Genomic DNA, 461373 nt, shown 5'->3' with positions numbered 1-461373 from the left:
GAAGCGAAAGCTGCACTGGACGCAGGCGCGACGGAAGCCGAAATGAAGCCGATTCAGGACGATATCCGTCATGCCCAGTGGCGTTGGGATCTGGCGATCGCTTCCCACGGCATTCATATGCACGCACCGGAAGAAGGTCTGCGGATGCTCGGTACTGCGATGGATAAAGCGGCGGATGCGCGTACCAAACTGGCGCGCCTGCTGGCGACCAAAGGCATCACCCATGAAATCCAGATCCCGGATATCTCGACCAAAGAGAAAGCCCAGCAGGCAATTGGCCTGAACATGGAGCAAATCAAAGCCGAGAAACAGGATTTCATCAAAACGGTGATCCCGCAGTGGGAAGAGCAGGCACGTAAAAACGGTCTGTTAAGCCAATAATCCCCGTTCCGCCTCGCAAGGGGCGGAAAACAAAATGGAGTGAATATGAGCGTATTACGTTCGTTATTAACTGCTGGGGTGCTGGCGTCGGTCCTGTTGTGGAGCCTGAACGGAATTACCGCTACCCCTGCGGCGCAGGCATCTGATGATCGCTACGAAGTTACCCAGCAGCGTAACCCGGATGCCGCCTGTCTGGACTGTCATAAGCCAGATACCGAAGGTATGCATGGCAAACATGCTTCCGTTATCAACCCGAATAACAAACTGCCGGTCACCTGCACCAACTGTCACGGCCAGCCATCACCGCAACACCGCGAAGGGGTGAAAGATGTGATGCGCTTTAACGAGCCGATGTACAAGGTTGGAGAGCAGAACAGCGTCTGTATGTCCTGCCATCTGCCGGAACAGTTGCAAAAAGCGTTCTGGCCGCACGATGTTCACGTAACCAAAGTGGCGTGCGCCAGCTGCCATTCCCTGCATCCACAGCAAGATACGATGCAGACGTTAAGTGACAAAGGACGGATTAAGATTTGCGTCGATTGCCACAGCGATCAGCGCACCAATCCGAACTTTAACCCGGCGTCTGTTCCGTTGCTTAAGGAGCAGCCATGACCTGGTCACGTCGCCAGTTTCTCACCGGCGTCGGTGTGCTGGCAGCCGTTAGCGGCACCGCGGGGCGCGTGGTGGCGAAAACGTTGAATATCAATGGGGTGCGTTACGGCATGGTGCATGACGAGTCGTTATGTATCGGCTGTACCGCCTGTATGGATGCTTGTCGGGAAGTGAACAAGGTGCCGGAAGGTGTGTCGCGCCTGACGATTATTCGTAGCGAGCCGCAGGGCGAATTTCCTGATGTGAAATATCGCTTCTTCCGTAAGTCTTGTCAGCACTGCGATCATGCGCCGTGCGTTGACGTCTGCCCAACGGGTGCGTCTTTTCGCGATGCCGCCAGTGGGATTGTCGATGTTAATCCGGATCTCTGCGTCGGTTGTCAGTACTGCATCGCCGCCTGTCCGTACCGCGTGCGCTTTATCCATCCGGTCACGAAGACAGCGGACAAATGCGATTTCTGCCGCAAGACTAATTTGCAGGCCGGTAAGTTACCCGCGTGCGTTGAAGCTTGCCCGACGAAGGCGCTGACGTTTGGCAATCTGGACGATCCCAACAGTGAGATTTCACAACTGCTGCGCCAGAAGCCCACTTACCGCTACAAGCTGGCGCTGGGAACCAAACCGAAGCTGTACCGCGTGCCGTTTAAATACGGGGAGGTGAGCCAATGACTCAGGCTTCCGCATTTCATTTTGAATCGCTGGTGTGGGACTGGCCGATTGCCATCTATCTGTTTTTGGTGGGGATCTCTGCCGGACTGGTGACGCTGGCGGTGTTGCTGCGTCGCTTCTACCCGCAGGCGGGTGGTGCAGACAGTACGTTGCTGCGCACCACGCTGATTGTCGGGCCTGGCGCAGTGATCCTCGGCCTGCTGATCCTCGTCTTTCATCTGACGCGTCCGTGGACCTTCTGGAAGCTGATGTTCCACTACAGTTTTACCTCGGTGATGTCGATGGGGGTGATGCTGTTTCAGCTCTACATGGTGGTGCTGGTGCTGTGGCTGGCGAAAATCTTTGAACACGATTTGCTTGCCCTGCAACAACGCTGGTTGCCGAAGTTGGGGTGCGTGCAAAAGGTCTTGAGCCTGCTGACGCCCGTTCATCGCGGACTGGAAACGTTGATGCTGGTGCTGGCGGTGCTGCTGGGGGCTTATACCGGCTTTCTGCTGTCGGCGCTGAAATCGTATCCGTTCCTCAATAACCCGATCCTGCCTGTGCTGTTCCTCTTCTCCGGCATCTCGTCCGGTGCGGCGGTGGCGCTGATCGCCATGGTGATACGCCAACGCAGTAACCCGCATTCCACGGAAGCGCACTTTGTTCACCGGATGGAAATCCCTGTGGTATGGGGTGAAATTTTCCTGCTGGTGGCGTTTTTTGTCGGTCTGGCGCTGGGCGATGACGGTAAAGTGCGTGCGCTGGTGGTGGCATTGGGTGGCGGTTTCTGGACGTGGTGGTTCTGGCTTGGTGTCGCTGGGCTGGGGCTGATTGTGCCAATGTTGCTCAAACCGTGGGTCAATCGCAGTTCCGGCATTCCTGCCGTGCTGGCGGCGTGTGGGGCCAGCCTGGTCGGCGTGTTGATGCTGCGCTTTTTCATTCTCTACGCCGGACAGTTGACGGTGGCGTAAGCCAGAAAAGAGGTGGTTTCTGGACGTATTCCTTCCTGAAGTCGGTTTTCTGGCGTTGTTGTTAAGTCTCGGGGTCAATGTTTTGACCCCGTTGATGAGCTTCGTGGGAGTGCGGTTGCGCTGGCCTGCCATGATGCGGCTCACCAGCATTGGCATTCTGGCGCAGTTCACACTCCTGCTGCTCGCCTTTGGCGTACTGACGTATTGTTTTCTCATCAGCGATTTCTCGGTCATTTATGTCGCACAACATAGCTACAGCCTGCTGTCGTGGGAACTCAAACTGGCGGCGGTGTGGGGCGGTCATGAAGGTTCGTTGCTACTTTGGGTGCTGTTGCTTTCCGCCTGGAGCGCGCTGTTTGCCTGGCATTATCGGCAGCAAACCGATCCGCTATTTCCGCTGACGCTAGCCGTTTTATCTCTCATGATCGCCGCACTGCTACTGTTTGTGGTGCTGTGGTCCGATCCCTTCGTGCGGATATTCCCCCCAGCAATCGAAGGCCGCGATCTCAATCCGATGCTGCAACATCCCGGTCTTATCTTTCATCCACCGCTGCTTTACCTTGGCTATGGCGGTTTGATGGTAGCGGCGAGCGTGGCGCTGGCGAGTCTACTGCGCGGCGAGTTTGATGCGGCCAGCGCCCGAATTTGCTGGCGCTGGGCGTTACCTGGCTGGAGCGCATTAACGGCGGGGATCATCCTCGGTTCCTGGTGGGCCTATTGCGAACTGGGCTGGGGCGGCTGGTGGTTCTGGGATCCGGTGGAAAACGCCTCTTTATTACCCTGGCTTTCAGCCACCGCGCTGCTGCACAGTTTATCCCTGACACGCCAGCGGGGGATTTTCCGCCACTGGTCGCTGCTGCTGGCGATCGTTACTCTGATGCTGTCGCTGCTGGGGACGTTGATTGTCCGTTCTGGCATTCTGGTTTCGGTTCATGCGTTCGCGCTGGATAACGTCCGCGCCGTGCCGTTGTTCAGCCTGTTTGCGCTGATTAGCCTTGCGTCTCTGGCTCTGTATGGCTGGCGAGCGCGGGACGGTGGCCCGGCGGTGAGTTTTTCAGGGTTATCGCGAGAAATGTTAATCCTCGCTACGCTGTTGCTGTTTTGCGCGGTGCTACTGATCGTGCTGGTGGGAACGCTTTATCCGATGATTTACGGCTTGCTGGGCTGGGGACGCCTCTCCGTTGGCGCACCGTATTTTAACCGCGCGACGTTACCGTTTGGTCTGTTGATGCTGGTGGTGATTGTGCTGGCGACGTTTGTCTCTGGCAAACGCGCGCAGCTTCCGGCGCTGCTGGCGCATGCGGGCGTGCTGTTATTTGCCGCGGGGATCGTGGTTTCCAGCGTCAGCCGTCAGGAGATCAGCCTGAATTTACAGCCGGGGCAGCAGGTAAAACTGGCAGGATACACCTTCCGGTTTGAGCGCCTCGATCTGCAAGCCAAAGGCAATTACACCAGCGAAAAAGCGATAGTGGCACTGTTTGACCATCAGCAACGTATTGGTGAATTAACGCCGGAGCGGCGTTTCTATGAAGCACGCCGTCAGCAAATGATGGAGCCGTCAATTCGCTGGAACGGCATCCATGACTGGTATGTGGTCATGGGCGAGAAAACCGGAGCGGATCGTTACGCTTTTCGTTTGTATGTACAAAGCGGTGTGCGCTGGATCTGGGGGGGAGGATTGTTGATGATTGCAGGCGCATTGTTAAGCGGATGGCGGGGGAGGAAGCGCGATGAATAAAGGGCTTCTCACTTTGCTGCTGCTATTTACCTGTTTTGCGCACGCTCAGGTCGTAGACACCTGGCAATTCGCCAATCCGCAACAACAGCAACAGGCGTTAAATATTGCCAGCCAGTTACGTTGTCCGCAGTGCCAGAATCAGAACTTACTGGAATCCAACGCGCCAGTGGCGGTCAGTATGCGCCATCAGGTTTACAGTATGGTGGCGGAGGGGAAAAACGAAGTTGAAATCATTGGCTGGATGACCGAACGCTACGGAGATTTTGTTCGCTATAACCCTCCGTTAACTGGTCAGACGCTGGTGTTGTGGGCGCTGCCAGTGGTGTTGTTACTGCTGATGGCACTGATCCTCTGGCGAGTGAGGGCGAAGCGATGAAACAGCCTCAAATACCGGTGAACATGCTGACAACACTCACGATTTTGATGGTATTTCTCTGTGTCGGCAGTTATCTGTTAAGCCCGAAATGGCAGGCGGTACGTGCGGAGTATCAGCGTCAGCGCGATCCGCTACATCAGTTTGCCAGCCAGCAAACCCCGGAAGCGCAGCTTCAGGCATTGCAGGATAAAATCCGCGCCAATCCACAAAACAGTGAACAGTGGGCGTTGCTGGGCGAGTACTATCTGTGGCAAAACGATTACAGCAATTCGCTGCTGGCGTACCGTCAGGCGTTGCAACTACGTGGTGAGAACGCTGAACTGTATGCGGCGCTGGCGACGGTGCTTTATTACCAGGCCAGCCAGCATATGACCGCCCAGACTCGCGCAATGATCGACAAAGCCCTCGCGCTGGACAGTAATGAAATCACCGCCCTGATGCTGCTGGCTTCAGATGCGTTTATGCAGGCGAATTACGCGCAAGCCATCGAACTATGGCAAAAAGTGATGGATCTAAACTCACCACGAGTTAACCGAACACAGCTGGTTGAGTCGATTAATATGGCAAAACTGCTGCAGCGGCGAGCGGATTAATCATTCAGTGTTGAAGATTATGTTATTGAGATGTGTAAAAAATAATCGAATGAACACATGCAAAAAATAATCACCAATCAGTATTATTGCAAATTAAACAAATAAAAATCTTTTCATAACAAATAGTTATTCATTAATTTTGCCATAAAGTCGCGTTATTATGCATTAATGCAGCGAAAAGCTCTGTTGTTAAAGGGTTGCGCGACATACCGCGCAAATGATACTGATCATAAGCGTTAAAAAAATCCACAAACCAACGCAACACAATCCATACCCTGCAGTTTATAACGTTCTTGCGTTTTTGAACGGGGAACGGCGTTCCACTGAGGAAGTCAATCGTATGAAAAATATAAAAATCAGCCTTGCCTGGCAGATACTCATTGCTATGGTGCTGGGCATTCTCCTGGGAAGTTACCTGCATTATCACAGCGACAGCCGTGACTGGTTAGTCGTTAATTTTCTCTCCCCGGCAGGTGATATCTTTATCCACCTGATTAAAATGATCGTTGTGCCGATCGTGATTTCCACGCTGGTGGTCGGTATCGCGGGCGTCGGCGATGCCAAGCAGCTTGGGCGAATTGGCGCGAAAACCATTATCTACTTTGAGGCGATCACCACTGTCGCCATCATCCTGGGGATCACCCTGGCGAACGTCTTCCAGCCTGGAGCAGGGGTCGATATGTCACAGCTGGCGACTGTCGATATCTCGAAATATCAGAGCACCACGGAAGCGGTACAAAGCAGTTCTCACGGTATTATGGGGACGATTTTGTCGCTGGTGCCGACGAACATTGTGGCATCGATGGCGAAAGGCGAAATGCTGCCAATCATCTTCTTCTCGGTGCTGTTTGGTCTGGGGCTTTCCTCCCTGCCCGCGGCGCATCGCGAACCGCTGGTGACCGTGTTCCGCTCCATCTCTGAAACCATGTTTAAAGTGACGCACATGGTGATGCGCTATGCCCCAGTGGGGGTGTTCGCGCTGATTGCGGTGACGGTGGCTAACTTTGGTTTCTCTTCTCTGTGGCCACTGGCGAAACTGGTGCTGCTGGTACATTTCGCCATTCTGTTCTTCGCGCTGGCGGTGTTGGGAATTGTGGCGCGCCTGTGCGGGTTAAGTGTCTGGATCTTGATTCGTATTCTGAAAGATGAGTTGATTCTGGCGTACTCCACTGCCAGCTCAGAAAGCGTACTGCCGCGAATTATTGAGAAGATGGAAGCCTACGGCGCCCCGGCATCGATCACCAGTTTCGTGGTGCCGACCGGTTACTCTTTTAACCTCGATGGTTCGACGCTGTATCAAAGTATTGCGGCTATCTTCATCGCGCAGTTGTATGGCATTGACCTGTCTATCTGGCAGGAAATCATTCTGGTGCTGACGCTGATGGTGACCTCGAAAGGGATTGCTGGCGTGCCGGGCGTGTCGTTTGTGGTGCTGCTGGCGACGCTGGGCAGCGTAGGGATCCCGCTGGAAGGTCTGGCGTTTATTGCTGGTGTTGACCGTATCCTCGACATGGCGCGTACCGCGCTGAACGTGGTAGGTAATGCGCTGGCGGTGCTGGTGATTGCCAAGTGGGAACACAAATTTGACCACAAAAAAGCGATGGCCTACGAGCGTGAAGTGCTGGGCAAATTTGATAAGACTGCGGATCAGTAATTGAAGATTGCCGGGGACATCCTCCCGGCAATGTGTGGATGCCTGATGCGACGCTTAGCGCGTCTTATCAGGCCTACGCCAGACAGCGTAATATCCTGATTTAGCGTGATTTTGTAGGTCGGGTAAGGCGTTTACGCCGCATCCGACATCAATGCCTGATGCGACGCTTACCGCGTCTTATCAGGGCTACCTTAACCATTGGTTAATTTTTCAAACTCTTCACACCCGGTATCAAACCCTTCCATACAGCTCAGGTTCAACCAGTGCAGCGCCTTCTGTTTGTTCTTCTCGATAAAACCTTCTTCACCGTTTAAGAACATCATTCCTGCCCAGTACTCGGAATAACCGGTACGGGAAATCGCAGAGCTACGCTTGAAATACCAGGTCGCTTTCTCATCATCGGCCTTAATGCCTATGCCGTTGGCGTAAATCAAACCAAGTAGCATCTGGGCATCGACGGCGGAGTCGTTCTCCAGATCTTCCGAGGCGTTTTCTAACAGCGAAATCGCCTTCGGATAATCCGGTTTACCTGCCTGAGTATTCACCAGAATATGTGCCAGCGTCACTTCACCTTCTTTACTGCCCGCTTGCGCTGCTTTTTCGGCGAGAATTTTTGCTTGTGGATAGTCCAGACTGACCGGATTGGTGATTTTAATCTGCGCCAACAGCGCGCAGGCATCGGCATCACCACTGTCGGCGGCTTTCTGTGCCCAATATTCGGCTTTGCTCAAATCGCCGGAGCTAAACCAGCTGTCGGCAAGAAAATATTGTGCGCGTCTGTCTCCGGCCTCTGCCGCCTTTACATACTGGCTGCCAGGCTCAGAGTCATTCGCGTGGGCAAAGAATGTCAAAAACAACATCAATGCGATAATTTTTTTCATTTTGATAATACGATTGGGTAGGGTGTATCCAGTATAAAGAGTTCGAATGGATAAAAAAACAGCCTCCCAGAGGAGGCTGTAGAAGGGACTTATTTACGCCAGTGCCGCTTCGCGCAGGCGAGTTTTCAACTTGTTGTACTCGTCAATCACGTACTGCTCGGCGGCGCGCTGATCGGCGATCGGCTCGACGCGCACGGCGCAGTATTTGTATTCCGGCGTTTTGGTAATCGGGCTTAAGTTCTCGGTAACCAGCTCGTTACAGGCGCCAATCCACCACTGGTAGGTCATGTAAATCGCCCCTTTGTTAGGACGATCGCTGACCTGCGCACGGGTGATAATTTTGCCTTTACGCGAGTGCACCCAAACCAATGCCTCATCTTCAATACCCAGACGTTTGGCGTCTTCGGTATTGATTTGTGCGTAGCCAGGTTCATCAGCCAGCGCTGCCAGTGCCGCACAGTTACCGGTCATCGAACGGCAAGAGTAGTGGCCAACTTCACGCACCGTTGACAGTACCATCGGGTACTCGTCGGTGAGTTTGTCGATTGGCGCTACCCAGTCGCAGGTGAAGAACTGCGCCAGACCGTTCGGGGTATCAAACTTCTCTTTAAACAGATAAGAAGTCCCCTGATCGGCATCTGACGTATCGCGGCAAGGCCACTGGATGAAGCCCAGTTCGCCCATTTTCTCGTAAGTTGCACCGTAGAAATCCGGGCACAGATGACGCAACTCGTCCCAGATCTCCTGGGTGTTGTTGTAGTGCATCGGATAACCCATACGGGTGGCGATTTCACTGATAATCTGCCAGTCCGTTTTCAGATCCCACTTCGGTTCAACCGCCTTGAAGAAACGCTGGAAGCCACGGTCAGCCGCAGTATAGACACCTTCATGCTCGCCCCACGACGTTGACGGTAAAATGACATCCGCCGCCGACGCGGTTTTGGTCATAAAGATGTCCTGAACGATGACCAGTTCCAGATCTTCAAAGGCTTTACGGACTGCCGACAGTTCCGCATCCGTTTGCAGCGGATCTTCGCCCATAATGTACGCGGCACGCACTTCGCCATGCGCTGCGCGGTGTGGCAGCTCGCTGATGCGATAGCCGGTATGAGCAGGCAGGCTTTCTACGCCCCAGGCTTTGGCGAATTTCTCGCGGTTAGCCGGATCTTTCACGTACTGGTATCCCGGATACGTATCCGGCAGCGCGCCCATATCACAGGCGCCCTGCACGTTGTTCTGACCACGAACCGGGTTAACACCCGCATGCGGCTTACCGAGGTTACCGGTCAGCATCGCGAGGCTGGTCAGAGAACGCACGGTTTCCACGCCCTGATAGAACTGGGTCACACCCATGCCCCACAGAATAGATGCGCTTTCCGCCTGGGCATACATCCGCGCCGCCTGACGAATCTCACTGGCGCTAACGCCGGTGATATCTTCAACCGACTCCGGCGTGTAGCCTTCAACGATTTTACGATACTCTTCAAAGCCCTCTGTGCGAGAAGCGACGAACGCTTTGTCGTACAGATTTTCTTCAATAATGACATGGCCCATCGCATTCAACAGCGCGATGTTCGAGCCGTTTTTCAGTGCGATGTGCATGTCAGCAATGCGCGCGGTTTCAATTTTGCGCGGATCGCAGACGATAATTTTCGCCCCGTTACGTTTAGCGTTAATCACGTGATTCGCCACGATAGGGTGGGAATCGGCCGGGTTGTACCCGAAAACGAACACTAAATCGGTATTATCAATTTCGTTAATGGCATTGCTCATTGCGCCGTTACCGACCGATTGGTGCAGACCTGCAACCGATGGGCCGTGTCAGACGCGAGCGCAGCAGTCAACGTTATTGGTACCAATAACGGCGCGCGCAAATTTTTGCATTACATAGTTGGTTTCGTTACCCGTACCACGCGAGGAGCCTGTCGTCTGGATGGCATCCGGACCGTACTTCTCTTTGATGGCGCTCAGGCGCTCGGCAACGTAATTCAGTGCCTCATCCCAGGAAACAGGTTCGAGTTTGCCGCCACGCTGGCGACGGATCATGGGGGTTTTCAGGCGCGGGGTCAGGATCTGGGTATCGTTAATAAAATCCCAGCCATAATAACCCTTCAGACACAGAGTACCCTGGTTGGTTTTCCCCTGTGCTGCCTCCGCCCGGACGATTTTGCCGTTATCGACGACCAGGTTGATTTTGCAACCTGATGCGCAATATGGGCAAACCGTGACGACTTTTTTCATCAGTCTCGCTCCAGTTAATCAAATCACGCATACGCGCTCTCGACCACAGTATGCATCTTTTATGCCACATTTTATTTGAGGCTATTCCCTGATATTACGGGCACTATTTATTCAAAACTCTGACGAAAAACAGGCTGTCGTCAGTTTTGACGTGACGAAACGAAATACCGCGTGACAGCCATCACGCGGCAGACATTTTATTTTTTCTCAACGACGGGAGCCGCCTGATACCCGCCGCCCAGCGATTTCATCAACTGAATACTTTGAATCACACGGCGGCTGTCCAGCATCAGTAATGACATCTCTTCGGAAAGCACCGGCAACTGAGCTTCGGTGGCCAGTAAACGGCTGGTTAGACCGCGTTGGTAGGCGGCGTCGGCGGCACGCTGGGTGAAGCGGGTTGCTTCTACGCGTTCTGCCTGCATCTCCCGCTCGTCGTTGAGCGTTTGCAGACGTGTGCCATTGACTGCAACGTCGCGCACCGCGTTCAGTACTGACTGGTTGTAACGTTCAATCATCATGTTGCTGGCGGCGCGAGTGCCTTCGAGATTGGCATTCAACCGTCCACCGTCAAACAGCGGCAATTTCAGACCCGGGATGAAGTTGAACTGGCGACTGGTTTTTTTGAATAAGGTATCCAGGTGGATGGAGTCCAGACCGAAAAACGCTTTGATATCAAAGCTCGGATAGAACAACGCCCGCGCGGAATCTACCTGATCTAATGACGCCTGAACATACCAGCGCATGGCTTGCAGATCCGGGCGCCTGGCGAGCAACTCATAAGAGAGTGTCGCCGGAATGCCGGTCTGTACTTGCGGTAATGCCACCGGTTTGATCTCCGGCATATCGCTGGCTCCCGCGCCAATCAATGCACGCAGAGATTCTCGCGTTTCGGTGATTTGCCCTTTGACGGCAGCAATTTGTTTATCGACGGCCAGAATCTGCGCCCGCGCGCCGTGGAAAGGCACTTGCGCTTCCAGACCGTGCGCCACTTTGCTCTGGTGCGCTCTCACCGCGTAATCAATCACATCGCGAGTTTGCTCTAACAGATCAAGCATCTGGTAGCTGGCCTGCATGCTGTAATAAAGCTGCGCTACGCCAGTGGTCAGCGATAGCTCTACTGCTGCGGTTTCTGCCAGCGCGGCATTATGCGCGCCAATGGCGGCGGCAACCGCCGAGCGATGCACACCCCACAAATCAAGATCCAATCCGGCAAACAAACCTACTGTGGCTTCCGTATAGTACGGCCCGTCCATACCCAGTGCTGGCGCATCCATTGAATAAGGGCTTAAAAAACCGTTCGCCGAGACGCGTTGGCGGTTGAGCATCCCTATCGCCGCCACCTGCAATTGTGAACCGGCATCTAACAGGTCGGCCTGTGATTGCGCTTTTTCTTCCCGCAGTTTCGCTTCGGCAAGCGTGTGTGAACCTTGCAACGTGTGCTGGATCAGGGCATCCAGTTGCGGGTCGTTAAATTGTTTCCACCACTGCGCCTGCGGCCAGCCGGAACTGGCCAGATGAATATCATCGGCAAGTTTGATTTGTTCCGGTTTGAGCTGTTGATGAGGCGCAGAATCCTTGCGTACCAGGGCACAGCCGGAAATCAGCGTCGTGCTGCCGAGAATGCTGCACAACAGCAGACGTGAAAGTTGACGATTGATCATTGTGTGGCTCCTTGTGCCTGTTCCGTGGCGGGCGTTAATGCCGGGGCTGTCCAGTCTGGCAAGCGGGCGAAAAGCTGGCAGACGTGTTGCTCCTGTTTTAATAAGGTGGGCAGGATGGCCTGCGAGGCGGGTGTTTCTTCAAGCGTTATTTGAGGAGAACGGCTGAGTGCAGTTGCCAGACCGGCGGCGTATTTCTCCAGTGCGTCGGCAAACTGGCCTGCTCTGTCCGGCTGTAGTGCGTTATCCAGCGCCTGCGCCGAGTTCCAGGTCGCATCCCAGGCGTGAAGAATGTCGCGTCCCTGACGAATAACCGTTTGCGAACGTTCAATCAGTAATGCGCGTTCTTCGCTGTCCAGTTGACGCTCCAGCGCCACGCGTTGGCACATCTCTTCACAGGCATTAAACGCCGCATGCAGACCTATGCGAATTTGCAGATAAGTGCGCAGAGCCGTGGCTTCCTGCTGGCGTGGGATCCGCATTACCTTACTTAACATACCCAGCGCGCCAGCCAGTTTTTGCGGCAGCGTGCGCGCTTCGCTTTCAGGCCAGACAAAGGTGTAAATCACCGCTGACACCACAGTACCAATGATGATACCCAGGGCGCGATCGCGAATTTCCACCAGGTCGTACACCGGGCCAAAAACGTTTTCGAGCGTGGCGAGCGCGAAGGTGACCACCATCTGTGTGCCGATATAAGAAGAACGTTCGGAGCTGGTGGCAATCCATGCGCCCAACAGGAAAATCGGTGCCAGCACAAACAGCAATTCGACAATATTGTCCAGCCAGGGCATGACCAGTAGTGTAAATAACAGCGCCAGAATCGCGCCGCAAAAAGCCCCGCCAAAACGCAGCACCATCTTCTGGTACGACGAACCGACGTTCGGGTTAGCGACGATCACGCAGGTCAGCATACAGGTGTGAATGCCTTCCCAGTCCACGCCGCTGTAGAAGGTGTAACAGATCAAACAGGCGAGCAGCGTTTTTACCGCGTAGCGCATATAGTCTGGATTGGTAAAAGCATCGGCGACCATTGACGGCGGTTTGGCTGCGGGCGTTGGCGGCGTATTCGGGTCCATCTGACCCAGTTGCAATAACGTCTGGCAGATATTCTCCAGGTTACATTCCCGTGCCACCATCGCTTCATCTTCACTAAGTCGCCAGTCGCTTTGCCAGCACTGACCTTTGGCAATGGCATGCTTCAGCTTGTTGATTTCTGAGGCTAATTTTTGCCGAAATTCAATGATTGCCTGAGAATCAGCAAAAGAGGTGGGATCGTAGTGATTCAGCGTCGAGTAAATGTAGGTTACCGTTGCCACGCAGCTTTGCCACCATGCGCTTTGAGTTCGCCAGTTGGCATCGTCCGCGAGACAAAAGACATTGAGTTTTTGCAGCGCCAGCGCCTCTCTTTCAATCCGCGTTTCGGGTAGCGGTGCGAGGCTGTCCGTCAGGTGACCAATGGCATCATCAAGCCGATCATTAAGCGCCTGATGCATTTGCGTAATGGCACGACTGGGAAACCACAGCACGCCGATTAACGTCATCAGCAAGGTTGGATAGAGGCCAACAACGATACACCACAGCGTTAAGCGCACGACCACTTCCGGATAGTCGAGCATGGCGGGGAAGGTTTGCCCGTAAATAGCGACAATGGCGACGGCGAAAAAGACCAGCCCCAGCCGATGGGTGCGCATCAAAAACATGCAGCCCATCAGGATCGGTCCGGCGATGATCAATCGGATCAACGGTTCGCCGTAGGACCATTTGTAGATCAAAAACAGGCTGGCGATCTCCAGCACCGTGGCGACCACAAACAAGATCGCCACAAATTTGGTGTAAAACGCGTTCGACTGAATACCGTAAAACAGCACTGCCAGCGATAACGCCACAAAAGGGATCTCAAAGGTCATCGAGATCAGAATCACCAGCAGGCAGCCTACCCAGAGTTGCACGATCTGCGGCACGCGGCCTGGTCGCCGCTCGCTTAACTCTTCATGAAAGAACGCCAGCAGCCTGACCACCGGTAATGGCAGGGAGTTGAGCGCGCTCATTATTGCGGCTCAAGATTAGCGACTGCCGAAGCACCGATGCGGAACATTTCCGGATCGGGTTTATCAACCATGATTTTGACCGGAAAACGCTGGGCGACGCGGACCCAGTTAATAGACCGTGACACTTTCGGCAGGCCGCCCAGCACCAGGCCGCCGTCATCCGGTAGCACGCCGTAGCCAATCGAATCCACTTTACCCTCGAAGGTTTTGCCGCTGTCGCTCATCAGGCGAATCGTTGCGGGTGTACCTGAGCGAATATTTTTCAGATCGGTTTCGCGGAAGTTGGCGATAACGTACCAGTGACGAGTGTCGATTAGGGTGAAAATAGGGCGCATGGCAGAAGCAAATTGCCCGACGGAGGTTTTGAGGGAAATGACCCGGCCATCAAACGGCGCGCGAACGGTTGCCATTTCCAGATGCAGTTTCGTCAGCGCGATATCCGCTTCGACTGCCGCACGCTGGGCAACTAATGCATCGACGCCGCTGACGGCGCTGGCGGCTGACTGCGCCTGCAACAATACGGCATTAAGATCCGCTTCTGCGGCGCGCTGCGCAGTTCTTGCACGGTCAACGTCTTCCGCTGAGACAAAACCTTCTTTCAGTAATGGCTCGGTGCGGCGTAATGTATCGCTGGCCTGTTTTGCAGCGGCACGGGCTTTTTCTACCGTGGCATTAACCGAGTCGGCACCAAACTGTTGCGCGTCAACGCTACGCTGGGTGAGCATAATTTGCTTATCCAGCGCCGCGAGGGAGGCTTCAGCTTTCGCCAGATTGGCTTCGTACGGGCGCGGGTCGATGCGGAACAGCAAATCGCCCTGTTTCACCGCCTGGTTGTCGGTGACCGCCAGTTCTACAATGCGACCGCTGACTTCCGGCACCACATCAATGGTATCTGCTGACGCGTAAGCGTCATTAGTTGATGGCGCACTGTCTACGCGCCAGATAACGAAAACAAGGGCAACCAGCGCCAGCGCAACCACTAACAGAGCAGGGAATTTACTGCGAGGAGCTTTTTTCGGCGTACTTTCCATGAGCGCGTCTCAAATAGATTAGAAAAATGCCAGCCAGAACAGCATGGCGTAGAGAGCAAAAAGGGCGGTATAAATAATTCCGACAAATGCCAGATTGATATTTGTCCGCTGAATAATTCGCCTCGTGATGAGCGTCAAAATAAGGCTGGCAATGGCGCAGAAAAACCAGCTGGGATAATAAGCGCCGATCACCGGGATTGCCGGAGATAATGAACATCCCGAAACCATGAAGACGGGAATTATCCAGGCTGTTTTTTTGAGTTGCATCGCCATGCGAGAGAGAACTGTTGGCATATTAAATACATCCTGTCTGCTGCGAACAATATCTGTAGTGAATATCAATATCCATTGAAGGCGTCAGTATGGCTATTTTCTCGATGAATAAAAATAGCTTTATTCAGCCACCGCATTCATAACTTATATATTTTATGTATTAATTGGTTGTATGTATTTTTAAAATAAATGCTTTTGGGGGCTTAAGCGCCCCCAAAAGCGAGTGGCATTAATTTGGAGTTACGATATTCACCCACAAATCGAAATTATCCAGACAGGCAATAATTTCTTCCAGTTTCGCGCCATTGCCAATAATTTTGGCTTTCTTCGCTTTTACCAGATCCGCCATTTTGGCTTGCCCGGTCAGCACGGCGTGAAGATCTTCACGGCTGATGTAGAAAGAGGCGTTGGCTTGCGGTTGCAGTGTTTTACGGTAGTTAAGCACGCTATCGTTCAGCGTCAGGTTGAGGTTATCGCCGTTGCTCATATTGAAGTTCAGGCTGATATTTTTACCCGCGGCTTTCGCGCTATCGAGGCGAACGGACATAAAGTCGAACAGCATTTCGACCGACATCCCGCGAATGGTGTCCGGAGAACCGGTGGTGCCATGGCTGAACTTATGTACCCCTTCGCGCAGTTCTTTCGCGCCGGTCAGGTAGAAACCGCGCCAGGTGGCTGACTCGGCCTGATAGCCAAGCTGTTCAAAGTTATTCGCTTGCAGATTCTTCGCCACCTGGTCACCCGGATTGGCGGCAATCACCTGTTTCAGCAGTTCTGCCGACCAGCGGTAATCACCTTGCTTGTTCGCTTCTTTCGCCAGGTTGATGACACGGGCAGAACCGCCCAGCGCCTGCACATAACGTTTACCCATCTCCACCTGACCATACGGATGCAGGTTAGCCGGGTTACCGTCGTAATAGCCAAGATAGAAGTTATACACCGCGCGGGCGTTGTGGCTGACAGAACCGTAATAGCCGCGGCTGGCCCAGTTATTGGCAAGCGCAGGCGGCAGCTTAATCATGTCGCCGATTTCATTCATGGTGTAGCCCTGGTTTGCCAGGTGCAGGGTCTGGTCGTGAATGTACTTGATAGTATCGCGATATTTACCAATATAATCATTGATATGCTTATTGCCCCAGACCGGCCAGGTGTGCGGCATAAACAGTACTTCCGCGTCGTTACCCCACATATCCAGCGTTTCGTTCAGATACTCGGTCCACTTGCTGGTGTCGCGGGTTTTCGCGCCGCGCAAAGTGTAGAAGTTGTGCAGGGTATGCGTGGCGTTCTCGGCGGTACACAGGGCTTTCAGGGCCGGAATATAGAAGTGCATTTCGGCTGGCGCTTCGCTACCTGGGGTCATCAGGAAGTCAAACTCCAGGCCGTCGATAATCATCTTCTCGCCAGTTCTGACGATAGTTTTAGTCGGTGCAATAATGCTCGGGTCGCCCGTTGCCAGCGTCACACCGAGGCCGTTGCCTACGTTGCCTTGCGCGTTGTGCGGCAGTAACAGACCGTAAGAGTAGAGCGCACGGCGGCTCATGATGTTCCCCGCCAGCACGTTTTCGCTGATGGCTTCGTCCATAAAACCAGCTGGGGCAATCACCTGAACTTTGCCGGATTTCACATCGGCTTCAGAGATAATACCTTTCACGCCACCATAGTGGTCGGCGTGGCTGTGAGTGTAGATAACGGCAACAATCGGTTTTTGCGGACGATGCTGGAAGTAAAGGTCAAGTGCGGCTTTTGCGGCAGGCGGCGTCACCAGCGGGTCGATAACAATAATGCCTTTCTCGCCCTCAACGAACGTAATGTTAGAGATATCCTGGCCGCGCACCTGATACATTTTATCGGTGACTTTGAACAGGCCAGAAATACCGTTGATTTGCGACTGACGCCACAGGCTGGGGTTTACGGTTTCCGGCGCAGCGGCATTAATATCAAATTTGTAATCGTCCGCGCGGTAGTAAACTTTACCGTTCGCATCACGCAGAATACCTTCATCCAGCAGCGGGGCGATAAATCCACGCTGGGCATCGTCAAAATCCTGACGATCGCTAAACGGTAATGATTTGGCGTAATTCTGATTAACCTGCTGGGTATATTGAGTGGCGCCTTTCGCTTCATCTGTTGCGTAAGCGGTATTTATCATCATGCCGCTGACGGCGGTTAAGGCAATAACAATCCTGCTCAAACGGAATAACCGAGAGTTATTCATATAAATCTCCATTTATCATTTATGTCGTAAATATGTAATCCATGCAAAATACGTCATTTAAAGCTGGCGTTATCATAATTGGGAATTTGCGACTTTAATAAGTGGAAGTGTGAGCGGAACGAGCCATTTTATTAGGCATTTGTGCTGAAGAGGGAAAATTACGGCATATTTATTATTGTCATCAATAATGTGACCTAACTTATGTTTTTATTATATATATTGCTTTTCTCTTTCACTTCGGCAAGAAGTCCGCACAATGATTAATCAGGTGAATAATTCGGAGTATAACCATGAAACCTGTTGTGCTGGTGGTGGATGATGACACGGCTATCTGCGCACTGTTGCAGGACGTGTTAAGTGAACATGTCTTTACGGTTTCAGTCTGCCATACCGGGCAGGAGGCAATATCACGTGTTGAGGGCGATCCTGATATCGCGCTGGTGGTGCTGGATATGATGCTACCCGATACCAACGGCCTGAGGGTATTGCAACAATTACAGAAAATGCGTCCTGCACTGCCGGTGGTGATGCTGACCGGCCTGGGCAGCGAGTCTGATGTGGTGGTCGGGCTGGAAATGGGCGCAGATGATTACATCTGCAAGCCGTTTACCCCACGGGTCGTGGTCGCGCGACTAAAAGCGGTGCTACGGCGCGTTGGCGCGCTGGTGGTCAATGAGGAGAAAAACGCCGGACTGTCATTCAATGGCTGGTATCTCGATACCACGCGCTGCCAGTTGCACAATCCGCTACAACAACATGTCGAGCTGACCCAGGGCGAATATGGCTTGTTACTGGCCTTGGCGCAAAACGCTCGTCGGGTATTGAGCCGCGAGCAGTTGCTGGAGTTCACCCACAGCGATAGCGTGGAGGTGTTTGATCGCACCATCGACGTATTAATCATGCGCTTACGCCGCAAAATCGAACTAAACCCGCATCAGCCGATGTTGATTAAAACTCTGCGCGGTCTGGGGTATGTCTTCGCTGCCGACGTGCACTAATCCGACAATTCTGTTTGTAGTTCTTCCAGCGTTTTTGCCCCGTCGATAGCATTGGCACATAACAGGCTTGCCCGCGCGCAGGCGTGTGCCAGTTTGATGCTCTCGGTAAGCGTCCAGCGTTCATGGCAGCCATATAAAAATCCGGCACAAAATGCATCGCCCGCGCCGACGCTGCCGATAATTTCCCGTTGTTCTAACTTTTGCGAAGGGATCCACACGCCGCCCTGTTCCGGTGTCTCTCCCCAGGCACCTTCCGGGCAGTGGATCACCACTCGCTGGCGTACGCCCGCATCTAACAGTTCACGCGCGGCGGCAGCAATATGCACGATATGCGGTTCGCCGTTGGGTAAGCGAATTTCCAGCCCGCTAAACTCCCCGGCCTCCAGTTCGTTAATTATCAGATAATCCAGATGGCGCAACGCGGGCAGCACCATCGGCTGATAACGCGGATCGCCCTTGCGGGAGACAAGGTCGAGCGAGGTTTCAAAGCCATTATCACGCATTTGCGCCAGCAGACGCGCGCTACGAGTACCGTAAACATCGTCCGGCATATCCAGGCTATCGAGCAACAGTAAATAGCCGAGATGGAAAATCTTCATGCTGTTATCAAGCTGATCGAACGCCGGAAGATCAAGCAGTCGGTTAGCGCCCGGCGAATGGAAAAAGGTGCGCTGCCCGCCGGGGTCGGTCATCACCTGCGACATCGACGTCGGGGCAAAGGTGGTGCGCTGCACATGCTGGCGATTGACGTGATATTGCTCAAGCATCGCCATGATGTAATCGCCGTCGCTGTCCTGACCGATTAGCCCGACCGCCTGTAACGGCAACCCGGTGCGCATTTTCGCCAGCGTCAGCAGGACGTTAAGCGGCGCGCCTCCGGTTGAGCGTTCGCTGTGGGTGATTTCCGCCAGCCAGCCGCGCTCTGGCCACTGGATAATCTGATGGACGTGGTCAACCAGCATATTGCCTGCGGCGATAATCCCTTTACGTTCCATCATGCTTGCCCCGCACTGCCGAAAATACGCATCTGTTGTGCAACCGTATCGCTGATGGCGGCTTCCACTGCCAGCAGTAACTCGGCAAACTCGTCATACATCGGCAGACGGCGCGCCATTCGGGCCTCAACGGCTGCCAGCGCCGCTTGCGACATACCCGTGTAGAAATTGATTTTGTGGATACCCCGTTCGATGGCGCGGCGGAAATCGGCATCGCTAATCCCTGAGCCGCCGTGTAACACCAGCGGGATAGCCGCCTGCTTGCGGATGGCGTCGAGACGCGGGAAATCGAGTTTCGGTTCGCCGCGATATTTGCCGTGTGCATTGCCAATCGCCACGGCCAGCGCGTCAATGCCGGTACGGTCGACAAAATCACGCGCCAGTTGCGGATCGGTAAACAGAGATTCATCGGCATGACCGTAAAGCGCACCGCCTTCGTCGCCACCTACCGCGCCCAGTTCAGCTTCTACCGATACGCCAACGGCATGGCACATTTTCACCACTTCCCGCGTCTGGCGGACATTTTCTTCATACTCCAGCGTGGAGCCGTCAAACATTACCGAGCTGAATCCCAGCCGCAATGCTTGCACCACCGATTCAAAATGCAGCCCGTGATCGAGATTTAACACCACCGGAATGGCATGGCGCGCCGCTTCAAATTTCACGGCTTCGACCAGGGAATCCAGCGAGATATATTTAAAATGTACTTCGGCAATGTTGATAATAAACGGCGAGCGTTCCTGTCTGGCCGCAGCGAATAGCGCGCGTAAAAAGTGTGAGTCCAGCACATTAAACGCGCCTAACGCATAGTGATGTTCGCGGGCATGAGCCAGCCCTTCAGCGAGAGAAATCAACGGCATAACGTTCTCCTTATTCAGCGGAACTGGCGGTATTCGTTACACAACACCAACTGGGCCGGTTCGTCTTCGTCAATCAGGTTGTAGCGGTCCAGCGGCTGTAAAAAGTGGTTATCGTGGTCGTCGTCATTAACAGAAGAGACTTCGCCAACCAGCACATCGCCAAAACCGGCTTCTGCCCAAAAGCTGTGATAAAGGCCTGGCGGCAGGCAGATACTTTCGCCGGGAGACAGGCGCAACTGACTGCCTGCGGTATGTTTCTGGCGGCAGCCGTCGATCACCACCGTAACGTCGCTATCAACCGTTTGCTCGTTGCTATCGGCATTCCACAGTTCAACAATCAAATTGCCGCCGCCGCGATTGATAATGTCCTCACGCTTACGCCAGTGAAAATGCATTGGCGTTACCTGCGCATCGCGCACATGCATGATCTTCTCGGCGTAACATTTCGCATACGGCATTCCTTTTGGCGAACCGTTACGCAGGGTAAACAGCGTCAGTCCCTGTGCAGCAAAGTCGTTGCCACCAAAAGCGGTAACATCCCAGCCGAGTTTGAGATCAAAAACTTCCTCCCACGCGGTGGTGTCGAGTTGTTGCCATTGGGCAGGCGTGAAACTGGCAAAGGGCGGAAGATGCACGTCATGTTGCGAAAAGAATTGCCGTGTATGGCCGAGAATGTCGTTTATAGCGGAGCGTTTCATCGAAAGCGTTCTCCTTAGCGGTGGCCGGGCAGCTGCGCCGCCCGGCGTGTGGACTTATTTCACCGTCCAGCCTTTGTAATTGCCGACGTTGTCTTTGTCGATCATCGTCACCGGGATCAGCACCGGCTCTTTCGGCGCGGGCTTACCCTGCAAAATGTCGTAGCCAATTTCCACCGCTTTCGCTGCCATCACCTGGGGATCTTGCGCAGGGGTGGCGACAAACAACGAGTTCTCATGTTTCAGCGCCTCTTCGGCGTCCGGGCTTCCGTCAACGCCGACAATAAAGAACTCGCTACGTTGTGCCTGTTTGGCTGCCAGATCGGCACCGATCGCGGTGGGATCGTTAATCGCAAATACGCCGTCGATCTTCGGATTTGCCGCCAGCAGCCCAGTCATTACCTCCAGCCCGCCTTCACGACTGCCTTTGGCGTTCTGGTTGTCAGAGAGCACCTTGATGTCAGGATGGCGTTTAAATTCAGTCTGGCAGCCTTCAACGCGGTTTTGCACGGCGGACACCGGAGGCCCGTTGATGATCACCACGTTGCCTTTGCCTTTCAGGCGATCGGTGATGTACTTACAGGCCATTTCGCCTGCCTGGGTGTTATCGGAAGTGATGGTGGCATCGGCGCCTTCTGCCGCTACGTCAACTGCGACGACCACGATCCCGGCGTCTTTCGCCCGTTTCACCGCCGGGCCGATCCCTTTTGAATCGGCAGCGTTGAGGATGATCATATCGACGTTAGCGGCGATAAAGTTGTCGATCTGCGACACCTGCTGGCCCAGATCGTAGCCGCTGGACACCAGCGTCACTTTGACGTTATCGCCCGCCAGTTTGCGCGCTTCCAGCTCCGCGCCTTTGGTGATCTGCACGAAGAATGGGTTTGCCAGATCGCCTACCGTCACGCCTATCGACTTCAGTTCTTTTGCCTGGGCGAACGGAGCTGCGGCCAGCAGCGCGCCTGCACAGAGCGCGGTCACTAAGGGCTTCAATCTCATGCTGTATTCCTCATGTGTAGGGTATTGTTGTTATGCGCTTTGATGATGTCGGGTACGGTATTTATCGATCAGCACCGCAATGATGATCACCGCCCCTTTGATCACCAGTTGCCAGAAGTAAGAGACGCCCATTAGGGTCATGCCGTTGTTTAGCGTGGCGATAATCAGCGCCCCAACCAGCGTGCCGGTAATGGTGCCGATGCCGCCAACGAAACTGGTGCCGCCGAGGATCACCGCCGCAATGGCATCCAGTTCGTACCCCATGCCTAAGTTGCCGTTGGCGCTGTACAGCCGCGAGGCGCTCATAATCCCGCCAAGCCCTGAAAGCAGGCCGCTCATGCCATAAACAAACAGCAGCACCAGCCAGACCTTAATGCCGGTAAGACGCGCTGCCTGCATATTGCCGCCGACGGCGTAGATATGAACGCCAAGCGTGGTGCGGCGCAGAATAAACCAGCACAGCACAATCACTGCGAGGGCAATCACCACCAGCCACGGGACAGGCCCAAGATAGTTATTACCTATCCACTCGAAATTAATGTTGGAGTTGATGACCGTGGTGCCGTCCGCCAGCAGATACGCCGCCCCGCGTAGCGCCGTATAGGTGCCGAGCGTGACGATAAACGGTGGCAATCCGGCAAAGGCCACCAGTGCGCCGTTGAACAACCCCAGCAGCAGGCCGAGCATCAGCGCCGCTGGAATCGACAGCATGGCGAACTCCGGGCTAAGGGAGACGACCATCGCCGCTACCGCCGTGGTGCCGAGAATTGAACCTACAGAAAGGTCGATCCCGCCAGTCAAAATGATGAAGGTCATCCCCGCCGCCAGCACAATGTTGATCGATGCCTGGCGGGTAATATTTAGCAGGTTGCTTTCGGTAAAAAAGTTTGGCGCGATAAAGCCAAATACCGCCACGATCAGAATTAAAATGGGCAAAATGCCGACCGTTTGCATCAGATCGCTCATCAGCATTTTTTTGGCAGAGGTCTTTGCAGAGGTCATCATGAGGGCACCGCCTGGGAATGGGCGTCGTTGACGCCAGTCGCTAAGGTCATAATGTTTTCCTGGGTGATGTTTTTGCCGTTTAACTCACCGGCAATGCTGCCTTCGCGCATCACATAAACGCGATCGCTCATGCCAACTATCTCCGGCAGTTCGCTGGAGATCATCAGGATCGCCACGCCTTTGCGCGCCATCTCGTTCATGATCCGGTAGATCTCGCTTTTTGCGCCGACATCCACACCACGCGTGGGTTCGTCGAGCAGTAAAATACGCGGGCCAATCGCCACCCAGCGGGAGATCAACAGTTTTTGCTGATTGCCGCCTGAAAGCCCGCCCGCTCGCACCTGGGCATGAGGCACGCGGATGTTGAGCAACTTGATGGCGTCATCGGAGATGGTTTGTGCTTTTTTGCGGTTGAGTATTCCCCAGCTGGCATCGCGCTCCAGGGTTGCCATGGTGATGTTTTCGGCTGCCGCCATTTCAAGGAACAAACCTTGTTCTTTGCGATTTTCGGTGAGAAAACCAATGCCAAGATCGATAGCTTCGCGCGGGGAGTGGATCACCACCGGTTCACCATCGACTTCAATCATTCCGCCCGTCGCTTTATGCACGCCGAAGATCAACTGCGCCAGCTCTGAACGTCCGGCTCCTACCAGCCCGGCGAGGCCGACAATTTCGCCGGAACGCACCAGCAGGCTACTCGGCTGGACTTTGCCACCGTCGGTCAGGTGGTGAACATTCAGGCGGGCTTTACCGAGCGGGATATCGCGCTCTTTATTGAACAGATCGCTCAGCGGCCTGCCGACCATCATCCGCACCAGTTCAGCGGCGTTGAGATTGTCGCGGGTCAGGCTGCCAACGTATTGCCCGTCGCGCAGTACGCTGACGCGATCGGAAAGCTCATACACTTCCGCCATGCGGTGGCTGATATAGATAATCGCCATCCCTTCATCGCGCAGCCGCATAATCAGTTCAAACAGGCGGTGAGTTTCACGCGAGGAGAGGGCGGCAGTGGGTTCGTCCATCACCAGAATGCGGCTGTTGCGATGCAGCGCGCGGGCGATTTCGACCTGTTGTTGCTCGGCAATGGTTAGCGTCATGACTTTATCGCTGGCGTTAAACTGCGCGCCGAGGCGGTCGATCACTTTTTGCGCCTGCATCAGCATCTCTTTGCGCTGCACCAGCCCGCCGTGGGAAAGCTCGCTGCCGAGGAAAATGTTTTCAGCTACCGTCAGATTCGGTGCCAGCTGCATCTCCTGATAAATCAGCGTAATACCGGCGCTTAAGGCATCTTTTGGCGTGCGAATGTGAAAGGGCTTGCCGTCAATCAGGATCTCGCCGCTGGTGGCGGTATAAGCCCCCGCCAGCACCTTCATCAGCGTGCTTTTTCCCGCGCCGTTTTCCCCCATCAGGGCATGGATCTCGCCAGGGTAAACCGTCAAATCCACCCCCTTGAGCGCATAAAATTTGCCGAAGGCTTTGGCAATATTGCGCATCTCCAGAACCGGCGTGCTGTTCATGGTGGACTCCTGCGAGGTTGTCGATATCAGCACTCCATCACAGGAAAGTAAATGCAAAATGTCAGAAGCCGTTCATATTTGTCATATTGCGATTTTTCTTTACGGAGCGTGATATGGCGCACCCCGGACGTCACTTTTTTGCCAGCGCGCGCGGGCGATTGCTGCTTTTAAATTTGCTGGTGGTGGCGGTGACGCTGATGGTCAGCGGCGTGGCGGTAATGGGCTTTCGTCATGCCAGCCAGATGCAGGAGCAGGTGCAGCAGCAAACGGTGGATGATATGACCGGCAGCCTGAATCTGGCGCGCGACACGGCAAACGTGGCGACGGCGGCGGTGCGATTGTCGCAGGTGGTAGGGGCGCTGGAATACAAAGGTGAAGCCGAGCGATTGCAGGAGACACAGCGGGCGTTAAAAATTTCGCTTGAGCAACTGGCGGACGCGCCTTTAGCGCAGCAGGACGCCGGGCTGGTGACGCGAATCATCACGCGTAGTAACGAACTGCAAACCAGCGTCGGCGGAATGCTGGAGCGCGGGCAAAGGCGGCATCTGGAGCGTAACGCGCTGTTAAGTTCGCTATATCAAAACTTAAGTTATCTGCGGCATTTGCAAAAAGTCACTCACGCGGAAGATGACATTTTGCTTAACGAGATGAACCGACTGATTGTTGCCGCTATTGCCACCCCCGCGCCACAGGCGATTATTCATCAACTGGTCGGGGTAATGTCTGCATTACCGACCCACAGCGATACGCCGTTGGTCAATACGCTACTCACTGATTTTAATCGTGAATTACACAAACTCGCGCCGCTTTCTGCCGCTCTCGAGCAAAGCGATCTGGCGATTAGCTGGTATATGTTCCACATCAAAGCGCTGGTGGCGATCCTCAATAGTGACATTAACCATTATGCCGAACAGGTCGCGACGCTCTCCGGTCAGCGGGTGGCGCAAAGTTACCAGGATCTGCGTTCTGGCGAGAGGCTGATCATGATTTTCGCTCTGTTAGCGGTGGTGATCACCGCGTTTGCAGGCTGGTATATCTATCGCAATCTCGGCTCTAACCTGACGGCAATTTCCCGCGCCATGAGCCGCCTGGCGCACGGCGAAGCGGACGTCACTTTTCCGGCGCTACAGCGGCGCGATGAGTTGGGTGAACTGGCGCGTGCCTTTAACGTCTTCGCCCGCAATACCGCGTCACTCGACCGAACCTCACGGCTGTTGAAAGAGAAAACCACGCAGATGGAGATTGCCCAAACCGAGCGGCAGGGGCTGGAAGAGGCGCTATTGCACAGCCAGAAGTTGAAAGCGGTTGGGCAACTGACAGGCGGGCTGGCACATGATTTTAATAATCTACTTGCAGTGATTATCGGCAGCCTGGAGCTGGTGAACACGGACTCGCCCGACGCGCCGCGAATACAGCGGGCGCTGCAAGCCGCCGAACGTGGGGCGCTACTGACCCAGCGGCTACTGGCGTTTTCCCGCAAGCAGTCCTTACATCCGCAAGCCGTTGAACTGAAAACTCTGCTGGAAGAGTTAAGCGAATTAATGCGCCACTCCTTACCGGCAACCCTGGCGCTGGAGATCGAAGCGCAGTCTCCGGCGTGGCCCGCGTGGATTGACGTCAGCCAGCTGGAAAACGCCATCATCAATCTGGTAGTGAACGCCCGCGATGCGATGGAAGGGCAGACGGGAATCATCAAAATTCGCACCTGGAATCAGCGTGTCACCCGCAGCAGTGGGCAGCGACAGGACATGGTGGCGCTGGAGGTCATCGATCATGGCAGCGGCATGTCGCAGGCGGTGAAAAGCCAGGTGTTCGAGCCGTTCTTTACCACCAAACAGACGGGCAGTGGCAGCGGGCTGGGCTTGTCGATGGTCTATGGGTTCGTGCGCCAGTCCGGCGGGCGCGTGGAAATTGAAAGCGCGCCGGGGCAGGGAACAACGGTCAGATTACAGCTTCCCCGCGCGCTGGTGGCGGAGAAAAACGTATTGCCAGCGGTGGTAGAGCAGACAGCCGTCAGCGGCGATAAACTGGTGTTAGTGCTGGAAGATGAAGCCGCGGTGCGCCAGACCATCTGCGAGCAGTTGCACCTGCTGAGCTATTTGACGCTGGAAGCGAGTAGCGGCGAACAGGCGCTGGACCTGCTGGCGGCATCAGCAGAAATCGATATCTTTATCAGTGACTTAATGCTACCCGGCGGTATGAGCGGCGCAGAAGTGGTCAATGCAGCCCGCAAACTTTACCCGCACCTGACGCTGCTACTCATCAGTGGTCAGGATTTACGCCCCAGCCATAACCCCGCGCTGCCCGATGTGGCGCTACTGCGCAAACCTTTTACCCGCGCGCAGCTGGCGCAGGCGCTGGGGCAAATTGAGGGATGATTTTCAGAATTTATCAAGAGGCCTGAAGCAAACGTGCTGCTATTGTGAGCAATTCTGTTCTGAATGGGATATAAAAGGAATTATGCCAGTACTGACAAGAGGCGATTCACATATGATCGTGATGCCAACCACCTATAGCCCTATGACAGTTGCTCGTTCTTTTCGCGTGGTGGAAGAGATCGAGCTTTCTGGACGTCTGTTACAGGTAATTTATGACAAGCAGACGCCAAGAGCGGCCATCATTGAAGCGGACATTGAAGTTTTTGCAGGCGTGCCGCGTCATCGGGTACTTGCCGCTCTCGATCTGCAGCGTAAAAAAGAGTTCGGCAGCGATATCATTGCCGTTGAACGCTGGTGGGAAGACTCGGATCTGGTACAGGTGGAAGGTATTTGTGTCTCTCCTGGTGAGCGCGATAAGGGGCTGGCAACTCGGCTGTATGAAGCGCTAATTCTGCAATGCGGTATCACGCTAATCAGCGATTTTGATCAATATGATGGCGGGAAGATGCTCTGGCAGAAGATCGCGCGCGAGTCCGATCAGATTTCCGTGTTTGTATTAGACACTGAACAAGGGGGCATTTTGGCCTTACGATGGCACGAAAGTGATCTACGATGGCGGTTGCATTCCGGAAGAGCGTATCTGGAGTATTTCACCGGATCAAAAATGTCATGGCATTGTGCTGGTGGCGGAAAATAAACAGCGAGCTAACCAGCTAATGGAAGAGTCTGCGCCTTACCGAATTTGAGATTACTCCGCTACTCCGCTCATTCACACTCAACTAACGTTAAGCCAGTCCATTGCAGAGACTGGCTTATGAAACCTTACTCCACGCTCTTTCTTTTCACCCTGCTCACGCTGTCCACCGTTCCGGCCCAGGCCGATATTATCGACGATACCATTGGCAATATTCAGCAGGCGATTAACGACGCTTATAACCCTGACCGTGGGCGTGACTATGAAGATTCGCGCGACGACGGCTGGCAGCGTCAAGTGAGCGACGATCGTCGCAGACAATATGACGACCGCCACCGCCAGTTTGAAGATCGCCGCAGGCAGCTGGACGATCGCCAGCGCCAGCTTGATCGGGAGCGTCGGCAACTGGAAGATGAAGAGCGGAGAATGGAAGATGAGTATGGGCGGTGAGGGGGCCAGTGCGCACATTCTCCCCATCACGCTACCCCAATCTCCATCCCATCAAACCCCGCCTCAAATCCCGACGGCAGCGCGTTCTCCATCAGCCACGCATCAAACTGGTGGCTGATGTGCGTCAGAATCACGCGCGGCGAGCGGATAACTTCATTCAGCGCCAGCACGGTGTTTAAATCGCAGTGATTACGCGGCGCATCCTCGCGCGGCGGGTGGCTGCAATCAATCACCATCACTTGCGGCTGGTTATTACGTAAAAATTTCAGCGTTTTTTCCGGCAGACCGGCGGTGTCAGACAGCCACGCCACACGGCTGTGCGACGTTTCCAGCAGATAACCGAAGGTCAGTTTTGAGTGGTTGAGCGGCAGCGGTGTGACCTGCAACCCCTGCAAATCAAACACCACAAACGGGTCTACCGTGTGACTGAAATCAAGCAGGCCCGGATGTTTAAACAGATCGTCGCAGCCCTGTTCATCCGGTGGGCCGTAGACCGGGATCGGATCGCCCACGCCCCAGCGCAGTGGAAACAGCCCCTGCACGTGATCCATATGGTAATGCGTCAGCAAAAACTGCTGGAACGATCCGGGCGACCAGCGATCGGAGAGATCGTGCCGCCCGGCGTCGATCAGGGTGACAGCCTCGTTAAACTTCACCACGCCGCTGCATGGCTGGCGGCGATACTGCGGTGAGCGCCGCGCTCTGACGCAGGCCGCGCACTCACAGCCCCATGCCGGAACGCCCTGTGCGCCGCCAGTGCCGGTGAGCGTGAGAGTCAGGCTCATGTTACAGCACCTTCGTGAAGCGGAAATGGCTCTGCTCGTAGCCTTCGCGCAGATAGAAACGGTGCGCGTCGTGGCGCTTCACGTTGGTGGAAAGCTCGGTCATTTCGGCCCCGGCCTGGCGGGCTTCTTCTTCTGCCCATGCCAGCAACTTGCTACCCACGTTCAAACCGCGCGCCTGCGGCATCACCACCAGTTCCTGAATTTCGCCGATCCAGTTGACATGATGCAGATGAAACTGCAAATGCAGGCCGATCATGCCGACAACTTCGCCATCCAGCAGCGCCAGATGGTAGCGCATATTCGGGTCGCGCAGGTTGGCGTTAAAGCCCACGCGAAACGCGTGATGGTCAAACTCCGCCTGTTTTAGCTCACAAATCAGCGCGTAAACCGCGTCGGTATCGTACTGCGTGGCCGGGCGAAGCTCACAAGCAGGCATGGTGTTTCTCCTTCTGATGGATCAGCGTCAGCAGCGTGTCGACCGACTGGCGCAGGCTGCCGTCATTGTTGAGCGTATGGCAATCCTGCGGAGTATAACGGGCGGCGCGCGCCAGCCGGGCGTTAATTTCACTGGGGTTTTCACGCCCACGGTTTTCCAGGCGCTGGCGGAGGATCTCCGGCGAAACCTGTAAACAAATGGGCAGCAGCGCCGATTGATAGCGCGCCCGCGCCTGCGGCAAATGCGCGCGTGAGCCGTTGACTACCACGTCGAATCCAGCGTGCAGCCAGAGGTCAATCTCGATGCCGACGCCATAATACAGACCGTTAGCGTGCCAGCTTAAGGCCAACAGATTTTGCCCCGCGCGGGTAAAAAACTCCTGCTCGCTCAGGGCGATATGGTTTTCGCTTCCGGCACAGGCATCGCGCGTGATGTAGCGATGTGCCACCAGTAACTGCGCCTGTTCCCGCTGGCGCAGCGCCGCCAGCAGGCTGTCTTTCCCGGAGCCGGAAGGCCCCATCAACCAGATTAGCTTTCCCATCATCAGAACACCCTTTTACCCTGACGCCAGACGTGGTCGATATGAATATGATTGCCCTTGCGATGCGCCAGCACCAGGTCGGCGCGTTTGCCCTCGCCAATCACCCCGCGATCCTGAAGATTCAGCGCCTGGGCCGGATTTTTGGTCACCAGCTTCACCGCCTGCGGCAGCGTAAAGCGGTTGCTCTGATCATCGGCGACGCGAAATGCCGCATCCAGCAGGCTGGCGGGGTAGTAGTCGGAAGAGAGGATATCCAGCAGGTCAAGCTGCGCCAATTCACTTGCCGCCACGTTGCCGGAGTGCGAGCCGCCACGCACGATATTCGGCGCGCCCATCAGCACGTTCATGCCATGCTTACGCGAGGCTTCCGCTGCTTCAAACGTGGTGGGAAATTCGGCGATCACGCTGCCAAGCTGGTGGGATTCGGCGACGTGGGCGTGCGTGGCGTCATCGTGGCTGGCAAGCGCAATCTGGCGTGTGCGGCAGATCGCGGCAATGGTTTCGCGATTCGGCTGCGACCAGCGTGCGGCGAGCGCCAGTTGTTCCTCTTCGTACTGCTGCATCTGCGCATCGGTGAGCGAGTATTTGCCCTGATAATATTCGCGATACTTCTCGCGGTTGGCGAACTGGCGCTGGCCGGGTGAGTGGTCCATCAACGACACCAGCGTGACTGGCTCGCGCTGCACCAGTTTTTCAAACAGCGGCAGCGTGGTGTGATGCGGCAGTTCGCAGCGCAGGTGCAGACGGTGCTCGGCGCGGTTGACGCCGCGTTTCTGCGTCTCTTCGATGGCGTTGATCATCTTCTCCAGATTCTCCAGCCGATCGCCGCCGTCGCGCACATCACCAATCGCCACGGCGTCCAGCACGGTGGTGATGCCGCTCGCCACCATCAGCGCGTCGTGGCTGCTCATCGCCGAGTGGGCAGGCCAGTCAACTTTCGGGCGCGGGGTGAAGAATTTATCGAGGTTGTCGGTATGCAGCTCAATCAGCCCCGGCAGCAGCCAGCCGCCTTCGCCGTCCATCGCTTCTGGCAGGCGGCTCTGGCTTTCGGCAAAGGCGCGGATTTCGCCGTCCTGCATCTCCAGCGAACCGTGCACCACTTCGTTTTCCAGCACCAGTTTGACGTTATTGATAATCATGCAGAGGCTCCCATTGGGTGCAGGCGGTCGGCGACGTCATTGCGTACGGCTTCATCATGGAAGATGCCGACGATGGCCGCGCCACGGGCTTTGGCTTCGCGAATCAGCTCGACTACGGCGGCGCTGTTTTTGGCGTCCAGCGAGGCGGTGGGTTCGTCGAGCAGCAGAATGGGGTAGTCGACGATAAAGCCACGGGCAATGTTGACGCGCTGCTGTTCGCCGCCGGAGAAGGTTGATGGCGCAAGGTGCCACAGGCGTTCCGGTACGTTCAGGCGCGTGAGCAGACGCGCGGCTTTAGCGGCGCAGGCTTCACGCGGTACGCCGGTATCGAGCAGCGGCTGCATCACCACTTCCAGCGCCGAAATACGCGGGATGACGCGCAGAAACTGGCTCACCCAGCCGACGGTGGTTTTGCGGATTTCCACCACCTTGCGCGCTGGCGCGGTGACCAGGTCTACCCATTCGTCACCGTGTTTGATCTGAATTTGCCCTTCGTCGGGCAGATAGTTAGCGTACAGCGAGCGCAGCAGGGTTGATTTGCCGCTGCCGGAATGGCCGTGGAGCACCACGCATTCGCCTGCGTTGACGGTGAGTGAGGCGCGTTGTAGGACGGGCAGGCGCACGCCGTTTTGTTGGTGCAGGATGAAGGTTTTACTGACGTTTTGTACGTTAATCATTTTTCGCCTCGTGGTTCGGGTGTCGGATGCGACGCTGACGCGTCTTATCCGACCTACGGGGAACGCATTTGTAGGCCGGATAAGGCGTTTACGCCGCATCCGGCACCGGCTCAATTCTGCAAAACCGATGACACCAGCAGCTGGGTATACGGATGATGCGGGTCGTCGAGCACGCGGTCGGTTAACCCACTCTCCACCACTTGCCCCTGCTTCATCACCAGCAAACGGTCCGCCAGCAGGCGGGCGACGCCCAGATCGTGGGTGACAATTACCACTGCCAGATTCAGCTCCACCACCAGACCGCGCAGCAGATCGAGCAGGCGTGCCTGTACCGACACATCCAGCCCGCCGGTTGGCTCGTCCATAAACACCAGCTTCGGATGCGTCACCAGGTTGCGGGCGATCTGCAAACGTTGCTGCATGCCGCCGGAAAAGGTGGTCGGCAGGTCGTCGATCCGGTTAGCGGGAATCTCCACCTCTTCCAGCCATTTCTGCGCGGTGGCGCGAATGTCGCCGTAATGACGCGCCCCGGTCGCCATCAGCCGCTCGCCGATATTGCCGCCTGCCGACACCTGGCGGCGCAGGCCGTCGAGCGGATGCTGATGCACCACGCCCCATTCGGTGCGCAGCAGGCGACGGCGGTCGGCTTCGCTCATGCCATAGAGGGAACGGTTCTCGTAGTAAATCTCCCCCTGTTGCGGCGTCAGGCGGGCGGAGATTGATTTCAGCAGCGTGGTCTTCCCGGAGCCGGATTCCCCGACAATGCCCAGCACCTCCCCCGGCCATAAATCAAAAGAGACATCGCTGAAGCCTTTGCCCGGCGCGTAAAGGTGAGTCAGGTTATTGACCGAAAGTAACGGTTGATTCATTGGCTTTTCGCCTCGCTCTGTTGGCGGCAGTAATCGGTATCGGAGCAGACAAACATGCGGTTTCCGGCGTCATCCAGCACCACTTCATCAAGATAGCTGTGGGTCGATCCGCAGATGGCGCACGGCTCATCCCACTGCTGGACGGTGAACGGGTGATCGTCGAAATCGAGGCTTTCCACGCGGGTAAACGGCGGCACCGCATAGATGCGTTTCTCGCGCCCCGCGCCGAACAGCTGCAGGGCGGGCATCATGTCCATTTTCGGGTTATCAAATTTCGGGATCGGCGACGGGTCCATCACGTAGCGCCCGTTTACTTTCACCGGATAGGCGTAGGTAGTGGCGATATGACCGAAGCGGGCGATATCTTCATACAGCTTCACCTGCATCACGCCGTACTCCTCCAGCGCGTGCATGGTGCGGGTTTCCGTTTCGCGCGGCTCGATAAAGCGCAGCGGTTCCGGGATCGGCACCTGGAAAATAATGATCTGATCTTCGGTCAGCGGCGTTTCGGGGATGCGATGGCGCGTCTGGATAAGCGTCGCATCGTCCGTGCGCTCGGTGGTGTTTACCCCGGTCACGCGCTTAAAGAAGTTGCGGATTGACACGGCGTTAGTGGTGTCGTCCGCGCCCTGGTCAATCACCTTCAACACATCGCTTTCGCCAATCACGCTGGCGGTCAGCTGTATGCCGCCGGTTCCCCAGCCGTACGGCATTGGCATCTCGCGCCCGCCAAACGGCACCTGATAACCGGGGATCGCCACCGCTTTTAAGATGGCGCGGCGGATCATGCGTTTGGTCTGCTCGTCGAGGTACGCAAAGTTGTAGCCGCTCAGATTAGCCATGGTTCTGCTCCTGTTGCAGACGTTTGAGTAGCTCCAGTTCGGCCTGGAAATCGACGTAGTGCGGGAGTTTGAGGTGCGAGACGAAGCCTGCGGCTTCGACGTTATCGGCATGCGCCAGCACGAACTCTTCATCCTGCGCCGGGCCTGTCGCGTGCTCGCCGTACTCCGGAGCCTGCAACGCACGGTCAACCAGCGCCATCGCCATCGCTTTGCGCTCGCTCATACCGAACACCAGCCCATAGCCGCGTGTAAAATGCGGCGGCTCATCCGGCGGGTCGATAAAACCGTTGACCATTTCACACTCGGTCATCAGCAGTTCGCCGACGTTCACCGCAAATCCCAGCTCTTCCGGCACAATCGACACGTCGATATAGCCGCTGCGGATTTCGCCTGCGAACGGGTGGTTGCGCCCGTAACCACGCTGGGTTGAGTAGGCCAGCGCCAGCAAATAGCCTTCGTCGCCGCGCATGAGCTGTTGCAGGCGGGAAGAGCGTGAGCAGGGGTAAACCGGCGGCGTGCGGGTGATGTCATCCGGCTGTGCACCGCTATCTTCTTCAAACTTCGCCAGCCCCTGACGCGCCAGCAGGCTGAAAACGTGCGGCGACGGCTGTTGTTCGCTGTCGGCGGTGGTTAGCGTCGGCGCTTCACCGTTTGCCAGCAGAGTGAAATCGAGCAGGCGATGGGTGTAGTCGTAGGTTGGGCCAAGCAGCTGGCCGCCGGGAATGTCTTTATAAACGGCAGAGATACGCCGTTCGAGACGCATCTCCGTGGTGTCGAGCGGCTCGCTTACCGCCAGCTTCGCCAGTGTGGTGCGGTAGGCGCGCAGTAGGAAAATGGCTTCGACGTTATCGCCGCTGGCCTGTTTCAGCGCCAGCGCCGCCAGTTCGCGGTCGGCAATGCCGCCTTCGGTCATCACGCGATCCACCGCGAGGTTAAGCTGCTGTTCAATCTGGGCGACGCTCAGTTCAGGCAAATCGGTATTGCCCCGGCGTCGGCTTTCTTGCAGGGCGTGGGCGGCGTCGATCGCCTTTTCGCCCCCTTTCACGGCAACGTACATCAGCACACCTCCACATGAGTGGTTCGCGGAATAGCCAGCAGGCGCTCGCCGCAGGTCAGGATCAGGTCGATGCCGAGCGGGAACGGGTTCGGGCGCTCGGTGAGTTCGTGCAGAATGCACTCCGGCAGCTGCGGGGCAATCATCCGTTCTTCGGCAATGCCCGCGCCGGTGAGGCGCAACATGCGCCCGCCGCTCAGGCTGGCGACCTGTAAAATCAGCGTCGCGCCCGCTTCTGGTGCAACGGCGGTGCCGGTGGAAAGGGCGTTGAGCTGTTCGCTGGAAATCGCCTCATCCGTCACCGCGAAGGTCGCCTGTTCCGGCTGATTGACCAGCGGCGCGTTGGTATGAAAACGCAGGCTCTGGCTGACGATATCGTTACTTAATGGCTGGGAAAGCCACACCGGCGTGTCGTTATCGGCCAGCGTCAGCAGCACGCTGGTGGTGGCGATATTCAGCGGTTGCCAGCCGCGTTTGAGCTGATGCAGGGCGACAATCACGCCCGGCTCGCTCATGGCCTTTAACAGGCGACGAAAACTGTGCTGGGCATCCTGCACGGGAAGCATAAAAGCGGTTTCCAGGGTCATGCGTTGTCTCCGCGAACCATCGTAAAGAAGTCGACCCGGCTGGCGTTCACTTCGGCCTGACGTGCGGCAATGCGTGCCATACGGTCAGCGTCCAGCGGGGCAATAAGGGTTTCTGATAAGTTTTGAAAATGGCGGGTTTGCTGCATCAGTGCGTCAATCAGCGCACAGCGTTCGGCGTGCTGTTTGTCGCGCCCCAGCACCCAGCTGTAGCCGAGCGTGCCGTCAGTCAGGCGTACGGCGGCGCGGGTGAGCGTGGCGTCGCCAGCAAAAAAGCGTTCGCCGGTGCCGCCCATCCGCGCCTGAATCTGCACCAGGCCGGTTTCAGCGGTGCGAATCACTTCATAGTCGGCGGTGATGTTCAGCGCTTTCAGGCGGGCTGCCAGTTCAGCCGGTTGGCTGTGCGCCAGCACGGACATCCAGTGCTGGCGGGTCGCGGTATCTGCGTGCATTCAGTGCTCCATAGTGAATTCAATCATGTCGGCGCGCGTCAGGCTGACGGAGTACTCCGCCGGGCTGCTTTCACCGTCACGGTGGTTAAGGGTGCGCACGCACAGCAGCGGCGACATATTCGGGATTTCAAGACGCTGGCACTCTTTGGCTTGGGCGCGGCGGGCGCTGATCCGCGTCTGGCTGCGGCGCAGCGCAATCCCCGTTTGCTCGCGCAGAAAATCGTGTAGAGAGCCGCTGTCGAAGCGTTGCAGCGTCGACCAGAGGGTGAGGTCCGCGAAGTAGTGGTCGATCAAACAGAGCGCGACGCCGTTGACCCGACGCAGGGTGCGTAGGTGGATGACGTTCTCCCCCTCGGTTATCCCCAGCGCGTCAGCGACGTGACCGGAGGCGGGGCGCAGCACCGACAGCAGTTTTTCGCTGGTGGGGTGGCTGCCCTGGTCCAGCAGGTTCTGGCTAAAACGCGCCTGGGCGTTGAGCGGGTAATCGAACGGGCGCATCAGCACCAGCACGCCGACGCCCTGACGGCGCTGTACCCAGCCTTTCTCCACCAGTTGGTCGATGGCGCGGCGCAAGGTGTGGCGGTTCACCTCAAAGCGTGCCGCCAGTTGCTGCTCCGCGGGGAGATAGTCACCGCAGCGGTAGTGTTGACGAAGCTCCTGCTCAAGTTTTGCGGCTATCTCCTGATAGCGTGTCGGGTAGCTGGTCGGATGTGTAGACAAGTGCATAGATATCAATGCCTCGCTAATCAGATAAAGTGCTTACGCAACCGTTGAGAGAGGAAATCCAGCAGGCTGACCGTGACGATAATCAGCACCATCAGGGCGCAGGTTTGCTGGAACTGGAAACCACGAATCGCTTCCCACAGCGTGACGCCGATCCCACCCGCGCCGACCATGCCGACGACGGTCGCCGAGCGGACGTTGGATTCGAAGCGATAGAGGGAGTAGGAAATCAGCAGTGGCATCACCTGTGGCAGTACGCCGTAGAGGATCTCTTCGAGCTTGTTGGCGCCAGTGGCGCGAATGCCTTCCACCGGGCCGGGTTCAATCGCTTCCACTGCTTCGGAAAGCAGTTTGGAGAGCACGCCGGTGGTGTGGATAAACAGCGCCAGCACGCCAGCGAACGGACCGAGGCCGACGGCGACCACGAACAGCATGGCGAAGACCATTTCGTTAATGGCGCGGCAGGCGTCCATCAGGCGGCGCGTGGGCTGGTAAACCCACCAGGGCACCAGATTTTCGGCGCTCATCAGACCGAAGGGAATGGAGAGAATGATGGCCAGCGCAGTTCCCCAGACGGCGATTTGCAGCGTGACGGCCATTTCGGTGAGGTAATCCTGCCACTGGCTGAAATCGGGCGGGAAGAAGTCGGCGGCGAAAGTTGCCATGTTGCCGCCATCTTTAATCAGCGTGAGCGGGGCCATTTCCGCGCCCTGCCACGAGACGACCAGCACGGCGAGAACAACGGCCCAGCTCAGAAGCGAGAACCAGCTGCGCTTGGGTGGGGCGATGGTGATGGTTTGCATGTTTGGCTCCGGTTTGTAGGCCTGATAAGGTGCTTGCACCGCATCCGGCATCAACGTCTGCACATTGTCGGATGCGACGCTGGGGCGTCTTATCCGACTTACGATTTACTGCACCGCTTTACTCACCGAACTCATCGCGCTTAACGCGTTGTTCAGGCGGTCCAGGTCATCCAGCTGCGCCTGAATCTCGGTGGTTTTTGCCAGCTTGTCCTGCTCATTCAACCCTTTATTGCCTTTCACGCTTTGCATCTCTTTAAACAGCGCGAGCTGGCGAATCGGCACCAGTTGCAGGTCGCTGGAGGCGCGAAACGGTGCCCAGCCCAGGCGCTCCAGCACCGCTTTCTCTTCCGGCGTTTTGCCGTAATTCATAAAGAAGTCGTAGATCTTGTCTTTGGTGGTTTCGGAAAGATTTTTGCGCCAGACGATCGGATCGCCTGGGATCAGTGGCGACTTCCAGATCACTTTCAGTTCTTTCAGCTTCTCCGGCGCGGAGGTTTTCAGCTTGTCGAGGTTTTCGGTATTGTTGGTGGCAACATCCACCTGCTTGTTGGCGACGGCCAGCGCGTTGGTTTCATGCCCGGCGTTGACGGTGCGCTTGAAGTCGCTGGCGGAGATATTGTTTTTAGCGAAGACGTAGTAACCGGGGACGAGGAAGCCGGAGGTAGAGTTAGGATCGCCATTGCCGAAGGTGAGATCTTTCCGCTTCGCCAGCAGATCGTTCAGGTTGTTGATCGGGCTATCTTTGTTGACGATCAATACGCTCCAGTAACCCGGCGATCCATCCGCCGCGACCGTCTGGGCGAAGACCTGACCGTTGGCGCGATCCACCGCTTCCATTGCCGACAGGTTGCCGTACCAGGCGATATCCACTTTGTTGAAGCGCATTCCCTGGATAATGCCCGCGTAATCTGGGGCAAAGAAGGCGTTGACCTTCACGCCCAGCTTCTTCTCCATATCCTGTAAGAATGGCGTCCATTGCGGTTTCAGGTTTTGCTGTGATTCCGTTGAAATAATGCCGAAATTCAGCGCCTTTTCCTGCTCTTCGGCGTGCGCCGGGCTTAACAGGGTGCTGAGGCTGAACATGCTGGTGAAGGCCAGCGAGGCAATTATCTTAGCGTTCATTCGTTTTCCTCAATGATGGGGATGTCAGGCAGCTTTCGCGTTCTCTTCGATGCGATTAATGCTGCGGTAGAGATGGTCAAAACGTTCGTTATCAAACTGTTGGCTGCTGCCGTCGTAGAAGACGTGCCCCTGGCGCAGGGCGACGATGCGTTCGCAGTAGCGCAGGGCGTAATCCACCTGATGCAGCGTGACGACCACGGTGATGCCGTCGTTCTGGTTGATGTCGCGCAGGGTGTCCATCACGATGCGCGCTGATTCCGGGTCCAGCGAGGCGATCGGTTCGTCCGCCAGAATTACCTTCGCCTGCTGCATCAGCGCACGGGCAATCGCCACACGTTGCTGCTGGCCGCCGGAGAGGGTGGAAACGCGCTGATGAGCAAAGTGCACCATGCCAACGCGGGTCAGCGCCTGTAACGCGCGCTGTTTCTGCTCGCCGGTGAACCAGCTAAAACAGGTGCGCCAGAACGGCGTGCTGCCGAGCGCGCCAATCAGCACGTTCTCCAGTACGCTCAGGCGATTCACCAGGTTGAATTGTTGGAAGATGTAGCCGGTATGGGCGCGGCTTTTGCGGATATCGCGCGCCAGACGGCCTTCGCGCTGGACAGTGCGGCCCAGCAGCTCGATATGGCTACCGACAGATTTATCGCCGGTAATCAAACCGCTTAAGTGACGTAAAAGGGTGGATTTGCCGGAACCCGACGGCCCAAGCAGAGCCACCATTTCACCATGATGAATGTTCAGATCAACCGCGTGCAGCGCCTGATGCTGATTGAAGGTTTTGGCGAGCTTCTCGACACGGATAATCGTTTGCATGATGCAGCCTCCCTAAAAAAGTGGCTCCATCGTGGCGGATTATTGTGACGATTTGGTTAATTAAAAGTGACTAACAGATGAAGAGTTAACGGGAATTCGATGACAGTGCGGGAGGGCGGGCCTCCCGGCGGGTTATTGCGTTGGTTGTTGTTTGACGACATTAATCATCCACGGTACGCCAAATTTATCGGTGACTTTGCCGAAGCCATGCGCCCAGAAGGTTTCCTGCCAGTCCATTTCGATTTTTCCGTTAGCTGCAAGGTTATCAAACCAGCGTTTTCCTTCTTCGACCTGTTGCGAATCGAGCACCAGCGTAAAGCCGGAGTAGCTGGCTTTTCCTGACGGCATGGCATCGCTCATCATGATATCGCTTCCGGCAATACGCACGTTAGCATGGGCGATGGCGGTATCGGGAAATTGCAACCCGGAAGGGCAGCCTTCGGCGCTGTCCTGCGCTGATTTCGGCATTTCCCCGAAGCTGATTTTATAGAGCAGTTCCGCGCCCAACGTACGTTGATAATAGGCAATCGCGTCGGCACAGTTACCGGCAAAAGAGAGGTAGGGACTTAACGGCATGATGGTGACCTCAGTTAAGAGAAGCCAGTTAAGTGTAGTTCGAAATTTGTACAGATGAGAAGCGGCCTGATAAGACGCGCGAGCGTCGCATCAGGCAGTCGCACTGTTGCCGGATGCGGCGTGAACGCCTTATCCGGCCTACGGATGGTGCGGGAATTTGTAGGCCTGATAAGACGCGCGAGCGTCGCATCAGGCATTTGGCACCGTTGCCGGATGCGGCGTAAACGCCTTATCCGGCCTACGGATGGTGCGGGAATTTGTAGGCCTGATAAGACGCGCGAGCGTCGCATCAGGCATCTGGCACCGTTGCCGGATGCGGCATAAACGCCTTATCCGGCCTACCGATCATGTGCCAACATTACATTGAGCAATACAATCAGTTCTTTTTCACAAACTCAGATTTCAGTTTCATCGGACCAAAACCGTCGATTTTGCAATCGATGTTATGGTCGCCTTCAACCAGGCGGATGTTTTTCACTTTGGTGCCGATCTTCAGCATCGAAGAGCTACCTTTCACCTTCAGATCTTTAATGATGGTAACGCTGTCGCCGTCAGCCAGCAGGTTGCCGTTAGCATCTTTAACGATCAGCTCGTCACTTTCCTGTGCAGGTTCTGCGTCGTTCCATTCGTAGGCGCATTCCGGGCAGATGTACATGCCGTTATCTTCGTAAGTGTATTCGGAGTTGCATTTTGGGCAGTGTGGTAATGACATGTGGATTTCCTCAAAAGTCAGCGGGGCAAAAGCGCCAAAAAACGGCAGATTGCCGAAAAAGGCCGCAATTATACACAAAATCCCTGAGTTTGTCGGGGGTACTGCTGATTTTAGACGACGATCGTTTTCATTTGAAAGAGAAGGCAAAAAGAAAATAATCTTTTTGCCTCAGTTTATTATTTGAGATAAGGTTAACTTTATTCTTGTTCTTTTTTTTATTTAATTGTTTTTTATCTTTCTGACTTTTAAACGTGTCGGAAGAGACGTCGTCATTCTAATAAAAACAACAAATTAAATATAAATTATTTCCCGCAGTAATTATAAAAGCCGAAAACAGAACTAAAAAACGATCTGGCTAAATAAAAGTAATAAAATTTGCTTTAAGGAAGAACTTTCCATGTGCACACAGACAATATATGAGTTAAGTCAGGAGGCGGAACGTCTGTTACTGCTTTCCCGACAACAGTTGCAGTTACTGGAAAAAATGCCTCTCGCTGTACCTGGAGAAGTGGCGCCGCCTCTGACTTTACCCTGGAGTCAGCATAATATCGTCGAGCGCCACGCGATGCTGAATAATGAGCTGCGTAAAATTTCCCGTCTGGAAATGGTGCTGGCGATTGTCGGCACAATGAAAGCAGGGAAATCAACCACCATTAATGCCATTGTTGGCACTGAAGTTCTTCCTAATCGCAATCGCCCTATGACTGCGCTGCCAACGCTTATTCGCCATACACCGGGGCAAAAAGAACCCGTGCTGCATTTTTCACATGTCGCGCCAATTGACCGTTTAATCCAACAATTACAACAACGCCTGCGTGATTACGATATTAAGCATCTGACCGATCTGCTGGAAATAGATAAAGATATGCGTGCACTTATGCAGCGGATCGAAAATGGCGTCGCTTTCGAAAAATATTACCTGGGCGCCCAGCCTATTTTTCATTGTCTGAAAAGTTTGAATGATTTGGTGCGCATGGCGAAAGCGCTGGACGTTGATTTTCCTTTTTCTGCTTACGCCGCCATTGAACATATTCCGGTGATTGAAGTGGAGTTCGTCCATCTGGCTGGACTGGAAAGTTATCCGGGGCAGTTAACATTACTGGATACTCCCGGGCCAAACGAAGCCGGGCAACCACATCTGCAAAAAATGCTTAATGAGCAGCTGGCGCACGCTTCTGCGGTGCTGGCGGTGATGGATTATACGCAACTGAAATCGATCTCCGATGAAGAGGTGCGCGCGGCGGTTATGGCCGTCGGCAAGTCAGTACCGCTGTATGTATTGGTCAATAAATTCGATCAGCAGGATCGTAACAGCGACGATGCCGAACAGGTGCGGGCGCTGATTTCCGGGACGTTGATGAAAGGCTGTGTTACGCCAGGGCAGATATTTCCGGTATCGTCGATGTGGGGCTATCTGGCGAATCGGGCGCGCCATGAGTTAGCCAGCAGCGGCAGGTTGCCCGATCCTCAACAGCAACGCTGGGTGGAGGATTTTGCTCATGCGGCGCTCGGCAGGCGCTGGTGTAACGCGGATCTGGAGGATATCGACCATATTCGCCATGCAGTTGAGCAATTGTGGGAAGACTCGTTATTTGAACAGCCGGTGCAGGCGTTGCTTCATGCCGCGTATGCCAACGCGTCGTTGTACGCTCTGCGTTCTGCCTCGCATAAATTGTTGAATTACGCCCAGCAGGCGCGGGAGTACCTTGATTTTCGCGCCCACGGCCTGACTGTCGCCTGCGAGCTATTGCGGCAAAATATCCACCAACTCGAAGAAAATTTGCAGCTATTGCAACTCAATCAGACGCAGGTGAGCGGTGAGATTCAACATGAAATAGAGCTGGCCCTGACATCAGCCAACGACTTTTTGCGTCAGCAGCAAGAGCAGGTGAATGCCCAGTTAGCCGTGCTGTTTCAACATGATTCGTGGCCATTAAGCGAGATTCGTACTCGCTGCGAGACACTGTTACAGACGGCACAGACCCAAATCAGCCGGGATTTCACGCTGCGTTTTGCTGAACTGGAATCAACCCTTTGCCGGGTACTAACCGATGTTATTCGTCCCATTGAACAACGGGTTAAAGTGGCATTGAGTGAGTCTGGGTTTCGCCCTGGATTTGAGTTTCCTGTTTTTCGCAGTGTGGTTCCCCACTTCAATACTCGCCAGCTATTCAGCGATGCAATATCACTCCAGGAAATACCGGATGAGCAGGTCACCCGTTTAGGTGTTGTACGTGAGACTTTCTCGCGCTGGTTGAATCAACCAGACTGGGGACGGAGTAGTGATAAATCCCCGACGAAGACCGTTGATTACAGTGTGCTACAACGTACGTTAACCGAAGAAATTGACCTCTATTGCCAACAAATGGCTAAAGTTTTAGCGGTTCAGGTCGATGATTCTGTCACGGCAGGAATGAGCACATTTTTCGCTGATTTCGCTGTATGTTTGACGGAATTACACACGCGTTTACGCGAAAGTCTGGCTTTGCGACAGCAAAATGAATCCGTGGTGAAAATAATGCAGCAGCAATTGCAGCAGACTGCAACAACGCACGGCTGGATTTATACGGACTCTCAGTTGTTACGCGATGATATTCAAACTCTTTTTACGGCAGAACAGTATTGACAAAGACGTTACTGGACGGCCCCGGTCGCATGCTGGAGTCGGTTCATCCCCGCTTTTTAGTGGATCTGGCGCTGGGCGATGATACCCGCCATCCGCAAGCCCATCAGCAGCAGTTTCGTGAACGACTGATGCAGGAGATCCTTGCTCGCACACAGCTTCAGACGTGGGCGAATGCTGGAATGTTAAACGCGCCGCTTGGCCTGCGCCTGGCATTGGTGGAAAAACTGGCGGCCATGCTCGATCCCGGTCATCTGGCGTTGACACAGATCGCACAGTATCTGGCGTTACTGCAAAAAAGGGATCTTCGCCCACAATCCGCTTTCCCGGAACTCCCGCAGCAAATTACTGCTTTATATGAGTGGTTTTCAGCCCGTTGTCACTGGAAGGAAAAAGCGTTAACACAGCGAGGGTTACTGGTGCAGGCGGGCGGACAGAGCGAGCAAATTTTTACTCGCTGGCGTGCCGGTGCTTATGATAGTTGGTCGCTGCCGGGACGTTGTTTCATCGTTCTGGAAGAACTGCGTTGGGGGGCATTTGGCGATGCCTGCCGTCTGGGAAGTCCGCAAGCGGCAGCGTTGTTGCTTGATGATTTGCGCGTGAAAGCGACGCAATATCTGGCTGAAAGTATCAACGCGGCACCGACTACTCGTCATTATTACCACCAGTGGTTCACATCATCTACAGCTCTAAGCGGTGGGGAACATGCTGACTTTTTAGGTTGGTTGGGTAAGTGGTCCGATGCAGATAAACAGCCCGTTTGCTGGTCGGTGACCCAACGTTGGCAAACTGTCGCGGTAGGGATGCCACGGCTCTGTTCAGCACAACGTCTGGTGGAGGCCATGGTCGAGGAAATTTTCTCTGTAAATTGTGTGTAAATAATTAGTTACATTGATGGGTGTTTAACGAAATCCATGTGTGAAGTTGATCACAAATTTAAACGCTGGTAGGGTAAAAAGGTCATTAACTGCCCAATTCAGGCGTCAACTGGTTTGGTTGTACAATTCTTAATCGGAACGTGTAAGTAAACCCGCTACGCTTGTTACAGAGATTGCACCCTGCAATTCCCGCTTCCCTTTTGCGGGCGCCATGTTATTTGCCTGACGTGTGCGGAAATGGGCTTACTCTGCGAGGAAAGCTATGCTGAAAAGGAAAAAAGTAAAACCGATTACCCTTCGTGACGTCACTATTATTGATGACGGTAAACTGCGCAAAGCCATTACCGCAGCATCGCTGGGTAATGCAATGGAATGGTTCGATTTTGGTGTTTATGGTTTTGTTGCCTACGCATTAGGTAAGGTCTTTTTCCCGGGGGCTGACCCCAGCGTGCAGATGGTTGCTGCACTTGCCACCTTCTCCGTTCCCTTTCTGATTCGACCGCTTGGCGGGCTCTTCTTCGGTATGTTGGGCGATAAATATGGTCGCCAGAAGATCCTTGCGATCACCATTGTGATTATGTCGATCAGTACGTTCTGTATTGGCTTAATACCGTCCTACGCCTCTATTGGTATTTGGGCACCGATTCTGTTGTTGATCTGTAAGATGGCGCAAGGATTCTCGGTAGGGGGCGAATATACCGGGGCGTCGATATTTGTTGCGGAATACTCCCCTGACCGTAAACGCGGCTTTATGGGCAGTTGGCTGGATTTCGGCTCTATTGCCGGGTTTGTGCTGGGTGCGGGCGTGGTGGTGTTAATTTCGACCATCGTCGGTGAAGAAAACTTCCTCGACTGGGGCTGGCGTATTCCGTTCTTTATCGCTCTGCCTTTAGGGATTATCGGGCTTTACTTGCGCCATGCGCTGGAAGAGACGCCGGCTTTCCAGCAACATGTTGAGAAACTGGAGCAGGGCGACCGGGAAGGTCTGCAGGATGGTCCGAAAGTCTCGTTTAAAGAGATTGCTACCAAACACTGGCGCAGTCTGTTGACGTGTATTGGCCTGGTGATTGCCACCAACGTCACTTACTACATGCTGCTGACCTATATGCCGAGTTATTTGTCGCATAACCTGCACTACTCCGAAGACCACGGAGTGCTGATTATTATCGCCATTATGATTGGTATGCTGTTTGTGCAACCGGTGATGGGGCTGCTTAGTGACCGTTTTGGCCGTCGTCCGTTTGTGATCCTCGGCAGTGTTGCGCTGTTTGCGCTGGCGATCCCGGCGTTCATCCTGATTAACAGTAATATCATCGGCCTGATTTTCGCCGGGTTGTTGATGCTGGCAGTGATCCTTAACTGCTTTACGGGTGTTATGGCCTCAACGCTGCCAGCGATGTTCCCGACGCATATCCGTTACAGTGCACTGGCGGCGGCATTTAATATTTCGGTGCTGATTGCTGGTCTGACGCCAACACTGGCGGCCTGGCTGGTCGAAAGCTCGCAGAATCTGATGATGCCTGCCTATTACCTGATGGTCGTGGCGGTGGTTGGTTTAATCACCGGCGTAACCATGAAAGAGACGGCGAATCAGCCATTGAAAGGTGCGACGCCAGCGGCGTCAGATTTACAGGAAGCGAAGGAAATTCTTGTTGAGCATTACGATAATATTGAGCAAAAAATCGAGGATATTGACCACGAGATTGCCGATTTGCAGGCGAAACGTTCTCGCCTGGTGCAGCAACATCCGCGTATTGATGAGTAATCTGAAATGGATGGCCTGATGCGACGCTGTCTTATCAGGCCTACAACCGAACTCTTAAGGTTCACTTAATCTCTGGCGCGCATACTCTCCTCCAGGTTAACGGAGGAGAGTGCAATGAAAAACCGTATTTATGAACGTTTAACTACCGTGTTCAGCGTGCTGGTAGTCAGCAGCTTTCTCTATATCTGGTTTGCCACGTACTGATCTTTCTTCAGCCGTACCCAGGCACGCGTGCCGGAGGTTTCTTCCCGGTTTTGCAGGAAAAACTGCCCGTGATGCAACTGCGTGATGCGGCTGACAATACTTAATCCCAGACCAATTCCTCCATAACGGCTGTCCATTCGTACAAACGCTTTGCTTAACTCCCCGCATTTACTCTCATCAATACCTGGCCCTTCATCTTCAACCGCCATTACCGCACCGCCATCTTCTTGCAGCTTAATCATAATGTTGCTGCCTTGTGGGCTGTAACGATGGGCGTTTTCTACCAGGTTTCGCAATAACATCCGCAGCAGGGTTGCATCACCCTGAACGGTGATGTCGGCGGCGCTCTCTGGCAACAGCAAGGTTTGCTGACGCTGGTCGAGCATGGTACTTAACTCGTCATACGAGGGCAGAATCACATCTTCCAGCAGTTTTACATGCTGATAATTACCGGATGAAAATGACTGACCCGCACGCGCCAGTTGTAACAACTGGGAGACGCTCTCCATCATCTGATCAAGCCGCGCCACTAACGGCGCTACATCAATGTGATGCGTTTTCGCCAGCAACTCCAGATGCAAACGTACCCCCGCCAGCGGCGTTCGCAGTTCGTGAGCGACGTCAGCGGTAAACAAGCGTTCGTTATCCAGCGTGCTGGTCAGGCGAGATACCAGATCGTTCAAAGCCGAAACCACCGATTCGATTTCGAGGGTGGCACTGTGAATGGCAATGGGCGTTAAGTTGTCGGCGGTGCGCGCTTCCAGCTCTTTTTGCAACTCCGCCAGCGGACGGGTGATGCGCCGTACCGCTTGATAGCAGATAAATAGCGTCAGGCTGACCATAAACACGCCGGGGACAATCAGGCTGGCGACCGCCTCGCGGATCTCACGCATGATGTGGCGATCGTTGTTGCGATTGTCGCGTAACGCCTGCTCAAATAGCTGAATCTGCTCGGTACTTTCATGCCATAGCCAGAAGACGCTGATCAGCTCAAACACCAGCAAAATGGCCCCGATGGTCAATATTAGCCGCTGGCGTAGCGATATTGGACGACGCAGAAAACGCATCAGATTCAATTAGTTCTCCTCATTTACGACCAGCATATAGCCAAAACCGCGTACGGTACGGATGCGCGACTTACCCACTTTATCGCGCAGGTTGTGGATATGTACTTCCAGGGTGTTAGTCGAGGGTTCGTTGTCCCAGTTATAGATGTCGTTGTAGAGAATTTCCCGATGCACGGGGCTGCCTGCCTTGAGCATCAACCGTGACAGCAGAGCATATTCTTTCGGCGTCAGAATCAGTTCTTCACCGCCCATCCATACCTGACGGCGACCCATATTCAGCGTCAGGTTGCCAACAATCAACTCGCTTTCGCCCTGATTATTATGGCGTCGCAGCAGGGCGCGAATGCGGGCGTGTAACTCTTCCAGCGCAAAAGGCTTCACCAGATAGTCGTCAGCCCCGACATCCAGCCCAGCGATTTTGTCGGTCAGAGTGTCGCGGGCGGTGAGGATCAGCACCGGCAGGGTGTATTTTTTCTGCCGGATGCGGGCGAGAAAATGCAGCCCGTCTTCGTCAGGTAAACCTAAATCCAGCACCACCAGACTGTAATGACCAGCTTCCAGGCTTTGTTCCGCCATCCGTGCGGTTGTGACGCCATCACAGGCGTAGCCTTCCGTTTGCGCCGCCAGAATCAATCCCTGCAATAACAGTGTATCGTCTTCAACAATTAGAATTTTCATTCAGTCGTTCTCCTGCAAGTTTGCAGAATATCATCCGCAGCCTGGTAATACTTCGTCTCAACACCGGTTAATCCCAACAGCGTTGAGAATAAATTGTCTTGTGAATAGTGCTGCGTTTGCGCCTGTTTTTGCAGGCAATTCTGGTCAACCTGATACCGCTTTTGATAATCCTCCGACAGCCACAGCAGCATTGGCACCTGTTTTTGGCTATCCGGGGCGATGGCATAAGGCAGGCCGTGCAGATAGATGCCATTTTCACCTAACGATTCACCGTGATCAGAAAGATAAACCAGGCTGGTGGTAAATTTATCCTGATGTTCTTTCAGCAGATTAATCGCTTTATCAACAATATAGTCGACGTAGACCAGCGTGTTGTCGTAAGTGTTCACCAGTTGTTCTTTCGAGCAGGTTTGGATCTCGTTGGTGTCGCAAGTAGGGGTAAATTTCCTGAACTGCGGCGGATAACGGTTGTAATAGGTCGGGCCGTGGCTGCCGATGGTGTGTAATACAATCACGCCATCTCCCTGCAGATTATTGATGTACTCTTCCAGCCCGTGGAACAGCACTTCGTCATAGCATTCGCCGTTGATGCACTGACCAGGCAAGTTCAGCGCAGTGACGTTCTGGTGAGGCACGCGGTCGCAGACGCCTTTGCAGCCGCCATCGTTGTCATTCCAAAGCACGTTGATACCCGCCCGCTGAATGATATCCAGCACGCCTTCCTGGTGTTGTGCCAGCTCTTCTTTGTAATGCTCGCGCGGCATATCCGAGAACATGCACGGTACAGAAACAGCCGTTGCTGTGCCGCAAGACGCAGTATTTGGGAAATAGACCACGTTATCTTTCGCCAGCCGCGGGTTAGTTTCACGCGGGTAGCCGTTGAGCGAGAAGTTTTCCGCCCGTGAAGTTTCACCGACGATCAAAATGGTCAGGTTTTTCCGATCTCCATTTTGCATTAACGGGTTGCGGCGAGCATCCTCACCAATGCGTACCAGCGGCAGATTCGCCAGTCGTTGATGAGAATACCATGACCAGCTGGCAACAATGCTGTTAGAGGGGCTTAAGGATTTCACCAGCTCTTTGTTGTTGCGAAACAGCGAGGCGTAGTCTTTATAAAACAGCGCGGCGACCAGCAGAATCAGCAGCACAGAAATCAGGATATTAGCCCCACGGAAAAGAACACTGCGCAGGCGCGAGTTGGCGGGTTTAATTTTAATCCAGCAGGCTATCAGCGCCGCAAGTACGCCGCTTAACCCCAGCGTTAATAACATTTGTGGTGTCATCAGCGCATAACTTTCTGCCGGAGTGGTATCAATAATATTGGCAATCATCGAGCGGTCGATGACGATGCCATAGGTCATGATGAAATATTGCGCCGACGCGCCGACCAGAATAAACAGGCACGCCAGCGGGCGATTAAGCCATAAGAAAGAGCCTAGTGTCAGAACAATATTCATCACACTAAACGCGACGACTGGCATTGATAAGAAAACCAGTACGTTATGCAGTGAATCCAGCGGTAACGCCTGTAATACCTGTTTAAAAAAGGCAATATTCAGGCAGATAGAGATATAAAAAGCAGCCAGCAATAGCCAGGCGAGTAAATTCAAAGAGGGTCTTTTTAGAAGGCGCTTCAACATCACGGTGTTTCCATCGAACAAAGTGCGCATATGTTCGCAAAGCAAAGTTAAGCCAACCTTAAGTTCTTAAGGTTGGCTTATGCGTTTGCTGGATTAAGGGGGACTTAATCTTTACTGGTCGGTGCATCTAAAGGATAGGGGTTTTTATGCATCCGGTTGTAGTTCAGCGTGTACATGGCTGTGATCACCATCAGAGTGACGAATGACCACATGACCTCTTTTGCGCCAGAACCGACCACCGCCCAGATACAGTAAAGGAAGGCGATAGTCGTGATGGTCACATACGCCGGACGCGTTTTGCCAAAGTGACCGTGACCTAAAAGCAGTAAAGCGGCACAGGTGTAAAGATAAGGCACGAGGGTAAAGATTACCGATACGGAGGACACCAGACCAAACTCTTTGGTGGCGTTTGGCGAGATGCTACTGAACTGGAAGATAGTCATCAGAATACCAACGATAATCAACCCGGCAACCGGAGTACCCGCTTTGTTAACGCGGGCAAAAATGGGGGGGAACAGGCCGTCATCGGCAGCCGCTTTCGCCGTTTGCCCGGCCAGTAGTGTCCAGCCGCCCAGCGAGCCTAAGCAACCTGCCGCTGCGCAGAAGGAGACAATGGCCCCAGCGGTATCACCCAGCGCCATCCGCGCTGCATCGCCAAAAGGTGAGGCGGAAACGCGCAGCGCGGCATTAGGGATCATCCCCATAATTGCCGTGGTCGAGAGTACATAGCAGACGGCGGCAATCAACACCCCGCCAATGGTGGCGATAGGCACGTTGCGTTTCGGGTTTTTCACTACGCCCGCCGCAACGGAAGCACTTTCTACCCCGATAAACGACCACAACGTGACGTTTAAGGTACTTTGAATCGCACCGAAAGTACCCTGACCACTCACGTTCCAGGCTGCCATATACGTTTCACTGTGGAACCAGAACCAGCCGAATACTGCAATCCCGACAATGGGGATCAGCGCCAGCACAGTGGCGACAGCCTGCACGCGGGTGATCATTTTTGGACCGACGATATTAAGCAGAACGAAGATCCACAGCACCACCACACAGGTGATGGTTAATACCAACGGATCTTTGAGGATAGGGAAGAAGTAGCTTAAATACCCCACGCCAATGACCACCATGGCAATATTGCCGATCCAGCAGGCCAGCCAGTAGAGAACGTTTGTTTGATACCCGAGGAAAGGGCCAAAGCAGCGGCGCGCGTAGGCATATGAACCGCCAGGGCTGGGATCAAGGAAAGACATTTTGGCGTAGACCATCGACAAAGCCAGCGCACCGATAATCGTCACCAACCAACCATATATGGCTATCCCGCCTGTCGAGGCTAGGTTTGCAGGTAACAGAAAAACACCTGACCCCATAATATTCCCCGACACCATCAGGGTGACGGGGATTAAGCCCACTTTGTGAGCGTCAGCATCCGAAGACATAATTAAACTCCTGCGAAGGCGAGCTTCGTGACAATAAATTACGTCATATCATACGCCTACACTCGCGCGTTGAATTATCCTCAACCGGGTTATCGCTGATGCTGTTATTAATATAGCTCTTCGTTCAGGTTATAAATCAGGCGACAGAACGTTCTCTGTGCTGGCTAACATAATGGAGAGGCGTCATACCATAGAAGTCTTTAAATACAGATATAAAATAGGAAGTGCTGTTGTAGCCGCAGGATTGTGATACCTGTGAGATATTTTTGCCGTCCATCATTAATTCATTTACGGCATAACGCATACGGCAGGTGGTGATTATTTGGCTATAACTGGTGTTTTCACTTTTCAGTTTTTTCTTTAACAGGCTGGGGCTTAGACATAAACAGCTGGCTACCATACTAAGATTCCAGTCTTTATGAATATCGCTTTCAATTATTTGATAAACGCTATCACTTACACAATTACGTAACATATACATCATAAGAGAAAGGAATTTTTTACTGTCGAGAAAGCGTGATAGCACAGTGAATAATAATGCACGAGTGCGCTCTTTTTCTGACTCTGTTTCAGCGGGCATCATGCTATGTTGAGCAGCGACGCGAAAGAGGTCCAGTGTCAGGCATGGTAAGGCCAGAACTGGGGTGGCGCTTCGTTGCCAGACGGGTATTTTTGAGAGATCTTTATTCAGAAAACGGAGGTAATCTTTGATGATGTTATGACTAATATGCGCAACCAAAGTGTTATTAAGTGAGGAGACATCAATAATATTATTTTCACAACTTAATAACGCCATGTGGTTAGCCTTCAGGCTTATAGGTTCTTTCCCATTCACCCTTAACCAGACATCTTTTTCAGTCAATAAAACAATACAAGGTTGGTCGCTGCAAATCCTCATACATGTGCTCCTGAATGCAAATAAAAGACCCGTTTTCGCCAGGAAGAGCGATACGGGGAAATGGTTATATAATTGTATGACGAATCAAAACATGCATAAAAATAACGTGTTTTACTAATATTACAAATTTTTATAGTAATTTCTCATGTACAAAAAATTTTACATGCTGAAAAAGTGTAAATAACAGGCAAAAAAAAGCGCGGGGTGGGGCCGCGCAAAAAGTATGACATTTTTGTTTGCAGCAATTTTTATGAAAACGTTGCCATACTCAAAAGGCCTCAGGCCAGGCGGCGTAATGTTATTTAAACAATTACGCCTTCAGCGGAATAGTGGTTACGCTTTCACACACATCACGTGGTAAATACCGTCAATAATTTCGGTACCTTCAGTTTCGTGTTCGAAACCAGGGAAATGATGATCCCAGGATTGTAGTGAGCGTAAATAGCTTACCTGCGGACTGTTTTTATCGCCGAAGTTTTCGCCAGAGAGCAGCATTGGGATTCCTGGCGGATACGGGATGACAGAGTTCGCCGCAATACGTCCCGGCAGGTTTTCAATGGATACCAGTTCGACGTTGTTATCGACAATCGCGTTGTAGGCTTCACGCGGGGTGATTTCAGCCACCGGCAGGCCAGAATAGGCTTCGTTCAACCGTGCGCCTGGGTTGTTTTCTTTCAGCCAGGCAAACATTTTGTCACCCAGATCGTGAATACCCATATTCGCGTAAGTGTCAGGATATTGTTCAGCAAGTTCTGGCATCACCTGCGCCAGCGGTGTATTAGCATCGTAGTGGCGTTTGAAAGAGCAAAGTGTGTTAACCAGAGTTCCCCATTTCCCTCGGGTTACGCCCATAGAGAACAGGAACATAATCTGGAAGTCAGTGGTGCGGGTTGGCACAATGCCGTGACGACCAAGCCAGGCGGTGACCAGTGCGGCAGGTACGCCAGTCTCTTCCAGTTCGCCGTCTTCTCCCATCCCCGGTGCGAGGATGCTGACTTTAATCGGGTCGAGCATGCTCCAGTTGTCCGGGATATCTTTAAAGCCGTGCCAGCTTTCGCCTGGGTGCATTACCCAGCAGTCCTGAACGGTGGTCAGCAGTTTGCTCGGCGCGTCGGCAAAGTCATAGGTTTTGCCAGTTTCCGGGTCGGTAACCACTTCTTTATTCCACGGTTTAAAGAACCAGTTTCCTTCGTCGGTAAATTCTTTATACAACCGCGCCATTGCCTGACGGAAATCGACCGCTTCGTCGATAACTTCCTGCGTCAGCGACAGGCCGCTGTTGCCGTCCATCATCGATACTGCCACATCGTTTGATGCGCAGATGGCATACAACGGGGAAGTGGTGGCATGCATCATGTATGCCTGATTAAAGCGGGAGAAGTTAATCGCTCCACGACCTTCACGCACATGAATGTAAGACGCCTGCGACAGCGCATTCAGCAGTTTGTGAGTGGAGTGGGTAGCAAAAACGGTTGGGCCGTTATGATCGCCCGGTTCACCGCGCATGGCATAGTGATCGGCATAGATCGGATTAAAGCGCGCATAGCCGTACCAGGCTTCGTCGAAGTGCAGACGATCGGAGGTTTTTTCTAACAGATCCTGTGCTTCTTTGGCGTTGTAGCATACGCCGTCGTAGGTGCAGTTGGTTACCACGCAGTAAGAGGGTTTTTGCCCAACTTTATCTTTGGTCAGCGGGCTTTCGCTGATTTTCTTCTGTAAAGTTTCAGGCTGCATTTCCTGCGGGTAGATTGGCCCGATAATGCCGTAGCGGTTGCGGCTTGGCACCATGTAGACCGGTTTCGCGCCAGTCAGCATTAAGCCTTGTTCGATGGATTTGTGGCAGTTACGGTCAACGACCACCACATCGTTATCGGTCATGCAAGCCTGCATGATAGTGCGGTTAGAGCCGGAAGTCCCGACGACGACCGACCAGGAGCGATCGGCACCAAATACGCGCGCGGCATATTTTTCGCTTTCGCCAAATGCGCCAGTATGGTCGAGTAAAGAACCGAGGGAAGTTCTTTCGATGCCCATGTCGGTACGGAACAGATTTTCACCATAATAGTCATGGTAGAAACGCCCGGCTGGCGTTTTGGTGAAGCCAACGCCGCCCTGGTGGCCCGGTGCGGCCCAGGAATACTCGTGGATGTCGCTATATTTCATCAGCGCGCTGAACAGTGGCGGCAACAGTTGCTGACGATAGCGGGTCATCGCGGCAACGGCGCGTCCGGCGATAAAGTCGGCGGTATCTTCCAGAATCCAGGCGAATTCATCGACAAGCTCCAGCAGGTCGCGATCTATTGCGGCGAGGGCTTTTTCCCGATCGCCCAACAGGAAGACCGGCACATTTTGCTGGCGTTCGTGAAGCTTACCGATCAATTCTCTGACGTTTTGATGTTCGTCCGGATGTTCCATTTGATAGCTGAACATCAGACAATCAATGGCCTCATTTGAAGAGAGAATGGCAAAGCCGTCATCAAATGAGGTTGATTTAATGACAGTGACATTTTGCTGGCTTAAGGCATTCGCCAGACGCTCAACGGCGTTACCGACCCAGGTGTCCTGATGGAGAAACTCGCTTTCAACAATTAATACTTTCATCATTGCTTACCCGGTTATGAAGGAATCTTCGTTGCGGGCAAGTATCTTCTGGGTATTTCAGGCTGTAAAGCGAGTAAAAAACAGTCGCTTTTGTTTTTTTATTTTTATAAACAAACAATTACATTGATTTCTAAAGTTGTTTTCACTGCTTATTATCGACAGCTAAACTATTTTTTTGGCTGATACTGATATCATCTTTATCCGGGAAGCGTCTGGCGGTGTTGTTGGCTAAGTTTGCGGTATTTTTGCGGCGACATGCCGACATATTTGCCGAACGTGCTGTAAAAGCGACTGCTCGAACGAAAGCCTGCTGTCAGGGCAATATCGAGAATACTTTTATCGGTATCGCTCAGTAATGCGCGAACGTGGTTGATGCGCATCGCCGTAATGTACTGTTTCATCGTCAATTGCATGACCCGCTGGAAGATCCCCATCGCATAGTTGGCGTTAAGTTTGACGTGCTCGGCCACGTCGTTGATGGTTAGCGCTTGATCATAGTTTTCTGCAATAAAGCCCAACATCTGGCTGACATAAAACTGTGCATGACGCGAGACGCTGTTTTTGTGCGTACGCGAGGTTTTATTGACCAGAACCGGCTCCCAGCCAGAGAGGCTAAATCGCTTGAGCATCAGGCCAATTTCATCAATAGCGAGTTGGCGAATTTGCTCGTTTGGGCTGTTGAGCTCCTGCTGCCAGCGACGCACTTCAAACGGACTAAGCTGCTGTGACGCCAGTGATTTGATCACCATACCGTGAGTGACGTGGTTTATAAGGTCTTTATCCAGCGGCCAGGAGAGAAACAGATGCATCGGCAGATTAAAAATTGCCATGCTCTGACAGGTTCCGGTATCTGTTAGCTGATGTGGCGTACAGGCCCAGAACAGCGTGATATGCCCCTGGTTGATCTTCACTTTTTCATTGTTGATCAGGTATTCCACATCGCCATCGAAAGGCACATTCACTTCGACCTGACCATGCCAGTGGCTGGTGGGCATGATATGCGGTGCGCGAAACTCAATCTCCATTCGCTGATATTCTGAATACAGTGATAGCGGGCTGCGGGTCTGCTTTTCATCGCTGCTACACATAAAGTTATCAGTATTCATGGATGGCTCTCTTTCCTGGATTATCAGAATTATGACATGAGTGGGGGAGGATGACTGCGAATGGGAGCACGGTTTTCACCCTCTTCCCAGAGGGACGCGGGGAGCGCCCGAGCATAAGGAGGCTGAAATCTCTGCTTTTTAGCTAATTTATTCTCATAAACTCAGATTTACTGATGCTTCACTCAGAATCTGAGTTTATGGGAATGCTCGACGGGGAAGCCGGAGGTTTTCTGTGGTATCGCCTGCCATGATGAAGACATTCAAGCAAGCCTGGAGATCTGAATGATGTCTGCACCCAAAATTACATTTATCGGCGCTGGTTCGACAATTTTCGTTAAAAATATTCTTGGTGATGTGTTTCACCGTGAGGCACTGAAAACGGCGCATATCGCTCTGATGGACATCGATCCCACACGGCTGGAAGAGTCGCACATCGTGGTGCGCAAGCTGATGGATTCAGCAGGAGCCAGCGGCAAAATCACCTGCCATAGCGAACAGAAAGAAGCCTTACAGGGCGCCGATTTTGTGGTGGTGGCGTTTCAGATTGGCGGTTATGAACCCTGCACAGTGACTGATTTTGAGGTCTGTAAGCGCCACGGTCTGGAACAAACCATTGCCGATACGTTGGGGCCTGGCGGCATTATGCGTGCGCTACGTACCATTCCGCACTTGTGGCAGATTTGCGAGGACATGACGGAAGTTTGCCCCGATGCCACCATGCTCAATTACGTTAACCCGATGGCGATGAATACCTGGGCGATGTATGCCCGCTATCCGAATATCAAACAGGTGGGGCTATGCCACTCGGTGCAGGGAACGGCGGAAGAGCTGGCCCGCGACCTGAATATCGATCCGTCCACGCTGCGTTATCGTTGCGCTGGTATCAACCATATGGCGTTCTACCTGGAGCTGGAGCGCAAAACCGCAGACGGCAGTTACGTGAATCTCTACCCGGAACTGCTGGCAGCGTATGACGCAGGCCAGGCACCGAAACCGAATATTCATGGCAATACTCGTTGCCAGAATATTGTGCGCTATGAAATGTTCAAAAAGCTGGGCTACTTCGTCACGGAGTCGTCAGAACATTTTGCCGAATATACGCCGTGGTTTATTAAGCCAGGTCGCGAGGATTTGATTGAGCGTTATAAAGTGCCGCTGGATGAGTACCCGAAACGCTGTGTTGAACAGTTGGCGAACTGGCATAAAGAGCTGGAGGAGTATAAGAACGCCTCCCGGATTGATATTAAACCGTCGCGGGAATATGCCAGCACGATTATGAACGCTATCTGGACCGGTGAGCCGAGTGTGATTTACGGCAATGTCCGTAACGATGGTTTGATTGATAACCTGCCACAAGGATGCTGCGTGGAAGTGGCCTGTCTGGTTGACGCCAATGGTATTCAGCCAACCAAAGTTGGTGCACTGCCTTCGCATCTGGCCGCCCTGATGCAAACCAACATCAACGTACAGACGCTGCTGACCGAAGCCATTCTCACCGAAAATCGTGACCGTGTTTACCACGCCGCAATGATGGACCCGCACACCGCCGCCGTGCTGGGCATTGACGAAATTTATGCCCTGGTTGACGACCTGATTACCACTCACGGCGACTGGCTACCTGGCTGGTTGCACCGCTAAGGTGTAATCGCTTCCGGCGCTCTGGTGATTAAGCCATAGCGCCGTAACTGGCGACAGTGAAGGCGAGTGAGCAATATCACTGTCGTTAATGCGCCAAGCAACGCACAGAACATATCGGATTGCGTGTCCCACTCGCCTTGCGTACCGAGAAAATCCTCCGCTCCCTGGCCCATCGCCAGCGCCGCCCACCACTCGATCAACTCATACATGGCGCTTATTGCCAGCGCTACGCAGCAGACCAGGAACGCCACCATTTTCCGTCCACGAACGTACATTCCGCGCACGAGAATTTCTCGTGCCACCAGTGCAGGCACCAGCCCCTGGAAAAAATGCCCCAGCTTGTCATACGGATTACGGCTCAACCCTAACCATTCCTGCACCTCAAAACCGATGGGAACTTTCGCGTAGGTGTACTGCCCGCCGACCATCAGGATGATGGCGTGAAAGAAAATGAGCGTATAGAGCAGCGGCGTTAACGGGTAACGTCTGGCGGTGGCAAGCAGTAGCGGCACGACAATAATCACCGGTGTTACTTCCATCAGCCAGGTGAGTTTGTCATGGGCCGAAATGCCGGTATAAATCAGGATTAACGTTAGCGCCAGTGCGCCGATGTTAAGAATTAACGGCTTGAGTGTGCGGGTCATGGTGAGTTCGCAAGTCAGGGAAAATACTGACTATTCACCAGCAAGCGTGAAATTACAATCGCAAAAGAGGTGGCCCAGGGGGATCACCTGGCAGCATGCTGCCAGGCGCTGGGCCGAAGAGGTTACTTAGTGCAGTTCGCGCACTGTTTGTTGACGATCTGCTGGAAGAAGTCGTTGCCTTTGTCATCGACCAGGATAAACGCCGGGAAATCTTCTACTTCGATTTTCCAGATTGCTTCCATACCCAGCTCCGGATAAGCAACGCATTCCAGATGCTTGATGCTCTGCTGTGCCAGTACCGCTGCCGGACCGCCGATGCTACCGAGGTAGAAGCCGCCGTGTTTATGACACGCGTCGGTAACCTGCTGACTGCGGTTACCTTTCGCCAGCATGATCATGCTGCCGCCGTGGGATTGCAGCAGATCCACGTAGGAGTCCATACGACCTGCGGTGGTTGGGCCAAGTGAACCAGAAGGATAACCGGCAGGGGTTTTCGCCGGACCCGCGTAGTAGATCGGGTGATCTTTGATGTACTGCGGTAGTTCTTTACCGGCGTCAATCAGCTCTTTCAGCTTGGCGTGTGCAATATCGCGACCCACGATAATGGTGCCGGTGAGCGACAAACGAGTGGAAACCGGATATTGCGAAAGCTGGGCGAGGATCTCTTTCATTGGGCGGTTGAGGTCAACTTTCACCGCTTCGCCTTCACCCGCCTGGCGCAGTTCTTCCGGAATGTACTGGCCTGGGTTGTGTTCCAGTTTTTCGATCCAGATACCTTCGCGGTTAATTTTCGCTTTGATGTTACGGTCAGCGGAACAGGACACGCCCATACCGACCGGGCAGGAAGCGCCGTGACGCGGCAGGCGGATTACGCGGATATCGTGAGCAAAATATTTACCGCCAAATTGCGCGCCGAGGCCGAGTTTCTGGGCTTCTTCCAGCAGTTCCTGTTCCAGCTGGACATCGCGGAACGCCTGACCGTGTTCGTTCCCTTCGGTCGGCAGTTCATCGTAATAGTGAGCGCTTGCTAACTTGACGGTTTTCAGGTTGGTTTCCGCAGACGTGCCGCCAATCACAAACGCGATATGGTACGGCGGGCAGGCTGCGGTCCCGAGGGTGCGCATTTTCTCGACGAGGAAGTTTTTCAGTTTACCCGGAGTCAGCAGGGCTTTAGTTTCCTGATAGAGATACGTTTTGTTGGCAGAACCGCCGCCTTTGGCGACGCAGAGGAATTTATATTCATCGCCATCTACCGCGTACAGGTCGATTTGCGCAGGCAGGTTAGTGCCAGTGTTGACCTCTTTGTACATGTCCAGCGGCGCGTTCTGTGAATAGCGCAGGTTATCTTCGATATAGGTGTTATAGACGCCTTTCGACAGCGCTTCTTCATCACCACCGCCGGTCCATACGCGCTGACCTTTTTTACCAACAATGATCGCGGTGCCAGTATCCTGGCAGGTCGGCAGCACGCCTTTGGCGGCGATTTCGGAGTTTCTCAAGAATTGCAGCGCCACGTACTTATCGTTCTCGCTGGCTTCTGGGTCGTGAAGAATAGAAGCAACCTGTTTCTGGTGTGCCGGGCGGAGCATAAAAGAGGCGTCGTGGAAGGCTTGCTGCGCCAGCAGGGTCAGGGCTTCTGGTTCCACTTTCAGGATGGTTTCGCCGTTGAATTCGGCAACGCTAACGTAATCGGAAGTGAGCAGATAGTATTCGGTGTTGTCTTTCCCCATCGGGAAAGGCGCCTGGTAGATAAATGGTTTGTTTGACATAGCTTCCAGCCTGTAACTCTGTATTTGTTATACGAAAATGGCGTGCCGCACAGCGACGGGCGGCACGCAAAGTGCATTTATAAGAACCCGTACATCGCGGCGAAGATCCAGCCAAAGACGCAAGATACGCTCACGCCAATCAACCCTGGCAGAATAAAGCTGTGGTTGATGACGAAGCGACCGATGTGGGTGGTGCCGGAACGGTCAAACTGAATCGCTGCCAGATCGCTCGGATAGGTCGGCAGGATATAATAACCGTAGCAAGCCGGTGCTGAAGCCACGATGTAAGCCGGGTCAACGCCAATCGCCAGTGCGACAGGAACAATCGCCGCCAGCGCCGCGGCCTGGGAGTTTACAAACTTGGAAACCAGCAGCAGAACAATGGCATAGGCCCACGGATACTCTTTCACCATTTCGCCCAGTACGCCCTGAATTTCAGACATATGCGCACCGAACATGGTTTCTGCCATCCATGCGATACCGTACACCGCCACGATGGCGATCATACCGGAACGGAAGACTTCGTTTTTTGAGATAGACGCGGGATTGGTTTTGGTCAGGATAATAATCAGCGCCCCGGTCAGCAGCATAAACATCTGAATAACCAAGACCATCGACAGCGGTTTGCCGCCGAAGGACGGACGCAGGTCCGAATCAGCACCGAGAAGTGCGACCACGGCAATTGCCCCGAGGAAGATCCACATTGCCAGCCAGTTGCTTTTCGGCAGTTTTTTATCCAGCAGCGTCGCGGTGTCACCGTAAACGTACTCACGGTTTTCCGGTACGGAGATGAATTTCTGGAACTCTTCGTCTTTATCCAGATCTTTACCGCGGAACCAGCTGAAGATACCGATCGCCAGGATACCGAGTAACGTCGATGGAATGGTGATTGCCAGCAGGTCGAGGAACTCAAGGTGACGACCATCAAAGGTAACGTTACCCAGCATCGCGACCAGTGACACTACCGCAACCGACACCGGACTGGCGATAATCCCCATCTGTGCACCGATAGAACTTGCCGCCATCGGACGTTCCGGACGGATATTGTTCTTAATTGCCACGTCGTAGATGATTGGCAGGATGGTGTAAACCACGTGACCTGTACCGCAAAGAATGGTCAGCGTACAGGTAACAAACGGCGCGACAATGGAGACATATTTCGGATTGCGGCGCAGCAGTTTCTCGGCAATTTGCAGCATGACGTCAAGGCCGCCCGAGGCTTGCAACGTGGCCGATGCCGCCACCACCGCGATGATAACCAGCATAACATCAACCGGTGGTTTACCTGGCTGAAGATGGAAGACGAATACCAGAATGACGAGGCCGATACCGCCTAATAAACCTAGCGCGATACCGCCCTTTCTGGCGCCATAGAACAGACATATCAATATTATGATAAGTTGGATAGTAAATAACATTTGTGAACCCTCGCGATAATCCCATTTAAATTTCTACTGAATAGAACGCAGTCTCGTTCTGTTTGTATGAACTTTTTTCAGAGCCTGACTAATATCCTTTTGGTCGTTACTGGCCTGAGTAATTACTTCACAGTGAATATTGGCTGATTCAGGCAGCAATAAATTAATACACTGTGATAAGCGACTTTTTCAGAGAAAAATACTCTCTGGCGATGGGGTTATAGTTTGTGCTGCGCAGATGTTAATAGTTTGTTTTCTACTATCTTATTGATATTTATTGGTATATTTTTTGTTCTAATGACGGTTATAGATTATTCTGATCTACCCATTTATGGGTAAAAATACACATAATGCGGGTGACATAATAGTTAATTAACTTTTGTTAGCGTTTTGAAATTAAAAACACTATTTATCCTAAAGAATATTAAATCGATGAAATGAGAAGGGGATAATTATATTTGATCTGGCACAAGTTTTACTGATGGACGATGTAACTTGTGCCAGTGCTCTTTTGCATTACTGCAATAATTGTTACTTGCGGATAACCAATGGTGCGTTATTGGCAATATTGTTTCAGCAAGGAGTAATGTTCCGCTTGAATACGGTAACGGTAAACCGGACGACCCGTGACGCCATAATGGATGCTGGTAAATAAGATGTGGCAGTTGACCAGCCAGATCAGGTACTTGCGGCAGGAAACGCGCGAGATGTTCACCTCGTTGGCCAACTCGTCGGTTGAAAACTCATAGTCCTGATGCGCGTCAATCCACTGGCACAGCGTGCGTAACGTCTGCGGCGTTAAGCCTTTTGGCAAGCGACGAGGATCCTGCTCGTTGGCGCTGCTGCCGTGGATTAGCTGATCCAGCTCGGCCTGGTCATAATACTGATGTTTTTCCAGCGCCATTTTCTTTTGTCGCCAGCCGGTGAGTGCCTCTTCAAAGCGTGATGCCTGGAAGGGTTTTATCAGGTAATCAACAACGCCGTAATGCAGCGAATCTTTAATCGTCGCGGCATCGGCGGCGGAAGAGATGACTATCACATCGCTTTTGCAGCGAGCGTTATGCAGTACCGGAAGTAAATCGAGCCCGTTCTCCTTCTGCATATAGATATCGAGCAATATCAGGTCAATAGACGTGTCGCTGTTGAAAATTATCTCTTTGGCTTTTTCCAGTGTCGAGGCCGTTCCGCAGCATTGAAAGCCCGGGATCTGCGCCACGTATCGGCGATTCAGCTCCGCCACCATTGCGTCGTCATCGATAATTAATACATTGATCATTTGCTCGACTTCTCCCCGTCCCAGGGTATCTGGACAAAAAATTGTGTGAAAATCCCGGGTTCCGATTCTACGGCGATACTGCCGTCGAGATTTTCTACCTGTTGTTTGACAAGAGCTAAACCGACGCCTCGTTCGCTTCCTTTTGTCGAGACACCTTTGTCAAAAATGTGATCGATTTTGTCGGGTGCGATCCCCGGTCCATCATCGTTAACTTCACAGTGCAGCCAGCCGTGACGGTAGTGCAATGTTACGCTAATTTCGCCTCCAGCTTCCGGCCCTAATGCCTCCAGCGCGTTTTCTATCAGATTTCCCAACGTGGTAATCAGCGTCGCGACCTGGTCTTCACTGCCGCTGTCGGGCAACTGGCTTTCGCTGTTTAAAATCAGCGTATGGCCTAAATCGGTCGCGCGGTTAATCTTGCTGATTAAAAAACCAGCGATAACCGGCGATTTGATCTTGCCCAACAGAGAGCCAATCTCTTCCTGATAGTTATTGGCTGTTTTGAGAATGTAATCTTCCAACTGCTTATAACTCTTCAGATGCAATAATCCGAGAATCACGTGCAATTTATTCATAAATTCGTGGGATCGTTCACGAAGTGCGTCAGCATAGTTGACTAGACCATCCAGTCGCTGCATCAGTTTACGTACTTCAGTTTTATCCCTGAAGGTTGAAATGGCACCGATGATAACGCCATTACTGCGCACCGGAACGGTGTTGATCAGTAATAGCCGATCTTTGACGGTAATCTCTTCGTCGCGGCGCGGCGTACCGTCGCGTAACACTTCCGAGACATCTACTACCTGTGACCACGAGTGGCTTAGCGTCGACAGTTTCTCATCGTCCTGCGACTTACGGTAATTCAGCAATTCTTGTGCGGCATCGTTGATCAGCGTGACTTCGCCGCGATCGTCCACGGCAACGACGCCTTCTTTGATAGACTGCAACATGGCCTGGCGTTGCTCGAACAGTGTGGATATTTCGTAGGGTTCCAGGCCGAAAAGGATTTTTTTCAGCACCTTAACCAGAATGCAGGTGCCGATGAGGCCGACCAGCATGCCAAATAACACCGACCAGATAATGCTCCAGCGACTGTCATTGATTTGTTGGGTCACGCGGCTTAATTCAAGGCCGATCGCCACCACGCCAATCTGTTTATTATTCTCATCATAGATGGGGGTAAATACGCGTAAAGCCTGCGCCAGAAAACCGCGATTGATAGCGACATTTTCTTCGCCATTCAGCGCTTTAAGGATGTCATCACCTTTAAATGGCTGACCAATACGCTGGGCTTCAGGATGCGAGTAGCGAAGACTTTGCATATCGGTAACGACAATAAATAGCAGATCGTTACGTTTGCGCACGGCTTCCGCGATGGCCTGGATCCCGCCCCCCTGCGGTTTTTTCTGCAAGCCCTGACGGATTTCCGGCGAATCGGCAAGGGTACGCGCTACCGCCAGCGCCTTGTTGGCCAGTCCGTCACGCGTCATATTACTGATTTGCGAGAAGTAAATCAGATGCACCACCAACAGCACCGAGAACAGCACCGCGCTGACCATTAAGATCACTGTGGTACTCAATTTCATCGGACGTTTGCGTAACTTGCGGTAGGGCAATGGATGTCTCATCAGCTTCCTTGTGTGACAAATTTCTTAAGCATTATCTCTGATGAGGCAGGTAATTCAAAGGGAGTAAGAATAATTGGCTATATAGGGGGAGAGACTCTGGAAACTGAAACTGCCGGTGCTGTATGAAGATTCCGGGCTATGCTTATTGCGAAAACCATACTGATGAGAGAGGGAAGGTCATGGATCAGGATCTACTGGACGGTGGTTATCGCTGCTATACCGGCGAAAAGATCGATGTCTATTTCAACACTGCAATATGTCAGCATTCTGGCAATTGCGTACGTGGCAACGGCAAGTTATTTAATCTCAAACGTAAGCCGTGGATCATGCCGGATGAAGTGGACGTCGCCACTGTAGTGAAAGTGATTGATACGTGCCCGAGCGGCGCACTGAAATACCGTCATAAATAAGCGAGGGAAAAATGGAAATACGTGAAGGTCACAATAAATTTTACATCAATGACGAACAGGGTAAGCAAATCGCTGAAATTGTCTTTGTGCCGACTGGAGAGAATTTAGCGATTATCGAACATACCGATGTTGATGAAAGCCTGAAAGGGCAAGGGATTGGTAAACAGTTGGTTGCGAAAGTCGTGGAAAAAATGCGTCGGGAAAAACGAAAAATTATCCCACTGTGCCCATTTGCGAAACACGAATTTGATAAAACGCGTGAGTATGATGATATTCGCAGTTGATGAGTAACGATATTTTTCATGCTCTGCGTAATGCGATGCAGGGGAGTATCTGAAGGGTCGGGGGATGCACAAAGAATGGTCAGAGAGAGCGTTTTCTTGTCCCAAGTCATCCCCTTTAGTGAGCAAAAAAAAAAGAATATCTCCTATATGAGAATCATCAATCGGGGTTAATAAACTTTGCATACCCAGGGCATTTAATATTGATAGGAGTCTTATTATGGAAGGTAAAAAAAAGTTCAATACTTATGTCGTTTCTTTTGATTATCCATCATCTTATTCCTCAGTTTTCTTAAGGTTAAGATCATTGATGCATGATATGAACTTCTCCTCTATAGTGGCTGATGAATATGGAATACCACGACAATTGAATGAGAATTCTTTCGCAATAACGACATCATTAGCCGCAAGTGAAATTGAAGATTTAATCAGGATCAAATGCTTAGACTTGCCAGATATTGATTTTGACCTCAACATTATGATAGTTGATGACTATTTCCGTCAGTTTTACAAATAGATGGAAGGGATAAGAAGATATTCAAAATGACACTATTCTATAAAATATTAATTTTTTATGTGATTGGTGTGAACATATCCTTTGTCATTATCTGGTTTATCTCACATGAGAAAACACATATTCGTTTACTTAGTGCATTCCTGGTAGGAATAACCTGGCCAATGAGTCTGCCTGTGGCATTACTTTTTTCTCTCTTTTAGGAGCTGTGGTTGAGTGGATCCGCTGGTTATCTTGAAACGAAGCGTCTCTCCTCAAAACTTGATTTGCGGAACGACGAACGAAGCAGTCGCCTGGCTGCTTCGTTCATTAAAGTGAAACTTATTTCTGTGGACGCATCGCCGGGAAGAGAATAACGTCGCGAATAGTATGACTGTTAGTAAACAGCATAATCATTCGGTCGATACCAATTCCCAGACCTGCGGTTGGCGGCAGACCATATTCCAGCGCAGTCACGTAATCTTCGTCGTAGAACATCGCTTCGTCGTCACCTGCAGCTTTGGCGTTAACCTGTTCCTGGAAACGTTCAGCCTGATCTTCTGCGTCGTTTAATTCGCTAAAACCATTACCGATTTCACGACCACCGATGAAGAATTCAAAACGGTCGGTGATTTCCGGGTTAACATCATTACGGCGCGCCAGCGGTGACACTTCTGCCGGATACTCAGTAATAAAGGTTGGCTGAATCAGATGTGCTTCTGCAACTTCATCAAAGATTTCGGTGACAATACGTCCCAGCCCCCAGCTTTTCTCTACTGTAATACCGATAGATTCAGCTAATGCTTTAGCGGCATCAAAATTATCCAGGTCGGCCATATCGGTTTCTGGACGATATTTTTTGATTGCTTCGCGCATGGTGAGTTTTTCAAACGGTTTGCCGAAATCAAACACATGCTCGCCATAAGTGACTTTAGTGGTACCCAGTACCTCTTGTGCCAGGGTGCGGAACAGTGACTCTGTCAGTTCAATCAAATCGTGGTAATCCGCATACGCCATGTAGAGTTCCATCATCGTGAACTCAGGATTATGACGAACAGAAATACCTTCATTACGGAAGTTACGGTTGATTTCGAATACCCGTTCAAAACCACCTACAACCAGACGTTTCAGATACAGCTCCGGCGCGATACGCAGATACATATCTAAATCCAGAGCATTATGATGGGTAATAAACGGGCGAGCAGATGCCCCACCTGGAATTACCTGCATCATCGGGGTTTCTACTTCCATAAAGCCGCGTGCGACCATGAACTGGCGGATAGCGGCCAGAATTTTTGAACGGACAACAAACGTTTGACGGGATTTATCGTTAGCGATGAGGTCCAGATAACGTTGACGATAACGGACTTCCTGATCCTGCAGACCATGGAATTTATCTGGTAAAGGACGTAGTGCTTTAGTCAGCAGGCGTAACTCAGTACAGTGAATGGAAAGCTCACCAGTTTGCGTCTTAAACAGCGTACCGCGGGCACCGATAATGTCACCCAGGTCCCATTTTTTAAACTGATCGTTATAAACACCTTCTGGCAGGCTATCTCGTGCAACGTACAGTTGAATACGGCCACCGACATCCTGCAATGTTACAAAGGAGGCTTTCCCCATGATTCGACGGGTCATCATTCGGCCAGCAATCGAGACTTCAATGTTTAAGGATTCCAGTTCCTGGTTATCCTTCGCATCAAACTCTTCGTGCAACTGGTCAGAAGTATGGTCGCGGCGAAAATCATTGGGAAACGCCACGCCTTGCTGACGCAGCGCTGCCAGTTTTTCGCGACGATTTCTCATTTCATCGTTAAAATCAATAGCCTCATTGGCTCCCTGTGTTTCTTGTTCAGACATTTTGGTTCCTCTTAATCCAGCTTTCAATTTAGCGTAGATAAAGAGACAGATCGGTACACTGTATTATCTGCCTCGACTATTAGTAACTCAGTTCATCTTATCTAAACCAACGCTTACCTCAAGTTGATATCACTAATAAATAACCATAAAAATGGTTTAAATATCTTATTAATCTGGGATTTGCTAGTGTGATTAACTGAAAGTAAATTGATTCATAACTAATTGTTTTTACGGAAGTTAATCGTTGCTTTCCTGTATCATATTCGTCGGAGTGCTAAACAGAAATCGGGTAGCAAAGGCCAATGCCACGATGATCGCGACACAAGCCAACGTCCACTCTCCCATCTGGGAAAAGAATCGCTGGTAAGCTGCAATTGCCATACCGCTAATTTGCGACTCTGTCGTCTGTTGTGCCACTACGCCTGCCAGCCAGTTGGCGACCGCGCCTGTTGCCAGCATATAAATACCGGTTAATACGCCAGACATTTTCAGACGCGTGATTTGCGCAATCGCCACCGGGTCAATAAAGAGTTCGGCAAAGCCCATTAGCGCCAGCCCGGATATCATCACACCCATTGACGCTTGACCGCCAGCCGCTGCATGTCGGGCATCAAATGCCAGCAACATAAAGCCACAAGCCATCAGCAGTAAGCCAAAGGCAAACTTCAGCCAGACGCGCAATGTTGAGTTGCCGTGGCTTTCTGGCGACGCCAGCCAGGCAAGTACAACTCCAGCGAGCATCACCGCAATTGCATTCACCGACTGGAATAGCGCAGTAGGTACTTCAATATTGAATGCCTGACGATTCACAAAGCGATCGATAAACAAGCTGATGGTACTGCCGCCCTGTTGTGCCAGTACCCAGAACAACGTCCCGACAAACATCAACAATACAATTTGCCAAAGAGCACGGCGGTGTTCGGGGAATTTGATCATCATGCGGGCAATGATTTGTGCAGCAATAAGGCAAACAATCGCCAGCAAATATCCGGACCAGTCGTTCTCCAGCAGCAGGGTAAAAAATACTGGGGCTAAACAGAGCATCACCACTAACCAGCTCCATACCGGTAAGGCAAACTTCACGCGAGTGAGCGCTTTTTTATCCATACTACGCGTGGACTGGAAATGACGATGACCGCTTAAGAAAATCAACAAACCGATAAACATGCCGCCACCCGCAAGGGCAAAGCCAACATGCCATCCATACCACTGAGCAGCCAGGCCGCAGGCGATGGGGGCTGCGATAGAACCGATATTGCCCGCAGCATACAGCAGCGAAAAACCGCCATCACGTCGATGATCGTTCTCGTCGTAGAGCTCGCCAAGCAAACAGCTGATGTTTGATTTGAATAAACCGTAGCCACAAATAATGATTGCCAGCGCCAGATACAGGCTAAAGGTTGAATTTGTATCAATGCCCAGCACCACATGGCCAAGGGTCATTAACAGCGCGCCGGCAATCACCGCAGTGCGGTTGCCGAGCAGGCGGTCGGCAAGCCAGCCGCCGAGAATAGGGGTAACGTAAACCAAAGAAGCGTATGCGCTGAACAGGCTGATGGCATGGTTATCATCAAAACCAAGCTGATGGGTGAGATAGAGAATGAGTAAGGCACGCATGCCGTAAAAACTGAAGTACTCCCAGATCTGGATCGCCACGATATAGTATATCGCGCGCGGCTGTGAGGGTGTTTTCATGTGTTCTCCTTATGAGCAAAAAAGGGAAGTGGCAAGCCACTTCCCTTGTACTAGCTAATTATTTTTTGCTTTCTTCTTTCAATACCTTAACGGTATAGCGGCCATCAGCCTGACGGTATGCACCGTGAATATCGGTTTCAAAGCCCGGATAGTGAGCGCCGATTTCACACAGCATCTGCAGGAACTCCAGAACCGGACGGCTTTCTTCGGTGATCATTTCACCCGGCATTACCAGAGGAACTCCCGGCGGATACGGAAGGATCATATTGGCGTTAATACGACCTACCATTTCGTCGAGGTAAACTTCTTCGGTCATACCGTGCAGCTCTTTCTGGAACGCAGCATACGGAGTCATTACCATTGTCGGCAGCACTTCAAATGCGCGATACATCAGATCCGGCAGATTGTGGTGAACAATCAGTTTGTGGATATTCTGAGCCAGTTCCTGAATACGCATGTTTTCATAGAATTCAGGATCTTCACGATACAGAGACGGCAGCATGTTTTTCACACGCAGGTTCAGGTCGAACGCACGTTTGAAGTCAGTCAGAGCACGCAGCAGGCTCAGTGCTTTGGTCTTATCAATACCGATGCTGAACAGGAACAGCAGGTTATACGGACCGGTCTTCTCAACAACGATGCCATGTTCGTCGAGGTATTTCGCCACGATGCTGGCCGGAATACCAAAGTCGCTCATGGTGCCGTCTTTTTCCATCCCCGGAGTCAGCAGAGTGACTTTGATCGGGTCAAGATACATGTGCTCGTTATCGATGTTTTTGAAGCCGTGCCAGGTGCTGTCAGAACGCAGCGGCCAGCATTCAGTAGTATCGATATGATCCGGCTGCCATACATCAAAGAACCAGCCATCAGATTCCGTTCTCAGACGTTTGATCTCTTTACGGAACTTGATCGCACGTTCAATGGAACCGTCGATCAGGCGTTTACCGGCATTACCTTTCATCATCGCCGCAGCGGTTTCAGTGGACGCCACGATACCGTAGTGCGGAGAAGTGGTGGTGTGCATCATGTAGGCTTCGTTAAAGGTTTCTTCGTTTACGTCACCTTTAACGTGGATCATGGAAGCCTGAGAGAACGCCGCCAGCAGTTTGTGAGTGGACTGGGTTTCGTAAATCACTTTCCCTTCGACACGGCCACCGCTCATACCGCATTTACCTTCGTAAATCGGTGAGAAGTTGGTGTAAGGCACCCACGCGGAGTCAAAGTGGATGGATTTCACATCCAGCGTTTTCTTAATGAAGTCGGTGTTGTACAGCAGACCATCATAGGTAGAGTTAGTAATTACGGCATGTACCGGCCAGGTCGCGTTTGGTGTTTCTTTCACGCGCTTAGCAATGGTAGCGTGCTGGAATTCACTCTGTGGGATACCGCCAAGAATACCGTAAGCGTTACGGGTCGGGCGGAAATAGATTGGCGTAACATCGCTCATCATCATCAGATGGGTCAGCGATTTGTGGCAGTTACGGTCAATCAGAATGGTGCTGCCTGCCGGAGCAGAGTACATACCAACAATTTTGTTCGCAGTGGAAGTACCGTTGGTCACCATGTAGCTGCGTTCTGCGTTAAAGACGCGAGCGATATACTGTTCTGCTTCTTTGTGTGGACCGCTGTGATCCAGCAGGGAACCCAGTTCAGATACTGAAATGGAAATATCAGATTTCATGGTGTTCGGACCAAAGAAATCATAGAACAGGCTACCTACCGGGCTTTTCTGGAATGCAGTACCGCCCATGTGACCAGGAGTACAGAAAGTATATTTACCTTCACGAACATATTTAAACAGCGCTTTGGTCAGCGGAGGCAGAATAGTGTTGATATATTCGTCAGTGGTCTGCTTGATCTTGTTAGCAATATCATCAGCAGCACCCAGCGCATATTCAAAGAAGCTAATCTGTAAACGCAGATCGTTCAGGCTTACATCGAGTGTGGAATATGTATTAGCGAACGCGTACAACGGCAGGTTCTCGTTCATTTTGCTAATTTCTTCGCACAACTCGAGATTATATTTATCCCAGTCAAAAATAACACCGCACAGACGCGCATTGTTTTCGATCAGTTTTAATAAGTCGTCACGGTCGTTCGGGTAAACAATCTGGAAGTTCAGACGTTCAAGCGCGCGATGAAGTTCACGGATGGGTTCTTCTTTAAAATAAACCCCCATGTGATTCAATATTGCAATAACGTTCATAGTCATATCTCCAGGTAAAAAAGGCCCCTCCCAACACATGGGACAAAATGAAAGGAGGAGCCTCGGAAAATACTTTTAATTAATGTGCGTTAGATGCTGTGTGGTTATCCATTGAGTGGCTCTGGCGCTCATGCATTTTGCGAGCGTAGAACATCAGGATAATCAGGCTGACGATGAAGGTACCTGCCAGCTCGAAGGAGCTTGCGCCCATCAGAGCGATGAAGCAGAACACGCAACCCAGTACAGAGCAGATCAGGCTGACAAAGTTGCGGATGTTAACGCCTTCAAAACGAATCAGGTCAACGCAAGAGTAGAAGTACGGCAGCATAGTCAGCAGTACTGCGATACCGGTCAGTTCACCGAACAGGTCAGATGCTTTACCACCGGCAGAGTTCATCAGAGTGATGAGGATCATCAGGGCAGTCATTTTCACTGCAGCCAGCAGCAGACCTTTTTTCGGAATACCGTTGCTGTCGACTTCACCATAAACTTTCGGGAAGTTACCGTCGTTAGCGGCACGTACACCTGCCTGGCCTACCAACATCATCCAGGAGCCCAGAGAAGTCAGGCACGCAAAGGCGGTGAATGCAGAAACCAGCGGCGCAGCCCAGTTACCGAGGATAGTTGAAGCACTGATTGCAAACGGAGCACCGGAAGCTGCCATTACAGAAGACGGATACATACCGGAAAGCACCTGAGTCGCAGCAATGTAAACAATACCTGCTAAACCAGTACCCAGCATGGTTGCCAGTGGAACGGTACGTTTCGGGTTTTTAACCATACCAGTACTTACAGCTGCGGATTCAACACCCACGAAGGCCCACAGGCAGAGCAGAATACTTTTAATGATCGCATGACCATCAGTGGTACCCGCAGTATTCCAGTTAGCTGCATAAGTTGCAGCATCAAACCAATGCCAGCCAACAATAGCAGTCATAACCACAGGAATAAGAACCAGCACCAGGCCAATAGTGGTTAAACGGCTTACCCAGGTACCGCCGAGCATATTTACAAAGGTAAATACCCAGACGATAGCAATACAGGCGATACCCGCCGGAACAGGATCATTTAATACTGGGAAGAAGGTGGAAAGATAAGATACAGCGGTAATACCAATCGCCAGGTTACCAATCCAGTTAGCATGGTAATAAAGAACACCTGTCTGAAAACCAAATGCAGGGGAAATTTCTCCAGCATAAGCAATTGGGCCACCTTGTTGCGGGTTCTTTGTTGCCAGTCGGGCATATACATAAGCCAGCGACATTGCACCAATAATAGAGATGATCCAACCCCAGATAGCAATACCACCGATACTTGCAAGGTTCGCAGGTAATAATGCAATACCGCTCCCCATCATATTACCGGCAACAACACCGGTACAGGCAAATAGCCCAATCTTCTTGGCAGAACTCATGCTCTTCTCCTAATTTCATTTTAGAATTTGGAGTCCGGGTCATGATGTATAACTATTTACTGACCAGACCAAACTGGCGACAAGACTACTCAAAAAAAAAGATTAATCCTAAAGATTAGGTGAAATAATACAAAAGTTTATGTCAGTGAGGATTTTAGCTCTTCATTAACAGATCAGAATCGCAAGTTGATATCATGAAAAGATAAACATTCAATATTTACAATGAATTACGAGAAAGTTGCTGGTTAAATTTATGTAATAAAAAATTATGCAGCAAATAAATTGCTGCAACATGTTATGTCAATAAATATACAAGCGTTTAACGCTAAAAATCCCCGCGAATGAATCAACCCAGGATTCGTTTATTCTGAAGCGAGAAATTTGTCGAGATAAGGAACAACATAAGAAACAGAAGTCTGGAATATGCCATTTTCAATCCAGTAAAGGGTGTTTGCTCCTGGGCGTAAATTAAAGGCGGTGAGATATGCATCAGCAGCTTCTCGGTTCATCCCCTTCATCTCATAAACTTTGCCAAGCAACACATAATTTAGCCAGGACATTTCAAGGTCAATGCCAGTATTTATCGCCTGATAAGATTCATCTGTTTTTCCTTTTGTCAGAGCACTGACCGCTTTTATTTGATAGAGAATGGCCAGATTATTCATTCCTGGCAGTGTAGCAATGTTATCAATTTCTGTGTTCAGTGCTGCTAATTGTTTTTCATCTAAAGGATGCTGAGAATGACGTACTATATCAACTAATGCTTTCTCTGCTCTCGCGTAGGTAAATTCGGGAGATGATTGAACAATCTCACCTAATAACTCACTGGCACGGTTCAATGATTTATCATCACCATGCATTAAATAATCATGTGCCTGATAAAAATTAGTTAATAACACACCACGATGAGGCAAAATTTGTTGGAGCATCTCCTGCATTCGTTGTGGCCACGGTTGATTTAACGCTTTTGACAAACTCTCCAGTAAATCATTTTGAATCGCCAGCTGATTGCCGTTAGTGATGACATAACGTTTATCCAGCATGGTCGAACCATCTGCATTGTCTACCAATTTCACCGACATAAAGCACTGTTGAGCGCGGTATTGGCGTTGATTAACAAACGCAATAGATAATGTTTTACCGGAACTGCTCGGTTCATCAATGTTGTAGTTGATTTTGTCATGAACCATAAAAGTGGAGAAGGTATTAAGTGACGTAGCCACCAAATCACCCACGCCTATCGCGTAAGAGAGCTGATACGGGGAAGTCCAGCTGTTACAACTCTTATTCACCATATTAATGTCAATATCGCGTGGATTGAGCAAAATACGCGATTTACTCATAGGAAGGCGCGTTTCAAGACTGGAAAACGCCACCAGTGCTACACAGATACCTAACGACAACAGGAAAAAAAACCATACCCAAAAGGTAGTGAATCGTTTGCTTTTAACTGGGGATTGTTCAGGTGGCGTTGCGGTGTTTTGAATGTTAAGACTGTGGGAAGGAGAATCTGTGTCAGGAATCGCCTCTGGTATAGGGGGAGGCGAAGATTGCATTATTTCTTCTCCCTCCTCTTCGCTGTACCAGATAACTGGCACCATTAATTTATAACCGCGCTTTGGTACAGTAGCGATATAGACAAGACTATCTTCATCATTATCTTTTAATGACTTACGCAGTTCTGAGATACTCTGCGTTACAACGTGATTGGTAACAATACTTCTCTTCCAGACATTATCGATAAGTTCATCTCTGCTAAGTACTTCGCCACTGTGTTGAGCAAAGAAAACCAGAAGATCGATTAGTCTCGGCTCAAGGGTAAGTTGACGCCCATTGCGACTAATTTGGTTTATGGACGGAGTAACAAGCCACTCGCCAACGCGAACTACAGGTTGTTGCATAATAAAAACTCATTCGAAAAGGGAATGGTGCAATGATAATTGCCATAACCTATTTTTACCATCTATAGATGGATGCGTTTACATATTACAGGTGAATGTGAGACGTTATTTTTACCACCCGTAAACCTCTTGATTACATCGCCTTACGAAATGACTTTAATGAGAATCAGAAGTAATTTGCCTTACCACCAAGATTGATTATCTTTGCCAAAGAAAACGTTCAGAAAATAATCCCCGGAAAATTGCCTGGAACGCTTACTATTTTAATGGATTGTTAGTCTTTGCATGATCAAACGGACTGATACATTTCTCTTTGTTCGCATCCAGGAAATCTCATCAGTCGGCGTTCTGTTTATGGATGCGTTACGCTCCTGATGACGTCATTTGACGTTCAACAGCATCACGGGGCCGCACGACATTTCGCGTCAGTCAGTGTCATAGCTCAGGGACAAATTTTCTCAAACAGGGGTATACCCGCAAAATACTAGTGATGTGGGGAGAATTTGGTTGAGTTTGGTGGGAGTGATTTGGAGGAAGAACGGTTAAATCGTCGCGTCCTGAAACGAAAAACGGACCTCCGTGGAGGTCCGTTCATATGAATTTGGTGCCCGGACTCGGAATCGAACCAAGGACACGGGGATTTTCAATCCCCTGCTCTACCGACTGAGCTATCCGGGCAACGGGGCGCATTAAACCGTAATCTGCACATCTCGTCAACCTAATTTCAGTAAAAGCGATTCAACTGCTTAAGATTGCGGCAAATCGCTTCTTTTCTGTGTTTCTGTCAGGTCAGTGCGCCACCCTGGCGGCAGCGGGCGAAGCGCAGGATATCTTCCGCCAGCCGATGTGCGGTGTCGACATCCGCCTGGCTACGATTCACCAGCATTCGGCTTAAACAACCTTCCAGCACCAGTTCCATCTGCTTTGCTACCATCGCCGGATCGTCCACTTCCAGCGTGGTTAACAGTTCGTGGGTAAAGTCGTAGGCCGCGCTTTTTTGCTGATCGGCCAATTGATGAATAGGGTGGCCAGGATCGGGATAAAACGTACAGGCAGCGATAAACAGACAGCCCGGATAGCGGTTGTTTTTAACGCACTCCGATAGCGCCTGATAACGTGCCAGCAGCTTTTGTTCGGCGGTTTGCGTTTCGTCCAGCATCAGCTGACGACGCCAGACATCTATCTGTTGGCTAAGATAGCGCAGGGCATCGTAGAGGATCGCCTCTTTGTCTGGCCAGAAACGGCGCAGCTCGTCCAGTGGATAATCCACACGTTCAGCAACCATCTCCAGCGTGGTGTTGGCAATCCCTTGTAATTCTAATAATTTCAGGGCTTCTCCCAGTACATCTTCACGTTGCACGCTATTTTCCTCCGTCTTTCCCACTGAAGTGTCGTTCACGGTTGGCGATCGCGCAAATGTGCGCTGAAGGTTTCTGCATCCATAAAGCCCGTGATGCGCGCTTGTGGATGCTCCTGGCCTTGTCCGTCAAAAAAGAGAATTGTCGGTAGGCCAAGGACATTTAGATGCTTTAACAGCGCCACATCTTGTGCGTCGTTGGCAGTGACGTTGGCCTGAAGTAAGACCGTGTCTGCTAACGCTTTTTGCACCTGCGGGTCGCTGAAGGTGTATTTCTCAAACTCTTTACAGGCGACGCACCAGTCGGCATAGAGATCTAACATCACCGGTTTGCCTTTGGCTTCAGCGAGTGCCTGATTTAACTCATCTACCGTTTTGATTTGTGTAAAGTTGAGATGCGCCTGAGTTTGCGCGGTATGCGTCGCGCCAAATGCCCAATCCTGGAGTGGGCGCACGCTAACCAATGCTGCCGCCAGCAGGATAATTTGCACAATACGCATCCAGCCGCGTTTGGCCTGTAAGCTGGTGATAAAGGCCCAGCCAAAGAACGCGACACCAAGCGCCGACCACAAGCGTAATCCCCAGACATCACCAACTACTCGCTCCAGCAGGAAGACCGGCAGTGCGAGGATCACAAAACCAAATGCGGTTTTGACCTGTTCCATCCACGGACCGCTTTTCGGTAGCAGACGGTTGCCAAAGACGGTAATTAGCATCAGCGGCAGGCCCATGCCCAGCGCATAGAGATAAAGCGTGCCGCCGCCCAGCCACATGTTCCCGCTTTGGGCGATATACAGCAGAATCGCGCTAAGCGGTGCGGTGGTGCATGGTGAACAGATCAGCCCGGCAATCGCCCCCATAACAAACACACCGCCGGGCGAGCCACCTTGTTGGCGATTGCTCATTAGCGTGAGGCGCGTTTGCAGCGAAGAGGGGAGTTGCAGGGTAAACAAGCCAAACATCGACATCGCCAGCAAGGTAAAGACAATAGCGAGGCCGATAAGTACGTAAGGATGCTGTAGCGCTGCCTGGAACTGTAATCCTGCGGCGGCAACCACCAGACCCAGCGCCGTGTAGGTGAGCGCCATCCCCTGCACATAAATAAAAGTCAGCAACAATGCTCTGGCGGTGGATAGCCGCTGTTTACCACCCAGCACGATACCGGAAATTAGAGGGTACATCGGCAGTACACATGGCGTGAAGGCGATACCGATACCAATCAACAACGCCCAGAGCGCGGAAAAGGGCAATTGCGCGACGGGGTGCTCTTGCTGCGGAACTGATGCAGACGGTGGCGTCGCGTTGTTGGTAACCACTTCGCTTAACGGAACGGTTTTGGTTTCTGGCGGATAACAAAAACCGGCGTCAGCACAGCCCTGGTAAGTGACTGTCAATGTCGCACCCGCACTTGCCTGGTTGATGGTCACAGGAAGCGTCAGCCGCTCGCGGTAAATCTCGCTTTTGCCGTAAAACTCATCTTCATGCCAGACGCCCTGGGGCAGCTGCACGTCGGCAATTTTCGCTTGTTCCGGCGTAATGCGGATCTGTTTACGGTAAAGATAGTAACCGTCTTTGATCTGCCAGCTCAGATTAAGCTCATGTTGGTTTTGCTGAAAATCAAAAGCAAAGGCTTGATCCGCGGGGACAAATTGTGAGCGTCCCGGCGCGTCGAATAATCCGGCAAAAACGGAAGTGCTGCAAAGTAGCAGGATCAGCGTAAAGATGCGTTGAGCCATGAGAGGTAATCTGTGTCTCCGTGTGTAACAGGTAAAACCAGAAGCTCCGGGGTTTGATACGGATGATGAGACTTCAGGCATTCCAGCAGTGCCTGCTGGTGAGATACGGTGGTTTTTAAAATCATCTGCACTTCGTATTCCTGTTCCAGTTTACCTTCCCAGTAATAGAGAGAGGTAGCGCCAGGAATCAAGGTTGCGCAGGCCGCCAGTTTTTCCGCCAACACTTTGGCGGCTAATTCCTGGGCCGTCGCTTCATCCGGCGCGGTGCACAACACCACGACGGACGCGGTATTCGAACTTTTTTCATCAAGCATAAACACCTCGCAAGAACAGATGGAACCGCAAGAGAGAGGTCACTATACAACGGACGGGGAAAGGATGTTAGTCGGCGGGAAAGAAAGCGGGGCGTGAACGCCCCGCGATTTGTCATTACAGCATCACGCTGCCCAGCAAGAAGCCGAAACAAACGGCCAGGGCAACACCCAGAGTACCTGGGATAAAGAACGGATGGTTGAAGACGAATTTACCGATACGAGTGGTACCCGTGTCATCCATCTGTACCGCAGCAACCAGCGTCGGGTAGGTCGGCAGAATGAACAGACCAGACACGGCTGCGAAAGAAGCTACAGCGGTCAGTGGAGAAACGTTCAGCGCCAGAGCCATCGGCATCAGTGCTTTTGCAGTTGCAGCCTGAGAGTACAGCAGAGCAGAAGCAAAGAAGAAGATAACAGCCAGCAGCCACGGATGGCCCTGAATGACTTCACCTGCGGTATCTTTGATCCAGTCGATGTTGTTGGAAACGAAAGTATCGCCCAGCCATGCAACACCCAGGATACAAATACAGGCGCTCATACCTGCTTTGAAGGTGCTGGAGTTGAGGATGTTGTCGGTGTCCACTTTACAAAGAACAGTGGTCAGGGTTGCAACGCTCAACATGATAATCAGGATCGCGTTAGTGGTGTTCATCAGCGGTTTTTCAACCAGGCCCATGCTCGGGCTGTTGATAATCGCATAGATAACCACGCCAACTACGCCCAGCAGGAATAGCCAGACGGATGCTTTCGCGCCTTGTTTGATTTCAATCTGTTTCTCACCGCGCAGTTCAACCAGACCTTCTTCCAGACGCTTGCGATAAATCGGATCGTCAGACAGTTTGGAGTTGAAAAGCATGGTTACCAGGAAGGACATCACCAGAACTGCCAGCAGGGTAGACGGGATGACCACAGAGAGCAGATGCAGGTAGCTGATGCCATGACCTTCCATCACGGAAGACATGTAAACCACCGCCGCAGAGATTGGCGATGCGGTGATCGCAATCTGCGCGGATACCACTGCAGTAGACAGCGGACGGCAAGGTTTAACGCCTTGTTCCTTCGCAACTTCAGCGATAACTGGCAGTGTCGCCAGAGAGATGTTGCCGGTACCAGCAAAGATGGTCAGGAAATAGGTTACGATCGGTGCAAGGATCGTGATGTATTTCGGGTTACGGCGCAGCAGCTTTTCTGTCTGGTGAACCAGATAGTCCAGACCGCCAGCAACCTGCATAGCAGAAATAGCAGCGATAACCGCCATGATAATGGAAATGACATCGAATGGGATGTTACCAGGCTTGACGCCGATAGCGGCAAGAACCAGCACCCCCAATCCACCTGCAAAACCAATACCAATTCCCCCTAATCTGGCGCCCAAGAAGATCGCCAGCAAAACGATGATGAGTTCTACAACTAGCATATTAGCCTTCCTTGTTTTTTAACAAGTTGATATCAGGTTGTTGTTTTTAAGTTACTACTCACAAGAAAAAAGGCACGTCGTCTGACGTGCCTCTTTTATTTGTACTACCCTGTACGATTACTGTTCGCTTTCATCAGTATAGCGTTTTGCTTTGTAAGCCGGATGCATCAGGTTCTGTACGGAGAAAATATCGTCTAGTTCTGCTTCAGTCAACAGACCGCGCTCCAGAACGACTTCACGTACGCTCTTGCCAGTTTCGGCACAGATTTTACCCACGATGTCACCGTTGTGGTGGCCGATGAATGGGTTCAGGTAAGTGACGATACCGATAGAGTTGTAAACGTAACCTTCGCACACTTCTTTGTTAGCAGTGATGCCGTTAACGCATTTTTCCAGCAGGTTGTAGCAAGCGTTGGTCAGAATGTGAACGGATTCAAACATGGCCTGGCCAATGACCGGCTCCATAACGTTCAGCTGCAGCTGACCCGCTTCTGCTGCCATGGTAACAGTGATGTCGTTACCGATGACTTTGAAGCAAACCTGGTTAACCACTTCCGGAACAACTGGGTTTACTTTAGCTGGCATGATGGAAGAGCCCGCCTGCAGTTCCGGCAGGTTGATCTCGTTCAGGCCGGCACGTGGGCCAGAAGAGAGCAAGCGCAGGTCGTTACAGATTTTGGACATCTTCACAGCCATGCGTTTCAGCGCGCCATGAACCATAACGTAAGCGCCGCAGTCAGAGGTCGCTTCGATCAGGTCTTCAGCAGGTACGCATGGGAAGCCAGTGACTTCAGCCAGTTTTTTCACTGCCAGCGGAGAGTACTCTTTCGGCGTGTTCAGGCCAGTACCGATTGCAGTTGCGCCGAGGTTAACTTCCAGCAGCAGTTCAGCGGTACGTTCGATGTTTTTCACTTCTTCTTTCAGCAGGATGCTGAAAGCGCGGAATTCCTGACCGAGGGTCATCGGTACTGCGTCCTGCAGCTGGGTACGACCCATTTTCAGGATGTCCTGGAATTCGACAGCTTTACGTTCAAAGCCTTCACGCAGTTGGTTAATAGCATCTACCAGTTTAATCAGAGAAGAGTAAACTGCGATGCGGAAACCGGTCGGGTAGGCGTCGTTAGTGGACTGACATTTGTTAACGTGGTCGTTCGGGTTCAGATACTGATATTCACCTTTCTGGTGACCCATCAGTTCCAGACCGATATTGGCCAGCACTTCGTTGGTGTTCATGTTTACGGAAGTACCTGCGCCGCCCTGGTAGACGTCTACCGGGAACTGATCCATGCATTTTCCGTTGTTCAGGACTTCATCACATGCGGCAATGATTGCATTCGCTACACTTTTAGGAATGGTTTGCAGCTCTTTGTTTGCCATAGCTGCAGCTTTTTTAACCATTACCATACCGCGAACAAATTCAGGAATATCGCTGATTTTGTTGTTGCTGATATAGAAGTTTTCAATCGCTCTCAGAGTGTGAACACCATAGTAGGCATCAGCTGGAACTTCCCTGGTACCCAACAGATCTTCTTCGATACGAATGTTGTTTGACATGTGAACCTTCTTTTTCAAGCTGCCAATGATTTGCTTTAAACACACAGAATATATGTGGTTTCGAATGTTTTTCGACCGACGATTATCCCCTGCATCAGTCGAATACCCGGGATCATATGCTGCTTGAGGATTTCTACCGTAATCTGGATCACTTTAAGTGTTGGTTTTTACCCCTTAATTATTAATTTGTGAAATAGATCACCGCTTTGGGATTACTACCAAAAATAGTTGCGCAAACATCTTGAAATTTTGCTAATGACCACAATATAAGCTGAACGCGATTCGCAACCCATTCAGGCGACCTGATTTAACTGGTTGCTATTACAGGAGAAACCTTTGCGCTGGTTACCTTTTATTGCCGTTTTCCTTTATGTCTATATTGAGATTTCAATCTTTATTCAGGTTGCTCATGTCCTTGGGGTATTGCTGACCCTCGTGCTGGTTATATTCACCTCAATTATTGGTATGTCACTGGTACGTAATCAGGGCTTTAAGAATTTTGTGCTGATGCAACAAAAAATGGCGGCGGGAGAAAACCCAGCGGCGGAAATGATTAAAAGTGTTTCGTTGATCATTGCCGGTTTGCTGCTTTTATTACCGGGCTTTTTCACCGATTTCCTCGGTCTTCTTCTTTTATTACCGCCAGTGCAAAAGCATCTGACAGTGAAGCTGATGCCGCATTTGCGCTTTTCCCGTATGCCGGGCGGTGGTTTTAGTGCCGGAACCGGTGGCGGTAATACTTTTGATGGTGAGTATCAGCGTAAGGATGATGACCGCGACCGCCTTGATCATAAAGACGATCGCCAGGATTAATGACGAAACGCCGGATTATGTGGTTATGCCATTTTCCGGCGTTTTTCGTTTTGGCAGAAATAGCCATAACCCCGCCAGCATGATCAGGGCATATAAACTTTTCCAGCCGACCATCGCCAGTAACAGAACACATAACAGCCCGCCAATTACCGCCAGTAGTCGATAACGTCCTTGCAATAATTTACAGCCTGCCAGCATGCATAACAGGTAAATCATAATAAAGATGCCATTGGCATAGATGATAAGTGCGTCCAGATTGATCTCTAACATATGGATCGCCAACGTGCTCACCACGCAACAGCCGAGCACGGCATTAAGGGCATTAGTCGGGATATGGCGAGAAGAGAGGCGTGCCAGGTAGTGGTCAGGATTGTGTTGCGCCTGCGACCAGACTAATCGGGCGAAGCTCTGTATATAAATGTTGAGACTGGCAAAGCAGGCCAGATAGCCAATTACGCAGGCAATCCACAATGCTCCTACACCGAACAGCTGCACCACAATTTTTGGAAGCGATGCTGCCGCCGCCATTTTTTCACCATAGGCGTCGAAGCGTAATACCACCACCGTACAGCTCCAATAGACTAATCCTGCCAGCAACAGACCAATCATCAGAGCGCGGGGAAAATCACGCTCTGGATTTTTAAATTCCGAGGCGAGATGGGCAAATGCCTCCAGACCGACAAAGCACCAGAACATCACCGATAACGCAGCAAACAGCCCGGAAAGTTCGATATCACCAGGCGCAGGGAAGTGGATATTCGCAGGTTTGATATCGCCCGCCCACCAGATAGCGACAATCAGCGCGACGATAAGCCCGGCAATAACCGTTTGTAGATTAGCACTGGAACTGGCACCGCGAGTACCGATGTACCACACCAGTGCCAGCGTACCAAGTTCTGCTAACAACAGTTGCCAACTATGCCAGCCAAACATTGCCTGGCCAAAGCCGGCGGCAATTTGTAGTGCAGCGGGCAGGCCCACGGGAATGACCGATAAAAATAGCCAGCCAGTGACTCGCTCAAGCCGCGAGCCAAACGCCATACCAACGAAGTGCGCGACGCCGCCCGCACTGGGATAGTGGCGTCCCAGCAGCGCAAAGACGATTGCAATCGGGAACACCAAGATAATCAAAACGGGCCAGGCCCACAGGCTGGTATTGCCCGCTAGCAGGGCGGCTAATGCGGGAACGGCAAACACACCCGTGCCTAATAATGAGGTTGATAACAGGCCGATCCCCTGGGCTAATCCCAGTTCTTGTTTGAGTCCACTCATGGGTTAATGTCCAATTGTGCCCAAATTTTGGGCAACTGCGCAGGATTTCGATGGTAGCACAATCAGATTCGCGTATGGCGGCGATGGAGAAATTGCGATGAAATGTGATGTGAATCAGGATTTTTACCCGATTTTGTACTGATCAGAATTTTTTTTCATTTGCCCCCTTGAAGGGGGAGAAGCCCATCCCCATTTCACTGGTCACCAGCCGGGAAACCACGTAAGGTCCGGCGTCACCCATAACAGATACGGACTTTCTCAAAGGAGAGTTATCAATGAATATTCGTCCATTGCATGATCGCGTGATCGTCAAGCGTAAAGAAGTTGAAACTAAATCTGCTGGCGGCATCGTTCTGACCGGCTCTGCAGCGGCTAAATCTACCCGTGGCGAAGTGCTGGCTGTTGGCAATGGCCGTATCCTTGAAAATGGCGAAGTGAAGCCGCTGGATGTGAAAGTTGGCGACATCGTAATTTTCAATGATGGCTACGGTGTGAAGTCTGAGAAGATCGACAATGAAGAAGTGTTGATCATGTCCGAAAGCGACATTCTGGCAATTGTTGAAGCGTAATCCGCGCACGACACTGAACATACGAATTTAAGGAATAAAGATAATGGCAGCTAAAGACGTAAAATTCGGTAACGACGCTCGTGTGAAAATGCTGCGCGGCGTAAACGTACTGGCAGATGCAGTGAAAGTTACCCTCGGTCCGAAAGGCCGTAACGTAGTTCTGGATAAATCTTTCGGTGCACCGACCATCACCAAAGATGGTGTTTCCGTTGCTCGTGAAATCGAACTGGAAGACAAGTTCGAAAACATGGGTGCGCAGATGGTGAAAGAAGTTGCCTCTAAAGCGAACGACACTGCAGGCGACGGTACCACCACCGCAACCGTACTGGCTCAGGCTATCATCACTGAAGGTCTGAAAGCTGTTGCTGCGGGCATGAACCCGATGGACCTGAAACGTGGTATCGACAAAGCCGTTACTGCTGCAGTTGAAGAACTGAAAGCGCTGTCCGTACCGTGCTCCGACTCTAAAGCGATTGCTCAGGTTGGTACTATCTCCGCTAACTCCGACGAAACCGTAGGTAAACTGATCGCTGAAGCGATGGACAAAGTCGGTAAAGAAGGCGTTATCACCGTTGAAGACGGTACTGGTCTGCAGGACGAACTGGACGTGGTTGAAGGTATGCAGTTCGACCGTGGCTACCTGTCTCCTTACTTCATCAACAAGCCGGAAACTGGCGCAGTAGAACTGGAAAGCCCGTTCATCCTGCTGGCTGACAAGAAAATCTCCAACATCCGCGAAATGCTGCCGGTTCTGGAAGCCGTTGCAAAAGCAGGCAAACCGCTGCTGATCATCGCTGAAGATGTTGAAGGCGAAGCGCTGGCAACTCTGGTTGTTAACACCATGCGTGGCATTGTGAAAGTCGCTGCGGTTAAAGCTCCGGGCTTCGGCGATCGCCGTAAAGCTATGCTGCAGGATATCGCAACCCTGACTGGCGGTACCGTAATCTCTGAAGAGATTGGTATGGAGCTGGAAAAAGCAACCCTGGAAGACCTGGGTCAGGCTAAACGTGTTGTGATCAACAAAGACACCACCACCATCATCGATGGCGTGGGTGAAGAAGCTGCGATTCAGGGCCGTGTTGCTCAGATCCGCCAGCAGATTGAAGAAGCAACTTCTGACTACGACCGTGAAAAACTGCAGGAGCGCGTAGCGAAACTGGCAGGCGGCGTTGCAGTTATCAAAGTTGGTGCTGCTACCGAAGTTGAAATGAAAGAGAAAAAAGCACGCGTTGAAGACGCCCTGCACGCGACCCGTGCTGCGGTAGAAGAAGGCGTGGTTGCTGGTGGTGGTGTTGCGCTGATCCGCGTAGCGTCTAAACTGGCTGACCTGCGTGGTCAGAACGAAGAGCAGAACGTGGGTATCAAAGTTGCACTGCGTGCAATGGAAGCTCCGCTGCGTCAGATCGTACTGAACTGCGGTGAAGAACCGTCTGTTGTTGCTAACACCGTTAAAGCTGGCGACGGCAACTACGGCTACAACGCAGCAACCGAAGAATACGGCAACATGATCGACATGGGTATCCTGGATCCAACCAAAGTAACTCGTTCTGCTCTGCAGTACGCAGCTTCTGTGGCTGGCCTGATGATCACCACCGAGTGCATGGTTACCGACCTGCCGAAAAACGATGCAGCTGACTTAGGCGCTGCTGGCGGTATGGGCGGCATGGGTGGCATGGGCGGCATGATGTAATTGCCCTGCACCTCGCAGAAATAAAGAAACCCCCGGGCAGAAATGTCTGGGGGTTTTTCTTTTGGTCATCTTTCTAGTATAAGATTCAGACACGGACGACGCGAGTTGCGTCCAGCTCATTGATTATGGGGAATAACATGCACGTAAAATACTTAGCAGGGATTGTCGGTGCCGCGCTACTGATGGCGGGTTGTAGCTCCAGCAACGAATTGAGCGCTGCCGGACAGAGCGTTCGCATCGTGGACGAGCAACCAGGTGCAGAGTGCCAGCTTATTGGTACTGCTACCGGTAAGCAAAGTAACTGGCTTTCCGGGCAACACGGTGAAGAGGGCGGTTCTATGCGTGGTGCGGCAAACGATCTGCGCAACCAGGCGGCAGCAATGGGCGGTAACGTGATTTATGGTATCAGCAGCCCGTCGCAGGGCATGTTGTCCAGCTTTGTCCCGACTGACAGCCAGATTATCGGTCAGGTATATAAGTGCCCGAACTGATGGGATCCTGAGGCTGGGTGACAAACGTATAATTGCCAGATGCGCTTCGCTTATCAGGCCCACATCAGGCATTGCAACTGATTGAATGCTTGAGAATTTGTAGGCCGGATAAGGCGTTTACGCCGCATCCGGCATGATCAACGATCACATTATCAGTCATTTCAGGCTGGATGGCTCCAGCCTCGCATTAGCAAAGATGGGATTATTTCGCCTGTGGTGCAGTTTTGCTGATGGATTGAACGCGTAGGTGATGCAGTGCGCGTAGGCATTGATCCTGGGTCAGTGGTTGGGCGTTATTGGCTGCCATAGTACGAACGTAGACCTGACACGGCACACCCGCGAGTTTTTTCAGTCGAGGACTGAAATCAAGCATCCGGCGAGTGATAGCCTCCACTTCTTTACCCGCTGTTGCTTCACGCGTTTTTACTACTGCTCCGCTAAATTGCTCTTTGCCACCTTCATCTTTAAAGCGATAAAGTACGGCCAGATAATGACTAAACAGATTATGTTTCCATTCTGGTTGGGAATAGGTGTCATATTCCAGATTACCATCATCCTGGCAGTCGACATCATATAACGGCAGGAAATCTAACAACGATGTAATACGTAACGCCAGTTCACGCATTTCTGCATTATTAATTGCATGAATGATTGCTCGCGCCAGCATTTCAATCTGCAACTCATTGACCACTAATTCGCATTTGCTGCCATCATGTAGCGTTAATGCGAAATTAAGATTTTCGCCCTGATTATCGGTAAGCTCCAGCGCGTTAACCCGGCGATTAATATCGGCATTTTTAAGCTCATCAACCAGAATTTCCGGGATATTTTCTGCCATTTTCTTAATGACTTTATCGCGAGCTTGCTCATACAGAAGGCGTGCATCAGCACCCAGTTTATGCTTTTGATGCAGACGACTTTCCAGCGCAATCAGAAGGTCGCGCAGTTCCATCACAGACATAAAGAACAATGATTCTTTATTGCGAGGCTCTTTAATTTTCAGCGCCAGTGCAATGAAATTATTACTCTTGCGAATAACACCGGTATTAACACCCTTGATGCTTATGGCCATGTAGGTTCTCCCTAACCATTTCTCAATTAAATAATTAATTTTAATTTATAAGCCAGATAAATGGGCTTGGTAGTAATAGTTGTTAAAATAACATAAATAGCCGTGCTCACTCTATATAAACAAAAAAGAAAGGTTAATTATTGGTGTTGGCTATATAAAGAGTAAAAATAGCAATGTATATGAATAATTAAAGGTTATGCAACGGGCAAAGATTAAACTTCCCTGTAAAATGACAGGTCGCTGTACTGCGTTTGTTGCTCTTGCCGGATGCGGCGTAAACGCCTTATCCGGCCTATAGTTCATTGAAAATTCATTCAATTTCAATGCACGATGTAGGCCTGATAAGCGTAGCGCATCAGGCAATTTTAATGTTTAACTTCCCTGTTTAATCAGTTACTGCTGGCGTAGCTGGAGATCCAGCGGCGTTTTGCTGGGTTCGCCACCAATCTCGCGCGCCAGTTTTGGCACCAGATATCCCGATACTAACGTCAGCAACTCACGCATAATCTGCCGCGCTTCATCATCGCTCACCATGAAATGCGCCGCGCCCTGCACTTTATCGAGCACATGCAGGTAATAGGGCATCACACCGGCGTCAAACAGTGCATTACTCAGATTTGCCAGAGTTTGCGCGTTATCGTTCACGCCACGTAACAGAACGCTTTGGTTAAGCAGGGTGACGCCGACACGGCGCAATTTAGCCATCGCCTGACGAAACGTTTCATCTACCTCATTGGCATGGTTGATGTGATTCACCAGCAAGATTTGCAGCGTAGAACGGGCAAAGCGTTCAACCAGCGCCTCGGTGATGCGTGCCGGGATCACAATCGGCAGACGGCTGTGAATCCGCAGACGTTTGATATGTGGGATGGCTTCCAGTTGCGTTAATAACCAGTCCAGTTCGTGATCTTTCGCCATCAGCGGATCGCCGCCGGAGAAAATAATCTCGTCCAGTTCCGGATGCGCAGCAACATACTCAAGTGCCGTCTTCCAGTTTCGCTTGTTGCCCTGATTTTCGGCATACGGGAAGTGGCGACGGAAGCAATAGCGGCAATTTACCGCGCAGCCGCCTTTGACCAGCAATAGCGCCCGGTTGTGGTATTTATGCAACAAACCAGGCACTACGCTGTGCTGTTCTTCCAGCGGGTCGGTGGAGAATCCGGGCGCGACGACAAACTCATCTTGCGAGGTAAGTACCTGACGCAAAAGTGGATCGTTTGGATTGCCTTTCTCCATGCGATCGATAAATGAGCGGGGCACGCGCAGGGCAAACAGCTTTTTGGCGCTGCGTCCGGCCAACAGTTTTTCGTCCGCGTCTATATTCAAAAGACGCAGAAGTTCATCAGGATCGGTCACAACATCGGCAAGTTGCGCTAACCAATCTTCTCTGGATGGGGTATTTAGGGTTACAATATGCGCCATTTTGTGGCTTAGCTACCAATTAATAAATTTCAGAGGGCCTTATGGCAACGTACTATAGCAACGATTTTCGTGCTGGTCTTAAAATCATGTTAGATGGCGAACCTTACGCGGTTGAAGCCAGTGAATTCGTGAAACCGGGTAAAGGTCAGGCATTCGCTCGCGTTAAACTGCGTCGCCTGCTGACTGGCACTCGCGTAGAAAAAACCTTCAAATCTACCGATTCCGCTGAAGGCGCTGATGTTGTCGATATGAACCTGACTTACCTGTACAACGACGGTGAGTTCTGGCACTTCATGAACAACGAAACTTTCGAGCAGCTGTCTGCTGATGCAAAAGCAATTGGCGACAATGCTAAATGGCTGCTGGATCAGGCAGAGTGCATCGTAACTCTGTGGAATGGTCAGCCGATCTCCGTTACTCCGCCGAACTTCGTTGAACTGGAAATCGTTGATACCGATCCGGGTCTGAAAGGTGATACCGCAGGTACTGGCGGCAAACCGGCTACCCTGTCTACTGGCGCTGTGGTTAAAGTTCCGCTGTTCGTACAGATCGGCGAAGTCATCAAAGTGGATACCCGCTCTGGTGAATACGTCTCTCGCGTGAAGTAATGCGGTTGTGGTGCGGCCTGTGGGCTGCACCATCACTTTCTCAGGTCAGAGATGATGAAACGCCTTATCCTTCTTGTTTTGCTTGCCAGTGCGCTGCTCACGGGCTGTAACACCGCTCGCGGTTTTGGTGAAGACATTAAACATCTCGGTAATTCCATCTCCCGCGCAGCCAGCTAATTTTTCTTCTCTTCCTAAAAATCATCAGATTTCCGTCATTTTCGGTGGTGTTGTCTATTATTAATTTGCTATAGGCAAACACAAATAACATTACCTAAAAGGAAGACATTATGGTGAAGAAGACAATTGCAGCGATCTTTTCTGTTCTGGTGCTTTCAACAGTATTGACTGCCTGCAACACCACGCGTGGCGTTGGTGAAGATATCTCCGACGGCGGTAACGCGATTTCTGGCGCAGCAACGAAAGCGCAGCAATAAGCAATAACGGTACGGCAGTTTTGTCGTGCCGTTGATACTGATGACAAAGGCAAAATTGCCTGATGCGCTATGCTTATCAGACTTACATATCCCATGCAATATATTGAATTTGCACGATTTTGTAGGCTGGGTAAGGCATTAACGCCGCATCTGGCATAAACAACTGACACTTTGTCAACAATCTGTAACGGTACGACAAGTTTGTCGTACCGTTTATTTTTTCAGCGATAGTCACTAAGGTAATAGTTGAAATTCCCCTGCCACCTGGCAAAATATCCGTTCAACCATCAGCTTTGCAGGACGACCTGCAAACGCTTCTTTTCACCGGGGACGGCCCCATTTCTCCGGAGTTTTATATGTCCTGGATTATTTTATTTATTGCTGGGTTGCTGGAAGTCGTCTGGGCTGTTGGCCTGAAATATACCCACGGCTTTAGTCGTTTGACGCCAAGTGTTATTACCGTGACGGCGATGATTGTCAGTATGGCGCTGCTCGCCTGGGCGATGAAGTCATTACCTGTAGGGACGGCTTATGCTGTCTGGACGGGGATTGGCGCAGTCGGCGCGGCTATCACCGGCATTGTGCTGCTCGGCGAGTCCGCTAACCCGATGCGCCTGGCGAGTCTGGCGTTAATTGTGGTGGGAATTATTGGTCTGAAACTCAGCACTCACTAACTACCGGGCTGTTGTACCCAAATAAACTTACTAACATCAAACCCTTCCCGGGTTGCGACTGCCAGCATCTCCTGTTTAACTTCGTCAGAAATGGTTGGCGTGCGAGAGAGTATCCACAGGTAGTCGCGGTCCGGGCCGCAAACCAGCGCGTGGCGGTACTCCCGGTCGAGCGCGATGACATTATAACCGCCGTAGAATGGCCCAAAGAACGACACTTTCAGGGCTGCGCGACGCGGATCTCCAGTAAAGTAGGCTTTTCCTTCACTCTGCTGCCACATCTCTCTGTCTGGGTTATAGCCTTTATTAATGACATTCAGGCCGCCGTCATCCCGCAGGCTATACGTCGCGGTCACTTTCTCCAGCCCGCGTTCAAAGCGGTGATCAAAACGGGCAATCTCATACCATGTACCCAGATAGCGTTTGGTATCGAAATTATTTACCACGGTCACGCCACGCGGTGGTGTGGGAGAACTACAGGCAACCACCAGAAATGCAGCCGTCGCTGCGGCAACGAGAGGGAGCAGGCGCATAAATGTTTCCTTACTGGTTTTTTCTAAGTGTAGATGACAGCAAGGAAATGCGAAGAAAAGGTCCGAAAATTCGGACCCGATGAAATTTTACTGCAGAGCGTTGAGAATCTGCCAGGCGGCGGTAACTCTCGCTGGATTGGGATAATTTTTGTTAGCCAGCATCACAATACCCAGCTCTTTTTCTGGGATAAACGCGACATAGCTACCAAATCCGCCGGTCGCACCTGTTTTATGCACCCATGATGACCGCACAGCAGGAGCAGGGGGCGTAATCGCTTTTACTGGGCTTGTCGCCAGCGCAATTTTACTGTCGCTGCCATTGATGATGCTGTCAGGATTTACCGGCCAGTCCAGCATTTCCCAGCCCAGGCCCTGATACATATCGCCGGTTTGCCAGTAGCGAGATTGCGCCAGTTGTATCCCTTGCTGAAGTGTTTTGTCGTTGATATCACGGGGATTCATATTGCTTCGTACCCAGCGGGCCATATCTTCAATCGTCGATTTTACACCGTACGCTTCAGCATCCAGCGCCCCTGGCGAAACATGCACTGCCTTGCCTTCGCGATATCCCCAGGCGTAATTCTTTTCTTCCGCTGATGGCACATTAATCCACGTATGAGTGAGTTTGAGTGGCTGGAAAACACGAGTTTGCATCGCCTGTTCAAAGCTCAAACCGGATGGCTTCACAGCCAGTGCGCCGAACAAACCGATACTGGGGTTTGCATACAGACGTTGTGTTCCTGGCGCCCATTCAGGCTGCCAGTTTTGATAGAAGCGCAGCAAGTCGCTTGAGGATTTCACCTCATCCGGCACCTGTAACGGCAGGCCGCCAGCGGTGTAGGTTGCGAGATGTAATAGTGTGATCCCATTCCACTGTTTAGCGGTAAGTTCAGGCCAGTATTTTGTGACGGGATCGTTTAGATTGATTTCCCCTCGAGCAATAGCATCGCCACCAAGCACGCCCGTAAATGTTTTACTGACCGAGCCTAACTCAAACAACGTTTGCTGCGTGACGGGCCGCTTTTTTGCCACATCCGCGTAGCCCCAGGTAAAGTAATAAGGCTTACCCTGATAAATCACTGCAACGGCCATGCCGGGGATGTTTTGTTGCTCAACAAGTGGGGTAATTGTGTGATGCACAATATCGTTGATTTGTTGTTCGCTATGGGGCGCGGCAAGAGTGGAGCAAGAGACGGTAATCAGTAAGGCGCAAAGCGTCGTTTTGAGCATAAGGTCTGGTTTCCATACAAAACGGCCCGCCATAGGCGGGCCGGATTTACATTGGCGATACGTTAGATTGTAACGATACCAATCAGTGTGACAACTGTCAGGATAGCAGCCAGACCGTAGAAAACCCATTTACCTGCAGGCACGTGAATTTTCAGATCGTGCATCGCGTGGTGCATACGGTGTAAACCACACCACAGCGGCAGGACGATCATCAGGAACAGGAATACGCGACCAATGAAGCTTTGCGCGAACGCCAGAACGCGTTCGTAGCTCAGTGCGTCACCCGGGAACAGACCCAGCGGCAGCAGAATGCCAACCAGCAGGATCATTACCGGCGCAATGATCGCACTCCACATACCACCGGCCCCGAAGAGGCCCCAGAATACCGGTTCGTCAGAACGCTTTGGATTTGGATTAATCATCTCAGGCTCCTTACCAGTACAGGGCAACAAACAGGATTACGATGGTGGCAACCACGGTTACCGCCCAGAGACTTTTGATAATTGGCTCTGGTCCCATTTTTTCGTCTTTTACAATGATATTGGCCGCTTTCGGTGCCAGTTCAAACCAGGTTTTGGTGTGCAGCAGGGCTGCCGCCAGAGTAATCAGGTTAATGATCACGATAACCGGGTTTTGTAAAAAGTCGACGAATCCCGCCCAGGTTTCCGGGCCATTTTTCAGGGCAAACAGCCCGAAAATCAGTTCAATGCTGAACCACACAGCCGGAACCGCTGTGCCTTCGCGCAGCATGTAAAAGCGATAAAACGGCAATTTTTTCCACCAGGTGGACGTCATTGGCCGTACATACGGTTTACGTTTAGTCGTCATGTTGCACTCCTTAGCGTGGTTTCAGGGTCGCGATAAGAAAGTCTTTTGAACTTTCTACTTTGCCCTGCTGAATGGCCGCAGCCGGATCGACGTGTTTCGGGCAGACTTCGGAGCAGTAGCCCACGAAAGTACAGCTCCATACGCCGTTCTGGCTGTTTAACTGCGCCATACGCTCCTTCTTACCGTGGTCGCGGCTATCTTCGTTATAACGATGTGCCAGCGTAATGGCAGCCGGACCGATGAACTCTGGGTTCAGGCCGAACTGCGGGCATGCGGCATAGCACAGACCACAGTTGATGCAACCGGAGAACTGGTGATACTTCGCCATCTGCGCCGGGGTCTGGATGTTAGTACCCTGATCCGCGGTGCGGGAGTTGCCGATGATGTACGGTTTGATCGCTTCCAGACTTTCGATGAAGTGGGTCATATCGACCACCAGATCGCGTTCAATCGGGAAGTTAGCTAACGCTTCAACCTTCATGCCGTTGGTGTAGTCACGCAGGAAGGTTTTACATGCCAGTTTCGGCACGTTGTTAACCATCATGCCGCAGGAGCCACAAATCGCCATACGGCAGGACCAGCGGTAGCTCAGGTCCGGCGCAAGGTTGTCTTTGATATAGCCCAGCGCATCCAGCAATGAGGTGGTTTCATCATAAGGCACTTCATAGAATGCGCTATGTGGTGCGGTATCGACTTCCGGGTTATAACGCACCACCTCAATTTTCAGGTTTTTCATCTCAGCCATTCGCCTTCTCCTTCTTATTGGCTGCTTCCGCCTTATCGGCTGCATCCGCTTCGCCACCGTACATGCGTTTGGCCGGCGGCAGCTTAGTAATCTTCACGTCGCTGTACTCCAGGCGAGTAGTGCCATCAGCATCGCGGAAGGCGAGGGTGTGTTTGAGGAAGTTGATGTCGTCACGTTCAGTGCAACCTTCGTCCAGACGCTGGTGCGCGCCGCGGGACTCTTTACGTGCCATTGCAGAGTGCGCCATACATTCGGCAACGTTCAGACCGTGGCCCAACTCAATGGTGTAAAGCAGGTCGGTGTTGAACACGCTGGAAGTGTCGGTGATGCGAACGCGCTTGAAGCGTTCCTGCAGTTCCGCCAGCTTGTCGATGGTTTTCTGCATCAGTTCCGGCGTACGGTAGATACCGCAGCCTTCTTCCATGGCCAGGCCCATTTCGTCGCGGATCTTCGCCCAGTTTTCGCCGCCGTCCTGGTTAACCAGATCTTTCAGACGCTGTTCAACGCCAGCAACCTGGGCATTGATCGCGGCATCGTTGCCATTACCGGCAGTAGATGCGCGCTCCATTGCTTGCTCACCGGCCAGACGACCAAAGACCACTAGTTCCGCCAGGGAGTTGGAGCCCAGACGGTTTGCGCCGTGCAGACCTACAGAGGAACATTCGCCCACGGCGAACAGGCCCTTAATGCGGGTTTCGCAGTTCTGATCGGTTTCGATACCACCCATGGTGTAGTGCGCGGTCGGACGTACCGGAATCGGCTCTTTAACCGGATCGACGCCAACATAAGCTTTCGCCAGTTCACAGATGAACGGCAGACGTTCGTGCAGTTTTTTCTCGCCCAGGTGACGCAGGTCGAGGTAAACCACATCGCCACGCGGCGTGGAAATGGTGTTGCCTTTACGCCATTCGTGCCAGAAGGCCTGAGAAACTTTGTCGCGTGGACCCAGTTCCATGTATTTGTTTTTCGGCTCGCCCAGCGGAGTTTCTGGACCCATGCCGTAGTCTTGCAGATAACGGTAGCCATTTTTGTTGACCAGAATACCGCCTTCGCCACGGCAACCTTCGGTCATCAGGATACCGGAACCTGGCAGACCGGTTGGGTGATACTGAACGAATTCCATGTCACGCAGCGGAACACCGTGGCTCAGCGCCATACCCATACCGTCGCCAGTAACGATGCCGCCGTTGGTGTTGTAACGATAAACACGGCCAGCGCCGCCGGTTGCCATCACCACTGCGTTAGCACGGATCTGAACCAGCGTGCCTTCCATCATGTTCATTGCTACCAGGCCGCGAACATGACCATCATCAACCAGAATATCCAGCACGAAGTGTTCGTCAAAACGCTGGATCTGCGGGAATTGCAGAGAGGTCTGGAACAGCGTATGCAGCATATGGAAGCCGGTCTTATCGGCGGCGAACCAGGTACGCTCGATTTTCATGCCGCCGAAGCGACGTACGTTCACGCTACCATCCGGGCGACGGCTCCATGGGCATCCCCACAGTTCCAGTTGGGTCATTTCGGTTGGGCAGTGGTGGACGAAATAATCCACAACATCCTGCTCACATAACCAGTCGCCACCCGCTACTGTATCGTTAAAGTGATAATCGAAGCTGTCATGATCCTGCGCGACAGCGGCGGAGCCCCCTTCTGCAGCAACGGTATGGCTGCGCATTGGGTATACTTTTGAGATTAGTGCGATTTTTGCATTCGGATTTGCCTGCGCGGCAGCAATTGCAGCACGTAATCCCGCGCCACCGGCACCTACAATGGCAAGATCGGCTTGAAAGGTTTGCACGACATTCCTCCAGATTGTTTTTATCCCACATCCACGTACTTCAGGGTAAGTGCCTGAAAGTTACGGTCTGCGAACGCTATTCCACTGCTCCTTTATAGGTACAACAGTATAGTCTGATGGATAAGTCTGAAATTTGACGAGATCGATTTTTTTAGTGCGCAAGCGGGCTAAATTATCACTGAAGATGATTAATTTAATTACTAAACCATCAGATTGTGGTTTTTTTAGTCACCCCCCCTTGCTGAATGATTCCTGCGTAAAATTTGTCTCGCCGTCGCGTTGCGAGTAGACTTCGTGCCCTTGTTAAAAACTGGAGATTTCACTATGAGCGAAACGGCATCCTGGCAGCCGAGCGCATCCATTCCTAACTTATTAAAACGCGCGGCGATTATGGCGGAGATCCGTCGTTTCTTTGCCGATCGTGGAGTGCTGGAGGTGGAGACGCCTTGTATGAGCCAGGCGACGGTAACCGATATTCATTTGGTCCCGTTTGAGACACGTTTCGTTGGCCCCGGACACTCCCTGGGGATGAATCTCTGGTTAATGACCAGCCCTGAATATCACATGAAACGCCTGCTGGTTGCCGGTTGTGGACCAGTATTCCAGCTGTGCCGCAGCTTCCGTAATGAAGAGATGGGGCGTTATCACAACCCTGAGTTCACGATGCTGGAGTGGTATCGGCCGCATTATGATATGTACCGGTTGATGAACGAAGTTGACGATCTTCTGCAGCAAGTACTGGATTGCCCGGCTGCAGAAAGCCTTTCCTATCAGCAAGCCTTCTTACGTTATCTGGAAATTGATCCGCTCTCAGCTGATAAAACGCAGCTGCGGGAAGTGGCGGCGAAACTGGATCTGAGCAACGTTGCCGATACCGAAGAAGACCGTGATACGTTGTTGCAGTTGCTGTTTACCTTTGGTGTGGAACCGAACATTGGTAAAGAAAAACCGACCTTTGTTTATCATTTCCCTGCCAGTCAGGCATCACTGGCGCAAATCAGTACCGAAGATCATCGGGTCGCAGAGCGCTTCGAGGTCTACTACAAAGGTATTGAGCTGGCGAATGGTTTCCATGAATTAACGGACGCCCGTGAACAGCAACAACGCTTTGAGCAGGATAACCGTAAGCGTGCGGCGCGTGGTTTACCGCAGCATCCAATCGACCAAAACCTCATCGAAGCTCTGAAAGTCGGTATGCCTGACTGCTCCGGCGTAGCTCTGGGCGTTGATCGTCTGGTGATGCTGGCGTTGGGCGCGGAGACGCTTGCGGAAGTGATTGCCTTTAGCGTTGACCGGGCATAATTCTGAAAAATCATCTAATTAACCACACAGAATGGCGCTGTAACGCCATTCTGTAGCAGATGTTTTCATTTTTCTGCTAAAGGCCACAATTTAAGACTGGATATTTGCTATCATCCAGGTATCAATTCTGTATGTTTTTTTATTGCGGCCCGTCAATCGATGGGTAGTGCAGTTCAGTGCGCGCGTTTTATACATGTGCTAAAACGAAGGATAATTTCATGCCTCACACGATAAAAAAGATGAGTCTGATAGGACTCATATTGATGATCTTTACCTCAGTATTTGGGTTTGCCAATAGTCCGGCAGCTTATTATTTAATGGGGTATAGTGCGATTCCCTTTTATATATTTTCTGCATTATTATTTTTTATACCATTTGCCTTAATGATGGCAGAAATGGGCGCGGCCTATCGCAAAGAAGAAGGCGGCATCTATTCCTGGATGAATAATAGTGTCGGACCACGTTTCGCCTTTATCGGCACATTTATGTGGTTTTCCTCTTATATCATCTGGATGGTGAGTACCTCAGCTAAAGTCTGGGTACCATTTTCTACGTTCCTCTACGGTACCGACATGACTCAGCACTGGCGCATTGCTGGCCTGGAGCCAACGCAGGTAGTGGGTCTGCTGGCAGTGGCATGGATGATCCTGGTTACCGTGGTTGCCTCAAAAGGGATTAATAAAATTGCTCGTATTACTGCAGTAGGTGGTATTGCAGTAATGTGTCTTAATTTAGTATTACTGTTAGTGAGCATTGCCATTTTGTTATTAAATGGTGGCCATTTTGCACAGGATATTAATTTCGTGGTATCGCCGAATCCAGGATATCAATCCGGTCTGGCGATGTTATCGTTTGTGGTATTTGCCATTTTTGCTTACGGCGGAATTGAAGCGGTTGGTGGTCTGGTAGATAAAACAGAAAACCCAGAAAAGAACTTTGCCAAAGGTATTGTTTTTGCCGCTATTGTTATTTCAATCGGTTATTCGCTGGCGATATTTTTATGGGGCGTCAGCACTAACTGGCAGCAGGTATTAAGTAATGGTTCCGTTAACCTCGGCAATATCACCTATGTGTTGATGAAAAGTCTGGGGATGACGCTGGGTAACGTGCTGCATTTGTCACCTGAAGCGTCATTGTCGCTGGGCGTATGGTTTGCGCGTATTACCGGGCTTTCGATGTTCCTCGCCTATACCGGTGCGTTCTTTACGCTTTGCTATTCACCGCTGAAAGCGATCATCCAGGGTACGCCGAAAGCGTTATGGCCGGAACCGATGACGCGCCTGAACGCCATGGGCATGCCGTCTATCGCCATGTGGATGCAGTGTGGGCTGGTTACTGTCTTCATCCTGCTGGTTTCGTTTGGCGGTGGTACTGCATCAGCGTTCTTTAACAAGCTGACGCTGATGGCGAACGTTTCCATGACGCTTCCCTATCTGTTCCTCGCGCTGGCTTTCCCATTCTTTAAAGCTCGTCAGGATCTCGACAGACCATTTGTGATTTTCAAAACACACATGTCAGCAACGATCGCGACAGTGGTGGTGGTACTGGTGGTGACGTTTGCGAACGTTTTCACCATCATCCAGCCAGTGGTTGAAGCCGGAGACTGGGATAGCACATTGTGGATGGTTGGCGGCCCTGTCTTCTTCTCGCTGTTAGCGATGGCGATTTACCAGAACTATTGCAGCAGAGTGGCAAAAAATCCGCAGTGGGCGGCTGAGTAATCAGATGCCCTATCGTCGGCCTGACGATAGGGCGTAATGACAGGGAATTAGTGGGATTTCGTATGCGCTATAGCGAAATTAAACTACGGGTTACCTCATGAGTGCGCGCATGTTTGTCTTGTGCTGCATCTGGTTTGTTGTGGCGATCCCCTGGATACTCATCACTTCCACGCTGGACAAAGAGTGGATGATTGATGAAGGCGGGGTTAAAAACATCTGCGATGTGCTGGAGTATCTGGAAAATGACGATACCCGTGATGTCGGTGTGATATTGACGTTGCCGCTCTTTTTCTCTTTTCTCTGGTTCGCGCTTCGGCGAAAAAAAAGCGGCTGGTTTATGTACGCCACCGCACTGGCGATCTTCGGCTATTGGCTGTGGCAGTTTTTTCTGCGCTATCAGTTTTGCTTGTGAGCCGGATAGGGTCATCCGGCCACAAAGACCTTACAAACTTCCCGCCTGACGACCTTTACCCGCAGAAGTCAACGTTCTCCCCGTTTGTTTACCGTTCAGACTTTCCAGACGCATCTGGAAGGGCGGGAATGGCATATCAATACCGTGGGCGTGGAAGCCCGCCAGAATCAGTTGATGGATTTCATGGCGCAGCGGCATGCGGTGACCCATTTCTGCGGCGTAAATACGCAGCTCGAAAATCTGGATCCCTTGCTGTAGATCCACCAGGAAGACTTCCGGCGCCGGGTTGTCGATCACCAGCGAGCAGCGGCGCGCAGCGTTGAGCAAGATTTCCGTCACTTCTTCACTGTTGGCATCGGCAGGGGCCGGAATCGTCAGCACCACGCGCGTGACCGAGTCAGAGAGCGACCAGTTGATAAACTGCTCAGTAATAAACGCCTTGTTTGGCACGATAATCTCTTTGCGGTCCCAGTCGCTGATAGTGGTGGCGCGGGTGTTAATTTTCGTCACGCTACCGGTAAGATCGCGGATCGTTACCGTATCGCCAATGCGAATCGGTTTTTCGAATAGGATAATCAGGCCAGAGATAAAGTTGGCGAAAATTTCCTGTAAACCAAAGCCCAGACCAACACCGAGCGCGGCGACCAGCCACTGCAATTTCGACCACTCAATACCAATCATTGAGAAGCCGACCAGCCCGCCAATCAGCATCAGCAGATATTTGGTGATGGTGGTGATGGCGTAGCCCGTACCCGGCGTTAAATCCAGGTGCTGCAAAATCGCCAGTTCCAGCAGCGCGGGCAGGTTGCGCACCAGCTGCGTGGTGATGATGAACACCAGAATGGCTATCAGCACCGCACCGAGGGTTATCGGCTCCAGACTTTCTACGCCCTGTACCGTGGAGGTGACGTCCCACAGCGAAATATTTTCGAGGAAGCCGAAAGCGGAATGGATTTCTGACCACAGCACAATGACCGAAAGCAGGGCGATCAACATCAAAATTGAGCGCACCAGCCGCAAGGACTGCGCACTGATGGCATCGAGATCGACTTCGCTTTCATCGACTTCAATCGCCCCTTCCGGGCTACTGTGATGATGCGCTTCCTCTTCGCCACGCGCGCGCTGCGCTAACATCTCGGCCCGGCGATGTTTCGCCCGGTCAAAAGCCAGTCTGCGCCGCTGGATTAGCATCCAGCGGCGGATAACGTGGTAAACCACCAAAAGCAGGAACCAGATGGCGACCGAGGTTTCAAGCCTTGCTAACAGCGCCTGTGCCGTTGCCAGGTAACCGACTGCCGCTGCCAGAATAGCGACCAGCGGCGCGCCAATCATCATGTTCCATAACATATGGTTGGTAATGTTATCGCCGCTTCCCTCTTTGTTGAGGTACAGCGGGATCCCCGCTTTTTTCAAACTGAGGGTGACCACCGCCAGCGCACCACATATGAGAATAAAGCAAAGCCGTCCCAGCGAACCGGAAAACTCGCGGTCGTCGAGATTATCGAACATCATCAGCGCCATAATCAGCGGCACGATAAGCCCGATGCTCATCAGGTAGTAGCGCATCCCGCGGGAAACACGTTCGCGCGGCCAGCCAAAATGAGCGATAAACAAGCCGTTCGGGCGGGCAAATGTGGCGCAAATCATCACTACCCACAGCAGCGGCACGGTGGCTGTTACGCCATCACCAATCGCTACCGCCAGCGGATAAGGCCACGCCTCGCGCAAGCCGTAACCCAGCGTCATCCACAGCACCGGTAACGGTGACGCGACGAGAATCGACCAGAAAAGGGTGCGTAATGTCAGCCAGAAGTGATCCTGAGTCACCTTGCCGACTTTCGCTGCCGAACGTTCGAGAAAACGGGTGAAATAGCGGCGCGAGTAAATACTGCAACCGACCAGAATCAACGCGCCAAACAGCGGCAAAATCGTTTCTTTGCTGGTCAGCATCATGATGCTGGCTTTACCTAACTGGCTGAAGGTGTCCAGCGAAATGAGACGGCGCAGGTCCTGGGCGATTTCCAGAGGCCAGGCGATGGTCATCGGGCGCACGTCAGAGGTCCAGAACAGATAGCGGTGCGTCGCTTCGTTCACCTCTTTCAGCGCATCTTCCAGTTGCCCGTTGGAGACTTTCAGCTTGGTCAGTTCCAGCAGTAGCGTGTCACCACCCTGCAACAATGAGTTCAGCAACTCACGCTGAGTACGCAGTTGTGCTTCGAGAATACGGTTTTGCTCGGCGGTCAGCGGCTGACCGTCAGTCTGAAGGATTTGTCGCAGTTGCGGTTGTTTATTGAGTAGATCCTCATAGTGCAACCGTTGCACGCGCAACTGCGCCATTTCGGTATCAAGTTGTTGCGGTTTCGGCATTTCCGGCAGTCGTGCCACCTGCGCTCGCAACGCTTCGCCGAGCAGGTTGGATGCTCCCAGCCATTGTGACTGCTCGCGCAGGGTATTCAGCGCCTGCCGGACCTGTAATGTCTGGCTGGCAGCCTGACGCTGTTGCGAAGCGACGAGATCCATTCGCTGCGCTTGTTGATTCAGCGCTGCCGACAGTTCGCGGTTAATTTTGAATTGCGCGACGATATCTTTCGGTAAATTGGCACTGCTTTCAGCCAACAACTCGGTGCTTTCCAGCGCCCGCTCCGCCTCAAGCTGGCGTTGGCTGTTCAACTGATTACGTAAGGCCTGCAAATACGCATCCAGCTGCTGGCTCTCTTTTTCCGCCAGCTCAGAGCGCAAGCGCGCTAATTCCTGGCGGTTATTGGCAGACAGCTGCGCCAGCTCCAGTTCATCAACGAGGGCTTTCAGACGCGCGGAGTCAGACTGCAACGCGAAATTTTGTGCCTGATTAAGCGGGGTATTGCCGGTAAGTGTTCCCAGGCGGCGCTCAATTTCATTTAACTGACGACGGGCATCGGTTTGCTGTTGCGGCAGTTGATTCAATGAATCCGCTATCTCGCGGGCGCGTTCCTGCTCTTGCTGGGCCTGACGGCTCTTATCCAGCAACTGACTGCTGACCTGGAGAATTTCCTGATTCAGCGCGTCGGTAGACATTCCCGGCGACACGCTGCGCGGCTCGTCACGCATGTTGTTTAATTGTGCGCGCAGAGTAGCAGAGAGTTTCGGATAATTATCAATGACTTCTTGGTATTGCTTGATGCGCTCAAGGGAACTTTTTCGTTCCTCAAGCGCATTTAAGGCAGACTGGAGCGCCTCTACGACTTCCGGCTGCGCGGGTTTCGCCGCTTTTGCCTGCTCCAGTTCCTGGGTGATTTGTTTGCTATCGGGGGCCGTCGCGGCGTACGCCCCCCAACTGAGGCACCAGGCCATCAGAAAAGTGATAATCAGGCGCACGTCAGCGTTTCCTTTGATGGATTAGACCTGGTCTTTTTTGTCGTCAACCAATGGGCTGGCGTCGTGTTCTGCTTCGATCTCTTCAGCAGGAATCGGGGCCGGTTCAGCGTCTGGCGTAACAAAGGTTTCGGTAGATACTGCCAGCAGCTGACCAATTTTCGTGACAGACAGGCTTTCCAGTTGCTCAACCAGGTTCACTTTACCCGGTGCAAACAGGTTGATAACGGTAGAGCCAAGTTTAAAGCGACCCATTTCCTGGCCTTTCAGCAGCGCCACAGAACCGTCGTTTTCCCCGGCAGGCCAGGTCCAGCGTTTGATGATGCCTTCGCGCGGTGGTGTAATGGTACCCGCCCAGACCGTCTCAATGCTGCCAACAATCGTCGCACCAACCAGAATCTGCGCCATCGGGCCAAATTCGGTATCGAACAGGCAGATCACGCGTTCGTTACGGGCAAACAGATTTGGCACGTTCTGAGCAGTGAGATGGTTAACGGAGAAGAGATCGCCCGGCACGTAGATCATCTCACGCAAAATACCGTTGCACGGCATGTGTACGCGGTGATAGTCACGCGGGGAGAGGTAAGTGGTCACAAACGTACCATTGCGGAAAAGATCCGCCATCAGATAGTTGCCCGCCAGCAGGGCTTCGAGGCTGTAATTGTGGCCTTTGGCTTGCAGGATTTTATCTTCTTCGATTTTACCTAACTGGCTGATAACGCCATCGGCAGGCATGACCAGAACATTCGGATCGGTATTGATTGGGCGTACTTCGTCACGCAGCGGACGGACAAAAAATTCGTTAAAGGAGCGGTAGCTGGCAGTATCCGGCTTCTGCGCCTCTTGCATGTCGACTTTGTAGTATTTAACGAACAGATCGATAACCAGTTTTGTCAGCCATCCTGCTCGCTTGCTTGCGCCCCAACCCGCCAGGCGAGTAAGCCATAGTTTCGGCAGAATGTACTGTAGCGAAAGTTTAAATGAATTTAACAAAGTAGCCTCCAGGCCATTGTTTTGTCGTTCCTGATCCGGCGTATATGCCGGATCCTGAAAAAAAGGGGACGATTCTAACGACGGTTAGCTTAATTGTCAGTCATCCGTATCAGAAAAGTTTTTACGCGTTTTTACCTGCGCCATGCTTTCCAGAATACGGTGATAGTTTTCGAAACGGGTTTCCGCGATTTTCCCTTCGTCAACGGCTTCACGGATAGCGCAGCCCGGATCGGTATCGTGTTTGCAATCGCGGTATTTGCACAGACCTAAGTAGTCATGGAATTCGACAAAACCGTGAGTGATTTGTTCCGGCTCGAGATGCCAGAGTCCGAATTCGCGTACCCCAGGAGAATCAATCACATCGCCGCCGTGCGGGAAGTGATACAACCGAGCGGCAGTCGTGGTGTGCTGGCCCAGACCTGAGTTGTCAGAGACATCGTTGGTCAGGATCTCTTTTTGCAGCCCCAGCAACGCGTTCAGCAGGCTGGATTTGCCGACGCCAGATTGCCCGGCAAAAATGCTGATGCGTCCGGTCAATGCCTCTTCCAGCGGTTTCAGCCCATCCTGAGTATGGCTGGAAACCATCAATACGCGATAACCGATGTTGCGGTAGATATCCATCTGTTCGTTGACGAACGCCATGCCTTCGTCGTCCAACAGGTCAATCTTGTTGAGCACAATAATCGGCTCAATCTGCAAGGTTTCGCAGGCTACCAGGTAACGGTCGATGATATTGAGCGACAGCTCCGGCAAAATGGCGGAGACAATAACAATCTGATCGATGTTGGCGGCGATGGGTTTCACGCCGTCGTAGAAATCCGGGCGCGTTAACACCGAGGTGCGCTCATGTACCGCTTCCACGATCCCTTTGACATTTACGCCTTCCGCCGCCGGTTTACCCGGACGCCAGACTACGCGGTCGCCGGTCACCAGCGAACGGATGGTACGGCGAATATTGCAGCGGTGAACGTCGCCATCGGCGGATTCCACATCAGCGTGCATACCAAAGCGGCTGATGACGATACCTTCATCAGGCTCGCCAAACAGATTGTCGTCGTAGTCGGGCTTCTCCTTAGACGTTTTAAGACGACGCTGGTGATTGGCGTTCACGCGGCGCTGCTGGCCTTTGGAGAGTTTATTTTTACTCAATCGTACAGACTCCTGGTCGCCCCTGATGGGCAAAACATCTATGATACACGCAATTGTGGATCAATATAGTCACTGTGAATGGGTGGAAAATAGCATGAGTGCCAATGAAAACAACCTGATTTGGATCGATCTTGAGATGACCGGTCTGGATCCCGAGCGCGATCGCATTATTGAGATTGCCACGCTGGTGACCGATGCCAACCTGAATATTCTGGCAGAAGGGCCGACCATTGCAGTACATCAGTCCGATGAACAGCTGGCGCTGATGGATGACTGGAACGTGCGCACCCATACCGCCAGCGGGCTGGTGGAGCGTGTGAAAGCGAGCACGATGGGCGATCGGGAAGCAGAACTGGCGACGCTCGAATTTTTAAAACAGTGGGTGCCTGCGGGTAAATCACCTATCTGCGGTAACAGCATCGGCCAGGATCGTCGCTTCCTGTTTAAATACATGCCGGAACTGGAGTCGTACTTCCACTACCGCTATCTCGATGTCAGCACGCTGAAAGAGCTGGCGCGCCGCTGGAAGCCGGAAATTCTCGACGGTTTTACCAAGCAGGGGACGCATCAGGCGATGGATGATATCCGCGAATCAGTTGCGGAACTGGCTTACTACCGCGAGCATTTCATCAAGCTGTAAAATTTTTCCTGGTCACGTAACCGCCGGAATCCACTTGCGGCGGCGTGATTTTGACGCTAAATTGAACGCCTTGCTGATAATTTCAGCACTTGAGATAAAAATTCGAAAAATTTTTTTTAGGGGGGTTGCAGAGGGAAAGATTTCTCGTATAATGCGCCTCCCGTAACGACGCAGAAATGCGAAATTACGAAAGCAAAAATTAAGTAGTACGCGGGAATAGCTCAGTTGGTAGAGCACGACCTTGCCAAGGTCGGGGTCGCGAGTTCGAGTCTCGTTTCCCGCTCCAAAATTTGAAAAGTGCTGTAAAGCACAGACCACCCAATCGCAGTATTTCGAATTGCGACAAGGCGGCAACTGAACGAATCCTTGGGGACTTACAAAAGTAAGTGACTAAGGTGAGTGAAGGCAGCCAAGGCAGTAGCAGTTCGAAAGACGAAGATTAAGCGGGAATAGCTCAGTTGGTAGAGCACGACCTTGCCAAGGTCGGGGTCGCGAGTTCGAGTCTCGTTTCCCGCTCCAAAATTTGAAAGTGCTGCAAAGTACAGACCACCCAAGCGGGAATAGCTCAGTTGGTAGAGCACGACCTTGCCAAGGTCGGGGTCGCGAGTTCGAGTCTCGTTTCCCGCTCCAAATTCTTCCCCCAATAAAATATCCACAGCGACGCGATGCGTTATTGCTGGTTTTTGTTGCCTCTGACAAACTCTTGTAAACAGAGTTATCCACAGGTCCGGGCTGTAATCTTAATTTCAGAAAAACTTCGCACGGTGAACAGTAATTTTTTAACTTGTTGATATATAAGTTGAAAATTAAGATTGTATTTTGTCGTATCGATCACTTGACGATGATATTCGTCTTGAATTGCAATGCGTTTTTATTTTTATTCACAAGCTGTGGATGAATCAGGCGTCACGTGGTAGTCCCTTTTCAATTACACGAACCAGACGCTGTTTTTTTGGTAATTGCACTTCGACCACGCACGCATTTCGTCTCTCAATTTGCTGCGCAATCGCCCACGCTATATGCTCATCAAGAAGTGGGTGCTCACCTTTACGACTTTCCAGCGCCGTCAGAATCGCTTCATCCCAGGGCGCATTGCCTAATGCTACGGCGATATTACGCAGCCAACGCAGGTGACCTATACGGCGAATCGCCGATCCTTCCGTGACTTTTAAGAATTTCTCTTCGCTCCATGCAAAAAGCTCAATGAGTTCCGGTGCGTGTAGTGGTTTGCGCGGGCTGAAATCGTCTTCAGTTGTCAGTTGTGAATAGCGATTCCACGGGCAGATAAGCTGACAGTCATCACAGCCGTAAATACGGTTTCCCATTAACGGTCGCAACTCTTCCGGGATAGCCCCTTCCAGCTCAATCGTCAGATAAGAAATACAACGGCGAGCATCGACGGTATATGGCTCGACGATGGCGCCGGTCGGGCAAATCGTCATACAGGCCACGCATTTACCGCATCCTTCCTTGACCGGTTGATCCACGGGCAGAGGAATATCGACCAGCAATTCACCTAAAAAGAAGAACGAACCGGCCTCGCGATTGAGGATAAGTGAGTGCTTACCTGTCCAGCCAAGTCCAGCTTTTTCAGCTAACGGGCGCTCGAGAATAGGCGCAGAATCGACAAACGGTCTAAAATTCAGCGAAACACAATGTTGCTGAATCATCTCGCCCAGCTTTTTGAGTCGGTTGCGCAGAAGCTTGTGATAGTCACGGCCCAGCGCATAACGGCTAACATAGCCGAGTTTGGGATTTTTCAGCGTGCTGGCAAATGCGGCGTTGGCAGGAAGATAATTCATCCGCACGCTGATCACGCGCAGCGTACCGGGCAATAACTCGTGGGGGCGGGCGCGCAGCATACCGTGACGCGCCATCCAGTCCATTTCGCCGTGGTACTGTTTGTCCAGCCATGCTTGCAGTTTGGGCTCGGACTCGCTGAGATCGGTATCAGTAATACCTACCTGCTGAAAACCCAGTTCCAGCCCCCACTGTTTAATTTTTTGCGCTAACTGATTGAGATCGAGGGGCTCTGACATGACGGACCATACAATGAAGAAAAACCCCGTAAGTATACCACACACCGTCTGGCACGCCGACGATATCCGCCGCGGAGAACGTGAGGCGGCAGATGCGCTGGGGCTAACGCTCTATGAGCTGATGCTTCGCGCTGGCGAAGCCGCATTTCAGGTGTGTCGTGCGGCTTATCCTGACGCCCGCCACTGGCTGGTGCTGTGCGGTCACGGCAATAATGGCGGCGATGGCTACGTGGTCGCGCGGCTGGCAAAAGCGGTCGGCATTGAGGTCACGTTGCTGGCTCAGGAAAGTGACAAACCGTTACCGGAAGAGGCCGCGCTGGCACGCGAAGCATGGTTAAACGCGGGAGGCGAGATCCATGCTTCGAATATTGTCTGGCCCGAGTCGGTGGAGTTGATTGTTGATGCGCTGCTCGGCACCGGATTGCAGCAAGCGCCTCGTGAATCTATTAGCCAATTAATCGACCATGCTAATACCCATCCTGCGCCGATTGTGGCGGTTGATATTCCTTCCGGCCTGTTGGCGGAAACCGGCGCCACGCCAGGTGCGGTGATCAACGCCGATCACACCATCACCTTTATTGCGCTGAAACCTGGCTTGCTCACCGGGAAAGCGCGGGATGTTACCGGACAACTGCATTTTGACTCGCTGGGGCTGGATAGCTGGCTGGCAGGTCAGGAGACGAAAATTCAGCGGTTTTCTGCTGAACAACTTTCTCTCTGGCTGAAACCGCGTCGCCCGACTTCGCATAAAGGTGATCTCGGGCGGTTGGTGATTATCGGTGGCGATCACGGTACGGCGGGGGCGATTCGTATGACGGGGGAAGCGGCGCTGCGTGCTGGCGCTGGTTTGGTCAGAGTGCTGACCCGCAGTGAAAACATTGCGCCGCTGCTGACTGCACGACCGGAATTGATGGTGTATGAACTGACTATGGACTCTCTTACAGACAGCCTGGAATGGGCCGATGTGGTGGTGATTGGCCCAGGTTTGGGCCAGCAAGAATGGGGAAAAAAAGCCCTGCAAAAAGTTGAGAATTTTCGTAAACCGATGTTGTGGGATGCCGATGCATTGAACCTGCTGGCAATCAATCCCGATAAGCGTCACAATCGCGTGATCACGCCGCATCCTGGCGAGGCTGCGCGGTTGTTGGGCTGTTCCGTCGCTGAAATTGAAAGTGACCGCTTACATTACGCACAACGTCTGGTACAACGTTATGGCGGCGTAGCGGTGCTGAAAGGTGCCGGAACCGTGGTCGCCGCACATCCTGACGCTTTAGGTATTATTGACGCCGGAAATGCAGGCATGGCGAGCGGCGGCATGGGCGATGTGCTCTCTGGTATTATTGGCGCATTGCTTGGGCAAAAATTATCGCCGTATGATGCAGCGTGCGCGGGCTGTGTCGCACACGGTGCGGCAGCTGACGTACTGGCAGCGCGTTTTGGTACGCGCGGGATGCTGGCAACCGATCTCTTTTCCACGCTACAGCGTATTGTTAACCCGGAAGTGACTGATAAAAACCATGATGAATCGAGTAATTCCGCTCCCTGATGAGCAGGCAACATTAGACCTGGGCGAGCGGGTAGCGAAAGCCTGCGATGGCGCAACCGTAATCTATCTGTATGGCGATTTAGGCGCAGGTAAAACCACCTTCAGCCGGGGCTTTTTACAAGCTCTGGGTCATCAGGGTAATGTCAAAAGCCCCACTTATACGCTGGTCGAACCCTATACGCTCGACAATTTAATGGTTTATCACTTTGATTTGTACCGCCTTGCCGATCCCGAGGAGCTGGAGTTTATGGGGATCCGCGACTATTTTGCCAACGATGCCATCTGCCTGGTGGAGTGGCCACAACAAGGTACAGGTGTTCTTCCTGACCCGGATGTCGAAATACACATTGATTATCAGGCACAAGGCCGTGAGGCGCGCGTGAGTGCGGTTTCCTCTGCGGGTGAATTGTTGCTGGCGCGTTTAGCCGGTTAACCTTTAAAAGGTGGCGGGATGATGTATCGCATCAGAAATTGGTTGGTGGCGGCGTTGGTGCTGCTGTGCGCGCAGGCTGGCGCCGCGACGCTCTCTGATATTCAGGTTTCTAACGGTAATCAACAGGCGCGGATAACGTTAAGTTTTAATGGCGATCCTGATTATGCGTTTAGCCATCAAAGCAAACGCACCGTGGCGCTCGATATCAAACAAACGGGCGTGATTCAGGGGCTGCCGTTGTTGTTCAGCGGTAATAATCTGGTGAAGGCGATTCGCTCTGGAACGCCTAAAGATGCACAAACGTTGCGGCTGGTGGTCGATCTTACCGAAAACGGTAAAACCGAAGCGGTGAAGCGGCAGAATGGCAGCAATTACACCGTTGTCTTTACGATTAATGCCGATGCGCCGCCACCGCCCCCTCCAACGCCTGTGGTTGCTAAACGCGTTGAGGCTCCGCCAGTAGTTGTCCCGCGTGTCAGCGAACCGGCGCGCAATCCGTTTAAAACAGAAAGCAACCGTACCACGGGTGTTATCAGCAGCAATACGGTAACGCGTCCGGCAGCGCGCGCGACGGCTAACACTGGCGATAAAATTGTCATCGCTATTGATGCTGGACACGGCGGTCAGGACCCTGGCGCTATCGGCCCTGGTGGTACGCGGGAGAAAAATGTCACCATCGCCATTGCGCGTAAATTACGTACCTTGCTCAATAACGATCCGATGTTTAAGGGCGTTTTAACCCGTGACGGGGATTACTTTATCTCGGTGATGGGGCGCAGTGATGTGGCACGTAAGCAAAACGCCAATTTCCTTGTGTCGATTCATGCCGATGCCGCACCAAACCGTAGTGCCACCGGAGCCTCCGTATGGGTGCTCTCTAACCGTCGCGCCAACAGCGAAATGGCAAGCTGGCTGGAACAGCATGAGAAGCAGTCGGAGCTGCTGGGCGGGGCGGGCGATGTGCTGGCGAACAGTCAGGCCGACCCGTACCTAAGCCAGGCGGTGCTGGATTTACAATTCGGTCATTCCCAGCGGGTAGGGTATGATGTGGCGACCAATATGATCAGTCAGTTGCAACGCATTGGCGAAATTCATAAACGCCGACCAGAACACGCCAGTCTCGGCGTTCTGCGTTCGCCGGATATCCCGTCAGTACTGGTCGAAACTGGTTTTATCAGCAATAACAGCGAAGAACGTTTGCTGGCGAGCGACGATTACCAACAACAACTGGCAGAAGCCATTTACAACGGCCTGCGCAATTATTTCCTTGCGCATCCGATGCAATCTGCGCCGCAGGGGGCAACGGCACAAACTGCCAGTACGGTGACGACGCCAGATCGTACGCTGCCAAACTAAGGACGATTGATGCCAATTCAGGTCTTACCGCCACAACTGGCGAACCAGATTGCCGCAGGTGAGGTGGTCGAGCGACCTGCGTCGGTAGTCAAAGAACTGGTGGAAAACAGCCTCGATGCAGGTGCGACGCGTATCGATATTGATATCGAACGCGGTGGGGCGAAACTTATCCGCATTCGTGATAACGGCTGCGGTATCAAAAAAGATGAGCTGGCGCTGGCGCTGGCTCGTCATGCCACCAGTAAAATTTCCTCTCTTGACGATCTCGAAGCCATTATCAGCCTGGGCTTTCGCGGTGAGGCGCTGGCGAGTATCAGTTCGGTTTCCCGCCTGACGCTCACTTCACGCACCGCAGAACAGCAGGAAGCCTGGCAGGCCTATGCCGAAGGGCGCGATATGGACGTGACGGTTAAACCGGCGGCGCATCCGGTGGGAACGACGCTGGAGGTGCTGGATCTGTTCTACAACACCCCGGCGCGGCGCAAATTCTTGCGCACCGAGAAAACCGAATTTAACCATATCGATGAAATCATCCGCCGCATTGCGCTGGCGCGTTTCGACGTCACTATCAACCTGTCGCATAACGGAAAAATCGTACGTCAGTACCGCGCAGTGCCGGAAGGCGGGCAAAAAGAGCGGCGCTTAGGCGCGATTTGCGGCACCGCTTTTCTCGAACATGCGCTGGCGATCGAATGGCAACACGGCGATCTCACGCTGCGTGGCTGGGTGGCTGATCCGAATCACATCACGCCCGCACTGGCAGAAATTCAGTATTGCTACGTAAATGGGCGCATGATGCGCGATCGCCTGATTAATCACGCGATCCGCCAGGCCTGCGAAGACAAACTGGGGGCCGATCAGCAACCGGCATTTGTGCTATATCTGGAGATCGACCCGCATCAGGTGGACGTCAACGTGCACCCCGCCAAACACGAAGTGCGTTTCCATCAGTCGCGTCTGGTGCATGACTTTATCTATCAGGGCGTGCTGAGCGTGCTGCAACAGCAGCTGGAAACGCCTTTGCCGTTGGAAGATAACGCCCAGTCAGCACCGCGCCATATACCCGAAAACCGCGTGGCAGCAGGGCGTAATCACTTTGCTGAACCGGCAGTTCGTGAGCCAGTGGCTCCGCGTTACTCTCCGTCTTCATCTCCTGCGCCTGCTGCAAGTAGCGGTAGCCGTCAGGCCGCCCCGTGGCCGAACGCGCAACCGGGCTACCAGAAACAGCAAGGCGATGTGTATCGCCAGCTTTTGCAAACGCCTGCAGCGATGCACAAACCAAAAGTGCAAGAATCGCAGGAACTTACGCTGGCTGCGAATGGTCAAAGCTTTGGTCGGGTGTTGACTATCGTCCATTCGGACTGTGCGCTACTAGAACGTGACGGCAATATTTCACTTTTAGCCCTGCCGGTGGCGGAGCGCTGGTTACGTCAGGCGCAGTTAACGCCGGGAGATGCGCCGGTCTGCGCTCAGCCGCTGCTTATTCCGCTGCGGCTAAAAGTCTCTGGTGAAGAAAGAGCGGCCTTAGAAAAAGCGCAGTCTGCACTGGCGGAATTGGGTATTGAATTTCAGTCCGATGCGCAGCATGTGACCATCAGGGCCGTGCCTTTACCCTTACGCCAACAAAATTTACAAATCTTGATTCCTGAACTGATAGGCTACCTGGCGAAGCAGTCCGTATTCGAACCTGGCAATATTGCACAGTGGATTGCACGAAATCTGATGAGCGAACATGCGCAGTGGTCAATGGCACAGGCCATTACCCTGCTGACGGACGTAGAACGGTTATGTCCGCAGCTTGTGAAAACGCCGCCGGGTGGTCTGTTACAATCTGTTGATTTACATCCGGCGATAAAAGCCCTGAAAGATGAGTGATATCAGTAAGGCGAGCCTGCCTAAGGCGATTTTTTTGATGGGGCCGACGGCCTCCGGTAAAACGGCGTTAGCTATTGAGCTGCGTAAAATTTTACCAGTAGAGTTGATAAGCGTTGATTCTGCCCTTATTTACAAAGGGATGGATATCGGGACGGCGAAGCCGAACGCTGAAGAATTACTCGCCGCGCCGCACCGATTGCTGGATATTCGCGATCCGTCGCAGGCTTACTCGGCCGCTGATTTTCGCCGCGATGCGCTGGCGGAAATGGCCGATATCACGGCGGCGGGGCGGATCCCACTGTTAGTGGGCGGTACGATGTTGTATTTCAAGGCGTTGCTGGAAGGGTTGTCGCCACTACCGTCGGCGGACCCGGAAGTACGGGCCAGAATTGAGCAACAGGCGGCAGAGCAAGGTTGGGAGTCATTGCATCGTCAACTTCAGGAGATCGATCCGGTTGCGGCAGCAAGGATTCATCCAAATGATCCACAAAGGCTTTCCCGAGCACTGGAAGTTTTTTTCATTTCGGGTAAAACTTTAACGGAACTGACGCAAACGTCAGGAGACGCTCTACCGTATCAGGTGCATCAGTTCGCCATCGCCCCGGCGAGCCGTGAACTGCTCCATCAACGAATTGAGCAGCGTTTTCATCAGATGTTGGCTTCAGGTTTTGAAGCAGAAGTCCGGGCGCTTTTTGCCCGAGGAGATTTGCATACGGATTTGCCTTCCATTCGTTGCGTGGGTTATCGCCAGATGTGGTCTTACCTTGAAGGCGAAATCTCATACGATGAAATGGTTTATCGAGGTGTTTGCGCCACGAGACAGTTGGCGAAGCGGCAGATAACCTGGCTGCGTGGTTGGGAAGGAGTTCACTGGCTTGACAGTGAAAAACCAGAACAGGCGCGTGACGAAGTATTACAGGTTGTTGGTGCTATCGCAGGCTGAATGTGTACAATTGAGACGTATCGTGCGCAATTTTTTCAGAATCGAAAGGTTCAAAGTACAAATAAGCATATAAGGAAAAGAGAGAATGGCTAAGGGGCAATCTTTACAAGATCCGTTCCTGAACGCACTGCGTCGGGAACGTGTTCCAGTTTCTATTTATTTGGTGAATGGTATTAAGCTGCAAGGACAAATCGAGTCTTTTGATCAGTTCGTGATCCTGTTGAAAAACACGGTCAGCCAGATGGTTTATAAGCACGCGATTTCTACTGTTGTCCCGTCTCGCCCGGTTTCTCATCACAGTAACAACGCCGGTGGCGGTACCAGCAGTAACTACCATCATGGTAGCAGCGCGCAGAATACTTCCGCGCAACAGGACAGCGAAGAAACCGAATAAGGTTTCGGGCTGTTTTTTTTACACGGGGAGCCAGCGATCCTGCGTTCCCCGCTGATCTATTTAGAGGGTTATACGCTTGTTTGACCGTTATGATGCTGGTGAGCAGGCGGTACTGGTACACATCTATTTTACGCAAGACAAAGATATGGAAGACCTCCAGGAGTTTGAATCTCTGGTTTCTTCCGCCGGTGTCGAAGCATTGCAGGTGATTACCGGTAGCCGTAAAGCGCCGCACCCAAAGTATTTTGTAGGTGAAGGTAAAGCAGTTGAAATTGCGGAAGCCGTAAAAGCGACGGGAGCTTCGGTCGTTCTTTTTGACCATGCCCTGAGCCCGGCGCAGGAGCGTAACCTGGAGCGTTTGTGCGAGTGTCGTGTTATCGACCGCACCGGCCTTATTTTAGATATTTTCGCCCAACGTGCGCGTACCCATGAGGGTAAGTTGCAGGTTGAGCTGGCGCAGCTGCGCCATCTGGCTACGCGCCTGGTGCGTGGCTGGACCCACCTTGAAAGACAGAAAGGCGGGATCGGTTTGCGGGGGCCGGGTGAAACCCAGCTCGAAACCGACCGTCGTTTGTTGCGTAATCGCATCGTACAGATACAGTCGCGCCTGGAAAGAGTTGAAAAGCAGCGTGAGCAGGGGCGGCAATCACGTATCAAAGCCGACGTCCCTACTGTTTCGCTGGTGGGATATACCAACGCCGGTAAATCTACCCTTTTCAATCGCATCACCGAAGCGCGGGTCTACGCGGCAGACCAGTTGTTTGCCACCCTCGACCCGACGTTGCGGCGTATTGACGTCGCAGATGTCGGTGAAACCGTGCTGGCAGATACCGTAGGGTTTATTCGCCACCTGCCGCACGATCTGGTGGCGGCATTTAAAGCCACGTTACAAGAGACGCGGCAAGCCACATTGCTGCTGCACGTCATTGATGCGGCAGATGTGCGTGTACAAGAAAACATCGAAGCGGTGAATACGGTTCTTGAAGAGATCGATGCTCACGAGATCCCAACTCTGCTGGTGATGAACAAGATCGATATGCTGGAAGATTTCGAACCGCGTATTGATCGGGACGAAGAGAACAAACCGATCCGTGTCTGGCTTTCCGCACAGACCGGAGCGGGGATACCACAGCTTTTTCAGGCTTTGACGGAGCGGCTTTCCGGCGAGGTGGCGCAGCATACATTGCGTTTGCCGCCGCAGGAAGGGCGTCTGAGAAGTCGTTTTTATCAGCTTCAGGCAATAGAAAAAGAGTGGATGGAGGAGGACGGCAGCGTAAGTCTGCAAGTTCGTATGCCGATCGTTGACTGGCGTCGCCTCTGTAAACAAGAACCGGCGTTGATCGATTACCTGATCTAACGGCGTAGCGTCTGAAGCGTGGAGTCATATCCTCTGGCGTCGAAAGACAACAGGGATCACCGCATAACAAATATGGAGCACAAACATGGCGTGGAATCAGCCCGGTAATAACGGACAAGACCGCGACCCGTGGGGAAGCAGCAAACCTGGCGGCAACTCTGAGGGAAATGGAAACAAAGGCGGTCGCGATCAAGGGCCACCTGATTTAGATGATATCTTCCGCAAACTGAGCAAAAAGCTCGGTGGTCTGGGCGGCGGTAAAGGCACTGGTTCTGGCGGTGGCAGTTCATCGCAAGGCCCGCGCCCGCAGCTTGGCGGTCGTGTCGTTACCATCGCAGCGGCAGCGATTGTCATTATCTGGGCGGCCAGTGGTTTCTACACCATTAAAGAAGCCGAACGCGGCGTGGTAACACGCTTTGGCAAATTCAGCCATCTGGTTGAGCCGGGTCTGAACTGGAAACCGACGTTTATCGACGAAGTCAAACCGGTGAACGTGGAAGCCGTGCGTGAATTGGCCGCTTCCGGTGTGATGCTGACGTCCGATGAAAACGTAGTGCGCGTTGAGATGAACGTGCAGTACCGCGTTACCAATCCGGAAAAATATCTGTATAGCGTGACCAGCCCGGATGACAGCCTGCGTCAGGCTACCGACAGCGCCCTGCGTGGGGTTATCGGTAAATACACCATGGACCGCATTCTGACGGAAGGTCGTACCGTGATTCGTAGCGATACTCAGCGCGAACTGGAAGAGACGATTCGTCCGTATGACATGGGTATCACTCTGCTGGACGTCAACTTCCAGGCAGCTCGTCCGCCGGAAGAAGTAAAAGCGGCGTTTGACGATGCGATTGCCGCGCGTGAAAACGAACAGCAATACATTCGTGAAGCAGAAGCGTATACCAACGAAGTTCAGCCGCGTGCGAACGGTCAGGCGCAACGTATCCTCGAAGAGGCGCGTGCGTACAAGGCCCAGACCATCCTGGAAGCTCAGGGTGAAGTGGCGCGCTTTGCTAAACTTCTGCCGGAATATAAAGCTGCGCCGGAAATTACTCGCGAGCGTCTGTATATCGAGACGATGGAAAAAGTGTTGGGCAACACCCGCAAAGTGCTGGTTAACGATAAAGGTGGCAACCTGATGGTTCTGCCGTTAGACCAGATGCTGAAAGGTGGTAACGCGCCTGCGGCGAAGAGCGATAACGGTGCCAGCAATCTGCTGCGTCTGCCGCCAGCCTCTTCCTCCACAACCAGTGGAGTAAGCAACACGTCGTCCACCAGTCAGGGCGATATTATGGACCAACGCCGCGCCAACGCGCAGCGTAACGACTACCAGCGTCAGGGGGAATAACGATGCGTAAGTCAGTTATCGCGATTATCATCATCGTGCTGGTAGTGCTTTACATGTCTGTCTTTGTCGTCAAAGAAGGTGAGCGCGGTATTACGCTGCGTTTTGGTAAGGTACTGCGTGACGATGACAACAAACCTCTGGTTTATGAGCCGGGTCTGCATTTCAAGATACCGTTCATTGAAACGGTGAAAATGCTCGACGCGCGTATTCAGACCATGGACAACCAGGCAGACCGCTTTGTGACCAAAGAGAAGAAAGACCTGATCGTCGACTCTTACATCAAATGGCGCATCAGCGATTTCAGCCGTTACTACCTGGCAACGGGCGGTGGCGACATTTCGCAAGCGGAAGTGCTGTTGAAACGTAAGTTCTCGGACCGTCTGCGTTCTGAAATTGGTCGCCTGGACGTGAAAGACATCGTCACCGATTCCCGTGGTCGTCTAACCCTGGAAGTGCGTGACGCGCTGAACTCTGGTTCTGCGGGTACAGAAGATGAAGTTACTACCCCGGCAGCAGATAACGCCATTGCCGAAGCGGCAGAGCGCGTAACGGCTGAGACGAAGGGCAAAGTTCCGGTCATCAACCCGAACAGTATGGCGGCGCTGGGTATTGAAGTTGTCGATGTGCGTATCAAGCAGATCAACCTGCCGACCGAAGTGTCTGAAGCGATCTACAACCGTATGCGCGCCGAGCGTGAAGCGGTAGCGCGTCGTCATCGTTCACAAGGTCAGGAAGAAGCAGAAAAACTGCGTGCGACTGCCGACTATGAAGTGACCAGAACGCTGGCAGAAGCTGAGCGTCAGGGCCGTATCATGCGCGGTGAAGGTGATGCCGAAGCTGCCAAGCTGTTTGCAGACGCATTCAGCAAGGATCCGGACTTCTACGCATTCATCCGTAGCCTGCGTGCTTATGAGAACAGCTTCTCTGGCAATCAGGACGTGATGGTCATGAGCCCGGACAGCGATTTCTTCCGCTACATGAAGACGCCGAGTTCCGCGACGCGTTAAGATAACGACCGCGGTACAGGTCAATAAAGCCACCGCATCCTCAGGGATGTCGGTGGTTTTCTTTTTCTATAAGGATAATGAATGAATTCGACAATCTGGCTGGCGCTTGCCCTGGTTTTAGTCTTGGAAGGTTTAGGGCCGATGCTTTACCCGAAGGCATGGAAGAAGATGATCTCCGCAATGACTAATTTACCCGATAATATTTTACGTCGTTTTGGCGGTGGACTTGTGGTTGCGGGCGTTGTGGTCTACTACATGTTGAGGAAAACGATTGGCTGAGCAAAAAATAGGCTGACTAAGGTCATTTTTGGATGCAAAAAGTGCTGTAACTCTGAAAAAGCGATGGTAGAATCCATTTTTAAGCAAACGGTGATTTTGAAAAATGGGTAACAACGTCGTCGTACTGGGCACCCAATGGGGTGACGAAGGTAAAGGTAAGATCGTCGATCTTCTGACTGAACGGGCTAAATATGTTGTACGCTACCAGGGCGGTCACAACGCAGGCCATACTCTCGTAATCAACGGTGAAAAAACCGTTCTCCATCTTATTCCATCAGGTATTCTCCGCGAGAATGTAACCAGCATCATCGGTAACGGTGTTGTGCTGTCTCCGGCCGCGCTGATGAAAGAGATGAAAGAACTGGAAGACCGTGGCATCCCCGTTCGTGAGCGTCTACTGCTGTCTGAAGCATGTCCGCTGATCCTTGATTATCACGTTGCGCTGGATAACGCGCGTGAGAAAGCACGTGGCGCGAAAGCGATCGGCACCACCGGTCGTGGTATCGGGCCTGCTTATGAAGATAAAGTGGCTCGTCGTGGTCTGCGTGTTGGCGACCTTTTCGACAAAGAAACCTTCGCTGAAAAACTGAAAGAAGTGATGGAATATCACAACTTCCAGTTGGTTAACTACTACAAAGCTGAAGCGGTTGATTACCAGAAGGTTCTGGATGATACGATGGCAGTTGCCGACATCCTGACTTCTATGGTGGTTGACGTTTCTGACCTGCTCGACCAGGCGCGTCAGCGTGGCGATTTCGTCATGTTCGAAGGTGCGCAGGGTACGCTGCTGGATATCGACCACGGTACTTATCCGTACGTAACTTCTTCCAACACCACTGCTGGTGGCGTGGCGACCGGTTCCGGCCTGGGCCCGCGTTATGTTGATTACGTTCTGGGTATCCTCAAAGCTTACTCCACTCGTGTAGGTGCAGGTCCGTTCCCGACCGAACTGTTTGATGAAACTGGCGAGTTCCTCTGCAAGCAGGGTAACGAATTCGGCGCAACTACAGGTCGTCGTCGTCGTACCGGCTGGCTGGATACCGTTGCCGTTCGTCGTGCGGTGCAACTGAACTCTCTGTCTGGCTTCTGCCTGACCAAACTGGACGTTCTGGATGGCCTGAAAGAGGTGAAACTCTGCGTGGCTTACCGTATGCCGGATGGTCGCGAAGTGACTACCACTCCGCTGGCAGCTGACGACTGGAAAGGTGTTGAGCCGATTTACGAAACCATGCCAGGCTGGTCTGAATCCACCTTCGGCGTGAAAGATCGTAGCGGCCTGCCGCAGGCGGCGCTGAACTACATCAAGCGCATTGAAGAGCTGACCGGCGTACCGATAGATATCATCTCTACCGGCCCGGATCGTACTGAAACCATGATTCTGCGCGACCCGTTCGACGCGTAATTCTGGGACGCCCGGCAGATATTTTGCCTGCTGGGCTAACAGTGTGATACATTGCTGTGTCGGGTAAGCCATTACGCTATCCGACACAGTGTTAAATCCTCGCTTTTTTCCTTCCCCAAACTGAAATAAATTAGCGACACAGCTTGTGGCTGGTTTATCATCAATATAAATGTATTTTTTCCCGATTTCCCTTTTTTGAGGTTGATGTGCAGTTAACGAGTTTCACTGATTACGGATTACGTGCGCTGATCTACATGGCATCATTGCCAGAAGGGCGGATGACCAGTATTTCTGAAGTGACTGACGTCTACGGCGTCTCCCGTAATCATATGGTCAAAATAATCAATCAACTTAGTCGTGCCGGCTACGTGACTGCTGTTCGTGGAAAAAATGGCGGCATTCGCCTGGGTAAACCGGCGAGTGCGATACGTATTGGTGATGTGGTGCGCGAGCTGGAACCTTTATCGCTGGTGAATTGCAGTAGTGAGTTTTGCCACATTACACCTGCCTGTCGGTTGAAACAGGCACTTTCTAAGGCCGTGCAAAGTTTTCTTACGGAACTGGATAACTACACGCTTGCCGATTTGGTTGAAGAGAATCAACCGCTTTATAAATTATTGCTGGTGGAGTGACGAAAATCTTCATCAGAGATGACAACGGAGGAACCGAGATGTCACAAGATCCTTTCCAGGAACGCGAAGCTGAAAAATACGCGAATCCCATCCCTAGTCGGGAATTTATCCTCGAACATTTAACCAAACGTGAAAAACCGGCCAGCCGTGATGAGCTGGCGGTAGAACTGCACATTGAAGGCGAAGAGCAGCTTGAAGGCCTGCGTCGCCGCCTGCGCGCGATGGAGCGCGATGGTCAACTGGTCTTCACTCGCCGTCAGTGCTATGCGCTGCCGGAACGCCTCGACCTGGTGAAAGGTACCGTTATTGGCCACCGTGATGGCTACGGCTTTCTGCGGGTTGAAGGACGTAAAGATGATTTGTATCTCTCTAGCGAGCAGATGAAAACCTGCATTCATGGCGATCAGGTGCTGGCGCAGCCGCTGGGCGCTGACCGTAAAGGTCGTCGTGAAGCGCGTATTGTTCGCGTACTGGTGCCAAAAACCAGCCAGATTGTTGGTCGCTACTTTACCGAAGCGGGCGTCGGCTTTGTGGTTCCTGACGACAGCCGTCTGAGCTTCGATATTTTAATCCCGCCCGATCAGATCATGGGCGCGCGGATGGGCTTTGTGGTGGTTGTTGAACTGACCCAACGCCCGACTCGCCGTACCAAAGCGGTGGGTAAAATCGTCGAAGTGCTGGGCGACAATATGGGCACCGGCATGGCGGTTGATATCGCTCTGCGTACCCATGAAATTCCGTACATCTGGCCGCAGGCTGTTGAGCAACAGGTTGCCGGGCTGAAAGAAGAAGTGCCGGAAGAAGCAAAAGCAGGTCGTGTCGATCTGCGCGATTTACCGCTGGTCACCATTGATGGCGAAGACGCCCGTGACTTTGACGATGCAGTTTACTGCGAGAAAAAACGCGGCGGCGGTTGGCGTTTATGGGTCGCGATTGCCGACGTCAGCTACTATGTGCGTCCGCCAACACCGCTGGACAGCGAAGCGCGTAACCGTGGTACGTCGGTGTATTTCCCTTCGCAGGTTATCCCTATGCTGCCGGAAGTGCTCTCTAACGGCCTGTGCTCGCTCAACCCGCAGGTAGACCGCCTGTGTATGGTGTGCGAGATGACAATTTCGTCGAAAGGCCGCCTGACTGGCTACAAATTCTATGAAGCGGTGATGAGCTCTCACGCGCGTCTGACCTACACCAAAGTCTGGCATATTCTGCAGGGCGATCAGGATCTGCGCGAGCAGTACGCCCCGCTGGTTAAGCATCTCGAAGAGTTGCATAACCTCTATAAAGTGCTGGATAAAGCCCGTGAAGAACGCGGTGGGATCTCGTTTGAGAGCGAAGAAGCGAAGTTTATTTTCAACGCTGAACGCCGTATTGAGCGTATCGAACAGACCCAGCGTAACGACGCACACAAGTTAATTGAAGAGTGTATGATTCTGGCGAATATCTCGGCGGCGCGTTTCGTTGAGAAAGCCAAAGAACCGGCACTGTTCCGTATTCACGACAAGCCGAGCACCGAGGCTATTACCTCTTTCCGTTCAGTGCTGGCGGAGCTGGGGCTGGAACTGCCGGGCGGCAACAAGCCGGAACCGCGTGACTACGCGGAGCTGCTGGAGTCGGTTGCCGATCGTCCTGATGCAGAAATGCTGCAAACCATGCTGCTGCGCTCGATGAAACAGGCGATTTACGATCCGGAAAACCGTGGTCACTTCGGTCTGGCATTGCAGTCCTATGCGCACTTTACTTCGCCGATTCGTCGTTATCCTGACCTGACGCTGCACCGCGCCATTAAGTATCTGCTGGCGAAAGAGCAGGGGCATCAGGGCAACACCACTGAAACCGGCGGCTACCATTATTCGATGGAAGAGATGTTGCAACTGGGTCAGCACTGTTCCATGGCGGAACGTCGTGCCGACGAAGCAACGCGCGATGTGGCTGACTGGCTGAAGTGTGACTTCATGCTCGACCAGGTGGGCAACGTCTTTAAAGGCGTTATTGCCAGCGTCACTGGTTTTGGCTTCTTTGTTCGTCTCGACGACCTGTTCATTGATGGTCTGGTCCACGTCTCTTCGCTGGACAATGACTACTATCGCTTTGACCAGGTAGGGCAACGCCTGATGGGCGAATCCAGCGGCCAGACTTATCGCCTGGGCGATCGCGTGGAAGTTCGCGTCGAAGCGGTTAATATGGACGAGCGCAAAATCGACTTTAGCCTGATCTCCAGCGAACGCGCACCGCGCAACGTCGGTAAAACGGCGCGCGAGAAAGCGAAAAAAGGCGATGCAGGCAAAAAAGGCGGCAAGCGTCGTCAGGTCGGTAAAAAGGTAAACTTTGAGCCAGACAGTGCCTTCCGTGGCGAGAAAAAACCGAAGCCGAAAGCGGCGAAGAAAGACGCGAGAAAAGCGAAAAAGCCATCGGCTAAAACGCAGAAAATAGCCGCAGCGACCAAAGCGAAGCGTGCGGCGAAGAAAAAAGTGGCAGAGTGATCATTACCCTCTTCAAACAGAAGAGGGTTAGATTGCTGACAAAATGCGCTTTGTTCATGCCGGATGCGGTGTGAACGCCTTATCCGGCCTACATAATCACGCAAATTCAATATATTGCAGGGACCATGTAGGCCTGATAAACGTAGTGCATCAGGCAAAACGTAAACAACGAGTACATTAATGAGCGAAATGATTTACGGCATCCACGCAGTGCAGGCCCTGCTGGAGCGCGCCCCTGAACGTTTTCAGGAAGTCTTTATTTTAAAAGGCCGTGAAGATAAACGTCTGTTACCGCTGATTCACGCCCTTGAATCCCAGGGCGTGGTTATCCAGTTGGCAAACCGCCAATATCTCGATGAGAAAAGCGACGGTGCCGTGCATCAGGGCATTATCGCCCGTGTGAAACCAGGACGGCAGTATCAGGAAAACGATCTGCCGGATCTGATCGCTTCGCTCGATCAACCGTTTCTGCTGATCCTCGACGGTGTAACCGATCCGCACAACCTCGGCGCGTGCCTGCGTAGCGCGGACGCCGCTGGCGTTCATGCGGTGATTGTGCCGAAAGATCGCTCCGCACAGCTCAACGCCACGGCGAAAAAAGTAGCCTGCGGCGCGGCAGAAAGCGTTCCGCTGATTCGGGTGACTAACCTTGCGCGCACCATGCGTATGTTGCAGGAAGAGAACATCTGGATCGTCGGTACGGCAGGCGAGGCGGATCATACGCTCTATCAGAGCAAAATGACCGGACGACTGGCGCTGGTGATGGGCGCGGAAGGTGAAGGTATGCGTCGTCTGACCCGTGAACATTGCGATGAGTTGATCAGCATCCCAATGGCAGGAAGTGTTTCTTCGCTGAACGTTTCGGTTGCGACCGGAATTTGCTTATTTGAAGCGGTTCGCCAGCGCAGCTAATCCCTCTGATTTAAGAAAAACCATCCAGATTTGGATGGTTTTTTTTTATCTATAGCTGGTAAGATAATTACGCTCTATAAATATTCACCTTATTAATAATTAAATTTAATATATATGGAATAATATATGACATGGAATCCGTTGGCGCTGGCGACAGCGTTACAAGCTGTACCTAAACAAAATATTGATGTAACAAATAGTGAAAATGCATTAATTATTAAAATGAATGATTACGGCGATTTGCAAATCAATGTTCTTTTTACTTCTCGCCAGATGATTATCGAAACATTTATTTGTCCGGTAAGCTATATCAATAATCCAAATGAATTTAATACATTCCTTTTAAGAAATCAGAAAATTATGCCGCTGTCATCGGTGGGGATCTCCAGCGTGCAACAGGAAGAGTATTACATTGTTTTCGGGGCATTATCGCTTAAATCTTCTCTTGAAGATATCCTGCTTGAAATAACCTCGCTGGTAGATAATGCATTGGATCTGGCTGAAATTACAGAAGAATATTCACACTAATTACAAGGACGGGTATTTATGGGAATTTTAAAAAGTTTATTTACGCTGGGGAAATCGTTTATCTCCCAGGCGGAAGAATCCATTGAAGAAACCCAGGGCGTGCGCATGCTGGAACAACATATTCGGGACGCCAAAGCTGAACTGGATAAAGCCGGAAAATCTCGCGTCGATCTGCTGGCGCGGGTGAAATTAAGTAACGATAAGCTGAAAGATTTACGCGAGCGTAAAACCAGTCTGGAAGCCCGTGCGCTGGAAGCATTAAGCAAGAACGTTAACCCATCGTTAATTAACGAAGTCGCCGAAGAAATTGCGCGCCTTGAGAATCTTATTACCGCTGAAGAACAGGTGTTGTCGAATCTGGAAGTCTCCCGCGATGGTGTGGAAAAAGCCGTTACGGCAACGGCACAGCGTATTTCCCAGTTTGAGCAACAAATGGAAGTCGTTAAAGCTACTGAAGCCATGCAGCGTGCGCAGCAGGCCGTAACGACCTCGACTGTTGGTGCCTCTTCCAGCGTTTCGACAGCTGCAGAGTCATTAAAACGCCTGCAAACGCGTCAGGCTGAGCGCCAGGCCCGGCTGGATGCCGCCGCGCAGCTGGAAAAAGTGGCAGACGGTCGCGATCTCGACGAAAAACTGGCGGAAGTGGGGATTGGTGGTGTTAACAAAAGCAATGCCCAGGATGTGCTGGCAAGGCTGCAACGCCAACAGGGTGAGTAATTTTTTGCCAGCCTCACTAAAGGGCTGGCTGCTAATTTAAGGATAAAATATGTCTGGTTTTTTCCAGCGCCTGTTTGGTCAGGATGATAAGCCTGTTATCGTTCGCGGTCCGCTGGGACTTCATCTCAATAGTGGCTTTACGCTCGACTCGTTAGCGTTTCGTTTGCTGGAAGATGAATTGCTGATTGCGCTGCCGGGTGAAGAATACACGGTAGCAGCTGTCAGCCACATCGATCTGGGCGGCGGTAGCCAGATTTTCCGCTACTACACTTCGGGCGATGAATTTCTGCAAATCAATACCACCGGCGGCGAAGATATTGATGACATTGATGATATCAAGCTCTTTGTCTATGAAGAGAGCTACGGTATCAGTAAAGAGAGTCACTGGCGCGAGGCGATCAACGCCAAAGCGATGGGGGCAATGACCTTAAACTGGCAGGAAAAACGCTGGCAGCGATTTTTTAACAGCGAAGAACCGGGAAATATCGAACCCGTCTACATGCTGGAAAAAGTAGAAAATCAAAACCATGCCAAATGGGAGGTCCATAATTTTACCATGGGCTACCAACGGCAAGTGACCGAAGATACTTACGAATATTTGCTGTTAAATGGTGAGGAATCTTTTAACGATCTCGGCGAGCCGGAGTGGTTATTTTCGCGCGCGCTGGGCGTCGATATCCCGCTGACATCACTTCATATTATTGGTTAATTACAGGGACGTTTACGATGCATATACTGGATTCACTTCTTGCTTTTAGCGCCTATTTTTTTATTGGCGTGGCGATGGTAATTATTTTTCTTTTTATCTATTCTAAAATTACACCACACAACGAATGGCAGTTAATCAAAAACAATAATACCGCGGCGTCACTGGCGTTCAGCGGTACATTGTTGGGTTACGTGATCCCGTTATCCAGTGCGGCAATCAATGCGGTGAGCATTCCGGATTATTTCGCCTGGGGCGGGATTGCACTGGTGATTCAGTTACTCGTTTTTGCTGGTGTCAGACTTTATATGCCCGCATTAAGCGAAAAAATTATTAATAACAATACCGCCGCAGGAATGTTTATGGGAACCGCCGCGCTGGCTGGCGGTATTTTTAACGCAGCTTGTATGACATGGTAATGGACGATCATGGCCAGAAAACGCAAATCAAGAAATAACAGTAAAATTGGTCACGGAGCGATCAGTCGCATTGGTAGACCGAATAATCCTTTTGAGCCACGCCGCAATCGCTACGCACAAAAATACTTAACGTTGGTGTTAATGGGCGGCGCCGCTTTTTTAATAGTCAAAGGATGGAGTGAAAGTAGCGATGTCGATAACGACGGCGACGGAACGTTTTACGCGACAGTGCAGGATTGTATTGATGACGGTAATAATGCAGACATTTGCGCGCGTGGCTGGAATAACGCCAAAGCGGCATTTTATGCCGATGTTCCGAAGAATATGACTCAGCAAAATTGCCATTTTAAGTATGAAAATTGCTATTACGACAATGTTGAACAGAGTTGGATCCCGGTCATTTCTGGATTTTTGTTAAGCCGGGTTATTCGTAAAGATCGCGATGAGCCGTTTGTTTATAACAGCGGCGGATCCTCATTTGCTTCCCGTCCCGTCTGGCGCAACACTTCCGGTGATTACTCCTGGCGCTCCGGTTCTGGCAAAAAAGAGTCTTACTCCACGGGCGGCTTTACCACCAAAAAAGCGTCTACCGTTTCTCGCGGCGGCTATGGTCGCTCGTCCAGCGCCCGCGGGCATTGGGGAGGCTAATCATGCTGAGACACAATGTTCCTGTGCGGCGGGATCTGGACCGGATTGCCGCCGATAACGGATTTGACTTTCATATCATCGACAATGAAATCTATTGGGATGAGAGTCGGGCTTACCGCTTTACTCTGCGCCAGATTGAAGAGCAGATCGAAAAACCGACTGCGGAACTGCATCAGATGTGCCTGGAGGTGGTGGATCGTGCGGTTAAAGATGAAGAGATCCTGACGCAACTGGCGATCCCGCCGTTGTACTGGGATGTGATCGCCGAAAGCTGGCGCGCACGCGATCCTTCGCTGTATGGCCGTATGGATTTTGCCTGGTGTGGTAATGCGCCGGTTAAGTTGCTGGAGTACAACGCCGATACGCCAACTTCATTGTACGAGTCGGCTTATTTCCAGTGGTTGTGGCTGGAAGATGCTCGGCGCAGCGGCGTTATTCCGCGCGATGCCGATCAGTACAATGCCATTCAGGAGCGCCTGATTTCACGCTTTAGCGAGCTTTATAGCCGGGAGCCATTTTATTTTTGCTGCTGTCAGGACACCGACGAAGACAGGAGTACCGTGCTGTACTTGCAGGACTGCGCTCAGCAGGCAGGACAGGAGTCGCGGTTTATCTACATTGAAGATCTCGGTTTGGGCGTCGGCGGTGTACTGACCGATCTTGATGATAATGTCGTCCAGCGTGCATTTAAGCTGTATCCGCTGGAGTGGATGATGCGTGACGATAACGGTCCGCTGCTGCGCAAGCGTCGTGAGCAGTGGGTGGAGCCGTTATGGAAAAGTATCTTGAGTAACAAAGGGCTAATGCCGCTGCTTTGGCGCTTCTTTCCTGGTCATCCTAATCTTCTGGCGTCCTGGTTTGAGGGCGAAAAACCGCAGATCGCCGCTGGCGAAAGCTATGTGCGTAAACCGATCTACTCACGCGAGGGCGGTAACGTCACCATTTTCGACGGCCAGAATAACGTCGTTGACCACGCTGATGGTGATTACGCCGATGAACCGATGATCTATCAGGCGTTTCAACCGCTACCGCGATTTGGCGATAGTTACACGCTGATTGGTAGCTGGATTGTCGATGATGAAGCGTGCGGTATGGGTATCCGCGAAGATAACACGCTGATCACTAAAGATACTTCGCGTTTTGTTCCGCACTACATTGCGGGTTAAGAATGTTTTAGCAATCTCTTTCTGTCAGGAATCCGTGGCAGTGACCATACTAATGGTGACTGCCATTGATGGAGGGAGACACCGTGCACTGGCAAACTCACACTGTTTTTAATCAACCTATACCCTTAAATAACAGCAATTTATACCTGTCTGATGGCGCGCTCTGCGAAGCGGTAACGCGCGAAGGCGCTGGCTGGGATAGCGATTTTCTCGCCAGTATTGGTCAGCAACTCGGAACGGCAGAATCCCTTGAACTGGGGCGGCTGGCGAATGTAAACCCACCTGAACTGTTGCGCTACGATGCCCAGGGGCGACGTCTGGACGATGTCCGTTTCCATCCCGCATGGCACCTGCTGATGCAGGCGTTATGTACCAATCGGGTACACAACCTGGCCTGGGAAGAAGATGCTCGTTCTGGCGCATTTGTGGCGCGGGCGGCGCGTTTTATGTTGCACGCGCAGGTTGAGGCCGGGTCGTTATGTCCGATAACGATGACCTTTGCCGCCACGCCATTGCTGTTACAGATGCTACCCGCGCCGTTTCAGGACTGGACCACGCCGCTGCTGAGCGATCGCTACGATTCCCACTTATTGCCTGGCGGGCAAAAACGCGGTTTGTTGATTGGCATGGGAATGACGGAAAAGCAGGGCGGTTCCGATGTGATGAGCAACACCACCCGCGCAGAGCGTCTGGACGATGGGTCTTATCGGCTGGTGGGGCATAAATGGTTTTTCTCGGTGCCACAAAGCGACGCGCATCTGGTGCTGGCACAGACCGCGGGCGGTCTGTCCTGCTTTTTTGTGCCGCGCTTTTTGCCTGACGGGCAACGCAACACGATTCGGCTGGAGCGTCTGAAAGATAAGTTGGGTAATCGTTCCAATGCCAGTTGCGAAGTGGAGTTTCAGGATGCCATTGGCTGGTTGTTGGGTCAGGAAGGGGAAGGGATTCGCCTGATCCTGAAAATGGGCGGGATAACGCGTTTTGATTGTGCACTGGGCAGCCACGCCATGATGCGCCGTGCGTTCTCGCTGGCGATTTATCACGCACATCAGCGCCATGTATTTGGTAATCCGTTAATAGAACAGCCTCTGATGCGCCATGTCTTAAGTCGCATGGCGCTTCAGCTTGAAGGGCAAACAGCATTGTTGTTTCGTCTGGCGCGGGCCTGGGATCGACGTGCCGATGCTAAAGAAGCCCTATGGGCGCGCTTATTTACGCCTGCGGCGAAATTTGTGATCTGCAAACGTGGCATTCCGTTTGTGGCTGAAGCGATGGAGGTACTGGGCGGCATTGGTTATTGCGAGGAGAGCGAGCTGCCGCGGCTTTACCGGGAGATGCCGGTAAACAGCATCTGGGAAGGCTCTGGCAATATTATGTGCCTCGATGTGCTGCGCGTTCTTAATAAGCAAGCGGGCGTATACGACTTGCTGTCGGAAGCGTTTATGGAAGTGAAAGGGCAAGATCGTTATTTTGATCGCGCGGTTCGTCGTTTACAGCAGCAACTGCGCAAACCGGCTGAGGAATTGGGACGGGAGATAACACATCAATTATTTTTGCTGGGCTGCGGCGCGCAAATGTTGAAATATGCTTCTCCGCCAATGGCGCAGGCGTGGTGTCAGGTGATGTTAAATACGCGCGGTGGCGTGCGGTTGTCAGAGCAGATCCAGAATGATTTATTGCTGCGGGCGACGGGGGGAGTGTGTTTGTAAGCGTATACGACGGATGCGACGCTGGTTTCGATTAACTAAATGAAATATGTGAAAATTGTAGGCCGGACAAGGCGCTCGCGCCGCATCCGGCATTGTTCATTTGCTGTAGATGACACTCACGCATACAGTATCGCCTGTACACGCCAGTTATCGGGCTGCTGGTCTTCATACATGGTAATAATGCGATACCATGATGCCCCTTGTTCATCGGCCTTTAACGCCACGATACGTTCCACGTCCTGCGGATCCCCTGAAATATTGCTAACCGAGATCTGACCTATTTCATTCAGGCCCGTCACGCAGTCAGCACTGGCGAATTCTGCAGACTGTGCCGTGGCGCTCGCAGGGCAAGTCACTAATTGCAGCGAGGGTGAGGCAAGTAATTGTTTCATCGTCAGCTCCATTTTTCGTTTCCCCACATGTGGCAGGGCATTCCATCGCGGTAATAAACGCCCGAGCTTCCAGCCGGTAATTTATTGTGCACAGGTAAACGCATAGGGACGCAAAGCAATGTAAAGCTGGCTATGTAAGTTGTCTGATTTATTTACGGTACAAAATGGCTTGTGAATACCACTGTCCTGTCACGATGGTTTCATCCACCATTACGACAACGTAATAATCAGCTTTTGCAGCGACAGCTTTCGCTCTGATTTCTGCTAATGCGTCATCCGGAGAGCCCCGTACCATCGTGCTTACGCTACCTATTCGCTGTAACCCTTGTGTCTGGTCACGGCGAATCTCTTGCGGATGGTCCGTTACTGGCGGTGCTGGCTGTGGCATACCTTGCAGTGCGCTACAGGCGCTTAGCATCAACACCAATAATAAACTGGCAAACCGATAAATAACGCTATTACGTTTCCTGCTAACCATAGTGTAGTGCCTTATTTATTTAACTTGAGGGGAATGTTCCCGAATTGTTACCTGGTACGCGATTTTCGAATGAAAACGTTGTGAAAGCGTAATCCACATCTCAACATTATGAACTAATACGGTCAGCAGAAACTTGTGCTAAGGATTTCTTCATGTCATACCAAACTCAAAGGAGAAAAAGATGATTGAATTAGAATCACGCGTGCTGGCTGATATTCCCGTTCTTCACGCTTATCCCATAGGGCAAAAAGAAACCCCATTACCGTGTGTGATTTTTTATCACGGATTTACTTCATCCAGCCTGGTTTATAGCTATTTTGCCGTCGCGCTGGCGCAGGCTGGTTTCCGGGTGATCATGCCGGATGCGCCCAATCACGGTAGCCGTTTTAGTGGCGACGCAGCGAGGCGTTTAAATCAATTCTGGCAAATCTTGCTACAAAGTATGCAGGAATTCACTACTTTACGTGCGGCAATAGCCGAAGAAAACTGGCTGCGTGATGAACGCCTGGCGGTTGGTGGCGCGTCGATGGGCGCAATGACCGCGCTGGGGATTACTGCTCGCCACCCCACGGTGAAATGTACCGCCAGCATGATGGGGTCTGGCTATTTCACATCGCTTGCCCGTTCACTGTTTCCACCGTTGAAGCCTGAAACGCCAGCACAGCAAAACGAATTTGATAACATTATTGCTCCACTGGCAGAGTGGGAAGCGACAAACCACCTGGACGAACTGGGAAGTAGGCCACTGCTGTTGTGGCATGGCCTTGACGATGATGTTGTGCCTGCCGAGGAATCACTACGTTTGCAGCAGGCATTAAGAGATACGGGACGAGATAAACAGTTAACCTGTTCATGGCAGCCAGGCGTGCGCCACCGTATTACACCCGAGGCGTTAGATGCTGCGGTGACATTTTTCCACCAGCATCTTTAAACACGCAGAATGCTGACCCCTTGCGCTTCCAGCTGTTGCAGGATCTCTGGGTTAGCATTTTTGCCGGTGATCAGCATATCGATTTGATCGGCGCGGCTAAAGAGCATCCCCGCGCGTTCACCAATCTTACTGCTATCGACCAGCACTACCAGTTTCCCTACCACGCTCAGCATCTTCTGCTCTGCCATCGCCGTCAGCATATCGGTTTTATATAACCCTTCTGCGGTCAGCCCTTTGCCGCTGGTAAACATCCAGTGCCCGGCATAGAGACTGTTTTCGCTGCCCTGTGGGCTTAAGGTGATGGACTGACTTTTGTTGTACTGCCCGCCCATGATGATCACGCTGTCATGTTCCTGATCGATCAGATAGTTTGCCAGCGGGAGATAATTAGTGATGATTTGCACCGGTTTGCCACACATTTCCCGGCCGAGCAGAAACGCGGTAGAGCCGCAGTTGATGACCACGCTTTCGCCCGGGTTGACCAACTGCGAGGCCGCTTTAGCGATACGTACTTTTTCATCGTGATTCTGCGCCTGATGCAGATTCATCGGCGTCCATCGCGGGCGCTGCTGGGTAATCGCTTCGGCGCCATTGCGCACTTTTTTCAGTTTGCCGCTTTCGTCGAGTTTATTGATATCGCGTCGCGCAGTGGCAGGCGAAATTCCCAGACGCTCAACGACTTTCTCCACGGTCACAAAGCCCAATTGTGCGAGCATTTCCAGGAGGATTTGATGTCTTTGTGCTTCAGTCATGAGCTATTCCGATAAAATTTGATTTTTTTAGATGATATTTGAAATAGCCAGGAAATACTACGCCGGATAGCGCGAACAGATCCACGCTACCCGGTATCAACGACAGATTACAGGAACGATTTGAACGGCAGATCCGGTTCAATAGTGAAGCAATCGTCAAAACCACGCGGATAGTGATACTCGAAGTTATCTTTATCCAACGGCCAGGTAAACTTGCCACCGACCTGCCAGATAAACGGCTTAAAGCCATACTTCAGACGATCTTTTTTCATCTCCCACAGTACGCGGATTTCCTGCGGATCGGCCTGGAAGTTTGACCAGATATCATGGTGGAACGGGATAACTACTTTCGCATTCAACGCTTCGCCCATACGCAGCATATCGGCGCTGGTCATTTTGTCGGTAATACCGCGTGGGTTCTCACCGTACGATCCTAACGCCACGTCGATCTGATGCTCGTTGCCATGTTTTGCATAGTAGTTAGAGTAGTGGGAATCGCCGCTGTGATACAGGGAACCGCCCGGTGTTTTGAACAGATAGTTTACTGCGCGATCGTCCATGCCGTCTGGCAGCACGCCAGCCGCTTTTTGATCCGCTGGTAGGGTGATCAGTGCAGTACGGTCGAACGCGTCAAGGGCATGAATTTCAATGTCTTTCACTTTTACCACATCGCCTGGTTTGACCACGATGCAGCGCTCTTTTGGTACTCCCCAGCCAATCCATAAATCCACGCAGGTTTTCGGTCCGATAAACGGTACGTCATCAGCACAGTTCTGCATCACGGCAGCAGCGACGTTGACGTCGATATGATCGTTGTGATCGTGAGTTGCCAGTACCGCGTCGATCTGGCGAATCGCAAACGGATCAAGAACAAACGGGGTAGTACGCAGGTTTGGCTGCAGTTTTTTCACGCCAGCCATGCGCTGCATCTGGTGACCCTGTTTCATCAGCGGGTTACCGTGACTTTGTTTGCCAGTACCGCACCAGAAATCAACGCAAACGTTGGTGCCACCTTCCGATTTCAGCCAGATCCCAGTACAACCGAGCCACCACATCGCGAATGTACCAGGAGCTACCTGCTCTTGTTCAATTTCTTCATTCAGCCAGCTACCCCACTCCGGGAAAGTGCTCAGGATCCAGGATTCACGGGTGATACTTTTCACTTTACTCATCGCCATTTACCTTCATGATGTTCAGTTTTAATCAATATGTGATTTGTTTTGATTAATCCTGACACTATTTTTTCAGGAAGGCAATGACCATTTTTTGACTTTTTGCCAGGTGAGTTGTTGTGGATTTTGAGTGTGGAAAGATTTAACGGAATGTGTAATTCATTTAACTAAATGAATTTAAATGAGTAATTGTTTCGTTGCATGAATCCCACTCTATCCATGTGGAATTATTTGCGTGCCGCGTCACATTTAATCATAAATAATCTTGTTGTGATTACTTTTGAAAATTAGAGTGAATGCACAACATTCCGGGTGTGCGGAATACCCGGTTACCTCTTCTTCAGGAGATCGTTATGGAGATCCTCTACAACATCTTTACCGTGTTTTTTAACCAGGTCATGACCAATGCCCCGTTGTTGCTGGGTATTGTGACCTGTCTGGGCTACATCCTACTGCGCAAAAGTGTCAGCGTTATTATTAAAGGGACGATTAAAACCATTATTGGTTTCATGTTGTTGCAGGCAGGGTCCGGCATCCTGACCAGCACCTTCAAACCGGTGGTGGCGAAAATGTCGGAAGTCTACGGTATCAACGGTGCGATTTCAGATACTTACGCGTCGATGATGGCAACCATTGAACGCATGGGCGATGCCTATAGCTGGGTGGGTTACGCGGTGTTGCTGGCTCTGGCGCTGAACATCTGTTACGTGCTGCTGCGTCGTATTACCGGTATTCGCACCATCATGCTGACTGGTCACATCATGTTCCAGCAGGCGGGGCTGATTGCCGTTACGCTGTTTATTTTCGGTTATTCCATGTGGACGACCATTATCTGCACCGCGATTCTGGTTTCGCTCTACTGGGGCATTACCTCCAACATGATGTACAAGCCGACTCAGGAAGTGACGGATGGCTGCGGTTTCTCCATCGGTCACCAACAGCAGTTTGCATCATGGATTGCTTATAAAGTCGCGCCGTTCCTGGGCAAAAAAGAGGAGAGCGTTGAAGACCTCAAACTGCCTGGCTGGCTGAACATTTTCCACGACAACATCGTCTCCACGGCGATTGTCATGACCATCTTCTTTGGCGCCATTCTGCTCTCCTTCGGTATCGACACCGTGCAGGCGATGGCAGGCAAAGTGCACTGGACGGTCTACATCCTGCAAACCGGTTTCTCCTTCGCGGTGGCGATCTTCATCATCACTCAGGGCGTGCGCATGTTTGTGGCGGAACTCTCTGAAGCATTTAACGGTATCTCCCAGCGTCTGATCCCAGGTGCGGTTCTGGCGATTGACTGTGCGGCTATCTATAGCTTCGCGCCGAACGCCGTGGTCTGGGGCTTTATGTGGGGCACCATCGGTCAGCTGATTGCGGTTGGCATCCTGGTCGCCTGCGGTTCCTCGATCCTGATTATTCCTGGCTTTATCCCGATGTTCTTCTCCAACGCCACCATCGGCGTGTTCGCTAACCACTTCGGCGGCTGGCGTGCGGCGCTGAAAATTTGTCTGGTGATGGGGATGATTGAAATCTTTGGTTGCGTCTGGGCGGTGAAACTCACCGGTATGAGTGCCTGGATGGGTATGGCGGACTGGTCGATTCTGGCACCGCCGATGATGCAGGGCTTCTTCTCCATCGGTATCGCCTTTATGGCCGTCATCATTGTAATTGCACTGGCTTATATGTTCTTCGCTGGCCGCGCACTGCGCGCAGAAGAAGATGCAGAAAAACAACTGGCAGAACAGTCTGCTTAATAAGGAGTTTTGATTATGACCGTACGTATTCTGGCTGTGTGTGGCAACGGACAAGGCAGTTCCATGATCATGAAGATGAAAGTGGACCAGTTTTTAACCCAATCAAACATTGACCACACGGTAAATAGCTGCGCGGTTGGCGAATACAAAAGCGAGTTGAGCGGCGCGGATATCATCATCGCTTCTACGCACATTGCGGGCGAAATCACCGTGACCGGCAACAAATACGTGGTTGGCGTACGCAACATGCTCTCTCCTGCTGATTTTGGCCCGAAACTGCTGGAAGTGATCAAAGAGCATTTCCCGCAGGATGTGAAGTAAGGACGCGCCATGAAATTACGTGATTCGCTGGCGGAGAATAAATCTATCCGTCTGCAGGCTGAAGCTGAGACATGGCAGGACGCAGTGAAAATCGGCGTTGACCTGCTGGTGGCGGCGGATGTTGTCGAGCCGCGTTACTACCAGGCGATTCTGGATGCGGTTGAACAGCACGGCCCGTACTTTGTGCTCGCACCAGGCCTGGCAATGCCGCACGGTCGCCCGGAAGAGGGCGTTAAGAAAACCGGTTTTGCGCTGGTGACGCTGAAAAAGCCGCTGGAGTTCAACCACGAAGATAACGATCCGGTGGATATCCTCATCACTATGGCGGCGGTTGATGCCAACACTCACCAGGAAGTGGGCATCATGCAGATCGTCAACCTGTTTGAAGATGAAGAGAATTTCGACCGTTTACGTGCCTGCCGTACCGAGCAGGAAGTACTGGATCTCATTGACCGCACCAACGCGGCAGCTTAAGAAGGAATTAAAGATGTCATTACCGATGTTGCAAGTCGCGCTGGACAACCAGACTATGGATAGCGCCTACGAAACCACTCGCTTGATTGCCGAAGAAGTCGACATTATCGAAGTGGGCACCATTCTATGCGTGGGCGAAGGCGTGCGTGCGGTTCGTGACCTGAAAGCGCTCTACCCGCACAAAATCGTGCTGGCAGATGCCAAAATTGCCGATGCGGGCAAAATCCTTTCTCGTATGTGCTTCGAAGCCAACGCTGACTGGGTGACCGTAATTTGCTGTGCGGATATCAACACCGCCAAAGGTGCGCTGGACGTAGCAAAAGAGTTTAACGGCGACGTGCAGATCGAACTGACCGGTTATTGGACTTGGGAACAGGCGCAGCAGTGGCGTGACGCAGGCATTCAGCAGGTGGTTTATCACCGCAGTCGTGACGCGCAGGCCGCAGGCGTGGCATGGGGCGAAGCGGACATTACCGCGATCAAACGTCTTTCCGATATGGGCTTCAAAGTAACCGTCACCGGTGGTCTGGCGCTGGAAGATCTGCCGCTGTTCAAAGGTATTCCGATTCATGTGTTTATCGCAGGTCGCAGCATCCGTGATGCCGCTTCTCCGGTTGAAGCTGCGCGTCAGTTCAAACGTTCCATCGCCCAGCTGTGGGGCTAAGGAGCGGATATGTTGTCCAAACAAATCCCGCTTGGCATCTATGAAAAAGCGCTCCCCGCCGGGGAGTGCTGGCTGGAACGGCTGCAACTGGCAAAAACGCTGGGCTTCGATTTTGTCGAGATGTCGGTAGATGAAACGGACGAGCGCCTTTCGCGCCTCGACTGGAGCCGCGAACAGCGTCTGGCGCTGGTGAACGCGATTGTTGAAACCGGCGTGCGTGTGCCGTCCATGTGCCTTTCCGCCCATCGTCGTTTCCCGCTGGGTAGCGAAGATGACGCAGTGCGGGCGCAGGGGCTGGAGATTATGCGCAAAGCTATCCAGTTCGCCCAGGACGTCGGCATTCGCGTGATCCAATTGGCGGGCTATGACGTTTACTATCAGGAGGCCAATAACGAAACGCGTCGTCGTTTCCGTGACGGCCTGAAAGAGAGCGTCGAGATGGCGAGCCGCGCGCAGGTGACGCTGGCAATGGAGATCATGGATTACCCATTGATGAACTCTATCAGCAAGGCGCTGGGCTACGCGCACTATCTCAACAATCCGTGGTTCCAGCTCTACCCGGATATCGGCAACCTGTCGGCGTGGGACAACGATGTGCAGATGGAATTGCAGGCCGGAATCGGGCATATCGTCGCGGTGCATGTGAAAGACACCAAACCGGGTGTCTTCAAAAACGTGCCGTTTGGCGAAGGCGTAGTGGATTTCGAACGTTGCTTTGAAACGCTCAAACAGAGTGGCTATTGCGGGCCGTACCTGATTGAGATGTGGAGCGAAACGGCGGAAGACCCGGCGGCAGAAGTGGCGAAAGCGCGTGACTGGGTGAAAGCGCGCATGGCCAAAGCAGGCATGGTGGAGGCGGCATAATGCAAAAGCTGAAACAGCAGGTATTTGAAGCCAACATGGATCTGCCGCGTTACGGGCTGGTGACCTTTACCTGGGGCAACGTCAGCGCCATTGACCGCGAACGCGGGCTGGTGGTGATCAAGCCCAGCGGTGTCGCCTACGAAACCATGAAAGCGGACGATATGGTGGTGGTCGATATGAGCGGCCAGGTGGTGGACGGGAAGTATCGCCCGTCTTCCGACATCGCGACGCATCTCGAACTCTACCGCCGTTATCCGTCGCTCGGCGGCATTGTCCATACCCACTCCACTCATGCCACCGCATGGGCGCAGGCAGGGCTGGCGATCCCGGCGTTAGGCACCACGCACGCTGACTACTTTTTGGGCGATATCCCGTGTACGCGCGGGTTAAGCGAAGAAGAGGTGCAGGGCGAGTACGAACAGAACACTGGCAAAGTGATTATCGAAACGCTGGGTGACGCCGAGCCGCTGCATACGCCGGGAATTGTGGTGTATCAGCACGGACCGTTCGCCTGGGGGAAAGATGCTCACGATGCGGTGCATAACGCGGTGGTGATGGAGGAAGTGGCAAAAATGGCGTGGATTGCGCGCAGTATTAACCCACAACTGAATCACATCGACAGCTACCTGATTAATAAACACTTCATGCGTAAGCACGGTCCTAACGCCTATTACGGGCAGAAGTAAAACACGCGCTGCGGAAATTTCCTTTTTCGGGAGATAACTGGTCTGATTCCGCAGCCGTTTTTTCAAAAAAATGCCCCCGGTGAAGGGGGCAAAGCAAACTATGGCAATGTTTCGTTGGTTATACTTGGTGCTAGCGATAAATATCCGCGCTGGCGTGCATATTGCCGTTACTCCCCGGTTCCCGCATCAGAATCACGTGGTAGTACGTTGCGCCTTGCGCATCTGTCTCTTCATTCAGTGCCTGGCGAGCTTCACTTTCAGTGGCGAAGTTATGGTTGATATAAATCACGCCTAAGCTCTGCACGTCGTCCATATTTCTGGCCTGGTGGTTATTAATTTCAATGGCTGCCCATGTATTTGCACTTAGCAAAAGCACAGCCAGAAGGGCTAAAACACGGCTGAACATAGATACCTCCTCAACGGCTGACTTTGTGTGCGCTCCTCTGTAATGATCTTCTGATTTAATTTTAATCAATGATAAAGAAGTTGATGGTGACCATTTCTGATGCAGTTGTTCAAAAAAACGCCCTGATGGGATGTGATGAACTTCAAATCAGCGGGTTAGTACGATTTGGCGAAAGATGAGATTTATTTGTCGGCTGGCCTTGAGTTTAGCGGGGCATACAAGTACTATAACGCGTCATTTTTCAGCCGACCTTTAACACGTTCCTTGCCTCCCCGGGATTCGGCTGACCCAGACAGGAGGCTGAATAATCCGTAAGGAGCAATTCGATGCGTCATTACGAAATCGTTTTTATGGTCCATCCTGACCAGAGCGAACAGGTTCCGGGCATGATCGAGCGCTACACTGCTGCCATCACTGGTGCAGAAGGCAAGATCCACCGTCTGGAAGACTGGGGCCGCCGTCAGCTGGCTTACCCGATCAACAAACTGCACAAAGCTCACTACGTTCTGATGAACGTTGAAGCTCCGCAGGAAGTGATCGATGAGCTGGAAACTACCTTCCGCTTCAACGATGCCGTTATCCGCAGCATGGTTATGCGTACCAAGCACGCTGTTACCGAAGCATCTCCGATGGTTAAAGCGAAAGACGAGCGCCGTGAGCGTCGCGATGATTTCGCAAACGAAACCGCTGATGATGCTGAAGCTGGGGATTCTGAAGAGTAATTTCTGATGACCAACCGTCTGGTGTTGTCCGGCACCGTGTGCAGGACTCCCCTTCGCAAGGTCAGTCCATCAGGAATTCCTCACTGCCAGTTCGTGCTTGAGCATCGTTCTGTGCAGGAGGAAGCCGGTTTTCACCGGCAGGCGTGGTGCCAAATGCCCGTTATTGTTAGCGGACACGAAAACCAGGCCATTACTCACAGTATAACGGTCGGCAGTCGCATAACCGTTCAGGGGTTCATTTCATGCCACAAGGCAAAGAACGGTCTGAGCAAAATGGTTTTGCATGCCGAGCAGATTGAATTGATAGATTCTGGAGACTAGCCATATGGCACGTTATTTCCGTCGTCGCAAGTTCTGCCGTTTCACCGCGGAAGGCGTTCAAGAGATCGACTATAAAGATATCGCTACGCTGAAAAACTACATCACCGAAAGCGGTAAGATTGTCCCAAGCCGTATCACCGGTACCCGTGCAAAATACCAGCGTCAGCTGGCTCGCGCTATCAAACGCGCTCGCTACCTGTCCCTGCTGCCGTACACTGATCGCCATCAGTAATCGGTCACGGTCCATTAATACGACTTTGAGAGGATAAGGTAATGCAAGTTATTCTGCTTGATAAAGTAGCAAACCTGGGTAGCCTGGGTGATCAGGTAAACGTTAAAGCGGGCTATGCTCGTAACTTCCTGGTACCGCAGGGTAAAGCTGTTCCAGCTACCAAGAAAAACATTGAATTCTTCGAAGCACGTCGCGCTGAACTGGAAGCTAAACTGGCTGAAGTTCTGGCAGCAGCTAATGCTCGCGCTGAGAAAATCAATGCACTGGAAACTGTTACCATCGCGTCTAAAGCTGGCGACGAAGGTAAACTGTTCGGTTCCATCGGTACTCGCGACATCGCTGACGCTGTAACTGCAGCTGGCGTTGAAGTGGCTAAGAGCGAAGTTCGTCTGCCGAACGGCGTTCTGCGTACCACTGGCGAACACGAAGTGAGCTTCCAGGTTCACAGCGAAGTATTCGCGAAAGTGATCGTAAACGTAGTAGCTGAATAATTCGTTATTCAACGAGACGTAAAAACGCCGACCTTGTGTCGGCGTTTTGCTTTTAGTGATAAAAACCTCAGAAACAGCTGTTCCCTTCATAAAGTTCTCTTACTATTCCTTTTATAAAAAATTCTCAGGACCCATACCTGGCCCCCAGCCTCGCCGCTGGTAGCTCGTGTCATGTTTTTTTACGCGGAAAACATGACAAAAGCATCAATACAGCGTCTCCCTTGCAAGATAATAAAAACAATAAGTTATGTGCAAATGCGCTGTTATTTTATTGTTTTTTTAGATAAAAAGATAAAATATTATCATTATGGGTAAAAAAACAGCACCGTTACTCCCTTATACGAATCAGATGCTTAGTGAATTTGGTGAGCGGCTGAAACTTGCTCGTTTACGACGCAGGCTTACCGCAAAGCAAGTTGCTGAACGTGCCGGGATGTCGCCAATAACATTGCGTTCTCTGGAGTCAGGAAGTGCAGGGGTCACGATAGGGGCATATTTGTCTGTGATGCAGGTTTTGGGTCTGGAAACGGATTTAAATAAGCTTGCAGCTGAAGACGACTTAGGGCGTCAGCTCCAGGATTCCCGTTTGATTAAAAAAAGAGGGCTTGCTCGTTCATCCGGTAAGAATGACGAAGGGATTCAGACAGCCTCATTTCAGACGAAACGCGAGAAAGAAGGTCATCTCACCACGGATTTAACAGCGCTGGCAAAAGACTCAACGTCAACTAATCCAGGGGAAACGTCCACCTCTCTTGCTGCACTATTACAACCGATAAAAAAACCGATAAAAGGAAATTAATTATGGCATTAATCGGAGTGTATGCGGATTGGGAAGGCCTGGATGGTCCTGCGCGTATTGGTTATTTGCACAGTCGTCGCACCCGGGCGCGTGAGATATTTGAGTTTGAGTACGATAAAAAGGCGCTTGCAGATCCTGCACTTAATTTTATTCAGTTAGATCCTGAAATAATGTTGTAAGAGGGAGCACAGTACCCAATTCCTCCTAAGGATAAATTTGGTGCATTTAGTGATTCCTGCCCGGATCGTTGGGGACGCATGCTAATGAAGCGGCGTTTTGAGAGGGATATCCGAGACGGATTATTTGATAAAGACTCCCACCTTTATGAGTCTGCTTATTTATTAGGTGTACATGATCTTTATCGGGTTGGGGCTCTTCGATATAAACTTGAAGACACTGGAGAGTTTCTTGATAACCGCATTGATGTTGCAGCCCCACCATTTACCGAAATAGCGAGTCTGGAAAGAGCTAGCCGGGCAATTGAAGAAGATCCTGATAATAAAGAACTCATGGGGCAAAAATGGTTAAGAATGCTAATCGCTCCGGGGGGATCATTAGGAGGGGCACGTCCGAAAGCCAGTGTTGTTGATGAAGCAGGACATCTCTACATCGCTAAATTTCCCAGTGCAAAAGATGAGTATGATGTTGGTGGATGGGAAATGGTCGTTAATGCACTTGCTGTTGGCTGTGGACTGAATGTTGCAACTGCTCAGGCGCATAAATTTGCCAGCAATTACCATTGTTTTATGGTTCGTCGTTTTGACCGCACTAATGCGGGAAGGCGTCTGCATTTTGCTTCGGCTATGACACTAACCAGGCATCAGGATGGTGAAGATGCCTCTACAGGTGTAAGTTATCTGGAATTAGCTCGAGAAGTTGCGGAGTATTTTCGACTTGGTTTGACAGAAGCAGATGACATTATTGCTAATTTTAGAGGAATTGTCAGTCAGTGGCGAACCATTGCCGAGCGTCTTAGATTACCTGGTCGTGAACAAGAGTTAATGGCAGAGGCGTTCAGGGCGTCAATTTAGAATAGTTATTTCGATATATTCGATGAGGGCCGCAATAAGCAGCCCTATTAAGATAATTACTTCGTCGCCTGAATGTCGGCCAGCATTGGGGCAAGGGCAGGGTTATCCTTAGCGAAGTTTGCGTACATTGGCTGTACTTTCTCGATAAACGGAGCTTTATCAACCTGGTAGACTTTCACGCCCATTTTATCCAGTTTCGCAAATTCTTGTTTCTCTTCTTCGCTCCACAAGTCTTTCATGTAGCTCATTGATTCTTTAGATGCTTTTAATATAGCAGCCTGATTTTCCGGGCTAAGTTTATCAAACGCAGCATTGCTCATCAGAACCACATCGGGAACCATAGTGTGTTCGTCAAGGCTGAAAGATTTTGCCACTTCACCGTGACGCATGGTGGTCAGCGCCATCACACTGTTTTCCGCCATATCGACGACGCCCTGCTGTAAGGCTGTATACAGCTCGCCGTAATCCAGTGGCGTCGGGTTACCGCCCATGACTTTGATCATTTCAACTGCGCCAGGACTTGGCTGGACACGGACTTTCATGCCTTTCAGATCGTCTGGTTTCAGTACCGGTTTATTGCCGTAGAAGCTGCGGGCGCCTCCATCATAAAAAGTCAGCCCGAAATAACCTTTGCTTTTCGTTGAGTCGAGGATTTTTCTCCCGATATCGCCCTGCATCACCTGATAATAATGATCACGATCGCGGAACAAATAAGGCAGGCTAAATAATTTATAAGAATTTTCAAATGCTTCCATTTCTGCCGCATTGGTTTTTACCAGCGGAATAGCGCCAGAACGAATCAGCTCCATTGTTTCTCGTTGAGTACCCAATGTTCCATTTGGATAAATACGAATAGTAATATCACCGTTAGAGTACTCTTTGCTCTTTTTCGCAAAGAACTCCATCGCTTTATGAACAGGATGAGACTTATCCTGATTATGACTCAGTTTTAATGTCACTGCCCAGGACTGGCTTGCGGATAACATAAGAACAGCACCGATAATGCCAGCGGATACTTTTATTTTCATAGATGTTCCTTTTCTAATAAATATGGCGGCAGGTGCCGCCAGTGAATGCATATCAGTAGCCCAGTGCTCTTGGCAATGCCATACTGATTTGCGGAATATAGGTCACCATTGCCAGCACCAATACCATCACGGCATAGAATGGCAGCATAGGTTTGATAATTTTATTAATCGGTAATTTAGATACACTACAACCGACAAATAACACACTGCCTACAGGCGGAGTACAAATACCGATACACATGTTCAGTACCATGACAATACCAAAGTGAATCGGGTCCATGCCCAACTCGGTGACGACGGGTAAGAATATCGGGGTGAAAATCAGTACCGCTGGCGTCATATCCATAAATGTGCCAATGATCAACAAGATAATATTGATAATAAGCAGGATTACTATTGGATTATCAGAAATGGTATTGAGCAAATCGAGGATCAGGAAGGGTACGTCAGCGTTGGACATAGCCCATGACATGCCCATTGAAGAACCGATCAATAACAAAACAATTGCGGTGGTAATGACGGATTCCAGAAATATTTTAGGCAAATCTTTAACTGAGATTTCACGATAAAGAACCAGCGCAAGGAAAAGGGTATAAATTACCGCAATTGCCGAAGCCTCTGTCGGGGTAAAAACACCGCTTAGTACACCGCCCATAATTAACACAATCAGGAAAATACTGGGGATCGCCATCCATATAGCCACTCCAGCCTGGCGTAAAGTTGGGCGTTCTGGTTTGGGGTATCCGCGACGTACCGCGATAATACCGGCGACGACCATCAGCGCCAGGCCCAGTAAAATTCCCGGAACATACCCTGCCAGGAACAGTGCAGCAATAGACGTACCGCCGCTGACCAGTGAATAGACGATCAACGTATTGCTTGGTGGAATAAGTAAACCAGTAGGAGCAGAAGCAACGTTAACCGCAGTGCTGAATGCCGGGTCGTAGCCTTCTTTAACCTGTTGCGGATGCATGACACCGCCCATCGCCGCCGCCGAAGCAACGGCTGAACCAGAAATTGCCCCGAACAGCATATTGGCAAGAATATTACAGTGAGCAAGTGAGCCTGGCAGACGACCGCCAAGAATTCGCGCAAAGTTAATTAGCCTTCGTGCTATTCCTCCATGATTCATAATGTTGCCAGACAAGATAAAAAATGGGATTGCCAACAACGTAAAACTATCTAACCCGGAGGCTAACTTTTGGGAAACCACACTCAATGCTGAGTTGAAATCGAGTTGTGTGGAAATTGATGCCAGTGTCGATAAACCAATGGCATAAACAATAGGTACACCTAATGCCAACATAAAAAAGAAGGCACCAAATAACACAATAATCGGTAACCAGTAATCCATAATTTCTCCATTCCTACTATGGTTGGTTGTTGTTTATTATCTTTAGCGTGGTTGTTTAAGTTCTGTTAAAACCATATCTATGGTGTATATAATAATAAGTACACCACTAATCGGGATGCTCATATAGATATATCCCATCTGCCAACCTAAAGCGGGTGAGGTTTGACCTGAATCGAATGTGTCCATAGTTAATAGCCCACCACCATATACCATAATGATGGTGGCGAAGATAATAACGATAGTCTGAATACACAAAAATAAATGACGCCGTGCTTTTCCTTTCAGCATCATAGGAAGCAGGTCAATCGCCAGGTGCCGGTTCTGCCCCGCGGTATAGGCACCACCAAAAAGGCCAAGACAAATAAAAAGCAAACGACTGAGCTCATCCGTAAATATACTGGGGCTTTTAAATATAAATCGTGCTACCACCTGCCATGTCACACATGCCACAATGATCGCCAAAATGGTAATATTCAATGTTGCAAGCAGAGCATTAATAGATCTAATTATATTTCGCATAGTGATTAACCTTTGCAATATCATTCATCCTGTGGCTGGTAAATTGTCCCATTAAGAAAACCAGGCCAGTTTTTTTCAAACCAAATGCCGCGGATAATGGGAAACTCACGAACAGGTGCTTTTCTGACGTGAAAGATACCATTGCAATAATGAATAAGTAGCTTATCTTTTTTATCCTCAGTACGCTCTGAACGAAAGCGCCAAGCATCACAAAAACCATTTCGTGTTTGCGGAATCGAATTTCCATCTCCGTCGAGAATAATACGAGCCCCACGGCTACCACCATCGGCATCAATATAATGCGTCAACTGTGTCAATACGGCAGCAGAGGTCAGCGTCATATGCCGCCACATAAACAGCTCGGCAATTTCGCCCACATGTTTGATAGCCAATCCATGCTGTTGGACAAATTCGTTCAATAGCAGGGCATCACGAGTGGCACGTCGGACTTTATCGGTATGGCAAATAAACCCCGCATGATCAGACATTCGTGCCTGAATTTTTTCCTTAACCAATGACAATGGCATCCCGGTCTCGTTATCGTGCGCCTGAGTAATGCTCTCTCTTATGGACGCTAGGGCCGGAGCGGTCAGTTGTGCAATATCTCCATCAACAGACCGCTGTTGGGAGCAACCAATAAAACGCGCCAGGCGCACTGCAAAAACCTGTCCAGCATTCAGTGCCGCGCCGCCAGGCCGGGTAACGCCGTGAGTTCCGGCAACTTCTCCCACCGCGAAGCAACCAGGCAGGGAGGTTTGCCCCCAGATATCCACTTCTATACCGCCATTCATATGTTGATTGTTCATGGCGAACTGCAGAGGCTGCGCGGTGAGATCGTAACCGTGCATCTTGTACAGCGAGATAGACAGCGGATTCATTCGTTGCAGGCGTTCGATGGGCGATTGCGCCAGGGCGCCGTTGTTTTCAAGATATGCGCGAACGTCGTCGTCCAGTCGATCCAATGAGAACGGCAAATCACCAGGCACCGCTTCAGGATTGCGATTGAAATCCATAAATACCTGGCGACCTGATTGCTGTTCCTGCGCCACCGCCATGTCTAACAAGCTTGAACCAAAATCCATCACTCGTGTGGCGTGGAATGGCCACTGATAGCCTTTACGGAAGATGTTTGAAGCCAGTTCCTGGGTGGTGCGATAGTAATCTGCAAGGAAGTTATACTCGTTGCCCTCAGCATCCACAGAATAGATATACGGGATCACCTGCACATAGGTGCCGGATAAATTCCATGGAAACGTGCTGCGTGGCGTGCCTATACCAAACTGGCTTTCTGTCAGATTGGTTAGCGTCAAACCTTCTTCCAGTGCCAGTCCCAGCGAGCCGAAGCATTTATGTGGATAAACACTGTCGCGATAAAGCTCGCCCGGTCCGCCCGTTGCCAGTACCACATTGGGCGTAGTCACAATGGCCAGCCCCCAGGGGTTATGGGCGCGGGAACCGGTTGCGAGAATAGCCCCCGCAACGCGATCTTCGCCATTCTCTCCGCACTGATGCAGGAGCTTAATCACCGTTGCACTGGTCAACATTGGGATGGCGAGGCGCTGCACTTCCTCCAGCAATACTTTTACCATCAGGCGAGATGTCCGCGGTCCACAGGAGGTTGCGCGTCCGGCTTCGTCATGGTCGGTTTGATAACGGAGAATTGCGCCATAGCGATCTTCCGGTAATTCCAGACCAAGATATTGCAGACCGCCGAGGGTATGCAGGGAACCGACCGCCTCGACATAAGCGGTGTCGTGATCCATTGCGCCACCGCTCGCCAGTGCTTCCGCCAGTTTGGCGAAGTTGTCACCATTGCCCGCAGTAGCGGCGGTAAACAGTGTTTGTTTATCAGAACCGGAACACGCTGACGTCCCCATGTATAACCCGGCGGTCGCGATCAGTACATTTTGCTGGCGACGTTTCAGCTCAACCGCCGCACGTAATCCTGCTGCGCCGCTACCAACGACCAGCGCATCAACTTGCCAGATCGGGTAATCAACATCCTCAACGGTGACAATTGACGTTGGTTCTGCTGACACAAACCCCTTTGGAAAAGTGACGTGCGTCAGCGAATCGAGGATGGCGTCATCAAGCTGGCTCATGCATCCTCCATCGGCGTAAACAGGCTGCTTTCCATCAGACGTGGTTGCCTGATAATCGGGCGGAAGGCCATGAACGGCAGAATGTCGCGCTCAATCTCCACACCTGGTGCGATCTCAATTAATTCAACGCCTTCTGCCGTTAACTGGAATACCGCGCGTTCGGTGATATACAGCACCTCCTGACCGCTTTGCTGTGCGTACGCGGCGCTAAAGGTAATTTTTTCCACCTGAGTAACCAGTTTGGGGATTTGACCTGACTGGGCGATATGCAGGCCATCTGGCGTTACATCGATTTTGCTGCCTTTGGCGTCAAACGTGCCGCAGAACACCACTTTTCGGGCGTTTTGTGCAATTTCGAGGAAGCCGCCGGGGCCGATCAGATTGCCGTTGAGATGCGAAACGTTGACGTTGCCGTGCTGATCCATCTCGCCCATGCCGAGGAAAGTGATATCGATACCGCCGCCGCTGTAGAATTCGAATTGATCCAGCGAAGGGATAATGGCGTCGGCGTTACGGGCGCAGCCAAAAAACGCGTCATCCAGCATCATGCCGTTATGTACGCCTTGCTCAACACTTAGCCACAAACTTTGATAAGGCACGCCTTCACGCAGCGCAACGCCAGGAATACCGCCCGGAATACCAAAGCCAAAGTTGGTTGAAGCGCCAGCCACCAGTTCGCGCGCTGCCCGACGGGCAATCAGACGACGCACCGGATGACTAACCAGTTCAATAGCGTCGTTAGAACTCAGACGGCGATGTTGACCACTAATTGTCAGGTCGTAACCACCAAGATAGGTTTGCGGTTGTTCGCGGTGTTCAACGATGCCATCGACCAGAATCCCCGGAAGCTTGACTCTACGTGGTTCAAGCGCGCCTGCTTCCAGTACATCGCGCACCTGTACGAACACTTTGCCGCCGCTGTTGTGTGCTGCCAGCGCCATTGAATAGCTATCCATATCAATCGCTTCTTCTTCGAGGCTGACGTTGCCACGCGGATCGGCATAAGTGCCGCGCAAAATGGCATAGTCCACTTTGAAAGGGCGATAGCGGAGTTTGGTTTCACCATCAATTTCAATCAGTTCTACCAGATCATCGGTGGTGCAAGCGTTTGACTTCCCGCCGCCATTACGCGGATCAACAAACGATCCCAACCCTACGTGGGTAAAAAGTCCCGGACGTCCGGCGCCGATCTCCCGCAGCAGAGCCTGAATTACGCCGCCCGGGAAGCAGTAGGCTTCAATGGCATTGTTTTTCACCAGTTCCTGCATTTTGGGCGACCAGGTAAAGTGTCCGGCAATTATGCGTTTGAGCATTTCGGCATGAGCGAAGCGATTGGTACCTTTGCTGTCGCGATCGCCAATACCCAGCGAGTGGATTAATGTCAGATCGCGCGGGTGTCCGGTTTGCAGGAAACGAGCTTCAATGGCTGCCAGAATATGGTCAGCTTCCACCATGCCGCCGCCGTTACCGCTAATGGCAATGGTTGCGCCGTCCTGAATTTGCGCCGCCAGTGCCTCGGCGGTTGTTATCTTACGCATACAATTTCCTTATTGATTGTGGAAGCTCACGCTACTTTTTTCGGCAAACGCGCGCGTCGCCTGCTGGCAATCCTGAGTGGCGGACATTAACCCTGCCAGTAACTGGTGCGAGTAATCGGCGTGTTTATTTTCCAGCGCCAGAATCAGTTGCTTAATATGCGCCAGTGCCACCGGACCACATTTTTCCAGCTGCGCTAACTGATTCGCCATCCAGCTTTCTACCTGTTCTTTTTCCACCACTTCATCAATTAAATTCGCCGCCTGGGCTTCATGTGCCGTCAGACGTTTCCCCAGCATCAGCATCTGGCGACCGACCACCGGGCCAACCTGATTAAGCACGCGCTCGATGCCCATCCAGCCTGGCACCATGCCGAGGATCACTTCAGGATTAGAGAATTTCGCGTGGGGGCGAGCGATACGAATATCACAGCACAAGGCGAGTTCAATCCCACCGCCAATGGTATGACCGTTGAGATTCGCAACGGTTAATTGGGGTAAATTGCGCAGGCGATTAAAAACCTCATTACCGCGTTTAATCCATTTTCTGCCCATATCTAATGGCGAATAGGCTGACCACGATTTAATATCGCCGCCTGCACAAAAGAATTTATCGCCGGTAGCAGTTAATTCGACTAATCGTAATGTGGTGTCGTTTTCAATTTCATTTAAATAATGATCGAGAGATTCGATCATTTCTTCATTAATAGCATGACATTTATCTTCACGGTTCAATGTCAGGCGGCAGGAAGCCGCCGCTCTGCTGAACAGAACGGGTTGGTCACTCATGTTCATTCCTTAACAATAATGCGCGATGCGATCGACGCTAATATCCAGCGTGCTGTTAATATCTTTCTGCCACCAGTACGGCGAGAATATTTCCAGTTCAATAGCGCCATTAAATCCGGCGTTTTCAACCAGCCGACGGATTGACGGAATATTGATGACGCCATCTCCCGGCATTCCCCGATCATTGACCAGATCGGTGGTTGGTACTAACCAGTCGGAAACATGAAACGCGAGAATGCGTTTTCCGGCACGCAGGATTTGGCTGGCGAGATCCGGATCCCACCAAACGTGGTAGACATCCACCGCGACGCCGAGGCCAAATTCGCCATCGGGATCGAGTTCATCACACCAGTCCAGCGCCTGGCGTAACGTGCACAAACAGGAACGATCGGCTGCGGTCATCGGGTGCAGCGGTTCCAGCGCAATCGGCACGCCGACCTCTTTCGAATGCGGTAGTAACTGGCGAATCCCTTGTTTCACCTGTTCCCGCGCCTCATACAGATCTTTTGTACCCGTTGGCAGTCCACCAACCACCTGCATATAACAGGCGGCGTTAAGCACGGCGGCGTCGTCCAGCGCCCGGCGGTTATCATCAATCGCTAGTTTGCGTTCCGCCAGCGTCGGTGCGGTGTAGTAAGTGCTACGGCACAAACCGGAAACGCTCATGTTACTGGCGGCGAGTTGGCGGGCGATCTGCTGGAGATCTTCGCCCTGCAATTCTCTGCGCCAGGGGGCTATTGCGCCAATACCGCGCGCGGCGCAAGCGTCAATAATGGCGGGCAGCGGCGTTTTATAACCCAGCGTCGCGGTATTAATGCTGAATAAATCAGGGCGTTGTAACAGATCTCTCATGATTCAGCCTCAGAAGCGCGGCATACTTAAGCCGCCGTCGATGGCGACCGCCTGACCACAGGTGTAAATCAGTTTGCCTTCCGCCATCGCGCGGACAGTGGAGGCGATATCAGCCGGATAACCCCAACGTCCCCACGGCACCAGACCTTTGGCAATCAATTCGTCGTAATAGGCGGTTGCCGGAATGGTCATATCGGTTTTTATTAGGCCAGGGCGCACTTCATAGACGCCAATTTGTTCGTTACAAAGGCGAGCGGCAAACAGACGAGCAGCGGCAGAAACGGCGGTTTTGGCAATGGTGTATTCGCCGCGATTCATCGCCAGCATGATGGCGTTTATGGAACTGACAAAAATAATCGAACGGTGCGGCAGCTCCGCTTCCGGCTTCGGCTGTGCCAGTAAGCGTTTACTGAATGCCTGAGCGAGGAAAAACGGCGCGCGGGTGTTAATGGCAATGTTGTCGTCGAAGCTGTCTGGCTCCAGGTCGAGAATATCGCCGCGTTTTTTTACGGAAATTCCCGCGTTATTGAGCAGGCAATCCAAACGGCCCCACTGGTTTTGCGCCGCGTCGAGCATCTCTTCATGTAGGGAGAGATCGCCGACATCGGCAGGGAAGCAAATGACTTCCACGCCTTCTGCCATACATTCTTGTTGTGTGATATGCAGTTTTTCTACGCTGTCGGCATCAGGGCGATCGTTAATCAGCAGGTTAAACCCGCCACGAGCAAGTTCCAGCGCACAACCCTTTCCAATACCACGTGCAGCGCCAGTGATGACAGCAACAGGACGAGTGGATTTCATAGGTTAATCCTCTTTTTTTGAATATTGTTTCCTTAAGTGATGGTTAGCTTGCAACTAGTTAGTAAAAAGATCAACCATCTGGTTGGTTGATCTGCGATAATGATCACAGGACATTTGATAACTCGATGAAAGACAATGTTTTGCCTTTTTGCTGTCGCTGAGATCAAATACGGTTATGATAGCCATCACGAAGAAGACGTGGGGAAGCGGAATGTATCTTGATACCAGTCACGCGCAAAACCTGAAGGAAAAATTGTTGTTATGCGCAGTCAATGAATTTGCCGAATATGGCTACGAAGGGGCCAGAGTCGATAATATTGTGAAGGCCGCAGGGTGCAGTAAACAGACGGTTTATCACCACTTCGGGAACAAAGAAAATTTATTTATTGAAGTTCTGGAATATACCTGGAATGATATTCGGCAAAAAGAAAGATCCCTTGATGTTTCTGGCCTTCCGCCACAAAAAGCCATAGAGGAAATTATCGATTTCACCTGGGATTATTATATATCTAATCCCTGGTTTCTAAAGATCGTGCATAGCGAAAACCAAAGTAAAGGTGTGCATTATGCGAAATCACAGCGCCTCCAGGATATTAACCACGCGCACTTGCAGTTAATGGAGTCATTATTGGCTGAAGGGAAGAAACGTAATATTTTTAAGCCAGATATCGACCCGCTGCAGGTGAATATTAATATTGCTGCACTCGGGGGATATTATTTGATAAACCAGCATACACTTGGCCTGGTTTATCACATCAGTATGGTTTCACCGCAGGCGCTGGAAGCCAGACGTAAGGTCATCAAAGAAACGGTCCTTAGCTGGCTTCTGATTGACCCTTCAGCTATCGAGCGCGAATAAAACTGCCATCCGGCTGGCGGGTAAACAAGACTTGTTGATTATTCCCCGTATCAATGGTTAAGCCCGTCACCACGCCGCTGGCGTTCTGGCGGATTTTCACTATCTGCCCGTTTTGCAAATTACTTAATGGTTTACCTGCGCCTTCTACCTGTGCCATTGCGTATACATCGGTAGGAGGCAGACCGTGGTCGCGGAACAGTTGTGCCATCGTTTTACCGGCTTCAACACGATAAGAGCGCCATTGATTGTCAATGCCGCTATCTGGCTGGAAAGGTTGCGCTTGCGTAGTTTGCTGCTCTTCCGGTTGACCTTCCTGTATTGGTTCTGGAGCGACCGGGGCAACTTGATCCGGATCGTTTTGCGGCGTAACTAGCTGCGCCCGAAGTTGTTCTTCTGTCGGCGGCTGAGATTGCGACTGAATATCCAGCTGCGCTTCACGCGTCACGACGGGGGAGTCGGGCGCATCCTCAGACGGAAGCAGAAAACCGACCACCAAAATAATGGCGGCAATAATAATCCCCCGACGATGCATCGGTGGTAGCGGATCCATGAAGCGAAAGTTGTCCGGCGCGTGCCAGACCTTCTCCAGGGTTGGTTTTAGTTCAAAGCGCCCGGGCATGGTTTCCTCCTGCTCCGCGTCTTGTTCCTCAATCATAGCCTATGAATAAGCTAACGCTATGATGTCCGTGGTAAACCCGCCTCTATTATATTCATACGGGATATTGCTATTGTTTCTTTTTCCCCGGGATTTGTCATCACTCTCGCGACAAAGTTTTACCCAAGGAAGTGTGGCTGATATGCTGCCCGTTACTTTATACCCTGAGGAAGGAAATACGATGACCACCCCAACTTTTGACACCATCGAAGCGCAAGCAAGCTACGGCATTGGTTTGCAGGTAGGGCAACAACTGAGTGAATCTGGTCTGGAAGGGCTGCTGCCAGAAGCGCTGGTTGCAGGTATTGCCGACGCGCTGGAAGGCAAACATCCGGCAGTTCCGGTTGATGTGGTGCACCGCGCGCTGCGTGAAATCCATGAACGTGCCGATGCTGTTCGTCGTCAGCGTTTCCAGTCGATGGCTGCTGAAGGTGTGAAATATCTTGAAGAAAACGCTAAAAAAGAAGGCGTGAACAGCACTGAATCCGGCCTGCAATTCCGCGTGATCAACCAGGGCGAAGGCGCAATTCCTGCCCGTACCGACCGCGTCCGCGTTCATTACACCGGTAAATTGATCGACGGCACTGTATTTGACAGCTCTGTTGCCCGTGGCGAACCGGCTGAATTCCCGGTGAACGGCGTGATCCCTGGCTGGATTGAAGCACTGACTCTGATGCCAGTAGGTTCTAAGTGGGAACTGACGATCCCGCAGGAACTGGCCTATGGCGAGCGTGGCGCTGGCGCATCCATCCCTCCGTTCAGCACCCTGGTGTTTGAAGTCGAGCTGCTGGAAATCCTCTAAGCAGCGTATTCTGTTCCCCTCGAGCCAGAGGGGAGCAGGCATTTAGCAATAAACCCTTCAGTTTGCCAATCGGCGATATTTTGTGTTGCAAACGCTCCGTAAGCGTGTATTTTTGTGAGCTGTTTCGCGTTATCACCGTGATATGACACTCACTTTAAACATAAAATTAACATTAGATCTAAATCTTAGTATTCATCCCGCGTATTGTTTCCTAATATCGATGAGTCCCGATACAGATTCGTCGTATCATAGACTGACTAAAGGCCGCAGAGCCTGAACAACACAGACAGGAAGAAAAAACATGGTAGATCAGGTAAAAGTCGTTGCCGATGATCAGGCTCCGGCTGAACAGTCGCTACGGCGCAATCTCACAAACCGGCATATTCAGCTTATTGCCATTGGCGGCGCCATTGGTACGGGGTTGTTTATGGGATCCGGTAAAACAATCAGTCTTGCCGGGCCGTCGATCATTTTCGTTTATATGATCATCGGTTTTATGCTCTTTTTCGTGATGCGGGCAATGGGGGAATTGCTGCTTTCGAATCTGGAATACAAATCTTTTAGTGACTTCGCTTCCGATTTATTAGGGCCGTGGGCAGGATATTTCACTGGCTGGACTTATTGGTTCTGCTGGGTGGTTACCGGTATGGCGGACGTGGTTGCCATCACGGCTTATGCGCAGTTCTGGTTTCCGGGGCTATCTGACTGGGTCGCCTCGCTGGCGGTGATAGTGCTGTTGCTGACCCTGAACCTCGCCACCGTGAAAATGTTCGGTGAGATGGAGTTCTGGTTTGCGATGATCAAAATCGTCGCCATCGTGTCGTTGATTATCGTCGGCCTGGTCATGGTGATGATGCACTTCCAGTCTCCAACCGGTGTGGAAGCGTCATTTGCGCATTTGTGGAATGACGGCGGCTGGTTCCCGAAAGGCTTAAGCGGCTTCTTTGCCGGATTCCAGATAGCGGTTTTCGCTTTCGTGGGGATTGAGCTGGTAGGTACTACTGCTGCGGAAACCAAAGATCCTGAGAAATCACTGCCGCGCGCAATTAACTCTATTCCGATCCGCATTATTATGTTCTACGTCTTCGCGCTGATTGTGATTATGTCCGTGACGCCGTGGAGTTCGGTAGTCCCGGATAAAAGCCCGTTTGTTGAACTGTTCGTGTTGGTGGGGCTGCCTGCTGCTGCCAGCGTGATCAACTTTGTGGTGCTGACGTCTGCGGCTTCTTCTGCTAACAGTGGCGTCTTCTCTACTAGTCGCATGCTGTTTGGTCTGGCGCAGGAAGGTGTGGCGCCGAAAGCGTTCGCTAAACTCTCTAAACGCGCCGTACCAGCGAAAGGGCTGACCTTCTCTTGTATCTGTCTGCTCGGCGGCGTGGTGATGTTGTACGTGAATCCAAGCGTGATTGGCGCGTTCACGATGATCACGACGGTTTCCGCAATTCTGTTTATGTTCGTCTGGACGATTATCCTTTGTTCGTACCTGGTGTATCGCAAACAGCGCCCGCACCTGCATGAGAAGTCAATCTACAAGATGCCGCTCGGCAAGCTGATGTGCTGGGTATGTATGGCGTTCTTTGTGTTCGTCATCGTGCTGCTGACGCTGGAAGATGACACCCGCCAGGCGCTACTGGTTACCCCACTGTGGTTTATCGCGCTGGGGCTGGGCTGGCTGTTTATTGGTAAAAAACGCATGGCGAAGTAATGCCGCTAAGGCACCTGCGGGTGTCTTTCAGGCTGCAAAATTGCCTGATGCGCTACGCTTATCAGGCCTACAGAACCTCTGCAATATATTGAATTTGCGTGCTTTTGTAGGCCGGGTAAGGCGTTTACGCCGCATCCGGCATGAACAAAGCACACTTTGTCAGCAATCTCCTTTGTCTTTATACATTCCTAAAAATACTTCCTGTCATCGACAGCTCTCAGGCGCGGGCTTACCGTGGATCTTTGCCACTCATTGCAGAGTTCACTATGGCTAAGCACAGTTGGTTATTAATCGCCGCATTACCTCTCTCCATTTCACCTTCCTGGGGCGCAGATTTTTATTATCGCCAGCAGGAGAAAAGCACGGTTTATGTCGCCGAACAGAAGGGAGAAAAAGATGAGATCCTCTCCGAACTGCCGGACGTTAATTTTTCCCGCCTCTGGCGCATTGCCAATTTAGCCAATAAACAAGAAACCCGTTTACTGTCCGATTTTAATCCCGATAAGTTCGACTGCGATGATGAGGGGGATTGCCAGCATACCTGGCTCACCGATGGACGTTCTGTCCTTTGGGCAGGCAAAGTCCTGAAAAATCCATCCGGTGAACCTAATGTCGATGCCGCCAGTTTCCAGGCATTCGGTGCTTTCGCTGCTGATAAACGCAGTATCTATTTTGACGGTCAGCGTACCGATGATAATAGCGGCGATAAGCAGGTGGATATGTCAACGCTGGAAGAGACGGACATCTGGAATTTACTGCGTGATAAAAATAGTCTTTGGCATAAGGGGCGCTGGTTGGGAGGCACTGACGGGTTTCAAATCGTGCGGCATGATTCATCCCTGCAATTTGTTGTGCTGACAAATTCGCAGGTGATTGTTAATGGCAAGCCGCTGCCCGCCGATCGCAAAACCTTTCAGATTAAACGTTGGATGCCTGGCGAACGGTTGGTTTATCGCGATAAAAGCGGTGAGCATGACTATGAGCTGGAGGATACCAGCTATCGCTGTGCACCTTTTAATATTGGTCTGAATAACGTGTCCTGGCTCAAACATAAAGCCACTCCAGCGGGCAGTGAGTGTATTTATGAAACGCTGGCGGGAGTTGATCCGGAATATTTTTATCTATTTGTTCGGAATACCGGTTTATATAAGAACCAAATTTATAAAGTCACAACCAACGCCCTGGGCGAAGGGGAGTTGATTAATCTCAAGCCAGAGGATCTCTCCGACTCACTTGAAGCAGGTGGTAGTTGGGGATTAACTAACACGTTTATATCAACAGACGGGCAGCTTTACACTCAACAAGCGACTGGAATTGGGAAAGAGCACGCCCAACAAGGTGAATGGCTGCGTTATAACTTAGGTAAGGGAGGTTGGTCATCGGTGAAGCAACCCCCGAGCGGTCTTAAACCCTTATTTAAATAACCTCTTCACGCTAACAGCTTCAGGATGACGCTATGTTGCCAATTAAACCCTTTTGTCTCGCACTGGCTTTATTTTCAACCTCCTCACTAGCCTGCTCCGGTGTGCCTACTGCTGTGTTTTATTACCAGCCGTGGGGGCAAGGCACAAAATATATCGTTGAAGATAGCGACGGTTACGGACTCTATTTCCCGGATATTCATATACCACAGGTGAAGTTCAAACAACTGCGCCGTGTATCTGACGGCACTGATGATGAATATGATTCTCCTGATGATATCAATAATGATTTTGTGCGGGTGGATGGTGGCGCTTATATCAGAACCAACGGTGGTTGGCGTTTCGACTGGTTGACTGATGGCCGCCATATTTTATGGGCAGGGAAAATAGTTCAGAACCCGCCGGGGATACCGAAAGTCGATGCCGCAACATTCCGCGCATGGGGGCGTTTTGCTGCCGATAAAGACAGCCTCTATTTTGATGGCGAACGCACGGATGATAATCACGGCGAAAAGCAGGTCGATATGGATTCGCTGCAACAGGTGGGAGGGAGGATGAATTCAATTGATTCCGCGGATGTGCTGAAAGATCGTCGCAATCTTTACTTTCAGGGGCGCTGGTTAGGTAGTGCGCAAGGGTATTCTATTCTTGACATTAAACCCTGGACACGTCGTCCCATTATTTATTCACCTAATAGCTGCGAAAGCAAAAGTAATCCGGGACCCTGGGATACAATCTGGCGGACTAAATCGCAGGTCTTTGTGAATGGAGATGCCATCAACGCCGATCCGGATACCTTTCATATTGTGCGCTGGATAGCCGGTTCACTGCTGATTTATCGCGATAAAGACGGGGAGAAACGTTATGCGTTCGGTAAAAATTGCCGGAGTACGTTTGACCTGCAGCGGGATAAAGTAACATGGTTGACGCGTGATGCTTCCCGGCACGCTAATGATTGCCGGGTTGCGACTATTCCTGATGTTGATCCGGAATATTTTCGCCCGCTGACGGAGAATGTGGCGCAATATAAAGATTCGCTCTATCTGGTGAAATATATATCTGCAGTCGAAAAAACGCTGTCGGTCATACATTTACCCGACCCGCAACAAGAATTACAAGAAGGTGTTAATATTGTAGGGAATAAAGTTTATTTCATTGCGAGCGATGATGTGACTATTTTTGATATCAATGGGCAATGGCAGTGGTATAAAAGCTCCGATGGCACACCATTAAATTATTTAGCACATGACGATCGCTATACGTATTTTATTAATGGAGACACGGTTGAGCATTTTGAACTGAAAGGCCAATGGACCTGGTTTAAAGACGCTAATGGTCGATTATCAGATACCTTTGCTCATGATGACCATTATATTTATTACGTAGGCGATGGGCTGGTTCGTGATGCGAAGCGGCGTAATGAGACTCGACAACTCAATGCGGCGCATCTTGATAAAAATGGCAGTCTGCTTACCGTTGAAGGCAGATACACCAGTTACAACAATGAATTACTTCCATTGAATGACTGAATCACTTAATAATCAACGATCCTGCTCATGTCAGGATCGTTGATCGAACAAATCACTCACCCGCCAGCGCGCGTGGGAACAGCACATTGTTTTCCAGACTGATGTGATCCATCAGGTCATCAATCAGTTCATTAATGCCGTTATACATCGCTTTCCAGGTGGTGCAGGCTTCCGGCGGCGGTGTGACGTTATTGGTGGTGTGTTTGATCACTTCCAGCAGTTCGCCCGCTTCATCGTGCTCGCTTTCCATTACGCTGATTGGCCCCATTGCCTGGCTGCCCATGCCTTGTTTGATCATCGGGAAGAGGATCTGCTCTTCTTTCATCATGTGGCTGGAAAGCTCTTCATGCAGCATAGTCAGATATTTTGTCAGCCCTTTTGGCACGCTCGGTTTGTCGGCGTGAACGCGCTCTACTTTGGTAGCTTGCAGGATCAGCTCCGGCAGTTGCTCGCGGTGACGATCGTGGTAGCGCACGATGATATGGTCGATGATTTCCGCCAGTGGGGCGCTACGCCAGTCTTTCTCAATCGGTTGTTCAGCAAGCTTTGCCAGCTCGGCCTCAATGACGTCAACATCCAGCTCTTTACGTGCCGCAGCACGAGCCAGCGTCTGCTTACCGCCACAGCAGTAATCCATATCATATTTACGAAACAGAGCCGAAGCGCGAGGAATAGAGAGCGCCAGTTCACCTAAAGGTTGGTCGCGATAAGCCATAGCTGATACCTCATTCTTAATAATATAAGATGTATTTTAAATGCATCTTTAAGGCAAAAGCTATAACCCTTACGTAGCAGAGGCTTATTTAACTCACTGCCAGCATGTCAACTTTCTGAGACAGATTCAGTTAAAGGCTTTTCCGGTTTTGCTCTGACCGCAATAACCACGCCAACCACTAACAGCGCGATACCGCTCAACGTCATCAGCGGTGGCATTTGCTGGCGGAGTAAAAAGGTGTACAGCAAACCTGCCAGCGTTTCGAAAACAATCAGCGGCCCGAGAATCACTGTCGGTAATCGCTGGCTGGCGACGTTCCAGCAAAGCGCGCCGACCCATGAGCAAAGCACGGCAATCGCAATCATCAGGCTGATAAACACCAGCGGACGGGGGCCAAAGGGTAGGGAGAATTGCGGCGTTTGGGTATTCAGCCAGTAACAAGCGACGAGATAGCCGATGAGAGAAACCGGCAGTGTGACCAGTGCCTGGGCCGTCGCCCACATCATTGGATGTTTGTCTGGGTTTTCCCGCAGCCAGCGGGCGTTGCGCAGGGCATACCACGCCCAACAGACTACAGAGACTGACGCCAGCACGATGCCTGAGGTATAACGAGCCCAGTCAAAATCGGGGTGTCCGTGGTTTAACTCAGCAATATTCACACACGACAGGCCGATGCCAATACAAACCAGCGCCGGGGCGAGTTTCCCCCACGCGAGTTTGCCGTCGCGCTGGCTATAAAGCAGATTGGCGAAGACAGGAATAACTACCGGCAGAGTTCCGATAATCATCGTGGAAACAGGCGCGCCGGTACGTTGAATGGCACTGGCGAGACAGAAGTAATAGATCAGGTTGCCCATCATGGTGAGCATTAGTGCGGTAAGCCAGTCGCGACGCGCCAACTGACGCAGACGCACGCGTCCCAGCCAGGCAATGGGCAGCGCAATTAACCCTAACGCCAGATAACGCCCCATCGACTGCAACATCGCCGGGTATTCTGGCACGATCAACGGCCCGACAAAAATAAGCCCCCACATCAACCCTGCTAACAGGGCGTACAGCACGCCGCTAATCATTACTGGCATCCATTGGTCTGTCAGAAGAAAGTTCAGGAAGCAGACGTGATTGCTCCCGGCATCCCGTCATTATCAGAGAGGATGCGGGAGGATGCCACTTTAATTAACTAGTTATTAACATTAAAAAGATGGCTTACGCTTTCGGCTAGCGTTGTCGTTGGGCGGCCAATTAATTTGCTAAGCGTTTTGCTGTCATCAAACAGACCGCCTTTCGATGCGCCAACGTCAGAATCCGCCAGCATATCCGCCAGTCCGCCAGGCAGTCCGACGCTTTTCAGTGCCGCGGCGAAATCGGCTTCGCTCAGGTTTTGATAGGTAACCTGTTTGCCGCTCTGTTTGGTCAGCTCTGCCGCTAACTGTGTCAGCGTCCAGGCACTATCACCTGCCAGTTCATAAATTTTGCCTTCGTGGCCTGTTTCGCTCATTACGCGCGCCGCAGCTTCTGCATAATCTGCGCGCATGGCTGAGGCAATTTTGCCATCGCCCGCGGCACCGATAAATACGCCGTGCTCCAGTGCTGCCGGGGCGCTGGCGAGGTAGTTTTCGGTGTACCAGCCGTTACGCAGCAGGGTATAAGCGATGCCAGAATCAGCCAGCATTTTCTCCGTCTCGATGTGCTCATCGGCGAGGCCGAGCGGTGAGGTATCTGCATGTAGCAGGCTGGTATAAGCGATAAATTTCACGCCAGCCGCCTTTGCGGCATTAATAACATTACGATGCTGCGGGGCACGTTGACCCACTTCGCTGGAAGAGATCAGCAGCAGTTTTTTCACTCCCTGAAGTGCAGATGTCAGTGCGGCTTCATCGCCGTAGTCAGCCTGGCGCACGGTAATGCCTTGTGCTGTCAGAGCCTGTGCTTTTGCCGGATTACGAACGATAGCCACTATTTGGCTGGCAGAAACCGATTTCATCAAAGATTCAATAACATAGTGACCAAGTTGGCCAGTTGCGCCAGTAATAGCGATCATGGGAAGTCTCCATCTGTTTGTCTTGTGTTTAAATACGCTAACACCTAAACTTACTTTTAGTAAGTACGTACAAAAAGGTAAGTATGAGATGAGTCAGGTTAGCCTGTCGCAACAACTGAAAGAGGGAAATCTCTTTGCTGAACAGTGCCCTTCGCGCGAGGTGTTGAAACACGTCACCAGCCGTTGGGGGGTATTGATTCTGGTGGCGCTACGCGAAGGTACTCATCGCTTTAGCGACCTGCGGCGCAAAATCGGCGGGGTGAGTGAAAAGATGCTTGCGCAGTCGTTACAGGCGTTAGAGCAGGATGGTTTTCTTAACCGTATCGCGTATCCGGTGGTGCCGCCGCATGTGGAATATAGCCTCACGCCGCTGGGCGAGCAGGTGAGCGAAAAGGTTGCTGCACTGGCGGACTGGATTGAGTTGAATTTGCCCGAGGTGTTGGCGGTGCGGGATGAACGTGCGGCATAACAGCCGGATGCGCTGCGCTTCTACGGCCTACGGTTCATAGCTTGTAAGGCGGATAAGGTGCGTCAGCATCGCATCCGCCAGGAAGAGCCGGATGCGCTGCGCTTATCCGGCCTACGGTTCATAGCTTGTAGGGCGGATAAGATGCGTCAGTATCGCATCCGACAATAAATGCCGGATGCGGTTGATGATTTGTAGGCCGAAAATGAAGTGTTTTACTTACTCAAATCCACCTGATAAATCGCAAAGCCGATATCATCGGTCGCGACTTTATTCATCGGATACTGCCCTTTCTCTTTAATAAATGCTGCGGCTTTATCTGACGGGGATGTTTCGAAACGGATATCCAGTTTCTTATCGCCAGCAATCGGCGCTAGACGCCAGTTGTTATCTGCCGCCGGGTGGATTTCTCCCGCACGTTTAGACTCTTCAGCAATCCACGCTGCCAGTACCGAACGGTTCTCATCCGGTGAAGCAAAGGCAATATGGCTATCACCTGTTCCGGCAAATTTGCCGCCGTAAGCGCGATAGTTATTGGTGGCAACGAGGAACATGGCGTTCGGATCAATGGGTTTACCGTTAAAGGTCAGGTTCTTAATCCGCTCTGCATTGGCATTAACCACCTGACATTCGCCGTCATAGCGGGCGGGCTGGGTAACATCAATCTGATAATTCACGCCATCAATCACATCAAAGTTATAGGTACGGAAACCATCCCAGTTGATGAGTGACTGTGGTTGAGTGCTGTTGGGGTCTATCTGATTAAACTGCCCGGCGGAGCATTCCAGCCACTCTTTCACCTCTTTACCGCTGGCTTTCACCACGATAAGCGTATTGGGATAGAGATAGAGATCGGCGGCATTACGGAAGGTCAACTGGCCTTTTTCCACTTCGACATAACTGGCAGGGTCGTTCTTACGCCCACCGACTTTAAACGGCGCGGCAGCAGAGAGCACCGGCAGTTTTGCCAGGTCCGGATCGCCCTGAATGTAATGTTCGACATACGCTTTTTGCGCGTTGTTCACTACCTGCACGGTCGGATCATCCTGCACCAGCGCCAGATAGCTATACATGTTGTCGGCAGATTTGCCGATCGGTTTGCTGACAAACTGGCGTGTGGCGTCGTGATCGACCTTTAGCGTTTCTACCAGTTGACTGTCTTCCGCCGCGAGGGATTTTTTATTGGCGATATCGTAGATTGGGCGAGCCTCCGCTTTCGCCTGCGTCACCTGCCATTTCCCGCTGTCATTATTGAGTTGCAGATCGACCACGCCCAGATGATCGCCCCACATGCCAGGCATTACCGCCGGAACGCCGTTCAGCGTACCTTTGGCAATATCCGCGCCTTTAATATCGGCAAAATCTTTACTCGGGAAGACGGCGTGAGCATGGCCAAACATAATGGCGTCAACGCCCGGAATTTCACTGAGATAATAAACCGAGTTTTCCGCCATCACTTTATACGGATCGGCAGACAAACCAGAATGCGCCAGGACGACAACAACATCGGCCCCTTTCTCGCGCATTTCTGGCACGAACTTGCGCACTGTTTCAGTAATATCGTTAACGGTGACTTTGCCGGATAAATTGGCTTTATCCCAGCTCATAATCTGCGGTGGCACGACGCCGATGTAGCCAATTTTCAGCGTCTGTTTTTTCCCGTCTTTATCGACCACTTCGGTGTCTTTAATTAAATACGGCGTAAACATCGGCTGTTTGGTCTTAGCGTCAATGACGTTGGCGTTTATATAAGGGAATTTCGCCCCTGCCAGCGCATTTTTCAGGTAATCCAGACCGTAGTTAAATTCATGATTGCCGAGTGTGCCGACCGTATAATCCAGCGTATTCAGCGCCTTATAAACCGGATGAACATCACCTGCTTTTAATCCTTTCGCCGACATGTAATCTGCCAGCGGACTCCCCTGAATCAAATCGCCGTTATCGACTAGCACGCTGTTTTTCACTTCATTACGCGCGCCATTAATCAGACTCGCAGTACGAACCAGTCCGAATTTTTCTGTGGCGGAGTCTTTGTAATAATCGAAATCCATCATATTGCTATGCAAATCAGAGGTTTCCATTATGCGGATATCGACTGTTGCCGCATTCACACTGGCGGCAATCAGCGTAGCAAGGAGCGTTGCACTAAACTTAACCATCTGGGCATCCTTTTATGAATGAGTAGATGAAACGTCTTTCATACAGAGCGTTGAAGGATGCCATAAATAATAAATCAGGAAACGATGACGCCATCACAGTTGGCGGATTCTTTAACGATAGGGTATAAGTAAAACAACGAGTTAACACCACTGAAACAAAAGAGGTGGAGAATGTTAGAACAAGTATGTCAACTCGCACGGATTGCGGGCGATGCCATTATGCAGGTCTACGACGGGACGAAACCGATGGACGTCGTCAGCAAAGCGGATAACTCACCGGTGACAGCGGCGGACATTGCCGCGCATACCGTAATCATGGACGGTTTACGTACGCTGACGCCGGATATTCCGGTTCTGTCTGAAGAAGATCCTCCCGGCTGGGAAGTCCGTCAGCACTGGCAGCGTTACTGGCTGGTGGACCCGCTGGATGGCACTAAAGAGTTTATTAAACGTAACGGCGAATTCACCGTTAATATTGCGCTCATCGACCACGGAAAACCGATTTTAGGTGTGGTGTATGCGCCAGTAATGAACGTAATGTACAGTGCGGCAGAAGGCAAAGCCTGGAAAGAAGAGTGCGGCGTGCGCAAGCAGATTCAGGTACGCGATGCACGGCCGCCGCTGGTGGTCATTAGCCGATCCCATGCGGATGCAGAGCTGAAAGAGTATCTGCAACAGCTTGGCGAACATCAGACGACGTCCATTGGCTCTTCGCTGAAATTCTGTCTGGTGGCGGAAGGGCAGGCGCAGCTCTACCCACGTTTCGGACCAACCAATATTTGGGACACTGCCGCCGGCCACGCTGTTGCTGCTGCAGCCGGAGCGCACGTACACGATTGGCAGGGTAAAACGCTGGATTATACCCCGCGTGAATCGTTCCTGAATCCAGGATTCAGAGTTTCTATTTATTGAGCAACTTATGCAGCAAGTCCATCACTTGCTGCACCTCTTCCTGGGTGAGCGCTCCGTCCTTCGCCCATTGCACTCGGCCGTCTTTATCGAGCACGGCAATGGCAGAACTCTCCTCATCCAACTGCCAGGCGCCGCGCGCGACGCCGTTGCTATCGACAATAAACTGCGACCACGGATAAAGCTTTTTATTACTTTCCAGACTGCTGCGCACAAACATGCCGGAACCCGGAATTGCGTCATCTGTGTTGACAATGGTGGTGGTCTGGTAGCGATCGTGCGGCAACTTCGCCGATTTAATCGCTTCTATCAGCGTCGCGTTTTTCTCTTTGGCTGACGTACGACCAGCTATATGTTGTAGCACTCGCACTTTTCCCGCTAACTGCGCGCTGTTCCAGGTTTTGTAGCTAAACTGATCTTTATCAAGCACCAACTCGCCACGATCGGTAATGCCAATCGGCGGTACTCGCTGGCCGGTTTCGAACTGATGTGCAGAGGCCATCATCGGCAGCAGCAGGCAGGTGAGGGCCAGAATCTTGCGTAGAGTCATGGTGTTTCCTTCTTATGATATGCAGGTGATCCGACCACTTGGGTCTGACTTTTAATCATATGTGCTATTTATCGAAAATCCCGCAAGTGTGATGCCAGTTTGCGGACAAGCGCACAAATCATATGAAAAATGAATGCTTATACTAAAGATTCTGATTAGGCGAAAAGATAATTCTGAATAATTGTAACGTTACGGTAAAAAAACTCATACAGGCTGGAAACATTACCGCAGTAGTCTATAGTCATTAGGCATTAAAATTTGCGCCTCATAATAGTTGGACCGATTGTGGTACCGCAAAGGCGTAATACTCAGCAGGAGACAACAATGAAAATTTTCCAACGGTACAACCCACTGCAAGTGGCGAAGTACGTGAAGATCCTGTTTCGTGGACGGTTATACATCAAGGATGTTGGCGCTTTTGAATTTGATAAGGGTAAAATTCTTATCCCAAAAGTGAAGGATAAACTGCATTTATCAGTGATGTCCGAAGTAAACCGTCAGGTTATGCGTCTGCAAACAGAGATGGCTTAACCAAAGTGCTATGCAGTAATAAGACGGCTCCTGATTCAGGAGCCGTTGATGTTTCTGAGGTTATGCGACGTTTTCTTCTTTATCTTTGTCTTTATCTTTAGCGTCAGTCAGTTTTGGCGAAAGGACGGTGGCTTTGCTGTCGATCCGCGTTACCAGCAGCTGGTCGATGCGGTAGTTATCGATATCCACCACTTCAAATTTGTAGCCGGCGAATTTCACCGAATCAGTGCGTTTGGGGATCTTACGCAGCATAAACATCATAAAGCCGCCAATGGTTTCGTAATTGCCTGACTGCGGGAACTCGTCAATATCCAGTACACGCATCACGTCATCAATCGGTGTTCCACCATCGATTAGCCATGAGTTCTCATCACGCGCCACAATCTGCTCTTCCAGACCCTGACCAACCAGATCGCCCATCAGTGTGGTCATCACGTCGTTGAGGGTGATTATCCCCACAACCAGCGCGTATTCATTCATGATTACTGCAAAGTCTTCGCCCGCAGTTTTAAAACTTTCCAGCGCCTCAGAAAGGGTCAGCGTGTCTGGCACGATCAGCGTGTTGCGAATTTGTACGCCACTGTTCAGCGCCAGGCTTTGATTGGCCAGCACGCGGTTAAGCAGATCTTTCGAATCCACATAGCCGATGATGTGGTCGATATCTTCAGTACAGACGAGGAATTTTGAGTGCGGATGTTCCGCCACTTTATTCTTCAGACTTTGCTCGTCTTCGTGGAGATCGAACCAGATGACGTTCTCACGCGGAGTCATAGACGACGGGACAGTACGGGATTCAAGCTCGAACACGTTTTCAATCAGTTCATGCTCTTGTTTACGTAATACCCCCGCCAGCGCCCCCGCTTCTACTACCGCGTAAATATCATCGGAAGTGATGTCATCCTTGCGCACCATCGGCAGTTTAAAGATACGGAAGATCATGTTCGCCAGGCCGTTGAAGAACCACACCAGCGGGGTGCAGACGTACAGGCAGAAGCGCATCGGGTTGATGATACGCAAAGCCACAGCTTCTGGCGCAATCATACCGATGCGTTTCGGGGTTAAATCCGCAAACAGGATAAACATGCCAGTCACTAACGAGAAAGAGAGAATAAAGCTCAGTTGCTCAGAGAGCTCTGCCGACATATAGCGGGAGAACAGGCTGTTAAAAGCCGGGGAGAACGCTGCATCACCGACGATACCGCCGAGAATCGCCACTGCGTTCAGACCGATTTGTACCACGGTAAAGAACATGCCGGGATTTTCCTGCATATTCATAACGCGTTGGGCATTTATATTGCCTTCATCAGCCAGCAGTTTAAGTTTGATTTTGCGTGAGGCGGCAAGCGAGATCTCGGACATCGAGAAGAACGCACTTACGGCGATCAAGCAGAGTATGACTAAAATACTGTTTAACATATCTTATCTAACCGTTCAGGTCAGATCCTCGGAAGGGGAAGTTGATTAATTTGTGTGAAATACACATTGAAAGCCGATTCGAAGAGAGTGAACCGGCATTTTCAGAGGCTAGTATAGCGTAAGGTACTGTAAAGTCGCCAGAGGGTTAAATTTTTGTCTCATTTCACTTTGGGGCCACCTTTTAATACTACACTTCAGGCGGCAGACAAACGCCTATTCCACCAATTCCGCAATAGCCATAAGGGTTTTTATGTAGATACTGTTGGTGGTCATCTTCGGCATAATAGAACGGTGTGGCGTTAGTAATCTCGGTGGTTATCTGGCGATCGTCATCGGCGGCGAGCATTGCGGCCTGAAAACGTTCCAGACTGGCGCGGGCGGCGGCATCCTGTTCTGGTGTCAGCGGGTAAATCGCGGAACGGTACTGCGTGCCGTGATCATTACCTTGACGCATCCCTTGTGCAGGATCGTGGTTTTCCCAGAAAACCTGCAACAGTTGTTCATAGCTGATTACCGACGGATCGTAAACCACTCGCACCGCTTCTGCGTGGCCGGTCTCACCGGAACACACTTCCCGATAAGTCGGGTTTGGCGTGTAACCGCCAGTGTAGCCTGCGGCAGTGCTGTAAACACCGGGAAGTTGCCAGAAAAGGCGTTCAACGCCCCAGAAACAGCCCATCGCAAAAATGGCGATCTCCATTCCGTCAGGCACATTTGTCATTGAGTGACCGTTGACCGCATGCAGCGTAGCTACGGGCATCGGGGTATTCCGTCCAGGAAGGGCATCGGTGGGGGAAACCAGATGCTTTTTATCAAATAAACTCATGGTGTCGTTCTCCCGAAAGTCGGTCATAGGGGTTTAGGTTGTAACAAGGGACGTATTTGCACACAATAACCCCCGTGAATGGGTCTAAAGTAAAACATAAGTAATATTTTGGGTTTAGTCTGCTTTTTAATCCATATTGCTGGATTATTGTTAAGCCGTTTAACGGAGTTCCAGGGGCAGGAATAAAGGATATTCAGGAGAAAATGTGCGCTATATCCGACAGTTATGCTGTGTAAGCTTACTCTGCTTTAGTGGTTCTGCCATCGCCGCGAATGTCCGTCTACAGGTGGAAGGGTTATCGGGACAGCTGGAAAAAAACGTTCGTGCACAGCTTTCTACGATTCAAAGTGATGAAGTGACGCCAGACCGGCGCTTTCGCGCACGTGTTGATGATGCCATTCGGGAAGGTCTAAAAGCACTGGGCTATTACCAGCCAACAATTGAATTTGATCTCCAGCCACCGCCAAAGAAAGGACGGCAGGTGCTGGTTGCTAAAGTTACACCGGGTGTACCCGTGTTGATTGGCGGCACCGATGTAGTCTTGCGCGGCGGTGCGCGAACCGATAAAGACTATTTGAAGTTGCTGGATACTCGCCCGGCTATAGGTACGGTGCTAAACCAGGGCGATTATGAAAATTTCAAAAAGTCCTTAACCAGTATTGCGCTGCGTAAAGGCTATTTCGATAGCGAATTTACCAAAGCTCAGTTAGGCATAGCGCTTGGCCTGCATAAAGCGTACTGGGATATTGATTACAACAGTGGCGAACGTTACCGCTTTGGGCATGTCACTTTTGAAGGTTCGCAAATTCGCGACGAGTACCTGCAAAACCTGGTACCGTTCAAAGAAGGCGATGAATACGAGTCAAAAGATCTGGCGGAACTGAACCGTCGCCTTTCCGCGACTGGCTGGTTTAATTCGGTGGTAGTGGCACCGCAATTTGATAAAGCGCGCGAAACGAAAGTATTACCATTGACAGGCGTGGTTTCGCCGCGAACAGAAAACACCATCGAAACCGGGGCCGGTTACTCTACGGACGTGGGACCGCGCGTGAAAGCGACGTGGAAAAAGCCGTGGATGAACTCATACGGTCACAGTCTGACCACCAGTACCAGTATTTCCGCGCCGGAACAGACCCTCGACTTCAGCTATAAAATGCCGCTGCTGAAGAATCCACTGGAACAATATTATTTGGTGCAGGGCGGTTTTAAGCGTACTGACCTGAATGACACCGAATCCGATTCCACTACCCTGGTCGCTTCCCGCTACTGGGATCTTTCCAGCGGCTGGCAGCGCGCCATTAACCTACGCTGGAGTCTCGACCACTTTACTCAGGGTGAAATTACTAACACCACAATGCTGTTTTATCCAGGTGTGATGATTAGCCGGACGCGATCACGCGGCGGCCTGATGCCGACCTGGGGCGACTCGCAACGCTACTCTATCGACTATTCCAACACAGCCTGGGGATCGGATGTCGATTTCTCCGTTTTCCAGGCACAGAACGTCTGGATCCGCACACTGTACGATCGCCATCGCTTTGTTACGCGCGGCACGTTGGGCTGGATTGAAACCGGTGACTTCGACAAAGTACCGCCGGATCTGCGTTTCTTCGCCGGGGGCGACCGCAGTATTCGCGGCTATAAATACAAATCTATTGCGCCGAAATATGACAATGGTGACCTGAAAGGGGCATCAAAGCTAATTACCGGATCACTGGAGTACCAGTACAACGTGACCGGAAAATGGTGGGGCGCGGTGTTTGTCGATAGCGGTGAAGCGGTGAGTGATATCCGCCGCAGCGACTTCAAAACCGGCACCGGGGTCGGCGTGCGCTGGGAATCGCCGGTCGGGCCAATCAAGCTCGATTTCGCCGTACCGGTCGCGGATAAAGACGAGCACGGGTTACAGTTTTACATCGGTCTGGGGCCAGAATTATGAGTTTATGGAAAAAAATCAGCCTCGGCGCGGTTATCGTCATCTTACTACTGCTGGGCTCGGTGGCATTTCTGGTTGGCACCACTAGCGGCCTGCATCTGGTATTTAAAGCGGCGGACCGCTGGGTGCCAGGGCTGGACATCGGCAAGGTCACTGGCGGCTGGCGCGACCTTACCCTGTCTGACGTTCGTTATGAGCAGCCAGGCGTGGCGGTAAAAGCGGGCAATCTGCACCTGGCCGTTGGGCTGGATTGTCTGTGGAACAGCAGCGTTTGTGTTAACGATCTGGCGCTGAAAGATATTCAGGTCAACATCGACAGCAAAAAAATGCCTCCTTCTGAGCAGGTTGAAGAAGAGGAAGATAGCGGGCCGCTGGATCTCTCCACGCCGTATCCCATCACACTGACGCGCGTGGCGCTGGATAACGTCAACATCAAGATTGATGACACTACGGTGTCGGTGATGGACTTCACCTCCGGCCTGAACTGGCAGGAGAAAACCCTGACCCTGAAACCGACGTCGCTGAAAGGCCTGTTGATTGCTTTGCCGAAAGTGGCGGACGTGGCGCAGGAAGAAGTGGTCGAGCCGAAGATTGAAAATCCGCAGCCGGAGGAAAAGCCGCTCGGCGAAACGCTGAAAGATCTCTTTTCTCGCCCGGTATTACCGGAAATGACCGACGTGCATTTGCCGCTTAACCTGAACATTGAAGAGTTTAAAGGCGAGCAACTGCGCGTGACAGGCGACACGGATATCACCGTGAGCACCATGCTGCTGAAAGTGAGCAGCATCGACGGCAATACCAAACTGGATGCGCTGGATATTGACTCTAACCAGGGGATTGTCAATGCCAGCGGTACGGCACAACTGTCCAACAACTGGCCGGTGGATATCACCCTCAACAGCACTTTGAATGTGGAGCCGTTGAAAGGTGAAAAGGTGAAGCTGAAAGTGGGCGGCGCGCTGCGCGAACAGCTGGAGATAGGCGTTAACCTTTCCGGCCCGGTGGATATGGATTTACGCGCCCAGACGCGGCTGGCGGAAGCCGGACTGCCGCTCAACGTGGAAGTGAACAGCAAACAACTTTACTGGCCGTTCACTGGTGAGAAGCAATATCAGGCGGATGACCTGAAACTGAAACTCACCGGCAAAATGACCGATTACACGCTGTCTATGCGTACGGCGGTGAAAGGGCAGGAGATCCCGCCAGCGACCATTACCCTTGATGCGAAAGGGAATGAACAGCAGGTCAATCTCGACAAACTCACCGTTGCGGCGCTGGAAGGAAAAACCGAGCTGAAGGCGCTGCTCGACTGGCAGCAGGCCATTAGTTGGCGCGGCGAATTGACGTTCAACGGCATTAATACGGCGAAAGAGTTCCCGGACTGGCCATCGAAACTCACTGGTTTGATCAAAACGCGCGGTAGCCTGTACGGCGGCACCTGGCAGATGGACGTGCCGGAGTTGAAGCTGACCGGCAACGTCAAAAAGAACAAAGTGAACGTTGAGGGAACGCTGAAAGGCAACAGTTATATGCAGTGGATGATCCCAGGTCTGCATCTGGAACTGGGGCCAAACAGTGCCGAAGTGAAAGGCGAGCTGGGGGTGAAAGATCTCAATCTTGACGCCACCATCAACGCGCCTGGTCTGGATAACGCGCTGCCAGGACTTGGCGGTACAGCGAAAGGGCTGGTGAAAGTTCGCGGTACGGTGGAAGCGCCGCAGTTGCTGGCGGATATCACCGCGCGCGGCTTGCGCTGGCAGGAATTTTCTGTGTCGCAGGTTCGCGTGGAAGGCGACATCAAATCCACCGATCAGATTGCGGGTAAACTCGACGTGCGCGTTGAGCAAATCTCGCAGCCGGATGTGAATATCAACCTTGTTACTCTGAATGCGAAAGGCAGCGAAAAGCAGCACGAGTTACAACTGAGGATTCAGGGCGAGCCGGTTTCCGGGCAGCTTAATCTGGCAGGTAGCTTTGATCGCAAAGAAGAACGCTGGAAGGGAACACTTAGCAATACGCGCTTCCAGACGCCGGTCGGACCGTGGTCGCTAACGCGTGATATCGCGCTGGACTATCGCAATCAGGAGCAAAAAATCAGCATTGGGCCACACTGCTGGCTTAACCCGAATGCGGAACTGTGCGTGCCGCAAACCATTGATGCCGGGGCTGAAGGGCGTGCGGTTGTGAATCTCAACCGCTTCGACCTGGCAATGCTGAAACCGTTTATGCCGGAAACTACTCAGGCAAGCGGTATCTTCACGGGTAAAGCGGACGTTGCCTGGGACACCACCAAAGAGGGGCTGCCACAGGGTAGTATCACTCTTTCGGGGCGTAACGTGCAGGTGACGCAAACCGTCAACGATGCGGAGCTACCGGTGGCGTTTCAGACGCTGAACCTATCGGCAGAGCTGCGGAATAATCGCGCTGAGCTGGGCTGGACCATCCGTCTGACCAATAACGGCCAGTTTGATGGTCAGGTGCAGGTGACCGATCCGCAAGGCCGTCGGAATCTTGGCGGCAACGTCAACATCCGCAATTTTAACCTCGCAATGGTGAACCCCATCTTTACGCGTGGTGAAAAAGCAGCGGGGATGGTGAGCGCCAACCTACGTCTGGGCGGTGATGTGCAAAGCCCGCAGCTGTTTGGTCAGCTACAGGTCACAGGCGTGGATATCGACGGCAACTTTATGCCATTTGATATGCAGCCGAGCCAGCTTGCGGTCAATTTTAACGGTATGCGCTCGACGCTTGCGGGGACCGTGAGGACTCAGCAGGGTGACATCTACCTGAACGGTGATGCTGACTGGAGCCAGATTGAAAACTGGCGGGCGCGGGTAACGGCGAAAGGCAGTAAGGTACGGATCACCGTACCACCGATGGTGCGGATGGATGTGTCGCCTGACATCGTATTCGAAGCGACACCAAGCCTGTTTACCCTTGATGGTCGCGTGGATGTACCGTGGGCGCGCATTGTGGTGCACGATCTGCCGGAAAGTGCGGTGGGTGTCTCAAGCGATGTGGTGATGCTCAACGATAACCTGCAACCGGAGGAGACGAAAACCGCGTCAATTCCGATCAACAGCAACCTGATTGTCCACGTCGGCAATAACGTGCGCATTGATGCCTTTGGCCTGAAGGCGCGGCTGACGGGCGATCTCAACGTCGTACAGGACAAACAAGGTCTGGGCCTGAACGGGCAAATTAACATCCCTGAAGGGCGCTTCCATGCATATGGCCAGGATCTGATTGTGCGCAAAGGCGAGCTGCTGTTCTCTGGTCCACCGGATCAACCGTATCTCAATATCGAAGCCATTCGTAACCCGGATGCTACAGAAGATGACGTAATCGCTGGTGTTCGTGTCACCGGGCTGGCGGATGAGCCGAAAGCGGAGATCTTCTCTGACCCGGCGATGTCACAACAGGCTGCATTGTCTTACTTATTGCGTGGACAAGGGCTGGAGAGCGATCAGAGCGACAGCGCGGCGATGACTTCGATGCTGATTGGTCTGGGGGTTGCGCAAAGTGGTCAGATTGTGGGTAAAATCGGCGAGACATTTGGTGTAAGTAATTTAGCGCTCGACACCGAGGGGGTAGGTGATTCTTCCCAGGTGGTGGTCAGCGGCTATGTATTACCAGGCTTACAAGTGAAATACGGCGTGGGGATATTTGACTCTATAGCAACACTCACGTTACGTTATCGCCTGATGCCGAAGCTATATCTGGAAGCCGTGTCTGGTGTAGATCAGGCACTGGATTTGCTCTATCAGTTCGAGTTTTAGCTATGCGAATATTTGTCTACGGCAGTTTACGTCACAAACAAGGCAACAGCCACTGGATGACAAATGCCCAGTTGCTGGGCGATTTCAGTATCGATAACTACCAGTTGTATAGCCTGGGCCACTATCCAGGCGCAGTTCCGGGAAACGGAACGGTACATGGTGAAGTTTATCGTATTGACAACGCCACGCTGGCCGAACTTGATGCCTTGCGCACCAGGGGCGGTGAATACGCGCGCCAGTTGATTCAGACGCCGTACGGGAGTGCATGGATGTACGTTTATCAACGGCCCGTCGATGGATTAACGCTGATTGAAAGCGGCGACTGGTTAGACAGGGATCAGTCATAATATAAACACGCCACCTTCGGGTGGCGTTGTTTTTTGCGATGTATCTCGCGATTTTTTTGTAACTTTCACATCTTTTGCTTTTCTCTCCGAGCCGCTTTCCATATCTGCAATCGCATAAAAAACTCTGCTGGCGTTCACAAATGTGCAGGGGTAAAACGGGGGCACGCTTTGAACGGTGAGTATGAGTGAGGTCGGCTAACTTCCAGCAAGTGGCTATGAACAGCAAAATGGTGGTCGAGTTTAGCTTGTTCTTACCGTTCAAGCCTTTCAACTGCTGAAAATAATAATAGTGGAGTAGATAGTTTATAAATTGCGGGCATAAAAAAACCCTTACTAACCGAAGCCCGGCGTTCAGGGTTATTGCGCTATACTCGTCATACTTCAAGTTGCATGTGCTGCGACTGCGTTCATTCACCCCAGTCACTTACTTCTGTAAGCTCCAGGGGATTCACACACTTGTCGCGTTACTCGGCCTTAGGCCTCGCCCTTTCAGGGCCAACGCAAGCGTTGTTCAAAACGCCGCTGGCGTTTTGTCCTGCAAGTTGAATTATTTAGAGTATCTAAGAACTTATTTATTCTTTGCGCGCTCGAAGGAAGCAACGATTTCAGCTTTAGCGGCTTCAGCGTTTTCCCAACCTTCAACTTTCACCCACTTGCCTTTTTCGAGGTCTTTGTAGTGCTCGAAGAAGTGAGCGATCTGAGCTTTCAGCAGCTCCGGCAGATCGTTAACGTCTTTGATGTGATCGTATTCTTTGCTCAGTTTGCTGTGCGGAACAGCAACCAGTTTCGCATCTTCACCAGCTTCGTCGGTCATTTTCAGAACGCCAACCGGACGGCAACGGATCACAGAACCCGGCTGCAGCGGGTACGGAGTCGGGACCAGAACGTCAACCGGGTCACCGTCCAGAGACAGAGTGTGGTTGATATAGCCGTAGTTGCACGGGTAGAACATCGCGGTGGACATGAAGCGGTCAACGAACAGTGCGCCGCTCTCTTTGTCGATTTCGTATTTGATCGGATCAGCGTTAGCCGGGATTTCGATAACAACGTAGATGTCTTCCGGCAGATCTTTACCCGCAGGGACGTTGAGTAAGCTCATGTCTGTTTCCTTTAGAATATGTGGCAAACAAGTGCCGAGTATTATAGCCAACTCGCGCCGAATGTCTTCGCTTGTTTTCGCTCTCATTTTCCTTTTTCGCCAGTTTTAAGACGGTTCGCAGAGCTGGAAAATCCATAACCGTAGCCGCATTTTTCATAGTGATATGAAAGCGATTACAAACTTGTGATTAACGATGTATTTACTTTTTTGAAGTGTGATGTAACGCAATCTGTTACAGAACCAATTGTCTATAGTTTTTTCGCGAACATCTTTTCACCAATAATAATCACCCCGACGAGGACAACCCTATGTGGAAACGCTTACTTGTAGTCTCTGCAGTCTCGGCAGCCATGTCGTCTATGGCGTTGGCCGCTCCTTTAACCGTAGGATTTTCGCAGGTTGGATCCGAATCCGGCTGGCGCGCAGCAGAAACTAATGTGGCGAAAAGTGAGGCCGAAAAACGCGGTATCACACTGAAAATTGCCGATGGTCAGCAAAAGCAGGAAAACCAGATTAAAGCAGTGCGTTCCTTTGTCGCGCAAGGGGTAGATGCCATCTTTATCGCCCCGGTGGTTGCAACGGGTTGGGAACCTGTTTTGAAAGAAGCAAAGGAAGCCGAAATTCCGGTCTTTTTGCTTGACCGTTCCATCGACGTGAAAGACAAATCTCTCTATATGACCACCGTCACCGCCGACAACATCCTCGAAGGCAAGTTGATCGGTGACTGGCTGGTCAAAGAGGTCAATGGCAAACCGTGTAACGTGGTTGAGTTACAGGGCACCGTTGGGGCCAGCGTCGCCATTGACCGTAAGAAAGGCTTTGCCGAAGCTATTAAGAATGCGCCAAATATCAAAATCATCCGCTCGCAGTCCGGTGACTTCACCCGTAGTAAAGGCAAAGAAGTGATGGAGAGCTTTATCAAAGCGGAAAACAACGGCAAAAACATCTGCATGGTTTACGCCCATAACGACGACATGGTGATTGGCGCAATTCAGGCAATTAAAGAAGCGGGCCTGAAACCGGGCAAAGATATCCTGACAGGCTCTATCGACGGCGTGCCGGACATCTACAAAGCGATGATTGATGGCGAAGCGAACGCCAGCGTTGAACTGACGCCAAACATGGCGGGACCCGCCTTTGACGCGCTGGAGAAATATAAAAAAGACGGCACCATGCCTGAAAAGCTGACGCTGACCAAGTCCACCCTTTACCTGCCTGATACCGCAAAAGAAGAGTTAGAGAAGAAGAAAAACATGGGGTATTGAGACGTATTAGGCATTAATGCCTGATACCGACTCGTAGGCCGGATAAGGCGTTTACGCCGCATCCGGCAGTTGTGCGCTGATGCCTGATGCGACGCTGGCGCGTCTTATCAGGCCTACGAGCTCGATGCGCTGTGTAGGCCGGATAAGGCGTTTACGCCGCATCCGGCGTTTATGCACTGGTGCCTGATGCGACGCTGGCGCGTCTTATCATGCCTACGAGTTCGATGCACTGTGTAGGCCGGATAAGGCATTTACGCCGCATCCGGCGTTTATGCACTGGTGCCTGATGCGACGCTGGCGCGTCTTATCAGGCCTGGCGGGAGCACGCTTTACTTCGGGGGAAACCATGACGACCGACCAACACCAGGAAATCCTCCGCACCGAAGGATTAAGCAAATTTTTCCCTGGCGTCAAAGCGTTAGATAACGTTGATTTCAGCCTGCGCCGTGGTGAAATCATGGCGCTACTCGGTGAAAACGGAGCCGGTAAATCAACGTTAATCAAAGCACTTACCGGCGTTTACCATGCCGATCGCGGCACCATCTGGCTGGAAGGTCAGGTTATTTCACCGAAAAACACCGCCCACGCACAGCAGCTCGGCATCGGCACTGTCTATCAGGAAGTTAACCTGCTACCCAATATGTCGGTCGCTGATAATCTATTCATAGGCCGCGAACCTAAGCGTTTCGGCCTGCTACGACGTAAAGAGATGGAAAAGCGCGCCACCGAACTGATGGCATCTTACGGTTTTTCCCTCGACGTGCGGGAACCGCTCAACCGCTTTTCAGTTGCGATGCAGCAAATCGTCGCCATCTGCCGGGCCATCGATCTCTCCGCCAAAGTGCTGATCCTCGATGAACCCACCGCCAGCCTCGACACTCAGGAAGTGGAGTTATTATTTGGCCTGATGCGCCAGTTGCGCGATCGCGGCGTCAGCCTGATCTTTGTCACTCACTTTCTCGATCAGGTCTATCAGGTCAGCGATCGGATCACCGTCTTACGCAACGGCAGCTTTGTTGGTTGTCGGGAAACCCGCGAGCTACCGCAGATCGAACTGGTGAAAATGATGCTGGGGCGTGAGCTGGATACTCATGCGCTACAGCGTGCCGGAAGAACATTGCTTAGTGACAATCCTGTTGCAGCGTTTAAAGATTACGGCAAGAAAGGAACGATCGCGCCGTTTGATCTGGAAGTACGCCCCGGCGAGATCGTCGGTCTGGCAGGCTTGCTGGGATCAGGACGTACCGAAACCGCTGAAGTGATCTTCGGCATCAAACCAGCCGATAGCGGCACGGCGCTGATCAAAGGCAAACAGCAAACCCTGCGATCGCCACATCAGGCTTCGGTACTGGGCATCGGCTTTTGCCCGGAAGACAGGAAAACCGATGGCATCATCGCCGCCGCCTCGGTGCGGGAAAATATCATCCTCGCTCTCCAGGCCCAGCGCGGCTGGCTACGGCCGATTTCCCGTAAAGAACAGCAAGAGATTGCCGAACGCTTTATCCGTCAGCTGGGCATTCGTACTCCTTCCAGCGAACAACCGATTGAATTTCTCTCCGGTGGCAATCAGCAAAAAGTGTTGCTCTCACGCTGGCTGCTGACTCGTCCGCAATTTCTGATCCTCGATGAGCCAACGCGTGGCATTGACGTTGGCGCCCATGCCGAGATCATTCGCCTGATAGAAACGCTGTGCGCTGACGGTCTGGCGCTGCTGGTGATCTCCTCCGAACTGGAAGAACTGGTGGGCTATGCCGATCGGGTGATTATCATGCGCGATCGCAAACAGGTGGCGGAGATCCCGCTGGCAGAGCTTTCCGTTCCGGCGATCATGAACGCCATTGCGGCGTAAGGAGAACAGTGTGATGCCTCAATCTCTCCCTGACACCGCGTCGTCGAAAAAGCGCTTTCGCTGGCCGACGGGGATGCCGCAGTTGGTGGCGCTATTGTTGGTGCTGGTGGTCGATAGCCTGGTGGCCCCGCATTTCTGGCAGGTGGTGCTTCAGGATGGGCGTTTGTTCGGTAGCCCTATCGACATTCTTAATCGCGCCGCTCCGGTTGCGCTACTGGCGATTGGTATGACGCTGGTGATTGCTACGGGTGGGATTGATCTCTCTGTGGGGGCGGTGATGGCTATCGCCGGAGCCACAACGGCTGCGATGACGGTCGCGGGGTTCAGCCTGCCAGTTGTTTTGTTAAGCGCCCTGGGTACCGGCATTCTGGCTGGATTGTGGAACGGCATACTGGTGGCGATCCTCAAAATTCAGCCGTTTGTCGCCACGTTGATCCTGATGGTCGCCGGACGTGGTAATTGATTACCTCCGGGCAGATCGTCACGTTCAACTCGCCGGATCTCTCATGGTTCGGCAGCGGATCGCTATTGTTCCTGCCAACGCCGGTCATTATCGCTGTGCTGACGCTTCTCTTCTTCTGGCTGTTGACCCGCAAAACGGCGCTGGGGATGTTTATTGAAGCCGTTGGCATCAACATTCGGGCGGCAAAAAATGCCGGAGTCAACACACGAATCATCGTCATGCTCACTTATGTGTTGAGCGGGCTGTGTGCGGCGATCGCGGGCATTATCGTGGCGGCGGATATTCGCGGTGCCGATGCCAACAACGCCGGATTATGGCTGGAGTTGGACGCCATTCTCGCGGTGGTGATTGGCGGTGGATCGCTGATGGGTGGGCGCTTTAACCTGCTGCTCTCGGTGGTGGGGGCGCTGATTATTCAGGGGATGAACACCGGAATTTTACTTTCGGGCTTTCCGCCAGAGATGAACCAGGTGGTGAAAGCGGTGGTGGTGCTTTGCGTGCTGATTGTCCAGTCGCAACGCTTTATCAGTCTGATTAAAGGAGTGCGTAGCCGTGATAAAACGTAACCTGCCGCTTATGATCACCATCGGCGTCTTTGTGCTGGGCTATCTCTACTGCCTGACCCAGTTTCCCGGTTTTGCTTCCACGCGCGTGATCTGCAATATCCTGACCGATAACGCCTTTCTTGGGATCATTGCCGTTGGCATGACCTTTGTGATCCTCTCCGGTGGGATCGATCTCTCCGTCGGTTCGGTGATCGCCTTTACCGGCGTGTTTCTGGCAAAAGTGGTTGGCGATTTCGGCCTCTCGCCGCTGTTGGCGTTTCCACTGGTGCTGGTGATGGGCTGTGCCTTCGGCGCATTTATGGGGCTTCTGATCGACGCCCTGAAGATTCCGGCGTTCATCATTACGCTTGCCGGGATGTTCTTTTTGCGCGGCGTCAGCTATCTCGTATCGGAAGAGTCGATCCCGATAAATCATCCAATTTATGACACGCTTTCAAGCCTGGCGTGGAAAATCCCCGGCGGTGGTCGCTTAAGCGCGATGGGGCTGCTGATGCTGGCGGTGGTGGTTATCGGCATATTCCTCGCGCATCGTACCCGTTTTGGTAATCAGGTATACGCCATTGGCGGCAACTCAACGTCGGCAAACCTGATGGGGATTTCCACTCGCAGCACTACTATTCGCATTTATATGCTCTCTACCGGACTGGCAACACTGGCAGGAATTGTCTTCTCGATTTATACCCAGGCCGGATACGCCCTGGCGGGTGTAGGTGTGGAACTGGACGCTATCGCGTCGGTGGTGATTGGCGGTACACTTTTGAGCGGTGGCGTTGGAACAGTATTAGGGACGCTTTTTGGTGTGGCGATTCAGGGACTGATCCAGACTTACATAAACTTTGACGGCACGCTGAGCTCATGGTGGACGAAAATCGCCATCGGCATTTTGTTATTCATTTTTATTGCCTTACAGCGTGGATTAACGGTGTTGTGGGAGAATCGTCAGAGTTCGCCTGTAATAAGAGTGAGTCCGGAAAATACAATAAAAGAGTAAAATTACTGATATATAAGGATATTTTTATGTGGGCAAAGGAAGGCGAGGATTTAAGTACAACATGCAAAAACTGTGGTGTGGCTGTTTTACCACCTGACGATTATTGTAAAAGTTGTGCGGATAAAAAACTTACAGGGATTGGCGGTTGGCTGTATTTACCTGCTATTTCTTTAGTGCTGGTGATTATTTCGAGCATCTATTCTTTTGTACAAACATGGGGGCTTGCTCAGGGCAGTCAGGAAGAACCACTCAGAACTCTGCTTTATCTGGAAGTGGTTGTATTTGCCATGGTATTTCTGTTGGTAAGTTATACTACTTTTTTGTTTTTTAAAAAGAAACGCCAGCTCCCGTACTACTATATTGCCCTTCTTCTGTCGCTCTTCGTATTTAATATTGCTGATATTTGGGGAGCAGTACAGTTTCTTCATGCCACAATTGATCTTTCAGACGCATGGGGCGTGCTGAGAGATATCATTCATATGGCAATCTGGATTCCCTATTTCCGTGTCTCTAAACGAGTCAAATTAACTTTTGTTAATTAAAATGCAAAAACGCCGGAACAACCCGGCGTTTTTAGACCATTACGCGTCCGGGAACTCACGGATAAAGCGTTCGACATCTTCAACCATATGGTCGTTGCCGACGAAGAACGAACGACGCTGGTGCAGGGTTTCCGGGATGATATCCAGAATACGCTCTTTGCCATCGCTCGCTTTACCGCCCGCTTGTTCCGCCAGGAATGCCATCGGGTTGCACTCATACAGCAAACGCAGTTTGCCGTCCGGATGGCTGGCGGTGCTTGGGTAGAGATAAATACCGCCTTTCAGCAGATTACGGTGGAAATCCGCGACCAGCGAGCCGATATAACGTGAGGTATACGGACGGTTGGTAGATTTATCTTCTTCCTGGCAGAATTTAATGTACTTCTTCACCCCGTTCGGAAACTTAATGTAGTTCCCTTCGTTGATAGAGTAGGTTTTTCCTTTCTCCGGGAAGCGCATCCGTTCCTGGCACAGGCAGAAAACGCCGAGCGAAGGATCGTAAGTAAAGGCGTGAACACCGCATCCGGTGGTGTAAACCAGCATGGTAGAGGAGCCGTATACCACGTAACCTGCAGCAACCTGTTTGTTACCAGGCTGGAGGAAATCTTCTTCCGTTACCGGCGTGCCGACCGGTGTAACGCGGCGGTAAATGGAGAAAATGGTACCGACAGAGACGTTAACATCGATGTTGGACGAGCCATCCAGCGGATCCATCAGCACAACGTATTTTGCGTGTTCACAACCTTCAAAGACGACAATCTCATCTTCTTCTTCGGATGCAATGCCCGCAACAATATCGCGTGCTTTCAGTGCGGCTTTCAGTTTTTCATTAGCGAACAAGTCGAGTTTTTGTTGAACCTCGCCCTGCACGTTCTCAGCACCGCTGGCACCCAGGATATCAACCAGTCCAGCTTTGTTGATATCGCGATGAATAATCTTGGCGCCCAGTTTTATTGCCGATAGCAAAGCAGTGAGCTCACCGGTAGCATGAGAAAACTCGTGCTGCTTTTCGACAATAAATTCACCTAACGTTTTCATAAAACTTTCCCTGCAATGTTTATGGAGTAAAGCGACCGCAATAATCTTAACAAATAATCTCAATGTTGCGCTCAGGTGAATCGCGCCAGCAAATTACGGATTATCCTGAAATGCGTTTCTCTGTTGCCCGACATATGCGTAAAATGAACGGTAGATTAAAAAAGGATAGTGACGTATGCGCATTCATATATTAGGAATTTGTGGCACGTTTATGGGCGGTCTGGCGATTCTGGCGCGCCAGTTGGGCCATGAAGTAACGGGTTCGGACGCCAATGTGTATCCGCCGATGAGCACCTTACTTGAGAAGCAAGGCATTGAACTGATTCAGGGTTATGATGCCAGCCAGCTCGATCCTCAGCCGGATCTGGTGATTATTGGCAACGCCATGACCCGTGGAAATCCGTGTGTGGAAGCGGTACTGGAAAAAAACATTCCATATATGTCAGGTCCGCAGTGGTTGCACGATTTTGTGCTGCGTGACCGCTGGGTGCTGGCCGTTGCCGGTACACACGGTAAAACCACCACCGCGGGAATGGCGACCTGGATTCTGGAACAGTGCGGCTATAAACCAGGTTTTGTGATCGGTGGAGTACCGGGGAACTTTGACGTTTCTGCACGCCTGGGCGAAAGCGACTTCTTTGTTATCGAAGCAGACGAGTATGACTGCGCCTTCTTCGACAAACGCTCTAAGTTTGTTCATTACTGCCCGCGAACGCTGATCCTCAACAACCTTGAGTTCGACCACGCCGATATCTTCGACGACCTGAAAGCGATTCAGAAACAATTCCACCATCTGGTGCGTATTGTTCCTGGTCAGGGGCGTATTATCTGGCCGGAAAACGACATCAACCTGAAACAAACCCTGGCGATGGGCTGCTGGAGTGAACAGGAGCTGGTGGGCGAGCAAGGTCACTGGCAGGCGAAAAAGCTGACCACTGACGCTTCCGAATGGGAAGTCTTGCTGGATGGCGAAAAAGTGGGTGAAGTGAAATGGTCGCTGGTGGGCGAACATAATATGCACAATGGTTTGATGGCGATTGCTGCGGCCCGTCATGTTGGCATCGCACCGGCTGATGCTGCTAACGCGCTGGGATTGTTTATCAATGCCCGTCGCCGCCTGGAACTGCGTGGCGAAGCTAATGGCGTGACGGTGTATGACGATTTTGCCCATCACCCAACGGCAATTCTGGCAACGCTGGCGGCGCTGCGCGGCAAAGTTGGCGGTACGGCGCGTATTATTGCCGTGCTTGAGCCGCGTTCCAACACCATGAAGATGGGCGTCTGCAAAGATGATTTGGCACCGTCATTAGGTCGTGCCGATGAAGTCTTCCTGCTGCAACCGTCACATATTCCATGGCAGGTAGCAGAAGTGGCAGAAGCATGTATTCAGCCTGCGCACTGGAGTGGAGATGTTGATGCGCTGGCAGAAATGGTGGTGAAAACCGCTCAGCCTGGCGACCATATTCTGGTGATGAGCAACGGCGGTTTTGGTGGGATCCATCAGAAACTGCTGGATGGTCTGGCGAAGAAAGCGGAAGCTGCGCAGTAATCCTGAGACGTTTTATCAGGCCTACAGGGGCAATGTGCTTTTGTAGGCCGGATAAGGCGTTGACGCCGCATCCGGCATTTGAGCATAGCGCCTGATGCGACGCTTGACGCGTCTTATCAGGCCTACAGATCTGGCGGTGCACTGCATCCGGCAAACCATACTCACATCAACAACGAAAATTACCCTTCGTTCTCTGCCAGCTCGCGCAGATACTGGAAAATCTGGCGTGCGGATTTCGGCGGCTTATTCCCTTCTTTCTCTTTCTTCGCGTTGCGGATCAGAGCACGCAGTTGCTGACGATCGGCATCTGGCCACAGATTCAATACTTCAGCGATAGCATCATCCCCCTGGTCGATCAGACGATCGCGCAGGTTTTCCAGTTTATGGAACAACACCACCTGCTGGTTGTGGCGGTTTTTCAGCTTATCCAGCGCCTGACGGATAGGCTCTACATCGCGTTGGCGCAGCATCTTACCAATGAGCTGCAACTGGCGGCGGCGACCTTCCATCTTAATACGCTGGGCGAGCTCAATAGCCGCACGCAGATCCGCATCTAACGGGATCTTATCCAGCGCGTTTTTCCCCAGATCAACAATTTCTGCGCCCAGGCGTTTTAGCTCCTCGGCGTCACGTTTAATTTCACTTTTACTGACCCAGATAATTTCATCGTCTTCGTCTTCGATGTCATCACCGGGAACGTCGTCGAGCCAGTCTTCGGGCTGCTTAGTCATGTCAGGCTCCTTAAAAAAAAGAGGCTAATGTTACCAGTTAAGATGCGCACTGAAAAACGGTTCTCTGTTAGACTTCAGAGAAACTCTCTACATTATGGCACTTGCAATGAAAGTAATCTCTCAAGTTGAAGCGCAGCGCAAGATTCTGGAAGAAGCAGTTTCGACTGCGCTGGAGTTGGCCTCAGGCAAATCGGACGGTGCGGAAGTTGCCGTCAGCAAGACCACCGGCATTAGCGTTAGTACGCGCTATGGTGAAGTGGAGAATGTCGAATTCAATAGTGATGGCGCGCTGGGGATAACCGTTTATCACCAGAACCGCAAAGGTAGCGCATCATCCACCGATTTAAGCCCGCAGGCCATTGCACGCACCGTACAGGCGGCGCTGGATATTGCGCGTTACACTTCGCCAGATCCGTATGCAGGCGTGGCAGATAAAGAACTGCTGGCTTTCGACGCGCCGGATCTTGACTTGTTCCACCCCGCAGAAGTCTCTCCAGACGAAGCCATTGAACTGGCGGCCCGTGCTGAACAGGCGGCATTACAGGCGGATAAACGCATTACCAACACCGAAGGCGGCAGTTTTAACAGCCATTACGGCGTCAAAGTTTTCGGTAATAGCCACGGTATGTTGCAAGGCTACTGCTCAACGCGTCATTCGCTCTCCAGTTGCGTGATTGCCGAAGAAAATGGCGATATGGAGCGTGATTATGCCTACACCATTGGCCGCGCGATGAGCGATCTACAAACGCCAGAGTGGGTCGGGGCCGACTGCGCCCGCCGTACTTTATCGCGTCTGTCACCGCGTAAACTCTCCACCATGAAAGCGCCGGTCATTTTTGCCAATGAAGTGGCAACCGGGCTGTTCGGTCATCTGGTGGGGGCGATTGCTGGTGGTGCGGTCTACCGTAAATCCACCTTCCTGCTGGATTCGCTGGGTAAACAAATTCTGCCGGACTGGCTGACCATTGAAGAGCATCCGCATCTGCTGAAAGGGCTGGCATCTACGCCATTCGACAGCGAAGGTGTTCGCACCGAACGTCGCGACATTATTAAAGATGGCATCCTGACTCAGTGGCTGCTGACCAGCTACTCGGCGCGCAAACTGGGGCTGAAAAGCACTGGACATGCGGGCGGCATTCACAACTGGCGCATTGCCGGACAAGGTCTAAGCTTCGAGCAGATGCTCAAAGAGATGGGCACTGGGCTGGTGGTGACGGAATTGATGGGCCAGGGCGTGAGTGCAATTACCGGTGATTATTCCCGTGGTGCGGCGGGCTTCTGGGTAGAAAACGGCGAAATTCAGTATCCGGTTAGCGAAATCACCATCGCAGGTAATTTAAAAGATATGTGGCGCAATATTGTCACCGTCGGTAACGATATTGAAACACGCAGTAATATACAGTGTGGTTCTGTGCTGTTGCCGGAGATGAAAATCGCCGGACAGTAAAAAAACTGGCGCGACCTGCCGCGCTATAAACTAAAAAATTACACAAAATCATTCGCACTGCATCGAGACGGAAAGTGAATGAGGGCCGGGGAGCGTACTCGTAGTACGTGACTCGGGCGAATGAGCTTAGCCGTCGATGAGGCAGTGTGAAGGATGAAGTGTAAATAAAAAAGGAAGTGAGCAATGCGTAAAAGCCTGTTAGCTATTCTTGCAGTCTCCTCGTTGGTATTCAGTTCGGTGTCGTTTGCCGCTGAGCTGGAAGACAATATGGAAACCCTCAACGACAATTTAAAAGTGGTCGAAAAAGCGGATAACGCGGCGCAAGTCAAAGACGCGTTAACCAAAATGCGTGCCGCGGCGCTGGATGCGCAAAAAGCAACGCCGCCGAAGCTGGAAGGAAAATCGCCAGACAGCCCGGAAATGAAAGACTTCCGCCACGGTTTCGACATTCTGGTTGGCCAGATTGACGACGCGCTGAAGCTGGCTAATGAAGGTAAAGTAAAAGAAGCGCAGGCCGCCGCAGAGCAACTGAAAACGACCCGCAATTCATATCACAAGAAGTATCGTTAATTCCTCATTGGGCGGTGAAACGTCGCCGCCCAATGCTCTCCTCTCCCTTCGTAAAATCACCGCTAAATCTCTCTTCACTACGGCATATTTCTGCGTGTCGCCGCCATTTTTGCGAGGCGTTTTCCAGAAATGAATGTAATGCATATGTAATGCTATAATGCATTACACTTTTCATAATTACCGGAGGCATAATGGCCACACTTAACGTCCGTCTGGATGACAAATTGAAAAACGAGGCTTATGCGGTGCTGGAAAAATTAAATATCACGCCTACTGAAGCCGTACGGCTGCTGTTTCAGTACGTTGCGGAAAATGGGCGAATGCCGGTAAAAACGCTCACTGTCAGTGATAGTGAAGAAGCCTTGTTACGCACTGTCAGGGAACGACTGGCCAACCCACAAGAGGCCATTAAGGTCCGACTGGATGAACTATGAGCTGGCCTTTGATCCGCGAGCGCTGAAAGAGTGGCAAAAACTGGGCGTGACAGTCCGGGAACAATTTAAAAAAAAGCTTGAGGATGTGCTGAAAAGGCCGCGCAATCCCTCGGCTAAACTGCGGGATTTACCGGACTGCTACAAAATTAAGCTTCGCACTCTGGGATATCGTCTGGTTTATCAGGTTAACGATAAAGAGTTGCTCGTGTTGGTGATAGCTATTGGTAAGAGAGAGAACTCAGCCGTTTATGAAGATGCGGATAAACGGCTGGAAGAGTGATTAACGTAAATGGTGTACCACCTGGTTGCTGCTGCCGCGCCAGATCAGGGAAGGGTCTTTTAAATCCTGCATAAATTTGCCATCAACCAGCACGTTAATCAAATCAACAACCTGCATTTGTGCAGCGTTGAGTTCGTCGAGTTTATACCCTGTCCACACCCAGATGTCTTTACCCGGACATTCGGCACGGATGCGTTGTACCAGTTTCAGAATATCCGGCACGTTTTGCGGATGCAGCGGATCGCCGCCGGAGAGGGAAATGCCCTGGCGTTTGATGCGAGTGTCGTTCAGATCGTTGATGATCTGGTCTTCCATTTCTTTGGTAAATGGCTGACCGGAATTTACCCGCCAGGTGCTTTTGTTATAGCAACCGGGGCATTCATGAACACACCCGGAGACAAACAGGGTGCAACGAGTGCCGGGGCCGTTGACGATGTCGACAGGATAGTATTGATGGAAGTTCATATTTCGCCTGGCTTATCAGTCTGCGTGTAGGCCGGATAAGGTTTACGCCGCATCCGGCAATTAACGCCTGATGCGACGCTGTCGCGTCTTATCAGGCCTACAGCCGTTGCTACAGTCTGGAATTTGTAGGCCGGATAAGGCGTTTACGCCACATCCGGCAATCAATGCCTGATGCGACGCTGTCGCGTCTTATCAGGCCTACAGCCGTTGCTACAGTCTGGAATTTGTAGGTCGGATAAGGCGGTTTACGCCACATCCTGCAATCAACGCCGGATGCGACGCTTTCACATCACATCCGGCATTTGCTTAACGCAGCGTGGAGATCAACCGATCTGCCCATTTCCCAAATGTTTAACGCGGCGCTTAACTTCTTCCTGCTTGCCGGCGTTAAACGGACGCGCATCCGGACTACCTAAATATCCGCACACGCGGCGAGTTACCGACACACGGGAGGTGTCATGGTTACCACATTTCGGACAAGTGAAGCCTTTGCTGGTGCACTCAAACTCGCCGGTAAAGCCACATTCGTAGCATTCATCGATCGGTGTGTTGGTGCCGTAATACGGCACATGCTGATAGCTGTAATCCCAGACATCTTCCAGCGCCTTCAGGTTGTGCTGAATGTTTGGATACTCGCCGTAGCAAATGAAGCCACCGTTCGCCAGCGGCGGGTAAGGCGCTTCAAAGTCGATCTTGTCGTACGGGTTCACCTTCTTCTCCACATCGAGGTGGAAACTGTTGGTGTAGTAACCTTTATCGGTCACGCCCGGCACCACGCCAAACTCAGCGGTATCGAGACGGCAGAAGCGGTCGCACAGGTTCTCACTCGGCGTACTGTAGAGGCTGAAACCGTAGCCGGTTTCTTCTTTCCACTGATCCACCGCCTGACGCAGACGTTCAACAATCGCAATACCTTTCGCACGCAGCTGCTCGTTGTCGTAAACATGCTCGCCGCCGAACAGCGCGTTAATGGTTTCGTGGATACCGATGTAACCCAGCGAGATAGACGCTCGACCATTTTTGAAGATTTCAGACACGTCATCGTCTGCATTCAGACGTACGCCGCAGGCACCTTCCATATAGAGGATCGGCGCTACGCGCGCTTTCACGCCTTCCAGACGGGCGATACGGGTCATCAGCGCCTTACGCGCCAGCACCAGACGTTCATCCAGCAGCTTCCAGAAGGTGGCTTCATCGCCTTTTGCTTCCAGAGCAATACGTGGCAGGTTCAGGCTGATCACGCCGAGGTTGTTACGACCATCGTGGATCTGCTCACCGTTTTCGTCTTCCCACACGCCGAGGAAGCTGCGGCAACCCATTGGCGTTTTAAACGAGCCGGTGACTTTCACTACCTGATCGTAGTTCAGGATATCCGGATACATGCGCTTGCTAGCGCACTCCAGCGCCAGCTGTTTGATGTCGTAGTTCGGATCGCCCACTTTATGGTTCAGGCCATCGCGAATTGCGAACACCAGTTTCGGGAACACGGCGGTTTTACGGTTTTTACCCAGGCCCGCGATACGGTTACGCAGGATAGATTCCTGAATCAGGCGCGATTCCCAGCTGGTACCCAGACCAAAGCCAAAGGTCACAAACGGCGTCTGACCGTTGGCGGTGTGCAGGGTATTTACTTCATATTCCAGCGACTGGAATGCGTCATAGCACTCTTTGATAGTACGAGAGTTAGCGTAACCTTCGACGTCAGGAATGCTCCACTCTTCCGCAGTTTTACGGTGCTTGTTGTAGCTGGCGGTGACAAACGGCGCCAGAACTTCGTCGATACGGTTAATGGTGGTGCCACCATAAATATGGCTGGCGACCTGAGCAATAATTTGCGCAGTTACTGCGGTAGCTGTAGAGATCGACTTCGGCGGTTCAATCTCGGCATTCCCCATCTTAAAGCCTTGCGTCAGCATGCCTTTCAGGTCGATCAACATGCAGTTGAACATTGGGAAGAACGGCGAGTAATCGAGATCGTGGTAGTGGATATCACCACGTTCATGTGCCTGCACCACGTCACGCGGCAGCAGGTGCTGACGTGCATAGTGTTTAGCAACAATCCCGGCCAGCAGGTCACGCTGGGTCGGAATGACTTTACTGTCTTTATTCGCGTTTTCATTGAGCAGCGAGGAATTAGTCTGCTCGACCAGACCACGGATCTCCTGGTTCAGACGACCGCGTTTTTCACGTTCAATGTCGCGATCGTGACGGTACTCAATATATGCACGGGCCAGTTGTTTGTACGGGCCAGACATCAGTTGGTTTTCAACAGCGGTCTGGATTTCGTTGATATCTACCTGGTTACGCCCCTGCATTTGCTCGCTAACGATAGCGGCAACAGTGGCACAATAATCTGCATCATCGACTTCCGCTGCTTTAGCTGCACGCAGAATAGCTTCTTTGATGCGCTCTGATTTAAACGGCACTTTGCAGCCGTCTCGTTTCATCACATGCGGTGTCATGATCGCTCCATATTTTTAAGAACAGGTTATCCACAGAAAGTTGGGAAGTGCGCCCCGGTTTATTCAGCTCTTGTTACGGGGATTTACTGCAATCCCAATTCGCTTTATCCACAATTGTGTCGGCTTCGTTGATGTGTATCTTGTTGCAAGTTTAGACGATGGATACAACATATTGGGTTTAGATGCATTTTAAAGTCTATATATAGTGCTTTGCATTAAGGATGTTTGCGTTTTTTTTGATTTAGCTCAAAGTAAAAAGCAGAGAGTACGGATGGCGGGCGCTAGAGCGATGTGTAAATTTTTTGATGATTTTCTGGTTATAAAATCAACAAAAACAATATACTACCCGGTAAGTCCCCGGAAATACTCGCTTTAGCATGGTCTGGAGAGGGATTATCTCTGAAACCACCAGACAGCCTCAAAAGACTGTAATGTCGTGGCACAGAGTTTCTTCAAAGCTATACATCAGAAGCTGCCAGTAGTGTTCTGAACACTCTTTGGATAAATCTGGTAGAAGGTAACTCTCAGGAAAGGGCTGCTGGGATGACGATTTGTTGAGGTTCGCTGCGTCCGGTTACCTGTTCGATCAACTGGCTGGCAGCCTGACGTCCGGCTTCGGCGTAGCCTGGATCAACGGTGACGATCTCCGGATGGAGAAACTTCATTAACGGCGTATTACCGACGCTCGCCAGTTGCAGTGTGTCGATGTGTTGCTCTTGCAGGTACTTACATGCCCCGAGCGCCAGCGTGTCGGTTGCGCACAGCAACGCAGTGGTTTCTGGCGTAATCACTTTTGCCACGTTCTCGTAACCTTGCTTCATGGCCAGGCCGGGCAGGGCGGCGACGGGATGTAGTTTATGTGCTTTGCAAAATGCCAGATAAGCCTCATGACGCCGCTTACCAGTGGTAATGTCGCTGTGCGGTACGCCAAGATAACTGATATTGCGATGCCCCCGATCGTAGAGGCATTGCATCAGAATCTTAATCGCCCCTTCGTCGTCATAACAGACCGAAGCAAAACCTTTTGCGTCATGCGCCAGCAGTACCAGAGATGATTGCCAGTGAGCTAACATTTCTTCCGTTATGCCGGTAAAACCGAACAGCACCACTCCGTCAATATTGCGACGTTTCAGAACACCTAAATGTTCAGTAACCAGCTGTGGCGAAAACTGGCTTTCCATCATGATCGGATCGTAACCCTGTTCATAGAATGCCGGCAGCATCGTCTGAACGGCGAGATTTTCTGATAACGAATCCAGACGGGTGACGATAATAGCAACCACTTTATCGCTTTGCCCACGCATAGCACGCGCGGATCGGGAAGGGGAAAATCTATGCTGATTCATCACTGCTTCCACGCGCTCGCGCGTGTGCTGACTCACGCCACTTTCGTTATTCAGCACTCGGGAAACCGTGGATTTCCCCACGCCGCTTAAACGAGCAATGTCTTTGATGGTCAGCCGATTTTGCATTCTGTTGTCCCGTAATTTGCGTTTAATTATTTGAGCCTAACTTTACCCACGCATTCAGCAATGGGTAAAGTCTGGTTTATCGTTGGTTTAGTTGCTTGCAGATATTATATCGGCATAAATGCTACGAATATTATTGGATTCTCCTTATTATTTGCGGCGCTTTTTTCACTTACCGGAGGTTATATGGAACCTGATCCCACGCCTCTCCCTCGACGGAGATTAAAACTTTTCCGGTAAGCCTGTCTTTTCACGGCATTACCGGATGTGTAAGGCCGTGACGTTTTAACGTCCCAGCTCATGTTTATTACCTTCAGGTAAGGCTTTGCGACGCCTGAAGATATTTTCTGCACCATGCTTACAGGGTGCGGAGGGACTTCCTATGTTTAAAGAAATTTTTACCCGGCTCATTCGCCATTTACCTTCTCGTCTGGTCCATCGCGATCCGTTGCCTGGTTCGCAACAGACAGCGAATATTCCGATCCCGCCTTCCTTAAGCGCGCATTGCCTGAAAATGGCGGTGATGCCAGTAAAGGAATTATGGAAAACCTTCGGCACGCATCCAGAAGGGTTAAATCAGGCGGAAGTGGAATTAGCCCGCGAACAACACGGTGAAAATAAACTACCCGCGCAACAACCGTCGCCGTGGTGGGTACATTTGTGGGTCTGTTATCGCAACCCCTTTAATATTTTGCTCACGATCCTCGGCGGCATTTCTTACGCCACGGAAGATTTATTTGCCGCGGGCGTTATTGCGTTAATGGTAGCTATTTCTACGTTGCTGAACTTTATTCAGGAAGCGCGCTCCACCAAAGCAGCAGATGCCCTGAAAGCGATGGTCAGTAATACTGCGACGGTGCTGCGCGTAATTAACGATAAAGGCGAAAATGGCTGGCTGGAGATCCCGATCGACCAGCTGGTGTCTGGCGATATTATTAAACTGGCGGCGGGAGATATGATCCCGGCAGATTTACGTATTTTGCAGGCGCGGGATCTGTTCGTCGCCCAGGCATCGTTAACCGGTGAGTCTCTGCCCGTGGAAAAAGCCGCAACCACTCGCCAGCCAGAGCACAGCAATCCGCTGGAGTGCGATACCCTGTGTTTTATGGGCACCACCGTGGTGAGCGGTACGGCACAAGCAATGGTGATTGCCACAGGTGCCAACACCTGGTTTGGTCAACTGGCGGGGCGTGTCAGCGAGCAGGAAAGCGAGCCGAATGCTTTTCAGCAAGGGATCAGCCGCGTCAGTATGCTGCTGATTCGCTTTATGCTGGTGATGGCGCCCGTGGTGCTGTTGATCAACGGGTACACCAAAGGCGACTGGTGGGAAGCTGCACTGTTCGCGCTTTCGGTAGCAGTAGGCTTAACGCCGGAAATGTTGCCGATGATTGTCACTTCGACGCTGGCGCGTGGTGCGGTAAAACTGTCGAAACAGAAAGTGATCGTCAAACATCTGGATGCGATTCAGAACTTTGGTGCAATGGATATTCTGTGCACTGATAAAACAGGCACCCTGACGCAGGATAAAATTGTGCTGGAGAATCATACCGATATCTCCGGTAAAACCAGTGAGCGCGTGCTGCATAGCGCGTGGCTGAACAGTCATTATCAGACCGGACTGAAAAACCTGCTCGATACGGCGGTGCTGGAAGGCATTGATGAGGAGTCCGCCCGTCAGCTGGCCAGTCGTTGGCAAAAAATTGATGAGATTCCGTTTGATTTTGAGCGTCGCCGGATGTCGGTGGTAGTGGCAGAAAATGACGAACACCATCAACTGGTGTGCAAAGGCGCATTGCAGGAAATCCTCAATGTGTGTTCGCAGGTGCGTCACAATGGCGCGATTGTTCCGCTCGATGACACCATGCTGCGTAAGATTAAGCGGGTAACCGATACGCTGAATCGTCAGGGGCTGCGCGTGGTGGCGGTGGCGACGAAATACCTGCCAGCACGTAAAGGAGATTACCAGCGGGCGGATGAATCCGACCTGATCCTCGAAGGATATATTGCTTTCCTTGATCCGCCAAAAGAGACAACCGCTCCGGCACTGAAGGCATTAAAAGCGAGTGGAATTACCGTCAAAATCCTTACTGGCGACAGTGAGTTAGTGGCGGCGAAAGTGTGCCATGAAGTGGGACTAGATGCGGGAGAGGTGGTAATTGGTAGTGATATTGAAACGCTATCTGACGACGAACTGGCAAATCTCGCGCAGCGTACCACGTTGTTTGCCCGCCTGACGCCGATGCATAAGGAACGCATCGTGACCTTACTGAAGCGCGAAGGGCATGTGGTTGGCTTTATGGGCGATGGTATTAATGATGCGCCCGCCTTACGTGCTGCGGATATCGGTATTTCTGTGGACGGGGCGGTAGATATTGCCCGTGAAGCGGCTGATATCATTCTGCTGGAAAAAAGCCTGATGGTACTGGAAGAGGGGGTTATTGAAGGACGCCGAACTTTTGCCAACATGCTGAAATACATCAAAATGACGGCAAGTTCTAACTTCGGTAATGTGTTCAGCGTGCTGGTGGCGAGTGCATTCTTGCCCTTCCTGCCGATGTTGCCATTGCACTTACTGATCCAGAACTTACTGTACGATGTATCGCAGGTAGCGATCCCGTTTGATAACGTTGATGACGAGCAAATTCAAAAGCCGCAGCGTTGGAATCCGGCGGATCTTGGTCGCTTTATGATCTTCTTCGGACCGATCAGCTCGATCTTCGATATTCTGACGTTTTGCCTGATGTGGTGGGTATTTCATGCCAATACGCCGGAAACGCAAACGCTGTTCCAGTCGGGCTGGTTTGTGGTGGGATTACTGTCGCAAACGCTGGTTGTGCATATGATCCGCACCCGCCGTGTGCCGTTTATTCAGAGTTGTGCGTCGTGGCCATTAATGGCGATGACCGCGATCGTGATAGTCGTGGGGATCGCGTTGCCGTTTTCACCGCTGGCTAGTTATCTGCAACTGCAGGCACTGCCGTTAAGTTACTTCCCGTGGCTGATTGCGATTCTGGCAGGGTATATGGTGTTAACGCAGTTGGTTAAAGGGATTTATAGTCGTCGTTACGGCTGGCAGTAAAGAATTAACTGGGCATGGTGGCCCGGATTCAGATTGCAGACAAAGTGAGCTTTGTTCATGCCGGATGCGGCGTAAACGCCTTATCCGGCCTACAAATTCAATAAATTGCAGGAATCACGTAGGCCTGATAAGCGTAGCGCATCAGGCGATTTTGCTTTTGTCATCAGACTTAATCCGGGCATGATAGCCCGGATTTCCATCAAGATTAGCGACGAACAGCGATCGCTTCGATCTCAATCTTCACGTCTTTCGGCAGACGTGCAACTTCAACGCAAGAACGTGCCGGGAAGGTGGCATTGTGCTCGGTGAAGAACGCTTCGTAAGTGGCGTTTACGGTTGCGAAGTCGTTCAGATCTTTCACAAACACGGTGGTTTTAACGATGTCGCCCACTTTCAGGCCAGCGGCTTCCACGATCGCTTTTACGTTATCCAGCGACTGACGCGCCTGTGCAGCGACGTCTGCCGGTACTTCGCCAGTTTTCGGGTTTACCGGGATCTGACCGGAAGTGATGATCATACTGCCCAGATCAACGCCCTGAACATACGGACCGATAGCTGCGGGTGCATTTTCCGTCGCGATAGTTTTGCTCATGATTTCTCCTTTATTACAGCGGTAAAAAGTCTGGCTCATTATAGGGAGCCTGACATTTATTACCAACCGCAATTAATTGGCCAGCACCACATTATGCGAAAACTCTTTTTCACAATATTTGCATTTGAGCGCAATATCATTGGCGCGTTTTCTCACGGCAAAGCTGGAAGAAACCGGTTCTGCATGGCTGATACAGTTGCTGTTCGGGCAGACCAGCACATTATCAATACGTTCCGGCAGGCTGGGGCGTGATTTGCCGACCACTTCATAGTTGTCGATACGGTTTACCGTGGCTTGCGGTGCATACAGTGCCAGCTGGTCTACTTGATCTTCACTTAAAAAGGTATTTTCGATTTTGATCAGATCCTTGCGGCCCATCTCGCCGGAAGGTAGGTTCAGACCGATGGTGATGCGCTGATCGGTTTCGGTTAACTTGAACAAGCTCAACAGCTTAAATCCGATCTGGGCGGGGATATGGTCAATTACCGTGCCGCGTTTAATAGCTTCAACTTGCAATTTATTATCGTGTGTCATCTCTATTTCCCCTTACAGTACCAGATCGCGATTCAGAACCAGTGCCAGTAACGCCTGGCGAGCGAAAATCCCATTGCCTGCTTGCTGGAAGTACCAGGCGTGCGGCGTTTTATCGACATCCGTCGCAATTTCATCAATACGCGGCAGCGGATGCAGCACTTTCATATTGGCTTTGGCGTTGTGGAGATCGCTGGCGCGCAGGACAAACTGTGCTTTTACGTTGGCGTATTCGGACGGGTCCAGACGCTCTTTTTGCACGCGAGTCATATACAGAATGTCCACTTCCGCCATCACTTCTTCAATGGAACTATGCAGACTCCAGGCGATACCTTTTTCATCGAGCATATCCAGAATGTATTGCGGCATTGCCAGCGCGTCCGGCGCGATGAAGTAAAAACGGTTGCCGTCGAACTTCGCCAGCGCCTGGGTCAGGGAGTGAACGGTGCGACCATATTTCAGGTCGCCGACCATTGCGACGCGAAGATTGTCGAGACGTCCCTGGGTTTCCTGAATGGTGAACAGATCCAGCAAGGTTTGCGTCGGATGTTGGTTGGAGCCATCACCGGCATTCAGTACCGGTACATTGCCGGAAAATTCGGTTGCCAGGCGTGCCGCACCTTCCTGTGGATGGCGCATCACAATCGCATCGACGTAAGTGCTGATAACCGAGATGGTATCAGCCAGCGTTTCCCCTTTTTTTCCCAGTGAGGTGTTTGCGCTGTCAGAGAATCCCACCACACTAGCGCCCAGGCGGTGCATCGAGGTTTCGAAAGAGAGGCGGGTGCGGGTTGATGCTTCGAAGAAGCAACTGGCAATCACTTTATGTTTCAACAGTTCTGGTTGCGGGTTCGCTTTCAGTTTCGCCGCTGTCGCCAGCACCAGATTAAGGTCATCGCGACTAAGGTCGTTTATGGAAATGATATGTTTTTGATATAGCGGATTAGCCATCTTTTATCTCCTGACGCCTGGGCAAAAAAAAGCCCCTCGATTGAGGGGCTGGGAATAGGTGAACAACGGGAAGAAAAACGGCAGGCCAGCGTCTTTTTTCAGACGCGGTAAGACAAAATGTCGAACACACTGAACCATACATCCTCCCGGCAAATTGTCCGGCATTATACTCAGCCAGAAAGTGGGATCAAGCAATCAATGCAAAAAATTACCCAGGTAAACGATTGTAGTGAATTTATATGCTTTAAAATTGAGTTTTTAACAATAATTTTTTTGTGAAAAGCGGGCGGAAAAACATGCTTTGGCGCAATCGGACAGCAAAAAATGCTGGTATGGCAGTAAGGAATTACGTATAACGAGAGAAATGAAACGTTGTTTTAATTGAGGAATGAAAAAGATGATCATCGGAAATATTCATAATCTCCAGCCGTGGTTGCCAGAAGAGTTACGCCAGGCCATTGAACATATCAAAATGCACGTTACGGCAGAAACGCCAAAAGGTAAGCATGATATCGAAGGCAACCGTCTGTTTTATCTTATCTCTGAAGATATGACTGAGCCGTATGAAGCGCGTCGCGCGGAGTATCATGCCCGCTATCTCGACATCCAGATTGTGTTAAAAGGGCAGGAAGGAATGACTTTTAGCACACAGCCTGCGGGTACGCCGGATACTGACTGGTTAGCTGATAAAGACATCGCCTTTTTGCCTGAAGGTATTGAAGAGAAAACAGTTATCCTTAATGAAGGCGATTTTGTTGTGTTTTATCCGGGTGAAGTGCACAAACCGCTGTGCGCAGTGGGTGAGCCTGCTCAGGTTCGCAAAGCGGTTGTTAAGATGCTGATGGCTTAAGCGAGTACCTGCCGGTGGCGACGTGAAGCCGCCTCCGGTACTGAAATTATTTGGCAAGCGTCGCAACCATTACCGCTTTGATAGTATGCATACGGTTTTCCGCCTGATCAAAAACAATGCTGGCGGGAGATTCGAAAACCTCGTCCGTTACTTCCATCCCACCATGTAGGCCAAATTCTTCAGCCATCTTTTTGCCAAGCGTTGTTTGGTCATCATGAAACGCGGGCAGGCAGTGGAGGAATTTGACCTCCGGGTTACCAGTTAACTGCATCATCTTGCTATTCACCTGATAATCACGCAGCAATGCAATCCGTTCAGCCCATTTCTCTTTTGCTTCACCCATTGATACCCACACATCGGTATAGATAAAGTCAGCACCTTTAACGCCAGTCGCGACATCTTCTGTCAGGGTAATATTCCCGCCATTTTGTTGTGCCAGGGCGCGGCATTCCGTAACCAGCGAAGATTCTGGCCAGCATGCCTGTGGCGCCACCAGACGCAAATCCAGACCGGTCAGCGCGGCCGCTTCCAGCATCGAGTTCCCCATGTTATTGCGGGCATCTCCGGCGTAGACCAGCGTCATCTCATTAAACGCTTTACCCGGTAAATGTTCTTGCATGGTCAGCAGATCTGCCAGCAGTTGCGTGGGGTGGAACTCATTGGTCAGCCCATTCCATACCGGGACGCCAGCGTATTCCGCCAGTGTTTCGACAATCTCCTGACCATAGCCGCGATACTGAATACCGTCATACATGCGGCCAAGCACGCGGGCGGTATCTTTAATTGACTCTTTATGGCCAATCTGGCTGCCGCTCGGGCCGAGATAAGTAACGCGAGCGCCCTGGTCATATGCGGCAACTTCGAAAGAGCATCGGGTACGGGTTGAGTCTTTTTCGAAGATGAGCGCGATGTTTTTACCGGTGAGTCTGGCTTCTTCTTTACCGCTTTTTTTATCTGCTTTTAGTTTAGCGGCTAGCTGGAGCAAGGTGTTGAGTTCAGCTGGCGTAAAATCAAGTAATTTCAGGAAATGCTTATGATAAAACCCGGACATAGATCCCTCCTGTGGCTTGCGCCATAATGAATTAAAATTCAATTTATATGTATGAATATTCATTTGCAAGCCTAAAGCATAAAACTTTGTCACAAAGGTGGAGGCAATGTCAGTGGTGTGTGACAATAAGAGTATCAGCAGGACATTAAGAGGAATAAGTCATGGCAAACCCGGAACAACTCGAAGAACAGCGTGAAGAAACACGTTTGATTATTGAAGAATTACTGGAAGATGGCAGCGATCCGGACGCGCTGTACACCATCGAACATCACCTTTCCGCAGACGATCTGGAAACCCTGGAAAAAGCAGCGGTTGAAGCGTTTAAACTCGGTTACGAAGTGACCGATCCGGAAGAGCTGGAAGTGGAAGATGGCGATATCGTAATTTGCTGTGACATCGTCAGCGAATGCGCGTTGAATGCCGATCTGATCGATGCCCAGGTTGAGCAATTGATGAACCTGGCAGAGAAATTCGACGTTGAATACGACGGTTGGGGGACTTATTTTGAAGATCCTAACGGCGAAGATGGCGAAGATGGCGACGATGAAGATTATGTCGACGAAGACGATGACGGTGTTCGCCATTAATTAATTGATTAAAATGCCCGATAGCACACACTAGCGGGCATTTTTTTAGAGTTCGCGCAACATCCGCACTTCACAATCAACATGGCCCGTGCAGCCAAGTGCATAGTCGATATGTTGAAAACCTAAATGTTCATACAAACCAATCGCTTCTTTCAAAAAAGCGGTCGTTTCCAGATAGCAGCGTTTGAAGCCCATTTCTCGTGCCTGCTCCATCGCCATTAAGGCCAGTTTCTTCGCCAGCCCTTTGCCGCGAATGGCGGGAAGAAAATACATTTTCTGCAGTTCGCAAATGTCCGATTCACTACCTGCTAATGGCGCAATCCCGCCGCCGCCCACCACTTCGCCATTGTGTTCAACTACCCAATAGGCATGACCGGGCTGACTATACACTTGATACAATTCGTCGAGATTGGGATCGGCGACGGTATAGCCTTTATCAGCGGTAAGACCGTACTCTGCGGACACCTGGCGGATGACGCTGGCAATAGCAGCATTATCGGCGGCGGTAAGTTTGCGCAAACGGAGCGCGGGCGAAACGACAACATTCATAGCATAGCTCAATTTCAAATGTATGATTTATAGCTCCCTTTAATACCACCCTCGCTTATGTGGTGCAAGAAGAAGATAAATCAGAAAATATTAAGCATATATCGCTTAGATAAAGCGTATTCTAGGTGGTCCAGTATCAATTGACTGGAATTATTATCTATATGAATGGAATTTATTTTAGGGATATAGTTCATGAATGGTGTAAACGTCGGGAAAGATAATCCTCGTCACGCATTTGTTTTTACAGGCAAGGGTAGTGAGTATTTTCTTATTTGTCTTGTGAATTTTTTACTGACAATTATTACTCTGGGAATATATGGGCCGTGGGCATTGATAAAATGCCGTCGTTATATTTATCAACATGTGACACTCAAGGGGCAACCATTTAGTTATAAGGGAACAGGTGGTGCCATTTTTGTTAGCATGTTACTTATTGTGGCGGTTTATCTTCTCAGTATTTCTTGTTTTGCAGGCCAACACTTTGCGCTCGGTTTATTCCTGTTTGCTCTCTTTATCTGCGGTATTCCTTGCATGGCAGTGAAGAGTCTGCAGTATCAGGCGAACATGACCTCGCTGAATGGCATTCGCTTTGGCTTTAACTGCTCAATGCTTCGTGCATGGTGGGTTATGTTAGGTCTGCCTGTTCTGTTGGCGTTAGCTTTTTGGCTCGCACTGCACCTTATTGCGCAAGTGACGACATCGATAGGTGGGTTAATCTTTAACTTAGTGGTCTTAAGTTTGCTTTCCGTCATCGGACTGGGTGTTATCAATGGTATTACCTATAGCAAGTGGATGCCATTACTGGGTAATAACGCGACTTTTGGTGTCCATCAATTTTCCATTAAGGTCAACGTAAAAGAATGCATTAAAGGCTGTATGCTCGCAATATTAACCATGGTTCCTTTCATCATTGTGATTGGTATTATGATTGCGCCAGTATTTCAGCAGTTAATGATGATGACCATGTTGGGTAGGTCTGATGCGGGCAGGGAGCTAGTATTGCAATATTACCCGCAGATTACGGCTTCTTATTTCCTGTATTTTGTCGCGATTCTTGTTTTTGCCAGTTATCTCTATGTCACGTTACGCAATCTGTTTTTGAATAATCTGACACTGGCAAATGGCACTATTCGTTTTCATTCATCTGTTACCGCGATCGGTATGCTTTTGCGCATGTTGGCGGTATTAATGGGGTCCTCAATTACCTGTGGTCTGGCTTATCCCTGGCTGAAAATGTGGATGGTTAGCTGGATTGCTAACAATACCCATGTCCAGGGTGACCTTGATTCGCTGGAGTTAACCAATGATGACAAACCGCAGGATAGCGGTCCGTTAATGTGGATATCTCGCGGTATTATGCCGTATGTTCCGTTTATCTAAATAAAAAGGCCGGAGCATGCTCCGGCCTTCGTTTTCTTCACAGTGTTGATTACAGCGCGGCGATAACTGCCTGCTGTTCAATCAGCTTCGCTTTCGCTTCCGCATAACCTTCCAGCTTTTCACGCTCTTTCGCGATGACCGCTTCCGGTGCGCGCGCTACAAAGCCTTCGTTCGCCAGCTTGTTCTCGATGCGGCTGATTTCACCTTCAATCTTCGCCACTTCTTTCGCCAGACGCGCCAGCTCATCTTCTTTGTTAATGAGGCCCGCCATCGGGATCAGCAGCTCTGCGCCGTCGACGATCTTAGTAACGGAAACCGGGCCTTTGTCATCCGCAGGCAGTACGGTGATGCTTTCCAGACGCGCCAGCGTTTGCAGGAAGCCACGGTTTTCGTTCACGCGACGTTCTGCATCTGCACTGCAACCACGCAGCAGCAGCTCCAGCGGTTTGCCCGGCGCGATGTTCATTTCCGCGCGGATATTACGTACAGCAACGATCGCCTGCTTCAGCCACTCGGTGTCGGCCAGCGCCGCTTCATCGACCTGAGACGCATCGTACTGCGGGAACGGCTGCAGCATGATGGTGTCGGCAGTGATGCCACAAAGCACTTTCACACGCTGCCAGATGGTTTCGGTGATGAACGGAATGATCGGATGCGCGAGGCGCAGCAGACCTTCCAGCACGGTCACCAGCGTATGGCGAGTACCGCGCAGTTCGGCTTCGGTGCCACCGTTCATTACCGGCTTGGTCAGCTCCAGATACCAGTCGCAGAACTGGTTCCAGGTGAATTCATACAGAATGCCTGCGGCGATATCGAAGCGGAAGCTGTCCAGCGCTTCGCGGTACGCTTTGATGGTCTGGTTGAACTCCGCCAGAATCCAGCGATCCGCCAGCGACAGCATCATTTCACCGCCGTTAAAGCCGCAATCTTGACCTTCTGTGTTCATCAGCACAAAGCGGCTGGCGTTCCACAGCTTGTTACAGAAGTTACGGTAGCCTTCCAGACGCTTCATATCCCAGTTGATGTCACGACCGGTAGAAGCCAGCGCCGCCAGGGTGAAGCGCAGCGCGTCAGTACCGTGCGGCTCAATGCCGTTCGGGAACTGCTTCTCGGTGCGCTTACGGATTTTATCCGCCAGCTGCGGCTGCATCATATTGCCGGTACGTTTTTCCAGCAGTTCTGGCAGCGAAATACCGTCAACCATATCCAGCGGGTCGATAACGTTACCCTTGGATTTAGACATCTTCTGGCCTTCGTCATCACGAATCAGACCGGTCATGTAAACGGTGTGGAACGGCACCTGCGGTTTGCCATTTTCATCTTTGATGAAGTGCATGGTCATCATGATCATGCGGGCAATCCAGAAGAAGATGATGTCGAAACCAGATACCATCACGCTGGTTGGGTGGAACTGACGCAGGGCGTCGGTGTTTTCCGGCCAGCCAAGGGTAGAGAAGGTCCACAGCGCAGAAGAGAACCAGGTGTCGAGAACGTCTTCGTCCTGACGCAGGGCAATATCAGCACCGAGGTTATTTTCTTTACGCACTTCGTCTTCGTTGCGGCCAACATAAACATTACCCGCTTCGTCATACCACGCAGGGATACGGTGACCCCACCACAGCTGACGAGAGATACACCAGTCCTGAATATCGCGCATCCAGGAGAAGTACATGTTTTCGTACTGCTTCGGTACGAACTGAATGTCGCCGTTCTCAACCGCTTCAACCGCCGGTTTCGCCAGTACATCGGCACGCACGTACCACTGGTCGGTCAGCATTGGTTCGATAACTACGCCGCCACGGTCGCCGTAAGGAACGGTCAGGTCGTGCGGTTTAATTTCTTCCAGCAGGCCAAGCGCGTCAACCGCAGCAACGATGGCTTTACGCGCAGCAAAACGCTCCAGTTTCTGGAACTCTGCCGGGATCTCGCTGGAATAAACATCAGATTCGTTACCTTTGGTATCGAACACTTGAGCGCTTTCACGGATATCACCGTCAAAGGTCAGGATGTTGATCATCGGCAGGGCGTGACGTTTACCGACTTCATAGTCGTTAAAGTCGTGCGCCGGAGTGATCTTCACGCAGCCGGTGCCTTTTTCCATATCGGCGTGTTCGTCGCCCACGATCGGAATACGACGGTTAACCAGCGGCAGAATGACATATTTGCCAATCAGATCTTTGTAACGCGGGTCTTCCGGGTTAACGGCCACGCCGGTGTCGCCCAGCAAGGTTTCCGGACGGGTAGTCGCAACCACCAGATAATCTTTACCGTCTGCGGTTTTCGCGCCATCAGCCAGCGGATAGCGGATGTGCCACATCGAACCTTTCGATTCGCGGTTTTCTACTTCCAGGTCAGAGATAGCGGTACGCAGTTTCGGGTCCCAGTTTACCAGGCGTTTGCCACGGTAAATCAGGTCTTCTTTATACAGACGGACGAAAACTTCTTTCACCGCATTGGACAGGCCTTCGTCCATGGTGAAGCGTTCACGCTCCCAGTCGACGGAGTTGCCGAGACGGCGCATCTGACGGGTAATGGTGCCGCCGGATTCCGCTTTCCATTCCCAGATTTTGTCGATGAAAGCTTCGCGGCCGTAGTCGTGACGGGTTTTACCTTCTTCTGCGGCAATCTTGCGCTCAACGACCATCTGGGTAGCGATCCCGGCGTGGTCAGTACCGACCTGCCACAGGGTGTTTTTGCCCTGCATGCGCTGATAGCGGATCATGGTATCCATGATGGTTTGCTGGAAGGCGTGACCCATATGCAAACTGCCGGTGACGTTCGGCGGCGGGATCATGATGCAGAAACTTTCCTGGCTTTCATCGCCATTAGGCTTAAAGTAGCCCTGCTTTTCCCAGTGCTCGTAAAGCGGCTGTTCGATATCTTGTGGGTTGTATGTCTTTTCCATTATTTCCAGGTTGCCGTATTCAGGTTGAAACCAGCCACGCGGTAGGCTTTATAGCGTTCGCGCGCCAGTTGTTTCAGAGAATCTTCATAAGGGACGAAGTCTACCACTTCTGTGAAAGCGGTGGCAAAATCTGCAAAGCTTGTTCGCAGACTAATCAATATATCGCGCGGGCTGCTGCTACGCTTTTGCGGCCAGGCGATCTCCACCGGCGCACCCCCGCGCGGTCCTTCTCCCGCTAAATTATGCGGAACAAAGCTTTCTGCCGGACGTGCCCACAGGGCTTCATCCAGCCGGTAAGCCTGCTTTTCATCTTCACAGGCGATGAGCACGCGCTTACCACTGCGCCAACGTTCTGCGGCAATTTCACACACCAGCTGCTCAACGGCGCTTAAGCCATCGACGGTGGTGTCATTGTCCAGAAGGTAGAACGTTGCGTTTTTCATATATGGGGCTTCTTGTGGTGGATTTAAATATGCATCTGGTAATACACAGCATTGCCTGATGCGACGCTGCCACGTCTTATCAGGCCTACAAGTTCAGTGCTGTGTGTCGGTCGGATAAGGCGTTCACACCGCATCCGACAATAACAGCATTGCCTGATGCGACGCTGCCACGTCTTATCTGGCCTACGAGTTCAGTGCTGTGTAGGTCGGATAAGGCGTTCACGCCGCATCCGACAATAACAACTTTGCCTGATGCAATTACTCTTCGCCGTTAAACCCGGCGCGATTCAACAGGAACTGTGCCAGCAACGCCACCGGACGACCGGTTGCGCCTTTTGCTTTACCAGAACGCCAGGCGGTTCCCGCGATATCCAGGTGCGCCCAGTTGTACTTACGGGTAAAGCGTGACAGGAAGCAACCTGCGGTAATCGCCCCACCAGGACGACCGCCAATGTTAGCCATATCGGCAAAATTGGACTCCAGCTGTTCCTGATACTCGTCACCCAGCGGTAAACGCCATGCGCGGTCACCGGATTGTTCAGACGCAGCAATCAGCTCATGGGCCAGCGGGTTATGGTTCGCCATCAGACCGGTAATGTGATGACCCAGCGCGATAACACAAGCACCGGTCAGCGTCGCCACGTCAATCACTGCTTCCGGCTCAAAACGCTCAACGTAAGTTAACACATCGCACAGTACCAGGCGGCCTTCGGCGTCGGTATTCAGCACTTCTACGGTTTGACCGGACATGGTGGTTAACACATCGCCCGGACGATAGGCACGCCCGCCAGGCATGTTTTCGCAGCCTGCCAGCACGCCGATAACGTTAATCGGCAGTTGCAGTTCCGCGACCATCCTCATCACGCCATAAACCGCCGCCGCACCGCACATATCGTACTTCATCTCATCCATGCCTTCTGAAGGCTTGATGGAGATACCGCCGGAGTCGAAGGTTAAACCTTTACCGACCAGCACGATAGGGCGTGCATCTTCCGACGCGTTGCCTTTGTACTCAATCACCGACATCAGCGATTCGTTTTGCGAGCCCTGACCGACTGCCAGATAGGAATGCATCCCCAGCTCTTTCATCTGCTGTTCGCCGATAACGCGGGTAATAACATTCTTGCTGTAGCTGTCAGCCAGCTGGCGCGCCTGAGAGGCGAGGTAAGCGGCGTTACAGATATTCGGCGGCATATTGCCGAGATCTTTCGCAGCTTTAATCCCGGCGGCAATCGCCAGACCGTGCTGGATCGCGCGCTCCCCGCTGGTCAGTTCACGGCGGGTCGGCACGTTGAACACCATTTTACGCAGCGGACGACGCGGTTCGCTCTTGTTCGTTTTCAGCTGATCAAAACTGTAGAGTGTCTCTTTTGCCGTCTCGACAGCCTGACGCACTTTCCAGTAGTTGTTACGGCCTTTAACGTGCAGTTCAGTCAGGAAGCAGACCGCTTCCATCGAGCCAGTATCATTCAGCGTATTAATGGTTTTCTGAATCACCTGCTTGTACTGGCGCTCATCCAGCTCACGTTCTTTGCCGCAACCAATAAGGAGAATGCGCTCAGAAAGCACGTTCGGCACATGGTGCAGCAACAGCGTCTGCCCCGGTTTTCCTTCCAGTTCGCCTCGGCGCAGCAGGGCGCTGATGTACCCATCGCTGATTTTATCGAGCTGTTCTGCAATCGGAGAAAGGCGACGTGGTTCGAAGACGCCCACGACGATGCAGGCACTCCGCTGTTTCTCCGGGCTACCGCTTTTTACACTAAACTCCATGCACTACGCTCCTGAATCTTAAAGACAACGGCGGTGGCTACAGATAGAATTGCAAGCTTTCGTAACTCATGTCCGCTGTTGCGATGACTTCGTGTTAATCTTAACGTTATTACGGCATTGGCACGTCAGAACAAAATCTGAGAGGTGAATCCGTTGAGTATAATTATCTTAGCGACGATTTCGACGACTCAAGAGAATAAATGACGTTTAAGCCATGAAACAAGCTAAAATCCTGCAAAAGACGAGTTTTTACGGGCGTATTTAAAGTGATAATCATAAGATATCTGGTGCGGGAGACGCTCAAAAGCCAGCTGGCGATACTCTTCATCTTGCTTTTGATCTTCTTCTGTCAAAAGTTAGTGAGGATCCTCGGCGCAGCGGTTGACGGCGATATTCCGGCGAATCTGGTGCTCTCCCTGTTGGGGCTGGGCGTGCCGGAAATGGCGCAGCTTATCCTGCCATTAAGCCTGTTCCTCGGGCTGCTGATGACGCTGGGCAAACTGTATACCGAAAGTGAAATTACGGTAATGCATGCCTGCGGCCTGAGCAAAGCGGTTCTGGTGAAAGCGGCGATGGTTCTCGCGGTGTTCACGGCGATTGTTGCGGCGGTTAACGTTATGTGGGCGGGGCCGTGGTCATCGCGCCATCAGGATGAAGTGCTGGCAGAAGCGAAAGCTAACCCAGGCATGGCGGCGCTGGCGCAAGGGCAATTCCAGCAAGCGACTAATGGCAGCTCAGTGCTGTTCATCGAAAGCGTTGACGGCAGCGATTTCAAAGATGTGTTCCTCGCGCAAATTCGACCAAAAGGTAACGCGCGTCCTTCCGTGGTGGTGGCCGATTCCGGACATTTAACGCAACTGCGCGACGGATCCCAGGTCGTCAGCCTCAACCAGGGAACGCGCTTCGAAGGCACCGCACTGTTACGTGATTTCCGCATTACGGACTTCCAGGATTATCAGGCGATCATTGGTCACCAGGCGGTGGCGCTCGACCCGAACGATACCGACCAGATGGATATGCGCACATTGTGGAACACCGACACCGATCGTGCCCGCGCAGAACTGAACTGGCGTATAACGCTGGTATTCACTGTATTTATGATGGCGCTCATGGTTGTGCCTCTGAGTGTGGTTAACCCGCGTCAGGGACGTGTCCTGTCGATGCTGCCAGCCATGCTGCTATATCTGCTTTTCTTCCTGATCCAGACCTCCCTTAAATCGAACGGCGGTAAAGGCAAGCTGGACCCGACGCTGTGGATGTGGACCGTTAACCTGATTTATCTGGCTTTGGCGATTGTTCTCAACCTTTGGGACACAGTGCCGGTCCGCCGCCTGCGCGCCAGTTTTTCGCGTAAAGGAGCGGTGTGATGCAACCTTTTGGTGTTCTTGACCGCTATATCGGTAAAACCATTTTCACCACCATCATGATGACGCTGTTCATGCTGGTGTCGCTCTCCGGCATTATCAAGTTTGTCGATCAGCTGAAAAAAGCCGGGCAGGGGAGTTACGACGCGGTAGGCGCGGGAATGTATACCCTGTTGAGCGTGCCGAAAGATGTACAAATCTTCTTCCCGATGGCGGCCCTGCTGGGCGCGTTGCTCGGGCTAGGGATGCTGGCGCAGCGCAGCGAACTGGTGGTGATGCAGGCTTCTGGTTTTACCCGCATGCAAGTCGCGTTGTCAGTAATGAAAACCGCCATTCCACTGGTTTTGCTGACGATGGCGATTGGCGAATGGGTCGCGCCGCAGGGCGAACAGATGGCGCGTAACTACCGCGCGCAGGCGATGTACGGTGGTTCGTTGCTCTCTACTCAACAAGGTTTATGGGCCAAAGATGGTGACAACTTTGTCTATATTGAGCGAGTAAAAGGTGACGAAGAGTTAGGTGGTATCAGTATTTATGCCTTTAACGAGAATCGTCGTCTGCAATCCGTTCGCTATGCCGCTTCCGCGAAGTTTGACCCTGAACATAAAGTCTGGCGTCTGTCGCAGGTTGATGAATCTGACCTGACCAATCCAAAACAGATAACCGGTTCGCAGACGGTGAGCGGCACCTGGAAAACCAACCTCACGCCGGACAAACTGGGCGTGGTGGCGCTGGATCCGGATGCGCTCTCCATCAGTGGTTTGCACAACTACGTGAAGTATCTGAAGTCGAGCGGTCAGGACGCCGGGCGCTACCAGCTTAATATGTGGAGCAAAATCTTCCAGCCGCTATCCGTGGCGGTAATGATGCTAATGGCGCTGTCATTTATCTTCGGTCCACTGCGCAGCGTGCCGATGGGCGTTCGTGTGGTGACTGGTATTAGCTTCGGTTTTGTGTTCTATGTACTGGACCAGATCTTCGGCCCGCTGACGTTGGTTTACGGCATTCCGCCGATTATCGGCGCACTGTTGCCAAGCGCCAGCTTCTTCTTAATCAGTCTGTGGCTGTTAATGAGAAAATCGTAACTTGATGAATGAATAAAGGGAGCTAAAGCTCCCTTTATTATTGTTAGCAAAGTGGCGTAGGCCTGATAAGCGTAGTGCATCAGGCAAAGGCAAGCTGGTGTGAGAGAATACAAACAGCGCCTGACTTACCTTTTTCTCCCTCCAAGCAAACTCCCCAGCACACCGCGTACAATCTGATTCGTCACCTGGCGGGCGGCGCTTTTCGCCATTGTTTGCACCACACCATCTTTCTTCCCACCGCGTGGTCCGGTAGTGCCAAACAAAATATCCTTCAACCCACCCAGAATACCGTCATCTTCACTTATCTCTTTCCCTTTGGCCGGAGGGGTATTTTGCTGCTCGGTACTTGCCTGTACGCCTTTTTGCAACATCTCATAGGCGGATTCCCGGTCCACGTCATCTTCATACTTGCCATACACCGGGGAGTGATTAATCAAGCCATTACGCTCATCTTCTGTCACCGGCCCCATCCGTGAACAAGGCGCGATCACCATCGCACGCTCTACCACAGAAGGGCTTCCTTTCGCATCCAGAAAAGAGATCAACGCTTCGCCGGTTCCTAGTTCCTGAATCGCCTTTTCCGTATCAAATGCAGGATTAGGTCGCATGGTTTGCGCTGCCGTCTTCACCGCTTTCTGGTCTTTCGGTGTAAAGGCGCGCAGAGCGTGCTGAACACGATTTCCCAACTGCCCAAGCACGTTGTCCGGGATATCAGAAGGGTTTTGCGAAACAAACCAGACGCCTACGCCTTTTGAACGGATAAGCCTTATTACCTGTTCAATCTTATCCAGCAGCACCTGCGGCGCATCGTTAAACAACAGATGCGCTTCGTCAAAGAAAAACACCAGTTTCGGTTTATCCAGATCGCCTGCTTCCGGTAATTGTTCATACAACTCTGAAAGCATCCACAACAGGCTGGCGGCGTACAGTTTTGGCATCTGGTAGAGTTTTTCGGCGCTAAGGATATTGATAACACCCTTACCGTTGGCATCGGTACGCATCCAGTCTTTGATATCCAGCATCGGCTCGCCAAAGAAATGCGTTGCCCCTTGCTGTTCCAGCGTCAGTAATCCGCGCTGGATGGCGCCAACCGAAGCGCTACTGATATTACCGTACTGATTCTGGAATGATTTGGCGTTATCACCGATGTATTGGGTAATCGCCCGCAAATCTTTAAAGTCGAGAAGCAACAATCCCTGATCGTCAGCAATACGGAAAATGATATTCAGGACGCCAGATTGCACATCGTTGAGATTCAACAAACGCGCCAGCAACAACGGCCCGAGATCCGATACCGTTGCCCGCACTGGATGACCTTTCTCACCAAAAATATCCCATACCACCACTGGATTAGCATGTGGTTGCCAGTCGTTGACGCCGATATTTTTCAACCGAGCGAGCAGTTTTTCCGAGGTAGTACCTTCTGCCGCAACCCCGGTCAAATCACCTTTTACATCGGCCATAAACACCGGAACGCCGATTTCTGACAGAGATTCCGCCAGTTTTTGCAGCGTGACAGTTTTACCTGTCCCCGTTGCGCCAGTAATCAGTCCGTGACGGTTAGCCATAGCGGGTAGTAAAAACAGTTCTGTGTCCGGCGTGCGGGCAATTAAACGTGGTTCGCTCATGAGATTTCCTCCAGTTCCCTGTCTGGAGTATAGGCACGGTTAAAAAGTTTTCACCACTAAATTCAGCCGATTGCGAGATATCTTAAAGGCCTGGCAGAAGCGACCCAACAAAGCCTCCACAATTCATAATTGTAGGCACCGCACCTTGCCAGAAGTTGGTCTGATTATCTCGAATACAGGCACCGCAGTGACCACGGCTACGCGGCGCTACCCTGGGCAACCACGCGGCGAATCTCCTCATGTCTGGCAAGTAGCGAATATTGCGAGAATCCCTATTCGTTATCGACCATCGACATGCTTTTGTCGTTCTTTGGTGTTGCCCGAGAAGTGTAGAGCACGGCTGAGCGGGGCCTGGAGTGTGACAAAGGTTACATATCTCTGAAGACAACGCTGAAATTTTCAGCACTTAGCGAGGCAGGCACAAGCTGGCGCTTGCATGGTGGCGTGCGACAGGTATAATCCACAACGTTTTCCGCATACCTCTTCAGTGCCGAAGTGGCGAAATCGGTAGACGCAGTTGATTCAAAATCAACCGTAGAAATACGTGCCGGTTCGAGTCCGGCCTTCGGCACCAAAAGTATGTAAATAGACCTCAACTGAGGTCTTTTTTTATACCTGAAATTCACGCCACACAAATCTTTTCCGCTGTTTTTTTCCAACTAACGTCAACCTGGTTCAATCCATATTAAATCCCTTAAGAATACCGAACCAAGTATGTTTGCGCTTATCTATTAAGGATTCGGCTCTTTCAGAAAATCTAATCCATCCTCCAGGCACAATATTTATTGCGATCGTGCTCGCATCGTGGACAATGTTTAATCATAAGTAATATTTACATCAATGAAATCAATGATTTCTATTATGTCACGGAATGGAAAATGGACAGCAATACATTGGGATTCACTTCATACTGGCGCAACTCCTTAGCTGACGCCGAATCTGGTAAAGGAACGTTTTCACGTAAAGATATAGATTCATTCATTCGATGGATAAATATCACTGCAGGGCAGTTGGATGACGAGACTATTCGGGCATTTTTTGACGGTGAAGGGGAGTCGGTAAAAACCGTTGAAGTCGTGTTACGGCCCCAGGTGTGGAACCGCATAGTAAAGCATGGCAAAGAGCAAATGGCAGGTGCCCCCGCAATTATCACGCCACTGGTTACCTCCGCTCTTCTGAATAGGGAAGGTTTTTTGTTTCCTGCTGCTTCAGCCACTATTCCCCGCGATCTGCTTGAACCTCTCCCTTCCGGTCATTTTTCTATTGGTGAGTTGGCGCAATATGACAAATACAAAACCACGCATAGCACAGCCACCATTAATGAAGATGAACCAGAACATTACGAAGAAACTGACGAAGAGAAAGCGGAACGCCATGCCAGGTATCGTCAGCATTGGCAAAATTATCTTCAACAGTCAGATAACCTTTTAAGAAACGTCGCTGGAAATTGGGTCGCTACATCTGAGCCATACGAACGGGCTGGATACGGTTATATTGTTAAAGCTAGCCAGCATGTAGGGGCCAGCGTTCATATCCTGCCTATGTATGACCATCTTCTGATGAGCCAGGTTAAGGTTCCGCTATTAACGCGTTTTGCATCAAACGAAATGGCTCCGGTGGAGCCACTTCTCGCTAAGAATGCGATGTTCTGCGAACGTCTGGGGCATTCCGGCGATAAGTTTCCGCTGGCAGTGGCGCAGCGCGATGCCCTGAGCCATTATCTGACTCAACAGCAGGGTGATATGCTCGCTGTCAACGGTCCTCCGGGAACGGGTAAAACTACGCTGGTGCTTTCTATTATTGCCACCGAATGGACAAGAGCCGCACTTAATCAAACTGAACCTCCTGTAATTATTGCCACATCGACTAACAATCAGGCCGTCACCAATATTATCGAAGCCTTTGGAAAAGATTTCTCTACTGGTTTTGGCGTAATGTCTGGGCGTTGGTTGCCGGAGGTAATAAGCTATGGCGCTTATTTTCCGTCTAAAAGCCGTCAGGTTGAGGCAGCGAAGAAATACCAGACTGAAGATTTTTTTAACCGCGTTGAATCCCAGGAATATCTGGAAAAAGCCCGGGCCTTTTACCTTGAAAAAGCGGAGGCGGCGTTTGGAGCTGGAGAGTGCAATTCGCCAGAGCATGTAGTGACGCTTTTGCATGAACGTTTAACTTCACAGTTTATGCAACTTCAGCAAATCGAACCCGCATGGCGCAGACTCAATGATATCCGCCATGAACAGCGAGTCATCAGTGAGAATCTCGACCAGTATCTTCAGGACAAAAACACACTTCTTCTCAATATTGGTAATGAAATTTCACTTTTGGCCAGAGGTAAAAAGCAGTGGCAGCAATACCGTGCCGATGAGTCGCTTATGTATGCATTTTTGTCATGGCTCCCTGCTGTTCGTGCTAAACGCCATTACCAGATTAACCTCTTCCTGGACTCTACGTTCGGCACAAGAATGACAGCGTTCCAGGGAAATTGTCCCGAAGATATTGATAAATTTATCGATAGTTTGATCGCTAAAGCACAACAAGAGCAGGCGGTGTGCCAACAGAATATCAACTTTGCGCAGGACATAGCCCGAAGCGAAATGGAAGCAGCAAAACAATGGCGCGGGTTGACTTATGCTCTGGGCTACAGGGGAGACGATGAGCTGAACCTCGCCGGAGCGGACGAGTTTGCCGATACTCAGATTCGTTTTCCAGCGTTCTTGTTAGCGACTCATTATTGGGAAGGTCGCTGGCTGATGGATATGGCGGCAATCGATAACCTGCAAAAAGAAAAAGGAATTACCGGGACAACTATCGCCGAGGCTCGTTGGCTAAGAAGAATGAAACTTACTCCTTGTGTGGTAATGACCTGCTACATGTTGCCTTACCATATGAACAGGAGAAAATCTTTTGGTGGGGACAGAACATCGGATAATAATTATTTATATAACTTTGCCGATTTACTGATTGTCGATGAAGCAGGGCAGGTACTCCCGGAGGTTGCTGCGGCCTCTTTTGCATTGGCGAAGAAAGCACTGGTGATTGGCGATACGGAGCAAATAGCTCCAATCTGGAATTGTCTACCCGTTACTGATATGGGCAATATGCTTGAGGAGAATATTCTTTCTGGTGGCACTCAGGAAGAGTTAATAAATACATATTCCCATGTGTGTGGGTCTGGAAAAAGTGCAGCATCTGGCAGCGTAATGCAGGTTGCCCAGTTCAACTCCCGCTACCAGTATGATCCCAAGTTCGAGCGCGGAATGTATCTGTATGAGCATCGTCGCTGTTTCAATAACATCATCGGCTACTGTAACTCACTTTGCTATAACGGTAAGTTGCAGCCTAAAAGAGGGATGGAAAAAGGGACGATTTTTCCCGCAATGGGATATCTGCATATTGATGGCCGAGGCATGAAGCCAAATGGGGGGAGCCGTTATAACCCTCTTGAAGCTGAAACAATAGCAGCATGGCTGGCGACACATAAGGATGATATAGAGCGCCATTACGGGGAGCCTCTGTACAAAGTTGTTGGTGTTGTGACGCCATTTTCGGCGCAGGTTAATGCCATCAAAACGTCATTGCGTAAGCTGGAGATTAATGACAAAGACGAAGAGGGCTCACTAACAGTGGGGACTGTGCACTCCTTGCAGGGTGCGGAAAGGGCGATTGTTCTCTTTTCCCCAGTCTACTCAAAACATGAAGATGGCAGGTTTCTTGATAGCAACAGCAGTATCCTCAATGTTGCTGTCTCACGCGCTAAGGATAGTTTTCTGGTCTTTGGCGATATGGACCTTATTGAGATGCAGCCCGCATCTTCGCCGCGAGGGTTATTGGCAAAATTTCTGTTTGCTTCAGATAATAATGCGTTGCAATTTGAGTTTCAGAAACGACAGGATTTAATTTCCGCACAGACACAAATTTCAACGTTGCATGGTGTGGAGCAGCATGATGAATTCTTGAATAATGCTCTGGCCGCAGCTCAACAGAAGATCACGATTATTTCCCCCTGGTTATCCTGGCAAAAAGTGGAGCAAACGGGGTTTCTGACGTCAATGGCTCTGGCCCGCTCCCGAGGTATTGATATTACCGTGGTAACGGATAAAAACTGCAATATTGCGCATATCGATGATGATAAGCGCCAGGAGAAACTGCATCTTCTAAATGGTGCAGTCGAAAAGCTCAATAATATGGGCATTGCTACAAAATTGGTGAATCGCGTTCACAGCAAAATTGTGATTAGAGATGAGGAGTTGCTGTGCGTTGGATCTTTTAACTGGTTCAGTGCTGCGCGAGAAGATAAATATCAACGATACGATACGTCTTTGGTGTACCGTGGCGAAGGCGTAAAAAATGAAATAAAGGCGATATATAGCAGTCTGGATCAACGTCAGCTATAAGTGTTATGAACAGTTCACAACACAGGCGTGGTAAAGGATATATTTTAACAATGTGAAAGCGACTTTCAGATTTATTGCGAGTCGCCTTCCTGATTTTCACTCTTATTGTTTACTAATCATTCTCCTTTGCGTAATGCGCCTGGCATTAACGGCAGGGGCTATTAGGAATGAAAGCGAATGCAAGTAATAACGGAAATCTAAACCGATCATAACGGTCTAATTTCTTCGCCCCGTATTAAGCATATCATGGCTGTTCATGATGCCGAATTGAATAAGATAGAGACGTTAAATCAGCAAAATAAGTATTACCTCACCCCCTAAAAACCTCTTTCCGATGCCACTCCACAAACCCCTCATAAGGGTAATTTTTACGTACCTGCGGCAACGCAATAGTTTTCCCGTCAAAATCCCAGAATAGTTTCTCAACGATCCCTCCGCCATTTACCGCATCCGATACCAGCACTCGCATATTTTCATCCAGGCCAATCGATCCTTTATCAAAGGCTTTATGGTGAATAGCGCAAAGCGCCAGGCCATTAGGGATTTCACAAGGGCCGCCGTGCTGTTTCCATTTTATATGCGCTGCTTCCAGCGCGACGGTGGTGTCATCGTGGCGCATATTAAAGCCACATATCGCGCACTGGTAGTTATAAGCGCGCAATACAAGTTTGCGAAATAACGGGTCGCGCTGTTTACGGATTTGCTGGAGATCAAAACCCAGCTCGTCAGCGATTTCTTCCTGAATACTCTCGGTGAAGTGCGCTTCGAGTATCTGTTGCGCCAGAGTGTTGATGAGTTTTTTATTGCCGGTTACCAGGGCGTAGTGCTGTTCGTCGAAACCGCCTGCAACGTGGTATTCAGTCAGTTCCTTCACTGGCGGTTGTCGGCTGCTCCCTGCTGTTGAGCAAAGCCCGGCATTGTGTAATTGCCAGAATCCGTCGCCTTGTAATCGCCAGAACGGCATATCAGGTCGGTACTGTGAACGCTGTGGCCCAAAACGTTCCAGTAAACTGTGCAGAGGTTCGTAGATTTCTGATCCATAATCGAAAAGGCGCGGATGTCCATTCAGGTATCCCGCTAATACGTATAGCAGTAACAATGGCTTATGAGGCGCGCGCTGTTCACCCTTGTGCCAGATTTTTATGTTGGCAATTGCCTGCTGTAGCGATTTACTGGAAGCCATTGATATCCCTGGCAGTGAAATAATTGCGATCATGCTCGCAAATTTTCTGCTGTTCAAGCCTGCAAGCGAAGATATATTACCTTGATCTCATTTGTTTTTTTGCTGCCTGTTTGCCCTAATTGCCATGCGATGCTGCACCGACGCAAACCACCATTTACACCGGAGGAGTTAAAAGCGTTGATGGATGCAAATAAATCAAATTAATGAACGCTCATCTTTCGCACCAAAACTGCAAAATACCGTCAACAAATTTGTCTACAATCATCCCCCGACTGAAATGACGGCTTCGTAGCGCCGTCGTCTTGTTCTCAGGCATTCGGTACGCTGAACCGTTATATCCCTTGCTCAAATTATTTGGATTTTCATCAGGCGCGTTTGTCAGTTCTCTTTTAAAGTGATATGGCGGGCGCAGGATGTATCTGCGCAAACCGCGCCAGTTATTTTATTCCAGGATGAACATCATCTTTATTTTCAGGCAATGGAAACCCAGAAAAGTTAGTTTTGCACAGTAACTTTATTATCTCTCACTGAGAGCAACACTGAATCCGCAACAGCTTTACCACCCGCAATTTCACCGCCAATAATCAATAGACTATTATTCCAGGGCAATGATACTCCGTAGGCTCGACCTTGCGACAGTTCGCCAGATTTCTCCCATTTCCCGTTATGCCACAGATAAATATCAGCACTATACGATTTTTTCAGGCCTTCATGCGCATAGTTCTTACCGTTCTGGTAATTTTCGCGCGAGCCTTTAAATCCGGCTCCTCCGGCAAATATAAGAGAGTCATTGCTAATACCTGCAAAACCGCCAGCGACGCCATCTGGTGATGAGATGGGAGGAAGCTTATTCCATTTTACGTTATTGCCGGTAAGATCAAGTTCAAATACGGCATCTGTCCGCAGTCCAGGCTTTATTTCACCATTAATAAGCCAGGTTTTATCACCTTTATTCACAACCGCCGCACCAGCCGTCCCGTACCAGGGCGATTCGCCAGCGTAACTCCATTGCTGTGTAGAGGGATCAAAAGACAACAGAAACTTATTGAAGAAATAATCTTCTGCTTTTTTATCGAAATAGCGGGTGTTGATTTTATCTATAGTTTTTGAATCTTTTCCAGCCTCGTTGAGATCTTCAAAATAGCCATTGAAAATATTTTGGTTAACACCGCCAGTAACATAAGCCTTGCCGTTGTGCACAAAAGTCACATGACCCGCCATGCCCATAGGTGCGTGTGACATCAATTTAATCCAGGTATTAGTTGCTGGGCTATATTTGTACACATCGCTGAACACCCTGGTTAAACCTTGTTGGTTTTTGCCAATACCGCCAAATACATACAAATCACCATCAATAAATGCGGACGTTGCTTGATCTCTCGCGCCGCCGGGGAATTCAGCCAGAGCTGTCCATTTTTTATCTTTGGCCTGTGTGTCCAGCTTATACCATGCTGTTCCTGCACTACCTAAACCGATGTAGACAGTGTTGTTATCAATTGCACCAGTACCACTTTTAAATGGTACTGGGATTTCCGGTAATACAGACGCGTTCGCGGCAAATGATGCCATCATGATAGCAAGCGCCGTTATTGTTTTATTCATTGTGACTGTCTCCTGCCTACCAAGATTTAATCTTCACCCATATGAGGGAAGTTTTAAGTATGAAGCTAACCATAGCATAAACCTTTATACCTATTACACCATAAAAACCAGACAAGTTATGCCATAAACTACTTTTGTAATTTGAGTCACAAATCAGGAAAATTTTATTTATCCTCCGCGAAAGCCCTAACTTTCACGGAGTGTTAGAATTTACAAAGTTGCTGGCGTAAAGGCTCCGGTTTGTATTTCTTTAACCAGCTCACCCACGGTATATATTCTCCATCCTTCGACTTCGGCGGGAGTAAGGTTAACTGCAATTTTAAGGCCTGGCCATGCTGCTTCTACGGTTGCAATAATTTCATGTTCTGAGTTTTGAAGATCTAACCCAGGAACAGGAGGTTGAAAGCCTTTATGTTGCATCATATTAATATCACCATGCACTGACGGATCAGTCAGGTCATATATTTCATTCCAGGATTCTGCTTTTAATAACCCTTGTTGGGAACGTAAACGTTGAATGATAGCCATCTCAGCTTGGGTAACGAATATACCTTCGTGGAGGGGCTGTTTACGATGGCAATCCTTACACAGGACAAGCAGATTTTCATGGCGATTATCATATTTGATGCCATTTTTATGATGGACATGGCACAAGTTTTTGGCGGTTGATAAATTCACGCCACAATCAATACAGGTATACTTGGCTTTTTCTCGTATTGATTTAGATATATCTTTCCAGTTTTCGACATACCCACTATTTGTTTTGTCATAGATACCCTTAGGCATATGACGAAAACAGGTACTATAATCTGAAAAAAACTCATTTAATGAGAATGATTTAAAAATCTCTCTTTTTCGTTGTTTATCAATACTTCCTTTATAATTAAGTCGTTCGAGGCAATTCATACATACCCGTAAATCAACATCCTGGCTCCGACCTGAGCCATCATCAATTTCGAATAAACCATCTATGCGGTTAGTTGCATGATACCTTTCAAATCGATTTTTATGCCGCATTTCATCAAGAGTTCTGCACCAGGCAATATGAAAACGTTTTCCTTTTTCGCCATCGATGATAGCCGCATCATAACGCCCTGAATGGTCTCGAATATATAAAAGAACCTGGCGGCCATGATAAGAGATAAGCCCGCTACCAGGGTCAAGATCTTCGATACTAACTTCTTTACCCGTGGATAACTCAATATCTATAGGATCAAAGTCAATAGGGGATTCATCCAGAAAAAAATCGACTCCTTCTGGTAACATTTTCTTCCCTAATTGAATAAGTTCTGAAATGTCGATAGATAATTTCATCTCTTACTCCTGAATAATCTTTCTAATCTGCAACTCGGCATTTGTCACAACTTTGAAGGTGACACGACGAGAGCGATTAGGATCCTCCTTGCCGCTCTTATCAAGAATTGGATGTGCAGATGAATAACCTACTGCGGCAAATTTATTTTTAACCCATTGTTGGTGTGTCGCGATATTTTTTATATCATAAACGTATTGTAATACTGCTCGTGTACGACCTTGTGATAGTGCCATATTATTAAAATAAGCAATATCAGGATTCGTTGTTCCTGTCCAGTCAGTACTTGTGTGACCTTCAATGCGGACTTCAGTAATATGTTCCTGATAATTATCAAGAACTTTTAGGTAGCGAGGAAAGAAGTCGTCAAGAATGAGTTTAAACTTTGGTTTAAGCTCTGTGCTTCCTAAGCCAAATAAAACATCCGGTGATTTAAATCGAACCTCCAGAGTCTGTTTATCGATCTCTGCATCCCAGTCTTGTAAATCCTTTGCAAACTCAATATCCAGAGCATTATAAAGCTGTAACTGAGCATTCTCGTAGGCTACGGCAACTTCTTTAATTTTTTCTTTTTCAATACGTACGTAGTGCATATAAGCAATAGATATGAACATGAAAACCATCATCAGCCCTGCCATTAAGTCTGACATGGATACCCAGTGTTCATTATCTTGATCTTTTTTAGGTAATTGTTTTCCTATAATCTTATCCATGATCGATTACCCGCGATGTTTATTAGCAGAAATTAATGCTTGTAACTGCCCCATAACTATTTGGTAATCTTTAATAAGTTTTTCATAGTTACCGACAAAACCATTGCTGATTGAAAGCAGAGCATTACCTAATGATTGCATTTCACGGTTCATTTCACGTTCAGTTGCTTGCTCAAAAGCATGTAACTGCTCGTTGATGGATAGAGCAAATTTTTCAATTGATTCTCTGACTTGAGACGTCAGCCCTGCACTTGCCTTATCAAATGATGTCTGGATTGAATCAAACATATTATCGGCATTACTGGATAGTTGATGGTTAATCTTTTCACCAGTCTTACTGAACATATCAATCACATTAGTCGTATTTTGTTCCATATTTCTATGCAATTCTTTCGAGTGCGACTCTAGTGATTTCAGGAATTCTTCACCACTTTGTTTCATTTCAGTAATTGTTTCACCTAACGTGCTGGTTAGGGTTTCGGAGGAATTGCTGACATCATGAGCCATCGAGGCAAATGCTTGTTGTGTTTGGGTAACCGATTGTCTGAATCCTTCGGTACCTTCATCCAGGGCCACGCGCATTGAATCTGCATTAAGAAGTATTTGCTGGCTGGTTTGCTCAAGAGATGCACTAACATTTGCAGCTCCGGATTTCAGCAGTTCACCCACTTCAGCCATTTTGTTTTGTATTTCAGGTAATACGGTTGTAGCTTTATCGCGGATGGCGACAAAGGTTTCTAGATGGCGGGAGAGTTCGCTGATTTGATGTTGGTTCACCTGAAGCACTTCACGCAGTTCAGACATAGCCAGTGGAATTTCTTTACATTCTTCCCAAATCCCGGCAACCGCAGTTTTTGTTTCAACCAGGGACTCGACACTTTGTTGATATTGTTCTGACATCTGCTCAACTTGCGTTTTATAATTTTCCTGCCACTCAACAAGTTTTTTTACAGAGGCATCAAGTGCTTTAAAGTTTTCACCAAACTGTTCAGTTAAATTTTCATTAAAATCAATAATGACTTGCCGCAAAGCATCAATAATTTGTTCTGTAGCACCTTTTGCCATCAGCTCTGCAAATTGTTCAAGTTGTTCCCAAAGCTTATTACTGAAATGAGTGTGATTAGCTAATTGTGCTTGCGAGGAATCGCTAATCTCAGTACGTAGTAATTTTATTTGAGCAATAAGAGAACCTTCACTATCACCGTTAATACCCGAGACTAATTTAGTCAGAGTCTGGTTCTGCTCTTTTAATTCATGATAGATATGTTCAGGTGTAACGGATTCAGGGTTATTTTCTGCTAACGCGCTTCGTTTATTGGCAAAAAAGAAAGCATCCATTCCATTAAATAAAATGGCAAAAAACATACCTACAATGCTTGTAATGAATGCTGTTTTTAGGCCACCTAATAATACGGGGATGCTGGTATCAATACTTTCGGTATTAAAATTGAGTAACCCAATAATAATACCAATGAAAGTACCCAGAATACCTAATGCCCCCATTAAGGTTGGAGCATATTCTCTAAACTTACTATGTATATTTTTTTTGTCACACCACCACGCTGATAAAAATACGCATATAACAGCCCAGATAAAAATATTGGTGATCAGTGTAGAGTCTATCGATTGAAACAACTGCTCAAAAAGCTGCGCTAACATTTTGATACCTGTGCAAATAATGGATAGTTGTAATTGCTTAAAAAACAAACAAAGCACACATAATTTATATGGTTAAGTCCGGTGTAGCGCTCATGATTGTAACAAGTTTTTTCGAGATATAAATGATTTGTCTCATTTTTAGCGAGTTCATCGGGTTGAGCTTTTTTATGATGATAGTAATCTGTTACGAATTGTATCAAAGGAAGGCAGGTTGCTTGTGAAAACTCCAGTTAACCCACTTTTGCAATGGCTTAACATGTTTTTTAGTCGCCGTTCATTATCCGGAGCTGATGGAAGGGCGTTATATGCTTACCGTTGTACTGATACAGAGTACGAAAGTTTGGCAGAACTACTGCGTACTTATGCCCCCCGTAGTTATCCCAGAACGATATTCATTTCCTATAGCGATGTTCTATTTAGCATATATGCCGCAGAGTTTATCCGCCGGACTCATACGGTCGGACACCCTAAATGGGACACAATTTTAGATTCTATTGACTGGAAAGTTCCGTATGTTCATCGACAGAAGCTGGTTAATGATGGCATTCGCTACTGGAAAAGAAAGATAAGAAACCTGGGGCAAGCTTCGGGTTATCTGCATACACTGGCTTGTGAAGGTGGTTTACCTATCCGCATGATTGAAAATGAGAGCGGTTATTTGATTACCTATTTCAGAAGGATATATCAGGCGCTTCGTGGGCAATCATCTCAATATCCTGCCGCTAAAATTGCACAAGAATTAGGCGATACGATTCCTGTCACAATGCAAAACGAACTGGTCTATGAAATAGCCGGTGAATTCTGCGAGACTCTCTGCCGATTACTTAGTGAGCATCCTCCTCAAAGCAGTGATCCCGTTTCTGCATTACGTAAGCTCTCTCCAGACTGGCATCTTCAACTTCCACTCGTTCTCCCCGAAGCGAATGCTGCAGAGATTGTAAGGCGATTACTTTCTCAATCTTCTGAAATACGCAGTGCAAGTAGTCTTCAGGTTGAAAGAATCTGGGTCGATGTTGATGACAGTTGGTATTGCGATGCCCGGTTCCGATTCCCGGCCACAATGCGTACAGAACAGTTAACCTCTTTGTTTGAATGCCATATTCAGCCGGAGCAGACCCGACTCATCATTTCAGGAAAATGGAAAAATGGCGGGGCAAGGTTGGCAATGCTAAGCCGTTATGAGCAGCAAGATTGGCGGGTCGAGTTATTACCTATTGCGATGCAAAAACTCTCTGGTGCAGATGCAATGGCCGAAATCTCATTGTCGCTTCATGAAGGTCCAATTCTGTTAGGTCACACAATTCCAAAAGGCGGTTATGAACTTACTGAAGAACTTCCCTGGGTTTTTGAAGCGATGAATGAGAGTGAATCGCAGCTAAAACTTGTTGGTATGGGGTCTGTGAGTTCCAGGCTAAATGCTCTGTTTATTTCGCTACCGAAAAATAGCCATTTAGATATTAGTGGAGAAGGTGAGTTTGATATTCCAAGGTTGCTGAAAAACAGTGAACGCAGCTTAACTAAAATAAGTGGAGTATTTAGCGTTGTTTTACATGATGGTGCAGTTTGTACAATTCGCACCCAGCAACTTTATGATTCTGCGATTGAATATTATATTAAATCGACAGAAGTTGAACTGGTTAAATCGGATTATCCTGTCCATCGAGCCTGGCCGAAGATCGGTTGGAAAAAGGATCTGCAATATGGCATTGTACCGGAGAAAGAACTTTTTTGGCGTTCCATTCGTTCAGGTAACAATGCCTGGTATTCTGTCGCATCAGAAATGCCAAAAGGACAGATAGAAGTCCGGCGAATAGTTAATGATGAGGTTTTATTTAGCGGTAAAGTTGTAGTTTTACCAGCAGACTTCGATATTAATATTATACCTGAGAGTGCTCAGCAAGGCATTATTATGCTTTCTGGTATAACGGATACTAGAATTGATAAATATTCAAACAATGAAAAAGTAACACTTAAGTCCGATTATTCACAAAACGAGTGTGCTATTTATTATAATTCATCGCAGATGCTGGAAAATACCGTTGATTTACGGGTCTCCTGGAAAGATGGTTCTAATCTTAAACTATTATTACCTAAACCGGTTAGCGGTGGCCGATTTGTAACTAATGATGGTTCTGTTCATTTTGATGGTGTGGCATCTATAGCACATTTGCATGGAATAGATGCTGAGTTATTAACCATATCATGTGCTGGAAGAGGATATCTTAATATCGAGTTATTGGATGAAAATCCAGTAGCTGAAAAATTCCGTTATTTACATGCTGACCTTCCTCTTTTATCAGGACGCAATGACAAATTACAACAAATTTCACTTTATGAGAACTATAATTTGCTAAATGCTATGCTGGCATGTGCATGGAACAGCAATAGTACATTATGTGTTGATTTTTACTCTGACAGATTTGGAAAGGATAAAGCAACACTCAACATCAAACGCTACGATGGTAGTTTTATTGAACACGATCAAGGGTTACTGGTTGATATAAAAAATTCTGTTGTTTTTCCTGCAAATAGAATAGACGAACTGGTTGTTGATGCTATTTCTCTTAAGGATCCTGGCTTACACAAATCATTGCTAAAAAAAGATGAATTTGCTTATGATCTTTCAGCTCTGAATGTTCAGGATAGTCCATGGTTAATTGTGGGAAAACTTGATGGTACAGCTCGCATTGCACCAGTAATTAAATGGATGCTACCTGTATTGCAGACAAATGATTTATTACTAAATGCTCTATGCGAAGCAGACCCAGAACAGCGCAAAAAAAATTTTAATGAGCTAATTTTTGAAATAGATAACAACCCATTGCAAAATTATTGCTGTTTATTAACAGAGTATATTAAGAAATACAAAATTAATAATGGCTTATCCTTGCTGGATCTGGACTTGTTCAGAGGTATTTCGAGTAATTACCGCGTGGTTGTTCAATTGTTAATATCATCATGTCTTTCTGGTGATAGCGATACGATTTATGATATACAGGAAGAATTACCCTTTTCATGGGGATGGATTCCCGTTTCAATCTGGAAAGATGTTTTCCAAAAATGTTGGACTTATCTGGAAAAACAGATTAACGATAAAACATTAGCATTACATATATTGCAACCCTTTATTGCTTTTATGAACCATCGTGCACATATCGATCGTCGGCTGGCTCCCATTGCGAATATGTTACTTACATATAGCGAGAGCCTACCAGCCGGTTGTAATGTCTTGCCAACTGTTAGTCGTGAGCAGTTTAATGAAGCTAAACAGATGCTATTAAGGAACCCCGACAGCTTTGGGCGTATCAGTATCTTCCCTAAAGAACTTTGGGCTAGTGCTATAACTCCAGAGTTAAAATCTGTTTTTAATAAGCTTTGGATTGAAGATAAATATCACTCACGGCTTGAAAAACGTTTTAATTTGATGTTAGTCGCAGCGCTGTTAACCCAAAAAGATAATAACCTGATACATCAACTGTCTGCGCTTTTTGAATTCCACTATCAGCAAGCCCCGCAGCAATTAGGGGTAATCTATCAATATTATTTTGAACAAGCAGGAGTATGTCATTGATGGACGTTCAGCAACTGCATTATGCGCCACTTCTAAATCAGCTTCATCAGCGTGCGGTGAGGTCGGTGGTAAGTCAGTTGGCATTGCGGAGCAAGTCGTTGACTCATTATCTGGAATCACAATATTTTCAGCCTCCCGGTCAGGAGGGGTCACTGCTTGCAGACCCGGTATTCGAAAGTACATTCGGCTGGATGCCTGCGGATGAAACAATGGAGGATTTGCGGGACAAGCTGATCTCCAGCCCGCTGGTTGATGCATTGAGCAAAGCGCCAGTGCCATTTCGTCATCAACTTACTGCGTGGCGAACGATTCTGGAAGACAAAAAATCCTTGTTAGTGAGCAGCGGTACGGGATCCGGGAAAACAGAATGCTTTATGGTACCGGTTCTGGAAGATCTTATTCGTCAGCAAAAATCGACCCGCCAGTCACTAACAGGGACACAAGCTATTTTCTTGTATCCGTTAAATGCATTAATTAACAGCCAACAGGAGCGACTTCGCGAATGGACGCGCGGATTTAAGGGGAAAATACGCTTCGCGCTATATAATGGCGAAACCCGGCATACCAAATACGAAGTTCAGGAAGATCAGTTGAAAGTACCTGAACAAGCTTTGAGTCGGGAAGCCATTTACGAAGCACCACCTTCCATCATGGTGACGAATACCACTATGCTGGAATATATGCTGATTCGTCGTAAAGATGCCCCAATCATCGAAAAGTCTCAGGGGATGTTAAAGTATATCGTCCTGGATGAAGCCCATAGTTATATTGGTTCTCAGGCTGCTGAGTTAGCGCTGCTTTTACGTCGTGTTATGCAGGCTTTCAATGTTGGACCCGGCACAGATAAACCTGTGCAGATTATCGCGACCTCTGCCACTATTGGTGAAGACTCTCCTGAAGGTAATAAGGAGCTTGCTAAATTTGTCGCTGATCTCGCGGGCGTTACAGAACGTGATGTCGAAGTGGTTCGCGGCTATCGACAAATACCGCGGGTATCGGAGTCGCTGATTCGTCATGAATACCCCACATCTTTAACGTCTCTTAAATCTCTGAGCCCTCAGGATCTTTACCAACAGCTTTGTCAGTACCGTGTGGCCCAGCAATTGCGTCAGGCGTTAACTCATCCAGGACGGCAGGCAGTACGTTTGAGTGAGTTGCTCAATGTTGCCAGAAGAACCTGGCCAGATATTAATCACCGTGAGCTACTGCAACTCCTCGATCTAATGGCAAGATCGCGAGAAGGTGAACTGGCTTTTACGCCATTACGTATGCATGGGTTTATCAGAACACTGGCGGGTCTATGGGCATGTTCAAACAAACAATGCTCACATAAAGCGCATGAATTAAATCAGAGTGACTGGCCATTTGGTCAGGTATGGTTTGAGCAGCGCCAATATTGTGACTGTGGTGCGCCGGTATTTGAAGTTTTACGTTGCTCCGGGTGTGGTTCAGCTTATTTGTCTGCCAAAGAGGAGATGCGCGGTGATGGAACGAACTGGTTGGTAGCGCAACCAGCCGCTGCCGAAGTGGATGAATTTGCTCTTGATGTAGATGTTTATTCTGAAGATGAAGACAACGACGAATTAGACAATAACTCTCAATTTGATCGTCTGATTGCGAGCGATGGTGAAAAATATATCATTTCACTGGAAGAAACGACGGCGGGGAAAATTGATAGTGAAGCGCAAAAGCACTATGAAATAAACCTGTTAAGACCGGAATCTCGAGGTGAGGGACGCAATAATTCCTTTGCTTGTGTTTGCTGCGGCGACACTCAACGGAAAAATAATCCTTTATTCCGTCCGCTTCGACTTGGCGCACCCTTTTTTTTAAATGAAATTATTCCTACTCTGTTGGAGTTTTCACCATTACCGCAAACAAGAGAAGAGCAGTTAGGACCGTTTAATGGTCGACGCTTGCTCACCTTTACGGATTCGCGTCAGGGTACCGCTCGCATTTCAGCCCGCTTACAGCAGGATGCCGATAAAGCGACGTTGCGAGCTCTTTGTTACCAGGAGCTGGCAAATATTACAGAGCCTTCAGCAAAACTCAGCCCGGCACACTGTGCATTGTTAGAGAGTTTTATTAGCCAGTTTTCTATCCTTCCTTTAAAAAATTCCATCGACGCGCTGAAAAAAGCGATGGCTGAGAATGAGGAGCTTAACCCGGCGGACATTCAGGCACTTAAAATTATTGAGCCGATGGTGAGTTCCTTAAGCCCGGAGCATGCTGAAGCGATGCAAATACTTCAGGCTAACTCTGGCAATCAGCAGAAGAAAACCATGTCATGGCAAACGCTGTCTGAACAGCTGGTTGGCAGTGTGGACCTTGCCGATAGAATGAGAGGCAGTTTTAAAGAATTGTCTGGGCTTGATCTTACTAAACAACAGTTTGCAGATTTTTGTTTATACAGCGAGTTTGGTCGCCGCCCTAAAAATGCCTGGACCCTCGAAAGTCTGGGTCTGGTAGCTATTCACTATCCATTCATTGATAAAGTTACAACCTGCCCGCAGGACTGGAAGACATTATTACCCGATCCCGATAAGCAATTAGCGGAATGGCGTAATTTATTGAAGATTACTCTTGATTTCTTTATCCGTGAAAATAGTGCCGTTTTTTACGAAAACGAGCAATACCCTCGCTGGATGGGGGCACGTTTCCCGGTAAAAATGCTCCAGGGCCCAGATAAAAAAAACAAAGGGCAGAAACGTGATCAACTTTGGCCACAAATACGCGATCGCCATTATAACCGGGTCATTAAGCTATTAATCGCAGTCTTTCCGGCAATACAACCTGAGCAGGCTCACTGGAAATCGTTAGTTAACCACTTAATGATTGAGGTCTGGGATGCAATTCGACCCTGCTTACGTCAGTTTGAGTCGGGTTATCAGCTGGATATTAAACAACAAGCTGAATTTTACAGTCCAAAGCAAGTGTGGCGTTGCCCCTATACTCGACGTGCGTTAGACGTCACGTTGCTGGGATACTCTCCGTATTTGCCGGGTAGCAAAGAAATTGCACCTGAAAAAGCAGTGTTGATTGAAATGCCTGAGCTTCCTGTACGTCACTGGCGTTTGTCTGGTGGTGGAGAAATCGCCCGAGAAGAACGTCTGGAGTGGCTGGAAAGTAATGCGCTGATTCAACATGCCCGCGAGGAAGGATTATGGTCTACTCGCAGCGACCGACTGGCCCTGAAAGATAGCTGGTATCGTCTGGAGGAACACTCTGCGCAGAGAACGCCTGAGCAGAACCAGTTTAATGAAAAACAATTTAAGTCAGGCAAAGTTAATGTGCTGAACTGCTCCACGACTATGGAGATGGGGGTGGACATTGGTGGTATGAGTTTGGTGGCAATGAACAACGTTCCTCCAGCTCCGGCAAATTATTTGCAGCGTGCAGGTCGCGCGGGGCGTCGTGGAGAGAGTGCATCTGCTGCTATTACGTTATGTAAAAACACTGCGCATGGAATGGAGGTATTCAAAGATCCCCTCTGGGCGTTTAACACTACTGCCAGTGCGCCACGGGTTCGTTTTGGAAGCAGTAGTATTGTTCAACGACATGTTAATGCCCTGGTTTTAGGTCTGTTTTTACGAGCTGAAGTTCCTGATGCGACAAAACTGAGTTGCAAATGGTTCTTTGAAGGTGATGAGAGCCAGTGTCTTCGTTTTCTCCATTGGTTAAATCACCAGGCCGATCAGCTGGCGGATAAACTTAAACGCCTTACTCAGGGAACCGTCCTGATGTCATTGACGGCAACCCAGCTCTTGACCCGCACACAAGCAATGATGCAGCAGGTTGATATCCGCTGGAGAAGCCAACTTGCGATACTGTTGGAAAATATCGAAGCGTTGAAGGCGGATAACAGCGCGTGGGAAGAAACGCCAGCAGGTAAAGCCATCGCTTATCAGCTTCGTGATTATCGCGGTGCATATCTGTTTTCTAAACTCATTAGTGAAGCGTTCCTGCCGGGGCATGGTTTCCCGGTTGGCGTCGTCAATTTCAATTATTTGACGGCAGATGAGCTGGAAAAACGTCGCGCAATAAAAGCTACTCAGGCTGACCCTAATGAAGGGGGAGAAAGCTTTTCTCGTCGTATTGAAAAATTGCCCAGCCGTGATTTGCCTACAGCATTACGCGAGTATGCTCCTGGTGCAGATGTGGTATTGGGCGGAAAAGTATATCGTTCCTCGGGCATTATGCTTGGCAAGGTACTTGCCAGCGGGCAGGAGCTGTCAGGCGATCATCATATTCCGTGGTTCTGGCATTGTCGTAAATGTGGTGCGGGGGCAACCAGTACTACCCGTCCTGTCGAATGTAGTCACTGCAAAGCGGATATACAGCAACTTGATGTGAAGCGTTATTTACAGCCTGTTGGTTTTGCGACAGATATTCGTTATCAGGCACATAATGATGTATCCATGCCTGCACAACTTCCCTGGAAAGATCCACGTGTTCTTGTACCGTCTTCGGTGTGGGTTTCTTTACCCGATGCTGGGCTAGGACGTTACCGTTTTAGCCATAGTGGGGAATTGTTCCACTTCAGTGAAGGGGAATTTGGCCACGGCTACGCAATTTGCCTCTCATGTGGTCGGGCAGAATCTCAAACTCAACCCCAGCGTACCCCTGAAAATCTAAAGAACCCAGAGAGGGAAAATACGCATTACCTGTTGCGAGGGGGCAGTAACGATCGTCAGGGGAGCAATAAATTGTGCCACGGTCATGTGCATAAAGATCTGTGGTTGGGGTATAGCAGTCGAACAGATATGGTTGAGCTGCAACTCAATGATGATAATGACCTGTTGATCCGTGATGAGGTTGCTGCGCGATCCCTTGCGGTCACTTTGCGTGAAGGGTTAGCGCATAAATTGGGTATCGAAAATACTGAGCTGGGCGTGACGACGCAGCAAGCGCGCGATATCAATGGCTATACCGGATATTCCATCTTCATTTACGACAATAATGCGGGTGGTGCAGGTTATGCAGTGCAATTGATCGACCATTGGGCTGATGTCTTTAATTACGCCAGAAAATTGCTCGATTGCAGTTGCGATAAATTCTGTCACCACTGCTTGCTCAGCTATGACAGTCAGCATTATGTCAACAGATTAGATCGTCACCATGCATTAACCCTGCTTACCAATGCACGGTTGCAGCGACTTAACCTCGCGCCAGAATATCAGTACTTCGGCGATGGTAGCCGGGTTGAAACTAACCCTCTGAGTTTACGTATTGCGCAATGCCTGAACAGCGAGATTTATGACTCCTGCTCGCTGGTTCTTGCGGGGCCGCAGGAACAGTGGGACTTTGCCCAATGGCCATTATTGAAAGAGTTGCTCCAGTTTGCCTCCTCCGGTGGGCATGTTGAGTTGCTGGTGGCCACGCCGTTGGCAAACTTAACTGATAGCTCCAGACATCAGCTTTCCGCGTTGGCGGCGATGCCGGGAGGGCGCTTACAAGTGAAATCCATTGCCACTGCGCAACTCATGCAAGGAAAGGGGCGCTGGCTTGCACAGGTGACTCGCGAAGGGCAAAGCCAACAGTGGGCCGCAGACGACAGCGCTACCGTTGCACCTGGTGAATTATGGGGACAAAGTGCGTCCTCACCAGTAGTGACACTTAAAGGAACGTCCGGAAAAACCTTCTCGGGTCAGACCTTAAGTGCAGAAGATTTACTGCCCGCCTTACCCACCGGGGCGGTGCGCATCAATCTCTGCGAACAACTGGACGGGCCGCTGGAAGGTTTTGGTTCGCGTTTCTGGTCGTTAGTCACGCAACAGCACGCTGGCTGGAAGCAGGCATTTACCCGCCACAAAGAGATAACACATGTTGAGTATAGCGATCGTTATCTTAATAGCCCATTCACGGCGCGTTTGTTAGGTGAAATCTTAACCGAGCTGGTTGAACAGGGAATGGCGGAACGCGCCAGCCTCACTGTTTGCGTCAAAAAATTGGATTACAACTCTCGCCAACACGACGCTCTCTATAACGCGTGGCTTAATGAGGAAGATCGTCAGCAGGTTGTGACCACTTTACTTGAAGAAGGATATCTGGGGCCTGCGTGGCCGGGAGCAATTAGCTGGTTAACGGGGGATAACCAGAGTACGGAGCATGGACGAGAACTGACAGTCACCTTCAGCGATGGCAGTCAGCATTATGTCCTGCTTGACATGGGGCTTAGCTACTGGCGCTGTACTGAAGATACCTTCTTTGATTTTGCCCTGCGAGTACAGCAGCAAGTTGAACGACTGGCAAACACGCGAGCGCGAGCTGTTGCTCCGGGTAATGACCTTAGGAGTTATATTATCGCTGGATAAATAATTGCTCCCCTGGGGATATCCTCCAGGGGAGTTGACCCAGCTCACTTTTTAATAATTTTTGTTTGAAAATCATGCGCAATTTATGCGCATTCCCTCCCATTTTGTCACTTTGCCGGGGGCCTTCATGATATCTTTAAGGCCCTCTTTTTTATCGCAGTGTGCCGCGCCACATTTTTCAGGATGACGTTACCGCCACTGCCCCAAATAGACAGAAAAACCGATGAATAAGCAAAATTATGCACCTGGTATGCGGGTGGTTATTCGTGATGCCGAATGGCGTATTCGCCGGGCGGATGACAGTGGTGATGGTGGGTATTTGCTGACCTGCGATGGTATTTCAGAGCTGGTGCGCGGTAAAGAAGGGTTATTTCTGACCAAACTGGAACAAAAAGTAGAGATCCTGGATCCCGCAAAAACGCATTTGGTGGAAGATGAATCCGCCAATTATCAGGCGGCGCAGTTGTATATCGAAAGTCAGTTACGCCAACGCGTACCGACAGACAGTAAAGTCCATTTTGGTCATCTGGCGGCGATGGATTCCATGCCGTTTCAGCTCGATCCTACGCGGATGGCGCTGGCACAGCCGCGCCAGCGGATACTCATTGCCGACGCTGTCGGTCTGGGTAAAACGCTGGAAGCCGGTATTCTGGTTTCGGAACTGATCCGTCGTGGGCGCGGAAAGCGAATTCTGGTTCTGGCGGTTAAATCGATGCTGACACAATTCCAGAAGGAGTTCTGGAGCCGTTTTGCGATCCCATTGACCCGCCTGGATTCTGCTGGTTTACAAAAGGTGCGTAACCGCATCCCAACCAACCACAACCCTTTCCACTATTTTGACAAGACCATTATCTCCATCGATACGCTGAAACAAGACATTGAATATCGTCACCATCTGGAAAATGCCTGGTGGGATATTATTGTCATTGATGAGGCCCATAACGTCGCAGAACGTGGAACCAGTTCGTTACGCAGTAAACTGGCAAAACTGCTCGCCGGGCGCAGCGATACGCTGATTATGCTTTCAGCAACGCCCCATGATGGTAAAGCTGAAAGTTTTGCCAGCCTGATGAACATGCTTGACCCGACGGCGATCGCCAACCCGAAAGAGTATGAATACGCCGACTTTGCCGATAAAAATCTGGTTGTCCGTCGCTTCAAAAAAGACGTGAAAGATCAGATGTCCGGCGAGTTCCCCGAGCGCAATATCGTTAAACTGACTCGCCTGGCATCCGGTGCCGAAGAAGAAGCATACCGTCGCCTGGTTGAGAGTCAGTTCCGTGATGATGACGATGAACAAGCCCAGTCTAACAAAGGTCGTCTGTTCAAGATAACCCTCGAAAAAGCGCTATTTTCCAGCCCGATGGCGTGTGCCAGCGTAGTGGCTAATCGTCTGAAGCGTCTTGAGAGCCGTAAAGATCATAATAGCCAGAGCCAGATCAACGAACTGGAGTCATTGCTGTTGGCGCTGAATAACATTGATGCCAGCCAGTTCAGCAAATACCAGTTGCTGCTCGACACCATCCGTAAAGACCTCGCCTGGAAAGCCAATAACACGGAAGATCGCCTGGTGATCTTCACCGAAAGCATTAAAACGCTGGAGTTCCTCGAACAGCAACTGCGAGCGGATCTGAAATTGAAAGATGATCAGATCGCCACGCTGCGCGGCGATCAGGGCGATACGGTGTTGATGGAAACCGTAGAAGCCTTTGGTAAAACGCAGTCGCCGTTGCGTCTTCTGGTTTGTTCGGATGTGGCATCTGAAGGGATCAACCTGCATCACCTTAGCCACAAAATGATTCACTTTGATATTCCGTGGTCGTTGATGGTATTCCAGCAACGTAACGGGCGTATTGACCGCTATGGGCAAAAACATCAGCCCCAAATCCGCTATCTGCTTACCGAGGCCAGCGAACCGCAGATCAATGGCGATATGCGCGTACTGGAAGTGTTGATCAACAAAGACGAACAGGCGCAGAAGAACATTGGGGACAGTTCGGAGTTTACCGGCAAATTTACCCAGGAAGAGGAAGAAGAGCAGGTTGCAGAGTTCATGATGCAGGATGATGGTGCCAGCCTGTTTGATCAACTGCTGAACAGCAACGTCTCGGAAAGCGCCGAACACGATCTGTTTGGCGAAATATGCAGTGCGGTTTCCAGCGATGCCTCAATGGTCACCGAAACAGACACCAGCTTGTTTGCCAGCGAACAGGCGTACTGTGAAAGAGCATTGGGTTACCTGAAAGCCAGTGGTCAAACTATCCAGTATGAAACCTTGCCTGATAATACCTTGTCGCTGGTGGCACCGGAGGAGTTACGCCGCCGCTTCAATCAGCTACCGCCTGAAATCGCCCCGGAGAACTGGCAGCTCTATTTAAGTCAGGATAAAGCCGTCATCACCGATGCGATTGCGCGCGCTCGCGGTGAGCAACATGCCTGGCCCGATGTGCAGTATCTCTGGCAAATCAACCCGGTAGTGCAGTGGCTGGACGATAAAATCTCTTCGGCTTTTGGTCGTCATCAGGCTCCGGTTATCCGGCTGCCATACCTGCTTGAACCCGATGAAGATCACTTCATTCTTTCCGGGTTATTCCCGAACCGTAAATCACATCCGATGGTGAACCCGTGGATAGTGGTGAGCTTTAACCGTGAATCGCTAATCGGTAGTCAGCCATTTGCTGAGTTTTTACAACGTCATCCGCAGTTGAGTCACAAGCTGACTAACAGCGGCGGTAAAGATCGTAATCACCAACGCCAGCAGGATTTACTGGAAGCGGCTATTGCTCATGCCCGGGAGGTATTCATCCATGATCGGAATGCGTTTGAAACGCACATTAACCAGCAACTGAATGAGCATCTGCAAAAGCTGGACGTTTTGCGTGGGCGGCAGTTGAGCCAACTTGAGCTGGATTTTGCCGATAACAAACAGCAATTGTCAGTTAAGCAGAGCCGTAAAGAGCAGAGACAACGCGAAATCGAACACAATTTTGACAGCTATATCGAATGGATTGAGGACACCATGACGACTGAAAAAGAACCTTACATTCAGGTAATTGCTGTTATCACCGGAGCGGAGGGTTAATCATGGCGCTGGTCGGTATTAATAACGAAAACGAATTTTACTCTAACCATTATTTGGGTGAGGTTTTCACCAGTGATATCCGCGATGTGCTGGAACCCTGGATAGCCCAGGAAAATGCAGCGCGTGAAGCGGAGCGTGCCGCTCGTGAACAGGGCAAAGACGTGGAGCCGGGATACCGCGCTCCGTGGAACCAGTTTAACAGTCTGGCGACTGAGTTTTTCCGCAAACTTGCCGAGCACGAAAAACAGCGTCAGATCCCGCAGCGTCTGGCCGATCAACGTAATCGCTGGCAGCCATTGCTAAAGGCGCTGGGCTACGAAATTACGCCGCAGATCCAAATGCTGGATGACGATACACCACTGCCGGTACTGGCGCGTTACAACAGCACTGACGGTAGCCCGTGGCTGTGGATTGTTGAAGCACACGATCAGGAAGAGGGAACGCTGGATCCGCTGGCGCTCTCTTTACTGACCGCGCAATTCCCGGCGGATACCGACAAACATAAGCGCGACAGCCTGCGCAAAAAAGCCAACGGTGAATATCGCAGCTGGCAGGATCTGCTCTCTACGGCGGTCTTCACCCAAAATGAACCGCCGCGTTTTGTGCTGCTGCTCGGTAACCGTCAGCTATTGTTGTTGGACCGTACTAAGTGGGCGCAAAACCGTCTGCTACGTTTTGATTTTGAAGAGATTTTAAGTCGTCGTGAAACGGATACGCTGAAAGCGACGGCAGTGTTGCTACATAAAGATTCTCTGCTGCCGGGCAGTGGGGCACCTTATCTTGACTCGCTGGATGACAATTCGCACAAACATGCGTTTGGTGTTTCGGAAGATCTGAAATATGCCCTGCGCGAAAGCATTGAGTTGCTGGGCAACGAAGCGATGCATTATCTGATCGACCGTGGCCTGGCAAACTATACAGGTAATCGTGCGGTGGATCCGGATGAACTGAGCCGCGAATGTCTGCGTTACATGTACCGCCTGCTGTTCCTGTTCTACATTGAAGCGCGCCCGGAGCTGGGTTATGCGCCAATGACCGCCAAAACCTATCTGCAAGGTTACAGCCTGGAAACGTTGCGCGATCTGGAGATGATCCCGCTGACCAGCGAAGAAGATCGCAACGGGCGCTACTTCCACGACAGCCTGAATATGCTGTTTAAACTGGTGCGCGAAGGCTACAACGGCGGCGTGAAAATGCAGAGTGACCTGGAGAGCGGCGACCGGATCACCATCCATAGTCATCAGTTCAGCGTCCCGCGTCTGGAAAGTCATCTGTTTGATGCCAACAACACGCGCATTCTTAACCGCGTGGTATTCCGTAACGAAACCCTGCAACAGATTATCCAGGCGATGTCGTTAAGCCGCCCGACCAAAGGGCGCTTTAACCGCCGCGGACGTATTTCTTATCGCCAGTTGGGTATCAACCAGTTGGGTGCGGTGTATGAGGCGCTGCTCTCCTATCGCGGATTCTTCGCCAGCGAAGATCTCTACGAGGTGAAGAAAGCCGGGGAAGAGTTTAACGAGCTGGAGACGGGTTACTTCGTCAGTAAGGATGAGATTGGCAAATACCACGAAGACGAGAAGGTCTACGAGAAAGACGGCAGTCTGCGCATTCACCGCAAAGGCAGTTTTATCTACCGTATGGCCGGGCGCGACCGTGAGAAATCTGCCTCTTATTACACCCCGGAAGTGCTGACCCGCTCACTGGTTAAATATGCCCTGAAAGAACTGTTTAAGGAGCAGATTGATCCCATTAGCGATCCGCACGCCAAAGCCGACGCCATCTTAAACCTCACCGTGTGCGAACCGGCGATGGGCAGCGCGGCGTTCCTTAACGAAGCCATCGACCAGCTGGCGGAAGCGTATCTGTTCCACAAGCAGCAGGCGGAAGGTCGCCGTATTCCGCAGGATCGTTACACCCAGGAGTTACAGCGGGTGAAAATGTACATTGCCGACAACAACGTTTTCGGCGTGGACTTAAACCCGGTGGCGGTGGAACTGGCGGAAGTGTCGCTGTGGCTGAACGCCATTAGTGGCGATGCGTTTGTACCGTGGTTTGGTTACCAGCTGCACTGCGGTAACTCGCTGGTGGGCGCGCGCCGTCAGGTGTTCAACAAGAGTGAACTGACCTACAAAAAAGCCAAAGATCCTAGCTGGCTTAACAGCGAGCCGGTCGAACTGGCGATGAACACGCCGCGTGAAGAGACGCAGATTTTCCACTTCCTGCTGCCCGACGGCGGTATGGCTAACTACAGCGATAAAACTGTTAAGCAGCGTTATCCGGATGACTTCAAAGCGCTGGACAGCTGGCGCAAAGAGTTTATTAAAAGCTTTGCCGGGCATGAGATTGCCGATGTGCAGCGTATCAGCGAAAAGGTGGAAGCTCTGTGGAACACTTATCGCCAGCAACTTAAAGCAGAACGTCTGAAAACCGCCGACAGCTACCCGGTGTGGCCGGCAGAAAACAGCGAGCAGACGCGTTCTTCGCTGAGCAGTAAAGATGAAACCTTTAGTGGTCGTCTTGAAGATAACAGCGCCTACCAGAAGCTGCGTTGGGTGATGGACTACTGGTGCGCGCTGTGGTTCTGGCCGATCGACAAAGCCGATGAGTTACCGGATCGCGGCACCTGGTTGTTTGAGATTGAAACCCTGCTCGACGGGATTGTGATTACGGAAAAAGTCACTGAAGTTGCGGAGCACACCACCGGCGATCTGTTTGCTGAAGAAGGCCTGCTGCGAGAAGAGTCTTCGCTGTTTTCCGTTGCAGGTCGTCTGAAAACTGAGGTGTTGTTCCGTCATTTGCCGCGTCTGGCGATTGTCGATGCCCTGAGAAAGCAGCACCGTTTCTTCCACTGGGATCTGGAGTTCTGCGACCTGTTTGCCGAGCGCGGCGGTTTTGACCTGATGCTCGGAAACCCACCGTGGCTGAAAGTGGAATGGCAGGAAGCGGGCGTGCTGGGTGATTACGAGCCGGAATTTGTGCTGCGTAAGCTGAGTGCATCGAAGCTGGCAACGTTGCGTGTTGATACCTTTAACCAGATCCCGGCACTGGAAGCGGCCTGGCGCAGCGAGTATGAAGGCTGTGAAGGGATGCAAAACTTCCTCAATGCGCAGCAGAACTACCCGGTACTGCGCGGGATGCAGACCAACTTGTATAAATGCTTCCTGCCGCAGGCCTGGCGCCTGGGGGCAGAGAAAGGCGTGGCAGGGTTCCTGCACCCGGAAGGGATTTATGATGACCCGAAAGGCGGGCAATTACGTGCGGCGGTATATCCGAGGCTGAGGGCGCATTTTCAGTTTCAGAATCAGCATATGCTTTTCCCAATTGGTCACAGGGTTAAATTCAGCATTAATATTTATACGGCTTCACAGAATCAATTTGTCGGCTTTATCAATATTGCTAACCTTTTCTCAGCCAAAACGATCGAGCTTTGCCTTGCGCATGATGGTTCCGGTGAAGTTGGCGGCATTAAAGATGACGAAACAGGTTCTTGGAATGAAGCGGGGCATCAAAGCCGTATTTTGACCGTTGGAATGGAACGGCTTGCACTATTTGCCACTCTTTATGATGAAGAGGGAACGCCGGCTCTTGAAGCTCGACTCCCTGCGCTTCATGCTGAACCTCTTGTTTCTGTACTTGAAAAATTCGCTAAGCAACCTAAACGGCTGGGGGATTTGCAGGAGCAATATTTGTCTCTTGAAATGTGGCATGAAACAAATCAACAAAGTGATGGCACAATCGAACGGCATACCCAATTCCCGGAAGACGCATCCCAATGGATTTTGTCTGGTCCGCACTTCTATGTTGGAACACCGCTTTATAAAACGCCGAGAGAAATTTGCACAGAGAAAGGACATTATGACTGCCTGGACTTGCTAACTCTGCCCGACGACTATCTGCCGCGCACTAACTACATTCCAGCATGTGATGCACAGGAGTATGCAAAGCGCACTCCACGGGTGTCGTGGAAAGAACAGGATGAAGACGAGCCGAGGAAGGTGACGGATTATTATCGTTTGGTTTATAGAGCAATGATTGGGTCGGCTTCGGAAAGAACGTTGTCATGTGCGCTCATTCCCTGCACTGTTTCACATGTAAATAATGCCCGTACTTATGTCTTTAGATATAAAAATGATCTGTTAAGTATTGCTGCTTGTCACTTTTCACTGCCTTTTGATTTCCTTTTAAAATCAACTGGTAAACAGAATCTACACAATACATTGGATGAGTTTTCTTTTGCAGAATTTAATAACATAAGTTTGATTCAGCTTTCGGTAAGGGTTTTAACTTTATGCTGTATCACGAATAGTTATGTTGATCTATGGGATAAAACATTCACCCCAGACTTCAACACCCAGCGCTGGAGCCGCGATCTCCCGCAGCTCCCCCAGGATTTCTTCGCCAATCTGACCCCAGAGTGGCAGCGTAACTGCGCTTTACGCTCCGACTACAGTCGTCGTCAGGCTCTGGTGGAAATCGACGTGCTGGTGGCACAGGCGCTGGGGTTAACCCTCGAAGAGCTGCTTACCATTTACCGTGTACAGTTCCCGGTGATGCGCCAGTACGAAGCGGACACCTGGTACGATCAAAACGGTCGCATTATCTTTACCCCAAGCAAAGGGCTGGTGGGCGTTGGCTTGCCTCGCACCGCGCGTAAAGCTGACCTGAAAAACGGCTTTGTCTTTAACGTCGACAGCCCGGAGTGGACCGGCGGTGACTGCACCGATCAAGCTATCGGTTGGGATGATGTCAAACATCTTAAAACCGGTACCGTCAGCGTCACCTTTGATGACTATACCCGCAGCGACGAAGGTGAGCGCCGTACCGTCACCTGGCAGGCTCCGTTTATCAAGCCAGATCGCGAAGACGACTACAAAGTGGCCTGGGCGTTCTTTGCACAAGATAAGGAGAGCGCCTGATGCTGCCGTCCGTTGTCAGTCGGCAGGTCGCCGACAGCGTTGCCGCCTTTTTACGGGCGGCGTTCCCGCTAAACAGCCCGCTGTTTAATGGTGAAGAAAACAATAACGTCTCGATGCTGGAGCAATTTCTGGCCCAGCCGGAAACGCTGCTGAAAGGGCCGTATCTTTCCGCTCAGCTGCCGTTTCGTAAAAGTGACTTACCGCTGAATTTCTTCCCTAATCTGACGCTGCCGTTCCCGCCGCACGCGCATCAGGCCCGGGCATTTCAGCGTCTGGGAAGCGACGCGCCACAGCCGACGCTGGTCGCAACCGGTACCGGCTCCGGTAAAACAGAATGTTTTATGTTCCCGCTGCTCAACCACTGCGCGGGCGCGTCACAAGCCGGGGTTAAAGCGATTATCATCTACCCGATGAACGCCCTGGCAACCGATCAGGCCAGCCGTTTCGCCAAAACCATCGCCAGCGATCCACAACTGCATGGCAAGGTGACCGTCGGCCTGTTTGTCGGCGACAGCGAAATCGAACCCAGCAAAAAAATGTCGGCAGAAAAGGTCATTACCTGCAAGCCCACGCTGCGCGAAAGCCCGCCGGACATCCTGTTGACCAACTACAAAATGCTCGACTACCTGCTGATGCGCCCTGGCGATCAGCCGCTCTGGCGTTACAACCAGCCCGGTTCATTGCGTTACCTGGTCGTGGATGAATTGCATACGTTTGATGGCGCGCAAGGGTCGGATCTGGCCTGTCTGGTGCGACGTCTGAAGCATCACATAGGTGTAGATAACCAACGATTCGCCTGCGTCGGGACATCAGCTACCGTCGGCGACGAACTGGGGCAACTGCTCGATTACGCAAAAACAATCTTTGACCAGCCGTTTACCGATGACGCCGTTATTCGCGAAGATCGCTACACGGCAGCGGAGTACTTGCAGGATTACGCCATTGCGTACAGTCAGTATCCGGGGCCGGAGGTCGCTTCGGCCCTGGACCCGCAGGGTTACGCTACCCCGGTGGCGTATCTCAACGGGCAAATCCCTTTGTGGTTCCCCGACAGCGGCTTGCAACTCCCGGACGATCTGGAGAGCGATGACGGGCGCGAAAAGCGTATTGCGCTGGGGTCACTGTTACGCCGCCACAGCGTGATGCATGTCTTACTCCATGATCTGCAAGGCGGGATCCTCTCTGAACGAGAGTGTCTGGAAAATCTCCAGGTCATGCTGGCAGAAAGCGCCGACCATGCCCGACGCGTGCTGCAAAGCATTCTGGCGCTGATCGCACAGGCACGTCTCGAAGTACCGGAAACGGAACACGATCGGCAAAAACGTCTCCAGGCGAAGAAAGCGCGCCCGGTGCTGCCGTTTGTTCAACTGCGCTCCCAGTTGTGGCTTCGTGAGATGCGTCGTCTGGTCGCCAGCGTGGCGAAAACGCCCCGACTGGTGTTTGCCGATGATGTGGCGGTGGAAGACCGCGAACACTATTTGCCGGTTATCCACTGCCGTGACTGCCACGCAACTGGCTGGGCCAGCCTGCGTCATGGGCAAAGCGTTCAGCTGGAAACAGACCTCGACGGCATTTATCGCCAGTTCTTTGAAAAAGGACGCTCCATCGTCCTTGCTTTCCCGGATAACAACGAAAAAGCGGTCAGTGGCGCACACCAGAAACTGTGCCCTACCTGCCTGAAACTGAACCGACAGTCCAGCGTCCAGTGTGGACATTGCGGTCATACGGAACTGTTGCAGGTACTGATCCCGGATATGCTCAAAGAGCGTAAGGACGAGCTGGAGTTTGCTAATGAATGCCCGTACTGCAACAGCAAACAGGGGATTTCGATCCTGGGGTCACGGGCTGCCAGTCTGTCGGCGGTGATGATTCACCAGCTTTATGGCAGCCAGTTCAACGAACATAAAAAGCTGATTACGTTTTCTGACTCGGTACAAGACGCCGCGCATCGTGCCAGCTTTTTTACTGCCCGAACCTGGCCGCTGATGATTCGTGGGCAAATCGCCAGGGTTCTTGGCGAAAAAGAGACATTACCGCTGGATGCGTTCGCGGCGCGTGTTTGCCAACAAACGCGTGAACGTTCACCGGACGATGCTCATTTTGCAGCGAACTTCATCGCACCAAATATGCAGTGGCTGAATGATTATCAGACGCTGAAAAATGAAGGCAAACTGGCGGAGAACTCCGATCTGCCGGCGCTGGTTTCCCTGCGCCTCGACTGGGAGGTGTACAGCGAATTTACCCTACGCGCGCGTATCGGACGTACGCTGGAAGCCACCGGTTATGCCGTTGCCGGAGTGGATAAAGATCGCTTTAATCCGGCAATTACCGCCCTGCATCAACAGCTTTGTGAAGAGCTGGGTGATGAGATGTCCGGTGTGAGCGTCGAGCAGGTAGCGCACCTGGCGCTGGGGGTTATCTGGTATCAACGCCAGGCCGGGGCCGTTATGCATCCGGCGTTCGAAAGTTATCGCCGTGATGGCACGACCTTTATGATGACGCAAAAAGAGCGTACCTCGCGCTATATGCCTTCTATCGGTCCGAAAACACGTAAACCGGCTTATGCCTCGTTTGAAAAAATTAATGGTTTCCATCGCCTGATTGGCGCGAAGTCTAACCCCAGTTGGTATCAGCATTGGATCAATCGCACGCTGAGTAACGGCAATAATCTGTTTATCAGTAGCGTTGCGGAAACAGTGTTACGACGCCTGTTTACGGCGTTGAAAATAGCCGGAGTTGTAAAAGATTTTGACACCAAAGGGCGTGAAGCCTGGGGACTGGTGCCTTCTGCGCTGGTGGTGAGCCGTGACGTCGTTCAGCTTAATTGCTCATGTTGCCGTGAGGTTGTCCGGGCTCCGGCCGATCAAGGCTGGCAGTGGCGTAATGCGCCTTGTCTCTCTTTACGTTGTGAAGGTCGTTACCAGGAAGTGGACAATACGGCGACCTGGCGTTGGGAGAACATGGACATCGCGCGCGTACAGGGCGCAGAACACACGGGGCTGCTTAGCCGTGAAGATCGCGAAGCCACCGAAAAATCGTTCTACCGCGGCAACCAACCGTGGAATATCAACCTGTTGTCGGCAACACCGACGCTGGAGATGGGTATTGACGTTGGGGATCTTTCCACCGTTTTACTCTGTTCTGTCCCTCCTGCTCAGGCCAACTACTTGCAGCGTATTGGTCGCGCCGGTCGTAAAGATGGTAACGCGTTAAACATTACCGTGGCAGAAGGGAACCCGCACGATCAGTTTTTCTTTGAAGAACCACTGGAGATGATGCAGGGCCAGGTGCAGGCTCCTGGCGTCTTCCTCAATGCAACGGCTATTCTCGAACGCCAGCTGGCGGCTTTTTGTATGGATAACTGGGTGAAAACCGGTGTACCAGAATCCGCTATCTGTAAAAACGTCAAACAGATGCTGGATGAGCTGGAGTTCGGGCGTAAATCGGGTTTTCCGTATAACTTACTGCGATATATCGAACAGCATCATGCGGAGATTGCTGCACAATTTACGGCGATCTTCCCCGATCTTGCCGCAGAAACTCGCCAACAGCTGTTGTCTTATCTTCAGGGCGCGCCAGGACAACGCTCTCTGGTGCAGCGTATCGAAGAGGCGTTAAAACTGCTGGTGGAAGATCGCAAATCTCTGCGTTCACGCATCGATAAACTCAAGCGCAGTATCGATAAGCTGGAGAACGCGCCGCGCGATCAAAACTTTGACAGCGATATGCGCGAGCTGACTTCGGAACGGCAGGCGCTGATGGCGCTGGTCAATCAAATCAACAATAAGCAAACGCTGAATTTCCTTACGGATGAAGGTCTGCTGCCTAACTACGCCTTCCCGGAAGCCGGTATTACGTTACGTTCTGTGCTCTGGCGGCGTAAAGAAGGCGGAGAAGCACGTGAATATCAAAACACCACTTTCGAATATGAACGTCCGGCATCAACGGCGCTGGCTGAGCTGGCTCCGCTGAATAATTTCTATGCTGGTGGGCATAAAGTTGAAATTGAGCAGATAGACCTGAAGGTCTCTGAGCCGGAGAACTGGCGTATCTGTAGCCACTGTAACTACAGCGAAAATATCGACCAGACGGGCGACCAGCATAAATATTGCCCGAAATGTGGCACACCGGGGTGGGCCGATGCCGGACAAAAAACCACGCTGCTGAAACTTCGCCAGGTTTATGCCCGCGCCAGCGCACGTGATAGCCAGATCAGCGACGAGAGCGACAGCCGTGAACCTGCTTTCTTCCAGCGTCAGCTATTGGTTAGCTTCGAAAAAGAGGATGTATCGGCGGCATACGCTATTGAGGAAGGCGAAGTTCCGTTCGGTTTTGAATTTTTAAGCAAAGTCACCCTGCGGGATATCAACTTCGGCAAAATGGCGGATGATGCCAATGAGTTGATGATTGCCGGAGAAGCGAAGAAGCGAACCGGGTTTAAAGTTTGCCTCGGGTGCGGCATGGTGCAGCGTCCTCGCGATCATGAACCACGTCATGATTTGAGCTGCAAATATCGCACGGAACCGGAAAAGGCGAAGTTCGAAGATTATCTCTACCTCTATCGCCAGCTGGAGTCAGAAGCGTTGCGTATTCTGCTCCCGGTAAGCAGTTACAGTAATGACCGTGTCGTGGAGGCTTCTCTTGGGGCGGCGATCCAGCTCGGCCTTAAGCATTACTTCAAGGGGAATGTCGATCACCTGAAAGGCGTTGTGTACCGCGAGCCGGAAAATGAAGGCGAATCCTGGCGGCAGTATCTGGTGATTTACGATACCGTCCCGGGGGGGACTGGTTCTCTTAAAGAGCTGATGCGCACTCCCGACAATTTGCTGAAATTACTTGAACTGGCCTATCAGGCGATAGTGGAATGCAGTTGCAACCATGATACGCATAAAGATGGTTGTTATCGTTGCGTTTACGCTTACCGTGACCGTGGGCGCATGAAGTATGTCTCCCGCGATCAGGCGCGTCTCTTGCTGGCGAAAATTTTGCAGGCAAGAGATTCAATACGGGTAATTGATTCCATCAAAAACATTTCCCTCGAAGCCATGATGGGCAGTGAGCTGGAAAAACGGTTTATTAGCTGCCTGCAAGAAAATAAAAACCTGATTGTCAGTCGCAGTTACGCGCATCAGGGCGCTGGGTGGATTATTAACACCCGCAGCGAACCGATGATGAGCTGGCATCTTAAAGCTCAGGTGGATTTAGGCGCTAAAGAGGCGGTGGGGATCCCTTGTCGCCCGGATTACGTGCTATATCCGCTTATGCAGTCTGACGCCATTAAACCGGTGGCTATTTTCCTTGATGGCTTTGCATTCCACAAAAATAGCGTCGCAGAGGATGTGCAAAAACGCCAGGCGATTCGGGATAGCGGTAATTTCTGGGTGTGGACAGTCACGTGGACCGATCTCAAAGAGCCTGGGCTTAAACATGTTCAGGATGTCCTGGGACTTGGGCATAACCCGGATATGAAACAGCCTAAGTTTTATAACCTGTTTCACGATACCAACTTTGCGGCCCTTGAAGCGTCGTTCCGGGAACGCAACAGTTTTGCACTGCTGCTGGATTATCTCGCCGATCCGGGAGGAAGAACGCAGTTATGGCAGAAAATGGCTGCTGCACATGCCTGGGTGTGGTTGGATGTGAAGAAGTCACAGGACGCGGGCACGAAACAAAAGTATGCCTATGAAATGCAGGAAAACGCGCCAGCCTGGCGGCTAGCAGAGCTTTTGCCAGACGAACCGTTTGTCTTTGGTGGTTTACTCGATAGCTGTAACTCATCGCAGCAATTTATTGAGCTGGCTTCGGTGTTACCACAACAAGCCATTAAACCGACGACCAGCGTCGCACAAATGCGCAGCTGGCTGCGTTTGCATATCTGTTTTGACGATCGCTATACGCAGGATGACGGTTATGAAGCGGGACTCAATGGCTTCTGGCGACTGGTAAACCTGTTACAGTTCCTGCCGGATATGACCTTTACCAGCCGTAAAGCCGTGCATTTACCGCAGGAAAGCGTTGACCCTAAAGTTTCGGCAACGCCAGAGGCAGTACCAGAGACTGACGAGAGTTGGGCTGAGATTATTGAGTTTGGCTTATTAAGCGCTGAAGAGATCGCGTTGCTTCAGTCTCATTCTCTCTCTGCGCCGACTCTCGGCTACGAATTGCAAAATGATGAAGGTGAAATTATTGCGGAAGCCGATCTCGCCTGGCCATCACAAAAATGGGCATTGATTATTGATAATCAAGAATTTATTCCATTATTCACAACCAGAGGTTGGCACGTTGCATTCGGGCCAATTGACGAAAATACATTGCAACATCTGTCCGGAGGTGACAAATGACGGTGCAAACGCCCAAGGTGGCACTTTCTGATGGTTTTCTGGCCGCATTCGCGCGGATCCCAAAAGCACAGCAAAAAAAGGTGCAGGAATTCATTTCAAAATTCCGTCAGGACCCGACCAGTAATGGACTTAACTATGAAAAGATCCACGATGCGCGCAGTAAAAATGTCCATTCGGTGAGAATCGATCAGACTTATCGCGGCATTGTTCTGAAACCTGAACAGGGTGCCCTGTATATGCTGATGTGGGTAGATAAACACGACGAAGCATACGACTGGGCGCGGCGGCATGATTGTTCAATTCACCCGGTTACCGGCGCGATTCAGGTCATTGATATTAGCTATATCAAACCGGCAGCGGAAGCGGTAGTTGATAAACCGAAACTCTTCGCAGCTTACAGCGCGGAACAGATTCTGGCCCTGGGCGTGCCGCCTGTCTTTATTGATCAGGTGATGGCGCTTACAGATGAAGCCGGGCTTAATCAACTTGAAAGCATAATGCCAGCAGAAGCCTGGGAACCTCTGTACTGGCTGGCAGAAGGGCTGGATTACCAGGAAGTGCTGGAAGAGTTTAACGATCATCGTGATGAGCCTGTTGATACCAACGACTTTATGGAGGCGATTGAACGAAGTAAACGTCGCTTCCATGTCGTTGAAAATGAACAGGAGCTGTTGCAGATGCTTAATGCGCCTTTAGAAAAATGGCGTGTATTTCTGCATCCGAGCCAGCGAAAACTGGTGGAGTCGCCCGCTAATGGTCCGGTACGAGTACTGGGCGGTGCAGGTACAGGGAAAACGGTTGTTGCGATGCACCGTGCGCGGTGGTTATCTCAGCGTCTGGCAGATAAACCCGGTAAGAAGGTACTTTTCACGACCTTTACGCGTAACCTGGCGGCAGATATTCGCGCTAATCTCCAGCGGTTGTGTACGCGAGAAGAGATGGCGCGTATTGACGTCGTTAACATTGATGCCTGGATGAGCGACCAACTAAAACGCCACGGTTATGATTTCCGCGTGGTATACGACAGCGATGAAGGGCGACGCAAATGCTGGAACTATGCCTTGCAGCAGGCACCTGCCGAACTGGGGCTACCTGACAATTTCTATGCTGAAGAGTGGCAACGCGTTGTCCAGCCAAATGCGGTTTACACCCGAGAGGAATACCTCAAAGTCAGCCGGGTTGGGCGTGGTACAGCGTTATCCCGTATTCAACGAGCGAAAATCTGGCCAGTCTTTGAAGAATTCAGAGCACAAATGGCGCGTGCCAAACTGCGCGAAATGGGCGATGCCATGCATGAGGCTATTGTTCTGTTTAAAGAAAAGCAGGTCCAACTACCTTATAGCAGTATTGTGGTCGATGAAGCTCAAGATATCGGTGCCCCGGCATTCACTCTTATTCGCAGCCTGGTTCCCGAGTCGCCCAACGATCTGTTTATTGTCGGGGATGGGCATCAGCGTATTTATCGCAATAAGGTCGTTCTTGGTCAGTGTGGTATTAACGTCCGTGGTCGTCGCAGTAAAAAATTGAAGATTAACTATCGGACCACAGAAGAGACGCGTCAATTTGCTGTTGGGCTGTTAACTGGTGTGAAGGTTGATAACCTCGATGGCGAAGCGGATACCAGTAATGATTATTTGTCATTACTGCACGGGGAAAAGCCCATGATTACGCATGCGGCAGATTTCAAAGAAGAGGCTGCAACGCTCGTCAAGCAAATTCAGGCATTGCTGGCGAATCAGGTTCGTTCTCAGGATATCTGCATTACTGCGCGTACTAAATATGCTTGTGACCGCTACGCATCAGCACTGAATGACGCCGGAATTGAGACATTTAATTTAGGCAATGATAGCGGTGACAGCGATGCACGCCCAGGCGTGCGGGTTGCAACGATGCACCGTATTAAAGGGCTTGAGTTCCAGTATGTGTTCCTGGTGGGGATTAACGAAGGCGTTGTGCCGGAAATAAAAGCATTAGCATCCGATGATCCCGTTGAACAACGTGATGCATTATTTAATGAGCGAGCGTTACTGCATGTGGCTGCAACCCGTGCCGTAAAAGGGCTGTTTGTTTCATCATCTGGTGTCCCTAGTCCGCTATTAGTGGCTGACTGATAACATGTCCGAAACAGACCAGGAGCCGAAACGCTCCTGGTCTATATAACCGTTCTGGCAACTGGCGATATTTATATTGTTTAGCTCCCAACAGCCAGACAATATCAGCTTAGAAATTATATCCGCTTATGCGGTTTGCATATTGCACAGTACAACCTGTTTTCTCTATATCTAACGTAACATCAGGATGTGGATGATTTTTGGATGGGGTGACACACTGGACAAATATAGCTGGCACAAAAAGGCTGGCATTTCCTACTGACCAATAGTCTCTGGAACCATGATGAGGAACTTGTACGACGCTTATTGATTTCTTGCGTCTGGGGCCAAAATGGCCAAGCATATCGCAAGCAACATCTCTGGTCAGGTTAATATCACCGGTAAGAAGAGTAGCGTGTTGAGCCATCAAATCAATGATAGAGTTAATACTTCGTCCAACATACATACATAACGAAATATTATTTTTTGCTTTAGCTGTGTGACCAAAATGTTTTTGATAACAGGCTTTGAGTTTTTTTCTCCAATCAGGTGGAAGAGAACTAATGTCATTTGTAAGCCCTAAGGAATCAATAAGAAGCTCTATCTCCGCTTTTACATCTTTTAACGGGACTCCTGATTTTACTGCGAAAATTTCACCTGATTGAACACGGACCAGCCCTAATCCTTTAAAAGGTTTCACAACGTTATAGAACATAAATTCGTAAACGCTGTCTGTACTGTATAATGGAACTGCGTGGTCTATTGTTCTGATAACCGGACCCGTTTGATTTCCTGAACTTTTAAATTTAAAAAAAGCCCCTTCCTCCCCAAAGAGATCAACCTGCTGTATAACCTCTCTTTCATTATTTTGCAAATTAAGATTGTTAAAGTCTGCATTGGGTGGATAACGCGGAGGGCTGTTTGGCTCCTCATGATTATCATCTGGAGGGTAATTTCCCTGCACCAGAGTTAATTGCTCCACACTGCCATTTAGATTATTCATCTGTAGCCACCTGAGTGGGTTCAACTGAAAAAGTGCAACACTGGGAGAAACGCCTTTTTTTCCTGATACTGCGATTTCACGTACACTTTGTGTCCATTCCGTATAAGGTAAAACGAGCTTTTTAACCCGATAAAGCCTTAAAAGCTCCTCTAGCCCATTTACGTGGTCATCATCAAAATGAGAAATGACTAACATATCAATCACCCTTGAGCCGTGAGTGTTTTTAAACCAGTTTGGTAAGCTATGGATCTTATTTATGATTGTCGTTCTGCTGGTGGAACCACAATCATACACTATATTAAATGTGCTGTTACCAGACATATTTTTTATCTGTCCGGTATAAAGAGTACCTTTACCTACCGCATGGAAACATTGCTTTATACTGTGTGCCATTAGAGTTAATCCCTTTGAAATAACATATCTGATATGACGTCTACGCGTTGAATATTAATCGACGAATCTGCAATATTCTTTATGATAAAATAAATGTCTGGCAAGTTAAACATGTAATGATTGAATCTCGTCAGACATTTTATCTGTAGTAAATTGCCATTAATTATTCAGTTCCATTCACAAGCCATATTATTAGAGTAGTCACCGTTGTTATGGTAATAAATCACATTTCTTTTTCGTAATTGTTCAACATTTATTTATAAATAGGCGACCAGAGGATGATCTCCGCAGGGGGATTGTGTTTTGGGCTGCTTCAGGGCGCTGGTCAGTTAGGCAGCGTGGTGGAGTAGGGCGTCACCACTACTTGCGTATAACCCCGCCTGGGTTAACCCGCTGGGCGGCTATCGTTAAATAATCAGACTCTGGTATGTAAAAATCTTCTTGCGGTGTTTCGGTCACGATCTAACCAATCGAGACCGCGCGGTGTAGAACAGCACGAGCGCCCCACCACTACAATCGCCGAGAAACCAATAACATTTTACCTCTCCAGGTTAATCCATTGTTATGTTGGACGACACGTTATGTAAATTGGTCAACCATTATTGCGATGAATGTCACATCCCCCGATCACTAACCGCTGATCTCCCTGTGTTGTCATTTGCAGTAACCGACATGAGAGTAGATTTCTTGTGATGTGGTTAACCAATTTTAGATTTCAGGTTGACATGTATTACCAAAAGGTAGAACTTATACGCCATCTCATCCGATGCAACGCCACGGCTGCGGTCTGGTCGTTCTTTCGGATACCTAAACAACTCCGGGGTTCCGCGTCTCTTCGCTGTTGAACCCACTACGTGAAAGAGGAATAAACATGGAACAGACCTGGCGCTGGTACGGCCCTAACGATCCGGTTTCTTTAGCTGATGTCCGTCAGGCGGGCGCAACTGGCGTGGTTACCGCGCTGCACCATATCCCGAACGGCGAAGTATGGTCCGTTGAAGAGATCCTCAAACGCAAGGCGATCGTTGAAGACGCAGGCCTGGTGTGGTCTGTCGTAGAAAGCGTGCCAATTCACGAAGATATCAAAACCCACACTGGCAACTATGAGCAGTGGATCGCTAACTATCAGCAGACCCTGCGCAACCTGGCGCAGTGCGGTATCCGCACCGTGTGCTATAACTTCATGCCGGTGCTCGACTGGACCCGTACTGACCTTGAATACGTGCTGCCAGACGGCTCCAAAGCTCTGCGCTTCGACCAGATCGAATTCGCTGCATTTGAAATGCACATCCTGAAGCGTCCAGGCGCGGAAGCGGATTACACCGAAGAAGAAATTGCTCAGGCAGCTGAACGCTTCGCCACCATGAGCGACGAAGACAAAGCGCGTCTGACCCGTAACATCATCGCCGGTCTGCCGGGCGCGGAAGAAGGTTATACCCTCGACCAGTTCCGTAAGCACCTGGAACTGTACAAAGATATCGACAAAGCCAAACTGCGCGAAAACTTTGCCGTCTTCCTGAAAGCGATTATTCCAGTTGCCGAAGAAGTTGGCGTGCGTATGGCTGTTCACCCGGACGATCCGCCGCGCCCGATCCTCGGCCTGCCGCGTATCGTTTCCACCATTGAAGATATGCAGTGGATGGTTGATACCGTAAACAGCATGGCGAACGGTTTCACCATGTGCACCGGTTCCTACGGCGTGCGTGCTGACAACGATCTGGTTGATATGATCAAGCAGTTCGGTCCGCGTATTTACTTCACCCATCTGCGCTCCACCATGCGTGAAGATAACCCGAAAACCTTCCACGAAGCGGCGCACCTGAACGGTGACGTTGATATGTACGAAGTGGTGAAAGCGATTGTTGAAGAAGAACACCGTCGTAAAGCGGAAGGCAAAGAAGACCTGATCCCGATGCGTCCGGACCACGGTCACCAGATGCTGGACGACCTGAAGAAGAAAACCAACCCAGGTTACTCCGCGATTGGTCGTCTGAAAGGCCTGGCCGAAGTTCGCGGCGTCGAACTGGCGATCCAGCGCGCTTTCTTTAGCCGTTAATACCCACCGGCATGGCTGCGCGCCGTGCCGGTTCCTTCTTCCTTGCCGTCACTCTCTGAAGACGGATTCTGGAGTTTACGATGACTACTATTGTTGACAGCAATCTGCCGGTTGCCCGCCCGTCATGGGATCATTCTCGTCTGGAATCACGCATTGTGCATCTCGGTTGCGGGGCGTTTCACCGCGCGCACCAGGCGCTGTATACCCATCACCTGCTGGAAAGCACCGATAGCGACTGGGGTATCTGCGAAGTTAACCTGATGCCAGGCAACGACCGCGTGCTGATCGAAAACCTGAAAAAACAGCAGCTGCTGTACACCGTGGCGGAAAAAGGCGCGGAAAGCACCGAGCTGAAAATTATTGGTTCGATGAAAGAAGCCCTGCATCCGGAAATCGACGGTTGCGAAGGTATTCTCAACGCGATGGCGCGTCCGCAGACGGCGATTGTCTCCCTGACGGTCACGGAAAAAGGCTACTGTGCCGATGCGGCGAGCGGTCAGCTGGATCTCAATAACCCGCTGATCAAGCACGATCTGGAAAACCCGACTGCGCCGAAGTCCGCAATTGGTTACATCGTAGAAGCCCTGCGTCTGCGTCGTGAAAAAGGGCTGAAAGCGTTTACGGTGATGTCCTGTGATAACGTGCGTGAAAATGGTCATGTGGCGAAAGTTGCCGTTCTGGGGCTGGCTCAGGCGCGTGACCCGCAACTGGCGGAATGGATTGAAGAGAACGTCACCTTCCCGTGCACCATGGTTGACCGTATCGTTCCGGCGGCGACGCCTGAAACGTTGCAGGAAATTGCTGACCAGCTGGGCGTTTATGACCCGTGCGCCATTGCCTGCGAACCATTCCGTCAGTGGGTCATTGAAGATAACTTCGTTAATGGTCGTCCGGACTGGGATAAAGTCGGCGCGCAGTTTGTTGCGGATGTTGTACCGTTCGAAATGATGAAACTGCGTATGCTTAACGGCAGCCACTCTTTCCTGGCATACCTCGGTTACCTCGGCGGTTATGAAACCATTGCCGACACCATGACTAACCCGGATTACCGCAAAGCGGCCTTTGCCCTGATGATGCAGGAACAAGCACCAACGCTGTCGATGCCGGAAGGGACTGATCTGAACGCCTATGCGACGCTGCTGATCGAGCGTTTCAGCAACCCGTCTCTGCGTCACCGTACCTGGCAGATTGCGATGGACGGCAGCCAGAAGTTACCGCAGCGTTTGCTGGACCCGGTGCGTTTACACCTGCAAAACGGCGGTAGCTGGCGTCACCTGGCGCTTGGCGTAGCGGGCTGGATGCGTTACACCCAGGGCGTGGATGAGCAGGGTAATGCTATCGACGTGGTAGACCCGATGCTGGCCGAGTTCCAGAAGATCAATGCGCAGTATCAGGGCGCAGACCGCGTGAAAGCGTTGCTGGGCCTGAGCGGTATCTTTGCCGATGATCTGCCGCAAAATGCAGACTTTGTTGGCGCGGTGACTGCGGCATATCAGCAGCTGTGCGAGCGCGGCGCGCGTGAGTGTGTGGCTGCACTGTAACTGACTGATTACTCTACAGACTCACTGGTCAATCAAAAATATATTTGGTTGACCAGTTTTCGTTTTTTGCCCACCTGTACGTGCCAACTTCCAGTGCTGATGGTATAGTTTGAAATTAACGGTCAACGTAAAATTGCCCGGTAAGCAAGCCTGGCGGGCCTACGGATCAATCGCAATTTATTGAATACGCACTCTTTGTAGGCCGAATAAGGCGTTCACGCCGCATCCGGCAATAATTTGATTAATCGCATCTAACGGACACAACATCATGAAATCTGCCACCTCTGCGCAAAGACCTTACCAGGAAGTTGGGGCGATGATCCGCGATCTGATCCTTAAGACGCCGTACAATCCTGGCGAACGGCTACCGCCGGAGCGTGAAATCGCAGAAATGCTGGATGTCACCCGCACGGTGGTGCGTGAGGCACTGATCATGCTGGAGATCAAAGGGCTGGTAGAAGTACGACGTGGTGCCGGTATTTATGTGCTCGACAGTTTACCCAGCCATAATGCAGAGAGCGCAGAGGCCAACGTCTGCAATGACGCCGGTCCTTTTGAACTGTTACAGGCGCGCCAGTTGCTGGAAAGTAACATCGCCGAGTTTGCCGCTTTGCAGGCTACCCGCGAAGACATCGTTAAAATGCGTCAGGCATTGCAACTGGAAGAGCGTGAACTGGCTTCCAGCGCGCCGGGTAGTAGCGAAAGCGGCGACATGCAGTTCCACCTCGCTATTGCTGAAGCCACGCATAACAGCATGCTGGTGGAACTGTTCCGTCAGTCCTGGGAGTGGCGGGAAAATAATCCAATGTGGATCCAGTTACATAGCCATCTCGATGACAGCTTATACCGCAAAGAGTGGTTGGACGATCACAAACAAATCCTGGCTGCGTTAATCAAAAAAGATGCCCGCGCGGCAAAACTGGCGATGTGGCAGCATCTGGAGAATGTGAAGCAGCGCTTGCTGGAGTTCTCTAACGTCGATGACATCTATTTCGATGGTTATCTGTTTGATTCGTGGCCGTTGGATAAAGTGGACGCCTGATCCCTCATTTCTGGTGCAAAGTTGAACCGCTTTGCACTATGTATGTTCCCTGAATAATTAATTATGTTCTGCAGAATATATTATGCGTAATTTAATCATTACGTACGATATATTGTTTTGGAATAATTATATATCAGTTAAACGCTGAGAAATTATTCGGAATAATCAGAATATGTTAACGTATTTCCGTTATGTTTAATGACTTTTGTCAAATGATACCTTTTTAAATAAAAAGTCAGTGGATATTCTTTTCTGTACAGTGTTTTATCTTTGGCGGATCTTATAAATCCCTTATGAAAGTGCCAGGGACGCAATGAGCATAAAGGAATGATTATGGAATATGAGCATCAACCCAGTGGTGTCCAGCAGCCAGGGCAGGATACAGATGCCACTAAACGTCAGGAGTGCGCAAAATGATGCGCCAATCGGTTCAGACGGTATTACCTGAAAGTACAGGGAACAATACGTTATCGCTGCGTGATTCCGTATGTCGGGATCTCTTTCAACTTTTTAGTTCTCCCCATTCATCGCTACCAATATTACTTGTTTCAGGCATGCCTGAGTGGCAAGGGCATAATCAGAGCGACAAGCTTCTCCAGAGTTGGTATTGCCGCCAGTTACGTTCCGCGCTTTTATTTCATGAGCCACGTATTGCAGCATTGCAGGTCAATCTGAAAGCAGTCTATTGCCACGAGTTGGTCATTAGTCTGGAGATGATGCTGTACCACGATGATGAGCCGCTAACGTTTGACCTGGTCTGGCAGAAGGGGAGCTGGCATCGCACGATGCCCAGTAAATGATGGGAAACGCGATACGCGCAAGACGTATCGCGTTAGGTCACAATTAGTGGGAGGTTCTGATTGCTGCTTTCAAGGCCGGAAGTCGGGATGGACTGGCACTGAGCTTATCAATCCCCATGGTGAGCAGTCGTGCTGTTTGCTGGGTATCTCCAGCCATTTCGCCGCACATACTGACCGGAATTTCATTATTACGTCCGGCCTGACACACCATAGCAATAGCGTTAATCACCGCGTCATTACGATAATCGACCAGTTCCGCGACGGTACTATTTCCTCTGTCTGCCGCCATAATATATTGCGTCAGATCGTTGGTGCCGATGGAAAAGAAATCGACTTCACTGGCTAATTTGTCTGCAATCATGACTGCGGCAGGAACCTCAATCATAATTCCCAGCGCCGGAAGATTTTCTGCAGTAAGTCCCAGCAGTTTTGCCTGAGTTTGTATCAGCGTTTTGACGGCGTTGACCTCCTCGAGCGTTGAAACCATCGGCAGCATAATTTGCAGCGTTGGGTATTCTTTCCCGGCCCTGAGAAGTGCGCGCAATTGAGGAATAAATATTTGCGGATGCGCCAGACACAACCGGATACCACGAAGTCCCAGGAAGGGGTTGTCCTCTGCGGGTAAAGGGTACGAAGGTAACGGTTTATCACCACCAATATCCAGAGTCCGGATCGTTACTGGTTTGTCGCCAAAAGCTCGGGCGACAGAACAATACACACGGAACTGCTCTTCCTCATCAGGTAATGTCGCAGAATCGTGGAATAAAAACTCGGTACGCAGCAAGCCAACGCCCTCAGCTCCGTGAGACAGTGCGGCGTCAATGTCTTGCAGATCACCAATATTCGCCAGCACGCTGATTTTTCGCCCACCTTGTGTGACAGCGGGCAGCATGGCATCAGCTAACTGACGATCTCTTTGTTGTCGCCATGCTTCGGCGCGTTGCAGTAAATCCAGGCGGGTGACCTCATCCGGCTGTAGCCACAAACGGCCTGTTTCACCATCAAGAATGACCGTGTCGTTATCGCGGACGTTTTGCGGGGTAATAGCTGCCTTCACAATAGCAGGAATGCCCATTGCTCTGGCAAGGATCGCTGTATGTGAAGTCGTTCCTCCGTTATGAAGGCAAATGCCAAGAATGTGTGCTTTATTCAGGCTGGTTATCTGTGATGGCAACAGATCGTTGGCTAACAAAATGCAGGGCGCGGTAGTCATAAAGTATTGCTCACTTACCCCGCAAAGCTGGTTCAGTACCTGACGTGTAAGGTCACGGATATCTGCCTCGCGTTCACGTAAATACAGTGTTTCCGCCTGACAATATTGCTCTGCCAATGCCTGCATGACTTCTAACCATGCGAATTCCGCCTGTTTGCCCTTTGCCAGACGATGCTGTAATTGCCGGTTAATTTCTGGATCTTCAAGCATCATCTTATGGGCGGCAAAGATATCGCCTTCAGGCCCTGCCGCTTTATCGGCAAGTTCGCGAACCACAATGTCGATAGCAGACTCGATTCGCGACAGCTCTTCTTGCGGAGAATCGACGGTACGCTGCGTAATTTCTGGTAGTTCGCAGGTAAACCATTTAACCGGACCAATAGCGATACCATTTTGTACTGACAGGCCTGCGATTGCGCCATCGACAGGAGCGCTGACTACGGGCATTGCGGTTAGCGGAATCTCTGAAGAGGCCAGCAGGTGAGCTTCGCCAAAATGATCTCTCGCCAACGTTTCAATTGCTTTTATAGCGTCACTGGCATCGACGCCTTCGGCCTGAAAGGTGATTTCATCGCCACAGCGAGCTCCCAGCATAGCCAGTTCATTGAGGCTGCGGGTACTGGCGCGTTTATTCCCTTTGGTGACGATAATATTTGCTGAATATTGCGCTGAAACTTTTAGAATGCTGGCTGCCGGACGGGCATGAATGCCGTTAGGATTACGTATCGTCCAGCAAAAAGTTTGCCATTCGCCGGAATGATTGACCGGTGATATCGCTGGCACAACTTCGCCTGCAGTCGAGGATGGCGTGAGTTGCTGCTGTTTGGCACACAGCGCAAGGTCCACTTCGGCAATAATCTCCTTAACCGAAAGCCCCGCCGCGGCAGACGTTACCGCAGACACAGCACCTTCCACTACAGGAGCTGCGAGCAGATAAATCGCGCTTCTCTGTTCTTCAGAAAGCAATTCCAGCGCCATCTCTGTACTAAGTAGCGCACTGCCCATATCCATGAGAACCAGAACGCCTTCCGGTGACCAGACTGATTCAATCGCAGACATAATCGCAATGGCATCGGTGCCAATCGGATTTTGTGGATCATCAATACCCGCAGCAATGGCCAGAGGAACGGTACCACCAGACATCTGCAGTGCTAACTCCTCAATCCCCTGGGCGAGGCGTAGACTATGAGAAACAATAACAATGGCGACCATAATTTATTCCGCGAATCCTTCCTGCATAGCCTTAATCATCAGCCAGGAGGAGGTAGCGCCTGGATCCTGATGGCCCACACTGCGAGCGCCGAGATAACTGGCTCGTCCTTTTTTCGCCTGCATATTGATGGTGTTATCCACTGCTGTTGCCGCATCTTGCACCATCGTATTCAGCAGAAGGGAAGGCGATATTCCGGCTTGCAGATTTTTTTTGGCTTCGTTGAGGACCGGAACCCAGACATCACACAGTGTTTTGTCTCCTTGTTCTGCTTTTCCTCGCGCGATGACTCCTGCAATCCCTTCTTCCAGGCACGCCAGCCACTCTTCCAGAGTTAATTCCGTTCTGGCTCCCACTGCCGCAGAGGCGCGAATAAATAATGTGCCGTAAAGAGGACCACTGGCACCACCGACACTGGAAAGCAGTTTCATACCGGTATTCTTAAGGATGTTGCCAATTTGCTGACGTTCAATGTCGGGTAAGGTCGCTTTTACTGCACTGAAACCACGATTCATATTGAGCCCGTGGTCAGCATCACCAATATCTCTGTCGAGTGCGGTTAAAAAGTCTTGCTGTTCAGCGAGATGCGCCGCACAACTCTCCAGCCAGGCGATAATATGTTTGTTTTGAATTTTCATATAATGTCCTTATTAACATCCCCAACGAAGAGCTGGCGTATTGACCGGGGCATCCCAAAGTTGCAAAAACTCCGGGGTACATTTCAACAGGCTGATGGAAAATCCTGCCATGTCTAATGATGTGCAATAATTACCAACCAGCTGGCGGCTAATTTTGATTCCCTGACGCTGTGCTGCGCGCATAAATACCCTGGTGACACCATATAACTCTGATTCAGGTGTGCTGCCAAGTCCGTTAATTAATACAATATATTCAGCATTTTTATCGAATGATTCGTTCATTGATGACGTATCTATCCATCCCCCGGCATGGCGATCCCAATGGCGTAATGTGCGTCGCCAGGGGGTATTATCCAGTAACTGTGCTATCACATTGTCGATTAACGCGTTCAGATCTTGCAGAGTACGTCGTTCAATGCCTGGTTCGCCGTGGATCCCAACACCAAATTCAATTTCATTATCTGCCAGTTCAAATGAGGGTTTTCCCGCTGCGGGAACAGTGCAGGCTGATAGTGCGACGCCAAAAGAGCGGGTAGCGTTGTTCACATCTTTGCCAAGTTGTTCACATTGCCCGAGGTCATAACCCTGAAGCGCAGCTGCACCGACAATTTTCTCTACAAAAACCGTACCAGCAACGCCACGACGTCCGGCTGTATACAGGCTGTCTTTCACTGCTACGTCATCGTCAATAATAACCGTGCCAACGGCGATACCTTCTTCGTGTAGCATCTCGACAGCTGTTTCGAAGTTCAGAATATCGCCTGTGTAATTTTTGATGAAAAACAGAACGCCAGAACCATTATCAACGACTTTGGCACATTCGATCATTTGGTCTGGTGTGGGCGAAGTGAAAATTTCACCAGGGCATGCACCGGTTAACATTCCCATGCCGACAAAACCTGCGTGCAGCGGTTCGTGGCCCGAGCCGCCGCCTGAAACCAGCGCCACCGTATTATCGTTTTGTTTGCACCACACATATCGGGGCGCGTAATTTGCCTGCAGGTGTGGCCAGGTGGCGATGAGTCCTTCCATTTGTTCTGTGACAACAGAATCAACCTGGTTAATTAATTTCTTCATAGTCATTCCTGTTCTGATAAATTACGTAAACCACGCTAAAGATGCTTTCGAGATTAATTCTCAAGCCATAACAAAACAAACTACAGGATAATAAGATTCATAATGAAACGGTTAATTCATGGTGTTGTTTCAAAATGAAAAGGGACCAGAGTGGATATTGATGTATTGTGATTAAGGCATAAAAAGTATTTTTTATTATCATCTGCGGATGATGTTTTTTACAGCGCGATCATAAAACATAATTTTTCGCGAATGAAATGTTTGCCGCCACTGGATGCAACGAGTAGGTTAACAGTGAAGCAAAACAAGTTACGCGAGGAATGACATGGATAAGATTATTATAAGTCCGGCTAAATATATCCAGGGAAATGGTTCTCTGGATAATATTGCTACATATGCGGCAAGTTTGGGAACAGAACCATTAATTATTGCAGATAACTTTGTTACCGGTCTGGTTGGTGACAGAGTTAGCCAGAGCTTTGCAAGAGAAAACATTATTGCGGATTTTGATGTTTTTTGCGGTGAATGCTCGCAAAATGAAATTTCTCGAATTCGTGAGAAATTTAATCAGCGTAAATATAATGTCGTTATTGGTATTGGCGGCGGTAAAACGTTGGATACGGCAAAAGCCGTAGCATATTACCAAAAAGTTCCAGTGGTGGTTGTACCGACAATTGCTTCCACAGATGCGCCAACCAGTTCTCTGGCAGTAATTTACACCCCGGAAGGTCAGTTTAGCGAATATCTGTTTTTCCCGAAAAACCCGGATATGGTGATTATGGATACAGGTATTATTTCAGCCGCGCCAGTGCGTCTGCTGGTGGCCGGTATGGGAGATGCTTTGTCAACCTGGTTTGAAGCGAGAGCTAATCAGGCGTCAGGAAAAGCCACAATGGCAGGCGGGGCGTCGACACTGGCGGCACTGGCCATTGCCCGACTCTGTTATACCACGCTGTTGGAAGATGGCTATAAGGCAAAAACCGCGGTTGAACAAGGCGTTAGCACCAAAGCGGTAGAGAATATTATCGAAGCTAATACCTATCTCAGCGGGATTGGATTTGAAAGTAGCGGTCTGGCGGCAGCTCATGCCATCCATAATGGCATGACGCAACTGGAGGAATGCCATCATTGCTACCACGGCGAAAAAGTGGCATTTGGCGTGCTGGTACAGCTCGTACTGGAAAACGCTCCACAGGAGGAAATTGAAACCGTACTCAATTTCTGCCATAGCGTTGGTCTGCCGACAAATCTCCATATGTTAGGCGTGAAGGAAATTAATAAAGATAAATTACTGGCAGTGGCTGAAGCCGCTACTGCTGAAGGGGAAACTATCCATAATATGCCATTCGTGGTAACTGCGCAGGACGTTCTTTCTGCAATTTTGACTGCACATCATTTAGGACTTTAAAAAATAATACGGCCTGTGCAAAGCAGGCCGCTGGTGTCATTTTAAATACTTCATTCGGGAATAAATATGACCAGTAACTGGAAACGTTGGATCACGCTGGCGTTATGCGGTATTGCCGGAAGTGCAATATATAAATTACCTTATTTACGGGAAACCTATTACGATGCAATGCAGCAGGCTACAGGAGCGACTAATGCTGAACTTGGTTTTTTAATGACAGCTTATGGTCTGGTTAACTTTTTATTATATCTACCTGGTGGCTGGGCTGCCGATAGATTTTCTGCACGTAAATTAATGACCTTTTCATTAATTTCCACCGGGATAAGCGGTTTTTATTATGCGACCTTCCCCTCGTATACCATGATCTGTCTGTTACATGCGCTTTGGGCTGTTACAACCGTATTTACGTTTTGGGCCGTGTGTGTGCGAATTATTCGTACCCTGGGAACCAGTGAAGAACAAGGCCGCTTATATGGTTACTGGTTTCTTGGTAAGGGATTAACTTCTATTGTTCTGGGATTTCTTTCCGTGCCGGTATTTGCCAAATTTGGCGAAGGTGTTGATGGCTTGCGGGCAACCATTATCTTCTATTCTGTAGTGACTATTCTGACCGGTGTTTTAGCCTGGTTTGTTTGTCAGGATGAAACGCACAGCGAAGATAAAGCCAACTTCCGTCTGGCGGATATGGCATTCGTGCTGAAAATGCCGACGGTTTGGCTGGCAGGCGTTGTGACCTTCTGTATGTGGTCAATTTATATCGGCTTTGGCATGGTCACGCCGTATCTCACGCAGATCCTGCATATGGGCGAATCGGAAGTGGCAGTTGCCAGTATTCTTCGCGCCTATGTGTTATTTGCGATGGGGGGATTAATTGGCGGACAACTGGCCGACCGCTGTGCGTCACGCACGCGTTTTATGATTTACGCCTTTATTGGCATGATTGTCTTTACTACCGTTTATTTCTTCCTGCCCGGTGAGTCGCGCTACGTCACGATTGCGCTGGCGAATATGGTTGCGTTGGGCGTGTTTATTTACTCCGCGAATGCCGTGTTCTTCTCAATTATTGATGAGGTTCGGATCCCGGCAAAAGTCACTGGGACTGCTGCGGGCTTGATCTCTTTACTGACCTATTTCCCGGAAATCTACTGCTACACGATGGTGGGCAATATGGTTGACCGTAAACCGGGGATTGCCGGTTTTCAGGATGTCTTCCTGTTCATGTTGGTTTGCGCATTCATCGGCCTCATTGCCGCACTGGTCCTCCAGCGTGTGAATCGTAAAAGTAAAAATCAAGTCAATGAAATCACTGAAAACAATGCGGATTGCGCATCCTGAATCTGACGGGGGAACAAATGGTGGACATGATTAATGAAAGTGCGCGGCAAACGCCAGTCATTGCACAAACGGACGTACTGGTTATCGGTGGCGGCCCGGCAGGGTTAACGGCGGCGATAGCGGCGGGGCGGTTAGGTGCCAGAACCATGATCGTTGAGCGTTACGGATCGCTTGGCGGGGTACTGACGCAGGTCGGTGTGGAAAGTTTTGCCTGGTATCGTCATCCAGGGACGGTAGATTGTGAAGGGATTTGTCGTGAATATGAAGGCCGCGCGCGAGTATTGGGCTTCACGCGACCAGAACCTCAGTCAATTAGCGAAGTTATAGATACTGAGGGATTTAAAGTTGCTGCCGATCAGATGATAACGGAAGCTGGCGTTGAGCCGTTATATCACTCCTGGGTTGTGGATGTAATCAAGGACGGGGATACGTTATGTGGTGTTATCGTCGAGAATAAATCAGGACGAGGGGCAATTCTGGCGAAAAGAATCGTCGATTGCACGGGGGATGCTGATATTGCCGCTCGTGCAGGCGCGCCCTGGACGAAACGGGGCAAGGACCAACTGATGGGCGTCACCGTGATGTTCAGTTGCGCAGGTGTCGATGTGGCGCGCTTTAACCATTTTGTTGCGGAAGAACTTAAGCCGACCTACGCGGATTGGGGAAAAAACTGGACGATTCAAACCACGGGCAAAGAAGACCAGATGTTTAGCCCTTATATGGAGGATATTTTTACCCGGGCGCAACAGGATGGTGTGATTCCAGGCGACGCCCAGGCGATTGCCGGAACCTGGTCAACCTTTTCTGAAAGTGGTGAAGCTTTTCAGATGAATATGGTGTACGCCTTTGGTTTTGACTGTACCGATGTCTTCGATTTAACCAAAGCAGAAATCGCCGGAAGGCAGCAAGCATTATGGGCAATTGACGCACTACGCCATTATGTTCCGGGCTTTGAAAATGTACGGTTACGCAATTTTGGCGCCACGCTGGGTACACGCGAATCACGGCTTATTGAGGGGGAAATACGTATTGCTGATGATTACGTCCTTAATCAGGGGCGTTGTTCGGACAGTGTAGGGATTTTCCCGGAATTTATTGATGGTTCCGGTTATCTCATTTTGCCAACGACCGGGCGTTTCTTTCAGATCCCCTATGGCTGTCTGGTGCCACAAAAAGTGGAGAACCTTTTGGTCGCCGGGCGCTGTATTTCCGCAGGCGTAGTTGCACATACTTCTATGCGCAACATGATGTGTTGTGCCGTTACCGGTGAGGCCGCAGGCACTGCCGCCGTGGTTTCGCTACAGCAACATTGCACTGTGCGTCAGGTTGCTATTCCTGATTTGCAAAACACGCTGCAACTGCAGGGCGTGCGTTTGGCATAACACCAGGGCGCAGAGAGTCGAAAGCCTCTCTGCGCCTTGCAGGAGAAATACCATGAGGGATGATGACCTGGAGCACTTAAGTGCCAATTACTGGATAACCACAATCCTCTGCGGGCTCTTTTTGGGGATATTCCTGTTCATGCTGCAACAGCATCAGCATGGTTTTTCTCTGTATTGTATTGCTGCGCTCTCACTTATTTGCGCCTTTTTTTCTTTACGCCTTTCCCGACAATTGCAACAAATGAAAAAAGAACGGCGCAATATTCGTCCTCATTGAATGAAAACATTCAGGAGACTGATATGCAATATTTCAAAAAACGATTTTCTTTGATTGAACTGAATGTTTTTATTCCGGCGATACTGTTTATTGCGGTGATCATTCTGTGCCTGACGATGTATCCACAAAATACCAGTCAGTATATTAATAAAATGCATCACTATTTAACTTGGGAAATGGGCGGGATTTTTCTGGTTATGACTTTTCTGGTCGTACTTTGTTGCCTGTGGCTGGCCTTTTCACGTTATGGCGATATCTTGTTAGGTCAGCCGGGAGAAAAACCTGACTTCAGCTTGTTAACCTGGCTTGGACTTATTTTTACTTCTGGAACGGGGGGCAGCTTGTTATATCTGGCCTCTGTAGAGTGGATTTGGATCATTCAGCAACCGCCTTTTGGCGCGGCGGCAGGAAGCGCTCAGGCTGCTCGTTGGGCCTCTGCTTATGGCATGTTCCATTGGGGGCCGTCCGCATGGGCATGGTATCTGATTTGTGCCGTTCCCATTGGTTGGTTTATGCATGTTAAGAAAACCAACTCATTAAAGGTCAGTGATTTATGTCGTGGATGCCTGGGCGCACGTGCTGATGGTTTTTGCGGGCATTGTGTAAACTTTTTCTATATGTTTGGTTTGCTTGGTGGTGCGGTAACATCTCTGGCGCTGGGAACGCCGATGATTTCTGCCGTATTTTGCCATGTGTTCAATCTGGAACCCGCAGGGCGGTTTATCAATGTCATAGTTATTTTTATCTGGACGCTGGTGCCATTATTAATTCTCTTTTTTGGACTAAAGAAAGGTGTGGCATGGGCCAGTAACTGGAATATACGCGCCGATATTTTGATGCTACTGGCAATACTGATTTGTGGGCCGACGGCATTTATACTTAACCAGTCAATTGATGGTCTCGGCCTGATGCTACAAAATTTTGTGGCAATGAGTCTAAGTACCGATGCTATTGGTCGTAGCGGATTTCCACAGATGTGGACCGTATTTTATTTTTCATGGTGGGTCGTGTATGCCATCCCATTTGGTTTATTTATCGCCCGTATTTCAAAAGGAAGGACGATCCGGCAATTGATTGTATGTGGAACTCTGGCAGGTTCATTGGGATGCATGGTTTTTTACATGGTACTGGCTAATTTCGGTTTATCGTTGCAGACAACGCATCTTATCGATTTTGTTCCTATTCTGAATGAACAAGGGCGAGGCGTTGTCGTCTCTCGCTTACTGGAACAGCTACCCGCAAGTCAGATATTTTTAGTTGCCTTTGGGGCTATAGCATTAATTTCATATATAACCGGACACTGTACTGTCGGTTATGCCCTTGGCTTTGCGACGCAAAAACAGGCAGATTGTGAGAGTGAACCTGCATTCTGGAACGTGGCATTTTGGTTGATTATGACTGGAGTCGTCGCCATCACACTCTATCTTCTTGATGCGCAAAGTCTGCAACCGCTACAAACGGTCTCTATTCTGGCTGGGCTACCGCTTTGTGGAGTTGTGTTTATTCTATTGAAGAGTTTTTTGACACAACTGGCGGTTGATGAGAAAAGCAATGTAGGTATTGCTGAAAAATGATGTTCAGGTATGCCCGGTAATTTGCATTATCGGGCATTTTACCGAATGAGAATTAACTCAGGACTGCATGAAAATATCCTGCCAAATTTTCTCCGAGACGGATTAAATTATTTTCCCCCTGACTCAGCGCGGTGGGTAAATCACAAGGACCATTGACGACGGAAAAACAGGCTTCTATTCCACACTGGCGTAACTCATTCAGATCAAGTTGATCATCGATATACCCGGCAATTGCGATAACCGGAACGCCCATCATCTGGGCGATTTTGGCCGCCCCCACAGGCGCTTTGCCATTCAAGCTTTGACGGTCTAATTTACCTTCACCGACAATCGCCAATGCCGCATATTTTAAATGCTGGGCAAATTGAATAGCGTCCAGCACGAGCGAAATACCGGGCTGTAGGCGAGCATCAAGAAAAGCCACCAATGCTGCGCCAACGCCGCCAGCTGCCCCAGAACCGGGTATCGTATCGACTTCTTTACCACAGCATCGATGGATGCAATGGGCATAGTTTTTCATTCCCTGTTCCAGTTGCTCAAGGTCATCAGCACTGGCCCCTTTTTGCTGACCGAAAACCTGAGTGGCGCCGTTATCACCGGTTAGTGGGTTAGTGACATCACAGGCTGCGATAAATTTCACATTTTTCAATCGCGGATCGAGTTGCTGTAAGTCAATGTGGTGAATTGCCGCCAGCCCCATCCCATTTACGGAGACAGTTTGCCCTTCAGCGTCTGTAAACGATGCGCCAAGTGCCGACATCAATCCAATACCGCCATCATTAGTAGCACTGCCACCCAGGCATAGAATAACGGTATCAATATTGTGTTCCAGGGCGGCGAGAATAAGTTCGCCAGTGCCAAACGACGTCGTATAGAGGGGCGAACGGCGGACCGGAGAAACCAGTTCCAGCCCTGAAGCCTGTGCCAGTTCTATCACTGCGGTAGTTTGGTTGCCTAAAATACCGTATTGCGCATGTATTGACTCGCCAAGCGGTCCGGTGACGGTTTTAGTGTAAAACGTACCGTCAGTCGCATGAATGAGTGTTTCGAGCGTGCCTTCGCCGCCGTCAGCCACGGGCAAACACACCAGTTGGCTGCCAGGCAGGACCTTGCGCCAGCCGGTTGCCAGCGCTTCGGCGACTTTCCATGCGGGAAGGCATTCTTTAAAGGAGTCGGGGGAGATAACTATCTTCATAGCTGGTCCTTCAAAATAGGGGGATAGGGCCGTGCAACGAATAAACAAAGGGAACCGGTGGTTCCCTTAATTCATTATTTACGGATGGTGTAATTGGCGTGAGCTTCAAGCGCCCGAATTAAAGCGGAATGATCCCAGTCTTTGCCGCCGAGTGCGGCGCAGGTGCTAAATAATTGTTGTGTCATCGCCGTGTTAGGAAGCGGGGTATTCAACAGGCGAGCATTCTCCAGCGCCAGATTCAGATCTTTTTGATGCAGGCTAATTCGAAAACCAGGGGCGAATGTTCCTTTGATCATTCGTTCGCCATGAACTTCCAACACACGAGAGGAAGCAAAACCTCCCATCAGAGCTTCACGTACGCGGGCGGGATCGGCACCTGATTTACTGGCAAAAAGCAGGGCTTCAGCCACCGCTTCAATATTCAGTGCAACAATAATTTGGTTAGCGACTTTGCACGTTTGACCATCACCGACGTTACCGACCAGAGTGATATTTTTACCCATCAATTCCAGAATCGGTTTGATCTGTAAATAAACCTCTTCATATCCGCCAACCATAATGGAAAGCGTCCCGGCTTTCGCGCCAACTTCACCACCAGAGACGGGCGCATCGATATATTCCGCGCCTGCCGCGATAATACGCTGTGCAAATGCTTTGGTGGCAACCGGGGAAATTGAACTCATATCAATCACAATTTTCCCGTGGCTTAAACCGTGTATTACGCCATAGTTGGGATGAAAAAGAACATCCTCAACATGTGGGGTATCAGGGAGCATGGTGATGATGACTTCACACTCCTGCGCGACTTCACTCGGTGTAGAGCAAACAATGCCACGTTCACCAATAAGCTCTTGCGGTGCAGGTTCAAAATGCGCTGAAAAATAAAGGGTATGTCCGGCTTGTTGTAAATTATAAGCCATCGGCTTGCCCATTATACCGGTGCCGATAAATCCAATATTCATGATAAATATCCTCAGGGATTAAATTTGACTCTCGTTTTTTAGCCAGTGTAGACTTTCAGTCGTTGTCGTAGATGGAATATATTCACAACCAATCCATCCCTGATAACCAATCTGGTCTATATAATTTAACAACCACGGGTAATTAATTTCTCCCGTCCCAGGTTCATGACGCCCTGGATTATCGGCTAATTGAATATGCCCAATGTTATTCAGGTTGTTTTTGATTGTTGTAGCAATATTTCCTTCCATGATTTGCATATGATAAATATCATATTGGTAGCGAAAATCAGGATGGTTTACGTCATGAATAATATTGAGGGCTTGTCTGGTGTTGTTAACAAAAAAACCGGGAATATCTTTTGTATTAATGGCTTCCAGAACCAGCTTTATCCCATGAGAAGCCAGTTTATCTACCGCATAGCGCAAATTTTCGACCAGTGTTTCATGACATTGTTCATGCGAATAACCACCTGGATGTTTCCCTGCAAGGCAATTCACTTGTGAACAATTAAGGGCCAGTGCATACTCTATCGCTCTGCAAACACCCTCCTGAAATTCTTTTGACCGACCAGGATGACATGCGATACCCCGCTCGCCATCTTGCCAGTTACCCGCTGGAAGATTAAACAAAACCTGAGTCAGATTATGTTGATGCAGTTGCGAAGCCAGCTCGTCAGTGGAAAAGTCATAGGGGAAAAGATATTCAACGCCGTGGAATCCTGCGTGACTTGCCTGCGCAAAACGTTCAATAAATGGATGCTCGGTAAAAAGCATTGATAAATTCGCTGCAAACTTTGCCATAATCCTGTTTCCTTATAAGTCGAGAGTTTCTTCAAATTCTGTGACTTTATTAATGTCAGGTCCCATAGCGATATTAGTCACGCGCTCGGTAATAATCTCTACGACAACAGGTACGTGAAATTCGTCACGCAAACGCTGGGCTTCTTGTAGTGCAGGTCCAATATCTTGTGGGGTGAATACGCGAATAGCTTTGCACCCTAATCCCTCAACCACAGATTTATGATCAACACCATAACCATTAACTTCTGGGGCATTTATATTTTCGAATGACAACTGGACGCAGTAATCAATATCAAATGCGCGTTGTGATTGACGAATCAAACCAAGGTAAGCGTTATTAAGTAAAATATGGATATATGGAAGATTAAATTGTGCGCCGACGGCTAACTCTTCGATCAAGAATTGAAAATCGTAATCACCGGATATTGCCACAACGGGAACAGTCGGATCTGCTTTCACTGCGCCCAATGCTGCGGGCATTGTCCAGCCTAGTGGTCCTGCCTGGCAAGCATTAATCCAGTGGCGTGGGCGGTAAACATGCAAAAATTGGTTCGCAGCAATTTGCGCCAGACCAATTGTCGAAATATAGCGCGTCTCTGGCCCAAAAACCTTATTCATTTCATGGTACACGCGCTGCGGTTTAATCGGATTGCAGTCAAAGTCTGAGCGGCGGAGCATTGTACGTTTACGCTCGGCACATTCGTCAGCCCAGATACTACGGTCTTTCAGTTCTCCGCGCGACTTCATATCACGGGCAACCTGAATAAATAACGTTAAGGCGCTTTCAGCATCTGAAACAATACCCAGATCCGGCGCAAATATCCGGCCAATTTGCGCTGGCTCGATATCAACATGAATAAATTTGCGGCCTTCTGTATAGGTTTCAATAGCTCCAGTATGACGGTTTGCCCAACGGTTACCGATACCAAAAACAAAATCAGAGGCAAGATAGCTGGCGTTACCATAGCGGTGACCCGCCTGACATCCCATGCGACCAATCATTAAAGGGTGATCGTCCGATAATGCGCCCCAACCGCGTAAGGTTTGAATGACGGGAACGCCGGTTAACTCAACAAACTCGCGCAACAGTTCGCTCGCTTCGGCATTAATAATGCCGCCGCCAGCAATGATGACGGGTTTTTCTGCACTGTTAAGCATTTTCAATGCACGTTCTGCCTGGGCCAGCGTCGCCTGGGGTTTCCAGGGAGTGAGTGGCTGATAGAGATCGATATCAAACTCAATTTCGGTCATCTGAACATCAAAAGGCAGATCTAAAAGAACAGGGCCGGGACGGCCAGAACGCATTTCCCAAAAGGCTTTCTGAAAAATTCCCGGTAACTGACCCGCTTCGAGAATTGTGCGGGCCATTTTGGTCACTGGCGTGGCGATAGCCTCAATATCGACGGCCTGGAAATCTTCTTTATGAAGTTTTCCTACGGGAGCTTGACCAGTAATGCAGAGAATAGGAATGGAATCCGCAGAGGCAGAATAAAGCCCGGTAATCATATCAGTGCCCGCAGGGCCTGATGTGCCAATGCACACGCCAATATTGCCATCATGGCTGCGGGTGTAACCTTCAGCCATATGCGAGGCGCCCTCAACATGACGGGCCAGAATATGATCAATACCGCCTGATTTTTTCATCGCGGCATAGAGTGGGTTTATAGCTGCGCCGGGTACTCCAAAAGCAACGCTAATGCCTTCTTTTTTCAGTATTTCTACTGCTGCTTCGATTGCACGCATCCTCGCCATACATTATTTCTCCTGATATTTATGCTGATTAGAATAGTCAGTCAATTTTGGAATTTAACGATGAAATATCTTTGAGGAAATAAAATGGCAGAACAAACTTCGCTGCATTGTTTCACAGTGAAACAACTCCTATGCCGGTGTTGTTTCAGTTTGAATAATTATAAATATCAAACGCAAAGATTTCAGATGTTGTTGGCAGTTTTAAAATTTATCTAATGTATTATTCGTCTTTTATTGCTTTAACGGTTATTCTTTCTAATGTATGTGTGATTACATTGTTGATAAGGTCTGTTTTTGTAAGGATGTAGACCAGATATTATTGCGTTTGATCAAACTTACTGGCATAGCATTCTGATACAAGTTCTGGAAGTGACTTGAATGGATATTATTATAATGAATAAAGAGTCGTATCATAATGATCTAAAAAATAAATGGAAAATGTTTGTTAAACATGGTTGGGTCGCGACAAATTCGACTAATCATGTGATGCTGAGGTCATGGCAAAAATGTCTCAAGCATTGCGATCCTCGCCACTGGAACACGCCTGTCAAAGCTTCCGGGCAAACATTACAGACGATTTTTTCTCGTAACGAAGAGTTTATTAGAATTTCGCAAAGAGTTGTTGAAGACTATTTCACCCTGGCTGGTGACGACCGGCTGGCATTTTTGATCCTTGACCCACACGGCTGGGTTTTATCGTTGAATGCAGCAGACGATTATTCCAGTCAATTGCGAGAGTTAGGAATTGAATCTGGTATGTCATGGGCTGAAGATGGTATTGGCACCAATGTATATAGTCTTTGTCGGGAAACAAATTTATATACGCAATTGGAAGGAGCAGAACATTTTAGTGAGCAGTTGCATTGTTATGCAATGAGTGCAGCTCCGGTTATTGATTATTATGGTAATATCCACGGATATATTGTATGTATAATTGAAACTACAGCCGAGCTTATTAAATTAAAAACATCATATTCATGTGCAACAGAAATTGCTAATTATATCTATATTGAAAATGAACAAAAGTTAATAAACAAAGTACTCTGTCAGCATAACGCTGTGATTGAATGCATGGATGATGGTTTTATTTGTTGGAATAGCCATTCTTTGATTACGATGGTTAATCCTCAGGCGCAAACACTACTGAATATTGATAAAGAAAGTTTAATTGGTCAGAACATCCGAAAAGGTTTCGTATTTCCGCCGATTTTGAATGAGGCGATTACACAACGAAACAAACTATCGCAAAAGCAAATTGTCCTCGAATGCCGTGGTGAATTTATTGAACTGATGGTTACCCTTCGCCCGTTAAGTGATGGCTCGTTTTTGCTTTTTCTTCATCCATTGGACAAAATTAGGAAAATAGCCCAACAGCAAATAAGCACTAACGCAAATTTTACCTTTGACAGTTTACATGCGGTTTCAAGTGGCATGAAACAGGTACTGCTTATCGCTCGTAGGTCAATTAAATCCATCTCTCCGATTTTAATCAATGGCGAAGAAGGTGTGGGAAAATTGAGTCTGGCGATGGCAATACATAATGAGAGTGAGCAAAGTGATGGGCCATTTATTTCTGTAGATTGTCAGATGCTATCACCAGAAAATATCTTACACGAACTTCTTGGTTCTGATGTTGGCCCTTCGCCATCGAAATTTGAACTAGCGCATAATGGCACCTTATATCTGGATAAAGTCGAATATCTATCAGGGGAAGTTCAGAGTGTTTTATTGAAAGTATTGAAAACGGGGCTTGTTACTCGCTCAGATAGTCATCGTTTGATTCCTGTACGCTTCCGCCTGATTACATGTACCAGTAGTTCTTTACGTGAGTACGTGCAGCAGGGGGCTTTTAGCCGACAACTATATTATGAGATCTCCATGAATGAAATTGAAATCCCACCATTGCGTAAACGTCGTGAAGATCTCAAGCAAATGATTGACGATATTATTGATAAGTATCAGGAGCGTACCCGAAAGAAAATGACAATCACGCCTGACGCAAATTCAGTTCTGCTTGAGTATCGTTGGCCTGGGAATATTTCTGAGTTCAAAAACCGAATGGAGAAGGTGTTTATTAACTGCAATCGGCTTGTCCTCGGATTAGAGAATATTCCATTAGATATCCGACAAAATAATAGTAGTGGCGACGATGATATTCCTCATCTTACTTCACTGGCAGAACTGGAGATGCAAGCTATTGAACATACATGTCGGGTCTGCGAATGGAATCTGACTAAAGCTGCTGAAGTATTAAAAATTGGTCGTACAACATTATGGCGTAAGCTTAAAAGCTATAATCTCTATCCAAATGTTGAACATGCAGATTGATGCTTTTCAAATTGAAAAAGCTTTAATATTGCAGTGTTTCATTTTGGTGCGATGGTTGAATTGCATTGAAGTATTGTGATGTGCTCCATAAATACCAATGTGGTGATAAGTCAGGGAGACGGAAAATGTGTGTGCACTCCTGAAATAATAAAAAACAGGCAAAGAGAGATGATCTCCTTGTATGTCTGTATTAGCATGATGTTGCTTGTTAATAATTAAAAATATCAACGCGTTTATATAAGCGCGGGGGATTATTTTACTCAATTATTGAATACGGAGATAAAGTATGGAATTTTATCTGGAACCCGCTCGTAATATACCTGTACTGGCAACCACGGAAGTATTAGTTGTTGGTGGTGGTCCATCGGGTATTGCAGCAGCAATGAGTGCCGCTCGTGAGGGCGCAGTAACTATGCTGATTGAGCGTTTCGGCTGTTTCGGCGGTATGATGACGACGGCTGGTGTCGAGTCAATTGCATGGTGGCGTCATGAAAATACAGTGGAGTCAGGTGGACTGGCACGCGAAATAGAAGAAACGGCAAAATCAATGGGGGCGTCCAGCCCTGAGCCGCAATCGAATAGTCAGGCTATTAATGCCGAGCGTTTCAAACTGGTTGCGGATGCAATGCTTGAGCAGGCGGGTGTGCGCCGCGTACTACATATTACCGCCGTTGATGTTATTAAGCAGGGCAATAATTTACTCGGCGTAATAACAGAGAGTAAATCTGGTCGTCAGGCCATTTTGGCGAATGTCATTATTGACTGTACTGGTGATGCCGATATTGCATGGTTTGCCGGAGCGCCATTTATTAAGCGTGAACGTGAAGAGCTGATGTGTATGACAACCGTTTTTAGTTGCGCAAATGTCAATAAAAACGCGTTCATGCAAAATATTAAGAGCACGCAACCTAAATATGGAGACTGGGGGGCGGATGAAGAAAATAAAAACTGGTCTTATGATGTTCATGAATCTTGTCGCGATATGTTTAGCCCTTATCTGGGTAAAGTTTTTGCGAAAGGAAAATCGGCGGGGATTATTCCTGAAGATGTGACGTTAGGCGGTTCCTGGAGCACGGTCACTGAGTATGGTGATGCGAATTACTTGAACGTTGTCAGCATCCCTGCCGTTGATTGTACGGATGTTTTTGACCTGACGCGTGCCGAAATAGAGGGCCGTAAGCAAGCCATGCAGGCGATTGAAGCTTTGCGTCAATTCCAGCCAGGATTTGAACAGGCGCAATTAAAAAATTTCGGTATGACAGTAGGAACAAGAGAATCAAGACATATTCTTGGGCGAACTCAACTGACTGAAAATGATATTTGTAATGAAGGGCGTCATGTTGATTCGATAGGTATATTCCCTGAATTTATAGATGGAAATGGTCATCTTAAATTACCTCTTGAAGCGAACTATTTTCAAATCCCTTATGGCGTAATGATTCCGCAGCAAGTTGAAAACCTGTTGGTTTGCGGACGGGCAATCGATGCAGATAATTTCGCATACGCAACAATCCGTAATATGGGGTGTTGTATTGTCACTGGAGAAGGTGCAGGGACTGCCGCTGCGATTGCCATTAAAAATAACACTACCGTTTCACAGGTAGATATTCAGACGGTACAGGAACGCTTACAGCAAAATGGCGTAAAAGTCTTTTAACAGGGAATAAAGTCATGAGAGAAAAACCCAGTTTTTATGTCGCGCTAACACCGATCATTTTTATGATGATCGTGTTGGTTGTTGGCATCGGTGTTATGGGCTGGCCTGCCAGCGTCTGTTTATTAATTTCAGCGGCGTTTTCCTGCATTATTGCAATGGCTAAGCTGAAATATACCTGGGATGAAATTCAGGGGTTTATTATCGATAAGATTTCGGCGGTGATGGCACCGGTACTTATCGTTATTTTTGTTGGCTTTATGGTCGCGACATGGAGCTATGCAGGTACACTGCCGATGCTGGTTTATTACGGTATGTTACTGGTTGCACCCGCATGGCTTTATGCCATAGCGTTTTTTCTGAACGCAGTATTGTCCTATGTTTCCGGGGCATCATGGGGATCTGTAGCTTCTATTGGTGTTGCATTAATGGGCATCGGTTCCGGCTTACATGCCGATCTTCCAATTCTGGCGGCAGCCATTGTGACTGGGGCTTATTTTGGCGACAAACTCTCACCGTTAAGTGATACCACCAACCTGACTTCTGCAGTAACCAAAACTAAACTTTATGATCTGATTAAATATCTGCTCTGGACGACCATCCCATCAACGATTATTAGTCTGTTGTTTTTCACCTGGCTAGGGATGATTCATACTTCTACGGGGTCTATTTCACCAGAAAGTATGCAGATGCTGGTACAGCTTAAAGAGTTATATAAGTTTGGTCTGTTACCACTGTTGCCTATGCTTATTGTTCTGTGCTTTACCTTTTTGCGTTTGCCTACGGTACCGGCATTATTAAGCAGTGCGTTTGTGGCTGTGCTGGTTGGATGGCTGTATCAAGGTTTCCCGCTGGCAGAAGGTATTAAGGCCACAATGAGTGGTTTCCGTCTGACGATGATCACTGATTCAACGACACTGTTACCTTCTGTGAAAGAACTGCTCGAACAGGGCGGTCTTAATAACCAGGGCGGATTCCTGTCATTTATTATCTGCGCCATGATGTTTGCTGGCATCCTGACGGGAACAGGAATGATGGATGTCACACTACAAAGTGCGGCAAACAAAATAAAAAGTGCCTTTGGCGCTATTCTGGCAAGCGGTGTTTTAGCGATCATCATTAACTTGCTTACCGGTTCTGATGGTTTGAATAAAATTGTTATTTCCGAATTGATGATGAAGAAATTCGAAGATCTTAATTTATCACCGTTAGTCTTAGCCCGAACGCTGGAAGATTTTGGCACCATGAGCGCGCCAATTATTCCGTGGTCAGCTGCCGGATTGTATATGGCGACGACACTAGGTGTTCCGACGTTTAGTTACTTGCCGTACTGTGTATTCTGTTTCTGCTCGATGATATTTGCGTTGATCTATGCTTCTACAGGTTTTCGTTTACTGCGTTTCAACGAAGCAAAAGCCTGAGTTATTCAAGATAATAAATGCGTTTGCCGGATGGATTAATCACCATCCGGCGCTAATGTCAGAATTCCATTTTCTGCAGAAAACTTTCAGCCAGGTTCAATCTTTAGCCCACGCAGTTCACGCCAGAAACGCTCTGCAACGGGATTCATCCGGAATGCGGGATAACTAATTCGTCCCGATTCAGGACAATGAGCTGCCCGCTGCGAATTTCTTGTTGTATGGCGTACTCCGGTAGCCAGATATTCCACAGCTGCCGAAGGCAACTTGCTTGAATAATTGGCCCATGAAGAGCCAAAAAGTGCTGAAACGTAACTCGCAGTGGCATGTCAGGGGGCGGTTAATAAATCGCCCCACACAGAAGTTGTAGCGTTGCCTTTGGCGATTAAACAGCTCAACGCCAGTCGCCTGTTCAAGCGTTCGGAACTGCTTATGCAGTTTCAAACGTTCCTTTCACACACGCTTTGCCGTCTTTGACCATCAGTTTGCCGCGAGCGTATACCTGTTCGATACGCAACTGTGGTGTCATCACTAACAGATCCGCGTCATTGCCCGGCAGAATTTCGCCTTTCCCGTTCAGGTTAAGGAAACCAGCGACGCTACTGGTGAGTGGACGCAGGGCATCGCTGATACTGAAATCATAGCCTTTGACCAGCACCTGCACGGTTTCCAGCAATGTTTCAAAACCTGCAACACCGATATGGGTTAAATTTCCTTCGTCATCGAAGAACGGCTGGCTACCGTTGCCGTCGGAGCTGAGGGTGACGCGTGCCAGCGGAATACCCGCCTGAACGGCGCGGGCAATACCTTCGGCAGGGGTGACCGGTTCGTCAATGCTGCTGGTGATATCGATGGTGCCGCCTTTGCGCGCGAACTCCAGCGCCTGCTCAAACAACGGAACGTTGCGGTTAACGTGGGTCGGCAGCAACTTGCTGATGGGGACGTCGCAGTTCTCAAGAAGGTCATAGATGGGCTGTAACGCCTTTTTGCTGTCGCCCATGTGGAACACGGTGATGCCAGGTTTACCGCCGAGCAAACCTCCAACGCGGGATTCCGCCGCCATATTGGCCAGATGATAAACATCCGGCGCGGCCGAGCGGTGGTCTGAGATGGCACATTTCACGCCAATCACGCGATCGATAATCGCCACATCTTTTTCCACCGAGCCTGTAATGGTACGGGAAGGAACATGATAAGCACCGGTCAGCATCCAGGCGCTAATGCCTTCTTCATTGAGCGCACGAGTCTTGGCGAGTAAGGATTCCGGGTGGCGAGAGATAGAGTCGGTGCCGAGCAGACCAACCACTGACGTGACGCCCGCTTCTGTCAGACGACTAAGCGCGACTTCCGGCGTGCGTGTAGTGGGGCCTGCTTCGCCGCCGCCGCCAATCAAATGGACGTGTTGATCAATAAAACCGGGGCAGAGGATCTGCCCGCTGAGATCGACAACCGTGCAGTCCGGTACGATGTCAGAAGGGATGTTGCTGGCAACGGCGATAATCTTGCCGTTAGCGACGAGGACATCGCAAATTCCTCGATCTTCCGGCGCATATAAATGCGCTCCCTGCAGCAGGGTAAAACCGGCTGCGGAATAATCAATCATGGTAACTCCTTGTTAAATAATAAGCTGCATAACCAGGTTTGACAGCAACGCGTTAATCACGCAGACCGTAATGATATGCGGGTAATATTTGGCATTTACTTCGGCTGTCCCCAGGCAGCGACCGACATTTTGCACCGGGTTGCCCATTAAATACATCGCGGGCAGTAAAACGGTGACATCATGCTCGGTTAACACGCCAGCTACAGCATCCCCTTGTTGTGCCATAACAATCCCCATTATGTATGCTTGTGGCGGCTACGTGGAAAAATTACGCTGCGCGGAGAACCTTCCTGTAAGGATTGAGTTGCAGAAAATTCATAAACACGGTGACAATAACGGCTGGTGAGTAAAGGCGGCGAATACAAGGACGAATGCAAAATGGCAAAATACAACGACAAAGAGCTGGCAGAGACGAGCAAGTTTTTAAGTTTTGTCCTCCGACATAAACCGGAGGCGATTGGCATCGTGCTGGACCGTGAAGGATGGGCGGATATCGATAAGCTCATACTCTGTGCACAAAAAGCGGGCAAGCGGTTAACCCGCGCATTACTGGAGACTGTGGTCGCCACCAGCGATAAGAAGCGCTTTAGTTATTCCAGTGATGGTACGTGTATTCGCGCCGTTCAGGGCCATTCGACTTCGCAGGTCGCCATTGCCTTCATCGAAAAAACACCGCCACAATTTCTCTACCACGGTACGGCAAGCCGTTTTCTTGAGGCGATAAAAAAACAGGGGCTGATTGCAGGGGAGCGTCATCATGTGCATCTCTCTGCTGATGAAGCAACGGCTCGCAAAGTTGGGGCAAGACACGGTTCGCCGGTTATCTTAACCGTCAAAGCACAGGAAATGGCGAAACGAGGGATCCCTTTCTGGCAAGCGGAAAACGGGGTCTGGCTGACATCAATGGTTGAGGTTGAGTTTCTTGAGTGGTAAGGGAAACAGCCCTCATGAAGTGACCACTTGTAGCTTAAATAATTGCACTGTGCTGATAAGCGCAGCAATAAACAACGCCGCCGCGCCGCAGAGAGTGGCGCTGGCAAGCGTCGATGTCCCATTGCCAAGCATACTGGTCAGCGCCGGGCCGAGGATTTGCCCAATGCCGTAAATGAGCGTCACAAAGCCTAAAAGATTGAGATTTCCCGGTACGCTCAGTTGGCGGGCGATAGTCATCACCAGAGATGTCGTGCCCATAAAGGTACCGCCAAAACCGATACTACTGATGATAAGCAAGAGAGGCGAGTCGCTGGCGAGAGTAAGCAGCACACAGATAGCCTGTACCATTAAATTCGCCGTCAGGCAGGGTAATGCTCCCCAACGTTTTGCTGCCCATAGCCAGCCAAAGCAACCAGGCACAATTGATAAGCCGACTAACGTCCAGAGATGGGCGGTTAACAATGGTGAGCCTGCATCTTTCGCCATGAGCGGCAGGTAAGTCGCGACGATGATATAACCAAATCCCGCCAGACCGTACAGAATAGCCAGTAACCACCAGCTCATTATCTGTTGCTCCGTTTTTGCCAATGGCGTTGGCGCGACGGTGTGTTTTTTCGAGGGCATTAAAAGCGTAAGTGCAATCAGCATCATGCCAGAAAGCGCCCCGGCGCCTTGCCATAACGTTTGCGAGGAGAGGGCAAAATGCAGGCCTGCCAGAACATATTCATTGCCCAGCGCGATGCCAATGCCAACGCCAGAAAACAAAGCTGCCAGCACAAAAGGATGGCGCGTGTGCTGCATAATCAGCGTCGAACCAAAAATCAGCATTCCAGCGCTGGCGACACCCGCCAGGAAGCGAATCAATAACACCAGGATAAATGACGGCAACCATGCCATTGCGAGGATCAACAATCCGCTCGCCAGGGCAGAAGCCAACAGAAATGGGCGCAGGCGCGACGGCTGGTGAAATGCGCCAAACGAAAATAGCAGACTGCCAGCCAGATACCCCGCATAGTTGCCGCTGGCAATCCACGAGAGCTGGCTAAATGAAAACGCCCCTTCCGCCATCATGACGGGCAACATAGGTGTATAAAGGAAGCGACCTAATCCCATACCTAAGGTCAGAACCAGCATCCCGAAAAGCGCGGTGCTGAAAGAAAAGCGTTCTACGGGATGCGAGGACGGAGGCATGTTTAACCTTGTTTGTATTTTTTGTAGTTAACAAGTTAATAACAAAAAGGTGAAACATGCCAGCCTGTTAATGCGATGATTTAGGGGTAAAGCGATAAAAATGATTTGGTTCGCTAACGATATAAATATTACCAGAGGCATCCATCGCAACTCCTTCGGCCTGTTTGATGTTATGCGACAAACCTCGACTGCCTTTGGTTAGTGACATTTCACCGATAACCTCGCCAGCCAGCGTTACTTCCTGGAGTGCGCGTGATTCATGAGACAGCACCAGAAGCGTATTTTTTTGTTGGTTAAATTCTGCGCCGGACACATCATCTAAAGTAAATTGCCGTTGTAGTGCCTTGTCTTTGCTGATGTGCAATTCATTGCTACTTAACAGCCCGCTCACTTTGTAGACCTCGATCGGATTTTTCTCTTTAAAAAACCAGAAAGTTTGATCGGCAGGAGAATAGGCCAGCCCTTCAAAACCACAATTGGTCGGGGTTTCCTGCAGCGGGATTTTTATTTTTTTGAGGATTTTTACTTCCGAGTTGGCATCAAGTGAAATCACATAAATGGCATAATCGCGCTCATCGCTAATGACAAACTTATTATCGCCAATGTATTCGATCGTCTCGAGATCCTTAACAAAATCCAGAGGAATAGTGCGGATCAAATCGCCATTGGTGGTCATTTCAACAATGGCGGCAGGTTTGTTGATAGTGCTAAACAGGGTATTGCTCTGTGCCGACCAGGTCAGCGAGGAGATATTATTCGTTACGCCTGCAATTTCTTTGCCGTCAATGGTGGCGTGGTAATTCTGAAATGATGCTGCATGATTGCTTTTACGGGCGCAAGATTGCACGAAGAAAGTACACACTGCCACAATGGCAAAAAGAATCACAATTACGGAGATGCGTTTACTTAATGAAATACTTTTTGTCACGGTAATCCCTTTAAGGCAAATCAATAAGATATCGGGAAGTATACGTAGCGATCTTAATAAATCCTTAACGCCGTTCGGCTGTTGCATTACATGAACAGGTTTAAACGCCGCCATGTATTCGCGCATTTTCTTTTTGCTGTCGCAGATAGCTTCACTGACCACCAGATCAGAAAAATAGAAGTAGGGGCATTATTGGTTTGCTGAAACTGTAGCTGCTTTTCTCAGTTCGCCCCTGGCATAATTTTTATCGCTTCCTAAAAATTGCTGAAGGGTAGCAAGGCCGGGATCTGCGACAACAAATACAATATCAGCCCAATACAACCGCCGACCAGCGTGCCGTTAACGCGGATAAACTGGAGATCTTTGCCGATATTTAACTCGATTTGCCGGGACATATCGCGCGCATCCCAACTTTTTACCGTATCGCTAATGTGGCGAGTCAGGAATGCTGAAAACTCTGGCGCGACGCGGTGCGCGGCCTGTTCCAGATGACCATTTAACGAGGCGCGCAGGGCATCATCGGCAATTAACGTCTCGCCAAACCACTGTCCTGCACGAGCAATACGTTCTTTCACGCGAGAATCGTCACTGTTGATATCCGCTTTCAGCCATTCCCGTAAATCCCCCCACAATTCACCAAGATAGCGGTTAAATGCTTCATCTTCTTTCAGATAACTTTTCACGGCATCGGCCCGTGCCGCCATTTCCGGATCGTTTTTCAATTTATCGATCAGCGCGAAGGTAGCGCGATCAAACGCATGGCGGATCTGATGTGCGCGATCGCGGCTGATATCATCAAGCAAAGAATTCACGGCGTCAGAAACCAACTCCGCGCTATGTTCGCCCAGCCATTCAGTGGGCAAAATTTTGGCTTTCAGCGGATGCTCGCTCTCCAGCCAGCGGACGATCTGCTGGGCGATAAACTTGCGCGATTTGTCTCGTTGCAGCAGGGCGATCAGTTGTGCGATTAACGTATCGAGCAGCACCTGATGACGATCGTTTTTGGTCATGCTCTCCAGCATTAGTGCACTGGTGCCGGAAAGATCCACTTTATCGATCGCCTTATGCACCGCACGCTTAAGCAGACGTTGAATACGCGCATCATCGGTCAGTTCGAGAAAACCACTCATGATCTGCAACAGATGCTGACCGACGCGGCTGGCGTTCTCCGGCTGGCTGAACCAGTTACCAATTAACAACGCCGGTTCGTGACGTCGAATCAATGCCACCAGGGACTGAGTATCGAGAAATTTTTCCTGCACGAACTGGCCGAGATTTTCGCCAATCCGGTCTTTATTACGCGGAATAATCGCCGTATGGCGAGAAATAATCGGAATCGGCACGCGGCGAAACAGCGCCACCACCGCAAACCAGTCCGCCAGCGCGCCGACCATCGCCGCTTCGGCAATCGCCTTCACGCCGCTCACCCAAAAGTTGGGCGGCAAAAACAGCGTAACGATAAAAGTCGCGGCAGCAACGAGCAGCAAAGAGAGCGCCAACATTTTGGCGCGTCGGAGTTCAATGATTTTATTCATATCGTAAGAATAGAGCCTGACGGTAAGAAAACGCAAAAAGCGAGATATCTTCCATAAAAATGTATCGCTTGCAGGAGAACAAAAATAGCCTGGAAAGTGCCTCGGGGAATGGGAAATTGCCGGGTGAGAATGGTTTTATTAGTCGCTAAAGTCGGGTCATCTTATCAACAGGTGATGGATCGCCATGACAAACTTCACGACCAGCACGCCGCATGATGCATTATTTAAAACCTTTCTCACGCACCCTGACACTGCGCGGGATTTTATGGAGATCCATTTACCAAAAGGCTTACGTGAACTATGCGATCTCGACACCTTAAAACTGGAATCTGCCAGCTTTGTCGATGAAAAATTGCGGGCGCTACACTCCGATATTCTGTGGTCGGTAAAGACCCGCGAAGGCGATGGCTATATTTATGTGGTGATTGAGCATCAGAGTCGCGAGGATATCCATATGGCGTTTCGCCTGATGCGATATTCCATGGCGGTGATGCAGCGCCATATAGAGCATGATAAACGCCGGCCGCTACCGCTGGTTATCCCGATGCTGTTTTATCACGGTAGCCGTAGTCCTTACCCCTGGTCTTTGTGCTGGTTGGACGAATTTGCCGACCCGACTACCGCACGGAAGCTTTATACTCTAAATAATTCAAGTTGCAGGAAGGCGACAAGTGAGTGAATCCCCAGGAGCTTACAAAAGTAAGTGACTGGGGTGAATGAACGCAGTCGCAGCACATGCAACTTGAAGTATGACGAGTATATAACGCCGCGTTCCCGCTGGTGGATATCACTGTCGTGCCAGACGACGAGATTGTGCAGCATCGCAGAGTCGCCCTGTTGGAGTTGATCCAAAAGCATATTCGCCAGCGCGATCTAATGGGGCTTATTGATCAACTGGCAGTATTACTGGTTACAGGGTGCGCTAATGACAGCCAGATAACCGCGCTGTTAAATTACATTTTACTGGCTGGCGATGAAGCGAGTTTTAAAGAGTTTATCAGCGAACTAACCCGTCGAATGCCACAACACAGGGAGCGAATAATGACGATTGCAGAGCGAATTCATAATGATGGATGGCTGTTGGGAAGGGAGAGGGGGAGGAAAGAAGGGAAAGAAGAAGGGGAACAGAGCCTCCTCCGATTGTTGTTGCAGAATGGGGCGGATCCTGAATGGATACAAAAGATTACTGGACTTTCGGCAGAGCAAATGCAGGCATTAGATCAGCCCTTGCCTGAAAGCAAGCGCGATCCATGGATCGAATACTAATCAGAGGCTGATGACAAACGCAAAGCTGCCTGATGTGCTACGCTTATCAGACCTACATTATCTCTGCAATCTATTGAATTTTCGCGGTTTGTAGGCCGGATAAAGCGTTCACGCCGCATCCGGCATGAACAAAGCGCGCTTGGCCTAAGCCATGCTGGAACGTGGCGATGGCCCAGCAGAGATAAAACGAGTTACAGGTGATTCGTGAGAGTAAATCAGGTGTTTCGCCACTATTTCGAAATTATTCCATTGCCCGATACACGGCCTCGCCAATTTGCTTCAGTGCTTCGCGATAGGTTTCGCTGAGCGGCAAAGCGCAGTTGATGCGCAGACAATTACGGTATTTGCCGGAAGCCGAGAAAATCGAGCCTGCCGCCACCTGGATTTTCATGCGATACAGCTGCCGCGCGACGCAGACCATATCGACCTGTTCAGGCAATTCTATCCACAGTAAAAATCCGCCTTTCGGGCGCGTAATACAGATTTCGCAGGGAAAATATTCCCGTATCCAGCAGGTATAAAGCGCCATATTGCGCTGATAGTTCTGCCGCATACGCCGGATATGGCGATGATAGTGACCTTCCAGTACAAACGTTGCTGCCGCCATTTGCGTGGACGGTACGTTAAAGCTGCTGGTGGCGTATTTCATATGTAGCAGTTTATCGTGATAACGTCCCGGCGCGACCCAGCCCACGCGCAGGCCGGGCGCAATGCTTTTACTGAACGAGCTGCACAGCAGCACTCGCCCGTCGATATCCCATGAGTGAATGGTCCGCGGGCGCGGATACTCCGTTGCCAGCTCGCCGTAGACATCATCTTCAAAAATCACAATATCATGACGCTGAGCGAGAGAGAGAACGGCCCGTTTGCGCGCGTCCGGCATAATAAATCCCAGCGGATTATTACAGTTTGGCACAAGAATGATACCTTTAATCGGCCACTGTTCCAGCGCCAGTTCCAGCGCTTCAACGCTGATGCCAGTTTCTGGATCGGTCGGGATTTCAATCACGTTCACGCCAATGCCACGCAGCATCTGCATCGAACCGTAATAACAGGGCGATTCGACCGCGACGATATCGCCTGGTTTACACACTGCCATTAGCGCCAGCGCCATCGAGTTATGGCAGCCGCTGGTGATGACAATGTCATCAGCGGTGACCACCGAGCCGCTGTCGAGCATCAGTCGGGCAATCTGCTCGCGCAATACCCGCTGACCGGTTAATGAATCATAGCTGAGAACGGTTTGTAGATTATGCTGCACCACCCGACTTAGCTCCCGCCAGAGCGGTTTCAGGCTGGGCGCTTCGACATCCGGCGTGCTTTTACTGAACGGAACAATAGAACTGTCGCTATGCGCTTTCAACATATCCAGCACCTGATCCCACTGGGTAATTTCCACCGGGCGCTGCACCGGACGTGTCATTGGCGGCACTGGCGGCTGGGCTTTATGTTGCGTGACAAAATAACCCGAACGTGGTTGCGGAGTGATGAGCTTCATCGTCTCCAGCGTCTGATACGCCTGCTGCACGGTGCTGATGCTGACGCCGTGCTCCTGACTTAAGCTGCGCACCGACGGCAATTTCTCCCCGTGACGATACAGCCCTTGCTCAATCCGCCCGGCAAGCAGAGTCGCCAGATGTTGGTAACGCGTCATGCTGTATTCCTTCTTTGGACCATACAGAGAGAAAAACCGGTACAGATGAGGCTAAAAAACCGGATGCAGATGCTGTTTTAACCTGTCTGTATGTTAAATAAAAGTAATATTTGCATCTGTATTGTGAGCTGCCAGAAGGCGGATGATGAAGCCTCTGAAAGATGAGGAGGCAGCAGATGGAATTTCACGAAAACAAAGCTAAAGCGCCGTTTATCGGACTTGTGCAACTCTGGCAGGCGGTGAGGAGTTGGTGGCTGAAAAAGCAGACCCGGCGCGTGTTACAGCAGATGAGTGATGAGCGGTTGAGGGATATTGGGCTACGCAGGGAGGATGTGGAGTGAGAGTGCTGTTCGTCGCGGATAAACAGGATTTCTCTATAACCTCCACAAGGAAGTGGTTATTATTGCGAAATCATCGCTTCACGGAAAGACGTCAGAATGAAAGCTACAGAAGCTCGCCTACTCGATTTTTTAAAACGTTCGCAGCAGTTTGTTATTCCCATTTATCAACGGACTTATTCATGGACCGGGCAACAATGTCGGCAACTTTGGGACGACATCATTCGTGCAGGAAAGCGTGACGATATATCAGCGCATTTTATCGGTTCGGTTGTTTATATAGAGCAGGGATTGTATCAGGTTTCTGGTATTTCTCCGTTGCTGGTCATTGATGGTCAGCAGCGGCTGACGACCGCAATGTTGCTGATTGAGGCTTTATCGCGCCATCTTGGCGAAGACGAAGTTTTTGATGGCTTTTCGGCAATGAAATTGCGTAATTATTATTTGCTCAATCCTTATGAGTCCGGCGAGAAAGGTTTTAAATTACTGCTGACCGAGACTGATAAAGACAGTTTACTGGCGTTAATAAAACAAAGGCCAATGCCAGAAAACTATTCCCATCGAATAATGGAAAACTTTACTTTCTTTGATGAACAAATTGCCAAACTCGGTGATGACTTGATCCCCTTATGTCGTGGGTTAGCAAAGTTATTAATTGTCGATGTGGCGCTTAATCGTGGTCAGGATAATCCGCAACTGATTTTTGAAAGTATGAACTCCACCGGTAAGGCGTTAGGTCAGGCCGATCTGGTGCGCAATTTTATTCTGATGGGCCTCGAACCAGAGCATCAAACCCGGTTGTATGAAGATCACTGGCGTCCAATGGAAGTCGCTTTTGGTCAGCAAGGTTACAGCGAATATTTTGACAGTTTTATGCGTCATTATCTGACGGTAAAAACGGGGGAGATCCCGCGGACAGATGAAGTCTATGAGGCATTTAAACTCCATGCCCGTAGCCAGAGTGTTGCTGAAAAAGGCGTAGATCGGCTGGTTGAAGATATTCACATCTACGCGGAGTATTACTGTGCAATGGCATTGGGAAAAGAAAGTGACAAATCGCTTGCTACGGCTTTTCAGGATTTGCGCGAGTTAAAGGTTGATGTGGCGTATCCTTTCTTACTGGCGCTTTATCATGACTATAAAAATGGCGTTTTGTCTCACGAAGATTTCCTGAGCATAATTCGTTTAATTGAATCTTATGTTTTCCGCCGTGCAGTATGTGCAATTCCGACAAATTCTTTGAACAAGACATTTGCCACTTTTTATAAAGTTATTAATAAAGAAAATTATCTGGAAAGTATTCAGGTACATTTTCTGAATCTACCTTCATATCGTCGTTTCCCCAACGATGATGAATTTAAACGGGAATTAAAAGTTCGCGATCTCTATAACTTCCGTAGTCGCAGCTACTGGTTACGACGACTGGAAAACGATAAACGCAGAGAGCGCGTGGAAGAGTTTACGATTGAGCACATTATGCCGCAGAACGAAAATTTGTCGGCTAAATGGCGTGAAGAGCTGGGAAGTGACTGGCAGCGTGTGCATAAAGAACTGCTGCATACGTTGGGGAATCTCACATTAACGCGCTATAACTCCCGCTACAGTGACAGACCTTTCGCGGAAAAACGCGATATTGAAGATGGCTTTAAACATAGCCCGCTCTATTTGAATATCGGTCTTGGACAGTGCGAAAAATGGGATGAAGCTGCCATTCACGCCCGAGCCGATCGTCTGGCGGAGCTTGCGGTTCAGGTCTGGCAAGCGCCTTCTCTTCCTGAAGAGGTTTTAGCTGTTTATCGGGGGCAACCGGAGAACAAAACAAGTTACAGCCTGAGTGATTATCCTTTTCTTGCTGATGGTTCGCATAGCCGGGTGTTATTCGATCATCTTCGCGATGAAGTTATGCGCCTGGACGCAGGGATCACGCAGGAAGTATTGAAGCTATATATTGCGTTTAAAGCTGAAACAAATTTTGTTGATGTTGTGCCGCAAAAAAGCCGACTGCGATTGTCGCTTAATATGCAGTTTCATGAACTGGTCGATCCGAAAGGTATTGCCAAAGATGTGACAAATGTTGGGCGATGGGGCAATGGCGATGTGGAAATTGGTTTCAGTGACCTCGCACAACTTCCTTACATTATGGGGTTAATTCGTCAGGCATTTGAAAAACAGATGGAGAGCGCGTTGGTATAACGCGGCGAATAATACCCGGTAGCACTGGCGCTACCGGGTCAATGTATCAGGCGACTTTCCGTTTACCGGTAATTACCCCAATAAAATCCTGCACCTGCTTTTGTTTACGCGCCGACAGCTTGCACACTTGGCGCAGCGACTGCATCAGTTCGCTCTCTTCGGCGGCGGGTGGTTGGGCGGTGAGGACAATACAGCCTTCCATTACTTTGACATCTACCGCCGTGCCGGTGGCAAAACCGGCGGCTTCCAGCCACTGACCTTTCAGGGTGATGGCGGGAATACGGCTGTAATCCGGGTAGCGGCTCGCATAACTCACGGTTAATTGACGGTTATTTGCCGGGGAGACTTCTGCTTCGAACGGTTGTGCAATAGAATGCGTGTCAGTCATAACTGCTATTCCCTATAAATAGTGATTGTGATGAGCGGTGCGGGTGTGTTGGCGCACATCCGCACCGCGCTAAATACCTGGATATATCATCAGTAAATATGGGGAAAGTCCAGCTAAAAATTAATGAAAATAAGATGAAAATTAGCGTAAAATATAATTTTTGGTGATGTGAATAAAGCGGCTATTTAGCCGCTTTATTGGTTTTATGAGGGCGAGAAAATTAGTTTATCGCCGCGTCAGTGAGTGCATCTGCAAGGTGCAGTTGGGTTTGTTGGGCGGATTTAATGTAATTAATTAATTTATCACAATATACATGCATTCTTTCTACCTGATCAACTATACGAGCTTGCTCCTCAAAAGGAGGAATCATAAGTGTAAACATAGATATTGTTTTAAGAACAAGGTTTTTGTTACCAACCCCTTGTGTTCCCTCTTCTGATTGTTTTTTTACAAAAGGAGATGAGATTAATAATTTCAAATAATTAGGGTTTATCAGATGATTCGGGAATTTGATAAGGGCAACACTTACGAATATACTGAACTCCTTATCTGTGTCGATGATTACTGGAATTCCCGTGGTGCCAATTTTAGTAAGTAATAAATCCCCACGCTGAGGATGGCATCTTTTAATTAATTCTTTATGTTGTTCATGTGATATGAATTTTGTCTCATTAAAATTGATATTCCCGGAGCTAATATCTTTTACTGAAATGAAAGGAATACCTGCTTGAGTATAGGTAGGTGTGTGATGGGCTCCATCAGTTATTAAATACACTAAATCAATTAATCGCGCCCATTCCCAAGTTGAAGGTAAAGCTGGGTAAGTATTTTTATTACAAATTGCTGATATCAATTTCTGTTTTTTAATTTTCCCTTCTTTCACCAGTTGAGCTTTTTCCTGCGCAATTCGTTTGAGCAGTTCAGAGGCTGGTTCGTCATTCGGATCCTGCGGCACAAGTTTACCCATTACAGCCAGTTGCAGAATGGTCTGTTTTAACGCATCCACGCTAGCTTCGGTAGTAAAAAGTGTGTCGAAATGCTCGCTAATACGCGCCCAGTTTTCAGCCAGTTCCTCGGCGTTTTGGCTGTCTGTAAGCGTTCCCAACAGGGTTTCAACCAGTTGCTGATGTGCATCCAGACTGGTCAGGGATTGCTGTTCCAGTTGGTCACAGAGAACTGTAAGTTCTCTGATTTTTCTGACAATTTGTTGTTGTTCATTTATAGGCGGTAAAGCGATTATCTGTTGTTCCATTTTTTCTTTAGTCATATGGAGCATTGCAATACCGTTACCTTGCGATTTTATTTTATCTGTAATGGATAAAAGAAAATCATATATAAAATATTTGTTTGAGTACTCTTCTGCAAATAAATTTAATTTCCATATATGGTAGTGATAAATTACTTTTTCTCCTGTCCAAATGAATGGCCCAAAAGATGCGGACCAAGCGTATATTAAATCACCATTATTTATATATTTGTTTTCGTCTAATTGGAGGTCAGAGTAATACCACTCATTTGATGTGAATAGATTACCAACACGCAGCAAAGGAGTGCCTGTTTGAAGCATTTCATGTTTTTTATATGCTCGACCGTTAATAACCTCCATGAGATCTGCAACCCGCACCCACTCCCATCCCTCCGGCAATTCAAACGGCTTCTCTTCCTCACTAATTTTCGGCAGTGGTTTTTGCTTTTTAATTTTGCCTTGCTTCACCAGTTCTGCTTTCTCTGCCGCAATACGCTTCAACAGCTCCGACGCTGGTTCGTCATTCGGATCCTGCGGCACCAGTTTACCGCGCACCGCCAGTTCCAGAATCAGCTCACGCAATTTCTTAATGCCATACAAATCAATTTTACCGGAACTGCCGCGCCCGGCGGTGGAACGGGTTTGCAACGCCGAGGTCCAGGTTTCCATATGATCAACGATCAGCTTTTCCACACTCATCAGTTAATCTCCTTGCCAGACAGCGCAGCGCCAAGAATATCGCGCAGTTGATTACGCAGCGTCTGGATCCCCGCCTGCTGTTTTGCATACTGCGCTAACAGTTCGTCCGGGTCATGGCTGACGGTTTCCGCCTGATGTGGGTTTTTAATATCCAGATTGAAGTTACGCGCAATCACGTCATCAATGCTGACTTTCCACGCCTGCTCATTCTCGACGCGGCTGGCAAAACCATCGGCCTCGTTCCCCCACCAGTCGATTTCCGCCTGAAACTCTTCAAACTTCATCGGCTTGGTTTTACTGTAATTTTTCACGCCCGCCGGATACGGATGCTCATAGAACCAAATCTCTTTGGTTGGCTGACCTTTGGTAAAGAACAACAGGTTGGTTTTAATGCCGGTATAAGGGTTAAACACACCATTCGGTAAACGCACGATGGTATGCAGGTTGCACTCTTCGGTAAGCAGCTTTTTGATTTTGGTTTTAACGCCTTCACCAAATAGCGTGCCATCCGGCAATACCACCGCCGCGCGACCGTTTTTCGCCAGTACTTCCACAATCAGTTGCAGGAACAGGTCCGCCGTTTCGCGGGTTTGCATCTCTGCCGGAAAGTTCTTCTCAATACCGTCTTCTTCCGTGCCACCAAACGGCGGGTTGGTAACAATGACATCCAGTTGCTCATCCCAGGAGGAAAGCGGCTTGTTCAGGGTGTTGTCGTGACGAATTTGTACCGGTACTTCAATGCCGTGCAGCAGCATATTGGTGGTCGCCAGCAGGTGCGGAAGCTGTTTTTTCTCAACACCGTGGATCTGTTGTTGCAGCGTCTGATGATCGGCGACGCTCTTCACGTATTTGTTCTTTACATGATCGAACGCGCAGGCAAGAAAACCGCCCGTACCGCAGGCCGGGTCCATAATGGATTCGCCGAGTTTCGGATCAACGCGATCCACCATAAAGCGAGTGACGGCGCGTGGAGTATAGAATTCGCCCGCATTGCCCGCAGATTGCAGATCTTTAAGGATCTGTTCGTAAATATCACCAAACAGATGGCGTTCGCTGGCGCTGGTAAAGTCAATTTCGTTCAGCTTGTTGATCACCTGACGCAGTAGTGTACCGTTTTTCATATAGTTATAGGCATCGCTGAACGCCTGCTTCACCACGTAGCCGCGTGGGTTTTTATCGATAGGCGCAGTGAGGTTTTTCAACGCAGGGAACAGATCATCATTAACGAATTCCAGCAGGGAATCACCGGTAATGCCCTGAGCGTTTGCGGCCCAACTGCGCCACAAATAACGCTGTGGGATCGGATATTGATAGTTATCCTGCTCCAGTTCCAGCGCCTCTTCCTGGGCATCGAAGATTTTCAAAAACAGCAGCCAGGAGAGCTGACCGAGACGCTGCGCATCGCCGTCCACACCGGCATCTTTGCGCATAATATCTTGTAATGATTTGATTACTGAACTGATAGACATGTTGTATTCCATGAAAAACAAGGCCCTCTGCAACATGTTGGTTGCAGAAGGCACAAAAGAGAGTTGTTAAGCAGAGCGGGGCGGTAATTGGTAGATTTCGTTTTCCAGCTCGCTGAGCGCCTGATTATACCCGTTACGGTCGCCAAATCCGGTTTTAATAATCTCCGGTAAGGTGCCCATGCTGTCGAATGGCTTAAGTTTCAGCACCTGAATACTTTCGATCTCCTGTACGCCCGCATCGGCGTATTTATCCAGCAGATTATCGAGCACGGCTTGCGCTGCTTCAGAGTATTTTGTGAAGTAGTTCCGCTTGCGCACGTTCTCGGCGCGCTCTTTGCGGGTTAACGGCGGCTGACCATACACTACGTGGCAAAGCATGTCGAACGGGTCAAGATCTTTACCGACTTCTTCTGCCAGTACTTCCCAGATAATCCCCTGTTGCTCCAGCTCGTGAATGATCGCTTCTTTGCGATCGGCGTCCTGCCACTTGCGGGTAAAGTCATCCAGCGAGGCATATTCTTTGAGCAGTGTTTTGCGGGTGTAATCTTTAAAGGATTCGGTAACCAGTTTACCGTCGGCATCGTAATACTGAACACGCTGCGCAATAACGCCCACCGCTACACCGTTGACGTGAAACTTGCGGATTTTCTTCTCGTCTTCTTCCGGAAGTGGGCCGACATCATCGGTATCGGTAACCTGGTATGGTGGCGCAGGCGGTTCATCAACGCCTGTTACCTGTTCTTCGTCATGTTCGCTGATTTCTTCGAGTTTCTCTTCAAAATCAGATTCTGGATCGGCGATATCCTCTGGTGTGGTATCCATGACTTTTTCGGGAATGCCATCGAAACGCTCATCGGCAAACAGTTCGGTGGCTTTTTTAAAGTCGAGGATGGTAAACCAGAGTTTGCCGTAACGTTCGTCGATGCGTGTACCACGACCGATAATCTGCTTGAATTTGGTCATCGACTGGATGTTCTGGTCCAGTACTACCAGTTTGCAGGTTTTAGCATCCACACCAGTGGTCATCAGCTCTGAAGTGGTCGCGATAACCGGGTACGGTTTTTTCGGGTTGATGAAGTTATCCAACTGAGCTTTGCCAATCTCATCATCGCCGGTGATTTTCATGACGTATTTGTCATTCTTTTTCACCTGCTCCGGGTTGAGATTAACCAGGGCGCGGCGCATACGTTCTGCATGATCGATGTCGTTACAGAAGACGATGGTTTTATCCATCGGATTGGTGCGCTTGAGGTAGTCGGTAATGGTTCTGGCAACCAGTTCTGTGCGTTCGTCGATTACCATCGTGCGATCGAAATCTTTCTGGTTATAGATACGATCGTCGATCACCTCGCCGTTTAAGTCAGTTTGCCCTTTGGTTGGGCGCCAGCCTTGCAGATCAACATCAATATCAACACGGACAACTTTATAAGGGGCGAGGAAGCCGTCTTCGATCCCTTCTTTTAGCGAGTAGACGTAAACCGGATCGCCGAAGTAATCCGTGCTGGAGACTTCATGCGTCTCTTTTGGCGTGGCGGTTAAGCCAATTTGGGTAGCTGAACTGAAATAATCAAGGATCTCTCGCCAGGCGCTGTCTTCGGATGCGCTGCCGCGATGGCATTCGTCGATCACGATCAGATCGAAGAAATCTGGTGCGACTTGTTTAAACGCTTTTTGGTCTTCCTCCGGGCCAGTTATAGCCTGATAGAGCGCGAGGTGAATTTCATAAGCGGGATCAATGGTGCGTCCGCTGACTTTAGTCATTGCCGTACCAAATGGCTGGAAATCATTATTTTTGGTTTGGTCGACCAGAATGTTGCGATCGGCAAGGAACAGAATGCGTTTTTTATTTTTTGATTTCCACAGGCGCCAGATGATCTGGAATGCGGTATAGGTTTTCCCTGTTCCGGTCGCCATGACCAGCAGAACGCGGTTTTGCCCGTTGGAGACGGCTTCAATGGTTTTGTTGATTGCCTGAAGCTGGTAATAACGTGGCGATTTACCGCTGCCATCGTCGTAATAGTCCTGAGTAATCACCGGAAGCTGAGCTTGTGTGTATCCTTTCCAGAGGCAGAATTTTTGCCAGAGTTCAGCGGGGGAGGGGAAGTCATCCAGCGTTATTTGCTTTTCAAGGCATTCACCTTCGGCTGCGGTGGCATCGCGGAAGATAAAGCCATCACCGTTGGTGGCAAAAACAAAAGGAACGTCCAGCAGGCGCGCATATTCAATGCCCTGTTGCATCCCTTTGCCAATTTCATGCTTGTTGGCTTTTGCTTCAATCACGGCTAAGGGAATGCCTGGTTTGTGGTACAGCACGATGTCAGCAGATTTTACCGTTCTGCGTGCCGCAACTTTACCACGTACGATGACTTTACCGTCCCGGAGTTTGACCTCCTGTCTGATTTGCGTTGTGTTGTCCCAGCCTGCATTGAGAATGGCTGGCATAACGCATTTGGTAATGATGTCTGCTTCCGTCAGGTTACTTAGGTTCAGTTCCGCCATGGGGGTGTTCTCATCTAAATGCGATGCGCAAATTCTACACAGAAAAATAGATGAATTCATCTGTTCAAAGAGTATTATCAGCGTTAAGTCACTGTTTTAAAGGTATTCTTGAGTTTCATCAATAGCTGGATAAGGATTCATATGGAGAATGTTCGGTTCTTGCAAGGAGTGAAACAATATTTTTGTACTAAGGCATTAGATGTCATTCTGCTAATTTATCTACTCCTTGGTTTTATACTTCTCCCTTATAAATATCTGTGGAAAGATATTATTTTATCTCTGTACTTTGTTGGTATTCTTCTTTATGCATTAGTGGAAGAAAATCGCATTACAGAATATATGGGGTATTTTGTTAAGTTCAGTAATAAAAACAGGTTGAATAGTTGTGCTGCCTGGTGTTCACTTATTGCATGGTTTATATTTTTGTTTTTTGTGCTTTCAATTAATATTTTTCCAGTCAGTGCCTCTGTATATATTTTTAGTGCTTTTTCATTATTTGTTTTTCTGGGGGGTATTTTTATTATATTAGAGTTAGAGTTTAAAGAAAATAAAAAATTAATGATTATTAGGTCTGTGACTATAGCAGTCATGCCAATTATATATTTATTCACAAGTAGTTATGCTTCCAGTTTATTTTTAAGTTTGAGTAATCTAAACATTACGCTAACTCCATGGGTTGAGTATTTCTGGAAAGGGATGGTTTTTATGTTGCTCTTCTTCATGTTGATGCAACTTATTATCTATTTTGCTTTTTTAACTCTGGGGACTAAATTAAGTGTGTATAGGTTATTTATACTTGCCGGAGCATTTATAGTATCTACTATTTTAGTAGTTTTTGCTTCAAAAAATGTAGAGAATATTTCGTACTACGTTTTAAAAAGCACCATAGATTTTGAATGGCGCAGTCAGGTTAAATGTGGAGAGTTGAATATTTCACGTCCGGATGAAAGATATTTCGGGTTTAATACCGATAAATATACTGTATTTTATTCCAATAGAGAGGGTAAATGGGGGTTCAATGAGTTGAAGTGTAAGAAAGGTTCTGACAGGAGAGATGCATATTCCATTGAGAATGTCTCAGAATATAACGTGCCTGGATGGCTGAAATAAGTCATCTTTATAATTAAATCGTAAAGGTTCTGGTCATAAATGAGCATGGTTAAACATAAACGGGGCAGACTCTACACACTTGATGTGCAGCAAGAAGCTGAACTCATGGCTTTGGTTAATAAATCCGACGAAGATATTGATTACAGCGACATTCCTGCTTCTGGTAGCGAAGCATGGTCTGACGCCAAACGCGGCAATTTTTTGCCAGATCCAGGTATTCACGCGCAATAAAACTTAGCGGAGGGGAGCACGTCGTTCTGTTTCCCCCCACCGCTAAATAGGGCATTGAGCTGTTTTACACTCAACCTTTCACGCTGACTTCCTCAACCCCGCAAACGCCGCCCGAATCTCTTCCTCCGGCAGCTGAATGCCGATAAACACCATCGTGCTATGCGGTTTTTCATCGCCCCACGGGCGGTCCCAGTCGGCGCTGTAGAGGCGCTGGACGCCCTGGAACAGCAGGCGGTTAGGTTCGCCGTCAATCCACAGCATCCCTTTGTAACGCAGCAGTTTATCCGCCGATTCCAGCAGCAGGTTTTCCATCACCCGGGAAACTTCGCTGATATCTACCGGGTAATCCAGTTCCACCACAATCGACGTAATATCGTTTTGTTTATCCGCGATAAAGTGGAAACGTGGTTTGGTGCTGACGACGTTCTCTTCCAGCATAAAACCGTTGGTGTTGAACAGCAGCCCCAGGTCGATGTCGCCGTGGGTGACAGTGTAGACCGGTGCGCGGGCGTTGATTCGTGCCAGACGTTCACGCAGTTTTTCTACTTCGCCCGCGACGTCGGTTTTAGTCAGCAGAATACGGTCGGCGTAGCCAACCTGGGACTGGGCGATGGTGAACTGGTTCATCTGCTCATCGGCATGTACCGCATCCACCAGCGCAATCACGCCGTCCAGCAGGTAGCGCTGGCATAAAATCTCATGGGAGAAAAAGGTCTGAATAATCGGGCCGGGATCGGCCATGCCGGTGCATTCAATGACCAGACGATCGAACTGAATATTGCCCTTGTCGAGATTATCCAGCAGGTCGAGTAGTGCGTCCTCCAGCTCGTTGGAGCGCGAACAACAGATGCAGCCGTTGGTCAGCGTTTTGATCTGCGTGGCGCGGTCGCCAATCAGTTGATCATCAACGGAGACTTCGCCGAATTCGTTTTCAATCACGGCAATCTTGTAGCCGTGTTGTTCGTTAAGAATATGGCGCAGTAGGGTGGTTTTGCCCGCGCCTAAAAAACCGGTGAGTAGGGTAACTGCAATCGGGTTCATGCTCTCTCCATTAACAACAACGCATACCGCCTTTACCATCGCCGCCGTAGCGCGCGTTCTGGCGTTCGCGGAAGAATTCTTCATAGCTCATGTACGGCTTGTCGGGATGGTTGGTCTTCATATGCTCGACGTAGTTGTCGTAGTCTGGAATGCCAATCAACATCTTCGCCGCCTGGCCGAGATATTTTTTTGCCTGTCCTAAGTTACCAAACATTTTGCCTTCCAGATATGCGTAAAGCCCGGAAGGTCCGGGCTGGGGATTTGCCGGATGCGGCGTAAAACGCCTTATCCGGCCTACGATAGACACTTTGTAGGCCGGATACGCGCAGCGCATCCGGCAACCGGTTAGTGGTGCGAAGAGATCTTCACGCCGCCTTCCGGGATTGGAACGTACGGAGTTTCTTTGTCAGTACGTTTGTCGCTGTTACGCACCGCAAGCCAGGTTTTGAAACCGTAGAAGATGATGCTGTACACCACAATCAGGAACAGAATACTCAGGCCTGCGTTGGTGTAGTTGTTCACAACGATGTGGTTCATGTTGGCAATCTGCTGCGCCGTCAGGTCAGTACCGTTAGCAATCTTCTCTTTGTACTGGCTTGCCATGTAGAAGAAGCCTTCCATCTGCGGGTTGGTGCTGAACAGTTTCAGACCCAGCGCCCAGGTGGTGCAGATAAGCAGCCATACAGCCGGAACAACAGTTACCCAGATGTATTGGGTGCGCTTCATCTTAATCAGCACAACGGTGCCCAGTACCAGCGCTACGGCTGCCAGCATCTGGTTGGAAATACCGAACAGCGGCCACAGGCTCTTAACGCCGCCCAGCGGATCGACCACGCCCTGATACAGCAGGTAGCCCCACAGACCCACACAGCCCGCAGTACCGATGATACCGGCAACCAGAGAGTCGGTTTTTTTAAGGAACGGGATGAAGTTACCCAGCAGGTCTTGCAGCATAAAGCGGCCAGAACGGGTACCCGCATCCAGCGCGGTCAGGATGAACAGGGCTTCGAACAGAATACCGAAGTGATACCAGAAGCCCATGTCAGCCATCGGCAGCACTTTGTGGAACACGTGAGCGATACCTACCGCCAGCGTCGGCGCACCACCTGCACGGTTCAGGACAGAAGGCTCACCAATGTCTTTCGCGGTTTGCAGGATCTGCTCTGGCGAAATCACGAAGCCCCAGGAGCTGACGGTCGCCGCCGCGTGTGCGGTAACGTCTTTCAGTTGCGCCATGATGATCGGCGCGTTCTCGCCACCCATTTCATGCAGGTTAGGCATGGTGATGCCAAGGCCCGCAGGCGGTGTGTTCATCGCGAAGTAAAGACCCGGTTCGATGATGGACGCAGCAACCAGCGCCATAATCGCCACGAAGGACTCCATCAGCATTGCGCCGTAGCCGATGAAACGCGCGTCGGTTTCGTTAGCCAGCAGTTTCGGCGTCGTACCGGAAGAGATCAGCGCGTGGAAGCCAGATACCGCACCACAGGCGATGGTGATGAACAGGAACGGGAACAGAGCGCCTTTCCACAGCGGGCCAGTACCGTCAATGTACTGGGTCATCGCAGGCATTTTCAGTTCCGGGTTCAGCACCACGATACCCAGCGCCAGGCCGACGATAACGCCGATTTTCAGAAAGGTTGCCAGATAGTCGCGCGGTGCGAGGATCAGCCACACCGGCAGCAGTGCGGAAACAAACGCATAGCCAATCAGCGCGAAGGTAATGGTGGTGTCTTTAAAGGTCAGTGCCGGACCCCAGTACGGATCGTGAGCAATCACGCCACCGAAGTAGATAGAGGCAACCAGCAGCACGATACCAATGACAGAGACTTCACCCACACGCCCCGGACGAATAAAGCGCATGTAGATACCCATAAACAGCGCAATTGGTACGGTTGAGCAAACGGTGAAGACACCCCACGGACTTTCGGCCAGGGCTTTAACCACAATCAGCGCCAGAACGGCGAGGATGATGATCATGATTAAGAAACAGCCAAACAGCGCGATAGTCCCCGGTACTGGCCCCATCTCTTCTTTGATCATCTCACCAAGAGATGCGCCGTTACGACGAGAGGAGATAAACAGCACCATAAAGTCCTGTACCGCACCGGCCAGCACTACCCCCGCCAGCAGCCACAGCGTGCCAGGCAGGTAGCCCATCTGCGCGGCGAGAACCGGACCCACCAGCGGACCAGCACCGGCGATAGCGGCGAAGTGGTGACCAAACAACACGTAACGGTTGGTCGGAACGTAGTTCAGACCGTCGTTGTTAATAACCGCAGGCGTCGCGCGCGTGGGGTCGAGTTTCATCACCTTCTGGGCGATGTACAGACTGTAGTAGCGATACGCCACCAGATACACCGACACAGAGGCGACCACGATCCACAGGGCGCTGACGTGCTCCCCCCGACGTAATGCAACTACCGCGAGGCAGAATGCACCGATGATTCCGAGAATCACCCAGGGTATGTGCTTGAATAGTTTTTTCGTATCCATAGTAAAACCTGGCATTTTACTCGTCGTCTTTTGGCTTATGGGTGCGGCAGCTGCGTTCGTTCACCCCTGTCACTTACTGTTGTAAGCTCCCGGGGATTCACTCACTTGCTGCCTTCCTGCAAACCAAAATCCATAGAGTAATTTGTTAATCATTGGCCGAAGCCGTTCTAGGTTTGCGTTGCGTTTGAGGAGGTAAATTGACCGCTATCCTGCAGTGATGTTGCCAGAGTTACGCGCGCGTAAAGTAAGGTAAATAACTGAGTGGTTATATTAGGGACGTAAGCGGTCAGGAATGGCGGTGAGCGGTTGGGCAAGAATTATTCATTAGGCTAATATGTGATTGAGATCACGAATTTTTTTGCCTGGATAGATTTCTCGTTTGCGCCTCAATAATTGCCAGATGCGCCATGCTTATCTGGCCTGGATAGATTCTGCAATGTATTGAATTTGTAGGATTTACCAGACCGGATAAGCCATTAACGTCAAATCCTTATCAGGGATTTAATGTGGTGAAGGTGGCTGGTGCGCCAGGGCAATTAACGTTTCGCTGCGAGAGGGGGAAAGGGGTTCTCGCGGTTGCGGTAATGGCCAGCCGTACAACCATCGAGCGGTAGCGGCGCAGGTTCTCCCCTGACAGGCTCCCATGCCGCAGCGGGTCGTTAATTTGGCCTGCAGCCAGCTTTGTGCTTGCTCTACATCGCTACAGCGAATGTCTTCGCAGCGGCAAAGCAGCGTTTCTGGTGTCGCAACGCGCTTGAGACTTTCGGGCAGGGCAAAGGTTTTATGAAGTGCAAGGGCGAAGCGCTGCCACCCGGCACGTTTTTGTTGCAGAAACTTGGTTTCATGTGCGCGATCGGCCGCACAAAGTCCGGCTATCTCACCTTCTATCAGCGCCAGTTCACTGCCACCAAATCCAGTACATTCACCGGCTGCATAGATGTTTTTAACCGAGGTTCGCTGAAGTTCATCCACCTGCACGGCATCATTGCTGATGACACAATTGAAGAACAACCCTGGTTCAAGATTAGGCACCAGACCATAGCCAATAGCCAATTTGTCGCATGGCAGTGTGATTTCCCTACCATTGTGTCGGAGGGTGACAGCACGCAATGTGGCGTCGCCGTGAGCAGCGATAACCTGGCTTGCACCGAGATAACGACGAGGAAATAGTGTCGCCAGTTGGCGCAGCTTACCCGGCCAACGCCATAGCCCGAGGCCAAAGCGCAATAGCGCTGCGCGTGGGGCTTGTTCCACAATCGCCACCACTTCGCCTCCGGCACGGCGAACGGTGTCAGCAACGGCCAGTAATAGTGGCCCGCTTCCGGCAATAACCACTTTTTGATTCGCCATGTGCAGCCCCTGTTTCACTTGTGCCTGTAACCCACCCGCGCCACTGACACCGGGCAGCGTCCAGCCTGGAAACGGTAATGCAAGTTCACGAGCACCGCAGCAGAGAATCAGCTTATTCCAGCTTACTGTGCCGTAGTCTTCTGCAGTTTCGAACAGTACACAATTTTCGCTGCGGCGGGCGATTAACCTCGCTCCGTTGAGCACACGAATCCGCGATTCGTTGGCAACGGCATCGCGGTAATGGCGGGCCAGTGGAGGAAGCTGACTTTGTGGGCCATCGCGCCAGATTTGACCGCCAGGACGCGGATTATCATCAAGAATGATGACCTGCTTATCGCACTTTGCTGCGGCCAGAGCAGCTGATAGCCCCGCCGGGCCTGCACCGAGTATTAAAATGTCACACTGTAAGGTCTGCATATCCGCTCCTTTCAATCTGCATGTCTGGCTGGCAAAGGGTCTGACAACCTGGTACCCGACGACCATTAACGTTCACCCGACACTCCTGGCAAACGCCCATGCCGCAGAAGGGCGTACGTGGTTGCCCGCTCACCGAAAGGCGCGTAATGGGGTTATTAGTTAAGGCCAGTGCCGCCGCTACGCTAATACCCGTCGGGACAAACCAGGGCTGTCCGGCAATAAAAACTCGAATGGTGCCACTCATGCGCTGGCCTCCAGGGAGATAAGTCTGGCGGGTAGCCAGGGGGCAGGAGATACGAGGCTACGTTCACCCAGCAACTGTGCGGCTAACAGCGACGCGCTGGCGGGGGCAGTGGTCACGCCAAGCCCTTCATGACCAAGAGCCAGCCAGACGCCAGCACGGGAAGGATGCGGACCGAGAAGGGGATTGCCATCCTGCGAGGCGGCGCGAAAACCGCTCCAGCAACGAATAATATTGAGCGTTGCCAGAGACGGCAGAAAGTGTTGCGCTCTGGACAGCATCGCGGCCAGGAGTGGAAGGTCCAGTTCGCGATCCAGGTTATCGAACTGACGCGAAGAGCCAACCAGCAGTTGGCCGGTGGGACGAGGCTGCACATTAAAGGCCACTGACGTGCCGCCGCCGTGAGCACTGGCGCCGTAGCCAAGTTCAACCAGTTGGTGATTGACCAGTGGACCATAGCGATCAGTAATCGCCAGTTGGCCTTTCTTCGCGCGCAGCCATGGCTCCCCCAGTAACGTATTGGCTCCCAGACCACTGGCGATGACGATCGCGTCGGCGCGTACCTGACGACCGCTCTGTAATGTCACTGTTGGTTCTTCCAGACGAATGGCGGGATCAACCAGATGTGTCAGCTTATCGCCCGCATTGGCAATAAACCAACGGGCAACGTTTGGGGCATAGACGATGCCATCGCCCGGCACCCATAACCCGCCGGATAGCCCCGGGCGTAGCATAACTTCTCGCTCGGCCAATTGTGCGGCGCTTTGCATTTCGCTGTTTACTTTCTGCGATGCCAGACGTCGCTGCTTCTCTCGGGCAATTTCCAGTTCTTCTGGTGTTTCCGCCAGCCACAATGTGCCACAGCCGCGCCAGGCACAGCTTTCCGGTAACTGAGGCGTCAACGTGCGCCACAGTTCCAGCGACCAGGCAGAGAGCGTCAGTTCTGCGGGATCATCATCCATACAGACCAGATGCCCCATTCCTGCAGCTGTAGCTCCGGCTCGGCCGTCGTCAATTAACGTGACTCTCACCCCTCGTTTTGCCAGTTGCCATGCGCAGGCGGCCCCGATGATGCCTGCGCCGATGACAATGACCTCCGTGCTGTTCACAGGCTAATCCCCCAGCAGAAGGGATCGTCCGGATTAAGGAGCAGGCGATTGTCGCCGCATACCCAGGCTTCTCCACGAATGGTGGGGATAATCTTCTCGCCATGGCGGGTATAGTGAGCCGTAAACTGGCTACCAATAATACTGGCCTGGCGCCAGATATCGCCGGGGGCGAGTTTTCCGTCCTCTGCCAGACAGGCCAACTTGGCGCTGGTACCTGTGCCACAGGGAGAACGATCCCACGCTTTGCCAGGGCAAAGGACGAAGCTACGGCTATCCGCCTGATCGTCATCGGCAAAAAGTTCGATATGATCGATAATGCCACCATTTTCACCGACGATACCCGCATTACCGAGTCCTTCCCGTACCGCCCAGGCGTATTCAGTTAACTGCGGGATTTGTTCCGGCACAATATCAAATGGATGATCATTAATAAGAAAAAACCAGTTGCCACCCCAGGCGATATCACCTGTAACTGTACCCACCGCCGTTTCCACACTTACCTGTTTTTGCCAGCGCCAGGCCGGAACGTTTTCAACTGACACACTGCCATCGTCATGCAATGTGGCGTTTACATCTCCAACAGGGGTTTCAATGCGATGAACGCCTGGTTTAATACGATCTAACCAGGCCAGTGAAGCAACAAGCCCGATAGTGCCGTGCCCACACATATTCAGGTATCCAGCATTATTGAAAAAGATGACACCCGCCGTGGCATGAGGGGAAACCGGCTCACACAGTAGCGCGCCGACCAGCACGTCGTTACCGCGTGGCTCAAGAATTATGGCTTTGCGCCAACTGTCAAATTCCCGGGCAAAACGTTCGCGCCGTTCGGCCATGCTGCCGCTACCGAGATCGGGAAAGCCATCAATAATCAACCGGGTCGGCTCGCCTCCGGTATGGGAGTCGATAGCCCTGAGTTCAGTGATTTGGTGAGGAACATGCATGCTTTGGCTCCATGTGGTTAACGAAATGTTTCTAAATGCTGGCGTAATTGCAACTTTATCGCTTGAAGGGTTTCTGCAAGGGAAATGACGAAATCAGCACAGTGAATTATTTCGCGACACCAGGAGCGGTCATACTTTTTTAATATTAATCATCTTGTTAGTGATGTGTTAGACCAAGAACAAGCGTTCGTCAGTAGTGAGAGCAACGGAAAGTGGAAATACACGGAAGGATCGCAAAATGCGCTTTCAGTACTTGTCATGTTAACTAAAGGTTAATAAACATTCATCCTCAATCGCTATGAGGAACAGCTATGTCCAGCATATGTCATCAGACTATTGAGTTTTCCCCTTGTGAAGAAACTGCGCTGGCCGTTGATGAACTTAGTCAAATTTGCGAGGGGCTGGCGCGGCAGCGTCCACAAAATATTCAGGCATTGTTAAATGCACTGGCACTGATTGCGCCACTTCTTAACGCCATTCCTAATGTGGTGTTTTTTATTAAGGATGTGCAGGCCCGTTATCTGTTAGTCAATATGACGTTGGCGCGACGCTGCGGGTTTAAAAACGTGACATCGCTACTGGGGAAGACATCGGCAGATGTTTTCCCTTCTGCACTGGGACGAGGATATACCGAACAGGATCTGCGTGTACTACGCGAAGGGGTTGCGTTACGTGATCAACTGGAGATGCATCTCTATAACGGGCGCGAACGCGGCTGGTGCCTGACGCAGAAACTGGCACTGCGCGATATGCAGGGGCGTGTGATTGGAATGGCGGGGATATCACATGATCTCCAGGAAGCACATGCGCGTCATCCTGCCTGGCAACGTCTGGCGATCATCGATGAGCACATTCGCAATCACTACCACCGCGCGATCTCTATGGAAGAGTTGACTGAAATGAGCGGAATGTCTGTGGCGCAAATTGAACGCTACTGTAAGCGGATTTTTCACCTGACTCCTCGCCAGATGATCCACAAAGTTCGACTGGAAAAGGCCACTGAGTTGCTTGCAGGAAATACGCCGATTACCGATATCGCTTTGCAGTGTGGTTATACCGACCACAGTGCGTTCAGCCGTCAATTTAAGGCGATGACAGGCTCAACACCGCGTGATTTTCGGATGACGTTGGTCGGGTAGCACGACAAATCGCAACCGGGCATTGTGCTAATTTCGTCATCCTGGGGAAAGAAAATCGACAAGCCGCCAGCGCAAGGAGAGGTCAATCTGTTAATGAGAGTTCACTTTTAATTCACATTAACGCAACAGGTTGACAATAAGGAAACCAAAGATGAGCAATAAAGCGATTAACTGGAGTGGCGTTTTTCCGGCGGTTAGCACTCAGTTCCGTAGTGATTACTCACTTGATTTGGATGCCACCCATGCGGTGATGAAAAACCTGGTTAAAGACGGGGTTTCTGGCCTGGTAGTGTGCGGTAGCGTAGGAGAAAACACGTCACTTACCACTCAGGAAAAACTGCAAATCATCGAAGTCGCGAAAGATGCTGCTGGCGGAAAAATTCCGGTGATTGCCGGGGTTGCTGAGTTCACCACCGCCTTTGCCCGGACGATGGCAAAAGAGGCCGAGAAGGTCGGTGTTGATGGCGTTATGGTGATGCCTGCTTTGGTTTACTCGTCTAAGCCCCATGAAACTGCAGCGCACTTCCGCAGTGTGGCAATGGCGACCGACCTGCCGATCATGGTCTATAACAACCCACCGATTTATAAAAACGATGTCACCCCTGATATCCTGGAAACACTCGCTGATTGCGAAAATATTGTCTGCTTTAAAGATTCCTCTGGTGATACTCGTCGTTTTATCGATCTTCGTAATGCGGTAGGAGATCGCTTTGTGCTGTTTGCAGGGCTGGACGATGTCGTGGTTGAGAGCATTGCGGTGGGCGCTGAAGGCTGGATTTCCGGGATGTCAAACGCCTTCCCACGCGAAGGTGAGACGTTGTTCCGTTTGGCAAAACAACAGCGTTTTGACGAGGCTATGGCGCTCTATCGCTGGTTTATGCCACTGCTGCATCTCGATGCGCGTCCTGACCTGGTGCAATGTATCAAGCTGTGCGAAGCCCTGTTGGGGCGTGGCAGTGAGGTTACTCGCCCGCCGCGTCTGGCGCTGGAAGGTGAAACGCGTGCCCAGGTTGTGGCGATAGTTGAGAAAGCGCTGGCGACTCGCCCTGCGCTGCCGGACGTGGGCCTTTGAGGTGGGGAGAGACTATGACTGAAACTTTCCCTTTCACCGGGCAACAGTTCATCGCCGGGCAACGTGTTGCCAGCGGTGAACCGTCGCTGGTCAGCCTGCGATCGCAGGATGGCGAACCTACCGGGCAACGTTTTTACCCGGCCTCCGTAGAGGAGGCCGCGCAGGCGGCTATTGCGGCGCAGCAGGCTTTTGTGCGCTATTCACAGACCAGTGCCGGGCAACGTGCCGATTTTTTAGAAACCATCGCCGATGAACTTGATGCGGCAGGCGACGAACTGTTCGCTACGGCACATCAGGAGACAGCGTTACCCCTGGCGCGTTTACAGGGAGAGCGGGCAAGAACCAGCGGGCAGATGCGCATGTTTGCCGGGTTATTACGTCGGGGCGATCTGTTTGAGGTAAGAATTGATACTGCGTTGCCGGAGCGTCAGCCTTTGCCTCGACCGGATTTGCGCCAGTATAAAACGGCTCTCGGCCCGGTGGCGGTATTTGGTGCCAGCAACTTTCCACTCGCTTTTTCTACCGCCGGTGGTGATACAGCAGCGGCACTGGCTGCAGGATGCCCGGTAGTGGTGAAAGCGCATCCTGGGCATATGGCAACGGCAGAAATTATCGCGTCAGCGATCGCTCGTGCCGTGACTAAATGCGCCATGCCCGCAGGCGTATTCAATATGATTTTCGGTACTGATATCGGTGCTGAACTGGTGAAACATCCCGCAATTCAGGCGGTGGGTTTTACCGGCTCATTACGTGGTGGCATGGCGCTCTTTCGTTTGGCTCAACAGCGTCCACAGCCGATACCGGTTTTTGCCGAAATGTCGGCTCTCAATCCCTTTTTCATTCTGCCGCAGGCGCTATCAGTACGTGCCGATACGCTGGCCCGCGATTTAGTCGCGTCGTTCACGCTGGGATGTGGACAGTTCTGCACTAAACCAGGCCTGATTGTGTTGCTGAAGGGGGAGAAAAACGCGGACTTTTTGCAGCAACTGGTTGAGAAAGTGAATGCCGCCTCACCGCAACTCATGCTGAACGCCTCCACGCTTGAGCACTATCGCCACAGCGTAGAGAAACTGGCAGGACATCCGACAATTCAGTGTTTGGCGGGGGACGATAATCATCAGACCGGACGTGCAGAAGCTCGTCTCTATCAGGCTCAGGTGGCAAGCGTACTTGAAAAAGATCCTCTGTTGCAGGAGGAAGTGTTCGGGCCGCTCGCGATTGTGGTTGAAGCCGCTGATGAAGGGGAGTTGTTGCAGGTGATTAACGCTCTGCAAGGGCAACTTACTGCCACACTTCAGGCGGATGAGGATGACCGGCAACTGGCTGGTCGTTTATTGCCGTTGTTGGCTGATAAAGCCGGACGCGTATTGTTCAATGGCTATCCCACCGGCGTCGAGGTTTGCGATGCCATGGTACACGGTGGTCCGTTCCCGGCAACCACCGACGCGCGCGGCACGTCCGTAGGCACGCTGTCCATTACTCGTTTTCTGCGCCCGGTATGCCTGCAAAATGTACCTGCTGCTCTATTACCGCCTGCGTTGCAGGACAGTAATCCATTAAACCTGCTGCGCCTGGTTAACGGCCAGTGGACCCGGGAAGCCATTTCCTCCTTGTTGACTCATTGAAGGGCATCACTATGACAATTCCTTCTACCCAAAGCACGCAAACCGTCGTTGTTGAGTCGGGGAAGTTTAAAAAGCAGTTAACGCTCACCGACTTGACCTTTATTGGTCTGGGGGCGATTTTTGGTTCTGGCTGGCTGTTTGCTGCCAGCCATGTCGCATCGATCGCTGGCCCAGCCGGGATTGCTTCCTGGGTTATTGGCGGTTTTGCGGTGTTGCTACTGGGGATTATTTACTGCGAACTGGGGGCGGCGCTTCCCCGCGCGGGCGGTATTATTCGTTACCCGGTATTTTCGCACGGCGAATTGATGGGCTATCTGCTGGGTTTTATTACCCTGATTGCCTTCTCCAGCCTGATCTCCATTGAGATTGTAGCCGCACGGCAATATGCTGCCGCCTGGTTTCCGGCGCTGACGCAGACGGGGAGCAGTGACCCGACGCTGTTAGGCTGGGTGGTGCAGTTCTTACTGTTGTGCTTCTTTTTTGCCCTGAACTACTACAGTGTCAAAACGTTCGCCCGCTCGAACAATTTTATTAGTGTGCTGAAGTTTCTGGTGCCGTTGCTGGTGGTAATAACGTTATTTGCCTTCTTCAAACCGGAGAATCTGCATATACAGGGTATGGCTCCATTTGGTATGTCAGGAGTGGAAGCGGCAATTAGCGCGGGTGGGATTATCTTCGCTTACCTTGGGCTGACACCGATTATCTCCGTTGCCAGCGAGGCGCAAAATCCGCAACGTACCATCCCATTTGCGCTGATCCTCTCGGTAATTCTCTCGACCATCATCTACGTTCTGCTGCAGATAGCCTTTTTGGGTAGTATTCCTACTGAATCGCTAAGTGGGGGTTGGGCGGAGATCAGTAAGAACTATTCGCTGCCGTATCGTGATATCGCCATTACCCTTGGGATGGGCTGGCTGGCATTTATGGTGGTATGTGATGCTATTGTGTCTCCCAGCGGCACTGGCAATATTTACATGAATGCGACACCGCGCGTGATCTATGGCTGGGCGAAGGCGGGGACATTCTTTAAAACCTTTACTCATATCGATAAGGAGTCAGGTATTCCACGTCCGGCACTGTGGCTGACGTTTGGTTTATCTATCTTCTGGACGCTGCCGTTCCCGTCGTGGGAGCAATTGATTAGCGTGGTTTCTGCGGCTCTGGTACTGAGCTACGCCATCGCGCCAGTTACAGCTGCCGGGCTGCGTCGTAATGCACCAGATATGCCGCGCCCGTTCCGCGTTCGTGGTTTTGCGGTGCTCGGCCCACTCTCTTTTATGATTTCCGCGCTGATTGTTTTTTGGTCTGGTTGGGGAACGCTTTCCTGGCTGCTGGGGCTACAAATCGTAATGTTTGTGGTTTACGTGGTTTGTAAGTCGAAAGTGCCTGTTCAGCATGTCAGCCTGGCGCAGCAGATTAAATCTTCATTGTGGCTTATTGCCTTCTATGCCCTGATTATGCTGTTTTCCTGGTTGGGTAGTTTTGGCGGTAGCGGCATTATAGGTCACCCGTGGGATACTATCGTCGTCGCGCTGATGTCGTTGGGAATTTATTACTGGGGCGCATACACCTGCCTTCCTCGGGCGAACTTTAACGGGGATGAAGAAGAATAAAGGAGTAGAAAATGGATAGAGTAATCCTCTCGTTATCAGAGGCTTACGCACTAGCCTATCATGCGCTCATCAGTAACGGATTTAGTGAGCAACATGCGGTGGTGATTGCGAAAAACGTTACCGCCGGGGAGCGCGACGGTTGTGCCTCGCACGGTTTATGGCGACTGCTGGGGATTGTTGACACGCTGCGAAAAGGGAAAGTCTCTGCCGATGCTCTGCCGACAGTGGAATCTCAGGCTCCGGCAATCGTTAAGGCCGATGCCAAAGGTGGCTATTCGCTGTTGGCTTATCAGCAGGCACTGCCGTTACTGATCGAGAAAACGCGTCAGTGCGGGATTGCAGCACTGGCGATTAATCATTGTGTTCACTACTCCGCCTTATTTGCGGATGTTGAACCGCTGACTGAAGCCGGACTGGTGGCGCTGGCGACCACGCCAAGCCATGCCTGGGTTGCGCCGAAAGGGGGGCGCAAACCTCTTTTTGGTACTAACCCAATCGCGTTTGGTTGGCCGCGCGACAAACAGCCGCCATTTATTTTTGATATGGCGACCAGTGCGGCGGCACGCGGTGAGATTCAGTTACATCAGCGAGCCGGGAAATCACTTCCTGAAGGTTGGGGGATCGACAGTAATGGCAATGCCACCACCGATCCACAAGCTGTGCTGGACGGAGCAATGTTAACCTTCGGCGGTCATAAAGGTTCGGCACTGGCAGCGATGGTGGAGCTGATTGCGGGGCCACTGATTGGCGATATGACCAGTGCTGAGTCTCTTGCGTGGGATAATGGTGCAGGTGGTTTGCCATATGGTGGAGAGTTGATCCTGGCACTCGATCCGCAGCGTTTTCTTGGTGAGGATGCCGGAAGGCATCTGGCAAGGGCGGAAACACTGTTTAGTCAGATGCAGGCACAGGGCGCGCGCCTGCCAGGAGAACGTCGCTACCAGGCACGATTGCGCAGTGAGCAACAGGGTGTAGAGATCAGCCAATCACTCTATGACGATATTCGATCCTTAAGTAGCTGATAGATACTAAAGGATATACATACAATTAATGGCGGGAAGGATCCCGCCATCTGCGATATCAAAACAACGTATCCAGCTCTGCCAGTACGTTGTAGTCGTCATCAGTCAATAACAACGTTTTCCATTTGTCGAAGGTCAGGCACGGATGGGAAGTGCCAAACACCAGAATATCCCCCACCTGCACGTCGCTATTAGCTGACAGTTGCAACATGCAGTGCTGATCCATAATGCCGACACTGCGAATAGCCTCAGGATCAAACGCCAGTGGCTTGCCGTTGCGGTAGTGGGCGACCGGTTGTGGCAGTCCGGCGTCGAAGGCACAATCACGCTTACCAAAATTAACCACTGCACGATCGGCCTCCGGCACCGATTGCACCATGGCGACCAGTTCCAGTGCAGATGTGAGATCGCCTGCCAGATCGCAAGCCACTGGATCACGGGCGATCAATTGCTGTTGCGCGATGTCGTAGATCCCTGCGTCATGGGTGATGTAGCAGCCTGGGCGAATGACGATCCGGCAGTTATCAGGCTTTTCTGCCGCCAGCCAGATATTGCACACTACGTCATACCAGACCGTGCCTGCTCCGGTGAGAATAAACTCGCCATCAACCAGACTTGCCATATCACAAGCCAGTTGTGCGGCATCGCGCAGCAGCGCTTCTACCTGCGGTTGTGGATCGTCACCGTGTAAAACACCTTCATATAACTCCAGCCCGCGCAGACGTAGCCCTGGTAATTGGGCCGCTTGTTTAGCCAGTGCCAGTGCGGCATCCGTTGAGCGGCAACCACAGCGCCCGCCGGGAACCCCCAGCTCAATCATCACGTTCAGCGTCTGTTGCTGGCTGGCAAAAAAGGCAGACAAAGCGCGGGCGTTCTCAATGCTGTCGATACAGCAGATAAAATCGACTTTCGGGTAATGCCGTTGCAACTGGGCAATCAACTGCATATTCGCCTTGCCGACCAACTGGTTAACCATCAGCACACGCTGAATACCGCTCGCCATTGCCGCACCAGCCTGCCACGCGCTACCGACACCAATTGCCCAGGCACCAGCCGCCTGCTGCGCCTGAAAAATCCACGGCGTCATGGTGGTTTTACCGTGCGGTGCCAGCGAAACGCCGCGCGCGTCAGCATAGCGTTGCATCCACATAATGTTGTTCTCCAGAGCCTGCTTTTTAATGATCGCGGTAGGTAAACAAACATCTTCGGCAAGGATATTTGCGGGCATTTGCATCAGAGCAGATTTATGGGGAACCAGAGGTTCTGATTGGTATTTCATAACATTTACCTTTTGAGTTTTTCACCGTATCGGATGCGAGTATCATTTGTAACTAAATGAAATATAGGTATTTAGTTTATTTATCTTATGATTTGTGAATAAAAGTATCAGAAAATCATCTGGGTTTTGCGTAGTTTTCCACTGTTTTTCATCCTTGTAAATGGTTAACTTATCACCATTGCAGAAATGGAGTGACGAACATGCAGGTTGACTGGTTATTCAAAAATGTGACGGTTATCGACGGCAGCGGCGGCCCTGAATTTCGCGGTGACGTGGCAATAACAGGTGATCGGATTGTCGATATAGCCCCTGCGCTTAACGTTACGGCGCAGCAGGTCATTGACGGTGAAGGACGGGTGCTGGCACCAGGGTTTATCGACGTTCATACCCATGACGATATCAACGTTATTCGCATCCCGGAATATCTGCCAAAAATCAGCCAGGGGATCACCACCGTGATTGTCGGCAACTGCGGGATCAGTGCAGCGTCGGCGAAAATGAAAGGCGAAGTCCCTGACCCGATGAATCTGTTGGGGGAAGCGGAGCACTTTATTTATCCCACCGTTGAAAGCTATGCCCAGGCAGTGGAAGCAGCCAGACCGTCACTGAACGTAGGCACGCTGATTGGTCATACGGCGCTGCGTAATAATCATATGGACGACCTGTTTCGCCCGGCGACGGCGGATGAAATTGCCGCTATGCGTGCCGACTTACGTCTGGCGTTGAGTCAGGGAGCGCTGGGGTTAAGTTCCGGACTGGCTTATGCCACGGCATTTCAGGCGACTACCGAAGAGGTAATGGCGCTGGCGGAAGAATTAGCCGGTGAGAAGGGGGTTTATACCACTCATCTGCGTTCTGAATTCGAACCGATTCTGGATGCGCTGGATGAGGCGTTTCGTATTGGGCGTCATGGCAAAGTGCCTGTCGTGGTTTCCCACCATAAATGCGCCGGGGCGAAAAACTGGGGGCGGACAAAAGAAACGTTGGCTTTTTTTGACCAAATGCGTCAACACCAGGAAATTGGCTGCGATGTCTACCCTTACTCGGCCAGCTCTTCAACGCTGGATCTCAAACAAGTCACCGACGAATTCGATATTGTGATCACCTGGTCACAAACACATCCGCAGCAGGCCGGGAAAACACTGGCACAAATCGCCATCGACTGGCAGATGAGTATGCTGGAGGCTGCGAAGCTGCTAATGCCTGCCGGGGCTATCTATTACAACATGGACGAGCGCGACGTCCGCCGAGTGTTGAGTTATCCGGTCAGTATGATTGGCTCTGACGGTCTGCCCAATGATCCCATGCCGCATCCGCGTTTATGGGGCGCTTTCCCTCGCGTGCTGGGTCACTATTGTCGTGATGAAGGCTTATTCCCGCTGACCACGGCTATCCACAAAATGACCGGGCTTTCTGCCAGCCGTTTTCGTCTGCCCCAGCGTGGACTGGTGAAAGTCGGCTATTTTGCGGACCTGGTGCTGTTCGATCCACAAACCATTCGTGATGCTGCCAGTTTTTCTGATCCCAAACGCCCGGCAGATGGCATTGAAGCGGTGATGGTAAATGGCGTTATGAGCTATGGTCGCGATAAACATATTACAGGCCGTGCGGGCCGTTTCCTGCGCCGCCAGACCTCACATTAAGGAGTGAATATGAGCATTAAACGTTACGGTACGGAAGGTGGAACAGGCACTGGCGGGCAGCATTTGCCGTTTGCCAGGGCGGTTGAGGCGGGCGGCTGGCTGTACGTCTCCGGGCAAACCCCCATGAAAAACGGTGAAGTGGTAGAAGGCGGTATCGTTGAACAGTCACGACTGGCGATCCAAAACTGTGTCGACATCATGACCGAAGCCGGTTATAGCTTGGCGGATGTGGTTCACGTGAAAGTGATCCTGACCGACGCCCGCTATTTCCAGTCATTTAATAAAGTATTCAGAGAATTTTTTGGCGAAAATCCGCCTGCACGTATTTGTTGTGTGGCTGATCTGGTTGTCGATTGTAAAGTCGAAGTTGATGTGACCTGTTATAACGCGACCCGCTAATAAATTTAAGAATTAAAAAAACAGACCGCAATTGAGTGCTGAATACATTCAGCACTCCGGGAACTCTTACATTATTTTCTCTCTACTGGCAGGATGTGAATTATGAACAGTCATATCTTTTTAGTCGGCTTTATTATTTATGCCATCGCCATGATTTGGCTTGGTTGGTTTGTTTCTCGTAATCAGAAAAGCGGAGAAGATTTTCTGCTGGGCGGGCGTTCGCTGCCGCTGTTTCTGACGCTGGGTTCAACCGTTGCCACGATGGTTGGCACGGGTTCCAGTATGGGCGCAGTGGGCTTTGGCTACAGTAATGGCTGGGCCGGAATGCTTTATGGCGTCGGTGGGGCCGTAGGTATATTGCTGGTGGCGTGGCTGTTTGCTCCAGTACGTAAATTACGTTTTATGACCATGAGTGAAGAACTCTCTTATTATACTGGCGGGAGTCATTTAATTAAAAATATTGTCGGTCTGATGATATTTATTGCCTCTATTGGCTGGCTGGGCGCGCATATTTTAGGTGGCAGTATGTATCTTGCCTGGGCAACAGGTATTGATCTTACTGTAGCAAAATTAATTATCGCCTTAGCTTTTGCGATTTACGTTATTATCGGCGGTTATTCGGCGGTAGTGTGGACAGACACCATTCAGGCCTTAATTCTGTTCTTTGGTTTTATTTTGATGGCTATTCTCGCCGTTGTTCACGTTGGCGGCTGGAGTGCGATTGAACAGGCGATGGACCCAAAAGCGATGAGCCTGTTTGCGATTGATAAAATGGGCGTGCTGCCTGCGCTTTCGCTGGCGCTGGTTATTGGCGTAGGTGTGCTGGCCACACCGTCTTATCGCCAGCGTATTTACTCGGGTAAAGATGTTCCCTCTGTACGCCGTTCGTTTGTTATTACTGGCGTGTTGTATCTGTTCTTCTCGATTCTGCCTGCCATTATCGGCATGGCGGCGTTCACCATGAACCCGAATCTGGAAAACAGTAACTATGCCTTCTTGTTCGCCACCAGTTTTCTGCCGCCATTGCTTGGCCTGGTGGTACTGATTGCTGGGCTTTCTGCCACCATGTCTTCCGCCAGCTCTGATGCCATCGCTGCGGTGGCGATTATGATGCGCGACGTCTACACCATGGTTACCGGCAGAATGCCGCCGGAGAACAAGGCAATCACTTACTCACGCTGGATGCTGACCTTTGTTATTGGCCTGGCGCTGGTCTTTGCTCTGACCTCTAACGACATCATCAGCTACATTACCAAAATGATTTCGATGCTGATGTCCGGGCTGTTTATCTGCTCGATTCTCGGTCGCTTCTGGCTACGCTTTAACTGGCAGGGCGCGCTGGCGGCGTTAGTGAGCGGTATGGTGATGTCCATTGTGGTGCTGATGAATGCCGACTGGCTGGCTTACTGGGGTAACCCGTGTATTCCGTCAGTGCTGGGAAGCCTGGTCGCTGGCGTACTGGTGACGCTGGTAACGCCAGCAAGCGAGATCAGCCGGGAAGAAGCTCTGGCTATTATCACCAATGAGCGTGAAAACCAGAGTGTCGTGATCACCAAACCTGAAGAGGCATAACCAATAGTGCTAATCGCCAAGTGGCTGGCGGTTAGCGCCACCCCGGTGGCTGTCTAGTGCCAGTTTTATCCGCCGCAGGCGATCTTTCGCCTGCGCTTTATTTGCCATAGCCAGCTCTGTTGCCAGCACATCGATCATCGCGAGCATGGCGTAACGGGAAGGGGTGGGCTTAAAAATGTAATCACTTTCCTGAACCAGCAACGGCAATACCAGATCCACCTGTTCTGCCAGCGGTGTTTGTGCTGGCGTAATGGCAATAACACGCGCGCCATACTGACGGGCGATTGCGGCACTTTCGATGATTTCCGGTGTATAACCGCCCAGCGACAGTACAATCACCACATCCTGCGGCATAACCGCCGAGCACATCATTCTCATCATGAGTGAGTCGTTCTGACTGACCACCGGTAACCCCAGACGGAACAGACGGTACTGGATCTCCTGCGAGCAGATGGTAGAACCGCCGCCCGTTCCCAATGCAAGAATTTGCCGCGCCTGACTTAACCAACTGACCGCCTGACTGATGGCGTTCATATCCAGTGAGCGACGATGCGTTTCCAGCACGCTGATAATTGATTCGTAGATCCCCTGAACACCGTCAAGATCCGGTACATCGAGAATAAACCGCTGCCCGATAGCCAGTGACTGCGCCAGTTTGACTTTCAGCTCGCGGACATCTTTACACCCCAGAGCACGGGCAAAACGCGTAACCGACGCCTGGCTGGTTTGTGTTAACCGCGCCAGCTCAGCAATTGGCAGTTCCACGGCTGCGGAGACGTCATCAAGAATAAATTGTGCGATACGCTTTTCAGTGGCGGTTAACGCCATAAACCGTTCGGTAATGCAGGAGATGATATCGATGCTATAAGCCATGGGAGTATCACTGATTCAGTAAAAACTGGTACTTTGTACCATAAAAATTGCTCCAGAGTGTGACCCTCATAAAAAATGTAAGTACGCAGCGACAAAAAAACGCTCAACACCGCTCCAGATCATAAAGTTTTCTACCACCAGGCCGACAACCTGAGTATCAGGTCTGGAGGGAAGAGAAACCATGTTTAAACGTATTAAGATCGTGACCAGCTTATTGCTGGTTTTGGCCGTTTTTGGCCTTTTACAACTGACATCAGGCGGTTTGTTCTTTAATGCCTTAAAAAATGACAAAGAAAATTTCTCCGTTTTACAAACCATTCGTCAGCAGCAATCCACGCTGAATGGCAGCTGGGTCGCGTTGTTGCAGACACGTAACACTCTCAACCGAGCGGGTATCCGCTACATGATGGATCAGAACAATATTGGCAGCGGTTCAACCGTCGCCGAGCTGATGCAGAGTGCCAGTATTTCGCTGAAGCAAGCGGAAAAAAACTGGGCGGACTACGAAGCGTTGCCGCGTGACCCGCGTCAGAGCACAGCCGCAGCGGCGGAAATCAAACGTAATTACGATATTTACCACAATGCGCTGGCGGAGCTGATCCAGCTGTTAGGCGCAGGCAAAATCAATGAGTTCTTTGATCAGCCAACTCAGGGATATCAGGACGGTTTCGAAAAGCTGTATATGGCTTATATGGAGCAAAACGATCGTCTCTACGATATTGCCGTCAGCGATAATAATGCTTCCTACAACCAGGCGATGTGGGTGCTGGTGGGCGTGTTGATCGTCGTGTTAGCCGTCATTGTGGCCGTCTGGTTTGGTATTAAAGCCTCGCTGGTAGCGCCAATGAATCGCCTGATCGAAAGCATTTGTCATATTGCTGGCGGGGATTTGGTAAAACCCATTGAGGTGGATGGTTCTAACGAAGTAGGACAACTGACTCAGAGTTTGCGCCATATGCAAAGTGAACTGATGCGTACTGTCGGAGATGTACGTAACGGTGCTAATGCCATTTATAGCGGTGTCAGCGAAATTGCCACGGGTAATAACGATCTCTCATCGCGTACTGAGCAGCAAGCGGCTTCACTGGAAGAGACGGCGGCCAGCATGGAGCAACTGACTGCAACGGTGAAACAGAACGCCGAGAACGCGCGTCAGGCCAGTCATCTGGCGTTAAGTGCTTCTGAAACCGCGCAACGTGGTGGCAAGGTAGTGGATAACGTGGTGCAGACGATGCGCGATATCTCCACCAGTTCGCAGAAGATTGCCGATATTATCAGCGTTATCGATGGTATTGCCTTCCAGACCAATATTCTGGCTTTGAACGCGGCGGTTGAAGCGGCGCGCGCGGGCGAGCAAGGGCGTGGTTTTGCGGTAGTTGCGGGGGAAGTGCGTAACCTGGCGCAGCGTAGCGCCCAGGCGGCCCGTGAAATTAAAAGCTTGATTGAAGACTCCGTAAGTAAAGTGGATGTCGGATCTACGCAGGTCGAAAGTGCCGGGGAAACCATGACAGAGATTGTCAGCGCCGTAACACGCGTTACTGACATTATGGGAGAAATCGCTTCAGCCTCTGATGAGCAAAGCCGTGGCATTGATCAGGTTGGTTTAGCGGTTGTCGAAATGGATAGGGTAACGCAACAGAACGCCGCGTTAGTGGAAGAGTCTGCTGCCGCTGCCGCCGCGCTGGAAGAGCAGGCCAGCCGTCTGACCGAAGCCGTAGCGGTGTTCCGTATACAGCAAACGCAACAGCGTCAGTATGAAGCTTTGCCAGTGGTAAACGCAGCGTTGCCGGTTGTGCCGCGCAAAATTGCCGTCGCTGATAGCGGGGATAACTGGGAAACGTTTTAATCGCCATGAAAAATGCCCGATAAGCAAAATGTTATCGGGCATAGGGAGATTAATCTTTACGTGGGTCGTTGATCGGCTGACGAACCAGGAAGATGTACGCCAGCGCACCAGCCGCGGTGACGCAACCGCAGATGATTAGTGCCAGATGGAATGAGTGTGTGGTATCAACAATAAAACCGGTAATAATCGGCGCGAAAGAGGCGCAGATGAAGCTGGCAAAGTTCTGGATACTGCCCACCGACGCAGTCATGCGAGAAGCGACTGCGACGTGGATCAATCCCCAGCAGGATGTTCCGGCAAAGTGAATACAGAACAGTGCCATGCCAATCAGCAGAACCGCCGTCATGGATGTTGTCGCTTGCGGTACTACCAGCGTAAAGGCGGCAGAACAGAACATCCCGGCAATAATGCAGATCTTCCGGCTCTTAATCGGAGCCATTCCCCCTTTGACCAGCCAGTCGGTAACGTAACCGTTGACCAGCATCCCGGCAGCCCCAAACAGGAAAGGGATAGCCGCCATCAACCCTGTGCTTTTTAAATCCAGGTTATAGGCTGTTTGCAGGTAACCAGGAAGCCAGGCCAGATACAGCCACGCAGTGTAGTTGATGCCACTGAATCCGAGCATCATTCCCCACATTGTGCGGTTACGGAACAGGCTGCGCCATTCGGCAAAACTGAGCGGATCTCGGCGGGCATTGACGCTACCTGCATTGAGATAAGCTTGTTCAACGGCAGTCAGTTCTACGTGCTCGCGGTTGCGATAGAGCATATACCAGCCGATGGCGAGAAAAATCCCCAGTACACCAATGGTAATAAACATCCCGCGCCAGCCCATCACCAGCATCATCGCCGCCAGAATCGGTGGGCTTACGGCAACGCCAATGGTAGAAGCTGCGTTGAAGAAGCCCATCGGGCGTCCGCGCTCTTTGATGTTGAACCAGTCGTTAATGACTTTTACACCGCATGGGTTCATCGGCGCTTCACCAATCCCCATACCGATACGCACCAACACGAACTGCGTAAAGCTGTGCACCATGCCAGACATGGCCTGGAACAGTGACCAGAAGAACATCCCCAGTCCCAGCATCAGACGTGGGCCTTTACGATCCAATAGTGGGCCGCAAGGAAGTTGCGCAATCCCGTAAGCGAGTGAAAACACGGAGAGCAAAGCGCCAATTTCGGTGGCACTTAATCCCAATTCTTCACGAATCGTTAAATTTGCTACCGACAGCGAACTGCGGTCGAGATAATTGATTACCGCCGCAAAAAATAATAACAACATGGCGGTGGTTTGAATGCGTTTAATTCGGGTACTGCGTTGAACTAATCCATCTGGTGGCACGGGAATATCTGCCGACGAAGATGGAGTAAATGAAGAACGCGGATCGAGGGTGATATTTTCTTTTTCCACGCCGGACTCCTGTATTTATAATTTTAATTGTTTACGTAATTGTGCATTACGCAAGGTTGACATTAACGGCAGGTTAAAGTTTTAGGCTTTCACTACCGCTCACAAAAATATTTATAGTCGACTGATTGTGAGCATAGGTAAGCGGGAATTCCCCGGTATTTATCTTTTGATAAAACCGTGCACCCGCTAATAGTTTGCTGTTTTTAATCCGTACTTAATGAGCATAACGCGTGTTCTCATTAATGGATCGAATCATTGATTGTTTAGCTGAATTCAAATGGTTACGGAGCGCAAGGGTGGCATCAAGGTCACTGCGGCAAATCAGAGCGCTGAGAATGGTCATATGCTCATCGACGGCAATGATATTGCGCTGTTTAAGATCGCTTTCGTCCCATTGATAGTGAAAATGAAAGATGACTGAGATGATCTCAAGCGATTGATCAAAAAAGATATTGTCGGCAGCTGAAAGCAGTAAGGAGTGAAAATCTCTGTCAAGTTGCGAGAACATGCGAAAGCTATTGCCGATGTTGTCACGCAGTAGCCGATGACGTTCGAGCATGGTTTTCGCCTGCAGCCAGCGGGGATCATGATCAGGCAGGTTGAGAAAGTGCTCAAGTGAATGTGTTTCGAGCATTTCGCGTAGCTCAAACAGCTGCTCGGCGTAGGATTGATCAAATTGCTTCATGCTCCACTGGCCGCGCTTTTCGCTTTGAATAAGATTATAACGGCCGAATTTTAAAAGATATTCTCTTACAACCATCGGGCTGACACCCGCGGCCCGCGCCAATTGCAGTTCAGAAAAAGTTTCCCCAGGGCGTAACTGACGCTGGTTTATCATCGTGAAAAAAGCCTGCTCAAACACTTTGTTTTGTTCACTCATTGAAGCGGTAGTACAGGCGAAACCGTCATCATGGTCAGGTTTACGCGCAATAACATAGTCGTTTCCAACCTGCGTTAAGACGCCGCATTCGCGTAAGTGGCTGAGAATATGACGCACTGTAGTGCGGCTGATGTTGTACATTTCCGCCAGCGCACTTTGCGATGGAAGTGGTGAAGGGACATGACCACGCGCCATATCATCAATGACCTGGTTAATCACATTGTGGCGTAAATTTTGCGAACGACTCATATTTTCTCCTTGTGAGTCCATTAAAACCATATTTAAAACATTTTTATGTGTGTGTTTTCACAAAATAGATTTTCTGTTTTGCTGTCATTTTTAATTTTCATTGATATCTATTGCAACAAAAGATGGAGAGCCGAATCATGTCTACGATGAAATTTTTAATTTGTCAGCAGCCGAAAGAATTAATCTGGAAACAACGCGAGATACCTATTCCGGGTGACAACGAAGCATTAATTAAAATTAAAGTCGTCGGAATTTGTGGTACCGATATTCATGCCTGGAGGGGGAATCAACCATTTTTTAGTTATCCACGCGTTTTAGGTCATGAAATATGTGGGGAGATTGTTGGGCTGGGTAAAAATATTGCTGATCTTAAAAATGGTCAGCAAGTTGCTGTGATCCCTTATGTTGCCTGTCAGCAATGCCCGGCGTGTAAAAGCGGTCGTACCAATTGCTGTGAAAAAATTTCAGTCATTGGCGTGCATCAGGATGGCGGTTTTAGTGAGTATTTCAGCGTGCCGGTGGCGAACATTTTGCCCGCAGACGGTATTGACCCGCAGGCGGCAGCATTGATTGAACCTTTCGCTATTAGCGCTCATGCGGTGCGTCGTGCAGCCATTGCACCCGGCGAGCAGGTGCTGGTGGTCGGGGCGGGACCAATTGGTCTGGGCGCGGCGGCAATCGCTAAAGCCGATGGCGCACAGGTGGTGGTGGCGGATACCAGTCCGGCGCGGCGTGAGCATGTGGCAACGCGTCTGGAGTTGCCCGTGATAGACCCGTCAGCTGAGGATTTTGACGACCAGTTGCGGGCGCAATTTGGTGGTTCGCTGGCGCAGAAAGTGATCGACGCAACAGGTAATCAACATGCGATGAATAACGCCGTTAATCTGATTCGTCATGGCGGCACGGTAGTATTTGTTGGCCTGTTTAAAGGCGAGTTGCAGTTCTCTGATCCGGAATTCCATAAAAAAGAAACCACAATGATGGGCAGCCGAAATGCCACGCCGGAAGATTTCGCGAAAGTCGGGCGGCTGATGGCGGAAGGGGAAATTACTGCCGACATGATGTTAACCCATCGCTATCCGTTCGCCACGCTGGCAGAAATCTATGAGCGCGATGTGATTAACAATCGTGAGTTGATTAAGGGCGTAATTACTTTCTGATAATCGAGTTGCCATGCAGCGCCCGGGGAAATGTTGGGCGCTGTTTTTTCTGTTTCTCAATAATGTTTTGTAGGTCGGAGAAGGCGTTTTCGTCGCATCCGGCATTATGTACTCAATGTTGGATGCGACGCTTGCGCGTCTTATCTAACCTACAAATCAGTCAGTGATTACCCTTCACGCGCCACCACTTTGATTTCCACCATACCAATGCCGAGCTTACGCGGCGAATGGCCGAGAATATTCCCTTCGTTGGTTGATACAGGTTCTGGCGGAACAATTACCAGCGTGTCGGCATCGGTTGGATTCTCGAAATGCAGCGTGGTGGTGGTCACTTCATTGTCCAGCACGATGGTTTGTTCTTCGTTGCCTACGCGTACCGGAATGGGACGGCTGGCGTTATTACCGTATGCTTTGGCGGTGATTACCAGGTCAAATTTCTTCGGCAGAGGATGTTTGTACTCGATTTTCACTTCATCGCCCAGCTGCGCGTTGGACCAGCGTCCCCACGACTCCGGACGGGAAATCCCGCTAAACTGTTTCACTTCTTCCGGTGCACCTGCGACGTTAAAAATGAAACTGTCGGCTTTGTAGCGAATATCGTTATCGACAATCTTCAGCGTATCGACATTGCCTTTGTAGCGTTCCATATCGATGACGGTATCTTTAAATGCGGTTTTGCCCTTCCACGTCGTTTTATCAACATGTTGAACAATTTGCTGACCACCAAGCTGCCCCTGGGAAACACACCAGTCAGTGGAGAGAGCCAACTCTGGCGCCCATAGCTGCGCCATCTTGTAGCAGCGATCAACCCAGACGAAATTGTCGCGCGGAGCGAAATCGGCCAACTGGAAACGAAGTGGTGCAGAATATTCGCTTTCTGGCAGTGGTTCCACACGTTTATCCGACACGCGTAACAGTAGCGGCAGACGGAAATGGGTACCCGAGAAGGCGATCATGTTTTTATTCTGATCGATGGTGAACTCTTTCATCTCGGTGGGGAATTTCCACAGACGAATGATATCGGGCTTCCACGCCAGCACTTTCTCTTTAATGTTGAGGAACACTTCCGACATGGATTGACCAGAGAGGCTACTACGCCCAAGGCCGATAAAGTTATCGCCACCAAGAATATCCAGCACTGTAGCGCCGTTGTCCATGGTGTTGCGCTTCACCGCCAGCGTCTCTTGCTGTGGCTTGTCGCCACGGATGACGAAAAACAGGTTGTTACGATCCTGTTTATTAAGGTATTTCCACGCCGTGTTGTTCATCGCTAAATGGTCAGATGAGACGACGATGACGGTATCTTTAAACCACGGTGACGCTTTGATTTTATTGATAAACGTCGCGATGTTCTCCTGGCTGCAACTTACCGCGCTGAATGACTGATTCGGCTTACCGTCAAAATCATATTTTTTGCGGTTGCAGGTGCGAGAGATAAAACCATCCGGGTGATGGGTATCGACCGTCAGAGTAAACAGTGAGAATCGCTGACCAGAGCGGGAAAGCTCTTCAAACTTTTTCCACGCTTCATCCAGCACGGTATCGTCGTAGAATCCCCAGTCGTTGCGATAATGCGGATCCGCCACCACACTTTTCAGCTCTTCTGCACCATACAAATGGTCGAAGCCGTGTGATTTCAGGAACACATCTTTACCCGCAAAACGCAGGTTAGCCCCTTGCACAAAATAGTTCTGATAACCTGAGTTTTTCAGGATATCGCCAAGACAGATGTTCTGCGGGAAGAAGCTGGAAACCGAGGCAGAGGCGTTACCTTCAAACGGGGCAAACAGTGGAATCCCGCACTGAGACGCTACCATGCCCGCGATAGTGTAATCCGTTCCTGGCAGTTGCTGAGTATGGCTGAAATCCAGCCCTTCATTTTTCAGTGCGCCCAGTTCGGGAGTGAGGTCCGGAAAAGCGTCGTTATCAAAATAGGTCCGCTCCAGACTCTCACCATAGATATAAACCAGGTTAAGTTTGGGGGCAGGGATGGTTTTCGACGGTTCTTTATAATAAGCAGCAAAGTCAGGATCGCCGTCGCGTGACTGGGATTTTACCAGCTCCGTTATCTGGCGAAACGCCGGGCTGGCGTCCACAGAACCCAGCGCCAGTAAGAGTGCCAGCAGGCTGTAGCCAAAATGGTGAGGATGATGACGGCGTCGGCGTAGGATCCAGCCCAGCGCGCCGAAAACTACCGCCAGTGCCAGCACGATACCCACTCCCGGCAGGATATACTTGCTGACGCCAGCACCGGTCAGGCTGTTAGTTAAGGTATAGAGCACCGCGTCGTTAATGCCGTCGCCAGTAAAATAGTCACTGGCAAACAGGGTAATATTTAAAACGACAAATAACCCCAGTACCGTTAACGTGGCGGCAAACCACCAGGTGTTACGTCCCGCTTTCCATGCGTAGATCAGCACAGAGGCGAGAAATAGGGCGAAAGAGAATAGTTCTGACAACGGGCGATCCTCACTAAAACAGGCCGGTTAGCCGATGTTTAAGATTTTTTGAGAAACACAATGTAATGGTGCTGCCATATAGCTGCAATTCTAGTGTCAAAAAAATGCGATGTTGTTAGGAATTAGTTTATAAACAGACTTTTTTGCGCAAGAAAGCTTCCCGTGTAACAGAGGAAAAGACGTCCAGAAACAGGGAAAAGAGCGGGGAAGGGCCGCGTTAGTTTGTTAATAGCTAAAACGCGGCGCTATGCGGATCAGGAAATAAAGTTTAGACCTTGCTTTAACACCAGATCGCAGGCTTTGGTTTTTACCTTTTCAGCCAGAGGCGTCGTACCGATGTTATCCAGGTTAAGCTGCTGACCATCTTTGGTTTTTAGCAAACCCTGAATGCCATCCAGATAGTTGGTATCTTCTTTCTGCTCTTCGCTGTTCAGGCCCAGCTTCTCCAGGACCTGATTTTTGATGTTTTCCGCATCGGTAACTGAAGCCAGCTTTTGCTTCGCGCAGTATTGCAAAATGCCTGCGGCATTGTTCATGTTGTCTGCGCTTAACGCCTGGTTGCCACTACCAAGCAGGTTAGTTAATGAGGCGAGCGACCAACTGCCTTCCTGTGTGGTGCTGTTTTGGTTGCTTAACTCGCTGGCGGCGCTGGAAAGCGCATCTTTCCAGGACGCGGCATGCACCCCGGTGGAAATTAATGCGCTGGTGGCAATTGCACAGCACAGAAGGTGTTTAATAGTTTTCATCATCATTACTCAAGGTGGAATTGTGTCGCAGTATAGCGCCGGAAAGGAGGATTAATACTCTTTACCCGTTACCCGGCTACGATAGCTTTCCCAGTTAAAAATAACCCACAGACTGTTACCCAGGCGCATACGATCCATAACGCGTTCGCCCAGTAACTTGGTCATCTCGTCCATATTGCTGTTGGTCAGCATCCCGGTCGGGCGTTTGGAAGAAGAGCGGCGATCGACGATCTGGTTGATGATCACTTTTTCGTATTTCGATTCGGTCTGCACGCCGATCTCATCGATCACCAGCAGATCAACGTTGCTCAGATCGTTAAGCAGTTGTTCTTCGCTGGTACCGCTATTTCTGAAGGTATCTTTCATCGCCGACATAATATCGGCCACGGTGATGATCAATACGGATTTACCGCGTAGCAGCAGTTCGTTGCAGATTGCCGCCGCCAGATGGTTTTTGCCCGTTCCCGGCTTGCCAGAAAAGATAAAGCTGGCGATGTTGCCGTCGAACTCTTCGACATACTGGCGCGCTTTGCTCAACGCATTCATCTGCCCTTCGCACTCAACACGATAGTTCTCAAAGGAGCAGTTTTGATGCAGCGGACGAATGCCGGAGCGGTTAAAGGTACGCTGCATTTTCATCGCCCGATTCTCGCGCTCAAGAGCGGCGGCGCGGAGTGCCCCTTGTTCTTTCTGCCACGCCAGAAGTTCTTCACCCGTTTTGAAGGCGGGTTTGATATGGGCTGGCATCATTTTTTGCAGACGTTGCATCAGGTCGCCAACGTTTTTCATCGTTACCCTCTGAATCCCGGTGGAATTTGGCTGTCAGGTTCACTGACTGTGTTCACATCTCGTTTCGTTAATCCGCCATTGCTGGCACGACCTATTTGCAGGCTGCGCGCCAGTTTTTGTTGCCACTGCACATGATGGAAGACTTTGCCTTCCGCCTGCCAATAAGAAATAAATGACGCCAGTTCTTCGGCGGTTACCGGCTCTTTTAGCGCCACGCCCCATAATGCCGCCTGACGGATAAAGTCGGTATCGGGTTGCCAGTCTGGGTACATGGCGAATTTACCCATGGGTACGGCAACGGGGGCGGCTTGCGGTTCCTGATAGAGTTGATCGTCCAGGGCCACGTCACTTCCCGGACGCGTCAGTTTTTCTTCCAACGCCAGCAGTTCAGCAAGACGCGCGGGCGTAACGGCATAAAACGCCGGGGCATTGTTGGCAAATACGGCAACCATGCCGCCTTCTGCTTTTGCCAGAACGGTTTGGTGATCGTGTACCAGGGCGTCAATACCAACGACGTCCGGGGTCAAAACTCTGGAGGACATACTGTTTCTCAATATGGAACGATGAACGAGAAGGGAGATTACTTTTATAGTAACACACGGATGAGGCCAGGCAGCCTCTCATCCATGTGCTTTAAGCGAGGCAATTTTATACGCGGGGGCGCTTGCGGTACAACCACAATCCAGGAACGGAAAGACCGATGGATAACGCGCCAACAATTGATGAAGCGGTAAGAAAGTTAGTTAACAGGGTAATCATTAACGGCTCGCTGTAACCTAACTGACTGATTTTTACCGCTGAAATCATTGCAGTATACGCCGGGATGCCCGGGAACATCGGAATTACAGCCGCCACGGTAAAGACTTTCGGGTGCGCCAGATACCAGCGCGACCACTGAATACCAATGGTGCCGACCAGTAGCGAAGCCATAAACGTCGACCACTCAATATTGAGTCCAGTAGTCATTAAAATCATTCGCGAACCATGACCCATCGCGCCAAGCAGCGCACACCAGCGTAATGCCCGGATTGGCACGTTGAACACCATCGCAAAGCCGACTGCTGGGATTGCCGCGAGAATCATATCCTGCGCTAATGCTAATAGAAATTCGATTACACCCATCCGCGTAGCCCCCAAATTGTGAGTGCCATCACCACGCCAACGCAGGTTGCCAGTGTCAGCAGGCTGGCAATCGCCCAGCGTGCCAGTCCGGTATTTATATGACCTTTAAACATATCGGCTACAGCATTTATCAACGGAAAACCCGGCACCAGTAAAAGAACACTGGCCGCCATTGCCACAGTAGGCGTATGACTGAATGTCGGAAGTTGTAGAAGAAGGCCAGAAATTGTGGTGGCGGCGAAGGCAGTGATGCAAAAGTTTATTTGTGGATGGAGGTGGCGTTGTGCCAGTAGCTGGCGGATATACATGGCGATCATACTGGCGAAGAATGTAATCAACGCACCATCCCAACCACCGTTATTCAGTTTACAGAAACAGGCGCAAGAGAGTCCCACCATCAACGCGACCAGCCAACGCGGATAGCGCAGGGGATGTATTTGGCTAAAACGTTTCTCAACACCTTTGTAATCCAGCAGCTTATGTTCCGCCAGAATCACAATGTGTTGTACCTCAGTAACCACATGCATATTAATGCCGCGATCGTGGTTTTTGCGCGTAGATGTCAGACATTGACCATCTTTAATGGTGGTCAGCACTATGGCGTTCGAAGAGATAGAACTTTCGACGCAGTCCATCCCTAACGCCCGACCCAGTCGTGAGGAAAGCTCATCAACCAACGCACTTTCCGCACCATGTTGTAAAAGAAATAATCCGCACTGGATACATAGCCGTGTAACGGCTCGCTGTTGCTCTGTTTGCATAACTCGCCCTTTGTCATAGACGCGTTGCGTATTTTTCAAAAAATGAGAACCCTTTTGTATCACGAAGCATGGCTGTTTTGACGTTGGTTAAGATCAAAATTGCGCTGATTAATCCTGGTTGCGGTGATGAGTTCGCTGAAGGGAAGCGATGCAAGTTTTGAGTGGAATAAATAATTCCATGAATATTATCATTAAAATGAATTTATCGTTTTGTTTTTACGCGTTTGAGTAATGACCGGTGAAATCATTTTTTTCGGTTTCTGGTAAGAAATACCCTTCAGTTTTTATTGGTTTTTTTCTTGATATTCTGGCTAAAGGCGTTTCATTTAACTTTTATTCGTTATTTTAAATGATATCTTAAACTGATTGATTTTGAGGGTTTTGATTAAGTATTACTAACAACATAATTTAGATATTTTAAATGTGTCAGAGGTATTTTTCCAGGTTATTATTTGATGCTAGTCTCCTGAAACATACAAAGGATTTTTTGTGTGGCTGGGGTAAACTGATATGAAGTGAATGCTAAGGATAAATTATTCGCTCAATCTATTAATTTGTTGGAATCATTTGAAGGGTGAATATCCTGAATAAACCATCATAATTTATAGACAGTGGATATGGAGGATATATGTTGCCAGGATGCTGCAAAAATGGAATTGTTATCAGTAAAATACCCGTTATGCAGGCAGGGTTAAAAGAGGTCATGAGGACCCATCTCCCTGAATACGATATAACGAGTAGCACCTCTGCGGAGGAGCTGACCATATTACAATTACGTCGTGCTGGGTTAGTTATTGCCGATTTAGCCGGACAAACAGAAGATCCGCGTTCTGTTTGTGAACATTACTATTCATTGATCTCACAATACCGGGAAATTCATTGGGTTTTCATGGTTTCGCGAGCCTGGTACTCTCAGGCGGTGGAACTGCTTATGTGTCCAACTGCGACGTTACTGTCCGATATCGAGCCCATTGAGAATCTGGTCAAGACCGTTCGTTCCGGCAATGTCCATGCAGATCGCATCAGCGCCATGCTGACGTCGCCTGCAATGCCGGAAATTCAGGAATTTGGTTATCGCACCGTGATTCTTACCCTTTCTGAACGCAAGGTACTGCGGCTGTTAGGTAAAGGATGGGGCATCAACCAAATAGCTTCATTGCTTAAGAAAAGCAATAAAACCATCAGCGCACAAAAAAACAGTGCGATGCGTCGGCTGGCAATTCACAGTAACGCTGAGATGTATGCATGGATTAATAGCGCACAGGGGGCAAGGGAACTTAACTTGCCTTCTGTTTATGGAGATGCCGCGGAATGGAACACAACCGAATTAAGAAGAGAAATGTCGCACTCATAGAAAAGTGCGTCATGAGCAGTATCGGTATTGAGAGTTTATTCAGAAAGTTTGCGGGTAATCCTTATAAACTCTATACGTACACCAGCCAGGAGGCTTTTCAGGATGCTATGTCGCGGGTTTCATTTGCGGCGGTCATTTTTTCTTTTTCTGCCATGAGAACTGAGCGCAGGGAGGGATTATCTTGTCTGACTGAGCTGGCAATCAAATTTCCACGTACCCGGCGTTTGGTTATTGCGGATGATGATATTGAAGCGCGGTTGATTGGCTCATTATCGCCTTCTCCTTTGGATGGTGTGTTAAGTAAAGCATCAACACTGGATGTTTTTCACCAGGAGCTGTTTCTGTCATTAAATGGCGTACGTCAGGCGACCGATCGACTGAACAACCAGTGGTATATTAATCAAAGCCGGACGCTGAGCCCGACGGAGAGGGAAATATTACGGTTTATGTCGCGTGGCTACTCAATGACGCAAATTGCTGAACAGCTTAAACGGAATATAAAAACGATCCGCGCGCATAAATTTAATGTGATGTCGAAACTGGGTGTCAGTTCTGATGCCGGATTGCTTGAGGCGGCAGATATTCTGTTATGTATGCGGATTTCAGAAACAAGTAATGTGTTGCATCCATATTAATCTACTTAATGCCGGGTTTATCCTCCCGGCAGTGTGCTTATTTCAGCGTGCAATCCCCACACTGTTGCACATCCGGTAAGCGATAACGCTGGCAACAGGTGCGGCGCACCAGCAGGCCGTCGCGCAGCACGACTGTGCGCCACAATGGATTATCTTCGCCGCTGGAGAGCGTTTTCTCAAAGAACAGGGCATGGCGGAGCGATTCAACTAACGCCTCGCCAAGCAACTGCTTCATCTCGGTCAGATACCAGTTAATCAAATAACCGGTATTACTCCAGATAAGTTTGCCGTTAATTTCACCTGTCGCTTCTAATGCCTGCACAACCGGAACCAGCGCCTGGCTGATTAACGTTTCCATTCGCTGCTGTGGCGAATGTGATGTTGCGTTTTTATCTTCACACACATCGACCCAGAAACAGGCAGCACGACCGGTTTCGTGAAACTCAACGTGGAAATGTTCCGGGGAAAGATCTAACGCTTTATCCTGCGTCAGCAGCGCCAGCATTAATGGCGGCACCATCAGGCCGATATACCACTGCGCCCACAGTGAGATCAGCGGTTTGTTCTCGCGGATCATCATTGGTTGATTGCGGTAAATATGATCGGAATAGACCGCCAGTAGAGAACTTAGCGCATTGGGAGAGGACCATTGCGCCAGCGTCATGGCGTTAAGCGGGGCGGGTTCATCCAGACGGATAAACTCCAGCAAATGTTCACGATGTTCGGCGATCGTCGCACGTACGGCTTGTGCAAGCCCAGCATCCTGCGGCTGGAGATGTGTTCGCCAGATAACATCTTCATAGAGCGGTGCGGAACGATAGGCCATAATCGGGATAGTAATCTAAATGATAATGATTGCTAATCCTAGCGATAGGTTTACCCGATAGCAAGGGATTTCTCTGGCTTGCAAATGATAAAAATTATCATATGATATTAGTTATCATTATCAATGAAAGAGATGAAACCATGTTGCAACGTACGCTGGGCAGTGGCTGGGGAGTCTTGCTGCCGGGATTGCTGATTGCAGGGCTGATGTATGCGGATTTATCGTCAGATCAGTGGCGGATTATCATTCTGATGGGATTAGTATTGACGCCGGTGATGCTGTATCACAAACAGTTGCGGCATTACGTTTTGCTACCATCGTGCCTGGCGCTTATTGCTGGCATCATGCTGATGATAATGAATCTGAATCAGGGATGATAAAACAGGGAAGCAACAAGAAAGGAAGTAAAGATAATTGGTGCGAGGGGGGGGACTTGAACCCCCACGTCCGTAAGGACACTAACACCTGAAGCTAGCGCGTCTACCAATTCCGCCACCTTCGCCCAGTGCGAGCAATATCAACGTGGTTTTTGGTGCGAGGGGGGGGACTTGAACCCCCACGTCCGAAAGGACACTAACACCTGAAGCTAGCGCGTCTACCAATTCCGCCACCTTCGCATACCATCAATTCTTAAAAAAGAATTGCTACCACGGAGGCGCATTCTAGTGGTTTTCAGCTTTTCGTCAATAGTTAATTATCGCCTGATGTGTAATTGCTGGAAAAATGGCCATCAGCGGATTGTGGATAATTCGTTTGTCGGTCGGATAAGGCGTTCACGCCGCATCCAACACGACATGCGGCGACAGGTGCCAGATACTTAACCTTTCTTCGCCTGGCGGGTCATAATGGCGCGATACACCTTGAAGCGCCCGGTTTGCGCGATAACTTCATGGAAGCCAAATGTCTCATCCAGCACATCCGGATAAGGCAGGAAGGCGTTCGCTACAATTCGCAGCTCGCCGCCGCTGTTAAGATGACGCACCGCGCCGCGAATCAGCGTTTGCGCCGCATCCAGGCTGGTTTGCATCCCATCGTGGAACGGCGGGTTGGAGATGATCATATCAAAACGACCTTTCACTTCGGAAAAGACGTTGCTGGCAAAGACTTCACCTTCAACACCGTTGGCAGCAAGCGTCGCGCGGCTGGCTTCTACCGCTGGCGCAGAGACATCGCACAGAGTGAGACGAATTTTTGGCGAATGGCGCGCAAAGGCAACCGAAAGCACGCCCGCGCCACAGCCGACATCCAGCACTTTACCTTTGGTGTGCGGAGTTAACGTCGAGAGCAGCAACTGGCTACCGACATCCAGACCGTCGCGGCTAAACACGCCAGGCAGCGTTTTGACCGTCAGGCCATCGACGCTGTATTCGCCCCAGAATTTATCGGCATCAAACACCGGCTGTTTTTCCAGACGACCAAAATAGAGGCCACAGCGACGGGCGCTGTCTACCTTATTCAGCGGCGCATAATCGGCCAGCATCTGCTCGGCGCTGCGTACGCCGCTGCGGTTCTCGCCAACGACAAAAATATCCGTCCCCACCGGCAGCAGAGAAAGTAAATTCATCAACTGGAACTGGGCTTCTGGTTTATTCTTCGGCCAGTAGTAAATCAGCGTATCGCAATCTGCGACATCATCCGCTGTGGCGACCAGACTAAAACGGGCGTTATCCCCCATCTGGCGGCTTAACACCTGCCAGTGGTGGAATTGCTGGGTATGAGCACGGCTGGCCGCGGTATCTAAACGCGCGGGCAGGTCATCCTGTAAGTCTCCGGCAAACAGAATACGGCTTTGTTCGAAATCATCACTGTGACGCAGCAAGACTTCACTTGCCGGGGTAAATGCAGACATGGAATGCTCCTCAATTGATACTGGCGGCGATTATAGCCATATGTTGGCGCGGTATCGACGAATTTGCTATATTTGCGCCCCTGACAACAGGAGCGATTCGCTATGACATCCCGACGAGACTGGCAGTTACAGCAACTGGGCATTACCCAGTGGTCGCTGCGTCGCCCTGGCGCGTTGCAGGGGGAGATTGCCATTACGATCCCGGCACACGTCCGTTTGGTGATGGTGGCAAACGATCTTCCCGCCCTGACCGATCCCCTGGTGAGCGACGTTCTGCGTGCATTAACCGTCAGCCCCGATCAAGTGCTGCAACTGACGCCAGATAGGATCGCGATGCTGCCGCAAGGCAGTCGCTGCAACAGCTGGCGGTTGGGTACTGACGAACCGCTATCACTGGAAGGCGCTCAGGTGGCATCACCGGCGCTCACCGAATTACGGGCAAACCCAACGGCACGCGCCGCATTATGGCAACAAATTTGCACATATGAACACGATTTCTTCCCTCGAAACGACTGATTTACCAGCGGCTTTCCACATTGAACAACGCGCCCACGCCTTTCCGTGGAGTGAAAAAACGTTTGCCAGCAATCAGGGCGAGCGCTATCTCAACTTTCAGTTAACGCAAAACGGCAAAATGGCGGCGTTTGCGATTACGCAAGTGGTGCTGGATGAAGCTACATTGTTCAATATTGCGGTCGATCCCGAGTATCAGCGTCAGGGGCTGGGAAGGGCGCTGCTGGAACATCTGATCGACGAACTGGAAAAACGCGGCGTGGCGACGCTCTGGCTGGAAGTCCGTGCCTCAAACGCTGCCGCCATTGCCCTGTACGAAAGTTTAGGCTTTAACGAGGCGACGATTCGCCGCAATTACTACCCCACCACGGACGGTCGCGAAGACGCCATCATCATGGCGTTGCCAATCAGTATGTAAGACAAGGTGGAATAATGAAGTGGGACTGGATTTTCTTTGATGCCGATGAAACGCTGTTTACCTTTGACTCATTCACCGGCTTGCAGCGGATGTTTCTTGATTACAGCGTCACCTTTACCGCTGAAGATTTTCAGGACTATCAGGCCGTTAACAAGCCACTCTGGGTGGATTATCAAAACGGCGCAATCACTTCATTACAGCTTCAGCACGGGCGTTTTGAAAGTTGGGCCGAACGGCTGAACGTCGAGCCGGGTAAACTCAACGATGCCTTCATTAATGCGATGGCAGAAATCTGCACGCCGCTGCCGGGCGCGGTTTCCCTGCTTAACGCCATTCGTGGCAACGCCAAAATCGGCATCATCACCAACGGTTTTAGCGCCTTGCAGCAAGTGCGTCTGGAACGCACGGGTTTGCGTGATTATTTCGATTTGCTGGTGATTTCCGAAGAAGTTGGCGTTGCCAAACCGAATAAGAAAATTTTCGATTATGCGCTGGAACAGGCGGGCAATCCTGACCGTTCACGCGTGCTGATGGTTGGCGACACTGCCGAGTCCGATATTCTCGGTGGCATCAACGCCGGGCTTGCGACCTGCTGGCTGAATGCGCACAATCGCGAGCAACCAGAAGGCATCGCGCCCACCTGGACCGTCTCTTCGTTGCACGAACTGGAGCAGCTCCTGTGTAAACACTGATTGCCTCCCCCCCGTTGATGGGTAAAATAGCCGCAATTTTTCGTTTTCAACAAGCGCGGCGCGATGCCGCTTACTCAAGAAGAAAGAATTATGACGTTGTCTCCTTATTTGCAAGAGGTGGCGAAGCGCCGCACTTTTGCCATTATTTCTCACCCGGACGCCGGTAAGACTACCATCACCGAGAAGGTGCTGCTGTTCGGACAGGCCATTCAGACCGCCGGTACGGTAAAAGGCCGTGGTTCTAACCAGCACGCCAAGTCGGACTGGATGGAAATGGAAAAGCAGCGTGGGATCTCCATTACTACGTCTGTGATGCAGTTTCCGTATCATGACTGCCTGGTTAACCTGCTCGACACCCCGGGGCACGAAGACTTCTCGGAAGATACCTATCGTACTCTGACCGCGGTGGACTGCTGCCTGATGGTTATCGACGCCGCAAAAGGTGTTGAAGATCGTACCCGTAAGCTGATGGAAGTTACCCGTCTGCGCGATACACCGATCCTCACCTTTATGAACAAACTTGACCGTGATATCCGCGACCCGATGGAGCTGCTCGATGAAGTTGAGAACGAGCTGAAAATCGGCTGTGCGCCGATCACCTGGCCGATCGGCTGCGGCAAGCTGTTTAAAGGCGTGTACCACCTTTATAAAGATGAAACCTATCTCTATCAGAGCGGTAAAGGCCACACCATTCAGGAAGTCCGCATTGTTAAAGGGCTGAATAACCCGGATCTCGACGCAGCAGTCGGTGAAGATCTGGCACAACAACTGCGTGACGAACTGGAACTGGTTAAAGGCGCGTCTAACGAGTTCGACAAAGAGCTGTTCCTTGCGGGCGAAATCACCCCGGTATTCTTCGGTACTGCGCTGGGTAACTTCGGCGTCGATCATATGCTGGATGGCCTGGTGGAGTGGGCGCCTGCGCCGATGCCGCGTCAGACCGATACCCGTACCGTAGAAGCGAGCGAAGATAAATTTACCGGCTTCGTATTTAAAATTCAGGCCAACATGGACCCGAAACACCGCGATCGCGTGGCGTTTATGCGTGTGGTGTCCGGTAAATATGAAAAAGGCATGAAACTGCGCCAGGTGCGCACCGCGAAAGATGTGGTGATCTCCGACGCGCTGACCTTTATGGCGGGCGACCGTTCGCACGTTGAAGAAGCGTATCCGGGCGACATCCTTGGTCTGCACAACCATGGCACTATTCAGATCGGCGACACCTTTACCCAGGGTGAGATGATGAAGTTCACCGGTATTCCGAACTTCGCGCCAGAACTGTTCCGTCGCATCCGCCTGAAAGATCCGCTGAAGCAAAAACAGCTGCTCAAAGGGCTGGTACAGCTTTCCGAAGAGGGCGCGGTGCAGGTGTTCCGTCCGATCTCCAACAACGATCTGATCGTTGGTGCGGTTGGTGTGCTGCAGTTTGATGTGGTGGTATCGCGCCTGAAGAGCGAATACAACGTCGAAGCGGTGTATGAGTCAGTCAACGTCGCCACCGCCCGCTGGGTAGAATGCGCGGATGCGAAGAAATTCGAAGAGTTCAAGCGTAAGAACGAAAGCCAACTGGCGCTGGATGGCGGCGACAACCTCGCTTACATCGCTACCAGCATGGTCAACCTGCGCCTGGCGCAGGAGCGTTACCCGGACGTTCAGTTCCACCAGACCCGCGAGCATTAATTCTTGCCTCCAGGGCGCGGTAACCGCCGCGCCCTGTCAATTTCCCTTCCTTATTAGCCGCTTGCGGAATGTTCTTAAAACATTCGCTTTTGCTTATGTTTGCGCATTTTTTAGTCGATACGGCGAGCGGTTTCAAAATTGTGATCTATATTTAACAAAGTGATGACATTTTTGACGGCTTTAAATACCGATCAATACGTAGATATCAGTATTTAAAACCGTTAACTGTCATCCGATTGATATTAATAACTGATTCAGAGGCTGTAATGGTCGTTATTCATCACTCATCGCTTTTGTGATGGCGACCATTGACTTCTGTACAGGGTGAAGTCTCTCCCTTTCAGCAATGCAACCTCGTGTTGCCTGGCTCAAATTACGAGCAAACATACAGGAATAAATCGATGACTATGACAAGACTGAAGATTTCGAAAACTCTGCTGGCTGTAATGTTGACCTCTGCCGTCGCGACCGGCTCTGCTTTTGCGGAAAACAGCGCGCAGACAACCAATGAAAGCGCAGGGCAAAAAGTCGATAGCTCTATGAATAAAGTCGGTAATTTCATGGATGACAGCGCCATCACCGCGAAAGTGAAGGCGGCCCTGGTGGATCATGACAACATCAAGAGCACTGATATCTCTGTCAAAACCGATCAAAAAGTGGTGACCCTGAGTGGTTTCGTTGAAAGCCAGGCCCAGGCCGAAGAGGCTGTGAAAGTGGCGAAAGGCGTTGAAGGCGTGACCTCTGTCAGCGACAAACTGCACGTTCGCGACGCTAAAGAAGGTTCTGTGAAGGGCTATGCGGGTGACACCGCCACCACCAGTGAAATCAAAGCCAAACTGCTGGCGGATGACATCGTCCCTTCCCGTCATGTGAAAGTTGAAACCACCGACGGCGTGGTTCAGCTCTCCGGTACCGTCGATTCCCAGGCACAAAGCGACCGTGCTGAAAGTATCGCCAAAGCGGTAGATGGTGTGAAAAGCGTTAAAAATGATCTGAAAACTAAGTAATTCGTCGTAATTCGTTCTCCTGAACTTTGTCGGGAGGCGCGATGTGCACCACACTAAAAATATCGCATTGAGTGATTTTCACGCTCATATCAAGCGGTGACATTAACTATGGTAAAGGAGACGCTTATGTTTCGTTGGGGCATCATATTTCTGGTTATCGCGTTAATCGCCGCCGCACTTGGGTTTGGTGGTCTGGCCGGTACCGCTGCAGGCGCAGCTAAAATTGTCTTTGTCGTCGGGATTATTCTGTTCCTGGTGAGTTTGTTTATGGGCCGAAAACGACCCTAGATTTCAAACTATTAAGAAAATTTTATACAAGGCCAGTCCAGCGGACTGGCTTTTGCGGTTTTAGCGAATAATAAATTGCGTTACTTTGTCAGTCTTTCACAACAAAAACAGGAAGGCAGAGGTGGGGCAGCGAATACCTGTAACGCTTGGTAATATTGCGCCGTTGTCGCTAAGGCCGTTCCAGCCTGGACGAATTGCTCTGGTGTGCGAAGGCGGCGGGCAGCGTGGAATTTTCACGGCTGGTGTGCTGGATGAGTTTATGCGCGCGCAGTTTAATCCTTTCGATCTTTATCTCGGCACATCTGCCGGGGCGCAGAACCTTTCGGCATATATCTGCAATCAGCCCGGTTACGCGCGCAAAGTCATCATGCGCTATACCACAAAACGCGAATTTTTCGATCCAGTGCGCTTTGTACGTGGAGGAAATCTTATCGATCTCGACTGGCTGGTGGAGGCCACCGCAAGCCAGATGCCGTTGCAAATGGACACCGCCGCGCGGCTGTTTGACAGCGGTAAATCCTTTTATATGTGTGCCTGTCGTCAGGATGACTACGCGCCGAATTACTTTTTACCAACCAAACAAAACTGGCTGGATGTGATTCGCGCCTCCAGTGCGATACCTGGTTTTTATCGTAGCGGAGTGTCGCTGGAAGGCATTAACTACCTGGATGGTGGGATCAGTGATGCGATTCCTGTTAAAGAGGCGGCAAGGCAGGGAGCAAAAACGTTGGTCGTCATCCGCACCGTGCCGTCACAAATGTACTACACGCCGCAGTGGTTCAAGCGCATGGAACGCTGGCTGGGTGACAGTAGCCTGCAGCCGCTGGTCAATCTGGTGCAGCATCATGAAACCAGCTATCGTGACATTCAGCAGTTTATTGAGAAACCACCGGGCAAGCTGCGGATATTCGAAATTTATCCGCCGAAGCCATTGCATAGTATTGCGCTCGGTAGTCGGCTTCCGGCACTGCGCGAAGACTATAAACTTGGGCGTTTATGCGGTCGTTATTTCCTCGCCACGGTTGGCAAGCTATTAACTGAAAAAGCGCCGCTTACCCGCCATCTGGTGCCAGTGGTGACGCCGGAATCGATAGTCATTCCGCCTGCGCCAGTCGCCAACGATACGCTGGTTGCCGAAGTGAGCGACGCTCCGCAGGCGAACGACCCGACATTTAACAATGAGGATCTGGCTTGATTTGCCGTTTTATCGACACCCACTGCCATTTTGATTTCCCGCCGTTTAGCGGCGATGAAGAGGCCAGCCTGCAACGCGCGGCACAAGCGGGCGTAGGCAAGATTATTGTTCCGGCAACCGAGGCGGCAAATTTTACCCGCGTGTTGGCGCTGGCGGAAAATTATCAGCCACTGTATGCCGCATTGGGCTTGCATCCTGGTATGTTGGAAAAACATAACGATGTGTCTCTTGATCAGCTACAGCAGGCGCTGGAAAGGCGTCCGGCGAAGGTGGTGGCGGTGGGGGAGATCGGCCTGGATCTCTTTGGCGACGATCCGCAATTTGAGAGGCAGCAGTGGTTGCTCGACGAACAACTGAAACTGGCGAAACGCTACGCTCTGCCGGTGATCCTTCATTCACGGCGCACGCACGACAAACTGGCGATGCATCTTAAGCGTCACGATTTGCCGTGCACTGGCGTGGTTCACGGTTTTTCCGGCAGCTTGCAGCAGGCCGAACGGTTTGTACAGCTGGGCTACAAAATTGGCGTAGGCGGTACTATCACCTATCCACGCGCCAGTAAAACCCGCGATGTCATCGCAAGATTACCGCTGGCATCGTTGTTGCTGGAAACCGACGCGCCGGATATGCCGCTCAACGGTTTTCAGGGGCAGCCTAACCACCCGGAGCAGGCTGCCCGTGTGTTTGCTGTGCTTTGCGAGTTACGCCCGGAACCTGCGGATGAGATTGCCGAAGTGTTGCTTAATAACACGTATGCGGTGTTTAACGTATGTGGGTAGTTTGTCTTTCGTGTCGGATAAGGCGTTCACGCCGCATCCGGCATGTCACAAATACAGCGCCGGAAATATCAACCGGCTCACCCCGCGCTCCCGTAACGCATCAGCCAACGGCTCAACGTCTTCCGGCGTGGCGCTCGCCCAGCTTTGCGCCTCGCCATACACGCCGTGGGCATGAAACGCGTTCAGGCGAACCGGAACATCGCCAAGTCCCTTGATAAACGCCGCCAGCTCATCGATGTGTTGCAAATAATCCACCTGGCCAGGGATTACCAGCAAACGCAGTTCCGCCAGCTTGCCGCGCTCTGCCAGCAAACAGATGCTGCGCTTAATCTGCTGATTATCGCGTCCGGTTAGCTGTTGATGGCACGCGCTCCCCCACGCTTTGAGATCGAGCATCGCGCCGTCGCAAACCGGGAGTAATTTTTCCCAGCCGGTTTCGCTCAACATACCGTTACTGTCCACCAGACAGGTGAGGTGGCGCAGTTGCGGATCATTTTTGATAGCAGTAAACAGCGCCACCACAAACGGCAGCTGGGTCGTGGCTTCGCCGCCGCTCACCGTTATCCCTTCAATAAACAGCACCGCTTTGCGGACATGGCTAAGCACCTCATCCACGCTCATGGATTGCGCCATTGGCGTGGCATGCTGCGGACACATCTTCAGGCAGGTATCACATTGCTCGCAGACCATAGCGTTCCACAGCACTTTGCCGTCAACAATCTGCAACGCCTGATGCGGACACTGTGGCACGCACTCTCCGCAATCATTACAGCGCCCCATCGTCCACGGATTGTGACAATTTTTGCAGCGCAGATTGCAGCCCTGCAAAAACAGAGCCAGACGACTGCCTGGCCCGTCAACGCAGGAGAAGGGGATAATCTTACTGACTAAAGCGCATCTGCTGTTCATGGCTTATCACGCGCGGCTGGCGTTCCAGAATACGAGTGTTACGTGCGGCCTCTTCGCCCAGCCAGGTGGTGTTGGTGCGTGAACCTTCGGCGCGATATTTTTCTAAATCCGACAAACGCACCATATAACCGGTAACGCGAACCAGATCGTTACCGCTGACATTGGCGGTAAACTCACGCATTCCGGCTTTAAAGGCACCGAGGCAAAGCTGTACCAGCGCCTGCGGATTACGTTTGATGGTTTCATCGAGCGTCAGAATGTCGCTGATGCCGGAATAATAATAAGCATGATGCGGGGCGACAGTTTGCAGATGGGTGATCGGATCTGGCTCATCGCCATACGGCAAGCGTGCGCCCGGCGTGGTGCCGATATCAGAACTGATCCCCGACTGTGCGTGCAACATGGCGCGTTTTTGCCAGCCATATTTCACAGGGGTATTGGCGACAAACTCCGCCAGTTGCGCGCTGATGCGATAACCCACTTCATTTGCAGCGGTTTCTTTACCGTAGCGCGCGGCAATCCCTTCTTTCTCGCACAGCAAGTTAACCGCTTCCGCCAGCCCATACATGCCAAACATTGGCACAAAACGTTCAGGGTTAATCAGCTCTTCTTTCACCAGGAAGCTATTCTCAAAGAAGTGTGATTGTTGATAGAGGAATTCACACCGCGCATCGATGATGGCGATCTGCTGTTGGCAGTAGTGCGGTAGAGTGCGCGTAAAGAAGTCTTCCAGCGATTCACTGCGCTCGGCAATGGCTTTCAGGTTAAGGCGCACCAGCGTGCTGCCACCCCCCGCCAGCGGCAGTGAGTTGTAACAGCTCACAATCCCGTAGCCCCCTTTTGTGAAAATTTTATCATGCACCGGGCCGTTGGCGATGTGCGGTTTGCTACATTCACAGATGTTTTTCGCCACTTCCAGCAGCAGGTCATCAGGGGTAATTTCAGGATCGTAGATAAAGGTCAGGTTCGGTGAAACCTGCTTCAGCTCTGCATCTGCGCGTAAAATCGCTCGGGTAATGGGCGAATCAGACGGGCCGATATTGGCATGCATAAAGGCGTCTGGCAGGGTTCTGTCGAGGTAACGCCAGAAACGTTTTATTCGAATGTCGATCTCGTCTTGTGTTAGAATTCTAACATACGGTTGCAACAACGCATCCAGCTGCCCCAGGTAGACCGGCATCGATGTGACCGAAGGGACATGATGATAAAGAATGGTCAACAGAGAGAGCGCGTCATCAAGATCTTTCGCGCCTTCCAGCTCCAGCCATTCGGAACCGTTCGCCAGAAAACGGGCGTAATCGGGTAAGACATAGCGCGGTTTGTACGGCGCATGACCTTCAAACATATCGCAGATTACGCCTTCATCCAGCGCGCGGCGGGCTTCGGCAGGCAGCTGCGGATAAGGCAGATTGTTTTCTGCTTCAAGCGCCAGAAAATGGCGTTTCTGCTCCGGACTAAGCACCGGGCTTGTGACAATTTGCTGGCAACGTTGTTGCAGTGCAATCTCGTGAGAAGTGGGCATCTTCTTTTCCTTTTATGCCAAAGGTGATGCGCCATTGTAAGAAGTTTCGTGATGTTCACTTTGATCCTGATGCGTTTGTCACCACCGGTGCATTCATTTGAAAGTGAATTATTTGAACCAGATCGCATTACCGTAATGCAAATTTGTAAGTAGATTTTCTTAATTGTGATGTATATCGAAGTGTGTTGCGGAGTCGATGTTAGAATACTAACAAACTCGCAAGGTGAATTTTATTGGCGACAAGCCAGGAGAATGAAATGACTGATCTGAAAACAAGCAGCCTGCGTGCACTGAAATTGATGGACCTGACCACCCTGAATGACGACGACACCGACGAGAAAGTGATCGCCCTGTGTCATCAGGCCAAAACTCCGGTCGGCAATACCGCTGCTATCTGTATCTATCCTCGCTTTATCCCGATTGCTCGCAAAACGCTGAAAGAGCAGGGCACCCCGGAAATCCGTATTGCTACGGTAACCAACTTCCCACACGGTAATGATGACATTGAAATTGCGCTGGCAGAAACCCGTGCGGCAATCGCCTACGGTGCTGATGAAGTTGACGTGGTGTTCCCGTACCGTGCGCTGATGGCGGGCAACGAGCAAGTTGGTTTTGATCTGGTGAAAGCCTGTAAAGAGGCTTGCGCGGCAGCGAATGTACTGCTGAAAGTGATCATCGAAACCGGCGAACTGAAAGACGAAGCGCTGATCCGCAAAGCGTCTGAAATCTCCATCAAAGCGGGTGCCGACTTCATCAAAACCTCTACCGGTAAAGTGGCAGTGAACGCGACGCCGGAAAGCGCGCGCATCATGATGGAAGTGATCCGTGATATGGGCGTAGAGAAAACCGTTGGTTTCAAACCGGCGGGTGGCGTGCGTACTGCGGAAGATGCGCAGAAATATCTCGCCATCGCAGATGAGCTGTTCGGTGCTGACTGGGCAGATGCGCGTCACTACCGCTTTGGCGCTTCCAGCCTGCTGGCAAGCCTGCTGAAAGCGCTGGGCCACGGCGACGGTAAGAGCGCCAGCAGCTACTAAGTAAGATGCTTTGCGCCTGATGCGCTGCACTTATCAGGCCTACGAGACGTATCTACCCGTAGGCCGGATAAGGCGTAGACGCATCCGGCAAAAGCCGCCTCATACTCTTTTCCACGGGAGGTTACCTTGTTTCTCGCACAAGAAATTATTCGTAAAAAACGTGATGGTCATGCGCTGAGCGATGAAGAAATTCGTTTCTTTATCAACGGCATTCGCGACAACACTATCTCCGAAGGGCAGATTGCCGCTCTCGCGATGACCATTTTCTTCCACGATATGACGATGCCGGAGCGTGTCTCGCTGACCATGGCGATGCGAGATTCAGGAACCGTTCTCGACTGGAAAAGCCTGCATCTGAATGGCCCGATTGTTGATAAACATTCCACCGGTGGCGTCGGCGATGTCACTTCGTTGATGTTAGGGCCAATGGTCGCAGCCTGCGGCGGTTACATTCCGATGATCTCCGGTCGCGGCCTCGGTCATACTGGCGGCACGCTCGACAAACTGGAATCCATCCCTGGCTTCGACATCTTCCCGGATGACAACCGTTTCCGCGAAATCATTAAAGACGTCGGTGTGGCGATTATCGGTCAGACCAGCTCACTGGCTCCGGCGGATAAACGTTTCTACGCGACCCGCGATATTACCGCAACCGTGGATTCCATCCCGCTGATCACCGCCTCGATCCTGGCGAAGAAACTGGCGGAAGGTCTGGACGCGCTGGTGATGGACGTGAAAGTGGGTAGCGGCGCGTTTATGCCAACCTACGAACTCTCTGAAGCCCTTGCCGAAGCGATTGTTGGCGTGGCTAACGGCGCTGGCGTGCGCACCACCGCGCTGCTCACCGATATGAATCAGGTGCTGGCCTCCAGTGCAGGTAATGCGGTTGAAGTACGTGAAGCGGTGCAGTTCCTGACGGGTGAGTATCGTAACCCGCGTCTGTTTGATGTCACGATGGCGCTGTGCGTGGAGATGCTTATCTCCGGTAAACTGGCGAAAGATGACGCCGAAGCGCGCGCAAAATTGCAGGCGGTGCTGGACAACGGTAAAGCGGCAGAAGTCTTTGGTCGTATGGTGGCAGCACAAAAAGGCCCGACCGACTTCGTTGAGAACTACGCGAAGTATCTGCCGACAGCGATGCTGACGAAAGCAGTCTATGCTGATACCGAAGGTTTTGTCAGTGAAATGGATACCCGTGCGCTGGGAATGGCAGTGGTTGCGATGGGCGGCGGTCGCCGTCAGGCATCTGACACCATCGATTACAGCGTCGGCTTTACTGATATGGCGCGTCTGGGCGACCAGGTAGACGGTCAGCGTCCGCTGGCGGTTATCCACGCGAAAGACGAGAACAGCTGGCAGGAAGCGGCGAAAGCGGTGAAAGCGGCAATTAAACTTGCCGATAAAGCACCGGAAAGCACACCAACTGTCTATCGTCGTATCAGCGAATAACGGTATACTGATCTGATCATTTAAATTTGAAGCACTGAGTACGGAGAACATATGAAACGTGCATTTATTATGGTGCTGGACTCATTCGGCATCGGCGCTACAGAAGATGCAGAACGCTTTGGTGACGTCGGGGCTGACACCCTGGGTCATATCGCAGAAGCCTGTGCCAAAGGCGAAGCTGATAACGGTCGTAAAGGCCCGCTCAATCTGCCAAATCTGACCCGTCTGGGGCTGGCGAAAGCACATGAAGGTTCTACCGGTTTCATTCCGGCAGGAATGGACGGCAACGCTGAAGTTATCGGCGCGTACGCATGGGCGCACGAAATGTCATCCGGTAAAGATACCCCGTCCGGTCACTGGGAAATCGCCGGTGTCCCGGTTCTGTTTGAGTGGGGATACTTCTCCGATCACGAAAACAGCTTCCCGCAAGAGCTGCTGGATAAACTGGTTGAACGCGCTAACCTGCCAGGTTACCTCGGTAACTGCCACTCTTCCGGTACGGTCATCCTGGATCAACTGGGCGAAGAGCACATGAAAACCGGCAAGCCGATTTTCTATACCTCCGCTGACTCTGTGTTCCAGATTGCCTGCCATGAAGAAACTTTCGGTCTGGATAAACTCTACGAACTGTGTGAAATCGCCCGTGAAGAGCTGACCAACGGCGGCTACAACATCGGTCGTGTTATCGCTCGTCCGTTTATCGGCGACAAAGCCGGTAACTTCCAGCGTACCGGTAACCGTCACGACCTGGCTGTTGAGCCGCCAGCACCGACCGTGCTGCAGAAACTGGTTGATGAAAAACACGGCCAGGTGGTTTCGGTCGGTAAAATTGCAGACATCTACGCCAACTGCGGTATCACCAAAAAAGTGAAAGCGACTGGCCTGGACGCGCTGTTTGACGCCACCATTAAAGAGATGAAGGAAGCGGGTGATAACACCATCGTCTTCACCAACTTCGTTGACTTCGACTCTTCCTGGGGCCACCGTCGCGATGTCGCAGGCTATGCTGCGGGTCTGGAACTGTTCGACCGCCGTCTGCCGGAGCTGATGTCTTTGCTGCGCGATGACGACATCCTGATCCTCACCGCTGACCACGGTTGTGATCCGACCTGGACCGGTACTGACCACACGCGTGAACACATTCCGGTACTGGTTTACGGCCCGAAAGTAAAACCGGGTTCGCTGGGTCACCGCGAAACCTTCGCGGATATCGGCCAGACTCTGGCAAAATATTTTGGTACTTCTGATATGGAATATGGCAAAGCCATGTTCTGATGGATTTGGGCGGAGCGTTGACTCCGCCTTTGTTATGTCACAAAAAGGATAAAACGATGGCTACCCCACACATTAATGCAGAAATGGGCGATTTCGCTGACGTAGTTTTGATGCCTGGCGACCCGCTGCGTGCGAAGTATATTGCTGAAACTTTCCTTGAAGATGCCCGTGAAGTGAACAACGTTCGCGGTATGCTGGGCTTCACCGGTACTTACAAAGGCCGCAAAATTTCCGTAATGGGTCACGGTATGGGTATCCCGTCCTGCTCCATCTACACCAAAGAACTGATCACCGATTTCGGCGTGAAGAAAATTATCCGCGTAGGTTCCTGTGGCGCTGTTCTGCCGCACGTAAAACTGCGTGACGTCGTTATCGGTATGGGGGCCTGCACCGATTCCAAAGTTAACCGCATCCGTTTTAAAGATCATGACTTCGCGGCTATCGCTGACTTCGACATGGTGCGTAACGCAGTAGATGCAGCTAAAGCCCTGGGCGTTGATGCGCGCGTTGGTAACCTGTTCTCCGCTGACCTGTTCTACTCTCCGGACGGCGAAATGTTCGACGTGATGGAAAAATACGGCATCCTCGGCGTAGAAATGGAAGCGGCTGGTATCTACGGCGTGGCTGCAGAGTTTGGTGCGAAAGCACTGGCTATCTGCACCGTGTCTGACCATATCCGTACTCACGAGCAGACCACTGCTGAAGAGCGTCAGACCACCTTCAACGACATGATCAAAATCGCACTGGAATCCGTTCTGCTGGGCGATAAAGAGTAATTGTGTTTCGCTGAAAGGCGATTGTCGTGTTAAGCCGGAGCGGGAGACTGCTCCGGCTTTTTAGTATCTATTCATCAATAGCAACTGATTTATAGATTTACTATTATTTTTCATATGGATAGGAAATCAAATCCATTCAAGTATCTATTCACGAATCTATTCATTTATGTTCAACCGTCATCCAGTAAGGGCATATCAGCAACTCTGGCGGACAACCATAAATTCCTGCCATTTTGCTTTTGATATTTGAGCTAAGCCGTTCCGTCTTTTCGATCCGTTTTAGAGAATTAATCGAGATACCTAACATTTTACTTACTTCAGCAAGCGATAATTTATGCCTGATACGCACGGCGGCTAGCCAGGATATACCCTGGCTGAACATTAAATTGATAATCTCCCGTTCCTGGTTCTCCAGATCGATCATATTTCCTTCCCTGGATATTTTAATGAGCGAGTTACCGTACCGCCCCCGCTATCCACGCCGACAACTCCCGTAGCTCTTTTTCCTGTTCAGGGAAGTCGACCAGCAGCGCTTCGCACTCCTGTTGCAGCATATCCGCGCGGTAAAGACAGCCTTGCAGCCGTCCGGCGAGAGCTTCCAGCGGCGCGGGGTTAAGGCTGTCGGTAAACACCTGGGCGCGGGTGATATGGCCTTTTTCAACGTCGAAATGCAGTTCTACGCCGCCCCAGGTAAAGCGTTCGTCCAGCAGATGCGAGAACGCCGGAGCCTGACCGAAGTTCCACTCCCAGCTACTCTGGCGGGCAAAGGTTTCGGCGAAGTTCGGCAAGTCTGGCGTTTTGTCCGGGGAGATTATTTCCGCTTCTGTGCGCTCGCCATAATGGGCGAAAAAGGCCTCGGTTATGGCCTCGCAAACCTGCTCATGGGTAATTCCCGGTAGCAGCTCGGTCAGATTGGTCACGCGGGAACGTACTGAAGTAATGCCTTTCGCCGCCAGTTTCTTTTTATCCGGATTGAGATAGTTTGCCAGGCGGCTGAGGTCGGCATTGAGCAGCAAGGTGCCATGGTGGAAACCGCGATCCTTGGTTTCGCGATAGGCCGAGCCTGAGACTTTGCGGTCACCTTCGGCGGTTTTCACCACCAGATCGTTGCGCCCGGAAGCTTCTGCGGTGACGCCGAGCGCGTTCAGCGCATTAAGCACAATCTCCGTGGAGATGGTTTTATCGTATTCCGGCTTGCCAGCCATAAACGTAAAACAGGTATTGCCGAGATCGTGGAACACCGCGCCGCCACCGCTGCTGCGCCGTGCCAGGCGGACGTTATCTTCTTCCATCCGTCGGGTATTACACTCTTTCCACGGGTTTTGCGCACGACCAATCACTACCGTGTCGGCATTGCGCCAGAGAAACAGAACGCGCTGCGTGGCGGGCATCTGGCGAAAAATACACTCTTCCACCGCCAGGTTAAACCACGGATCGTAAGAGTCAGAGATGAGCAGGCGTAATGTGGACATAACGATTTCCTTTCTTGTAGTAATGGGTCACTCTTTTTTCTCGCTTTCTTCCTCTTCCGGTACCGGTTTGCTGGCGGTTAACAGGAAGGGCGATTGCTGCCAGCGGGTACGTTTACCCTGCAACAGTGTGCGAGTCAGCACCACGCCGATTGCCAGCGAGAGCAGCAACATCAGGCGTAGAATATTGGTGGTGTTATCCACCTGTTTGGCTTCGGTGGCGAGCGTATGGGTATCGAGCGTGAGGCGCAGATAGCCGAGCGGTCCATTTTTCCCCTTAATCGGTTCGACAATCTGCTGGTTAAAATAGCCACCTGCTTTTTTACCGTCGAGCGCCAGTCGGTCGCGCACCTCGACGCTTTCGCCTGCGCGGGCGATAAGATCGCCTTGTTCGTCATACACACCCGCGTCGAGGATGCGACTTTCGTCCGTCAACTGATCGAGGATCGCCCGAATGCGTTTTTCATCAGGTGAGTTGGTACGCATCAGCGGCGCAACGTTCAGGGTTACCTGATGCGCCAGGGTACGGGCCAGTTCTTCCAGCTGTGGATTACGCTGTCGCTGGTGGTTTTGACTAAACCATGATGCTCCCTGCATTAGTGCGACTAACAACGCGAGACAGAACAGGACAATCACTGCCCGATGCAGCCGGAATTTTAGTTTTGTGCGAGCCATATTCCACCCGTTGAAAATTTGAGACTTAATGTTGCCAGAAGCAATGGATACAAGGTAGCCTCATGCGTTATTTTCCCTGCTTCGAACGATTTTACAGGAGCCTTAATGCCTAACATTACCTGGTGCGACCTGCCTGAAGATGTCTCTTTATGGCCGGGTCTGCCTCTTTCATTAAGTGGTGATGAAGTGATGCCACTGGATTACCACGCAGGTCGTAGCGGCTGGCTGCTGTATGGTCGTGGGCTGGATAAACAACGTCTGACCCAATACCAGAGCAAACTGGGCGCGGCAATGGTGATTGTTGCCGCCTGGTGCGTGGAAGATTATCAGGTGATTCGTCTGGCAGGTTCACTCACCGCCCGGGCTACGCGCCTGGCCCACGAGGCGCAGCTGGATGTCGCGCCGCTGGGGAAAATCCCGCACCTGCGCACGCCGGGTCTGCTGGTGATGGACATGGACTCCACCGCCATCCAGATAGAATGTATTGATGAAATTGCCAAACTGGCTGGAACGGGCGAGATGGTGGCGGAAGTGACCGAACGGGCGATGCGCGGCGAACTCGATTTTACCGCTAGCCTGCGTAGCCGCGTGGCGACGCTGAAAGGCGCTGACGCCAATATTCTGCAACAGGTGCGTGAAAATCTGCCGCTGATGCCAGGCTTAACGCAACTGGTGCTGAAGCTAGAAACGCTGGGCTGGAAAGTGGCGATTGCCTCCGGCGGCTTTACCTTCTTTGCTGAATACCTGCGCGACAAGCTGCGATTAACCGCCGTGGTCGCCAATGAACTGGAGATCATGGACGGTAAATTTACCGGCAATGTGATCGGCGACATTGTGGACGCGCAGTACAAAGCGAAAACCCTGACCCGGCTGGCGCAGGAGTATGATATTCCGCTGGCGCAAACCGTGGCGATTGGCGATGGTGCCAACGACCTGCCGATGATCAAAGCGGCAGGGCTGGGGATTGCCTACCATGCCAAGCCAAAAGTGAATGAAAAGACGGAAGTCACCATCCGTCACGCTGACTTGATGGGGGTATTCTGCATCCTCTCTGGCAGCCTGAATCAGAAGTAATTGCCCGCCCGTCATCCTGCGGGCGGCACAGCATTAACGAGGTACACCGTGGCAAAAGCTCCAAAACGCGCCTTTGTTTGTAATGAATGCGGGGCCGATTATCCGCGCTGGCAGGGGCAGTGCAGCGCCTGTCATGCCTGGAACACCATCACCGAGGTGCGTCTTGCTGCGTCGCCAACGGTGGCGCGTAACGAGCGTCTGAGTGGCTATGCCGGTAGCGCCGGAGTGGCTAAAGTCCAGAAACTCTCCGATATCAGCCTTGAAGAGCTGCCGCGTTTTTCCACCGGATTTAAAGAGTTCGACCGCGTATTAGGCGGCGGCGTTGTGCCGGGAAGCGCCATTCTGATTGGCGGTAACCCAGGTGCCGGGAAATCCACGCTGCTACTGCAAACGCTGTGCAAACTGGCGCAGCAGATGAAAACGCTGTATGTCACTGGCGAAGAGTCGCTGCAACAGGTGGCAATGCGCGCTCATCGCCTTGGCCTGCCGACCGACAATCTCAATATGTTGTCGGAAACCAGCATCGAGCAGATCTGCCTGATTGCCGAAGAAGAGCAACCGAAGCTGATGGTAATTGACTCGATCCAGGTGATGCATATGGCGGATGTTCAGTCATCGCCAGGCAGCGTGGCGCAGGTGCGTGAAACAGCGGCTTATCTGACGCGCTTCGCCAAAACACGCGGTGTGGCGATTGTCATGGTCGGTCACGTAACCAAAGATGGTTCACTGGCTGGCCCTAAAGTGCTGGAACACTGTATCGACTGTTCGGTGCTTCTGGACGGCGATGCCGACTCCCGTTTTCGCACCTTGCGCAGCCATAAAAACCGCTTCGGCGCGGTGAATGAGCTGGGCGTATTTGCGATGACCGAACAGGGGCTGCGTGAAGTCAGCAACCCTTCAGCCATCTTTTTAAGCCGTGGCGATGAAGTGACCTCTGGTAGTTCAGTGATGGTGGTATGGGAAGGAACGCGTCCACTGCTGGTGGAGATTCAGGCGCTGGTCGATCACTCGATGATGGCGAATCCACGCCGCGTGGCAGTAGGGCTGGAACAAAACCGTCTGGCGATCCTGTTGGCGGTGCTGCACCGTCACGGCGGCCTGCAAATGGCCGATCAGGATGTGTTTGTGAACGTGGTCGGCGGCGTGAAGGTAACCGAAACCAGCGCCGACTTAGCGTTACTGCTGGCGATGGTTTCCAGTCTGCGTGACAGACCGCTACCGCAGGATCTGGTGGTATTTGGTGAAGTCGGGCTGGCAGGGGAGATCCGCCCGGTGCCCAGCGGCCAGGAACGAATCTCGGAAGCGGCGAAACACGGTTTTCGGCGGGCGATTGTTCCGGCGGCTAACGTACCGAAAAAAGCGCCGGAAGGGATGCAGATTTTTGGCGTTAAAAAACTCTCCGACGCGCTTAGCGTGTTTGACGACTTATAATGAGAGATACGGAGGGAGATATGTCGTCATTTGATTACCTGAAAACTGCCATCAAGCAACAGGGCTGCACGCTACAGCAGGTAGCTGATGCCAGCGGTATGACCAAAGGGTATTTAAGCCAGTTACTGAATGCCAAAATCAAAAGCCCCAGCGCGCAAAAGCTGGAGGCGTTGCACCGTTTTTTGGGGCTTGAGTTTCCACGGCAGAAGAAAACGATCGGCGTTGTATTCGGTAAGTTCTACCCACTGCATACCGGACATATCTACCTTATCCAGCGCGCCTGTAGCCAGGTTGACGAGCTGCATATCATTATGGGCTTTGACGATACCCGTGACCGCGCGTTGTTCGAAGACAGTGCCATGTCGCAGCAGCCGACCGTGCCGGATCGTCTGCGCTGGTTATTGCAAACCTTTAAGTATCAAAAAAACATTCGTATTCATGCCTTTAACGAAGAGGGCATGGAGCCGTATCCGCACGGCTGGGATGTGTGGAGTAACGGCATCAAAAAGTTTATGGCTGAAAAGGGGATCCAGCCGGATCTGATCTACACCTCGGAAGAAGCCGACGCGCCGCAGTATATGGAACATCTGGGGATCGAAACAGTGCTGGTCGATCCGAAACGCACCTTTATGAGTATCAGCGGTGCGCAGATCCGCGAAAACCCGTTCCGCTACTGGGAATATATTCCTACCGAAGTGAAGCCGTTTTTTGTGCGCACCGTGGCGATCCTCGGTGGTGAATCGAGCGGTAAATCCACCTTGGTAAACAAACTCGCCAATATCTTCAACACCACCAGTGCGTGGGAGTTTGGTCGTGATTATGTCTTTTCGCATCTCGGCGGCGATGAGATCGCATTGCAGTATTCCGACTACGATAAAATCGCGCTGGGACACGCACAATATATTGATTTTGCAGTAAAATATGCCAATAAAGTGGCGTTTATCGACACTGATTTTGTGACTACTCAGGCGTTCTGCAAAAAGTACGAAGGACGCGAGCATCCGTTCGTGCAGGCGCTGATCGATGAATACCGTTTTGATCTGGTGATCCTGCTGGAGAACAACACTCCGTGGGTGGCGGATGGTTTACGCAGCCTCGGTAGTTCGGTGGATCGCAAAGAGTTCCAGAACTTGCTGGTGGAGATGCTGGAAGAGAACAATATCGAATTCGTGCGGGTTGAAGAGGACGATTACGACAGCCGTTTCCTGCGCTGCGTGGAGCTGGTGCGGGAGATGATGGGGGAGCAGGGATAATCATCTTTATAAGATGTTGAGTGTGATTACTGATTCAAAAGTGTACTTAGTACTCCATTTTGGTGTACAATGTACCTGCCAGGGAGGGGTAATGGGCAAGGCGATAATATTTATAGAGACGCCAATGTTTACGCGTCAGATCAAGCAGATTGCAACCGATGATGAATTAAAGGAATTACAAAAAGAACTCATCGGAACTCCCGATAAAGGTGATCTCATTCAGCAGACTGGTGGATTGCGTAAAGTCCGAATGGCTGCGGGTTCACAGGGAAAAAGTAGCAGTGTCAGAATAATTTACTTTCTGGCGACGGAAGAGATTATTTATTTGATTATGGCCTATCCAAAAAATGCCAAAGACAGTCTGACAGATACGGAAAAAGCTCAACTAAAGAAGTTGACGAAACTGCTCAAAGGCGAGGTATAAAATGAGTTTTTTTGATGAGTTGAAAACCTCTCTGGAAGAGGCTGTCGAGATTAAACAAGGTTTAAAAGAACCTGCACGGGGGACCCGCTACGAAATTGCGGATGTTAAAGCTATTCGTGAGCAACTCAACGTTTCGCAAAGTGAGATGGCAAAAGCTCTGGGAACCAGTGTGGACACCATTAAAAGCTGGGAATCGAAGCGAAGAAATCCAACGGGATTGGCAGCCAAAGTACTTGCCACAATTAAAGAAAATCCTGCCTTTTTCCGGGAACTTGCCTCCCATTAATCATTTAACTAATACCGGATGCGATGCTGGTGCGCCCGCATCCGGCATTTTACGCATTACTTAGCAATACGCTTGTACTTGATACGCTTCGGCTCCAGCGCGTCTGCGCCCAGCGTGCGTTTCTTGTACTCTTCGTACTCGGTAAAGTTACCTTCGAAGAACTCAACTTTACCCTCATCCTGGTAATCCAGAATGTGCGTGGCGATACGGTCGAGGAACCAACGGTCGTGCGAGATAACCATCGCGCAGCCCGGGAACTCCAGCAGGGCGTTTTCCAGCGCGCGCAGGGTTTCGATATCCAGGTCGTTGGTTGGTTCGTCGAGCAGCAGCATGTTGCCGCCAACCTGCAGCAGCTTCGCCAGATGCAGACGACCGCGCTCACCACCGGAAAGTTCGCCAACGCGTTTACCCTGATCAACCCCTTTAAAGTTAAAGCGGCCAACGTAGGCACGGCTTGGCATCTCGGTGTTGCCGATCTTCATGATATCCAGCCCGCCGGAAACTTCTTCCCAAACGGTTTTGCTGTTATCCATTGAGTCACGGAACTGATCAACAGACGCCAGTTTCACCGTTTCACCTAAAGTGATGGTGCCGCTGTCCGGCTGTTCCTGACCGGAGATCATACGGAACAGGGTCGATTTACCCGCGCCGTTCGGACCGATGATTCCGACGATTGCCCCTTTCGGGATCGAGAAGCTCAGGGAGTCAATCAGCAGGCGATCGCCGTAGGATTTACGCAGGTTGCTGACTTCCAGCACTTTATCGCCCAGACGCGGTCCAGGTGGAATAAACAGTTCGTTGGTTTCGTTACGTTTCTGATATTCGGTGCTGTTCAGCTCTTCAAAGCGTGCCAGACGTGCTTTACCTTTCGACTGACGGCCTTTAGTACCCTGACGTACCCACTCCAGCTCTTTCTCGATCGACTTACGACGCGCCGCTTCTTGAGAAGCTTCCTGCGCCAGACGCTGATCTTTTTGCTCCAGCCAGGAGGAGTAGTTGCCTTCCCACGGAATACCTTCACCGCGGTCCAGTTCGAGGATCCAGCCCGCAACGTTATCGAGGAAGTAACGGTCGTGGGTAATCGCCACTACGGTGCCTTCGAAGTCGTGCAGGAAGCGTTCCAGCCAGGCCACGGATTCGGCATCCAGGTGGTTGGTTGGTTCGTCGAGCAGCAGCATGTCTGGTTTTTCCAGCAGCAGGCGGCACAACGCCACGCGACGACGCTCACCACCGGAGAGGTTAGCGATTTTCGCGTCCCAGTCCGGCAGACGCAGCGCATCCGCCGCACGCTCCAGCTGTACGTTCAGGTTATGACCGTCGTGAGCCTGAATGATCTCTTCCAGACGGCCCTGTTCAGCGGCCAGTTTGTCAAAATCGGCATCCGGATCGGCATACAGCGCGTACACTTCATCCAGACGTTTCAGGGCGTTAACCACTTCAGAAACGGCTTCTTCAATGGATTCACGCACGGTGTGTTCCGGGTTCAGCTGCGGCTCTTGCGGCAGGTAACCAATCTTGATGTCTGGCTGCGGACGCGCTTCACCTTCGATGTCTTTATCAATGCCCGCCATAATGCGCAGCAGGGTGGACTTACCCGCGCCGTTCAGACCCAGGACACCAATTTTTGCCCCAGGGAAGAAACTCAGAGAGATGTTTTTCAAAATATGACGTTTCGGCGGAACAACTTTGCCGACACGATGCATGGTATAAACGAATTGAGCCACGTTGGACTTCGCCTCTATGTTTATCGTGATGATGAGTTTTCAAAGGCGAAGTGTAGCCTGTTTCCTTATCTAATCCCAGCCGGTCGATCACCCTCGCAGTATACTCGTCATACTTCAAGTTGCATGTGCTGCGCTTACGCTCGCTCACCCCAGTCACTTACTTCTGTAAGCTCCTGGGGACTCACTCACTTATCGCCTTCCTGCAACTCGAATTATTTAGAGTATAAAAGTAAAAAAGTGTCCGTAACGTGGCGTAAACGGCAATGACTGGTTAGCATAAATCTATTACGCGGCATGACGCTGCATTGATGTATTTACACTTAGAGGATGCGCTTGTGGAAAAAGCCAAACAAGTTACCTGGCGGCTGTTGGCTGCCGGTGTCTGTCTGCTGACGGTCAGCAGCGTGGCGCGAGCCGACTCACTGGATGAGCAGCGTAGTCGTTACGCGCAAATCAAGCAGGCCTGGGATAACCGACAAATGGATGTGGTCGAACAAATGATGCCATCCCTGAAGGATTACCCGTTATACCCCTACCTGGAATATCGCCAGATCACCGATGACCTGATGAATCAACCGGCGGTGACGGTCACTAATTTTGTTCGCGCTAACCCTACGCTTCCTCCCGCTCGCACGCTGCAATCTCGTTTCGTCAATGAACTGGCGCGGCGTGAAGACTGGCGTGGCTTGTTAGCCTTTAGCCCGGAAAAGCCAGGCACAACCGAAGCCCAGTGTAATTACTACTATGCAAAATGGAACACCGGGCAGAGTGAAGAAGCCTGGCAGGGGGCGAAAGAGCTGTGGCTAACCGGAAAGAGCCAGCCTAACGCTTGTGACAAGTTATTTAGCGTCTGGCGAGCGTCCGGCAAACAAGAACCCCTGGCGTATTTAGAGCGTATCCGCCTTGCGATGAAAGCAGGCAATACCGGGCTGGTGACGGTGCTGGCAGGGCAAATGCCTGCCGATTACCAGACTATTGCTTCGGCAATCATTTCGCTGGCGAATGATCCTAATACTGTGCTGACCTTCGCGCGTTCCACCGGCGCGACCGATTTTACCCGTCAGATGGCGGCGGTGGCATTTGCCAGCGTGGCGCGTCAGGATGCTGAAAACGCACGACTGATGATCCCTTCACTTGCCCAGGCACAGCAGCTTAATGAAGATCAGATTCAGGAGCTGCGTGATATCGTCGCCTGGCGTCTGATGGGCAACGATGTTACCGACGAACAGGCGAAATGGCGTGATGACGCGATTATGCGTTCGCAATCCACGTCGTTAATTGAACGCCGCGTGCGGATGGCGCTTGGCACTGGCGATCGTCGTGGTCTGAATACCTGGCTGGCGCGTCTGCCAATAGAGGCGAAAGATAAAGATGAATGGCGTTACTGGCAGGCGGATATACTGCTGGAACGCGGGCGTGAAGCTGAAGCAAAAGAGATTTTGCATCAACTCATGCAACAGCGTGGATTTTACCCGATGGTCGCTGCGCAACGTATTGGCGAAGAGTATCAACTAAAGATTGATAAAGCGCCGCAGAACGTTGACAGCGCCCTGATCCAGGGGCCGGAGATGGCGCGCGTGCGCGAGTTGATGTACTGGAATATGGATAACACCGCACGTAGCGAGTGGGCCAATCTGGTGAAGAGCAAGTCAAAAACAGAGCAGGCGCAATTGGCACGCTATGCCTTTAATAATCACTGGTGGGATCTCAGTGTTCAGGCGACGATCGCCGGGAAATTGTGGGATCATCTGGAAGAACGATTCCCCCTGGCCTACAACGATCTCTTCGAACGTTACACCAACGGCAAAGATATCCCACAAAGCTATGCAATGGCGATTGCCCGTCAGGAGAGCGCTTGGAATCCGAAAGTGAAATCACCGGTAGGAGCCAGCGGCCTGATGCAGATTATGCCCGGTACGGCGACTCAGACGGTGAAGATGTTCTCTATTCCTGGTTATAGCAGTCCTGGGCAATTGCTGGATCCGGAAACGAACATCAACATTGGCACCAGTTACCTGCAATATGTTTATCAGCAATTTGGCAATAACCGCATTTTCTCCTCGGCAGCTTATAACGCCGGTCCAGGGCGGGTGCGCACGTGGCTTGGTAACAGCGCCGGGCGTATCGACGCAGTGGCGTTTGTCGAGAGTATTCCGTTCTCCGAGACGCGCGGTTATGTGAAAAATGTGCTGGCTTATGACGCGTACTATCGCTATTTCATGGGCGATAAGCCCACGCTTTTGAGCGCTACGGAATGGGGACGTCGTTACTGATTTGAACCTTTATGATATGCTATCGTACTCTTTAGCGAGTACAACCGGGGGAGGCATTTTGCTTCCCCCGCTAACAATGGCGACATATTATGGCCCAACAATCACCCTATTCAGCAGCGATGGCAGAACAGCGTCACCAGGAGTGGTTACGTTTTGTCGACCTGCTTAAGAATGCCTACCAAAACGATCTCCATTTACCGTTGTTAAATCTGATGCTGACGCCAGATGAGCGCGAAGCATTGGGGACTCGCGTGCGTATCGTCGAAGAGTTGCTGCGTGGTGAAATGAGCCAGCGCGAGTTAAAAAATGAACTCGGCGCGGGCATCGCGACCATTACGCGTGGATCTAACAGTCTGAAAGCCGCCCCCGTCGAGCTGCGCCAGTGGCTGGAAGACGTGTTGCTAAAAAGCGATTGATTTTGTAGGCCTGATAAGACGCGGCAGCGTCGCATCAGGCAATGTGCACCGAATGCCGGATGCGGCGTGAACGCCTTATCCGGTTTACAATGGCTGATACACGGCATTATGAAACGGACTTAGCGCCAGAATCACCGCCTGATGATAAACGCTGGCGCGAGTGAGTTTCCCGGCGGTAAACACGCCGATGGCTCCTTCCTTACGACCAATCTCATCAATACCGGTATAACGCGACATCACGGGGCCGAGCGCCTCGCCTTCACGCACTTTCTGCAGAATCACCGCAGGCAACGGCAAAGTAGCCGAACGCGCCTCGCCGCGCTGGCTGGCGTTGTCAATGACCACCCAACTGAAGGTACTGTCACCATCAATGCCCGCTTCAATCGCCACCCAAAAATCGGCCTCTGGATGTAAACGGCGGGCATTTTCTACCCGATTTCGTGCGCCAGCGCGCGTTTCCTCACTGCCAAAGGGTTGTTCCGGTACGCCGCTCTCGACGGCAACGGACTCAATGTGGCAGGATCCTTCGCCGAAGATCTCGTGAAATGCCTGCAGAATGGCCTGAATTTTAGCGGGATTGGTGGTCGCACAGACAACATGGTGCATAATCAGGATTACTCAAAAATTAACGTTACAGCAGTATACGGAAAAAAAGCATGTTACAGGTATACCTAGTCCGCCACGGTGAAACGCAGTGGAACGCCGAGCGACGTATTCAGGGTCAGTCTGATAGCCCACTGACTGCCAAAGGTGAGCAACAAGCAATGCAGGTGGCGGCACGTGCCAAGGAGCTTGGAATCACACATATCATCAGTAGCGATTTAGGTCGCACCCGGCGCACGGCGGAAATCATCGCTCAGGCTTGCGGCTGTGACATAATCTTTGATTCCCGCCTGCGTGAATTAAATATGGGCGTGCTGGAAAAAAGACATATCGACTCTCTGACCGAAGAAGAAGAGAACTGGCGTCGCCAACTGGTAAATGGCACAGTCGACGGGCGTATTCCTGAAGGCGAGTCAATGCAGGAACTGAGTGAGCGCGTCCATGCTGCACTGGAATCTTGTCGGGATTTGCCGCAGGGAAGTCGACCGCTACTGGTGAGCCACGGTATCGCGCTGGGATGCCTGGTGAGTACTATTCTGGGCCTACCTGCATGGGCAGAACGCCGCTTACGTCTGCGTAACTGTTCTATTTCGCGCGTGGATTATCAGGAAAGCCTGTGGCTGGCGTCTGGTTGGGTCGTTGAAACAGCAGGGGATATCTCGCATCTGGACGCCCCTGCATTAGACGAGCTGCAGCGTTAACGACGTACTGGAATCAGCAGTTCGCAGCGCAGATTAATTGGGCGATCTCCCGCTTTGGCATCTTCTGCCGGATAGTATCGCTCAATATCCTGACCTTTACGGCGCGTCAGGTTCAGCATCGGCATACAGGTTCCGTACACCGTCAGGATAAATTCCTGTACGCCTGTCCCCAGCCCTTCATAGGTAAACATCACATATTCGCCGCCCTGCAACAGCACCGGATGCCCCGTCAGTACATAGCCGTCTGCTTGCTCCTGAGCCAACGCAGTCGTGTAGAACACCTCTTGCTCGTCGTCTTTATCCTGGCTTGGACGCGTTTCATTCAGGCCGTAAAGTACTGGCGGAATAGTCGGCGCATTACCGAGAAAATCGTGCCAGAACTGATAACGCATTTCATGGCGGAAATCAGAGATTTGCTCCAGTGAACAGGAGTAACTCTGAGTTACGCCAATCAGCGGCGTGTCTTCCAGCGTGACAAATTTGTGCTCTGGCATGGTGAATTCACCCAGACGCAGCGGTGGGCGAATACCAAAGGCGCTCCATTCAGGGGAACGGCGGTAAAGTGCGGGAGTCTGGGCAAACTGCTTCTTGAATGCACGAGTAAATGTCTGTTGAGAGTCGAAGCGGTATTGCAGCGCAATATCCAGAATTGGGCGCGCGGTCAGGCGTAGTGCAACCGCCGATTTCGACAAACGACGAGCACGAATATACGCGCCAATAGCATGGCCAGTGACATCTTTAAACATTCTCTGTAAGTGCCACTTGGAATAACCTGCTTTCGCCGCTACATTGTCGAGCGACAGTGGCTGATCCAGATGACCTTCCAACCAGATTAAAAGGTCGCGAATAATGCCGGCCTGATCCATAAAATATCCTCATCCTTTCACAACGAGCACCTGACATCAGGTAATTGGATAATAGCATTTTTTGCTGTTTTAGCATTCAGTGTTTTTTTCTTAGTAGAGTATGTTTTAGGTCTTGACGGAAATAAAAGTGTTGAGATTTTGTTCTTAATCAATATGTTACTTACCGTGACGAACTAATTGCTCTGTGTAACTTATAAAAATGGTAACAATATGAAATACAAGCATTTGATCCTGTCTTTAAGCCTGATAATGCTGGGGCCATTGGCACATGCGGAAGAAATTGGTTCGGTCGATACCGTATTTAAAATGATCGGCCCGGATCACAAAATTGTCGTAGAAGCCTTTGACGATCCCGATGTGAAAAATGTCACCTGTTATGTGAGTCGGGCAAAAACCGGCGGTATTAAAGGGGGATTGGGCCTGGCGGAAGATACTTCCGATGCGGCTATTTCCTGCCAGCAAGTCGGGCCAATTGAACTGTCAGAGCGCATTAAAAACGGCAAAGCTCAGGGCGAAGTGGTATTCAAAAAACGTACGTCGCTGGTCTTTAAGTCGTTACAGGTCGTACGCTTCTATGACGCCAAACGCAACGCGCTCGCTTACCTGGCTTACTCCGACAAAGTTGTAGATGGGTCGCCGAAAAACGCGATTAGCGCGGTGCCTGTCATGCCGTGGCGGCAATAACAGAGGCGATATATGCAACGGGAAACGGTCTGGTTAGTGGAAGACGAGCAAGGGATAGCCGACACGCTGGTCTACATGTTGCAGCAGGAAGGTTTTGCCGTCGAGGTCTTTGAGCGAGGCTTGCCGGTGCTGGATAAAGCACGCCAGCAGGTTCCCGACGTCATTATTCTCGATGTAGGTCTGCCGGATATCAGCGGCTTTGAATTGTGCCGTCAGTTGCTGGTGATCCATCCGGCGCTACCTGTACTGTTCCTGACAGCCCGTAGTGAAGAGGTGGATCGCCTGCTTGGACTGGAAATTGGCGCTGACGACTACGTGGCTAAACCGTTTTCACCCCGCGAAGTGTGCGCCAGAGTGCGCACTTTACTGCGTCGGGTGAAGAAGTTCTCAACGCCGTCTCCCGTCATCCGTATTGGTCATTTTGAATTGAATGAACCCGCGGCGCAGATCAGCTGGTTTGACACGCCGTTAACGCTAACACGGTATGAGTTTTTGTTGCTGAAAACGTTACTCAAGTCGCCGGGCCGCGTCTGGTCCCGTCAGCAACTGATGGATAGCGTCTGGGAAGATGCGCAGGACACCTACGATCGCACTGTCGATACTCACATTAAAACGCTGCGTGCCAAACTGCGCGCTATTAATCCCGAGCTTTCGCCGATCAATACCCATCGCGGCATGGGATACAGCCTGAGGAGCCTGTAATGCGTATCGGCATGCGGCTGTTGCTGGGGTATTTTTTACTGGTGGCGGTAGCCGCCTGGTTCGTACTGGCTATTTTTGTCAAAGAAGTTAAACCGGGCGTGCGAAGGGCGACGGAAGGGACGTTGATCGATACGGCAACGTTGCTGGCGGAGCTGGCGCGTGCCGATTTGCTCTCTGGTGACCCAACGCATGGGCAGTTGGCGCAGGCATTTAACCAGCTACAAAATCGCCCGTTTCGCGCCAATATCAGCGGCATCAACAAAGTGCGCAACGAATATCATGTCTATATGACTGATGCGCAGGGCAAAGTATTGTTTGATTCGGCCAATAAAGCCGTCGGGCAGGATTATTCGCGCTGGAATGACGTATGGCTAACGTTGCGTGGTCAGTATGGTGCGCGCAGTACGTTGCAAAATCCTGCCGATCCCGAAAGTTCTGTGATGTATGTTGCCGCACCTATTATGGACGGCACGCGGCTTATTGGCGTTTTGAGCGTAGGCAAACCGAACGCGGCGATGGCGCCGGTGATTAAACGCAGCGAGCGGCGAATTTTATGGGCGAGCGCCATTTTGCTGGGAATTGCGCTGGTAATCGGCGCAGGAATGGTTTGGTGGATCAACCACTCCATTGCCCGACTCACTCGTTATGCTGATTCCGTTACCGACAATAAGCCCGTTCCGCTTCCTGAACTCGGCAGTAGCGAGCTGCGTAAGTTAGCGCAGGCGCTGGAAAGTATGCGCGTGAAGCTGGAAGGGAAAAACTATATTGAGCAGTATGTCTACGCGTTAACTCATGAGTTGAAAAGTCCGCTGGCGGCAATTCGTGGCGCGGCGGAAATTTTACGCGAAGGTCCGCCGCCGGAAGTGGTGGCTCGTTTTACTGACAACATTCTGACGCAAAATGCGCGAATGCAGGCGCTGGTGGAAACGCTATTACGCCAGGCAAGACTGGAGAATCGCCAGGAGGTCGTTCTTTCTGCGGTTGCTGTGGCGGCTTTATTTCGCCGCGTCAGCGAAGCGCGCACCGTGCAGTTGGCAGAAAAAAATATCACTCTGCATGTTATGTCCACCGAGGTTAACGTTGCTGCTGAACCTGCGTTGCTGGAACAGGCGCTGGGGAATTTACTGGATAATGCTATCGATTTTACTCCCGAGAATGGCTGCATAACGCTTAGTGCTGGGGTGGAGCAGGAACACGTTACGCTTAACGTGCAGGATACCGGTAGCGGTATTCCTGACTACGCGCTGTCACGTATTTTTGAGCGTTTCTACTCTTTGCCGCGTGCGAATGGGCAAAAAAGCAGTGGTCTGGGGCTGGCGTTTGTCAGTGAAGTTGCCCGTTTGTTTAACGGCGAAGTCACGCTGCGCAACGTGCCGGAAGGCGGCGTATTGGCCTCGCTTCGACTTCACCGTCACTTCACATAACTTCAAATTCTTCCCACATAGCCTTCATATCCTGTCGCCATTGCAAAGGAGAAGACTATGTTGAAATCCCCCCTGTTCTGGAAAATGACCACCCTGTTTGGTGCAGTATTGCTGTTGTTGATTCCGATAATGCTGATTCGGCAGGTGATTGTCGAACGTGCCGATTACCGTAGCGATGTGGAAGATGCGATTCGCCAAAGTACCAGCGGGCCGCAAAAACTCGTTGGGCCGCTCATCGCTATTCCTGTGACCGAGCTTTATACGGTGCAGGAAGAGGATAAAACCGTGGAGCGGAAACGAAGTTTTATCCATTTCTGGTTACCTGAGTCGTTGATGGTTGATGGTAATCAGAATGTGGAAGAACGCAAGATTGGTGTTTATACCGGTCAGGTCTGGCACAGTGATTTAACGCTAAAAGCCGATTTCGATGTTTCGCGTCTTAACGAACTCGACGCGCCAAATATCACCTTAGGCAAGCCATTTATTGTGATTAGCGTCGGGGATGCGCGTGGTATTGGCGTGGTGAAAGCGCCTGAAGTTAACGGAACAGCGCTGACCATTGAACCCGGTACCGGGTTGGAGCAAGGCGGGCAGGGCGTGCATATCCCTTTACCCGAAGGGGACTGGCGGAAGAAGAACCTGAAGCTGAATATGGCACTGAATTTAAGCGGTACTGGTGATTTGTCCGTGGTGCCGACGGGACGTAATAGTGAGCTTGTCTTAACCAGCAACTGGCCGCATCCCAGTTTTTTAGGTGATTTTTTGCCAGCGAAACGAGAAATAAGTGCATCCGGTTTTCAGGCGCAATGGCAAAGCAGTTGGTTTGCCAATAATCTCGGTGAGCGTTTCGCTTCAGGCAATGGTTCCAGCTGGGAAAACTTCCCGGCGTTTAGCGTCGCAGTCACTACGCCTGCCGATCAGTATCAATTAACGGACCGGGCGACTAAGTACGCTATTTTGCTGATTGCCCTGACTTTTATGGCCTTCTTTGTTTTTGAAACGCTCACCGCGCAACGTTTGCACCCGATGCAATATTTGCTGGTGGGGCTGTCATTGGTGATGTTTTATTTACTCTTGCTGGCGCTTTCTGAACACACCGGTTTTACCGTGGCATGGGTAATTGCCAGCTTGATAGGGGCATTAATGAACGGTATTTACTTGCAGGCGGTATTAAAAGGTTGGCGCAATAGCATGTTGTTTACCCTCGCGCTGTTGTTGCTGGATGGTGTGATGTGGGGACTGCTCAACTCTGCCGATAGCGCACTGTTGTTGGGAACCAGTGTGCTGGTGGTGGCGCTGGCAGGTATGATGTTTGTGACGCGGAATATCGACTGGTATGCGTTTTCACTGCCGAAAATGAAAGCCAGTAAAGAAGTCACAACGGACGATGAGTTACGTATCTGGAAATAAAAAAACGGCGCTAAAAAGCGCCGTTTTTTTTGACGGTGGTAAAGCCGATTAATCTTCCAGATCACCGCAGAAGCGATAACCTTCACCGTGAATGGTGGCGATGATTTCCGGCGTATCCGGCGTAGATTCGAAGTGTTTACGAATACGACGGATCGTCACGTCTACAGTACGGTCGTGCGGTTTCAGCTCACGGCCGGTCATTTTCTTCAGCAGTTCAGCACGAGACTGAATTTTGCCTGGGTTTTCACAGAAGTGAAGCATGGCGCGGAACTCGCTACGCGGCAGTTTGTACTGCTCGCCATCAGGGCCGATCAATGAACGGCTGTTGATGTCCAGTTCCCAACCATTGAACTTGTAGCTTTCAACGCTACGACGTTCTTCGCTGACAGTACCCAGATTCATGGTACGAGACAGCAGGTTGCGCGCACGGATAGTCAGTTCACGCGGGTTGAACGGTTTGGTGATGTAGTCATCTGCGCCAATTTCGAGGCCGAGAATTTTATCGACTTCGTTGTCACGGCCAGTCAGGAACATCAACGCAACATTTGCCTGCTCACGCAGTTCACGCGCTAACAGAAGACCGTTCTTACCCGGCAGATTGATATCCATGATCACCAGGTTGATGTCATATTCAGAGAGGATCTGATGCATTTCCGCGCCATCTGTCGCTTCGAAAACATCATAGCCTTCCGCTTCGAAAATACTTTTCAACGTGTTGCGTGTTACCAACTCGTCTTCAACGATAAGAATGTGCGGGGTCTGCATGTTTGCTACCTAAATTGCCAACTAAATCGAAACAGGAAGTACAAAAGTCCCTGACCTGCCTGATGCATGCTGCAAATTAACATGATCGGCGTAACATGACTAAAGTACGTAATTGCGTTCTTGATGCACTTTCCATCAACGTCAACAACATCATTAGCTTGGTCGTGGGTACTTTCCCTCAGGACCCGACAGTGTCAAAAACGGCTGCCATCCTAACCATTTTAACAGCAACATAACAGGCTAAGACGTGCCGGACACCCAATAAAACTACGCTTCGTTGACATATATCAAGTTCAATTGTAGCACGTTAACAGTTTGATGAAATCATCGTATCTAAATGCTAGCTTTCGTCACATTATTTTAATAATACAACTAGTTGCCTTATACAACTAATAAACGTGGTGAATCCAATTGTCGAGATTTATTTTTTATAAAATTATCCTAAGTAAACAGAAAGATATGTAGCAATTTTTAACAATTGTACCGTTAGTATAGTCAAGAAATAGTTTAGCTTTTTTTAAGTTAAGTGAAGGGCTTTTTCTGCGACTTACGTTACGAATTTGTAAATTCTCTCCGCGTAATAAGTTGACATTCATCACTCTATTCGCGGTTATTTGATCAAGAAGAGTGGCAACATGCGTATAACGATCATTCTGGTAGCACCTGCCAGAGCTGAAAATATTGGTGCAGCGGCCCGGGCGATGAAAACAATGGGATTTAGCGAGCTGCGCATTGTCGATAGCCTGGCACACCTGGAACCAGCTACCCGCTGGGTGGCACATGGTTCTGGTGATATTATTGATAATATTAAAGTTTTTCCAACGCTGGCTGAATCGCTACACGACGTTGATTTTACCGTTGCCACCACTGCGCGCAGTCGGGCGAAATACCATTACTACGCCACGCCGATAGAACTGGTGCCGCTACTGGAGGAAAAATCGACATGGATGAACCACGCGGCGCTGGTCTTTGGTCGCGAAGATTCTGGCTTGACTAACGAAGAGTTGGCGCTTGCTGATGTCCTCACCGGCGTGCCAATGGTGGCGGATTATCCATCACTGAATTTGGGACAGGCGGTGATGGTCTATTGCTATCAATTAGCAACATTAATACAACAACCGGTGGAATCTGCCGCAACGGCGGACCCATTTCAACTGCAGGCTTTACGTGAACGTGCCATGTCATTGTTAACGACTCTGGCGGTGGCAGATGACACCAAACTGGTCGACTGGTTACAACAACGCATCGGGCTGTTGGAGCAACGAGACACGGCCATGTTGCATCGTTTATTGCATGATATTGAAAAAAATATCACCAAATAAAAAACGACAAGGAAGAGCGTTTTCAGATTTTTATTCTGACTGCAATGGGCAATATGTCTCTGTGTGGATTAAAAAAAGAGCATCTACCAGCACTCTATGAACTGGTAACCTGCCGTGAGCAAATTAAAATTTTATTGACTTAGGTCACTAAATACTTTAACCAATATAGGCATAGCGCACAGACAGATAAAAATTACAGAGTACACAACATCCATGAAACGCATCAGCACCACCATTACCACCACCATCACCATTACCACAGGTAACGGTGCGGGCTGACGCGTACAGGAAACACAGAAAAAAGCCCGCACCTGACAGTGCGGGCTTTTTTTTCGACCAAAGGTAACGAGGTAACAACCATGCGAGTGTTGAAGTTCGGCGGTACATCAGTGGCAAATGCAGAACGTTTTCTGCGGGTTGCCGATATTCTGGAGAGCAATGCCAGGCAGGGGCAGGTGGCCACCGTCCTCTCTGCCCCCGCCAAAATTACCAACCATCTGGTCGCAATGATAGAAAAAACCATTAGCGGTCAGGATGCTTTACCCAATATCAGCGATGCCGAACGTATTTTTGCCGAACTTCTGACGGGACTCGCCGCCGCCCAGCCGGGATTCCCGTTGGCGCAATTGAAAGCGTTCGTTGATCAAGAATTTGCCCAAATCAAACATGTCCTGCATGGCATTAGCTTGTTGGGGCAATGCCCGGACAGCATCAACGCCGCGCTGATTTGCCGTGGTGAAAAAATGTCGATCGCCATTATGGCCGGGGTACTGGAAGCGCGTGGCCACAACGTTACCATTATCGATCCGGTCGAAAAGCTGCTGGCAATCGGTCATTACCTCGAATCTACGGTCGATATTGCTGAGTCCACCCGCCGTATTGCGGCAAGCCGCATCCCGGCTGACCACATGGTGCTGATGGCTGGTTTTACCGCCGGTAATGAAAAAGGTGAGCTGGTGGTGCTGGGACGTAACGGTTCTGACTACTCCGCCGCGGTACTGGCCGCCTGTTTACGCGCCGATTGTTGCGAGATCTGGACGGATGTCGACGGTGTCTATACCTGCGACCCGCGTCAGGTGCCCGATGCGAGGCTGTTGAAGTCGATGTCGTACCAGGAAGCGATGGAGCTTTCCTACTTCGGCGCTAAAGTTCTTCACCCTCGCACCATTACCCCTATCGCTCAGTTCCAGATCCCTTGCCTGATTAAAAATACCGGAAATCCTCAAGCACCAGGTACGCTCATTGGTGCCAGCCGTGATGAGGACGAATTACCGGTCAAGGGCATTTCCAATCTGAATAACATGGCAATGTTCAGCGTTTCTGGTCCGGGGATGAAAGGAATGGTCGGCATGGCGGCGCGCGTCTTTGCGGCAATGTCACGCGCCCGCATTTCAGTGGTGCTGATTACGCAATCATCTTCCGAATACAGTATCAGTTTCTGCGTACCACAAAGCGACTGTGCGCGTGCTGAACGCGCGATGCAGGAAGAGTTCTACCTGGAACTGAAAGAAGGTTTGCTGGAGCCGCTGGCGGTCACTGAACGGCTGGCCATTATCTCGGTGGTGGGCGATGGTATGCGCACCTTACGTGGGATCTCGGCGAAATTCTTTGCTGCGCTGGCCCGCGCCAATATCAACATTGTCGCCATTGCTCAAGGGTCTTCTGAACGCTCAATCTCTGTCGTGGTAAATAACGATGATGCGACCACTGGCGTACGCGTTACCCACCAGATGCTGTTCAATACCGATCAGGTTATCGAAGTGTTTGTGATTGGCGTCGGTGGCGTTGGCGGCGCGCTGCTGGAGCAACTAAAGCGTCAGCAAAGCTGGCTGAAGAACAAACACATCGATTTACGCGTTTGCGGCGTTGCTAACTCGAAGGCGCTGCTGACTAATGTGCATGGCCTTAACCTGGATAACTGGCAGGAAGAACTGGCCCAAGCCAAAGAGCCGTTCAACCTTGGGCGCTTAATTCGCCTGGTGAAAGAATATCATTTGCTGAATCCGGTGATTGTCGATTGCACTTCCAGCCAGGCGGTGGCGGATCAATATGCCGACTTCCTGCGCGAAGGTTTCCACGTTGTCACGCCGAACAAAAAGGCCAACACCTCGTCGATGGATTACTACCATCAGCTGCGTTACGCGGCGGAAAAATCACGGCGTAAATTCCTTTATGACACCAACGTCGGTGCGGGGTTGCCGGTCATTGAGAACTTGCAAAACCTGCTCAACGCGGGTGATGAATTGATGAAGTTCTCTGGCATTCTTTCTGGTTCGCTTTCTTTCATCTTCGGTAAGTTAGACGAAGGGATGAGCTTCTCCGAGGCCACCACGCTGGCAAGAGAAATGGGCTATACCGAACCGGACCCGCGTGATGATCTTTCTGGTATGGATGTGGCGCGCAAGCTGTTGATTCTCGCTCGTGAAACAGGACGATCACTGGAACTGGCGGATATCGAAATCGAATCTGTGCTGCCCTCAGAGTTTAACGCGGAAGGCGATGTTGCGACTTTTATGGCGAATCTGTCACAGCTCGACGATCTCTTTGCCGCGCGCGTAGCGAAGGCCCGTGATGAAGGAAAAGTTTTGCGCTATGTTGGCAATATTGATGAAGATGGCGTCTGTCGCGTGAAGATTGCTGAAGTGGATGGCAACGATCCGCTGTTCAAAGTGAAAAACGGCGAAAACGCATTGGCCTTCTATAGCCACTATTATCAGCCACTGCCGCTGGTCCTGCGCGGATACGGTGCGGGTAATGACGTTACAGCTGCCGGTGTCTTTGCCGATCTGCTGCGCACCCTCTCATGGAAGTTAGGAGTCTAAAATGGTTAAGGTTTATGCTCCGGCTTCCAGTGCCAATATGAGCGTCGGGTTTGATGTGCTCGGGGCGGCGGTGGTGCCTGTTGATGGTTCCTTGCTGGGAGATGTAGTGACGGTTGAGTCAGCAGAGCGCTTCAGTCTCAACAATCTTGGACGGTTTGCAGGCAAGCTGCCGTCAGAACCGCAGGAAAATATCGTTTATCAGTGCTGGGAGCGTTTTTGCCAGGAAGTGGGTAAGCAAATTCCGGTGGCGATGACCCTGGAAAAGAATATGCCGATCGGTTCTGGCTTAGGTTCCAGCGCCTGTTCGGTGGTCGCGGCGCTGGTGGCGATGAATGAACACTGTGGTAAGCCGCTCAATGATACCCGCCTGCTGGCCTTGATGGGCGAACTGGAAGGGCGTATCTCCGGCAGCATTCATTACGACAACGTAGCACCGTGTTTTCTTGGCGGCATGCAGTTGATGATCGAAGAAAACGGCATCATCAGCCAGCAGGTACCAGGATTTGATGAGTGGTTATGGGTGTTAGCGTATCCGGGGATTAAAGTCTCGACGGCAGAAGCACGGGCTATTTTACCGGCGCAGTATCGCCGCCAGGATTGCATTGCTCACGGGCGACACTTGGCGGGCTTCATTCATGCCTGCTATTCCCGCCAGCCTGATCTGGCCGCAAAGCTGATGAAAGATGTTATCGCCGAGCCGTATCGTGAACGTTTACTGCCAGGTTTCAGACAGGCACGACAGGCGGTCGCGGAAATCGGTGCGCTAGCGAGCGGTATCTCTGGCTCGGGGCCGACCTTGTTCGCCCTGTGCGATAAACAGGATACCGCCCAGCGAGTTGCCGACTGGTTAGGTAAGAATTACCTGCAAAATCAGGAAGGTTTTGTTCATATTTGCCGGCTGGATACGGCGGGCGCACGAGTACTGGAAAACTAAATGAAACTCTACAATCTGAAAGATCACAACGAGCAGGTCAGTTTTGCGCAAGCCGTAACGCAGGGATTGGGCAAAAATCAGGGGTTGTTTTTCCCTCATGAGCTACCGGAATTCAGCCTGACCGAAATTGATGAGATGCTGAAACTGGATTTCGTCACTCGCAGCGCGAAGATCCTCTCGGCGTTTATTGGTGATGAGATCCCACAGGAAGTTCTGGAAGAGCGCGTGCACGCGGCATTCGCTTTCCCGGCTCCGGTTGCCAAAGTTGAAAATGACGTCGGTTGTCTGGAGTTGTTCCACGGGCCAACGCTGGCATTTAAAGATTTCGGCGGTCGCTTTATGGCGCAAATGCTGACCCATATTGCGGGCGATAAGCCAGTGACTATTCTGACTGCGACTTCCGGCGACACCGGAGCGGCAGTGGCTCACGCTTTCTACGGTTTACCGAACGTTAAAGTGGTCATCCTTTACCCGCACGGCAAAATCAGTCCACTGCAAGAAAAACTGTTCTGTACGCTGGGTGGCAATATTGAAACCGTCGCCATCGACGGCGATTTTGATGCCTGCCAGGCTCTTGTTAAACAGGCATTCGATGATGAAGAACTAAAAGTGGCGTTGGGACTGAACTCTGCTAACTCTATTAACATCAGTCGTTTGCTGGCGCAGATTTGCTATTACTTTGAAGCCGTGGCGCAGTTGCCGCAGGAAGCGCGTAACCAGCTAGTTGTTTCAGTGCCGAGCGGAAACTTCGGCGATTTGACGGCAGGATTGCTGGCGAAATCACTCGGTCTGCCGGTGAAACGTTTTATTGCTGCCACTAACGTTAACGATACGGTGCCGCGTTTCCTGCACGACGGGCACTGGGTGCCTAAAGCTACCCAGGCGACATTATCCAATGCGATGGATGTCAGCCAGCCAAACAACTGGCCGCGAGTGGAAGAGTTGTTCCGCCGTAAAATCTGGCAACTGAAGGAGCTGGGTTATGCGGCGGTGGATGATGAAACCACCCGGCAGACAATGCGTGAGTTAAAAGCACTGGGCTATACCTCGGAACCGCATGCTGCCGTGGCTTACCGTGCGCTGCGTGACCAGCTTCATCCGGGAGAATATGGTCTGTTCCTCGGCACCGCGCACCCGGCGAAGTTTAAAGAGAGCGTGGAAGTGATTCTTGGTGAAACGCTGGAACTGCCAAAAGAGCTGGCAGAACGTGCTGATTTACCCTTACTTTCACATAGTTTGCCTGCCGATTTTGCTGCGCTGCGCAAACTCATGATGAATCATAATTAATATCTATTAAATTCCGAAAAAATAGCCGGGCTTGTGTTTATACAGCTCGGCTTTTTTGTGGAGGAAATATGAGAAAAATCGACAGAAAAAAAGGAGAAATTTTCAATAAATGCGGTGACTTAGATTGGATAATGACAACGAGGATTCTTTTACCGTAAGCTCCTTATATCGGCCCATAACTGGCAATGATAATAAGGAGTCACCTGTGAAAAAGATGCAATCTCTCTTACTCGCATTTTCCCTGATTCTGGTTGCTCCTATGGCAGCGCAGGCTGAGGAAATAATGCTGGTGCCATCAGTAAAGTTACAGATTGGCGATCGTGATTATCGCGGTTTCTACTGGGATGGCGGTTACTGGCGTGACCACGACTGGTGGCACAGAAATTATGAATGGCGAGGCAATCGCTGGCACCCATACGGACTGCAGCCGCACTATAATAATCATCGCGATCATCGCGATCATCGTGACGATCATCGTCATGATCACCGGGATGATCATTATCCGAGGCCTGGCAGACATCACCGCTAAATATAAATGCCGGATGACCTCCGGCATTTACCGCAAACTTAACGCAGTTCGTAGCGTTTAAACACCAGTTCGCCATTGCTGGAAGAGGCTTCATCGAAGAAGTAACCTTCACTGTTAAAACCTGTCAGTTGCTCTGGCTTGGTCAGGCGATTTTTAATGATAAACCGACTCATCAGGCCACGCGCTTTTTTAGCATGGAAGCTGATGACCTTAAACTTGCCGTTCTTCTCATCGAGGAATACCGGCTTGATTATCTCGGCATTTAATTTCTTCGGTTTCACTGATTTAAAATACTCATCTGACGCCAGGTTAATCACCACCTGATCGCCTTGTGCTTCGAGCGCTTCGTTTAGCTTGTTGGTGATCACATCCCCCCAGAACTGGTACAGGTCTTTACCCCGCGCATTCTCAAGACGGATCCCCATCTCCAGACGGTATGGCTGCATTAAATCGAGCGGGCGCAGTACGCCGTACAAACCGGAAAGCATACGTAAATGCTGCTGGGCAAAAGCAAAATCTTCTTCACTAAAGGTTTCGGCTTGCAAGCCGGTATAGACATCGCCTTTAAATGCCAGAATTGCCTGCCGGGCATTCTCTGGCGTAAAGTCAGGCTGCCAGTCATGAAAGCGGGTAGCGTTGAGATCGGCCAGCTTGTCACTGATTTTCATCAGTTTGCCAATCTGCGGTGCCGTTAGTTTTCGCGCTTCATGGATAAGCTGTTGGGAGTTGTCTAACAGCTCCGGCAGCGTGTAGCGTGTGGTGGCCAAAGGGCTTTGATAATCAAGTGTTTTAGCAGGTGAAATCAGAATCAACATATCCAGTCCTTGCAGGAAATTTACTGCGACTGTAGCAAAAAAAGTGGATGAGTTGATCGATAGTTGTGATTACTCCTGCGACAAATCATCCCACGCGTCAGGGGACAGTTGCTGACTGATATCCGGGTAGCGCAGCGGATCAAACACCGGACGTACGCCGAGTTTACGCTGGCGCAGATAATCGCTGGCAATGATATGCACCACAGGGGAAAGCAGCAAAATCGCGGTCAAATTGGTGATTGCCATGCAGGCCATAATAATATCGGCCAGTTGCCACATCATCGGAAGGCTCAGTAGGGTGCCGCCAATGACTGTAACAAAGATACAGATACGCAGACTCCAGATAGCTTTCCGGTTGTTCAGCCGTAAAAAGAAGAGATTATTTTCGGCATAAATGTAGTTGGCGACGATCGAGCTGAAGGCAAATAGAATCACCACTATCGTGACAAATTCTGCCCCCCAGGAACCCATTAATACACGCATTGCTTTCTGAATGAGTTGGATACCTTCCAGTGGCAAATAGGTGGTGCCGTTACCAGCCAGCAATATCAGCATGGCGCTTGCCGTACAAATCACCATCGTGTCGATAAAGATGCCGATCATCTGGACAATACCTTGCGCTGCCGGATGCGGTGGCCATGATGCCGCCGCCGCCGCTGCGTTCGGTGTTGATCCCATCCCCGCCTCATTGGAAAACATACTGCGCTGAAAGCCGTTAGTAATCGCCTGACTCAGGGTATAACCCGCCGCGCCGCCTGCCGCTTCCTGCCAGCCAAAGGCGCTTTCAAAAATAGACCAAATAACGTGTGGAAGTTGCCCGATATTCATTGCGCAAATGACCAGGCTGGCGAGTACCCAGATTAACGCCATAATAGGGACAAACCATTGCATTAACCGGGCGACGCCATGAATGCCGTGAGTTATCGCCAACAAGGTAAAAATGGCGAGAATGACACCCGTTACTAACGGAGGGAAATCAAATGCAAAGCTCATCGCGCGAGCGACGGCATTTGCCTGAACACCGCTGAAAATCAGTCCGTAGGCGATGAGCAAAAAGACGGCGAACAGAACGCCCATCCAGCGCATCCCTAATCCACGCGCCATATACCATGCTGGTCCGCCGCGAAACTGCCCATTGACGTCACGTTCTTTATAAAGCTGGGCAAGGGAACATTCGGCAAAAGAGGTCGCCATGCCAATAAACGCGGCAACCCACATCCAGAAAACGGCACCCGGTCCACCGGCGGTGATAGCCAGCGCAACGCCTGCCAGGTTGCCGCTGCCGACGCGCGCGGCGAGACTGGTACACAATGATTGAAAAGAAGTTAAACCGCCTCGTTGCGGATGAATGCTATTTTTAAGACTTTTGCCAAACTGACGAATATAGCGAAATTGAACGAACCCAGAACGAAAAGTGAACCAACAGCCTGCGCCGAAGAGCAGGTAGATCATCACTGATCCCCATAGTACGTTGTTAATAAAAGAGAAAAAATCAGGCATTCGTATCCCTCTTGTCGCCGGCGCGCGGTTACATTCCTGTGTAAACGTTACCAATTGATTAAGAATTATATACGATGTGCATTGGTTGATAACGTCTGCGTAGCATACATGAGGTTTTGTTTAAAAATGGCGGGTGATATCAACGCCATGTCAGAAATCCGAAACAGTCTTGCCTGGTGATAACCCTTTTGTCTGCGGTTGCGCTGTCGTTACGTCGTGATATCATCAGGGCAGACCGGTTACATCCCCCTAACAAGCTGTTTAAAGAGAAATACTATCATGACGGACAAATTGACCTCCCTTCGTCAGTACACCACCGTAGTGGCCGACACTGGGGACATCGCGGCAATGAAGCTGTATCAACCGCAGGATGCCACAACCAACCCTTCTCTCATTCTTAACGCAGCGCAAATTCCGGAATACCGTAAGTTGATTGATGATGCTGTCGCCTGGGCGAAACAGCAGAGCAACGATCGCGCGCAGCAGATCGTGGACGCGACCGACAAACTGGCAGTAAATATTGGTCTGGAAATCCTGAAACTGGTTCCGGGCCGTATCTCAACTGAAGTTGATGCGCGTCTTTCCTATGACACCGAAGCGTCAATTGCGAAAGCAAAACGCCTGATTAAGCTCTACAACGATGCAGGTATTAGCAACGATCGTATTCTGATCAAACTGGCTTCTACCTGGCAGGGTATCCGTGCTGCAGAACAGCTGGAAAAAGAAGGTATCAACTGTAACCTGACTCTGCTGTTCTCCTTCGCTCAGGCACGTGCTTGTGCGGAAGCGGGCGTGTTCCTGATTTCTCCGTTTGTTGGCCGTATTCTTGACTGGTACAAAGCCAATACCGATAAGAAAGAGTACGCTCCGGCAGAAGATCCGGGTGTCGTTTCTGTATCTGAAATCTACCAGTACTACAAAGAACACGGTTATGAAACCGTGGTTATGGGCGCAAGCTTCCGTAACATCGGCGAAATTCTGGAACTGGCAGGCTGCGACCGTCTGACCATCGCACCGGCACTGTTGAAAGAGCTGGCTGAGAGCGAAGGGGCTATCGAACGTAAACTGTCTTACACTGGTGAAGTGAAAGCGCGTCCTGCGCGTATCACCGAGTCTGAGTTCCTGTGGCAGCACAACCAGGACCCAATGGCAGTTGATAAACTGGCGGAAGGTATCCGTAAGTTTGCTGTTGACCAGGAAAAACTGGAAAAAATGATCGGCGATCTGCTGTAATCATTCTTAGCGTGACCGGGAAGTCGGTCACGCTACCTCTTCTGAAGCCTGTCTGTCACTCCCTTCGCAGTGTATCATTCTGTTTAACGAGACTGTTTAAACGGAAAAATCTTGATGAATACTTTACGTATCGGCTTAGTTTCCATCTCTGATCGCGCGTCCAGCGGCGTTTATCAGGATAAAGGCATCCCTGCGCTGGAAGAATGGCTGACATCGGCGCTAACCACGCCGTTTGAACTGGAAACTCGCTTAATCCCCGATGAGCAGGCGATCATTGAGCAAACGTTGTGTGAGCTGGTGGATGAAATGAGTTGCCATCTGGTGCTGACAACCGGCGGTACTGGCCCGGCGCGCCGTGACGTAACGCCCGATGCGACGCTGGCAGTAGCGGACCGCGAGATGCCAGGCTTTGGTGAACAGATGCGCCAGATTAGCCTGCATTTTGTGCCAACTGCGATCCTTTCGCGCCAGGTGGGGGTGATTCGTAAGCAGGCACTGATCCTTAACTTACCCGGTCAGCCGAAGTCCATCAAAGAGACACTGGAAGGCGTGAAGGATGCCGAGGGTAAGGTCGTGGTACATGGCATTTTCGCCAGCGTACCGTACTGCATTCAGTTGCTGGAAGGACCTTACGTTGAAACTGCACCGGAAGTGGTGGCAGCATTCAGACCGAAGAGTGCAAGACGCGAAGTTAGCGAATAAAAAAATCCCCCCAGGCGGGGGATGAGACTGATGACAAACGCAAAACTGCCTGATGCGCTACGCTTATCAGGCCTACGAGTTTCCTGCAATATATTGAATTTGCACGATTTCTTAGGCCGGATAAGGCGTTCACGCCGCATCCGGCATAAACAAAGCGCACGTTGTTAACAATCTTATCCCTTCGAGCGGGGGGATCTTAACGATTAGTGAGACTCACCAATCGGCAGAACGGTGCGACCAAACTGCTCGTTCAGCACTTCACCCATTGCCAGATAAATTGCGCTGGCACCGCAGATCAGGCCAATCCAGCCTGCGAAGTGGATGATTGCTTCGTTACCGGCAATGTTACCGATCGCCAGCAGGGCAAACAGCACGGTCAGGCTAAAGAATACGAATTGCAGAACGCGTGCGCCTTTCAGCGTGCCGAAGAACATAAACAGCGTAAACACGCCCCACAGACCCAAGTAGACACCAAGGAACTGCGCATTTGGCGCATCGGTCAGGCCCAGTTTCGGCATCAGCAGAATCGCAACCAGCGTCAGCCAGAAAGAACCGTAAGAGGTGAAGGCAGTTAAACCGAAAGTGTTGCCTTTTTTATACTCCAGCAGACCGGCAAAAATTTGCGCGATACCGCCGTAGAAGATGCCCATAGCGAGAATAATACCGTCCAGAGCGAAATAACCCACGTTGTGCAGGTTAAGCAGAATGGTGGTCATGCCGAAGCCCATCAGGCCCAGCGGTGCCGGATTAGCCAACTTAGTGTTGCCCATAATTCCTCAAAAATCATCATTGAATGAATGGTGAAATAATTTCCCTGAATAACTGTAGTGTTTTCAGGGCGCGGCATAATAATCAGCCAATGGAGTAGTGTCCATGATCTTTTGAGGGGAAAATGAAAATTTTCCCCGATGTGAGGGATTAGGCCTGAGTGGCGCTGACAATTCGACGCAGGCAGGCAATTTGCAGGACCGCCGGAATAGTAACGCGATAGGCGCTACCGCTGACGGCTTTAACTCCGTTTAATGCCGCGCCCACCGGGCCACCAAGCCCCGCACCACGTAGTAGGCCATGCCCGAGAACGCTCATTGCTGCGTGGGTACGTAAAATGCGGGTAAGCTGGCTGGAAAGCAGATGCGACACGCCTTTTGCCAATAATTTGTCTTTCATCAGCAGCGGTAATAGCTCTTCCAGCTCGTTGACTCTGGCATCGACCGCCTTGAGAAATTCCTGCTTATGTTCCTCGTCCATTTTCTTCCAGGTATTACGCAGAAATTGTTCCAGTAATTGTTGCTCAATTTCAAACGTAGACATCTCTTTGTCGGCTTTTAGCTTCAGCCGTTTTGAGACGTCGAGCAAAATGGCCCGGTACAGTTTACCGTGTCCGCGAAGTTTGTTAGCGATACTATCGCCGCCAAAATGCTGTAATTCTCCGGCAATTAGCTGCCAGTTGCGGCGATGTTGCTCGGGATGCCCTTCCATCGATTTGAACAGTTCATTACGCATCAGAACGCTGGAGAGGCGAGTTTTGCCTTTTTCGTTATGGGTGAGCAAACGGGCGAAATTGGTCAGTTGCTCCTCACTACAATGCTGGAGAAAATCCAGATCTGAATCATTCAGGTAATTAACATTCATTTATTGTGGCTTCTCTGTTCAAGCGTTAATCGTCGCCGATAATTTTCAGCGTGGCCATATCGGACGAGTTCACTGTATGACCGGAAAAGGTGATTTTTGACACGCAGCGTTTGTTGTCGTTATCGCTGTTAATGTTGATCCAGCTGGTGGTTTGCCCTTCTTTAATTTCGGCGGGAACATTCAGGCTTTGACTGGCGCTACGGGCGGCTTTGAAATAAACCGACGCGCCGCTCAACTGTAAATCGCCGTGGTCGGCGGTGAGTTGGATACGTTTTACGATGCGGCAAACGGGGAGTTTCAGTGCCAGATCGTTGGTTTCGTTACGCGGCATCGCAATGACGCCGAGGATTTTATGGTCGTTAGCTTGCGCCGTGCAGCACAGCATAAGGCTAAGTACCAGGCTGGCGGAAATCGTAAAAACGGATTTCATAAAGATTCTCTTAGCGGGGGAGCAGTAGGGGATGAATAGCCACTAGTTTACTGCTGGCGAAAAGAAGATTCAGGTATGTAATCTTTTCTTTTTATTACAATTTTTTGGTGAATCTCTTGTGTTGGATTCATTCTTTATATGAATGAAATTGCCGTCTGTTTCATGTCTTCTTACGGCATATCACGAAATTTCTGCGCAAAAGCACAAAAAATTTTTGCATCTCCCCCTTGATGACGTGGGTTACGACCCCATTTAGTAGTCAACCGCAGTGAGTGAGTCTGCAAAAAAATGAAATTGGGCAGTTGAAACCAGACGTTTCGCCCCTATTACAGACTCATACCACATGATGACCGAATATATAGTGGAGACGTTTAGATGGGTAAAATTATTGGTATCGACCTGGGTACTACCAACTCTTGTGTAGCGATTATGGATGGCACCACTCCTCGTGTGCTGGAGAACGCCGAAGGCGATCGCACCACGCCTTCTATCATTGCCTATACCCAGGATGGTGAAACTCTGGTTGGTCAGCCGGCTAAACGTCAGGCAGTGACGAACCCGCAAAACACCCTGTTTGCGATTAAACGCCTGATTGGCCGCCGCTTCCAGGACGAAGAAGTACAGCGTGATGTTTCCATCATGCCGTTCAAAATTATTGCTGCTGATAACGGCGACGCATGGGTCGAAGTTAAAGGCCAGAAAATGGCACCGCCGCAGATTTCTGCTGAAGTGCTGAAAAAAATGAAGAAAACCGCGGAAGATTACCTGGGCGAACCGGTAACTGAAGCTGTTATCACTGTACCGGCATACTTTAACGATGCTCAGCGTCAGGCAACCAAAGACGCAGGCCGTATCGCTGGTCTGGAAGTAAAACGTATCATCAACGAACCGACCGCAGCTGCGCTGGCTTACGGTCTGGACAAAGGTACTGGTAACCGTACTATCGCGGTTTATGACCTGGGTGGTGGTACTTTCGATATTTCCATTATCGAAATCGACGAAGTTGACGGCGAAAAAACCTTCGAAGTTCTGGCTACCAACGGTGATACCCACCTGGGTGGTGAAGACTTTGATAGCCGTTTGATCAACTATCTGGTTGAAGAATTCAAGAAAGATCAGGGTATTGACCTGCGCAACGACCCGCTGGCAATGCAGCGTCTGAAAGAAGCGGCAGAAAAAGCGAAAATCGAGCTGTCTTCCGCTCAGCAGACCGACGTTAACCTGCCGTACATCACTGCAGACGCGACCGGTCCGAAACACATGAACATCAAAGTGACTCGTGCGAAACTGGAAAGCCTGGTTGAAGATCTGGTAAACCGTTCCATTGAGCCGCTGAAAGTTGCACTGCAGGACGCTGGCCTGTCCGTATCTGATATCGACGACGTTATCCTCGTTGGTGGTCAGACTCGTATGCCAATGGTTCAGAAGAAAGTTGCTGAGTTCTTTGGTAAAGAGCCGCGTAAAGACGTTAACCCGGACGAAGCTGTAGCAATCGGTGCTGCTGTTCAGGGTGGTGTTCTGACTGGTGACGTAAAAGACGTACTGCTGCTGGACGTTACCCCGCTGTCTCTGGGTATCGAAACCATGGGCGGTGTGATGACGACGCTGATCGCGAAAAACACCACTATCCCGACCAAGCACAGCCAGGTGTTCTCTACCGCTGAAGACAACCAGTCTGCGGTAACCATCCACGTGCTGCAGGGTGAACGTAAACGTGCGGCTGATAACAAATCTCTGGGTCAGTTCAACCTGGATGGTATCAACCCGGCACCGCGCGGTATGCCGCAGATCGAAGTTACCTTCGATATCGATGCTGACGGTATCCTGCACGTTTCCGCGAAAGATAAAAACAGCGGTAAAGAGCAGAAGATCACCATCAAGGCTTCTTCTGGTCTGAACGAAGATGAAATCCAGAAAATGGTACGCGACGCAGAAGCGAACGCCGAAGCTGACCGTAAGTTTGAAGAGCTGGTACAGACCCGCAACCAGGGCGACCATCTGCTGCACAGCACCCGTAAGCAGGTTGAAGAAGCAGGCGACAAACTGCCGGCTGACGACAAAACTGCTATCGAGTCTGCGCTGACTGCACTGGAAACTGCTCTGAAAGGTGAAGACAAAGCCGCTATCGAAGCGAAAATGCAGGAGCTGGCACAGGTTTCCCAGAAACTGATGGAAATCGCCCAGCAGCAACATGCCCAGCAGCAGACTGCCGGTGCTGATGCTTCTGCAAACAACGCGAAAGATGACGATGTTGTCGACGCTGAATTTGAAGAAGTCAAAGACAAAAAATAATCGCCCTATAAACGGGTAATTATACTGACACGGGCGAAGGGGAATTTCCTCTCCGCCCGTGCATTCATCTAGGGGCAAATCAAAAAAGATGGCTAAGCAAGATTATTACGAGATTTTAGGCGTTTCCAAAACAGCGGAAGAGCGTGAAATCAAAAAGGCCTACAAACGCCTGGCCATGAAATACCACCCGGACCGTAACCAGGGTGACAAAGAGGCCGAAGCGAAATTTAAAGAGATCAAGGAAGCTTATGAAGTTCTGACCGACTCGCAAAAACGTGCGGCATACGATCAGTATGGCCATGCGGCGTTTGAGCAAGGCGGCATGGGCGGCGGCGGTTTTGGCGGCGGCGCAGACTTCAGCGATATTTTTGGTGACGTTTTCGGCGATATTTTTGGCGGCGGACGTGGTCGTCAACGTGCGGCGCGTGGTGCTGATTTACGCTATAACATGGAGCTCACCCTCGAAGAAGCTGTACGTGGCGTGACCAAAGAGATCCGCATTCCGACTCTGGAAGAGTGTGACGTTTGCCACGGTAGTGGTGCAAAACCAGGTACGCAGCCGCAGACCTGTCCGACCTGTCATGGTTCTGGTCAGGTGCAGATGCGCCAGGGCTTCTTCGCCGTACAACAGACCTGTCCACACTGTCAGGGCCGCGGTACGCTGATCAAAGATCCGTGCAACAAATGTCATGGTCATGGTCGTGTTGAGCGCAGCAAAACGCTGTCCGTTAAAATCCCGGCAGGGGTGGATACCGGGGACCGCATCCGTCTTGCGGGCGAAGGTGAAGCGGGCGAACACGGCGCACCGGCAGGCGATCTGTACGTTCAGGTTCAGGTTAAACAGCACCCGATTTTCGAGCGTGAAGGCAACAACCTGTATTGCGAAGTCCCGATCAACTTCGCTATGGCGGCGTTGGGTGGCGAAATCGAAGTACCGACCCTTGATGGTCGCGTCAAACTGAAAGTGCCTGGCGAAACCCAGACCGGTAAGCTGTTCCGTATGCGCGGTAAAGGCGTCAAGTCTGTCCGCGGCGGTGCGCAAGGTGACTTGCTGTGCCGCGTAGTGGTCGAAACACCGGTAGGTCTGAACGAGAAGCAGAAACAACTGCTGCAAGAGCTGCAGGAAAGCTTCGGTGGCCCAACCGGCGAGCACAACAGTCCGCGTTCGAAGAGTTTCTTTGATGGCGTGAAGAAGTTTTTCGACGACCTGACTCGCTAACCTCCCCAAAAGCCTGCCCGTGGGCAGGCCTGGGTAAAAAAATAGGGTGCGTTGAAGATATGCGAGCACCTGTAAAGTGGCGGGGATAACTCCCCGCCGTTGCTCTTACTCGGATTCGTAAGCCGTGAAAACAGCGACCTCCGTCTGGCCGGTTCGGATTCGTACCTCGCAGAGGTCTTTCCTCGTTACCAGTGCCGTCACTATGACGGTTAAACAGATGACGATCAGGGCGATTAACATCGCCTTTTGCTGCTTCATAGCCTGCTTCTCCTTGACCTTTCGGTCAGTAAGAGGCACTCTACATGTGTTCTGCATATAGGGGGCCTCGGGTTGATGGTAAAATATCACTCGGGGCTTTTCTCTATCTGCCATCCAGCTAATGCCTGAGACAGATAGCCTCAAGCACCCGCCGCTATTATACCGCTCTCTTTAACCCACTCTGTTTTATCGATTCTAATCCTGAAGACGCCTCGCATTTTTATGGCGTAATTTTTTAAGGATTTAATTATTTAACTTTAATTTATCTCTTTATCGCAATTATTGACGACAAGCTGGATTATTTTTGAAATATTGTCCTAACAAACGACGCCGACTTACAACAAATTAATTATTACTTTTCCGAATTAATCCCTCAGAAATCCAGACCTTAAGCTATGATTATCATGGCTTGAGGTCATCAGCCACCGCTTTCGAGCGCCAAAAACACTTCCTCTGCTGGTGACTTAATCTTCTTTATAGATCGTAAAAAACGAATTATTCCTACACTATAATCTGATTTTAACGATGATTCGTGCAGAGTAAAATAGTAAAAACGATCTATTCACCTGAAAGAGAAATAAAAAGTGAAACATCTGCATCGATTCTTTAGCAGTGATGCCTCGGGAGGCATTATTCTCATCATTGCCGCTGTTCTGGCGATGATTATGGCCAACAGCGGCGCAACCAGTGGATGGTATCACGACTTTCTTGAGACGCCGGTTCAGCTCCGGGTTGGTTCTCTTGAAATCAATAAAAACATGCTGTTATGGATAAATGACGCGTTAATGGCGGTATTTTTCCTGTTGGTTGGTCTGGAAGTTAAACGCGAGCTGATGCAAGGATCGCTGGCCAGTTTGCGCCAGGCGGCATTTCCAGTTATTGCCGCAATCGGCGGGATGATTGTCCCGGCATTGCTCTATTTGGCCTTTAACTACGCCGATCCTATCACACGTGAAGGGTGGGCAATCCCAGCTGCAACTGACATTGCTTTTGCGCTGGGGGTTCTGGCGTTATTGGGAAGTCGTGTACCGTTGGCGCTGAAGATCTTTTTGATGGCGCTGGCTATTATCGATGATCTTGGGGCCATCATAATCATTGCCTTGTTTTACACTAATGATTTGTCGATGACCTCTCTTGGCGTTGCAGCCGTAGCAATTGCGGTGCTCGCGGTGCTGAACATTTGTGGTGTTCGCCGCACGGGAGTTTATATTCTGGTCGGCGTGGTGCTGTGGACCGCAGTGTTGAAATCAGGTGTCCACGCAACGCTGGCAGGTGTCATTGTCGGTTTCTTTATTCCATTGAAAGAGAAGCATGGCCGTTCTCCGGCGAAGCGCCTGGAGCATGTTCTGCATCCGTGGGTGGCTTATCTGATTTTGCCGCTGTTTGCTTTTGCCAATGCCGGCGTTTCTCTGCAAGGCGTGACGTTGGATGGCCTGACCTCCATCTTGCCATTAGGGATCATCGCCGGTTTGCTGATTGGCAAGCCGTTGGGTATTAGTTTGTTCTGCTGGTTGGCGCTGCGTTTGAAACTGGCTCATTTGCCAGAGGGAACCACTTATCAGCAAATTATGGCGGTTGGGATCTTGTGCGGTATCGGTTTTACTATGTCTATCTTTATTGCCAGCCTGGCTTTTGGTAGCGTAGATCCAGAACTGATTAACTGGGCGAAATTGGGCATTCTGGTTGGCTCAATCTCTTCGGCAGTAATTGGATATAGCTGGTTACGCATTCGTTTACGTCCATCAGTTTGACAGGACGATGTACCGGGGAGCCATAAATGGCTCCCTTTTCATTCTTATCAGGGAGAGAAATGAGCATGTCTCATATCAATTACAACCACTTGTATTACTTCTGGCATGTCTATAAAGAAGGTTCTGTGGTTGGCGCAGCGGAGGCGCTTTATTTAACACCACAAACCATTACTGGGCAGATCCGGGCGCTGGAAGAGCGCCTGCAAGGGAAACTATTTAAGCGTAAAGGACGTGGTCTGGAACCCAGCGAACTGGGGGAGCTGGTCTATCGCTACGCCGATAAAATGTTCACCTTAAGCCAGGAAATGCTGGATATCGTCAACTATCGCAAAGAGTCCAATTTGTTGTTTGATGTTGGCGTGGCAGATGCTCTTTCCAAACGCCTGGTCAGTAGTGTATTGAATGCCGCAGTGGTGGAAGACGAGCAGATCCATTTACGCTGTTTTGAATCGACGCACGAGATGCTGTTGGAGCAACTGAGTCAGCATAAGCTGGACATGATCATCTCTGACTGCCCGATAGACTCCACCCAGCAGGAAGGGCTGTTTTCCATAAAAATTGGCGAGTGTGGTGTCAGTTTCTGGTGCACTAACCCGCTGCCAGAAAAGCCGTTTCCTGCCTGTCTGGAAGAGCGTCGCTTACTTATTCCGGGGCGTCGCTCAATGTTGGGACGCAAGCTATTAAACTGGTTTAACTCTCAGGGCTTAAACGTTGAAATTCTGGGGGAGTTTGATGATGCTGCGTTGATGAAAGCTTTTGGAGCGACGCATAACGCTATTTTCGTTGCACCTTCGCTTTACGCTAATGATTTCTATAACGATGACTCGGTTATGGAGATAGGCCGCGTTGAGAACGTGATGGAAGAGTACCACGCGATTTTCGCCGAAAGGATGATTCAACATCCTGCGGTACAGCGTATTTGCAACACAGATTACTCTGCGTTGTTTACTTCAGCTTCAAAATAACCATTTGTACTCTGCAGGCTGCAGTTTTGGCCTGCAGATGGGCATAAAAAAACCCGCTTGCGCGGGCTTTTTTACAAAGCTGACAACAAAAGGCGATTAAGCCAGTTTGTTGATCTGTGCAGTCAGGTTAGCCTTATGACGTGCAGCTTTGTTTTTGTGGATCAGACCTTTAGCAGCCTGACGGTCCACGATCGGTTGCATTTCGTTAAATGCTTTCAGTGCAGCAGCTTTGTCGCCAGCTTCGATAGCTGCGTATACTTTCTTGATGAAAGTACGCATCATAGAGCGACGGCTTGCGTTGTGCTTACGAGCCTTTTCAGACTGAATGGCGCGCTTCTTAGCTGATTTGATATTAGCCAAGGTCCAACTCCCAAATGTGTTCTATATGGACAATTCAAAGGCCGAGGAATATGCCCTTTTAGCCTTCTTTTGTCAATGGATTTGTGCAAATAAGCGCCGTTAATGTGCCGGCGCTCGTTACGTAGTGATGGCGCAGGATTCTACCAGCTTGCGGGGTGTGAATACAGCTTTTCCGCGATAAAAATTGCATCAGGCCGTGAGTTTCTGCCCGTGATTTGCGCCATGGCAATGAAAAGCCACTTCTTTCTGATTTCGGTACTCAATCGCCGGTTAACCTTGACCGCTGTACAAGGTATACTCGGACGATTTTCACTGTTTTGAGCCAGACATGAAGCTGATACGCGGCATACATAATCTCAGCCAGGCCCCGCAAGAAGGGTGTGTGCTGACTATTGGTAATTTCGACGGCGTGCATCGCGGTCATCGCGCGCTGTTGCAGGGCTTGCAGGAAGAAGGGCGCAGGCGAAACTTACCGGTGATGGTGATGCTTTTTGAACCTCAACCACTGGAACTGTTTGCTACCGATAAAGCCCCGGCAAGACTGACTCGACTGCGGGAAAAATTGCGTTACCTTGCAGAGTGTGGCGTAGATTACGTGCTGTGCGTGCGTTTCGACAGGCGCTTTGCGGCGCTGACTGCGCAAAACTTCATCAGCGATCTACTGGTGAAGCATTTGCGGGTAAAATTCCTCGCCGTGGGTGATGATTTCCGCTTTGGCGCTGGTCGTGAAGGCGATTTCTTGTTATTACAGAAAGCTGGCGTGGAATACGGCTTTGACATTACCAGTACGCAAACTTTTTGCGAAGGTGGCGTGCGTATCAGCAGCACCGCTGTGCGTCAGGCACTTGCAGACGATAATCTGGCTCTGGCAGAAAGTTTACTGGGGCACCCGTTTGCCATCTCCGGGCGTGTGGTCCACGGTGATGAATTAGGGCGCACGATAGGTTTCCCGACGGCGAATGTACCGCTACGCCGTCAGGTTTCCCCGGTGAAAGGGGTTTATGCGGTGGAAGTGCTGGGCCTCGGCGAAAAGCCGTTACCCGGCGTGGCAAACATCGGAACACGTCCAACGGTTGCCGGTATTCGCCAGCAGCTGGAAGTGCATTTGTTAGATGTTGCAATGGACCTTTACGGTCGCCATATACAAGTAGTGCTGCGTAAAAAAATACGCAATGAGCAGCGATTTGCGTCGCTGGACGAACTGAAAGCGCAGATTGCGCGTGATGAATTAACCGCCCGCGAATTTTTTGGGCTAACAAAACCGGCTTAAGCCTGTTATGTAATCAAACCGAAATACGGAACCGAGAATCTGATGAGTGACTATAAATCAACCCTGAATTTGCCGGAAACAGGGTTCCCGATGCGTGGCGATCTCGCCAAACGCGAACCGGGAATGCTGGCGCGTTGGACTGATGATGACCTGTACGGCATCATTCGTGCGGCTAAAAAAGGCAAAAAAACCTTCATTCTGCATGATGGCCCTCCTTATGCGAATGGCAGCATTCATATTGGTCACTCGGTTAACAAGATTCTGAAAGACATAATCGTGAAGTCCAAAGGACTTTCCGGTTATGACTCGCCGTATGTGCCTGGCTGGGACTGCCACGGTCTGCCGATCGAGCTGAAAGTAGAGCAAGAATACGGTAAGCCGGGTGAGAAATTCACTGCTGCCGAGTTCCGCGCCAAGTGCCGCGAATACGCAGCTACCCAGGTTGACGGTCAGCGCAAAGACTTTATCCGTCTGGGCGTGCTGGGCGACTGGTCGCACCCGTACCTGACCATGGACTTCAAAACTGAAGCCAACATCATCCGCGCGCTGGGCAAAATCATCGGCAACGGTCACCTGCACAAAGGCGCGAAGCCAGTGCACTGGTGCGTTGACTGCCGTTCTGCACTGGCAGAAGCGGAAGTTGAGTATTACGACAAAACTTCTCCGTCCATCGACGTTGCTTTCCAGGCGGTCGATCAGGATGCGCTGAAAGCAAAATTTGGCGTCAGCAACGTTAACGGCCCAATCTCGCTGGTAATCTGGACCACTACGCCGTGGACTCTGCCTGCAAACCGCGCAATCTCTATTGCACCGGATTTCGACTATGCGCTGGTGCAGATCGACGGTCAGGCCGTGATTCTGGCGAAAGATCTGGTTGAAAGCGTAATGCAGCGTATCGGCGTGACCGATTACACCATTCTCGGCACGGTAAAAGGTGCGGAGCTTGAGCTGCTGCGCTTTACCCATCCGTTTATGGGTTTCGACGTTCCGGCAATCCTCGGCGATCACGTTACCCTGGATGCTGGTACCGGTGCCGTTCACACCGCGCCTGGCCACGGTCCGGACGACTATGTGATTGGCCAGAAATACGGTCTGGAAACCGCTAACCCGGTTGGCCCGGACGGCACTTATCTGCCGGGTACTTACCCGACGCTGGATGGCGTGAATGTCTTCAAAGCGAACGACATCGTCGTTGCGCTGCTGCAGGAAAAAGGCGCGCTGCTGCACGTTGAGAAAATGCAGCACAGCTATCCGTGCTGCTGGCGTCACAAAACGCCGATCATCTTCCGCGCGACACCGCAGTGGTTCGTCAGCATGGACAAAGAAGGTTTGCGCGCGCAGTCGCTGAAAGAGATCAAAGGCGTGCAGTGGATCCCGGATTGGGGCCAGGCGCGTATCGAGTCGATGGTCGCTAACCGTCCTGACTGGTGTATCTCCCGTCAGCGCACCTGGGGCGTACCGATGTCACTGTTCGTGCATAAAGACACGGAAGAACTGCATCCGCGTACCCTTGAACTGATAGAAGAAGTGGCAAAACGCGTTGAAGTTGATGGCATCCAGGCGTGGTGGGATCTCGATGCGAAAGAGATTCTCGGCGACGAAGCTGACCAGTATGTGAAAGTGCCGGATACGCTGGACGTATGGTTTGACTCCGGATCTACCCACTCTTCCGTTGTTGACGTGCGTCCTGAATTTGCTGGTCACGCAGCGGATATGTATCTGGAAGGTTCTGACCAACACCGCGGCTGGTTCATGTCCTCTCTGATGATCTCTACCGCGATGAAGGGCAAAGCGCCGTATCGTCAGGTACTGACCCACGGCTTTACCGTGGATGGTCAGGGTCGCAAGATGTCTAAATCCATCGGCAACACCGTTTCGCCGCAGGATGTGATGAACAAACTGGGCGCGGATATTCTGCGTCTGTGGGTGGCATCTACCGACTACACCGGTGAAATGGCCGTTTCTGACGAGATCCTGAAACGTGCTGCCGACAGCTATCGTCGTATCCGTAACACCGCGCGCTTCCTGCTGGCAAACCTGAACGGTTTTGATCCGGCAAAAGATATGGTGAAACCGGAAGAGATGGTGGTACTGGATCGCTGGGCCGTAGGTTGTGCGAAAGCGGCACAGGAAGACATCCTCAAGGCGTACGAAGCATACGATTTCCACGAAGTGGTACAGCGTCTGATGCGCTTCTGCTCCGTTGAGATGGGTTCCTTCTACCTCGACATCATCAAAGACCGTCAGTACACCGCCAAAGCGGATAGCGTGGCGCGTCGTAGCTGCCAGACTGCGCTGTATCACATCGCTGAAGCGCTGGTTCGCTGGATGGCACCTATCCTCTCCTTCACCGCTGATGAAGTGTGGGGCTACCTGCCGGGCGAGCGTGAAAAATACGTCTTCACTGGCGAGTGGTACGAAGGCCTGTTTGGCCTGGCAGATGATGAGGAATTTAATGATTCCTTCTGGGACGATGTTCGTTACATCAAAGATCAGGTAAACAAAGAACTGGAAAATCAGAAGGCGAATGGCATCAAGTCTAATCTGGAAGCTAAAGTTACGCTGAAATATGCTGACGATGATCTGGGGACTATTGCGAAGCTAAAACGTCTGGGCGAAGAGGCGAGATTCATTTTCATTACGTCTCAATTCGTCATTTCTGATGAGGCTGGCGGTATCAATGATGAAAATATCCAGTATAACCCTGGTAATACAACCGTTCAGGCAGTTGTAACTCGTGCTGAAGGTGAGAAGTGTCCACGCTGCTGGCACTACACCCAGGATGTCGGCAAGGTGGCGGAACACGCAGAAATCTGCGGCCGCTGTGTCAGCAACGTCGCCGGTGACGGTGAAAAACGTAAGTTTGCCTGATGAGTCAATCGATCTGTTCAACAGGGCTACGCTGGCTGTGGCTGGTGGTAGTCGTGCTGATTATCGATCTGGGCAGCAAATACCTGATCCTCCAGAACTTTGCTCTGGGGGATACGGTCCCGCTGTTCCCGTCGCTTAATCTGCATTATGCGCGTAACTATGGCGCGGCGTTTAGTTTCCTTGCCGATAGCGGCGGCTGGCAGCGTTGGTTCTTTGCCGGTATTGCGATTGGTATTAGCGTGATTCTGGTAGTGATGATGTATCGCTCAAAAGCCACGCAGAAGCTAAACAATATCGCTTACGCGCTGATTATTGGCGGCGCGCTGGGCAACCTGTTCGACCGCCTGTGGCACGGCTTCGTTGTCGATATGATCGACTTCTACGTCGGCGACTGGCACTTCGCCACCTTCAACCTTGCCGATACTGCAATCTGTGTCGGTGCGGCACTGATTGTGCTGGAAGGTTTTTTGCCTTCTAAAGCGAAAAAACAATAATAAACCCTGCCGGATGCGATGCTAACGCATCTTATCCGGCCTACAGATTGCTGCGAAATCGTAGGCGCATCCGGCACAAACCCTCAAAATATAAGAGCAAACCTGCATGTCTGAATCTGTACAGAGCAATAGCGCCGTCCTGGTGCACTTCACGCTAAAACTCGACGATGGCACCACCGCCGAGTCTACCCGCAACAACGGTAAACCGGCGCTATTCCGCCTGGGTGATGCTTCTCTTTCTGAAGGGCTGGAGCAACATCTGCTGGGGCTTAAAGTGGGCGATAAAACCACCTTCTCGCTGGAGCCTGATGCGGCGTTTGGCGTGCCGTCACCGGACCTGATTCAGTACTTCTCCCGCCGTGAGTTTATGGATGCAGGCGAGCCAGAAATTGGCGCAATCATGCTTTTTACCGCAATGGATGGCAGTGAGATGCCTGGCGTGATCCGCGAAATTAACGGCGACTCCATTACCGTTGATTTCAACCATCCGCTGGCCGGGCAGACCGTTCATTTTGATATTGAAGTGCTGGAAATCGATCCGGCACTGGAGGCGTAACATGCAGATCCTGTTGGCCAACCCGCGTGGTTTTTGTGCCGGGGTAGACCGCGCTATCAGCATTGTTGAAAACGCGCTGGCCATCTACGGCGCACCAATTTATGTCCGCCACGAAGTGGTGCACAACCGCTACGTGGTCGATAGCCTGCGTGAGCGTGGGGCTATCTTTATTGAGCAGATCAGCGAAGTGCCAGACGGCGCGATCCTGATTTTCTCCGCACACGGTGTTTCTCAGGCGGTACGTAACGAAGCGAAAAGCCGTGATTTGACGGTATTTGACGCGACCTGTCCGCTGGTGACCAAAGTGCATATGGAAGTCGCGCGCGCCAGCCGTCGTGGCGAAGAGTCAATTCTCATCGGCCACGCCGGGCATCCGGAAGTGGAAGGTACGATGGGCCAGTACAGTAACCCGGAAGGGGGAATGTATCTGGTCGAATCGCCGGACGATGTGTGGAAACTGACGGTCAAAAACGAAGAGAAACTCTCCTTTATGACCCAGACCACGCTATCTGTGGATGACACGTCTGATGTCATCGACGCGCTGCGTAAACGCTTCCCGAAAATTGTCGGGCCGCGCAAAGATGATATCTGCTACGCCACCACCAACCGTCAGGAAGCGGTACGCGCCCTGGCAGAGCAGGCAGAAGTTGTGTTGGTGGTCGGTTCGAAAAACTCCTCCAACTCCAACCGTCTGGCGGAACTGGCCCAGCGCATGGGCAAACGGGCGTTTTTGATTGACGATGCGACAGATATCCAGGAAGAGTGGGTAAAAGAGGTGAAATGCGTCGGTGTGACTGCTGGCGCATCGGCTCCGGATATTCTGGTACAGAACGTAGTCGCACGTTTACAGCAGCTTGGCGGTGGCGAAGCCATTCCGCTGGAAGGCCGCGAAGAAAATATCGTTTTCGAAGTGCCGAAAGAGTTGCGTGTCGATATTCGTGAAGTTGATTAAGTCATTAGCAGCCTAAGTTATGCGAAAATGCCGGTCTTGTTACCGGCATTTTTTATGGAGAAAACATGCGTTTACCTATTTTCCTCGATACAGACCCCGGCATTGACGATGCCGTCGCCATTGCCGCCGCGATTTTTGCCCCCGAGCTCGACCTGCAACTGATGACCACCGTCGCAGGTAATGTCTCGGTTGAGAAAACTACCCGCAACGCCCTGCAACTGCTGCATTTCTGGAATGCGGAGATTCCGCTTGCCCAGGGAGCTGCCGTGCCGCTGGTACGCGCACCGCGTAATGCAGCATCTGTGCACGGTGAATCGGGAATGGCTGGCTACGACTTTGTCGAGCACAACAGAAGCCCACTGGACAAACCCGCATTTCTGGCGATTCGTGATGCCCTGCTGCGTGCGCCTGAGCCTGTTACTCTGGTAGCCATCGGCCCGTTAACCAATATTGCGCTGTTACTTTCACAATGCCCGGAATGCAAACCGCATATTCGCCGTCTGGTGATCATGGGTGGGGCTGCCGGACGCGGCAACTGCACACCAAACGCCGAGTTTAATATCGCTGCCGATCCAGAAGCGGCTGCGTGCGTCTTCCGTAGCGGCATCGAAATCGTCATGTGCGGTCTGGATGTCACCAATCAGGCGGTGTTAGCTCCTGATTATCTTGCTACATTGCCGGAGTTGAATCGTACCGGAAAAATGCTGCACGCCTTGTTTAGTCACTACCGTAGCGGCAGTATGCAAAGCGGCCTGCGTATGCACGATCTCTGCGCCATCGCCTGGCTGGTGCGCCCGGACTTATTCACTCTCAAGCCGTGTTTTGTGGCAGTGGAAACGCAGGGCGAATTTACCTCAGGTACTACGGTTGTTGATATCGACGGTTGCCTGAGTAAACCTGCAAACGTGCAGGTGGCGCTGGATCTGGATGTGAAAGGCTTTCAGCAGTGGGTGGCGGAAGTGCTGGCCCTGGCGAACTAATCAGAAAACAAGGAAGTGTTCTATGACGTATGGAGAAGCGTATTTGGAAGGGTGGAAAAACATCTTTAATTATGAAGGTGTCGCCACCCGTTTTGAGTTCTGGTCATTTATGATCGGTAGTGTCGTTATCTGTCTGCTACCGCTTTTATGCTGGTGGTTTGCGGAAACAATGAACAATGACTATGGTGTTTTCATTTTTTTTGCGCTGCCCGCGTCATTTATTTTAACGTTGATTTTTGCCGTACCGGCGATGGCGCTAGCCGTCAGAAGGATGCACGATATCGGATATCCAGGGTGGTGGGTTATTGTTGTCGTGTTGATCCCTGTTACGGGCGTAATTCTGCTTATACTTTGCTGCCTGCCGTCAAAGTCACAAGACCAGGCATAATGACAGATGGTATGACGCATCACTTTCTGCGTCATGCCTTTCACTGATATCCCTCCCTGTTTATCATTAATTTCTAATTATCAGCGTTTTTGGCTGGCGGCGTAGCGATGCGCTGGTTACTCTGAAAACGGTCTATGCAAATTAACAAAAGAGAATAGCTATGCATAATGCAAACATCCGCGTTGCCATCGCGGGAGCCGGGGGGCGTATGGGCCGCCAGTTGATTCAGGCGGCGCTGGCATTAGAAGGCGTGCAGCTGGGCGCGGCGCTGGAGCGCGAAGGATCTTCTTTACTGGGCAGCGACGCTGGTGAACTGGCCGGAGTCGGAAAAACAGGCGTTACCGTGCAAAGCAGCCTCGACGCGGTAAAAGATGATTTTGATGTGTTTATCGATTTTACCCGTCCGGAAGGTACGCTGAACCATCTCGCTTTTTGTCGCCAGCATGGCAAAGGGATGGTGATTGGTACAACGGGTTTTGATGACGCTGGCAAACAAGCGATTCGTGACGCTGCCACAGATATTGCGATTGTCTTTGCCGCCAATTTTAGCGTTGGCGTTAACGTCATGCTTAAGCTGCTGGAGAAAGCCACTCAGGTAATGGGTGACTACACCGATATTGAAATTATCGAAGCACATCATAGACATAAAGTCGATGCGCCGTCAGGCACTGCGCTGGCAATGGGGGAGGCGATTGCTCATGCACTGGACAAAGACCTGAAAGATTGCGCGGTCTACAGTCGTGAAGGCCATACTGGTGAACGTGTTCCTGGCACCATTGGTTTTGCCACTGTACGTGCGGGTGACATTGTGGGTGAACATACCGCCATGTTTGCTGATATCGGCGAACGTCTGGAGATTACCCATAAGGCGTCCAGCCGCATGACATTTGCTAACGGTGCGGTAAGATCGGCATTGTGGCTAAATGGCAAGAAAAATGGTCTTTTTGATATGCGAGATGTGCTGGATCTCAATAAATTATAACCACAAAACATTTGCATTGATGCAAAAATAACATATCTAATTCATTGATTGTAAAGGGCTTTAATTTTTAGCCCTTTTATTTTGTGGTTTTTTATTAATTGTTGATGAAAATTGCTAAAAATATAAAGTTTTGTCTGTGGTTTTTGTTGTTTTAATGTAAATTTTGACCATCTGGTCCACTTTTTTCCGAGTGAATTTTGTTTTTACATTCTTCTCGCTGTGCAAGCGTTTTCCTGACTACGTTAGGTGATCTTTTTGTCGCTTAATGCCATAAAAATATGCATGACGCATAAAATCATATAATAAATACCGCGATTGAGTTGACTTTTAGCGCCCATATCTCCAGAATGCCGCCGTTTGCCAGAAATTCGTCGGTAAGCAGATTTGCATTGATTTGCGTCATCATTGTGAATTAATATGCAAATAAAGTGAGTGAATATTCTCTGGAGGGTGTTTTGATTAAGTCAGCGCTATTGGTTCTGGAAGACGGAACCCAGTTTCACGGTCGGGCCATAGGGGCAACAGGTTCGGCGGTTGGGGAAGTCGTTTTCAATACTTCAATGACCGGTTATCAAGAAATCCTCACTGATCCTTCCTATTCTCGTCAAATCGTTACTCTTACTTATCCCCATATTGGCAATGTCGGCACTAATGACGCCGATGAAGAATCCTCTCAGGTACATGCACAAGGTCTGGTGATTCGTGACCTGCCGCTGATTGCCAGCAACTTCCGCAACACCGAAGACCTCTCTTCTTACCTGAAGCGCCATAACATCGTGGCGATTGCCGATATCGATACCCGTAAGCTGACGCGTTTACTGCGCGAGAAAGGCGCACAGAATGGCTGCATTATCGCAGGCGATAACCCGGATGCGGCGCTGGCGTTAGAAAAAGCCCGCGCGTTCCCAGGTCTGAACGGCATGGATCTGGCAAAAGAAGTGACTACCGCAGAAGCCTATAGCTGGACACAAGGGAGCTGGACGCTGACCGGCGGCCTGCCAGAAGCGAAAAAAGAAGACGAGCTGCCGTTCCACGTCGTGGCCTACGATTTCGGTGCCAAGCGCAACATCCTGCGGATGCTGGTGGACAGAGGCTGCCGCCTGACCATCGTTCCGGCGCAAACATCTGCGGAAGATGTGCTGAAAATGAATCCAGACGGCATCTTCCTCTCCAACGGTCCTGGCGACCCGGCCCCGTGCGATTACGCTATTACTGCCATCCAGAAATTCCTCGAAACCGATATTCCGGTATTCGGCATCTGCCTCGGCCATCAGTTGCTGGCGCTGGCGAGCGGTGCGAAGACCATTAAGATGAAGTTCGGACACCACGGCGGCAACCATCCGGTGAAAGATGTGGAGAAAAACGTGGTGATGATCACCGCCCAGAACCACGGTTTTGCGGTGGATGAAGCAACATTACCTGCAAACCTGCGTGTTACACATAAATCCCTGTTCGACGGTACGTTACAGGGGATTCATCGCACCGATAAACCGGCGTTCAGCTTCCAGGGTCACCCTGAAGCCAGCCCTGGTCCGCACGACGCAGCGCCGTTGTTCGACCACTTTATCGAGTTAATTGAGCAGTACCGTAAAACCGCTAAGTAATCAGGAGTAAAAGAGTCATGCCAAAACGTACAGATATAAAAAGTATCCTGATTCTGGGTGCGGGCCCGATTGTTATCGGTCAGGCGTGTGAGTTTGACTACTCTGGCGCGCAAGCATGTAAAGCCCTGCGCGAAGAGGGTTACCGCGTTATTCTGGTGAACTCCAACCCGGCGACCATCATGACCGACCCGGAAATGGCTGATGCGACCTACATCGAGCCGATTCACTGGGAAGTGGTACGCAAGATTATTGAAAAAGAGCGCCCGGACGCAGTGCTGCCAACGATGGGCGGTCAGACGGCGTTGAACTGCGCGCTGGAGCTGGAGCGTCAGGGTGTGCTGGAAGAGTTCGGTGTCACCATGATTGGTGCTACCGCCGATGCGATTGATAAAGCAGAAGACCGCCGCCGTTTCGACGTAGCGATGAAGAAAATCGGTCTGGAAACTGCGCGTTCCGGTATTGCACACACGATGGAAGAAGCGCTGGCGGTTGCCGCTGACGTGGGCTTCCCGTGCATTATTCGCCCATCCTTCACCATGGGCGGTAGCGGTGGCGGTATCGCTTATAACCGCGAAGAGTTTGAAGAAATCTGCGCCCGCGGTCTGGATCTCTCCCCGACCAAAGAGCTGCTGATTGATGAGTCGCTGATTGGCTGGAAAGAGTACGAGATGGAAGTGGTGCGTGATAAAAACGACAACTGCATCATCGTCTGCTCTATCGAAAACTTCGATGCAATGGGCATCCACACCGGTGACTCCATCACTGTCGCGCCAGCGCAAACGCTGACCGACAAAGAATATCAAATCATGCGTAACGCCTCGATGGCGGTGCTGCGTGAAATCGGCGTTGAAACCGGTGGTTCCAACGTTCAGTTTGCGGTGAACCCGAAAAACGGTCGTCTGATTGTTATCGAAATGAACCCGCGCGTGTCCCGTTCTTCGGCGCTGGCGTCGAAAGCCACTGGTTTCCCGATTGCCAAAGTGGCGGCGAAACTGGCGGTGGGTTACACCCTCGACGAACTGATGAACGACATCACCGGCGGACGTACTCCGGCGTCCTTCGAGCCGTCTATCGACTACGTGGTTACCAAAATTCCTCGCTTCAACTTCGAGAAATTCGCTGGTGCGAACGACCGTCTGACCACTCAGATGAAATCGGTTGGCGAAGTGATGGCGATTGGTCGCACGCAGCAGGAATCCCTGCAAAAAGCGCTGCGCGGCCTGGAAGTCGGTGCGACTGGCTTTGACCCGAAAGTGAGCCTGGATGACCCGGAAGCGTTAACCAAAATCCGTCGCGAACTGAAAGACGCAGGCGCAGAGCGTATCTGGTACATCGCCGATGCTTTCCGTGCGGGCCTGTCTGTGGACGGCGTCTTCAACCTGACCAACATTGACCGCTGGTTCCTGGTACAGATTGAAGAGCTGGTGCGTCTGGAAGAGAAAGTGGCAGAAGTGGGCATCACTGGCCTGAACGCTGACTTCCTGCGCCAGTTGAAACGCAAAGGCTTTGCCGATGCGCGTCTGGCAAAACTCGCGGGCGTGCGTGAAGCAGAAATCCGTAAGCTGCGTGACCAGTATGACCTGCATCCGGTTTACAAGCGCGTGGATACCTGTGCGGCAGAATTTGCCACCGACACCGCTTATATGTACTCCACTTATGAAGAAGAGTGCGAAGCGAATCCGTCTACCGACCGTGAAAAAATCATGGTGCTCGGCGGTGGCCCGAACCGTATCGGTCAGGGTATCGAATTCGACTACTGCTGCGTACACGCCTCGCTGGCGCTGCGTGAAGACGGTTACGAAACCATTATGGTTAACTGTAACCCGGAAACCGTCTCCACCGACTACGACACCTCCGACCGTCTATACTTCGAGCCGGTAACCCTGGAAGATGTGCTGGAAATTGTGCGTATTGAGAAGCCGAAAGGCGTTATCGTCCAGTACGGCGGTCAGACCCCGCTGAAACTGGCACGTGCGCTGGAAGCCGCTGGCGTCCCGGTTATCGGTACCAGCCCGGATGCTATCGACCGTGCGGAAGACCGTGAACGCTTCCAGCATGCGGTTGACCGTCTGAAACTGAAACAACCGGCGAACGCCACCGTTACCGCTATTGAAATGGCGGTTGAGAAGGCAAAAGAGATTGGCTACCCGCTGGTGGTGCGCCCGTCTTACGTTCTCGGCGGTCGGGCGATGGAAATCGTCTACGACGAAGCTGACCTGCGTCGCTACTTCCAGACGGCGGTCAGCGTGTCTAACGATGCGCCAGTGTTGCTGGATCACTTCCTTGATGACGCGGTAGAAGTTGACGTGGACGCCATCTGCGATGGCGAAATGGTGCTGATTGGCGGCATCATGGAGCATATTGAGCAGGCGGGCGTGCATTCCGGTGACTCCGCATGTTCTCTGCCAGCCTACACCTTAAGTCAGGAAATTCAGGATGTGATGCGCCAACAGGTGCAGAAACTGGCCTTCGAATTGCAGGTGCGCGGCCTGATGAACGTGCAGTTTGCGGTTAAAAACAACGAAGTTTACCTGATTGAAGTTAACCCGCGTGCGGCGCGTACCGTTCCGTTCGTCTCCAAAGCCACCGGCGTACCGCTGGCAAAAGTGGCGGCGCGCGTGATGGCAGGCAAATCGCTGGCTGAGCAGGGCGTGACTAAAGAAGTCATCCCGCCGTACTACTCGGTGAAAGAAGTGGTGCTGCCGTTCAACAAATTCCCGGGCGTTGACCCGCTGTTAGGGCCAGAAATGCGCTCTACCGGGGAAGTCATGGGCGTGGGCCGCACCTTCGCTGAAGCGTTCGCTAAAGCGCAGCTGGGCAGCAACTCCACCATGAAGAAACACGGTCGTGCGCTGCTTTCCGTGCGCGAAGGCGATAAAGAACGCGTGGTGGACCTGGCGGCAAAACTGCTGAAACAGGGCTTCGAGCTGGATGCGACCCACGGCACGGCGATTGTGCTGGGCGAAGCGGGTATCAATCCGCGTCTGGTAAACAAGGTGCATGAAGGCCGTCCGCACATTCAGGACCGTATTAAGAATGGCGAATATACCTACATCATCAACACCACCTCAGGCCGTCGTGCGATTGAAGACTCCCGCGTGATTCGTCGCAGTGCGCTGCAATATAAAGTGCATTACGACACCACCCTGAACGGTGGTTTCGCTACCGCGATGGCGCTGAATGCCGATGCGACCGAGAAGGTCATTTCGGTGCAGGAAATGCACGCGCAAATCAAAAAATAATCACTGACGGTTAATAAAATAATATAGGCCGCTAAGTAAATAATCAGAACGGTTCTCAATTGAGGGCCGTTTTTTTATGCGCAGTACAAATTTTGGCGAATCGGTTTTAATACACAATTTGAACCTAATAATCCGGATATAGCTCACACATATGGATCATTAAGTCGCATACTATCAATATATCCACAATTTTAATATGGGCTTGATTAATATACAGACAAGCCATGACCAGATTTCTAATTAGTGCAACTGGAGTTCCTATGTGTGAAGGATATGTTGAAAAACCACTCTACTTGTTAATTGCCGAATGGATGATGGCAGAAAACAGATGGATTATCGCAAGAGAGATCTCTATTCATTTTGATATTGAACACAGCAAGGCAATAAATACCCTGTCTTATATTTTGGGTGAAGTTGCTGAAATTAGCTGTGAAGTGAAAATGATCCCCAATAAGCTGGAGGGGCGAGGGTGCCAGTGTCAGCGCCTGGTAAAAGTGGTCGATATCGATGAGCAAATTTACGCGCGCCTGCGCAATAACAGCCGGGATAAATTAGTCGGCGTAAGAAAGACGCCGCGTATTCCTGCCGTTCCGCTCACGGAACTTAACCGCGAGCAGAAGTGGCAGATGATGTTGTCAAAGAGTATGCGTCGTTAATGTCATTTCGTTGATACCGTGCGACCTGGTCGCCGGATGCGATGCTGGCGCATCTTATCAGGCCTACGGTTGCTCTCCAGCAGGGTTGGATAAGGCGTTTATGCCGCATCCGACAGCTATCGCCGGATGCGATGCTGGCGCATCTTATCCGGCCTACGGTTGCTCTCCAGCAGGGTTGGATAAGGCGTTTATGCCGCATCCGACAGCTATTGCCGGATGCGATGCTGGCGCATCTTATCCGGCCTACGGTTGCTCTCCAGCAGGGTTGGATAAGGCGTTTATGCCGCATCTGACGATGTTACCGTTTCGGCGTCACATCCGTCGTCCCCTGCAAACGGGGGCGATTTTCCTCCATTTGCCTCAACGGCTGCGTTTCATGTAACGATGCATGACAGCGCCCGACAAGATCCTGATATTCTTTGGTATTTAACCGCTTCCAGTGTAACTCGTCGTCACTCACACTGCGTACAGCGCGGGCTGGCGTACCCATCAACAACTGGCGTTTCTCGCCACTAAAGCCCGCTTTGACAAAGCTCATAGCGGCAACAATGCTCTCTTCGCCAATGACCGCGCCATCCATAATCACGCTGTTCATCCCGACCAATGCATCGCGACCAATCACACAACCATGCAGGATCGCGCCGTGCCCGATATGGCCGTTTTCTCCAACGATGGTGTCAGTGTCGCAGTAGCCATGCATAATGCAGCCATCCTGAATATTGGCTCCCGCTTGCACGATCAACCGCCCATAGTCACCACGCAGTGAGGCGAGTGGGCCGATGTAGACTCCGGCCCCCACAATCACATCGCCAATCAATACTGCACTGGGATGGACAAACGCCGTCGGGTGAACCACCGGAATTAACCCTTCAAAGGCGTAATAGCTCACGGTTGTTAACGTCCTTTCCACACCGGATCGCGCTTCTCGGCAAACGCCAGCGGCCCTTCAAGGGCATCTTCCGAATGCAGAACTGATGGGTAGTGTTTCAACACGCCGCTGCGAATATAGCGATACGCTTCTTCTACTGGCATTTCGCTGGTGGTGCGGTAGATCTCTTTCAGCGCCGCAATCGCCAGCGGGGCGCTGTCAACCAGTTGCTGCGCCAGTTCGCGGGCGTTATCCATCAGTTCCGTCTGGCTAACTACGCGGTTGACTATCCCCCAACGCAGCGCCTCTTCTGCGCCCATTCTTCTGCCGGTCATCACCATTTCATTGACGATGGCAGGCGGCAGGATCTTCGGCAGACGCAGCACACCGCCGCTGTCAGGAACGATGCCCAGTTTGGCTTCCGGCAGGGCGAAGCTGGCGTTATCGGCACAAACAATAAAATCTGCCGCCAGCGCCAGTTCAAAGCCGCCGCCAAAGGCGTAGCCGTTCACGGCTGCGATGACCGGTTTATCCAGATTGAAAATTTCGGTTAAGCCCGCAAAACCACCCGGACCAAAGTCAGCATCCGGTGCTTCGCCTTCTGCTGCTGCTTTTAAATCCCAGCCTGCGGAAAAGAATTTCTCTCCGGCACCGGTAATAATGGCGACACGTAATTGCGGATCGTCACGGAAATTTAGAAATACTTCGCCCATTTCAAAGCTGGTTTTCGCATCAATAGCATTCGCTTTTGGACGATCAAGGGTAATTTCCAGAATTGATCCATTGCGGGTCAGATGTAATGATTCACTCATTCCTTTTCTCCATTTTTGCTTTTTCAGGGACGGCAACGGCCCTGCAAAAAAATGCATATTATTGTTGAACGTGATTATTACCAGACAGAGTAGTACCCTGCTGTAGTGTTTATTTCAGCGCCTTTCTGATTATTTTCCCCGAGCAATTACGTGGCAGATCTTTTCTGATCTCCAGATAAGAGGGCACTTTAAATTTCGCCATATTCTGTTCGCAAAAACAGAAGAATTCCTCTTCGCTCAATATTTCACCTTCATTCAGCACCACAAACGCTTTGATGGCTTCATCGCGAATCGAATCTTTAATACCCACAACCACGATGTCCTGAATTTTCGGGTGCGCGGCGATAATATTTTCCAGCTCCACGCAGGAGACATTCTCGCCACCACGTTTAATCATATTGCAGCGGCGATCGACGAAATAAAAAAAGCCCTCTTCGTCGCGGTATCCGGTATCGCCGGTATGCAGCCAGCCATCGGCTTCCAGCACTTTCGTAGTGGCTTGTGGGTTGAGAAAGTACTCTTTGAAGATGGTTTTCCCAGGTACGCCTTTAATGCAGATTTCACCGATCTCACCTGCCGGGAGCGGGCGATTGTGATCGTCGCGGATCTCCGCTTCGTAGCAAAACCCCGCCCGACCAATCGACGGCCAGCGTCGTTTATCGCCAGGACGATCGCCGATAATGCCCACAATGGTTTCCGTCATCCCATAAGACGTCAGCAAGCGAACGCCGAAGCGTTCACAAAACGCATCTTTTTCCTGCTCCGACAAGTTGAGATAAAACATCACTTCCCGCAGGCGGTGTTGCCGATCGTTCGCTGAAGGCGGCTGCACCATCAACGTACGAATCATCATCGGAATGCATTCGGTAACGGTGGCGCGGTACTTCTGTACCTGTCCCCAGAAGGCGCGGGCGCTATATTTCTCGACCAGCACAAAGGTGGCTCCGGCAGAAAACGCCGCCATCGCCGCAGTACACTGGCAATCGATATGAAACGCAGGCATTACCGTCAGGTAGACGTCATCGTCACGCAGTGCGCACTGCCAGGCGGAGTAATATCCAGCGAAGCGCAGGTTGTAATGGGTAATTACCACACCTTTCGGTCGGGAGGTGGTGCCGGAGGTGAAGAGAATTTCCGCCGTATCGTCGGTCGATAGCGGCGGTGCATAGCACAAGGTGGCAGGTTGTTGATTTTTCAGTTGAGTAAACGAACTCACGCCATCATCAGCGGGAAGTGACACATCTGTCAGGCAAATGTGCCGCAACTGCGTGGCATCTTCCTGCTGAATCTGTTGATACATAGGATAGAATTGCGCACTGGTTACCAGCAGGCACGCCTGGCTATTTTGCAGGATCCACGCGCTTTCCTCGCGCAACAGGCGGGCGTTAATCGGCACCATAATCGCGCCAATTTTTGCCAGCCCGAACCAGCAAAAGATAAATTCCGGGCAGTTGTCGAGATGTAGAGCAACCTTGTCGCCTTTGCGAATCCCCAGCGTATAAAACAGGTTTGCCGTGCGGTTAATCTCCTGATTTAACTCAAGATAACTATACCGGTTAACGACTCCGCCGCTGGATTCACAAATCAGCGCCGTTTTATGACCGTAAACGTCCGCCAGATCGTCCCACATTTGACGTAGATGTTGTCCGCCAATGATATCCATTGCACCTCTATCCATTTTTGTTCGTTTGTTATTGGGCGGGCGCTAGTCAGGCAAGCCGACTGGCGCCACGCGTTTAGTCCTCAACTTTGGCCAGACCTTTGCTGACCAACTCCTGAATGTCGTTTTCGCTGTAGCCGATAGTTTTCAAAATGGCAGCCGTGTCCATACCGTGCGATGGCATTCCGCGCCAGATTTGGCCTGGGTTATTTTTGAATTTCGGCATCACGTTCGGCCCTTTGCAGGTGCGACCATCCATCGTTTGCCACTGGGTGATTGATTCACGGGCCACATACTGTGGATTGCTTTCCAGTTCCGGTACGGTCAGCACTTTGGCGCAGGCGATATTCAGTTCAGCAAAGCGTTCTTTTACTTCCGCGATGGTATGTGTCGCCAGCCAGGCATCGAGTTTCTCTTCAACCAGTGGGCCATATGGGCATTCGATACGGTGGATAAGCTGAGTGCCTGCCGGGATTTCCGGCGTACCGAGCAGATGTGCGAGGCCAATATCTTTAAAGCATTCTGCAATCTGAGTAATGCCCACCAGTTCCATCACAATGTAGCCGTCGGCGCATTTGTACAGACCGCAACCGGCGTAGTAGGGATCTTTACCTTTGGTCATGCGCGGACACATTTCGCCGCCGTTGAAGTAATCCATCATGAAGTACTGGCCCATACGCAGCATCACTTCATACATGGCAATGTCGATACTTTCGCCTTTTCCGGTTTCGCGCACTTTATGCAGTGCTGCCAGCGCTGCCGTGGTGGCGGTCAGGCCAGAGAAGTAATCGGCGGTATACGGGAAGGCAGGCATTGGCTGGTCAACATCACCGTTCTGAATCAGGTAACCACTAAACGCCTGGGCGATGGTGTTATAGGCCGGAAGATTGGTGTACTCCTCGGTGCCGTACTGACCAAAACCGGACAGGTGAGCGATAACCAGTTTCGGGTTGTGCTGCCACAGGACTTCATCGGTAATGCCACGACGGGCAAAGGCCGGACCTTTACTGGCTTCGATGAAGATATCGGTGGTTTCCATTAATTTCAGAAACGCTTCGCGGCCTTCATCTTTGAAAATATTTAACGACAGCGCGTGCAAATTGCGACGAGAGAGCTGCGGGTAGTTAGGTTGAACGCGAATGGTGTCGGCCCAGGCGACGTTCTCGATCCAGATAACTTCCGCCCCCCATTCTGCGAACATTTGCCCGGCGAACGGCCCGGCGATTTCGATACCGGAGAAGACAACGCGCAATCCGGCCAGCGGCCCGAATTTCGGCATGGGTAGATGATCCATTATTAGCTCCTGAAAAATTTGTGTAGCGCATGACTGCCGGATGCGGCGTAAACGCTTTATCCGGCCGACATTCGTGCTCCCGTAGGCCTGATAAGACGCATCAGCGTCGCATCAGGCAGCGCACGGACTTAGCGGTATTGCTTCAGCACCGCACGACCCAGCGTCAGGATCTGCATTTCGTCAGATCCCCCAGAGACGCGGTCTACACGCAGGTCACGCCAGAAGCGGCTGATGCGGTGGTTGCCCGCAATCCCGACACCGCCCAGCACCTGCATTGCGCTATCCACCACTTCAAATGCCGCATTGGCGCAGAAGTATTTGCACATTGCCGCATCACCAGAGGTGATGGTGCCGTTGTCTGCTTTCCACGCTGCTTCATACAGCATGTTTTTCATGGAGTTTAATTTGATCGCCATGTGGGCGAATTTTTCCTGAATCAACTGGAAACGACCAATCGCCTCGCCAAACTGCACGCGCTGGTTGGCGTAGCGCGCCGCATCTTCAAAGGCGCACATCGCTGTACCATAGTTGGTCAGGGCTACCAGGAAACGTTCGTGGTCGAACTCTTCTTTGACGCGGTTAAAGCCGTTACCTTCCCGACCGAACATGTCTTTCTCGTCCAGTTCCACATCGTCAAAGGTGATTTCACAGCAGCTATCCATACGCAGCCCGAGCTTTTCAAGTTTGGTCACTTTGATGCCCGGTTTGCTCATATCAACAAACCATTCGGTGTAGACAGGTTTGTCCGGAGAAGCCCCGTCGCGCGCCATCACCACGATGTACGGGGTGTAGGCGCTGCTGGTAATAAAACACTTACTACCATTAAGATAAATCTTACCATCTCTACGGGTATAAGTCGTTTTCAGGCTACCCACGTCAGAGCCCGCGCCCGGTTCGGTAATCGCTGAGTTCCACATCTGCTTACCGGTACCACGAAACGCCATAATCTTGTCGATCTGCTCTTGTGTGCCTTCACGCAGGATGGTGTTAAACCCGCCTGGCAACTGATACAACACGTAGGTTGGTGCCCCCAAACGACCCAGTTCCATCCACACGGCGGCGAGGGTAACAAACCCCGCATCCAGACCACCGTGCTCTTCCGGGATCAGCAGGCTGTCGATATCCATATCCGCCAGTGCTTTGACAAAACGTTCCGGGTAGACGCTGTCACGGTCGCACTCGGCAAAATAGGCCTCCCAGTTTTCGCTGGCCATCAGTTCGCGAATACCGGCGACAAACAGTTCCTGCTCATCATTTAAATTAAAATCCATCTTTCAACCTCTTGATATTTTGGGGGTTAATTAATCTTTCCAGTTCTGTTTCGCGTCTTTAATAAAGGAGAGCGTCACCATAATGTTGACGAAGAACAGCGGGCATCCTCCGGCGATAATGGCGGTTTGAATCGGTTTCAGGCCGCCGAGCGCCAGCAGAACAATGCCGATAACACCAACCAACACTGACCAGCCGATACGCACCAGCAGTGGCGGTTCTTCACCGTCGCGCACTTCGCGGCAGGTGGACATCGCCAGGGTGTAAGAGCAAGCGTTAATCAGGGTAACGGTGGCAATAAAGCAGAGAATGAAGAAGCCCCACATGGTGGCAGTGCTGAGCGGCAGAGCGGCCCAGGTTTCGATGATGGCGCGCGCCACACCGTACTGTTCGATCAGGTTTGGAATGTTGATGATGTTTTTATCCATCAACAGCAGAGTGTTACTGCCGAGCACGGTCCACAGGATCCAGGTGGATGCTGTCAGCCCCATCACCATACCGAAGCACAGTTCACGCACGGTACGACCACGGGAAATACGCGCCAGGAAGATACTCATCTGGATGGCGTAAATTACCCACCATGCCCAGTAGAACACGGTCCAGCCCTGCGGGAAGCCGCCTTTGCCAACGGCATCGGTATAGAACAACATGCGCGGCAGATACATCAGCAACATCCCCACCGAGTCGGTGAAGTAGTTCATGATGAAGCTGGCGCCGCTGACGATGAATACCCAGCCAAGCATCAGGAAACTCAGATAGCTGCGCACATCGCTGGCGATTTTCACCCCTTTTTGCAGACCACAGGCTACGCAGATAGCGTTGAGGATGATCCAGCAGGTAATGATGATAGCGTCCAGCTGCAGGGTATGCGGAATGCCAAACAGGTACTGCATACACTCGGTCACCAGCGGCGTGGCAAGACCCAGACTGGTGCCCATTGCGAAGATCAGCGCCACCAGATAGAAGTTATCGACGATAGTGCCAAACAAGCCTTTGGCATGTTTTTCACCGACCAGCGGCACCAGAGTGGAGCTGGGGCGAATCACATCCATTTTGCGGACAAAGAAGAAGTACGCGAAGGCGACGGAAAGGAAGCTGTAAGTGGCCCACGGTAGCGGTCCCCAGTGGAACAAACTGTAGGCCAGCCCCAGTTCTTTCGCGCCAGTGGAGTTTGGCGCTAAAGCAAATGGCGGCGTGGAGATGTAGTAGTAGATCTCAATCGACCCCCAGAACAGTACGGCGGCAGACGTACAGGAGGCGAACATCATAAAGATCCAACTGGCGGTGCTGAACTCAGGGGGTTCGTTACCTAAACGCTTTTTGGCATACGGGCCAAATACCAGCCAGAACCAACCGAAAAGCATCACCACCATATACCATTCAAATGCCCATCCCCATACATTGGTGACGTAACTGAATACAGCATTAATAACGACATTCGCCGCATCCAGATCTCTGACTGTAAGCCAACAAAGTATGCCAACGATTATTAATGGCGGAAAGAACACCTTCGGTTCTATTCCCGTTTTTCTCTTTTCTTTTGTCATGAGTTAATTCCACTGTGAAAACGAATATTTATTTTGCGTTCCCGTTTGTTTTATTTTTGTTAACATTTAATATAATTATTATTAACCTCGTGGACGCGTTAATGGCTAACTCATAATGGGTATTCAATTGGCTGCATTCTGTGATGTGAGTCACATTTTTTCATCGGGTAAAAACAGAGTGTCTTTGTGCAAACATCCATTACTAATCAATGTGATGAGTTTGATTGTGAGTAAAAAAATAGCATCTGACTTTCAATATTGGTGATCCATAAAACAATATTGAAAATTTCTTTTTGCTACGCCATGTTTTCAATATTGGTGAGGAACTTAACAATATTGAAAGTTGGATTTATCTGCGTGTGACATTTTCAATATTGGTGATTAAAGTTTTATTCCCGAATTAAAGGACGTGATATCTGTAATTAACACCACCGATATGAACGACGTTTCCTTCATGATTTCTGGAGATGCAATGAAGATTATTACTTGCTATAAGTGCGTGCCTGATGAACAGGATATTGCGGTCAATAATGCTGATGGTTCATTAGATCTCAGCAAAGCCGATGCCAAAATAAGCCAATACGATCTGAACGCTATTGAAGCGGCTTGCCAGTTAAAACAACAGGCAGCAGAGGCGCAGGTGACGGCCTTAAGTGTGGGCGGTAAAGCCCTGACCAACGCCAAGGGGCGTAAAGATGTGCTATCGCGCGGCCCGGATGAACTGATTGTGGTGATTGATGATCAGTTCGAGCAGGCACTGCCGCAACAAACGGCGACTGCACTGGCTGCCGCGGCACAGAAAGCAGGCTTTGATCTGATCCTGTGTGGCGATGGTTCTTCCGACCTTTATGCCCAGCAGGTTGGTCTGCTGGTGGGCGAAATCCTCAATATTCCGGCAGTTAACGGCGTCAGCAAAATTATCTCCCTGACGGCAGATACCCTCATCGTTGAGCGCGAACTGGAAGATGAAACAGAAACCTTAAGCATTCCGCTGCCTGCGGTTGTTGCTGTTTCCACTGATATCAACTCCCCACAAATTCCTTCGATGAAAGCCATTCTCGGCGCGGCGAAAAAGCCAGTCCAGGTATGGTCGGCGGCGGATATTGGCTTTAACACCGTGGAAGCCTGGTCTGAACAACAGGTTGCCGCACCGAAACAGCGCGAGCGTCAGCGCATCGTGATTGAAGGCGACGGCGAAGAACAGATCGCCGCATTTGCTGAAAATCTTCGCAAAGTCATTTAATTACAGGGGATGCTATGAACACGTTTTCTCAAGTCTGGGTATTCAGCGATACCCCTTCTCGTCTGCCGGAACTGATGAACGGTGCGCAGGCTTTAGCTAATCAAATCAATGCCTTTGTTCTCAATGATGCCGATGGCGTACAGGCAATCCAGCTCGGCGCTAATCATGTCTGGAAATTAAGCGGCAAACCGGACGATCGGATGATCGAAGATTACGCCAGTGTCATGGCTGACACTATTCGCCAGCACGGCGCAGACGGCCTGGTACTGCTGCCAAACACCCGTCGCGGCAAATTACTGGCGGCAAAACTGGGTTATCGCCTCAAAGCGGCAGTTTCTAACGATGCCAGCACCGTCAGCGTACAGGACGGTAAAGCGACGGTGAAACACATGGTTTACGGCGGCCTGGCAATTGGCGAAGAACGCATTGCCACGCCGTATGCGGTACTGACCATCAGCAGCGGCACGTTCGATGCGGCTCAGCCAGACGCGTCACGCACTGGCGAAACGCACACCGTGGAGTGGCAGGCTCCGGCTGTGGCGATTACCCGCACGGCAACCCAGGCGCGCCAGAGCAACAGCGTCGATCTCGACAAAGCCCGTCTGGTGGTCAGCGTCGGTCGCGGCATTGGCAGCAAAGATAACATTGCGCTGGCAGAACAGCTTTGTAAGGCGATAGGTGCGGAGTTGGCCTGTTCTCGTCCGGTGGCGGAAAACGAAAAATGGATGGAGCACGAACGCTATGTCGGTATCTCCAACCTGATGCTGAAACCTGAACTGTATCTGGCGGTGGGGATCTCCGGGCAGATCCAGCACATGGTTGGCGCTAACGCGTCGCAAACCATTTTCGCCATCAATAAAGATAAAAATGCGCCGATCTTCCAGTATGCGGATTACGGCATTGTTGGCGACGCCGTGAAGATCCTTCCGGCGCTGACCGCAGCTTTAGCGCGTTGATCCACTCTGGCAGGGCTGCATTTCGGCCCTGCCGCTGACAGGGAGTTCTTATGTCCGAAGATATCTTTGACGCCATCATCGTCGGTGCTGGGCTTGCCGGTTCGGTTGCCGCACTGGTGCTCGCCCGCGAAGGGGCGCAAGTGTTAGTTATCGAGCGTGGCAATTCCGCAGGTGCCAAGAACGTCACCGGCGGGCGTCTCTATGCCCACAGTCTGGAACACATTATTCCAGGTTTCGCCGAATCCGCCCCCGTAGAACGCCTGATCACCCATGAAAAACTCGCGTTTATGACGGAAAAGTCAGCGATGACTATGGACTACTGCAACGGTGACGAAACCTCGCCATCCCAGCGTTCTTACTCCGTTTTGCGCAGTCAATTTGATGCCTGGTTGATGGAGCAGGCCGAAGAAGCGGGCGCGCAGTTAATTACCGGGATCCGCGTCGATAACCTCGTACAGCGCGATGGCAAAGTCGTCGGTGTAGAAGCCGATGGCGATGTGATTGAAGCGAAAACGGTGATCCTTGCTGATGGGGTGAACTCCATCCTTGCCGAAAAGTTGGGGATGGCAAAACGCGTTAAACCGACGGATGTGGCGGTTGGCGTGAAGGAACTGATCGAGTTACCGAAGTCGGTAATCGAAGACCGTTTTCAGTTGCAGGGTAATCAGGGCGCGGCTTGTCTGTTTGCGGGATCACCCACCGATGGCCTGATGGGCGGCGGCTTCCTTTATACCAATGAAAATACCCTGTCGCTGGGGCTGGTTTGTGGTCTGCATCATCTGCATGACGCGAAAAAATCGGTGCCGCAAATGCTGGAAGATTTCAAACAGCATCCGGCCGTTGCACCGCTGATCGCGGGCGGCAAGCTGGTGGAATATTCCGCTCACGTAGTGCCGGAAGCAGGCATCAACATGCTACCGGAGCTGGTTGGTGACGGCGTATTGATTGCCGGTGATGCCGCCGGAATGTGTATGAACCTCGGTTTTACCATTCGCGGTATGGATCTGGCGATTGCCGCCGGGGAAGCAGCTGCAAAAACTGTGCTTTCAGCGATGAAAAGCGACGATTTCAGTAAGCAAAAACTGGCGGAATATCGTCAGCATCTTGAGAGTGGCCCGCTGCGCGATATGCGAATGTACCAGAAACTACCGGCGTTCCTTGATAACCCACGCATGTTTAGCGGCTACCCGGAACTGGCGGTGGGCGTGGCGCGTGACCTGTTCACCATTGACGGTAGTGCGCCGGAACTGATGCGCAAGAAAATCCTCCGCCACGGCAAGAAAGTGGGCTTCATCAATCTAATCAAGGATGGCATGAAAGGAGTGACCGTTTTATGACTTCTCCCGTCAATGTGGACGTCAAACTGGGCGTCAATAAATTCAATGTCGATGAAGAGCATCCGCACATTGTTGTGAAGGCCGATGCCGATAAACAGGCCCTGGAGCTGCTGGTGAAAGCGTGCCCCGCAGGTCTGTACAAGAAGCAGGATGACGGCAGTGTGCGCTTCGATTACGCCGGATGTCTGGAGTGCGGCACCTGTCGCATTCTGGGGCTGGGGTCGGCGCTGGAACAGTGGGAATACCCGCGCGGCACCTTTGGTGTGGAGTTCCGTTACGGCTGATGTTGGTTTGATACGTAACGCCGTACTGACTCTCATTGCAAAAAACAGGAATAACCCATGCAACCGTCCAGAAACTTTGACGATCTTAAATTTTCCTCTATTCACCGCCGCATTTTGCTGTGGGGAAGCGGTGGTCCGTTTCTGGATGGTTATGTACTGGTAATGATTGGCGTGGCGCTGGAGCAATTGACTCCGGCGCTGAAACTGGACGCTGACTGGATTGGCTTGCTGGGCGCGGGAACGCTCGCCGGGCTGTTCGTTGGCACATCGCTGTTTGGCTATATCTCCGATAAAGTCGGACGGCGCAAAATGTTCCTCATTGATATCATCGCCATCGGCGTGATATCGGTGGCGACGATGTTTGTCTCATCCCCTGTCGAACTGCTGGTGATGCGGGTACTCATCGGCATTGTCATCGGTGCGGATTATCCCATCGCCACCTCAATGATCACGGAGTTCTCCAGTACCCGTCAGCGGGCGTTTTCCATCAGCTTTATTGCCGCGATGTGGTATGTCGGCGCGACCTGTGCCGATCTGGTCGGCTACTGGCTTTATGATGTGGAAGGCGGCTGGCGCTGGATGCTGGGTAGCGCGGCGATCCCCTGTTTGTTGATTTTGATTGGTCGATTCGAACTGCCTGAATCTCCCCGCTGGTTATTACGTAAAGGGCGAGTAAAAGAGTGCGAAGAGATGATGATCAAACTGTTTGGCGAACCGGTGGCTTTCGAGGAAGAACAGCCGCAGCAAACCCGTTTTCGCGATCTGTTTAATCGCCGCCATTTTCCTTTTGTTCTGTTTGTTGCCGCCATCTGGACCTGCCAGGTGATCCCGATGTTCGCCATTTACACCTTTGGCCCGCAAATCGTTGGTTTGTTGGGATTGGGTGTTGGCAAAAACGCGGCGCTGGGGAACGTGGTGATTAGCCTGTTCTTTATGCTCGGCTGTATTCCGCCGATGCTGTGGTTAAACACTGCCGGACGGCGTCCATTGTTGATTGGCAGCTTTGCCATGATGACGCTGGCGCTGGCGGTTTTGGGGCTGATCCCGGATATGGGGATCTGGCTGGTAGTGATGGCCTTTGCGGTATATGCCTTTTTCTCTGGCGGGCCAGGTAATTTGCAGTGGCTCTATCCTAATGAACTCTTCCCGACGGATATCCGCGCCTCTGCCGTGGGCGTGATTATGTCTCTGAGCCGTATCGGTACGATTATCTCAACCTGGGCACTGCCAATCTTTATCAATAATTACGGTATCAGTAACACGATGCTAGTGGGGGCGGGTATCTCACTGTTTGGCTTGTTGATTTCCGTAGCGTTTGCTCCCGAGACGCGTGGAATGTCACTGGCGCAGACCAGCAATATGACGATCCGCAGGCAGCGAGCGGGGTAATTTATTCAGATTTCTCTCTTTTCTGAATCAATATTATTGACTATAAGCCGCGTGAATATATGACTACACTTTGTGGGAAAACAAAGGCGTAAACACGCGGGCTAATAACTATGATCCTCATAATTTATGCGCATCCGTATCCGCATCATTCCCATGCGAATAAACGGATGCTTGAACAGGCAAGGACGCTGGAAGGCGTCGAAATTCGCTCTCTTTATCAACTCTATCCTGACTTCAATATCGATATCGCCGCCGAGCAGGAGGCGCTGTCTCGCGCCGATCTGATCGTCTGGCAGCACCCGATGCAGTGGTACAGCATTCCACCGCTCCTTAAACTTTGGATCGATAAAGTCTTCTCGCACGGCTGGGCTTACGGTCACGGCGGCACGGCGCTGCATGGCAAACATTTGCTGTGGGCGGTGACGACCGGCGGCGGGGAAAGCCATTTTGAAATTGGTGCGCATCCGGGCTTTGATGTGCTGTCGCAGCCGCTACAGGCGACGGCAATCTACTGCGGGCTGAACTGGCTGCCACCGTTTGCCATGCACTGCACCTTTATTTGTGACGACGAAATCCTCGAAGGGCAGGCGCGCCACTATAAGCAACGTCTGCTGGAATGGCAGGAGGCACATCATGGATAGTCATACGCTGATTCAGGCACTGATTTATCTCGGTTCGGCGGCGCTGATTGTCCCCATTGCGGTACGTCTTGGTCTGGGATCGGTACTTGGCTATCTGATCGCCGGCTGCATTATTGGCCCGTGGGGGCTGCGACTGGTGACCGATGCCGAATCTATCCTGCACTTTGCTGAAATCGGCGTGGTGCTGATGTTGTTTATTATCGGCCTCGAACTCGATCCACAAAGGCTGTGGAAGCTGCGTGCGGCAGTGTTCGGTGGTGGCGCATTACAGATGGTGATTTGTGGCGGCCTGCTGGGGCTGTTCTGCATGTTACTTGGACTGCGCTGGCAGGTCGCGGAACTGATCGGCATGACGCTGGCGCTCTCCTCTACGGCAATTGCCATGCAGGCGATGAATGAGCGCAATCTGATGATGACGCAGATGGGCCGCAGTGCCTTTGCGGTGCTGCTGTTCCAGGATATCGCGGCGATCCCGCTGGTGGCGATGATCCCGCTACTGGCGGCGAGCAGTGCCTCGACGACGATGGGCGCATTTGCCCTGTCGGCGTTAAAAGTGGCGGGCGCGCTGGTGCTGGTGGTACTGCTGGGGCGCTATGTCACGCGTCCGGCGCTGCGTTTTGTTGCCCGCTCTGGCTTGCGGGAAGTGTTTAGTGCCGTGGCGTTATTTCTCGTGTTTGGCTTTGGTTTGCTGCTGGAAGAGGTCGGCTTGTCGATGGCGATGGGCGCGTTTCTGGCGGGCGTACTGCTGGCAAGCTCGGAATACCGTCATGCGCTGGAAAGCGATATTGAACCGTTCAAAGGTTTGCTGCTGGGGCTGTTTTTCATTGGCGTTGGCATGTCGATAGACTTTGGCACGCTGATTGAAAATCCGTTGCGCATTGTCATTTTGCTGCTTGGTTTCCTCATCATCAAAATCGCCATGCTGTGGCTGATTGCCCGACCGTTGCAGGTGCCAAATAAACAGCGTCGCTGGTTTGCGGTGTTGTTAGGGCAGGGCAGTGAGTTTGCCTTTGTGGTATTTGGCGCGGCGCAGATGGCGAATGTGCTGGAGCCGGAGTGGGCGAAATCGCTGACCCTGGCGGTGGCGCTGTCGATGGCGGCAACGCCGATTCTGCTGGTGATCCTCAATCGCCTTGAGCAATCTTCTACTGAAGAGGCGCGTGAAGCCGATGAGATCGACGAAGAACAGCCGCGGGTAATCATTGCCGGATTCGGTCGTTTTGGGCAGATCACCGGACGTTTACTGCTCTCCAGCGGGGTGAAAATGGTGGTGCTCGATCACGACCCGGACCATATCGAAACGCTGCGTAAATTCGGCATGAAAGTGTTTTACGGCGACGCCACGCGGATGGATTTACTGGAATCTGCCGGAGCGGCGAAAGCGGAAGTGCTGATTAACGCTATTGATGATCCGCAAACCAACCTGCAACTGACGGAGATGGTGAAAGAACATTTCCCGCATTTGCAGATTATTGCCCGCGCCCGTGATGTCGACCACTACATTCGTTTGCGTCAGGCAGGCGTTGAAAAGCCGGAGCGTGAAACCTTTGAAGGTGCGCTGAAAACAGGGCGTCTGGCACTGGAAAGTTTAGGTCTGGGGCCGTATGAAGCGCGAGAACGCGCCGATGTGTTCCGCCGCTTTAATATTGAAATGGTGGAAGAGATGGCAATGGGCGAAAACGATACCAAAGCCCGCGCGGCGGTCTATAAACGCACCAGCGCGATGTTAAGCGAGATCATCACCGAGGACCGGGAACATCTGTCACTCATCCAACGGCATGGCTGGCAGGGTACTGAAGAGGGGAAACATACCGGTAATATGGCGGATGAACCGGAAACTAAGCCATCGTAATCAGAAAGTGTGATGTAGCACACGCTTTACAGCTAACTATTTGTTTTTATTTCATTGTAATGCGGCGAGTCCACGAACAGATTATGGACTCGCCAGCAAAATAAAAATTTTCCTCAACATCATCCTCTCGCCAGTCGACGAAGGTTTACGCTTTACGTATAGTGACGACAATTTTTTTTATCGGGAAATTTCAATGATCAGTTTGATTGCGGCGCTAGCGGTAGATCGCGTTATTGGCATGGAAAACGCCATGCCGTGGAATCTGCCTGCCGATCTCGCCTGGTTTAAACGCAACACCTTAAATAAACCTGTGATTATGGGCCGCCATACCTGGGAATCCATCGGTCGCCCGCTACCTGGACGCAAAAATATTGTCATCAGCAGCCAGCCGGGTACGGACGAGCGCGTAACGTGGGTGAAATCGGTGGATGAAGCCATTGCGGCGTGTGGTGACGTACCAGAAATTATGGTGATTGGCGGCGGTCGCGTTTATGAGCAGTTCCTGCCGAAAGCGCAGAAACTGTATTTGACGCATATCGACGCAGAAGTGGAAGGCGACACCCATTTCCCGGATTACGAGCCGGATGACTGGGAATCGGTGTTCAGCGAATTCCACGACGCTGATGCGCAGAACTCTCACAGCTATTGCTTTGAGATTCTGGAGCGGCGGTAATTTTGTATAGAATTTACGGCTAGTGCCGGATTTGACGCCGGTTGCGTCTTATCCGGCCTTCCTGTATCAGGCTGTGTTTAAGACGCCGCCACTTCGCCCAAATCCTTATGCCGGTTCGACGGCTGGACAAAATACTGTTTATCTTCCCAGCGCAGGCAGGTTAATGTACCACCCCAGCAGCAGCCGGTATCCAGCGCGTAAATACCTTCCGGCGTACCTTTGCCTTCCAGCGATGCCCAGTGACCAAAGGCGATGCTGTACTCTTCAGCGACAGGGCCAGGAATCGCAAACCACGGTTTCAGCGGGGCAGGGGCTTCTTCCGGCGATTCTTTGCTGTACATATCCAGTTGACCGTTTGGAAAGCAAAAGCGCATACGGGTAAAGGCGTTGGTGATAAAACGTAATCGCGCCAGACCACGCAAATCTGGTGACCAGTTGTTCGGCATATCGCCGTACATGGCATCGAGGAAGAAGGGGTAAGAGTCGCTTGACAGTACCGCTTCTACGTCACGTGCGCACTCTTTCGCGGTCGGTAAGTCCCACTGCGGCGTGATCCCCGCGTGGGCCATCACCAGCTTTTTCTCTTCATCGATTTGCAACAAAGGCTGACGACGTAGCCAGTTAAGCAGTTCATCGGCATCAGGCGCTTCCAGTAGCGGCGTGAGACGATCTTTGGGTTTGTTGCGGCTTATGCCTGAAAACACGGCCAGCAGATGCAGATCGTGATTGCCCAGCACCAGACGTACGCTGTCGCCTAAGGATTTCACATAGCGCAGAACATCAAGCGAACCAGGACCGCGCGCAACCAGATCGCCCGTCAGCCAGAGAGTATCTTTCCCAGGGGTAAATTCCACTTTATGCAGCAATGCGATCAGTTCATCGTAACAGCCATGAACATCGCCAATAAGGTATGTCGCCATAATTTTTTAATGAATGAATATTGGAACGGCGAGTCGGAATACGGGAATGTCGATGATAAAGGGAACGCCGTTCTCATCAATCATTTCGTAGTGACCCTGCATGGTGCCCAGCGGCGTTTCGATAATCGCGCCGCTGGTATACTGGTACTCTTCGCCAGGCGCGATATGCGGTTGGACGCCCACCACACCTTCGCCCTGGACTTCTGTTTCACGGCCATTGCCGTTAGTGATCAGCCAGTAACGTCCCAACAACTGCACTGGCGCTCGCCCCAGATTGCGTATGGTTACGGTATAAGAAAAAACGTAACGTTCGTTATCAGGTGAAGATTGTGCCTCAATGTAGACGCTTTGAACCTGAATACACACTCGGGGCGAATTGATCATCGTTAACTCTCCTGCAAAGGCGCATTCTCCGCCAGATAGTTCGCCATCTGGCAATATTGCGCGACAGAGATATTTTCCGCTCGCATCGCTGGGTCGATCCCCATTCCCGTTAACACATCGGCGCTAAACAAGTTGCCGAGGCTGTTACGAATGGTTTTACGACGCTGGTTAAAGGCTTCAGTGGTGATACGACTCAGCACGCGAACATCTTTAACCGGGTGAGGCATCGTTGCATGAGGAACCAGGCGCACGACGGCGGAATCCACTTTGGGTGGTGGTGTAAAGGCTGATGGCGGCACTTCCAGCACCGGGATCACGTTGCAATAGTATTGCGCCATGACGCTTAATCGACCATACGCCTTGCTGTTCGGTCCTGCAACCAGACGATTCACCACCTCTTTTTGCAACATAAAGTGCATGTCGGCAATGGCATCAGTATAGCTAAACAGATGGAACATTAACGGCGTGGAAATGTTATACGGCAGGTTGCCGAAAACACGCAGCGGCTGGCCCATTTTCTCTGCCAGTTCACCGAAGTTGAAGGTCATCGCATCCTGCTGATAAATCGTCAGTTTCGGGCCTAAGAACGGATGCGTTTGCAGGCGCGCTGCCAGATCACGGTCAAGTTCGATGACTGTCAGCTGGTCCAGTCGTTCGCCAACCGGTTCGGTTAAAGCTGCCAGACCGGGGCCGATTTCGACCATTGCCTGGCCCTTTTGCGGGTTAATGGCAGAAACAATACTGTCGATCACGAACTGATCGTTGAGAAAGTTTTGCCCGAAGCGTTTACGGGCTAAATGGCCCTGGTGGACTCGATTATTCATTGGGTATTAACAATCATTTTGATGGCGAGATTAAGCGCCGTAATAAAACTGCCGACATCGGCTTTGCCACGTCCCGCCAGTTCAAGCGCGGTGCCGTGGTCCACTGATGTGCGAATAAAGGGCAGGCCCAGCGTAATGTTCACACCGCGCCCGAAGCCCTGGTATTTTAGCACGGGAAGACCCTGATCGTGGTACATCGCCAGCACGGCGTCGGCGTTGTCGAGATATTTCGGCTGAAACAGGGTATCGGCAGGCAACGGCCCGTTGAGTTTCATCCCCTGCGACCGCAGTTCGTCGAGAACGGGAATGATGGTGTCTATCTCTTCTGTGCCCATATGACCGCCTTCGCCCGCGTGCGGATTCAGACCACAGATCAGAATGCGCGGTTCGGCAATACCAAATTTGGTTCGTAAATCGTGATGCAAAATAGCAATCACTTCGTGCAGAAGCGCAGGGGTGATGGCGTCAGCAATATCGCGCAGCGGTAAATGCGTTGTTGCCAGCGCCACGCGAAGTTCTTCGGTTGCCAGCATCATCACCACTTTTTTCGCCTGCGAGCGTTCTTCAAAAAACTCGGTATGACCGGTAAACGGAATGCCTGCGTCGTTGATAACGCCTTTATGCACCGGACCTGTGATCAGCGCGGCAAATTCGCCGTTAAGGCAACCGTCGCACGCGCGTGCCAGCGTCTCCACCACATAATGCCCATTCTCAACTGCTAATTGTCCCGCAGTGGCAGGTACACGTAGTGCAATGGGAAGTAGCGTCAGCGTTCCCGCAGATTGCGGTTGCGCAGGGGAGTCGGGGGAATAAGGGCGGAGGTTAAGCGGTAAACCGAGCATCGCTGCCCGGTCGGTAAGGAGAGTGGCATCGGCACAAACAACCAGTTCTACTGGCCACTCTCGCTGTGCAAGCTGGACAACTAAGTCCGGGCCAATCCCGGCGGGTTCGCCGGGAGTGATCACAACACGTTGGGGTTTAACCATTAGTTGCTCAAAATTTTCACATAAGCGCTGGCGCGTTGTTCCTGCATCCAGCTTGCTGCTTCTTCCGAGAACTTACGATTCATCAGCATGCGGTATGCACGATCTTTTTGCGCCGCATCGGTTTTATCGACGTTACGGGTGTCCAGCAGTTCGATTAAATGCCAGCCGAATGAAGAGTGAACCGGTGCACTCATTTGACCTTTATTCATGCGGGTCAACGCATCACGGAAGGCTGGATCGAAAATATCTGGCGTAGCCCAACCGAGATCGCCGCCCTGATTTGCAGAGCCAGGATCCTGAGAGAACTCTTTTGCTGCGGCAGCAAATGTGGTTTTACCGCTCTTGATATCCGCAGCAATTTGTTCCAGTTTCACGCGGGCCTGTTCGTCAGTCATGATAGGCGACGGTTTCAGCAGAATATGGCGAGCATGAACTTCGGTCACCGAGATATTTTTGCTTTCGCCGCGCAGGTCGTTAACTTTCAGAATGTGGAAGCCAACGCCGGAACGAATTGGGCCAACAATGTCGCCTTTCTTCGCGGTGCTTAATGCCTGGGCGAAGATCCCCGGCAGCTCCTGAATGCGACCCCAGCCCATTTGGCCGCCATTCAGCGCTTGCTGATCGGCAGAGTGAGCGATAGCCAGTTTGCCGAAGTCTGCACCGTTACGTGCCTGATCGACAATGGCACGCGCCTGAGTTTCTGCCTCATTCACCTGTTCAGAAGACGGGTTTTCCGGCAGCGGGATCAGGATGTGGCTTAAGTTAAGTTCAGTGCTGGCATCATTTTGATTACCGACTTGCTGCGCCAGAGCTTCAACTTCCTGTGGCAGGATAGTGATGCGACGACGCACTTCGTTGTTGCGCACTTCCGAGATAATCATCTCTTTGCGGATCTGATTACGATAGGTGTTGTAGTTCAAACCATCGTAAGCCAGACGGCTGCGCATCTGATCCAGCGTCATGTTGTTCTGTTTGGCAATGTTGGCAATCGCCTGATCAAGCTGCTCATCGGAGATTTTAACCCCCATTTTCTGCCCCATCTGCAGGAGGATTTGATCCATGATCAAACGTTCCATGATTTGGTGGCGCAGCGTAGCGTCATCAGGAAGTTGCTGCCTTGCCTGGGCAGCGTTCATTTTTACCGACTGCATTAATCCATCAACGTCGCTTTCCAGCACGACGCCGTTATTGACGACGGCTGCGACTTTATCGACTACCTGGGGGGCAGCGAAACTGGTATTCGCAATCATGGCGATACCGAGAAGCAGCGTTTTCCAGTTCTTCATACTTTTTCCATTTCAATTAACCGCACTGCGGATTACGTGGTAAATCAACAAATCACAAAGAGTTTTGATACGGCAGAATGTTCGAACGCAGCATCTCTTGCGTACCCAGACCGTAGTTGGAACTCAGGCCGCGAAGTTCGATGTTAAAGCCGATTGCGTTGTCATATATCGCATGTTGTTTATCGTTATCCCAACCGTTCAGCTTACGCTCATAACCGACGCGGATCGCATAGCAGCAGGAGCTGTATTGCACACCTAACATTGAGTCGGCTTGCTTGTTCGCGTTGGTGTCGTAGTAGTACGCCCCGACAATCGACCAACGATCGGCGATTGGCCAGCTAGCGACTGCACCCACCTGCGAAATGCCGTTTTTAAACTGTTCATATGTGGAATAATAATTAGGCAGTGTCGCCTGTATATATTCCGGGCTGGCATAGCGGTAGTTCAGCTGTACCAGACGGTCTTCATCCCGACGGTATTCAATGCTGGTGTTACTGGTGGCTACGTTATCAAGACGAGTATCGTACTGAATGCCGCCCCGCAATCCCCAGCGCTCGGAGATGCGCCAGTAGGTATCGCCAGCCCATACCAGTGAGCCCGTTTTGTCGTCATTCTCCCATGTTATGTTGTCATCGCCGGTGCGAGACTCCGTGAAATAGTAGATTTGACCAACGGAAATATTAAAACGTTCAACGGCTGCATCATCATATACGCGAGTTGTGATACCGGTCGTGACCTGGTTTGCGGAAGCAACACGGTCAAGACCGCCATAAGTCCGGTCCCGGAACAGGCCCGAGTAGTCGGATTGCAACAGTGCGGAGTCATAGTTATAGATGTCGCTCTGATCGCGATACGGCACATACAGGTATTGTGCGCGCGGCTCCAGCGTCTGGGTGTAACCCGGCGCCAGCATTTCCATATCACGTTCGAAGACCATTTTGCCGTCAACTTTAAATTGCGGCATTACGCGGTTAACAGAATCTGCCAACTTATTGTTTTGCGGGTTGCTGTTATACCAGTCGAGATTGGTCTGCTGATAATGGGTAGCCAGCAGCTTCGCTTCGGTATTGATACTGCCCCAGGTGTTGGATAACGGCAGGTTGATCGTCGGCTCCAGATGAACGCGAGTAGCCTCCGGCATATTGCTGTTTGTATTAACAAAATGCACTGCCTGACCATAAAATCGGGTATCAAACGGGCCGAGATCGTTATGGTAGTAGTTGACGTCTAACTGTGGTTCAGCGGCATAGCTGTTGCCACTGGTATCATCAAAAACCTGGAATTGTTTATGCGAAATCGTGGCGTCAAAGTTCTGCACCGCATAGCCCACGCTGAATTTTTGCGTGGCGTAACCATCGGTACTGGAACCATATTTATTATCAAAATCATTGAAATAGGTCGGGTCGCTGACTTTGGTGTAGTCGATGTTAAAGCGCCAAACCTGGTCCATCACTCCGGAGTGTTGCCAGTAGAACAACCAACGACGTGAACTGTCATCGTTCGGGTGTTCATCTTCATAGACTTTATCTGAAGGCAGATAGTCCAGTTCCATCAAGCCAGCGCCCGCCTGGGAGAGGTAGCGGAATTCGTTCTCCCACATGATGTTGCCACGACGATGCATATAATGCGGCGTGATGGTGGCATCCATATTTGGCGCGATGTTCCAGTAATATGGCAGGTAGAACTCAAAGTAGTTGGTGGTGGTGTACTTGGCGTTCGGGATCAAGAAACCAGAGCGACGTTTGTCACCCACCGGCAACTGCAAATAGGGGCTGTAAAAGATCGGAACCGGACCCACTTTAAAACGGGCGTTCCAGATCTCCGCGACTTGTTCTTCGCGGTCATGAATAATTTCGCTACCCACCACGCTCCAGGTATCAGAACCTGGCAGACAGGAGGTAAAAGAACCGTTATCCAGAATGGTGTAGCGGTTTTCGCCACGCTGTTTCATCAGGTCTGCTTTACCGCGCCCCTGACGCCCCACCATCTGATAATCACCTTCCCAGACGTTGGTGTCTTTGGTGTTCAGATTCGTCCAGCCTTTTGGCCCTTTGAGGATCACCTGGTTATCGTCGTAATGGACATTACCGAGCGCATCGACGGTACGTATCGGCTCCGGTTGTCCTGGCGCCTCTTTTTGATGAAGCTGTACTTCATCGGCCTGCAGACGGCTGTTACCCTGCATGATATCCACGCTGCCGCTAAACACGGCGTCATCGGGGTAGTTCCCCTTTGCATGGTCTGCATTAATCGTCACGGGTAGGTCATTGGTATCGCCCTGTACCAGAGGACGGTCATAGCTTGGCACGCCCAACATGCACTGTGAGGCGAGGTCGGCTGCCAGTCCCTGTTGACTATAAAGGGCGGTGGCAATCATGGTGGCCAGGAGAGTGGGGATACGTTTTTTCATACGTTGATTTTATTGTTCCATCATCGGTAACGTTGCGCGTGACAAACGGTCAGAGACTAACGTACTCGTCATCTCTACGCTAGTGTTAATCCTGTCCGAATAGCGTCTGTGGTGTTAGGCACGGCATTGAATGACAGGTATGATAATGCAAATTATAGGCGATGTCCCACAATTGACCGCAGCCGGAAAACGGTAAAAGCACCTTTATATTGTGGGAGATAGCGCTGGTTTCCGTAAGTCCATTTGGGGAATATATGCAGTATTGGGGAAAAATCATTGGCGTGGCCGTGGCCTTACTGATGGGCGGCGGCTTTTGGGGCGTAGTGTTAGGCCTGTTAATTGGCCATATGTTTGATAAAGCCCGTAGCCGCAAGATGGCGTGGTTCGCCAACCAGCGCGAGCGTCAGGTGCTGTTTTTTGCCACCACTTTTGAAGTGATGGGGCATTTAACCAAATCCAAAGGTCGCGTTACCGAGGCTGATATTCATATCGCCAGCCAGCTGATGGAGCGAATGAATCTTCATGGTGCTTCCCGTACTGCGGCGCAAAATGCGTTCCGGGTGGGAAAATCAGACAATTACCCACTGCGCGAAAAGATGCGTCAGTTCCGCAGTGTCTGCTTTGGTCGTTTTGACTTAATTCGTATGTTTCTGGAGATCCAGATTCAGGCGGCGTTTGCTGATGGTTCGCTGCATCCAAATGAGCGAGCGGTGCTGTATGTCATTGCTGAAGAATTAGGGATCTCCCGCGCCCAGTTTGATCAGTTTCTGCGCATGATGCAGGGCGGTGCACAGTTTGGCGGCGGTTATCAGCAGCAGTCCGGCGGTGGTAACTGGCAGCAAGCGCAGCGTGGCCCGACGCTGGAAGATGCCTGTAATGTGCTGGGCGTGAAGCCAACGGATGAGGCGACCACCATTAAACGCGCCTACCGTAAGCTGATGAGTGAACACCATCCAGATAAGCTGGTGGCGAAAGGTTTGCCGCCTGAGATGATGGAGATGGCGAAGCAGAAAGCACAGGAAATTCAGCAGGCGTATGAGCTGATTAAGCAGCAGAAAGGATTTAAATAAGTTTCAAAGTGTAGGCCTGATAAGACGCGGCCCGCGTCGCATCAGGCAATCGGCGCAAAATTGCCGGATGTGGCGTGAGCGCCTTCTCCGGCCTACCGAACTTCGCCAGCGTGACGATTAAAAATCCGCTGGCGCTTTAAACGTCATACTATTGCCATATGCCGGATGGGTAATCGTCAACATCTCTGCATGTAGCAACAAACGCGGTGCCATTGCTCTCGCTTCTGGTGAAGCATAAAAACGATCGCCGAGAATCGGATGACCCAGCGCCAGCATATGCACACGCAATTGATGTGAACGCCCGGTAATCGGCTTTAACACCACTCTTGCCGTGTTATCCGCCGCATACTCCACCACTTCATACTCCGTCTGCGCAGGTTTACCCGTTTCGTAACAGACTTTCTGTTTCGGGCGGTTTGGCCAGTCGCAAATCAGCGGCAGATCCACCAGACCTTCTGCGGGGGATGGATGACCCCAGACGCGGGCCACATACTGCTTTTTCGGCTCGCGCTCGCGGAACTGGCGTTTTAATTCCCGCTCCGCGGCTTTGGTCAGCGCCACTACAATCACCCCGCTGGTAGCCATATCCAGACGATGCACCGATTCTGCCTGCGGATAATCACGCTGAATGCGCGTCATCACGCTGTCTTTGTGCTCTTCCAGACGACCCGGTACAGACAACAAACCGCTCGGCTTGTTGACCACCATAATGTGGTCATCCTGATACAGGATAACCAGCCAGGGTTCCTGCGGTGGATTGTAGTTTTCCATCCCCATTTTCGGCTCCGTTACTGATGCGTCACAACGATCAAACGCAGGGCATCCAGACGCCAGCCTGCCTGATCCAGGCTTTCCATTACCTGCTGACGGTTGCTTTCAATGGCGGTCAGTTCGTCGTCACGAATGTTCGGGTTCACCGCACGCAGCGCTTCCAGACGAGACAGCTCGGCAGACAGTTTTTCGTCGGCTTCGTTACGCGCCGCATCAATCAATGCACGGGCAGATTTCTCGATCTGCGCTTCACCCAGCTGAAGGATAGCGTGAACATCCTGCTGCACGGCGTTAACCAGTTTGCTGCCGGTGTGACGGTTAACCGCGTTAAGCTGACGGTTAAAGGTTTCAAACTCAACCTGCGCTGCCAGGTTGTTGCCGTTTTTATCCAGCAGCATACGTACCGGTGTCGGCGGCAGGAAGCGGTTAAGCTGCAACTGCTTCGGCGCCTGGGCTTCAACCACGTAAATCAGCTCTACCAACAGTGTACCTACCGGCAATGCTTTGTTTTTCAACAGTGAAATCGTGCTGCTACCAGTATCGCCAGAGAGGATCAGATCCAGACCGTTGCGGATCAGCGGATGCTCCCAGGTAATAAACTGCGCATCTTCACGCGCCAGCGCCACTTCACGATCAAAGGTGATGGTGATGCCATCTTCCGACAGACCAGGGAAGTCCGGCACCAGCATATGATCGGACGGCGTCAGCACGATCATGTTGTCGCCGCGATCGTCCTGATTGATACCGATAATATCGAACAGGTTCATGGCGAAGGCGATCAGGTTGGTATCGTCATCCTGCTCTTCAATGCTTTCTGCCAGGGCCTGGGCTTTTTCGCCACCGTTGGAATGGATCTCGAGCAGGCGGTCACGACCCTGTTCCAGCTGTGCTTTCAGCGCTTCATGCTGCTCGCGGCAGTTTTTGATCAGATCGTCAAAGCCTTCGGTTTGATCCGGTGAAGCCAGATAGTTAATCAGATCGTTATATACGCTATCGTAAATAGTGCGTCCGGTCGGGCAGGTGTGCTCGAACGCATCCAGACCTTCGTGATACCAGCGCACCAGCACTGACTGAGCGGTTTTTTCCAGATAAGGCACATGGATCTGAATATCGTGTGCCTGACCGATACGATCCAGACGACCAATACGCTGCTCCAGCAGATCCGGGTTGAACGGCAGATCGAACATTACCATGTGGCTGGCGAACTGGAAGTTACGTCCTTCAGAACCGATTTCCGAGCACAGCAGTACCTGCGCACCGGTGTCTTCTTCAGCAAACCAGGCGGCAGCGCGGTCACGTTCGATAATCGACATGCCTTCGTGGAACACCGCGGCGCGAATACCTTCACGTTCGCGCAGTACCTGCTCCAGTTGCAGCGCAGTGGCCGCTTTGGCGCAGATCACCAGCACTTTCTGAGAGCGATGGCTGGTCAGGTAGCCCATCAGCCACTCAACGCGCGGATCGAAGTTCCACCAGGTGGCGTTATCACCTTCAAATTCCTGATAAATACGCTCCGGGTAGAGCATATCGCGAGCGCGATCTTCCGCACTTTTACGTGCGCCCATAATGCCGGAGACTTTAATAGCCGTCTGATACTGCGTCGGCAGCGGCAGCTTAATAGTGTGCAGCTCGCGTTTCGGGAAGCCTTTCACACCGTTACGCGTGTTACGGAACAGCACGCGGCTGGTGCCGTGGCGATCCATCAGCATCGAAACCAGTTCCTGACGGGCGCTCTGTGCATCTTCGCTGTCGCTGTTTGCTGCTTGCAACAGCGGCTCGATATCCTGCTCGCCGATCATCTCGCCAAGCATGTTCAGTTCGTCATTGCTCAGTTTGTTACCTGCCAGCAGCATGGCAACGGCGTCTGCAACCGGACGATAATTTTTCTGCTCTTCAACGAACTGCGCGAAATCGTGGAAACGGTTCGGGTCCAGCAGACGCAGACGGGCGAAGTGGCTTTCCATTCCCAGCTGTTCCGGGGTTGCGGTCAGCAGCAGAACGCCCGGCACGTGCTCTGCCAGTTGTTCAATAGCCTGATATTCGCGGCTCGGCGCGTCTTCGCTCCACACCAGGTGATGCGCTTCATCGACCACCAGCAGGTCCCATTCGGCTTCACAGAGGTGTTCCAGACGCTGTTTGCTACGACGGGCAAAATCCAGCGAGCAAATCACCAGCTGTTCGGTGTCGAACGGGTTGTAAGCATCGTGCTGAGCTTCGGCATAACGCTCATCATCAAATAGCGCAAAGCGCAGGTTGAAACGGCGCAGCATTTCCACCAGCCACTGATGCTGTAAAGTTTCCGGTACGATAATCAGCACACGTTCAGCAGCGCCAGAGAGCAACTGCTGATGCAGGATCATCCCGGCTTCAATGGTTTTCCCTAAACCCACTTCGTCAGCCAGCAGAACGCGCGGCGCGTGGCGGCGACCAACATCATGAGCGATGTTGAGCTGGTGCGGGATCAGACTGGTACGCTGGCCGCGCAGGCCGCTGTACGGCATACGGAACTGTTCGCTGGAATACTTACGCGCGCGATAACGCAGCGCAAAGCGGTCCATACGGTCAATCTGCCCGGCAAACAGACGGTCCTGCGGTTTGCTGAACACCAGTTTGCTATCAAGGAAGACTTCACGCAGGGCCACGCCGGACTCTTCAGTATCCAGGCGAGTACCGATATAGGTCAGCAAGCCATTTTCTTCTTTTACTTCTTCGACTTGCATCTGACAGCCGTCATGGCTGGTAATGGTATCACCAGGGTTGAACATCACGCGGGTCACTGGGGAATCACTGCGTGCGTACAGACGGTTTTCACCAGTAGATGGGAAAAGTAATGTGACAGTTCGCGCATCCACCGCGACAACGGTTCCAAGTCCTAATTCGCTTTCTGTATCGCTGATCCAGCGTTGACCAAGTGTAAAAGGCATATGTGTTTGGCTCTATATCTTTAATTGCAGGCAATAACTACCCGCTACCAGGCTAATGTGGTAGTGGTGTTATTCAGGTCCAGGAATGGAAAGGGCGCTATGGTACTGGATGGCAAGGCATTCGTCACGCATCAAAATGGTATCTGACGAACTCTTTTTTTGCTCAAAATAGCCCAAGTTGCCCGGTCATAAGTGTAGCAAAATTATCCTCAATAAAGGGGAGTATTCCTTCCGCCACAGGTTGAAGCTGGCGGGTCAGATAGTGTTCGTAATCCAGCGGCGAACGTCGATAGTCCAGCGGCTCCGGGCCGTTGGTGGTCCATACGTACTTAATGGTGCCACGGTTCTGGTATTGCAAGGGGCGACCGCGTTTTTGGTTTTCTTCATCGGCAAGGCGTGCAGCGCGTACATGTGGCGGTACATTACGCTGATATTCGCTCAGCGGACGGCGAAGCCGTTTACGGTAAACCAGTTGCGCATCCAGTTCGCCCGCCATCAGTTTGTCGATAGTTTCACGCACGTACTCCTGATATGGCTCGTTGCGAAAGATGCGCAAGTACAGCTCCTGCTGAAACTGCTGGGCCAGCGGCGTCCAGTCGGTACGCACGGTTTCCAGCCCTTTAAACACCATCCGCTGTTTGTCGCCCTCCTGAATCAGCCCGGCGTAGCGTTTTTTGCTGCCGGTATCGGCTCCACGAATGGTCGGCATCAGAAAACGGCAGTAATGGGTTTCATACTCCAGTTCCAGCGCACTGGTCAGCCGTTGTTTTTGCAGCGTTTCCGCCCACCAGGCGTTAACGTGCTGCACCAGTGCACGACCGATTTTCGCCGCCTCTTCTTCCGAATGTGCGCCTTTCAGCCAAACAAACGTTGAGTCGGTATCTCCGTAGATCACGTCGTAGCCCTGCGCTTCAATCAATGCTTTGGTTTGCCGCATGATCTGATGACCACGCATGGTGATCGACGACGCCAGGCGCGGATCGAAGAAGCGGCAGGCAGTAGTGCCAAGCACGCCATAAAAGGCATTCATAATGATCTTCAGCGCCTGCGACAGCGGCTTGTTGCCCTGACGTTTGGCTTCATCGCGCCCGTGCCAGATGTTAGTCACAATCTCCGGCAGGCAATGTTTCTCCCGCGAGAACCAGGCATCGAGAAAACCTTCGGTGCTGTGCTCTGGATCAGGCTGCGCCATGCCTTCTACCAGCCCGACGGGATCAATCAGAAAGGTGCGGATGATTGACGGGTACAGGCTTTTGTAGTCCAGTACCAGTACCGAATCATAAAGCCCTGGCCGCGAATCCATCACGTAGCCGCCAGGGCTGGCGTGCGGCGGCACTTCGCCGAGATTAGGCGCGACATAACCAGCGCGGTGCATACGGGGAAAATAGAGATGACCAAACGCCGCTACTGAACCTCCGTGGCGGTCTACCGGCAGGCCGTTCACCGTTGCTCGTTCGAGCAAAAACGGCATGATTTCAGTTTTATGGAAAATCTGAGTGACCAGCTCGCAATCTTTCAGGTTATAAGTCGCCAGAGCAGGTTTATCTTCGGCGAAACGGCGGTCAATTTCGTCCATTCGATCCCACGGGTTATCGATAGATTTTCCTTCGCCTAATAGCTCCTGAGCGACAGTTTCCAGCGAGAATGAAGAGAAATTCCAGAACGCGGATTTCAGCGCCTCGATACCGTCGATAATTAGCCGACCTTTGGCCTGGGCGAAAAAGACGCCGTCTTTAAAGCCGTGCTCGCGCCACTCCAGCTCGCTGTTATCGCGCCCCAGACGCAGCGGAATACGGTAACGCTCGGCATGTTTTTGCAGCATTCGCAGATCGAACTGCACCACGTTCCAGCCGATGAGCACATCGGGAGCGTGATTTGCAAACCAGGCGTTAAGTTTTTCCAGCAGCTGCGGGCGGCTGGCGACGTATTCCAGTTCGAAATCGAGCGCGGAGGCATCGCCATTCTCTGGCCCCAGCATATAAACGATGCGCTGCCCGCAACCTTCCAGGCCGATGCAGTACAGCTCACCGTGGCGAGTGGTTTCAATATCAATAGAAACCCACTTGAGTGGCGGACGATAGTCGGGATTCGGTTTCAGACGGGCATTAACGATAGCGCCATTGCGCATATCTCCCTCGACCCACACCGGAGCGGTGATGAAGCGCTCCATCAGATAGCGTTCTGGCGGGCGCACATCGGCCTCGTAGACGGTAACGCCACCTTCACGCAGGCGCTTTTCGTAACTCATCAACTGGCGATGGGCGCGACAGTAAAGGCCATACACCGGCTGACGGTGAAAATCCTTTAACGCCAGCGGTGTCAGGCGAAAGCCTTGCTCACCCTGCAAAATATGCTGAGCGCGGGGAACCTGATCGGCGGGAATAAACGCCACGGACTCTTGCGGCGCAAGCGTAACGTGCAACGGCCCGTTGTCCGTTGCCAGCCAGAAAGAAACTTCGGTCCCTTGAGGGGTATCCCGCCAGTGTCGGGTTAAGATAAAACCTGCCTGCGCCACGCTGAAAATCCAATAAAAAACCAGGCTTGAGTATAGCCTGGTTTCGTTTGACTGGCTGTGGTTTTATACAGTCGTTACTGCCCGTAATACGCCTTTGCACCATGCTTACGCAGATAGTGTTTATCCAGCAAGGTTTGCTGCATATCAGGGAGCTGCGGGGCCAGCTGGCGGCAGAAAATCCCCATATAAGCGACCTCTTCCAGCACGATAGCGTTATGCACCGCATCTTCGGCGTTTTTACCCCACGCAAACGGACCGTGAGAATGGACCAGAACGCCGGGCATTTGCGCTGCATCGATACCCTGTTTTTCGAAGGTTTCTACGATGACGTTACCGGTTTCCCACTCATATTCGCCGTTGATTTCTGCGTCGGTCATTTTGCGGGTGCAGGGAATGGGACCGTAGAAATAGTCGGCGTGGGTGGTACCGGTTGCCGGAATTGACTGGCCCGCCTGCGCCCAGATGGTGGCGTGGCGCGAGTGCGTGTGCACAATGCCGCCAATGGACGGGAATGCCTGATAGAGCAGTCGGTGAGTTGGCGTGTCGGAGGAGGGCTTTTTCGTACCTTCAACCACTTCACCGGTTTCGATGCTGACCACGACCATATCGTCGGCGGTCATGATGTTGTAATCGACGCCGGAAGGTTTGATCACAAAGACGCCGCGCTCGCGATCAACGGCGCTGACATTGCCCCAGGTCAGAGTGACCAGGTTGTGTTTTGGGAGCGCCAGGTTGGCTTCTAAAACCTGACGCTTGAGATCTTCTAACATGTTGACTCCTTCGTGCCGGATGCGCTTTGCTTATCCGACCTACAAAATCGCAGCGCGTAGGCCAGATAAGACGCGCCAGCGTCGCATCAGGCGTTACATACCTGATGCGGCTACTTAGCGACGAAATCCGTAATACACTTCGTTCCAGCGCAGCGCGTCTTTAAACGCTGGCAGGCGGGTGTCGTTATCAATCACCGTGATTTCAATGTCGTGCATCTCGGCGAACTGGCGCATATCGTTAAGGTTCAGCGCATGGCTGAAGACGGTGTGGTGCGCACCACCAGCAAGGATCCACGCTTCGGAAGCGGTTGGCAGATCCGGTTGCGCTTTCCACAGCGCATTCGCCACCGGCAGTTTTGGCAGGGAGTGCGGTGTTTTCACCGTGTCGATGCAGTTAACCAACAGACGATAACGATCGCCGAGATCAATCAGGCTGGCGACAATCGCCGGACCGGTTTGGGTATTGAAGATCAGGCGGGCAGGATCATCTTTACCACCAATACCGAGGTGCTGAACGTCGAGGATCGGTTTCTCTTCTACGGCGATCGACGGGCAGACTTCCAGCATGTGGGAGCCGAGCACCAGGTCATTACCTTTCTCGAAGTGATAGGTGTAGTCCTCCATAAAGGAGGTGCCGCCCTGCAGACCGGTTGACATCACCTTCATGATGCGAAGCAGGGCGGCAGTTTTCCAGTCGCCTTCGCCCGCAAAGCCGTAGCCTTGCTGCATCAGACGCTGTACGGCCAGGCCAGGAAGCTGTTTCAGACCGTGCAAATCTTCAAAGGTGGTGGTGAACGCGTGGAAGCCACCTTGTTCCAGGAAACGCTTCATCCCCAGCTCAATACGCGCCGCTTCCAGCACGTTCTGTCGTTTTTCGCCGTGGATTTGTGTGGCAGGTGTCATGGTGTAGCTGCTTTCGTACTCATCGACCAGCGCGTTAACATCGCCGTCGCTGATGGAGTTCACCACCTGCACCAGATCGCCAACTGCCCAGGTATTGACGGAGAAACCGAACTTGATCTGTGCGGCAACTTTATCGCCGTCAGTGACCGCCACTTCACGCATGTTATCGCCAAAACGGCAGACTTTCAGATGACGGGTATCCTGTTTAGATACCGCCTGACGCATCCAGGAGCCGATACGCTCATGTGCTTGTTTATCCTGCCAGTGACCGGTAACGACGGCATGTTGCTGACGCATACGCGCGCCGATGAAACCGAACTCGCGACCGCCATGTGCAGTCTGGTTCAGGTTCATAAAGTCCATGTCGATGCTGTCCCACGGTAGCGCCGCGTTAAACTGGGTGTGGAATTGCAGCAACGGTTTGTTGAGCATGGTCAGGCCGTTGATCCACATTTTGGCCGGGGAGAAGGTGTGCAGCCATACCACCAGACCCGCGCAACGATTGTCGTAATTGGCATCGCGGCAAATTGCGGTGATTTCGTCCGGCGTGGTACCCAGCGGTTTCAGCACCAGTTTGCAGGGCAGTTTCGCTTCCGTATTCAGCGCATTAACGACGTGCTCGGCATGTTGGGTGACCTGACGCAGGGTTTCCGGGCCATACAAATGCTGGCTGCCAATTACAAACCACACTTCATAATTATCAAAAATCGTCATTGTCGTGTCCTTATAGAGTCGGAACGGCCTGGGCAGCCTGTGCCGGGGCGGAAGTTGGAAGATAATGTTGTTCGGCGCTTATCGCCCACTGCTGATAGCGGCGATAAAGCTGTTCAAAGCGTTGTGCCTGTTCGGTACGTGGTTGCAGGGTTTTCTCTACCGCACTGGCCATTTTTTGCTGGGCTGATGGGATGTCGGCATGCACTTTCGCGGCGACGGCAGCGAAAATCGCTGCACCGAGCGCGCAACACTGATCAGAGGCAACAATTTGCAGCGGGCGATTCAGCACGTCGCAGCAGGCTTGCATAATCACCTGGTTTTTCCGCGCGATGCCGCCCAGCGCCATCACGTTGTTTACGGCGATCCCCTGGTTAGTGAAGCACTCCTGAATTGCGCGCGCGCCAAAAGCTGTAGCGGCAATTAAACCGCCGAACAGTAGCGGAGCGTCGGTAGCGAGGTTCAGGTCGGTAATCACCCCTTTCAGGCGTTGGTTAGCGTTTGGCGTGCGACGACCATTAAACCAGTCGAGTACCACTGGCAGGTGATCCAGAGACGGATTTTTGGCCCATGCTTCGGTCAGCGCCGGAAGCAGTTGTTTCTGGCTGGCTTTGATTTGCTCTTTTAGTTCCGGATGCTGGGCGGCAAGCTGTTCCAGCGGCCAGCCGAGTACGCGACCAAACCAGGCGTAGATATCACCAAACGCCGACTGACCAGCTTCCAGACCGATAAATCCAGGAACCACGCTGCCATCAACCTGACCGCAAATGCCTTTAACTGCACGCTCGCCAACGCTCTGTTTGTCGGCAATCAGAATGTCGCAGGTGGAAGTACCGATAACTTTTACCAGCGCGTTAGGCTGTGCGCCCGCGCCGACTGCGCCCATATGGCAGTCAAACGCGCCGCCGGAAATCACCACGCTTTCAGGCAGGCCGAGACGCTGCGCCCATTCCGGGCATAAGGTGCCCACCGGAATATCGGCAGTCCAGGTGTCAGTGAACAGCGGGGAAGGCAAATGGCGATTGAGGATCGGGTCCAGTTCGTCAAAGAAACTGGCTGGAGGTAAACCGCCCCAGCTTTCATGCCACAGAGATTTATGCCCGGCGCTGCAACGTCCGCGGCGAATATCCTGCGGGCGTGTGGTGCCGGAGAGCAGGGCGGGTACCCAGTCGCACAGTTCAATCCACGATGCGGCAGATTGCGCCACGGCGCTATCCTGGCGAGTCACATGCAGGATTTTTGCCCAGAACCATTCGCTGGAATAAATACCGCCAATATAGCGAGAGTAGTCAGTTTTGCCCGGTATATGACACAAGCGGGTGATCTCTTCCGCTTCTTCAACCGCCGTGTGGTCTTTCCACAAAACGAACATCGCGTTCGGGTTTTCGGCAAACTCCGGGCGCAGCGCAAGCACGTTGCCGTCGGCGTCGATTGGTGCAGGCGTGGAGCCGGTGGTGTCCACGCCAATCCCGACCACCGCTGCGCGCTGTTCGGCGCTAAGTTCTGCCAGCACGGTTTTCAGCGCCGCTTCCATTGACTCAATGTAGTCACGCGGGTGATGACGGAACTGGTTATTCGGGGCGTCACAAAATTGCCCTTCCTGCCAACGGGGATACCACTCTACGCTGGTGGCGATCTCTTCACCGGTGGCGCATTCCACCGCCAAAGCTCGCACAGAATCACTGCCAAAATCGAGGCCAATTGCAATCGCCATCGTTTCACTCCATCCAAAAAAACGGGTATGGAGAAACAGTAGAGAGTTGCGAAAAAAAGCGTCAGGCAGGATCCGCTAATCTTATGGATAAAAATGCTATTGCATAGCAAAGTGTGACGCCGTGCAAATAATCAATGTGGACTTTTCTGCCGTGATTATAGACACTTTTGTTACGCGTTTTTGTCATGGCTTTTGCCCCCCTTTGTTACAAAATGCTTTTCACAAGCGGGGTTGCCGGTTGGATTAGCGAGAAGAGCCAGTAAAAGACGCAGTGACGGCAATGTCTGATGCAATATGGACAATTGGTTTCTTCTCTGAATGGCGGGAGTATGAAAAGTATGGCTGAAGCGCAAAATGATCCCTTGCTGCCGGGTTACTCGTTCAACGCCCATCTGGTGGCGGGTTTAACGCCGATTGAGGCCAACGGTTATCTCGATTTTTTTATCGACCGACCGCTGGGAATGAAAGGCTATATTCTCAATCTCACCATTCGCGGACAGGGCATAGTGAAAAACCAGGGGCGAGAATTTGTCTGCCGACCAGGCGATATTTTGCTATTCCCGCCGGGAGAAATTCATCACTACGGTCGTCATCCGGAGGCCCGCGAATGGTATCACCAGTGGGTTTACTTTCGCCCCCGCGCTTACTGGCACGAATGGCTTAACTGGCCGTCGATATTTGCCAATACCGGTTTCTTTCGCCCGAACGAAGCGCATCAGCCGCATTTCAGCGATTTGTTCGGGCAAATTATCAATGCCGGACAAGTGGAAGGGCGCTATTCGGAGTTGCTGGCGATAAATCTTCTTGAGCAATTGTTACTGCGGCGCATGGAAGTCATTAATGAGTCGCTACATCCGCCAATGGATAATCGGGTACGCGAGGCTTGTCAGTACATCAGCGATCACCTTGCGGACAGCAATTTTGATATCGCCAGTGTCGCACAGCATGTCTGCTTGTCTCCGTCGCGTCTGTCGCATCTGTTCCGCCAGCAATTAGGGATTAGTGTCTTAAGCTGGCGCGAAGATCAACGCATCAGTCAGGCGAAGCTGCTATTGAGCACGACTCGTATGCCTATCGCCACCGTCGGGCGCAATGTTGGCTTTGATGATCAACTCTATTTCTCACGGGTATTTAAAAAATGTACAGGCGCCAGCCCGAGCGAGTTTAGGGCAGGATGTGAAGAAAAAGTGAATGATGTAGCTCTCAGGTTGTCATAATTGGTAACGAATCAGACGATTGACGGCTTGACGGAGTAGCATTGGGTTTGCAGAATCCCTGCTTCGTCCATTTGACAGGCACATTATGCAAGCATTGCTGGAACACTTTATTACCCAATCCACTGTGTATTCATTGATGGCGGTGGTGTTGGTGGCCTTTCTGGAGTCACTGGCGCTGGTCGGTTTGATTCTGCCCGGTACGGTGCTGATGGCGGGGCTTGGGGCGCTGATAGGTAGCGGCGAGTTAAGTTTTTGGCACGCCTGGCTGGCGGGGATTGTTGGCTGCCTGATGGGCGACTGGATCTCCTTCTGGCTGGGCTGGCGGTTTAAAAAGCCGCTGCATCGCTGGTCATTTCTGAAGAAAAACAAAGCGTTACTCGATAAAACCGAGCATGCGCTGCATCAACACAGCATGTTTACCATTCTGGTCGGACGCTTTGTCGGGCCGACGCGCCCGCTAGTGCCAATGGTGGCGGGGATGCTGGATCTGCCTGTGGCGAAATTTATCACGCCAAATATTATCGGCTGCCTGTTATGGCCTCCGTTTTACTTCCTGCCGGGGATTCTGGCGGGCGCGGCGATCGATATTCCTGCCGGAATGCAGAGTGGCGAGTTTAAATGGTTGCTGCTGGCGACGGCGGTGTTTTTGTGGGTTGGCGGTTGGTTGTGCTGGCGATTATGGCGCAGCGGCAAGGTAACCGATCGTTTAAGTCATTATTTGTCGCGTGGTCATCTGCTGTGGCTGGCGCCGCTAATTTCTGGTGTTGGTGTTGTGGCGCTGGTGGTGTTAATTCGCCATCCGTTGATGCCGGTGTATATCGATATATTGCGTAAAGTGGTTGGGGTTTAGAGGATAGTCTTGTGCGGGGCGCCTGATGCGGACAAAACGTCGGATAAGGCGTTCACGCCGCATCCGACAGTGCATATTAACCTTTAATTCCCAACAGCGCCGAAGCACTCGCCTTACCACTCAACAACTCATCGGTCATACCCTGCCAGGCGATGCGCCCGTCGGCGACCACCACCGAGCGCGTGGCGATCCGCGCCGCATCTTCCACACTGTGCGACACCATCAATAACGTCATTTTTTGCTGCTGGCAGCTTGTACTGACCAGCGTCAACATCTCCTGACGTAACGCCGGATCGAGCGCCGAGAACGGTTCATCGAGCAATAAAATCGGCTGTTCGCGCACCAGACAACGCGCTAACGCCACGCGCTGCCGCTGACCGCCGGAAAGCTCGCCCGGTAACCGCGTTATTAAATTATCAATTCCCATCTGACGGGCGATAGCGTGCATTTTCTCCTGCTGTGCCGCGTTCAGCTTCAGTCCTGGATTAAGCCCCAGCCCGATGTTCTGCGCGACCGTCAGGTGACTGAACAGGTTGTTCTCCTGAAACAGCATCGATACCGGACGGCGTGACGGCGGCGTCGTGGTGTGATCAACGCCGTCGATAGTCAGCGAACCGCTGGCTGGCGTCAGAAAACCGGCGATCAAATTCAGTAGGGTACTTTTACCCGCGCCGCTTGGCCCGAGGATCGCCACCTGCTCGCCGCGCTCCACCGTTAAGCTAAAACGCATCGGCAAATGGTGATAAAGCCAGGTGATATCAGTCAGTTTTAACATTTCGCCCCGGTAGTTTTTCAATCACGGTAAACAGCAGAAAACAGAGCAGCAGCAGAATTAACGCGGTGACCGCGCCGTCCTGGCTGCGATAGGAGCCAATTTGCTGGTAGAGATAAAACGGCAGGGTGCGGAAATCATCGTTACCGAACAACGCCACCACGCCAAAATCACCAATCGACAACACGCAGGCAAAGGCCAGCGCCTGCGCCAGCGGACGTTTCAGAGCGCTCAGCTCCACCACTTTTAAGCGCGACCAGCCTTCAATGCCCAGCGACTGACACAACATGCTGTAGCGGGCGGTGATATCGCGCATTGGGTTTTCCAGCACCTTCAGCGCGTAAGGGATCGCCATTAACGCATTGGTGAAAATCACAATGCCGTCAGCAGATTGTGGCAGGCCAATAGTGTTGTTGAGCAGCAAAAAGAAGCCCGTTGCCAGCACAATCCCCGGCATGGCGAGGATCAACATGCCGCTCATCTCCAGCGCCTGACCCGCCAGCATTTTTTGCCGCGCCCGCAGTTCGCGACTGCTCCATAGCAGCATCATGGTCAGCACTACGCACAATACACCTGCCGCCAGCGCAATACGCAACGAGGTCCACAGCGCCTGCCACAGCACCGGTTGTGCCAGCACTTCTGGCAACTGGCGATTTACCCCATCGACAATCACCGCCAGTAACGGTGGCAGCAACAACACCAACGCCAACACGATCAATACCGTATCGCAAATACGGCTGTGCAGACGATCGTCCGGGTCGCGCCAGCCCTGAACCAACGTGGTACCAGGCGCAATGGCCTTACTCAATCGCTGACTCAATAGCACCAGTCCGAGGCAACACACCATCTGGATCAGCGCCAGCATCGCCGCGCGGGCAGGATCGTAGTCGTAACTCAGCGCCTGATAGATTGCCAGCTCGATAGTGGTCGCCTGCGGACCGCCCCCCAGCGATAGCACGGTGGCGAAGCTGGCGAAACAGAGCATAAAGATAAGCGCAGCAACCGGCGGAATTTGTCGCCGTAACCACGGCCATTCGACGAAACGAAAGAAGTGCCAGCCGCGCATCCCAAGCTGGGCAGCAAGCTGGCGCTGCTCGCCGGGAATGTTTTCCAGCGCCTGGAGTAATAAGCGGCTCGCCATCGGCAGATTAAAAAATACGTGCGCCAGCAAAATACCTTGCAGGCCGTAGGGCGAAAAGGTCCACTCCAGACCAAGCGATTGCCAGAGCGATGCCAGCCAGCCCTGGCGACCATAGACGCTAAGAATGCCGAAAACGGCGACCAGCACCGGGAGGATCAAGGTCATTGCGCACAGACGCAACAGCGCCTGCCGCCCCGGAAAGCGCCTGCGGTAGAGGGCGCGGGCGAGGAAAATCGCAGGAACGACAGAGAGCAGCGCCGAAAGAAACGCCTGCCAGAAGGAGAAACGCACCACATGCCACAGGTAGCTGTCCTGCCAGATTGCCACCCAGTCACCCTGCGGCGCGTTCCACCACAGGGCGAGAAACGCCGCCAGTGCAACCGCCACCACAAGCGTAGCGGCGCTTACACCTGGAATTAACCAGCCGGGAATTAACGGCTGACGGCGCGTTGCCATTCGCTAATCCATGCCTGACGTTGTGCCGCCACTTCGGCTGGCGTGAACTCCAGCGTGGTTGCTGGTTTGGTCAATTGTTCAAAACCGGCAGGCAGCGTGACGTTTGCCACCGGATACATCCAGTTGCCGGTTGGGATCGCATTCTGAAAAGCCGGAGAAACCATAAACTGGAGGAATTTTTGCGCCAGCTCCGGCTGCTTGCTGGCAGCGGTGCGGGCGGCGACTTCCACCTGCAGATAGTGACCTTCGCTAAAGTTCGCGGCGGCGTAGTTATCTTTTTTCTCTTCGAGAATGTGATAAGCCGGAGAGGTGGTGTAACTCAGTACCAGATCGCTTTCGCCTTTTAAAAACAGGCCATAGGCTTCGCTCCAGCCTTTGGTGACGGTGACAGTTTTCTTCGCCAGTTTCTGCCAGGCCTGCGGGGCGTCATCGCCATAGACTTTTTGCATCCATAGCAACAGACCCAGCCCCGGCGTACTGGTGCGCGGATCCTGATAAATCACCCGCCAGTTTTGATCGCTCTCAACCAATTCTTTCAGGCTTTGCGGCGGATTTTTCAGTTTGTTCTTGTCATAGACGAAGGCGAAATAGCCGTAATCAAACGGTACGAAAGTGTCATTATTCCAGCCGCCGGGAACGTTAACGGCATCCGCTGCCACGCCGCTTTTGGCAAACAGTCCGGTTTTACTGGCGGCGTCTAACAGGTTGTTATCCAGCCCCAGTACTACATCGGCTTTGCTGTTTTTGCCTTCCATCCGTAGACGGTTGAGAAGCGAAACGCCATCTTCCAGCGCCACCAGTTTCAGTTCGCAGTTACAGTCGGCTTCAAAAGCTTTTTTGATCTTTGGACCAGGCCCCCAGTCGGCGGCGAAGGAATCGTAGGTATAAACAGTCAGAACGGGTTTAGCGAAAACAGGCGCTGTGCACAGCAACAGCAGGGGAAGACATTTTTTTAACACTTTGCACCTCAAAAAAGAGTGGCAAAGGACTTGAGAAGGAGCCTCAAATCCCTTCGCCGGCGTTATCCGGATCAGGTTCGACGGGTATTTTCTCAGCGCACGCGTCCGCGTGGCACCCCGTTGAGAACGGCGTTAGTGTAGTGATTTTGTTATCAACCAGCAATCATGGATCCGGTGGCGCAAACCACGCTGATTTAAAATCGAACCAGCCGAGGGTGTTCATGCGCAGGCCGCGCATACTGCGTTGCCCCTGAATAATCAGCCAGTGGTGGATCAGCGGCACCATCGCTTTGCTGGCTACTAACCGCTGACACCAGTTCGCCAGGTTCATCTCGCCGTTGCGCCAGCGCGTGGCGTCGGCTTGCCAGTCGAGAGGAATACAGTGTTGTAGCAGCGGTACTTCGTACAAATGCGCAAACAGCGAAAAATCCAGCGGCAGCGTAAAGTTGGCGCTGTTAAGCCAGATGTCGCTTTCGATCTCACCTTCGTGCCACTGATCGTAGCTGATCTCTTTGATTTCCAGGGTGACCTGGTGACTTGCCAGAATCTGCTGCATGATCCTGGCAATCACCCGATGTTCAATATGATCCTGATAAAAGGTCAGGGTGAGATGTTCCAGCCCGGCAGGTTTTTCGCAATGTGTTGGGCGGGCATGGTGCCAGCGGGGGAGCAGCCCATAGGCCGGAAACCACAGTTGCTGGTACTGTTCCTCGGCGAAATAAACCAGATTGGTCGGCGAAAGCACATAGCTTATCCAGTCTCTGACTTGCTGATTCGCTCCGCGATGGGTGCGACTGTCGAACAGTAGATAGTAGCAACCTTCTTCAAGGCGACTTTCAATCTCTTTTTCCTCGCCCTGCGGCCCTTTCAGCATCAGGCCTCCTGCGGGGTCATCGGCAATTTCCGGCAAGACCCAGACGTTAACTTCGTCGATTAATGCCCGATAACCGAAGAAATCATCGAATGCCTGAATTTTCAGTTGGTTAGTGCTGTTACGCATTACCGCATACGGACCGGTACCGATAGGGTGGCTGGCAAAATTGCTGAGGGTTTCCCATTCACGCGGCAGGATCATCGCCGGAACTTGCGCCAGCAGTAACGGCAACCAGCGATCTGGCTGAGTGAGATGAATATCCAGCGTCCAGGGCGTCGGCGACACAATTTCAGCGATGTGGGAATAGAGCGGCAGCGTATTGATCCGCTTCAACGAGGCGATGACGTCGTCTATTTCCAGTTCACGACCATGATGAAAATGGACCCCGGGGCGCAAAAAGAAGCGCCAGTGGAGTGGGGAAATTTGCTGCCAGTGGTGGGCGATGTCCGCCTCCAGTTCCCCATTTTCCTCATTTATGCGGGTTAACGCGCTGAAGATTTGCCGGGCGATATGCGTTTCGGAACGGCGTAATGCGCTGCCAGGCAGCAGATTACGCAACGGGCGATAGTAGAGCACGCGCAGGATGTGCCGCCCCTGGCGGAAGCTACGCCCCAGATGGGAAATCAGCATTTGCCGCACAGCCGTTTTGTCGCCAACCAGCTGCACCAGTTGGTCGATATGATCCTGTTCAAGCAAATCTTCTGCCCGCTGTTGCTGAAGCGCCAGTCCGGTGTAGAGGAATGTCAGACGCGAGCGTTTACCGCGCCCGACTTCAGCTTCCCATGTTAACCAGCCGCGATCCTGCATGGTGTTGAGCAGGGTGCGCATATGACGACGGGAGCAACTCAATAACTCCGCCAGTTCGTTGAGCGTTGTGTCCTGCGATTTACCCTCGCAGCATTGCCACAGGCGGATGAATTGTTGTTGCAGACGAGCTGATGGCATAAAAGGGGAACTCCTGCGCAAAAGTCAGCAATTTTATTTTCCCTATATTAAGTCAATAATTCTTAACGATGAAGCAAGGAGGTGCCCCATGCGTCAGTTTTATCAGCACTACTTTACCGCGACAGCGACGTTGTGCTGGCTGCGTTGGTTAAGCGTTCCACAACGATTAACCATGCTTGAAGAGCTGATGCAGTGGGAGGGGAGTGATTCTGAATACTGATTTGCGGACATCATGTGTGACTGAGTATTGGTGTTAATCGCCACGCCAGCAGTGATTATCTGCTGGCTTTTTTCTTTTTGGCGATTGAGTGCCGGACGGCGTACAAACTAACGCATAAATGCTGGTTGCTTCTCTTCATAAGTGGCAATAGCGTCGTCGTGCTGCAGCGTCAGACCGATGCTGTCCAGCCCATTCATCATGCAGTGGCGGCGGAAGGCATCGATGCTAAACCGATAGGTTTTCTCACCCGCTTTCACCTCTTGCGCTTCCAGGTCCACGTCGAAATGAATCCCCGGATTGGCTTTCACCAGCGCAAACAGCTCATCCACTTCGTCATCATTTAATTTCACCGGCAGCAGCTGGTTGTTGAAGCTGTTGCCGTAGAAGATGTCAGCGAAACTCGGCGCAATCACCACTTTAAAACCGTAATCGGTCAATGCCCACGGCGCGTGCTCACGCGAGGAGCCGCAGCCGAAGTTTTCCCGCGCCAGCAAAATGGAAGCGCCCTGATACTGCGGGAAGTTCAGCACGAAGTCCGGGTTTGGCTGTTGGCCTTTTTCATCCAGAAAACGCCAGTCGTTAAACAGATGCGCGCCAAAACCTGTACGCGTCACTTTCTGCAAAAACTGTTTCGGGATAATCGCATCGGTATCGACATTGGCGGCATCCAGCGGAACCACCAGGCCTGTATGTTTGATAAATTTCTCTGCCATGGTCTGCTCCTTATTTAATGTTGCGAATGTCGGCGAAATGTCCGGTCACAGCAGCGGCGGCAGCCATTGCCGGGCTGACCAGATGCGTGCGCCCGCCGCGCCCCTGGCGGCCTTCAAAGTTACGGTTGCTGGTGGAGGCACAACGTTCGCCCGGATTCAGACGGTCGTTATTCATCGCCAGACACATTGAGCAACCAGGCAAGCGCCATTCAAAACCGGCTTCAATAAAGATTTTGTCCAGACCTTCCGCTTCCGCCTGAGCTTTTACCGGGCCAGAGCCGGGAACCACCAGTGCCTGTACACCTGGCGCGACTTTTCGCCCTTTGGCGATTTCCGCCGCCGCGCGTAAATCTTCAATACGTGAGTTGGTACAAGAACCGATAAACACTTTATCGATAGCGACTTCGGTCAATGGAATACCCGGTTTCAGCCCCATATAGGCCAACGCTTTTTCTGCCGACGCGCGCTCAACCGGATCGGTAAACGAAGCCGGATCGGGAATATTGTCATTCACGGAGATCACCTGACCGGGGTTAGTTCCCCAGGTGACCTGCGGGGCGATCTCTTCTGCTTGCAGAGTCACAACTGTATCGAAAGTTGCACCTTCGTCGGTTTGCAGGGTCTTCCAGTAGGCGACGGCATCGTCAAAATCTTTGCCTTTCGGCGCATGCAGACGGCCTTTGACATAGTTAAAGGTGGTTTCGTCAGGTGCAACCAGACCGGCTTTCGCGCCCATTTCGATTGCCATATTGCACAGGGTCATACGACCTTCCATGCTTAAATCACGGATTGCTTCGCCGCAAAACTCCACCACATGCCCGGTGCCGCCAGCGCTGCCGGTTTTACCGATAATTGCCAGCACGATATCTTTCGCGGTAATGCCCGGCGCGGCTTTGCCCTGGACTTCAATTTTCATGGTCTTCGCGCGGCCCTGTTTCAGGGTTTGCGTTGCCAGCACGTGTTCAACTTCAGAAGTACCGATACCAAACGCCAGTGCGCCAAAAGCGCCGTGGGTGGCGGTATGCGAGTCGCCGCAGACAATGGTCATCCCTGGTAAGGTGACGCCCTGTTCCGGCCCCATCACGTGGACGATCCCCTGATACGGGTGATTCAGGTCATACAGCTCGACGCCAAATTCTTTGCAGTTTTTGATCAGCTCCTGCATCTGGATCCGCGCCATTTCACCGCAGGCATTAATGTCTTTGGTCTGGGTGGAGACGTTGTGATCCATGGTGGCGAAGGTTTTCCCCGGCTGACGCACCGGGCGGCCGTGGGCGCGCAGGCCATCGAACGCCTGCGGTGAGGTCACTTCATGCACCAGGTGGCGGTCGATATATAACAGCGGGGTTTCGTTTTCGGCTTCGTACACTACGTGAGCGTCGAACAATTTTTCGTATAACGTCTTAGCCATGATTACACCCCTTCTGCCACATAGCGGGCAATGATATCGCCCATTTCATCGGTACTAACGGCGGCAGCGCCACGGGCTAAATCCCCGGTGCGAATGCCTTCTTCTAATGCGCGGTTAATGGCGCGTTCAATGGCGCAAGCCGCATCATCGGCATCCAGGCTGTAGCGCAGCAGCAGCGCCAGCGACAGAATTTGCGCAATCGGGTTGGCGATGTTTTTGCCTGCGATATCTGGTGCCGAGCCGCCCGCCGGTTCATACAGACCAAAACCTTGCTCGTTCAGGCTAGCGGAAGGCAACATCCCCATCGAGCCAGTGATCATCGCACACTCATCAGACAGAATGTCGCCAAACAGGTTGGAGCACAGCAGAACGTCAAACTGTGATGGATCTTTAATCAGCTGCATGGTGGCGTTGTCGATGTACATATGCGCCAGTTCGACATCCGGATATTCAATGGCGATCTCATTAACAATTTCCCGCCATAAAATAGAGGATTGCAGCACATTGGCTTTGTCGATTGAGGTGACTTTGCGATGACGCTTGCGGGCAGATTCAAACGCGATACGGGCGATACGTTCGATCTCAAAACGGTGATACACCTCGGTATCAAACGCTTTTTCATATTGTCCGCTGCCTTCACGGCCTTTTGGCTGACCGAAATAGATGCCGCCGGTCAGTTCGCGCACGCACAGGATGTCGAAGCCGTTAGCGGCAATGTCAGCGCGCAGGGGGCAGAACGCTTCCAGCCCCTGATACAGTTTTGCCGGACGCAGATTGCTGAATAATTTGAAGTGCTTACGCAAAGGCAACAGCGCGCCGCGTTCTGGTTGCTGGTCTGGTGGTAAATGTTCCCACTTCGGGCCGCCTACCGAGCCAAACAGCACGGCATCGGCTTGCTCGCAACCTTCAACCGTCGCAGGCGGCAGCGGCTGTCCGTGGTTATCAATGGCTGCACCACCTACATCGTAATGGCTGGTGGTGATGCGCATCGCAAAGCGGTTGCGCACGGCATCCAGCACTTTCAGCGCCTGGGTCATCACTTCCGGCCCGATCCCATCTCCGGGCAAAACGGCAATATGGTAATTCTTCGACATCACACGGTTTCCTTGTTGTTTTCGTTGTGTTGAGCTTTGCGTTGCAACTCTTTTTCGACTTCTGCGGCGCGCCAGATATTGTTCAGTACGTGCACCATGGCTTTGGCGGAGGACTCGACAATATCGGTGGCCAGGCCGACGCCGTGGAAGCGGCGACCATTGTAGTTGGCGACGATATCCACCTGACCCAGCGCATCTTTACCGTGACCTTTGGCGGTCAGGCTGTATTTCACCAGTTCGACGTTATAGTCAGTGATACGGTTAATGGCCTGATAGACGGCATCGACCGGACCGTTACCGTTGGCGGCTTCCGCTTTGACTTCTTCGCCACAGACCAGTTTGACGGCGGCAGTGGCGATATCGTTAGAACCAGACTGCACGCTGAAGTAATCCAGACGGAAATGCTCCGGCTCTTCTTGCTGCTTACCGATAAAGGCCAGCGCTTCCAGGTCATAATCAAACACCTGACCTTTTTTATCTGCCAGCTTCAGGAAGGCGTCGTACAGATTGTCTAAATTATATTCACTTTCTTTATATCCCATCTCATCCATGCGGTGTTTCACTGCCGCACGGCCTGAACGAGAGGTCAGATTCAGCTGGATTTGGTTCAGACCAATAGATTCTGGTGTCATGATTTCGTAGTTTTCGCGGTTTTTCAGCACGCCATCCTGGTGGATACCGGAGGAGTGTGCGAACGCGCCGCTACCAACAATGGCTTTGTTTGCCGGGATTGGCATATTGCAAATCTGGCTAACTAACTGACTGGTGCGCCATATCTCCTGGTGATTAATGGCGGTGTGGACGTTGAGGATATCCTTACGAACTTTGATCGCCATGATCACTTCTTCCAGCGAACAGTTTCCGGCGCGTTCGCCGATCCCGTTCATTGCGCCTTCTACCTGCCGCGCTCCGGCATGTACCGCCGCCAGTGAGTTACCTACTGCCAGGCCTAAATCGTCGTGGGTGTGTACGGAAATAATGGCTTTGTCGATGTTAGGCACGCGTTCATACAGGCCGCTGATGATTCCGGCGAACTCAAACGGCATGGTGTAGCCCACGGTGTCCGGAATGTTGATGGTGGTGGCACCGGCGTTAATCGCCGCTTCGACCACTCGCGCCAGATCGGCAATCGGGGTACGCCCGGCATCTTCGCAAGAAAATTCAACGTCATCGGTGTAATTACGGGCGCGCTTCACCATATAGATAGCGCGTTCGATCACTTCATCCAGCGTGCTGCGCAGCTTGGTGGCGATGTGCATTGGGGAGGTAGCAATAAAGGTATGAATACGGAAGGCTTCGGCGACTTTCAGAGATTCAGCCGCCACATCGATATCTTTTTCCACGCAGCGAGCTAACGCGCATACGCGGCTATTTTTGACCTGGCGGGCGATGGTTTGCACCGATTCAAAATCGCCCGGCGAAGAGACGGGGAAACCAACTTCCATTACGTCAACACCCATACGCTCAAGGGCCAGCGCAATTTGCAGTTTTTCTTTCGCACTCAGACTTGCCTGTAACGCCTGTTCACCGTCGCGTAATGTGGTATCGAAAATAATAACTTGCTGGCTCATGGTTTAGGTCCTTGTCTCTTTTAGAGCGCCTCGCTTCGGGCATAAAAAAACCCGCGCAATGGCGCGGGTTGTTTTTGACTGCGTGCTGGCTTAATGCTGGATGCCGCTCACTCGTCTACCGCGCAAAGAAGATGCGTTTAGTAGTAGTAGACCGATAAAGCGAACGATGTGAGTCATTAAATCAGCTCCAGATGAATGCGATATGCTTTTAGAGTTACTGGATACAAAAACGGATGTCAACCCTGTAGTAAGAAAAGCGGCTTTTCAGCGGTAATTTTGCATGTATCAAATTAGCTAATTGTGCTGTGTATACATAAACCAACAATATTAATTTCTGTCAGCCAGATCACACTTTTCATTAATTGACATACTTCAGCATAATTTATTGCATTTAATCAATAAGTGATATGCATATAGATAGTATCAATTACCTAACCCATCCTGATGATTTTTCTGTAATTATTTATTTGATGAATGTTTAATTATTGGTGAGGCTTATATTATTGATAAGTTAATAAGGAAGATATGGGCGATTAATATATAAATTTTTAATTAAAGTGGCGATTTTATACATATCATGGATGATTGAGCATTCATGGTGATTATGATTATATTGTTTGTGTGACAAAAACATTATAGATAATCATGCTGTGGTGGATGACTCTCTGCGCGGCGGTGGGTTTTGTTTTAAACAGAACTCTTATCTTTATGTTTTCCTAATTTTACTCATTTTCCTTTTTCTTATTTTATATGTATGGTAAATCATATTTTTCAGGATTATTTTTTTCTGCATTCCGGTAAGGAAAAGGGAGTTAAGTGTGACAGTGGAGTTAAGTATGCCAGAGGTAAAAACAGATCATCCAGAACCAGCAGATTTTAGTAAGCCACAGCTGCGCATGGTCGATCTAAACTTATTAACTGTTTTCGATGCCGTGATGCAGGAGCAGAATATTACTCGTGCCGCTCATGTTCTGGGAATGTCGCAACCTGCGGTCAGTAACGCTGTTGCACGCCTGAAAGTGATGTTTAATGACGAGTTGTTTGTTCGTTATGGTCGTGGTATCCAACCGACTGCCCGCGCATTTCAGCTTTTTGGCTCTGTGCGCCAGGCGCTGCAATTAGTGCAAAACGAATTACCGGGTTCAGGTTTTGAGCCTGCCAGTAGCGAGCGGGTATTCCATCTCTGTGTTTGCAGCCCGTTAGACAGCATTCTGACCTCGCAGATTTATAATCACATTGAGCAGATTGCGCCAAATATACATGTTATGTTCAAGTCTTCATTAAATCAGAACACTGAACATCAGTTGCGCTATCAGGAAACGGAGTTCGTTATAAGTTATGAAGATTTCCACCGCCCTGAATTTACCAGTGTGCCGTTATTTAAAGATGAAATGGTGCTGGTAGCCAGTAAGAACCATCCGCATATTAAAGGTCCATTACTGAAACATGATGTTTATAACGAACAACATGCGGCGGTTTCGCTCGATCGTTTCGCCTCATTTAGTCAACCGTGGTACGACACAGTAGATAAGCAAGCCAGTATTGCTTATCAGGGCATGGCAATGATGAGCGTCCTTAGCGTGGTGTCGCAAACTCACCTGGTCGCTATTGCGCCTCGTTGGCTGGCTGAAGAGTTCGCCGAATCTTTAGAATTACAGATATTACCGCTGCCGTTAAAACAGAATAGCAGAACCTGTTATCTCTCCTGGCATGAGGCTGCCGGGCGCGATAAAGGCCATCAGTGGATGGAAGAGCAATTAGTCTCTATATGTAAACGCTAAACAAAAGCAGAATAAATCAGGCATTCCTTTCTGGTTTATTCTGCTTTTTTTATTAAATGTAGAATTTTGTTCTAAATGCATGTGCGCCAGATTTCATGAAAAATTAAAAAAATAGAGAAATTGCTGTAAGTAGCCGAATCTAGCCAATTTATTATCAATTTACGCCTTCATTCTGGAGTATTTTATCGTTTCTTTTCTCCTTTCCTCCTGTTTATTCTTATTTCTTCACGTTTGTGACTCTGTCTGCCAATTGCTTAAGCAAGATCGGACGGTTAATGTGTTTTACACATTTTTTCCGCCAAACAGTGAGGCAGGCCATGGAGATGTTGTCTGGAGCCGAGATGGTCGTCCGATCGCTTATCGATCAGGGCGTTAAACAAGTATTCGGTTATCCCGGAGGCGCGGTCCTTGATATTTACGATGCATTGCATACCGTGGGGGGTATCGATCACGTATTAGTTCGTCATGAGCAAGCGGCTGTGCATATGGCCGATGGCCTGGCACGTGCAACCGGGGAAGTGGGGGTCGTGCTGGTGACGTCGGGTCCTGGGGCGACTAACGCGATTACCGGTATCGCTACTGCTTATATGGACTCCATTCCCTTGGTTGTCCTTTCTGGTCAGGTAGCGACCTCGCTGATAGGCTACGATGCCTTTCAGGAGTGCGACATGGTGGGAATTTCCCGCCCGGTGGTAAAACACAGTTTCCTGGTTAAGCAAACGGAAGATATTCCTCAGGTGCTGAAAAAAGCATTCTGGCTGGCGGCAAGTGGTCGTCCTGGGCCAGTGGTGGTTGATTTACCGAAAGATATTCTTAATCCGGCGAACAAATTACCCTACGTCTGGCCGGAGTCGGTCAGTATGCGCTCTTATAACCCGACCACACTGGGTCATAAGGGGCAGATTAAACGCGCATTGCAGACACTGGCGGCAGCGAAAAAACCGGTAGTTTACGTTGGCGGCGGCGCCGTGACTGCGAGTTGTCATCAACAACTCAAACAGATTATTGAGCAGCTTAATCTTCCCGTCGTCTCTTCATTAATGGGGCTGGGGGCGTTTCCGGCAACGCATCGTCAGGCGCTGGGGATGCTGGGAATGCACGGCACCTACGAAGCCAATATGACCATGCATAATGCCGATGTTATTTTTGCGGTCGGCGTGCGCTTTGACGATCGCACCACTAACAATCTGGCCAAGTACTGCCCGAATGCAACGGTTTTACATATTGATATCGATCCTACGTCGATCTCAAAAACCGTTACCGCCGACATTCCGATCGTTGGTGACGCGCGGTTGGTGCTGGATCAAATGCTGGAGTTGCTGGCACAAGAAACGGCTCACCAACCGTTGGATGAAATTCGTGACTGGTGGCAACAGATTGAACAGTGGCGCGCTCGCCAGTGCCTTAAATACGACACTCAGAGCGAAAAGATTAAACCGCAAGCGGTGATCGAGACACTCTGGCGGCTAACGAAAGGTGATGCATATGTCACGTCCGACGTCGGGCAGCACCAGATGTTCGCCGCGCTTTATTATCCTTTCGATAAACCGCGCCGCTGGATCAATTCCGGTGGCCTCGGCACTATGGGCTTTGGTTTGCCTGCGGCGCTGGGTGTCAAAATGGCATTGCCAGAAGAAACCGTGGTCTGTGTCACTGGCGACGGCAGCATTCAGATGAACATTCAGGAACTGTCTACCGCTTTGCAATATGAACTGCCGGTGCTGGTGGTGAACCTCAATAACCGCTATCTGGGGATGGTGAAGCAGTGGCAGGACATGATCTATTCCGGCCGCCATTCACAATCTTATATGCAGTCGCTACCGGATTTCGTTCGTCTGGCGGAAGCCTATGGCCATGTTGGGATCCAGATCTCTCATCCGCAAGAGCTGGAAAACAAACTTAGCGAGGCACTGGAACAGGTCCGCAATAATCGCCTGGTGTTTGTTGATGTCACTGTTGATGGCAGCGAGCACGTCTACCCGATGCAGATTCGTGGCGGCGGAATGGATGAAATGTGGTTAAGCAAAACGGAGAGAACCTGATTATGCGCCGGATATTATCCGTATTACTCGAAAATGAATCAGGCGCGTTATCCCGCGTGATCGGCCTCTTTTCCCAACGGGGCTATAACATTGAAAGCCTGACCGTTGCGCCAACCGACGATCCGACATTATCGCGTATGACTATCCAGACCGTGGGCGATGAAAAAGTGTTGGAGCAGATTGAAAAGCAATTACACAAGCTGGTCGATGTGCTGCGTGTTAGCGAACTGGGGCAGGGGGCGCATGTTGAGCGGGAAATCATGCTGGTGAAAATTCAGGCCAGTGGCTATGGACGTGACGAAGTGAAGCGCAATACGGAAATATTCCGTGGGCAAATCATTGATGTCACGCCATCGCTTTATACCGTTCAATTGGCGGGAACCAGCGATAAGCTTGATGCATTTTTAGCATCGATTCGCGATGTGGCGAAAATTGTGGAGGTCGCTCGTTCCGGCGTAGTAGGACTTTCGCGCGGCGATAAAATAATGCGTTGAGAATGATCTCAATGCGCAATTTACAGCCCAACATGTCACGTTGGGCTTTTTTTGCGAATTCAGTGGGAACCTGGAATAAAAGCAGTTGCCGCAGTTAATTTTCTGCGCTTAGATGTTAATGAATTTAACCCATGCCAGTACAATGGGTATGGTTTTTACATTTTACTCAAGGGGCAATTGTGAAACTGGATGAAATCGCTCGGCTGGCGGGAGTGTCGCGGACCACTGCAAGCTATGTTATTAACGGCAAAGCGAAGCAATACCGTGTGAGCGACAAAACCGTTGAAAAAGTCATGGCAGTGGTGCGTGAGCACAATTACCACCCAAATGCCGTGGCTGCTGGGCTTCGTGCTGGACGCACACGTTCGATTGGTCTTGTGATCCCCGATCTGGAGAACACAAGTTACACCCGTATCGCTAATTATCTTGAACGTCAGGCGCGGCAACGGGGTTATCAACTACTGATTGCTTGTTCCGAAGATCAGCCAGACAACGAAATGCGCTGTATTGAGCATCTTTTGCAGCGTCAGGTCGATGCCATCATTGTTTCGACGTCGCTGCCGCCGGAGCATCCTTTTTATCAACGCTGGGCTAACGACCCGTTCCCGATCGTCGCGCTGGACCGCGCCCTCGATCGTGAACACTTCACCAGCGTTGTGGGTGCCGACCAGGATGATGCAGAAATGCTGGCCGAAGAGTTACGTAAGTTTCCTGCTGAGACGGTGCTTTATCTTGGCGCGTTGCCGGAGCTTTCTGTCAGCTTCCTGCGCGAGCAGGGTTTCCGTACCGCCTGGAAAGATGATCCACGCGAAGTGCATTTCCTTTATGCCAACAGTTATGAGCGGGAAACCGCTGCCCAGTTATTCGAAAAATGGCTGGAAACGCATCCGATGCCGCAGGCGCTGTTCACCACCTCATTTGCGTTGTTGCAAGGCGTTATGGATGTCACGCTGCGCCGCGATGGCAAACTGCCTTCTGATTTGGCAATTGCGACCTTTGGTGACAACGAATTGCTCGACTTCTTACAGTGTCCGGTACTGGCGGTAGCCCAGCGTCATCGCGATGTTGCGGAACGCGTACTGGAGATTGTGCTCGCCAGTCTGGACGAACCGCGCAAACCAAAACCAGGCTTAACACGCATTAAACGTAATCTCTATCGTCGTGGTGTACTAAGCCGTAGATAAACATTACGAAAAGATGCGCCAGTGGATTTTACCTCTGGCGCATTGAGTACGTAATTGGACATCGATATCCATAATGTAAATAAGACTATTCTGGACAATTATCCATAAGCCCTCCTGAATATCCTGCCAATTAACTCCATTCGCTGCGTTGAATGATAATTAACTCGTAACGGTAGATTGCAATTGCATTATTTTGTTACAAGCAAATCGGCAATTGCCGATTAAACAAACACTTTTCTAAACTTTTGTTCAAAGTCGCTGGCATCAGGCATGGCGCACGTGCAACAGGGACTGTTATCCGGGGGAGATATGTCCTAAAATGCCGCTCGCGTCGCAAACTGACACTTTATATTTCCATTAAGGAAAATTGAGTCGTTTTTAAAACGGTAATGATGAATGGGATTTTTTCTTACAACTATTCATGACGTTAATTTGCTTCGTTTGTTGGGCGATTTTTAAACAATGCAGATATTAGCCGTAAACATTGGGTTTTTTGCTTCGGTAAGGAATGTTCCTGGCTTGACAAGCTTTTCCTCCGCTCCGTAAACTCCTTTTAGTGGGAATTTGTGGGATAAAGTGGTAATCGGGGGGAGACTGGCATGTTCCGGGGAGCAACGTTAGTCAATCTCGACAGTAAAGGGCGCTTATCGGTGCCTACCCGTTATCGGGAAGAACTGCTCGGGAGCGCTGCCGGTCAAATGGTGTGTACCATTGACATTCATCACCCGTGCCTGCTGCTTTACCCCCTTCCTGAATGGGAAATTATCGAGCACAAATTATCGCGTCTTTCGAGCATGAACCCTGTTGAACGTCGTGTTCAACGCCTTCTGTTAGGGCATGCCAGTGAGTGTCAGCTGGATAGCGCAGGTCGATTATTAATCGCGCCTGTGTTGCGGCAGCATGCCGGGCTGACGAAAGAAGTGATGCTGGTCGGGCAGTTCAATAAGTTCGAACTGTGGGATGAAACGACCTGGCATCAACAGGTCAGGGAAGATATCGACGCTGAACAGTCTGTTACCGAAAACTTGTCGGAGCGACTGCAGGACTTGTCTCTATAAAATGATGGAAAACTATAAACATACCACGGTACTGCTGGACGAAGCCGTAAATGGCCTCAATATCCGTCCTGACGGTATCTACATTGATGGAACTTTTGGTCGCGGTGGTCACTCACGTCTGATTCTTTCGCAACTTGGCGAAACGGGACGCTTGTTGGCAATCGATCGCGACCCGCAGGCTATTGCTGTCGCGAAGACTATTAATGATCCGCGCTTCTCCATCATTCATGGACCTTTCTCTGCGCTGGGCGAATATGTCGCCGAGCGCGATCTTATCGGCAAGATCGACGGCATTCTGCTCGATCTTGGCGTCTCTTCACCGCAACTCGATGATGCTGAACGCGGTTTTTCCTTTATGCGCGATGGCCCGTTGGACATGCGTATGGACCCGACACGCGGTCAGTCTGCCGCCGAATGGCTACAAACCGCAGAAGAATCCGATATTGCCTGGGTATTAAAAACCTATGGCGAAGAGCGTTTTGCTAAACGTATTGCACGCGCCATTGTCGAGCGTAACCGCGAACAGCCGATGACCCGCACTAAAGAACTGGCAGAAGTCGTTGCTGCCGCAACGCCGGTGAAAGACAAATTCAAACATCCCGCGACCCGTACCTTCCAGGCGGTGCGCATTTGGGTGAACAGTGAACTGGAGGAGATAGAGCAGGCGCTAAAAAGCTCGCTTAACGTGCTGGCCCCAGGCGGGCGGCTTTCGATCATCAGTTTTCATTCGCTGGAAGATCGTATTGTGAAACGCTTTATGCGTGAAAACAGTCGCGGTCCACAAGTTCCGGCAGGGTTACCGATGACTGAAGAGCAGCTCAAAAAACTGGGTGGCCGTCAGTTGCGGGCACTAGGTAAGTTGATGCCGGGCGAAGAAGAGGTGGCTGAGAACCCTCGTGCCCGTAGTTCAGTTCTGCGTATTGCAGAGAGGACGAACGCATGATCAGCAGAGTGACAGAAGCCCTCAGCAAAGTTAAAGGATCGATGGGAAGCCACGAGCGCCATGCCTTGCCTGGCGTTATCGGTGACGATCTTTTGCGGTTTGGGAAGCTGCCGCTCTGCCTGTTCATTTGCATTATTTTGACGGCGGTGACTGTGGTGACCACGGCGCACCATACCCGTTTGCTCACCGCTCAGCGCGAACAACTGGTGCTGGAGCGAGACGCTTTAGACATTGAATGGCGCAACCTCATTCTTGAAGAGAATGCGCTCGGCGACCATAGCCGGGTGGAACGGATCGCCACGGAGAAGCTGCAAATGCAGCATGTTGATCCATCACAAGAAAATATCGTAGTGCAAAAATAAGGATAAACGCGACGCATGAAAGCAGCGGCGAAAACGCAGAAACCAAAACGTCAGGAAGAACATGCCAACTTTATCAGTTGGCGTTTTGCGTTGTTATGCGGCTGTATTTTATTGGCACTGGCTTTCCTGCTGGGGCGCGTTGCCTGGTTGCAGGTAATCTCCCCGGATATGCTGGTGAAAGAGGGCGACATGCGCTCTCTTCGCGTTCAGCAAGTCTCCACCTCCCGCGGCATGATTACCGACCGTTCTGGTCGCCCGTTAGCAGTGAGTGTGCCAGTAAAAGCGATCTGGGCCGACCCGAAAGAAGTGCATGAAGCCGGCGGCATCAGCGTCGGTGACCGCTGGAAGGCGCTGGCTAACGCGCTCAATATTCCGCTGGATCAACTTTCCGCCCGCATTAATGCCAACCCGAAAGGGCGCTTTATCTATCTGGCGCGTCAGGTTAACCCTGACATGGCTGAATACATCAAAAAACTGAAGCTGCCGGGGATTCATCTGCGCGAAGAATCTCGCCGTTACTACCCGTCTGGCGAAGTGACCGCTCACCTCATTGGCTTTACTAACGTCGATAGTCAGGGGATTGAGGGCGTCGAGAAAAGTTTTGATAAATGGCTTACCGGGCAACCGGGCGAACGTATTGTGCGTAAAGACCGCTATGGACGTGTAATCGAAGATATTTCTTCTACCGACAGCCAGGCGGCGCACAACCTGGCGTTGAGTATTGATGAACGCCTGCAGGCGCTGGTTTATCGCGAACTGAACAACGCCGTGGCCTTTAACAAGGCTGAATCCGGCAGCGCCGTGCTGGTGGATGTCAACACCGGCGAAGTGCTGGCGATGGCCAATAGCCCGTCTTACAACCCAAACAATCTGAGTGGCACGCCAAAAGAGGCGATGCGTAACCGTACCATTACCGACGTGTTTGAACCGGGCTCTACTGTCAAACCGATGGTGGTGATGACCGCGTTGCAACGTGGTGTGGTGCGGGAAAACTCGGTGCTTAATACCGTGCCTTATCGAATTAACGGCCACGAAATTAAAGACGTGGCGCGCTATAGCGAATTAACCCTGACCGGGGTATTACAGAAGTCGAGTAACGTCGGTGTTTCCAAGCTGGCGTTAGCGATGCCGTCCTCAGCGTTAGTAGATACTTACTCACGTTTTGGGTTGGGAAAAGCGACCAATTTGGGGTTGGTCGGAGAACGCAGTGGCTTATATCCTCAAAAACAACGGTGGTCTGACATAGAGAGGGCCACCTTCTCTTTCGGCTACGGGCTAATGGTAACACCGTTACAGTTAGCGCGAGTCTACGCAACCATCGGCAGCTATGGTATCTATCGCCCGCTGTCGATTACCAAGGTTGACCCCCCGGTTCCTGGTGAACGTGTCTTCCCGGAATCCATTGTTCGCACCGTGGTGCATATGATGGAAAGCGTGGCGCTACCGGGCGGGGGTGGCGTGAAGGCGGCGATTAAAGGCTATCGTATCGCCATTAAAACCGGTACCGCGAAAAAGGTCGGGCCGGATGGTCGCTACATCAATAAATATATTGCTTATACCGCAGGCGTTGCGCCTGCGAGTCAGCCGCGCTTCGCGCTGGTTGTTGTTATCAACGATCCGCAGGCGGGTAAATACTACGGCGGCGCCGTTTCCGCGCCGGTCTTTGGTGCCATCATGGGCGGCGTATTACGCACCATGAACATCGAACCGGATGCGCTGACAACGGGTGATAAAAACGAATTTGTGATTAATCAAGGCGAGGGGACAGGTGGCAGATCGTAATTTGCGCGACCTTCTTGCTCCGTGGGTGCCAAACGCACCTTCGCGAGCACTGCGAGAGATGACACTCGACAGCCGTGTGGCTGCGTCGGGCGATCTTTTTGTAGCTGTAGTAGGTCATCAGGCGGACGGGCGTCGATATATCCCGCAGGCGATAGCGCAAGGTGTGGCTGCCATTATTGCAGAGGCAAAAGATGAGGCGACCGATGGTGAAATCCGTGAAATGCACGGCGTACCGGTCATCTATCTCAGCCAGCTCAATGAGCGTTTATCAGCGCTGGCGGGCCGCTTTTACCATGAACCCTCTGACAATTTACGTCTCGTGGGCGTAACGGGCACCAACGGCAAAACCACCACCACCCAGCTTCTGGCGCAGTGGAGTCAGTTGCTTGGTGAAACCAGCGCGGTGATGGGTACCGTAGGTAACGGCCTGCTGGGTAAAGTTATTCCGACGGAAAACACGACCGGTTCGGCAGTCGACGTTCAGCATGAGCTGGCGGGGCTGGTGGATCAGGGTGCGACTTTTTGCGCAATGGAAGTTTCCTCCCACGGGCTGGTACAGCACCGTGTGGCGGCATTGAAATTTGCGGCGTCGGTCTTTACCAACTTAAGCCGCGATCACCTTGATTATCACGGTGATATGGAACATTACGAAGCCGCAAAATGGCTGCTTTACTCCGAACATCATTGCGGTCAGGCGATAGTCAACGCCGATGACGAAGTAGGCCGTCGCTGGCTGGCAAAACTGCCGGATGCAGTTGCGGTGTCGATGGAAGACCATATCAATCTGAACTGTCATGGCCGCTGGTTGAAAGCGATCGACGTGAACTATCACGACAGCGGCGCAACCATTCGCTTTAGCTCAAGCTGGGGCGATGGGGAAATTGAAAGTCGCCTGATGGGCGCTTTTAACGTCAGCAACTTGCTGCTCGCGCTGGCGACGCTGCTGGCACTGGGGTATCCGCTGGCTGACCTGCTTAAAACCGCCGCGCGTCTGCAGCCGGTTTGCGGACGTATGGAAGTGTTTACTGCACCGGGCAAACCGACGGTGGTTGTGGATTACGCTCACACCCCGGATGCACTGGAAAAAGCCTTGCAGGCTGCACGTCTTCACTGTGCAGGCAAGCTGTGGTGCGTCTTCGGCTGTGGCGGCGATCGTGATAAAGGCAAGCGTCCACTGATGGGGGCGATTGCTGAAGAGTTTGCCGACGTGGCGGTAGTAACTGACGATAACCCGCGTACCGAAGAACCGCGCGCCATCATCAACGATATTCTGGCGGGAATGTTAGATGCCGGACATGCCAAAGTGATGGAAGGTCGTGCCGAAGCGGTGACTTGCGCCGTTATGCAGGCTAAAGAGAACGATGTGGTGCTGGTCGCGGGCAAAGGCCATGAAGATTACCAGATTGTTGGTAATCAGCGCCTGGACTACTCCGATCGCGTCACGGTGGCGCGTTTGCTGGGGGTGATCGCATGATTAGCGTAACCCTTAGCCAACTTACCGATATTCTCAACGGTGAACTAAAAGGGGCGGATATCACCCTGGATGCCGTAACGACTGACACGCGGAAAGTGACGCCAGGCTGTCTGTTTGTTGCCCTGAAAGGCGAACGTTTCGATGCCCACGATTTTGCCGACCAGGCGAAAGCTGGGGGCGCAGGCGCGCTCCTGGTCAGCCGTCCACTGGATATCGACCTGCCGCAGTTAATCGTTAAAGACACGCGTCTGGCATTTGGTGAACTGGCTGCATGGGTTCGCCAGCAAGTTCCGGCGCGCGTGGTTGCTCTGACCGGTTCCTCCGGTAAAACCTCCGTTAAAGAGATGACTGCGGCGATTTTAAGCCAGTGCGGCAATACGCTTTATACCGCGGGCAATCTCAACAACGACATCGGCGTGCCAATGACGCTGCTGCGCTTAACGCCGGAATACGATTACGCAGTTATTGAACTTGGCGCGAACCATCAGGGCGAAATTGCCTGGACTGTGAGTCTGACTCGCCCGGAAGCGGCGCTGGTCAACAACCTGGCGGCGGCGCATCTGGAAGGTTTCGGCTCGCTTGCAGGTGTCGCGAAAGCGAAAGGCGAAATCTTTACCGGCCTGCCGGAAAACGGTATCGCCATTATGAATGCCGACAACAACGACTGGCTGAACTGGCAGAGCGTAATTGGCTCACGCAAAGTGTGGCGTTTCTCACCGAATGCCGCCAACAGCGATTTCACCGCCACCAATATCCATGTGACTTCGCACGGTACGGAATTTACGCTACAAACCCCAACGGGTAGCGTCGATGTTCTGCTGCCGTTGCCGGGGCGTCACAATATTGCGAATGCGCTGGCAGCCGCCGCGCTCTCCATGTCCGTGGGCGCAACGCTTGATGCTATCAAAGCGGGGCTGGCGAATCTGAAAGCCGTTCCCGGGCGTCTGTTCCCGATTCAACTGGCGGAAAACCAGTTGTTGCTCGACGACTCCTACAACGCCAATGTCGGTTCAATGACCGCAGCAGTCCAGGTACTGGCTGAAATGCCTGGCTACCGCGTGCTGGTGGTGGGCGATATGGCGGAACTGGGCGCTGAAAGCGAAGCCTGCCATGTACAGGTGGGCGAAGCGGCGAAGGCGGCTGGTATTGACCGCGTGTTAAGCGTGGGTAAACAAAGCCATGTTATCAGCACCGCCAGCGGCGTTGGCGAACATTTTGCTGATAAATCCGCGTTAATTGCGCGTCTTAAATCACTGATTGCAGAGCAACAGGTGATTACGATTTTAGTTAAGGGTTCACGTAGTGCCGCCATGGAAGAGGTGGTACGCGCTTTACAGGAGAATGGGACATGCTAGTTTGGCTGGCCGAACATTTGGTCAAATATTATTCCGGCTTTAACGTCTTTTCCTATCTGACGTTTCGCGCCATCGTCAGCCTGCTGACCGCGCTGTTTATCTCATTGTGGATGGGCCCGCGTATGATTGCCCATTTGCAAAAACTCTCCTTTGGTCAGGTCGTTCGTAACGATGGCCCGGAATCGCACTTTAGTAAGCGCGGTACGCCGACCATGGGCGGGATTATGATCCTGACAGCGATTGTGATCTCCGTACTGCTGTGGGCTTATCCCGCTAACCCATATGTCTGGTGCGTACTTGTGGTGCTGGTGGGTTACGGCATCATTGGTTTTGTCGACGACTATCGCAAAGTGGTGCGTAAAGACACCAAGGGCCTGATTGCGCGCTGGAAGTATTTCTGGATGTCGGTGATCGCGCTGGGCGTCGCCTTTGCGCTGTATCTTGCCGGGAAAGACACGCCAGCAACGCAGCTGGTGGTGCCGTTCTTTAAAGATGTGATGCCGCAGCTGGGGCTGTTCTACATCCTGCTGGCTTACTTCGTCATTGTTGGTACCGGTAATGCGGTAAACCTGACCGATGGCCTCGACGGGCTGGCGATTATGCCGACCGTATTTGTCGCCGGTGGTTTTGCGCTGGTGGCGTGGGCAACCGGCAACATGAACTTTGCCAGCTACTTGCATATACCGTATCTGCGGCACGCCGGGGAACTGGTTATTGTCTGCACCGCGATAGTCGGGGCAGGGCTGGGCTTCTTGTGGTTTAACACCTATCCGGCGCAGGTCTTTATGGGCGATGTCGGTTCGCTGGCATTAGGCGGCGCGCTGGGCATTATCGCTGTGCTGCTGCGTCAGGAATTCCTGCTGGTGATTATGGGCGGTGTGTTTGTGGTTGAAACCCTATCGGTTATTTTGCAGGTCGGCTCCTTTAAACTGCGCGGGCAACGTATTTTCCGCATGGCGCCGATTCATCACCACTATGAACTGAAAGGTTGGCCGGAACCGCGCGTCATTGTGCGCTTCTGGATTATTTCGCTGATGCTGGTCCTGATTGGTCTGGCAACGCTGAAGGTACGTTAATCATGGCTGATTACCAGGGTAAAAATGTCGTTATTATCGGCCTGGGCCTCACCGGGCTTTCCTGCGTGGACTTTTTCCTTGCTCGTGGCGTGACGCCGCGCGTTATGGATACACGTATGACACCGCCTGGCCTGGATAAATTACCCGAAGCGGTGGAACGTCACACTGGCGGTCTTAATGACGCGTGGCTGATGGCAGCCGATCTGATCGTCGCCAGCCCCGGTATTGCGCTGGCGCATCCATCTTTAAGCGCCGCTGCCGATGCCGGAATTGAAATTGTTGGTGATATCGAACTGTTCTGCCGCGAAGCGCAGGCACCGATTGTGGCGATCACCGGTTCTAACGGCAAAAGCACTGTCACCACCTTAGTGGGCGAAATGGCGAAAGCGGCAGGTGTTAACGTCGGCGTGGGGGGTAACATTGGCCTGCCTGCGTTGATGTTGCTGGATGCCGAGTGCGAACTGTACGTGCTGGAACTATCGAGCTTCCAGCTGGAAACCACCTCCAGCTTACAGGCGGTGGCAGCGACCATTCTGAACGTGACTGAAGATCATATGGATCGCTATCCGTTTGGATTGCAGCAATATCGTGCGGCAAAACTGCGCATTTACGAAAATGCGAAAGTTTGTGTCGTCAATGCCGATGATGCCTTAACGATGCCGATTCGCGGTGCGGATGAACGCTGCGTCAGCTTTGGCGTCAACATGGGTGACTATCACCTGAATCATCAGCAGGGCGAAACCTGGCTGCGGGTGAAAGGCGAGAAAGTGTTGAATGTGAAAGAGATGAAACTTTCCGGGCAACACAACTATACCAATGCGCTGGCAGCGCTGGCGCTGGCTGATGCCGCAGGGTTACCGCGCGCCAGCAGCCTGAAAGCGTTAACCACGTTCACTGGTCTGCCGCATCGTTTTGAAGTGGTGCTGGAGCATAACGGCGTGCGCTGGATTAACGATTCGAAAGCCACCAACGTCGGGAGTACAGAGGCGGCGCTGAACGGCTTGCAGGTAGACGGTACGCTGCATTTATTGCTGGGCGGTGATGGCAAATCGGCGGATTTCAGTCCACTGGCGCGCTATCTGAATGGCGACAACGTGCGTTTGTACTGTTTTGGTCGTGATGGCGCCCAGTTAGCGGCGCTGCGCCCGGAAGTGGCAGAGCAAACCGAAACCATGGAGCAGGCGATGCTCTTGCTGGCGCCACGCGTGCAGCCAGGGGATATGGTGCTGTTGTCACCAGCCTGTGCCAGCCTCGATCAGTTCAAGAACTTTGAACAACGGGGCAATGAGTTCGCCCGTCTGGCGAAGGAGTTAGGTTGATGCGTTTATCTCTCCCTCGCCTGAAAATGCCGCGCCTGCCAGGACTCAGTATCCTGGTCTGGATCTCCACGGCGCTTAAAGGCTGGGTGATGGGCTCGCGGGAAAAAGATACCGACAGCCTGATCATGTACGATCGCACCTTGCTGTGGCTGACCTTCGGCCTCGCGGCGATCGGCTTTATCATGGTGACTTCGGCGTCAATGCCCATTGGGCAGCGCTTAACCAACGATCCGTTTTTCTTCGCGAAGCGTGATGGCGTCTATCTGATCCTGGCATTCATTCTGGCGATCATTACGCTGCGTCTGCCGATGGAGTTCTGGCAACGTTACAGCGCCACGATGCTGCTTGGATCAATCATCCTGCTGATGATCGTGCTGGTGGTAGGTAGCTCAGTTAAAGGGGCATCACGTTGGATCGATCTCGGCCTGCTGCGTATTCAGCCTGCGGAGTTGACCAAGCTGTCGCTGTTTTGTTACATCGCCAACTATCTGGTGCGCAAAGGCGACGAAGTACGTAACAACCTGCGCGGCTTCCTGAAACCGATGGGCGTAATTCTGGTGCTGGCAGTGTTACTGCTGGCACAGCCAGACCTTGGTACAGTAGTCGTATTGTTCGTCACCACACTGGCGATGCTGTTCCTGGCGGGGGCAAAATTGTGGCAGTTCATTGCCATTATCGGCATGGGGATTTCAGCGGTCGTGCTGCTGATCCTCGCCGAACCGTACCGTATCCGCCGTGTTACTGCGTTCTGGAACCCGTGGGAAGATCCCTTCGGTAGCGGCTATCAGTTAACGCAATCCCTGATGGCCTTTGGTCGTGGCGAATTGTGGGGGCAAGGTTTAGGCAATTCGGTACAAAAACTGGAGTATCTGCCAGAAGCTCACACTGACTTCATTTTCGCCATTATCGGCGAAGAACTGGGGTATATCGGTGTGGTGCTGGCGCTTTTAATGGTATTCTTCGTCGCTTTTCGCGCGATGTCGATTGGCCGTAAAGCGTTAGAAATTGACCACCGTTTTTCCGGTTTTCTCGCCTGTTCAATTGGTATCTGGTTTAGCTTCCAGGCGCTGGTTAACGTAGGCGCGGCAGCGGGGATGTTGCCAACTAAAGGTCTGACATTGCCGCTGATCAGTTACGGTGGTTCGAGCTTACTGATTATGTCGACAGCCATCATGATGCTGTTACGTATTGATTATGAAACACGTCTGGAGAAAGCGCAGGCGTTTGTACGAGGTTCTCGATGAGTGGTAAAGGGAAGCGATTAATGGTGATGGCAGGCGGTACTGGCGGGCACGTGTTCCCGGGACTGGCTGTTGCGCACCATTTAATGGCCCAGGGGTGGCAAGTTCGCTGGCTGGGTACTGCCGATCGTATGGAAGCGGACTTAGTGCCGAAGCACGGTATCGAGATCGACTTTATTCGTATTTCTGGTCTGCGCGGCAAGGGTATTAAAGCGTTGCTCGCGGCTCCGCTGCGGATCTTTAACGCCTGGCGTCAGGCGCGGGCGATTATGAAAGCTTACAAGCCCGATGTGGTGCTCGGTATGGGCGGCTATGTTTCCGGGCCTGGTGGTCTGGCAGCATGGTCGTTAGGCATTCCGGTCGTACTTCACGAACAAAACGGCATTGCTGGCTTGACCAATAAATGGCTGGCGAAAATTGCTACCAAAGTGATGCAGGCGTTTCCGGGGGCTTTCCCTGATGCCGAAGTTGTTGGTAACCCGGTGCGTACTGATGTGCTGGCGTTGCCGTTGCCACAGCAGCGTATGGCTGGTCGTGAAGGTCCGGTTCGTGTTCTGGTTGTGGGTGGTTCCCAGGGAGCGCGCATCCTTAACCAGACAATGCCGCAGGTTGCAGCAAAGCTGGGTGATTCAGTCACTATCTGGCATCAGAGCGGCAAAGGTTCGCAACAAACCGTTGAACAGGCTTATGCCGAAGCGGGGCAACCGCAGCATAAAGTGACGGAATTTATTGATGATATGGCGGCGGCCTATGCGTGGGCGGATGTCGTCGTTTGCCGTTCTGGCGCGTTGACGGTGAGTGAAATCGCTGCGGCAGGGCTACCTGCGTTGTTTGTGCCGTTTCAACATAAAGACCGCCAACAGTACTGGAATGCGCTGCCGCTGGAAAAAGCGGGGGCAGCCAAAATTATCGAGCAGCCGCAGCTTACTGTGGATGCCATCGCCAACACCCTGGCCGGGTGGCCGCGAGAAACCTTATTAACCATGGCAGAACGCGCCCGAGCTGCATCCATTCCGGATGCCACCGAGCGAGTGGCAAATGAAGTGAGCCGGGCTGCCCGGGCGTAATCGTAGCGATGCCTTTTGCATCGTATGAATTTGAGAAGTTAATGGCGTAAAGAATGAATACACAACAATTGGCAAAACTGCGTTCCATCGTGCCTGAAATGCGTCGCGTTCGGCACATACACTTTGTCGGCATCGGTGGTGCCGGTATGGGCGGTATTGCCGAAGTTCTGGCCAATGAAGGGTATCAGATCAGTGGTTCCGATTTAGCGCCAAACCCAGTCACGCAACAGCTAACGAACCTGGGAGCGACGATTTACTTCAACCATCGCCCGGAAAACGTGCGTGATGCCAGTGTGGTCGTAGTTTCCAGCGCGATTTCCGCCGATAACCCGGAAATTGTTGCCGCTCATGAGGCACGTATTCCGGTTATTCGTCGTGCTGAAATGCTGGCTGAGTTAATGCGTTTTCGTCATGGCATCGCCATTGCCGGGACGCATGGCAAAACCACAACCACCGCGATGGTTTCCAGCATCTACGCAGAAGCGGGCCTCGACCCGACCTTCGTGAACGGTGGGCTGGTAAAAGCGGCGGGTGTTCATGCACGTTTAGGCCACGGTCGTTACCTGATTGCTGAAGCTGATGAAAGCGATGCGTCGTTCCTGCATCTGCAACCGATGGTAGCGATTGTCACTAATATCGAAGCCGACCATATGGATACCTACCAGGGCGACTTTGAGAATTTAAAACAGACTTTTATTAATTTTCTGCACAACCTGCCGTTTTACGGTCGTGCGGTGATGTGTGTTGACGATCCGGTAATTCGCGAATTGTTACCGCGTGTAGGCCGTCAAACCACCACTTACGGCTTCAGCGAAGATGCTGACGTGCGTGTGGAAGATTATCAGCAGATTGGCCCGCAGGGACACTTTACGCTGCTGCGTCAGGACAAAGAGCCAATGCGCGTTACACTGAATGCGCCAGGTCGTCACAATGCCCTGAATGCTGCCGCTGCCGTTGCGGTCGCCACGGAAGAGGGGATTGAAGACGAGGCTATTTTGCGTGCGCTGGAGAGTTTCCAGGGAACCGGACGCCGCTTTGATTTCCTTGGTGAATTTCCATTGGAACCTGTGAATGGTAAAAGCGGTACGGCAATGCTGGTTGATGACTATGGTCACCACCCGACCGAGGTGGACGCCACTATTAAAGCGGCGCGAGCAGGTTGGCCGGATAAAAACCTGGTGATGCTGTTTCAGCCGCACCGTTTCACCCGCACGCGCGACCTGTATGATGATTTTGCCAATGTGCTGACTCAGGTGGATACCCTGCTGATGCTGGAAGTGTATCCGGCAGGCGAAGCGCCTATTCCGGGAGCGGACAGTCGTTCGTTGTGTCGTACAATCCGTGGCCGTGGGAAAATTGATCCGATTCTGGTGCCGGACCCGGCGCAGGTGGCCGAGATGTTAGCACCAGTATTAACTGGTAACGACCTGATCCTCGTTCAGGGGGCAGGAAATATCGGAAAAATTGCCCGATCTTTAGCTGAAATCAAACTGAAGCCGCAAACTACAGAGGAAGAGCGACATGACTGATAAAATCGCGGTCCTGTTGGGCGGGACCTCCGCAGAGCGGGAAGTTTCTCTGAATTCTGGCGCGGCAGTGTTAGCTGGGCTGCGTGAAGGCGGTATTGACGCGTATCCTGTCGACCCGAAAGAAATCGACGTAACGCAACTGAAGTCGATGGGCTTTCAGAAAGTGTTTATCGCTCTGCACGGTCGCGGTGGTGAAGATGGCACGCTGCAGGGTATGCTCGAGCTGATGGGCTTGCCTTATACCGGCAGTGGAGTGATGGCATCTGCGCTTTCAATGGATAAACTACGCAGCAAACTGCTTTGGCAGGGGGCTGGTTTACCGGTAGCGCCGTGGGTAGCATTAACCCGCGCAGAGTTTGAAAAAGGCATTAGTGATAAGCAGTTAGCAGAAATTTCTGCCTTAGGTTTGCCGCTTATCGTCAAGCCGAGCCGCGAAGGTTCCAGTGTGGGAATGTCAAAAGTAGTAGCAGAAAATGCTCTGCAAGATGCATTAAGATTGGCATTTCAGCACGATGAAGAAGTATTGATTGAAAAATGGCTAAGTGGGCCGGAGTTCACGGTTGCGATACTCGGTGAAGAAATTTTACCGTCAATACGTATTCAACCCGCTGGAACCTTCTATGATTATGAGGCGAAGTATCTCTCTGATGAGACACAGTATTTCTGCCCGGCAGGTTTAGAAGTGGCTCAAGAGGCAAATTTGCAGGCATTAGTGCTGAAAGCATGGACGACTTTAGGATGCAAAGGATGGGGACGTATAGACGTCATGCTGGACAGCGATGGACAGTTTTATCTGCTGGAAGCTAATACCTCACCGGGTATGACCAGTCACAGTCTGGTGCCGATGGCGGCACGTCAGGCGGGTATGAGCTTCTCGCAGTTGGTAGTACGAATTCTGGAACTGGCGGACTAATATGTCGCAGGCTGCTCTGAACACGCGAAACAGTGAAGAAGAGATTTCTTCTCACCGCAATAATGGAACGCGTCTGGCGGGGATCCTTTTCCTGCTGACCGTTTTAACGACAGTGTTGGTGAGCGGCTGGGTCGTGTTGGGCTGGATGGAAGATGCGCAACGCCTGCCGCTCTCAAAGCTGGTGTTGACCGGTGAACGCCATTACACGCGTAATGACGATATCCGGCAGTCGATCCTGGCATTGGGTGAGCCAGGTACCTTTATGACCCAGGATGTAAATATCATCCAGACGCAAATTGAACAACGCCTGCCGTGGATTAAGCAGGTGAGCGTCAGAAAGCAGTGGCCTGATGAATTGAAGATTCATCTGGTTGAATATGTGCCGATTGCGCGTTGGAATGATCAGCATATGGTTGACGCTGAAGGAAACACCTTCAGCGTTCCGCCAGATCGCACCAGCAAGCAGGTGCTCCCAATGTTGTATGGTCCGGAAGGCAGCGCAAATGAAGTGTTGCAGGGCTATCGCGAAATGGGGCAGATGCTGGCAAAGGACAGATTTACTCTGAAGGAAGCGGCGATGACCGCGCGGCGCTCCTGGCAGTTGACGCTGAATAACGATATTAAGCTCAATCTTGGCCGGGGCGATACGATGAAACGTTTGGCTCGCTTTGTAGAACTTTATCCGGTTTTACAGCAGCAGGCGCAAACCGATGGCAAACGGATTAGCTACGTTGATTTGCGTTATGACTCTGGTGCGGCAGTCGGCTGGGCGCCCTTGCCGCCAGAGGAATCTACTCAGCAACAAAATCAGGCACAGGCAGAACAACAATGATCAAGGCGACGGACAGAAAACTGGTAGTAGGACTGGAGATTGGTACCGCGAAGGTTGCCGCTTTAGTAGGGGAAGTTCTGCCCGACGGTATGGTCAATATCATTGGTGTGGGCAGCTGCCCATCACGTGGTATGGATAAAGGCGGGGTGAACGACCTCGAATCCGTGGTCAAGTGCGTACAGCGCGCCATTGACCAGGCAGAATTGATGGCAGATTGTCAGATCTCTTCGGTATATCTGGCGCTTTCTGGTAAGCACATCAGCTGCCAGAATGAAATTGGTATGGTGCCTATTTCTGAAGAAGAAGTGACACAAGAAGATGTAGAAAATGTCGTCCATACCGCGAAATCGGTGCGCGTGCGTGATGAACATCGTGTGCTGCATGTGATCCCGCAAGAGTATGCGATTGACTATCAGGAAGGGATCAAAAATCCGGTAGGACTTTCTGGCGTGCGTATGCAGGCAAAAGTGCACCTGATCACATGTCACAACGATATGGCAAAAAACATTGTGAAAGCCGTTGAACGTTGTGGCCTGAAAGTTGACCAACTGATATTTGCCGGACTGGCATCAAGTTATTCGGTATTGACGGAAGACGAACGAGAACTGGGCGTCTGCGTCGTCGATATCGGTGGTGGTACAATGGATATCGCCGTTTATACTGGCGGGGCATTGCGTCACACCAAGGTAATTCCTTATGCTGGCAATGTCGTGACCAGTGATATCGCTTATGCCTTTGGCACACCGCCAAGCGACGCCGAAGCGATTAAAGTTCGTCATGGCTGCGCGCTGGGTTCCATCGTCGGTAAAGACGAGAGCGTGGAAGTGCCGAGTGTAGGTGGTCGTCCGCCGCGTAGTCTGCAACGTCAGACGCTGGCGGAGGTGATTGAGCCGCGATATACCGAGCTGCTCAACCTGGTCAACGAAGAGATATTGCAGCTGCAGGAAAAGCTTCGCCAACAAGGCGTAAAGCATCACCTGGCTGCGGGCATTGTATTAACCGGTGGCGCGGCGCAGATCGAAGGTCTTGCCGCCTGCGCTCAACGCGTGTTTCATACGCAGGTGCGTATCGGCGCGCCGCTGAATATCACCGGTTTAACGGATTACGCTCAGGAGCCGTATTATTCAACGGCAGTGGGATTGCTTCATTACGGGAAAGAGTCACATCTTAACGGTGAAGCGGAAGTTGAAAAACGTGTTACAGCATCTGTTGGCTCGTGGATCAAGCGACTCAATAGCTGGCTGCGAAAAGAATTTTAATTTTTATGAGGCCGGCGGTGATTACGGCCTCAGGCGACAGGCACATATCGGAGAGAAACTATGTTTGAACCAATGGAACTTACCAACGACGCGGTGATTAAAGTCATCGGCGTCGGCGGCGGCGGCGGTAATGCTGTTGAACACATGGTGCGTGAGCGCATTGAAGGTGTTGAATTTTTCGCGGTAAATACCGATGCACAGGCGCTGCGTAAAACAGCGGTTGGGCAGACGATTCAGATCGGTAGTGGTATCACCAAAGGACTGGGAGCTGGCGCTAATCCAGAAGTTGGCCGTAATGCGGCTGATGAGGATCGTGATGCACTGCGTGCGGCGCTGGAAGGTGCAGACATGGTCTTTATTGCAGCGGGCATGGGCGGTGGTACCGGTACAGGTGCAGCGCCGGTTGTTGCTGAAGTGGCTAAAGATTTAGGTATTCTGACCGTTGCTGTCGTGACCAAGCCTTTCAACTTTGAAGGCAAGAAGCGTATGGCATTTGCGGAGCAGGGGATCACTGAATT

399 protein-coding genes, 7 tRNA genes, 11 pseudogenes, 1 riboswitch and 1 other annotated feature (2 of these 419 only partly in view) are annotated in these 461373 nt (G+C 51.2%); of the genes and pseudogenes, 225 read left to right on the top strand and 192 right to left on the bottom strand.

The window, feature by feature from the left end; genetic code table 11:
- The 8 genes from nrfA to gltP form a co-directional block, all read left to right on the top strand.
- A protein-coding gene (gene nrfA / locus AACS80_RS05120; RefSeq protein WP_138183684.1) for an ammonia-forming nitrite reductase cytochrome c552 subunit crosses the window boundary here: on the top strand, window positions 1–381 show its final stretch. The gene continues 1056 nt to the left of window position 1, outside the view; the window shows 381 of its 1437 coding nt (coding positions 1057–1437); the start codon falls outside the window, past its left edge; the stop codon is at window positions 379–381.
- A 45-nt stretch (window positions 382–426) separates the two neighbouring features.
- Window positions 427–993 carry a cytochrome c nitrite reductase pentaheme subunit gene (gene nrfB / locus AACS80_RS05115; protein WP_135410836.1) on the top strand — a complete coding sequence of 189 codons (567 nt, stop codon included), beginning with the start codon at window positions 427–429 and terminating at the stop codon, window positions 991–993.
- Complete coding sequence (nrfC, locus tag AACS80_RS05110; RefSeq protein WP_000220281.1) at window positions 990–1661, top strand: cytochrome c nitrite reductase Fe-S protein; 672 nt, start codon at window positions 990–992, stop codon at window positions 1659–1661. Before nrfB ends, nrfC begins: the two co-directional genes overlap by 4 nt.
- Window positions 1658–2614: a cytochrome c nitrite reductase subunit NrfD gene (nrfD, locus tag AACS80_RS05105; RefSeq protein WP_138183683.1), complete on the top strand. Its 957-nt coding sequence runs from the start codon at window positions 1658–1660 to the stop codon at window positions 2612–2614. Before nrfC ends, nrfD begins: the two co-directional genes overlap by 4 nt.
- Before the next feature lie 19 nt (window positions 2615–2633).
- A complete protein-coding gene (locus AACS80_RS05100; RefSeq protein ID WP_135410837.1) occupies window positions 2634–4352 on the top strand; it encodes a heme lyase CcmF/NrfE family subunit in 1719 nt (572 codons plus the stop codon).
- Window positions 4345–4728 (top strand): heme lyase NrfEFG subunit NrfF, encoded by a 384-nt coding sequence (nrfF, locus tag AACS80_RS05095; protein WP_001032531.1) that lies wholly within the window; start codon window positions 4345–4347, stop codon window positions 4726–4728. The genes AACS80_RS05100 and nrfF overlap by 8 nt, the downstream gene beginning before the upstream one ends.
- On the top strand, window positions 4725–5321 hold the full coding sequence (gene nrfG / locus AACS80_RS05090) for a heme lyase NrfEFG subunit NrfG (protein ID WP_131161373.1): 597 nt from the start codon (window positions 4725–4727) through the stop codon (window positions 5319–5321). The genes nrfF and nrfG overlap by 4 nt, the downstream gene beginning before the upstream one ends.
- 340 nt (window positions 5322–5661) lie before the next feature.
- Window positions 5662–6975 (top strand): glutamate/aspartate:proton symporter GltP, encoded by a 1314-nt coding sequence (gene gltP / locus AACS80_RS05085; protein ID WP_130205847.1) that lies wholly within the window; start codon window positions 5662–5664, stop codon window positions 6973–6975.
- Window positions 6976–7166: 191 nt separating this feature from the next.
- On the opposite strand, the gene yjcO is transcribed toward gltP, so the two are convergent.
- The 7 genes from yjcO to yjcS all read right to left on the bottom strand — a co-directional run bounded on the left by yjcO (window position 7167) and on the right by yjcS (window position 17328).
- Complete coding sequence (gene yjcO / locus AACS80_RS05080; RefSeq protein ID WP_064525643.1) at window positions 7167–7856, bottom strand: Sel1 family TPR-like repeat protein YjcO; 690 nt, start codon at window positions 7854–7856, stop codon at window positions 7167–7169.
- A 93-nt stretch (window positions 7857–7949) separates the two neighbouring features.
- The gene (gene fdhF, locus AACS80_RS05075; protein ID WP_077629246.1) at window positions 7950–10097 is read right to left on the bottom strand and encodes a formate dehydrogenase subunit alpha; all 2148 of its coding nucleotides are present in this window, start codon (window positions 10095–10097) and stop codon (window positions 7950–7952) included.
- 197 nt (window positions 10098–10294) lie between these two features.
- A complete protein-coding gene (gene mdtP / locus AACS80_RS05070; RefSeq protein WP_135410839.1) occupies window positions 10295–11761 on the bottom strand; it encodes a multidrug efflux transporter outer membrane subunit MdtP in 1467 nt (488 codons plus the stop codon).
- Window positions 11758–13809, bottom strand: coding sequence for a multidrug efflux transporter permease subunit MdtO (gene mdtO, locus AACS80_RS05065; RefSeq protein WP_135410840.1), 2052 nt, complete (start codon window positions 13807–13809; stop codon window positions 11758–11760). The genes mdtP and mdtO overlap by 4 nt, the downstream gene beginning before the upstream one ends.
- Window positions 13809–14840 carry a multidrug efflux transporter periplasmic adaptor subunit MdtN gene (gene mdtN / locus AACS80_RS05060; protein WP_000446360.1) on the bottom strand — a complete coding sequence of 344 codons (1032 nt, stop codon included), beginning with the start codon at window positions 14838–14840 and terminating at the stop codon, window positions 13809–13811. Before mdtN ends, mdtO begins: the two co-directional genes overlap by 1 nt.
- An 18-nt stretch (window positions 14841–14858) precedes the next feature.
- A complete protein-coding gene (locus AACS80_RS05055) occupies window positions 14859–15134 on the bottom strand; it encodes a YtcA family lipoprotein (protein WP_001308208.1) in 276 nt (91 codons plus the stop codon).
- Between the two features lie 208 nt (window positions 15135–15342).
- Complete coding sequence (gene yjcS / locus AACS80_RS05050) at window positions 15343–17328, bottom strand: alkyl sulfatase YjcS (protein WP_135410841.1); 1986 nt, start codon at window positions 17326–17328, stop codon at window positions 15343–15345.
- Window positions 17329–17618: 290 nt separating this feature from the next.
- On the opposite strand from yjcS, the gene AACS80_RS05045 reads away from it, so the two are divergent.
- On the top strand, window positions 17619–18326 hold the full coding sequence (locus AACS80_RS05045; protein ID WP_130205859.1) for a response regulator transcription factor: 708 nt from the start codon (window positions 17619–17621) through the stop codon (window positions 18324–18326).
- On the opposite strand, the gene AACS80_RS05040 is transcribed toward AACS80_RS05045, so the two are convergent.
- Genes AACS80_RS05040 through AACS80_RS05015 form a run of 6 tightly spaced genes read right to left on the bottom strand, consistent with a single transcriptional unit; the run spans window position 18323 to window position 24397 of the window.
- Window positions 18323–19324 carry a carbohydrate kinase family protein gene (locus AACS80_RS05040; RefSeq protein WP_130205861.1) on the bottom strand — a complete coding sequence of 334 codons (1002 nt, stop codon included), beginning with the start codon at window positions 19322–19324 and terminating at the stop codon, window positions 18323–18325. The genes AACS80_RS05045 and AACS80_RS05040 overlap by 4 nt on opposite strands.
- Window positions 19321–20181 (bottom strand): ketose 1,6-bisphosphate aldolase, encoded by an 861-nt coding sequence (locus tag AACS80_RS05035; protein WP_135410842.1) that lies wholly within the window; start codon window positions 20179–20181, stop codon window positions 19321–19323. Before AACS80_RS05035 ends, AACS80_RS05040 begins: the two co-directional genes overlap by 4 nt.
- Before the next feature lie 14 nt (window positions 20182–20195).
- On the bottom strand, window positions 20196–20879 hold the full coding sequence (locus tag AACS80_RS05030; RefSeq protein WP_130215628.1) for a D-lyxose/D-mannose isomerase: 684 nt from the start codon (window positions 20877–20879) through the stop codon (window positions 20196–20198).
- A 54-nt stretch (window positions 20880–20933) separates the two neighbouring features.
- Window positions 20934–21875, bottom strand: a complete 942-nt coding sequence (locus AACS80_RS05025; protein WP_135410843.1) for an ABC transporter substrate-binding protein — start codon at window positions 21873–21875, stop codon at window positions 20934–20936.
- A gap of 30 nt (window positions 21876–21905) precedes the next feature.
- Complete coding sequence (locus tag AACS80_RS05020) at window positions 21906–22880, bottom strand: ABC transporter permease subunit (protein ID WP_130215630.1); 975 nt, start codon at window positions 22878–22880, stop codon at window positions 21906–21908.
- Entirely contained in the window at window positions 22877–24397 is a 1521-nt protein-coding gene (locus AACS80_RS05015) for a sugar ABC transporter ATP-binding protein (RefSeq protein WP_135408673.1), read from the bottom strand. Before AACS80_RS05015 ends, AACS80_RS05020 begins: the two co-directional genes overlap by 4 nt.
- A 113-nt stretch (window positions 24398–24510) precedes the next feature.
- Between AACS80_RS05015 and AACS80_RS05010 the strand changes: the two genes are divergently transcribed.
- The 3 genes and pseudogenes from AACS80_RS05010 to yjdP all read left to right on the top strand — a co-directional run bounded on the left by AACS80_RS05010 (window position 24511) and on the right by yjdP (window position 27919).
- Window positions 24511–26775 carry a hybrid sensor histidine kinase/response regulator gene (locus tag AACS80_RS05010; protein WP_135410844.1) on the top strand — a complete coding sequence of 755 codons (2265 nt, stop codon included), beginning with the start codon at window positions 24511–24513 and terminating at the stop codon, window positions 26773–26775.
- A gap of 112 nt (window positions 26776–26887) precedes the next feature.
- Window positions 26888–27521, top strand: a pseudogene (locus AACS80_RS05005) (GNAT family N-acetyltransferase).
- A 68-nt stretch (window positions 27522–27589) separates the two neighbouring features.
- Entirely contained in the window at window positions 27590–27919 is a 330-nt protein-coding gene (gene yjdP, locus AACS80_RS05000; protein WP_130205873.1) for a DDRRRQL repeat protein YjdP, read from the top strand.
- Window positions 27920–27945: 26 nt separating this feature from the next.
- Here the strand turns inward: yjdP and phnP are convergent, their stop codons facing one another.
- The 16 genes from phnP to AACS80_RS04920 form a co-directional block, all read right to left on the bottom strand.
- Complete coding sequence (phnP, locus tag AACS80_RS04995; protein ID WP_135410845.1) at window positions 27946–28704, bottom strand: phosphonate metabolism protein PhnP; 759 nt, start codon at window positions 28702–28704, stop codon at window positions 27946–27948.
- A 1-nt stretch (window position 28705) separates the two neighbouring features.
- The gene (gene phnO, locus AACS80_RS04990; protein ID WP_001110491.1) at window positions 28706–29140 is read right to left on the bottom strand and encodes an aminoalkylphosphonate N-acetyltransferase; all 435 of its coding nucleotides are present in this window, start codon (window positions 29138–29140) and stop codon (window positions 28706–28708) included.
- A complete protein-coding gene (phnN, locus tag AACS80_RS04985; protein WP_131161364.1) occupies window positions 29127–29684 on the bottom strand; it encodes a ribose 1,5-bisphosphokinase in 558 nt (185 codons plus the stop codon). The genes phnO and phnN overlap by 14 nt, the downstream gene beginning before the upstream one ends.
- A complete protein-coding gene (gene phnM / locus AACS80_RS04980; RefSeq protein WP_130205881.1) occupies window positions 29684–30820 on the bottom strand; it encodes an alpha-D-ribose 1-methylphosphonate 5-triphosphate diphosphatase in 1137 nt (378 codons plus the stop codon). The genes phnN and phnM overlap by 1 nt, the downstream gene beginning before the upstream one ends.
- Window positions 30817–31497: a phosphonate C-P lyase system protein PhnL gene (gene phnL, locus AACS80_RS04975; protein WP_000611425.1), complete on the bottom strand. Its 681-nt coding sequence runs from the start codon at window positions 31495–31497 to the stop codon at window positions 30817–30819. Before phnL ends, phnM begins: the two co-directional genes overlap by 4 nt.
- 110 nt (window positions 31498–31607) lie before the next feature.
- Entirely contained in the window at window positions 31608–32366 is a 759-nt protein-coding gene (gene phnK / locus AACS80_RS04970; protein ID WP_097750848.1) for a phosphonate C-P lyase system protein PhnK, read from the bottom strand.
- The gene (gene phnJ / locus AACS80_RS04965; protein WP_000002284.1) at window positions 32363–33208 is read right to left on the bottom strand and encodes an alpha-D-ribose 1-methylphosphonate 5-phosphate C-P-lyase PhnJ; all 846 of its coding nucleotides are present in this window, start codon (window positions 33206–33208) and stop codon (window positions 32363–32365) included. The genes phnK and phnJ overlap by 4 nt, the downstream gene beginning before the upstream one ends.
- The gene (gene phnI, locus AACS80_RS04960; protein ID WP_000289069.1) at window positions 33201–34265 is read right to left on the bottom strand and encodes an alpha-D-ribose 1-methylphosphonate 5-triphosphate synthase subunit PhnI; all 1065 of its coding nucleotides are present in this window, start codon (window positions 34263–34265) and stop codon (window positions 33201–33203) included. Before phnI ends, phnJ begins: the two co-directional genes overlap by 8 nt.
- Window positions 34265–34849, bottom strand: a complete 585-nt coding sequence (phnH, locus tag AACS80_RS04955; protein ID WP_135410846.1) for a phosphonate C-P lyase system protein PhnH — start codon at window positions 34847–34849, stop codon at window positions 34265–34267. The genes phnI and phnH overlap by 1 nt, the downstream gene beginning before the upstream one ends.
- Window positions 34846–35298, bottom strand: coding sequence for a phosphonate C-P lyase system protein PhnG (phnG, locus tag AACS80_RS04950; protein ID WP_135410847.1), 453 nt, complete (start codon window positions 35296–35298; stop codon window positions 34846–34848). The genes phnH and phnG overlap by 4 nt, the downstream gene beginning before the upstream one ends.
- Window positions 35299–36024: a phosphonate metabolism transcriptional regulator PhnF gene (gene phnF, locus AACS80_RS04945; protein WP_130224351.1), complete on the bottom strand. Its 726-nt coding sequence runs from the start codon at window positions 36022–36024 to the stop codon at window positions 35299–35301.
- 20 nt (window positions 36025–36044) lie between these two features.
- The gene (gene phnE, locus AACS80_RS04940; protein ID WP_135410848.1) at window positions 36045–36824 is read right to left on the bottom strand and encodes a phosphonate ABC transporter, permease protein PhnE; all 780 of its coding nucleotides are present in this window, start codon (window positions 36822–36824) and stop codon (window positions 36045–36047) included.
- Window positions 36825–36929: 105 nt separating this feature from the next.
- Window positions 36930–37946, bottom strand: coding sequence for a phosphonate ABC transporter substrate-binding protein (phnD, locus tag AACS80_RS04935; protein WP_085008099.1), 1017 nt, complete (start codon window positions 37944–37946; stop codon window positions 36930–36932).
- A 24-nt stretch (window positions 37947–37970) separates the two neighbouring features.
- Complete coding sequence (gene phnC / locus AACS80_RS04930) at window positions 37971–38759, bottom strand: phosphonate ABC transporter ATP-binding protein (protein ID WP_001193408.1); 789 nt, start codon at window positions 38757–38759, stop codon at window positions 37971–37973.
- Between the two features lie 132 nt (window positions 38760–38891).
- Entirely contained in the window at window positions 38892–39335 is a 444-nt protein-coding gene (yjdN, locus tag AACS80_RS04925) for a VOC family metalloprotein YjdN (protein ID WP_130205897.1), read from the bottom strand.
- Window positions 39336–39711: 376 nt separating this feature from the next.
- Entirely contained in the window at window positions 39712–40047 is a 336-nt protein-coding gene (locus AACS80_RS04920; RefSeq protein WP_001300891.1) for a zinc ribbon domain-containing protein YjdM, read from the bottom strand.
- Window positions 40048–40444: 397 nt separating this feature from the next.
- Between AACS80_RS04920 and crfC the strand changes: the two genes are divergently transcribed.
- The 4 genes from crfC to pmrR all read left to right on the top strand — a co-directional run bounded on the left by crfC (window position 40445) and on the right by pmrR (window position 45517).
- On the top strand, window positions 40445–42673 hold the full coding sequence (gene crfC / locus AACS80_RS04915) for a clamp-binding protein CrfC (RefSeq protein ID WP_135410851.1): 2229 nt from the start codon (window positions 40445–40447) through the stop codon (window positions 42671–42673).
- Window positions 42670–43548 (top strand): diguanylate cyclase regulator RdcB family protein, encoded by an 879-nt coding sequence (locus AACS80_RS04910; RefSeq protein ID WP_135410852.1) that lies wholly within the window; start codon window positions 42670–42672, stop codon window positions 43546–43548. Before crfC ends, AACS80_RS04910 begins: the two co-directional genes overlap by 4 nt.
- A 262-nt stretch (window positions 43549–43810) precedes the next feature.
- The gene (proP, locus tag AACS80_RS04905; protein ID WP_130205905.1) at window positions 43811–45313 is read left to right on the top strand and encodes a glycine betaine/L-proline transporter ProP; all 1503 of its coding nucleotides are present in this window, start codon (window positions 43811–43813) and stop codon (window positions 45311–45313) included.
- Between the two features lie 114 nt (window positions 45314–45427).
- Window positions 45428–45517 carry an LpxT activity modulator PmrR gene (gene pmrR / locus AACS80_RS04900; RefSeq protein ID WP_074399408.1) on the top strand — a complete coding sequence of 30 codons (90 nt, stop codon included), beginning with the start codon at window positions 45428–45430 and terminating at the stop codon, window positions 45515–45517.
- On the opposite strand, the gene pmrB is transcribed toward pmrR, so the two are convergent.
- The 7 genes from pmrB to melR all read right to left on the bottom strand — a co-directional run bounded on the left by pmrB (window position 45493) and on the right by melR (window position 54949).
- On the bottom strand, window positions 45493–46593 hold the full coding sequence (gene pmrB / locus AACS80_RS04895; protein WP_165383162.1) for a two-component system sensor histidine kinase PmrB: 1101 nt from the start codon (window positions 46591–46593) through the stop codon (window positions 45493–45495). The genes pmrR and pmrB overlap by 25 nt on opposite strands.
- Window positions 46594–47262 carry a two-component system response regulator BasR gene (gene basR / locus AACS80_RS04890; protein WP_064525700.1) on the bottom strand — a complete coding sequence of 223 codons (669 nt, stop codon included), beginning with the start codon at window positions 47260–47262 and terminating at the stop codon, window positions 46594–46596. It abuts the gene before it with no gap.
- Complete coding sequence (gene eptA, locus AACS80_RS04885) at window positions 47259–48902, bottom strand: phosphoethanolamine transferase EptA (RefSeq protein ID WP_135410853.1); 1644 nt, start codon at window positions 48900–48902, stop codon at window positions 47259–47261. Before eptA ends, basR begins: the two co-directional genes overlap by 4 nt.
- Window positions 48903–49006: 104 nt before the next feature.
- Complete coding sequence (gene adiC, locus AACS80_RS04880; protein ID WP_130259497.1) at window positions 49007–50344, bottom strand: arginine/agmatine antiporter; 1338 nt, start codon at window positions 50342–50344, stop codon at window positions 49007–49009.
- 136 nt (window positions 50345–50480) lie between these two features.
- Window positions 50481–51242 (bottom strand): DNA-binding transcriptional activator AdiY, encoded by a 762-nt coding sequence (gene adiY / locus AACS80_RS04875; RefSeq protein ID WP_130221796.1) that lies wholly within the window; start codon window positions 51240–51242, stop codon window positions 50481–50483.
- A 333-nt stretch (window positions 51243–51575) separates the two neighbouring features.
- A complete protein-coding gene (adiA, locus tag AACS80_RS04870) occupies window positions 51576–53843 on the bottom strand; it encodes an arginine decarboxylase (protein WP_135408864.1) in 2268 nt (755 codons plus the stop codon).
- A 197-nt stretch (window positions 53844–54040) separates the two neighbouring features.
- Window positions 54041–54949 carry a transcriptional regulator MelR gene (gene melR, locus AACS80_RS04865; RefSeq protein ID WP_130205915.1) on the bottom strand — a complete coding sequence of 303 codons (909 nt, stop codon included), beginning with the start codon at window positions 54947–54949 and terminating at the stop codon, window positions 54041–54043.
- 282 nt (window positions 54950–55231) lie between these two features.
- Here melR and melA point away from each other — a divergent pair, with 282 nt between their 5' ends.
- Window positions 55232–56587, top strand: a complete 1356-nt coding sequence (melA, locus tag AACS80_RS04860) for an alpha-galactosidase (protein ID WP_135410854.1) — start codon at window positions 55232–55234, stop codon at window positions 56585–56587.
- Here melA and AACS80_RS04855 read toward each other — a convergent pair.
- The 5 genes from AACS80_RS04855 to AACS80_RS04835 form a co-directional block, all read right to left on the bottom strand.
- Window positions 56584–57231, bottom strand: a complete 648-nt coding sequence (locus AACS80_RS04855; protein WP_135410855.1) for a DUF2238 domain-containing protein — start codon at window positions 57229–57231, stop codon at window positions 56584–56586. The two genes, melA and AACS80_RS04855, sit on opposite strands and share 4 nt — an antisense overlap.
- Before the next feature lie 122 nt (window positions 57232–57353).
- Entirely contained in the window at window positions 57354–59000 is a 1647-nt protein-coding gene (gene fumB / locus AACS80_RS04850; RefSeq protein WP_130205921.1) for a class I fumarate hydratase, read from the bottom strand.
- Between the two features lie 77 nt (window positions 59001–59077).
- Window positions 59078–60418 (bottom strand): anaerobic C4-dicarboxylate transporter DcuB, encoded by a 1341-nt coding sequence (gene dcuB / locus AACS80_RS04845; RefSeq protein ID WP_000899528.1) that lies wholly within the window; start codon window positions 60416–60418, stop codon window positions 59078–59080.
- 556 nt (window positions 60419–60974) lie between these two features.
- Complete coding sequence (gene dcuR, locus AACS80_RS04840) at window positions 60975–61694, bottom strand: two-component system response regulator DcuR (protein ID WP_130205923.1); 720 nt, start codon at window positions 61692–61694, stop codon at window positions 60975–60977.
- A complete protein-coding gene (locus AACS80_RS04835; RefSeq protein ID WP_135410856.1) occupies window positions 61691–63322 on the bottom strand; it encodes a sensor histidine kinase in 1632 nt (543 codons plus the stop codon). Before AACS80_RS04835 ends, dcuR begins: the two co-directional genes overlap by 4 nt.
- A gap of 179 nt (window positions 63323–63501) precedes the next feature.
- Between AACS80_RS04835 and yjdI the strand changes: the two genes are divergently transcribed.
- The 4 genes from yjdI to ghoT all read left to right on the top strand — a co-directional run bounded on the left by yjdI (window position 63502) and on the right by ghoT (window position 64730).
- The gene (gene yjdI, locus AACS80_RS04830; protein ID WP_130205927.1) at window positions 63502–63732 is read left to right on the top strand and encodes a 4Fe-4S mono-cluster protein YjdI; all 231 of its coding nucleotides are present in this window, start codon (window positions 63502–63504) and stop codon (window positions 63730–63732) included.
- An 11-nt stretch (window positions 63733–63743) separates the two neighbouring features.
- Window positions 63744–64016, top strand: a complete 273-nt coding sequence (locus tag AACS80_RS04825) for a GNAT family N-acetyltransferase (RefSeq protein WP_000405647.1) — start codon at window positions 63744–63746, stop codon at window positions 64014–64016.
- A 217-nt stretch (window positions 64017–64233) separates the two neighbouring features.
- A complete protein-coding gene (gene ghoS, locus AACS80_RS04820; protein WP_130205929.1) occupies window positions 64234–64530 on the top strand; it encodes a type V toxin-antitoxin system endoribonuclease antitoxin GhoS in 297 nt (98 codons plus the stop codon).
- Between the two features lie 26 nt (window positions 64531–64556).
- Window positions 64557–64730, top strand: coding sequence for a type V toxin-antitoxin system toxin GhoT (ghoT, locus tag AACS80_RS04815; protein WP_130205931.1), 174 nt, complete (start codon window positions 64557–64559; stop codon window positions 64728–64730).
- A 118-nt stretch (window positions 64731–64848) separates the two neighbouring features.
- Here the strand turns inward: ghoT and lysS are convergent, their stop codons facing one another.
- The 11 genes from lysS to aspA form a co-directional block, all read right to left on the bottom strand.
- Window positions 64849–66366 carry a lysine--tRNA ligase gene (gene lysS / locus AACS80_RS04810; protein ID WP_130205933.1) on the bottom strand — a complete coding sequence of 506 codons (1518 nt, stop codon included), beginning with the start codon at window positions 66364–66366 and terminating at the stop codon, window positions 64849–64851.
- A 237-nt stretch (window positions 66367–66603) separates the two neighbouring features.
- Window positions 66604–68061, bottom strand: coding sequence for a dipeptide/tripeptide permease DtpC (gene dtpC / locus AACS80_RS04805; RefSeq protein WP_130205935.1), 1458 nt, complete (start codon window positions 68059–68061; stop codon window positions 66604–66606).
- Between the two features lie 58 nt (window positions 68062–68119).
- Window positions 68120–70267 (bottom strand): lysine decarboxylase CadA, encoded by a 2148-nt coding sequence (cadA, locus tag AACS80_RS04800; protein WP_130205937.1) that lies wholly within the window; start codon window positions 70265–70267, stop codon window positions 68120–68122.
- Between the two features lie 79 nt (window positions 70268–70346).
- Window positions 70347–71681 (bottom strand): cadaverine/lysine antiporter, encoded by a 1335-nt coding sequence (gene cadB, locus AACS80_RS04795; RefSeq protein ID WP_130205939.1) that lies wholly within the window; start codon window positions 71679–71681, stop codon window positions 70347–70349.
- A 362-nt stretch (window positions 71682–72043) separates the two neighbouring features.
- The gene (cadC, locus tag AACS80_RS04790; protein ID WP_130221790.1) at window positions 72044–73582 is read right to left on the bottom strand and encodes a lysine decarboxylation/transport transcriptional activator CadC; all 1539 of its coding nucleotides are present in this window, start codon (window positions 73580–73582) and stop codon (window positions 72044–72046) included.
- A gap of 602 nt (window positions 73583–74184) precedes the next feature.
- Window positions 74185–74260: transfer RNA gene (locus AACS80_RS04785), tRNA-Phe, on the bottom strand.
- 106 nt (window positions 74261–74366) lie between these two features.
- On the bottom strand, window positions 74367–74942 hold the full coding sequence (locus tag AACS80_RS04780) for a transcriptional regulator (RefSeq protein ID WP_001188520.1): 576 nt from the start codon (window positions 74940–74942) through the stop codon (window positions 74367–74369).
- 35 nt (window positions 74943–74977) lie between these two features.
- Window positions 74978–76675 (bottom strand): protein-disulfide reductase DsbD, encoded by a 1698-nt coding sequence (gene dsbD, locus AACS80_RS04775; RefSeq protein WP_135410857.1) that lies wholly within the window; start codon window positions 76673–76675, stop codon window positions 74978–74980.
- Window positions 76651–76989, bottom strand: coding sequence for a divalent cation tolerance protein CutA (gene cutA, locus AACS80_RS04770; protein ID WP_064525746.1), 339 nt, complete (start codon window positions 76987–76989; stop codon window positions 76651–76653). Before cutA ends, dsbD begins: the two co-directional genes overlap by 25 nt.
- Before the next feature lie 115 nt (window positions 76990–77104).
- A complete protein-coding gene (gene dcuA, locus AACS80_RS04765; protein ID WP_064525748.1) occupies window positions 77105–78406 on the bottom strand; it encodes an anaerobic C4-dicarboxylate transporter DcuA in 1302 nt (433 codons plus the stop codon).
- A 117-nt stretch (window positions 78407–78523) separates the two neighbouring features.
- Window positions 78524–79960, bottom strand: a complete 1437-nt coding sequence (aspA, locus tag AACS80_RS04760) for an aspartate ammonia-lyase (RefSeq protein ID WP_130205949.1) — start codon at window positions 79958–79960, stop codon at window positions 78524–78526.
- Window positions 79961–80296: 336 nt separating this feature from the next.
- On the opposite strand from aspA, the gene AACS80_RS04755 reads away from it, so the two are divergent.
- The gene (locus AACS80_RS04755; protein WP_130258490.1) at window positions 80297–80773 is read left to right on the top strand and encodes an FxsA family protein; all 477 of its coding nucleotides are present in this window, start codon (window positions 80297–80299) and stop codon (window positions 80771–80773) included.
- 15 nt (window positions 80774–80788) lie between these two features.
- Here AACS80_RS04755 and yjeH read toward each other — a convergent pair whose 3' ends face one another.
- The gene (gene yjeH, locus AACS80_RS04750) at window positions 80789–82045 is read right to left on the bottom strand and encodes an L-methionine/branched-chain amino acid transporter (RefSeq protein ID WP_135490663.1); all 1257 of its coding nucleotides are present in this window, start codon (window positions 82043–82045) and stop codon (window positions 80789–80791) included.
- Between the two features lie 275 nt (window positions 82046–82320).
- On the opposite strand from yjeH, the gene AACS80_RS04745 reads away from it, so the two are divergent.
- The 3 genes from AACS80_RS04745 (at window position 82321) to AACS80_RS04735 (ending at window position 84795) form a co-directional block, all read left to right on the top strand.
- A complete protein-coding gene (locus AACS80_RS04745) occupies window positions 82321–82614 on the top strand; it encodes a co-chaperone GroES (protein ID WP_001026276.1) in 294 nt (97 codons plus the stop codon).
- Window positions 82615–82657: 43 nt separating this feature from the next.
- Window positions 82658–84304 (top strand): chaperonin GroEL, encoded by a 1647-nt coding sequence (gene groL / locus AACS80_RS04740; protein WP_000729132.1) that lies wholly within the window; start codon window positions 82658–82660, stop codon window positions 84302–84304.
- Window positions 84305–84441: 137 nt separating this feature from the next.
- Window positions 84442–84795 (top strand): DUF4156 domain-containing protein, encoded by a 354-nt coding sequence (locus tag AACS80_RS04735; protein WP_000558209.1) that lies wholly within the window; start codon window positions 84442–84444, stop codon window positions 84793–84795.
- 202 nt (window positions 84796–84997) lie between these two features.
- Here AACS80_RS04735 and AACS80_RS04730 read toward each other — a convergent pair whose 3' ends face one another.
- Complete coding sequence (locus AACS80_RS04730) at window positions 84998–85867, bottom strand: YjeJ family protein (protein ID WP_138183682.1); 870 nt, start codon at window positions 85865–85867, stop codon at window positions 84998–85000.
- Between the two features lie 393 nt (window positions 85868–86260).
- Complete coding sequence (gene epmB / locus AACS80_RS04725; protein ID WP_130205957.1) at window positions 86261–87289, bottom strand: EF-P beta-lysylation protein EpmB; 1029 nt, start codon at window positions 87287–87289, stop codon at window positions 86261–86263.
- A gap of 41 nt (window positions 87290–87330) precedes the next feature.
- On the opposite strand from epmB, the gene efp reads away from it, so the two are divergent.
- The 4 genes from efp (at window position 87331) to sugE (ending at window position 89005) form a co-directional block, all read left to right on the top strand.
- Window positions 87331–87897, top strand: a complete 567-nt coding sequence (gene efp, locus AACS80_RS04720; protein WP_000257278.1) for an elongation factor P — start codon at window positions 87331–87333, stop codon at window positions 87895–87897.
- 51 nt (window positions 87898–87948) lie between these two features.
- A complete protein-coding gene (ecnA, locus tag AACS80_RS04715; protein WP_064525758.1) occupies window positions 87949–88074 on the top strand; it encodes a lipoprotein antitoxin entericidin A in 126 nt (41 codons plus the stop codon).
- A 110-nt stretch (window positions 88075–88184) separates the two neighbouring features.
- Window positions 88185–88331 carry a lipoprotein toxin entericidin B gene (gene ecnB, locus AACS80_RS04710; protein WP_000239596.1) on the top strand — a complete coding sequence of 49 codons (147 nt, stop codon included), beginning with the start codon at window positions 88185–88187 and terminating at the stop codon, window positions 88329–88331.
- A 356-nt stretch (window positions 88332–88687) separates the two neighbouring features.
- On the top strand, window positions 88688–89005 hold the full coding sequence (sugE, locus tag AACS80_RS04705) for a quaternary ammonium compound efflux SMR transporter SugE (protein WP_130205961.1): 318 nt from the start codon (window positions 88688–88690) through the stop codon (window positions 89003–89005).
- Here sugE and blc read toward each other — a convergent pair.
- The 6 genes from blc to frdA all read right to left on the bottom strand — a co-directional run bounded on the left by blc (window position 89002) and on the right by frdA (window position 94139).
- Window positions 89002–89535 carry a lipocalin Blc gene (blc, locus tag AACS80_RS04700; protein ID WP_130205963.1) on the bottom strand — a complete coding sequence of 178 codons (534 nt, stop codon included), beginning with the start codon at window positions 89533–89535 and terminating at the stop codon, window positions 89002–89004. The two genes, sugE and blc, sit on opposite strands and share 4 nt — an antisense overlap.
- Window positions 89536–89622: 87 nt before the next feature.
- Entirely contained in the window at window positions 89623–90765 is a 1143-nt protein-coding gene (locus AACS80_RS04695; RefSeq protein ID WP_135410859.1) for a BlaEC family class C beta-lactamase, read from the bottom strand.
- A gap of 62 nt (window positions 90766–90827) precedes the next feature.
- The gene (gene frdD, locus AACS80_RS04690) at window positions 90828–91187 is read right to left on the bottom strand and encodes a fumarate reductase subunit FrdD (protein ID WP_001299198.1); all 360 of its coding nucleotides are present in this window, start codon (window positions 91185–91187) and stop codon (window positions 90828–90830) included.
- A gap of 10 nt (window positions 91188–91197) precedes the next feature.
- Window positions 91198–91593: a fumarate reductase subunit FrdC gene (gene frdC, locus AACS80_RS04685; protein WP_001568431.1), complete on the bottom strand. Its 396-nt coding sequence runs from the start codon at window positions 91591–91593 to the stop codon at window positions 91198–91200.
- Between the two features lie 10 nt (window positions 91594–91603).
- A complete protein-coding gene (gene frdB, locus AACS80_RS04680) occupies window positions 91604–92338 on the bottom strand; it encodes a fumarate reductase iron-sulfur protein (RefSeq protein ID WP_064525766.1) in 735 nt (244 codons plus the stop codon).
- A complete protein-coding gene (gene frdA, locus AACS80_RS04675) occupies window positions 92331–94139 on the bottom strand; it encodes a fumarate reductase (quinol) flavoprotein subunit (protein ID WP_130205969.1) in 1809 nt (602 codons plus the stop codon). The genes frdB and frdA overlap by 8 nt, the downstream gene beginning before the upstream one ends.
- Window positions 94140–94463: 324 nt before the next feature.
- On the opposite strand from frdA, the gene epmA reads away from it, so the two are divergent.
- From epmA to AACS80_RS04660, 3 genes are all read left to right on the top strand, one after another.
- On the top strand, window positions 94464–95441 hold the full coding sequence (epmA, locus tag AACS80_RS04670; RefSeq protein ID WP_135410860.1) for an elongation factor P--(R)-beta-lysine ligase: 978 nt from the start codon (window positions 94464–94466) through the stop codon (window positions 95439–95441).
- A gap of 218 nt (window positions 95442–95659) precedes the next feature.
- On the top strand, window positions 95660–97162 hold the full coding sequence (gene yjeM, locus AACS80_RS04665; protein ID WP_130205971.1) for a glutamate/gamma-aminobutyrate family transporter YjeM: 1503 nt from the start codon (window positions 95660–95662) through the stop codon (window positions 97160–97162).
- 97 nt (window positions 97163–97259) lie between these two features.
- Complete coding sequence (locus AACS80_RS04660; protein ID WP_135490665.1) at window positions 97260–97574, top strand: YjeO family protein; 315 nt, start codon at window positions 97260–97262, stop codon at window positions 97572–97574.
- Window positions 97575–97604: 30 nt separating this feature from the next.
- Here the strand turns inward: AACS80_RS04660 and mscM are convergent, their stop codons facing one another.
- The 3 genes from mscM to rsgA form a co-directional block, all read right to left on the bottom strand.
- Window positions 97605–100928 (bottom strand): miniconductance mechanosensitive channel MscM, encoded by a 3324-nt coding sequence (gene mscM / locus AACS80_RS04655; RefSeq protein WP_135410861.1) that lies wholly within the window; start codon window positions 100926–100928, stop codon window positions 97605–97607.
- 21 nt (window positions 100929–100949) lie between these two features.
- Window positions 100950–101918: an archaetidylserine decarboxylase gene (gene asd / locus AACS80_RS04650; RefSeq protein WP_135410862.1), complete on the bottom strand. Its 969-nt coding sequence runs from the start codon at window positions 101916–101918 to the stop codon at window positions 100950–100952.
- Window positions 101919–102014: 96 nt separating this feature from the next.
- Entirely contained in the window at window positions 102015–103067 is a 1053-nt protein-coding gene (gene rsgA, locus AACS80_RS04645; protein WP_130205979.1) for a small ribosomal subunit biogenesis GTPase RsgA, read from the bottom strand.
- Between the two features lie 94 nt (window positions 103068–103161).
- Here rsgA and orn point away from each other — a divergent pair, with 94 nt between their 5' ends.
- From orn to AACS80_RS04620, 5 genes are all read left to right on the top strand, one after another.
- The gene (gene orn, locus AACS80_RS04640; RefSeq protein WP_064525781.1) at window positions 103162–103707 is read left to right on the top strand and encodes an oligoribonuclease; all 546 of its coding nucleotides are present in this window, start codon (window positions 103162–103164) and stop codon (window positions 103705–103707) included.
- Between the two features lie 210 nt (window positions 103708–103917).
- A tRNA-Gly gene (locus tag AACS80_RS04635) sits at window positions 103918–103993 on the top strand.
- A 157-nt stretch (window positions 103994–104150) separates the two neighbouring features.
- Window positions 104151–104226, top strand: a tRNA-Gly gene (locus tag AACS80_RS04630).
- Between the two features lie 35 nt (window positions 104227–104261).
- Window positions 104262–104337 (top strand) — tRNA-Gly (locus AACS80_RS04625).
- 233 nt (window positions 104338–104570) lie between these two features.
- The gene (locus AACS80_RS04620) at window positions 104571–104624 is read left to right on the top strand and encodes a hypothetical protein (protein WP_100699686.1); all 54 of its coding nucleotides are present in this window, start codon (window positions 104571–104573) and stop codon (window positions 104622–104624) included.
- On the opposite strand, the gene queG is transcribed toward AACS80_RS04620, so the two are convergent.
- Entirely contained in the window at window positions 104607–105746 is a 1140-nt protein-coding gene (queG, locus tag AACS80_RS04615; protein WP_135410863.1) for a tRNA epoxyqueuosine(34) reductase QueG, read from the bottom strand. The two genes, AACS80_RS04620 and queG, sit on opposite strands and share 18 nt — an antisense overlap.
- Between queG and nnr the strand changes: the two genes are divergently transcribed.
- The 21 genes from nnr (at window position 105745) to AACS80_RS04510 (ending at window position 127600) form a co-directional block, all read left to right on the top strand.
- Window positions 105745–107292, top strand: coding sequence for a bifunctional ADP-dependent NAD(P)H-hydrate dehydratase/NAD(P)H-hydrate epimerase (nnr, locus tag AACS80_RS04610; protein ID WP_135410864.1), 1548 nt, complete (start codon window positions 105745–105747; stop codon window positions 107290–107292). The genes queG and nnr overlap by 2 nt on opposite strands.
- Window positions 107264–107725: a tRNA (adenosine(37)-N6)-threonylcarbamoyltransferase complex ATPase subunit type 1 TsaE gene (tsaE, locus tag AACS80_RS04605; RefSeq protein WP_000981977.1), complete on the top strand. Its 462-nt coding sequence runs from the start codon at window positions 107264–107266 to the stop codon at window positions 107723–107725. The genes nnr and tsaE overlap by 29 nt, the downstream gene beginning before the upstream one ends.
- A gap of 18 nt (window positions 107726–107743) precedes the next feature.
- Complete coding sequence (gene amiB / locus AACS80_RS04600; protein ID WP_138183681.1) at window positions 107744–109081, top strand: N-acetylmuramoyl-L-alanine amidase AmiB; 1338 nt, start codon at window positions 107744–107746, stop codon at window positions 109079–109081.
- Between the two features lie 9 nt (window positions 109082–109090).
- Window positions 109091–110956, top strand: a complete 1866-nt coding sequence (gene mutL, locus AACS80_RS04595; RefSeq protein WP_138183680.1) for a DNA mismatch repair endonuclease MutL — start codon at window positions 109091–109093, stop codon at window positions 110954–110956.
- Entirely contained in the window at window positions 110949–111899 is a 951-nt protein-coding gene (gene miaA / locus AACS80_RS04590; RefSeq protein ID WP_001280339.1) for a tRNA (adenosine(37)-N6)-dimethylallyltransferase MiaA, read from the top strand. The genes mutL and miaA overlap by 8 nt, the downstream gene beginning before the upstream one ends.
- A gap of 85 nt (window positions 111900–111984) precedes the next feature.
- Window positions 111985–112293, top strand: coding sequence for an RNA chaperone Hfq (hfq, locus tag AACS80_RS04585; protein WP_001051883.1), 309 nt, complete (start codon window positions 111985–111987; stop codon window positions 112291–112293).
- Between the two features lie 76 nt (window positions 112294–112369).
- The gene (gene hflX / locus AACS80_RS04580) at window positions 112370–113650 is read left to right on the top strand and encodes a ribosome rescue GTPase HflX (RefSeq protein ID WP_000460360.1); all 1281 of its coding nucleotides are present in this window, start codon (window positions 112370–112372) and stop codon (window positions 113648–113650) included.
- Between the two features lie 85 nt (window positions 113651–113735).
- Window positions 113736–114995 (top strand): FtsH protease activity modulator HflK, encoded by a 1260-nt coding sequence (gene hflK, locus AACS80_RS04575; RefSeq protein WP_130205989.1) that lies wholly within the window; start codon window positions 113736–113738, stop codon window positions 114993–114995.
- Between the two features lie 2 nt (window positions 114996–114997).
- Window positions 114998–116002 (top strand): protease modulator HflC, encoded by a 1005-nt coding sequence (gene hflC / locus AACS80_RS04570; protein ID WP_001232411.1) that lies wholly within the window; start codon window positions 114998–115000, stop codon window positions 116000–116002.
- Between the two features lie 81 nt (window positions 116003–116083).
- Window positions 116084–116281 carry a DUF2065 domain-containing protein gene (locus AACS80_RS04565; protein WP_001089295.1) on the top strand — a complete coding sequence of 66 codons (198 nt, stop codon included), beginning with the start codon at window positions 116084–116086 and terminating at the stop codon, window positions 116279–116281.
- Between the two features lie 103 nt (window positions 116282–116384).
- Window positions 116385–117683, top strand: coding sequence for an adenylosuccinate synthase (gene purA / locus AACS80_RS04560; RefSeq protein ID WP_000527955.1), 1299 nt, complete (start codon window positions 116385–116387; stop codon window positions 117681–117683).
- A gap of 206 nt (window positions 117684–117889) precedes the next feature.
- A complete protein-coding gene (gene nsrR, locus AACS80_RS04555) occupies window positions 117890–118315 on the top strand; it encodes a nitric oxide-sensing transcriptional repressor NsrR (RefSeq protein WP_001177639.1) in 426 nt (141 codons plus the stop codon).
- Between the two features lie 38 nt (window positions 118316–118353).
- Window positions 118354–120795, top strand: a complete 2442-nt coding sequence (gene rnr / locus AACS80_RS04550; protein ID WP_130216725.1) for a ribonuclease R — start codon at window positions 118354–118356, stop codon at window positions 120793–120795.
- A 180-nt stretch (window positions 120796–120975) separates the two neighbouring features.
- The gene (gene rlmB / locus AACS80_RS04545) at window positions 120976–121707 is read left to right on the top strand and encodes a 23S rRNA (guanosine(2251)-2'-O)-methyltransferase RlmB (RefSeq protein ID WP_001293282.1); all 732 of its coding nucleotides are present in this window, start codon (window positions 120976–120978) and stop codon (window positions 121705–121707) included.
- Between the two features lie 126 nt (window positions 121708–121833).
- Window positions 121834–122235 carry a YjfI family protein gene (locus tag AACS80_RS04540; protein ID WP_135410865.1) on the top strand — a complete coding sequence of 134 codons (402 nt, stop codon included), beginning with the start codon at window positions 121834–121836 and terminating at the stop codon, window positions 122233–122235.
- An 18-nt stretch (window positions 122236–122253) separates the two neighbouring features.
- The gene (locus AACS80_RS04535; RefSeq protein WP_130259517.1) at window positions 122254–122952 is read left to right on the top strand and encodes a PspA/IM30 family protein; all 699 of its coding nucleotides are present in this window, start codon (window positions 122254–122256) and stop codon (window positions 122950–122952) included.
- Between the two features lie 49 nt (window positions 122953–123001).
- On the top strand, window positions 123002–123661 hold the full coding sequence (locus tag AACS80_RS04530) for a YjfK family protein (protein ID WP_135408730.1): 660 nt from the start codon (window positions 123002–123004) through the stop codon (window positions 123659–123661).
- A 17-nt stretch (window positions 123662–123678) separates the two neighbouring features.
- The gene (locus AACS80_RS04525; RefSeq protein ID WP_138183679.1) at window positions 123679–124077 is read left to right on the top strand and encodes a DUF350 domain-containing protein; all 399 of its coding nucleotides are present in this window, start codon (window positions 123679–123681) and stop codon (window positions 124075–124077) included.
- A 9-nt stretch (window positions 124078–124086) separates the two neighbouring features.
- The gene (locus AACS80_RS04520; RefSeq protein ID WP_135410866.1) at window positions 124087–124725 is read left to right on the top strand and encodes a DUF1190 domain-containing protein; all 639 of its coding nucleotides are present in this window, start codon (window positions 124087–124089) and stop codon (window positions 124723–124725) included.
- 2 nt (window positions 124726–124727) lie between these two features.
- Window positions 124728–125891, top strand: coding sequence for a glutathionylspermidine synthase family protein (locus AACS80_RS04515; RefSeq protein ID WP_130206001.1), 1164 nt, complete (start codon window positions 124728–124730; stop codon window positions 125889–125891).
- An 83-nt stretch (window positions 125892–125974) separates the two neighbouring features.
- Window positions 125975–127600, top strand: coding sequence for an isovaleryl-CoA dehydrogenase (locus tag AACS80_RS04510; protein ID WP_135410867.1), 1626 nt, complete (start codon window positions 125975–125977; stop codon window positions 127598–127600).
- Window positions 127601–127716: 116 nt separating this feature from the next.
- Here the strand turns inward: AACS80_RS04510 and yjfN are convergent, their stop codons facing one another.
- Window positions 127717–127992 (bottom strand): DUF1471 family protease activator YjfN, encoded by a 276-nt coding sequence (yjfN, locus tag AACS80_RS04505; protein WP_001517630.1) that lies wholly within the window; start codon window positions 127990–127992, stop codon window positions 127717–127719.
- Window positions 127993–128140: 148 nt separating this feature from the next.
- Complete coding sequence (gene bsmA, locus AACS80_RS04500) at window positions 128141–128470, bottom strand: biofilm peroxide resistance protein BsmA (protein WP_032185753.1); 330 nt, start codon at window positions 128468–128470, stop codon at window positions 128141–128143.
- A 181-nt stretch (window positions 128471–128651) separates the two neighbouring features.
- Here bsmA and yjfP point away from each other — a divergent pair, with 181 nt between their 5' ends.
- A complete protein-coding gene (gene yjfP, locus AACS80_RS04495) occupies window positions 128652–129401 on the top strand; it encodes an esterase (RefSeq protein ID WP_138183678.1) in 750 nt (249 codons plus the stop codon).
- Here the strand turns inward: yjfP and ulaR are convergent.
- Window positions 129398–130153 carry an HTH-type transcriptional regulator UlaR gene (gene ulaR / locus AACS80_RS04490; protein WP_000133631.1) on the bottom strand — a complete coding sequence of 252 codons (756 nt, stop codon included), beginning with the start codon at window positions 130151–130153 and terminating at the stop codon, window positions 129398–129400. The two genes, yjfP and ulaR, sit on opposite strands and share 4 nt — an antisense overlap.
- 107 nt (window positions 130154–130260) lie before the next feature.
- The gene (ulaG, locus tag AACS80_RS04485) at window positions 130261–131325 is read right to left on the bottom strand and encodes an L-ascorbate 6-phosphate lactonase (protein ID WP_001295191.1); all 1065 of its coding nucleotides are present in this window, start codon (window positions 131323–131325) and stop codon (window positions 130261–130263) included.
- Between the two features lie 353 nt (window positions 131326–131678).
- Between ulaG and ulaA the strand changes: the two genes are divergently transcribed.
- The 6 genes from ulaA to ulaF are packed head-to-tail and all read left to right on the top strand — an operon-like array spanning window position 131679 to window position 136085.
- Entirely contained in the window at window positions 131679–133076 is a 1398-nt protein-coding gene (ulaA, locus tag AACS80_RS04480; protein WP_001355100.1) for a PTS ascorbate transporter subunit IIC, read from the top strand.
- A 15-nt stretch (window positions 133077–133091) separates the two neighbouring features.
- The gene (gene ulaB / locus AACS80_RS04475) at window positions 133092–133397 is read left to right on the top strand and encodes a PTS ascorbate transporter subunit IIB (RefSeq protein ID WP_000218362.1); all 306 of its coding nucleotides are present in this window, start codon (window positions 133092–133094) and stop codon (window positions 133395–133397) included.
- Between the two features lie 9 nt (window positions 133398–133406).
- A complete protein-coding gene (gene ulaC / locus AACS80_RS04470) occupies window positions 133407–133871 on the top strand; it encodes a PTS ascorbate transporter subunit IIA (protein WP_000776505.1) in 465 nt (154 codons plus the stop codon).
- A gap of 13 nt (window positions 133872–133884) precedes the next feature.
- Entirely contained in the window at window positions 133885–134535 is a 651-nt protein-coding gene (gene ulaD / locus AACS80_RS04465) for a 3-keto-L-gulonate-6-phosphate decarboxylase UlaD (protein WP_023216462.1), read from the top strand.
- A 9-nt stretch (window positions 134536–134544) separates the two neighbouring features.
- Window positions 134545–135399 (top strand): L-ribulose-5-phosphate 3-epimerase UlaE, encoded by an 855-nt coding sequence (gene ulaE, locus AACS80_RS04460; RefSeq protein ID WP_000949511.1) that lies wholly within the window; start codon window positions 134545–134547, stop codon window positions 135397–135399.
- Window positions 135399–136085: an L-ribulose-5-phosphate 4-epimerase UlaF gene (ulaF, locus tag AACS80_RS04455; RefSeq protein WP_135410868.1), complete on the top strand. Its 687-nt coding sequence runs from the start codon at window positions 135399–135401 to the stop codon at window positions 136083–136085. The genes ulaE and ulaF overlap by 1 nt, the downstream gene beginning before the upstream one ends.
- Window positions 136086–136215: 130 nt before the next feature.
- Here ulaF and yjfY read toward each other — a convergent pair whose 3' ends face one another.
- Window positions 136216–136491, bottom strand: coding sequence for a DUF1471 family protein YjfY (gene yjfY, locus AACS80_RS04450; protein ID WP_000492914.1), 276 nt, complete (start codon window positions 136489–136491; stop codon window positions 136216–136218).
- 326 nt (window positions 136492–136817) lie between these two features.
- Between yjfY and rpsF the strand changes: the two genes are divergently transcribed.
- The 6 genes and pseudogenes from rpsF (at window position 136818) to AACS80_RS04420 (ending at window position 140087) form a co-directional block, all read left to right on the top strand.
- The gene (gene rpsF, locus AACS80_RS04445; protein WP_001216676.1) at window positions 136818–137213 is read left to right on the top strand and encodes a 30S ribosomal protein S6; all 396 of its coding nucleotides are present in this window, start codon (window positions 136818–136820) and stop codon (window positions 137211–137213) included.
- Window positions 137214–137219: 6 nt separating this feature from the next.
- Window positions 137220–137534 (top strand): primosomal replication protein N, encoded by a 315-nt coding sequence (gene priB / locus AACS80_RS04440; protein WP_001296681.1) that lies wholly within the window; start codon window positions 137220–137222, stop codon window positions 137532–137534.
- A 4-nt stretch (window positions 137535–137538) separates the two neighbouring features.
- A complete protein-coding gene (rpsR, locus tag AACS80_RS04435; protein ID WP_000135199.1) occupies window positions 137539–137766 on the top strand; it encodes a 30S ribosomal protein S18 in 228 nt (75 codons plus the stop codon).
- 41 nt (window positions 137767–137807) lie between these two features.
- Window positions 137808–138257, top strand: a complete 450-nt coding sequence (rplI, locus tag AACS80_RS04430; protein ID WP_001196062.1) for a 50S ribosomal protein L9 — start codon at window positions 137808–137810, stop codon at window positions 138255–138257.
- A gap of 307 nt (window positions 138258–138564) precedes the next feature.
- The gene (locus AACS80_RS04425; RefSeq protein WP_135410869.1) at window positions 138565–139056 is read left to right on the top strand and encodes a helix-turn-helix domain-containing protein; all 492 of its coding nucleotides are present in this window, start codon (window positions 138565–138567) and stop codon (window positions 139054–139056) included.
- A gap of 2 nt (window positions 139057–139058) precedes the next feature.
- Window positions 139059–140087 (top strand): annotated as a pseudogene (locus tag AACS80_RS04420) (type II toxin-antitoxin system HipA family toxin).
- A 56-nt stretch (window positions 140088–140143) separates the two neighbouring features.
- Here the strand turns inward: AACS80_RS04420 and AACS80_RS04415 are convergent.
- From AACS80_RS04415 to AACS80_RS04380, 8 genes are read right to left on the bottom strand one after another with little or no spacing between them, the layout of a single operon-like run.
- Window positions 140144–141115, bottom strand: a complete 972-nt coding sequence (locus AACS80_RS04415) for a TRAP transporter substrate-binding protein (protein ID WP_130206015.1) — start codon at window positions 141113–141115, stop codon at window positions 140144–140146.
- A gap of 52 nt (window positions 141116–141167) precedes the next feature.
- Window positions 141168–142469: a TRAP transporter large permease gene (locus AACS80_RS04410; RefSeq protein WP_130206017.1), complete on the bottom strand. Its 1302-nt coding sequence runs from the start codon at window positions 142467–142469 to the stop codon at window positions 141168–141170.
- Between the two features lie 42 nt (window positions 142470–142511).
- Window positions 142512–142988 (bottom strand): TRAP transporter small permease, encoded by a 477-nt coding sequence (locus tag AACS80_RS04405; protein WP_130259525.1) that lies wholly within the window; start codon window positions 142986–142988, stop codon window positions 142512–142514.
- A 20-nt stretch (window positions 142989–143008) separates the two neighbouring features.
- On the bottom strand, window positions 143009–145090 hold the full coding sequence (locus AACS80_RS04400) for an FAD-dependent oxidoreductase (protein WP_135410870.1): 2082 nt from the start codon (window positions 145088–145090) through the stop codon (window positions 143009–143011).
- Window positions 145087–146628, bottom strand: a complete 1542-nt coding sequence (locus tag AACS80_RS04395; protein ID WP_130206023.1) for an acyl CoA:acetate/3-ketoacid CoA transferase — start codon at window positions 146626–146628, stop codon at window positions 145087–145089. The genes AACS80_RS04400 and AACS80_RS04395 overlap by 4 nt, the downstream gene beginning before the upstream one ends.
- Window positions 146629–146637: 9 nt before the next feature.
- Entirely contained in the window at window positions 146638–147414 is a 777-nt protein-coding gene (locus tag AACS80_RS04390; protein WP_138183677.1) for an enoyl-CoA hydratase/isomerase family protein, read from the bottom strand.
- Between the two features lie 9 nt (window positions 147415–147423).
- The gene (locus tag AACS80_RS04385; protein ID WP_135410872.1) at window positions 147424–148266 is read right to left on the bottom strand and encodes a sugar phosphate isomerase/epimerase family protein; all 843 of its coding nucleotides are present in this window, start codon (window positions 148264–148266) and stop codon (window positions 147424–147426) included.
- A 9-nt stretch (window positions 148267–148275) separates the two neighbouring features.
- On the bottom strand, window positions 148276–149067 hold the full coding sequence (locus tag AACS80_RS04380) for a 3-ketoacyl-ACP reductase (RefSeq protein ID WP_138183676.1): 792 nt from the start codon (window positions 149065–149067) through the stop codon (window positions 148276–148278).
- 211 nt (window positions 149068–149278) lie between these two features.
- On the opposite strand from AACS80_RS04380, the gene AACS80_RS04375 reads away from it, so the two are divergent.
- Window positions 149279–149926, top strand: a complete 648-nt coding sequence (locus tag AACS80_RS04375; protein ID WP_130206029.1) for a TetR/AcrR family transcriptional regulator — start codon at window positions 149279–149281, stop codon at window positions 149924–149926.
- Here the strand turns inward: AACS80_RS04375 and ytfB are convergent.
- Complete coding sequence (ytfB, locus tag AACS80_RS04370) at window positions 149910–150545, bottom strand: cell division protein YtfB (RefSeq protein WP_130259529.1); 636 nt, start codon at window positions 150543–150545, stop codon at window positions 149910–149912. The two genes, AACS80_RS04375 and ytfB, sit on opposite strands and share 17 nt — an antisense overlap.
- 217 nt (window positions 150546–150762) lie before the next feature.
- Between ytfB and fklB the strand changes: the two genes are divergently transcribed.
- The 4 genes from fklB (at window position 150763) to AACS80_RS04345 (ending at window position 156038) form a co-directional block, all read left to right on the top strand.
- Window positions 150763–151383, top strand: coding sequence for an FKBP-type peptidyl-prolyl cis-trans isomerase (gene fklB, locus AACS80_RS04365; protein ID WP_064525832.1), 621 nt, complete (start codon window positions 150763–150765; stop codon window positions 151381–151383).
- A 301-nt stretch (window positions 151384–151684) separates the two neighbouring features.
- The gene (gene cycA, locus AACS80_RS04360) at window positions 151685–153088 is read left to right on the top strand and encodes a D-serine/D-alanine/glycine transporter (protein ID WP_130206033.1); all 1404 of its coding nucleotides are present in this window, start codon (window positions 151685–151687) and stop codon (window positions 153086–153088) included.
- A 266-nt stretch (window positions 153089–153354) separates the two neighbouring features.
- On the top strand, window positions 153355–154512 hold the full coding sequence (locus AACS80_RS04350) for a hypothetical protein (RefSeq protein WP_135410878.1): 1158 nt from the start codon (window positions 153355–153357) through the stop codon (window positions 154510–154512).
- Window positions 154513–154544: 32 nt separating this feature from the next.
- Window positions 154545–156038 carry a hypothetical protein gene (locus AACS80_RS04345; protein ID WP_138183675.1) on the top strand — a complete coding sequence of 498 codons (1494 nt, stop codon included), beginning with the start codon at window positions 154545–154547 and terminating at the stop codon, window positions 156036–156038.
- A gap of 52 nt (window positions 156039–156090) precedes the next feature.
- Here AACS80_RS04345 and ytfE read toward each other — a convergent pair whose 3' ends face one another.
- The 3 genes from ytfE to qorB form a co-directional block, all read right to left on the bottom strand.
- Complete coding sequence (gene ytfE / locus AACS80_RS04340) at window positions 156091–156753, bottom strand: iron-sulfur cluster repair protein YtfE (protein ID WP_000331449.1); 663 nt, start codon at window positions 156751–156753, stop codon at window positions 156091–156093.
- 107 nt (window positions 156754–156860) lie between these two features.
- The gene (locus AACS80_RS04335; RefSeq protein WP_135410879.1) at window positions 156861–157826 is read right to left on the bottom strand and encodes a DMT family transporter; all 966 of its coding nucleotides are present in this window, start codon (window positions 157824–157826) and stop codon (window positions 156861–156863) included.
- A 107-nt stretch (window positions 157827–157933) separates the two neighbouring features.
- Window positions 157934–158794: an NAD(P)H:quinone oxidoreductase gene (gene qorB / locus AACS80_RS04330; protein WP_135410873.1), complete on the bottom strand. Its 861-nt coding sequence runs from the start codon at window positions 158792–158794 to the stop codon at window positions 157934–157936.
- Window positions 158795–158882: 88 nt separating this feature from the next.
- Here qorB and AACS80_RS04325 point away from each other — a divergent pair, with 88 nt between their 5' ends.
- On the top strand, window positions 158883–159263 hold the full coding sequence (locus AACS80_RS04325; RefSeq protein ID WP_000084622.1) for a winged helix-turn-helix transcriptional regulator: 381 nt from the start codon (window positions 158883–158885) through the stop codon (window positions 159261–159263).
- A gap of 212 nt (window positions 159264–159475) precedes the next feature.
- On the opposite strand, the gene cpdB is transcribed toward AACS80_RS04325, so the two are convergent.
- Window positions 159476–161419, bottom strand: coding sequence for a 2',3'-cyclic-nucleotide 2'-phosphodiesterase (gene cpdB, locus AACS80_RS04320; RefSeq protein ID WP_138183674.1), 1944 nt, complete (start codon window positions 161417–161419; stop codon window positions 159476–159478).
- A gap of 171 nt (window positions 161420–161590) precedes the next feature.
- Between cpdB and cysQ the strand changes: the two genes are divergently transcribed.
- The gene (gene cysQ, locus AACS80_RS04315; RefSeq protein WP_135410874.1) at window positions 161591–162331 is read left to right on the top strand and encodes a 3'(2'),5'-bisphosphate nucleotidase CysQ; all 741 of its coding nucleotides are present in this window, start codon (window positions 161591–161593) and stop codon (window positions 162329–162331) included.
- Here cysQ and AACS80_RS04310 read toward each other — a convergent pair.
- On the bottom strand, window positions 162321–162878 hold the full coding sequence (locus AACS80_RS04310) for a YtfJ family protein (protein WP_064525852.1): 558 nt from the start codon (window positions 162876–162878) through the stop codon (window positions 162321–162323). The genes cysQ and AACS80_RS04310 overlap by 11 nt on opposite strands.
- 324 nt (window positions 162879–163202) lie before the next feature.
- Here AACS80_RS04310 and AACS80_RS04305 point away from each other — a divergent pair, with 324 nt between their 5' ends.
- Window positions 163203–163409, top strand: a complete 207-nt coding sequence (locus AACS80_RS04305; protein WP_000689228.1) for a DUF1107 domain-containing protein — start codon at window positions 163203–163205, stop codon at window positions 163407–163409.
- A gap of 60 nt (window positions 163410–163469) precedes the next feature.
- On the opposite strand, the gene AACS80_RS04300 is transcribed toward AACS80_RS04305, so the two are convergent.
- Together AACS80_RS04300 and msrA are read right to left on the bottom strand one after the other, a co-directional pair.
- Window positions 163470–164825 carry a hemolysin family protein gene (locus tag AACS80_RS04300; RefSeq protein ID WP_130206047.1) on the bottom strand — a complete coding sequence of 452 codons (1356 nt, stop codon included), beginning with the start codon at window positions 164823–164825 and terminating at the stop codon, window positions 163470–163472.
- Window positions 164826–165012: 187 nt separating this feature from the next.
- A complete protein-coding gene (msrA, locus tag AACS80_RS04295; RefSeq protein ID WP_135410875.1) occupies window positions 165013–165651 on the bottom strand; it encodes a peptide-methionine (S)-S-oxide reductase MsrA in 639 nt (212 codons plus the stop codon).
- A 205-nt stretch (window positions 165652–165856) separates the two neighbouring features.
- Here msrA and tamA point away from each other — a divergent pair, with 205 nt between their 5' ends.
- Genes tamA through AACS80_RS04280 form a run of 3 tightly spaced genes read left to right on the top strand, consistent with a single transcriptional unit; the run spans window position 165857 to window position 171713 of the window.
- Window positions 165857–167590, top strand: a complete 1734-nt coding sequence (gene tamA / locus AACS80_RS04290; RefSeq protein WP_138183673.1) for an autotransporter assembly complex protein TamA — start codon at window positions 165857–165859, stop codon at window positions 167588–167590.
- Window positions 167587–171366, top strand: coding sequence for an autotransporter assembly complex protein TamB (tamB, locus tag AACS80_RS04285; protein ID WP_138183672.1), 3780 nt, complete (start codon window positions 167587–167589; stop codon window positions 171364–171366). Before tamA ends, tamB begins: the two co-directional genes overlap by 4 nt.
- Window positions 171367–171368: 2 nt before the next feature.
- Window positions 171369–171713: a gamma-glutamylcyclotransferase family protein gene (locus AACS80_RS04280; protein WP_130206055.1), complete on the top strand. Its 345-nt coding sequence runs from the start codon at window positions 171369–171371 to the stop codon at window positions 171711–171713.
- Window positions 171714–172281: 568 nt separating this feature from the next.
- On the opposite strand, the gene ppa is transcribed toward AACS80_RS04280, so the two are convergent.
- Window positions 172282–172812 (bottom strand): inorganic diphosphatase, encoded by a 531-nt coding sequence (gene ppa / locus AACS80_RS04275; RefSeq protein WP_000055075.1) that lies wholly within the window; start codon window positions 172810–172812, stop codon window positions 172282–172284.
- Between the two features lie 308 nt (window positions 172813–173120).
- On the opposite strand from ppa, the gene ytfQ reads away from it, so the two are divergent.
- From ytfQ to AACS80_RS04250, 5 genes and pseudogenes are all read left to right on the top strand, one after another.
- On the top strand, window positions 173121–174077 hold the full coding sequence (ytfQ, locus tag AACS80_RS04270) for a galactofuranose ABC transporter substrate-binding protein YtfQ (protein WP_064525873.1): 957 nt from the start codon (window positions 173121–173123) through the stop codon (window positions 174075–174077).
- A 346-nt stretch (window positions 174078–174423) separates the two neighbouring features.
- Complete coding sequence (gene ytfR, locus AACS80_RS04265; protein ID WP_130206059.1) at window positions 174424–175926, top strand: galactofuranose ABC transporter, ATP-binding protein YtfR; 1503 nt, start codon at window positions 174424–174426, stop codon at window positions 175924–175926.
- 13 nt (window positions 175927–175939) lie between these two features.
- A pseudogene (ytfT, locus tag AACS80_RS04260) lies at window positions 175940–176955 on the top strand (galactofuranose ABC transporter, ATP-binding protein YtfT).
- Window positions 176942–177946 (top strand): galactofuranose ABC transporter, permease protein YjfF, encoded by a 1005-nt coding sequence (yjfF, locus tag AACS80_RS04255; protein ID WP_135410881.1) that lies wholly within the window; start codon window positions 176942–176944, stop codon window positions 177944–177946. Before ytfT ends, yjfF begins: the two are co-directional and overlap by 14 nt.
- Window positions 177947–177972: 26 nt before the next feature.
- Window positions 177973–178488, top strand: a complete 516-nt coding sequence (locus AACS80_RS04250; protein ID WP_135490691.1) for a DUF2569 domain-containing protein — start codon at window positions 177973–177975, stop codon at window positions 178486–178488.
- Window positions 178489–178527: 39 nt separating this feature from the next.
- On the opposite strand, the gene fbp is transcribed toward AACS80_RS04250, so the two are convergent.
- Entirely contained in the window at window positions 178528–179526 is a 999-nt protein-coding gene (gene fbp, locus AACS80_RS04245; RefSeq protein ID WP_000853753.1) for a class 1 fructose-bisphosphatase, read from the bottom strand.
- Window positions 179527–179701: 175 nt separating this feature from the next.
- Here fbp and mpl point away from each other — a divergent pair, with 175 nt between their 5' ends.
- Window positions 179702–181075: a UDP-N-acetylmuramate:L-alanyl-gamma-D-glutamyl-meso-diaminopimelate ligase gene (gene mpl / locus AACS80_RS04240; RefSeq protein WP_130206063.1), complete on the top strand. Its 1374-nt coding sequence runs from the start codon at window positions 179702–179704 to the stop codon at window positions 181073–181075.
- A 179-nt stretch (window positions 181076–181254) separates the two neighbouring features.
- Here the strand turns inward: mpl and yjgA are convergent, their stop codons facing one another.
- Complete coding sequence (gene yjgA / locus AACS80_RS04235) at window positions 181255–181806, bottom strand: ribosome biogenesis factor YjgA (RefSeq protein ID WP_130259537.1); 552 nt, start codon at window positions 181804–181806, stop codon at window positions 181255–181257.
- A gap of 94 nt (window positions 181807–181900) precedes the next feature.
- Here yjgA and pmbA point away from each other — a divergent pair, with 94 nt between their 5' ends.
- The 4 genes from pmbA (at window position 181901) to AACS80_RS04215 (ending at window position 184537) form a co-directional block, all read left to right on the top strand.
- Complete coding sequence (gene pmbA / locus AACS80_RS04230; protein WP_001162191.1) at window positions 181901–183253, top strand: metalloprotease PmbA; 1353 nt, start codon at window positions 181901–181903, stop codon at window positions 183251–183253.
- A 183-nt stretch (window positions 183254–183436) separates the two neighbouring features.
- Entirely contained in the window at window positions 183437–183823 is a 387-nt protein-coding gene (cybC, locus tag AACS80_RS04225) for a cytochrome b562 (RefSeq protein ID WP_130206066.1), read from the top strand.
- 191 nt (window positions 183824–184014) lie between these two features.
- Window positions 184015–184257, top strand: a complete 243-nt coding sequence (locus AACS80_RS04220; protein WP_000212715.1) for a type II toxin-antitoxin system RelB/DinJ family antitoxin — start codon at window positions 184015–184017, stop codon at window positions 184255–184257.
- Window positions 184247–184537, top strand: coding sequence for a type II toxin-antitoxin system RelE family toxin (locus tag AACS80_RS04215; protein ID WP_131161322.1), 291 nt, complete (start codon window positions 184247–184249; stop codon window positions 184535–184537). The genes AACS80_RS04220 and AACS80_RS04215 overlap by 11 nt, the downstream gene beginning before the upstream one ends.
- On the opposite strand, the gene nrdG is transcribed toward AACS80_RS04215, so the two are convergent.
- From nrdG to treR, 3 genes are all read right to left on the bottom strand, one after another.
- Complete coding sequence (gene nrdG / locus AACS80_RS04210) at window positions 184538–185002, bottom strand: anaerobic ribonucleoside-triphosphate reductase-activating protein (RefSeq protein ID WP_064530204.1); 465 nt, start codon at window positions 185000–185002, stop codon at window positions 184538–184540.
- Between the two features lie 323 nt (window positions 185003–185325).
- A complete protein-coding gene (gene nrdD / locus AACS80_RS04205; RefSeq protein ID WP_130206068.1) occupies window positions 185326–187464 on the bottom strand; it encodes an anaerobic ribonucleoside-triphosphate reductase in 2139 nt (712 codons plus the stop codon).
- A gap of 524 nt (window positions 187465–187988) precedes the next feature.
- On the bottom strand, window positions 187989–188963 hold the full coding sequence (treR, locus tag AACS80_RS04200; protein ID WP_276320292.1) for a trehalose operon repressor TreR: 975 nt from the start codon (window positions 188961–188963) through the stop codon (window positions 187989–187991).
- Between the two features lie 156 nt (window positions 188964–189119).
- Between treR and mgtL the strand changes: the two genes are divergently transcribed.
- Window positions 189120–189173 (top strand): mgtA regulatory leader peptide MgtL, encoded by a 54-nt coding sequence (mgtL, locus tag AACS80_RS04195; RefSeq protein ID WP_001387276.1) that lies wholly within the window; start codon window positions 189120–189122, stop codon window positions 189171–189173.
- 142 nt (window positions 189174–189315) lie between these two features.
- A complete protein-coding gene (gene mgtA, locus AACS80_RS04190; protein WP_135410883.1) occupies window positions 189316–192012 on the top strand; it encodes a magnesium-translocating P-type ATPase in 2697 nt (898 codons plus the stop codon).
- A gap of 205 nt (window positions 192013–192217) precedes the next feature.
- On the opposite strand, the gene AACS80_RS04185 is transcribed toward mgtA, so the two are convergent.
- The 4 genes from AACS80_RS04185 to pyrL all read right to left on the bottom strand — a co-directional run bounded on the left by AACS80_RS04185 (window position 192218) and on the right by pyrL (window position 194224).
- Window positions 192218–192604, bottom strand: coding sequence for an enamine/imine deaminase (locus AACS80_RS04185; RefSeq protein WP_000047542.1), 387 nt, complete (start codon window positions 192602–192604; stop codon window positions 192218–192220).
- A 72-nt stretch (window positions 192605–192676) separates the two neighbouring features.
- The gene (pyrI, locus tag AACS80_RS04180) at window positions 192677–193138 is read right to left on the bottom strand and encodes an aspartate carbamoyltransferase regulatory subunit (RefSeq protein WP_000148581.1); all 462 of its coding nucleotides are present in this window, start codon (window positions 193136–193138) and stop codon (window positions 192677–192679) included.
- A gap of 12 nt (window positions 193139–193150) precedes the next feature.
- On the bottom strand, window positions 193151–194086 hold the full coding sequence (gene pyrB, locus AACS80_RS04175; protein ID WP_000013052.1) for an aspartate carbamoyltransferase: 936 nt from the start codon (window positions 194084–194086) through the stop codon (window positions 193151–193153).
- 3 nt (window positions 194087–194089) lie between these two features.
- Window positions 194090–194224, bottom strand: coding sequence for a pyr operon leader peptide (gene pyrL, locus AACS80_RS04170; protein WP_032341226.1), 135 nt, complete (start codon window positions 194222–194224; stop codon window positions 194090–194092).
- Between the two features lie 259 nt (window positions 194225–194483).
- Between pyrL and tabA the strand changes: the two genes are divergently transcribed.
- A complete protein-coding gene (gene tabA, locus AACS80_RS04165) occupies window positions 194484–194936 on the top strand; it encodes a toxin-antitoxin biofilm protein TabA (protein WP_130216649.1) in 453 nt (150 codons plus the stop codon).
- 46 nt (window positions 194937–194982) lie between these two features.
- Here the strand turns inward: tabA and argF are convergent, their stop codons facing one another.
- The gene (argF, locus tag AACS80_RS04160; protein ID WP_130257925.1) at window positions 194983–195987 is read right to left on the bottom strand and encodes an ornithine carbamoyltransferase; all 1005 of its coding nucleotides are present in this window, start codon (window positions 195985–195987) and stop codon (window positions 194983–194985) included.
- Between the two features lie 161 nt (window positions 195988–196148).
- On the opposite strand from argF, the gene rraB reads away from it, so the two are divergent.
- A complete protein-coding gene (gene rraB / locus AACS80_RS04155; protein WP_135410884.1) occupies window positions 196149–196574 on the top strand; it encodes a ribonuclease E inhibitor RraB in 426 nt (141 codons plus the stop codon).
- Between the two features lie 45 nt (window positions 196575–196619).
- On the opposite strand, the gene AACS80_RS04150 is transcribed toward rraB, so the two are convergent.
- A complete protein-coding gene (locus tag AACS80_RS04150) occupies window positions 196620–197123 on the bottom strand; it encodes a GNAT family N-acetyltransferase (protein WP_135408771.1) in 504 nt (167 codons plus the stop codon).
- Window positions 197124–197315: 192 nt separating this feature from the next.
- Here AACS80_RS04150 and AACS80_RS04145 point away from each other — a divergent pair, with 192 nt between their 5' ends.
- A complete protein-coding gene (locus AACS80_RS04145) occupies window positions 197316–198503 on the top strand; it encodes a YjgN family protein (protein WP_135410885.1) in 1188 nt (395 codons plus the stop codon).
- A gap of 49 nt (window positions 198504–198552) precedes the next feature.
- On the opposite strand, the gene valS is transcribed toward AACS80_RS04145, so the two are convergent.
- The 3 genes from valS to pepA all read right to left on the bottom strand — a co-directional run bounded on the left by valS (window position 198553) and on the right by pepA (window position 203621).
- Window positions 198553–201408, bottom strand: a complete 2856-nt coding sequence (gene valS / locus AACS80_RS04140; RefSeq protein ID WP_135410886.1) for a valine--tRNA ligase — start codon at window positions 201406–201408, stop codon at window positions 198553–198555.
- Window positions 201408–201851, bottom strand: a complete 444-nt coding sequence (holC, locus tag AACS80_RS04135; protein ID WP_000786399.1) for a DNA polymerase III subunit chi — start codon at window positions 201849–201851, stop codon at window positions 201408–201410. Before holC ends, valS begins: the two co-directional genes overlap by 1 nt.
- 258 nt (window positions 201852–202109) lie before the next feature.
- On the bottom strand, window positions 202110–203621 hold the full coding sequence (pepA, locus tag AACS80_RS04130) for a leucyl aminopeptidase (RefSeq protein WP_000397144.1): 1512 nt from the start codon (window positions 203619–203621) through the stop codon (window positions 202110–202112).
- A 153-nt stretch (window positions 203622–203774) separates the two neighbouring features.
- Here pepA and ytgA point away from each other — a divergent pair, with 153 nt between their 5' ends.
- The 3 genes from ytgA to lptG all read left to right on the top strand — a co-directional run bounded on the left by ytgA (window position 203775) and on the right by lptG (window position 206070).
- The gene (gene ytgA, locus AACS80_RS04125; RefSeq protein ID WP_211180521.1) at window positions 203775–203825 is read left to right on the top strand and encodes a protein YtgA; all 51 of its coding nucleotides are present in this window, start codon (window positions 203775–203777) and stop codon (window positions 203823–203825) included.
- 62 nt (window positions 203826–203887) lie between these two features.
- Entirely contained in the window at window positions 203888–204988 is a 1101-nt protein-coding gene (gene lptF / locus AACS80_RS04120; RefSeq protein WP_105290081.1) for an LPS export ABC transporter permease LptF, read from the top strand.
- Window positions 204988–206070, top strand: coding sequence for an LPS export ABC transporter permease LptG (gene lptG / locus AACS80_RS04115; protein ID WP_105290080.1), 1083 nt, complete (start codon window positions 204988–204990; stop codon window positions 206068–206070). The genes lptF and lptG overlap by 1 nt, the downstream gene beginning before the upstream one ends.
- A 125-nt stretch (window positions 206071–206195) precedes the next feature.
- Here lptG and AACS80_RS04110 read toward each other — a convergent pair whose 3' ends face one another.
- Both AACS80_RS04110 and AACS80_RS04105 read right to left on the bottom strand, forming a co-directional pair.
- Complete coding sequence (locus AACS80_RS04110; RefSeq protein WP_130206088.1) at window positions 206196–207698, bottom strand: helicase HerA-like C-terminal domain-containing protein; 1503 nt, start codon at window positions 207696–207698, stop codon at window positions 206196–206198.
- A gap of 97 nt (window positions 207699–207795) precedes the next feature.
- Window positions 207796–207994, bottom strand: a pseudogene (locus AACS80_RS04105) (alcohol dehydrogenase); the annotation flags it as partial.
- 193 nt (window positions 207995–208187) lie between these two features.
- Here AACS80_RS04105 and AACS80_RS04100 point away from each other — a divergent pair.
- Window positions 208188–208272, top strand: a tRNA-Leu gene (locus AACS80_RS04100).
- Window positions 208273–208576: 304 nt separating this feature from the next.
- A complete protein-coding gene (yjhR, locus tag AACS80_RS04095; protein WP_138183671.1) occupies window positions 208577–212092 on the top strand; it encodes a helicase YjhR in 3516 nt (1171 codons plus the stop codon).
- 310 nt (window positions 212093–212402) lie between these two features.
- On the opposite strand, the gene AACS80_RS04090 is transcribed toward yjhR, so the two are convergent.
- On the bottom strand, window positions 212403–213275 hold the full coding sequence (locus tag AACS80_RS04090; RefSeq protein WP_130259545.1) for a phosphorothioated DNA-binding restriction endonuclease: 873 nt from the start codon (window positions 213273–213275) through the stop codon (window positions 212403–212405).
- Between the two features lie 99 nt (window positions 213276–213374).
- Between AACS80_RS04090 and AACS80_RS04085 the strand changes: the two are divergent.
- Both AACS80_RS04085 and AACS80_RS23920 read left to right on the top strand, forming a co-directional pair.
- A pseudogene (locus AACS80_RS04085) lies at window positions 213375–213479 on the top strand (HNH endonuclease); the annotation flags it as partial.
- Complete coding sequence (locus tag AACS80_RS23920; RefSeq protein WP_445236439.1) at window positions 213479–213556, top strand: hypothetical protein; 78 nt, start codon at window positions 213479–213481, stop codon at window positions 213554–213556. The pseudogene AACS80_RS04085 and the gene AACS80_RS23920, both read left to right, overlap by 1 nt.
- A gap of 214 nt (window positions 213557–213770) precedes the next feature.
- On the opposite strand, the gene AACS80_RS04075 is transcribed toward AACS80_RS23920, so the two are convergent.
- The 4 genes from AACS80_RS04075 to zorA2 form a co-directional block, all read right to left on the bottom strand.
- Window positions 213771–214877: an N-acetylneuraminate epimerase gene (locus AACS80_RS04075; protein ID WP_135410887.1), complete on the bottom strand. Its 1107-nt coding sequence runs from the start codon at window positions 214875–214877 to the stop codon at window positions 213771–213773.
- Between the two features lie 210 nt (window positions 214878–215087).
- A complete protein-coding gene (gene zorE / locus AACS80_RS04070; protein ID WP_138183670.1) occupies window positions 215088–216191 on the bottom strand; it encodes a type II Zorya anti-phage system protein ZorE in 1104 nt (367 codons plus the stop codon).
- 3 nt (window positions 216192–216194) lie between these two features.
- A complete protein-coding gene (gene zorB2 / locus AACS80_RS04065) occupies window positions 216195–216902 on the bottom strand; it encodes a type II Zorya anti-phage system protein ZorB2 (protein ID WP_130259548.1) in 708 nt (235 codons plus the stop codon).
- A 6-nt stretch (window positions 216903–216908) separates the two neighbouring features.
- The gene (zorA2, locus tag AACS80_RS04060) at window positions 216909–218561 is read right to left on the bottom strand and encodes a type II Zorya anti-phage system protein ZorA2 (protein ID WP_138183669.1); all 1653 of its coding nucleotides are present in this window, start codon (window positions 218559–218561) and stop codon (window positions 216909–216911) included.
- Window positions 218562–218772: 211 nt separating this feature from the next.
- Here zorA2 and AACS80_RS04055 point away from each other — a divergent pair, with 211 nt between their 5' ends.
- From AACS80_RS04055 to AACS80_RS04030, 6 genes are all read left to right on the top strand, one after another.
- The gene (locus tag AACS80_RS04055) at window positions 218773–222132 is read left to right on the top strand and encodes an STY4851/ECs_5259 family protein (RefSeq protein WP_138183668.1); all 3360 of its coding nucleotides are present in this window, start codon (window positions 218773–218775) and stop codon (window positions 222130–222132) included.
- Window positions 222132–228446: a DEAD/DEAH box helicase gene (locus tag AACS80_RS04050; protein WP_138183667.1), complete on the top strand. Its 6315-nt coding sequence runs from the start codon at window positions 222132–222134 to the stop codon at window positions 228444–228446. The genes AACS80_RS04055 and AACS80_RS04050 overlap by 1 nt, the downstream gene beginning before the upstream one ends.
- Window positions 228447–228669: 223 nt before the next feature.
- Window positions 228670–231528: a DEAD/DEAH box helicase gene (locus AACS80_RS04045; RefSeq protein ID WP_138183666.1), complete on the top strand. Its 2859-nt coding sequence runs from the start codon at window positions 228670–228672 to the stop codon at window positions 231526–231528.
- A gap of 2 nt (window positions 231529–231530) precedes the next feature.
- Window positions 231531–236447 carry a class I SAM-dependent DNA methyltransferase gene (locus AACS80_RS04040; RefSeq protein ID WP_138183665.1) on the top strand — a complete coding sequence of 1639 codons (4917 nt, stop codon included), beginning with the start codon at window positions 231531–231533 and terminating at the stop codon, window positions 236445–236447.
- Complete coding sequence (locus tag AACS80_RS04035) at window positions 236447–242788, top strand: DEAD/DEAH box helicase (protein ID WP_138183664.1); 6342 nt, start codon at window positions 236447–236449, stop codon at window positions 242786–242788. Before AACS80_RS04040 ends, AACS80_RS04035 begins: the two co-directional genes overlap by 1 nt.
- The gene (locus tag AACS80_RS04030; protein WP_138183663.1) at window positions 242785–244899 is read left to right on the top strand and encodes a UvrD-helicase domain-containing protein; all 2115 of its coding nucleotides are present in this window, start codon (window positions 242785–242787) and stop codon (window positions 244897–244899) included. The genes AACS80_RS04035 and AACS80_RS04030 overlap by 4 nt, the downstream gene beginning before the upstream one ends.
- A gap of 109 nt (window positions 244900–245008) precedes the next feature.
- Here AACS80_RS04030 and AACS80_RS04025 read toward each other — a convergent pair whose 3' ends face one another.
- Window positions 245009–246274: a hypothetical protein gene (locus tag AACS80_RS04025; protein WP_135490721.1), complete on the bottom strand. Its 1266-nt coding sequence runs from the start codon at window positions 246272–246274 to the stop codon at window positions 245009–245011.
- A gap of 871 nt (window positions 246275–247145) precedes the next feature.
- Here AACS80_RS04025 and uxuA point away from each other — a divergent pair.
- The 4 genes from uxuA to iraD all read left to right on the top strand — a co-directional run bounded on the left by uxuA (window position 247146) and on the right by iraD (window position 251713).
- Window positions 247146–248330 (top strand): mannonate dehydratase, encoded by a 1185-nt coding sequence (gene uxuA / locus AACS80_RS04020; protein ID WP_000438582.1) that lies wholly within the window; start codon window positions 247146–247148, stop codon window positions 248328–248330.
- Window positions 248331–248410: 80 nt separating this feature from the next.
- Window positions 248411–249871 carry a fructuronate reductase gene (locus AACS80_RS04015; protein WP_130204660.1) on the top strand — a complete coding sequence of 487 codons (1461 nt, stop codon included), beginning with the start codon at window positions 248411–248413 and terminating at the stop codon, window positions 249869–249871.
- Between the two features lie 268 nt (window positions 249872–250139).
- The gene (uxuR, locus tag AACS80_RS04010; protein WP_130216613.1) at window positions 250140–250913 is read left to right on the top strand and encodes a Uxu operon transcriptional regulator; all 774 of its coding nucleotides are present in this window, start codon (window positions 250140–250142) and stop codon (window positions 250911–250913) included.
- A gap of 413 nt (window positions 250914–251326) precedes the next feature.
- The gene (gene iraD, locus AACS80_RS04005; protein ID WP_135410892.1) at window positions 251327–251713 is read left to right on the top strand and encodes an anti-adapter protein IraD; all 387 of its coding nucleotides are present in this window, start codon (window positions 251327–251329) and stop codon (window positions 251711–251713) included.
- A 43-nt stretch (window positions 251714–251756) separates the two neighbouring features.
- Here the strand turns inward: iraD and ptsP are convergent, their stop codons facing one another.
- From ptsP to dhaK, 3 genes are read right to left on the bottom strand one after another with little or no spacing between them, the layout of a single operon-like run.
- Complete coding sequence (ptsP, locus tag AACS80_RS04000) at window positions 251757–254138, bottom strand: phosphoenolpyruvate--protein phosphotransferase (protein WP_135410893.1); 2382 nt, start codon at window positions 254136–254138, stop codon at window positions 251757–251759.
- A 3-nt stretch (window positions 254139–254141) separates the two neighbouring features.
- Window positions 254142–254774, bottom strand: coding sequence for a dihydroxyacetone kinase subunit DhaL (dhaL, locus tag AACS80_RS03995; RefSeq protein WP_130204666.1), 633 nt, complete (start codon window positions 254772–254774; stop codon window positions 254142–254144).
- Window positions 254775–254786: 12 nt separating this feature from the next.
- Window positions 254787–255851 (bottom strand): dihydroxyacetone kinase subunit DhaK, encoded by a 1065-nt coding sequence (dhaK, locus tag AACS80_RS03990; protein WP_135410894.1) that lies wholly within the window; start codon window positions 255849–255851, stop codon window positions 254787–254789.
- 325 nt (window positions 255852–256176) lie between these two features.
- Here dhaK and AACS80_RS03985 point away from each other — a divergent pair, with 325 nt between their 5' ends.
- From AACS80_RS03985 to AACS80_RS03965, 5 genes are all read left to right on the top strand, one after another.
- Window positions 256177–257259, top strand: a complete 1083-nt coding sequence (locus AACS80_RS03985) for a glycerol dehydrogenase (protein ID WP_138183662.1) — start codon at window positions 256177–256179, stop codon at window positions 257257–257259.
- A gap of 66 nt (window positions 257260–257325) precedes the next feature.
- The gene (locus AACS80_RS03980; protein ID WP_130204672.1) at window positions 257326–258594 is read left to right on the top strand and encodes an MFS transporter; all 1269 of its coding nucleotides are present in this window, start codon (window positions 257326–257328) and stop codon (window positions 258592–258594) included.
- A gap of 17 nt (window positions 258595–258611) precedes the next feature.
- Window positions 258612–259976: an FAD-dependent oxidoreductase gene (locus AACS80_RS03975; RefSeq protein WP_135410895.1), complete on the top strand. Its 1365-nt coding sequence runs from the start codon at window positions 258612–258614 to the stop codon at window positions 259974–259976.
- 52 nt (window positions 259977–260028) lie between these two features.
- Window positions 260029–260253 carry a hypothetical protein gene (locus AACS80_RS03970; protein WP_138183661.1) on the top strand — a complete coding sequence of 75 codons (225 nt, stop codon included), beginning with the start codon at window positions 260029–260031 and terminating at the stop codon, window positions 260251–260253.
- Window positions 260254–260276: 23 nt separating this feature from the next.
- On the top strand, window positions 260277–261827 hold the full coding sequence (locus AACS80_RS03965; protein WP_135410896.1) for a BCCT family transporter: 1551 nt from the start codon (window positions 260277–260279) through the stop codon (window positions 261825–261827).
- A gap of 52 nt (window positions 261828–261879) precedes the next feature.
- Here the strand turns inward: AACS80_RS03965 and AACS80_RS03960 are convergent, their stop codons facing one another.
- From AACS80_RS03960 to gcl, 4 genes are all read right to left on the bottom strand, one after another.
- The gene (locus tag AACS80_RS03960; protein WP_130204680.1) at window positions 261880–263022 is read right to left on the bottom strand and encodes a glycerate kinase; all 1143 of its coding nucleotides are present in this window, start codon (window positions 263020–263022) and stop codon (window positions 261880–261882) included.
- 74 nt (window positions 263023–263096) lie between these two features.
- Window positions 263097–263984, bottom strand: coding sequence for a 2-hydroxy-3-oxopropionate reductase (locus tag AACS80_RS03955; protein ID WP_130204682.1), 888 nt, complete (start codon window positions 263982–263984; stop codon window positions 263097–263099).
- Between the two features lie 18 nt (window positions 263985–264002).
- Window positions 264003–264785 (bottom strand): hydroxypyruvate isomerase, encoded by a 783-nt coding sequence (gene hyi / locus AACS80_RS03950; RefSeq protein WP_130204684.1) that lies wholly within the window; start codon window positions 264783–264785, stop codon window positions 264003–264005.
- Window positions 264786–264797: 12 nt separating this feature from the next.
- Complete coding sequence (gcl, locus tag AACS80_RS03945) at window positions 264798–266537, bottom strand: glyoxylate carboligase (protein WP_130204686.1); 1740 nt, start codon at window positions 266535–266537, stop codon at window positions 264798–264800.
- Window positions 266538–266930: 393 nt separating this feature from the next.
- On the opposite strand from gcl, the gene dhaR reads away from it, so the two are divergent.
- The 3 genes from dhaR to nhaC all read left to right on the top strand — a co-directional run bounded on the left by dhaR (window position 266931) and on the right by nhaC (window position 271940).
- Entirely contained in the window at window positions 266931–268865 is a 1935-nt protein-coding gene (dhaR, locus tag AACS80_RS03940; RefSeq protein ID WP_138183693.1) for a dihydroxyacetone kinase operon transcriptional regulator DhaR, read from the top strand.
- A 286-nt stretch (window positions 268866–269151) separates the two neighbouring features.
- Window positions 269152–270522, top strand: coding sequence for a putative intracellular survival FAD-dependent oxidoreductase IbeA (gene ibeA, locus AACS80_RS03935; RefSeq protein WP_130204690.1), 1371 nt, complete (start codon window positions 269152–269154; stop codon window positions 270520–270522).
- A gap of 14 nt (window positions 270523–270536) precedes the next feature.
- Window positions 270537–271940 carry a Na+/H+ antiporter NhaC gene (gene nhaC / locus AACS80_RS03930; RefSeq protein ID WP_001208425.1) on the top strand — a complete coding sequence of 468 codons (1404 nt, stop codon included), beginning with the start codon at window positions 270537–270539 and terminating at the stop codon, window positions 271938–271940.
- 86 nt (window positions 271941–272026) lie between these two features.
- On the opposite strand, the pseudogene AACS80_RS03925 reads toward nhaC, so the two are convergent.
- The 3 genes and pseudogenes from AACS80_RS03925 to AACS80_RS03915 form a co-directional block, all read right to left on the bottom strand.
- Window positions 272027–272330: pseudogene (locus tag AACS80_RS03925) on the bottom strand (hypochlorite stress DNA-binding transcriptional regulator HypT); the annotation flags it as partial.
- Between the two features lie 37 nt (window positions 272331–272367).
- The gene (gene iadA, locus AACS80_RS03920) at window positions 272368–273540 is read right to left on the bottom strand and encodes a beta-aspartyl-peptidase (protein ID WP_135410898.1); all 1173 of its coding nucleotides are present in this window, start codon (window positions 273538–273540) and stop codon (window positions 272368–272370) included.
- Window positions 273541–273552: 12 nt separating this feature from the next.
- A pseudogene (locus AACS80_RS03915) lies at window positions 273553–273747 on the bottom strand (hypothetical protein); the annotation flags it as partial.
- A 171-nt stretch (window positions 273748–273918) separates the two neighbouring features.
- Here AACS80_RS03915 and kptA point away from each other — a divergent pair.
- Window positions 273919–274473 (top strand): RNA 2'-phosphotransferase, encoded by a 555-nt coding sequence (gene kptA / locus AACS80_RS03910; protein WP_135410900.1) that lies wholly within the window; start codon window positions 273919–273921, stop codon window positions 274471–274473.
- 12 nt (window positions 274474–274485) lie between these two features.
- Here kptA and AACS80_RS03905 read toward each other — a convergent pair whose 3' ends face one another.
- The 4 genes and pseudogenes from AACS80_RS03905 to AACS80_RS03890 all read right to left on the bottom strand — a co-directional run bounded on the left by AACS80_RS03905 (window position 274486) and on the right by AACS80_RS03890 (window position 278127).
- Window positions 274486–275664, bottom strand: a complete 1179-nt coding sequence (locus tag AACS80_RS03905) for an MFS transporter (RefSeq protein WP_130204702.1) — start codon at window positions 275662–275664, stop codon at window positions 274486–274488.
- Between the two features lie 67 nt (window positions 275665–275731).
- Window positions 275732–276592 carry an SdiA-regulated domain-containing protein gene (locus AACS80_RS03900; RefSeq protein WP_135410901.1) on the bottom strand — a complete coding sequence of 287 codons (861 nt, stop codon included), beginning with the start codon at window positions 276590–276592 and terminating at the stop codon, window positions 275732–275734.
- 60 nt (window positions 276593–276652) lie between these two features.
- Window positions 276653–276812 (bottom strand): annotated as a pseudogene (locus AACS80_RS03895) (2-hydroxyacyl-CoA dehydratase); the annotation flags it as partial.
- A gap of 34 nt (window positions 276813–276846) precedes the next feature.
- On the bottom strand, window positions 276847–278127 hold the full coding sequence (locus tag AACS80_RS03890; protein WP_138183660.1) for a DUF445 domain-containing protein: 1281 nt from the start codon (window positions 278125–278127) through the stop codon (window positions 276847–276849).
- A gap of 184 nt (window positions 278128–278311) precedes the next feature.
- On the opposite strand from AACS80_RS03890, the pseudogene AACS80_RS03885 reads away from it, so the two are divergent.
- Window positions 278312–278767: pseudogene (locus AACS80_RS03885) on the top strand (Rpn family recombination-promoting nuclease/putative transposase); the annotation flags it as partial.
- A 125-nt stretch (window positions 278768–278892) separates the two neighbouring features.
- Window positions 278893–279393 (top strand): annotated as a pseudogene (locus tag AACS80_RS03880) (Rpn family recombination-promoting nuclease/putative transposase); the annotation flags it as partial.
- 241 nt (window positions 279394–279634) lie between these two features.
- On the opposite strand, the gene AACS80_RS03875 reads toward AACS80_RS03880, so the two are convergent.
- Window positions 279635–281047 carry an aminotransferase-like domain-containing protein gene (locus AACS80_RS03875; protein WP_131161299.1) on the bottom strand — a complete coding sequence of 471 codons (1413 nt, stop codon included), beginning with the start codon at window positions 281045–281047 and terminating at the stop codon, window positions 279635–279637.
- Between the two features lie 176 nt (window positions 281048–281223).
- On the opposite strand from AACS80_RS03875, the gene AACS80_RS23915 reads away from it, so the two are divergent.
- From AACS80_RS23915 to AACS80_RS03860, 3 genes and pseudogenes are all read left to right on the top strand, one after another.
- A complete protein-coding gene (locus AACS80_RS23915; RefSeq protein WP_105287040.1) occupies window positions 281224–281388 on the top strand; it encodes a DUF1127 domain-containing protein in 165 nt (54 codons plus the stop codon).
- Window positions 281389–281484: 96 nt separating this feature from the next.
- Window positions 281485–282138, top strand: a pseudogene (locus AACS80_RS03865) (DUF262 domain-containing protein); the annotation flags it as partial.
- A 276-nt stretch (window positions 282139–282414) separates the two neighbouring features.
- On the top strand, window positions 282415–283578 hold the full coding sequence (locus AACS80_RS03860; protein ID WP_240730915.1) for a GmrSD restriction endonuclease domain-containing protein: 1164 nt from the start codon (window positions 282415–282417) through the stop codon (window positions 283576–283578).
- Window positions 283579–283624: 46 nt separating this feature from the next.
- Here AACS80_RS03860 and symE read toward each other — a convergent pair whose 3' ends face one another.
- The 4 genes from symE to hsdR form a co-directional block, all read right to left on the bottom strand.
- Window positions 283625–283966 carry an endoribonuclease SymE gene (gene symE / locus AACS80_RS03855; RefSeq protein ID WP_135410903.1) on the bottom strand — a complete coding sequence of 114 codons (342 nt, stop codon included), beginning with the start codon at window positions 283964–283966 and terminating at the stop codon, window positions 283625–283627.
- Window positions 283967–284186: 220 nt separating this feature from the next.
- The gene (locus AACS80_RS03850; RefSeq protein WP_138183658.1) at window positions 284187–285911 is read right to left on the bottom strand and encodes a restriction endonuclease subunit S; all 1725 of its coding nucleotides are present in this window, start codon (window positions 285909–285911) and stop codon (window positions 284187–284189) included.
- Entirely contained in the window at window positions 285911–287380 is a 1470-nt protein-coding gene (locus AACS80_RS03845) for a type I restriction-modification system subunit M (protein ID WP_135410904.1), read from the bottom strand. The genes AACS80_RS03850 and AACS80_RS03845 overlap by 1 nt, the downstream gene beginning before the upstream one ends.
- 66 nt (window positions 287381–287446) lie before the next feature.
- On the bottom strand, window positions 287447–289879 hold the full coding sequence (gene hsdR / locus AACS80_RS03840) for an EcoAI/FtnUII family type I restriction enzme subunit R (RefSeq protein ID WP_000819019.1): 2433 nt from the start codon (window positions 289877–289879) through the stop codon (window positions 287447–287449).
- 141 nt (window positions 289880–290020) lie between these two features.
- Here hsdR and AACS80_RS03835 point away from each other — a divergent pair, with 141 nt between their 5' ends.
- Together AACS80_RS03835 and AACS80_RS03830 are read left to right on the top strand one after the other, a co-directional pair.
- A complete protein-coding gene (locus tag AACS80_RS03835; protein WP_138183657.1) occupies window positions 290021–290989 on the top strand; it encodes a hypothetical protein in 969 nt (322 codons plus the stop codon).
- A 39-nt stretch (window positions 290990–291028) separates the two neighbouring features.
- Window positions 291029–291220, top strand: coding sequence for an antitoxin (locus AACS80_RS03830; RefSeq protein ID WP_135490732.1), 192 nt, complete (start codon window positions 291029–291031; stop codon window positions 291218–291220).
- A 78-nt stretch (window positions 291221–291298) separates the two neighbouring features.
- Here the strand turns inward: AACS80_RS03830 and yjiA are convergent, their stop codons facing one another.
- From yjiA to AACS80_RS03795, 7 genes are all read right to left on the bottom strand, one after another.
- On the bottom strand, window positions 291299–292261 hold the full coding sequence (yjiA, locus tag AACS80_RS03825; protein WP_138183656.1) for a GTPase: 963 nt from the start codon (window positions 292259–292261) through the stop codon (window positions 291299–291301).
- A gap of 10 nt (window positions 292262–292271) precedes the next feature.
- Complete coding sequence (locus AACS80_RS03820) at window positions 292272–292475, bottom strand: YbdD/YjiX family protein (RefSeq protein ID WP_000467859.1); 204 nt, start codon at window positions 292473–292475, stop codon at window positions 292272–292274.
- A 131-nt stretch (window positions 292476–292606) separates the two neighbouring features.
- Window positions 292607–294757 carry a pyruvate/proton symporter BtsT gene (btsT, locus tag AACS80_RS03815; protein ID WP_001298933.1) on the bottom strand — a complete coding sequence of 717 codons (2151 nt, stop codon included), beginning with the start codon at window positions 294755–294757 and terminating at the stop codon, window positions 292607–292609.
- A 501-nt stretch (window positions 294758–295258) separates the two neighbouring features.
- Window positions 295259–296524 carry an NAD(P)/FAD-dependent oxidoreductase gene (locus AACS80_RS03810; protein WP_135410905.1) on the bottom strand — a complete coding sequence of 422 codons (1266 nt, stop codon included), beginning with the start codon at window positions 296522–296524 and terminating at the stop codon, window positions 295259–295261.
- Complete coding sequence (locus AACS80_RS03805) at window positions 296505–296768, bottom strand: 2Fe-2S iron-sulfur cluster-binding protein (protein ID WP_135410906.1); 264 nt, start codon at window positions 296766–296768, stop codon at window positions 296505–296507. The genes AACS80_RS03810 and AACS80_RS03805 overlap by 20 nt, the downstream gene beginning before the upstream one ends.
- Window positions 296765–297874: an NAD(P)/FAD-dependent oxidoreductase gene (locus AACS80_RS03800; RefSeq protein ID WP_135410907.1), complete on the bottom strand. Its 1110-nt coding sequence runs from the start codon at window positions 297872–297874 to the stop codon at window positions 296765–296767. Before AACS80_RS03800 ends, AACS80_RS03805 begins: the two co-directional genes overlap by 4 nt.
- A complete protein-coding gene (locus AACS80_RS03795; RefSeq protein ID WP_135410908.1) occupies window positions 297871–298818 on the bottom strand; it encodes a 4-hydroxyproline epimerase in 948 nt (315 codons plus the stop codon). The genes AACS80_RS03800 and AACS80_RS03795 overlap by 4 nt, the downstream gene beginning before the upstream one ends.
- Before the next feature lie 311 nt (window positions 298819–299129).
- On the opposite strand from AACS80_RS03795, the gene AACS80_RS03790 reads away from it, so the two are divergent.
- The 5 genes from AACS80_RS03790 (at window position 299130) to AACS80_RS03770 (ending at window position 305289) form a co-directional block, all read left to right on the top strand.
- Window positions 299130–299957 carry an AraC family transcriptional regulator gene (locus AACS80_RS03790; protein WP_135408828.1) on the top strand — a complete coding sequence of 276 codons (828 nt, stop codon included), beginning with the start codon at window positions 299130–299132 and terminating at the stop codon, window positions 299955–299957.
- 151 nt (window positions 299958–300108) lie between these two features.
- Window positions 300109–301029 (top strand): dihydrodipicolinate synthase family protein, encoded by a 921-nt coding sequence (locus AACS80_RS03785; protein WP_130204736.1) that lies wholly within the window; start codon window positions 300109–300111, stop codon window positions 301027–301029.
- A gap of 14 nt (window positions 301030–301043) precedes the next feature.
- Window positions 301044–302654 (top strand): aldehyde dehydrogenase (NADP(+)), encoded by a 1611-nt coding sequence (locus AACS80_RS03780; RefSeq protein ID WP_135410909.1) that lies wholly within the window; start codon window positions 301044–301046, stop codon window positions 302652–302654.
- Window positions 302655–302665: 11 nt separating this feature from the next.
- Window positions 302666–304267, top strand: coding sequence for an APC family permease (locus tag AACS80_RS03775; RefSeq protein WP_130204740.1), 1602 nt, complete (start codon window positions 302666–302668; stop codon window positions 304265–304267).
- Between the two features lie 11 nt (window positions 304268–304278).
- Window positions 304279–305289 carry an Ldh family oxidoreductase gene (locus tag AACS80_RS03770; RefSeq protein ID WP_135410910.1) on the top strand — a complete coding sequence of 337 codons (1011 nt, stop codon included), beginning with the start codon at window positions 304279–304281 and terminating at the stop codon, window positions 305287–305289.
- Window positions 305290–305347: 58 nt separating this feature from the next.
- On the opposite strand, the gene AACS80_RS03765 is transcribed toward AACS80_RS03770, so the two are convergent.
- A complete protein-coding gene (locus tag AACS80_RS03765; RefSeq protein ID WP_135410911.1) occupies window positions 305348–306568 on the bottom strand; it encodes an amino acid deaminase in 1221 nt (406 codons plus the stop codon).
- 200 nt (window positions 306569–306768) lie between these two features.
- Between AACS80_RS03765 and AACS80_RS03760 the strand changes: the two genes are divergently transcribed.
- The 3 genes from AACS80_RS03760 (at window position 306769) to AACS80_RS03750 (ending at window position 310182) form a co-directional block, all read left to right on the top strand.
- On the top strand, window positions 306769–308211 hold the full coding sequence (locus AACS80_RS03760) for an N-acyl-D-amino-acid deacylase family protein (RefSeq protein WP_138183655.1): 1443 nt from the start codon (window positions 306769–306771) through the stop codon (window positions 308209–308211).
- 9 nt (window positions 308212–308220) lie between these two features.
- Entirely contained in the window at window positions 308221–308610 is a 390-nt protein-coding gene (locus AACS80_RS03755; RefSeq protein WP_000023754.1) for a RidA family protein, read from the top strand.
- A 102-nt stretch (window positions 308611–308712) separates the two neighbouring features.
- Entirely contained in the window at window positions 308713–310182 is a 1470-nt protein-coding gene (locus AACS80_RS03750; protein WP_130259575.1) for a sodium:solute symporter family protein, read from the top strand.
- Between the two features lie 9 nt (window positions 310183–310191).
- Here AACS80_RS03750 and AACS80_RS03745 read toward each other — a convergent pair whose 3' ends face one another.
- Window positions 310192–311055, bottom strand: coding sequence for a MurR/RpiR family transcriptional regulator (locus AACS80_RS03745; RefSeq protein ID WP_064530245.1), 864 nt, complete (start codon window positions 311053–311055; stop codon window positions 310192–310194).
- 181 nt (window positions 311056–311236) lie between these two features.
- On the opposite strand from AACS80_RS03745, the gene tsr reads away from it, so the two are divergent.
- On the top strand, window positions 311237–312901 hold the full coding sequence (tsr, locus tag AACS80_RS03740; RefSeq protein ID WP_135410912.1) for a methyl-accepting chemotaxis protein: 1665 nt from the start codon (window positions 311237–311239) through the stop codon (window positions 312899–312901).
- Window positions 312902–312950: 49 nt separating this feature from the next.
- Here the strand turns inward: tsr and AACS80_RS03735 are convergent, their stop codons facing one another.
- Both AACS80_RS03735 and AACS80_RS03730 read right to left on the bottom strand, forming a co-directional pair.
- Window positions 312951–314312: an MFS transporter gene (locus AACS80_RS03735; RefSeq protein ID WP_000410143.1), complete on the bottom strand. Its 1362-nt coding sequence runs from the start codon at window positions 314310–314312 to the stop codon at window positions 312951–312953.
- A gap of 214 nt (window positions 314313–314526) precedes the next feature.
- Window positions 314527–315441, bottom strand: a complete 915-nt coding sequence (locus tag AACS80_RS03730) for a GntR family transcriptional regulator (RefSeq protein ID WP_135410913.1) — start codon at window positions 315439–315441, stop codon at window positions 314527–314529.
- Between the two features lie 137 nt (window positions 315442–315578).
- Between AACS80_RS03730 and lgoD the strand changes: the two genes are divergently transcribed.
- Window positions 315579–316601, top strand: coding sequence for an L-galactonate oxidoreductase (gene lgoD / locus AACS80_RS03725; protein ID WP_135410914.1), 1023 nt, complete (start codon window positions 315579–315581; stop codon window positions 316599–316601).
- A gap of 167 nt (window positions 316602–316768) precedes the next feature.
- On the opposite strand, the gene opgB is transcribed toward lgoD, so the two are convergent.
- The 6 genes from opgB to AACS80_RS03695 all read right to left on the bottom strand — a co-directional run bounded on the left by opgB (window position 316769) and on the right by AACS80_RS03695 (window position 322478).
- Window positions 316769–319060, bottom strand: coding sequence for a phosphatidylglycerol--membrane-oligosaccharide glycerophosphotransferase (opgB, locus tag AACS80_RS03720; protein WP_135410915.1), 2292 nt, complete (start codon window positions 319058–319060; stop codon window positions 316769–316771).
- Between the two features lie 254 nt (window positions 319061–319314).
- Entirely contained in the window at window positions 319315–319809 is a 495-nt protein-coding gene (gene yjjA / locus AACS80_RS03715; protein WP_135410928.1) for a DUF2501 domain-containing protein YjjA, read from the bottom strand.
- A 48-nt stretch (window positions 319810–319857) separates the two neighbouring features.
- Window positions 319858–320595 carry a DNA replication protein DnaC gene (dnaC, locus tag AACS80_RS03710; protein ID WP_130204755.1) on the bottom strand — a complete coding sequence of 246 codons (738 nt, stop codon included), beginning with the start codon at window positions 320593–320595 and terminating at the stop codon, window positions 319858–319860.
- Between the two features lie 2 nt (window positions 320596–320597).
- Window positions 320598–321137, bottom strand: coding sequence for a primosomal protein DnaT (gene dnaT / locus AACS80_RS03705; RefSeq protein ID WP_130259582.1), 540 nt, complete (start codon window positions 321135–321137; stop codon window positions 320598–320600).
- 106 nt (window positions 321138–321243) lie between these two features.
- Window positions 321244–321717 (bottom strand): threonine/serine exporter, encoded by a 474-nt coding sequence (locus AACS80_RS03700; protein ID WP_130204757.1) that lies wholly within the window; start codon window positions 321715–321717, stop codon window positions 321244–321246.
- On the bottom strand, window positions 321708–322478 hold the full coding sequence (locus tag AACS80_RS03695) for a threonine/serine exporter family protein (protein WP_130204758.1): 771 nt from the start codon (window positions 322476–322478) through the stop codon (window positions 321708–321710). Before AACS80_RS03695 ends, AACS80_RS03700 begins: the two co-directional genes overlap by 10 nt.
- 628 nt (window positions 322479–323106) lie before the next feature.
- Here AACS80_RS03695 and AACS80_RS03690 point away from each other — a divergent pair.
- The gene (locus AACS80_RS03690) at window positions 323107–323832 is read left to right on the top strand and encodes a helix-turn-helix domain-containing protein (RefSeq protein ID WP_130216547.1); all 726 of its coding nucleotides are present in this window, start codon (window positions 323107–323109) and stop codon (window positions 323830–323832) included.
- Window positions 323790–324467, top strand: coding sequence for a DNA-binding transcriptional activator BglJ (gene bglJ, locus AACS80_RS03685; RefSeq protein WP_130204762.1), 678 nt, complete (start codon window positions 323790–323792; stop codon window positions 324465–324467). The genes AACS80_RS03690 and bglJ overlap by 43 nt, the downstream gene beginning before the upstream one ends.
- 37 nt (window positions 324468–324504) lie before the next feature.
- Here bglJ and fhuF read toward each other — a convergent pair whose 3' ends face one another.
- A complete protein-coding gene (fhuF, locus tag AACS80_RS03680; RefSeq protein WP_135410916.1) occupies window positions 324505–325293 on the bottom strand; it encodes a siderophore-iron reductase FhuF in 789 nt (262 codons plus the stop codon).
- 140 nt (window positions 325294–325433) lie between these two features.
- On the opposite strand from fhuF, the gene AACS80_RS03675 reads away from it, so the two are divergent.
- A complete protein-coding gene (locus tag AACS80_RS03675; RefSeq protein WP_135410917.1) occupies window positions 325434–325670 on the top strand; it encodes a DUF1435 domain-containing protein in 237 nt (78 codons plus the stop codon).
- A gap of 38 nt (window positions 325671–325708) precedes the next feature.
- Here the strand turns inward: AACS80_RS03675 and AACS80_RS03670 are convergent.
- From AACS80_RS03670 to rsmC, 3 genes are all read right to left on the bottom strand, one after another.
- Window positions 325709–325795, bottom strand: a tRNA-Leu gene (locus AACS80_RS03670).
- Between the two features lie 28 nt (window positions 325796–325823).
- A tRNA-Leu gene (locus tag AACS80_RS03665) sits at window positions 325824–325910 on the bottom strand.
- Window positions 325911–326110: 200 nt separating this feature from the next.
- Entirely contained in the window at window positions 326111–327142 is a 1032-nt protein-coding gene (gene rsmC / locus AACS80_RS03660; RefSeq protein WP_001272323.1) for a 16S rRNA (guanine(1207)-N(2))-methyltransferase RsmC, read from the bottom strand.
- 102 nt (window positions 327143–327244) lie between these two features.
- Here rsmC and holD point away from each other — a divergent pair, with 102 nt between their 5' ends.
- From holD to AACS80_RS03620, 8 genes are all read left to right on the top strand, one after another.
- Window positions 327245–327658, top strand: a complete 414-nt coding sequence (holD, locus tag AACS80_RS03655) for a DNA polymerase III subunit psi (RefSeq protein WP_135410918.1) — start codon at window positions 327245–327247, stop codon at window positions 327656–327658.
- Window positions 327627–328073, top strand: coding sequence for a ribosomal protein S18-alanine N-acetyltransferase (gene rimI, locus AACS80_RS03650; RefSeq protein ID WP_135495090.1), 447 nt, complete (start codon window positions 327627–327629; stop codon window positions 328071–328073). Before holD ends, rimI begins: the two co-directional genes overlap by 32 nt.
- Before the next feature lie 14 nt (window positions 328074–328087).
- Window positions 328088–328765 (top strand): pyrimidine 5'-nucleotidase, encoded by a 678-nt coding sequence (gene yjjG, locus AACS80_RS03645; RefSeq protein ID WP_000870705.1) that lies wholly within the window; start codon window positions 328088–328090, stop codon window positions 328763–328765.
- Window positions 328766–328855: 90 nt separating this feature from the next.
- On the top strand, window positions 328856–330445 hold the full coding sequence (prfC, locus tag AACS80_RS03640; protein ID WP_000175943.1) for a peptide chain release factor 3: 1590 nt from the start codon (window positions 328856–328858) through the stop codon (window positions 330443–330445).
- A gap of 401 nt (window positions 330446–330846) precedes the next feature.
- Complete coding sequence (gene osmY, locus AACS80_RS03635) at window positions 330847–331452, top strand: molecular chaperone OsmY (protein ID WP_130217540.1); 606 nt, start codon at window positions 330847–330849, stop codon at window positions 331450–331452.
- A 126-nt stretch (window positions 331453–331578) separates the two neighbouring features.
- Window positions 331579–331740, top strand: coding sequence for a DUF1328 domain-containing protein (locus AACS80_RS03630; protein ID WP_000490275.1), 162 nt, complete (start codon window positions 331579–331581; stop codon window positions 331738–331740).
- A gap of 121 nt (window positions 331741–331861) precedes the next feature.
- Window positions 331862–332935 carry a patatin-like phospholipase family protein gene (locus AACS80_RS03625; RefSeq protein WP_130204772.1) on the top strand — a complete coding sequence of 358 codons (1074 nt, stop codon included), beginning with the start codon at window positions 331862–331864 and terminating at the stop codon, window positions 332933–332935.
- The gene (locus AACS80_RS03620) at window positions 332932–333714 is read left to right on the top strand and encodes a metal-dependent hydrolase (RefSeq protein ID WP_135410919.1); all 783 of its coding nucleotides are present in this window, start codon (window positions 332932–332934) and stop codon (window positions 333712–333714) included. Before AACS80_RS03625 ends, AACS80_RS03620 begins: the two co-directional genes overlap by 4 nt.
- 45 nt (window positions 333715–333759) lie before the next feature.
- Here AACS80_RS03620 and AACS80_RS03615 read toward each other — a convergent pair whose 3' ends face one another.
- Window positions 333760–334623 carry a YjjW family glycine radical enzyme activase gene (locus AACS80_RS03615; RefSeq protein WP_130204776.1) on the bottom strand — a complete coding sequence of 288 codons (864 nt, stop codon included), beginning with the start codon at window positions 334621–334623 and terminating at the stop codon, window positions 333760–333762.
- Window positions 334595–336145, bottom strand: coding sequence for a YjjI family glycine radical enzyme (locus AACS80_RS03610; protein WP_135410920.1), 1551 nt, complete (start codon window positions 336143–336145; stop codon window positions 334595–334597). Before AACS80_RS03610 ends, AACS80_RS03615 begins: the two co-directional genes overlap by 29 nt.
- 257 nt (window positions 336146–336402) lie before the next feature.
- Here AACS80_RS03610 and deoC point away from each other — a divergent pair, with 257 nt between their 5' ends.
- The 4 genes from deoC (at window position 336403) to deoD (ending at window position 340682) form a co-directional block, all read left to right on the top strand.
- Window positions 336403–337182 carry a deoxyribose-phosphate aldolase gene (gene deoC / locus AACS80_RS03605; protein ID WP_088544469.1) on the top strand — a complete coding sequence of 260 codons (780 nt, stop codon included), beginning with the start codon at window positions 336403–336405 and terminating at the stop codon, window positions 337180–337182.
- Window positions 337183–337308: 126 nt separating this feature from the next.
- The gene (deoA, locus tag AACS80_RS03600) at window positions 337309–338631 is read left to right on the top strand and encodes a thymidine phosphorylase (RefSeq protein ID WP_000477811.1); all 1323 of its coding nucleotides are present in this window, start codon (window positions 337309–337311) and stop codon (window positions 338629–338631) included.
- 51 nt (window positions 338632–338682) lie between these two features.
- Window positions 338683–339906: a phosphopentomutase gene (deoB, locus tag AACS80_RS03595; protein ID WP_000816471.1), complete on the top strand. Its 1224-nt coding sequence runs from the start codon at window positions 338683–338685 to the stop codon at window positions 339904–339906.
- 56 nt (window positions 339907–339962) lie between these two features.
- Window positions 339963–340682, top strand: a complete 720-nt coding sequence (gene deoD / locus AACS80_RS03590; protein WP_000224878.1) for a purine-nucleoside phosphorylase — start codon at window positions 339963–339965, stop codon at window positions 340680–340682.
- A 160-nt stretch (window positions 340683–340842) separates the two neighbouring features.
- On the opposite strand, the gene AACS80_RS03585 is transcribed toward deoD, so the two are convergent.
- From AACS80_RS03585 to AACS80_RS03575, 3 genes are read right to left on the bottom strand one after another with little or no spacing between them, the layout of a single operon-like run.
- On the bottom strand, window positions 340843–341106 hold the full coding sequence (locus AACS80_RS03585) for a helix-turn-helix domain-containing protein (RefSeq protein ID WP_130217528.1): 264 nt from the start codon (window positions 341104–341106) through the stop codon (window positions 340843–340845).
- 31 nt (window positions 341107–341137) lie between these two features.
- Entirely contained in the window at window positions 341138–342154 is a 1017-nt protein-coding gene (gene lplA, locus AACS80_RS03580; protein WP_130221684.1) for a lipoate--protein ligase LplA, read from the bottom strand.
- Window positions 342155–342181: 27 nt separating this feature from the next.
- Entirely contained in the window at window positions 342182–342826 is a 645-nt protein-coding gene (locus tag AACS80_RS03575; RefSeq protein WP_130204786.1) for a YtjB family periplasmic protein, read from the bottom strand.
- Between the two features lie 105 nt (window positions 342827–342931).
- On the opposite strand from AACS80_RS03575, the gene serB reads away from it, so the two are divergent.
- From serB to nadS, 5 genes are all read left to right on the top strand, one after another.
- A complete protein-coding gene (gene serB / locus AACS80_RS03570; RefSeq protein WP_130204788.1) occupies window positions 342932–343900 on the top strand; it encodes a phosphoserine phosphatase in 969 nt (322 codons plus the stop codon).
- Window positions 343901–343948: 48 nt separating this feature from the next.
- On the top strand, window positions 343949–345331 hold the full coding sequence (radA, locus tag AACS80_RS03565) for a DNA repair protein RadA (RefSeq protein ID WP_001029698.1): 1383 nt from the start codon (window positions 343949–343951) through the stop codon (window positions 345329–345331).
- A 20-nt stretch (window positions 345332–345351) separates the two neighbouring features.
- The gene (gene nadR, locus AACS80_RS03560; RefSeq protein ID WP_130204790.1) at window positions 345352–346584 is read left to right on the top strand and encodes a multifunctional transcriptional regulator/nicotinamide-nucleotide adenylyltransferase/ribosylnicotinamide kinase NadR; all 1233 of its coding nucleotides are present in this window, start codon (window positions 345352–345354) and stop codon (window positions 346582–346584) included.
- 91 nt (window positions 346585–346675) lie between these two features.
- Complete coding sequence (locus AACS80_RS03555) at window positions 346676–347008, top strand: type II toxin-antitoxin system RelE/ParE family toxin (protein ID WP_130259591.1); 333 nt, start codon at window positions 346676–346678, stop codon at window positions 347006–347008.
- A 1-nt stretch (window position 347009) separates the two neighbouring features.
- Window positions 347010–347294 carry a NadS family protein gene (gene nadS, locus AACS80_RS03550; protein ID WP_135410921.1) on the top strand — a complete coding sequence of 95 codons (285 nt, stop codon included), beginning with the start codon at window positions 347010–347012 and terminating at the stop codon, window positions 347292–347294.
- Window positions 347295–347350: 56 nt separating this feature from the next.
- Here nadS and ettA read toward each other — a convergent pair whose 3' ends face one another.
- Window positions 347351–349018, bottom strand: coding sequence for an energy-dependent translational throttle protein EttA (ettA, locus tag AACS80_RS03545; RefSeq protein ID WP_000046754.1), 1668 nt, complete (start codon window positions 349016–349018; stop codon window positions 347351–347353).
- Window positions 349019–349353: 335 nt separating this feature from the next.
- Here ettA and sltY point away from each other — a divergent pair, with 335 nt between their 5' ends.
- Both sltY and trpR read left to right on the top strand, forming a co-directional pair.
- The gene (sltY, locus tag AACS80_RS03540) at window positions 349354–351291 is read left to right on the top strand and encodes a murein transglycosylase (RefSeq protein WP_135410922.1); all 1938 of its coding nucleotides are present in this window, start codon (window positions 349354–349356) and stop codon (window positions 351289–351291) included.
- Between the two features lie 89 nt (window positions 351292–351380).
- Window positions 351381–351707 (top strand): trp operon repressor, encoded by a 327-nt coding sequence (trpR, locus tag AACS80_RS03535; RefSeq protein WP_000068677.1) that lies wholly within the window; start codon window positions 351381–351383, stop codon window positions 351705–351707.
- Window positions 351708–351791: 84 nt separating this feature from the next.
- Here trpR and yjjX read toward each other — a convergent pair whose 3' ends face one another.
- A complete protein-coding gene (gene yjjX, locus AACS80_RS03530; protein WP_135410923.1) occupies window positions 351792–352313 on the bottom strand; it encodes an inosine/xanthosine triphosphatase in 522 nt (173 codons plus the stop codon).
- A 50-nt stretch (window positions 352314–352363) separates the two neighbouring features.
- Here yjjX and gpmB point away from each other — a divergent pair, with 50 nt between their 5' ends.
- Window positions 352364–353011, top strand: coding sequence for a 2,3-diphosphoglycerate-dependent phosphoglycerate mutase GpmB (gene gpmB / locus AACS80_RS03525; RefSeq protein ID WP_130259594.1), 648 nt, complete (start codon window positions 352364–352366; stop codon window positions 353009–353011).
- Here the strand turns inward: gpmB and robA are convergent.
- Window positions 353008–353877: an MDR efflux pump AcrAB transcriptional activator RobA gene (gene robA, locus AACS80_RS03520; protein ID WP_130204798.1), complete on the bottom strand. Its 870-nt coding sequence runs from the start codon at window positions 353875–353877 to the stop codon at window positions 353008–353010. The two genes, gpmB and robA, sit on opposite strands and share 4 nt — an antisense overlap.
- Window positions 353878–354087: 210 nt before the next feature.
- Between robA and creA the strand changes: the two genes are divergently transcribed.
- Genes creA through creD form a run of 4 tightly spaced genes read left to right on the top strand, consistent with a single transcriptional unit; the run spans window position 354088 to window position 358097 of the window.
- Window positions 354088–354561 (top strand): protein CreA, encoded by a 474-nt coding sequence (creA, locus tag AACS80_RS03515; protein WP_000875488.1) that lies wholly within the window; start codon window positions 354088–354090, stop codon window positions 354559–354561.
- Between the two features lie 12 nt (window positions 354562–354573).
- On the top strand, window positions 354574–355263 hold the full coding sequence (gene creB, locus AACS80_RS03510) for a two-component system response regulator CreB (RefSeq protein WP_130204800.1): 690 nt from the start codon (window positions 354574–354576) through the stop codon (window positions 355261–355263).
- Window positions 355263–356687 carry a two-component system sensor histidine kinase CreC gene (creC, locus tag AACS80_RS03505; protein WP_135410924.1) on the top strand — a complete coding sequence of 475 codons (1425 nt, stop codon included), beginning with the start codon at window positions 355263–355265 and terminating at the stop codon, window positions 356685–356687. The genes creB and creC overlap by 1 nt, the downstream gene beginning before the upstream one ends.
- 57 nt (window positions 356688–356744) lie before the next feature.
- Window positions 356745–358097 (top strand): cell envelope integrity protein CreD, encoded by a 1353-nt coding sequence (gene creD / locus AACS80_RS03500; protein WP_135410925.1) that lies wholly within the window; start codon window positions 356745–356747, stop codon window positions 358095–358097.
- A 48-nt stretch (window positions 358098–358145) separates the two neighbouring features.
- On the opposite strand, the gene arcA is transcribed toward creD, so the two are convergent.
- Complete coding sequence (arcA, locus tag AACS80_RS03495; RefSeq protein WP_001194358.1) at window positions 358146–358862, bottom strand: two-component system response regulator ArcA; 717 nt, start codon at window positions 358860–358862, stop codon at window positions 358146–358148.
- Between the two features lie 95 nt (window positions 358863–358957).
- Between arcA and yjjY the strand changes: the two genes are divergently transcribed.
- The 7 genes from yjjY to AACS80_RS03460 all read left to right on the top strand — a co-directional run bounded on the left by yjjY (window position 358958) and on the right by AACS80_RS03460 (window position 365756).
- Entirely contained in the window at window positions 358958–359098 is a 141-nt protein-coding gene (yjjY, locus tag AACS80_RS03490) for a protein YjjY (protein ID WP_057696375.1), read from the top strand.
- Window positions 359099–359497: 399 nt separating this feature from the next.
- Window positions 359498–360184, top strand: coding sequence for a tRNA/rRNA methyltransferase (locus tag AACS80_RS03485; RefSeq protein WP_130204806.1), 687 nt, complete (start codon window positions 359498–359500; stop codon window positions 360182–360184).
- A 213-nt stretch (window positions 360185–360397) separates the two neighbouring features.
- Window positions 360398–360463, top strand: a complete 66-nt coding sequence (gene thrL, locus AACS80_RS03480; protein WP_001386572.1) for a thr operon leader peptide — start codon at window positions 360398–360400, stop codon at window positions 360461–360463.
- Window positions 360399–360518 (top strand) — a sequence feature (Thr leader region). Its footprint overlaps the gene before it by 65 nt.
- A gap of 25 nt (window positions 360519–360543) precedes the next feature.
- A complete protein-coding gene (gene thrA, locus AACS80_RS03475) occupies window positions 360544–363006 on the top strand; it encodes a bifunctional aspartate kinase/homoserine dehydrogenase I (protein WP_135409443.1) in 2463 nt (820 codons plus the stop codon).
- Window position 363007: 1 nt separating this feature from the next.
- Window positions 363008–363940 (top strand): homoserine kinase, encoded by a 933-nt coding sequence (gene thrB, locus AACS80_RS03470; RefSeq protein WP_131161271.1) that lies wholly within the window; start codon window positions 363008–363010, stop codon window positions 363938–363940.
- Window positions 363941–365227: a threonine synthase gene (gene thrC, locus AACS80_RS03465; RefSeq protein WP_135409444.1), complete on the top strand. Its 1287-nt coding sequence runs from the start codon at window positions 363941–363943 to the stop codon at window positions 365225–365227.
- Between the two features lie 205 nt (window positions 365228–365432).
- Entirely contained in the window at window positions 365433–365756 is a 324-nt protein-coding gene (locus tag AACS80_RS03460) for a DUF2502 domain-containing protein (RefSeq protein WP_135409445.1), read from the top strand.
- 38 nt (window positions 365757–365794) lie between these two features.
- On the opposite strand, the gene yaaA is transcribed toward AACS80_RS03460, so the two are convergent.
- Window positions 365795–366571 carry a peroxide stress protein YaaA gene (yaaA, locus tag AACS80_RS03455; RefSeq protein ID WP_130204817.1) on the bottom strand — a complete coding sequence of 259 codons (777 nt, stop codon included), beginning with the start codon at window positions 366569–366571 and terminating at the stop codon, window positions 365795–365797.
- A gap of 69 nt (window positions 366572–366640) precedes the next feature.
- Window positions 366641–368071 (bottom strand): alanine/glycine:cation symporter family protein, encoded by a 1431-nt coding sequence (locus AACS80_RS03450; RefSeq protein ID WP_130204819.1) that lies wholly within the window; start codon window positions 368069–368071, stop codon window positions 366641–366643.
- A 279-nt stretch (window positions 368072–368350) separates the two neighbouring features.
- On the opposite strand from AACS80_RS03450, the gene tal reads away from it, so the two are divergent.
- Both tal and mog read left to right on the top strand, forming a co-directional pair.
- On the top strand, window positions 368351–369304 hold the full coding sequence (gene tal, locus AACS80_RS03445) for a transaldolase (RefSeq protein ID WP_000130187.1): 954 nt from the start codon (window positions 368351–368353) through the stop codon (window positions 369302–369304).
- Between the two features lie 114 nt (window positions 369305–369418).
- Entirely contained in the window at window positions 369419–370006 is a 588-nt protein-coding gene (mog, locus tag AACS80_RS03440) for a molybdopterin adenylyltransferase (RefSeq protein WP_130204821.1), read from the top strand.
- Between the two features lie 203 nt (window positions 370007–370209).
- Here the strand turns inward: mog and satP are convergent, their stop codons facing one another.
- The 3 genes from satP to AACS80_RS03420 form a co-directional block, all read right to left on the bottom strand.
- Window positions 370210–370776: an acetate uptake transporter gene (satP, locus tag AACS80_RS03430; protein ID WP_064530367.1), complete on the bottom strand. Its 567-nt coding sequence runs from the start codon at window positions 370774–370776 to the stop codon at window positions 370210–370212.
- Between the two features lie 148 nt (window positions 370777–370924).
- Window positions 370925–371638 (bottom strand): acidic protein MsyB, encoded by a 714-nt coding sequence (gene msyB / locus AACS80_RS03425; protein ID WP_130217496.1) that lies wholly within the window; start codon window positions 371636–371638, stop codon window positions 370925–370927.
- 25 nt (window positions 371639–371663) lie between these two features.
- The gene (locus AACS80_RS03420; RefSeq protein WP_130259604.1) at window positions 371664–372068 is read right to left on the bottom strand and encodes a DUF2541 family protein; all 405 of its coding nucleotides are present in this window, start codon (window positions 372066–372068) and stop codon (window positions 371664–371666) included.
- A gap of 375 nt (window positions 372069–372443) precedes the next feature.
- Here AACS80_RS03420 and dnaK point away from each other — a divergent pair, with 375 nt between their 5' ends.
- Both dnaK and dnaJ read left to right on the top strand, forming a co-directional pair.
- Window positions 372444–374360, top strand: a complete 1917-nt coding sequence (gene dnaK / locus AACS80_RS03415; RefSeq protein WP_000516135.1) for a molecular chaperone DnaK — start codon at window positions 372444–372446, stop codon at window positions 374358–374360.
- 88 nt (window positions 374361–374448) lie between these two features.
- On the top strand, window positions 374449–375579 hold the full coding sequence (dnaJ, locus tag AACS80_RS03410; RefSeq protein WP_001118464.1) for a molecular chaperone DnaJ: 1131 nt from the start codon (window positions 374449–374451) through the stop codon (window positions 375577–375579).
- A gap of 105 nt (window positions 375580–375684) precedes the next feature.
- Here the strand turns inward: dnaJ and hokD are convergent, their stop codons facing one another.
- Window positions 375685–375837 (bottom strand): Hok/Gef family protein, encoded by a 153-nt coding sequence (gene hokD / locus AACS80_RS03405; protein ID WP_205714141.1) that lies wholly within the window; start codon window positions 375835–375837, stop codon window positions 375685–375687.
- 584 nt (window positions 375838–376421) lie between these two features.
- On the opposite strand from hokD, the gene nhaA reads away from it, so the two are divergent.
- The gene (nhaA, locus tag AACS80_RS03400) at window positions 376422–377588 is read left to right on the top strand and encodes a Na+/H+ antiporter NhaA (protein WP_135409446.1); all 1167 of its coding nucleotides are present in this window, start codon (window positions 376422–376424) and stop codon (window positions 377586–377588) included.
- Window positions 377589–377647: 59 nt separating this feature from the next.
- Window positions 377648–378553 carry a transcriptional activator NhaR gene (gene nhaR, locus AACS80_RS03395; RefSeq protein WP_130204829.1) on the top strand — a complete coding sequence of 302 codons (906 nt, stop codon included), beginning with the start codon at window positions 377648–377650 and terminating at the stop codon, window positions 378551–378553.
- Window positions 378554–378649: 96 nt separating this feature from the next.
- Here nhaR and rpsT read toward each other — a convergent pair whose 3' ends face one another.
- Entirely contained in the window at window positions 378650–378913 is a 264-nt protein-coding gene (gene rpsT / locus AACS80_RS03390; RefSeq protein WP_001274019.1) for a 30S ribosomal protein S20, read from the bottom strand.
- 102 nt (window positions 378914–379015) lie between these two features.
- Here rpsT and AACS80_RS03385 point away from each other — a divergent pair, with 102 nt between their 5' ends.
- From AACS80_RS03385 to AACS80_RS03325, 13 genes are all read left to right on the top strand, one after another.
- Window positions 379016–379234: a DUF2575 family protein gene (locus AACS80_RS03385; RefSeq protein WP_064525381.1), complete on the top strand. Its 219-nt coding sequence runs from the start codon at window positions 379016–379018 to the stop codon at window positions 379232–379234.
- Between the two features lie 7 nt (window positions 379235–379241).
- Complete coding sequence (gene ribF / locus AACS80_RS03380) at window positions 379242–380183, top strand: bifunctional riboflavin kinase/FAD synthetase (RefSeq protein ID WP_130204831.1); 942 nt, start codon at window positions 379242–379244, stop codon at window positions 380181–380183.
- Between the two features lie 42 nt (window positions 380184–380225).
- Window positions 380226–383054 (top strand): isoleucine--tRNA ligase, encoded by a 2829-nt coding sequence (gene ileS, locus AACS80_RS03375; protein ID WP_135491893.1) that lies wholly within the window; start codon window positions 380226–380228, stop codon window positions 383052–383054.
- A complete protein-coding gene (lspA, locus tag AACS80_RS03370; protein ID WP_000083381.1) occupies window positions 383054–383548 on the top strand; it encodes a signal peptidase II in 495 nt (164 codons plus the stop codon). The genes ileS and lspA overlap by 1 nt, the downstream gene beginning before the upstream one ends.
- A 106-nt stretch (window positions 383549–383654) precedes the next feature.
- The gene (gene fkpB, locus AACS80_RS03365; protein WP_000004655.1) at window positions 383655–384104 is read left to right on the top strand and encodes an FKBP-type peptidyl-prolyl cis-trans isomerase; all 450 of its coding nucleotides are present in this window, start codon (window positions 383655–383657) and stop codon (window positions 384102–384104) included.
- 1 nt (window position 384105) lies between these two features.
- Window positions 384106–385056 carry a 4-hydroxy-3-methylbut-2-enyl diphosphate reductase gene (ispH, locus tag AACS80_RS03360; protein WP_130204835.1) on the top strand — a complete coding sequence of 317 codons (951 nt, stop codon included), beginning with the start codon at window positions 384106–384108 and terminating at the stop codon, window positions 385054–385056.
- A 65-nt stretch (window positions 385057–385121) separates the two neighbouring features.
- Window positions 385122–386036 (top strand): ribonucleoside hydrolase RihC, encoded by a 915-nt coding sequence (gene rihC / locus AACS80_RS03355; protein WP_135409447.1) that lies wholly within the window; start codon window positions 385122–385124, stop codon window positions 386034–386036.
- A gap of 22 nt (window positions 386037–386058) precedes the next feature.
- Window positions 386059–386424, top strand: a complete 366-nt coding sequence (locus AACS80_RS03350; RefSeq protein ID WP_135409448.1) for a DUF805 domain-containing protein — start codon at window positions 386059–386061, stop codon at window positions 386422–386424.
- Between the two features lie 160 nt (window positions 386425–386584).
- A complete protein-coding gene (gene dapB, locus AACS80_RS03345; RefSeq protein WP_130204841.1) occupies window positions 386585–387406 on the top strand; it encodes a 4-hydroxy-tetrahydrodipicolinate reductase in 822 nt (273 codons plus the stop codon).
- Window positions 387407–387861: 455 nt separating this feature from the next.
- Complete coding sequence (gene carA, locus AACS80_RS03340) at window positions 387862–389010, top strand: glutamine-hydrolyzing carbamoyl-phosphate synthase small subunit (RefSeq protein ID WP_001589662.1); 1149 nt, start codon at window positions 387862–387864, stop codon at window positions 389008–389010.
- Between the two features lie 17 nt (window positions 389011–389027).
- Window positions 389028–392252 carry a carbamoyl-phosphate synthase large subunit gene (carB, locus tag AACS80_RS03335; protein ID WP_138183654.1) on the top strand — a complete coding sequence of 1075 codons (3225 nt, stop codon included), beginning with the start codon at window positions 389028–389030 and terminating at the stop codon, window positions 392250–392252.
- 260 nt (window positions 392253–392512) lie between these two features.
- Window positions 392513–392908: a carnitine metabolism transcriptional regulator CaiF gene (caiF, locus tag AACS80_RS03330; RefSeq protein WP_135409449.1), complete on the top strand. Its 396-nt coding sequence runs from the start codon at window positions 392513–392515 to the stop codon at window positions 392906–392908.
- Window positions 392909–392918: 10 nt separating this feature from the next.
- Window positions 392919–393290 carry a hypothetical protein gene (locus tag AACS80_RS03325; RefSeq protein ID WP_138183653.1) on the top strand — a complete coding sequence of 124 codons (372 nt, stop codon included), beginning with the start codon at window positions 392919–392921 and terminating at the stop codon, window positions 393288–393290.
- On the opposite strand, the gene caiE is transcribed toward AACS80_RS03325, so the two are convergent.
- From caiE to caiT, 6 genes are all read right to left on the bottom strand, one after another.
- The gene (caiE, locus tag AACS80_RS03320) at window positions 393207–393797 is read right to left on the bottom strand and encodes a carnitine operon protein CaiE (protein ID WP_000122884.1); all 591 of its coding nucleotides are present in this window, start codon (window positions 393795–393797) and stop codon (window positions 393207–393209) included. The genes AACS80_RS03325 and caiE overlap by 84 nt on opposite strands.
- A 5-nt stretch (window positions 393798–393802) precedes the next feature.
- Window positions 393803–394588 (bottom strand): crotonobetainyl-CoA hydratase, encoded by a 786-nt coding sequence (gene caiD / locus AACS80_RS03315; protein ID WP_130259614.1) that lies wholly within the window; start codon window positions 394586–394588, stop codon window positions 393803–393805.
- Window positions 394589–394697: 109 nt separating this feature from the next.
- The gene (gene caiC / locus AACS80_RS03310) at window positions 394698–396251 is read right to left on the bottom strand and encodes a crotonobetaine/carnitine-CoA ligase (RefSeq protein WP_135409467.1); all 1554 of its coding nucleotides are present in this window, start codon (window positions 396249–396251) and stop codon (window positions 394698–394700) included.
- A 73-nt stretch (window positions 396252–396324) separates the two neighbouring features.
- Window positions 396325–397542 (bottom strand): L-carnitine CoA-transferase, encoded by a 1218-nt coding sequence (gene caiB, locus AACS80_RS03305; RefSeq protein WP_135409450.1) that lies wholly within the window; start codon window positions 397540–397542, stop codon window positions 396325–396327.
- A 128-nt stretch (window positions 397543–397670) separates the two neighbouring features.
- On the bottom strand, window positions 397671–398813 hold the full coding sequence (gene caiA, locus AACS80_RS03300) for a crotonobetainyl-CoA dehydrogenase (RefSeq protein ID WP_130217474.1): 1143 nt from the start codon (window positions 398811–398813) through the stop codon (window positions 397671–397673).
- 30 nt (window positions 398814–398843) lie between these two features.
- Complete coding sequence (gene caiT / locus AACS80_RS03295) at window positions 398844–400358, bottom strand: L-carnitine/gamma-butyrobetaine antiporter (protein ID WP_130217472.1); 1515 nt, start codon at window positions 400356–400358, stop codon at window positions 398844–398846.
- 472 nt (window positions 400359–400830) lie between these two features.
- Here caiT and AACS80_RS03290 point away from each other — a divergent pair, with 472 nt between their 5' ends.
- The 8 genes from AACS80_RS03290 to folA all read left to right on the top strand — a co-directional run bounded on the left by AACS80_RS03290 (window position 400831) and on the right by folA (window position 408733).
- Entirely contained in the window at window positions 400831–401601 is a 771-nt protein-coding gene (locus tag AACS80_RS03290) for an electron transfer flavoprotein FixA (protein WP_135409451.1), read from the top strand.
- Between the two features lie 14 nt (window positions 401602–401615).
- The gene (locus AACS80_RS03285) at window positions 401616–402557 is read left to right on the top strand and encodes an electron transfer flavoprotein subunit alpha/FixB family protein (RefSeq protein WP_135409452.1); all 942 of its coding nucleotides are present in this window, start codon (window positions 401616–401618) and stop codon (window positions 402555–402557) included.
- Between the two features lie 50 nt (window positions 402558–402607).
- Entirely contained in the window at window positions 402608–403894 is a 1287-nt protein-coding gene (locus AACS80_RS03280; RefSeq protein ID WP_135409453.1) for an FAD-dependent oxidoreductase, read from the top strand.
- Window positions 403891–404178, top strand: a complete 288-nt coding sequence (fixX, locus tag AACS80_RS03275; protein ID WP_000203741.1) for a ferredoxin-like protein FixX — start codon at window positions 403891–403893, stop codon at window positions 404176–404178. Before AACS80_RS03280 ends, fixX begins: the two co-directional genes overlap by 4 nt.
- A 57-nt stretch (window positions 404179–404235) precedes the next feature.
- The gene (locus AACS80_RS03270; protein ID WP_135409454.1) at window positions 404236–405567 is read left to right on the top strand and encodes an MFS transporter; all 1332 of its coding nucleotides are present in this window, start codon (window positions 404236–404238) and stop codon (window positions 405565–405567) included.
- 110 nt (window positions 405568–405677) lie between these two features.
- Complete coding sequence (gene kefF / locus AACS80_RS03265) at window positions 405678–406208, top strand: glutathione-regulated potassium-efflux system oxidoreductase KefF (RefSeq protein ID WP_128879906.1); 531 nt, start codon at window positions 405678–405680, stop codon at window positions 406206–406208.
- Complete coding sequence (gene kefC / locus AACS80_RS03260) at window positions 406201–408060, top strand: glutathione-regulated potassium-efflux system protein KefC (protein WP_135409455.1); 1860 nt, start codon at window positions 406201–406203, stop codon at window positions 408058–408060. Before kefF ends, kefC begins: the two co-directional genes overlap by 8 nt.
- A 193-nt stretch (window positions 408061–408253) precedes the next feature.
- A complete protein-coding gene (folA, locus tag AACS80_RS03255) occupies window positions 408254–408733 on the top strand; it encodes a type 3 dihydrofolate reductase (RefSeq protein ID WP_135409456.1) in 480 nt (159 codons plus the stop codon).
- Window positions 408734–408810: 77 nt separating this feature from the next.
- On the opposite strand, the gene apaH is transcribed toward folA, so the two are convergent.
- Genes apaH through lptD form a run of 6 tightly spaced genes read right to left on the bottom strand, consistent with a single transcriptional unit; the run spans window position 408811 to window position 415543 of the window.
- Window positions 408811–409653, bottom strand: coding sequence for a bis(5'-nucleosyl)-tetraphosphatase (symmetrical) ApaH (gene apaH / locus AACS80_RS03250; RefSeq protein WP_135409457.1), 843 nt, complete (start codon window positions 409651–409653; stop codon window positions 408811–408813).
- Window positions 409654–409659: 6 nt separating this feature from the next.
- Entirely contained in the window at window positions 409660–410037 is a 378-nt protein-coding gene (gene apaG, locus AACS80_RS03245; protein WP_130204873.1) for a Co2+/Mg2+ efflux protein ApaG, read from the bottom strand.
- A 2-nt stretch (window positions 410038–410039) separates the two neighbouring features.
- A complete protein-coding gene (gene rsmA / locus AACS80_RS03240; protein WP_075861932.1) occupies window positions 410040–410861 on the bottom strand; it encodes a 16S rRNA (adenine(1518)-N(6)/adenine(1519)-N(6))-dimethyltransferase RsmA in 822 nt (273 codons plus the stop codon).
- On the bottom strand, window positions 410858–411847 hold the full coding sequence (pdxA, locus tag AACS80_RS03235; protein WP_135490771.1) for a 4-hydroxythreonine-4-phosphate dehydrogenase PdxA: 990 nt from the start codon (window positions 411845–411847) through the stop codon (window positions 410858–410860). Before pdxA ends, rsmA begins: the two co-directional genes overlap by 4 nt.
- On the bottom strand, window positions 411847–413133 hold the full coding sequence (gene surA / locus AACS80_RS03230) for a peptidylprolyl isomerase SurA (RefSeq protein WP_105289210.1): 1287 nt from the start codon (window positions 413131–413133) through the stop codon (window positions 411847–411849). Before surA ends, pdxA begins: the two co-directional genes overlap by 1 nt.
- Window positions 413134–413185: 52 nt before the next feature.
- Entirely contained in the window at window positions 413186–415543 is a 2358-nt protein-coding gene (gene lptD, locus AACS80_RS03225) for an LPS assembly protein LptD (RefSeq protein WP_135490773.1), read from the bottom strand.
- Between the two features lie 254 nt (window positions 415544–415797).
- Here lptD and djlA point away from each other — a divergent pair, with 254 nt between their 5' ends.
- The gene (gene djlA / locus AACS80_RS03220; protein ID WP_135409459.1) at window positions 415798–416613 is read left to right on the top strand and encodes a co-chaperone DjlA; all 816 of its coding nucleotides are present in this window, start codon (window positions 415798–415800) and stop codon (window positions 416611–416613) included.
- A gap of 117 nt (window positions 416614–416730) precedes the next feature.
- On the opposite strand, the gene rluA is transcribed toward djlA, so the two are convergent.
- The 6 genes from rluA to araB form a co-directional block, all read right to left on the bottom strand.
- Window positions 416731–417390, bottom strand: a complete 660-nt coding sequence (gene rluA, locus AACS80_RS03215; protein WP_000525176.1) for a bifunctional tRNA pseudouridine(32) synthase/23S rRNA pseudouridine(746) synthase RluA — start codon at window positions 417388–417390, stop codon at window positions 416731–416733.
- 11 nt (window positions 417391–417401) lie between these two features.
- Window positions 417402–420308 carry an RNA polymerase-associated protein RapA gene (gene rapA / locus AACS80_RS03210; RefSeq protein WP_135409460.1) on the bottom strand — a complete coding sequence of 969 codons (2907 nt, stop codon included), beginning with the start codon at window positions 420306–420308 and terminating at the stop codon, window positions 417402–417404.
- Window positions 420309–420471: 163 nt separating this feature from the next.
- Window positions 420472–422823: a DNA polymerase II gene (gene polB, locus AACS80_RS03205; RefSeq protein ID WP_130259621.1), complete on the bottom strand. Its 2352-nt coding sequence runs from the start codon at window positions 422821–422823 to the stop codon at window positions 420472–420474.
- Between the two features lie 74 nt (window positions 422824–422897).
- Window positions 422898–423593, bottom strand: coding sequence for an L-ribulose-5-phosphate 4-epimerase (gene araD / locus AACS80_RS03200; RefSeq protein ID WP_130204885.1), 696 nt, complete (start codon window positions 423591–423593; stop codon window positions 422898–422900).
- A gap of 114 nt (window positions 423594–423707) precedes the next feature.
- Window positions 423708–425210 carry an L-arabinose isomerase gene (gene araA, locus AACS80_RS03195; RefSeq protein ID WP_135409461.1) on the bottom strand — a complete coding sequence of 501 codons (1503 nt, stop codon included), beginning with the start codon at window positions 425208–425210 and terminating at the stop codon, window positions 423708–423710.
- A gap of 10 nt (window positions 425211–425220) precedes the next feature.
- On the bottom strand, window positions 425221–426921 hold the full coding sequence (gene araB, locus AACS80_RS03190; RefSeq protein WP_135409462.1) for a ribulokinase: 1701 nt from the start codon (window positions 426919–426921) through the stop codon (window positions 425221–425223).
- Between the two features lie 338 nt (window positions 426922–427259).
- On the opposite strand from araB, the gene araC reads away from it, so the two are divergent.
- Together araC and AACS80_RS03180 are read left to right on the top strand one after the other, a co-directional pair.
- Window positions 427260–428138: an arabinose operon transcriptional regulator AraC gene (gene araC / locus AACS80_RS03185; protein WP_130205064.1), complete on the top strand. Its 879-nt coding sequence runs from the start codon at window positions 427260–427262 to the stop codon at window positions 428136–428138.
- 85 nt (window positions 428139–428223) lie between these two features.
- Window positions 428224–428988 (top strand): DedA family protein, encoded by a 765-nt coding sequence (locus tag AACS80_RS03180; protein WP_130217442.1) that lies wholly within the window; start codon window positions 428224–428226, stop codon window positions 428986–428988.
- Window positions 428989–429064: 76 nt separating this feature from the next.
- On the opposite strand, the gene thiQ is transcribed toward AACS80_RS03180, so the two are convergent.
- The 4 genes from thiQ to sgrR form a co-directional block, all read right to left on the bottom strand.
- Window positions 429065–429763 carry a thiamine ABC transporter ATP-binding protein ThiQ gene (gene thiQ, locus AACS80_RS03175; RefSeq protein ID WP_135409463.1) on the bottom strand — a complete coding sequence of 233 codons (699 nt, stop codon included), beginning with the start codon at window positions 429761–429763 and terminating at the stop codon, window positions 429065–429067.
- Entirely contained in the window at window positions 429747–431357 is a 1611-nt protein-coding gene (thiP, locus tag AACS80_RS03170) for a thiamine/thiamine pyrophosphate ABC transporter permease ThiP (RefSeq protein WP_138183652.1), read from the bottom strand. Before thiP ends, thiQ begins: the two co-directional genes overlap by 17 nt.
- Window positions 431333–432316: a thiamine ABC transporter substrate binding subunit gene (thiB, locus tag AACS80_RS03165; protein ID WP_001295536.1), complete on the bottom strand. Its 984-nt coding sequence runs from the start codon at window positions 432314–432316 to the stop codon at window positions 431333–431335. The genes thiP and thiB overlap by 25 nt, the downstream gene beginning before the upstream one ends.
- A 30-nt stretch (window positions 432317–432346) precedes the next feature.
- Window positions 432347–432446, bottom strand: a riboswitch (TPP riboswitch).
- Between the two features lie 33 nt (window positions 432447–432479).
- A complete protein-coding gene (gene sgrR / locus AACS80_RS03160; protein ID WP_135406050.1) occupies window positions 432480–434135 on the bottom strand; it encodes a DNA-binding transcriptional regulator SgrR in 1656 nt (551 codons plus the stop codon).
- An 88-nt stretch (window positions 434136–434223) separates the two neighbouring features.
- On the opposite strand from sgrR, the gene sgrT reads away from it, so the two are divergent.
- Window positions 434224–434355, top strand: coding sequence for a glucose uptake inhibitor SgrT (gene sgrT / locus AACS80_RS03155; protein ID WP_130204898.1), 132 nt, complete (start codon window positions 434224–434226; stop codon window positions 434353–434355).
- 107 nt (window positions 434356–434462) lie between these two features.
- Here the strand turns inward: sgrT and leuD are convergent, their stop codons facing one another.
- The 5 genes from leuD to leuL all read right to left on the bottom strand — a co-directional run bounded on the left by leuD (window position 434463) and on the right by leuL (window position 439321).
- Window positions 434463–435068, bottom strand: a complete 606-nt coding sequence (gene leuD / locus AACS80_RS03150; protein WP_130259626.1) for a 3-isopropylmalate dehydratase small subunit — start codon at window positions 435066–435068, stop codon at window positions 434463–434465.
- 10 nt (window positions 435069–435078) lie between these two features.
- On the bottom strand, window positions 435079–436479 hold the full coding sequence (gene leuC / locus AACS80_RS03145; RefSeq protein WP_131161252.1) for a 3-isopropylmalate dehydratase large subunit: 1401 nt from the start codon (window positions 436477–436479) through the stop codon (window positions 435079–435081).
- Window positions 436480–436481: 2 nt separating this feature from the next.
- Complete coding sequence (gene leuB, locus AACS80_RS03140; RefSeq protein ID WP_135409464.1) at window positions 436482–437573, bottom strand: 3-isopropylmalate dehydrogenase; 1092 nt, start codon at window positions 437571–437573, stop codon at window positions 436482–436484.
- On the bottom strand, window positions 437573–439144 hold the full coding sequence (gene leuA, locus AACS80_RS03135; RefSeq protein WP_097291249.1) for a 2-isopropylmalate synthase: 1572 nt from the start codon (window positions 439142–439144) through the stop codon (window positions 437573–437575). Before leuA ends, leuB begins: the two co-directional genes overlap by 1 nt.
- A 90-nt stretch (window positions 439145–439234) precedes the next feature.
- Window positions 439235–439321: a leu operon leader peptide gene (leuL, locus tag AACS80_RS03130; RefSeq protein WP_001300467.1), complete on the bottom strand. Its 87-nt coding sequence runs from the start codon at window positions 439319–439321 to the stop codon at window positions 439235–439237.
- Between the two features lie 659 nt (window positions 439322–439980).
- Between leuL and leuO the strand changes: the two genes are divergently transcribed.
- The 20 genes from leuO to ftsZ all read left to right on the top strand — a co-directional run.
- Window positions 439981–440925 (top strand): transcriptional regulator LeuO, encoded by a 945-nt coding sequence (gene leuO / locus AACS80_RS03125; RefSeq protein ID WP_130204908.1) that lies wholly within the window; start codon window positions 439981–439983, stop codon window positions 440923–440925.
- A 317-nt stretch (window positions 440926–441242) separates the two neighbouring features.
- Complete coding sequence (gene ilvI, locus AACS80_RS03120; protein ID WP_130204910.1) at window positions 441243–442967, top strand: acetolactate synthase 3 large subunit; 1725 nt, start codon at window positions 441243–441245, stop codon at window positions 442965–442967.
- 2 nt (window positions 442968–442969) lie between these two features.
- Window positions 442970–443461, top strand: a complete 492-nt coding sequence (ilvN, locus tag AACS80_RS03115) for an acetolactate synthase small subunit (protein WP_001252744.1) — start codon at window positions 442970–442972, stop codon at window positions 443459–443461.
- A gap of 11 nt (window positions 443462–443472) precedes the next feature.
- The gene (locus tag AACS80_RS03110) at window positions 443473–443559 is read left to right on the top strand and encodes a hypothetical protein (protein WP_032160836.1); all 87 of its coding nucleotides are present in this window, start codon (window positions 443473–443475) and stop codon (window positions 443557–443559) included.
- An 81-nt stretch (window positions 443560–443640) separates the two neighbouring features.
- Window positions 443641–444645: a catabolite repressor/activator gene (cra, locus tag AACS80_RS03105; RefSeq protein ID WP_064525210.1), complete on the top strand. Its 1005-nt coding sequence runs from the start codon at window positions 443641–443643 to the stop codon at window positions 444643–444645.
- 599 nt (window positions 444646–445244) lie between these two features.
- The gene (mraZ, locus tag AACS80_RS03100; RefSeq protein WP_064525207.1) at window positions 445245–445703 is read left to right on the top strand and encodes a division/cell wall cluster transcriptional repressor MraZ; all 459 of its coding nucleotides are present in this window, start codon (window positions 445245–445247) and stop codon (window positions 445701–445703) included.
- Between the two features lies 1 nt (window position 445704).
- Window positions 445705–446646, top strand: coding sequence for a 16S rRNA (cytosine(1402)-N(4))-methyltransferase RsmH (gene rsmH / locus AACS80_RS03095; protein ID WP_130259630.1), 942 nt, complete (start codon window positions 445705–445707; stop codon window positions 446644–446646).
- Window positions 446643–447008 (top strand): cell division protein FtsL, encoded by a 366-nt coding sequence (gene ftsL / locus AACS80_RS03090; RefSeq protein WP_000625658.1) that lies wholly within the window; start codon window positions 446643–446645, stop codon window positions 447006–447008. Before rsmH ends, ftsL begins: the two co-directional genes overlap by 4 nt.
- 15 nt (window positions 447009–447023) lie before the next feature.
- Entirely contained in the window at window positions 447024–448790 is a 1767-nt protein-coding gene (ftsI, locus tag AACS80_RS03085) for a peptidoglycan glycosyltransferase FtsI (protein WP_000642222.1), read from the top strand.
- Window positions 448777–450264 carry a UDP-N-acetylmuramoyl-L-alanyl-D-glutamate--2,6-diaminopimelate ligase gene (gene murE / locus AACS80_RS03080; protein ID WP_135409465.1) on the top strand — a complete coding sequence of 496 codons (1488 nt, stop codon included), beginning with the start codon at window positions 448777–448779 and terminating at the stop codon, window positions 450262–450264. Before ftsI ends, murE begins: the two co-directional genes overlap by 14 nt.
- On the top strand, window positions 450261–451619 hold the full coding sequence (murF, locus tag AACS80_RS03075) for a UDP-N-acetylmuramoyl-tripeptide--D-alanyl-D-alanine ligase (RefSeq protein WP_135409466.1): 1359 nt from the start codon (window positions 450261–450263) through the stop codon (window positions 451617–451619). The genes murE and murF overlap by 4 nt, the downstream gene beginning before the upstream one ends.
- The gene (gene mraY / locus AACS80_RS03070) at window positions 451613–452695 is read left to right on the top strand and encodes a phospho-N-acetylmuramoyl-pentapeptide-transferase (RefSeq protein WP_094337176.1); all 1083 of its coding nucleotides are present in this window, start codon (window positions 451613–451615) and stop codon (window positions 452693–452695) included. The genes murF and mraY overlap by 7 nt, the downstream gene beginning before the upstream one ends.
- Before the next feature lie 2 nt (window positions 452696–452697).
- Window positions 452698–454014: a UDP-N-acetylmuramoyl-L-alanine--D-glutamate ligase gene (murD, locus tag AACS80_RS03065; RefSeq protein ID WP_130204916.1), complete on the top strand. Its 1317-nt coding sequence runs from the start codon at window positions 452698–452700 to the stop codon at window positions 454012–454014.
- Window positions 454014–455258 (top strand): cell division protein FtsW, encoded by a 1245-nt coding sequence (gene ftsW, locus AACS80_RS03060; protein WP_130204918.1) that lies wholly within the window; start codon window positions 454014–454016, stop codon window positions 455256–455258. Before murD ends, ftsW begins: the two co-directional genes overlap by 1 nt.
- Window positions 455255–456322: an undecaprenyldiphospho-muramoylpentapeptide beta-N-acetylglucosaminyltransferase gene (gene murG, locus AACS80_RS03055; RefSeq protein ID WP_130259634.1), complete on the top strand. Its 1068-nt coding sequence runs from the start codon at window positions 455255–455257 to the stop codon at window positions 456320–456322. The genes ftsW and murG overlap by 4 nt, the downstream gene beginning before the upstream one ends.
- 53 nt (window positions 456323–456375) lie before the next feature.
- On the top strand, window positions 456376–457851 hold the full coding sequence (gene murC / locus AACS80_RS03050) for a UDP-N-acetylmuramate--L-alanine ligase (RefSeq protein WP_130204922.1): 1476 nt from the start codon (window positions 456376–456378) through the stop codon (window positions 457849–457851).
- The gene (gene ddlB / locus AACS80_RS03045; protein WP_130204924.1) at window positions 457844–458764 is read left to right on the top strand and encodes a D-alanine--D-alanine ligase; all 921 of its coding nucleotides are present in this window, start codon (window positions 457844–457846) and stop codon (window positions 458762–458764) included. The genes murC and ddlB overlap by 8 nt, the downstream gene beginning before the upstream one ends.
- A 1-nt stretch (window position 458765) precedes the next feature.
- Window positions 458766–459596, top strand: a complete 831-nt coding sequence (ftsQ, locus tag AACS80_RS03040; protein WP_000075731.1) for a cell division protein FtsQ — start codon at window positions 458766–458768, stop codon at window positions 459594–459596.
- Entirely contained in the window at window positions 459593–460855 is a 1263-nt protein-coding gene (ftsA, locus tag AACS80_RS03035) for a cell division protein FtsA (RefSeq protein ID WP_000588474.1), read from the top strand. The genes ftsQ and ftsA overlap by 4 nt, the downstream gene beginning before the upstream one ends.
- Before the next feature lie 60 nt (window positions 460856–460915).
- Window positions 460916–461373, top strand: partial view of a cell division protein FtsZ gene (ftsZ, locus tag AACS80_RS03030; RefSeq protein WP_064525175.1) — the 5' portion only. Its footprint extends 694 nt past the window's final position; 458 of the gene's 1152 nt are visible here — the first part of the coding sequence; the start codon lies at window positions 460916–460918; its stop codon lies off the right edge, out of view.

It is taken from the genome of Escherichia sp. E4385 (assembly GCF_963883145.1).
Lineage (GTDB): Bacteria > Pseudomonadota > Gammaproteobacteria > Enterobacterales > Enterobacteriaceae > Escherichia.
Note: the sequence above shows the minus strand (reverse complement) of the source record. Positions and strands in the feature narration are given on the sequence as shown.

Excerpts from the sequence above, each read along its gene's own strand:
- nhaC (WP_001208425.1), top strand. The coding sequence starts at position 270,537 with ATGAGAGAAAAACCCAGTTTTTATGTCGCGCTAACACCGATCATTTTT.
- purA (WP_000527955.1), top strand. The coding sequence starts at position 116,385 with ATGGGTAACAACGTCGTCGTACTGGGCACCCAATGGGGTGACGAAGGT.
- yjeM (WP_130205971.1), top strand. The coding sequence starts at position 95,660 with ATGCCTCACACGATAAAAAAGATGAGTCTGATAGGACTCATATTGATG.
- hyi (WP_130204684.1), bottom strand. The coding sequence starts at position 264,785 with ATGGCAAAGTTTGCAGCGAATTTATCAATGCTTTTTACCGAGCATCCA.
- AACS80_RS03850 (WP_138183658.1), bottom strand. The coding sequence starts at position 285,911 with ATGAGTGTGGAAAAGCTGATCGTTGATCATATGGAAACCTGGACCTCG.
- deoC (WP_088544469.1), top strand. The coding sequence starts at position 336,403 with ATGACTGATCTGAAAACAAGCAGCCTGCGTGCACTGAAATTGATGGAC.
- crfC (WP_135410851.1), top strand. The coding sequence starts at position 40,445 with ATGTGCACACAGACAATATATGAGTTAAGTCAGGAGGCGGAACGTCTG.
- hfq (WP_001051883.1), top strand. The coding sequence starts at position 111,985 with ATGGCTAAGGGGCAATCTTTACAAGATCCGTTCCTGAACGCACTGCGT.
- AACS80_RS03875 (WP_131161299.1), bottom strand. The coding sequence starts at position 281,047 with ATGACGCGTTACCAACATCTGGCGACTCTGCTTGCCGGGCGGATTGAG.
- ileS (WP_135491893.1), top strand. The coding sequence starts at position 380,226 with ATGAGTGACTATAAATCAACCCTGAATTTGCCGGAAACAGGGTTCCCG.
- phnN (WP_131161364.1), bottom strand. The coding sequence starts at position 29,684 with ATGATGGGAAAGCTAATCTGGTTGATGGGGCCTTCCGGCTCCGGGAAA.
- AACS80_RS04310 (WP_064525852.1), bottom strand. The coding sequence starts at position 162,878 with ATGACTCTACGCAAGATTCTGGCCCTCACCTGCCTGCTGCTGCCGATG.
- ulaF (WP_135410868.1), top strand. The coding sequence starts at position 135,399 with ATGCAAAAGCTGAAACAGCAGGTATTTGAAGCCAACATGGATCTGCCG.
- AACS80_RS04250 (WP_135490691.1), top strand. The coding sequence starts at position 177,973 with ATGTGGGCAAAGGAAGGCGAGGATTTAAGTACAACATGCAAAAACTGT.
- AACS80_RS03760 (WP_138183655.1), top strand. The coding sequence starts at position 306,769 with ATGCAGGTTGACTGGTTATTCAAAAATGTGACGGTTATCGACGGCAGC.
- AACS80_RS04535 (WP_130259517.1), top strand. The coding sequence starts at position 122,254 with ATGGGAATTTTAAAAAGTTTATTTACGCTGGGGAAATCGTTTATCTCC.
- AACS80_RS04345 (WP_138183675.1), top strand. The coding sequence starts at position 154,545 with ATGTTGCCAATTAAACCCTTTTGTCTCGCACTGGCTTTATTTTCAACC.
- gcl (WP_130204686.1), bottom strand. The coding sequence starts at position 266,537 with ATGGCGAGGATGCGTGCAATCGAAGCAGCAGTAGAAATACTGAAAAAA.
- AACS80_RS04035 (WP_138183664.1), top strand. The coding sequence starts at position 236,447 with ATGCTGCCGTCCGTTGTCAGTCGGCAGGTCGCCGACAGCGTTGCCGCC.
- ulaC (WP_000776505.1), top strand. The coding sequence starts at position 133,407 with ATGAAATTACGTGATTCGCTGGCGGAGAATAAATCTATCCGTCTGCAG.
- dnaT (WP_130259582.1), bottom strand. The coding sequence starts at position 321,137 with ATGTCCTCCAGAGTTTTGACCCCGGACGTCGTTGGTATTGACGCCCTG.
- phnK (WP_097750848.1), bottom strand. The coding sequence starts at position 32,366 with ATGAATCAACCGTTACTTTCGGTCAATAACCTGACTCACCTTTACGCG.
- AACS80_RS04520 (WP_135410866.1), top strand. The coding sequence starts at position 124,087 with ATGGCCAGAAAACGCAAATCAAGAAATAACAGTAAAATTGGTCACGGA.
- kefF (WP_128879906.1), top strand. The coding sequence starts at position 405,678 with ATGATCCTCATAATTTATGCGCATCCGTATCCGCATCATTCCCATGCG.
- msyB (WP_130217496.1), bottom strand. The coding sequence starts at position 371,638 with ATGAATGTTAATTACCTGAATGATTCAGATCTGGATTTTCTCCAGCAT.
- tsr (WP_135410912.1), top strand. The coding sequence starts at position 311,237 with ATGTTTAAACGTATTAAGATCGTGACCAGCTTATTGCTGGTTTTGGCC.
- hokD (WP_205714141.1), bottom strand. The coding sequence starts at position 375,837 with ATGAAGCAGCAAAAGGCGATGTTAATCGCCCTGATCGTCATCTGTTTA.
- yjjG (WP_000870705.1), top strand. The coding sequence starts at position 328,088 with ATGAAGTGGGACTGGATTTTCTTTGATGCCGATGAAACGCTGTTTACC.
- AACS80_RS04150 (WP_135408771.1), bottom strand. The coding sequence starts at position 197,123 with ATGAATGTTGTCGTTTCGCCCGCGCTCCGTTTGCGCAAACTTACCGCC.
- osmY (WP_130217540.1), top strand. The coding sequence starts at position 330,847 with ATGACTATGACAAGACTGAAGATTTCGAAAACTCTGCTGGCTGTAATG.
- araA (WP_135409461.1), bottom strand. The coding sequence starts at position 425,210 with ATGACGATTTTTGATAATTATGAAGTGTGGTTTGTAATTGGCAGCCAG.
- creB (WP_130204800.1), top strand. The coding sequence starts at position 354,574 with ATGCAACGGGAAACGGTCTGGTTAGTGGAAGACGAGCAAGGGATAGCC.
- AACS80_RS04565 (WP_001089295.1), top strand. The coding sequence starts at position 116,084 with ATGAATTCGACAATCTGGCTGGCGCTTGCCCTGGTTTTAGTCTTGGAA.
- AACS80_RS03785 (WP_130204736.1), top strand. The coding sequence starts at position 300,109 with ATGAGCAATAAAGCGATTAACTGGAGTGGCGTTTTTCCGGCGGTTAGC.
- phnJ (WP_000002284.1), bottom strand. The coding sequence starts at position 33,208 with ATGGCTAATCTGAGCGGCTACAACTTTGCGTACCTCGACGAGCAGACC.
- rlmB (WP_001293282.1), top strand. The coding sequence starts at position 120,976 with ATGAGCGAAATGATTTACGGCATCCACGCAGTGCAGGCCCTGCTGGAG.
- AACS80_RS04145 (WP_135410885.1), top strand. The coding sequence starts at position 197,316 with ATGAATGGTGTAAACGTCGGGAAAGATAATCCTCGTCACGCATTTGTT.
- zorE (WP_138183670.1), bottom strand. The coding sequence starts at position 216,191 with ATGAAATTATCTATCGACATTTCAGAACTTATTCAATTAGGGAAGAAA.
- leuC (WP_131161252.1), bottom strand. The coding sequence starts at position 436,479 with ATGGCTAAGACGTTATACGAAAAATTGTTCGACGCTCACGTAGTGTAC.
- gpmB (WP_130259594.1), top strand. The coding sequence starts at position 352,364 with ATGTTACAGGTATACCTAGTCCGCCACGGTGAAACGCAGTGGAACGCC.
- rplI (WP_001196062.1), top strand. The coding sequence starts at position 137,808 with ATGCAAGTTATTCTGCTTGATAAAGTAGCAAACCTGGGTAGCCTGGGT.
- yjjY (WP_057696375.1), top strand. The coding sequence starts at position 358,958 with ATGACTAAAGTACGTAATTGCGTTCTTGATGCACTTTCCATCAACGTC.
- AACS80_RS03700 (WP_130204757.1), bottom strand. The coding sequence starts at position 321,717 with ATGGGTGTAATCGAATTTCTATTAGCATTAGCGCAGGATATGATTCTC.
- leuD (WP_130259626.1), bottom strand. The coding sequence starts at position 435,068 with ATGGCAGAGAAATTTATCAAACATACAGGCCTGGTGGTTCCGCTGGAT.
- basR (WP_064525700.1), bottom strand. The coding sequence starts at position 47,262 with ATGAAAATTCTAATTGTTGAAGACGATACACTGTTATTGCAGGGATTG.
- AACS80_RS03750 (WP_130259575.1), top strand. The coding sequence starts at position 308,713 with ATGAACAGTCATATCTTTTTAGTCGGCTTTATTATTTATGCCATCGCC.
- AACS80_RS03810 (WP_135410905.1), bottom strand. The coding sequence starts at position 296,524 with ATGCAGACCTTACAGTGTGACATTTTAATACTCGGTGCAGGCCCGGCG.
- cadA (WP_130205937.1), bottom strand. The coding sequence starts at position 70,267 with ATGAACGTTATTGCAATATTGAATCACATGGGGGTTTATTTTAAAGAA.
- ftsA (WP_000588474.1), top strand. The coding sequence starts at position 459,593 with ATGATCAAGGCGACGGACAGAAAACTGGTAGTAGGACTGGAGATTGGT.
- AACS80_RS04745 (WP_001026276.1), top strand. The coding sequence starts at position 82,321 with ATGAATATTCGTCCATTGCATGATCGCGTGATCGTCAAGCGTAAAGAA.
- AACS80_RS03695 (WP_130204758.1), bottom strand. The coding sequence starts at position 322,478 with ATGCAAACAGAGCAACAGCGAGCCGTTACACGGCTATGTATCCAGTGC.
- lspA (WP_000083381.1), top strand. The coding sequence starts at position 383,054 with ATGAGTCAATCGATCTGTTCAACAGGGCTACGCTGGCTGTGGCTGGTG.
- frdD (WP_001299198.1), bottom strand. The coding sequence starts at position 91,187 with ATGATTAATCCAAATCCAAAGCGTTCTGACGAACCGGTATTCTGGGGC.
- yjjX (WP_135410923.1), bottom strand. The coding sequence starts at position 352,313 with ATGCACCATGTTGTCTGTGCGACCACCAATCCCGCTAAAATTCAGGCC.
- cutA (WP_064525746.1), bottom strand. The coding sequence starts at position 76,989 with ATGCTTGATGAAAAAAGTTCGAATACCGCGTCCGTCGTGGTGTTGTGC.
- AACS80_RS04015 (WP_130204660.1), top strand. The coding sequence starts at position 248,411 with ATGACTACTATTGTTGACAGCAATCTGCCGGTTGCCCGCCCGTCATGG.
- AACS80_RS03420 (WP_130259604.1), bottom strand. The coding sequence starts at position 372,068 with ATGAAATCCGTTTTTACGATTTCCGCCAGCCTGGTACTTAGCCTTATG.
- phnC (WP_001193408.1), bottom strand. The coding sequence starts at position 38,759 with ATGCAAACGATTATCCGTGTCGAGAAGCTCGCCAAAACCTTCAATCAG.
- AACS80_RS03555 (WP_130259591.1), top strand. The coding sequence starts at position 346,676 with ATGGGCAAGGCGATAATATTTATAGAGACGCCAATGTTTACGCGTCAG.
- ftsL (WP_000625658.1), top strand. The coding sequence starts at position 446,643 with ATGATCAGCAGAGTGACAGAAGCCCTCAGCAAAGTTAAAGGATCGATG.
- AACS80_RS03270 (WP_135409454.1), top strand. The coding sequence starts at position 404,236 with ATGCAACCGTCCAGAAACTTTGACGATCTTAAATTTTCCTCTATTCAC.
- creD (WP_135410925.1), top strand. The coding sequence starts at position 356,745 with ATGTTGAAATCCCCCCTGTTCTGGAAAATGACCACCCTGTTTGGTGCA.
- mdtN (WP_000446360.1), bottom strand. The coding sequence starts at position 14,840 with ATGGAAAGTACGCCGAAAAAAGCTCCTCGCAGTAAATTCCCTGCTCTG.
- AACS80_RS04030 (WP_138183663.1), top strand. The coding sequence starts at position 242,785 with ATGACGGTGCAAACGCCCAAGGTGGCACTTTCTGATGGTTTTCTGGCC.
- AACS80_RS04530 (WP_135408730.1), top strand. The coding sequence starts at position 123,002 with ATGTCTGGTTTTTTCCAGCGCCTGTTTGGTCAGGATGATAAGCCTGTT.
- AACS80_RS04380 (WP_138183676.1), bottom strand. The coding sequence starts at position 149,067 with ATGAAATCCACTCGTCCTGTTGCTGTCATCACTGGCGCTGCACGTGGT.
- AACS80_RS04305 (WP_000689228.1), top strand. The coding sequence starts at position 163,203 with ATGAAAATTTTCCAACGGTACAACCCACTGCAAGTGGCGAAGTACGTG.
- bsmA (WP_032185753.1), bottom strand. The coding sequence starts at position 128,470 with ATGGTTAGCAGGAAACGTAATAGCGTTATTTATCGGTTTGCCAGTTTA.
- yjdI (WP_130205927.1), top strand. The coding sequence starts at position 63,502 with ATGGATCAGGATCTACTGGACGGTGGTTATCGCTGCTATACCGGCGAA.
- AACS80_RS05045 (WP_130205859.1), top strand. The coding sequence starts at position 17,619 with ATGAAACCTGTTGTGCTGGTGGTGGATGATGACACGGCTATCTGCGCA.
- rsmH (WP_130259630.1), top strand. The coding sequence starts at position 445,705 with ATGATGGAAAACTATAAACATACCACGGTACTGCTGGACGAAGCCGTA.
- nrfC (WP_000220281.1), top strand. The coding sequence starts at position 990 with ATGACCTGGTCACGTCGCCAGTTTCTCACCGGCGTCGGTGTGCTGGCA.
- AACS80_RS03795 (WP_135410908.1), bottom strand. The coding sequence starts at position 298,818 with ATGCATGTTCCTCACCAAATCACTGAACTCAGGGCTATCGACTCCCAT.
- AACS80_RS05010 (WP_135410844.1), top strand. The coding sequence starts at position 24,511 with ATGGCGCACCCCGGACGTCACTTTTTTGCCAGCGCGCGCGGGCGATTG.
- trpR (WP_000068677.1), top strand. The coding sequence starts at position 351,381 with ATGGCCCAACAATCACCCTATTCAGCAGCGATGGCAGAACAGCGTCAC.
- nadS (WP_135410921.1), top strand. The coding sequence starts at position 347,010 with ATGAGTTTTTTTGATGAGTTGAAAACCTCTCTGGAAGAGGCTGTCGAG.
- surA (WP_105289210.1), bottom strand. The coding sequence starts at position 413,133 with ATGAAGAACTGGAAAACGCTGCTTCTCGGTATCGCCATGATTGCGAAT.
- AACS80_RS04215 (WP_131161322.1), top strand. The coding sequence starts at position 184,247 with ATGAACTATGAGCTGGCCTTTGATCCGCGAGCGCTGAAAGAGTGGCAA.
- deoB (WP_000816471.1), top strand. The coding sequence starts at position 338,683 with ATGAAACGTGCATTTATTATGGTGCTGGACTCATTCGGCATCGGCGCT.
- caiF (WP_135409449.1), top strand. The coding sequence starts at position 392,513 with ATGTGTGAAGGATATGTTGAAAAACCACTCTACTTGTTAATTGCCGAA.
- nhaR (WP_130204829.1), top strand. The coding sequence starts at position 377,648 with ATGAGCATGTCTCATATCAATTACAACCACTTGTATTACTTCTGGCAT.
- mdtO (WP_135410840.1), bottom strand. The coding sequence starts at position 13,809 with ATGAGCGCGCTCAACTCCCTGCCATTACCGGTGGTCAGGCTGCTGGCG.
- AACS80_RS04735 (WP_000558209.1), top strand. The coding sequence starts at position 84,442 with ATGCACGTAAAATACTTAGCAGGGATTGTCGGTGCCGCGCTACTGATG.
- mgtA (WP_135410883.1), top strand. The coding sequence starts at position 189,316 with ATGTTTAAAGAAATTTTTACCCGGCTCATTCGCCATTTACCTTCTCGT.
- AACS80_RS03180 (WP_130217442.1), top strand. The coding sequence starts at position 428,224 with ATGCAAGCATTGCTGGAACACTTTATTACCCAATCCACTGTGTATTCA.
- leuA (WP_097291249.1), bottom strand. The coding sequence starts at position 439,144 with ATGAGCCAGCAAGTTATTATTTTCGATACCACATTACGCGACGGTGAA.
- AACS80_RS04335 (WP_135410879.1), bottom strand. The coding sequence starts at position 157,826 with ATGATTAGCGGCGTGCTGTACGCCCTGTTAGCAGGGTTGATGTGGGGG.
- apaH (WP_135409457.1), bottom strand. The coding sequence starts at position 409,653 with ATGGCGACATACCTTATTGGCGATGTTCATGGCTGTTACGATGAACTG.
- mraZ (WP_064525207.1), top strand. The coding sequence starts at position 445,245 with ATGTTCCGGGGAGCAACGTTAGTCAATCTCGACAGTAAAGGGCGCTTA.
- AACS80_RS04025 (WP_135490721.1), bottom strand. The coding sequence starts at position 246,274 with ATGGCACACAGTATAAAGCAATGTTTCCATGCGGTAGGTAAAGGTACT.
- phnP (WP_135410845.1), bottom strand. The coding sequence starts at position 28,704 with ATGAGCCTGACTCTCACGCTCACCGGCACTGGCGGCGCACAGGGCGTT.
- lgoD (WP_135410914.1), top strand. The coding sequence starts at position 315,579 with ATGTCTACGATGAAATTTTTAATTTGTCAGCAGCCGAAAGAATTAATC.
- valS (WP_135410886.1), bottom strand. The coding sequence starts at position 201,408 with ATGGAAAAGACATACAACCCACAAGATATCGAACAGCCGCTTTACGAG.
- AACS80_RS05055 (WP_001308208.1), bottom strand. The coding sequence starts at position 15,134 with ATGCCAACAGTTCTCTCTCGCATGGCGATGCAACTCAAAAAAACAGCC.
- serB (WP_130204788.1), top strand. The coding sequence starts at position 342,932 with ATGCCTAACATTACCTGGTGCGACCTGCCTGAAGATGTCTCTTTATGG.
- AACS80_RS04515 (WP_130206001.1), top strand. The coding sequence starts at position 124,728 with ATGCTGAGACACAATGTTCCTGTGCGGCGGGATCTGGACCGGATTGCC.
- zorA2 (WP_138183669.1), bottom strand. The coding sequence starts at position 218,561 with ATGTTAGCGCAGCTTTTTGAGCAGTTGTTTCAATCGATAGACTCTACA.
- kefC (WP_135409455.1), top strand. The coding sequence starts at position 406,201 with ATGGATAGTCATACGCTGATTCAGGCACTGATTTATCTCGGTTCGGCG.
- AACS80_RS04730 (WP_138183682.1), bottom strand. The coding sequence starts at position 85,867 with ATGGCCATAAGCATCAAGGGTGTTAATACCGGTGTTATTCGCAAGAGT.
- fklB (WP_064525832.1), top strand. The coding sequence starts at position 150,763 with ATGACCACCCCAACTTTTGACACCATCGAAGCGCAAGCAAGCTACGGC.
- AACS80_RS04390 (WP_138183677.1), bottom strand. The coding sequence starts at position 147,414 with ATGAGTGACCAACCCGTTCTGTTCAGCAGAGCGGCGGCTTCCTGCCGC.
- yjhR (WP_138183671.1), top strand. The coding sequence starts at position 208,577 with ATGGACAGCAATACATTGGGATTCACTTCATACTGGCGCAACTCCTTA.
- AACS80_RS04695 (WP_135410859.1), bottom strand. The coding sequence starts at position 90,765 with ATGCTCAAAACGACGCTTTGCGCCTTACTGATTACCGTCTCTTGCTCC.
- AACS80_RS05020 (WP_130215630.1), bottom strand. The coding sequence starts at position 22,880 with ATGATGACCTCTGCAAAGACCTCTGCCAAAAAAATGCTGATGAGCGAT.
- ptsP (WP_135410893.1), bottom strand. The coding sequence starts at position 254,138 with ATGGTCGCCATTGTTATTGTTTCTCATAGTCTACGCCTCGCCCAGGGG.
- phnF (WP_130224351.1), bottom strand. The coding sequence starts at position 36,024 with ATGCACTTGTCTACACATCCGACCAGCTACCCGACACGCTATCAGGAG.
- rpsF (WP_001216676.1), top strand. The coding sequence starts at position 136,818 with ATGCGTCATTACGAAATCGTTTTTATGGTCCATCCTGACCAGAGCGAA.
- adiC (WP_130259497.1), bottom strand. The coding sequence starts at position 50,344 with ATGTCTTCGGATGCTGACGCTCACAAAGTGGGCTTAATCCCCGTCACC.
- holC (WP_000786399.1), bottom strand. The coding sequence starts at position 201,851 with ATGAAAAACGCAACGTTCTACCTTCTGGACAATGACACCACCGTCGAT.
- yjdN (WP_130205897.1), bottom strand. The coding sequence starts at position 39,335 with ATGCCGTTAAGTCCCTACCTCTCTTTTGCCGGTAACTGTGCCGACGCG.
- mraY (WP_094337176.1), top strand. The coding sequence starts at position 451,613 with ATGCTAGTTTGGCTGGCCGAACATTTGGTCAAATATTATTCCGGCTTT.
- AACS80_RS03985 (WP_138183662.1), top strand. The coding sequence starts at position 256,177 with ATGGATAAGATTATTATAAGTCCGGCTAAATATATCCAGGGAAATGGT.
- thrC (WP_135409444.1), top strand. The coding sequence starts at position 363,941 with ATGAAACTCTACAATCTGAAAGATCACAACGAGCAGGTCAGTTTTGCG.
- pmbA (WP_001162191.1), top strand. The coding sequence starts at position 181,901 with ATGGCACTTGCAATGAAAGTAATCTCTCAAGTTGAAGCGCAGCGCAAG.
- AACS80_RS03830 (WP_135490732.1), top strand. The coding sequence starts at position 291,029 with ATGAGCATGGTTAAACATAAACGGGGCAGACTCTACACACTTGATGTG.
- tabA (WP_130216649.1), top strand. The coding sequence starts at position 194,484 with ATGATCATCGGAAATATTCATAATCTCCAGCCGTGGTTGCCAGAAGAG.
- iadA (WP_135410898.1), bottom strand. The coding sequence starts at position 273,540 with ATGATTGATTATTCCGCAGCCGGTTTTACCCTGCTGCAGGGAGCGCAT.
- AACS80_RS04040 (WP_138183665.1), top strand. The coding sequence starts at position 231,531 with ATGGCGCTGGTCGGTATTAATAACGAAAACGAATTTTACTCTAACCAT.
- AACS80_RS04220 (WP_000212715.1), top strand. The coding sequence starts at position 184,015 with ATGGCCACACTTAACGTCCGTCTGGATGACAAATTGAAAAACGAGGCT.
- AACS80_RS03615 (WP_130204776.1), bottom strand. The coding sequence starts at position 334,623 with ATGAACAGCAGATGCGCTTTAGTCAGTAAGATTATCCCCTTCTCCTGC.
- ulaR (WP_000133631.1), bottom strand. The coding sequence starts at position 130,153 with ATGACTGAAGCACAAAGACATCAAATCCTCCTGGAAATGCTCGCACAA.
- AACS80_RS05040 (WP_130205861.1), bottom strand. The coding sequence starts at position 19,324 with ATGATGGAACGTAAAGGGATTATCGCCGCAGGCAATATGCTGGTTGAC.
- dnaC (WP_130204755.1), bottom strand. The coding sequence starts at position 320,595 with ATGAAAAACGTTGGCGACCTGATGCAACGTCTGCAAAAAATGATGCCA.
- AACS80_RS04400 (WP_135410870.1), bottom strand. The coding sequence starts at position 145,090 with ATGAGCCAGCTTGATGACGCCATCCTCGATTCGCTGACGCACGTCACT.
- dhaK (WP_135410894.1), bottom strand. The coding sequence starts at position 255,851 with ATGAAGAAATTAATTAACCAGGTTGATTCTGTTGTCACAGAACAAATG.
- pyrL (WP_032341226.1), bottom strand. The coding sequence starts at position 194,224 with ATGGTTCAGTGTGTTCGACATTTTGTCTTACCGCGTCTGAAAAAAGAC.
- creA (WP_000875488.1), top strand. The coding sequence starts at position 354,088 with ATGAAATACAAGCATTTGATCCTGTCTTTAAGCCTGATAATGCTGGGG.
- yjiA (WP_138183656.1), bottom strand. The coding sequence starts at position 292,261 with ATGAACCCGATTGCAGTTACCCTACTCACCGGTTTTTTAGGCGCGGGC.
- ytfE (WP_000331449.1), bottom strand. The coding sequence starts at position 156,753 with ATGGCTTATCGCGACCAACCTTTAGGTGAACTGGCGCTCTCTATTCCT.
- rraB (WP_135410884.1), top strand. The coding sequence starts at position 196,149 with ATGGCAAACCCGGAACAACTCGAAGAACAGCGTGAAGAAACACGTTTG.
- caiT (WP_130217472.1), bottom strand. The coding sequence starts at position 400,358 with ATGACAAAAGAAAAGAGAAAAACGGGAATAGAACCGAAGGTGTTCTTT.
- frdB (WP_064525766.1), bottom strand. The coding sequence starts at position 92,338 with ATGGCTGAGATGAAAAACCTGAAAATTGAGGTGGTGCGTTATAACCCG.
- AACS80_RS03485 (WP_130204806.1), top strand. The coding sequence starts at position 359,498 with ATGCGTATAACGATCATTCTGGTAGCACCTGCCAGAGCTGAAAATATT.
- phnI (WP_000289069.1), bottom strand. The coding sequence starts at position 34,265 with ATGTACGTTGCCGTGAAAGGGGGCGAAAAGGCGATCGACGCCGCCCAC.
- AACS80_RS03965 (WP_135410896.1), top strand. The coding sequence starts at position 260,277 with ATGCAATATTTCAAAAAACGATTTTCTTTGATTGAACTGAATGTTTTT.
- ulaB (WP_000218362.1), top strand. The coding sequence starts at position 133,092 with ATGACCGTACGTATTCTGGCTGTGTGTGGCAACGGACAAGGCAGTTCC.
- AACS80_RS03780 (WP_135410909.1), top strand. The coding sequence starts at position 301,044 with ATGACTGAAACTTTCCCTTTCACCGGGCAACAGTTCATCGCCGGGCAA.
- AACS80_RS03860 (WP_240730915.1), top strand. The coding sequence starts at position 282,415 with ATGGCATTGGGAAAAGAAAGTGACAAATCGCTTGCTACGGCTTTTCAG.
- AACS80_RS03970 (WP_138183661.1), top strand. The coding sequence starts at position 260,029 with ATGAGGGATGATGACCTGGAGCACTTAAGTGCCAATTACTGGATAACC.
- phnD (WP_085008099.1), bottom strand. The coding sequence starts at position 37,946 with ATGAACGCTAAGATAATTGCCTCGCTGGCCTTCACCAGCATGTTCAGC.
- msrA (WP_135410875.1), bottom strand. The coding sequence starts at position 165,651 with ATGAGTTTATTTGATAAAAAGCATCTGGTTTCCCCCACCGATGCCCTT.
- hsdR (WP_000819019.1), bottom strand. The coding sequence starts at position 289,879 with ATGGCGGAACTGAACCTAAGTAACCTGACGGAAGCAGACATCATTACC.
- cadC (WP_130221790.1), bottom strand. The coding sequence starts at position 73,582 with ATGCAACAACCTGTAGTTCGCGTTGGCGAGTGGCTTGTTACTCCGTCC.
- thrB (WP_131161271.1), top strand. The coding sequence starts at position 363,008 with ATGGTTAAGGTTTATGCTCCGGCTTCCAGTGCCAATATGAGCGTCGGG.
- prfC (WP_000175943.1), top strand. The coding sequence starts at position 328,856 with ATGACGTTGTCTCCTTATTTGCAAGAGGTGGCGAAGCGCCGCACTTTT.
- cysQ (WP_135410874.1), top strand. The coding sequence starts at position 161,591 with ATGTTAGAACAAGTATGTCAACTCGCACGGATTGCGGGCGATGCCATT.
- AACS80_RS04395 (WP_130206023.1), bottom strand. The coding sequence starts at position 146,628 with ATGCGTAAGATAACAACCGCCGAGGCACTGGCGGCGCAAATTCAGGAC.
- carB (WP_138183654.1), top strand. The coding sequence starts at position 389,028 with ATGCCAAAACGTACAGATATAAAAAGTATCCTGATTCTGGGTGCGGGC.
- arcA (WP_001194358.1), bottom strand. The coding sequence starts at position 358,862 with ATGCAGACCCCGCACATTCTTATCGTTGAAGACGAGTTGGTAACACGC.
- argF (WP_130257925.1), bottom strand. The coding sequence starts at position 195,987 with ATGTCCGGGTTTTATCATAAGCATTTCCTGAAATTACTTGATTTTACG.
- ulaG (WP_001295191.1), bottom strand. The coding sequence starts at position 131,325 with ATGAGTAAAGTGAAAAGTATCACCCGTGAATCCTGGATCCTGAGCACT.
- epmA (WP_135410860.1), top strand. The coding sequence starts at position 94,464 with ATGAGCGAAACGGCATCCTGGCAGCCGAGCGCATCCATTCCTAACTTA.
- phnG (WP_135410847.1), bottom strand. The coding sequence starts at position 35,298 with ATGCACGCAGATACCGCGACCCGCCAGCACTGGATGTCCGTGCTGGCG.
- yjfP (WP_138183678.1), top strand. The coding sequence starts at position 128,652 with ATGATTGAATTAGAATCACGCGTGCTGGCTGATATTCCCGTTCTTCAC.
- djlA (WP_135409459.1), top strand. The coding sequence starts at position 415,798 with ATGCAGTATTGGGGAAAAATCATTGGCGTGGCCGTGGCCTTACTGATG.
- nrfG (WP_131161373.1), top strand. The coding sequence starts at position 4,725 with ATGAAACAGCCTCAAATACCGGTGAACATGCTGACAACACTCACGATT.
- AACS80_RS23915 (WP_105287040.1), top strand. The coding sequence starts at position 281,224 with ATGGAATTTCACGAAAACAAAGCTAAAGCGCCGTTTATCGGACTTGTG.
- rnr (WP_130216725.1), top strand. The coding sequence starts at position 118,354 with ATGTCACAAGATCCTTTCCAGGAACGCGAAGCTGAAAAATACGCGAAT.
- AACS80_RS03690 (WP_130216547.1), top strand. The coding sequence starts at position 323,107 with ATGTTGCCAGGATGCTGCAAAAATGGAATTGTTATCAGTAAAATACCC.
- nnr (WP_135410864.1), top strand. The coding sequence starts at position 105,745 with ATGACGGACCATACAATGAAGAAAAACCCCGTAAGTATACCACACACC.
- AACS80_RS04660 (WP_135490665.1), top strand. The coding sequence starts at position 97,260 with ATGAGTGCGCGCATGTTTGTCTTGTGCTGCATCTGGTTTGTTGTGGCG.
- AACS80_RS03745 (WP_064530245.1), bottom strand. The coding sequence starts at position 311,055 with ATGGCTTATAGCATCGATATCATCTCCTGCATTACCGAACGGTTTATG.
- ddlB (WP_130204924.1), top strand. The coding sequence starts at position 457,844 with ATGACTGATAAAATCGCGGTCCTGTTGGGCGGGACCTCCGCAGAGCGG.
- amiB (WP_138183681.1), top strand. The coding sequence starts at position 107,744 with ATGATGTATCGCATCAGAAATTGGTTGGTGGCGGCGTTGGTGCTGCTG.
- bglJ (WP_130204762.1), top strand. The coding sequence starts at position 323,790 with ATGGAACACAACCGAATTAAGAAGAGAAATGTCGCACTCATAGAAAAG.
- nrdD (WP_130206068.1), bottom strand. The coding sequence starts at position 187,464 with ATGACACCGCATGTGATGAAACGAGACGGCTGCAAAGTGCCGTTTAAA.
- rpsR (WP_000135199.1), top strand. The coding sequence starts at position 137,539 with ATGGCACGTTATTTCCGTCGTCGCAAGTTCTGCCGTTTCACCGCGGAA.
- AACS80_RS03805 (WP_135410906.1), bottom strand. The coding sequence starts at position 296,768 with ATGAGTGGCACCATTCGAGTTTTTATTGCCGGACAGCCCTGGTTTGTC.
- dcuR (WP_130205923.1), bottom strand. The coding sequence starts at position 61,694 with ATGATCAATGTATTAATTATCGATGACGACGCAATGGTGGCGGAGCTG.
- folA (WP_135409456.1), top strand. The coding sequence starts at position 408,254 with ATGATCAGTTTGATTGCGGCGCTAGCGGTAGATCGCGTTATTGGCATG.
- AACS80_RS05015 (WP_135408673.1), bottom strand. The coding sequence starts at position 24,397 with ATGAACAGCACGCCGGTTCTGGAGATGCGCAATATTGCCAAAGCCTTC.
- AACS80_RS03575 (WP_130204786.1), bottom strand. The coding sequence starts at position 342,826 with ATGGCTCGCACAAAACTAAAATTCCGGCTGCATCGGGCAGTGATTGTC.
- AACS80_RS03385 (WP_064525381.1), top strand. The coding sequence starts at position 379,016 with ATGTGCCGGCGCTCGTTACGTAGTGATGGCGCAGGATTCTACCAGCTT.
- hflC (WP_001232411.1), top strand. The coding sequence starts at position 114,998 with ATGCGTAAGTCAGTTATCGCGATTATCATCATCGTGCTGGTAGTGCTT.
- qorB (WP_135410873.1), bottom strand. The coding sequence starts at position 158,794 with ATGATCGCTATTACTGGCGCAACTGGCCAACTTGGTCACTATGTTATT.
- fhuF (WP_135410916.1), bottom strand. The coding sequence starts at position 325,293 with ATGGCCTATCGTTCCGCACCGCTCTATGAAGATGTTATCTGGCGAACA.
- AACS80_RS03835 (WP_138183657.1), top strand. The coding sequence starts at position 290,021 with ATGGAGAATGTTCGGTTCTTGCAAGGAGTGAAACAATATTTTTGTACT.
- rsmC (WP_001272323.1), bottom strand. The coding sequence starts at position 327,142 with ATGTCTGCATTTACCCCGGCAAGTGAAGTCTTGCTGCGTCACAGTGAT.
- melA (WP_135410854.1), top strand. The coding sequence starts at position 55,232 with ATGATGTCTGCACCCAAAATTACATTTATCGGCGCTGGTTCGACAATT.
- yjjA (WP_135410928.1), bottom strand. The coding sequence starts at position 319,809 with ATGATGAAAACTATTAAACACCTTCTGTGCTGTGCAATTGCCACCAGC.
- AACS80_RS04835 (WP_135410856.1), bottom strand. The coding sequence starts at position 63,322 with ATGAGACATCCATTGCCCTACCGCAAGTTACGCAAACGTCCGATGAAA.
- dnaJ (WP_001118464.1), top strand. The coding sequence starts at position 374,449 with ATGGCTAAGCAAGATTATTACGAGATTTTAGGCGTTTCCAAAACAGCG.
- AACS80_RS04920 (WP_001300891.1), bottom strand. The coding sequence starts at position 40,047 with ATGTCATTACCACACTGCCCAAAATGCAACTCCGAATACACTTACGAA.
- kptA (WP_135410900.1), top strand. The coding sequence starts at position 273,919 with ATGGCAAAATACAACGACAAAGAGCTGGCAGAGACGAGCAAGTTTTTA.
- AACS80_RS04090 (WP_130259545.1), bottom strand. The coding sequence starts at position 213,275 with ATGGCTTCCAGTAAATCGCTACAGCAGGCAATTGCCAACATAAAAATC.
- AACS80_RS04405 (WP_130259525.1), bottom strand. The coding sequence starts at position 142,988 with ATGCGAAATATAATTAGATCTATTAATGCTCTGCTTGCAACATTGAAT.
- rihC (WP_135409447.1), top strand. The coding sequence starts at position 385,122 with ATGCGTTTACCTATTTTCCTCGATACAGACCCCGGCATTGACGATGCC.
- caiB (WP_135409450.1), bottom strand. The coding sequence starts at position 397,542 with ATGGATCATCTACCCATGCCGAAATTCGGGCCGCTGGCCGGATTGCGC.
- yjfY (WP_000492914.1), bottom strand. The coding sequence starts at position 136,491 with ATGTTCAGCCGTGTTTTAGCCCTTCTGGCTGTGCTTTTGCTAAGTGCA.
- AACS80_RS03905 (WP_130204702.1), bottom strand. The coding sequence starts at position 275,664 with ATGCCTCCGTCCTCGCATCCCGTAGAACGCTTTTCTTTCAGCACCGCG.
- cycA (WP_130206033.1), top strand. The coding sequence starts at position 151,685 with ATGGTAGATCAGGTAAAAGTCGTTGCCGATGATCAGGCTCCGGCTGAA.
- btsT (WP_001298933.1), bottom strand. The coding sequence starts at position 294,757 with ATGGATACGAAAAAACTATTCAAGCACATACCCTGGGTGATTCTCGGA.
- AACS80_RS03960 (WP_130204680.1), bottom strand. The coding sequence starts at position 263,022 with ATGAAGATAGTTATCTCCCCCGACTCCTTTAAAGAATGCCTTCCCGCA.
- AACS80_RS03290 (WP_135409451.1), top strand. The coding sequence starts at position 400,831 with ATGAAGATTATTACTTGCTATAAGTGCGTGCCTGATGAACAGGATATT.
- lptD (WP_135490773.1), bottom strand. The coding sequence starts at position 415,543 with ATGAAAAAACGTATCCCCACTCTCCTGGCCACCATGATTGCCACCGCC.
- ispH (WP_130204835.1), top strand. The coding sequence starts at position 384,106 with ATGCAGATCCTGTTGGCCAACCCGCGTGGTTTTTGTGCCGGGGTAGAC.
- nrfB (WP_135410836.1), top strand. The coding sequence starts at position 427 with ATGAGCGTATTACGTTCGTTATTAACTGCTGGGGTGCTGGCGTCGGTC.
- ilvN (WP_001252744.1), top strand. The coding sequence starts at position 442,970 with ATGCGCCGGATATTATCCGTATTACTCGAAAATGAATCAGGCGCGTTA.
- AACS80_RS04350 (WP_135410878.1), top strand. The coding sequence starts at position 153,355 with ATGGCTAAGCACAGTTGGTTATTAATCGCCGCATTACCTCTCTCCATT.
- AACS80_RS03285 (WP_135409452.1), top strand. The coding sequence starts at position 401,616 with ATGAACACGTTTTCTCAAGTCTGGGTATTCAGCGATACCCCTTCTCGT.
- cybC (WP_130206066.1), top strand. The coding sequence starts at position 183,437 with ATGCGTAAAAGCCTGTTAGCTATTCTTGCAGTCTCCTCGTTGGTATTC.
- caiD (WP_130259614.1), bottom strand. The coding sequence starts at position 394,588 with ATGAGTGAATCATTACATCTGACCCGCAATGGATCAATTCTGGAAATT.
- yjdP (WP_130205873.1), top strand. The coding sequence starts at position 27,590 with ATGAAACCTTACTCCACGCTCTTTCTTTTCACCCTGCTCACGCTGTCC.
- AACS80_RS03770 (WP_135410910.1), top strand. The coding sequence starts at position 304,279 with ATGGATAGAGTAATCCTCTCGTTATCAGAGGCTTACGCACTAGCCTAT.
- nrdG (WP_064530204.1), bottom strand. The coding sequence starts at position 185,002 with ATGAACTTCCATCAATACTATCCTGTCGACATCGTCAACGGCCCCGGC.
- AACS80_RS03585 (WP_130217528.1), bottom strand. The coding sequence starts at position 341,106 with ATGATCGATCTGGAGAACCAGGAACGGGAGATTATCAATTTAATGTTC.
- tal (WP_000130187.1), top strand. The coding sequence starts at position 368,351 with ATGACGGACAAATTGACCTCCCTTCGTCAGTACACCACCGTAGTGGCC.
- AACS80_RS03845 (WP_135410904.1), bottom strand. The coding sequence starts at position 287,380 with ATGTCTATCAGTTCAGTAATCAAATCATTACAAGATATTATGCGCAAA.
- robA (WP_130204798.1), bottom strand. The coding sequence starts at position 353,877 with ATGGATCAGGCCGGCATTATTCGCGACCTTTTAATCTGGTTGGAAGGT.
- ftsI (WP_000642222.1), top strand. The coding sequence starts at position 447,024 with ATGAAAGCAGCGGCGAAAACGCAGAAACCAAAACGTCAGGAAGAACAT.
- leuO (WP_130204908.1), top strand. The coding sequence starts at position 439,981 with ATGCCAGAGGTAAAAACAGATCATCCAGAACCAGCAGATTTTAGTAAG.
- hflK (WP_130205989.1), top strand. The coding sequence starts at position 113,736 with ATGGCGTGGAATCAGCCCGGTAATAACGGACAAGACCGCGACCCGTGG.
- ilvI (WP_130204910.1), top strand. The coding sequence starts at position 441,243 with ATGGAGATGTTGTCTGGAGCCGAGATGGTCGTCCGATCGCTTATCGAT.
- murD (WP_130204916.1), top strand. The coding sequence starts at position 452,698 with ATGGCTGATTACCAGGGTAAAAATGTCGTTATTATCGGCCTGGGCCTC.
- AACS80_RS04855 (WP_135410855.1), bottom strand. The coding sequence starts at position 57,231 with ATGACCCGCACACTCAAGCCGTTAATTCTTAACATCGGCGCACTGGCG.
- AACS80_RS04425 (WP_135410869.1), top strand. The coding sequence starts at position 138,565 with ATGGGTAAAAAAACAGCACCGTTACTCCCTTATACGAATCAGATGCTT.
- ribF (WP_130204831.1), top strand. The coding sequence starts at position 379,242 with ATGAAGCTGATACGCGGCATACATAATCTCAGCCAGGCCCCGCAAGAA.
- dhaR (WP_138183693.1), top strand. The coding sequence starts at position 266,931 with ATGAATAAAGAGTCGTATCATAATGATCTAAAAAATAAATGGAAAATG.
- pyrB (WP_000013052.1), bottom strand. The coding sequence starts at position 194,086 with ATGGCTAATCCGCTATATCAAAAACATATCATTTCCATAAACGACCTT.
- phnO (WP_001110491.1), bottom strand. The coding sequence starts at position 29,140 with ATGCCTGCTTGTGAGCTTCGCCCGGCCACGCAGTACGATACCGACGCG.
- rimI (WP_135495090.1), top strand. The coding sequence starts at position 327,627 with ATGAACACGATTTCTTCCCTCGAAACGACTGATTTACCAGCGGCTTTC.
- AACS80_RS04385 (WP_135410872.1), bottom strand. The coding sequence starts at position 148,266 with ATGAGAGATCTGTTACAACGCCCTGATTTATTCAGCATTAATACCGCG.
- pdxA (WP_135490771.1), bottom strand. The coding sequence starts at position 411,847 with ATGGTTAAACCCCAACGTGTTGTGATCACTCCCGGCGAACCCGCCGGG.
- AACS80_RS04540 (WP_135410865.1), top strand. The coding sequence starts at position 121,834 with ATGACATGGAATCCGTTGGCGCTGGCGACAGCGTTACAAGCTGTACCT.
- ulaE (WP_000949511.1), top strand. The coding sequence starts at position 134,545 with ATGTTGTCCAAACAAATCCCGCTTGGCATCTATGAAAAAGCGCTCCCC.
- yjeH (WP_135490663.1), bottom strand. The coding sequence starts at position 82,045 with ATGAGTGGACTCAAACAAGAACTGGGATTAGCCCAGGGGATCGGCCTG.
- mdtP (WP_135410839.1), bottom strand. The coding sequence starts at position 11,761 with ATGATCAATCGTCAACTTTCACGTCTGCTGTTGTGCAGCATTCTCGGC.
- AACS80_RS04110 (WP_130206088.1), bottom strand. The coding sequence starts at position 207,698 with ATGAGCGAACCACGTTTAATTGCCCGCACGCCGGACACAGAACTGTTT.
- sgrT (WP_130204898.1), top strand. The coding sequence starts at position 434,224 with ATGCGTCAGTTTTATCAGCACTACTTTACCGCGACAGCGACGTTGTGC.
- lplA (WP_130221684.1), bottom strand. The coding sequence starts at position 342,154 with ATGTCCACATTACGCCTGCTCATCTCTGACTCTTACGATCCGTGGTTT.
- AACS80_RS05025 (WP_135410843.1), bottom strand. The coding sequence starts at position 21,875 with ATGAGATTGAAGCCCTTAGTGACCGCGCTCTGTGCAGGCGCGCTGCTG.
- dapB (WP_130204841.1), top strand. The coding sequence starts at position 386,585 with ATGCATAATGCAAACATCCGCGTTGCCATCGCGGGAGCCGGGGGGCGT.
- fbp (WP_000853753.1), bottom strand. The coding sequence starts at position 179,526 with ATGAAAACGTTAGGTGAATTTATTGTCGAAAAGCAGCACGAGTTTTCT.
- orn (WP_064525781.1), top strand. The coding sequence starts at position 103,162 with ATGAGTGCCAATGAAAACAACCTGATTTGGATCGATCTTGAGATGACC.
- AACS80_RS04325 (WP_000084622.1), top strand. The coding sequence starts at position 158,883 with ATGAGTCAGGTTAGCCTGTCGCAACAACTGAAAGAGGGAAATCTCTTT.
- symE (WP_135410903.1), bottom strand. The coding sequence starts at position 283,966 with ATGACTGACACGCATTCTATTGCACAACCGTTCGAAGCAGAAGTCTCC.
- AACS80_RS03450 (WP_130204819.1), bottom strand. The coding sequence starts at position 368,071 with ATGCCTGATTTTTTCTCTTTTATTAACAACGTACTATGGGGATCAGTG.
- ytfB (WP_130259529.1), bottom strand. The coding sequence starts at position 150,545 with ATGCCCGGGCGCTTTGAACTAAAACCAACCCTGGAGAAGGTCTGGCAC.
- AACS80_RS03730 (WP_135410913.1), bottom strand. The coding sequence starts at position 315,441 with ATGAGTCGTTCGCAAAATTTACGCCACAATGTGATTAACCAGGTCATT.
- AACS80_RS04280 (WP_130206055.1), top strand. The coding sequence starts at position 171,369 with ATGCGAATATTTGTCTACGGCAGTTTACGTCACAAACAAGGCAACAGC.
- ulaD (WP_023216462.1), top strand. The coding sequence starts at position 133,885 with ATGTCATTACCGATGTTGCAAGTCGCGCTGGACAACCAGACTATGGAT.
- pmrR (WP_074399408.1), top strand. The coding sequence starts at position 45,428 with ATGAAAAACCGTATTTATGAACGTTTAACTACCGTGTTCAGCGTGCTG.
- apaG (WP_130204873.1), bottom strand. The coding sequence starts at position 410,037 with ATGATCAATTCGCCCCGAGTGTGTATTCAGGTTCAAAGCGTCTACATT.
- AACS80_RS03775 (WP_130204740.1), top strand. The coding sequence starts at position 302,666 with ATGACAATTCCTTCTACCCAAAGCACGCAAACCGTCGTTGTTGAGTCG.
- zorB2 (WP_130259548.1), bottom strand. The coding sequence starts at position 216,902 with ATGGATAAGATTATAGGAAAACAATTACCTAAAAAAGATCAAGATAAT.
- AACS80_RS05030 (WP_130215628.1), bottom strand. The coding sequence starts at position 20,879 with ATGAAACGCTCCGCTATAAACGACATTCTCGGCCATACACGGCAATTC.
- uxuA (WP_000438582.1), top strand. The coding sequence starts at position 247,146 with ATGGAACAGACCTGGCGCTGGTACGGCCCTAACGATCCGGTTTCTTTA.
- fixX (WP_000203741.1), top strand. The coding sequence starts at position 403,891 with ATGACTTCTCCCGTCAATGTGGACGTCAAACTGGGCGTCAATAAATTC.
- caiC (WP_135409467.1), bottom strand. The coding sequence starts at position 396,251 with ATGGATATCATTGGCGGACAACATCTACGTCAAATGTGGGACGATCTG.
- tamB (WP_138183672.1), top strand. The coding sequence starts at position 167,587 with ATGAGTTTATGGAAAAAAATCAGCCTCGGCGCGGTTATCGTCATCTTA.
- phnE (WP_135410848.1), bottom strand. The coding sequence starts at position 36,824 with ATGCAAACCATCACCATCGCCCCACCCAAGCGCAGCTGGTTCTCGCTT.
- groL (WP_000729132.1), top strand. The coding sequence starts at position 82,658 with ATGGCAGCTAAAGACGTAAAATTCGGTAACGACGCTCGTGTGAAAATG.
- AACS80_RS03110 (WP_032160836.1), top strand. The coding sequence starts at position 443,473 with ATGCGCAATTTACAGCCCAACATGTCACGTTGGGCTTTTTTTGCGAAT.
- AACS80_RS04075 (WP_135410887.1), bottom strand. The coding sequence starts at position 214,877 with ATGAATAAAACAATAACGGCGCTTGCTATCATGATGGCATCATTTGCC.
- phnM (WP_130205881.1), bottom strand. The coding sequence starts at position 30,820 with ATGATTATCAATAACGTCAAACTGGTGCTGGAAAACGAAGTGGTGCAC.
- murF (WP_135409466.1), top strand. The coding sequence starts at position 450,261 with ATGATTAGCGTAACCCTTAGCCAACTTACCGATATTCTCAACGGTGAA.
- fumB (WP_130205921.1), bottom strand. The coding sequence starts at position 59,000 with ATGTCAAACAAACCATTTATCTACCAGGCGCCTTTCCCGATGGGGAAA.
- murC (WP_130204922.1), top strand. The coding sequence starts at position 456,376 with ATGAATACACAACAATTGGCAAAACTGCGTTCCATCGTGCCTGAAATG.
- mpl (WP_130206063.1), top strand. The coding sequence starts at position 179,702 with ATGCGCATTCATATATTAGGAATTTGTGGCACGTTTATGGGCGGTCTG.
- dsbD (WP_135410857.1), bottom strand. The coding sequence starts at position 76,675 with ATGGCTCAACGCATCTTTACGCTGATCCTGCTACTTTGCAGCACTTCC.
- uxuR (WP_130216613.1), top strand. The coding sequence starts at position 250,140 with ATGAAATCTGCCACCTCTGCGCAAAGACCTTACCAGGAAGTTGGGGCG.
- queG (WP_135410863.1), bottom strand. The coding sequence starts at position 105,746 with ATGTCAGAGCCCCTCGATCTCAATCAGTTAGCGCAAAAAATTAAACAG.
- AACS80_RS03350 (WP_135409448.1), top strand. The coding sequence starts at position 386,059 with ATGACGTATGGAGAAGCGTATTTGGAAGGGTGGAAAAACATCTTTAAT.
- AACS80_RS03980 (WP_130204672.1), top strand. The coding sequence starts at position 257,326 with ATGACCAGTAACTGGAAACGTTGGATCACGCTGGCGTTATGCGGTATT.
- AACS80_RS03820 (WP_000467859.1), bottom strand. The coding sequence starts at position 292,475 with ATGTTTGGTAACTTAGGACAGGCAAAAAAATATCTCGGCCAGGCGGCG.
- AACS80_RS03975 (WP_135410895.1), top strand. The coding sequence starts at position 258,612 with ATGGTGGACATGATTAATGAAAGTGCGCGGCAAACGCCAGTCATTGCA.
- AACS80_RS03675 (WP_135410917.1), top strand. The coding sequence starts at position 325,434 with ATGTTGCAACGTACGCTGGGCAGTGGCTGGGGAGTCTTGCTGCCGGGA.
- AACS80_RS03955 (WP_130204682.1), bottom strand. The coding sequence starts at position 263,984 with ATGAATATTGGATTTATCGGCACCGGTATAATGGGCAAGCCGATGGCT.
- yaaA (WP_130204817.1), bottom strand. The coding sequence starts at position 366,571 with ATGTTGATTCTGATTTCACCTGCTAAAACACTTGATTATCAAAGCCCT.
- ecnB (WP_000239596.1), top strand. The coding sequence starts at position 88,185 with ATGGTGAAGAAGACAATTGCAGCGATCTTTTCTGTTCTGGTGCTTTCA.
- araD (WP_130204885.1), bottom strand. The coding sequence starts at position 423,593 with ATGTTAGAAGATCTCAAGCGTCAGGTTTTAGAAGCCAACCTGGCGCTC.
- ghoS (WP_130205929.1), top strand. The coding sequence starts at position 64,234 with ATGGAAGGTAAAAAAAAGTTCAATACTTATGTCGTTTCTTTTGATTAT.
- dnaK (WP_000516135.1), top strand. The coding sequence starts at position 372,444 with ATGGGTAAAATTATTGGTATCGACCTGGGTACTACCAACTCTTGTGTA.
- blc (WP_130205963.1), bottom strand. The coding sequence starts at position 89,535 with ATGCGCCTGCTCCCTCTCGTTGCCGCAGCGACGGCTGCATTTCTGGTG.
- satP (WP_064530367.1), bottom strand. The coding sequence starts at position 370,776 with ATGGGCAACACTAAGTTGGCTAATCCGGCACCGCTGGGCCTGATGGGC.
- eptA (WP_135410853.1), bottom strand. The coding sequence starts at position 48,902 with ATGTTGAAGCGCCTTCTAAAAAGACCCTCTTTGAATTTACTCGCCTGG.
- AACS80_RS03755 (WP_000023754.1), top strand. The coding sequence starts at position 308,221 with ATGAGCATTAAACGTTACGGTACGGAAGGTGGAACAGGCACTGGCGGG.
- thiQ (WP_135409463.1), bottom strand. The coding sequence starts at position 429,763 with ATGTTAAAACTGACTGATATCACCTGGCTTTATCACCATTTGCCGATG.
- dcuB (WP_000899528.1), bottom strand. The coding sequence starts at position 60,418 with ATGTTATTTACTATCCAACTTATCATAATATTGATATGTCTGTTCTAT.
- AACS80_RS05035 (WP_135410842.1), bottom strand. The coding sequence starts at position 20,181 with ATGCCGTTGATTTCTCTCGCTGAAGGGCTGGCTCATGCCCGCGAACAT.
- creC (WP_135410924.1), top strand. The coding sequence starts at position 355,263 with ATGCGTATCGGCATGCGGCTGTTGCTGGGGTATTTTTTACTGGTGGCG.
- murG (WP_130259634.1), top strand. The coding sequence starts at position 455,255 with ATGAGTGGTAAAGGGAAGCGATTAATGGTGATGGCAGGCGGTACTGGC.
- lptG (WP_105290080.1), top strand. The coding sequence starts at position 204,988 with ATGCAACCTTTTGGTGTTCTTGACCGCTATATCGGTAAAACCATTTTC.
- holD (WP_135410918.1), top strand. The coding sequence starts at position 327,245 with ATGACATCCCGACGAGACTGGCAGTTACAGCAACTGGGCATTACCCAG.
- dcuA (WP_064525748.1), bottom strand. The coding sequence starts at position 78,406 with ATGCTAGTTGTAGAACTCATCATCGTTTTGCTGGCGATCTTCTTGGGC.
- iraD (WP_135410892.1), top strand. The coding sequence starts at position 251,327 with ATGATGCGCCAATCGGTTCAGACGGTATTACCTGAAAGTACAGGGAAC.
- tsaE (WP_000981977.1), top strand. The coding sequence starts at position 107,264 with ATGATGAATCGAGTAATTCCGCTCCCTGATGAGCAGGCAACATTAGAC.
- aspA (WP_130205949.1), bottom strand. The coding sequence starts at position 79,960 with ATGTCAAACAACATTCGTATCGAAGAAGATCTGTTGGGTACCAGGGAA.
- leuL (WP_001300467.1), bottom strand. The coding sequence starts at position 439,321 with ATGACTCACATCGTTCGCTTTATCGGTCTACTACTACTAAACGCATCT.
- araB (WP_135409462.1), bottom strand. The coding sequence starts at position 426,921 with ATGGCGATTGCAATTGGCCTCGATTTTGGCAGTGATTCTGTGCGAGCT.
- proP (WP_130205905.1), top strand. The coding sequence starts at position 43,811 with ATGCTGAAAAGGAAAAAAGTAAAACCGATTACCCTTCGTGACGTCACT.
- AACS80_RS04525 (WP_138183679.1), top strand. The coding sequence starts at position 123,679 with ATGCATATACTGGATTCACTTCTTGCTTTTAGCGCCTATTTTTTTATT.
- yjcS (WP_135410841.1), bottom strand. The coding sequence starts at position 17,328 with ATGAATAACTCTCGGTTATTCCGTTTGAGCAGGATTGTTATTGCCTTA.
- cpdB (WP_138183674.1), bottom strand. The coding sequence starts at position 161,419 with ATGGTTAAGTTTAGTGCAACGCTCCTTGCTACGCTGATTGCCGCCAGT.
- ftsQ (WP_000075731.1), top strand. The coding sequence starts at position 458,766 with ATGTCGCAGGCTGCTCTGAACACGCGAAACAGTGAAGAAGAGATTTCT.
- priB (WP_001296681.1), top strand. The coding sequence starts at position 137,220 with ATGACCAACCGTCTGGTGTTGTCCGGCACCGTGTGCAGGACTCCCCTT.
- deoD (WP_000224878.1), top strand. The coding sequence starts at position 339,963 with ATGGCTACCCCACACATTAATGCAGAAATGGGCGATTTCGCTGACGTA.
- AACS80_RS04375 (WP_130206029.1), top strand. The coding sequence starts at position 149,279 with ATGTATCTTGATACCAGTCACGCGCAAAACCTGAAGGAAAAATTGTTG.
- ghoT (WP_130205931.1), top strand. The coding sequence starts at position 64,557 with ATGACACTATTCTATAAAATATTAATTTTTTATGTGATTGGTGTGAAC.
- caiA (WP_130217474.1), bottom strand. The coding sequence starts at position 398,813 with ATGGATTTTAATTTAAATGATGAGCAGGAACTGTTTGTCGCCGGTATT.
- sgrR (WP_135406050.1), bottom strand. The coding sequence starts at position 434,135 with ATGCCATCAGCTCGTCTGCAACAACAATTCATCCGCCTGTGGCAATGC.
- ecnA (WP_064525758.1), top strand. The coding sequence starts at position 87,949 with ATGATGAAACGCCTTATCCTTCTTGTTTTGCTTGCCAGTGCGCTGCTC.
- gltP (WP_130205847.1), top strand. The coding sequence starts at position 5,662 with ATGAAAAATATAAAAATCAGCCTTGCCTGGCAGATACTCATTGCTATG.
- dtpC (WP_130205935.1), bottom strand. The coding sequence starts at position 68,061 with ATGAAAACACCCTCACAGCCGCGCGCGATATACTATATCGTGGCGATC.
- AACS80_RS03765 (WP_135410911.1), bottom strand. The coding sequence starts at position 306,568 with ATGAAATACCAATCAGAACCTCTGGTTCCCCATAAATCTGCTCTGATG.
- fkpB (WP_000004655.1), top strand. The coding sequence starts at position 383,655 with ATGTCTGAATCTGTACAGAGCAATAGCGCCGTCCTGGTGCACTTCACG.
- thiP (WP_138183652.1), bottom strand. The coding sequence starts at position 431,357 with ATGGCAACGCGCCGTCAGCCGTTAATTCCCGGCTGGTTAATTCCAGGT.
- ppa (WP_000055075.1), bottom strand. The coding sequence starts at position 172,812 with ATGAGCTTACTCAACGTCCCTGCGGGTAAAGATCTGCCGGAAGACATC.
- ulaA (WP_001355100.1), top strand. The coding sequence starts at position 131,679 with ATGGAGATCCTCTACAACATCTTTACCGTGTTTTTTAACCAGGTCATG.
- cadB (WP_130205939.1), bottom strand. The coding sequence starts at position 71,681 with ATGAGTTCTGCCAAGAAGATTGGGCTATTTGCCTGTACCGGTGTTGTT.
- araC (WP_130205064.1), top strand. The coding sequence starts at position 427,260 with ATGGCTGAAGCGCAAAATGATCCCTTGCTGCCGGGTTACTCGTTCAAC.
- AACS80_RS03790 (WP_135408828.1), top strand. The coding sequence starts at position 299,130 with ATGTCCAGCATATGTCATCAGACTATTGAGTTTTCCCCTTGTGAAGAA.
- efp (WP_000257278.1), top strand. The coding sequence starts at position 87,331 with ATGGCAACGTACTATAGCAACGATTTTCGTGCTGGTCTTAAAATCATG.
- ibeA (WP_130204690.1), top strand. The coding sequence starts at position 269,152 with ATGGAATTTTATCTGGAACCCGCTCGTAATATACCTGTACTGGCAACC.
- dhaL (WP_130204666.1), bottom strand. The coding sequence starts at position 254,774 with ATGAAAATTCAAAACAAACATATTATCGCCTGGCTGGAGAGTTGTGCG.
- rapA (WP_135409460.1), bottom strand. The coding sequence starts at position 420,308 with ATGCCTTTTACACTTGGTCAACGCTGGATCAGCGATACAGAAAGCGAA.
- leuB (WP_135409464.1), bottom strand. The coding sequence starts at position 437,573 with ATGTCGAAGAATTACCATATTGCCGTTTTGCCCGGAGATGGGATCGGG.
- ftsW (WP_130204918.1), top strand. The coding sequence starts at position 454,014 with ATGCGTTTATCTCTCCCTCGCCTGAAAATGCCGCGCCTGCCAGGACTC.
- pyrI (WP_000148581.1), bottom strand. The coding sequence starts at position 193,138 with ATGACACACGATAATAAATTGCAAGTTGAAGCTATTAAACGCGGCACG.
- rluA (WP_000525176.1), bottom strand. The coding sequence starts at position 417,390 with ATGGGGATGGAAAACTACAATCCACCGCAGGAACCCTGGCTGGTTATC.
- AACS80_RS04050 (WP_138183667.1), top strand. The coding sequence starts at position 222,132 with ATGGACGTTCAGCAACTGCATTATGCGCCACTTCTAAATCAGCTTCAT.
- AACS80_RS04825 (WP_000405647.1), top strand. The coding sequence starts at position 63,744 with ATGGAAATACGTGAAGGTCACAATAAATTTTACATCAATGACGAACAG.
- AACS80_RS03610 (WP_135410920.1), bottom strand. The coding sequence starts at position 336,145 with ATGCCCACTTCTCACGAGATTGCACTGCAACAACGTTGCCAGCAAATT.
- adiA (WP_135408864.1), bottom strand. The coding sequence starts at position 53,843 with ATGAAAGTATTAATTGTTGAAAGCGAGTTTCTCCATCAGGACACCTGG.
- AACS80_RS23920 (WP_445236439.1), top strand. The coding sequence starts at position 213,479 with ATGAACGCTCATCTTTCGCACCAAAACTGCAAAATACCGTCAACAAAT.
- yjgA (WP_130259537.1), bottom strand. The coding sequence starts at position 181,806 with ATGACTAAGCAGCCCGAAGACTGGCTCGACGACGTTCCCGGTGATGAC.
- sugE (WP_130205961.1), top strand. The coding sequence starts at position 88,688 with ATGTCCTGGATTATTTTATTTATTGCTGGGTTGCTGGAAGTCGTCTGG.
- AACS80_RS03630 (WP_000490275.1), top strand. The coding sequence starts at position 331,579 with ATGTTTCGTTGGGGCATCATATTTCTGGTTATCGCGTTAATCGCCGCC.
- phnH (WP_135410846.1), bottom strand. The coding sequence starts at position 34,849 with ATGACCCTGGAAACCGCTTTTATGCTTCCCGTGCAGGATGCCCAGCAC.
- pepA (WP_000397144.1), bottom strand. The coding sequence starts at position 203,621 with ATGGAGTTTAGTGTAAAAAGCGGTAGCCCGGAGAAACAGCGGAGTGCC.
- rsmA (WP_075861932.1), bottom strand. The coding sequence starts at position 410,861 with ATGAATAATCGAGTCCACCAGGGCCATTTAGCCCGTAAACGCTTCGGG.
- lysS (WP_130205933.1), bottom strand. The coding sequence starts at position 66,366 with ATGTCTGAACAAGAAACACAGGGAGCCAATGAGGCTATTGATTTTAAC.
- nrfD (WP_138183683.1), top strand. The coding sequence starts at position 1,658 with ATGACTCAGGCTTCCGCATTTCATTTTGAATCGCTGGTGTGGGACTGG.
- AACS80_RS04045 (WP_138183666.1), top strand. The coding sequence starts at position 228,670 with ATGAATAAGCAAAATTATGCACCTGGTATGCGGGTGGTTATTCGTGAT.
- AACS80_RS04300 (WP_130206047.1), bottom strand. The coding sequence starts at position 164,825 with ATGTTAAACAGTATTTTAGTCATACTCTGCTTGATCGCCGTAAGTGCG.
- phnL (WP_000611425.1), bottom strand. The coding sequence starts at position 31,497 with ATGATTAACGTACAAAACGTCAGTAAAACCTTCATCCTGCACCAACAA.
- AACS80_RS03890 (WP_138183660.1), bottom strand. The coding sequence starts at position 278,127 with ATGAATAAAATCATTGAACTCCGACGCGCCAAAATGTTGGCGCTCTCT.
- nrfF (WP_001032531.1), top strand. The coding sequence starts at position 4,345 with ATGAATAAAGGGCTTCTCACTTTGCTGCTGCTATTTACCTGTTTTGCG.
- ytfR (WP_130206059.1), top strand. The coding sequence starts at position 174,424 with ATGACGACCGACCAACACCAGGAAATCCTCCGCACCGAAGGATTAAGC.
- ytfQ (WP_064525873.1), top strand. The coding sequence starts at position 173,121 with ATGTGGAAACGCTTACTTGTAGTCTCTGCAGTCTCGGCAGCCATGTCG.
- nadR (WP_130204790.1), top strand. The coding sequence starts at position 345,352 with ATGTCGTCATTTGATTACCTGAAAACTGCCATCAAGCAACAGGGCTGC.
- AACS80_RS04415 (WP_130206015.1), bottom strand. The coding sequence starts at position 141,115 with ATGAAAATAAAAGTATCCGCTGGCATTATCGGTGCTGTTCTTATGTTA.
- mog (WP_130204821.1), top strand. The coding sequence starts at position 369,419 with ATGAATACTTTACGTATCGGCTTAGTTTCCATCTCTGATCGCGCGTCC.
- yjfN (WP_001517630.1), bottom strand. The coding sequence starts at position 127,992 with ATGAAACAATTACTTGCCTCACCCTCGCTGCAATTAGTGACTTGCCCT.
- AACS80_RS03280 (WP_135409453.1), top strand. The coding sequence starts at position 402,608 with ATGTCCGAAGATATCTTTGACGCCATCATCGTCGGTGCTGGGCTTGCC.
- frdC (WP_001568431.1), bottom strand. The coding sequence starts at position 91,593 with ATGACGACTAAACGTAAACCGTATGTACGGCCAATGACGTCCACCTGG.
- thrA (WP_135409443.1), top strand. The coding sequence starts at position 360,544 with ATGCGAGTGTTGAAGTTCGGCGGTACATCAGTGGCAAATGCAGAACGT.
- miaA (WP_001280339.1), top strand. The coding sequence starts at position 110,949 with ATGAGTGATATCAGTAAGGCGAGCCTGCCTAAGGCGATTTTTTTGATG.
- adiY (WP_130221796.1), bottom strand. The coding sequence starts at position 51,242 with ATGAGGATTTGCAGCGACCAACCTTGTATTGTTTTATTGACTGAAAAA.
- AACS80_RS04185 (WP_000047542.1), bottom strand. The coding sequence starts at position 192,604 with ATGAGCAAAACTATCGCGACGGAAAATGCACCCGCAGCTATCGGTCCG.
- melR (WP_130205915.1), bottom strand. The coding sequence starts at position 54,949 with ATGAATACTGATAACTTTATGTGTAGCAGCGATGAAAAGCAGACCCGC.
- yjcO (WP_064525643.1), bottom strand. The coding sequence starts at position 7,856 with ATGAAAAAAATTATCGCATTGATGTTGTTTTTGACATTCTTTGCCCAC.
- epmB (WP_130205957.1), bottom strand. The coding sequence starts at position 87,289 with ATGGCGCATATTGTAACCCTAAATACCCCATCCAGAGAAGATTGGTTA.
- mutL (WP_138183680.1), top strand. The coding sequence starts at position 109,091 with ATGCCAATTCAGGTCTTACCGCCACAACTGGCGAACCAGATTGCCGCA.
- AACS80_RS04410 (WP_130206017.1), bottom strand. The coding sequence starts at position 142,469 with ATGGATTACTGGTTACCGATTATTGTGTTATTTGGTGCCTTCTTTTTT.